The following is a 454,628-nucleotide window of genomic DNA, read 5'->3' as shown; positions in this document are numbered from 1 at the left end:
GGGTGTGGCGTCACTAAGTATGAGCACCGTGTTGTCGCGCACCGTTTCTTCGGCCTCGAGGTCCGCCCAAGGGATCTTGTCGCTATTCAATGCCGCGATGTACTGGTAGCCGAAAGACTCGGCGGATGCCACCGCAATCTCCAATGCCTGCGCTACTTGTCTCTCATCGACGTCCGCGAACAGCAAACTGTCGTGAATGAGGAAGCCGGGTCCGATGCTCTGCTTCGCGAACGACTCAGAGATGGCGATGTTGTATGCGAAGATCGCCATCTTGTCGACTCCGTCAGATCCGCCCTTCGGCAGCTTCATCTTGAGCTGAAGACCGGTCCGCCGCTGGCCGATGGAAATCTGGAGTTCGGCATCGTCGCCGTAGAGTAGCTCGAGTATTTCGGCGAAACGATTGAGAATGTCTGATCGTCGCTCGAAACGCTCGGAGAGATCGCGACGCGTTCGGGCAGCAAGGGTGGCCTCGTCCGACTTGAGCTTCACCCGCCGCGCGCTTATGCGTCCCAGCTCCTCTAACTCCAGCTGGTACGTCGAGACCTCGGTTTGAGTTGCTGCAAGTCGCTTTTGTAGCTCCGCGAAATCCTCGAGAGCGCCGCCGGAGTTGAGAATCTGCATGACCTCGCTTTGCCGAGCGTCCAGGTCGGCGCGGGTGGCGCGCTTTGCCTCGAGATCGTCACTGAGCCGAGAGATCTCATCGTGAAGGTAGTTTGCTCGATTGGTCGAGACCTGAACGTAGAAGGCCTGTGCTTCTTCCAGCGATCGGACAATAGAGTCCGCGAGGACCACGCCTGCTTCACTGTAAAGTTCGGCGATACGGCTTTGGCCAGTGGTCGCTTCGACATCCAGCTTGCTCTCGTAAAGCGCGATCAGCTGCTCGCCTGAGATGATGTCGTTAGTTAGCTTCTTGATACTGGTTGCGGTGCGATTCGCTTCACGTTCGACGGTCTTGTACTCCGGGACGATGGAGAACTCGCCGAGCTCTCGCTCGAGCGCGACGGCGCGGGACTTGGCCTTCGCGAGACGAGACTCTACAGACGCAATTTTGTCGTCGAGACTGATGTCCTCGACATCCAACGCGTCGAGTCTCGCAACGTCTGCTCGCAGTGAGGCCCACTCCGCCGGGATGCTCCAGTCGAGCCCCAGGAGGTAAGCGTTCTCCTTCTGAAGTTGTTCGGCACCAGGATTCTTGACAGTCCGGAAGGGGTCTATGAATGTGTCTGTCTTGAAGCGGACAAAGTGGCGGATGAGGCTACGCCAAGTCGGCGTCTCCGCCGCCACGCCTCTTGCAGGAAAGCTCTGTGATTGTAGCCACCGGTTCCAAGTTGTGGTTCCGAGTCGAAGAGGCTGATCGTCGGGGACGTTGGGGTCCTGCAGACCCGCGCGGGTTCGGTTCCCCGTGACCTCGATCTCCGAGGCGTTGTCGGGCGATCGCGTGACTACCAGTCGAGCACCGTTTCGGGTTTCTAGTGCGAGCGAGAATCGCCACCCCCTGCCTACGGTGGGCTGCAGCTGCCGCGAGAGCTGTCCGCCAAGACAGAAGTCAATTACCGATATCGTCGTCGATTTCCCGAGTCCATTGCGGGAATCGGTCTTCGTTGACTCCCTTTCCCGCTCCGCGACGATGAAGCTGGCAGCGTCGTTGAAGTGGACGTCGTGGAAACCGTCGAAGTTGGCAGAGAGCGCCTCAAGCCTCATGCGTGCTCCATCGAAGTGTTCCCAGCTCGAAACGCACCGCGCCGAGCATGAAGAGCAGGCTCATCGCCTCGAGGAAGCGATCAAAAGGGGCGTCGGGGTACCGGGCGCTGAATCGCACCCACGTTTCGCTAACCGTCGATTCGTCGGCTGGTCGGTCTGCGAGCATCTGCGCCCCTTGGCCGAGAAGCGAGTCTGCTGCTGGGGTGTACTTGTCGGGCAAGATCATGTGGGCGGGCTCTCGAATATGTCACAGACTTCGAAAAGGTGGGCGAGAACGGCGGCCGCAGCGACTTGCAGCAGAAATCGTCGCTCCAGCGAATCTTGAGGGGCTGCGGCCGAGGTCGTCCCGAACGTGATGAGGCCGAGGAATACGTCGTCGGGCGTCGCTCCGTCGGACCGAAGTCGGTCGTACTCGGTAAGAAACCCGCTGCGCAGTCGCGCAGGAAACGCAGGCACAAGCTGACCCTGCCGTCGAAGAAAGTCCGCGACCATGCTGGCCTGGGCGAGGCCCGTGGTCAGGTGCGGGCGCACTCGATCCGTCAGGTTGTTGTGGTCCATCTTCTTGCTCGGGTCCATTGCGACCATGGGTGTGGAGGCGGCTCCGAGCGTGCCATCCGCGTATGCGTTACAGATGAGTCCAATCTCCGCGAATGAGACTGAAACGACTGCGATAGCGAGGCGCTCTCGTACTCCTCGCTCGGCATCGGCCTTCCAGCTTCGGAGGTCTTCGGTAGAAAAGCGGCTCGGATCCTTATCGACGAGTGTGTGATGCGTCGGGCAGAGCACGATGAGGTTGTCGTACGCATCTCGGGCCTTCGCCGTGAGGTTTGCGTTCCCTCGGGGACCCTCATTCGACGACGCCTCGATGTGTGCGATCTCTCCCAAGATTGTGGGGGGATTGCTGCCGTAGTCGACTAGGGCGAGGGTGCATCCGGGGAACGGGCACAGATGTCCGCATGAAATGAACAGCTGCTTCACTGTGCTGTCCAGATATGACCGTGCCATCGCTCCCCCTCGGATTACCCTAGGGGATCCGGTCTGTGAACCGCCAAGTCGAGCCTGTCGTGTCGCCACCGAGGAGCGCCCGGACCGCAGCGGAGCGAGGACCGGACGCACCGCAGGTGGCGGCGCCGGCCGGAGGCCGGCCTTGAACGAGTAAGGAAAGTTCTCACAGCTCGGAGCGGGCGGAGCGATATCCTGTCTAGATGAGTGAGTTTCCGGTTGGCGAGCTGCGCGGGCTCAAGGGTGCGCTCGTGCCTGCGTATCGGCAGATCGCGAACGAGCTTCGGCGCGTGATCGAAGTTCACAAGCTGCAGCCGGGCACCAAGCTGCCCTCGGAGACGGAACTGGTCGCGAAGTTCGACGTCGCGCGGATGACGGCGCGGGAGGCCCTTCGCGTATTGAAGGCCGAGGGTGTTGTTCGGTCGGAGCAAGGGCGAGGAGTGTTCGTTGATCGAGAACTCGCTCCTAAGCGACTTCAGATGGGTGAAACAACCGCGCCCAACGAGGGGGAGTGGCGCGAGCGGATCCACAGGGTTCTAGTCGCCGGTCGAGGTGAGGCCGAGGCGACGGACGATGGGTGGGCGCGGTCTGCCCTCCTGCTCTCTTCCGGGTCGCTGGTTGCGATCTCGGTGCAGCTCGAACCGGCGCCCGGGCGCAGGGACGAGACGACAGTCTTTGTTCCGGGTGAACTCGCCGACGCTCACCTTCGGGCCGCCGAAGCTCTAGCGGCCGCACGGCAGTGGATCGTATCCGCCCGAGTGAACCGAGATGACCCAGCCGCATTGCTCGTGACACGCATTGGATTGAGCGGGTCCGAGCGGCCGGTGATCGCGAGCATCAGTAGCCGTTCGGGCTCATGGCCAGTCACCACAACTGAGACCATCTAGACTTGACAGCCTATCTAGACAAGTGGAACGATGATCGCACCACTTCTAGTCAGGTTGCCGATCATCGCAACTTGTCTAGATAACTAGATAGGAGAATCTAATGGCAATTCAGTCAGCGATCCCGGTCAGCTTCGACGCGTTCTTCCCGCGGGGTGCGTTCGTCGTCGGCGAGGTCGAGCCGATCGTCAAGTGGTCCGACGACGGCGAGCGGCAGGGGCAGGACCTCGACAAGAACTCCGGTCACCCGCTCTGGCAAGTGCGCGTGATCGACGCCGACCCCGACGCCAAGAAGGGCCAGGGCGAGGTCACCGTCAAGATCGCGAGCATCTCCGAGCCTCAGCTGCCGCCCGAGCTGAACGGACTGCCGTTCCGCCCGGCCGTGTTTGAGGGGCTCACGGTTACGCCGTACGTCAAGGAGGGGCAGGGGCGTCCGCGCGTCGCCTACTCGCTTCGCGCCCGCGAGATGAAGCCGGCGCCCAAGCCTCGGGGTGCGGAGTAATGCGGGCTACCGTGCCGCGCGAACTGCGTAGCTGGGGCGACGAGGTCGGCATCCTCCTGCGTCGCTGGTGGTGGGCCGCGGCGATCGTCGTAGTCATCTCGTGGCTGCCGCCAGCGCCGGCCGTGCAGGTTGCGTTCAACGTCGGCTGCCTGGCACTTGTCTTTCTGCTCAGCCTTTGGCTGACGGTGACGGCGCTACGGATGCCGCGCCGTCCCGAGGACAAGTGGAGGCGCGATGTCTCACGCAACATCCTCGCGAACTGGCCCGGGGTAGCGATGCGCGTCCGCCTCGGTGTCCCCGGCTACGGCACGCGCGGCATGGTTGTCCCCGCAATCAGCACGCCTGTGTGGCAGGGGTGGACCTGCGCCTTCGGTGTTGCGCTCCCGCAAGGGCTCGGACGTGAGCACCTGCAGGCGCAGGCAGATCTGCTCGCGCAGGCCTTCGGCGCACGTCGCGCGACGGTCCACGGTGAGCACATCGGCGCGATGGCGTTGCGGCTCGAGTTCGTGGATGCGCTCGAGTTCGCGTTCTCCCTCGACCTGCCCGTGGCGTGGGACGGCAAGACGGTCCAGATGGGCAGAGACGCAACAGGCGGACCTTGGTCACTTCGCCTCGGTCCCCACACCCTCGTGGCCGGCGCGTCGGGCAGCGGCAAAGCCTCGCTGGTGTGGGGTCTGCTCCTTGGGCTCGCCGAACCCATCCACAGTGGCCTCGTCGAGGTCTGGGGCATCGATCGCAAGGGCGGCATGGAACTCGCTCTCGGGCGCTCGCTTCTCACGAGATTCGCCGCCGACGCTGAGCGCTCGGTGATTCTGCTCGAGGATGCCGTCGCCGCGATGCAGCAGCGAGCGAAGGATCTGGCGGGCAAGACCCGACAGCACGTCGCGACCCTCGACAGCCCGACGATCGTCGTGCTGATCGACGAGCTCGCGGCGCTCACCGCTTACGAGACCGATCGAGATCTGCTCCGCCGGGCCAACTCCGCTCTCGCGACTCTCGCCTCACAGGGCCGCGCTGTCGGGTTCATCGTGTTCGCCTGTCTCCAAGATCCGCGCAAGGAGACGTTGCCGGCACGCGGTCTCTTCACTCAGACGGTCGGGCTCCGACTGCGAGACCGCATGGAGACCGCGATGGTCCTCGGCGACGGAGCCGTGGCGGTAGGCGCACGCTGTCACGAGATCTCGCCGACCACTCCCGGCGTCGCCTATGTCCTGCCCGAAGACGGCCGTCCTCCCGAGCGTGTCCGCGCCGGACTAATCACCGACGACATGATCCGCGACGTCTCGTCACGGTATGCCGCACCGCGGCAGGTGCCTGTCGTCATCCCCGAACCACCCGCCTCCGACGAGCGTCAGTCGCGCTCACCCCGTGCGCCGCGACCCCCGCGACGCACCTCACGAAAGGAAACCGCATCATGAACAGCAACCGCGGCCTCGCATCGGCCACCATCGTCGGCCTCGTCTCGGCGCTCGTGCTGTCGGGCTGCGCAACACCAACCGTCAGCCCGTCAGTCGTCCCGAGTCGGCAGACGACGGTGACGCGCCCCGCTGACATGCTCGCTCCGTGCAACCTGGGGGAGAAGTGGAACAGCGTCGCGATGGTGAAGGTCGCACGGTACGACGCCCCCGCCGTCGATGACAGCATGCTCGAGGACTACGGCCCAACGGTCGCCAACGCTTCGTGCATGGATGCCGAGATCATCAAGTGGCAGGAGCTGCGCCGCGAGACCGGCGAGAGCGACAAGATCTGCCGCATTACCTGGTACGACGACCCCATGGGCCTGACGTACCCGATCGGGTGCGCGGTGCCCGTGATGGTGGTGACCGATGCGTCTCGATGAGTCCGTCGCGCGGCGGCTCCGCAGCGAGGAGTACGACCGTTGGATGCACAATGTCGCCTCGACGGGCTACTGCCTCAACCCGGTGCGTCTCGTCGGGTCCTCGACGACGCTCCACGCGGCATCCGGCGAGATCCTCTCGGAGTACTCGTCGACGAGCGAACCGGACGGCGTCACCTTCACTCGGTGCGGCAATCGACGCGCCACACGCTGCGAGTCCTGCAGTTACGAGTACAAGGGCGACACCTGGCACATGATTATGGCCGGTGCTGCGGGTGGGATGAAGGAGGTGCCAAAGGAGGTCGCCGGGCACCCGATGGTCTTCCTCACGCTCACAGCCCCGTCGTTCGGAGCCGTTCACACGACCGCCGTCGACCGGCGCACCGGCGTCTGCGAGCACGGTAAGCCGAGAGGATGCCGTTGCCACCACGACGACGACGATCCGCAGCGGGGTGATGCGGTGTGCGCCGAGTGCTACGACTACGTCGGTCACGTCGTCTGGCAGTACCACGCGCCCGAGTTGTGGCGTCGGTTCACGATCCGGCTGCGTCGTGAGCTGGCTCGATCGCTCGGCATGACGCAGCGCGCAGCGGCCCGCGTCGTACGGCTGCAATTCGCGAAGGTCGCCGAGTTCCAGCGTCGGGGAGTCGTCCACTTCCACGCAATCATCCGGCTCGACGGCATCCATCCCGAGTTCCCTTTCCCGGCGCCGCCGGCAGCAGTGACGACCGATCACTTGGTGACAGCGATCCAGTCCGCCGTGAGGAAGACAAGCGTCGCTGCGGCTCCACTTCCTGGCGACGCAAGGACTCGCACGCTCACCTGGGGCAAGCAGTTCGACGTGCGGCCGATCGTGCGTCGCGAGGGTCTTAACGGTGCACTGTCCGACCGCGCTGTGGCCGCCTACATCGCGAAGTACGCCACCAAAGCGACCGAAGACCTCGAGCCGACGGGCGCCGGTCGTGATCACATCAAGCGCATCAAGTCGACCGTTCGCGAGCTGGCGGCTGTCGTCGATCCCGAAGGACCGTACGAACAGCTGCATCGCTGGGACGGGATGCTCGGCTTCCGAGGGCACTTCTCCACGAAGTCACGGCGCTACTCCGTGACACTCGGATCGCTCCGTGGTGCACGACGGAGCTGGCGCCTCGAGCACCTGCTCGCACGGACGAAGCCGACCGAGGAGATCAGCCCCGACGAGGTACTCGTCATCGGCTCATGGGCTTATGCCGGCATGGGCTGGCTCACCGTCGGAGACAAAGCACTCGCGAGAGAAGCCGCGGATGCCGCCCGCCAGTGGCGTCACGATCGCGCACGAGATCGCAACACCCCAACCACAGAAAGGAGCACGACATGACCACTCACACGCTCGTGGACGACCCCGAGATCGACATCGCCGATAACTCCGAGCAGAACGGTTACCTGACTCGCCGCGAGGCCGCCGCGCTCTGCCGCGTGCCGTTGTCGACGTTCGATTCGCTGCGTCGCCAGAACCGGTTCCCGTTCCCGGATGCGCACATGGGCAAGCACATGCTGTGGCGAGCGTCGACTGTCGCAGCGTTCCTCCAGGCAGGCGGTACTCGCGGTGTCCGCTGAACGAGCCGAGCGGATCGACCCGAAGACGCGGCGCCCCCTGCCCGAGGGCATCCGTTTCCGTAAGGATCGCGGCAAGTATCAGGTGCGCGTCTGGGCTATCGGGCTGAACGGCGAGCAGCGCGAACGATCGACCTTCGTCGAGACGCTCGCCGAGGCGAAGAAGCTCCGCGCCGAAACCCTCACTCGCCGCTACCCCGACGGCGATATGACGCTCACACAATGGCATTCGCGGCACTGGTCGGTCATCGAGGGCAGTGTGCGTGCGTCAACGGCGCGTGCATACGAGCGCGGTTGGCGGCTACGGGTGAAACCATGGCTCGGCCACGTGAAGCTCGAGAAGCTCACGGCGGGCGTCATCGAAGAGGCGATCACCGGCTGGGAGGGAAGTACATCGACGCGGATCGATGCGCTCTCGGTGCTGAGTCGCCTGCTCGACGGCGCGGTACGCGCGCACCTCGTGCCGCTAAACCAAGCGCGGCTCGCGCGTCGTCCAAAGTCCGAGTCGGCGACGAGCCTGCGATCTCGCGCGCTCACGGCCGCGGAGGTGCCGACGCTGCTCGCGGCGATCGATGATGCGCACTATCGGCGCTACATCGCCGCTCTCGTCTACACCGGTATGCGCGCCAATGAGGCGACGGCACTGCGCATGGAAGACGTCGATCTTTCGCACCGGACGATCCACGTACGGCGCGCATTCAGCATCGGCGCGGACGGGCGCGGCGTTGAGCTGACTCCGAAGAGCCATAAAGAACGGGACGTGCCGATCCCTACGCCGCTCGTCGCACCGCTGACCGAGGCCATGGCCGGCAAGCACCGCGGCGAACTCGTGTTCACGGGTCCTCGCGGCGGACGAATCAACGCCTCGAACGTGCGCCGTGCGATCGACTGGAAGGCGCTTCGTTCGAAGCTGCACCGCGACGACCTCCGGCTGCACGATTTGCGCCACACGCTCGCGACGATGCTCTTCGACGCCGGCGCTTCAGCGAACGACGTGCAGGCGGTGCTCGGCCACTCGAGCATGCAAATGACTGAGCGGTACAGCCGCGCTCGGTCCGACGTCGCCAAGCGAGCCGCCGCCGCCATCGACTCGCTGTTCGGCTCAGACCCTGTTCAAGCCAAAAGGAGCGGACACTGATGACCATCATCCGGAACGGAGACGGCTCCACAACACTGGGCGCTGACCGGCTGCCTGGCAGCGTGTGGGGCTCTAACCTGCGGGCGATCCTCCCGACTTCCCGGTGGGTTGCGCTCAGTCGTCGAACCGCGGAGCGCGCCGGTCGAGTGTGCGAAGTGTGCGATCAGCCCTCGTTCTACGGCGAGGGCACGCGCAACCCGGACTGTCACGAGATGTGGAACTTCGATGCGACGGCGTCTCATCCCGTCCAGCGACTCGAGGGAGTGATCGCGCTGTGCGGCGCCTGCCACGAAACACAGCACTCCGGTCTGGCAGAACTCAACGACCGATGGGAGTCCGTCATTGCGACCCTGTGTCGAGTGAACGGCTGGGACCGAGCGGATGCCGAGGCAGACATCGAGCGGTCTCGCGAACGCTATCGCGACCTGTCGAACACCGAATGGGATCTGGATCTCACGCTGCTCAATGGGTGGGTAGCGCTCGACGGGTATCCCGATCTTGTGGTTCCATCCGAAGATCGTGCGACCCTGGGGAACACGCTGGACAAGACCAAGCGGAAGCTCTCGCTCATCGTTGGAGCCGAGATCCCCGACGCGATCTGGAGGTGGTGATGTGAGCGAGTCCAGTTCTGAATTCTCGACCGCGATGGACGTTGTCCGTGCCGCCGCGGACGAGCGGATTTCACGTGAAGAGCTGGTTCGCATCCTTCGCTGTTGGCGTTACGAGCCCAAGCATCGAGCGACCGGTCTCTCCGACGACTGGGAGTTTCGAGACAACAGCTTTGAGGTCGTCGAGTACGCGTTCATGAATGATCTCATCGACGAGAACGATTACGAACGCATCGTCCGAGCCCTGGACGAAGACCGCCCCGTGTCGGAGGATGATGCGACCCGGAAGCCGCCTCCGGCGTGAAGTTCGCGAACCGCTTCACAGGTCCTTAAGGTCGATACCGAAGCGATCGGCGACGTCCTCGATCGGCTCGGAATCCATGGCCAGGCGTGCTCGTGCAATTCGCTCCGCTTCCCGATCCTCCGTCGTCTCGACGAGCTCCTCGATCAAGCGGTCAGCGCTGACCTCCCGGCTCGCAGCCAGCGTCGCGATCTCCGCGGCGGCCTCAGCAAGGGTGTACAGCCGTCGCCACGGGTGCTCGCCGTGACGTGCGATCGCCACCGTCTCGCGAGTGTATGAGCGCGCGTCGCCGGCGATGAGCCACCGCTCCTGACCTTCAGCGTTGAGGAAGAAATCGACGATGCACTCGCCGCACGGCATCTTGTACACGCCGGGTTCGGTCGGCGCGCTCTCTGTGGCATCGGCGATCATCTCGCGGATGATGCCTTCCCAGTCCTCGTTCTGACCCTCAACGCCCATCAGCTACCTCCTCGCGCAGAACAGAGAAGCTTCTCATCAAGAATCTCGGATGTCTATCGCGGGTATGACGGGATCCACGCAGTCAACCCGTCCACGGTGCGACCCGTGGCGGCGTCGTAGACAGGCATACGTGGGCCGCGACAGGATCGACCTATGCCTGGATACAGCAGCAAGCACACATATGCAGCCTTTTTCAACGCAGGCGAGCTAATGGATGGAAAGGTCGCCTGCCCGACATGCGGCGAGTCGACCTTGCACCCCACGGGCCACGTCGCGAGCCTGGAGTCGACGAAGGAGTACTCTCCGAACGTCAGCCTCACCGCTTGGTGCGAATGTGGCCAGGCGGTCGTGATGGAGTTCGGAAACTACAAGGGGCATTTCGCCATCGACATCCGCGCCCTCGTGCGCACATAGGTCGCGGCGCGGCGGTGAGTCGTCGATCTCTCAGTTTGCCTGCGAGCGGAGACTGTCAGGTCGGGCATATTCAAGCCGCACGCGGCGGCGACCGGCCCGAGACCGGCCCAGTCGCACGGCGACAGCAGCTCTCGTCCGTGCATAGCGCGCGTGTTCTCTCGGCGTGATCCCTCGACGACTGTGCCCATGGGGGCAAGGACTACGATCCGGAAATCACCTCTCACCAGGGCAAAGCAAAACCCCCGCCATGTAGAAGCTAGGCGAGGGTTTCTGGGACCGTTGTAACGACGGTCCGTGTGGCTCCGACGGGCGTCGATCCCGTGACCTCACGATTTTCAGTCGTGAGCCACGCGAGCCGAGTCACGTCGAAGCGCAGCCCTACACGACGCCTCAGTCGGCGCCGAACTCGAACGAGGACGCCTCGTTGACGGCATCCGTCGCCTCGGCGAGCTCCTCGCGCTCGGCCGAGAACGGCGAGGCGTGCTCGGTGATCTCCTCTGCCTCGCCGCGGCGGAGCGTTCCGACCAGCGCGCCGGTGGGGCCGCCGATGAGGCCCATGCTCGCGTACTGCTCGAGCCGCGTGCGCGAGTCGGCGATGTCGAGGTTGCGCATGGTGAGCTGCCCGATGCGGTCGGTCGGGCCGAAGGCGGCGTCGCCCACGCGCTCCATCGACAGCTTCTCCGGACCGTACGACATGACCGGCGCGGTCGTGTCGAGGATGCTGTAGTCCTCGCCACGGCGAAGACGCAGCGTCACGGTTCCCGTGATCGTGGAGCCCACCCACTTCTGGATCGACTCGCGCAGCATGAGCGACTGCGGCTCGAGCCAGCGTCCCTCGTACATCAGCCGGCCGAGACGACGGCCCTGCTCGTGGTACGTCGCCAGCGTGTCCTCGTTGAGGATCGCGTTCACGAGCCGCTCGTACGCGATGAACAGCAGCGCCATCCCGGGAGCCTCGTAGATGCCGCGAGACTTCGCCTCGATGATGCGGTTCTCGATCTGGTCGCTCATGCCGAGCCCGTGGCGTCCGCCGATGCGGTTCGCCTCGAAGACGAGCTCGACCGGGTCGGTGTACTCGGTGCCGTTCAGCGCCACGGGGCGTCCGCGGTCGAACGTCACCGTGACGTCCTCGGTCTCGATCTCGACCGCCGGGTCCCAGAACCGCACGCCCATGATCGGCTCGACGGTCTCGAGTGACACGTCGAGGTGCTCGAGCGTCTTCGCCTCGTGCGTCGCGCCCCAGATGTTCGCGTCGGTCGAGTACGCCTTCTCCGCGGAGTCGCGGTACGGGAAGCCGTGGGCGACGAGCCACTCGCTCATCTCCTGGCGACCACCCAGCTCGCGCACGAAGTCGGCGTCGAGCCACGGCTTGTAGATGCGCAGCGCCGGGTTGGCGAGCAGCCCGTAGCGGTAGAAGCGCTCGATGTCGTTGCCCTTGTAGGTCGAGCCGTCGCCCCAGATGTCGACGCCGTCCTCCTTCATCGCGCGAACGAGGAGCGTGCCGGTCACGGCGCGGCCGAGCGGCGTCGTGTTGAAGTAGGTGCGCCCGCCGCTGCGGATGTGGAACGCCCCGCACGACAGCGCGACGAAGCCCTCCTCGACGAGCGCCGTCTTGCAGTCCACGAGCCGCGACACCTCCGCGCCGTACTGCAGCGCGCGCCCCGGGATCGACTCGATGTCGTCCTCGTCGGGCTGCCCCAGGTCGCCCGTGTAGGTACAGGGCACGGCGCCCTTGTCGCGCATCCACGCGACGGCGACGGATGTGTCGAGCCCTCCCGAGAAGGCGATGCCGACGCGCTCGCCGACGGGCAGGGACTCGAGGACCTTCGACATGACCTCAATCCTACTGACGCGCGCAGCCCCGGCCCCGCGGCCGCCGCCGACATCCCCGATCCGCGCAGGCGAGCAATTCACCCGAGGGTGAATTGTGGGGTGAACTTCACGGCTGCGGCCGATCGCGCTGACGCGCGGCTTCCTAGCATCAAGCGTTCTCTCGCACTCCTGCGCGATGGCTCTCCGACCCGAAAGGTGCAGCCATGCCCCTCCCTTCGTGCGCGCTTCCGTGCGCCCTCTCAGGCATCGCCGCCTGCTGCTTCGTCCCTCGATCGCGGAGGCGCTGACATGGCCGCCGCATCCCCTCGTCGCACGCTCACGTCCCGTGTCCTCGCCTTCCTCGCGATCGGCGGGCTCGTGCTCGCCGGCCTCGCCGTCACGCCCGCCGCGGCGATCGCCGCACCCGGCGACCCGCAGTACCTGCAGCTCAGCAAGGAGGTCGACAACTCCGCCCCGAAGCCGGGCGAGACCTTCACCTACACGATCACGGTCACCTGCTCCGAGCAGGACTGCGTCGACGCGCAGCTGACGGATGCCTTCCCCGCCGGCCTCGACGGCTTCGCGGTCCAGAACGTGCAGTTCACCCCGTCCACCACCCCCCACAGCATCACCTGGTCGCCCGGCGGCACGAGCACGGCCCCCGCCACGATCGGCACGAGCACCGGCATCACGGTCGACCTCCAGCAGTCCATCAAGAACGGAACCGCGACCGGGCTCCACGCGGGCCAGACGGTGACACTCCTGGTGAGCCTGCGTGTGCCCGACGACTACCCGCCCGGCCAGGGCACCGCGATCGTCAACACCGCGACGGTGACGGCGACCAACTCGAACCCTGCATCGGACTCCGCGCCCATCACCGTCGACGCGCCCGTCCACGTCGGGGTCAACGTCACCAAGACCTGGACCCCGAACACGCAGTCCTTCGCCCCGGGGACCGCCTCGACGATCTCGCTGGGCGTCGGCAACGGCTCGAACGTGAAGGCCGACAGGCTCGTGATCCAGGAGCCCAAGACGGCGAACGGCGGGGCGGCCACGCTCGACCCCAGCAACCCCTTCACGATCATGGACTTCACCGGCTTCGGCAATGTCGCCGTCCCCGCGTCCTGCACCTCGGTCCAGGTGGATGCGTACGTGTTCAGCGGCGGCACGTGGTCATGGAAGACCGGACCTCCCTCGACGACGCTCGCGCTCCCCTCGGGCGTGACGAACGGCCAGGTCGGCGGCATCCGCGTCACCTGCCTCGGCACCATCCCGCCCGGCGACGCCGTCTCGTTCGACCTTCGACTCGCGCAGCGGTCCACCCAGCGCGACACCGGCGCAGACCTCTCGACCGCGCCCCACACCGTCAATAACGTCGCCAACGGCATCGCGACCGTCGGTTCCCAGTCGGCGAACAAGGATGCGTCGGCCAGCTACACCGAGGCTCCGGCGACGCCGAGCGTCGCCACGACCAAGAACATCTCCCCCGGTCAGATCACCGCCGGACAGTCGGCTGCCGCGAGCATCACCGCCGTCAACGGCAACGTCCCGGTCGCCGAGCTGCGGATCTCCGATCTCGACTTCTTCACGACGAGCATCGCGTTCGGCGGCTTCACGGCCGCCCCGGCATGGCCGGCGGGCGCGTCAACGGCGAAGGTGGTCTACCACCTCGCGTCCGGCGGCACGCAGGAGGTCCCCTTCGCGCAGGGCGCGACCCCCGCCGCGCCGAGCGGAGCCATCACCGGATTCGAGATCGTCTACGCCGGCTCCCCGATCGACGCGTCGACGACGGCGGGCACCAGCTTCACGATCCAGACCGACGAGAACGCAACGGCCGGAAAGCCGTCCGCGTCGCTCACCAACACGGCGGCCTCCACCGTCACCGCCGCGAACGGTCTCACGGGCCACTCCAGCGACACCGCGAAGCTGAGCATCCTCAACCCGAGCGTCGCCGTCAAGATCAGCAAGACGATCCGTCCGGGCTCCGCCGTCGCTCCCGGCGACTCCGTCATCGCCGCGCTGCCGACCAACGCGACCGCCACCGGCGATGGCGCGATCATGCACGACATCATCGTCGAGGACGCCTGGGACGCCTCGACCCGCGGCTTCTGGAACGCGTTCGACCTCCACGCGATCGCACCGACCCAGGTGCCGGCCGGCGCTTCCCTCACGATCCAGGTGCGCAATGCCTCGGGCACGTGGGTGACGCTCGATGTCGCGCCCGCTCAGGCACAGGCGTTCGTCTACCAGCGGGACGCCGCCGCGACGGCTGCGGCGCTCGCCGCCCTCAACCCGGCTCTCACCCCCGCGCAGGTGGAGGGCATCCGCTTCGCATTCCACAGCGACACCGGCTTCTCGTCGGCCACGGCCGTCACGCCCAACATCGTGTTCCAGGCCCAGGCATCGTTGCGCACCGGCGGCGCGAGCACGCCCGGCCCGAACCGGCCGACCGCTTACACCAACGCCGCGACGGCGCACGTCGACGGCAAGACCGCCGGGAACCACGCTCTCGCCGCCGATGCCTCGACGACCGCTCGCGGCTCCATCGTGACGCAGCAGACCCCGCCCGGCACGGGTCCCGACATCCACAAGGCATGGGACAAGGACTTCGTCGACGCGCAGTCCGGTCAACAGGCCAACACGAACCTCACCTGGCACGTGTCCAGTGGTTTCTCCCCGGTGACGATCACCGATCCGGGCAGCGGCGAGGGCACTCCCCAGAACACCGCGTTCGACGCGTTCGATCTCCTCGGCGTCAACGCGATCGCGGCGAGCAACACGCCGTACAGCAACGGGTGGTACCTCAAGTACGACACGATCACCGACGTGCAGCTGTACGACTCCGCCGCCCACGCGTGGGTCTCGGCCTCAGTGCCCGCCGGCGGCTGGATGACGACGAGCCGCGGATTCATCGGGTACACCCTGAAGCCCGAAGAACGGGCCACCACCACCGGCATCCGGCTCATCCTCCAGGAGACCGCCGCCGACACCGCCGCCCGTCGGGCCGCGGGCCAGCCGGGCGCCGCTTTCGACCCGTACGCTCCCGCGCCCGGCTCCGGCGTGGGCGCCGGGCTCGGCTCCGGGGGAACGGACAGGACGTTCACCCTTGCGTGGCAGCTGCGCGACGTGACGCGCTCGGGCGGCACGCCGGTCACCCAGACCTCGGTGCTCAACGGCGGCGCCGGCATCGTCGACAACTCGGTCGGCATCGCCGCGAAGCCGCTCGCGGGCGGCGCCGACCTCACCGACGGCGACCACGACACGATCGCGATCGTGAACCAGGGCCCGGGCGTCGACGTGAACAAGACCGTGACCCCGAGCGGACCCCTGTACACGCCGGTCGTCGGGACTCCGGCGGGCGGCTACCCGACCGCGCAGTGGACGATCACCGGCCACAACGACTCGACCGCGAAGGCGAGCGCGCTGCGACTCACCGACCCCGCCACCTGCGACCAGACCTCGCTGCCGGCCTGCGAGTCTGACGTGAGCGCGGCCTTCGCCGATCCGTTCGACACCTCGCGCGACTACCTCACCAACACCGACGTGCCGAACCCGTTCGAGCGCTTCACGGCGACCAAGGTGACGATCGCCGCGAGCATCCCCGCTCAGACCGACCTGTCCCAGGCCACGGTCTGGCTGCTGCACTACCAGCCCGGTTCGCCCGGCACGTACACCGCGACGCACGACACCGCCGCGAACGTCAACGCCTACACCGAAGCCCAGCTCTCGGACGTCGTGGGCATCAGCGTCACCTTCTCCGGCAAGAGCGCCCAGGGCACCGGCCTGATCACGCAGGACAACACGCTGTCGATCGTCGTGGACAGCAGGATGCGGCCGACCCTGCGCTCGAGCGGGGCGGACCAGGTGCTGCCGGCGGGCAAGACGGTCGACGTGATGAACCGCGCCTTCGCACAGTCCTACGACCCCGTGCTCGCGCCGGACGGCGCCGCCGACGCGAAGGTGGGCGACGTGGACGACGCGACGGTCACCCTCACGGGCGGAACGGTCGACATCCGGCCGTCGAAGTCGATCGACCCGTCGCTGATCCCGGAGCCCGCCAAGGGCAACCCGGTCACGGTGACGCTCGGCGCCACGTCCGGCACCGGCACGCTCGCGCCCAACAAGGTCGTGATCGAGGACCACGCGAAGGCCACCGACTTCTGGAACGCGTTCGACCTCGCGTCCCTCGGCTCGGTCACCAAGCCTGCCGGCGCAGACCGGGTCCAGGTGGATGTCGTCGTCAACGGCGCGTGGGTGCTCGGTGCTCCCGCAGCCGCCGCCGCGCTGCCGCAGGGCGTCGTCGCGAACACGATCGAGGGAATCCGGTTCACGTTCACGCGTGCCGACGGCGGACTGTTCTCGCAGACGCTCCCGGCGGCGAGCTGGAACACCTCGGCGAGCTTCACCGCCCACGTGCGCGCGACCGACCGGACCTCCGGTGCGGCGATCGTGTTCGACCACACGGTCGCCAACGTCCAGACCTCCCAGTCGACCCGCACCGACGGCAACGACTCGCCGGCCGTGGACGCGCAGGCGAACGTCACCCTGAGCCAGGGGACGCATCAGCTGGCGGTCAACAAGCTCACCAACGGCGGCAGCCGCCTGGCCGCCGTCGGCGCGACGGTTCCCTTCGACCTGACGTTCCAGAACACGGGAACGGGGTTCCTCACCGTCGATCACCTCACCGACACGCTGCCGGCCCAGCTGATCCCGGGCGACACCGCGCCGGTCTACACCAAGCAGGCCGACGGCCTGCTCTCCGACCAGGTGTCGATGGCCGTCGCGCCCGACGGAGGCGCCGTCACCTTCACGTGGCCCTCCGGCGGCAACCGGATGAAGCCGAACGAGGTCTTCACCATCCGCCTGTACCTCGTGCTGCAGCCCGGCCTCGCCCAGGGGGCGACGGCCACGAACACGATGACGGTGAACACGCTCGAGCAGCTCACCAACTGCCGGAACACGGTCGCTGGAGGATCGACCACCGGCGCGTGGGCCAGCGACCCGAAGACCTGCGGCACGACCGATTACATCGGCGCGGTGTCCGGCCCCAACCTGTTCACGGCCAAGGGCGTGAAGGGCGCGCTCCCCGGCGCCTACCGTCCCGACGGATCCGGGCGGGCGTGCGTCGCGAACCTGCAGGCGACCGGCGGCCCCTACTTCCGCTCGCCCTGCGTGGCCAACTCCGAGGTCGGCGGCACCGACGGCTGGGTGCTGAACAACGTCAACGCGGGCACGGTCCCCGTGTCGCAGATGACGGTCTTCGACCAGCTGCCGACACCCGGCGACGACTTCCTGGTCACGGGCGGCAACCGCGGTTCGCAGTTCCGGCCGGAGCTGGTCGCTGGCTCGCTCGCGACGAACGTCCCCGCCGGCACCCGGCAGACGATCGAGGTGACCACCAGCCCGAACGTCTGCGCCGGGACCTGGACGAACCTGGTCACACAGCCCGTCTGCGAGCAGAGCGGTGAGGCGTGGTCGGCCGTGAGCAGCTCGACCGACTGGGCGGCCGTCACCGGCATCCGGGTCGCGCTCGACTTCACCACGACGGCCGCCGGTGCGCTGGTGTCGGGGCAGTCGGCGGATGTGACCTACTCGACGCGCAACGTGCTCCGGAGCTCGAGCACCCCCTCGGGCGCCACCGCGGCCGTGCCCGCCACCGACCAGATCGTCTGGAACCAGTACGGCGTGAAGTACCTGGACGCGAGCAGGACGACGGCGCAGAAGATCGCGCCGAACGCGGTCGCGAGCCACCTGCGCTTCGGCTCGATCGCGGTGACCAAGAAGATCACCGGCCCCGCATCCGGCTACGCACCGGCGAGCTTCTTCGCGGATGTCGTCTGCTCGGCCGGCTCCGCACCGCTCGACCTCGGGGCGAACGCCACGGTCGAGCTCGACGCCGCGAACGGGTACACGGCGCGCATCGACGGCATCCCGCTCAGCGCGGACGGCACCTCGTGCACGGTCACCGAGCAGGGAGGCGTCGGGAAGTTCGGCGAGACCTCCCGCACGGGCTCTCCCACGACGCTGCAGGTGACCGAGGCGGCCCCGCAGGACGGCTCGCAGGCCGCCGTTCCCGCGGCGCAGATCGCGACGATCACGAACGACTACCAGTACACCGGGCTGTCGGTCACCAAGCAGCTCGACACCCGGGCGACGACCGGCTCGTTCGGTCCGTTCGGCTTCACGCTCTCCTGCACGACCGCGACCGGGGCGCCCGTCGTCCTGGACGGCGCGACCTCGACCGTGCTGCCGTTCACGATCGCCACGGCGGGTGGGACGTGGACGGCGCCGGCCGACCGCATCCCCGTCGGATCGTCGTGCACGCTCACCGAGGCGAACCGTTCCGCCGCCGATGACACCGTCATCATCGGGACCAACGTGGTCGACCGCGGTGCGGGCGTCGCGACCATCACCCCGGGCACCACGCCGGCGGTGGTCACCGTCACCAACGGCTACGACGCGGGGACGCTGACGGTCGCCAAGGCGGTCACGGGCACCGGTGCCGCGCTCTACGGAACCGGATCGTTCGAATTCGCCGCGGTGTGCACGTACCGGAGCCAGCAGCTGCTGGACGAGACGTTCTCGCTGCGCGGCGGCGACACGGAGACCTTCGGGGTGTTCCCGGCGGGCACGACGTGCGTGGTCACGGAGAAGACGACGGGCGGCGCGACGGACGCGTCGATGAGCCCCGCGGGCGGCACCGTCACGATCGCGGCGCCGACAGCGCCGAACCCGGTCAGCAGCGTCGTCGTGACGGCGACCAACCGGTTCGACCTCGCCTCGTTCGACGTGGTCAAGTCGCGCCTGGGCAACCTGCTGAACCCGGGCGCCGCCGGGCCGTTCACCGTCGATGCGGTGTGCACCTCCGTGGTCGACGGCGTCGTGACGCCGCTGACCGTGCCGGGCGGGGCAGAGCGTCAGCTCACGGCCGACAACGCCTACCGCACCAGCTACGCCGACCTTCCGGTGGGTGCGACGTGTGACGTGACCGAGACGGAGGCGCAGCACGCGGGCTCGACGACGGTCACGGTCGACAGCGGGACCCCGGTCACCGGCACCAGCGGCACGGTCGAGCTCCTCGACGCGGCCACGGTGCCGCAGATGACGATCGCGAACACGTTCACGGCCGGCACCCTTTCGGTCACGAAGACCGTGTCGGGCACGGCCGCGTCCGACCACGTGGACGACGTCTTCGGCGTGAGCCTGGCGTGCACCTGGTACGGCGCGGCGTTCGCGATCCCGGGCGGCGCGGACCGCGACCTCACGGTGGCGACGCCTGTCGTCTACACGGATCTGCCGACCGACGCCCAGTGCGTGCTCACCGAGACGCGCACCGGCAACGCGAACCAGGTGACCGTCACCTCGGACCACGCCCTGCTCACGGCCGGGGCGAGCGTGACGATCGCCGCTGACACGACCCTCGGGATCAACGTCGACAATCGGTTCGACAAGCCGCTGGCCGCCACGGGCGTGAACGGTCGCGCGGTCACGCTCGTCGGAGCCCTGGGCCTCATCGCGATGCTGGGCGGCATCCTGCTGTTCCTCGGTCGCCGCCGTCGGCGGGCCTGACGAACGCCGGGGTGCGCGGTCCTGTCCCGCGCACCCCGACGCGGCATCGGAATGCCCTCCGGCGGTGCGCGGTTGACTCCACGGTGAGCGCTCGATCGGTGGATGTCGTCGTCATCGGCGCCGGGCAGGCCGGGCTCTCGGCCGCGTACCACCTGCGGCGGCGCGGCTTCGTGCCGTCCGTCGACGGAGCCGATGCGTCGGAGGGGACCTTCGTCGTCCTGGACCAGAACCCCGCGCCGGGCGGTGCGTGGCAGCACCGGTGGGCGTCGTTGCGCATGGCGACGGTCAACGGCATCCACGAGCTGCCGGGAATGCCCGTGCCCCCGGCCGACCCCGCCGCCGCCAGCCGTGACGCGCTGCCGCCGTACTTCGCCGCCTACGAGGATCGGTTCGATCTCCGGGTGCGTCGGCCCGTGACGGTGCGCGCCGTCCGGCGCGAGGGGGAACGACTGCTCGTGGAGACGGATGCCGCGGGCTCCTGGGCCGCCCGCTACGCCATCAACGCGACCGGCACGTGGACGGCCCCGTACCTGCCCGCCGTCCCGGGCGCGTCGTCGTTCCGCGGCCGTCAGCTGCACGTGCACGACTATGTCGATGCCCGGGAGCTCGCCGGGCAACGGGTCGTCATCGTCGGCGCGGGCATCTCGGCCGTGCAGCTGCTCGACGAGATCTCGCACGTGGCCGAGACCTTCTGGGTCACCCGTGCTCCCGTCGACATCACCGACGAGGCCTTCGACGAGGCCGCGCGCATCGCGGCGATCGCCGGGGCGGAGGACCGGGCACGGCAGGGCCTGCCCGTCGGCAGCGTCATCTCCGTCACCGGTCAGCACTGGACGCCGTGGGCCCGGAGCGCGCAGGAGCGCGGCGTGCTGGTGCGGCATCCGATGTTCGTCCGGATCGAGCCGGACGGGGTGCGGATGCCCGACGGCACGCTCGAACCCGCCGACGTCATCCTCTGGGCGACCGGGTTCCGGCCCGCGATCCGCCACCTTGCGCCGCTCCGGCTCCGGACGGCCGCCGGCGGCATCCGCGTCGCCCATGGCCGCTCGATCGACGAGCCGCGCCTGTTCCTCATCGGCTACGGCCCCTCGCAGTCGACCGTGGGCGCCAATCGTGCCGGTCGCGACGCCGTCCGCGCGATCGTGGCCGAACGCGCTGCCACCTGACCGGGCGTCGATGCGTCAGTCGTGAAGGATGCGGACCCCGTGCTGGTCCGGCTGTGGACGGCGCCAGCGGCACGGGGCGTGGGCGGGCATACTGCCGGTGTGGTGGATGAGGAGGGCCCATGAGCTTCGACATCGCGGTGTTCGATCCGGCCCTCGCGCCGGCGGACGAGGATGCCCTGCGCGACTGGCTGACCGGGGAGCACCTGCAGGCGGCTGCGACGCCTCGGCTCCTGGCCTGGGAGGACGACCTGCGTCGACGCGTCCCGGGCTACGAGCTGGCGCCGGAAGAGCTGCCCGAGGGAGCGCTGTTCGCCGGGTACAGTGCGAGCGGTGCCGTGATCTGGGTCTCGTGCACCTTCAGCGCGGCCCAGGCGGTCGAGACGCACGTGCGCGAGCTGGCCGTCCATCATGGCGTGGGCGTCTGGGCGGTCAGTTCCTCGAACGCCCCCGTCTGGACGCCGCCGCGCGAGCCGCGGGCCACCGAGCCCCGGCGGGGGTTCCGGCTCACCGTCGAGAACCTGGATGTCGTCGTCGACCCGTCCGAGGCGCTCGTCTGCGCCGCCGTCGAGTGGCTCGATCCCGGGTACGTTCCGGGGTTCCTCGTGCTCGAGAAGCGCAACGGCGACTACACCCAGGTCTTCGGAAGCGCCGATGGGGTCACCCTCGAACGACGTCGATGGCGTCGCCGGCTCGGTCGTCGCGTCTTCCGCCACGAGGTCGCCGCGACCGCCGCCGAGGAATCGGGCCCAGAGGTCGATGTGGAGGGCGCCGGTCGCGCTCGGAGGATCCGCGAGAACGAGCGGCTCACGCCGGTGTTCGCGACCGAGATCCTTCTCGCCTTCCTCCGGGGCGCCGAGCCCGCGGCATCCGTGCATTGGCACGACATCACCGCCGAGCTCGGCGGCTGACGCCGTGCCCTCCGGCACCGAGATCCCCTCGTGCTGCGGGGTCGCGCCGCGTTCTGCGTGACCCCGGCGATCCGATGGGATCCCGGTGGGAGGGGCGCGACGGCTACTTCGTGACGGGGACGACCAGGCCGCCCCAGGTGTCCTTCTCGAACGCCGCGGTCTCCTCGGAGGTCAGCAGCGTGTAGAGGGCCGTGATGCGCGGGTCGTTGGCGAGCTCCGGACGGGTGGCCAGCACGTTGTAGTACGGGCTGTCGGTCCCCTCGATGAGGATCGCCTGCTTCGAGGTGAGGCCCGCCGGCAGGGCGAAGGTGATCGTCACGAACGCGGCGTCGACGTCGGGCAGCGCCTGCGGGAGCGTCGCGTTCTCGATCTCCTTGAACTGGAAGTTGTGCGGGTTCGCGGTCACGCCGCTGAGGTCGGAGACGTTGTCGGTCACCGTGATGAGCCCCGACGAGGCGAGCATCTTCAGGGCGCGTCCCTCGTTCGTGGGGTCGTTGGGGATCGCGATGGAGGCGCCGTCCGCGAGCTGCTTGATGTCGGTGATCTTCTGCGAGTAGAACGCGGCCGTGGGCAGGTACGCCTCGCCGACGCTCACCAGGTTCGAGCCCGTCTTGCTGTTGAAGTTGTTCAGGAACGTCGCGTTCTGGAACAGGTTCGCGTCGATCGAGCCGTCCGCGAGCGCCGAGTTGGGCGTGTTGTAGTCGGTGAAGGGCACGAACTCGATCGTCAGCCCGAGCTCCTTGGCGCCGTTCTCGGCGATGTGGTTCAGGATGTCGCCGGCCGGAGTCTGGAGGGCACCGACCTTGATCGTGCCCAGCCCGTCGCCGGAGGCGGCCGGCGTCGACGACGTGCCTGCGCACGCGGTCAGGACGAGGGCGAGGGCGGCCGCCGCGGCCGCCGCGATCAGGGGTTTGCGAATGGTGGACATGGGTGCTGTGTTTCCTCTCTCGGTGCCGTTCACACGGCGGACGTGACCTTGCGGGTGCGCGCGGCGCGGGGGCCGCGCCGCGCGAGACGGCGTGCGCCCCACGCGGCAAGGGACTGCAGGATCATCACGATCGCGAAGATGATGATGATCACCGACACGATGTGGATCCAGCTGTACTGCTGGTAGCCGTAGCGGATCGCGACGTCGCCGAGCCCGCCGCCGGCGACGGTGCCGACCATGGCGGAGAAGTTGATGATCGAGGTGACGGTCGTCGACAGGCCGAGGAGCATCGGCGGCGCCGCCTCGGGCAGCAGCACCTTGGTGACCAGCTGCCATCGGTTCGCCCCGAGTGAGGACGCGACCTCGAGGAGTCCCGCATCCACCTCCTTGATCGCGATCTCGACCATCCGCGCGAAGAACGGGATCGCGACCGCGGACAGCGGCACGATCGCCGCCGTCGGGCCGATGAACGTGCCCACGATCAGTCGGGTGACCGGGATGAGCGCGACCATCAGGATGATGAACGGCACGGATCGGCCGAGGTTGACGATGAAGTCCAGGATGCGGTTGATGACGACGCCGAGACGACGCGATCCGAAGGGCGTCTCGAGGAACCCGCCTCGCTCGGTGCCGACCAGCACGACTCCGAGGGGCAGCCCGACGATCACCGTCACGACGAGCGAGACGCCCACCATGTAGAGCGTCTGGCCGGTCGCGACCAGCAGGACCGAGAGGAGCTGACTGTTCATACGGCCTCCTTGAGCACCTCGACGAGCAGGCCCTGCGCCCGCAGGTCGGCGACGACGGCGGCCGCTGCCGACCCGGGAACCTCGATGCGGGTGCGACCGGCCTGTGCGCCGCCGATCTGCTCGATCAGGGCGCCGAGGATCGACACGTCGAGGCCGTGGTCGCGCGCCAGCTGGGCGATGACCGGGCGGTCCGCGCTGCCGCCCGCGAACGTGATGTCGATCACGGCCGAGGAGGCGCCGACGGATGCCGGGACCGGCCCGAGCGGGAAGAGCTGCGCCGTCAGACGGGAGCCGGGCGTGCGGATGAGGTCGGTGAGCGGGCCGCTCTCGACGATCCGGCCGCGCTCGATCAGAGCGGCCGATCGGCAGATCGACTTCACGACATCCATCTCGTGCGTGATGAGCAGCACCGTGAGGCCGAGCTCCGCGTTGATGCGCCGGTAGAGGTCGAGGATCGAGGTCGTCGTCTCCGGGTCGAGCGCGCTCGTGGCCTCGTCCGACAGCAGCACCGTGGGGCGCGCGGCGAGCGCGCGGGCGATGCCGACGCGCTGCTGCTGTCCGCCCGACAGCTCGTGCACGGGGGCGTCGCCGCGATCGCCGAGACCGACGAGGTCGAGCATCTCCTGCGCGCGGTCCCGACGTTGCGCGCGAGGTGTGCCGTCCAGCTCGACGGCCAGCTCGACGTTGCCGCGCACGGTGCGGCTGCCGAGCAGGTTGAACCGCTGGAAGACCATGCCGATCTTGCGCCGCGCGGCGCGGAGGTCGGCGTCGCCGAGCGAGGTGAGCTCGACGCCGTCGACCGTCACGGTTCCGGAGTCCGGGCGCTCGAGCAGGTTGACCAGGCGCGCGAGCGTGCTCTTGCCGGCCCCGCTCTGCCCGACGACGCCGTAGACGTCGCCCGTCGGGATGGTGAGGGATACGTCGTCGACGGCGGCGAGGGCGCCGTAGCGTTTCGACACGTGCTCGATCTCAATCACGCGGGCGGTACCTTCCAACTCGGTGTCGCGCCCGGGTGACCAGTGTGTACGCGTGTGTCCAGTCTCCCTGTGAACCGGCCTCGGTCCCAATCGGTGTTACGCCCGGTGTCATCCGAGCTTGAGTTCGACGAGCCGGACACTGCGACGGGGACGGGCTGTGGGCGCGTGCCTAGGCTGAGGGCATGGATGCGCCGAGACCCGACCCTCGGGCGTGCCCGACGTGCGGCGATCCGCTGCTGTTCGAGATCCTCGACGACGAGCGGTTCCTCGTCGCGTGGTCGTGCGTGAACTGCGGTCTGGTCCGCACGACCGAGCCGTCGTAGCGCGCCCCCCTCTCCGGGCGCCGGGGGCGGCGCGGCACGGTGTCGGAGGCCCCTCGGTAGGATGAGGCGTAACCGTCAGACAACGGAAAGTGAACGCATGCCAGGCATCGTGATCGTCGGGGTCCAGTGGGGGGACGAGGGCAAGGGCAAGGCGACCGACCTGCTCGGCGACCGCACCGACTGGGTCGTCAAGTTCAACGGCGGGAACAACGCCGGCCACACCGTCGTCATCGGCGACGAGAAGTATGCGCTGCACCTGCTGCCCTCGGGAATCCTGTCGCCCGGCGTCAACGCGGTCATCGGCAACGGCGTCGTGATCGACCTCGAGGTGCTCTTCGCCGAGCTCGAGGCGCTCGCCGCCCGTGGCGTCGACACCTCCCGGCTCCGGGTGAGTGCCAACGCCCACGTCATCACCCAGTACCACCGCACCCTCGACAAGGTGACGGAGCGCTTCCTGGGCAAGCGCCAGATCGGCACGACGGGCCGGGGCATCGGCCCCGCCTACGCCGACAAGATCAATCGGGTGGGCATCCGCATCCAGGATCTGTTCGACGAGAACATCCTGCGTCAGAAGGTCGAGGGCGCCCTCGACCAGAAGAACCACCTGCTGGTGAAGGTCTTCAACCGTCGCTCGATCACGTGCGATGAGATCGTCGACGACCTCCTCTCGTATGCCGAGCGGCTGCGGCCGATGGTCGCCGACACCGGTCTGCTGCTGAACCAGGCGTTGGATGCGGGGGATGTCGTCGTCTTCGAGGGCGGCCAGGCGACGATGCTCGACATCGACCACGGCACCTATCCCTTCGTGACGTCGTCATCCGCGACGGCGGGCGGGGCATCGACCGGGTCGGGGGTCGGGCCCAACCGTCTCGACCGCATCGTCGGCATCGTGAAGGCCTACTCGACCCGCGTCGGCTCGGGACCGTTCCCGACCGAGCTCTTCGACGAGCAGGGTGAGTGGCTGCGCTCGCAGGGCTTCGAGTTCGGCACGACGACGGGTCGCCCGCGCCGTGTCGGCTGGTACGACGCGCCCGTGGCGCGGTACGCGAGCCGCATCAACGGCATCACCGACCTCGTGCTGACCAAGCTCGACATCCTCACCGGTCTCGACCGCATCCCGGTGTGCGTCGCGTACGACGTCGACGGCGAGCGGTTCGACGAGATGCCCGTCAACCAGACCGACTTCCACCACGCCAAGCCGATCTACGAGTACTTCCCCGGCTGGAGCGAAGACATCTCCGGTGCCCGCACGTTCGCGGACCTGCCGCGCACGGCGCAGGAGTACGTGCTCGCGCTCGAGGCGATGAGCGGCTCCCGCATCTCGGTCATCGGCGTCGGGCCCGCCCGCGACGCCGTGATCGTGCGCCACGATCTCGTGGACTGATGCGCTTCTGGGTGGGCGGCTACACCGCCGACATGGATGGCGAGGCCACCGGCATCGGTGAGCTGCGCGCCGGCGCCGCCGACGACGTGCTCGCCGGCGGCCCGCTCGGGTTCGCGGGGACCGTCGCGGCGACCGACGGCTCGCCCTCCTGGCTCACGCGGCACCCGACGCACGACATCGTCTACGCGGCGATGGAGGGCGCCTCTCAGGTGCAGGCGTTCCGCCGCACGGGCGAGGCGTCCTTCGTGCGGCACGGCGCGCCCGTCGATGCGGGTGAGCTGGTCTGCCACGTGGCCGTCGCGCCCGACGGGGGCTCGCTGGTGGCCAGCTGCTGGGGAGACGGGAGGGTCGTGCGGATGCGCATCGACGACGCCGGGGTGCCCTCCGCGCCCCAGCTCGCCGCGCCCGCGACGGATCCGTACGCCGGTTCCGGCGGCGCACCGGCGGCCCCGGTCGACATCGACCTCGCGGCGGCTGCCCGTGCGCTGCGCGATGCCGCGGGCGAGGAGTTCGCGCATCTCCTGCCGACCCACGACGAGCCCGTCGAGATCGTCGTGGCCGCCGGGGAGTCGGACGCGGAGCCCGAGGCGAGGGTCTCCCGCGCGCATCAGGCCCTCTTCCTGCCCTCGCACGGCGTCGTGACGACCGACATGGGGCTGGATCTCGTGCGGTTCTGGCGTCCGGAGCCGACGGGGCTGCATGCGCGGGGGCAGGTCGTGCTGCCGCGCGGCGTCGGACCACGGCACATGGTGGCGCACCCCAGCGGCCACCTCTACGTCGTCACCGAGCTCTCCCGCGAGGTCTATGTGCTCGCCCCGGACGAGTCCGGGGCATGGCGCGTCGTCTCGGCGACCGCCCTGTCTCCGGCGACGGCGGACGACGACCTCGCTGCCGAGATCGCGCTCTCGCGGGACAGCGTGTTCCTCTACGCGGGCCTGCGCGGCAGCAACACGATCGCCGCGCTGCGGGTGGGCGGATCGGGCGACCGTCTCGCACCGGTCGCCCTCGTGGACGCCGGCGTCGACTGGCCGCGGCATCACGTCGTGGTCCGCGACACGCTGCTGGTCGCGGGTCAGCGATCCGACGAGGCGGCCTCGCTCACGCTGGACGAGCGTACCGGGGTGCCCGGCCGCATCCGTCACCGCACCGCGGTGCCTTCTCCCACCTGCCTGCTCCCGGTGCGCTGAACCCGCTCAGCGGGGCACGGTCTTCGCATCCTGCCGGGGGATGACGACCTGCTTGAGGATGAGCAGGAGAGAGGCCGTGACCGGGATCGCGACGAGTGCGCCCAGCAGGCCGAGGAGGGTTCCGCCCACGAGGGCACCGATCACCACGAGCGAGCCGGGGATCGAGATCGTGCGGTTCATGACGCGCGGCGTCAGAACGTATGCCTCGAGCTGCATGTAGATGAGGTAGGCGATCGCGAAGATCAGCGCGGACAGCGGGCTCGAGAACAGGGCGAGCGACGATCCGATGACCCAGAACATGACCGAGCCGACGAGCGGGATCAGGGTGATGCAGAAGGCCACGACCGCCATGAGCAGCGGGAACGGCAGGCCGAGCACCAGGTACAGGATGAAGGCCATGACGGCGTTGAAGAACGCCAGGATCACCATTCCCATCAGGTAGCCGCCGATGGAGTCCGTGATCTGCTCGGTGAGGTCGGCCACGCGCGGGCGCGAGTACGCCGGGACGAGCCGGTTGAACGCGCCCTTGATCGTGGGCAGGGTCGCGAGGAAGTACAGGCTCAGCACGAGGATGATGACGAGCCCCGAGATGCCCGTCACGATCGAGATGCCGACCTGCAGCACGCCGCCGCCGATGGTGGCGATGTTGGTCGGGTTGGTGAGGAAGCTCTGCACCTGCGAGAGGATGTCGCCGACGGAGCTGCCGAACGTGTCATGGAGCCAGGCATAGGTGTCGGAGCGCTGGAAGTCCGAGATCAGCCGGGGGATGTCGGTGACGAACTGCGCGATCTGACGCACGACCGTGGGGATGATCAGCCACAGGACGCCGACGAGCACCAGCGCGAACGCGAAGTAGACGATGACGATGCTCCACGCGCGGCTGACGTTGTGGCGCCCCAGCAGCCGGACGATGGGGTCGAGTCCGAGGGCGGCGAACAACGCGAACACGACGTAGATGATCACGGTCGACAGGTTCGACACGGCGAGGCCGAGCACGATCGCCGCGAGCGCGCCGAGCGTGACGTAGAAGCCGACGGCGAACGGTGAGCGCAGCGCGGTCCAGTGGGTCCCGGCGCCCGACGGGGCGGGGGAGGGCGTCTCGGGGCGCTCGGGAGACGGGTCGGTCATGCGTCACACTCTAGAGGGGCGCCGCTGCCGGTAGTGTCGAGGCGCGAGGAGGACGCCATGACCGACACGGATCCGACACAGACGCTGCTGAACCTGCGGGCCAGCATCGACAACATCGACGCCGCCCTCATCTACATGCTGGCGGAACGATTCCGCCGGACGAAGCAGGTCGGTCAGCTCAAGGCGATCCACCAGATGCCGCCGTCCGACCCGGCGCGCGAGGAGCAGCAGGTGGCGCGTCTGCGTGCGCTCGCCGAGCAGGCCGACCTCGACCCGGAGTTCGCGGAGAAGTGGTTCAACTTCGTCGTGGCCGAGGTCATCCGGCACCACACGGAGGCGGCCGACGGGCGCTGAGCCCTCGGCTCAGGCGGCGCCCGGCGTCTCGGGGAGCTCGAGCGCGACGCGGTGCTCCAGGTGCTCGATCGCGCCGTCGGAGAGCGAGATGAGGCCGTCGAGCTCTTCGCGGACGCGTCGATAGGCGAGCTGCCGCTCCGCCGGCGTCGCCGCCTGGTCCACCGCGACGGTGAGCAGCTGCTTCGCGGTGTCGAGCCGTTTGCGCTCGGCCGGGGTGAACTCCGAGTCCTTGAGCCGTCGGGCGTCGCGTTCGGCGACCTCGAAGGCGACTTCGTAGTCGGTCACGGCGTCCTGGTAGGAGGCGAGGTCACCGGGCGCGAGACGAGCGTCGGCGGAGGCCGGACGCATCCGGTCGGCGACCTTCTTGGCGCGCAGGAACGCCGCCGTGAGCTCCTGACGGCCGTCGCTCATCGCCGGGTACGCGATCGTCTTGGCCACGTCGAGCTCGTACTCCAGCCACCGCGCGGTGACGGCGTCGTGCGCGGCCATCGTCTGCGCGAGCGTGCTGTGCGCCGGGGCGGCGGCCGGAGCGGCGACCGCACTCACGCCCTGTCGGAGGCTCCCCTTCGCCTCGAGCAGCTCGAGCCGGCGCGCGTGACGTGCCGGGGCGTCGCGCTCCCACAGCGTGTAGATGCGTCGTGTGGCCGCCGCGGCCGCCCCGCCGAGGGGAAAAGACCAGCCACCAGTAGGAGCCGACGAACTGCAGGAGGTTCACGTGCTCATGGTAGGCGCGCTATCGCTCCGGCGATGTGCCGGGCCGCGTCCGCGGACGCGTGCTCGCGCGGAGGGCCGACTCCTCGGCCGTCGCGAACGCCGCCTGCAGGCGCCCGACCGCCGCGCGGTAGGCGACGAAGTCGGCCGCGGGCATCCGGGTGGCGCCCGATGGCGGCCGGAGGTGCTGGGCCTCCTGCATCGCGGTGAGGAACGCCGCGGTCGTCGGATGCCGCGGGTCGGTCATCTGGGGGAAGACCAGCGCGCTCTCGACATCCGTCTCGTACTCGAGCCAGTGTCCCATGACGGCGTCGTGCTCGCGCACGAGCCGGACGAGCGGCAGGTCGTCGGGGGAGGCGATCGCCGCGATACGGGCGCGTTCCGCGCGGACGTGCTCGCGCTGCGCGCGGAGGGCGAGCACGGCCCGGCGCTGCGCGGCCTTCGCCTGCTGAAGCCGACGGCGGGCCTCGGCCATCGCCGGGGTGTCGAACACGCCGCGCCCTCGCTCCGCCTGTGCCGCGGCGAGCGCCGCGCGGGCGGTGCGGGTGTCGGCTCGGGCGGTGAGCACGTCGCGGACGGCCGCCTGCTCCTCGACGCGGGCCGCATCCAGCGCCAGACGCCGAGACCTGCGGCGTCCGGTCGTCAGCCCCGCGTACCCGACCGCGCCGAGACCCGCGGCTGCGGGCGCCGTCCACCACCAGAACGCGAGGACCTCGAAGAGCGGTCCCACGGTCTCATGCTACGCGGGGTGTCCGGGTGGGCGCCGGGTGCCCTCGCGGCATCCTCATCTGCGGGGATCGTGCACGACACGCCGGTGGGGATGCCGCAGACGCGGCGTGTCGCCGAAGATCCCCGCCGTTCGGTTCGGGCGCGCGCGGCGGTGAGGGTCAGTTCAACAGGAGCGACAGCACCGTGGCGCCGCCGCCGACCAGCACGAGGGCGATGATGACGACCCACGCGATCACCCGCATCCGCACCTGGCGGCGGCCCTGGAACTCGCGGTACTCCGGATCGTCGCTCATCGGCCCTCCTCGGTCACGGTCGGCCCGAACACCGCCGGGAGCGTTCCGCGCGAGACGGCGCGCAGCTCGCTGAGCGGCACGGTGAACAGCCCCTGCACCTCGAGGGCGGGCTCGTCGCCGTCCGCGGCGCTGTCGGTCACTCCGATGCGGAGGACCGGGTAGTCGCGGCCGGCGCAGAGCCCGCGGAACTTGACGTCCTCCTCGCGCGGCACCGAGACGATCACGCGGCCGGTCGACTCCGAGAAGAGGGCGGATGCCGCATCCACCCCGTCGCGGTCCATGATCTCGGTGAGCCACACGCGGGCGCCGACGCCGAATCGCATGACGGTCTCGGCGAGAGCCTGTCCGAGCCCGCCCTCCGACAGGTCATGGGCGCTGGAGATGAGGCCCTGGTCGCTGCCGGCGCGCAAGAGCTCGGCGAGGCGCTTCTCGGCGGCGAGGTCGACGGCCGGCGGGCGTCCGCCGAGGTGCTCGTGCACGACCTGTGCCCAGGCGGAGCCGCTCAGCTCGTTGGCCGTGACGCCGAGCAGGTAGATGTTCTCGCCCGCGTCCTGCCATCCGGAGGGGATGCGGCGCGCGACGTCGTCGATGATGCCCATGACCCCGACGACCGGCGTCGGGTGGATCGGGGTGTCGCCGGTCTGGTTGTAGAAGCTGACGTTGCCGCCGGTGACCGGGATGCCGAGCTCGAGGCAGGCGTCGGAGAGCCCCTCGACGGCCTGCGAGAACTGCCACATGACCTCGGGGTTCTCCGGGCTGCCGAAGTTGAGGCAGTCGGTCACCGCCGTCGGGGTCGCGCCCGTGACGGCGACGTTCCGGTACGCCTCGGCGAGAGCGAGGCGCGCTCCCTGGTACGGGTCGAGCTGGCAGAAGCGGCCGTTGCAGTCGGTCGCGATCGCGAACCCGAGGCCGGACTCCTCGTCGACGCGGATCATGCCGGCGTCGTCGGGGAAGCTGAGGGCCGTGTTGCCGAGGACGTAGTAGTCGTACTGGTTCGTGATCCAGCTCGTGTCGGCGAGGTTCGGGCTGCCGAGGAGGGCCAGGAACTGCGCCTTGAGCGACTCCGCGTCGGTCGGCCGGGCGAGCGCGGCAGCCGAGTCGTGCTGCAGCGCGTCGAGCCAGCCGGGGTAGGCGACGGGGCGCTCGTACACCGGGCCGTCGACCGCGACCGTCGAGGGGTCGACATCCACGATCTGCTCGCCGTGCCAGTAGATCTTCAGACGCCCGTCGCCGGTGACCTCGCCGAGCACGCTGGTCTCGACATCCCACTTGCCGGTGACCGCGAGGAACGCGTCGAGCTTGTCGGGCGCGACGATCGCCATCATGCGCTCCTGGCTCTCGCTCATGAGGATCTCCTCGGGCGTGAGGGTGGGGTCGCGCAGCAGCACGTTCTCGAGGTCGACGCGCATTCCCGAGCCGCCGTTGGCGGCCAGCTCGCTCGTCGCGCACGAGATGCCGGCGGCGCCGAGGTCCTGGATCGCCTCGACGAGCTCGTCGCGGTAGAGCTCGAGGCAGCACTCGATGAGCACCTTCTCCGCGAACGGGTCGCCGACCTGCACGGCGGGGCGCTTGGTCGGGCCGCCGTCGGCGAAGGTGTCCGAGGCGAGGATGGATGCGCCGCCGATGCCGTCGCCGCCGGTGCGCGCACCGAAGAGCACGACCTTGTTGCCCGTACCGGATGCGTTGGCGAGCTTGAGGTCCTCGTGGCGGAGGACGCCGACCGCGAGCGCGTTGACGAGCGGGTTGCCCTGGTACACGGCGTCGAACACGGTCTCGCCGCCGATGTTCGGCAGGCCCAGGCAGTTGCCGTAGAAGGAGATGCCGCTGGTGACGCCGTGCACGACGCGCGCGGTGTCGGGGTTGTCGATCGCGCCGAAGCGGAGCTGGTCCATGACCGCGACCGGCCGCGCGCCCATCGAGATGATGTCGCGCACGATGCCCGCCGACGCCGGTGGCGGCGCCCTGGAACGGCTCGACGTAGCTCGGGTGGTTGTGCGACTCGACCTTGAAGGTGACCGCCCAGCCCTCGCCGATGTCGACGACGCCGGCGTTCTGGCCCATGCCGACCATGAGGCGGGTCTTCATCTCGTCGCTGACCTTCTGGCCGAACTGACGGAGGTAGATCTTGCTCGACTTGTAGGAGCAGTGCTCGCTCCACATGACCGAGTACATCGCCAGCTCGCCGCTCGTGGGGCGGCGGCCGAGGATCTCCTTGATCCGGGCGTACTCGTCGGGCTTCAGACCCAGAGCCGCGTACGGCTGCTCCTTGTCGGGCGTCGCCAGGGCGTTCTCGATGGTGTCGGCGACCGGGGCCGATACGGGGGTGCTCACGCGGCGTGACTCCAAGAATCGCGGATGGCCGGGGATGCGGCCCAGTCTAGCCTCGCAGCATCCCGCCCGCCCCGGTGTCCGCAAGGGCATCACCGACCGGCAGCGGGGCCTCGGGCGTCGTCTCGGCACGGCCGGCTGTCCGACGCGTGCGGCGCTGGTCGATGAGTGCGATCGCGGCGCCGGCCAGGAGCATCGCTGCGACCGTCCACAGCGCCATCATCGGACCCGCCGCAGGCTGTCCGGCGAACGTCGGCCGGGTGAAGAACGCGTAGTAGACGATGAGGGCGACCGCCATGCCGACAGCTGACCCCGTGCGTTGAGCGAACTGGATGAGCGAGCCGGCGATGCTCGCACGGTGCCCGGGGGCGAAGAGCAGAGTCCGAGCTTGGTTCGCGGGCGCGGCGAGTCCCGACCCGAACGAGCTCACCCCTAACAGCGCGGCGATGATCCAAGGGAGAGCGGCGGCGCCGGCCGCGGCGAAGGCGAATCCCATGCCGCCGAGTGCCAGGGCGCCCAGAGCGGCGCCCGCGGACACGGCCGTGCCGCTGGTGGAGGTCACGCGCGACGCGAGCCATGAGCCGAGCAGGCTCGCGCAGGCGGAGGGAAGCATCCAGAGAGAGGTCTCGAGCGGCGTGCGGCCCGCGATCTGTTGATAGGCCAGAGTCACGATCAGCGTCCCCGCGGTGGCGGCCGCGTGCATGCAGCCGGAGACGAGCACGCCGGGACCGAAGTGGGGCAGCCGCCACAGGGCGGGATCGATGAGCGCCTCGCCGCCCCGGCGTGCCACGCGGCGCTCGTGGAAGGCGAACAGGGTCAGCAGGCCGGCGCCGAGAAGCGTGAGCACATACGGCCAGACATCGGACGGGAGCGTGCCGGAGGACGTCGACAGCGGCGCGATGGCGAGGACGACACCGGCGCCTAGGAGCACCGCACCGGTGCGATCGAAGTCTCGGCGGGCCGTGGTGGGCGGCTCCTTCACCAGCATGGCCGCCAGGGGGACGATCACGACGCCGGCGGCCACCGTGATCAGGAACAGGAGGCGCCATCCCCATGCGTCGCCGGCGAGGTCCATCACGGCGCCCGCCAGCACCGGCGCGACGAGCGAGGTGAGTGTGGTGAGGGCCGCGAGAGCCGCCAGCGGCTTGGCGCGTTCTCCGGCCGGGAACATGCGCTGAATGATCCCCAGCACCTGAGGCATGAGCAGCCCCGCTCCCACGCCCTCGGCGATCCGCGCCGTGACGAGCCAGGCGACGTTCGGCGCTGCGGCGCCGGCGAGGCTCGCCACGACGAAGATCGTCGCGCCTGTCAGGAAGATTGTCCGTCGTCGGAGCACGTCGCCGATGCGTCCCGCCGGCACGAGCATCGCGGCGTACGCGATCGTGTAGCCCACGAGCATGAGTTGGACGGTGGCGGGCGATCCGCCCATGTCGTTCTGGATGGCGGGCAGGGCGACGCCGAGCTTCGATACGTCCAGTATCGTCAGCGCCGCCGCGGCGGCGAGGACCCAGAAGGTGCGCCAGCGACGTGGGCTCGCTGCCGACACGGCATCGGTACCTGCGGACACGTTCCGCCTTCCGTCGCGAAGAAACACTGAAGAAACATCAAGACCATATAACAGTATTGGACTACCAAAACACACTACGGGATTGGGGATAGCGTGACGCAGCGCACGGCAGTGATCATGATCGACATGCAGAACATGTACCTGCAGCAGGAGCGCCGCAGCGCGCTCGGCTGGCCGCCCATCTGGAACTTCGACACCGTCGTCGCTGAATGCGCCGCGCTGCTGTCGTTCGCCCGCGACGCTCGCGTGCCCGTGATCTACACGCGGCAGACCTCTCGTGCCGATGGCGCCGATGCGACGCCGAGCATGCGGCGTCTGCTCGCGGACCACGGTGCGACGACCGACTCGCCGATCGGTGCGGAGGAGGAATGGGGGTCGCAGATCCTGAATGCGGTTGCGCCGAAGCCGGGCGACATCGTGATCGAGAAGCACCGATGGGACGCCTTCTTCAACACCGATCTCGACCCGATCCTGCGCAACCTCGACGTCACGCGTCTCGTGGTCGCCGGACTCCAGACCAACGTCTGCGTCGAGACGACCTCGCGCACCGGCATGATGAAGAACTTCGATGTCGCGGTTCCCGAGGATGCCGTGTCGACCGACGGAGAGGTGCTGCACCGCAACGCGCTCGACGCACTGCGGGTGCTGTATGTGGAGGTCGCCCCGTGGCGGGAGCTGCTGGCACCGGTCGCCCCGTGGGAGCGGCGTTTCACCACTCCTGGCTATGGTCGCGCCCCGGAGGACATGGCGCTCATCGAGTCATGAGCGCGCAGTGCCGAGGGGTGCCGTCGTCGACGCGTCAGGCGCGGTCGGGGACGGCGCCCGTGAGCGCCTCCGGAACCGGGATGTCGGGGTTCTCCAGGACGACGCGCAGTTCGTCGAGCCACTCGAGCATGAGGTTCGTCTGGCGCAGCCATAGCGTGTAGAGCGCGCGGCGGTTGCGCCAGACGGCGTTGTCGGGATCGTCGCGCTCCTGCTCCCAGTGGCTCAGCAGGTGCGACAGGCTGAACTGCCGCTGTCGCTGGAAGGTGATCTCCGAATTGAGCAGGTAGTCGGCGTCGGCGCGATCGAGCACCCACAGGTTGAGCAGTCGGAGCATCGCATCGTCGCGGATGCCGTGGTCGGGCTGATCGTGCAGGAGCCAGCGTTGGAGCTCGGCCACTCCGTTGTCGTTGATGATGTAGCTGGTCCGGCCGCGCTCGTTGCGCTCCGTGATGTCGATCAGGCCGAGCTGTTCCATGCGCGCGAGCTCCGAGTACACCTGGGACGGGCTGGCGTGCCACGCGCGATCGTTGACGTCGCTGAAGCTGGCGTTGAGCTCGTAGCCGGTGCGTGGCTTGCCCCGTGAAAGGGCCGCCAGGATCGCGTGCCGAAGCGCCACTATGAGTCCTTTCTCAGATGTTCGAACCCCTGCGCGGGGCGGAGCACTCTGCTCATGCTATGCGCGAGGCTTCCCTTCTCGCGCCTCGCGGCGGCCGGGGTCGATGTGTCATCCCAAGGAAACACATCCGAAATAGTGTGCCGGTAATAATTCCAATTATGGACTACAAAGCCATACCGCAGAATCGGCTTACGCGACTCGTGGTCGGTCGATTGGCGATGACGATCATCACCGGTCTGTTCGTGGCCGTGGTCGTGTTCTTCGCGATCCGGGCGATCCCCGGCGATCCGGCGCTCACGATACTCGGGACCGACAGCACGCTGGAGGAGCGGGCGAAGCTGCGCTCCGTCATGGGGCTGGATCAGCCGCTTCCCGTTCAGTTCGGATTGTGGCTGGAGCACGTTCTCCGCGGCGACCTCGGCTACTCCTACAGCCAGGGGCGCCCGGTCGCCGACATCATCGGACCCGCGCTGCAGAACACGGTGATGCTGGGCCTCGCCGCGAGCATCCTCGCCATCGTCCTCGCCCTCGCGATGGGCAACCTCGCGACCTCGCGGTGGACGCCGGTCCGGCGAGCGTCCGACGCCGCGGAGGCGCTCTTCCTCTCGGCGCCGCAGTACACGGTGGCGCTGCTCCTGCTCACCGTCTTCGCCGTGCTGCTCCCCCGTGTTCCCCGCCGGCGGCGTCGGCACGCGGGGTGACGGCTCGTTCGGAGACGTCTCCGCGCACCTCGCCCTCCCCGCCCTGGCTCTGGCGCTCGCCCCCGGCGCGCAGATGGCCCGCTCACTGAAGACATCCATCTCCACGCTGCAGGCCACGGAGCTGCTCCCCACGCTCCGCGCCCGCGGTCTGTCGCCGTGGCGGCTCGCTCTGCACACGCACCACAACGCCCTTCCCCCGATGGTCACGGTCCTCGGCATCCAGGTGGGCTCGATGCTGGGCGGAGCCCTGTTCGTCGAGCAGATCTTCAGCATCCCCGGTCTGGGGGCGCTCATCGTCCAGTCGGTGGGCCTGCGTGACTACACCTTGGTGCAGGCGGTCGCGCTGGTGATCGCGCTCATCTTCGTCGTGGTGCTGCTCGTCGCCGACGTCGTCAACGCTCTGCTCGATCCGCGAATCAGAAAGGGACGCGCATGACCGATGTGGTCCTCAAGGCTCCGGTGCCCACCGCAGCCACCCCTCGTTTCACACGTCGCTCGCTGCTCAGCCGGATGCCGCTGCGATCGAAGCTCGCGCTCGGCGTCATCGCGCTGCTCGCACTGCTCGCGGTCGCCGCACCGTTCCTGCCGCTGGACGACCCGCTCACCGGAGACCTTTCACAACGCCTGCTGCCGTTCTTCAGCGACGGACATGTGCTCGGCACCGACACGCAGGGGCGGGACATGCTGAGCAGGCTGGTGTTCGCGATGCGGACCTCGTTGTTCGCCGGCGTCGCGCCGATCCTGATCGCGACGGCCGTGGGCCTGGCCATCGGCACCCTGGCCGGCCTGTCGAACGGCGTCGTCAACACGGTGCTGATGCGCGGTGTCGATCTGCTCTTCGCCTTTCCCGGGGTCCTGCTCGCGCTGCTGCTCGCCATCGCGCTCGGCGTGGGCCTCGGCACTCTCATCCTCGCGCTGAGCTTCGTCTGGATCGCTCCGGTCGCGCGCATCGCCGAAACCGAGGTCGCGCGCATCCGAGAGCTCGACTTCGTCACCGTGGCTCGCGCCTCCGGCGCCTCCGGCCGCGCGATCCTCGTCAAGCAGATCGTGCCCGTGGCGCTCCCCGCCGTGCTGGCCTACTCCACCTCTCTCGTCGGAGCCAACGTGGCCATCGCCGGCGGGCTCGGGTTCATCGGCCTCGGCGTGCCCTCGCCACAGCCCGAGCTCGGCTCGATCCTCTACGAGATGCAGGCCGCCGTCTACAGCGATCCGGCGCTCGCGCTGACTCCGGTCGTCGTCATCCTGCTGCTGTCGATGCTGTTCCCGATCGTGGGCGACGGCTTCCGCGACGCCATCTCGGGTCGGGGGCAGCGCTCATGAGCGACCTGCTCTCCGCCGTGCCGGCCGGCGGGCTCACGCCCGACATCCCGCTGGTGCTGGACGCGACCGACATCCGCGTCGCCTTCCCGCGACCCGGCCGCACGCCCGTCCGGGTCATCGATGGGCTCGGGCTCGGGCTCGAACGCGGCCAGGTGACCGTGCTCCTCGGGGAGTCCGGCAGCGGCAAGACCGTCTTCGCCCGGGCCATCACCGGCCTGGCGGCGCACAGCGCGACGGTGACCGGCAGCTCGGTCTTCGACGGGACCGATCTCGTCGCCGCCTCTGCGTCTCAGCTGCGTGACATCCACGGCGACCGGATCGGGATGGTTCCACAGGACCCCAACGCCTCTCTCGATCCCATGCGGCGCATCGGCGCGCAGATCTGCGAGACGCTGTTGCAGCATCGGCAGGTGCCGGACCGGACGGTCGCGAGGCGGCGAGCGATCGAGCTGCTCGCACAGGTGCAGATCCGCGAGCCGGAACGGGTCGTGCGTTGTTATCCGCACGAGGTGTCGGGCGGAATGCGCCAGCGGATCGCGATCGCGATCGCGATCAGCTGCAACCCCGAGCTGATCGTCGCGGACGAGCCCTCCAGCGCGCTCGATGCCTCCGTCGGGGCGCACGTCGTCGGCCTTCTGGACGATCTGCGACGTCGGCTGCGCACCGCCATCCTCTTCATCACCCACGACATCGGCATCGCCGCGCTCGTCGCCTCGCAGCCGCAAGACCGCGTGGCCGTCATGCTCGCGGGACAGATCGTCGAGCTCGGATTCGCGCCGGCCGTGCTGCGCACGCCGCGACACGGCTACACCCGCGCCCTGCTCGCGGCCGAGCCCTCCGCCGCCGTCGCGCGCGGACACCTCGCTCTGGTGCCGGACGATGTCCGGGCCCGCCGTGACTGGGGCCCGTTGCGTGAAGTCGCCCCTGGACACGCTGTCGCCGACGGAGAGGCCGCATCATGAACACCGTCCTTCGAGGCACGGGCATCGGCAAGCGATTCGGTGACTACACCGCGCTCGACGACGTCGGATTCCGCATCGAGGCCGGCCGCACGCTGGGCGTCGTCGGCGAGTCGGGCAGCGGGAAGTCCACACTCGGACGCATCGTCATGCGTCTGATGAACCCGGACGCGGGCACAGTGGAGCTCGACGGGCGCGACCTGTTCTCGCTCAGCAGGTCCGCGCTGCGTCGGGCTCGACGCGAGATCCAGCTGGTTCCGCAGGACCCGCGCAACGCGCTGAACCCGACCATGACCGTGCGGGAGAGTCTCGAGTTCCAGTTCGCGGCGCAGTCCCTGCCTCGAAAGGACTGGCGAAGCCTGACCGCAGATCTGCTCCAGACCGTCGCCCTGCCGCTCGACTACGCCCATGCCTATCCGCACGAGCTGTCCGGCGGCCAGGCGCAGCGCATCGCGATCGCGCGGGCCATCGCCGGGCGTCCGAAGGTGCTGGTCTGCGATGAGGCCGTCTCCGCGCTCGACAAGTCGGTGCAGGCCCAGGTCCTCAACACCTTCGCCCAGCTGCAGCTCGAGCTCGGCGTCGCGATGTTCTTCATCACGCACGACCTCGCGGTCGTCGAGCACATCGCCGACGACGTCCTCGTCCTCAACCGGGGCCGGCTCGTGGAGGCCGGTCGCACGACCGACGTCCTCGCCGCGCCACGGGACCCATACACCCAAGAGCTTCTCGCGGCACGACACCCGGTCGGCCCGTGAAGAGCACCACCCTCCCATCCGCACACCACTGAACCCCTCTGAGGAGACACATGCCATTCCCCTCGTTCCTCCGATCCCGGCGTCGCCTGGCGGTCGCCGGAGTCACTCTCGCCGTCGCGCTGACGCTCGCGGCATGCGCCGGCGGGTCAGGCTCGAAGGGAGCCGATGACCAAGAGCTGGTCATCGGCTCGCAGATGGCCTCGTTCCCGAGCCTCGACACCGGCGCCATCACGACCGCCGGCTACGAGGGCCAGCGACTGATCGGCAACCTGGTCTACGAAGGCCTCACCAAGCGTGACGTCTCCGATCCGAACGCTCCAGCCGGTGTGGCGCCCGCGCTCGCCGCCTCCTGGAAGGTCTCGGACGACGGCCTGACGTACACGTTCGACCTGCAGAAGGGCGTGAAGTTCCACGACGGCACCGACTGGAACGCCGACGCCCTGCTGTACAACATCCACCGGTACATGGACTCGTCGGACCCGCACTACGACCCGGTGCTGATCACCTATTACACCGTCCTCACCTACGTCGACTCCGTGAAGAAGGTCGACGACTCGACGGTCGCGTTCACGCTGAAGAAGCCGTTCGCCTTCTTCCTCGCGGACCTCTACAACGTGTACTTCGCCAGCCCCACCTCTCTCGACAAGGACGGCTCCGCGGGCCAGGCGTCTCACCCCGTCGGAACCGGTCCGTTCGTCTTCGACGAACTCCAGCAGAACCAGTCCATCTCGTTCACTCGAAACGACCACTACTGGGGACGCGAGCCCAAGCTCGAGCGGATCACCGTGACCCTGATCCCCGATCCTTCCGCCCGCACCGCCGCTCTCCGTTCCGGCCGCGTCGACTGGATCGAAGCCGCGCAGCCCGACGACCTCGCCGGTCTGAAGTCGGCCGGTTTCGTCGCCACCGGGAACGCCTTCGACTGGGAGTGGTCGTGGCAGCTCATGACGGGGCAGAAGCCGTTCGACGACATCCGTGTCCGGCAGGCCATGAACTATGCGATCGACCGCAAGGCCATCGCGGACGACCTGCTCCACGGAACCGCGGTTCCCGCGTACCAGATGTTCGCTGCCGCGAGCCCGTACTACACGGACGCCGACAACATCTACTCCTACGATCCCGACAAGGCGAAGGCTCTGCTGACCGCAGCGGGGTACCCCGACGGCGTCGACGTGACGGTCGGCTACATCACGGCGGGATCGGGCTCGATGCAGGCGAAGGCCATGAACGAGGCGCTGCAGGCCCAGCTGGCGAAGGTCGGATTCCGGGTCACTCTCGCGCCGGTGGACTTCTCGGGCATGTATGCGAAGCTCGGCGCGGGGAACACCGGATGGCAGGCCGCCAACCAGGCGTTCAGCCTTGAGCAGCCCTCCAGCTGGAAGGGCTTCTGGTTCGGATGCGACGGCAACTTCTTCGGCTACTGCAACAAGGACGCCGAAGCGCTCTACGACCAGGCTCTCGGAACCGTCGACGATGCGAAACGCGCCGCGCTTCTGACGCAGGTCGGCCACCTCGTGACCGAGGATGCGGCCTGGCTCTTCGTCGTGAACGACACCGCACCGCGCGCGATGTCGTCGGCCGTCAAGGGATTCCAGCAGCCCAAGAGCTGGTGGATCGACTTCACGGACGTCTACATGGAGAAATGACGTCGAGGTGTGACGCCTGACCGGTGCCCCGCGGCCCCCGGCACTCATGCCGGGGGCCGCGGGGCACCGCCATTGCCGGGGGTGGCGACCGGGTGCTCAGTCGCCCTTCACGTTGACGAGCTGGCGCAGCGCGTGCCTGATCGTCACGAGGTCCTCCGCATCCGTCATCACCCGGTCGATCGGCTTGTAGGCCTGCGGGATCTCGTCGATGAACGCGTCGGTGTCGCGGAACTCGATCCCCGCCATGGCCTCACGCAGCTGGTCGTGCGAGAACGTCCGCCGTGCGGCGGAACGGGAGTACTCGCGACCGGCCCCGTGCGGCGAGGAGTTCAGCGACAGCGGGTTGCCGCGCCCCTCCACGACGTAGGACGCCGTGCCCATCGATCCCGGGATGAGGCCGGGGCGACCCGCATCCGCCTGGATGGCCCCCTTGCGGGAGACCCACACGTCCTTGCCGAAGTGGCGCTCGTGCTGCGTGAAGTTGTGGTGGCAGTTGATCCGCTCGTGCTCGATGACGGTCTCGCCGAGGAACTCGCCGAGCTGGCGCGCGACGCGGTCCATCATCTCCTCCCGGTTCAGCAGCGCGAAGTGCTGCGCCCACTTCAGCTCTCGGATGTACCGCGTGAACTCGGGCGTGCCCTCCACGAGGTAGGCGAGGTCACGGTCGGGCAGGTCGATCCACCACTGCGTCGCGAGGCGCTGCGCGACCGCGATATGGTGCGTGGCGATCTTGTTGCCGATGCCGCGCGAGCCGGAGTGCAGGAACATCCAGACGCGGTCGAGCTCGTCCACCGACACCTCGATGAAGTGGTTGCCCGAGCCGAGGGATCCCAGCTGGAGCCGCCAGTGACCCGCGTAGGTCGCCGGGTCGAATCCGGATGCGGCTGCCCGGTCTTCGAGCTCGGCGATCCGCGGCTCGGCCGTGGCGACCACCTTGCGGTTGTCGCGGCCGGCCGACAGGGGGACGGCGCGCTCGATGGCCTCACGCAGCGGCGCGAGGTCGCGACCGGCGAGCTGCGTGAGCTCGAACTGGGTGCGGACGGCGGTCATGCCGCATCCGATGTCGACGCCGACGGCCGCCGGCATGATGGCGCCGAGCGTCGGGATCACCGAGCCGACCGTCGCGCCCTTGCCCAGGTGAGCGTCGGGCATGAGCGCGATGTGCGGGTGGATGAACGGCATCCGTGCCGAGGTGCGAGCCTGATCGAGCGTCTTCTCGTCGATCAGGCTCGCCCACGACAGGAGCCGTGCGGAGAGCTTCTCCATGGTTCCTTTCCTTGCGTGGCGGTGGACCAGCCGGTCCGGGAGTTCCTCCCCGCGGAAAGAAAAACGCCCCGGACCTGTCGGTGCGGGGCGTGGGACGGATGCCGTCACATGCTGCGCGCCGGAGGGTACGACTCATAGCGGTCGTTGCGCTTCGCAAGAAGCTGCAGGACCGCGTCCTGACGCAGGCGGTCGCGTGCGTTCATGGGTCGTCTCCTCGGCTGATGCTGCGCCCGGTGGGGCACAGCCTTCCGAGAGTAGGGGGTGGCGGATGCGGCGTCAACCGTGCGGCGTGTCGGGACGCCCGTGACGGTCATCGCTGCGAGCCCCCTCGCACGGTTGTCGCGATGACGCGCGCGGCTTCGTCGGCCATGCGGTCGAGACCATCGGAACTCGGGTGCACGTGGTCGCCCCCGTTGTAGGCGGGCGCCAGCTGCCCGGGCGCGGCCGCGTCCCGGAGCGCGGCATCGAAGTCGATGACCGGCGCACCCGAGTGTCGGCGCATCCACTCGTTCACCGCCACACGGATCTCCTCGCGAGCCGCGTCGAACCCGGCTGCAGGGAGGAAGGGGATGATCGTGGCGAGGATGACGTCGAGCCCGGCGGCCCGCGCCCGGCCCGCTACGTCTTCGAGCGCGTGGATCAGCTCGTCGAGCGTCGGCGTGTCGTGACACTCGATGTCATCAGACCGCCCGCCTGTGTCACGCAAGGCCGGTCTGTGTCACTCGAACGCGTTCTCGACACGGGAGGTCTTGACCGAGCCTCGCTCCCTCGCTAACGTACAACCAAATGGTTGCACGAATGGAACTCACGGATGACGAGCTGGACCGCCTCTTCCACGCGCTCGCCGCGTCGACGCGGCGCGACATCCTTCGGCGGACGATCGTGGCGGAACAGTCCGTCTCGGCCCTCGCGGCCGACTACGACATGTCGTTCGCGGCGGTGCAGAAGCACGTCGCCGTGCTGGAGGCGGCCGGCCTCATCGTCAAGCGGGCCGAGGGGCGCGAGCGGCTCGTGCGCGCCCCGACCCCGCCATGATCGCCCGCGCCCGTGCGCTCCTCAGCCGTTATGAAGACCTGTGGCGCGCACGCATCGACCGCCTCGACGCCCTGCTCGCCGAGCCCGAAGACTGATCCCTCATCGACATCCCACCCCCCCGCGAAGGAGCACGACATGCCCGTCACCGACATCACGACCGACCCTGAAGCCCTCACGATGACGTTGGTCGCCGACGTCGACGCGCCGGTCGACAGGCTGTGGCGCGCGTTCACGCAACCGCGGCAGCTGGAGCGCTTCTGGGGCCCTCCGGGGTGGCCCGCCCGGTTCACCGCCTTCGATCTGCGCCCCGGCGGACGAGTGGACTACGCCATGGCGGGCCCCCGCGGCGAGTCCTCGCGTGGCTCGTGGGAGGTGCTGAATGTGACCGAGGGCGAGTCCTTCGAGGTTCTCGACAGCTTCATCGGCGAGGACGGCGAGGCGCTGGACGGCTTCCCCGCGATGCGCATGGTCTTCACGTTCACCCCGACCGCTGACGGCTCGCGCCTGACGAACGTCACCTACTTCACCTCGCTCGAGAGCCTCGAGCAGGTCGTCGCGATGGGCGCCCTCGAAGGCTCGCGCCTGGCGATGAACCAGCTGGATGTCGTCCTGAGCGATCTCCGCGAATACGCACGGGGCAAGGGCACTCGCACCGAGGTCCTCACGGACCAGCACGTCCGCATCTCGCGCCTGATCGAGGGGTCGCAGGACCTCGTCTGGCGGGCGCACACCGAGCCGGAGCTCATGCGGCAGTGGCTTCTCGGGCCCGAGGGATGGCGCATGACCGTGTGCGAGATCGACCCGATCGCCGGCGGCTCGTACCGGTACGCGTGGGCTCCGGAGGGGGGCACCGAGGGCGAGGCGTTCGGCTTCGACGGCGAGGCGCTGCTGGTCGAGCCGATCCGGCGCATGGTGTCGACCGAGCACATGACCGGAACCGACTTCCCCGCGACGCTCAACGACCTCTCGCTGTACGAGGAGGACGGGGTGACCCTTCTCACGCTCGTGATCGAGTACCCGGACGCCGCGACCCGCGACACCGTGCTCGCGACCGGCATGACCGACGGCATGGAGGCCTCGTACGCCCGCCTCGAGCGGCTGCTTGCCGCATCCGCCTGACCGCGAGACCAGTCCCGCGCGCCGAGACCGGTGGGAAACCCGCCGGTCTCGGCGCCGCGGACTGGTCTCGCGGCCAACCGCGGGCTGGTCTCGCGGCCGGGGCGGGGCGGGGGAGGGGTCGGGCTGCTATGGTGGGAGCGGCGCCTAGCGCCTGCGTCGTCGATACGCTGCCCCGGTCTCGCACCGCTGGGCCTCTTCTCGAGCGGCGAAACGATGCGCGAATCCGCGCCGTCGCCCACCTCAGCGATCACGAATGATCGCTTCATCCGAAAGCATCTCCATGCCTACCTTCACCGATCTCGGCGTGCCCGCACGCCTGGCCGCCGTCCTCACCGCGAGCGGCAAGACCGACCCGTTCCCGATCCAGCAGAGCACCCTGCCGGACTCCCTCGCCGGCCGCGACGTCCTCGGCCGTGGCCGCACCGGCAGCGGCAAGACCCTCGCGTTCTCGCTGCCCATGGTCGCCCGCCTCGAGGGCGGACGTCGCACTGCGGGCCACCCCAGCGGCCTCGTGCTCGCGCCCACCCGTGAGCTCGCCACCCAGATCGCGGCGACTCTGACCCCGCTGGCGGATGTCGCGGGCCTGCGGGTCACGACCATCTTCGGCGGCGTGAGCCAGAAGCCGCAGGAGCAGGCCCTCCGCGCCGGCGTCGACATCGTCGTGGCCTGCCCGGGCCGGCTCGACGACCTCATGAAGCAGAAGCTCATCCACCTCGACCGGGTCGAGATCACCGTGCTCGACGAAGCCGATCACATGGCCGACCTGGGCTTCCTTCCGGTCGTCACGCGCATCCTGAAGGCGACGCCCACGGGCGGTCAGCGCATGCTGTTCAGCGCGACCCTCGACCGCGGCATCGACGGCCTCGTCCGCTCGTTCCTGCAGAACGAGGTGCGCCACGAGGTCGACGAGTCCAGCGTCCCCGCCGCCGCGATGACCCACCGCGTGCTGCTCGTCGCCGACGACGCCAAGAACGACCTCGTCCGCGCCCTCGCCTCGGGCACGGGCCGCCGCATCCTCTTCACCCGCACGAAGCACCAGGCCAAGAAGCTGGCGAAGCAGCTGACGGCTGCCGGCATCCCCGCCGTCGACCTGCAGGGAAACCTGTCGCAGAACGCACGCGAGCGCAACCTCGCGGCGTTCAGCGAGTCGGCCGACAAGGGCGGTGTCCGCGTGCTCGTCGCGACGGATGTCGCCGCCCGCGGCGTGCACGTCGACGGCGTCGAGCTCGTCGTGCACGTCGAGCCGCCGACCGAGCACAAGGCGTATCTGCACCGCTCCGGCCGCACGGCCCGCGCCGGCGCGGAGGGCACGGTCGTCACGGTCGTGCTGCCTTCGCAGAAGCGCGACGTCAGCCTCATGCTGAAGCAGGCCGCCATCACCGCCGGTTTCGAGCCGGTGGATGCGGCGTCCCCCATCGTCGCCGAGCTCGTCGGCGAGATCGCCCCGCACGTCACGCCCGCGCCGGTCTCGGCGCAGCCGGCGGCGGGACGCGGCTCGGGCGTCCGCGGCGGCGGCCAGGGCCAGCGCCGCTCCGGCGGGCAGGGCCAGGGCCGCGGCGGACAGGCCCGGACCGGCCAGGCGCAGGGTCGCTCGGGCCAGGCCCGCGCGGGACAGGGCGAGCCCCGTGCGGCCCAGTCGTCGCAGGGTCGCAACGGTCAGCCGTCGCAGGGCCGGGCGGGCCAGGGCGGCCAGCCGCGCACGGCGCAGGCGGGCCAGACCCGCACCGGCGGGTCGCAGCGTCCCGCGGGCGGCGCACGCCGCTCCGGGCGCCGGGCGCAGACCTCCGGCGGGTCGACGACCGTCTGGTCGAGCTCCAGCTCCAGCCGCTGAGGCGGCAGCGCCGTCCGGCCCCGGCCGGTGCGTGCGCATAACTCAGGCAGAACCGCCCTCTCGGGCGCCGGACGACCTCCTCGGCCGGGTTCTGCCTGAGTTATGCGCGTTGGCCGGGGTGTTCCGAGACGGTGACGCGGACCCGAGAACCGGACGCGGCGGGCCGGGCGGACCCGAGCCCGAGGGCGCAGCGGGAGGGGCGGCGGCGGCCCGGGGACGCCCCGGGCCGCGCGGGGTCAGGCGCGGGCGAGCGCGTCCTCGAGCGCGACCCAGGCGAGCATGGCGCACTTGACGCGGGCGGTGAACTTCGAGACACCGTTGAGCGCGGCGGCATCCCCGAAGGTGTCCTCGTCGAGCTCGATCTGCCCGCGGGAGCGCAGCGCCTCCCGGAAACGCGCGATGAGCTCGGTCGCCGCAGGCCGGTCGAGGCCGTCGACGAGACCCGTGAGCATGGATGCCGAGGCCTGGGAGATCGAGCAGCCCTCGCCCTCCCACGTCACGTCGAGGATCGCGTCGCCATCGACGCGCACGCGGAGGGTGATCTCGTCGCCGCAGACGGGATTGCGCTGATAGGAGGTGGCACACGCCCCCTCCTCGGGGGCGAGCCCGAAGCCGTCGCGCGCTCTCGAGTGATCGAGGATCAGCTCCTGGTAGAGCCCGTCCAGTCCGCTCATCGCGCCCCGCTCCCTCGTCCGGCCGCCGCGCTCTCGCGACCGAAGAACGTGCGCACGCCCGCCACCGCAGCCACGAGCGCATCCACGTCCGCATCGGTCGTGAACACGGATGCCGAGGCCCGCACGCTCGCGGTCATCCCGAACCGCCGGTGCAGCGGCTGCGCGCAGTGGTGGCCCACCCGCACTGCGATCCCCTGCGCGTCCAGAATCTGTCCGACGTCGTGCGCGTGGACGCCCTCGACCTCGAACGCGACGAGCGCGACACGCTCCGCGTCGGCGTCGCCGAGAAGACGTATGCCCTCGATGGCACGTAAGCCGTCGCGCATGCGCGATTCGAGCTCGCGCTCGTGTGCGTGCACGGCCGGCATCCCGAGCTCGTCGAGGTACCGCACCGCCGCGGCGAGTGCCACCGCCTGCGACACCGGCTGCGTGCCCGCTTCGAACCGCAGGGGCGGGGGCAGGAACTCGGCCCGGTCGAGCGTCACCGTCGTGATCATCGACCCGCCCGTGAGGAAGGGCGGCATCGCCTCGAGAACCTCGCGCCGTCCGTACAGCCCGCCCACGCCGTAGGGACCCAGCATCTTGTGCCCGCTGAAGACGGCGAGATCGACCCCGAGCGCCGGCAGGTCGAGCGGCACGTGCGGCGCCGACTGGCACGCGTCCATGACCGTCAGCGCGCCGACCTCGCGCGCCAGCGCGATCAGGGCCTCGGCCGGGTTGACGATCCCGAGCACGTTCGAGACGTGCGGGAAGGCCACGACGCGGGTGCGTTCGCCGATGAGCGAGGCGGCGGCATCCAGGTCCAGCGTGCCGTCGTCGCGGACGGGGATGTGGCGCAGCACGGCGCCCGTGCGGGCCGCGAGCTGCTGCCACGGGATCAGGTTGGCGTGGTGCTCCGACTCGGTCACCACGATCTCGTCGCCCGGGCGCAGAGCCAGCGCCGCGGAGGCCCCCACGGTCGCATTCCCGATCGAGTATGCGATGAGGTTGAGGCCCTCCGTGGCACCGTGGGTCCACACGAACGTGTCCTCGTCGGCGCCGACGAAACCGGCCACCGTGCGGCGCGCATCCTCGAACAGCTCCGTCGCCTCGGCCGCGAGGGTGTGGGCGCCCCGGTGGACGGCGGAGTTCGTGCGCGTCAGGAAATCGAGCTCGGCGTCGAGGACCTGCTGCGGTCGCTGGCTCGTGGCGCCGGAGTCGAGGTAGACCAGCGGATGTCCGTTGACCTCGTGCGCGAGCAGCGGGAAGTCCGCGCGCACGCGCGACGGATCGAAACCGGAGAAGCTCATCCTCCCAGGCTAGTTGTGTCCCGGACGCCCGGGGCGGCCCGGGGCGCCGGCTGTGCGGGCTTGTCCGGGAATCAGCTGACGCCCTCTCCGAACGGCTCGCCGTTCCTACCATCGGGCGGAGGGTGCCCGAGCGGGCATCCGCCACAGCGAAGGAACCGCATGCCACTCCACTCCTCTTCCTCTCCGCGTCGACTCCGCCGCTCGGCCCTGTCCGGGATCGCCGCGGCCCTAGCCGTGCTGCTCCTGTCCGCGCCGCTGAGCGCCACCGCCGACGACGGGCCCGGCGCGGCGTCGGACGCGTCGGCTGCCGAGGCGCCGTCGACCGCCACGGGCACTGTGCAGCCGACGACGGGCGACCCGACGCCGGGCACCCCGGTCGCTCGGGCGCCGGAGAGCGCACCCGAGACGCAGGCCTCTCCCGAGGCGACCACCGTCACGCGGACGATCTCGGGCACGATCCACTTCGACCCGGTCACCACCGCGGCCCAGCGCCAGAGCGTCACGATCGAGGCGACGCCCGAGCTCTCCGGCCCCTCGGCCGGGAGCGTCTCCTACGACGCCGCCACCGGGGCCTACTCGGTCGACGGTCTTGCGCCGGGCACGTACCGGGTGTTCATCCAGATCCACACCGACGGATGGGTCTTCTCGGCGAGCACGCAACCGACGTCCGCCTGGGATGCCTCCGACGGTGACTGGGAGGTCACGGTCGACCTCGAGGCGGGCGACCGCCCCGGGCTCGACGTGTTCTTCGACCGGGCCCGTGCGGGTCTGGGCCTCACGGCGGACGATCCGGCGGCGTACTGCGGCAGTGTGGACAGCGACGAGCAGGTCGTCGCGATCGATCTCGCGACCGGCGCCGAGTGGCCGTTTCGCTGCTTCGGTGGCGGGCAGGGCGCATCCTGGTGGAACCTCACCGCGACTCCGGGGACGACCGTGACCGTTCGCATCGTCAGCGGCGGCATCACGTTCTACTACGACGGCACCGGCTCCGCGGCGACCGACCCGGCGAAGGCTGTGCCGGTGACACTCGGCGGCCCCTGGACGGGCGCACAGCTCACGGTGGACCTCGGTGACGTCTTGGCCCCTGCCTTCTGGGAGTTCACGGACGCGAGCCGTGGCGCGGTGACGGTGCCGTCCATGGCGGCCGAGGGCGCAACGGTCTCGGTCCACGTCGGTGCCGAGCACGCGGGCGAGACCGTCCGTGCCTGGATGTACTCGTCGCCCACCTTCCTCGGCAGGACCCAGGTCGGCGGCGACGGCTACGTCACGTTCGCGCTGGCTCCCGGTCTCACCGGAGACCACCGCATCGCCATCGGCGCGATGGACGGCAGCCTGATCGGCTGGGGTCCGATCAACGTCCTGGCGGCGGCGGAGGCGGACGCCACGGACGTCCCCGCGGCCCAGACGCTCGCCGCGACCGGCGTCGCGCTGCCCCCGCTCGCACTGTGCGCGATCATCGCCGCGCTCGTCGCCGGCGTCGCGATGGTGGCCGTGAGCCGCCGAGCCCGCACGCGCTGACACGTCGGTGCCGGGGGAGGGGATCCGCCAGACCTCTTCCCCGGCCGCGCGGGGTCAGCGGCTCTCGCCGCCCTCGCTCACCGGGTCGACGCGGGTCACCGAGCCCGGTCCCGCGGAATCCAGCATGGACGCGGGCAGCACCTTGCCCCCGGGCGAGTACGGCCGTCCGGCGCGCTCCTGGCCGGGGAGCGGACGCGAACGGCGTCCGTAGATGAGCTCTGTCGAGTCGAGCAGCCACGGCACGAGCGTGATCGTCACGCCGTGCACGAGCATGAGCTGCTGGGCGACTCGTCGCGCGCGCCGGTTGTGCAGGAACGACTCCCACCAGTGCCCCACGATGTACTGGGGCAGGTAGACCGTGACGACAGCCGGGCCGTGCTTCGCCCGGTACTTGTTGATGAAGGCGGCGACCGGTCCCGCGTAGGTGCGGTACGGCGACTCGATGATCACGAGCGGCACCGGCATCCTGTGCTCCTGCCAGTCCCGCTGCAGCTGGTCTGCCGACTCCTTGGTTACGGCGACGTGCACCGCCAGCGTCTTCTCGTGACGGGCGGCCAGCGCATAGTCGATCGCCTTCGCGACCGGCTTCTGCAGCCGTCCGACCAGCACGAGCGCCAGGTCGCCGGATGCGCCGAAATGCGTCTGGTCGTCGAAGGCGATCTCGTGCTCCACGTCGCGGTAGTAGCGGCTGACGCCGATCATCAGCAGCGACAGCACGGGGATCGCCAGGAAGACGAGCCACGCCCCGTGCGTGAACTTCGTGATCGTGACGATGATGAACACGGCGGCCGTGAGCCCCGCGCCGAGAGAGTTGATCACCAGGCCGTTGACGATCTCTCGGCGGCTGAACCTCGTCGACTTCTGCGGCAGAGCCGCATCCGGAAGCTGCTTCAGCCCCCGGAGCGCCCGTCGCCAGTGCACGACCATGCCGACCTGGCCGAGCGAGAACGACACGAACACGCCGATGATGTACAGCTGGATCAGCGTCGACAGGTCTGCGCGGGAGACGACCAGCACGAGGATCGCCACGATGCCCAGCACGATCATGCCGTTGGAGAAGACGAGGCGGTCGCCGCGGGTGTTCAGCGCCTTCGGGGCGTAGCCGTCGCGAGCGAGCACGGCCCCGAGCAGGGGGAAGCCGTTGAAGGCCGTGTTGGCCGCGAGCAGCAGGACGCAGGCGGTCGCCGCCTGGATGATGAAGAAGGGGATGGAGTTCATCCCGAAGGTCGCCGCCGCCACCTGGGCCATGAGGCTCGGCTGGGGCTGCGAGCAGTCGAAGCCCACGAGGTGGCAGGCGTCCTCCGCGTAGCGGACACCCGACACGAGCGCGATCAGGGTGAGTCCGGCGAAGAGCAGGATGGCGATCGCGCCCATCGCCGTGAGCGTCCGCTGCGCGTTCTTGACCTTCGGGCGGCGGAACGCCGGCACGCCGTTGGACACCGCCTCGACACCCGTCAGAGCCGAGCAGCCGCTCGAGAACGCCCGCAGCACGAGGAGGATCACCGCGACCTGCGACAGGTTCTCGGCGTGCACCTCGTACTGCGCGCTGGATGCCACCGGCGGATCACCGAGCAGCCACCGGATGACACCGACGACGATCATGACGCCGACGGAGCCGATGAAGATGTAGGTCGGCAGCGCGAACGCACGGGAGGCCTCCCGGACGCCGCGCAGGTTCACGATCACGAGCAGGATGACGAAGCCCACCGCCAGCTCGACGCGCCAGGGGTTGAGCCCCGGGAGCGCGGAGATGATGTTGTCGACGCCGGACGCGACCGACACCGCGACCGTGAGGATGTAGTCGACCAGCAGGGCGGACGCGACCACGACACCGGGTCCCTCGCCGAGGTTGGTCCGGGCGACCTCGTAGTCGCCGCCCCCCGAGGGGTAGGCCTTGATGAGCTGCCGGTACGACAGCACGACGACGACGAGCAGCACGACGACGGCCAGGGCGATCCACGGGCTGAACGCCAGGAAGGCCGTGCCGCCGATCAGCAGGATCATCAGCAGCTCCTGCGGCGCGTACGCGACGGACGACAGCGCGTCGGAGGCGAATATGGGCAGCGCCATGCGCTTGCGCAGCAGGTGGTCGTCGGCGTCGCCGGACGCGAGCGGGTCGCCGAGCAGCAGGCGCTTCGCCATGGGGACCTCGGTCGTGGGGTCCGCGCCGGGCTCCCGGCTGTCAGGTGTCACGGCCCGCGACACTACGCCAACGCTGCCCCGCGTGCAACGCAGGATGGGCTTTGCGTGGACGGGGGTCGCCGCCCCTACGATCGGAGCGTGTTCCTCGCTGATCGCCGGATCGCGCTCGGGTACCGCGTCGTCGCGGCGCTTCTCATCCTCTGGGGCGTGCTCCGGGTCACGGGAACCCTCGACGGACGGTTCTCCGGCGTCGCCTTCCTGTACTTCACGGTGCTGAGCAACCTGCTGTGCATCGGATGGTTCGTCGCGCTCGCCGTGGCGACCGTGCGCGATCTGGCACGCACCGGTCCCCGCGGTCCGTCCGCGCCCTGGCCGCGAACCGGCGGCGCCGTCATGATGGCGATCACCGTGACGATGCTGACCTACCCCATCGTTCTCGCGCCGGAGGCGTTCACGCAGGGAAGCGGTTACACACCGTTCACCCTGACGGACGACCTGATCCACATCGTCGCCCCCGTGCTGACGATCCTCGATTGGCTGTTGTTCACCCCGAAGGGGTCGTTCCGCTGGTATGACCCGCCGCTGTGGGCGCTGATCCCGTACATCTACCTCGCCTTCGCCTTCGCCTTCGCCTACGGCGCGGCGGGCGGCGTGTTCGGTGCGGCCGGGTCCCGCTACCCGTACCCGTTCATGTCGGTCCCGCTCCACGGCGTCGGCGGCGTCGCCCTGTGGATCCTCGCGCTCACGGTCGCGATGGAGGTCATCGCGTTCGCGTACGTGGCGGTCGACCGGGCTCTCGGCCGGGTCCGCGCCTCACGCGCCGAGCGCGGGGTGGGTCCGTAGCAGGTCGAGCACGCCGAACAGGCGCTGCCAGAGGGTCGGGTCCGTCGTCGCGAGCCGTCCCGGCGCATAGAGGAACACCCACCCCTCCGAGACCTCGAGGTCGAGAGCGGGGCTCGCGTCATCGTCGAGGGCGTCGAGCACCTCCCGGGTCAGCAGGGCCTCGGCGACCGTGCCCGCGGCGCCGGGCGCATACACCTCGAACCGGCCGTGCGAGCCTCCGAGCGTGACCGGCTGAAGTCCCTTCGGAACCGGCAGGCCCTGCACCGCCTGCGCCCGAGCCGACTCGACGAGCAGCCACGGCCGCGGCGCGGGGAGCTGCATCGCCGCATATCCCCACGCGCGGGTGACGCGCGTGAGCACGGTGATGTGCAGCGGCACCGCGTACATCGCGTTCGCGACCTCGACCAGCGGTGGACCCGGGAAGCGGACGATGTTGCCCGCGGCCTGACTCGGGCGGGGACGCCCTTTCGCGTCCCGGAAGATGACGCCGGGAAGCGGCTGCGTCATCGCTACCGGGTAGAACTCGGCGCCGTTGGCCTGCGCGAACGCCGCCAGCCGGCTAGAGAGATCGGTCGCCTGTGGATTGTTCGTCGGCGACGTCGTCAATGGCGCATAGTTGGCTGAGGTCACGGGCATATTGTGCCTGCACCGTATGTGCGGACGATATGCGCGCCTGGATCGGACGAGGAAACGAGGGAGTGAAGGATGGACGGCACCCCACCCACCATCGATGACGTGCGAGCGCGCCTCGAGCACATCGACCTCCAGGTCGAGCAGGCGCAGGTCCACGCGGAGCGCATGAACCAGCTCGCGAGCGACCTCCGCGATGTATCCGCGGAGGTCACCTCGCCGGGCGGCGAGGTCCGCGTGACGGTCGACGCGAGCGGCAGGCTGATCGACATCGCCTTCGGAGCGGCGGCGGAGAGGACCAGGTCGGACGCTCTTCGCACAGCGCTCCTGGACGCGCTGGAGGAGGGGTATCGGATCGTCAGCGGAAGGCAGGTCGCCCTTGCCGAGGAGACACTGGGCGAGCAATCGCCGACCGTCGCGATGCTGCGCGACGGTGCGACCCCGGAACGCGCCGAAGATCGTGCGCGACGACGACGGGATCATCCGATGAGCCATGAGATCTCGATCGACCCGGATGCGCTGGAGGCCCACATCGGTCAGGTGCAGGATGTCGTCGCCGACGTCGATCGGGCCTTGCAGGCGGTCGCCTACACGCAGCTGAACTCGCTCGCCTTCGGGCTCATGTGCTCCTTCGCAGCCGCCCCAACCACCGTCGTTGGCACGGCGGCCGCGGCTGCCATGACGGCTACCGGGGGGCTGCTGAACCGTTCCGCCACCATCGTGAAGGCGGGGATCGCCGACTTCGCCGACTTTGAGCAGCGCACGGTGGCGCAGCTGCGGGAGCTCGCGAGCGGGATCGACGGCGAGAGGACGTGGCTCGTATGAGCCTGTCGGTCGGTTACGGCGGATACGTCGCGGGAAACCTCGCTCATGCGGCAAACCCGCTGATCGAAGCGCCCGAGCTTCCCGGGTGGATGGACGGCGTCGGTCCCTTCCAAGACGGCCAGGCGTTTGGGGAGTCCCTCGCCGCCGGTGACTGGGTAGGGATGGCGCTCTCGGGCGGATCCATCGTGCTCGACGTGGTGGACGCCGTGATCAACCCGATCGCGACGCTCGTCTCCCTAGGTGCGGGGTGGGCGCTGGAGCACTTGTATCCGATCTCGGACTGGCTCAAGCAGTTGACGGGCGACCCCCATATGGTCGCCTCCTTCGCAGGCACCTGGGACAACGTCTCGGTCGCGATGTCGTCGGCATCCGCCCAGCTGACGTCGACCCTGTCGACCCTCGACGGGCTGGAGGGCTTCATGATCGAGGCCTACGAGCGCTTCATCCAGACGATGGTGGGCTCGCTCGCGGGCGCGTCGAAGCTGGCGGAGGCGATGAGCCTCGCCATGCAATTGCTCGCGTCGATCGTGAAGCTCGTGCACGACCTCGTGCGCGACGTGTTGGCCGACCTTGTCGGCTTCATCGTGCAGGCGGTCGTGGAGGCCGCGGCTACGCTCGGCGTCGCCATCCCGGTCATCGTGGCGCAGCTCGCGTCCAAGACGGCTCATTGGGCGGCGCTGCTGTCGCGGTTCGTGAAGGAGCTGGTCGAGTCCGCGGGCACGTACGTGAGCCTGGTCAGCTCCCTCAAGGAGACGTTCGAGGAGATCCAGAAGAGCCTGAACGAGCACTTCGCCTGAGCCTCGGCCGACCTGGTCGGCGTCATCGTGCACTCGGTCGTCGCGGGGGCGGCGACGCTCGACGCGCCCTATGCTCGACGCGTGCAGCAGGTCCACCTCGGCGTCATCGCGGTCGTGTTGGGTGGGCTCGCCGGCATCGTCCTGTTCGTGCCGTTCGTGGCGCTCAGCTACCGGCGTCGCGGCGGGCTCAGCGTCGGCCGCTCCCTGCTGTGGATCGCCGCGGTCGTCTACTTCTGGGCGATCTGGACATACACCCTGTTGCCCCTGCCCGAGCCGGATGCGATCCGCTGCGCGGGCGTCAACCTCGACGTGTGGGCGTTCGTCGACGACATCCGGGGTGCCTCGGCGCGACCCGGAAACATGCTGACGGATCCCGCCGTCCTGCAGCTCGCGCTGAACGTCGTCCTGTTCCTCCCGCTCGGCTTCTTCGTGCGGGTCCTGGGTGGACGGGGCATCCTGGTGGCCGTTCTCGCCGGCCTGGGCACGTCGCTGTTCATCGAGACCACGCAGCTGACGGGCGTGTGGGGGCTCTACCCCTGCGCATACCGCGTGTTCGACGTGGACGATCTGCTCACCAACACCACGGGCGCCCTGCTCGGCTCGATCGCGGGGTTCGTCGTGCCCGCCCGGCACCGCGGCCTCGCGGTGACCCCCGACGCCGACGATCCGGACCCGGTGACGCGCCGCCGGCGGCTGCTCGCCATGCTGTGCGACGTGCTCGGTGCCGCCGTGCTCCAGGTCACGCTCGCGGTCGGTGGCCAGCTCGTGCAGCTGGTCGTGCGCGGCGACGGCGTCGTGATCGACGGGGCGCTCTCGTCGACGATCGCCGCGACCCTCACGGCCGGCCTGTGGCTCGTCGTGACACTCGCGACCGGCCGCACGATCGGCGACCTCGCGACCCAGCTGCGGTATGCGAGCGCGATGCCGGCCTGGCTCGCGCGCCCCCTCCGCTTCCTCGGCGGGATCGGCGGATGGATGCTGCTCGGCGCTCTCCCGGCGCCCTGGTCGGCGCTCGCCGGGGTCTACGCGGTGGTCGCGATCGTGCTGCTGTTCACGACGGCCGGAGGCCGCGGCATCCCGGGCCTGGTGACCGCCTCACGGCTCGTCGACGCGCGTGCGACCGAGCCGGCGCGACCCGGGCGCTGACCCCTCAGCCGAGGAAAGCGCGCGCGGCGACGACGAGATTCTCCACGCCCTGCTCGATCGTGGGATGTCGCACGGGCGCGAACAGCGGCGAGTGGATCGTCGGGATGCCGCGGTCGACGGTGCCTGCACGCTCCGCGGCGGCGTACACAGCGGGGTCGATGCCGCCCCAGAACCAGAACACGAGGGGGACTCCCGCGGCCCGCGCGAATCGCGACACGTCCTCGCTCCCCGTGAACAGGCCCGGGTCGGTGACCGCGGCGTCGCCGAAGGCCGCCGCGAACGCCGCGCGCACGCGAGCGGTCGCCTCCGGGTCGTTGATGGTCGCCGGAAGGGTGTGGTCCAGCGTGATCGTGGGCTCGCGGTCGGCTCCGGATGCCGCGGCCTCGGCCCGCACGACCCGTTCCACGCGAGCCAGCATCCGTTCCCGGGCGTCGTCGTCGGTGTAGCGCAGGCTGAGCTGCAGCGTCGCCTCGGGCGGGATGATGTTGTGCTTGAGCCCCGCGTGGATCGAGCCGACGGTGACGACCGCCACCTCGCGCGGGTCGACCTCGCGGGCGACGAGCGTCTGCAGCCGCATGACGGTCGCCGCAGCCATCACGACCGGATCGATCGTCGCGTGCGGGCGGGAGCCGTGCCCGCCCCGTCCGTGGAGGACGACCGTCAGGCCGTCGGAGGCGGTCATCTGCGTGCCCGGACGGAGCCCGATCACGCCCGCGGGGAGCGCTGTGATGTGCTGGCCGAGGACGATGTCGGGCCCGGGCGCACGATCGAGCACGCCGTCGTCGATCATCGCCTGCGATCCCGCGCCCAGCTCCTCCGCCGGCTGGAACACGGCGACGACCGTGCCCGTCCACGCGTCGCGGGTGTCGCGCAGGCGTTCGAGTGCGCCGAGCAGGGCGGTCGTGTGGAGGTCGTGTCCGCAGGCGTGCATGACCGGGACGTCGTTCCCCGCCGCATCCGTCCCCCGAGCGGTGCTGGCGTAGGCGAGGCCGGTGCGCTCCTCGACCGGCAGCGCATCCATGTCGGCGCGCAGCCAGACCACCGGGCCCGGGCCGTTCTCCAGCCGTGCGACGACCCCCGTGCGCCCGACGCCCGTCTCGAAGGGGATGCCGAGCTCGGTGAGGCGGGCCGCGACCACACCCGCCGTCCGCGTCTCCTGGAACGAGAGCTCAGGATGTCGGTGCAGGTCGATGTAGATCGCCTCGAGGTCGAGCGCCATGCCTCCGAGCCTAGGCCTCGCCCCGTGCCTCTCGCCCGTCACGATCCCGGGCGTCTTCCCGTCGCGGCGGGCGAGAGGGCACGGCGCCGGGGCTATGAAAGGAGCCAGGCCGCGGTGTCAGCGGGCAGGACGTCCCCGGTGAGCGGCTCGCTCGAGACCAGGACCTCGCCCGACGGGAGCGGAATCGGCTGCGCCCCGAGGTTGGCGATGACCGTGACATTCCCGTTGCGGAATGCGAGCACGTCGTCGCCCTCGTCTCCGATCCAGGTCAGCGTGCCCGCGCCCAGCCCGTGCTCCCGCCGGAGGCGCAGGAGCCGCGTGTAGAGATGCAGGGTGGAGTCGGGGTCCGCGGCCTCCACGTCGCGGGCGAAGCGCGCCCAGTCGGTCGGCTGCGGGAGCCAGGAGGCGCCCGAGTCATTGAAACCGAAGGCGGGCGCCGCCGCCTCCCACGGAATCGGCACGCGGCATCCGTCGCGACCGTACTTCTCGTGGTTCGTGCGGAACCAGGTGGGGTCCTGGCGGGCCGAGTCGGGCAGGTCGACGGCCTCGGGAAGACCGAGCTCCTCCCCCTGGAAGAGATACGCGGAGCCGGGGAGGGCGAGCATCACGGTCGTCGCCGCGCGGGCCCGCCGCAGCCCCAGCTCCGGGATGGGCTGAGCCGCCGAGAGCGGGCCGATGCCTTCGCCCTGCGGGCTCTCGGCCGTCAGCGCGAGACGGGACGCGTGGCGGATCACGTCGTGGTTCGACAGGACCCAGGTGGCGGGGGCGCCGACGGCGGGGAACGCCTCCAGCGACTCGCTGATGACCTTGCGCAGGGCCGCCGCATCCCACTCGGTCGTGAGGTAAGGGAAGTTGAACGCCTGGTTCATCTCGTCGGGGCGCACCCAGAGCGCGGTCTTCTCGGGGGTCGGGAGCCACGCCTCCGCGCACAGGGCGCGGTGGCCGGGATACTCCTCGAGCACGGCATGCCAGTCGCGGTATACATCGTGGACGCCGGGCTGTCCCCAGTACGGGACGTCGTCGTCCTCCCCGCCCATCGAGTCGCCGTCGGCGGGAGGCGAGTAGTCGGGGAGCCCGTCCGCCTTGATCAGGCCGTGGGCGACGTCCACCCGGAAGCCGTCGACCCCGCGGTCGAGCCAGAACCGGAGGACGCCGCGGAAATACTCGCGGACCTCGGGGTTGGTCCAGTCGAAGTCCGGCTGGGAGACGTCGAAGATGTGGAGGTACCACTGCCCGGGCGTGCCGTCCGCCTCGACGACGCGCTGCCACATCCCGCCGCCGAAGACCGACTCCCAGTTGTTGGGAGGCAGCTCGCCGTTCTCGCCCTTCCCGTCGCGGAAGATATAGCGCGCGCGCTCCGGGCTGCCGGGCGCCGCCGTCAGCGCCTCCTGGAACCAGACGTGCTGGTCGGAGGAGTGGTTGGGGACGAGGTCCACGATCACGCGGATGCCGCGTTCGTGGGCGGCGTGCAGCATCCGGTCGAAGTCGTCCAGGGTGCCGAACAGCGGGTCGACGTCGCAGTAGTCGGCGACGTCGTAGCCGGCGTCCTTCTGCGGCGAGACCATGAACGGGCTCAGCCAGATCGCGTCGACCCCCAGGTCTGCGAGGGCGTCGAGCCGGCGCGTGATGCCGGGCAGATCGCCGATGCCGTCGCCGTTCGCATCGGCGAAGGAGCGCGGATAGATCTGGTAGATCACGGCGGTTCGCCACCACTCGGAACCGGTCGGGGATGCGGCATCCTGCTGCGTCATGCCGATGAGCCTACCGCCCCGATCGTATCGATTCGATCACGCCCCCGAGTCCTCCGGTCCCGTCGACGCCCGCGTGCCGCATCCACTGCGCCACCGACGGAGAAAGGGGGAGGGGGATAAGGTTGGCGGGTGCCGCATCCCGACCCGGACGCCCTCGCGCGCGCCGAGAGCCTGATCGCCCTCATCCCCGACTATCCCGAGGCCGGGGTGCTGTTCCGCGACATCGCGCCGCTGCTCGCAGACGCCGCCGCTCTCGAAGCCGTCACCGCCGCGCTGATCGAGCCGTTCGCGGGATCCTTCGACGTCGTGGCGGGCGTCGAAGCACGCGGGTTCCTGCTCGCCGGAGCCGCTGCGATCGCGGCGGGCGTCGGCCTCGTGCCGATCCGCAAGGCGGGCAAGCTGCCGCGGCCTGCCGCATCCGTCGACTACGCCCTCGAGTACGCGACGGCCACGATCGAGATGCACGACGACATCCCGCGCGGCACCCGCGTGCTCCTGATCGACGACGTGCTGGCGACGGGCGGCACGCTCGCCGCCGCACGCGAGCTGGTGCATCGGATCGGCGGCGAGGTCGCCGGCGTCACCGTGCTGATGGAGCTCGAGGCGCTCGGCGGCAGGGCCGTCCTCGGCGACCCCGGCCTGCACGCGGTCTTCCGGGTCTGAGGCCGGGCGCCGTCCGGCTGTCACAGGACCGAAACCTCGGCGCCGCACCGGTTGTAACACGAGCCTCGTACGGTCCCCATACGCGAGCGAACACGGCGGCGCCGCGCGGCACGGGAGCGTCCGCGGCTCGGCAGCAGAGGGAGACGGCATGACGACGTCCGAGAGGCCCGACCGGCAGGAGCGCACGGCGAGGCGCCGCGAGAACACGGTGGACGGGATCCCGCCGCTGGCCCGGCTCTTCCCGCTGGGCCTTCAGCACGTGCTCGCGATGTACGCGGGCGCGGTGGCCGTGCCCCTCATCGTCGGGGGCGCCCTCGGCTACTCCGCGAGCGATCTCGCGTTCCTCATCAGCGCCGACCTGTTCGTCGCCGGCCTCGCCACGATCCTGCAGTCGGTCGGCTTCTGGCGGTTCGGGGTGCGGCTGCCGCTCATGCAGGGCGTCACCTTCGCCGCGGTCGGGCCCATGATCGCGATCGGCAAGAGCGAGGGGATCACCGCCGTGTTCGGCGCGACGATCGCCTGCGGGCTGTTCATGATCCTCGTCGCGCCGTTCTTCTCGCAGCTGCTGCGGTTCTTCCCCCCGATCGTGACCGGCACCGTCATCCTCATCATCGGCCTGTCGCTCATGGACGTCGCCGCCGGCTGGATCGTGGACAACGCCACGGACGGCGCACCGCCCGTGAACGTCGCCTTCGCCGCGGGGACCCTGCTGTTCATCGTGCTCGTCGAACGCTTCGCCCCGCCCGCGCTGCAACGCGTCTCCGTGCTGCTCGGCCTGGTCGCCGGAACCGTCGTGGCGCTGTTCGTGCCCGGCATGGTGGATTGGTCGGGGGTGGCGGATGCCGCCTGGTTCGCCGTCGTGACGCCGTTCCACTTCGGGCTGCCCACCTTCCCGCCGGCCGCCGTCGTGTCGATGGTCGTCGTCGCGATCGTCATCATGACCGAGACGACCGGCGACATGATCGCGGTCGGCGAGATCGTCGACAAGCCGGTCGGGCGCCGACAGCTCGCCGACGGGCTGCGCGCCGACGGACTCGGCACGGTGGTGGGCGGCATCTTCAACACGTTCCCGTACACGGCCTTCGCCCAGAACGTGGGGCTCGTCTCCCTGACCGGCGTCCGGTCCCGCTACGTCGCCACCCTGGCCGGCGGCATCCTCGTGCTGCTCGGGCTCATCCCGAAGGTGGCGGCGGTCGTGGAGGGCGTGCCGCGCGCGGTGCTCGGGGGTGCCGGGATCGCCCTGTTCGGCATGGTGGCGGCCAGCGGCATCCGCACCCTCTCGAAGGTCCAGTTCAACAACAAGAACGTGCTCGTCGTGGCCATCTCGGTCGGCGTCGCCCTGCTGCCGACGGTCAGCCCGACGATCTACGACCAGTTCCCGGACTGGTTCACGCTGATCTTCGACTCGGGCATCTCGGCGGGCGCGATCTCGGCGATCCTGCTGAATCTCCTGCTCAACTCCGACGGGATCCGCCGTGATCACGCGGGCGATGCCAAGATCGGGGCCTACGACGCGGTGCGAGGCCCTGCTGCGGCCGCGCTCGTGCACCCGGACGCCGCCGGCACGACCGGTGCGATCGACGCGGTGGCGCTGCGTCCCGACGAGGAGCCGGACCGGCGCTGACCGGGTGCCCTTTCGGGCGGAGTCGGTCACGGCCCCCCGATGTATTCACGGGGATACGCTGGAGAGGACGCCGTGCACCGACGGTCGTGCGTCCGCGCACAGTCGGCCGTCGCCCGGCACTCTCCCGGAGGTCTTCTTCCATGCCCACTACCGCTCACGCCGCCGTCCTCGACGGCGTCGACTCGTCGTTCGTCTTCACCGATGTCGTGCTGCAGGATCCGCGCGCCGATGAGCTGCTGGTCCGCATCGTCGCGACCGGGCTGTGTCACACCGACCTCGCGGTGCAGCACGGCGACATCCCGACCGCCTTCCCGATCGTGCTCGGTCACGAGGGTGCCGGTGTCGTCGAAGCCGTCGGCTCGGCCGTCAGCGGGTTCGCGGTCGGCGACCATGTCTCCCTCTCGTTCGCCGCGTGCGGCCACTGCGAGAACTGTCTCGCCGGCCGCGAGGCCTACTGCCTCTCGTTCATGCCGCTGAACTTCGGCGGCGTCCGCGAGGACGGCAGCGGCACGATGGCGCTCGTCGACGGCGGCTCGGTCGCCGGCAGCTTCTTCGGCCAGTCCTCCTTCGCCACCCACGCCCTCGTCGTCGCGCGCAACGCGGTCAAGCTCCCCGACGACCTCCCCGTCGAGCTCGCAGGACCGCTCGGATGCGGGATCCAGACCGGAGCCGGCACCGTGCTGAACTCCCTCGGAGTCGGCGCGGGCGACAGCATCGTCGTGAGCGGCGCCGGCGCGGTCGGCCTCTCCGGGATCATGGCGGCCAAGGCCGCAGGCGCGACCACCATCGTCGCGGTCGACGTGCTCCCCGAGCGTCTCGCGGCCGCCGTCGAGTTCGGTGCGACGCACGCGATCAACGGGCGTGACGAGGACGTCGTGGCGCAGATCCAGGCGCTCACCGGCGGGATCGGAGCCGCCTACGGACTCGACACCACCGGTGTTCCCGCCGTCATCGCCAACCTCGTCGCGGCCACGCGTTTCGGCGCGACGATCGCGGTCATCGCGGCGACGCGGCCCGACGCGATGATCCCCGCATCCCTGGTCTCGGCGTCGGGCAGGACGTTCATCGGGGCCGTCGAGGGGGATGCCGTGCCGCAGACGTTCATCCCGAAGCTCATCGAGATGCACCGCTCCGGCACGTTCCCCTTCGACAAGCTGATCACGACGTACCCGTTCGATCAGATCGAGACGGCGATCGCCGACACCCAGAGCGGCAAGGCCGTCAAGGCCGTGCTCGTGATGGCCTGAGACGCGCGTCCTCCCCGGCCGCGCGCTGCGACGGCCGGGGAGGACGGGCCTCAGCTGCCGCGGTAGGTCGAGTAGGCGAACGGGCTCAGCAGCAGCGGCACGTGGTAATGCGCGGCGTCCGCCACCGTGAACATGATCGTCGCGAGCGGGTAGAACGTCTCGACGCCGCGGTCCGCGAAGTACGCGCCGGTCGCGAAGGTCAGCGCGTACATGCCGGGGTCGAGGACGTCGGGGCCCAGGGCCAGGCGCCCGTCGGCGTCGGTGAGTCCGTCGGCGACCAGCACGACGGCGCCGCCGGGGTCATGGCGGTGCAGCGACACCGCGACTGCGGCGCCGGGGATCCCCGCCGTCGCATCCAGCACGTGGGTGGTCAGATGGCTCACTCCTGCTCCTCCGGTCCGATCTCGTCCTCCAGCACGGTCGTCCCCAACCGCAGCAGCGCGATCTCGGCGAGCTGCGCCGTCGCCTCGCGCGCCTCCGTCGTGTCGTCGTTGTGCAGCCGTCGCTCGAGCTCGGCGAGCATCTCCTCGGGCGTGCGTCCCGCCGCGCGGATGAGGAACACGCGGCCGAAGCGCTCCTCGTAGGCGGCGTTGCCCGCGGCGATCGCCGCCGCGACCTCGTCGGCTGCGCTCGCCATGGCGGACTGCTCGGAACGGGATGCCGCCGCCTCCGCTCCGGTCCCCGTCACCCGCGCGCCGATCCGCGGATGGTGCGCGAGCGCGGCGTCGAGGTCGGCGCGCGACCAGACGGCCGCGAGCTCCCCGGCGTAGGCGGCGAGTGCGGCGACGGAGGCGTAGGGCCGGGCGGCGACGAGGGCGTCGACCCAGCCGGGGACCGCGGCCCACACCGCGACGGTCTGGGCGGCGTCGGCGGGGTCGAGGGCGTTGAACTCGGCGAGCTGCATGGCCGCCACCCTAACGCCCGTGCGTGTCCTCGCCGTCACACGAGATGTTGACCTGGGTTACATTCGCGAAACGCAGAGCCCCTAGCGTGGGGTGCATGACCCACCCGAGCGCGACGTTCTCCGCGCGCCGCGCCTTCATCGACGGCGCCTTCGTCCCCGCCACCGTCCGCGTCGTCGACGGCGTCATCGCCGCGATCGAGCCCTTCGACCCCGCCGCAGACACCGTGCTGCCCGACGACGCCGTGCTGCTGCCCGGCCTCGTCGACTCGCACGTGCACCTCAACGATCCCGGCCGCACCGAGTGGGAGGGCTTCGTGACCGGCACGGCGGCGGCGGCGGCCGGCGGCGTCACGACCGTTCTCGACATGCCGCTCAACAGCATCCCGGTCACGACGACGCCCGCCGCGCTCGCGGCCAAGCGGGCCGCGGCGGCGGGGGCGCTCGCGGTCGATGTGGGCTACTGGGGCGGCGCCGTCCCGGAGAACCTCGGCTCGTTGCGCGAGCTCGGCGCCGCGGGCGTCGTGGGCTTCAAGTGCTTCCTGCTGCCGAGCGGCATCGACGAGTTCGGCTACCTGGACCCCGCGCAGCTCGCGCAGGCCATGACCGAGCTCGCCGCCTTCGACGGGCTGCTGATCGTGCACGCCGAGGACCCCGCCCACATCCACGGCGAGGGTGCGCTCGGCCGGCACTACGCGGACTTCCTGGCCTCGCGTCCCGCCGCCAGTGAGCGCTCCGCGATCCAGCGCGTCATCGACACGATGCGACGCACGGGCGCCCGCGCCCACATCGTGCACGTCTCCGACGGCGAGGCGCTCGACGACGTGCGAGCCGCGAAGGCCGAGGGTCTGCGCCTCACGGTCGAGACCTGTCCGCACTACCTGACCCTGGATGCCGAACACGTGCCGGACGGCGCCGCATCCTTCAAGTGCTGCCCGCCCATCCGCGACCGCGCGAACCAGGACCTGCTCTGGGCAGGCGTGCTCGACGGCACGATCGACGCCATCGTGAGCGACCACTCGCCCTCGACCGCCGAGCTGAAGGACCCGGACTTCGGGCTCGCCTGGGGCGGGATCTCGGGGCTGCAGACCGGCCTCGCCGCGATCCACACCGCGGCGCGCAGCCGCGACATCCCGTTCGTGCAGATCCTGCCGCTCCTGACGACGGGGCCCGCCCGCATCGGGGGGCTCGCGGGCCGCGGCGTGATCGCACCCGGCGCCCCGGCGCACCTCGTCGAGTTCGCGCCGGACGAGCGTTTCGTGGTGGACGCCGCGCGCCTCGAATACCGCAACAAGCTCTCGCCGTGGGACGGCCAGGCGCTCGTGGGGGCGGTGCGCACCACGTATCTCCGCGGTGAAGCGGTGTACCGTCGCGGCGAGGACGTGTCGATCCGACACGGACTCGAGCTGATCGCGAGCGCGGAGGAGCAGCAATGACCGTCGAGATCCTGCAGCCCGGCACCGGGGAGATCCCGGGCGACCACTATCTCGCCTCGAGCCCCACGACCGTCGTGTGGGGGCGTCTCCCGTGCGCCGCCGACGCGCCCGTCCTCACGATCGATCCCGGCCAGACCGTCACGATCGACACGGTCAGCCATGAGGGCATCCTCGAGGACCAGGGCAAGGATCCGCTCGCGTACTTCTCCGGTCACGGCGTGCCCGCGTCGTCCGTGCTGGAGGATGCGATCGACATCGCCCGCGAGCTCGCACGCGACCCGCTCGCCGACGGTCCGCACGTCGTCACGGGGCCGATCCACGTGACCGGCGCCGAGCCGGGCGACCTGCTCAAGATCACGGTCGAGACCCTCGTGCCGCGCGTGCCCTATGGCGTGATCTCGAACCGGCACGGCAAGGGCGCCCTCGTGGGCGTGCTGCCGCGGGGCGAGCACAACGTGAGCGTCTTCGCGCCCGTCGAGGACCGCGACGGCGCGCTGCACGGAGTGCTGCCGCTGGCCGAGGGCGGACCGCGGGATGTCGCCTTCCCGCTCGCGCCGTTCCTCGGCACCATGGGCGTCGCGGTCGCGGGCGACACGCGTCCGCACTCGGTCCCGCCGGGCAGCCACGGCGGCAACATCGACATCAACCTGCTCGTCGAGGGCGCCGTGCTGTACCTGCCCGTGCAGGTCCCGGGCGCGCTCGCGTACGTCGGCGACCCCCACTTCGCGCAGGGCGACGGGGAGGTCGCCCTCACCGCGCTGGAGGCGTCGTTGCGCGCGACGCTGCGGTTCGAGATCGTGCCGCGCCGGGATGCGCTCGCCGCCTTCGGCGAGGTCACGGGCCCCCTCGTGCGCACGAGCGAGTACCTCGTGCCGACGGGTCTGGACCCCGACCTGGGCGAGGCGATGCGGCGGTGCGTGCGCGCCGCGCTCGACCTGCTGCAGGCGCGCTACGGCATGGCCGAGCATCTCGCGTATGCGTACCTGTCGGCGGCGACCGACTTCGACATCTCGCAGGTGGTCGATATCGTCTGCGGTGTGCACGCCCGCATCCGTGAGTCCGACTTCGCCGCCGTCCCCGCGGCATCCCCCGCATCCACGTCCCGCACATCCGCATCCGCCGCATCCGCATCCGCCGCATCCCCCGAGGGGCACATCGCATGAGCGCCACACCCCCCATGTCCCACTTCCGACCGGACGATGTCCCACTTCGGACCGCTTCCGGGCGCCCGCACCGGTCGGAAGTGGGACATGCATCGGGAAAGTGGGCGGCATGACGGAGCTCGGTGCCGACATCCCGGCCGACCTGTTCAGCGCCTTCGACCGGTACGAGCGCGCCATCCTCGACAACGACCTCGACGTGCTGGACGAGATGTTCGCGCCGGGGCCCGACACGCTGCGCGGGGATGCCGCAGGGCTGCTGGTCGGCCATGACGTCATCAGCGCGTTCCGCGGCGTGCGCGGCGGCGTTCCCCCGCGCGAGATCGAACGCATCGAGTACCGGCCGCTGGGCCAGGATGTCGCGCTCCTCGTCTCGGTCTCCCGGTACCGCGGCGGCGGCACCGGCCTCCAGTCTCAGGTGTGGCAGCGCGTCGACGGCTCGTGGCGGATCGCCGCGGCCCATGTGACCGGGCGGGCGCAGGCGCTCGACCGGTCGGTCTGGCGGTCGGTCGGCGACCCCCTGCTCCAGGGCGCGTGGGAGGGTCCGCTGCGCGGCCTGACGGTCGCCGTGAAAGACCTCTTCGCGATCAAGGGCTACCGCATCGGCGCCGGCAACCCGACGTTCCTCGACTCCGCGCGTCCCGAGGCGTCGACGGCGCCCGCGGTCACCGATCTGCTCCGCGGCGGCGCGTCGCTGCGCGGCATCGCACGCACGGACGAGTTCGCGTACTCGATCGCCGGCGACAACGCGCACTACGGCACGCCGCCCAACGGCGCGCTGCCGGGCGCCCTGCCCGGCGGCTCGTCGAGCGGACCCGCGAGCGCCGTCGCGACCGGCCAGGCCGAGATCGGACTCGCGACCGACACGGCCGGCTCGATCCGCGTCCCCGCCTCCTACCAGGGGCTCTGGGGTTTGCGCACGACGCACGGACTCGTGCCGCGCATGGGCATGCTCCCGCTCGCGCAGTCGTTCGACACGGTCGGGTGGCTCACCCGCGACGGCGACACGCTGCAGCGCGTCGCCGACTGGTGCCTCAGCTACGACGGCTCCGAGTCCACCGAGAGCGTGTTCGGCGAGTCCGGCGACGACCTCCCGTGGCGATTCATCGTTCCCGACGAGGTGATGGATGCGGTCGAGCCCGACACCCGCGCGGCGTTCGACGCACTGCTGGCGCGCCTCGCGGCATCCGATGACCCTCCCGTGCTCCGTCGTGTCGCGATCGGCGACCTCGCGGGCTACCACGAGCCGTTCCGCGCGGTGCAGGCCGCCGAGGCGTGGCGCAACAACGCCGACTGGCTGCGCGCGCATCCGGGCGCGACGGGCGCCGCGGTCGCCGAACGCTTCCGGCTGGCGAGCGAGGTGACGGCGGAGGAGGAGTCCGCGGCCCGGGCGCGGCTCGAAGAGCTGCGCGAGCACGTGCACGACCTCGTGCGCGACGCCGTGCTGATCCTGCCGACCGTGCCGGGTCCCGCCCCGATGCGCACGGCCGACGGGGCGCGCATCGACGCCGTCCGCACGGCGACGCTGCGGATGACGACGCCCGCCGCGATCGGCGGTCTCCCCGCGCTGTCTGCCCCGCTGCTGTCGGTGCCGTCGCACCTGGGACCGGCGCCCGTGGGCGTGTGCCTGGTCTCGCGCGCCGGCACCGACATCGCGCTCGTGCGCCTCGCCCGCCGCCTCGCCACCCTCCTCCGCTGACCTTTCCGCCTCCCACCCCCTCTCACTCGGAGCCTCCCGATGTCCTCCTTCGTCGAAACCACGTCGCCCATCGACCCGCCCGCCCGGCTGCTCATGGGGCCGGGGCCCATCTCCGCCTACCCGAGCGTGCTGCGGGCGATGTCGGCGCCGCTCGTGGGGCAGTACGACCCCTTCATGACCGCCACCATGACCGAGACGCAGGAGCTGTACCGGCAGGTGTGGGCCACCCGCAACGACGGCACCATGCTCGTGGACGGCACGAGCCGCGCGGGCATCGAGGCGGCGATCCTCTCCCTCGTCCGCCCCGGCGACCGGGTGCTCGTGCCCGTGTTCGGCCGCTTCGGACACCTGCTGGCCGAGATCGCCGAGCGCGCGCTGGCCGAGGTGCACACGATTGAGACCGAGTGGGGTCAGGTGTTCCCGCCCTCCGTCATCGAGGAGGCGATCGTGCGCGTCAAGCCCACGCTCCTCGCACTCGTGCAGGGCGACACCTCCACGACCATGCTCCAGCCGCTGGAGGAGGTCGGTGCGATCTGCCAGAAGCACGGCGTGCTGTTCTACTCGGACGCGACCGCCTCTCTCGGCGGCAACCCGTTCGAGGCGGACGCCTGGGGTCTGGATGCCGCGACCGCCGGACTTCAGAAGTGCCTGGGCGGACCGAGCGGTTCCGCGCCGATCACGCTGAGCGCGCGTGCGGTCGAGGTGATCCGCGGTCGCAAGCGGATCGAGGCGGGCATCCGCGAGGCCGGCGACCCCGACGCATCCGACTTCGTCCGCTCGAACTACTTCGACCTCGGCATGATCCTCGACTACTGGGGTCCGCGACGGCTGAACCACCACACGGAGGCCACGAGCATGCTCTACGGCGCTCGTGAGTGCGCCCGCCTGCTGCTGCTCGAGGGCCGGGACGCGGTCATCGCCCGGCACGAGCTCGCGGGTCGCGCGATGCTCACGGGCGTCGAGGCCCTCGGCATGACCGTCTTCGGCGACACGGCGCACAAGATGACCAACGTCGTCGCCGTCGAGATCCCCGAGGGCGTGCCCGGGGATGTCGCGCGCCAGGCGATGCTCGACGACTTCGGCATCGAGATCGGCACCTCGTTCGGCCCCCTCCACGGACGGGTGTGGCGCATCGGGACGATGGGCTACAACGCCCGCAAGGACGCCGTGCTCACGACCCTCGTCGCCCTCGAGGCGGTGCTTCGCCGCTTCGGCGCGGCGGTGCCCGTCGGGGGCGGGGTGGAAGCCGCGCTCGCCGTCTACGCGGAGGCCGCCTGATGGCCCATCTCGACGCGACGCCCGACCGGATCGCGGCGGCGGCGCGGCGGGTCATGGCCCGCTGTGACGAGCTCGCCCGGGTGACGGCCACTCCGGGAAGCGTCGAGCGGGTCTACCTCTCGCCGGAGCATGCCCGCGTCAACCGGCTCGTGGCGGAGTGGATGCGCGAGCTGGGGATGCGTTCCCGGCAGGATGCCGCCGGCAACCAGCTCGGGCGACTCGATCGCATCGCCGGCGACGCGCTCGTGCCCGACGAGCCCGCGCTCGTGCTCGGCTCGCACCTGGACACCGTGCTCGACGCGGGGCGCTTCGACGGGATCGTGGGGGTGCTCATGGCCCTCGAGGTCGCGCGCCTCCTGCGCGCCCCTCTCGGCGACGACCGCTACGGGGTGCGGCTGCCGTTCGCGCTCGAGGTCATCGCGTTCTCCGACGAGGAGGGCACCCGCTTCGGCAAGGCGCTGCTGGGCTCGTCCGCCGTGGCGGGCATCTGGCGCGACGACTGGTGGGCGCTGAAGGATGCCGAGGGCACGACGCTGCGGCAGGCGTTCCTCGAGTTCGGCCTGGATCCCGCGCGCATCGGTGAGGCGGCGCGTCGACCGGAGCAGCTCGTGGGCTACCTCGAGGCGCACATCGAGCAGGGGCCCGAGCTCGACCGCCGGGGGGAGCCGCTCGCGGTCGTGTCCTCGATCGCCGCCGCCCGCCGCTTCCAGCTCGTGGTCGAGGGCGAGGCGCGGCACGCGGGGGGAACCCCCTACGACATGCGCCGCGACGCCCTGCTCGGGGCGTCCGAGGCGGCGCTCGCCGTCGAGCGCATCTGCGCGAGCGAGCATCACATCATCGGCACGGTGGGTCAGCTGGAGGCCTTCCCCGGGGCCGTGAACGTGGTGCCCGGCGAGGCGCACTTCTCCCTCGACCTGCGCGGCGAGTTCGACGGCGAGCGCGACCGCGTCTGGGATCGGATCGCCCGCGAGTTCGACGGCATCATGGGTCGGCGGCACCTGCGCTGGCGCGCGCGCGAGGTGCACAGCGCGCCGGCGGTCATGTGCGCGCCGCTGCTGCAGGACGTCGTGCGCGAGGGCATCGTGTCCGCGCTCCCGGGCGTCTCCGACGATCCGGCGACCCTGTTCAGCCCCGCGGGACACGACGGGATGTCGATCGGCGCCGTGACGGATGTCGGCATGCTCTTCCTCCGCAAACCCCGACGGGATCAGCCACCACCCGGACGAGTCGGTCTCGGGCGCGGACGTGGCACTCGGCATCCGTGCGCTCGCCGAGTCCGTCCTCTCCCTCGCCGCCGACCGCGGCTGAGGCCGCCTCCGCTCTCTTCGAGAAGGCTCCTCCCGAACGCCCGGCCGCACGGATCCCGTCAGCATCCGGCCGCGACCCGTATGGATTCCGTGAGGACCCCGTCCTCCGGCCTCCCCGGGGTGTTGCATCGTCGATGCGCCTGTGGCGTGCGGCTCCGGCACCGGGGTCGTCCTTCTCTGAGTGAGGTGTCTCGTGCTGGACGTGTTGTACGTGCTCGGCGTCATCGCCCTGTTCGTGCTGGTCGCCCTGATCGGCAAAGCGGTGGAGAAGCTCGGCCCTTCGGCCGGCGACTCGGCGCCGCGCAGTGGGCGGGGAGGCGAGCGGGCGTGATCGTCTTCCAGATCCTCGGCGTCGTGCTCGGCGTCGCGGCCGTCGTCTATCTCGTGTTCGCGCTGGTCCGCCCGGAGAAGTTCTGATGGCGTGGCTGTTCGCCGGCGCGGCGCTGCTGACCGTCGCCGTGGTCCTCGCGGTCTTCTGGCGTCCGCTCGGCGACTACATGGCGTGGGCGTACACGACCGCCAGGGACGCCCGCATCGAGCGGGGCGTCTACCGCGTGATCGGCGTCGACCCCCGCGCGGAGCAGACCTGGCAGGCGTACCTGCGCGGCGTGCTCCTGTTCTCGCTCGTCGGCGTGCTGCTGGTCTACCTGTTCCAGCGCACGCAGCAGTGGCTGCCGCTCTCGCTCGGACTGCCCGCTCCCAGCGAGCCGCTCTCCTTCGACACGGCGGTCTCGTTCGTCACCAACACGAACTGGCAGTCCTATTCGCCGGAGCAGACGCTCGGCTACACGGTGCAATTCGCGGCACTCGCCGTCCAGAACTTCGTCTCCGCGGCCGTCGGCATGGCCGTCGCCATCGCGCTCGTGCGCGGCTTCGCCGCCCGGCGCTCGGGCACGATCGGCAACTTCTGGGTCGATCTCGTGCGCGGCACGCTGCGGATCCTGCTGCCGATCTCCGTGGTCGGCGCGATCGTCCTCATCGCCGGAGGCGTCATCCAGAACCTGACCTCGTTCAGCGAGGTCCCGACGATCTCGGGCGGCACCGCGACGATCCCCGGGGGGCCGGTCGCCTCGCAGGAGGCGATCAAGCTGCTCGGCACGAACGGCGGCGGCTTCTACAACGCGAACTCGGCGCATCCCTTCGAGAACCCGACGGGGTGGACGAGCCTGTTCGAGATCGTGCTGATGCTCCTGATCCCGGTCGCCCTCACCCGCACGTTCGGCAGGATGGTCGGCGACATCCGGCAGGGCTACGCGATCCTCGGCGCCATGACGGTGCTCTTCGTCGCCTCCTTCGCCGCGCTCACGGCTTTCCTGCTGGCCGGTGCCGGCACGGCGCCGCAGCTGGCGGGCGGCGCGCTCGAGGGCGTCGAGACGCGCTTCGGCCTCCCCCTCACCTCGCTGTTCGAGACCGCGAGCACCGCGACCTCGACCGGCGCGGTCTCGGCCATGCACGACTCGTTCCCCGCCCTCGCCGGCATGATGACGATGCTCAACATGATGCTCGGCGAGGTCGCCCCCGGCGGCGTCGGCTCCGGGCTCTACGGCATCCTCATCATGGCCGTCATCGCGGTGTTCATCGCGGGCCTGCTCGTCGGCCGCACCCCCGAGTACCTGGGAAAGAAGATCGGTGCCCGCGAGATCAAGCTCGCGAGCCTCTACATCCTCGTGACCCCCGTGTTCGTGCTGGCCGGCACCGCGCTGAGCTTCGCCATCCCGGGCGTGCGCGACGACGTCACCGGCACCTCGATCCTCAATCCCGGCGTGCACGGGTTCTCCGAGGTGCTGTACGCCTTCACCTCCGCCGCCAACAACAACGGCTCCGCGTTCGCGGGACTCACCGCGAACACCCCGTGGCTGAACACGGCCCTGGGCGTCGTGATGCTGCTCGGACGTTTCGTCCCGATCGTGCTGGTGCTGGCGCTTGCGGGCTCGCTGGCCACCCAGGATGCCGTCCCCGTCACCGCCGGGACGCTCCCCACGCACCGTCCGCTGTTCGTCTCCCTCCTCGTCGGCGCCGTCATCCTCGTCGCCGCGCTCACCTACTTCCCGGTCCTCGCTCTCGGACCGCTCGCGGAAGGACTCGCCTGACCCATGTCCACACTCACCTCGCCCGCGCACACCGCAGGCTCGCCCGCGCCGCGCGGCGGGCTCTCCTGGGCGCAGATCGTCGCCGCGCTCCCCGGTGCGCTGCGCAAGCTCGACCCCCGCGACCAGTGGCGCAACCCCGTCATGTTCATCGTGTGGGTGGGGGCGGTCCTCACGACCCTCCTCGCGATCGCGGAGCCGTTCCTGGGCGGGCCGCAGGACTCCGGCGGCACACCCGTGCCCGCCGCCTTCACCGCCGTGATCGCGGTGTGGCTGTGGCTCACGGTCGTGTTCGCCAACGTCGCGGAGTCCGTCGCCGAGGGGCGGGGCAAGGCCCAGGCCGACACGCTGCGCAAGACCCGCACCAGCACGACCGCGCACCGGGTGCGCGGCTACGACGCGACGGCGGACGCGGGTGCCGTCTCCGCCGCGTCCGAGGACATCGCCTCTGCCGAGCTTCGACTCGGCGACGTCGTCGTGGTCACCGCCGGCGAGCTCGTCCCCGGCGACGGCGACATCGTCTGGGGGATCGCCTCGGTCGACGAGTCGGCCATCACGGGCGAGTCCGCGCCCGTGATCCGCGAGGCCGGCGGCGACCGGAGCGCCGTCACCGGCGGCACCCGCGTGCTGTCGGACCGCATCGTGGTGCGCATCACCTCGAGGCCCGGGGAGACCTTCGTCGACCGGATGATCGCGCTGGTCGAGGGCGCCGCCCGTCAGAAGACGCCCAACGAGATCGCCCTGAACATCCTGCTCGCGAGCCTGTCCATCGTCTTCGTCGTGGTGGCGCTCGTGCTCGACCCCGTCGCCTCCTACGCCGCCAGCCCCGTGAGCATCACGGTTCTCGTCGCCCTGCTCGTCTGCCTCATCCCGACCACGATCGGCGCGCTCCTGTCGGCGATCGGCATCGCCGGGATGGACCGGCTCGTCCAGCGCAACGTGCTCGCGATGTCGGGCCGCGCGGTCGAGGCCGCGGGCGACGTGACGACGCTCCTGCTCGACAAGACCGGGACCATCACCTACGGCAACCGCCGCGCGGCGGCCTTCGTGCCCCTCGCCGGCGTGGCCGATCAGGACCTGGTCCGGGCGGCATCCCTCTCCTCCCTGGCCGATCCGACGCCCGAGGGGACCTCGATCGTCGAGCTCGCCGTGGCCGAGGGCGTGGACGTCGGCGCCTCCGCCCCCGGCGAGATCGTGCCGTTCACGGCGCAGACCCGGATGTCGGGCCTCGACCTGCCGGACGGCACCCGCATCCGCAAGGGCGCCGGCTCCGCCGTCGTCGCCTGGCTCGAGGCGGAGGGCGGCCCGCTGCCGAGCGGCATGCGCGCCGAGCTCGACGAGCACACCCAGCACATCTCGCAGTCCGGCGGCACTCCGCTCGTGGTCGCGACCCGCTCCGCGGCGGGCCAGGGCCGCATCCTCGGTGTCGTGCACCTCAAGGACATCGTGAAGGACGGGCTGTCCGAGCGGTTCGCGGAGCTGCGCAGCATGGGCATCCGCACGGTCATGATCACGGGAGACAACCCCCTGACGGCCGCGGCGATCGCGAAGGAGGCGGGGGTCGACGACTTCCTCGCCGAGGCGACCCCGGAGGACAAGCTCGCGCTCATCCGCAGGGAGCAGGAGGGCGGCAACCTCGTCGCGATGACGGGCGACGGCACGAACGACGCGCCCGCGCTCGCTCAGGCCGACGTCGGCGTCGCGATGAACTCCGGCACCTCGGCGGCCAAGGAGGCCGGCAACATGGTCGACCTCGACTCGGACCCCACCAAGCTCATCGACATCGTGCGGATCGGCAAACAGCTGCTGATCACCCGCGGCGCGCTGACGACGTTCTCGATCGCCAACGACATCGCGAAGTACTTCGCCATCATCCCCGCCATGTTCATGGGGGTCTTCCCCGGCTTGGCGGTGCTCAACGTCATGGGGCTGCACTCGCCCGCCTCGGCGGTCCTGTCGGCGGTCGTCTTCAACGCGATCATCATCGTGATCCTCATCCCGCTCTCGCTGCGCGGGGTGCGGTACCGGGCGGTCAGCGCGTCGAGCATGCTCGCCCGCAATCTGCTCGTCTACGGGCTCGGCGGCATCGTCGCCCCGTTCATCGGCATCTGGCTCATCGACCTCGTCGTGCGCCTCATCCCCGGCTTCTGACGCCGGACCAGGAAGGGAACCCCATGAACACGGCCACCCGCTCCACCGGACGCACCCTCTGGGTCGCGATCCGGGCCATGGCGGTCTTCACGCTGCTGCTCGGCATCGGCTACACGGCGCTCGTCACCGGCGTCGGCCAGCTGGCGCTGCCCGCCCAGGCCAACGGCTCGCTCCAGCGCGGAGCCGACGGCCAGGTCGTCGGCTCCGCGCTGCTCGGCCAGGGCTTCCTGGATGCTGCGGGCGACCCGCTCCCGCAGTACTTCCAGTCGCGGCCGTCGGCTGCCGGGGACGGCTGGGACGCCGCCTCGTCCTCCGGCTCCAACCTCGGCCCCGAGAACGAGGATCTGATCGACGCGATCGGCACGCGCAAGGCCCAGATCGCGGCCTTCGACGGAGTGCCGGAGGACCGGATCCCCGCGGATGCGGTGACGGCGTCCGGCTCAGGCCTCGACCCCGACATCAGCCCCGCCTACGCCGAGATCCAGGTCGCCCGGGTCGCACGGGCCCGCGGGCTGACGGCGGCCGAGGTGCAGAGCCTCGTCGCCGCGCACACGACCGGCCGCGATCTCGGATACCTCGGCGAGCCCACCGTGAACGTCCTGCAGCTTAACCTGGCACTCGACGAGCTGAAGGGCTGACCATGACCGCACGGGGGAGGCTGCGCGTGCTGCTCGGCGCCGCCCCCGGCGTCGGCAAGACCTTCGCGATGCTCGAGGAGGGCAGGCGCCTGCTGGCCGAGGGACGGGACGTCGTGATCGCCGTCGTCGAGACGCACGGCCGCGCCGCGACCGCCGCCATGACCGAGGGGATCCCCGCCGTGCCCCGGCGGGTCGTCGAGCATCGCGGTGTCGTGCTGTCGGAGATGGACCTCGACGCGGTGATCGCGCGCCGGCCGGATGTCGCGCTCGTCGACGAGCTCGCGCACACGAACGCCCCGGGTTCGCGCCACGAGAAGCGCTGGCAGGATGTCGACGCGCTCCTCGCCGCGGGCATCGACGTCCTCTCGACCGTCAACATCCAGCACATCGCCTCCCTCAACGACGTGGTGGAGAAGATCACCGGGGCGCCCCAGCGCGAGACGATCCCGGACGAGGTGCTGCGCGCGGCCGACCAGGTCGAGGTCGTGGATCTCGCCCCGCAGGCGCTGCGCGACCGGCTGTCGGGCGGGTTCGTCTACCCCGCCGAGCGCATCGACGCCGCCCTGTCGAACTACTTCCGGCTGGGAAACCTCACGGCCCTCCGCGAGCTCGCGCTCCTCTGGCTGGCGGACGAGGTCGACCAGGCGCTCAAGGACTACCGTGCCGAGCACGGCATCGACAGCACCTGGGAGGCGCGCGAGCGCGTCGTCGTGACGCTCACGGGCGGTCCGGAGGGGGAGACCCTGATCCGCCGCGGAGCGCGGATCGCGGCGCGCTCCTCCGGCGGCGAGCTCCTCGCCGTCCGGGTCATCAGCCCGGACGGGCTGCGCGCGGGGAACCCCGCCGCGCTCGCGCAGCAGCGGGCGCTCGTCGAGCAGCTGGGCGGCACGTTCCACCAGGTCGTCGGCGAGGACATCCCTGCTGCGCTGGTCGAGTTCGCCCGCTCGGTCAACGCGACCCAGCTGGTCATCGGGGTGAGCAGGCGCAGTCGGCTGACGGCGCTGCTGACCGGGCCCGGGATCGGGGCGACCGTCATCCGCGAGTCGGGCGACATCGACGTCCATATCGTGTCGCACTCGGCGGCGGCGGGGGGCGGCTTCCGGCTGCCCCGGCTGGGCGGCGCCCTCAGCCTCCGCCGCCGTCTCGCCGGCCTGGCCGTCGCGCTCGTGGGCGGACCGCTGCTGTCCTGGCTGCTGGTGGCGTTCCACCGCGACGAGCTCCTCACGACCGACGTCCTCAGCTACCAGCTCCTGGTCGTGGTGGTCGCGCTCGTCGGCGGCCTGTGGCCGGCGCTGTTCGCCGCCGTGCTGTCGGGCGTCACGCTCGACTTCCTCTTCATCGCGCCGTACTACACGATCACCATCAGCGACCCGCTGCACCTGCTCGCCCTCGTCCTCTACGTCACGATCGCCGTGCTCGTGAGCGTCGTGGTCGACCGCGCCGCCCGGCAGACGCGGGCCGCGCGCCGCGCGGCGGCGGAGTCCGAGCTGCTGCAGAACGTCGCGGGGAGCGTGCTGCGCGGCGACGGTGCGCTGCAGGCGCTCGTGGACCGCACGCGCGAGGCCTTCGGCCTGAGCGGGGTCCGGCTGCGCCGCGGCGACACGGTGCTCGCATCCGACGGCGAGCCTCTGGCGGACGACGCGCACACGGTCGTGCCGGTGACGGCGGATGTCGTGCTCGAGCTGCACGGACCCGACCTCCAGGCCTCGGGACAACGGCTGCTCGCCGTCGTGGTGGCCCAGCTCGCCGCCGCGATCGCGCACAGCGCCCTGGAGGAGGCGGCGAGCGAGGTCGCACCGCTGGCGGCCACCGACAAGGTCCGCAGCGCCCTCCTGTCGGCGCTCAGCCACGACCTGCGGCGCCCCCTCGCCGCGGCGACGGCCGCGGTGGGCGGCCTGCGCGCGGCGCGCGGAACGCTCAGCGAGCAGGACCGGGAGGACCTGCTCGCCACCGCGGACGAGAGCCTCACGGCGCTCGGCGTGCTCGTGACCGATCTGCTGGACGTCAGCCGGCTGCAGGCCGGGGTGCTGGCGGTGGCGACGCTTCCCGTCGAGCCGGCCGACGCCGTCCTGCCCGCGCTCGACGAGCTGGGGCTCGGCCCCGCCGAGGTCGAGCTGGACTTCGGCCGGGACACCCCCGCGATGAGCGCGGACCCGGTCCTGCTGCAGCGGGTCGTCGTGAACCTGCTCGCCAACGCCCTCCGGTACTCGCCGCCGGGCAGGCCCGTGCGGATCTCGACGAGCAGCTTCGCCGACGTCGTCGAGATCCGCGTCATCGACCACGGGCCGGGGATCTCTCCCGACCGGCAGGACGAGGTGTTCGTGCCGTTCCAGCGGCTCGGCGACACCGACAACACGACGGGGCTCGGGCTCGGGCTCGCCCTGTCGAAGGGGTTCGTGGAGGGGATGGGCGGCACGCTGGTGCCGGAGGACACCCCGGGAGGCGGGCTCACCATGGTGATCTCGCTGCCCGTGGCAGACTCGGCGGGGGACGAGGGCTCGCGGCGGGAGGGGGAGCGATGAAACTGCTCATCGCCGACGACGACCCGCAGATCGTGCGGGCGCTGCGGATCACCCTGACCGCCAAGGGGTACGAGATCGTGACGGCGACCGACGGCGCGCAGGCGATCGCGGCCGCCGTCGACGATCGTCCCGACCTGTTCCTGCTCGATCTCGGGATGCCGCAGCTCGACGGGATCGACGTCATCCACGCGATCCGCGGCTGGTCCGAGGCGCCGATCCTCGTCATCTCGGGGCGCACCGGTGCGGCGGACAAGGTCGATGCGCTCGACGCCGGCGCCGACGACTACGTGACCAAGCCGTTCTCGATCGAGGAGCTCCTCGCGCGCATCCGCGCCCTGACCCGCCGCCTGCCGCAGCACGATGCGGATCCGGTCGTGACCTTCGGCGACGTCTCGGTCGACCTCGCCGCGCACAGCATCACCCGGACGACGGCGGGGGAGACGCGGCAGGTGCGGCTCACGCCGACCGAGTGGAGCATGCTCGAGCTGCTGCTGCGCAACCCCGGGCGGCTCGTCACCCGACAGACGCTCCTCGAGCACATCTGGGGCACCGCGCACGTCACCGACACGGGCTACCTGCGGCTCTACATGTCGCAGCTGCGGAAGAAGCTCGAGCACGATCCGGCGCGTCCGGTGCACCTGCTGACCGAGCCCGGCATGGGCTACCGGCTCGTGCTCGAGGACTGAGCGCGCGGATGCGGCCGGGCGATCCCGCTCAGCGGAGGTCGTAGAGCACGACCCCTTCGGTGCCGGCACCGGCCGCGGCGACGGCGGCCACGAGCTCCGGATACGCCGGCAGGAGCTGCGGCGTGCGCGGCGAGTGCGCCTCGCCCAGCAGCCACCGGTGCGTCGATCCGGCCGCGTCGGTGATCGCGAGCCGCCGGACCGGGTAGGCGGGCGGACTGAGCCGCACGGCGCGCACGGCCGTGAGCGGGAAGACACGGTCGTCGACCGTCAGCATCCCCGGTGCCACCTCGATCCGCTCCGGGACCTGCCGCGCGCGGCCGAGCATGATCGCGGTCAGCACGGCCAGCACGACCGTGACCACGGCGGCGACCGCGACCCCGACCGTCGCGAGCTCCGTGTCGTCGCGTCCCCACACGCCCGTCGCCAGCAGCACGAGCACGCCGAAGGTGACGAGGAGCCCGACGCCGGCGCCGATCCCGAGCCGCATGGCGCGTGCGGCGATGGGCGCCGGGTCCGGCAGGAAGACGCGCGGGCCGACTACGGCGGGATCCGGTTCGGCGGGCGCTGCCGGGGGTGCCAGCGGGGTCACCACCGCCATCAGCCGGGTGAAGTCCTCACGACCCAGGGGAACGGCCACGTTGACCGTCCCGCCCGGGCCGCGGGCGACGAGGGTGCGTGTGGTCCCCGCCGGGATCCCGTTGACGTAGCGCTTGGTGAGCGAGCTGCTGAAGGCGGTCTCGTCGCGCGCCCAGGCGTGCAGCCGCATGCCGGGGCGGTGGACCTCGACGGCTGCGGCGGTCACGACCACCCGCAGGTTGCTCCACCACAGGGTCACGGCCCAGATGACGCCGACCCCGACGAGGACGACGACGAGCGTGAGCCCCGCGCGGACGTCGCGCGGCGTCGTCACCGGGAACAGCCGTGGAACCAGCACGGCGGCGAGCACGGCGAAGGCGATCGAGCCGAGGAGGGCACCGACGACACGGCGGCCGAGCGCCGGGCGGAACACCTGCCGCCCGGCCGCCGCGTCGCTCATCGCGCGGCGCCGGCGAGGCTGCCGCTGACGGGGCCGGCCGGGTCGCCGACGTAGCAGGAGACGAGGCGGTCGCCGCCCTGCTCCCAGCTCTTCTGGGTCGGCGTCAGGTAGCTGTACCCGAGGGTCGACTCCTCATAGGGGATGCCGACGAAGTCGTCGAAAGCGGCGCCGCACTCCGTCTCGGCCTGGGAGTCGATCTCGCTCATGCCCGGGTACTCGTCGCCCGGCAGCGAGAAGTCGTAGTAGGTCTCGAAGTCGTGCGGGCCGGAGCAGGGCTTCAGCGGCAGCTCGCTCACCTCGGTGCCGGCCTCGTCGTCGAAGCAGTCGCCCACCTTCAGCGCGAACACATCGCCCTTGCCGGCGTCGGTGACCTCGCCGCTGTCGGCGTCTCGGACGGCCTGGTCGCCTCCGAAGAGATTGCCGATCGCGGTGCATCCCCCGAGGAGCAGAACGGAGGACAGGAGGGCTGCGGCGGGCAGCAGGCGTGTGGTGCGCATGGGTGACTCGTTTTCCGATGGCGCCCGGCGGAGCCGTCCGGCAGGCTGGGCAACCTCTCTGTTGGTGATATGCGTTCGCTGGGAACGGCAACCAGCATAAGAAATGCGCGGCCCTCGGTTCCGCGCCCTGTGGATAACTTCGCGTTCGCGGCGGGCGCCGCGATCTGTAGCGGCCCGGAAACACGGTCCCGCTAGCGTTGCGGTGCACCGACCGTTCGGAGAGATCGCCATGCCCACTGTGCTCGTCACCCACGCCCGACTCATCACGCTGCCCGCCGGCACGGATGACCCTGGCTACATAGAGAACGGCTGGATGCTCGTGGACGCGGGACGGATCGCGGCCCTTGGCGCGGGGGAGCCGCCGCAGACCCTGCTCGAGGGCGTCGTCCCCGACGAGGTCCTGGACGTGCAGGGCGCGTTCGTCGCGCCGGGCTTCGTGTCCAGCCACTCCCACCTGTTCACGAGCGGGCTGCGCGGGCTCGGGGTCGACGAGACGCTGTACGGCTGGTGCGACTCGATGCTCGGGTTCACGCGGCACATGTCCGCCGAGGACATCTACTGGTCGACGCTGCACGGGGCGCTGGACTTCCTCGCGAACGGCGTGACGACCGCCTACAACTTCACCGATCCGCTGCAGTCGTGGGAGTCCATGGTCGACGGGAAGCGTGTGGGCGATGCGCCGCTGCGCGAGCTCGACTACCACCTGCGCCAGGCCGACGGCTGCTTCGACGCCGGCATCCGGTTCGTCGACTCGATCGGCATGGACGTCACCGCCGGGTCCGACGACGAGATCTTCGACCGTTTCGCGGCATCCGTCGCCCACACCCGCTCGCTCGACCCCGACTTCGCGCTCGGCGCCTCGATCATGGGCCAGGTGCAGTGGTCGCCCCGGCCGGAGGCCGCCGAGCTCGAGGTCGCCGCGATGCGCCGGTTCGGCGTCACCAACCAGGCGCACTTCCTCGAGTCGCCCGAGGCGGTGCCGCTGCAGCAGGCGAAGTTCGCCCTGTACCGCGACGCCGGCGCCCTCGGCCCCGACATGATGTTCGGTCACTTCATCCAGACGACGCCGGAGATCATCGAGCAGACCGCCGCCGGCGGCGCGTCGATGTCCTGGCAGCCCGCGTCCAACGGACGTCTCGCCTCCGGCGTCGCGCTCGTGCCCGAGATGCTCGAGCTGGGGATCCGGGTGGGCATGGGGCTCGACGACCAGGCGTGCACCGACATCTCGGACCCCTGGGGCAACATGCGCGCGGGCATCTTCATGCAGCGCGCACGCACGAAGGACCCGCTCTCGATGACCCCCGAGCGGGTGCTCCGCCTCCACACGATCGGCGGGGCGGAGATCCTCGGGGTCGCCGACCGCGTCGGCTCGCTCGAGGTCGGCAAGCTCGCCGACTTCGTCGTCGTCGACCCGCGCACCCCCGATGTGGGGCCGCTCTGGCACCCCGTGCGCAGCTACGTGCTCTCGATGAGCCTGCGCAACCTCAAGAAGGTCTACGTCGGCGGGCGCCTCGTGAGCGAGAACGGCGTGTCCACCAACCCGCTCGCCGCCGAGGCGAGCGCGCGCATCCACGCCGACCTGCCGGCGCAGGCCGCGCGTTTCGGCCACCCCCGCTGAGCCGCGCGCGGTCGCGACCGTCCGGCGCAGATCGGGCGGACCGTAACGGCGACGAAACACGAGCGCCAGTGTTCGTGAAATCTACATCGCCTACCGTCGAAGACGTTGCGGGGTGTGGCGCGAGCCGATTCCCGCAACGCCCTTACCCGAGTGCACCACACGGCATCTGGAGACACGTCATGTCATTCCTCACCTCGCGACGCAGCCGCGTCGCCACCTCGGTCGCAGCGATCGCGCTGACGGCTCTCGCCCTGACCGCCTGCAGCGGCGGCTCCTCGTCGGGTGGAAGCAGCGCTTCGTCCGGCGGTGACTCCGCGGACCTCGGCCAGCTCAACGTGCAGCTGAGCTGGATCAAGAACGAGGAGTTCTGTGGCGAGTTCTTCGCCGACAGCAAGGGCTACTTCACGGGGGCCGGCTTCTCGGGCGTGAACCTCATCCCCGGCCCGTCCACGAGCGTCTCCGAGCTCCTCTCGGGCACCGCCGACTTCGGTCTCAGCGACGCCGTCGCCACCGGCTCCGCCATCGCCACCGAGGGCTCGCCCCTGAAGGTCATCGGCACGACCTACCAGAAGAACCCCTTCACGATCCTCTCGCTCAAGAACAAGGGCAACATCGCCACGGTCGCCGACCTCAAGGGCAAGAAGATCGGCGTGCAGGACTCGAACACCTCGCTGTTCAACGCCTTCCTCGCCGCGAACGGCCTGACCTCGAGCGACGTCACGGTCGTCCCGGTCCAGTACGACCCGGCGCCCCTGACCAACGGCGAGGTCGACGGATTCATCGCCTACCTCACCAACGAGGCGATCATCGTCAAGAACGAGGGCTACGACACGGTCAACCTGCCGTTCGCCGACAACGGTCTGCCCTTCCCTGCGGAGACCTTCATCGCCACCGACGACATGATCAAGAACCACCCCGACAAGGTCAAGGCGTTCCTGAAGGCCGAGATCCAGGGCTGGACCGACGCGGTCAACGACCCGAAGGGCTGCTCGGACCTCGCCGTCAACGACTACGGCAAGGACCTGAACCTCACGCCCGCCAACTCGCTGGCCGGCGCCGAGGCGCAGCTGAGCGACCTCGTCGTCTCCGACGAGACCGTCGAGAACGGCCTGTTCACGATCTCCGACGAGCTCAAGAGCTCGACGATCAAGAGCCTCGCGGACGCCGGCATCAACGTCACGACGGACCAGCTCTTCGACACCTCGCTGCTCGACGAGGTGTACAAGGAGAACCCCGACCTGGTGAAGTACGCCAAGTAATCCCGGCACTCTCGACATCCGAATCCGGAGCACTCACGTGACGAACACCGTCATCGAGACCGGTGCCCAGGGGACCACCCTGGGCACCGGCCTCCAGATCACCGGCCTCAACAAGGTCTTCACCACGGGACGCAAGACGGTCGTGGCGCTGCAGGACGCGAACCTGCACACTGAGCAGGGGACGTTCCTCTCCCTGCTCGGGCCCTCCGGATGCGGGAAGTCCACGATCCTGCGCATCCTCGCCGGACTCGAGCAGCCCACCAGCGGCACCACGCGGGTGGATGGCAAGAGCCCCAAGGAGCTGCGACGCGACAGCAAGCTCGGCATCGCGTTCCAGGACTCGGCGCTCATGCCCTGGCGGAGCGTGATGAGCAACATCCGTCTGCCCTTCGAGGTCGCCGGAAAGTCGGTCGACAAGGGCTACGTCGACGAGCTCATCTCGCTCGTCGGCCTCAAGGGCTTCGAGAAGGCCAAGCCCGCTCAGCTCTCGGGCGGCATGCGTCAGCGCGTCTCGATCGCCCGGTCGCTGGTCATGCGACCCGAGGTCCTGCTGTTCGACGAGCCGTTCGGCGCGCTCGACGACATGACGCGGCAGAAGCTGAACCTCGAGCTCCTGCGCATCTGGACCGAGAAGCCCGCGACCACGCTGCTGGTCACCCACGGGATCTCGGAGGCGATCTTCCTCTCCGACCAGGTCGCTGTCATGAGCCCGCGACCCGGCCGGGTCAAGGAGGTCATGACGATCGACCTCCCCCGTCCGCGGACGCCCGACATGATGCGCACCCCCGAGTTCCACGCCTACGTCGATCAGGCCTCCGAGCTGCTGTTCGGCGAGGGGGGCGCCGCCGCCGATGACGACCACTGACGCACCCGGCAAGGGCCGCGCGATCCACTGGGAGGACATCAAGCTCCCGGCATGGCTGACCGGCACGATCGGCGGCGTGGGCCTGATCATCCTGTGGTGGATCATCTCCCAGATCTTCCTCAACCCCTCGGGACAGAAGATCATCCCCAGTCCCCTCGACGTGGTCATCGCCTACGGCACGGCAGGGTGGGACTACTTCGCCCGCAACTTCTCGGTGACCCTGGTGGAGTCGGGCATCGGATACCTGTGGGGCAACGGACTCGCTCTTCTGCTCGCCTTCGTCGTCCTGCTGCTCCCGCGGCTGGAGGGCCTCGCGATGCAGCTGGCGATCCTCACCTACTGCGTGCCCATCGTCGCCATCGGCATGCTGGCCGTCGTGCTGTTCCCGGTTCCCAAGCCCGGTGAGGCCAGCGGAACGGCCGTCTTCCTCGCCGCGCTCTCGTGCTTCTTCACGACCGTCGTGGGGGCCCTCCTCGGCCTGAAGTCCGCCGACAAGGCGAGCCTGGACGTCGTCCGCGTCTACGGCGGCAGCAAGCTCACCCAGCTGCGCAAGGTCCGTCTCATCGCCGCCCTCCCCTCGATCCTCAACTCGCTGCAGATCGCCGTGCCCGCCGCCTTCCTCGGAGCCGTGCTCGGTGAGTTCTTCGGCAAGATCGAGGCCGGAGTGGGACTGGCCATGATCCTCGCCCAGCAGAACTCCGACGCGGCCCTCGTGTGGGCGCTCGCCCTCGCCAGCGGAGCCGTCGCGCTGGCGGGCTTCGCGCTCGTCGGCCTCGTCGCCCGTGCCATCGCTCCCTGGTCGAAAGGAACGGCTCAGTGACCACCCTGAACACGGTGCAATCGCCCGCCGCCGGCCTCGGATCGCAGGCCGCCGCGCAGCTGAACGCGCAGATCCGCCGGCAGGCGACATCCGGTGCGCTGAAGGCGCTCGGCTGGGGCGTCATCACGCTCGTCGGGACGATCGTGGCGGTGCTGGTGCTGTGGATCGGCATCCTCGCGATCTTCCAGATCTCGCCGTACATCGCCAAGGGACCGGTGGACGTCTGGAACTACCTGTTCACGGTGCCGGCCGCGGCGGCCAACCGCGAGGTCATGCTCGGCAACCTCGTCGTGACCCTCGGGCACTCGGCGATCGGCTTCGTGTCCGGGCTCGTGGTCGCCCTCCTCGGCGCCTCGGTCTTCCAGCTGAGCAAGGGCGTCGAGCACGCGCTCATGCCGGTCGCGATGCTGCTGCGCTCGGTCCCGCTGGTCGCGATGGCGCCCGTCATCATCCTGATCTTCGGCCGCGACATCCTGACCGTCGCCGTCATCGGCGGGATCGTCGTGCTCTTCCCCGCCCTCGTGAACATCTCGTTCGGCCTGAAGTCGGCCTCCGCGCAGATGAACGACCTCGTCGACGTCTACGGCGGAAGCTCGGTGACCAAGCTCCGCAAGGTCGCGATGCCGTCCTCGCTTCCCGCGTTCTTCGCGGCCGTGCGCATCTCGGTGCCCGGCGCGATCACCGGGGCGCTGCTGGCCGAGTGGCTCGCCGTCGGCGGCGGCATCGGCGGATCGATCGCGAAGTACGTGCCGCAGGCGCAGTTCAGCGCCCTGTGGACCGCTGTCGTCCTCGTCACCGCGGTCTCGCTCATCCTCTACAACGTGATCCAGATCGTGGAGAACGTGGTCCTGGCGCGTATGGGGATGCGCGCGCAGACCGGCATCTGACCCGCCGCTTCCGGCACCCTGAAGAGAGAACACCCATGACCGACGACGTGGGGCTGGCCGAGTTCGCCCTCGGCCTGCCGAAGGCAGAGCTGCACCTGCACCTCGAAGGCACCCTCGAGCCCGAGCTGAAGTTCGAGCTCGCCGCCCGCAACGGCATCGAGCTCGCGGAGAAGACCGTCGCCGAGGTCCGCGCGACCTACGACTTCACCGACCTGACGAGCTTCCTCGCCGTCTACTACCCGGCGATGGGGGTGCTCCAGACGGCGGACGACTTCCACGACCTCGCCTGGGCCTACCTGCAGAAGGCGGCCTCCCAGGGCGTCGTGCACGTCGAGATGTTCTTCGACCCGCAGGCGCACACGAGCCGGGGCGTGCCGTTCGAGAACGTGATCGGCGGCTACCGCCGGGCGGCCGTGCGGGCGGAGACCGAGCTCGGCGTCTCCGCCGAGCTCATCCTCTGCTTCCTGCGCGACTTCTCGGCCGAGCACGCCATGTCGACCCTCATGGAGGCGCTGCCCTACCGCCGCTGGATCGTCGGGGTCGGGCTCGACTCGGACGAGCGCGACAACCCGCCGTCGAAGTTCGCCGACGTGTTCGCGCGCGCACGTGCCGAGGGCTTCCTGCTCACGATGCACTGCGACATCGACCAGCCGGGATCGATCGAGCACATCCGTCAGGTGCTCACCGAGATCGAGGTCGACCGCATCGACCACGGCACCAACATCGTCGAGAGCCCCGAGCTCGTCGCCCTCGTCAAGGAGCGCGGCCTCGGACTCACCTGCTGCCCCGTCTCGAACTCTTTCGTGACCGAGCAGATGAAGTCCGACGAGATCGTGGGCCTCATGCGCGAGGGGGTCGCCGTGACGGTCAACTCCGACGACCCCGCCTACTTCGGCGGCTACGTCGGCGACAACTACGTCGCGCTCGCGGAGCACGCCGGCCTCTCGCGCGCCGACCTCGTCCAGCTCGCGATCAACTCGTTCCAGGCCTCGTGGCTCACCCCTGCCCGCCGGGCGGCGTACGTCGCGCAGGTCGCCGACTACGCGGCATCCCACGGCGTCGCGCTCGAGGTGTGAGGCGCCGGTCTTGAGCGTCATCGGCGGGCTGTCGCGGCAGGACGAGGCCGAGGCGGTCCTCCGACTGGGCGAACGCATCCGTCAGCTCCGTAAGGCGCGGGGGCTCACGCTCGTGCAGCTGGCGTCCGCGACCGAGCTCTCGCATCCCTTCCTCAGCCAGCTCGAGCGCGGCCTCGCCCAGCCGAGCCTCGGGTCGCTGCGTCGCATCGCCCTCGCGCTCGAGACGAGCCCGATCGAGCTGATCGCGGCGGCCGAGGCGTCGCCGGAGACGAGCGTGGACGTCGAGGTGCAGCGGGCCGGGTCGGGGGCGGTCCCCGAGGGTTTCGCCGCCGGAACGGCGCGGATGCTCGTGCACGGGGCCAGGCCGTTCCATCCGATGGAGGTCGTGTCGGATGCGACGAGCCAGGGCGAGTGCTTCGTGCACGACGAGGAGGAGTTCCTGTACGTCGTGCAGGGGCGGGTCCTCGTCGAGCTCGCGGGGGAGGTGCACACCCTCGACACCGGCGACTCGATCTACTACGGCGGCGGGGTCTCGCACCGATGGTGGTCCGCCGACGGATCCCCCTACCGCCTGATCGTCGTGAAGGAGCGTCCACGGCTGCGCGGGCGAGGGGCATGATCGCGTACCCCGACTACCTGCAGCTCCTGCCCAAGACCGAGCTGCACTGCCACTTCGCCTCCACCATGAGTGCGCCGCTGTTCATCGAGTTGGCCGCCAAGCACGGCGTCACGCTGCCCGCCACCGATCCCGCGACCCTCTTCGACTTCGAGGACCTGCGCGACTTCCTCGTCGCGTTCCGGTTCGCGCACGACGTGCTGCGCGATCCCGAGGACTTCGAACGCGTCGCCTATGAGGGGGTCCGATCGGCGGTCGCCGACGGTTCCCTCCGCTATCGGGAGTACGCCGTGAACCCGCAGTACTTCGCCGCGCGCGGCCTCGGGTACCGAGAGGTCATGGACCCGATCATCTCGGGGCTCCGCGCCGCCGAGGCCGACTTCGGCGTGGGCTTCGGGATCGTCGCCGCGATCAACCGCCGTGAGTCGCCGGCCTCCGCCGTCGAGATGGTCGAGCAGGTCGTCGCCCACGGGCTGCCGGAAGTGCTCGCCATCGGGCAGGACGACCTCACGCCGGAGGACACGGAGGACCCGGGCCGCTTCATCGACGCCTATGCCCTCGCCGGCCGGCACGGGCTGAAGCGCACGGCGCACGTGGCCGAGACCCCGTTCGCGACGCCGGATGCGGTGCGCGTCGCGCTGGAGGAGCTCGGCTGCGAACGGCTCGACCACGGGTACCGCATCGTCGACGACCCCGCTCTCGTGGACCTGGCGCGCGAGCGAGACGTCGTGTTCACCGTGACGCCGGTGTCGACCACGATCTGCTCGGGCTGGACCCTCGACGAGGGTCACCGCATCCGGGCGATGATCGATGCGGGTCTGCGGGTCGCTGTCTCGACCGACGACGCGATGTTCTTCCGCACGGACCTCGGCCGGGAGTACCGCGAGGGGCTCGCCGCCATGGGAGTGGACGCGGCCACAGCGAAGACGATCGCGCTCGACGGCATCGAGGGCGCGTTCTGCGACGACGAGACGAAGGCGGCGCTTCGTGCCTCCTTCGCCGCCGAGTTCCTCGCCCTCGACGCGCTCCTCGCCCGTCCCTGATCGTCCGCCCCGGTGGCTTGCCCGCCCGTGGTCGCCCCCGGTGGTCGCCCGTAATTCAGGCAGAGTCGGCTCCCGGGCTGATTTTTGCTGCTGTGGTGGCGGTTCTGCCTGAGTTATGCGCGGCGTCCCGGGTCGGCGGGGTGGACGGCCGGCCGGCCCGTGGTCGCCCCCGTGGTCGCCCGTAATTCAGGCAGAGTCGGCTCCCGGGCTGATTTTTGCTGCTGTGGTGGCGGTTCTGCCTGAGTTATGCGCGGCGTCCGAGGTGCGCGGTCAGCGGGACTGCGCGAGACGCCAGACCCGATCGCGGCTGAAGGGCTGCGCGAAGGGGCGGACGCCGAGGGCACGGGCGATCGCGTTCCCGATCGCCGGGGCGACCGGGTTGTACGGACTCTCGCTCATCGACTTCGCCCCGAGCGGGCCGACCGTGTCCGAGGTCTTCGCGAAGTACACCTCGGTCTCGGGCACGTCCGCGAACTGCGGCACGCGGTAGACCCGGAACACCGGGCTCGTGACCCGACCCTCGCCGTCGGTCATGACCTCTTCGTACAGCGCGCTGCCGATGCCCTGCGCGACGCCGCCCTCGACCTGGCCGCGGCACTGGGCGGGGTTCAGGACGACGCCGGCGTCCGCGGACTGGATCGACTGCAGGATGCGGACGGTCCCCGTCTCGGGATCGACCGCGACCCGCACGGCCTGCACGTTGAACGCGAGCGAGCGCTGGTCGCCGAACTCCCGGCCGTCCGCCGTGAGCCCCTGCTCGGTACGGAAAGCCTCCGGCGCGGCCGCCACGATCTCCGCGAACGACACGATCCGGTCGCCCGCGCGGACCCCGTCGGGCGTCACGGCGGCCGCCGCCGCATCCGTGCCCGTGAGCTCGGCGCCGACGGCGCGCATGCGCTCCTCGAGCGCGCGGCACGCGGCGTACAGCGCCTTGCCCGCGACCGTGATGCCGGCCGAGGCGAAGGCTCCGGTGTCGTGCTCGACCGCGTCCGTGTCGGCGTGCCAGAGCGCGAGCCGGTCGAAGCCGACCCCGAACACGGAGGCGGCGATCTGCCGGTGGACCGTCGTGGTGCCGTTGCCGAACTCGGCCGTGCCGACCCGCAGCAGGTACGTGCCGTCGGGGCGCAGGGTCGCGGTCGTGTGCGCGACGTGGCCACGCGGGGCCATGGTGGCGATCATCGAGGCCGCCATGCCCTCGCCCACGAGCCAGCCGTCGGGCGCCGTCGCACCGTTGCCGCGTCGCAGCGCGGCCTCGGCGAGGTCCAGACACTGGTCGAGGCCGTAGCTGCCCCAGATCAGGTCCTCCTCGTACTCGTCCGCATCCGGATGCAGCCGGTCGCCCTCCCGGATCATGTTGCGGCGCCGCAGTTCGAAGGGGTCGAGGCCGAGTCGCTGCGCGAGCATGTCCATCGCCGACTCGACACCGAGGATCACCTGCCCGAGGCCGTACCCGCGGAACGCGCCGGAGGGCACGTTGTTCGTGTACACGACCTCGGCGTCCAGGCGTCGCACGGGAGCGCGGTAGATCGTCGTCGACTCGGCCATCGCGTGGTACATGACGCCGCGCGAGTGGTTGCCGTAGGCGCCGGTGTCGCTCAGGACGTCGACCTTCATCGCGGTCAGTGTGCCGTCGGCATCCGCCCCGAGCGTGACGCTCACGCGCATGGGATGCCGCAGCGACGCCCGCTGGAACTGGTCGGTGCGCGAGAACTCGTAGGCGACGGGGCGACCGGTGCGCAGCACGGCGAGGGTGACCAGGTCCTCCGTGAAGATCTCCTGCTTCCCGCCGAACCCGCCTCCCACCCGCGGCGCGTAGACGCGGAGCCGGTCCTGCGGGATGTCGAAGACGCGGCACAGCTCGTCGCGCGTGAGGAAGGGCACCTGCGTGGACGAGCGGATGACGAGGCGGCCGTCGTCGTCGAGCCAGCCGATCGCGCCGTGCGTCTCGAGCTGTGCGTGCGTGACGCGCTGGGTCTGCCACGTGCCGGAGACCGTGACGGCGCTGTGTGCGAGCGCGGCGTCGATGTCGCCGCCGGAGCCGTCGTGGAGTCCTGCGATGACGTTGCGGTGCGCCTCGTCGACGCGGTCCGCGGGGGTGCGGTCGGGGTGCAGCAGCGGCGCGCCGGGCCGGCGTGCCTCGTCGGGGTCGAAGACCGCGGGGAGAAGCTCGTAGTCGACGCGCACCGCGCGGCAGGCGGCGTCGGCCGCTTCCGCGGTCTCGGCGACGACGGCTGCGACGCGCTGTCCGATGTGCCGGACCGTGTCGTCGAGCACACGGGAGTCGTCCGGGTCGTCCTCGCGGTGCTCGTGCCGGCCGCTCGAGTATCGCATCGCAGGCGCGTCCTCGTGGGTGAGGACGGCGACCACGCCGGGGATCGCGAGGGCCTCGCTCGTGTCGATCGAGCGGATGCGGGCGTGCGCGTGCGGGCTCGTGACGACCCGCAGGGTCAGCGCGGTGCCGGCCCACGGCTGGTCGGGGGTGCCCACGACGTCGAAGGTGTAGGGCTCGAGGCCCTGGACGACACGGCGACCGGCGTCGGGCCGGACGGACCTCCCGACCCCCTGGCGCCCGGCATCCGCCGCATCCTCCCCCACCATGTCCCCTTTTCGACCGCTCGGAGCCTCCCCCAGCGGTTCGAACTGGGACATGGTGGGTGGGGACCCGGCGGGGGAGGCGGATGCGGCGGCGCCGGTCTCCCGCACGGGGCCGAGCACGGACGCCGTGATCGCCTCGCGGATCGGCCGGTATCCGGTGCAGCGGCAGAGGTTGCCCTTCATGCGCCGGTCGAGATCGGACAGGTCGGACGCGCACAGCGTGGACGCCGTCACGCTCATGCCCGGGGTGCAGAAGCCGCACTGGAACCCGAAGCTCTCGATCAGCGCCTCCTGGACCGGATGCAGCTCGTCGCCGGGCGCGAGGCCGGACGCCGTCGTGACGCTGCGCCCCTCCATCCGCATCGCCGGGACGATGCAGGAGTGCACGGGCTCGCCGTCGAGCAGCACCCCGCACGCCCCGCAGTCGCCGGCGTCGCAGCCCTTCTTGACCTCGGTGTGCCCGTGCTCGCGCAGGAGCGTGCGCAGGCACTGGCCGGGGCGGGGGTCGGCCTCGGTGGACTCGCCGTTGATCTCGAACCTCATGCCGCCTCCTCCAGCTGGGCGCGGATGCGTTCCGCGAGCACGAGACTGACCCCGCGCCGCCAGTCGGCCGAGCCGAGCGGATCGGTGTAGTACCCGGATGCCGCGCCCACCGCATCCGCCAGCTCGACGGGCCGCGGCAGTGCGTCGAACCGCAGCACGGTGGGTGCCCACGTCGCCGCCGTGATGCCGAAGACGGCCGCGCCGTCCTCGTCGACGCGGCCGGTGACGACCGCGCCGGACCGGCCGAGCTCGGCCAGGGCGATCTTGCGGATCCGCGCGCGGGAACGCAGCGTCCGGGCCGGAAGCCGGATGGCGCGGATGACCTCGCCGGGCGCGAGCGTGTTCGTGCCGTTCCCGGTCACGAGCTCCGCGACGGGCTGCGCGCGCTCGCCGCCGTCCGGCGTCCACACCTCGGCGATGCCGTCCAGACCCGCCGCGAGGGCGACCATGGACCCTGCCGCGAACGAGCGGGCGATGTTCCCCCCGACGGTCGCGGTCTTCCAGATCTTGAACGATGCGAGGAGGGCGTTGACGGCGTCGGGCACGATCGACAGCGCGGTCCATTCGGCCGGCGCCTCGGCCTCCGCCCACTGCCTGAGGCGCTCGATCGTGCAGGTCGCGCCGATGCGCAGTCCCGCGTCGTCCGTCTCGAGATCGGGCCAGCCCAGCGTCATGAGGTCGACGAAGCCGGTCGTGTCGGGCTGCGGCTCGCTCATGAGCCAGGTGCCGCCCGCCATCACGACCTCGCCCGGCGCGAGCCGCAGATCGTCGCGGGTGCGCGCGGCACGGAAGCCGGTGACGCTGGTGATGTCCACAGGAGCCCTTCCGCGATGTTGACCGCACGAACACTCGAGTGAATCAAAGTGGGATTTCGCGAGTGTTTCGTGACGGCGACGCCGCCCGGTCAGAGCTCGCCGCGGGCGGCGCGGAAGCGCTCGCGGGTGCCGGCGTCGGCGGCCGTGTAGACCACGAGCTGGATGCCCGGCTGGTCCGAGGGGCGCAGCTGGTGGTGCTCGAACACGAGGCGTCCCGCCGCCGGGTGGTGGAACACGCGCTCGCGCGACTGGAAGCCGAGGACGTCGTGGCCCGCCCATCCGTCCCGGAACTCGGGGCTCGCCCCGCGCAGCCGTGCGACGAGATCGCGGTAGCGGGGGTCGGCGAGGCGCGGCCCCGCCTCGGCGCGGAACTCGGCGAGGAACCGGCGGCTCGTGAGCTCCCAGTCGTCGACGAGAGCACGCACCCCCGGGTCGGTGAAGATGAGCCACAGCAGGTTGCGCTCGGCATCGGGCGTCTCCGCCACTCGCGGGTAGAGGTCCTCGTACGCACGGTTCCACCCGGCGATGCCCCAGTCGGGCGCGAGGGCGTACGCGGGGTGCTCCTCGAGTGCGTCGAGCAGCCGCTGCACATGCGCCGGGGCGGCCTCGACCGCCGGTCCGCTCGTCGCCTGCGCGGGCGCGAACCCCGAGAGCCCGAGGACGTAGTCGTGCTCGGCGACCGTGAGCCGCAGGCTGTGCGCGATCGCATCGAGCACCTGGCGGGAGGGGTGGATGTCGCGCCCCTGCTCGAGCCAGGTGTACCAGGTGACGCTGACGCCGGAGAGGTACGAGACCTCCTCGCGCCGCAGGCCCACCGTGCGACCGCGACCGGCCGGGGGCAGGCCGTAGGCGTCGCGCTCGACCTGTTCGCGCCGGGCGCGGAGGAAGACGCCGAGCTCGCGTCGCCTCTGCTCGTCGCTGCTCACCCCTTCAGGGTAGGCGCGCCGAGGTCCCGGCGAGGGTGGCGCACCCTCGTGTCCGCCGCCGCGCTGCCCGTCCCGGGCGTCGTCGCCGATGAAGCCGCCTCGCAACGCTAGTGCTCTCACTACTAGCAGTGGCGCCGTCTTCCACCGGAGCGTCCGACGGGCCAGGGTGGGACCATGCCCACCCCTCTTCGCTCCCGCACCGTCACCCACGGCCGCAACATGGCCGGCGCGCGCGCACTGCTGCGCGCCGCCGGCGTGAACGCGGCCGACTTCGGCAAGCCGATCATCGCCGTCGCCAACAGCTTCACGGAGTTCGTGCCCGGTCACACGCATCTCCAGCCCGTCGGCCGGATCGTGTCCGAGGCGATCACGGCGGCCGGCGGCATCCCACGCGAGTTCAACACGATCGCCGTCGACGACGGCATCGCGATGGGCCACGGCGGGATGCTCTACTCGCTGCCCTCTCGCGATCTCATCGCCGACTCGGTCGAATACATGGCCAACGCCCATCAGGCCGATGCGCTCGTGTGCATCTCGAACTGCGACAAGATCACCCCGGGGATGCTGATGGCAGCCCTCCGGCTGAACATCCCGACCGTGTTCGTCTCGGGCGGGGCCATGGAGTCGGGGCGGGCGACGCTCGTGGACGGCACGGTGCGCACCCTCGACCTCGTCGACGCGATCTCGGAGGCGGCCAACGACGCGGTGTCGGATGCCGACATCCAGCGCATCGAGGAGGCCGCCTGTCCCACGTGCGGCTCGTGCTCGGGCATGTTCACGGCGAACTCGATGAACTGCCTGACCGAGGCGATCGGCCTCGCGCTGCCCGGCAACGGCACGGTGCTGGCCACGCACACGGCCCGCCGCGCGCTCTACGAGCAGGCGGGTGCCCTCGCGGTCGAGCTCTGCCGCCGCTTCTACGACGAGGACGACGCCTCCGTGCTCCCGCGCGCGATCGCCACCCCCGCCGCCTTCGGCAACGCCATGGCCCTCGACATCGCGATGGGCGGGTCGACCAACACGATCCTGCACCTGCTCGCCGCAGCCCACGAGGCGGGTGTCGGCTTCGGCCTCGACGACATCGACGCCGTCTCGCGGCGCGTCCCCTGCCTCGCCAAGATCGCCCCGAACCCCGCCTACGGCCGCATGTACTACGTCGAGGACGTGCATCGCGCCGGCGGCATCCCCGCGATCCTCGGCGAGCTGCGGCGCGCGGGACTGCTGGACGTCGGCGTGCACGCGGTGCACGCGCCCTCGCTCTCGGCGTGGCTCGACGAGTGGGACGTGCGCGGCGGCAGCGCCTCCGAGACCTCGCGGGAGCTGTGGCACGCCGCCCCCGGCGGGGTGCGCTCCTCGAGCGCGTTCTCGCAGTCCGCACGCTGGGACAGCCTCGACCTGGACGCCGAGGACGGCTGCATCCGCGACGTCGCCCACGCGTACTCCGCCGACGGCGGGCTCGCGGTGCTCCGCGGCAACCTCGCGCTCGACGGCGCCGTCGTGAAGACCGCGGGCGTCGACCCCTCGATCTGGACCTTCTCGGGCCCCGCCGTCGTCTGCGAGTCGCAGGAGGAGGCGGTCGCCAAGATCCTCGGCAAGCAGGTGCAGGCGGGGGATGTCGTCGTCATCCGCTACGAGGGCCCCAAGGGTGGGCCGGGGATGCAGGAGATGCTGCACCCGACCTCGTTCCTCAAGGGGCGCGGGCTCGGCAAGGTGTGCGCGCTCGTGACCGACGGCCGGTTCTCCGGCGGCACCTCGGGACTGTCGATCGGGCACGTCTCGCCGGAGGCGGCGGCCGGCGGCGACATCGCTCTGGTCGAGGACGGCGACGTGATCGAGATCGACATCCCGACCCGCTCGCTCGCGCTGCGTGTGAGCGAGGAGGAGTTGGCGGCCCGGCGGGAGCGGCTCATCGCGGACGGCGGCTTCCGGCCGCGCGATCGCGAGCGGCCGGTGTCGATGGCGCTGCGCGCCTACGCCGCGATGGCGACCTCCGCCGACCGCGGCGCCGTGCGCGACGTCGAGGCGGTCGAGCGGGCGCTGCAGCCGCGGGAGTCCGCGCTGGTCTGAGCCGCGGCATCCCCGCTGCAGCGGGCACCGGGCGGGCACCGGTGCGTTCCGTGCGGGCCCGGGCGCCGTTGCGGCTCGCCGTATCGATCGGGTCAGGGGGCCGGATCGACGTAACGGCCCTGCGGGCGCAGACGCAGCGGCGGCCGCCGATACTCGTCGACGGCGTGCGCGATCCAGCCGGCCGAGCGCGCGATCGCGAACAGGGCGGTGCCCGCGTCGGCCGGCAGATCGAAGGCCGTGACGATCGCGGCGAGGGCCAGGTCCACGTTGGGCCGGAGACGGGCGACGCGTTCCGCCTCGGCGGCGAGGGCGTCGACCGCCTCGATCGTCGGTCGCGCGTCGGGCACCTCGCGCAGCATCGTCAGCAGCACGTCGGCGCGGGCGTCGATCCCGGTGTACAGGAAGTGCCCGAACCCGGGGAGGCCGCCCGGCTCGGTGGCGACCGTGTCACCCAGCGCGCGGTGCGCCGTTGCGCCGTCCCTCATGCGGCGGATCGTCCGCACCGCCGCCACGCTCGCGTTGCCGTGCAGCGCCGAGTCCATCGCCCCGAGGCCCGCCGCGATCACGCCGTATGCGGAGGCGCGGGCGGATGCTGCTGCCCGGGCGGCGAGCGTCGACACCGCCAGGTCGTGGTCGACGAGCAGCACGAGAGCGGCGTCGAGGAGCCGCGCGAGCGACGCGTCCGCATCCGGCGCCCATCCGTGCGCGAGGCGCTGAGCGATGGTGGCCGCCTCCCCGGGGTCCACTCGCGACACCGCGGCGGCCGCGCCCGCGATCGAGCGCGTGCCGGCGTGGACGAGGCCGTCCGTCGTCGTCTCCGCGGCCAGCGGATCGGAGGCGGCGAGCCAGAGCAGCGCCGCCTCGTATCGGTGCAGCGACGAATGTCCGGCCGGGAGCGCCGCCACGAGGGAGCGGATGCCGCGCTCGTCGACCTCCTCGAGCGCGAACGCCGCGGCGGGCGGGCCCTCGAGCGGGCTCCCGAGCAGCCATCCGGCGACCTGCTCGAACCCGTGTCGCGTCGCCAGGTCGCGCGCGGGACGGCCCCGGACGTACAGCTCGTCGTCCTCGACGAGCGCGATGTCGGTGTCGAGCACCATGAGGGGTGAGCCGCCGCCGTGGGCCGTCGTCGGCGTCCCGGGCCGCCGTGCGCGGGCGAACGCCTCGATCTCGAGCGGGTCGAACAGCGACCCCGCCGCGGTGCGATGGCGGGTGAGGCGTCCGCGCGAGACGTAGGCGTACAGGGTCTCGACCTTGATCCCGAGTCGCGCCGCGGCCTGGGCCGCGGTCAGGGGGGATGCGGCATCCGTCACGCACCGCAGCGTACGGGACGCGGGCTTGCCGCATCGCCATCCATTGACAGGATCAACGTTGACGATCATCCATGTGCGCACGAGGGTGTGAGCACGCACACCGAGACGTGCAGGAGGACACCGGATGCCGACCGATCGCTTCGACCCCACTCTGATCGACGTGCCCCGCGGGCTCACGAACGTCGTCGTCGCCGAGACCGCCGTCGGCGAGGTCGACGGGCTGGCCGGCAGGTTCCGCTACCGCGGCCACGATGCCGCGGCCCTCGCCGCGCACGCGAGCTTCGAGGAGGCGTGGCACCTGCTGCTGCACGGCTCCGTGCCCACCGTCGCCGAGCACGTCGCCTTCCGCCGGGAGGCGGCGTCCGCCGCACGGCTCGACCCCGCTCTGCGGGAGATGCTTCGCGGCATCGTGGCCGCGTCGGGCGGACGGCTCGATGCGACGGGCGTGCTGAAGGCCGCGTATCCGCTCGCCGGCGCGGTGCGCGGCTCACGGCCGCTCTACGACCTCACCCCGGACGAACGCCGCCGCGATGCGCTGGCGTTCGTGGCGCTGACGCCGTCGGTGCTCGCGTTCGCGTCCCGCCTCGCCCGGCACGAGCCGGAGGCGGGGCCGCTCGCCGACCGCGGCGTCGTGGCGAACTATCTGTTCGCCCTCACCGGACGGGTTCCGACCGCGGCAGCGGAGGGCGCGCTCACCGCCTACCTCGTCGCGACGATGGATCACGGGTTCAACGCCTCGACGTTCACGGCGCGCGTGATCGCCTCGACCGGGGCGGATGTCGCGTCCTGCCTCGCCGGCGCCCTCGGAGCGCTGACGGGTCCGCTGCACGGCGGCGCGCCGAGTCGCGTGCTCGACGCCCTCGACGAGATCGGCTCGCTCGAGCGGGCGGAGTCGTGGATCCGCGATCAGCTGGCAGCGGGGCGTCGGCTGATGGGCTTCGGCCATGCGGTGTACCGCACGGCCGATCCCCGCTCGGAGCTGCTCAAGCGCGTCGCCGCCGAGCTCGGGGGCGATCGGGTCGAGCTCGCGCTCGCCTATGCCGACCTCGCCGAGCGGCTGCTCGCCGAGGCAAAGCCCGGGCGCGGGCTCCACGCGAACGTCGAGCTGTTCGCCGCGGTCGTGATGGAGGCGGTCGGGGTGCCGCGGGAGATGTTCACCGCGACCTTCGCGGTCGCACGGACGGTCGGCTGGACCGCCCACGTGCTCGAACAGGCTGCGGACCCGAAGATCATCCGGCCCTCGGCCCGTTACGTGGGCGTGCCTCCTCGAGGGTGATGCGCGCCGCGGGTCAGGCCCGCACGAGGCGCAGCGCGCTGTCGAGGAACTCGACCGCCGCCGCCGGGTCGGCGCGCACGATCGACATCGCCGCCACGACGTGCGCGGTGCACGAGGTCGCCAGCTGCGCGCGGGCGTCGTCGCCGAGCTCGGGGCGCGCCGCGTCCACGCCGGCCGCGAACGCGGTGGCGAGCTCGGCCCGGTAGGAGCGGACGACCTGGCGCAGCGCGTCGTCGTCGACCGTGCTCGTGGTGGCCGCGTTCATCAGCAGACAGCCGTGCGTGGCGAGCTGCGTCGTGCCGTCGGCCATCGCTGCGCGCAGGCCCGTGAGATAGGTCGCGAGCGCGCCGGGCGCGACGGATGTCGTCTGCAGCGGTGCGAGACGCGGTCGCACGACCTCGTCGAGATAGCTCGTGACGGCGGCGTCGAACAGTCCGCGCTTGCTGCCGAAGCCGTGGTACAGGCTCGAGCGTCCGAGCCCGGTCGCGCGTTCGAGCTCGGGCACGGCGGTCTCGGCGTAGCCGCGGTCCCAGAACACGCCGCGCGCGGCGCGGACCGCCTCCGTCTCGACGAAGCTGCGTGAGCGACCCATCCGATGCCTCCGGTTTGTAAAACGACCGTTCCAGTATATAGTGAAACGGTCGTTCCAATAATCGAGGGGGAAGTCATGATCATCGCCGGACTCGTGCTCGCAGGCCTCGCGGCCGCGCTCCACGTCTACATCTTCTGGATGGAGTCGCTCGCCTGGGACGGGCCGCAGGCCCGCAAGACCTTCGGCACGCGCGACGCCGAGGTCGAGGTGACCCGTGCGCTCGCGTTCAACCAGGGGTTCTACAACCTGTTCCTCGCGCTCGCGGTCTTCCTCGGGATCATCGTCACGGCGACGGGGGCGCCCGCCGTCGGCCTCACGCTCGTGCTCACCGGTGCCGGCTCGATGCTCGCGGCTGCCCTCGTGCTCCTCCTCAGCTCGCCGGACAAGCGCGGTGCCGCCCTGAAGCAGGGCTTCCTGCCGCTGCTCGCCGTCATCGCGACCGTCATCGGGCTGTTCCTCTGACCCACGGATGCCGACGGCATCCGTCCCCGCTATCGAGACAGGAGATCTCATGCGCGCTCTCGTTCACCACTCCTTCGGCGATCCCGCCGAGGTCCTCGCCGTCGAAGAGGTCGACACCCCCGAGCCCGGCCCCGGGCAGGTACGGGTGCGGACCCTCCTCAGCCCCATCCACAACCACGACCTGTGGACCGTGCGCGGCACCTACGGGTACAAGCCCGAGCTGCCCGCCCGCGCGGGCACCGAGGCCGTCGGGGTCGTCGACGCCCTCGGAGAGGGCGTCGAGAACCTGACGGTGGGCCAGCGGGTCGCGACCGGCGGCACCTTCGGGGTATGGGCGGAGTACTTCGTGGCGAACGCGGCGGCGCTCATCCCGGTGACCGACGACGTCGACGATGAGACCGCCTCCCAGCTCGTGTCGATGCCGTTCAGCGCGATCACGCTCCTCGAGTTCCTGGAGCTCGAGCCCGGAGCCTGGATCGTGCAGAACGCCGCCAACGGCGCCGTCGGGCGCCTCGTGGCGCAGCTCGCCGCGGCGCGCGGCATCCACGTCCTCGGACTCGTGCGGCGTGCGGCGGGCGTCGACGAGCTGGCCGCGCTCGGCATCGGCGACGTCGTGGCGACGGACGCGGACGACTGGCGCGAGCGGGTCGCCGCGATCACTGGCGGCGCACCGATCGTGGCGGGCGTGGATTCCGTGGGCGGCGCGGCCAGCGGCGAGGTGCTCTCGCTCCTCGCCGAGAACGGCACGCTTGTCGTGTTCGGCGCGATGGCCTCGCCCGTCATGGAGATCAGCTCGGGAGACGTCATCTTCCGTCAGCTGACGGTCAAGGGCTTCTGGGGCAGCAAGGTCAGCTCCGCGATGGAGCCCGCCCGGCGCGGCGCACTGCTCGGCGAGCTGGTCACCCGCATCCGCGAGGGGGTGCTGACCTTGCCGGTCTCGTCCGTGCACTCCTTCGACGACATCGCCGCGGCGGCCCGCGAGAACTTCGAGCCCGGCCGGGTCGGCAAGGTGCTCCTCCGGCCCTGATGCGGCGGTGGGGCGCGGCGTGTGCGCCCCACGACCGCGACCGAAACGTGCGTCCGCGCAGCGAATTCGCTGTGCGGACGCACGTTTTCGACGCGGACGCGGATGCGGATGCGCTACAGCTCGAGCTCGACGGCGGTCTCCAGCGCGGCCTCGATCGACCGCATCCAGCCGTCCTTGAGGGCGCTGTTCTTCTCGTCGTAGAGCGAGGTCCCGTCGACGAGGTTGCTCGAGCACGCGCAGACCATGCCGGCGCGCAGCCCCCGCAGGCGTGCGACGACGTACAGCGCGGACGCCTCCATCTCGACGTTCAGGATCCCCATGCGGTTGAGCTGTCCGATCCACTCGGGGGTCTCGGCGTAGAACGCATCGTCGCTCACGCTGATCCCGGTGTAGGAGCGCGTGCCGGATGCCTCGGCCAGACGCGCGGCATGGCGGGCCAGGGACGCGGTCAGCTCGAGATCCGGGACGGCCGGGAAGCCCTTCGGCAGGTAGGCGTCGGTCGTGCCGTCGTTGCGGAAGCTGCCCTCGCTCACGAGCAGGTCTCCCGGCTCGATCCCCGCCTGCAGCCCGCCGGAGCTGCCGACCCGGATGACGCTCGTGACGCCCACGCGGGCCAGCTCCTCCACCGCGATCGCGGTCGAGGGGCACCCCATCCCGGTCGAGGTCGCGGTGATGTGCCGACCCTTGTACCAGCCGGTCATGGTGCGGTGCTCGCGGCTGAAGGCGACCTCACGGACGTCGCTGAGGAACTCCGCGACGAGCGGGACCCGGAACGGGTCGCCGGGCAGGAGCGCGACGCTCGAGACCTCGCCCGGCGCGATGCCGATGTGATACTGCCGGACGCCGATGCCGGCCTGGGACTTGTCGACGGATGCGGACATGACCTACCTCCTGGGCGGGTTCTGAGACGAAAGGGTTCGCCGCAGTCCCCGCCCTGGGCCGAAGCCCATGGTGATAGGACACGCAGTGCCGCGAGACTAGCACCCGGCGCGCCGGGCTCAGCCGATCGCGCAGGACGGTGCGGAGACGGATGCGGTGGGCACGGCGGATGCCGCCGGCGCCGCGGCCTCGGCTCCCGGCGCCGCGGCTCGCACGGCGGCGGCGCCCGCCGGGTGCAGCCGCCCCGTGCGCTCGCGCAGCGGAAGCCCGCTCCCGCCGTGGCGCACGGCGGTGATCTCGGCGAGGGCTGCGAGCGCCGTCTCGGCGGGGGAGGCGCCCCCGAGGTCGAGTCCGAGCGGCGAGCGCAGTCGCGCGAGCGATGCCTCGTCCACCCCCGCGGTGCGCAGCAGGTCCGCGCGGCGTGCGACGGTCGAGCGGGCACCCATCGCGCCGACGAAACCCACCGGCATCCGCAGCGCCTCGCGCAGGGCCGGCACGTCGAGACGGACGTCGTGCGTCAGCACGCACACCGCGGTCCGCGCGTCGATGTCGTCCTCGCCGAGCGAGCGCAGGTACTCGTGTGGAGCGTCGACGACGAGCTCGACGGCCTCGGGGAACCGCTCCGGCGTCACCAGCAGCTCCCACACGTCGCACACCGTCACGGCGAAGCCGACAGCACTGGCCACCCGGCACAGCGCGGCGGCATGCTCGCCGGCGCCGAGGATCAGCAGTCGCGGCGGCGGCACGGCTCCCACGACCAGGATCTCGCCCGTCTCCCGTGCGATGCCGTCGGCGGACACGGATGCCGCGGCCTCCGGTGCGACCTGCTCGGCGTCGACCAGCTCGCCCGCCCGGGTGCCGGCGACGACGATGCCGACGGTCGCCCGTCTCCCGGCCGCCGCGCCTTCGAGCGCCGTGATCGCGGTGCGGTCGTCCGGATGCAGCACGCTGATGACGGCGTCGATCGAGCCGCCGCAGGCGAGTCCCGCGGCGAACGCCTGCTCGTCGCTGAACCCGAAGCGCGAGGTCCGCCCGCGGCCGCCGCCGAGGGCGGCGAGGGCGAGGGCGACCGCATCCGTCTCGACGCAGCCGACCTGAGATCGATCCGATGACGCGGGCGTCGCGGGTCACGGCCATGGCGGCGCCGGCTCCGCGCGGCGCACTGCGGGCGACCCGCACGACCGTGACGACCGCGACCGTCTCGCCCGCCCGCAGCAGGGGCAGCAGGTCGGTGGCAAGCTCGAGCATGCGAGTCACGCTAACCCGATCGTGTTTCGTGCGCGCTACGCTGGGCGGCCATGAGCGTGTCCCCGCCCCCCGGCACGGCCGGGCTCGTGCTCGCGGCAGGCGCGGGCACCCGGTTCGGCGGCCCGAAGGGTCTCGCCCGCACCCCGGACGGCACGCCGTGGCTGGTCCGCGCGGTCGCCGCGCTCCGCGAGGCGGGCTGTGCCCCGGTGCTCGTCGCGATCGGCGCCGCGCAGGCGGAGGTCGCCGCGCTCGTGCCGCCGGGTGCCGTGACCGTGCCCGTCTCCGACTGGCGCGAAGGGCTATCGGCCTCGGTGCGCGCGGGGCTCGCCGCGGCGGCGGAGACGGATGCCGCCGCCCTCGTCGTGACGACGGTGGACACGCCAGACCTGCCGGCAGCCGCCGTCGGTCGACTGCGCGGGTTGGCGACATCCGATGCGCTGGCTCGTGCGACATACGGGGGTCGCCCCGGGCACCCCGTGCTGATCGGTCGCGCGCACTGGTCCGCGCTCGCCGACGGGGTCGCGGGCGACCGCGGCGCGGGGCCGTATCTCGCCGCCCACGGCGCCGAGGCGGTCGAGTGCGGCGACCTGTGGCACGGCGACGACGTCGACCTCGCTGCGCGGGCTCGGTGATCCGCGCATCCTCCGTCGTCTTCGCGGGCTCCTGCTGAGCGTGCGCAGGTCGCAGAGCTTGTGCCGCGGGTCCGGGGCCGCAGAATGGAAGCATGAGCCCAGACGCCGCGGACGAGCTCGCCGAGCTCCGCCGTCGCGCTTACGGACCGGATGCGGACATCGACGCTGTCGCGCTGGCCCGGCTGCGCGACATGGAGGCGGGGGAGCGTGCGCGGAGCGCCCCGCGCGACCACGCCGCCGGTGCGCCGGCCCCCACCGCGCCGGTCTCGGATGGCGCCCGCGCCGGCGCGCGGCCTCCGGCCGAGCCCCCGCGACCCGCCGCGACGAGCGGAGCCCCCGAAACCCCCGACGCGGGCGCGACGGTCGGAGACGCCTCGGCCGCTGCCGGAGGCGGGCGGGGTCTGCGACTCTCCCGCCGTGTCCGCGCGGTGTGGGCGGCGAGTCTCGTGCTCGCGGCGGCCCTGGGCGCCGGCGTCGCGGCAGGGGCGGTGGTGTTCAGCGGCTGGGATCCGATCCCGCACGCGGCTCGCCTGACCCCGCAGGACGAGGGCGGCGTCGACCGCTTCATGGGCAGTCAGGACGTCGAGCTCCGCTCCTTCGGAACCTACCTCGGTCTCGGCGTCTATGCCGGCGGCGGATGCCTTCAGGTGGTCTTCGGCGGGGAGGGCGGTCGGTCCGGGACGGGCACCTGCGCCGGCAGCGGACTCGCCACCGTCCTCGACGTCACGGTGCCGGCCGACGGGAGCAGCGCGGGAGGCTACGGCTCCACCGTCCCGCTGCCGGCAGAGCTCACCGAGCGCTACCCCGACGGCGCCACGGTCCGCTTCACCCACCGCGGCGATGTCGTCGTGGTGGATGTCGGCGGGCTGCCGGACATCTAGACCGCCCGCCGGGCGCCTCAGCCGATCACGACGTTGCGGGGCTCCTCGCCCCGCCGCATCCGCTCGATCTGGTCGCGGATCAGCCGCACGAGCCGCGGGCGCATGGCGGCCGACGCGCCGCCCACGTGCGGCGTCACGAGCACGCCCGGGAGCGTCCAGAGCGCGTGATCCGCCGGCAGGGGCTCGGGGTCGGTCACATCCAGCGCCGCCCGGATGCGGCCGCGCCGGACGTGGTCCACGAGCGCGATCGTGTCGATGAGAGGCCCGCGGCCGACGTTGACCACGAGCGCACCGTCCGGGAGGGCTGCCAGCGCTGCGTCGTCGATCACGTGCCGTGTCGTGTCGCCGCCGGGGAGCGTCAGGATCACGACCTCCGCGCCCGGCAGGAGCTCGGGGAGCTCGTCGATGCCGTGCACGTGCACGCCGTCCTCGTCGCGGGCGCGCGACGCCACCGGAACGACCTCGGCCTCGAAGCCGTCGAGCCGGGCGGCCACCGCCTTTCCGACGCCGCCGTAGCCCAGCAGCAGCACGCGGCGGTCGGCGAGGCTGTTCGTGAAGCGGTTGCGCCACTGTCCGTGCTCGCCCTCGCGCACGAAGGCGGGGATCTCGCGCTGCGCCGCCAGGGTGAGCGTCAGGGCCAGCTCGGCGGTCGAGGTCTCGTGCACGCTGGCGGCGTTCGCGAACACGGCGCCCGCCGGCAGCAGGTCGGCGAGGCCCTCGTACCCGATCGACTGGCTCTGGACGAGCCGGGTGCGCACGCCCGCGAGCCGCGGCAGGGCGGCGGCCTGGCTCTGATAGGGCGGCACGACGATGTCGATCGCCGGTCGCGGGGCGGCGGCATCCATCGACCAGACGATCAGCTCGACGCCGGGAGGCGGGGGCGTGAGCGCCTCGGCGAGCTGCGCGTCGGGCACGGAAACGACGAGGGTCTCGGTCACGCCCTCCACGCTACGCGCCCCTCAGGCGGCGGCGCCCACGACGGCCGCGATGGCCGAGGCGAAGAAGCCCAGCCCGTCCACGCCCGAGCGCATCGCGGCATCCGTGTCGGGCCCGAAGCCGGGCTCGACCGCGTGCTCGGGGTGCGGCATGAGCCCGACGACGTTGCCGCGCTCGTTCGTGAGGCCGGCGATGTCGTCCTGCGAGCCGTTCGGGTTGACGCCGACGTAGCGGAAGGCGACCAGGCCCTCGCCCTCGACGCGGGCGAGCGTCTCGGGCGAGCACACGAAACCGCCGTCCGCGTTCTTCAGCGGGATGACGATCTCCTGGCCGGCCTCGAACTCGCTCGTCCACGCGGTGTCGGCGTTCTCGACCCGCAGCCGTTGGTCGCGACGGATGAACTGCTGGTGCGCGTTGCGGATGAGGCCGCCCGGGAGCAGGTGCGCCTCGGCGAGCATCTGGAAGCCGTTGCAGATGCCGAGCACGGGCATCCCCGCCGCCGCGGCGTCCTTGACCTCCGCCATGATCGGCGCGAGGGCCGCGATGGCGCCCGCGCGCAGGTAGTCGCCGTAGCTGAAGCCACCCGGCAGCACGAGCGCGTCGACGCCCTCCAGGTCGTGCGCGGCGTGCCACAGCGGCACGGGCTGCGCCCCAGCGATGCGGATCGCGCGCTGCGCGTCGCGGTCGTCCAGCGAGCCGGGGAAGGTGATGACCCCGATGCGGACGGTCACTCCACGACCTCGATGCCGACGACATCCTCGATCACGCCGTTCGAGAGCACCTCGTCCGCGATCCGGCGGGCGGTCTCGAGCACCTGCTCGTCGACCTCCCCCTCGACCGTGAGCTCGAAGCGCTTGCCGATGCGGACGCCGCTGAAGGCGTCGATCCCGCGGCGGCCGAGCGCGCCCGCGACCGCCTTCCCCTGCGGGTCGAGGATCTCGGCCTTGGGCATGACGTCGACGACGATGGTGGGCATACGAGGCTCCCGGTGTGCGGCGGATGTGCGCGTCCAGTCTACGGGCCGGGGCCGGGCGGTGACGGGATCCGCCTTGACGCGCTGGGAGCGCTCTCATAGCCTGAGTCCTCGACGGACACGAACCGCCGTCGGTGTGACCCGGTGGCAGTGACCCCCCGGCTCGTCGCCGTGGTCGCCGTCCTCGGTCGCACCGGCGAACCCCCCGCTCGGTGCGACCGAGGTCTGCGCCCCCCTCACGTTCACCGGAAGGACCATCGCTCCCATGCCATCGCCCCGGGCTTTCCCCGACGACTTCCTTTTCGGAGCCGCGACGGCGGCGTTCCAGATCGAGGGCGCCGCCCACGAGGACGGGCGGCGCGACTCGATCTGGGACGCGTTCTGCCGGGTGCCGGGCGCCGTCCTCCACGGCGACGACGGCGAGGTCGCCTGCGACCACTACCACCGCTATGCGCAGGATGTCGCGGTCATGAGGGACCTCGGTCTGCAGACCTACCGCTTCTCGACCTCGTGGGCGCGCGTGCGCCCCGACGGCGGGCCGGTCAACCAGGCGGGGCTCGACTTCTACCGCCGTCTCGTCGACGCGCTGCAGGAGGCGGGCATCCTCCCCTGGCTGACGCTCTATCACTGGGACCTGCCGCAGGCCCTGCAGGAGCGCGGCGGGTGGACGGCCCGCGACACCGCCGAGCGGTTCACGGAGTACGCGCTCGATGTGCACGACGCCCTCGGCGACCGGGTGTCGGTGTGGACGACGCTCAACGAGCCCTGGTGCGCATCGTTCCTCAGCCACACCGCCGGCATCCACGCGCCGGGCCACTACTCCGCTGCGGAAGGCGTGACCAGCGCCCACCACCTCCTGCTCGCGCACGGGATGACCGTCCGGGAGCTGCGGGCGCGCGACGCCTCGCTGAACCTCGGCATCACGCTCAACCTCACGGTCGCCGACCCCGTCGACCCGGCCGATCCCGGCGACCTCGACGCGGCACGGCGCATCGACGGCCAGTTCAACCGCTGGTTCCTCGACCCGGTCTTCCGCGGCTCCTACCCGCGCGACGTGGTGGAGGACCTCCGCGCTTTCGTCCCGGAGGCGGCCGCGGCCCTCGACGAGGTCGTGCGCCCGGCCGACCTCGACCTCATCGCGGCGCCGATCGACGCGCTCGGGGTGAACTACTACCACGGCGAGTTCGTCTCCGCCCGCCCGCCCGCCGAGCCGGTCGCGGGCGGCGACGCCCCCACGTCACGCCGCGCGGCGTCGCCGTTCCCCGTGCATCACGACATCCACTGGCACGATCGTGGCCTCCCCCGCACGGCGATGCACTGGGAGGTCGACCCCGCGGGCCTCACCCGGCTGCTGCGGCGGGTCGCGGACGAGTACTCGGATGCGGCCGGCACCCGACTGTTCGTGACCGAGAACGGCGCCGCCTACGACGACGAGCCCGTCGTGACCGACGGACGCACGATCGTCGCCGACCGCGAGCGCGCCGACTTCCTCGAAGACCACCTCTCGGCCATCCTCGACGCGATCGACGCAGGGGTCGACGTCGGCGGCTACTTCTACTGGTCGCTGCTGGACAACTTCGAGTGGGCGTGGGGCTACGGCAAGCGCTTCGGCATCGTGCGGGTCGACTACGACACCCAGGAGCGCACGGCGAAGCTGAGCGCCGAGCGCTACAGTCGCATCATCGCCGCGCGAAGGATGTGATCGCGCCGCGCGACCACGTGGAAGGGGCTCGCCCGCGATGAGCATGCTGCGCAGCACCGTGACGATCGAGGAGGTCGCCCGGGTCGCGGGTGTCTCGCGATCGACCGTGTCGCGGGTGGTCAACGGCTCGACGGCGGTCAGCGCCGAGGCTCTGCAGGCGGTCCGCCAGGCGATCGCCGAGCTCAACTACGTGCCCAATCAGGCCGCCCGCTCGCTCGCCTCGAGCCGGGCGCTCGCGCTCGGGGTCATCATCCCCGAGGACACCTACCGGTTCTTCGGCGACCCGTTCTTCGCCGCCATCGTCTCCGGCATCAACGCGACGATCGCCTCCTCGCCGTATGTGCTGACGCTGTTCATCGCCTCGGGCGACCCCGGCGACAAGATGGTCTCCTACGCGCGCAGCGGCTCGATCGACGGCGCGATCGTGGTCTCCCACCACACGAGCGACACGTTCGTGGCCTCGATCGCCGCCGCGATGCCGGTGGTCTACGCCGGCCGCCCGGCCCTGCTCCGCCCGGCGGACCACTACGTCGACGTCGACAACGAGTCCGGGGCGCGGGATGCGGTGGAGTACCTCATCGCACAGGGCCGCACCCGGATCGCGACCATCACGGGGCCCTCGAGCATGAGCGCCGGCGTGGACCGGCTCGCCGGGTACCGCAGCGCCCTCCGCCGGGCGCGGCTGCCCGAGCTCGCGGTCGAGGACGGCGACTTCACCGCCGAGGGCGGCGCCGCGGCCATGCGACGGATCCTCGACCGCGGGACGCGGCCGGATGCCGTCTTCATCGCGAGCGACCTGATGGCCAGCGGAGCCGTCGGGGTCCTGCACGCCGCGGGAGTCGACATCCCGGGAGAGACCGCCGTCATCGGCTTCGACGACTCCCCGGTCGCGACGAGCACCAGCCCGACGCTGACGACCATGCGCCAGCCCTCGTTCCGGCAGGGGCAGATGATGGCGCGGGTGCTGCTCGACCTCCTCGCCGGCGGCGAGCCGCCCCACGCCACGATCCTGCCCACCGAGCTGATCGTGCGCGCGTCGGCGTGATCCCGCGCGGGCGGGTCACTCGGAGCGCTGCTCCTCCGTGCCTCCGCCGAGCGGACCGATGACCGGCAGCGGGCCGCCGTCGTCCGCGCCCGTCCGTCGCCAGCGGGCGATCGCATTGCCGAGGTGGTACACGAGCAGCGCCGCCGCGGCCCCGAGCACGATCGCGCCGAGCTGGAAGCCGCCCCAGGTCATCGTGAACCCGGCGATCGCGATCACGAGCGACACCGCCGCGGTGTACTGGTTCACCGGCCGGGAGAAGTCCACCCGGTTGTCGACCCAGATCTTGATGCCGATCACGCCGATCAGGCCGTAGAGCGCGGTCGTCGCCCCGCCCAGCACGCCGGCCGGGATCGAGTTGAAGATCGCGCCGACCTTGGGGGAGAGCGCGAGCAGGATCGCCGTGACGCCCGCGACCCAGTACGCGGCCGTCGAGTACACGCGGGTCGCGGCCATGACGCCGATGTTCTCGCCGTAGGTCGTCGTCCCCGAGCCGCCGAAGGTGCCCGCCAGTGCCGTCGAGACGCCGTCCGCGATGAGGGCGCGTCCGGTGCTGCGGTTGACCGAGGCATCCGTCATGGTCGCCACACCCCGCACGTGGCCGACGTTCTCCGCGATCAGCACGAGCACGACGGGCAGGAACATCGCGATGGCGGCCCAGGTGCCGGGGGAGGACACATCCGCCAGGTGGAACTCCGGCAGCCCGATCCAGGCGGCATCCGCGACCGCGCTCAGGTCGAGTCCGCCGAGCACGGCGGCCGCCGCGTAGCCGATCGCGACGCCGAGGAAGATCGAGATGCGGCCGAGGAACCCGCGGAACAGCACGCTGAACAGCACGATCGCGACGAGCGTGATCGTGGCGATCACGGGCTGCAGGGCGACGTTCTTCCACGCGGCGGGGGCGAGGTTCAAGCCGATGAGGGCGACGATGGCGCCCGAGACGACCGGGGGCATGAGGCGGTCGATCCACCCGAGCCCGGCCAGCTGAACGACGACGCCGACGAGGGTGAGCAGGATGCCGACGGCGACGATGCCCGCGAGGGCGGAGCCCATGCCGGCGGTCGCGGTGGCCGCCGTCACCGGGGCGATGAACGCGAACGACGAGCCCAGGTAGCTGGGAAGGCGGTTGCGCGTGATGAGCAGGAACAGCAGCGTGCCGACGCCCGAGAACAGCAGCGTCGTCGACACCGGGAACCCGGTCAGCACCGGCACGAGGAAGGTCGCGCCGAACATCGCGACGACGTGCTGCACGCCGATCGCGATCGTGGCGGGCCAGCTCAGTCGCTCGTCGGGGCGCACGACGTCGCCGGGCGCGACGGCGCGTCCGTTCCCGTGCAGCTTCCATACGGCCATGTACGTCTTCTCTCTTTCTTCTTTCTCTGCCCGCTTCTCTGACCGCGAGACCAGTCCCGCGCGCCGAGACCGGCGGGAAACCCGCCGGTCTCGGCGCCGCGGACTGGTCTCGCGGAAAGGCGGGGGTGCGGACGGGGGCGGGGGTCAGGCGGTCAGGCGGGCCAGCAGCTCGCGGTAGCGGGCGGCCGTGCGCGCGACGACGTCGGCGGGGAGCGCGGGCGGCTCGCCCGCGCGGTCGGGCCAGGCGGCGGCCAGCCAGTCGCGCACGATCTGCTTGTCGAAGCTCGCCATCCGCTCGGCCGGCGTCGTGCCGGTCTCCCACGCCGCGGCATCCCAGTACCGCGACGAGTCGGGCGTGAGCACCTCGTCGGCGAGCGTGAGCACACCGGCCTCGTCGAGGCCGAACTCGAACTTGGTGTCCGCGAGGATGAGTCCGCGCGCCCGGGCGGCGTCGGCCGCGCGGGCGTAGATCTCCAGCGAGACCTCGCGCAGCTCGGCAGCGCGCTCGGCGCCCACGAGCTCGGCCGTGCGCTCGAACGAGATGTTCTCGTCGTGCTCCCCGAGCGGCGCCTTGAACGCCGGGGTGAAGATCGGCTCCGGCAGGCGGTCGCCGTCGGTCAGACCGGCCACGAGCGGGATGCCGCACACGGTGCCGTGCTCGCGGTACTCCGCCCATCCCGATCCGGTCAGATACCCCCGCACGACGCACTCGATGGGCTGCATGTCGAGACCGCGGACCACCATCGCGCGGCCGGCGACGGCATCCGGGATGAGCGACGCGGCCTCGTCATCGGCGCCCAGCACGTGGTCCGCCGCGAGATGGTTCGGGATGCGGCGTCCGCCGTCGGCGCCGGCCAGCCGGTCGAACCACCACAGGCTCAGCGTCGTCAGGAGCTCGCCCTTGCCGTCGATGCCCGGGGAGAGCACGTGGTCGAAGGCGCTCACCCGATCGCTGGCGACCACCAGCATCCGCTCCGCTCTCCCGCCTTCGGGGAGGGTGTCGGGCACGTAGAGGTCGCGCACCTTTCCGGAGTAGACGTGGCGCCAGCCGGGCAGGTTCGGTTCCGTCATCCGCCCATCATCCCAGAGCGCCTCCGGTCGCGGGGGAATCCCGCCCTGGGCGCGACGGTCCGCCCCGGCGGGTGCGAACGAGTCGGATCTGCGATATAGTCCAAGTGAACTAATCGAGATGGAGCATTGATGACCGGCGCACGCAGCAGGCTCACGCCCCTGGGCGTCATGCTCCTCGCGCTCCTCCGCGAGGACGACATGCACCCGTACGAGATGCTCCGGCTCCTGCGCCACCGGCACGACGAACGGATCGTCCCCATCACCGGCGGCACGGTCTACCACACGGTCGCTCGGCTGGAACGGCGAGGTCTCATCGAGGAGGTCGGCGTGGAGCGCGAGGGCAACCGGCCGGAGCGGACGACCTACCGGCTCCGGGAGGAGGGGGCCGAGGCCTTGCTTTCCTGGGTGCGCGAGGAGCTGCCGCGCATCGATCGGCCCGCCGAGTTCCGCGTGGCGCTCGCCGAGTCCCACAATCTCGACCGGCAGGAGGTGCTCGACCTCCTGCGCGCCCATCGTGCCGCGCTCGTCGCCGACGACGAGATCACGACGGACGGGCTCGTCGCCGCGCGCGAACGCGGCGTTCCCGAGCAGTACCTGGTCGAGGTCGAGCGGCAGGCGACGCTCGTCGCGGCGGAGCTCGGCTGGCTCGCCGCTTTCATGTCCCGACTCGAGGATCCGGGCTTCGCCTGGGGGCCCGACGACGAGGACACCGCATCCGACCGTTATCTCACCCAACGAAAGGCGGCGCGACAGTGACGCAGACGACCCCCGCGACGGGCTGGACCGGCAACGTCCCCACCCGCAGCCCCTGGCCCGCCCTCTGGGCGATGGTCATCGGCTTCTTCATGATCCTCGTCGACACCACGATCGTCTCAGTGGCCAACCCTGCGATCAAGGCGGCCCTGGACCCGGCGACGGCCAACCTCGACAACGTCGTGTGGGTCACGAGCGCCTATCTGCTCGCCTACGCGGTCCCGTTGCTGATCACGGGCCGGCTCGGCGACCGCTTCGGTCCCAAGAACGTCTACCTCGCGGGCCTGGCGGTCTTCACGCTCGCCTCGCTCGCCTGCGGGCTCTCCGGCACGCTCGGGATGCTGATCGCCTTCCGTGCTGCGCAGGGGCTGGGCGCCGCGCTCATGACCCCGCAGACCATGGCCGTCATCACCCGCACCTTCCCGCCCGCCAAGCGCGGCGCGGCGATGGGCCTGTGGGGTGCGACCTCCGGCGTCGCGATGCTCGTGGGCCCCCTCGCGGGCGGACTGCTCGTGGACCACCTCGGGTGGGAGTGGATCTTCTTCATCAACCTCCCGGTCGGCGTCATCGGGTTCGTGCTCGCGTGGATCCTCGTGCCGCGGCTCGAGACGAGTGCGCGCCGCTTCGACATCCTCGGTGTCGTGCTCTCGGCCGTCGCGCTGTTCCTCCTCGTCTTCGGATTGCAGGAGGGCGAGGCCTACGACTGGGCCGGCTGGGTCTGGGCGATGATCGCCGGCGGCGTCGTGGTTCTCGGGCTGTTCATCTGGCAGCAGGCGCGCACGCGGAGCGAGGCGCTCGTGCCGATCGCGCTGTTCCGGGACCGCAACTTCTCGGTCGCGAACCTCGGGATCGCCACGGTCGGGTTCACGATCACGAGCATGTCGCTGCCGCTCATGTTCTTCGTGCAGCTCGCGCGGGGCCTCACCCCCACCGAGGCCGCGCTGCTGCTGGTTCCCATGGCGGTGCTCGCCGGCATCCTCTCCCCGCTGGCGGGGCGACTGCTGGATCGGGTGGACCCGCGATGGCTCCTCGTGCCCGGACTGCTGCTGGTGACCACGGCCCTGGTGGTCTACGCGTCGCTGATGAACCTCGACACCCCGATCTGGGCGTTCCTCATCCCCTCCGCGCTCATGGGCATCGGCAACGCCGGTATGTGGGGGCCGCTCGCGACGACCGCCACCCGCAACCTCCCCCGCGACCAGGCCGGTGCCGGTGCCGGCATCTACAACACGACGCGCATGGTGGGCGGCGTGCTGGGGTCGGCCGCCATCGCCGCGCTCATGCAGGCGCGGCTGGTCGCGAATCTGCCGGGCGCCGGATCGACCGGCGACTTCGGATCGGTCTCGCAGCTGCCGTCACAGGTCGCCGCCCCGTTCGCGACCGCGATGGCCGAGACCATCCTGCTGCCGGCGGCCGTGATGCTCGTCGGCGTCGTCGTGGTCCTGTTCCTGCAGCGGCCGCCGCACCTCGCATCGCGGCGCTGACGGTGAGTGCGACGCTGGCCGCCACGGAGACGGACGTGGCGGCCAGCGCGCTGTCGTTCATGCGAGAGTCGGGCGGAGACTCTCTCGACGCATGTAAACATGATCATGTTAGCATGGTGGAGCCTTCGCGGGCGGGGACGAGGGGAGCGTGCGTGGGTGCGTCGTGCGTCGAGTTGGGGGACGACGCACCGTCGTGCACGCCCCCTCGTCCTCTGGCGGTGATGTCCGAGGTTCATGAGTGACTTCTCCTGTGCCCACCCGACCGTGACGGAGTGATGGCATGTCCGAGGGCAGACCGATCTGGCAGCGCGATGACTGCCCGCCGTGGTGCGACGGCGAGCATCGGGATGACGACCATCCCGACGACCGCATCCACGCCGCGGCGGGGGTCGGCGTGCCCGTGACGCTGCGCGACCCGGACTCGGGCGAGGCGTTCGAGGACCAGCTCGAGATCGCGCTCTGGCGGCGCGACGGCGATCGACGCACGTGGCTCCATCTCGGCGCGTCACGCGGCAATCACCTCGAGATCGCGACTCCCGACATCACGGCGGTCCTCGACGAGCTGTTCCGGCTCGCCGGTGTCGACGCCGAGGCGCAGCTGCGGGAGCTGGCGCGGGCGGTGGCCCGCATCGACGACCTCTGAGGGCGCCCCAGGCTCAGCCGAACCAGCCGAAGACCACGGCGAACGGCACCACGAGACCCACGATCCACAGCACGAGGAAGGCGATGCCCCACAGCAGATACCGCCGGTGGCGTGTGCTATGCGCATCGCCCCACAGGCTGTGTCGCACGAGCGCTCGTTGCGCCTCGGTCACGATCCGGCGCACCTCGGGGTCGCGCGTGTCGAGCGCGCCCCGTCCGACCTGTTGGAGGATGCGTTCGGCCTCCTCCGCGGTCAGCGGTGTCGGTCGCGGCTCGCCCTCATCCACCGTCGTGTCCTCCCTGGGTCAGTCGCGGTGCGCTCAGGCGTCGGCCACCAGCCGGGCCGCGAGGCCGGTGTAGGTCGCGGGGGTGAGGGCGAGCAGCCGCTGCTTGGCCGCATCCCCGATCTCCAGTCCTGCTACGAACTCCGCGAGCTCGGGCGCTCCCACCCGGCGGCCGCGCGTGAGCTCCTTGAGCAGCGCGTAGGGGTCGGAGATGGTCGAGCGCCCGGCGACGACCTCGGCGCGCACCACGGTCTGGATCGCCTCGGCCAGCACCTCCCAGTTGTGGTCGAGGTCGTCGAGGAGCACCTCGCGCGCGAGCGAGATCTCGCCGAGGCCTCGGAGCAGGTTGTCGAGCGCGAGCAGCGAGTGGCCGAACGCCACGCCGATGTTGCGCTGCGTCGTGGAGTCGGTGAGGTCGCGCTGCATCCGCGACGTCACGAGGGTCGCGGCGAGGGTCACGAACAGGCCGCCCGCGATCTCGAGGTTGGCCTCCGCGTTCTCGAACCGGATGGGATTGATCTTGTGCGGCATGGTCGAGGAGCCGGTCGCGCCGGCGACCGGGATCTGCGAGAAGTAGCCGAGCGAGATGTAGGTCCAGACATCCGTCGCGAGATTGTGCAGGATGCCGCCCGCGTGGCGCGCGCGGTCGTACAGCTCGACCTGCCAGTCGTGCGACTCGATCTGGGTCGTCAGCTCGTTGAAGCCGAGCCCGAGCCCCTCGATGAAGGATCGTGAGAGAGCGGGCCAGTCCAGCTCGGGGTCGGCGGCGAGGTGCGCGGACCAGGTGCCTGTCGCGCCGGAGAACTTCGCCAGGAAGTCCGAGGCCGCGACCTGGTGGGCCACCCGCTCCAGCCGCCACGCGAACACGGCGAGCTCCTTGCCCATCGTGGTGGGGGTGGCGGGCTGACCGTGCGTGCGGGCCAGCATGGCGGCGTCCCGGTGCTCCTCCGCGAGCGCGCGGAGGGCCGCGATCACCTCGTGGAGCTTGGGCAGCCACACCTCGGTCACGGCGCGCTTGACCGTGAGCGCGTAGGCGGCGGAGTTGATGTCCTCGCTCGTGCAGGCGAAGTGGGTGAGCTCGGCGATCGCGTCGAGCCCGAGCTCGCTCAGCCGGTCGCGTACGAGGTACTCGACGGCCTTCACGTCATGCCGCGTGACGGCCTCCCGTTCCGCGAGCCAGGTGATCTCGGCCTGTCCGAAGTCGCGGTAGAGGCGCCGCAGCGACTCCTTCTCGGTGTCGGTCAGCGGCGTCGAGCCGAAGACCGCCCGGTCGGTGAGGGCGATGAGCCACTCGACCTCCACCTCCACGCGGGCGCGGTTGAGGCCGGCCTCGGACAGGAACTCGCCGAGGGCTGCGACCGCCGGCCGGTAGCGGCCGTCGAGGGGGCTGAGCGGCTGGACGGGAAAGCTCGTCACGGTACTCCGTCGGATGCGGCCATCCGCGCTGCTACGCCGTGAGACGGATGGCGGGTTCGAGTTGCCGGAAGAGCGACCGGCTCGCGCTCTCGATCATACCGAGCACCTCGTCGAACATCTCGGGACCGGCGTAGTAGGGGTCCGGGACGTCGAGCTGGTCGCCGGCCGCCGGATCGAACCCGCGCAGCAGGACGATCTTGTCGGCGTCCGACTCGGTCGGCGCCCACTCGCGGAGGATCCGTTCGTGGGAGCGGTCGAGGGCGACGATGAGGTCGTTGCCCTCGAAGTCGGCCAGGGAGAACTGCCGTGCGCGGTGGGCCGAGCCGTCGTAGCCGCGCGCCGCCAGCGCCCGGATCGTGCGCTCGTCCGCGCGCTCGCCGACGTGCCAGTCGCCCGTGCCGGAGCTCGTCGAGCGCACACGGGTGCCCAGGCCCGCGGCATCGGCGAGGTTGCGGAACACGATCTCGGCCATGGGGGACCGGCAGATGTTGCCCGTGCACACGAACACGATGCGGAACGTCTCGGGTGCGCTCATCCTGCCATTGTCCCGCCTCATCGTGTTCTGCACAGCCCGCATCGCGGACGGAGTTGTGCACGGCCAGGTCGACGGGGCCGCCGAGCGCCCGGTCGCGCCCGTCATGATCGGCGCATGAGCACACGTCCCAGCCCCGAGGCCGCGGCAGCCTCGTTGGATGCCGCGCGTCAGGCGCTCGCCGAGGCCGGCCACCGATTGACCGTCGCCGCCGCGCTCGCGGACGACCTCGATGCCCGCACACGGTGGGTCTCGCCCGCGGCGAGCGTGTTCCGGGAGGGCCTGGGAGCCTGGTGCGACGAGCTGCGCGCCTGCCGCCTCCAGCTCGAGGACATCGGCGACGAGCTGCGCGTCGCCCGGACGCGGGCGCTCTCCGGGGCGGTCGGATGAGCGGGGTCACGATCTCGTCGGGCGGGGCGATCGCCGTCGACGCGGATGACCTGCGCGCGGCTGCGGCCGATCTGGATGTCGCGACCGCCCAGGTGCGCGAGGCCGCGGCCGACGTGTCGAGGGCGCGCGAACGGATCGCGGTGGCGCTGTTCTCCGCGCTCGGGGAGCATGCCGAGGCCATCCGCGGCGTCGAGCGCCTCGAAGGCGCGGCGGCCGACGCCATGGCGCTCGCCGCGGGACTGCGCACGAGCGCCGACGCCTACGATCTGATCGAGCTCCGCCTCCAGCGCTCCGCCGCGGGGGCGGACACGGCCGCCGTCGACGCGGAGATCGCGCTGCGGCGGGAGCGGTCGCCCGAGGCGGAGCGGATCGCCGAGGCCGCGCTCGAGGAGCACGGACATGCGGGCGACGCGGCCACCTCGCAGCTCGGGCTGCTGCGCACGGTCGCGCTGCTGACGGGCGTCGCCGCGCCCCTGGCGGTCGCATCCGGCGCCCTGGCGGCGCTCGTGACGGGCGTCCGGAGCTCCGGCCGCGGTCGCATCCCGCGGGGCGGTGCGGTCGCCGGCGACGTGGGCCCGGTCGCCGTGCGGACGGTGTCGACGGCATCCGCCGTGGCGCCCACGACGCTCGCCGACGCGTTCGACCGCATCCCCGAGGGCGGCGACGCGCGCGTGCGGGTCGAGCGCTACGACCTGCCGGACGGCCGGCGTGCCTTCGCGGTCTACGTCGTCGGGATGCAGACGATCCTCGGCTCCGACCCGTGGAACGGCGACGCCAACCGCCGGCTGTTCACGGGGGAGGATGCGGCCTCCCTCGCGGCGGTCGAGGCCGCGCTCGCGGCGGCGGGCGCGGAGAGCGGCGATGCGCTCTTCGCCTTCGGCCACTCGCAGGGAGGAATGATCGTCGATGCGCTGGCCGCATCCGGCGTCTACGACACGCAGGTGCTCGCCACCGCAGGGTCCCCCACCTCGTATGACGCCGGACCCGGGACGCTGAGCGCCGAGCTGCGCCACGGCGACGACCCGGTCTCGGCGCTCGCCGACGGCGGGTATCCGCAGCGCGTCGGCGGCGAGGGCAGCTTCGTCGCCGAGCGCACGGCCGACCCGGATGTCGGCATCCAGGATCTGCGGGCCGCCGCGCACGACCTCGACGCCTATCTCGAGACGGCCGCGATGGTCGACGGATCCGGTGACCCGCGCGCGGCCGCCCTGCACGAGCGGCTGGGGACGCTGGGAACCGCGACGGCGGTCACGGCCTACGAGTTCGCTCCCGTCGCGGCACCCGCCCGGCATCCGGTGCCCGCGCCGGGGCCTGCTCCGCTCACTCCTTCCGCTGGGGGCGCAGGATGATGCCGAAGACCCAGTTGATGAGCGAGATGAGCAGGGCCGCGACGACGCCCCACCAGAAGTCCTGGAGGCGCAGTCCCCAGTCCCACAGCTCGGTGATCCATGCGGTCAGCCAGAGCAGGAACCCGTTGACCACGAGGGAGAACAGTCCGAGCGTCAGGATGTAGATAGGGAACGTGAGGATCTTCACGACCGTGCCGACGATCGTGTTGACGAGGGCGAAGATCGCAGCGACCAGCAGCAGGGTCAGCACGAGCTGCAGCTCCTCGCCCGGCGGGAAGGCGATGACGGAGACCCCGAGGACGGGAACGAGGGTCACGACCCAGATCGCGAACGCGTTGATGACCACGCGGATGAGGAAACGCATGCCGACACTCTCTCGCGCGTGAGCGACGATGTCACGCACGCGCGCGAGCCGACCCGCTCCTAGACTCGTCGGGTGACCATCGAGCCCATCCCCGTGCGCGTTCGCCCCGAGATCGCGGCCCTGCCGCCGTATCGGCAGGGCAAGCAGGCCGGCGAGGGCGCGTTCAAGCTCTCGAGCAACGAGAACCCGTTCGACCCGCTGCCGCACGTCGTCGAGGTCCTGCGTGCGCGCGTCGACATGAACCGCTACCCGGATGCGACGGCGGCGCGACTGCGCGAGCGGCTCGGCGAGCGCTACGGCGTCGCCGCCGACGAGGTGCACGTCGGCGCGGGCAGCGTGGCGCTGCTGTACCAGCTCGTGCAGGCGGCGGCCGGCGCGGGGGACGAGGTCGTCTACGCGTGGCGCTCGTTCGAGGCCTATCCCGGGCTGGCGGTCGTGGCCGGGGCCCGCCCGGTCGAGGTGCCGCTCACGGACGAGTCCCGCCACGACCTGCCCGCGATGGCGGCGGCGGTGACCGATCGCACCCGTGTGGTGATCGTGTGCAGCCCCAACAACCCGACCGGTCCCGTCGTTCACCAGGCCGAGTTCGACGCCTTCGTCGCCGCCGTGCCGGACGACGTCCTCATCATCCTCGACGAGGCCTACACCGAGTTCGTCACCGACCCGGATGCCGTCGACGGACTGCGGGAGCCGGGCATCGCCCGACCGAACGTCGTGGTGCTGCGCACCTTCTCCAAGGCGTACGGCCTCGCGGGGCTGCGCGTCGGCTACGCCATCGGGCACCGCCGGGTGCTGGATGCCGCGCGGTCCACCGCGATCCCGCTCGCCGTCACGGCGCAGGCCGAGGAGGCGGCGCTCGCGAGCCTCGACGCGGAGGCCGAGCTGCGGGCCAGGGTCGAGGTCATCGCCGAGCGTCGCGACCGGCTCGTGGCGGCGCTCCGCGAGGCCGGCTGGCGCGTCCCCGAGGCGCAGGGCAACTTCGTCTGGCTCGCGACGGGGGCGGAGACGACGGCGGTCGCCGCGGAGTTCGAGGCGGCAGGGCTGATCGTCCGCGGTTTCGCCGGTGACGGCATCCGCGTGTCGGTCGGCGAGCCGGATGCTGTGGAGAAGGTCCTACGGATCGCTGCATCCGTTGTGGGGAACCTTGCGGAGGGGCACGAAGCGCGGCGGCTACGGTAGGAACCGTGACCCCCGACGACGCGAGCCCCCTCGTGCCTGTCGACGACCCTGACGTCGTTCGCGTCCTGGCCGCCGACGGCTCGTTCGCCCCTTCTCCCGCTGCGGAGCCCTATCTCTCCGAGATCGAGGCGCTGAGCGACTCCGACCTCGAGACGTTCTACCGCGACATGGTCGTCATCCGCGCCTTCGACCGGCAGGCGACCAACCTGCAGCGACAGGGCCAGCTCGCGCTGTGGCCGCCGAGCCTCGGCCAGGAGGCCGCGCAGGTGGGCTCGGTCCGGGCCGCCCGGACGCAGGACCACATCTTCCCGTCGTATCGCGAGCACGTCGTGTGCACGACCCGGGGCGTCGACCCGGTCGACATCATCCGCGTCATGCGCGGGCTGACGCACGGCGGCTGGAACCCGTTCGACCCGAAGAACGGCAACACGCACATCTACACGCTGGTGCTGGGGTCGCAGACCCTCCATGCCACCGGCTTCGCGATGGGCCTCGCCTTCGACGGGCGCTCGGGCACGGGCGACCCGGAGCGCGACGAGGCCGTCATCGTCTACTACGGCGACGGCGCGTCGAGCCAGGGCGACGTGCACGAGGCCATGGTGTTCGCCGCCAGCTACCGCACGCCGGAGGTGTTCTTCCTGCAGAACAACCAGTGGGCGATCTCGGTGCCGGTCCAGACGCAGTCGCGGGCACCGCTGTTCCGGCGGGGGGCGGGTTACGGGATGCCGAGCGTCCAGGTGGACGGCAACGACGTCCTGGCGAGCTACGCCGTGACCCGGCGGGCCCTCGAGGAGGCCCGCGCCGGCCTCGGCCCGCGGGCGATCGAGGCGATGACCTACCGCATGGGTGCCCACACGACCAGCGACGATCCGACCAAGTACCGCACGAGCGACGAGGAGCGCGCCTGGGCCGACCGCGACCCGATCGAGCGGATGCGCGCCTACCTCCTCTCGCGCGGCGCCGGGGAGGCGTTCTTCGCGGGGGTCGAGGCGGATGCGGCGGCGTTCGCCGAGGACGCCCGCGCGCGCACGATGGAGCTCGGGGGGCTCGAGGCCGACAGCATGTTCGCGAACGTGTACAGCGAGCCGCATCCTCTGATCGAGGAGCAGCGGCAGTGGCTGGCCGACTACGAGGCCTCGTACGAGGAGGACCCGGCATGATCATGTCCCGCTTCGCAACGGAGCATGTCCCACTTTCGACCGCTTGCGGCCCCGCTGAGCGGTCGAAAGTGGGACATGCCTGGGGGAGGGATGTCGCATGAGCGAGCTGACGACGATGCCCCTGAGCCGCGCCCTCACCGCCGGACTCCGGGCAACGATGGCCGCCGACGACCACGTCGTGCTCATGGGCGAGGACATCGGTCCCCTCGGCGGCGTGTTCCGCATCACCGAGGGCCTGCAGGCCGAGTTCGGTCCCCGTCGGGTGATCGACACCCCGTTGGCGGAGTCGGGCATCCTGGGCACGGCGATCGGGCTGGCGATGGCGGGCTTCCGCCCGGTGTGCGAGATCCAGTTCGACGGCTTCGTCTACCCGGCGTTCGACCAGATCACCTCCCAGCTGGCGAAGATCACGAACCGGCACGAGGGCGCCCTGCGCATGCCCGTCGTCATCCGCATCCCCTACGGGGGGCACATCGGCGCGATCGAGCATCACCAGGAGAGCCCCGAGGCGTACTTCACCCACACGGCGGGGCTGCGGGTCGTGAGCCCCTCGACGCCGAACGACGCGTACTGGATGATCCAGGATGCGATCGCCTCCGACGACCCGGTGGTCTTCCTGGAGCCCAAGAGCCGCTACTGGGTCAAGGGCGAGGTCGACCTCTCGGCGCGCGCGCTGCCGCTGCATGCGTCGCGGATCGTGCGTCGTGGCACGGATGTGACCCTCGTCGGGCACGGGGCGATGGTCTCGACCCTGCTGCAGGCCGCGGCGCTCGCGGAGGGCGAGGGCATCTCGGCGGAGGTGGTCGACCTGCGGTCGCTGTCGCCGGTCGACTACGGGCCCATCCTCGACTCGGTGCGCCGCACCGGACGCATGGTCTACGCACAGGAGGCGCCCGGGTTCACCTCGCTCGGGTCCGAGGTCGCGGCGACCGTGACCGAGCGGGCGTTCTACGCGCTCGAGGCGCCGGTGCTGCGGGTGTCGGGCTTCGACGTGCCGTTCCCGCCGGCCAAGCTCGAGGGCGTGTACCTGCCCGATCCCGACCGCATCCTCGAGGCGGTCGACCGCGCCCTCGCCTACTGACACGATGGAGCAGACCGCGAAACCAGTCGCGCGCGCCGAGACCGGCGGGAAACCCACCGGTCTCGGCGCCGGAGACTGGTCTCGCGGGTCGGACGAATGAGGGAACAGCGATGAGCGAACAGACTTTCCATCTCCCGGATGTCGGCGAGGGACTGACCGAGGCGGAGATCGTGCAGTGGCGGGTCGCGCCGGGCGATGCCGTCGCGGTCAACGACGTCCTCGTCGAGATCGAGACCGCCAAGTCGCTCGTCGAGCTGCCGTCGCCGTTCGCGGGTACCGTGGGCCAGGTCCTGGCCCCCGAGGGCGCCACCGTCGAGGTCGGCGCGCCCATCATCTCGATCGTGGATGCGGACGCCGCCCCCGCCGAGCCGCCGGCCGCGCCGGTCGAGCCGCCGGCCGACGACGACGGCTCCGGCTCCGTGCTGGTCGGCTACGGCGCCGCGGGCCAGGTCAGCTCACGCCGTCGCAAGCCGGCAGTGCGGCCGTCCGCGACCTCCGCGGGCGTCCTCGCGAAGCCCCCGATCCGCAAGCTCGCCCGCGACCTCGGCGTGGACCTGGGCACGGTCGTGCCCACCGGCGCCGATGGCGAGATCACGCGCGAGGACGTCATGACGCATGCGTCGCAGGCCTCCGTCTTCCGCAACATCGAGACGCCGGAGTGGCCCGAGGTGCGCGAGGAGACGATCGCGGTCGCGCCCGCGGCCGCTGCGCCGCCGGCGCAGGGACCGGCCGCGTCGGGCTCCCCGGCCCGGGTCGCCCCGGCCCCCGCGGGTGAGCGCGAGGAGACGATCCCGGTCAAGGGCGTGCGCAAGGCGACGGCGCGCGGGATGGTGCTGTCGGCCTACACCGCGCCGCATGTGTCGGTGTGGACGGATGTCGACGCCACCCGCACGATGGAGCTCGTCAAGCGCCTGAAGGCCTCACCAGACTTCGCCGATGTGAAGGTCTCCCCGCTGCTGATCGTGGCGCGCGCCGTGATCTGGGCGGTGCGGCGCACCCCGATGGTCAACGCGGCGTGGATCGACACGGAGGACGGCGGCGCCGAGATCCGGGTCCGCCACTTCGTCAACCTGGGGATCGCCGCGGCCACCCCGCGGGGCTTGCTCGTGCCCAACATCAAGGACGCCCAGAACCTCAACACGCGCGAGCTGGCGCGCGCCCTCGAGAGCCTCACGATGACGGCGCGCGCCGGTCGCACGGCGCCCGCCGACCAGCAGGGCGGCACGATCACGATCACGAACATCGGCGTGTTCGGGATGGATGCGGGCACGCCCATCATCAATCCCGGAGAGTCGGGCATCATCGCCATGGGCGCGATCCGGCAGAAGCCGTGGGTCGTCGACGGCGAGGTGCGTCCGCGCTGGGTGACGACGGTGTCCGGCTCCTTCGACCATCGCGTGATCGACGGCGACGGGATGAGCCGGTTCGTGGCGGATGTCGCCTCGGTGCTCGAGGAGCCGGCGCTGCTCCTGGACTGAGGCTCGGGGCGCGCGCGTCGAGTTGAGGCCACTCGATTTGAGAATGATTTTCACTAGCGCTTAGGCTGGAGTCATGTCTCGATTCTCGAAGCTCCTCGCCGTCCCCGCGGTCGGCGTCGCGGCGCTCCTCGCGCTCGCCGGCTGCTCGTCCGCGTCCACCCCGGCCTCCTCCGGGTCCGCCGGCGGCAAGATCTCCGTCGTCGCCTCCACCGACGTCTACGGCCAGATCGCTGAGACGGTCGGCGGCGACCACGTCGACGTCACCTCCCTCATCGCGTCCTTCAGCCAGGACCCGCACGACTTCGAGGCGAGCGCGTCCGACCAGCTCACCGTCAAGAACGCCCAGCTGCTGATCGCGAACGGCGGCGGCTACGACCCGTTCCTCGACTCGCTCGTCTCCTCGACCGGCTCGACCGCGCCGCTGATCAGCGCCGTGACGTTCTCGCCGGAGTGGAAGGGAACCTCCCCCTCCGAAGCCGTCGAGGGCTTCAACGAGCACGTCTTCTACGACCCGCAGACCATGGTCAAGGTCGCGGACGACATCGCCGCGAAGCTCGGCGCGATCGACCCCGCCGACGCCGAGACGTTCACCGCCAACGCGAAGTCCTTCGCGGACGACATCTCGGCCAAGGTCACCCCGATCCTCAACGAGATCGCGACGGCCCACACCGGTGCGAAGGTGTTCGTGACCGAGCCGGTGCCGCTGTACCTCGCCGAGGCCGCAGGCCTCGTCAACGACACCCCGGAGGAGTTCAGCGAGGCCGTCGAGAGCGGCACCGACGTGCCCCCGGCGACGCTTCTCGAGGCGCTGAACCTCATCGGCAGCAAGGACGTCTCCATCGTGTTCGTCAACGCCCAGGCCGCAGGCGCGGAGACGACGCAGGTCGAGAACAAGGCCGCCGAGGTCGGCGTGCCCGTCATCAAGGCCTCCGAGTTGCTGCCCGACGGCGACACCTACGTATCCTGGATGACCGACATGGCCACTCAGATCAAGAGCGCGCTCGGTTCTTGAGCACCGACGCCCCCCTCCGGATCGCGTCCGCTGCGCTCTCGCGCGGCGGACGCGATCTGTGGAGCGGGCTCGATCTGGTCGTCGAGCCCGGTGAGCTGGTCGCGGTCCTCGGGCCGAGCGGTGCCGGCAAGACGACCCTCCTGCGGGCGATCCTCGGTCTCGACCGGCTGAGCAGCGGGAGCATCGAGGCGCTCGGCCAACCCGTGCACCGCGCCGGCAACCGGCGCATCGGCTACGTGCCGCAGCAGCGTCCGCTCCCTCGGTACGCGGCGCTGCGCGCCCGCGACCTCGTCGCCCTCGGCGTCAGCGGACACCGTTTCGGCTTCCCCCTCCCGCGGCGCGGCGACCGCGAGCGCGTCGAGGAGCTGATCGACGCGGTCGGCGCGCGCGCGTTCGCCGACCGCCCCGTGGGGCTCCTCTCGGGCGGCGAGCAGCAGCGCCTCCGGGTCGGCCAAGCGCTCGCGGACGACCCGCGCCTTCTCCTGTGCGACGAGCCGCTCACGAGCCTCGACCTCGCCAACCAGCAGGCGGTGGTCTCCCTCATCGACCGTCATCGCCGGGAGCGCAACGCGGGCGTGCTGCTCGTGACGCACGACATCAACCCCGTCCTCTCGTCGGTCGACCGCATCCTCTATCTCGCGAACGGCCGCTTCACGCTGGGCACGCCGGACGAGGTGCTCACCTCGCGCACGCTCACGGACCTGTACGGGGCGCCGGTGTTCGTGCTGCGCGCCGGCGACCGCCTGGTCGTGGTGGGCGCTCCGGATGCGGCGGAGTCGACGCATCACCACGACGACGCCCATGGGGAGCCGGCCGCATGAACTGGTCGGACATCGGCAACGCGCTCTTCGGCGGCGCGGCCCAGTACGGGCAGATCCTCGCGCTCGTGCAGAACTCGGTCTGGGCCGGTGCCGTGCTCGGGATCATCGGTGGGCTCATCGGCGTGTTCGTCATGCAGCGCGACATGGCGTTCGCGGTGCACGGCATCAGCGAGCTCTCCTTCGCCGGCGCGGCGGCCGCGCTCCTGTTCGGCTTCGACGTCGTCACCGGCTCGATCGTCGGCTCGCTGATCGCGGCCGGTCTCATCGGATGGCTGGGAGCCCGAGCGCGCGACCGCAACTCGATCATCGGCGTGCTCATGCCGTTCGGCCTGGGCCTGGGCATCCTGTTCCTCTCGCTCTACAACGGCCGCAGCGCCAACCGGTTCAGCCTGCTGACGGGCCAGATCGTGTCGGTCCAGGGCGCGCAGCTGGGCGTGCTCGTCGTGATCGGCATCGTCGTGCTGGTCGGGCTGCTGCTGATCTGGCGCCCCCTGCGCTTCGACTCGCTCGACCCGCAGTCGGCGGCGGCGCGCGGCGTGCCGACGAAGACGATCTCTTTCGCCTTCATGCTGCTGCTCGGACTCGTCGTCGCGGTCGCGGTGCACATCATCGGGGCGCTGCTCGTGCTGGCGCTGCTGGTGACCCCGGCCGCGGCGGCCATGCGCGTGGCCACGGGGCCGTTGCTCGTGCCGCTGCTCGCGACCCTGTTCGGCGTCGTGTCGGCGGTCGGCGGCATCATGCTCTCGGTCGCGGGCACGCTGCCGGTGAGCCCCTACATCACCACGGTCTCGTTCCTCATCTACCTCGTCTGCCGCGCGATCGGCGCCCGTCGTGACCGCGTGACGGTCGCCGACTGACGACCGGAACGCCCGGCCCGTGCACAGAGTCGCGGCGGTAGACTCACCGCCATGGCTCAGCGCAACACCTGGCAGCGCGAGCGCGTGCGCGAGGAGCTGGTCGAGGCTCGGGGGTTCGTGAGCGCGCAGGCGCTCTACGCACGACTCCGCGACGCCGAGACCGGCATCGGGCTCGCGACCGTCTACCGGGCGCTCTCGACCCTCGCGGCCGACGGCGCGGCCGACTCGCTGCAGAGCCCCGAGGGCGAGAGCCTCTACCGCGCCTGTGTGCTGCCCGGCCACCACCACCACCTGATCTGCCGCAACTGCGGGCTCACGGTCGAGATCGAGGCGTCCGAGGTCGAGCAGTGGGCTCACGCCACGGCCGCCCGACACGGTTTCACCGACGCGGAGCATGTCGTCGACATCTTCGGACTGTGCACGCCGTGCGCCAAGGCGCGGGCCCGCGAGCGTGACGACGCGTAGCGCCTACGTCCCGAAGACGGCGAAGATCCGCAGCCCCGGCTCGGGGCCGGCGATCGCGCTCGGCATCGGTGTCGCCGCCATCGCCGCGCTCTTCCTCGTCGACGCGCTCGCCCCGCAGCTGCTTCCCGCCTCGGTTCCGACGCGCCTGCAGGACGGCATCACCCTCGCGCTGAGCGTGCTCGTCGAGTCGATGCCGTTCGTTGCGCTGGGAGTGCTGCTCTCGATCCTCGTGCAGGTGTGGGTCCCGCCCGGGACGATCGAGCGATGGATGCCGCGCCGCGCCTGGGCCAGACGCGCGGTGATCTCGCTCCTCGGCATGATCGTGCCGGTGTGCGAGTGCGGCAACGTGCCGTTCGCGCGGGGTCTGCTGCTCCGCGGGTTCACGGTGCCGGAGACCCTCACGTTCCTCATCGCGGCGCCGATCGTGAACCCCATCGTCATCATCTCGACCCATCAGGCCTTCGGCTTCTCCGACGGCATCCTGGTGGCGCGGCTCGTCGGCGGCTACATCGTGGCGAACCTCATCGGCTGGCTGTACAGCCGGTACCCCTCGCCCGACGCGCTGCTGACGGACCGGTTCCGCGACAGCTGCGACTTCGCGACCGACGCGCCGGGCGACCGCTGGCGCCGCAGCCTCGCGCAGCTGATCGTCGAGTTCCGCGCGGTCATGCCCGCCCTCGTGATCGGCGCAGGACTGGCCGGCGCCGTGCAGGTGCTGGTGCCCCGCGATGCGCTCCTGGCGATCGGCTCCAACCCCGTCCTCTCGATCGTCGCCATGATGACGCTCGCGATGGTGGTCTCGATCTGCTCGAACGTGGATGCGTTCTTCGCGCTGTCGTTCGCCTCCACCTTCACGGCGGGGTCGATCGTGGCCTTCCTCGTGACAGGGCCCCTCGTGGACGTCAAGATGATCGCGCTGCTGCGCACGACCTTCAGCACGCGCGCGATCGCCGGGATCGTCACGATCGTGCTGGTGTTCTCGTTCGCGCTCGGAACGGTGGTGAACCTTGTCTAGGTCTCGTGCGCTGGCGACCCGCTGGCTCGGCGTGGGACTCGCATCCTGCCTCGCCGTCGTCACCCTCGGCCTCGCCGTCACCGGTCGGATCGGCCTGTACATCAACCCGAACTCGGCATGGTTCGCGATCGGCATGGCGGTGCTGACCCTTGTCGGGGCGGCCCTCAGCTTCCTCCTGCCGCTCGGCGCCGAGGACGATCACGGTCACGACCACGGCGATCACGGGCACCACGAGCACCAGGACCACGCGCCGGGGGAGCCGGTGGGCCGTGCCATCGTCTTCGCGGGGGGTGCCGCCGCATCCGTCATCGTCGTGGGAATGCTCGTCATGCCGCCCGCCTCGCTCTCGGCGCAGCTCGCCGCATCCCGCGACGTGGGCGCGCCGCCGCTGTTCGCGGGCTCCGACACGCTGAGTCTCGCCACGACCGGTGACACGGCGTCGTTCGGAGTGGGCGACTGGGCGAGCGTGTTCGCCACCGCGACGAACCCGGACGCCTTCGAAGGCGACGCGGTCACCCTCGTCGGCTTCGTCTCGGGCGACACGTCCGGCGGGTTCGGGCTCACGCGGCTCGTCATCACGCACTGCGTGATCGACGCGCAGACCGCGACCGTGCCGGTCAGCAGCACCGCGGGGGCGCCACCGGCCGGGCAGTGGGTGTCGATCACCGGGACCGTCCGATCGTCGTCGGCGGGCAAGCTGCAGATCGTCGCGTCGCAGGTCACCGCGATCCCGGAGCCCTCCGACCCCTATGAGTACTGAGCCGACGTCGCGGGCCGCTCGTGCCGAGCCGCCCGGTCGCCGCGAGCGCGCGCGTCGCCGGCGACGGCGTGGGTTCCTCTCCGGGTTCGCGGTGATCCTCGGGGTCCTCATGATCGCGGGGGGCGCTGCGGGCGTCGTGGGCGCCGTGCAGGGCCCGCGGCTGACCGGGATGCAGTTCGACGTCGACGCGTCGGTCGCCGCCTCCGGCTCGCGCATGATCCTCACCACGACGCAGCCGCTGCAGCAGGTCGACGCGTCGCAGGTGTCCGTCAGCCCCGCCGCGCCCGTGACCGTCTCGACGTCGGGCCGCTCGATCGGGTTGCGCTTCACGACCCCGCTCTACGACCAGACGACCTACACGGTCACGGTCTCCGGGGTCACCGGCAGTGGCGGCGGCCCCGCCGCCACGATCACCCAGACGTTCACGACCCCGGCGCTCCAGGCCTACATCCTCCGCCGTGGCGCCGACGGCGGGGACACGGTCTTGCGCACCGGCATCGACGGCAGCGCCCCCGCGGCGGTGTACACCGCCGCGCACATCGAGGACTTCCGCGCCACGGCCTCGTACCTCGTGATGTCGATCCGCACCGACGCCGACCGTCCCGCGCTGGTGGTGACGGACCTGAACGGGCAGGGCGCGCGAGAGCTGCCGCTCCCCGACAAGGGCGACGGCACGGTGCAGGAGCTGCAGAGCGCCGACCGCGGCGACGTCATCGGCTACACATACACCGACCGCGACCCCTCCGCCCAGGGCTCGCTGGCGAGCGCGCTGTTCACGGCGTCGCTCAAGGCGGCCGACGCCGACAAGCCCCCGACCTCGATCATGGCGGCGGGGGCACCGGTCAGCGCCGCGGACTGGCGCTTCGTCCCCGACAGCGACAGCATCCTCGTGCTGAGCTTCGCCGGCCGGCTGCTGCTCACCCCGCCGGACGGCTCGAAGCTCGTGGACCTCGGCGACGCGACCCGCATCGACGGCATCGCGCGGGGAACGTCCGAGGCCGTCGTGCTCCGGCTCGACGGGCTCTACGGCATCGAGCTGAAGGACGGCACCGCGACGCGGCTCCCGGACGCCACCGGTGCGAGCGGGTTCCTCGGGGAGCTCGTGCCGATGACCGACGGCTCGACGCTGCGGCAGCTGACCTCGGGCGACGGCGAGGGCAGCACCGTCTACCGGGTCGCCGCCGACGGCACCGCACGGCCCGTGTTCACCGCATCCGGCAGCGTCTCGCTGCTGCAGACGTGCGTGTCGCCGTCCGGCCGCTACGCCGCCTTCCTCGTCCAGCCGGATGCGGCGCGCAACGCCTACGTCACGGGCTACAACCTGCCCGTCCCGAAGACGGTCCAGACCCAGATCGTGAACCTCGACGACGGATCGCAGGTGTCGACGCTCGACGGCTTCGCCCTGTCGTGGTGTCAGGTCCCGCTGCAGTGATCCCCGCCACCCGCGAAGCCCTCGACGGGCTGCCGGTCGAGGTCGCGCCGCTGCTGCTGGGCGCGGTGCTGGAGACCGTGGTGGATGCCGAGCGCGTCGCCGTGCGCATCACGGAGGTCGAGGCCTACGCGGGCAAGGGCACGGGCGACCGCGTCGATCCGGGCTCGCACGCGCGCATGGGCCGTACCCGGCGCAACGCGACGATGTGGGGCGAGCCCGGTCACCTCTACGTGTACCTGAGCCACGGCATCCACTCGTGCGTCAACGTCGTGTGCGGGCCGGAGGGCGTCGCGGGCGGGCTCCTCCTCCGCGGCGGCGAGGTCGTGGCCGGGGCGGATGTCGCCACGCGTCGCCGGCTCGCGGCTCGCCCGGCCGCGCGCCGGGCGGCGGCATCCGGGGCCGTGCCCGCCGACGCCGCTCCTCTCCCGCCGCGCGATCTGGCCCGGGGCCCCGGCCGCCTCGGCGATGCGGTGGGGCTGCGACATCCGGTCCACGACGGCATCGACGCGGTGACCGGGCGCGAGCAGGCCGGCGCGGTCGCTCGCCTGCTGCTGCCCGACGAGCCGATCGCGGAGTTCGAGAGCGGGCCCCGGGTGGGCGTCGCCGGTGTCGCGGGCACGGCCGCGTTCCCCTGGCGGTTCTTCGTGCCCGGCGACCCGACCGTGTCGGCGTTCCGGTGGGGGCGCGGCGCCCGCGCGCTGTAGTCCGCGCCGAGCCGTCACATATCGCTCGATCCCGCGCGGTTTTGGCGCGTTTACTGACGGCTCGCGGCGACGGCCACGGGCATCGTCTCGACGAGCGTGCGGCGCAGCGCGACCACGGCCGGCGCGGGGTGGGGTCGCGTGCTCGCGCTCAGCGACCACTCGATCGTGTCGGCGAGGCGGAGCGCGACGACGCCGGGCGTGGGCAGCACGAGGATGCGCGGCACGAGGGCGACGCCGAATCCCTCGGCGACGAAGGCGGGGATGTCGCCGACCGCCGAGACCTCCGCGAAGACCTGACGCGACAGGCCGCGGCGGGCGAGCTCGCGCTCGACGAGGGTGCGCTGGCCGAATCCCGCCGGCCCGTCGACGAAGGGCTCGCGGCTGAGCCGTTCGAGTGTGACGTCCGCCTCCGCGGCCAGGGGGTGCGCGCTCCCGACCAGTGCCACCAGCGGCGAGCGGGCGAGCTCCGTCGTGACCAGGTCGGGCAGATCGCCGGCGGGCAGGCCCATGAAGGCGAGGTCGATGCGGCCGCGGCGCAGGTCGTCGGCGAGCCCGGTCGATCCCGACGGCGAGGACACGAGCCGCAGCTGGACGAGCGGATGCTGCGCGAGGAACGCCGCGAAAAGCCGCGGCAGGTCGAGCGCGGGGAGGTTGACGAAGATGCCGACGCGCAGACGCCCCTCGACCCGACCGCTCGCCGTGGTCGTGAGGCGCTCGGTCGCCTCGATGATCTCCCGCGCCGGGGTCAGGAGCTTCTCGCCCGCCGCGGTGAGGGAGACGTGGCGCGCGGCCCGCTCGATCAGCACGGCGCCGAGACGGGTCTCGAGCGCGCGGATGCCGGCGGACACCGTGGACTGCGCGACGTAGAGCCGGGTCGCGGCGCGGGTGAAGCTCTGCTCCTCGGCCACGGCGACGAAGTACTCGAGGAGCCGGGTGTCCACGACCTCCACACTATCGATGAAACCGATCGGAACGATCATGAACGTTCGTTGGACTCGATGGCCCGCGGAGGGGGAGAGTGGGGGGCATGACGATGACAGCGGAAGACTCCGTTCCGACGGCGGGCCGTAGCCGGAGGGCGCATGTGGCGGGGTTCTGGACGGCGGCGATCGCGTTCGGGATCGCCATGGCGTTCTCGACGATCCCGACGCCGATCTACGCGCTGTACCAGCAGCGGGACGGATTCCCCACGGTCGTGGTGACGATCGTGTTCGCGGCGTACGCGGTCGGCGTCGCGATCAGCCTGTATCTGGTCGGTCACGTGAGCGACTGGCAGGGTCGGCGCGCGGTCTTCCTCGCCGCCCTCGGGGTCGAGGCGGTCTCGGCGGTCATGTTCCTCTTCTGGGACGACGTGCCCGGCCTCATCGTGGCGCGTCTGGTCTCGGGCGTGGGGATCGGCGCGCTCACCGCGACCGCGACCGCGCACATCGGCGAGCTCCGTGCGCAGTCCCACCCCGAGTCGCGGATCGCGCCGCTCGTGTCGAACTTCGCGAACCTGGGCGGACTCGCCCTCGGCCCGCTGATCTCGGGCGTCCTCATCACCTGGCTGCCCGCCCCGCTGATCACCCCCTACGCCGTGTTCCTCGGCCTGCTCGTGCTCGCCCTCGTCGCGACGGCGCTCATCCCCGAGACCGTCGACCGGGCGGCGAGCGCCCGCCCCTACCGTCCGCAGCGCATCAGCGTCCCCGCGACATCCCGCGGGGCGTTCTGGGCCGCCGGCACGGGCGCGTTCACGGGATTCGCCGTGTTCGGGCTCATGATGGCGCTGACCCCGACCGTGCTGGTGCAGTCGATGGGCATCGCCTCGCGCCTCGCGGCGGGTGTCGTCCCGTTCGCGGTGTTCATGTCGGCGGCCGTCGCGCAGGTGCTCACGGCGCGCCTGGCGCTGCGGCGACAACTGGTGCTGTCCTGGGTGCTCATGGCCGTGGGCATCGCCCTCGTCGCGGTGGCCGTGGTCGGCGGCGTCCTCGCCGTGTTCGTCGGCGGCGGGATCCTCGCCGGCGCCGGGGTCGGCGTGATGTTCCGGGCCTCCCTCGGGGTGGCGGCGTCGCTCGCGCCGCAGGGCGCGCGCGGCGAGGTGCTCGCGGCCGTCTTCCTCATCGCCTACGTCGGTCTCGCCGTCCCCACCCTCCTCATCGGGCTCGCTCTCGTCTGGTTCCCGCTCCCGCTCGTGCTGGCGGTCTTCGCGGTCGTGGTGCTGGTGCTGATCTCGATCGCGACGCCGCGGATGGTCCGGCGCCTCGCCTGAGGGCGGATGTCTCGCGTGTGCTAAGGTTGATCTTTGTCTGCACGCACTCCAGCGCGCGGTTCGTGCCCACTCCCTCCCCGTCGGCCGGAAACGGTCTCGTGAAGCATGGGCGCAGACAAGGGATCTTGGGTGGGGCCGTCCGGCCTCACGGTACAGAAGGAGACATCACCATGGCAGCAGTGTGCCAGGTGACTGGAGCGGTTCCCGGCTTCGGTCACAACATCTCGCACTCGCACCGCCGGACGAAGCGCCGCTTCGACCCCAACGTGCAGAAGAAGACCTACTTCGTTCCGTCGCTCGGTCGCAAGATCACGCTGAACGTGTCGGCCAAGGGCATCAAGGTCATTGACGCCCGCGGCATCGAGTCGGTCGTGAAGGACCTCATCGCGAAGGGTGTGAAGCTCTGATGGCGAAGAAGGCTCAGGACGTCCGTCCGATCATCAAGCTGCGTTCGACCGCCGGCACGGGCTACACCTACGTGACGCGCAAGAACCGCCGCAACAACCCCGACCGCATCGTGCTCAAGAAGTACGACCCCGTCGTGCGCAAGCACGTCGAATTCCGAGAGGAGCGCTGAGACATGGCGAAGAAGAGCAAGATCGCTCGCAACGAGCAGCGCAAGGTGGTCGTCGAGCGTTACGCGGCCAAGCGCCTCGAGCTGAAGAAGCAGCTCGTCGACCCGGCGTCCACCGACGAGCAGCGTGAGGCCGCCCGTGTGGGCCTGCAGAAGCTGCCCCGCAACGCATCGCCCGTGCGTCTGCGTTCGCGCGACGTCATCGACGGCCGCCCGCGCGGTGTCCTGTCGAAGTTCGGCATCTCGCGTGTGCGCTTCCGCGACATGGCGCACCGCGGCGAGCTGCCCGGCGTGACCAAGTCGAGCTGGTAAGCACCGACAGACCGCGAGACCGGTCCTGCTCGCCGAGACCGTGGGGTAACCCACCGGTTTCGGCGAGCAGGACCGGTCTCGGCGTTGACGGCGGCGCGGGCCGTCACACCAGTCACAGGAGCCCCACGAGGACCCGGATGTCGGGGACACGCCGCGTGAGAACCGTCAAAACTCGTGAAAATCCGCGGAATCACGGGGATCGCGGGTATATTCGACCGCGGTCGATCCGACCAACCGGGAGTACGCTCCCGGCTCGAAGTCAAGAAAAGACGGCGACAGCCGTCTGGAGGACAACCCACATGGCCGACAAGTCCATCACCAAGACCGAGCTCGTCGCGAGCATCGCCAGCGCCACGGGCCAGAGCCAGTCCGCCGTGTCGAGCGTGCTCGACTCCCTCTTCTCCACGGTCTCCGAGGCCGTCGCCAAGGGCAGCAAGGTCTCGATCCCCGGCTGGATCGCGTTCGAGCAGGTCGAGACCGCTGCGCGCACCGGCCGCAACCCCCAGACCGGCGCCGAGATCGCGATCCCCGCGGGCAAGCGCGTCAAGGTGACCGCCGGCTCGAAGCTGAAGGCCGCCGTCAAGTAACGACGATGTCGTCACGAAGGGGGATGCCGGCCGGCATCCCCCTTTCTTCGTGCCCGCCTAGGCTGTACGGGTGACCCTCTCCGCGCGCGCCCTCCGGATCGCGGGACCCGTGCTCCTCGCCGCCGCCGCGCTGTGCGCGCTGCTGATCGCGCTCGCGTTCGGCGGGGGAGCGGCCCCTCTGCGCATCGGAGACCCGGGCCCCGTCGTGCGCTGGGGACTCCCGCTCGCGACGCTGGGCGTGAACCTGTCCGCCGCGCTCATGGCCGGCGCGCTCGTGACCGCCCTGTTCGCCCTGCGGCAGGGGAGCCGGGCATTCGATGTCGCGTTGGACTCCGCATCCATCGCCGCTGCGGTCTTCACGGTCGCGAGCGCCGTCACGGGCTTCTTCACCTTCCTCAACGTCCTGAACGCCACGCCGAGCGCGGATCAGCTGTTCGGGCAGCAGCTCGGGCGCTTCCTGGTCGAGACGGAGCTCGGGCGCACGTGGCTCATCACGACGGTCGCCGGTGCCGCTCTCACGGTGCTGACCTTCGCGGTCCGCTCCTGGACGGCCACGCTGCTGGTCGCCGTCCTCGCGCTGGCGGCGCTGGTCCCGATGGGGACGCAGGGACACACGGGGGACGAGTCGAGCCACAAGATCGCGATGGTCTCGCTCGTGCTCCACATCCTCGCGGCGGCGGTGTGGCTGGGAGGGCTCCTCCTGCTCGTGTTCGTGCGTCCCGTGCTCGAGCGCCCGGCGATGGTCGACGTGCTCTCGCGCTACTCCAGCATCGCGCTCGTCGCGTTCGTCGTCGTCGCCGTCTCCGGAACGCTTCGCGCGTCAGTCAGCGTCGTCGGCTGGGGCGACCTGCTGAGCCCCTACGGCGCCATCCTCGGGGTCAAGGTCGTGGCCCTGCTCGCCCTGGGGACGCTCGGAGCGTGGTACCGCACACGGCTGATCCGCTCGATGGTGCACAAGGATGCCGCGAACCGCCGGTTCTGGACGCTCATCGTCCTCGAGTTCGCCCTCATGGGCATCGCGAGCGGTGCCGGCGCCGCACTCGCCCGCACGCCCCCGCCGGCCGATACCACCGCGCCGGTCGGATCGGATCCCGCGGTGTTCCTCACGAACGCGCCGGTGCCTCCCGAGCTCACCGCACTGCGGTGGTTCACGCAGTGGGACATCGATCCGATCTGGGCGTTCGCGGTGGGCTTCGGGCTGTTCTTCTACCTCGCGGGCGTGTGGCGGCTGCGTCGACGCGGCGACCGCTGGCCCGTCTACCGGACCGTGCTGTGGTCGCTCGGACTGCTCGCGCTCCTGTGGGTCACCTGCGGCCCGGTCAACGCGTATCAGGACTACCTGTTCAGCATCCACATGCTCGGGCACATGCTGCTCACGATGGGGATCCCGCTGCTGCTCGTGGCCGGGGCGCCCGTCACGCTCGCGCTGCGCGCCATCCGCAAGCGCGACGACGGCACGCGCGGCGGACGGGAGTGGATCCTCTGGGCGGTGCACTCCCCGTTCGCCCGGGTCGTGACGCATCCGCTCGTCGCGGCCGCGCTCTTCGTCGGCTCGCTGTGGCTGTTCTACTACAGCGACCTGTTCCGGTGGTCGCTGTACGACCACCTCGGGCACGAGTGGATGACCGTGCACTTCCTCATCACCGGCTATCTCTTCGTCCAGTCGTTGATCGGCATCGATCCGGTGCCCTACCGGTTCCCGTACCCGTTGCGGCTCATCTCGCTCGTCGCGGTCATCGCGATGCACGCGTTCTTCGGCATCGCGATCATGATGCAGACCGGGCTCTTCGTCGCCGAGTGGTTCGGATCGATGGGCCGCACGTGGGGACCGACTCCGCTCGAGGACCAGTACATCGGCGGGGGACTCGCGTGGGCGATCGGCGAGATCCCGAGCCTGATCCTCGGGATCACGGTCGCGATCCAGTGGAGCCGCAGCGACGAGCGGTCCCAGCGCAGCCGCGACCGGCACGCCGATCGCACGGGCGACGCGGAGCTCGAGGAGTACAACGCCCGCCTCGCCGAGCTCGCCGAGCGCGACGCGCGCGTCGGGCGCTGACCGAGCCGGTCAGCGCGACGAGTCCCCGCCGATCCGGATGGAGGCGGTGCTGTCCGGGAGGATGTCGATCGTGCCGTTGACGAGGAAGGGCACGTCCTCCGAGACCTCCCGGAAGGTGCCGTCGTAGAGGGAGCGCACGCCGACCTCCACGTGGGCGACGGCGCCGGTGTCGGGCATCCGCCATCCCGCGCCGTCGGCGACGAGCGCGATGCTCGGCTGTCGTGTGATCGACCACCGCGGCAGCTCCTCGACGCGATTGTCGACGACGTAGCCGAACGGACAGCCGGTGGGCTGGAGCACGCGCTGCGTCGCGCAGGCCGTGAGGAACTCCTCGACCCGCTGCTGCACGAGGTCGGTGAAGGCCGTCGTGGGCGCGGCATCCACCCGCACCGGGACCTTCTTCATGGGCGCGTCTGAGATGACGGCGAGCCCGTCGGCGTGTGCCATCGCGGTGTCGACGGAGACGGCGTACAGGCCCGGCGAGAAGACGAGCATCGGCACGCTCGCATCGGGGTCGGCCTCGGCGCCGTCGACCGACGCCTGCCGCTTGTCGAGGGTGAAGCCGTTGACCTGGAACACCATCGAGCCCGTCACCCGAAGATCGATGACCGCGAGCGGACTGCGTGCGAACGCCCAGGTGGGAAGCACCCCGATCGTCCCGGTGCGGCGCACCGAGAAGGAGACGGATCCGGGGTGGCCGCCCGCGACGAAGCTCACCGCGACCGCGGCGGTGTCGCCCTCGGTCGTCTCGCTCGTGATCCGCACGCCGGAGAGCGAGGTGAGCGCCGCCTGCCGCAGCAGCGCCTCGGACGCCGTCGGCGGGAGGCCGGCCTGTTCGAGCTCGGACGAGTCGAGGGCGACGCCCGGCACGGCGAGGGCATCGGCGGCGTGACCGCCCTCGAGGAGCGACAGATAGCGCAGCACGAACGCCGAGGGGGAGTAGAACTCGCGGTAGAGGGCGGCGGCGCCGGCGGTGAAGGCGGCGACCAGCAGGACGCCCACGACCCCGAGCAGCACGAGGTCGCGCGCGACGCGCGTTCGAGCCCCCGTGCTTCCACCCACCAGGTCAGTCTAGGAAGAGGACCCTGATAATCCGCGGATGTCGCCCTCCTCGGCTGTGGAGAACTCGGCGCCGTGCACCGGACCGCGCGGCTCGCCGGCCGCGGGCCTCCCGCACGCCTAGCATGGAGCGAGTGGAGGGGATCGGGCTGTCGGCGGAGCAGGAGGCGCTGTTCCGGCTGATCGAGGACACCCGGGAGCACGTCTTCATCACGGGCCGCGCCGGCACGGGAAAGTCGACCCTGCTCCAGCACCTGGCGTGGAACACCGGGAAGCAGATCGCGGTGTGCGCGCCCACGGGCGTCGCGGCGCTGAACGTCGAAGGGCAGACGATCCACTCGCTGTTCCGGTTGCCGATCGGGCTGATCGGCGGGTCGCAGCTGGATCAGAACGACGCCACCCGCAAGCTTCTCAACGCGATCGACACCCTCGTGATCGATGAGATCTCGATGGTCTCGGCCGACCTCATGGATGCGATGGATCGTGCGCTGCGCCAGGCGCGCGGCCGCCGCGCCGAGCCGTTCGGCGGCGTCCAGATCGTGATGTTCGGCGATCCGTACCAGCTGGCCCCCGTGCCGCCGCGCGGCGATGAGGCGCGCTACATGCGCGACCACTACCGCTCGTCGTGGTTCTTCGACGCGCACGTCTGGGCGGGCGAGGAGAGCTCCGACGGGATCATCGATCTCGGCCGGCACGGCGCGGATCTGCGCATCAGCGAGCTCCGGCAGATCCACCGCCAGTCCGACGACGGCTTCAAGACGCTCCTGAACGCGGTGCGTCACGGGCAGGTGACGGCCGACATGGCGAAGATCCTCAACGACACGGGCGCGCGACGTCCCCCCGAGGCGGGTCCCGACGACCCGCCGATCATCACGCTCGCGACGCGCAACGACAGCGTGACCGCGATCAACCGCCGGCACCTCGATGCGCTGTCGGGCCGGTCGCAGACCGCGACGGCCGAGATCAGCGGCGACTTCGGCCGGGGGGATGCGGCGTTCCCCGCCGATCGCGAGCTGCAGCTGAAGGTCGGGGCCCAGGTGATGTTCCTGCGCAACGACGTGCAGCCCTACGGGGAGGGGCCGCGGTGGGTCAACGGCACGATCGGCACGGTCGTGCGGATCACCGGCGGCACGGTCCGCGTCGAGGTCGACGGGGTCCAGCACGACGTCGAGCCGGCCGTGTGGGAGAGGTTCCGGTACGCCTACGATCCCGCGACCCGGTCGCTCAGCCGCGACATCGTGGCCGAGTTCACGCAGTTCCCGCTGCGGTTGGCCTGGGCCGTGACGATCCACAAGTCGCAGGGCAAGACGTACGACCGCGCCGTCATCGACCTCGGGTCGGGCGCGTTCGCGGCGGGGCAGACGTACGTGGCCCTCTCCCGGCTGACCTCGCTCGACGGCTTGTACCTGTCGCGTCCGCTGCGTCCGAGCGATGTGCGGGTCGACCCCGACGTGCAGCGGTTCATGCGCGCCGCCCGCGCCGCCGCATCCTGATCCCGAGCCGCCCCCGTGCGACTCGGCGAGAGGCGCGGGTCAGGCGACGGCGGAGCCGGCGGCCTTCGCGCGTGCGAGGTCCTCGAAGAGCTCGGTGTTGAACCGATACGCCAGCAGCACCTCGTCGATCACGCGCTCCTTCTCGGCCTCGTCCCACGGGGCCGCATCGAGCTGCTCGCGGTAGACCTCCTTGAACGCCTTCGGGTCGGCGATGTCGGCGAAGATGTAGAACCCGATGCCGTTCGTCTCGAAACCGAAGCGGCGGGCCATGAGCTTGCCGATGAACTGGCCGCCCGAGAGGTCGCCGAGGTAACGGGTGTAGTGGTGGGCGACGAAGCCGCCCGGCCAGGTCGCGCCGACCTTGTTGATGCGGTCGACGTAGCGCTGGGTCGTCGGGAGCGGCTCGACCTTCTCGCGCCAGTCGTCGCCCAGCAGGAACTCCAGGTCGGCCTCGAGCGCCGGCAGCCGGGTCAGCCGCTCCGAGATGAACACGGAGGCGATCGGATCGGCCTTCATCCGCTCGGCCGCCGCCTCCAGCGCCTCGTAGATGAACCAGTGCTGCGCCACGAGCGAGACGTAGTCCTCACGCGTGCCTTCGCCCTTGATCAGGTCGGACATGAAACCGGCGCCCTCGCTGCCGGAGTGCGCTCCCGCGGAACGCTCACGCAGGGCGCTGGAGAAGGGGATGGGGTCGCTCATGCGACTCACTATACCTTCAGGTAAGCGGAACCTAACTAGGAAATTTCTCCGTGTGATCCCCGTCAGTGCGGGCGCGGCTCGATGCCGAGTCGACGGCACGACTCGTCGTAGAGCGCCACGATCTCGCGTCGCACCTCGCGCCGCTCCGAGATCGGGCCGCCCGGCCACGGCACCCGCAGCGTCGCCTCGTCGCCGACCACGGTGACCACCCAGTCGCCGCCGTCGCCGTCGAAGCCGGTCATCCGAGCGGCGACCACGGCGTCGCCGGGCCCGAAAGCTCGTGCGATCAGCACGTTGTCATCCGTGTGGTCGGAGTTCATGTGGCCGAGCACGCCGGCCAGGGTCTCGTCATCGAACTGGTGTGCCATGTGTCAAGGCTAGGGGCGTCGTGATGACGCTGTGATCTCGGTGTGTTTGAATGCTGGAGCACGAGACCGGGGGTGACATTGCTGATCCGCACCGCTGTGCGACGTGTCGTCGCGGCTTCCGCCGTCGCGGCCGTCGTGCTGACGGGGGCGACTGCCTGCACGTCGGGCGCCCACGTCGACATCCACGTCCCCGCCCAGGTGGATGCCGCCTTCCCCGAGGACGTGCAGTCTCAGATGCAGTCGGCGGTCGAGTTCGCGATGGCGGCGACCGGCTCGAGCTCGGCCATCGTGGGCGTCTGGGCCCCCTGGAGCGGCACGTGGGTGACGGCTCTCGGGCAGGGCGCGACGGACGACGTCTTCCGCGCGGGAGACGTCACGCGAGCCATGACCTGCGATGCGGTGTTCCGTCTCGCCGAGACCGGCGCCCTCTCGCTCGACGACCCCGTGAAGAAGTACGTCGCGGGCGTCGCCGGGCTTCCCGATCAGATCACCCTGCGCGATCTGTGCAACGGAACGAGCGGTCTCGGCTCCTACTCGTCGCGACTCTCCGGCGACTTCCTCACGACCCCCGCGCGCGTCTGGAACCCGAGCGAGCTCGCCTCCTACGGCGCCGGCACGGTCGACCCCGCGCAGGTCGGCGTCGCATGGCGCGACTCGGACGCGGGGTATGTGCTGCTCGGGCTCGTGCTCGAACGCGTGACGGGGCGGAGCGCGTCCCAGGTGCTGGAGGACCAGGTGTTCTCGCCCCTCGACCTGGACAGCACCTCGCTCCCCGGTGACGCCGCCGCGGCGCCGGGCACGCCCGCGCTGACCGGAACGCTCTCGTTGCCCGTCGACGGGGGAGGCGTGGACTGCGCGGCGCCGACCGACGTCACCGTCCGCTCCGCCAGCTCCGGGTTCACCGACAGCGGCGCGGTCACCACGATCGACGACCTGGGACGCTACGCCCAGGCGCTCGCGACCGGCGCGCTGGTGCCCGCCTCGGCCAACCGCTTCGCCACCCCGCTGCCGGTCGCGGCCGATCAGCCCTCGTGGTTCACGGCGACCGGCGGTGCGTTCCAGGCCGGCTCCCTCATCGGGCAGTTCGGCTCGGCTCCGGGCTACATCACGGCCGCGTTCGCCGACCCGACGACGGGCATGGCGGTCGCCGTCGTGCTCAACAACTCGGCGGCGAACGACCGCATCGGCGCCGACCTGGCGTGGCAGCTCGCCGCCATCGCCTCGAAGGCGCCGCCCGCCGCCGGCCAGACGGCGCCGGATGCGGGCCTCCCGTGGACCGCCGCGCAGCTCCACGACGCGATCGCCGGACTCGCGGTCTGCCCGCTCCCCGCGTCGTGACGACGCGGCTCGGCACCGCTCCCGCACTCGGCCTGCTGCTGATCGGCCTCGTCTGCCAGGAGGTGGGCGCCTCGATCGCGGTGCTGCTGTTCCCCGCGGTCGGCCCGCTCGGCATGGTCATGATGCGGCTCGTGTTCGCCGCCGCCGTGCTGCTGATCGTCGCTCGACCCCGCCTGCGGCAGGGAGGCGCCGCCTGGCGCGCCATCGTCGCGTTCGGCGTCGTCCTCGCGGCGATGAACGGGCTGTTCTACCTCGCGCTCGCACGGCTCCCCCTGGGGGTGACGGTGACGATCGAGGTCCTGGGCCCCCTCGTGCTCTCGATCGTCGTGGCGCGACGGGCGGCGGCGTGGCTGTGGGCGCTGCTCGCGCTCGCCGGGGTCGCGGCGCTCGGCGGGGGTGGGTGGGATCGGCTCGACCTCTGGGGCGTCCTGTTCGCGCTCGGAGCGGCGGCGAGCTGGGCGTTCTACATCCTCGCCTCCGCCGAGACCGGCCGGCGGGTGGCGGGGCTCGACGGGCTCGCGCTCGCGATGTCCGTCGGCGCCGTGCTGTCGCTGCCGTTCGGGATCGTGGATGCCGGTGCGGCGCTGCTGCGCCCTGACCTGCTCGGTCTCGGCTTCGCGGTCGCGCTGCTGTCGTCGATGGTGCCCTACGCGGTGGAGCTCATGGCACTGCGCCGGCTTGCGGCATCCGTGTTCGCGGTGCTCATGAGCCTCGGACCGGCGACCGCATCCCTGGCCGGGTTCCTCGTGCTCGGCCAGAACCTGAACCTCGTCGAGATCCTGGGGATCGCGCTCGTCATCGCCGCGAGCATGGGCGCCGTGCTCACGGCGCCGCGCAACACGCCCCCGCAGGAGCCGCTCGCCTGACCGTCCTTGACCGCGGTCTTCAGCCGGCGAGGACGACCTCGACGATGTGGTCGGCGACGGGCGCGTCGACGTCGAGCACGACGCGCACGCGCGCGCCGTCGTGGTCGCGGGGCCCGAGCCGCTGACCGCGCAGATCCGCGATCGTCTGGCCACGCCCGGGTCCATCGCTCGTGTCCACCACCACGGGCACCCGCGGCGCGCGCGTGGGCGCGACCGCACCGACGGCGAGGACCGCCGCCAGCGGGTCGTGCAGGGCGCTCGTGCGCTCGCCGTAGGTGGGCGTGTAGAAGTCGAAGTAGTGGTCGAGGATGGCGCCGATGGCCTGCACGAACGGGCTCTCCGCCAGCAGCAGCTGCGTGCGCTGCGCCTCGGAGAGCGTGTGCTCCATGGTCGCGTCCAGGGGGACGAGTGTCACATCCCAGTCCGCCTCGACGAGCGCTGCCGCCGCCTGCGGATCGTTGTAGACGTTCGCCTCGGCGACGGCCGTGATGTTGCCCGGGGCGAGCGCGCTCCCGCCCATGACCGTGACGGCGTCGACGCGCTCGGGCAGGGTGGGGTCGGCTTCCAGCGCCAGGGCGATGTTGGTCAGCGGACCGATGGCGAGCACGTGCAGCCGGCCGGCGTAGCGGTGCGACAGGTCGATGAGCAGCTGTGCCGCCGTGCGGGGGTCCGGCTCGGTCTCCGCGAGGGGAAGCTCGACGTCGCCGATCCCGTTCTCGCCGTGCACGTGGGGCGCGCCGCCGCCGTAGGGGTGGTCGAGGTGGTCGTGGGCGCCGACGGCGACGGGGATGCCGGCGGCACCCGCGAGAGCCAGCAGGTCGAGGGTGTTGCGGGCTCCCTGCGCGGCCGAGGTGTTGCCGCTCACCGTGCCGATGCCGACGATGTCGACGGCCGGTGAGGCGAGGAGGTAGGCGAGGGCGAGGGCGTCGTCGACGCCGGTGTCGCAGTCGAGATAGAGCGGGATCCGTTCGGGCATTCCTCGGTTATACCTCGACCGTGTTGCCCGCAGATCACACGGCCGGCGACTCGCCGCGGGACGCACGTGCGTGATGGAATGGGCGGATGCCGCAGACCATGGGCCCGCTGTGCGTGGTGGGCAGTATCAACGTCGACGTGACCGCATCCGTCGAGCGACTCCCCGCGCCCGGTGAGACCGTGCTGGGCGGCTCGCTGCGCCGGGATGCGGGCGGCAAGGGGGCGAACCAGGCCGCCGCCGCGGCTCGGCTGGGAGCGCGCGTGCGCATGGTCGGCGCGGTCGGCGACGACACCGACGGGCGGGCGATGGTGCAGAACCTCCGCGAGGTGGGGGTGGATGCCGGGGGCATCTGGTTGGGAGAGCATCCGACCGGCACCGCGCTCATCACGGTCGACGACGCCGGCGAGAACTCCATCGTGGTGTGCGCCGGGGCGAACGCCGACGTGACGATCGACGGCGTCGTGTTCGCGCCCGAGGAGGCCGTGCTCGCACAGCTGGAGATCCCGCGCGAGACCGTCGCGGCGCTCGCGGCCGCCGTGCCCGGCTTCCTGGCCGTCAACGCGGCGCCCGCGCAGACGCTGCCGGACGCGCTCGTGTCCCGCGCCGACCTCGTGATCGTGAACGAGACGGAGTACGCCGCGCTTCCCGAGCTGGCCGCTGCCCGCCGCGTCGCGGTGACGTTCGGCTCGGCGGGCGCGGCGCTGTTCGAGCGGGGTGTCGAGGTCGCCCGCGCGGCTGCTCCCCGGGTCCAGGCCGTGAGCTCGGTCGGCGCCGGCGACGCGTTCTGCGCCGCGATCACGCTGGCTCTGCATGCGGGATGGGATGCCGAGACGGCGCTGCGCGCCGCCTGCGCCGTGGGGGCGGACGCCGTGACCCACCTGGGTGCCCAGCCGCCGCTGCGCGAGCTCGCCGCGTACGTCTGAGCCGCCCGCCGCGGCAGGGGCGACGCCCGGTGGCCGGTTCGCCGCGATCGTGTCGTCGTCTCGAGGCCTCCGTCTGCGCGAGCGGGGTGTGCGACAGGCACCATCTCGAGCCGGAGGAGGTCGCCCGCGTCATCTCCTTCCTGCGCACGGACGACGCCTTCGCCCTCCGTGGGCAGACGATCAATGGCGGCGGCGGCACGCCGTGCTGAGCACGCCGCCGCATCGGTGCGGCGCTACGCCACGTCCTCGCCCGCGAGCAGCGACCGCAGCGCCCGGTAGCGCGAGGTGATCGGCGCGCCCGCGGCACGACAGAGCCCGACGACCGCCGGGGCCACGGCATCCTCGATCTCCAGCGTCCGCACCTCGTGCCCGTCGTAGGTCTGGGATGTCGCGGGCCGCTGGAAGAGGATGGCGTACCCCTGGCCGAAGCCCACCATGCAGCGCACGGCCTCGAAGCTCGCCGAGGTGCGCCCGATCCGCGGCGCGATGCCGAGCGCCGCGAGCATGTTCTCGGTGTTGCGATGCGTCGGCGGGACGTCGAGGGCGATGAGCGTGTCGTCGGTCAGCTCGTGGAGCGAGACGGACGTGCGTGCGGCCAGGCGGTGATCCGCCGCCACGAGCACGTAGGGCCGATGCTCTCGCACGGCCTCGAAGGTGAGCGAGGCGGGGACGTCGAGGCTGTAGAGGACGCCCGCGTCGATGCGGCCCTGCAGGAGGGATTCCTGGATCTCGGCGGCCGTGCCCGTGCTCAGCTCGAGCGTCAACCCGGGGTGTGCGTGCCGGAAGCTCTCGGCGAAGCCCGGGACGACGAAGGGCGCGAGGGTGGTGAAGCAGCCAACGGCGAAGCGTCCGATGAGGGAGGAGCCGGTCGCGGACGCCTCGTCGGCCAGGCCTTCCGCGCTCGCCAGGATGGCCCGCGCCCGGGCGAGCAGCTGCGATCCCACGGCCGTGAGCGCGACGCCGCGGCCTTTGCGGCGGATGAGCAGCTGGACGCCGAGGTGGCGCTCCAGCTCGTCGATGGCCAGCGTCAGCGCCGAGGGCGTCACGTGCGTCTGCGCGGCGGCGGCGCTGAGCGAGCCCGCCGAGGCGACAGCGTCGAAGTACTGGAGCTGGCGCAGCGTGAAGTCCACATGGCATGTTAGCTCGGCTTATTTATTAGGAGAGAAAACTGAGCTTTCCTTCATGCATGTGAATGCCCACACTGGGGAGGCGGGCCGCTGCCCGCAGGCCACGTTCAAGGAGGAAACCGTGCCGAAGAATCTCGAAGAGGCGATCGCCGAGGCGGGCGGTCCGCACACGCTGCTGTGGGAGTCGCAGAGCCCTCCCGCCGTCGTGCCGCGCGTCGTGCCCGAGTTCACGAACTGGCGCGACGAGCAGCTGGCCTGGCGGCGCACCGCCGTGCTGTACGACCAGTCGCACCACATGGCCGACCTCAACATCAAGGGCCCGGACGCGCTCCGGCTGATCAGCGACCTCGCGATCAACAGCGTCGCCCGTTTCCCGGTCGACATGGCCAAGCAGTTCGTCGCGGTCAACCACGACGGCTACGTCATCGGCGACAACATCCTCTTCCACCTGGAGGAGGACGAGTACCAGGCCGTCGGCATCCCGCCGTCCATCAACTGGATGCACTACCACGCGGTCACCGGCGACTACGACGTCGAGGTGTGGCGGGACGACAACTCCCTCTACCGCGCGGGCGACCCGGTCGTCTACCGCTATCAGGTGCAGGGACCTGGCGCGATGGAGGTCATCCGCGCGGCGACCGGCGAGGAGCCGCCGCACCTGAAGTTCTTCCACATGACCCGCTTCACGATCGGCGGCAGGGAGGTGCGGGCGCTGCGCCACGGGATGGCGGGGGAGCCCGGCTTCGAGCTGTGGGGTCCGTGGGAGGACAACGATGCCGTGCACGGCGCTCTGCTGGCCGCCGGTGCCGAGTTCGGCCTCACGCAGGTGGGCGGACGCGCGTACCACACGAACGCGCTCGAGTCCGGATGGCTCCCGCGCCCGCTTCCGGCGATCTACACGGACGAGCGTCTCGCGCCCTACCGTCGCTGGCTCTCGGAGAACGCGTACGAGACGACGTCGCCGCTGGGGGGCTCGTTCTTCTCCGATGACATCGCGGACTACTACCTCACCCCCTACGACCTCGACTACGGCCGTCTCGTGGCGTTCGATCACGACTTCATCGGCCGCGAGGCGCTCGAGCGGATGGTCGCGGACGGCCGCTCCACCGCGCACAAGAAGGTGACGCTCGTGTGGAACGGCGAGGACACCGCCGCTGCGGCGGGCTCGAAGTACCTGCCCGGCAAGGGCGCGAAGCACTTCAACGAGCCCATGGCGCTCTACGACACGTTCCACTACGACCGGGTCGAGGTGGACGGCGCGCGGATCGGCGTCTCGACCTGGACCGGGTACTCCGCCAACGAGCGCTCGATGCTGTCGCTCGCGGTGGTGGACGCCGCCTCCGCGACGCCGGGAACCGAGGTCGTGGTCGTCTGGGGCGAGGACACCCCCTCGTCCAAGGCTCAGGTCGAGGACCACGTGCAGGTGCGGATCCGGGCGACCGTGCAGCCCGCGCCCCTCGCGGTCGAGGCGCGGACGGTCTACCGCGCCGACTGATCCGCGCGGGGCGGCGTCGTCGTGCGCCGTCGCGCCCCGCGGCGGTGCGGGAGCGGGGGACCGGCCGTGTCCCGGCCCCTCGCTCCCGGCGCTCCGCCGCCGTCGCCGGCCAGAGGTCGGTGAGGACGGGCGTTCGCGAGCGGTTGCGCGTGTACTCTTGTGCCGTGCTGAGGCAGCAGCGATTTCGGGACCCCCGGCCGGGTTATGGCCGCGGGGTCGTCGACGCGCGCCGATAGCGCACAGGTCTCCGCAGGTACGGCCGGGGGAAGTCCACCTTCTTCGTTGGCCTGCAACCGTTTGGGAGACCGCCCCGTGTCGTATCACGACTATCTGACCTCTGACCAGCTCTGCCGCGCGCTGAACATGCGCGACCTCACCGATCCCGAACAAGGCGAGCACGCGATCCAGGTGCTTCTGGACTCGGTGGTGACCACCTTGGAGACCGAGTGGGGCAGCACGGTCCGCTTCGTGCGGAACACGCCGATCGTGCCCGTGCGAGAGAACTACGATCGCCTCGGCTACGCCCCTGGCGACGTCACCAGGAATCGCCGGTACACCCGATACATCAGCCCGACGGTGATGTTGCGCAGCCACACCAGCGCCGAACTGCCCACCGCACTCGAAGACTATGCGGGACAAGCCGGCGTCGATGAGCTGATCGTGGCGCCCGGCCTCGTCTACCGCCGGGACGCGGTCGATCGCAGCCACGTGGGCGAGCCGCACCAGGTCGATCTGTGGCGCATCCGCAGCACCCCGGACACCGACGACACCGACATGCTCACGATGATCGGCCGGCTGGTCGAGGCGGTGCTTCCCGGCGCGGAATGGACCGTGACCGACGTCACGCACCCTTACACCGTCGGCGGCCGGCAGATCGACGTGCTGCACGACGGCGAGTGGCTCGAACTGGCCGAGTGCGGTCGCATCCACCCCGACGTGCTTCGCGGATCGGGTCTCGACCCGGAGAAGTGGTCGGGTCTGGCGCTCGGGATGGGCTTGGAACGGGCGCTGATGCTGCGCAAGGGCATCCCGGACATCCGCTACCTCCGCGCAGAGGACCAGCGCATCGCCTCCCAGATGCTCACCTTGGAGCCGTGGCAAGACATCTCGCCCTTGCCGGCGTCTCGGCGTGACGTCTCCGTCGTGCTGGCCGCCGATGAGGACGAGGAGACCCTGGGCGACCGTATCCGCACCGCGCTCGGCGACGACGCCGAGGTCATCGAGTCGGTTGAGGTGCTCAGCCGCACCGCGCACGAGGAACTTCCCGACGCCGCGCGCATCCGGCTCGGAACACAGGACGGACAGGTCAATCTCCTGCTGCGCATCGTCCTGCGACCGATCGACCGCACCCTCACCTCGGACCAAGCCAATGCGATCCGCAACGCGATCTACCGGGCGGTGCACGAAGGGCCGGTGATGGAACTGATCTGACTCCGACCCGAAGAGCGGATCATGTCCTCACCCGTCCCTGCCGACGCTGCGCTCTCACCCGAGGGGCGCCGCCGACTGATCGGACGCTGCCACCCGCGCGATCGCGCAGGTGGCAGCGGAGAGGCGCGTCTCCGGCGCCACCGCGTCCCAGCGGGTCAACCGCGCCAAGCGACACGGCGAGCTCGGCCCGAACATGCGTCGGCGACGTCGCGGCCTCATAGACTCAGCTGTGCACGTGAACGACGCGGATCGCGCTCCGGACGGCCTCCGACGGCCCGTGATCAGCGCCCGTCTTTCGACACCCTCGACATCGTGGCGACGGGTCTGTTCGCCGTCGAGGGCGCGGCAGCGGCGGCTCATGCGGGTCTCGACCTCCTGGGCGTGCTGGTCGTCGGCTTCCTCGTCGCCCTGGCCGGCGGCATCCTCCGTGACGTGCTGCTGGGCGACCTGCCGCCCGCGGCGTTCTCGTCGCGCATCCGGATCATCGTCGCCCTCGGCGCATCCCTGCTCACCTTCGGCGTCGTCGCGACGATCGATGACATCCCGACGCTCGCGCTCGCGACCGCGGACGCCGTGGGGCTCGCGCTGTTCGCCGTGGGCGGCGCCGAGAAGGCCGCCGCGCGCGGCGCCAACCTCTGGGTCGTCACGGCACTCGGCACGGTGACCGCCACGGGCGGCGGGCTGGTGCGGGATGTCGTCCTGGACCGGCTGCCCTTCGTGCTGACGCAGAGCGTCTACGGCACGGCGGCGCTCGCCGGCGCGCTCACCACGGGGATCCTCTTGCGCTGGACCCGCGCTCGCGGTCTGGCTCTGCTGGCCGGGTTCGCCGCGGCGTTCGCGCTGCGTACGCTCGCGATCGTGTTCGACTGGCACCTGCCCCGGCTCACGACCTGACCGCCGCCGTCGGGCATCGATGCCGGTCCTCGCCGCCGCCAGGCGATAGAGTCGCTGCTGCCCATGCCGCGTGCACAACCGTCGTTCACCGGACAGGAGCCCCCGATGACATGGTTCTTTCGGCTCGACGTCATCGACGGACCCCTTCCCCTGGCGGTCTGGGGCCTGACGGTCGTCGGTCTGATCGTGCTGCTCATCCGACGTCCGACCCCCGCGTGGCTGTGGCGCATCGTGATCGCGCTCGGCGTCGGGGTGGCCGTGGGCGTCGCTGCGGTGGCGTGGGCCAACACGACCAACGCGTTCGGTGTCACGCTGCCGCCGGTCTGCCGGTTCTGGATACCCGGCGGGCTCGCGGCGACGTTGATCGGGGCCGTGTCGCTCTGGGAACGCGGGGTCTGGCGCAAGGTCGTCGCCGGCGCGGTCGTGGTCCTGTCGCTGGTGTCGACGGCGTTGGGTGTCAACGCGGCGTTCGGGATCGACAGGACCGTGGGAGCGATCTTCGGCATCCCGACCCAGGAGCAGTTCGACGGCCTGCCGACTCCGGCGCCCACCGAGACCACGGATGGGCCGCTGTACCAGACGTGGACTCCGCCCGCGGACATGAAGGCGACGGGCGAGACGGCGTTGCTCAGCGGTGCGCAGGCGATCCCGTCCACGGGAGGATTCGCGCCCCGGAACGCCACGATCTACCTGCCCCCGGCGGCACGCACCGCGAACCCGCCGCGGCTCCCGCTCGTCGTCATGATGATGGGCTACCCCGGCAACCCCGACCCCTCGTTCGTCGCGAGCGCGCTCGATCGGCTGGCCGCCGCGAACAAGGGTCTCGCCCCGATCGTGATCGTCGCCGACCAGCTCGGCAACGAGAACCAGGATCCGGTGTGCGCGAACACGAAGAAGTACGGCGACGTCCCGACGTACGTCAACAAGGACATCCCCGACTACGCGACGGCGCGCCTGCCCGTGCTGCTCGACCACAAGTACTGGACGATCATGGGCTACTCGAACGGGGGCGCGTGCGCGTTCACGTGGGCGGCGCAGCATCCCGACATCTGGGGCAACGTCATCGCGATCTCCCCGGACGAGTACCCCGGCGTCGAGTGGGCCGACGAGGCCGTGAGGACGCTCTTCGACGGCGACGCGGCCGCGTTCGACGCGAACAAGCCCGCCGCGGGCCTCGCGGCGAACAAGGGGCGCTTCGCCGGTCACCTCGCGGTCTTCACCGTCGGTCAGAACGATCCCGGGTTCCGGCCCGGCGCCGAGGCGAACGCGGCACTGGCCACGGCAGCCGGGTTCGACACGACGTTCTCCGTCGTGCCCGGCGCCGATCATCTCGTCTCCGCCCTCGACGGGGGGATCCCCTTGGCGATGGAGCTGCTCTACCGACACCTCGGGCTCTCCGCCCCCTGACCGATCCGCGCACCTCCGCTACACAGGAAGCCCCGCATGACCGCATCCGAGACCGCCCCGTCGTCGCCCTCCGGGCCCGACGCCACCTCCGCGTCGGGCAGGAGCCGGGCGCTCGTGTCCGCCCTCCGCGCGCACCCTTTCAGCGTCGCGCTCGCGCTCGTCGTCCTCGGCACAGGGCTCGGCTTCGGAACGTTCTGGGGCGGATACCCGGAGCTCCTCGCGGCGAGCCCGCTCACCACGACGGTCGAGCGCGCATGGTGGACGCCGCTGACCGCGCTGCTCGTGCCCGACTCGCTCGTGGCCGGAGTCCTCGCGCTCGTGCTCGTGCTCACGGTCGGCGCCTACGCCGAGCGGCTGCTCGGCACCGTCCGCGCGGCGATCGCCTTCTTCGTCACCGGCATCGCAGGCATCCTGCTCGGTCTCGGCGCGGAGGCGCTGATGACGCTCTGGGGCACGGACTGGGCGCTCCTGAAGACCACGGACACGGTGCTGGACCCGACGGTCGGCCTGCTCGGCATGGTCATGACCGCCACGGCGTTCGCGCCCGCCCTGTGGCAGCGACGCATCCGGGTGATCGGCTTCACGCTGCTGGCGATGTTCGCGCTCTACGCGGGTGACCTCGACAGCGTCTACCGCCTCGCCGCCGCCCTCATCGGTCTCGTCGCCGGGACGGTCATCGCGCGCGGACGTCCCCGCGCCGCCTGGCACCGCAGCTCCTACCGCGAGGTGCGCACCCTCGTGGCCGCGATCGTGGCGGCCACCGGTCTCGGACCGATCATCGTGCTCATCGCGAACAGCTTCGACGCTCCGCTGGGCCTGGTCGTGGCCGGGTTCGTCTCGGATCCGGGCGCCGAGCTGCCGGCATCCTGCGCCGACGACTTCACGCGCGAGTGCGCCGACCAGGCCGCCGCGATCCTCACGGCCGGGCCGGGGCCCTTCCTGGTGAGCCTTGTGCCGTTCTTCCTCTCCGTGCTCGCCGCCGTGGGTCTTCGCACCGGACGGCGCGCCGCGTGGCTCCTCGCGATCGTCACCAAGACCGCGATCGCGGTCGGAACGGCGATCGCCCTGTCGCCCGGCGACCTCCTCGACCAGCAGACCCGAGACCTCCTGGGCCCCGAGTTCACCGTCGTCATCCTGCTCGCCGTGCTCGTGCCGATCGCCGTGCTCGTGCTGCTCGTCGTCACGCGACGCCGGTTCCGGGTGACCGCTCCCCATCGGGCCGCGCTCGTCTTCCTCGTCACGGTCGTCGGATCCTGGATCGTGCTCGCGGCCGTCCACATCGTGATCGGGCTCGTGGACGGCGAGAACCACCTCGGCGGAGCGCCCGGTGTCGGCGCGCTGCTCTCCGAGATCCTGCGCCCCTTCGTCCCGGCCGGCTTCCTCCCCGACGTGGTCGCGGAGGCGATCCCGATCGACGGGGCGGCGCTGTTCTCGTACCAGTGGGTGGGTGTGCTCTTCTGGGCGGTGTTCATCGTCGCCACGATCCGGCTCTACCGGGCCACGCGCGTCGACAGCGACGCAGCCGGCCAGGCCCGTTTCCGCGATCTGCTGAAGGCGGGCGGCGGCGGGACGCTGGGCTTCATGGGGACCTGGGCCGGCAACAGCCACTGGTTCACCGCCGACGGGCGGGGCGCGGTCGCGTATCGCGTCATCAACAAGGTCGCGCTGACGATGTCGGATCCGGTCTGCGCGGAGGGCGAGGAGCGGGCGACGATCGAGGGCTTCATCGCCTACTGCGAGTCGCAGGGCTGGTCGGCCTGCTTCTACAGCTTCCACGAGCGCTACCTGCCGATCTTCCAGTCCTTCGGGTGGCAGTGCATGTCGGTCGGCGAAGAGACCGTGCTCGACCTGCCGGGGCTGGAGCTCGCGGGCAAAGCCTGGCAGAAGGTCCGTCAGCCGCTGAACCGCGGCCAGCGCGAGGGCGTCACCACCCTCTGGTCGACCTGGGACGACCTGCCCGCGCACTACACGGCCGAGATCGAGGCGGTGAGCGAGGAGTGGGTCGCGAACAAGAAGCTCCCCGAGATGGGCTTCACGCTCGGCGGCATGGAGGAGCTGAAGGACCCGGATGTCGGGATCTTTCTCGCGATCAACAAGGACGGCGGCATCGAGGCCACGACCAGCTGGCTGCCCAGCTGGACCGACGGGCGGATCACCGGCTGGACGATCGACTTCATGCGCCGCAGCGACGGGGCCATGCCCGGCATCATGGAGTTCGTCATCGCCTCCGCCGCGCTGCACATGAAGGAGCAGGGCGCCCAGGTGCTGAGCCTGTCCGGGGCACCGCTGGCGACCAAGCCGGGGGAGGAGACGGGTGAGCCGACGATCATGACCCGGCTGCTCGGCTGGCTCGGCGAGATGCTGGAGCCCGCCTACGGCTTCACGTCATTGTTCCGCTTCAAGAGCAAGTTCAACCCGCGCTACGAGACCATCTACATGGCGTATGCCGATCCCGCGCAGCTCGCGGCCATCGGCATGGCCATCGGCGAGGCCTACCTCCCGCACGCCACGCCGAAGGAGTACCTGGCTCTCGTGCAGACCATCACCAGCCGCGGGAGCGATCGCTGAGGCCCGCCGCGGCAGCGCCGGGCGACGGGATGACGGCTACGCCGGCCTGCCGGCGTCGTTCTGTGGAGGGGCTGACGGGAATCGAACCCGCGCTGTCTGCTTGGGAAGCAGAAGTTCTGCCATTGAACTACAGCCCCGTGCGCCAGTGCGCCCCCTCATCATAGCCGCACGCGGCGGATGCCTACGGCTTCAGCCCCTCGAAGTCGCCCTCGCGGAACTCGGTCTCGATCCGTGCGCCCGCCTGTGCGATCTCGCGCTCGCGCAGCTCGACGCGCCGGATCTTGCCCGAGATGGTCTTGGGCAGCTCGAAGAACTCGACCCGCCGCACCCGCATGTACGGCGGCATGTGCTCACGGGCGTGGGCGAGGATCGAGCGGGCGGTCTCGGCATTCGCGGATGCCGTGGCGCTCAGCTGCACGTAGGCCTTCACGACGTTGAGGCGCACCTCGTCGGGGGCGCCCACCACGCCCGCCTCGGCGACGGCGGGGTGCGTCAGCAGGATCGACTCGACCTCGAAGGGCGACACCTTGAAGTCGCTCGCCTTGAACACGTCGTCGGTGCGCCCGACGAAGGTGAGGAAGCCGTCGGCGTCGCGGGAGGCGACATCGCCCGTGTGGAAGTACCCGTCGTGCTCGACCTTCGCGGTGCGGTCGGGCTCGCCGACGTATCCCGGCGTGAGGTTCAGCGGGCGCACGGGCGTCGTCGGCAGGCAGATCTCGCCCTCGTCGGCCTCGAGGCCCGTGATCGGGTCGATCAGCGCGACCTCGTTGCCCGGGAGCGCGCGGCCCATCGACCCGGGCTTGAGCGCGATCCCGGGGGTGTTGCCGATCACCGCCGTCAGCTCGGTCTGACCGTAGCCGTCGCGGATCTGGATGCCCCACCACCGCTCGATCGTCGCGATGACCTCGGGGTTCAGCGGCTCGCCTGCCGACAGCAGTTCGCGCAGCGCCCGCGGCCGGTCCTCGAGCGAGGCCTGGATCAGCATCCGCCACACGGTCGGCGGGGCGCAGAAGGTGTTGACGCCTGCCCGGTCGAGGGCGGCCGTGAGCGCCACCGGGTCGAAGCGTCGATAGTTGTAGACGAACACCGTGGCCTCGGCGATCCACGGCGCGAAGAAGAGGCTCCAGGCGTGCTTGCCCCAGCCGGGCGCGCTGATGGTCATGTGCACGTCGCCCGGGCGCACACCGATCCAGTACATGGTCGAGAGATGACCGACCGGGTAGGTCACGTGGGTGTGCTCCACCATCTTGGGGCGGGATGTCGTCCCCGACGTGAAGTAGATGATCGCCGCATCCGTCGAGTCCACCTCGACCCCCGGTGCGGCGTCGCTCGCCTCCGCGGCCTCCTCGAACCAGCGCCAGCCCTCGCGCGGCGAGCCGACGACGACGCGGACGAGCTCGAACGGGAGATCGTCGAACTTGGCGGCATCCACCGGATCGGCGATCACGGCGCGGATCCCGGCGCGCTCGATGCGCTCGGCGAGGTCGTCGGGTCCGAGCACGACCGAGGTCGGCAGCATGACCGCCCCGACCTTCATGATCGCGAGCATCGCCTCCCACAGCTCCATGCGGTTGTCGAGCATGAGCATGACCCGGTCGCCGCGGCCGACGCCCTGCGCCCGCAGCCAGTTCGCGACACGGTTGGAGCGCCGTCGCAGCTCGTCGAAGGTGGCCGAGCGCTCCGAGCCGTCCTCCTCGGCGATGCGCAGCGCGACCCGGTCATTGCCCTGGGCGATGCCGTCGAACCAGTCGACGGCCCAGTTGAAGTGGTCGCCGACGTCGGGCCAGGCGAACGCGGTGCGCGCGGCGTCGAGGTCGCGGGCGTTGTCGAGGAGCAGGTCTCGGGCGGCGCGGAAGGCGAGCCCGGCGGGGGAGAGCGACATAGCTGTTCACGTTCTGCGCCGCGGTTCCGCCGCGCGTCGCCGCCAGTCTACGAGGGCGGCCGGCCGCATCCTCGGCATCCCCGGCCACTAGGCTGGGCGCGTGCTGCTCTCCGACCGTGATATCAGGCAGGAACTCTCCGCTGGCCGCATCGGCCTCACGCCGTCCGAAGACGCCATGATCCAGCCCTCGAGCGTCGACGTGCGTCTCGATCGCTACTTCCGCCTGTTCGACAACCACAAGTACCCCTTCATCGACCCCGCGGTCGACCAGCCCGAGCTGACCCGCCTCATCGAGGTCGCCCCCGAGGAGCCCTTCGTGCTCCACCCCGGCGAGTTCGCGCTGGGCTCGACGTTCGAGCAGGTGACGCTGCCCGACGACGTCGCCGCGCGGCTCGAGGGCAAATCCTCCCTCGGTCGTCTCGGCCTGCTCACCCACTCCACCGCCGGGTTCATCGACCCCGGGTTCTCCGGCCACGTGACCCTCGAGCTCTCCAACGTCGCGACGCTCCCGATCACGCTCTGGCCCGGCATGAAGATCGGCCAGCTGTGCTTCTTCCGCCTGAGCTCGCCGGCCGAGCACCCCTATGGCTCCGGGCCCTACGGCAACCGGTACCAGGGCCAGCGGGGTCCGACCGCCTCCCGTTCCTTCCAGAACTTCCACCGCACGGATGTCGGCACGACGGACGCGGGGGCGCCCGGCGCCTGAGGGCGGGGCGAACCCCAGGGCCCGCGAGCCGCCCGACCCCCCGCCGCTGAGAGGGCCCATGAGCGCAGACGACGTCATCGAGAGGTCCCGTGTGCTCACGAGCGCCCCCGCGGCGCTGCGGTCGGTCGTCGAGCTGGCCTCCTTCGTGGCCGACGTCCCCATGGCCACGATCAACATCGTGACGAGCGATGCGCAGCACAACGTCGCCGCGGTGGGCTTCGACGCCGTGATCTGCCGGCGGGAGGACTCGATGTGCGCCGTGACCGTGCAGACGGGCACACCGATCCTCGTGTCCGACGCCTTCGCCGACGAGCGGTTCCGCGACAACCCCTTCGTGACCGGCGAGCTCGGCGCCGTGCGCTTCTACGCGAGCTTCCCCCTCGAGCTCGAGGGCGAGCGGATCGGCACGCTCTGCGTGTTCGACACGAAGCCGCGTGAGCTCGATCCGCACCGCAGCGCGCTGCTCGCTGTCCTCGCGGACCGGATCGTCGACATCCTCGAGCTCGAGCGGCAGACCCAGCACCTCGAGCAGGCGCTGCGGCGCACGGAGGAGCTGCGCGACGAGCTGCGCCGCTCGAACAGTCAGCTCTCGGCGTTCGCGGGGCAGATCAGTCACGATCTCTCCTCGCCCTTGACCTCGGTCACGCTCGCGCTCGAGCTCCTGCACGAGAGCCTGGCCGACGCCCCGGGCGCGCCGCCCTCCTTCGAGAGCTGGGTGGAGACGGGCCTGCGCGGCGCGGGTCGCATGGAGGCGATGATCCGCGACATCCTCGCCTACGCCCGGTTGGGCGGTGAGCTGCGGCGCGTGCGCGTCGACCTGGGCGAGGTGGCGCAGGCGGCCCGGTTCGACGTGGGCGTGTTCGACGGCGATCCGCGCATCGAGGCGGGTCCGCTGCCGGTCGTCCTGGCGGATGCGAGCCAGCTCCGCGCCGTGTTCCAGAATCTGTTCGCCAACGCGTTGAAGTTCAGCGGCGACGACCCGCGTGTGGAGGTCTCGTCCGAGCGCGAGGGCGAGTTCTGGCGCGTCGAGGTCGCCGATCGCGGAAGCGGCATCGACCCGGCCGACGCGGTTCGCGTGTTCGAGCCCCTCGTGCGGGCGAGGACGGATGTCGAGGGGAGCGGCATCGGGCTCTCGACCTGCCGCCGCATCGTGCAGGCCCACGGCGGCTCGATCGGGCTCCGGCCGCGCGAGGGCGGCGGCGCGGTCGCCTGGTTCCGCCTGCCCGCCGCGCTCGAGTAGTCCGGGGGTCGGCTCCGCGGGCGCGGGGGTAGCATCGTCGCGCAGAGGTTCCCGCGGTGGTGCGGGACGGCGACGCGAGGGAGCGGAGGCGACGACGATGGGCGGGGACCGGGCCTACCAGCACTTCTCGACGCGCGGCTTCGCCTCCGTCGAGCGCCGAGAGCTCTGGGAGCATCACAACGCGCGCGCCCTCCTCCCGCTCGGGGTCCGCTCGATCGACGGCGCCGTGCTCGAGGCGAGCGAGGACAACGTGCGTCTGACGAACCTGACGTTCGCTCGTGTCCACGCGAGCCCCCACGTCGTCGAGCGCACGGCGAACCACATCGCCCAGAGCACGGTCGACGGCGTCGCGCTGTTCTTCTCGCTGGCCGGCGACGCGTTCTTCTACCACCAGGACGGTGTGCACCTGCAACGTCCCGGCACCCTGCTGGTGTGCGACGTCTCGCAGCCGTTCCTGCGCGGCTTCGCGCACGGCCTGCAGGAGTTCGTGCTGACCGTGCCGCGACGCGTCTTCGAGGACGTCACGGAGTCGTCGCTGCCGCGCGAGCCCCTCGTGCGATCGTTCGCGGACGTTCCCGGCGGCGACACCCACGCGGCGGCCCTCGCCCGGCTGGTGCGGCGCACGCTGGCCGAGCCGACGGCCGACTCGCTCGCCGCGACGGAGGACAGCGCGCTCGAGCTGCTGCGCATGATGCTCGCGCCCGCGGGCGGAGCGGGCGCGCACCGCGCGGGCGCCATCGCGTGGATCCGCCGCAACCTGGGAGACCCGTCGATCTCGGTCACGGTCGTCGCGGACGCCGTCGGCGTCTCCGAGCGGACGCTCGCGCGCGCGTTCGCCGCGAGCGGAGGCACGGTGGCCCGCACGATCCTCGACCTGCGGCTCGAGCGCGCCCACCGCATCCTCTCGCGTCCCGGCTCGCCCGCCGTGCAGGAGGTGGCGGTCGCCTGCGGCTTCGTCTCGGCCAGCCACTTCTCGCGCGTGTTCCGCGAGCGCTTCGGGCAGCCGCCCGCGGCGGTCGCGGCATCCGCCGCGCACTCCGCGCCACGGATGCCGGATCCCGCCATCCGCTGACCGGATCCGGACAGGGCGTGGTCGGGCCCGCGGATTCGGCGCATCCTCGGAGGGGGACCACGAAGCGGTGGTCACGGACTTTCCCGTGAGGACGACCAATGGCGGCATTCGACGATGGAATCGCGGCGACCGAGCTCGGCGTGGACGGCGCGGTCGAGACGGACGTGCTGGTGGTGGGCTCCGGACCGAGCGGCGCATCCATGTCGCTCGCGCTCTCGACCTACGGCATCCCGAACGTCGCCGTGACGAAGTACCGCTGGGACGGCCAACACGCCCCGCGCGCACATCACGAACCAGCGCGCCATGGAGTTCTTCCGCGACATGGGCGTGCTCGCCGACGTCGAGAGGGAGGCGACCCCGCACGCGCTGATCGGCGACACCGTGTTCTGCTCCTCGCTGGCCGGGGAGGAGTTCGGCCGCATCCTCGCGTGGGGCACGAGCCCGCGCCGACACGCGGACTACGAGGCGGCGTCCCCCGTGCTCAACGCGGACATGCCGCAGCACCTGCTCGAGCCCATCCTGGTCAAGCACGCCGCGGCTCGGGGCAGCCAGGTCCGCTTCTCGTCCGAGTACCTGCGCCACGAGCAGGATGCGACCGGGGTCACCACCACGGTGCTCGACCGACTCACGGGAACCGAGTACACCGTGCGGTCGCGATACCTGTACGGGGCCGACGGCGCCCGCTCGAAGGTCGCCGCGGACGCGGGCCTCTCGTTCGAGGGCCGCATGGACATCGCCGGCTCCATGAACATCACCTTCACGGCGGATCTGGAAGCCCTCGTGGGCCACCGTCCCTCGGTGCTCTACTGGGTCGTCAAGCCCGGCGCGAACGTGGGCGGCATCGGAGCCGGCCTCGTGCGGATGGTGCGGCCCTGGAACGAGTGGCTGATCGTCTGGGGCTACGACATCTCCCAGCCGCCGCCCGCGATCGACGCCGCCGCGGCGAAGGAGATCGTCTTCGATCTGCTGGGCACCCGCGACATCGACGTCCGGATCACCGGCACGAGCCTGTGGGGCAACAACGAGATGTACGCGACGACCGTCTCGAACGGGCGGGTGTTCTGCGGCGGGGACGCGATCCACCGTCACCCGCCGTCCAACGGTCTCGGCTCGAACACGTCCATCCAGGACTCGTACAACCTCGCCTGGAAGCTCGCCGCCGTTCTGCGCGGCGATGCCGGCCCGGCACTGCTCGACAGCTACCAGGCCGAGCGCGCCCCGGTCGCGAAGCAGATCGTGCTGCGCGCGAACCAGTCCTCGCGCGAGTTCGGCGGCTTCTTCGACGCGCTGGGGGTGACCGGTGCCACGGGAGCCCAGGGCATGATCGACGCGATCGCCGAGCGCACGAAGGACACCGAGACCGGCCGCCGTCGGCGGGAGGAGCTCGTGACGGCGATGGAGCTGAAGAACTACGAGTTCAACGCCCACGGCGTCGAGCTCGGGCAGTTCTACGCCTCGGATGCGGTCGTCTCCGACGGCAGCCCGAAACCGGCCACGGAGGGGCTCGACCCGGAGCTTCACCACACACCCGGCACCGCGCCCGGCGCCCCGCTGCCGCACGCCTGGGTCGGCGACAGCCGGAGGAAGATGTCCACCCTGGACCTCGCCCCCTCGACGCGGTTCACCGTCATCACCGGGATCGCCGGCGACCCCTGGGCCCGGGCCGCGGACCGCATCGCGGAGCGCACCGGCATCCCGCTGCAGGCCGTCGTGATCGGTCCGGGGCGTGAGGTCACCGACCTCTACGACGACTGGGCGCGACTGCGCGGCATCGACGAGGACGGCGTGCTCCTGGTGCGCCCGGACAAGATCGTCGCCTTCCGTGCCGCGACGATGGCGGACGACCCCGAGGCGACGCTGCAGGGAGCGCTCGACACCGTCCTGAGCCGTGACTGAGAGGACCCCATGACCATCTCCTTCGACCACACCACCCTGGGCCAGCGCGTCCTGTTCGGCACCGGCAGGGCGGCCGAGCACGCGGCCGCGGCCATCGACGGACTCGGTGCGCGCCGCGTTCTGCTGATCGGCGGCGCCGCCGTCCGCGCTCTCGCCGACACGATCGCCGAGAGCGCGCCCGTCGTCGCCCGCATCGACGAGGTGGTGCAGCACGTGCCCGTCGAGAACGGGCGCGCCGCGGTGGAGCTCGCGGAACGGGCGGGCATCGACGCCGTGCTCACGATCGGCGGCGGATCGTCGACGGGGCTCGGGAAGATCGTCGCACGGGACACGAGGCTTCCGATCGTCGCGATCCCGACCACGTTCGCGGGGTCGGAGGCGACCGACGTCTGGGGCCAGACCGAGGGGGAGCGCAAGACCACGGGCACGGACGGCAGCGTGCTGCCGAAGGTGATCGTCTACGACGCGTCCCTCTCGGTCTCGCTCCCGGCCCATCTCGCCATCGCGAGCGGGCTCAACGCGGTCGCGCACGCGGTCGACGGGTTCTGGGCGCCGCGTGCCGATCCGATCAACACGGCGCTGGGCACCGAGGGCATCCGCGTGCTGTTCCCCGGGCTGCGGGCGCTGCATGCGCGCCCCGACGACATCCAGGCCCGTGAGCAGACGCTGTACGGCGCGTACCTCGCGGCCGTCGCGTTCGCCTCGGCCGGCAGCGGCATGCACCACAAGATCTGCCACGTGCTCGGCGGCGCCTACGGGCTCTCGCACGCCGAGATGCACGCGATCGTGCTCGCCTACGTGACGGCGTTCAACGCCCCGGCCGCCCCGGATGCGGCGGCCCGCGTCTCGTCCGCCCTCGGCGGGGCGCCCGCGGCCGCCGGGCTGTACGAGCTCCGGGAATCGCTGGGGGTCGCGGGCTCGCTCGCCGAGCTCGGCTTGCGCGAGCGCGACATCCCCGAGGCCGCACGTCTCGCCACGGCGGCGATCCCGGCATCCAATCCGCGTCCCTTCGACGTCTCGGACGTCGAGGGCATCATCCGCGCCGCGTGGGCCGGCGAGCCCGTGGAGGAGTGACCATGGCCGACATCGCAGGGATCAGCGCCGAGCAGGCGCACCGGGAGCAGGCTCTCGTCGAGGAGGTCGTGGCCTCGTTCGAGCGCTGTCAGGACGACCGTCTCCGTGTCGTGCTGCAGGCGCTCACCCGGCACCTCCACGCCTTCCTGCGCGAGGTGCGGCTCACCGAGGAGGAATGGAACGCGGCGATCGCCTTCCTCACCGAGGCCGGGCACATCACCACCGACACCCGGCAGGAGTTCGTGCTGCTCTCCGACGTGCTGGGAGCGTCGATGCAGGTGGTCGGGATGAACAATCCCGAGGTCGGCGACGCCACCGAGGCGACCGTCTTCGGCCCGTTCTTCGTGGCGGACGCGCCGGAGATCCCGCTCGGCGGGGACATGTCCTTCGGCGCCGCGGGTGAGCCGTGCCTGATCGAGGGGACGGTCACCGGCACCGACGGGCGCCCCATCCCGCATGCGCGCATCGAGGTGTGGGAGGCCGATGAGGACGGCTTCTACGACGTGCAGTACACGGACGGACGACTCGCGGCCCGCGCTCACCTGTTCAGCGACGCGGACGGCTCCTACCGGTTCTGGGGGCTGTTCCCGACGCCGTACCCCATCCCCCACGACGGTCCGGTCGGCCGGATGCTGCAGGCCACCGGCCGTTCGCCGATGCGGGCGAGCCACCTGCATTTCATGGTCACCGCGCCGGGCTGCCGCACGCTCGTCACCCACATCTTCGTCCGCGGCGACGAGCAGCTGGCGATCGGGGACAGCGTGTTCGGGGTGAAGGAGTCGTTGATCAAGGAGTTCGTGCACAGCGCCGCCGGAACGCCGACACCGGACGGGCGCGATGTCGGCGGGCGCGAGTGGAGTCGCGCCCGCTTCGACATCGTGCTGCCGCCCGGTGAGGGCGGCGGGCTGCACGTCAGCGGCTGACGGCGTCCTCGCCCGCGCGCCGGCACTCGGCGTGCGCGGTCGCCGCGCGCTCGTGGAGCGCGTCGTCGGACCCGGCACGGAACATGCGGTCCCGCGCGAAGCCGCGGCCGAATCCGCCGTGCGGGCCGAATCCGTGACGCGGGTGCGGGCCGAACCCGCGCATGCCGTGCCGGCCGAAGCGCGGGCGGCCGAAGCCGCGCGCGAACTCCGCCGCGGTGTCGTCCCAGCCGAGGCCGCGGGCGATGGTCTCGAGGGAGGCGATCGTGGTCGCGTAGTCCTCGGGTGAGACCAGGCCCTCGATCCGCTCGCGCAGCTCGTGCGCGAGCTCGGTGGCTCGGGTGCGAGCCGCCTCGCGGCTGGCCGGCTCCTCTCCGGCGAACGCGTCGGCGAAGCGTTCGCGGATCAGCCCGTCGATCGCGCGCATCCAGTGCACGAGACCGCGTTCGGGCGAGGCGGGGTTCTGGGGATTCGTGGTGTCTGTCATGGGAGATCCTCTCTGCGGGTCGGGCGACCCATCCGGCGATACTTGTCATATCGCATGTGTATGCAGTGTGACATGTATTCGAGTCTCATGTCAACTCACATGTAAATTGGAGGGCATGGACTCCTCCGCGAGCGGGCCGACCGATGCGGTCGAGCAGATCTTCGCCGCCCTGTCGCAGCTCCGGCGGCGGCGTCGTCCATCGGGACCGGACGACGCCGGGGCGCCGCATCACGGTCGCGGGCGACACGGACTCGGCCCCGGACACGGCCGCTGGGCCGAGCACCCGGCGCCGCCGTGGGCACCGGATGGCGAGCGGCTCGGCGGGCCCGCACGCCTGAGGATGCTCGAGGCGCTGGCCGCGGCATCCGCCCCGCTGTCCGTCAGCGAGATCGGCGAGGCGGTCGGGGTCGACCAGCCGAGGGCCTCGCGCCTCGTGCAGCAGGGTGTCGAGACGGGGGTCGTGCGCCGCGAGGCCGATCCGGGCGACGCGCGGCGGACGCGCATCGCCCTGACGGATCAGGGGCGCGCGCTCGTGGGCCGATTCCGGGGGGCTCGGCGGGAGGCCGTCACGACGGCGCTTGCCGACTTCACCGACGCCGAGCGCGCCGAGTTCGCGCGATTGCTGACCAAGTTCGCCGCCGCCTGGCCGCGCTGAGCCCCGCGCGGGACGACGTCAGCGCGCAGCGGCGGGGAGCCGGACGAAGATCAGCAGCACCAGCCCGGCCAGCAGCACGAGCGCGAGGCCGGCGACGCCCCAGATCGTGGAGCCGAAGAGCGCGATGAAGAGCGTCCACATCGCCGGTGAGATGAAGCTGGCGACCCGGCCGGTCGTCGCATAGAGCCCGAAGATCTCTCCCTGCATCCCCGCCGGCGTCACGCGCGCGAGCAGAGAGCGACTGGCCGCCTGTGCCGGGCCGACCCACGCGGACAGGAGCAGGCCGCCCACCCAGAAGGCCGGCTTCCCGAGTCCCTGGAACATCAAGAGGAGGGTGGCCAGGACGATCAGACCGCTGAGCGCCATCACGATCACCGTCTTGGCGCCGAGCCGGTCGTCGAGGCGGCCCGCCAGGATCGTCGAGACACCGGCCACGACGTTCGCCGCGATGCCGAAGACCATCACCTCGGTCGGCGAGAACCCGAAGGCGACGGACGCGAGGATGCCGCCGAAGGCGAAGACCCCCGCCAGCCCGTCGCGGTAGATCGCGCTCGCCAGCAGGAACCAGAAGGTCGGACGGTGGGCGCGGAAGAGGGCGACGACATCGCGCACGAGCTCCGCATAGCCTGCGAAGAACCCCACTCGGCGGGCGCCCGGGGGTGCCGGGGCCTCCGGCACGTTCACGAACAGGGGGATCGCGAACACGATCGTCCACACGCCGCAGCCCACCGCGATCAGCCGATACGCGAGGCCGTCGGAGGTGTCCAGGCCGAACCAGTCCACGAACGTGAGGGCGACCACGATCGACAGCGCGAGGATCCCGCCGATGTAGCCGAGTCCCCAGCCGAGTCCCGAGACGCGCCCGATCGTGCGCGGCGTGGAGACCTGCACCAGCATTGCGTTGTAGTTGACCCCGGCGATCTCGGACACGACGGCGCCGAGCGAGATCGCGACGGCCCCGAACCAGAAGTAGGCGGGGTCGGCGTGCACGAAGAACAGCGCGAACTGCAGGAGCGCCAGCAGCACCGTGAAGACCCCGAGCCACCGCTTCTTGCGCCCCGAGCGGTCCGCGGTCTGACCGAGCACGGGAGCCAGCAGCAGGATCAGGATGCCGGCCGCGGTCGAGGCGAGGCCGTAGTCGCTCGCGAGCCCCGCCAGTGCGCTCTCGCGCACCGGGTCGTCCGCGGGCAGCGCGGCGATGTCGGCCGGCAGGAACGAGTCCGACACGAGGTACAGGGAGGCGAACACGAACGTCAGCAGCACGGAGTTGAACGGCTGCGTCGCCCAGTCCCACAGCGCCCAGGACGCGACCTGACGGCGCGGCACCCTCCGCTCCGGCGAGGACTCCTGGAACAGGGCGCCCATCGGCCGGAGTGCGCCGGTGTTGGCGGTCGGCGGAGGCGTCGTTTCTGCGGACGGGGCGGACTCCATGTCGGCCACGGTAGGTCCCTTCGGTGAACGCGGGGTGGCGTGCGTCGTTGCGAGGTCAGACTATCCCGCGGCCGTGCGGTGGTTAGCCTGGAACGATGACCGAGAGCTCCCCGGCCGCAGATCCCCTCGCCGCCCGCCCTCTGGCCCGATGGGTCTTCTGGCCCGCGGCGACCGTCATCGTGCTCGTCGCCGCGTTCGGCGTCCTGTTCCCCCAGGTTGCGGAGACCACGTTCGCCACGATCCAGGCGGCGATCGTGCGGGCCTTCAACTGGTACTACGTGCTGATCGCCGCGTTCTTCGTCGCGTTCGCCCTCGTGCTCGGCTTCAGCCGGTTCGGCGAGATCAGACTGGGAAAGGACGAGGATGAGCCCGAGTTCTCGCTCGGGAGCTGGTTCTCGCTGCTGTTCGCCGCGGGGATGGGCATCGGGCTCGTGTTCTACGGCGTGAGCGAGCCGCTCAGCCACTTCGTCTCCCCGCGTCCGGGCGTCACGGGCACCGACGCCCAGCTCGCCCAGAGCGCCCTGACCCAGACCTACCTCCACTGGGGCGTGCAGGCCTGGGCGATCTACGTCGTGATCGGGGTCGCGCTCGCGTACGCGATCCACCGTCGTCGCCGGCCCATCTCCATCCGCTGGGCGCTGGAGCCGCTGCTCGGCCGCCGCGTCTACGGCGCCTGGGGGAACCTGATCGACACGGTCGCGCTGGTGGGCACCGTCTTCGGTGTCGCGACCTCGCTCGGTCTCGGGGTGATGCAGATCGGCGCCGGGCTCTCGAGTGCGGGGCTCGGGTCGCCGGACACCCTCGGCCAGATCGTCATCATCGGCGTGATCACGCTGTTCGTGCTGTTCTCGGTCCTCTCCGGCGTCGCGCGCGGCATGAAGTGGCTCTCGACGTTCAACCTCGTGCTCGCCGGCGTGCTCCTCGTCGTCGTCCTGGCCGTCGGGCAGACGGAGTACCTGCTGCGCGAGTGGGTCCAGTCGATCGGCGCCTATCTGCAGAACTTCATCGGTCTGAGCTTCACCGTCAGTGCGTTCAACGGCGCGGCAGGCGAGCAGTGGCAGGCCGCGTGGACGTCGTTCTACTGGGGGTGGTGGATCTCGTGGGCGCCCTTCGTCGGCATCTTCATCGCGCGGGTGAGCCGGGGGCGGACGGTGCGCGAGTTCGTCCTGGGGGTTCTGATCGTGCCGACCCTCGTCGGCATCCTCTGGTTCGCCGTGCTCGGTGGCTCGGCGCTGTACCAGGAGCTCGCCGAGCCCGGCTCGATGCTCCTGCCGGACGGGACCGTCGATCTGCAGGGCGCGCTGTTCCAGCTGTTCGCCCATCTCCCGGCGGGCCAGGTGCTCACGGTCGGGGCCATCCTCCTGATCGCGATCTTCTTCGTCACCTCGGCCGATTCCGGCGCGCTCGTGATGGCGATGCTCGCCACCGGCGGCGACACCGAGCCGCGTCGGTGGGTGCGTGTGTTCTTCACGCTCGCCACGGCCGTGCTGGCGGTGGCGTTGCTGCTCGCCGGCGGGTTGACGGCGCTGCAGACCGCCGCGATCGCGATCGCGCTCCCCTTCAGCGTGGTCATGCTGCTGATCTGCTGGTCGACTGTGATCGCGTTCCGCCGCGAACGACGGCTCTACGACCGGGCGATGCGCGCGCGGCTCGTCGACGACATCGGCGAGCGTTACGGTCTCGAGGTCGAGTCCGGCAACGAGCGGGGTGTGCGGCTGCCGAGCTGGCACCGGCGACGACGATGACCGCGTCCGCGCGGTCCGTGGACTTGATAGGAGGCGTGTCAAGTTCACTTGACGCCACGGTGCCGCCGCAGTAATGTGGAAGCCATCGAAGTTGAGTCGCGCAGACTCAACCCTCAGGCTTTCATAGAACTGTCTCACCGAAAGGAAACACCCATGCCCCGTGCAGTTGGAATCGACCTCGGTACGACGAACTCCGTCGTCGCCGTCCTCGAGGGCGGCGAGCCGAAGGTCATCACGAACGCCGAAGGCTTCCGCACCACGCCCTCGGTCGTCGCGTTCACGAAGGACGGCGAGGTGCTCGTCGGTGAGACCGCCAAGCGTCAGGCCGTCACGAACGTCGACCGCACCATCACCTCGGTCAAGCGCCACATGGGCACCGACTGGAAGACCCAGCCGATCGACGGCAAGCAGTACACGCCGCAGGAGATCTCGGCCCGCATCCTCCAGAAGCTCAAGCGCGACGCCGAGCAGTACCTCGGCGACAGCGTGACGGATGCCGTCATCACGGTCCCGGCCTACTTCAACGACGCCGAGCGTCAGGCGACCAAGGAAGCCGGCGAGATCGCGGGCCTGAACGTGCTCCGCATCATCAACGAGCCGACCGCCGCGGCCCTCGCCTACGGCCTCGACAAGGGCAAGGAGGACGAGCTCATCCTCGTCTTCGACCTCGGTGGCGGAACCTTCGACGTCTCGCTGCTCGAGGTGGGCAAGGACGACGACTTCTCCACGATCCAGGTGCGCGCGACCGCCGGCGACAACCGGCTCGGCGGCGACGACTGGGACCAGCGCGTCGTCGACTACCTGATCACGCAGTTCCGTCAGACAACGGGCGTCGACGTCTCGGGTGACAAGATCGCGCTGCAGCGCCTCAAGGAGGCCGCCGAGCAGGCGAAGAAGGAGCTGTCGAGCTCGACCTCGACGAGCATCAACCTGCCCTACCTCTCGCTCACCGAGTCCGGCCCGGTGTCGCTGTCCGAGACGCTGACGCGTGCCAAGTTCGAGGACCTCACCAAGGATCTCCTCGACCGCACGAAGAAGCCGTTCGACGACGTCATCCGTGAGGCCGGGATCAAGGTCGGCGACATCGACCACGTCGTGCTCGTGGGCGGATCGACCCGCATGCCCCAGGTCTCCGAGCTCGTCAAGCAGCTCACCGGCGGCCAGGAGCCCAACAAGGGCGTCAACCCGGACGAGGTCGTCGCCGTGGGGGCGGCCCTCCAGGCCGGCGTCCTCAAGGGCGAGCGCAAGGACGTCCTGCTGATCGACGTGACCCCCCTGAGCCTCGGCATCGAGACCAAGGGCGGCATCATGACCAAGCTCATCGAGCGCAACACGGCCATCCCGACCAAGCGGAGCGAGACCTTCACGACGGCGGACGACAACCAGCCGTCCGTCGCGATCCAGGTGTTCCAGGGCGAGCGCGAGTTCACCCGCGACAACAAGCCGCTCGGCACCTTCGAGCTCACCGGCATCGCGCCGGCTCCCCGCGGCATCCCGCAGATCGAGGTCACGTTCGACATCGACGCCAACGGCATCGTCCACGTGTCCGCGAAGGACAAGGGAACCGGCACCGAGCAGTCGATGACCATCACGGGGGGGTCGTCCCTGCCCAAGGAGGACATCGAGCGCATGGTGCGCGAGGCCGAGGAGCACGCCGCCGAGGACAAGAAGCGCCGCGAGGCCGCCGAGGTGCGCAACCAGGCCGAGACGCTCTCGTACTCGGTCGACAAGCTCATCAAGGACAACGAGGACAAGCTCCCCGAAGAGGTCAAGACCTCGGTCCAGGCGGATGTCGACGCCCTCAAGGCGGCGCTGGCCGGCGAGGACGACGACGCGGTCAAGACCGCGTTCGACAAGCTCAGCCAGAGCCAGGGCCAGCTGGGTGAGGCCATCTACCAGGCGGCGCAGGCGCAGGGCCAGCCGGCCGACCCGTCGGCGACCGATCCGGGCAACGGCTCCGTGCCGAACCCCGAGGAGGACGTCATCGACGCCGAGGTCGTCGACGACGAAGACGACAAGAACAAGAAGTAAGACGAGCAGATGACCGACAAGGACTTCGACAACGAGGTCCCTCGCGATGACGACCCGGTCGACCCTCGGGGCTCTCAGAGCCCCGAGGGCGCGGCCGGGTCGTCCCCGCAGGGGGACGACGAGCTGACGATCGACGACATCCTCGGCACGGAGCAGACCGACGAGGCCGCCACCGCCGAGGCGGATGCCGCCGACCACGACCTGCTGCTGGACCTCAAGCGGCTGCAGGCCGAGTACGCGAACTACCGTCGCCGCACGGAGGAGCAGCGCGAGATCGAGATCGAGCGCGCGAAGGGCTCGGTCGCGAAGGGGCTGCTCCCCGTGCTCGACGATCTCGACCGCGCCGCCAAGCACGGCGACCTGCCCGAGGGGACGCCCTTCGCCGCGATCGCCGAGAAGCTGCGCGGCGTGGCCGAGCGGATGGGACTCGTGTCCTACGGCGCCGCGGGCGAGGTGTTCGACCCGCAGCAGCACGAGGCGATCTTCCAGCAGCCGACGCCCGGCGTGACCGAGGCGACCGTGCTGGAGGTCGTCGAGGTCGGCTACCGGCTCGGCGCGGTGGAGCTGCGCCCCGCGAAGGTCGTCGTCGCCGTGCCGGCGGACTAGGAGGCGGACGTGGCCAGTCAAGACTGGTTCGACAAGGACTTCTACGCGGTGCTCGGCGTCTCGAAGGACGTCTCCGAGGCCGAGCTGAAGAAGACGTACCGCAAGCTCGCGCGCACGTATCACCCGGACTCCAATCCGGGCGATGCGGCCGCCGAGGCGAAGTTCAAGGAGATCAGCGAGGCCTACGCCGTGCTGAGCGATCCGGAGCAGCGGCAGGAGTACGACCAGATCCGCGCGATGGGATCGGGTGCCCGCTTCACGGCGGGAGGCCAGGGTGCGGGCGGCTTCGAGGACGTGTTCTCGATGTTCGGACAGGGCCGTGGCGGTGCGCGCTACCAGTCCGCCGACTACGACGACCTGTTCTCGATGTTCGGGCAGGGCGGTGGCTTCGGCTCCGGACGGTTCGGGCAGCCCACCGGCGGCTACCGCGGTTACGGCGGCCCGACCCGCGGTGCCGACGTCACGGCGCGCACGACGCTCGACTTCATGACCGCCGCCAAGGGCGAGACGATCACCCTGCAGGGCGAGGACGGCAAGCCCTTCAAGGTCAAGATCCCCGCGGGCGTCGCCGACGGGCAGAAGATCCGCCTGCGCGGACGTGGCCGGCCCTCGCAAGACGGCGGGGAGAACGGCGACATCGTGGTGCAGGTCAGCGTGCGCCCGCATCCGGTGTTCCAGCGCGACGGTCTCAACCTGCGCGTGACCGTGCCGGTGACCTTCACCGAGGCCGCCCTCGGGGCGACGATCGAGGTGCCCACCCTCGAGGGCGAGCCGGTGCGGCTCAAGGTCGCGCCGGGCACGCCGTCCGGGCGGGTGCTGCGCGTCAAGGGCCGCGGCATCCAGACCCAGAAGGGGACCGGTGATCTGCTGGCCGAGGTGCAGGTGGTCGTGCCCACCCACCTCGACGGGCCGGCGAAGGAGGCGCTCGAGCGCTTCCGTGAGGTGGAGCCCGACGAGAACCCGCGGGCCGAGCTGATGGCGAAGGCCCGGAGCTGAGAGATGCCGGATCAGGACATCTCGCCGGTTCAGGACGCGGTGGCGTCGGGGGCGCCTGCTGCGGCCGATGGTCCTGATGCGGCCGCAGGACGAGACGCAAGGAGGGGGAGCCGTGAGCGATGACACGGTCGACGAGGATGCGCCGATCTTCGCGATCCAGGTGGCGGCGGAGCTGTCGGGCATGCACGCGCAGACGCTGCGCCAGTACGATCGCCTCGGCCTCGTCGTGCCCGCCCGCACCAAGGGCGGGTCGCGCCGCTACTCGGTGCACGACATCGCGCAGCTGCGCGAGGTGAGCCGGCTCTCCGCGGACGGCATGAGCCTGCCAGCGATCGCGCGCATCATCGAGCTGGAGAACCGGGTGCGGGAGCTCCACGGCCGGGTGCAGGACCTCGAGGCCCGCATGCGCGAGGAGCTCGACCGCCGGCCCGGCGCCCGCGTGTTCGCCGCCGGGGCGACGGGCGCCGTCGTGACGCTGCGCTCGGGCACTCGCGTGCGTCGGGCGACGGATGTCGTGGTGTGGCGGCCCCGCCGGGAGATCCCGCCCGCCGAGTGAGCCGCGGCATCCCGGCTCCGCCCGTGCCGACCCCGCCTCGGCCGCCCGTCCGCAACGGCGGGGATCGTGTGCGACGCGCCGTCGTCGACCGGTGCCGCTCGGCGTGTCGGGGAGAATCCCCGCAGAACGGTCGCGCGAAAATGATTGTGGATCTACAATCTTTGCGTGTTCGCAACTAATGCCGTCGAGCTGAGCGCCCGCCGCAAGGTCGCCATCCTCGCCACCTGCTGCCTGAGCCTGTTCATCGTGACGATGGACTCCACGATCGTCAACGTCGCCCTCCCGTCGATCCGTTCGGCGCTCGGCGCCAGCGTCTCGCAGCTGCAGTGGATCGTCGACGTCTACACGCTCGTGCTCGCGAGCCTGCTGATCCTCGCCGGCGCGAGCGCCGACCGGTGGGGCCGGCGCCGCGTCTTCCAGATCGGCCTGGTCGTCTTCGCGCTCGGCTCGCTGCTGTGCAGCCTCGCCCCGTCGATCGAGGTGCTCATCGGCGCCCGCGCCCTCCAGGCCGTCGGCGGCTCCATGCTGAACCCCGTCGCGCTCTCCATCATTACTCAGGCCTTCGTCAAGCCCGCCGAGCGGGCTCGCGCGATCGGGGTCTGGGGGGCGATCGTGGGCGTCTCGATGGCGCTCGGGCCGATCGTCGGCGGCATCCTCATCCAGGCGGTCGACTGGCGGGCCGTGTTCTGGGTCAACCTGCCGATCTGTCTCCTCGCGATCGTGCTCACGGCGCTCATCGTGCCGGAGTCGCGTTCGGCCGCCGCGCGCGCCTTCGATCCGCTCGGCCAGGTGCTCGCGATCCTCGTGCTGGCGGGGCTCGTGTACGGCCTCATCGAAGGACCGGTCGCCGGCTGGGCCGCGCCGCAGACCCTTCTCGTGTTCGCCGTCGCGCTCGTGGCCCTGCTCGCGTTCCTCGCCTGGGAGCGCCGCCGCGAGCACCCGTTCCTCGACCTGCGCTTCTTCGGCAGCGCCCCCTTCTCTGCGGCGACCCTCGTGGCCGTGGCGGCCTTCGCCTCGTGGGGCGCGTTCCTCTTCCTCTTCTCGCTCTACCTGCAGCAGGTCCGCGGGCTCAGCGCCTTCGCCACGGGATGTGTCCTGGTCGCCCCCGCGCTCGCGATGCTGATCTGCTCCCCGCTGTCCGGGCGGGCGGTGGCGCGCTGGGGCGCGCGGCCCTCGCTGCTCCTGGCCGGCGCAGCGCTGCTCGTGAGCGCCGTGCTCATGCTGCTGATCGACGCGGACACGCCCATCCCGGCGATCATCGCGATCATCACGGTCTTCGGATTCGGCTTCGGCATGATCAACGCGCCCATCACCAACTCCGCCGTGTCCGGGATGCCGCGCGATCGGGCGGGGGCCGCGAGTGCGATCGCCTCGACGAGCCGGCAGGTCGGCATGAGCCTCGGGGTCGCGCTCGCGGGGAGCGTGACGGGAGTGGCCGTCACGGGGGTCGACGCCGGCTTCCCGCAGGCGATGCACGCCATGTGGGGCTGGGTCATCGGCTTCGCCGTCGCCATCCTCGCGCTGGCCGTGGTCTCGACGTCGCGCTGGGGGCGCGCGACCGCCGAGAGCGTCGCCCGCCGGCTCATCCAGGAGGAGGCCGTCGATGCCCGGTGACGAGGAGGAGCTGCTCCGCGAGGCCTGGCAGGCCATGGTCGCCGCCGTCTTCGAGGAGCGCGACGAGTGGCGCCGCGCGGTGAGCGAGGCGACCGGGCTGCCCTTCACCCGTGTGCGGGTGCTCCGCCGAGTCGAGCACGAGCCGCGCTCGCTCGGCGAGCTCGCGCGGAGCGCCGGCATGGATGCGCCGGCCACCTCGGTCGCCGTCAGTGCGCTGGAGGAGCGGGGCTACGTCGTGCGCGAGAGCGCGCCGCACGACCGCCGCGTCAAGCGGGTGCGGATCACGGACGCCGGTCGCGAGGTGCTGGAGCGGATGCGGGCCGTCGAGGATCCGCCGCCCGACCGTCTGCGGCGCGCGACGCCCGCCGAGCTGAAGAGCATCATCGACCTGCTCCGCCCGTAGCGGCGGGCATCGCGCGGGGGCGGGGCGAGAACGCCCGGACTGCGGGCGCTCCGGCCCGATCAGGCCGGCGGCAGCCGCAGCACCTCGCCCGCCTCGCCGATCTGCAGATCGTCGACCACGCGGAGCGTCTGCGCGATCCGCTCGACCTCGGCGACGGCGAGGCCGAACCGTTCCCGATCGCCGCCGACGGCATGCAGGCTCACGATGTGCGTGCCGAGATCCCACGTGTAGGTCGCGAACGGGGATGCGGCGGGGTCCGGCGGCAGCGCGACCACGAGCTTCTCGCCCGCGCCGAGGTGCGGCGTGCGGAACGCCTCGGTGTCGTCGTACTCCATCGGCATCATGGCGCGCGCGGCGCGCAGCTGCGGGGTCGCCTCCTGCACCTGCGCGAGCACGACGACGAGCTCCGGGTCGGACTTCCACATCCAGACGAGCACGCGTCCGTCGGCGCGCCGCATGAGCAGGGGTGCGGCCTGGCTCGCCGCCCACGCGGCGAACCGGCTCCCGGACCGCGGCTCGGCGCCGACAGCCGCGTTCCCCCGGGCGAGCAGCATCCCGATCGCCTTCTTGCGGTGTCGTCGTCCGCGGAGGCCGAGCGAGCCCGTCACGGGGATCCACCGCTCCGGATCGGCGTCGGCGTGCAGTCGCAGCATGACCCCAGCGTAAGCCGGACGCGGCGTGCACGGCGGGGCCTCCGAGGCTGCGCGGAGGGACGGGTTAGAGTGGATGAGTCCGCGCACACCCCGCCGCGAACGCCGCAGAGATAGGCAGCCACCATCCCGTGACTTCCCCCGCGACCCCGAATGATCCGTCCCGTCCGCCGCTGACGATCCTCATCGGCGCCGACACGTTCACGCCGCACGTGAACGGTGCCGCGCGCTTCGGTGAGCGTCTCGCCGCCGGCCTCGTCGCCCGCGGGCATGACGTGCACGTGGTGGCGCCGAGCGCCGGCCACCGCAATCACGGCACCTTCCGCGAAGTCGTCGAGGGCGAGGAGATGACCGTGCACCGGCTCCCGTCGTGGCGCTGGCCCCCGCACGACTGGCTCACGTTCGTGCTGCCGTGGATGTCGCGACCCTATGCGCGCCGCATCCTCGACTCCGTGCGGCCGGACGTCGTGCACATCCAGTCCCACATCGTGATCGGCCGCGGGCTGGCGCGCGAGGCGCGCAAGCGCGGCATCCCCGTCATCGCCACGAACCACGTCATGGCCGAGAACATCCTCGACTTCACGACGTTGCCCGAGCGGCTGAACAAGTACCTCGTGGCGTTCGCCTGGAACGATGCGAAGAAGACCTTCGACCTCACGCGTGCGGTGACGACACCGACCCGCAAGGCGGCCGACTTCCTCGAGGCGACGATCGACATCCACGGCGTCATCCCGATCAGCTGCGGCATCGACAAGGCGAACTACACGCCGAACCTGTCGCCGCGGGAGTCGAACCGCATCCTGTTCGTGGGGCGTCTCACCTCGGAGAAGCAGATCGATGTCGTGCTGCGGGCCCTGGCCGCGCTCGACCCGGCGCTGGAGGCGACCTTCGACGTCGTCGGCAGCGGCGATCAGCGGAAGTCGCTCGAGGAGCTCACCCAGCAGCTGGGCCTGGCCGACCGGGTGCGGTTCCACGGGCACACCTCCGAGGAGGAGCTGCGCTCGCTGTACAGCCGCGCGAGCGTGTTCGCGATCGCCTCGATCGCCGAGCTGCAGTCGATCGCGACCATGGAGGCGATGGCCTCGGGCCTGCCGATCATCGCCGCCGATGCGGTGGCCCTGCCGCACCTCGTCCACGACGGCGAGAACGGCTACCTGTTCACGCCGGGCGACGTCGAGGAGCTCGCCGCGCGGCTGACGGACGTGCTCACGGCCGATCAGGACGAGTACCGCCGCATGCAGCAGGCCTCGCTCGACGGCGTCACGGTCCACGACATCCAGCGCACGCTCGACACCTTCGAGGCGCTCTACCGCGGCGAACCGCTGCCGGACTGAGCCGCCGTGCACGTCGTCTTCTTCGGGGACCAGCACGCCGAGTCCTCGGGGGGCGCGCAGGTGTCGATGCGGCTGCAGCGGCGGTTCCTGGAGCGGGCGGGGCACACCGTCACGATCGTGGCGCCGCGCACCCGTGCGTCCCACGCGAGCGACCCCGCCTACCTCGACCTGCCGAGCATCCCGGTGACGCTCGACGGCGAGTACGGGCTCGCGTGGCCGGGGCGGCGGACGGACCGCTGGCTCGACGCGGCCCTCGCGGGCCGGCCGCCGGTGGATGTCGTGCACGTCCAGGCCGACTTCTGGGGGGCGCTGATCGGCCATCGGTTCGCGGCGCGGCATCGGCTCCCGGTGGTGCACACGATGCACAACCGGGTGGATGTCGGCATCCGGGCGACGACGCCGGCGCCGTCTCTCGTGCTGCGGGCGCTGGACGCGTGGGCGGCGCGGCAGCTGCGCGGTGTGCCGCCGCGGGAGGGTCGCAGGATCGCGCCGACGTCGCACGATCCGGCCGATCCGGTGCGACATCCGCGTGACGCTGCGACGCCGGCGCGCGACGGTTGGGCCTACCTCCGGCGGTTCGCGGAGCGGTCGGATGCGGTGACCGCGCCCTCGTCGCACTTCGCACGGCGCCTGCGAGATCACGGATGCGGCGTCGTCGACGTCGTGTGGAACGGCATCGACGACGGTCTGCTCGACGCCGTGACCGCGACGAGCCCGGCGGGTCCCGCGCGGCCCCGGCTCGTGTGGATCGGACGGATGAGCCCGGAGAAGCGGCTGCTGCCGTTCCTCGAGGCGGTCGCGGGCTCCGGCGTCGACGCGGATGTCGAGGTGATCGGCGGAGGCGGCCAGCTGCGCGCCGCGCGGCGCCTGATGGCGCGGCGCCGGCCCACGGCATCCGTCGTGTTCGCCGGACGCCTGCCCTACGCCGAGACGCTGGCGCGGATCGCGGCGGCCGACGCCGTCGTGCAGACCTCGATCGGGTTCGAGACGCAGGGGATGACGGTGTTCGAGGCCGCGGCGCTCGGCACGCCCGCCGTCGTGAGCGATCCCGACATCGCGGACGAGCTGGGCGCGGGCGTCTGGCGCACGGCCGACGGCTCGGTCGCCGCGCTCGCCGTGACGCTGCGGCGGGCCGTGGCCGACATCGCCGCCGGTTCCGCTCCGACGCCCGACCCGATGGTCGCGTCGCGATTCCGCCAGTCGTCTCGCACCGCCGCGATGCTCGCGGTGTACGAGAGCGTGCTCGCCGCTCGGTGACCTCGCCGTCGTACGAGGTGCGTCCGCGGAGGCGGGATCGACGGCCGGCCGGGTTCGCCGCCGTGAGCAGGATCGCGCCGGCGGCGCCGATGGCCGCGCACGTCGACAGGATCCGACGAATGGGGGCGGGGCGACGGTCTCTCGCGGCCACGGCAGCCGTCGCACCGGTCCGTGCCCGGAGATCGTGAGGAACGTCCAGCTCTCGAGATGACCCTGGTGCGAGGAGGGTGGCGGTGCTAAACTTGAGCCATCGCGACTCAGGTTTGAGATCGCATATCCCTCGGAGGATCATGAACGCCACGCAACAGCCCGGACAAGAGGAGGCGCAGAGCGCCCTCGAGCAGTTCGGCATCAATCTCACCGAGCGGGCCCGCCAGGGCAAGCTCGATCCCGTCATCGGACGCGACAGCGAGATCCGCCGCGTCAGCCAGGTGCTCACCCGGCGGACGAAGAACAACCCGGTGCTCATCGGCGAGCCCGGGGTCGGCAAGACCGCCGTGGTCGAGGGTCTCGCCCAGCGCATCGTCGCCGGGGACGTCGCCGAGTCGCTCAAGGACAAGGAGCTCGTCAGCCTCGACATCTCGGCCCTCGTCGCCGGAGCGATGTACCGCGGACAGTTCGAGGAGCGTCTCAAGAGCGTGCTCAAGGAGATCACCGAGTCCGACGGCCGTGTGATCACCTTCATCGACGAGCTGCACGTGCTGATGGGTGCGGGCGGCGGCGAGGGCTCGGTCGCCGCGTCCAACATGCTCAAGCCCATGCTCGCGCGCGGCGAGCTGCGCCTCATCGGCGCGACGACGCTCGACGAGTACCGGGAGTTCATCGAGAAGGATGCGGCGCTCGAGCGCCGATTCCAGCAGGTGTACGTCGGCGAGCCGAGCGTGGAGGACACGATCGCGATCCTCCGCGGCCTCAAGGAGCGTTACGAGGCGCACCACAAGGTCGCGATCGCCGATGGCGCGCTCGTGGCCGCGGCCGCCCTCTCGAACCGCTACATCCCGTCTCGGCAGCTCCCCGACAAGGCCATCGACCTGATCGACGAGGCCGCCTCGCGGCTGCGCATGGAGATCGACTCGGCCCCGCTCGAGATCGACGAGCTGCGTCGCCACGTTGACCGGCTGAAGCTCGAGGAGCTCGCCCTCAAGAAGGAGAAGGACCCGGCGTCCAAGGAGCGCCTCGAGAAGCTGCGCACCGACCTCGCAGCCGAGCAGGCGCGCCTGGCCGAGCTGCAGGCCCGGTGGGAGCAGGAGCGCGCGACCCTCAACCGCGTCGGCGACCTGAAGACCCGGCTGGACGCCGCCCGCGTGGAGGCGGAGCGCGCGCAGCGCGAGGGCAACCTCGAGCGCGCCTCACGGCTGCTGTATGCCGACATCCCCGCCCTCGAGCGCGAGGTGGCGGCGGCCGAACGGGCCGAGTCCAGCGGCGAGCGCATGGTCGGCGACCAGGTCACGGAGGAGGACATCGCCGCGGTGATCGCCGCGTGGACGGGCATCCCGGTGGGTCGCCTGCTACAGGGCGAGACCGAGAAGCTCGTGCACCTGGAGGCGGAGCTCGGCAAGCGCCTGATCGGCCAGAAGGAGGCCGTGAAGGCCGTGTCGGATGCGGTGCGCCGCTCCCGCGCCGGCATCAGCGACCCGAACCGGCCGACCGGATCGTTCCTCTTCCTCGGGCCGACGGGCGTCGGCAAGACCGAGCTGGCGAAGGCGCTCGCGGAGTTCCTCTTCGACGACGAGCACGCCATGATCCGCATCGACATGTCGGAGTACGGCGAGAAGCACTCCGTCGCACGTCTGGTCGGCGCCCCTCCCGGCTACATCGGCTACGAGCAGGGCGGTCAGCTGACCGAGGCCGTGCGTCGGCGTCCCTACTCGGTCGTGCTGCTGGACGAGGTCGAGAAGGCGCACCCCGAGGTCTTCGACGTCCTGCTGCAGGTCATGGACGATGGGCGGCTGACCGACGGCCAGGGCCGAACGGTCGACTTCCGAAACGTGATCCTCATCCTCACCTCGAACCTCGGCTCGCCGATCCTCATCGACCCGACGCTGACCGCCGAGCAGAAGCGGGAGCAGGTGCAGGTGCTGCTGCGGCAGGCGTTCCGCCCCGAGTTCCTCAACCGGCTGGACGACATCGTGATGTTCCAGGCGCTGAGCGAGGACGACCTCGCGCAGATCGTCGAGCTGTCGGTCGACGCGCTGCAGCGCCGGCTGAAGGATCGTCGCCTGACGCTGGCGGTCACCCCGGATGCCCGCGCGTGGCTGGCCGAGCGCGGCTACGACCCGGTGTACGGCGCGCGGCCGCTGCGCCGCCTCATCCAGTCCGAGATCCAGGACCGGCTGGCCATGGCGATCCTCTCCGGCGGTGTGCGCGACGGCGACGTCGTGCGGGTGGACGTGGATGCCTCGGGCTCGCAGCTCGTGCTGACGAGCCAGGGGCCGACCGAGTCGGCCGAGTCGTCGTCGGACGACGAGGTGATCGAGGCCGAGCTGCTCGACGACTGACGCCCACCTGTCACCTCACGATCCGCGGACGCGGATCATGTCCCGCTTCCCAACGCACCATGTCCCGCTTCTGACCGCGCGCGGATGCGCGCAGCGGTCAGAAGCGGGACATGGGTGTATGCGGTCAGTCGTCGACGAGGACCGACTCGGCGATCGGCCGGCGCACGCGCGGGGCGCTCTCGCCGTCGCGCGCGAACTCGGGGGCGTCGTCGATCGTGCCGTGCGCGCCGACGGCCATGACGGAGAACGGGCGCAGCGTGTCGTCGAGCTCGAACGCGGCGGCCACGGCGTCGGCGTCGAAGCCGGTCAGCTGGTGGGTGTAGAGGCCGTTCGCGTGAGCCTGCACCGTGAAGTGGGCAGCCGCCTGGCCGAGGTCGTAGAGCGCGGACGGGAACTCGCGGCCCTCGCGCGAGGTCTCGGCGATGAACACGACGAGGGCGCCGGCGGGAGCGGCCCACGCCTGGTTGAACTCGATGAGGGACTCGACGATCTTCGCGTGGGTCTCGGTGCCGCGGCGGGCGACGATGAAGCGCCAGGGCTGGTTGTTGTAGGCCGAGGGCGACCAGCGGGCGGCTTCGAGCGCGGCGCGCAGCGCCTCTTCGTCGATCGGTGCCGTGCTGTCGTAGGCGCGGGTGCTCCAGCGCTGCGACAGGACGTCGAGGATGGGCGCGTCCGTGACGGCGACGCGGTCGAGGGTGTCAGGCATGGTGGCCTCCTGGTTGTTCGTGGATGCGGAAGCGGGACGCCATCGGCCCAGAGCCTAAAAGCCGATGGCCTGCCCGAGTATTCCTGCGAGGACTTGCGGAGAAACGGAAATGTCGGCGAAGTTCACCCCGGCGATCCGGGTGCGCCGCCGCATCCGCTCGCTAGCGTGGGCCCATGACGATCGCGACCGCCGACCTCTACGACGAACGTGGAGAGGAGCTCGACTCCCTCTCGCTGCAGTTCCACGACATCGGCGGCCATGTCGCCTTCCACGGGCCGGTGCGGACGGTTCGCTGTCATCGGGACAACGCCCTGGTCAAGAGGGTGCTCGGCACGCCGGGCGGCGGGGCCGTGCTGGTGATCGACGGCGGCGGCTCGCTGGAGTCGGCTCTCGTCGGCGACCTGATCGCGGCCTCGGCGGTGGAGAACGGCTGGGCGGGGATCATCGTGCACGGCGCGATCCGCGACCGCGTCCCGATCGGCGCGCTGCCGATCGGGGTCAAGGCGCTCGGCTCCAATCCGCGCAAGAGCGCCAAGGACGGCGTGGGCGAGGTCGATGTGCCGGTGGAGATCGCCGGTGTGGTCTTCACGCCCGGGGCTCACGTCTGGGCGGACGCCGACGGCGTGCTCGTCGAGCGCTGACGGGGTTCTCCTTGCGGCCGCGTGCCGGGCGTCACCGCCGGCTGAGGCCCGCGCGGAGCGGAGCGGCCGGTCAGGGCAGCGCCGGCCAGCCCTCGGGTCCCTCGCTGCCGGCCGGGTAGTGATCGAGCGGGACGTCGCCGCGTCGCCAGGCATCGATCACCGGCTGGACGATGCGCCAGCACTGCTCGGCGGCGTCGCCGCGGACGGCGAGCGCCGCATCCCCGTCGAGGATGTTCGCCAGCACGTCCGCGTAGGCGCGGAGCGCGCCGGTGCCGAGATCCGTCTCGAGGGCGGCGCGTCCCAGTGCCCACGGGTCCTCGCGGCCGTTCACGTTGAGCTCGAGCGAGATCGCGTCCGGGCCGAGCGAGAAGCGCAGCACGGAGCCCGGCGCCTCGCCCGTGAAGCCGTCCGGCAGATGACGCACCGGCCGGAACGACAGCACGATCTCGTGCACGGCGGACCCCAGCGCCTTGCCCGAGCGCAGGGTGAACGGCACGCCCTCCCAGCGGGCCGTGCGCACCTCGAAGGTCGCCTCCGCGAGGGTCTCGGTCTGCCGGGCCGGGTCGACGCCCGGCTCGTCCGCGTACGACGGCATGCGCTCGCCGGCCGCCGTGCCGGCCGTGTACTGCGCCCGCCGGGACGAATGCACGGGATTGTCGTCCCAGACGTGCGTCGCACGCAGCGCAGCCGTCGTCGCGTCCCGGAGGTCGGCCTCGTGGAGGGTCGCCGGCGGCTCCATCGCGACGATCGCGAGCACCTGCAGCAGGTGGCTCTGGATCATGTCGTCGAGCGCGCCGGCCTTGTCGTAGTACCCCGCGCGCCCCTCCAGCCCGAGCGTCTCGTCGTAGCGGATGAGGACGGACTCGATGTGCTCGGCCTTCCACACCGGCTCCAGCACGCGGTTCGCGAAGCGCACGCCCAGCAGGTTCAGGACCGTCGAGCGACCCAGGAAGTGGTCGACCCGGAAGATCTGGTTCTCCGGCAGCAGGGCGCGCAGGGTCAGGTTGAGCGCATGCGCCGACGCCTCGTCCGAGCCGAACGGCTTCTCGAGGGCGAGGATGGTGCCCTCCGGCAGATCGCCGGGCCGCAGCGCCTCGCACGACGCCTGCGCGACGGCGGGCGGCACCGCGAAGTAGAGGACGGGCCGCCCCGTGGTCTCGGCCAGCAGGGCCTTCATGTCGGCCGCATCCGTGATGTCGGTCTTGCGGTAGGTCGTGGTCTTGGCGACGTCGCGCGCGTGGGCGCCGGCATCCGGTCCGAACGCCTCTCCCACGTGGGAGCGCCAGGTCGCGTCGGAGACCTGGTCCACGCCCGCTCCCATGAGACGCACCCGGCGATCAGGCTCGTCGTCGAGGAGCTGGCCGAGGGCGGGGAGCAGCAGCCGGGAGGTCAGGTCTCCGGTCGCGCCCAGAATCACGAGTGTCGTGTCGTCCGTCACGCTCTCAACCTAGCTCGCTCGCTCCTGAGCGTCGCGCGACACGGCTCTCGCCTCCGACGCGGGCGACTCCTCGGCCGGGGGCTCGGTGGACCCGGTCATCGTGGTGACCCGTCGCGCTCACGGGGAGTCGCGACGGTGGTCGCGCGTCAGCCAGAAGTCCACCGCAGCTGCGTCTGGGCGGGGGACGACCGAGGTGAGGTCGCCGAACTCGAGAACGTCGGAGGGATCCTCCTGCAGCGATGGCCAGTGCGCGAGGCCCGGCGCGTTCGGGTCGTGCCGGGTGACGAACGCGATCCAGTACTGCGACATCTCTGATTCCAGGCGGCGGTCGGCGTCGATGGAACCGGGTGTGCCGTCTGTGCCGAGATTGCCGTAGGCGTAGGCGATCTCGGCGCCGTGATACGCGCCGAACCGCTCGAGCCCGGGCACCGTCGGCGTGTGGGAGAAGTAGTAGGTGTAGACGGGCGAGTGCCCGGTCGCCGTGGCGGCGAGCTCCCACTTCCGCATGGGGGCCGTCATCGACTGGTGCGTGCCGGAGCGGATGCGCGAGCGGATGACGCTGTCGGCGTCGCCGCCGGGATAGAGCTGGAGGAACGCGTCGGCGTCGGGCCCGTACGTCTCGCGCACCTCGCGTTCGTACGCCACGGGGTCGGAGTCCATGCCTCCGATGAGGCCGAGGGAGGTCTCGTCGGCGTTGCTGCCGAGGAGGAGAGGGACGTCGTTCTGCTGGCCGCCGGCATAGATGGCGGTCGGGGTGTCGGGAAGGACGTGCCCGTCGATGGTCGGCCACCAGTGCACGGTGAGGCCTTTCGCCGCCTCGGCGATGCGCGCGGCCGGCATGGCGCGCATCTGCTCCAGGGTCGCGCCGCCGAGGGCGTCGCTGAGAGCCCGAGCGGCGGCTCGCGCCGTCGGAGCGTCGTCATAGAGGTCGCCGTCCTCACGATCGCCCGCCGAGCCCAGGCAACCGCCGCTTTGACCGATGATGCCGTGGAGGAGGCCAGCGGCGAGCGGCGAGGCGCCCAGGATGCACGCGCTGCCGGAACCGGCCGACTCGCCGGCGACGGTCACACGGTCCGGATCGCCGCCGAAGGCCCCGATGTTGTCGTGGACCCAGCGGAGAGCCGCCAGCTGATCGAGCAGCCCCTGGTTCCCGGTCGTCGTGCCGCCGAGCGCGTCGTCGGCGAGGAAGCCGAAGACGCCGAGGCGGTAGTTGACGGTGACCACGACGACATCCCCGCGAGAGGCGAGCGCCGTGCCGTCGTACAGGGGAAGCGCGCCCGACCCGCCGGTGAAGGAGCCGCCGTGCACGAACACCAGCACGGGACGGGGTTCGCCCGAGGACGCGTCCGTCGGCCGCCAGATGTTGAGTCGCAGACTGTCTTCGTCCGCCGCGTATCCTCCGAGCAGCGTCTCCTCGAGCGGCATGTCCATCAGGCGCGTAGCGGCACGCGTCAGAAAGCTCGGCTCCGCTTGGAACGACGAGGGTCCGAAGTCGTCCGCCACCAGCACGTCGCTTCGGGGCAGCGCGGGCGCCGGCGGCTCCCATCGCAGGGGACCGACCGGCGGCGCTGCATAGGGCACGCCCGCGAAGGCGTCGACGCCGGCATCGTCGATCCGTACTCCGACGACGTCGCCCTCGGCGGTCGCGACCGGATCGGTGTGGGGGCCGTCGAGCGTCCGCGTGCCCGGCACCGGGCCTCCGATGAGCGCCGCGCCTGCGACGACGCTCACAGCCAGCGCCCATGTCAGGGTCTGGATCGCCCAGTGGCGGTGTCTCAACAGTCCCGCGGCGCACCCCGCCAGGACGACAGCCGCGCCCACGAGGAGCCAGCCCCACCAGGTCGCCCCGTCCAGCCAGGCCAGCGAGCCGCCGACGAGGCCCGTGAGGAGGACGAGCACCCAGGCTCTCTTCGATGTCCACAGCGGAGTAGTCGGTGACATGGGCTCCCTCAATACATAGTGAATTTAATACAGATCGTATCGTAACCGATGGAGACCGTCGCGTTGGCCGTACGCTGGGGTGATGAGGGAGGGCCAGCCGGCGCCACTGCGGCGGCGGAGCGAGACGCGACGTCGCCTTCTCGCCGCCGCAGCCGAGCTGTTCGACGAACGAGGGACGATCAGCCAGAGCGTCGAGGAGATCTCGACTCGCGCCGGCTACACCCGCGGTGCCTTCTACTCGAACTTCGCCACGGTCGACGAGCTCTACCTCGCCCTGCATCAGGAGCAGTCGGCCGCCGTGTGGACGAGGCTCCACCACGCCATCGATGTCGAGGTCTCGGCGGATGCCGCGGACACGACTCTCGACGAGGCCGTCGCGCACCTCCTCGACTCGCTGCCCGGAGACCGTGAATGGTTCTCGCTCCGGACCGTCCTCCTGGCCAAAGCGGCTGCGGATCCGGCGTTCGCCGAGGCTCTGTCGATCGACCGCGGCGAGGTCGCGGGCGAGCTGGGTGAACGGCTGGTCGCCTTCGCCCGTGCGCATGGCCGCGATCCCGTCGTCGACGCGTCCGTGCTGGCCAAGGCCGTCGTCGCCGCCCATGTCGGCGCCGTCGGGCTGTCGCCGGTGGATGCCGATGCCGCCCGGACGCGACGTACCGTCGTCGCGGCCGTGATCCGGGGGCTCACGGACGTTTCCGGAGAGCGAGAACCGGATCGCGAGCACCCTTAGCCCGGGATGCCGCGTGCACCTCGACCCGCCGTGCAGCCATCCACGGCGGCGTCCGAGGCGAGAACGCCATCGACCGAACCGACGTCGTTCGAGGCGCACCGGGCTCGCGCGCGGCAGAATCGGTTGCGTGAGCTCCGCGATCGAGGACTATGCCATCATCGGCGACTGCCGGACCGCCGCGCTGGTGGACCGCGGCGGGAGCATCGACTGGTTCTGTGCGCCGCGTTTCGACTCCGCGTCGATCTTCGGCGCGCTGCTCGGGTCCGAGGACCAGGGGTGCTGGCGTCTCGCCCCGAGCGATCCGGCGGCCACCGCGACACGGCGCTACGACGGCGACAGCATGATCCTCGTCACCCGGTGGGAGACCGCATCCGGCATCGCCGAGGTCTTCGACTTCATGCCGATCGACGGCGGCCGGGTCGATCTCGTGCGGCGCGTGGTCGGGGTCTCCGGGCATGTCGAGTTCTCGACCTCGCTGCGGATGCGGTTCGACTACGCCCGCGCGATGCCGTGGGTGCGCCAGGTGGGGGACGAGCAGGCGCCGGCCCTGCACGCGACGGCGGGGCCGGACACGCTCGTCGTGCGCGGGGTGGCCTTGGTGCCGAGCGACCACGCGCACCGCGCCGTCTTCGCGGTGGCGGCGGGGGAGACCTGCGATCTCGTGGCGACCTGGTCGCACTCGTACCGGCCCGACCCGGGGCTGCTCGACGTCGACGCGGCGCTCGCCGAGACCCGCGACTGGTGGGACGACTGGGCCGCACGGATCGACCACCGCGGCCCGCATCGTGACCTCGTGGTGCGCTCGCTCGTCGTGCTCCGTGCGCTCACGCACGAGGACACGGGCGGCATCGTCGCCGCCGCCACGACCTCGCTTCCCGAGCAGTTCGGCGGCGCGCGCAACTGGGACTACCGCTACGTGTGGCTGCGCGATGCCTCCCTCACGCTGGAGGCGCTCATCGCCCACGGGTTCCTCCGGGTCGCCGAGCGCTGGCGCACCTGGCTGCTGCGGGCCGTCGCGGGGGACCCCGCGCAGATGCAGATCATGTACGGGCTCGCTGGCGAGCGCCGCCTCGACGAGCAGGAGCTGACGAGCCTGCCCGGCTATCAGGGCGCGGCGCCCGTGCGGGTCGGCAACGGCGCCGTGACGCAGTACCAGGCCGACGTGATCGGCGAGGTGATGGTGGCGCTCGAGGCCGCGCGGATCGCCGGGCTCGACGAGGAGCCGTTCGCCTGGGCGCTCCAGCGCGCGCTCCTGGACCGCGTCGAGGCCGGCATCGATCGCCCCGACAACGGCATCTGGGAGGTGCGCGGCGAGCCGCAGATGTTCACCCAGTCCCGGGCGATGATGTGGGCGGCGTTCGACCGCGGCATCCGCGCCGTGGAGCGGTTCGGCCTCGACGGTCCGGTGGAGCGGTGGCGCGAGCTGCGCGCCCGCATCGCCGCCGAGGTGCACGCGCGCGGCGTCGATCCCGCCGGCGGCTGGTTCGTCCAGCACTACGGCACGGACGAGGTCGACGCATCCCTGCTGCTGTTGCCGCAGGTCGGCTTCTGCGCGCCCGACGACCCGCGCATGGTGGCGACGGTCGAGCGGATCGAGCAGACCCTGCTGCGCGACGGTCTCGTGCAGCGCTACCGGGCCTCGACCGGGGTCGACGGGCTCGCCGGCGGCGAGAACGCCTTCATCGCCTGCTCGTTCTGGCTCGTGACGCAGTACGCCGCGATGGGGCGCACGAAGGATGCGCAGGAGCTCATGGCGCGCGCCTGCCGCGCCGCGAACGACCTGGGGCTCGTCGCGGAGGAGTTCGACGCGGCGTCCGGCCGTCAGGCGGGCAACACGCCCCAGGCCCTCTCGCACCTGGCGCTCGTGGGCGCCGCCGACGCGCTCGCCGGCCATGCCGGCCGCGCCGCCCACCGTCGGTGAGCCCGTCTGCCTGACCGCGAGACCAGTCTCGCGCGCCGAGACCGGCGGGTTACCCACCGGTCTCGGCGGCGCGGACTGGTCTCGCGGACTCGGGCGGGGCGGGGTCAGGAGCGGGAGAGCGCCTCGAGGAGACGCACGCGGGCGCCCATCCGCAGCAGCGAGCCGCTGTAGATGCGCGCACCGACCCAGATCGCGGCGACGCAGGTCAGGGCGAGCACGACGAGCGACAGCACCGGCTCCCACCACGCCGCCTCGCCCAGGTACAGCCGCAGCGGCATCGCGACCGGCGCCGAGAACGGCACGTACGACATGATCGTCAGCACGAGCGCGTTGTCGTTGAAGAACACCACGAGGAAGTACGGCAGCATCACGAGCATCGTGAGAGGCGCGGTCGTCGAGCCTATGTCCTCCTGCCGGGAGACCATCGCCCCCGCCGCCGCGAACAGCGAGGCGAGCAGCACGAACCCCAGCAGGAAGAACAGTGCGAACCAGACGAGCGGTCCGCCCAGACCGGTCAGCACGAGGTCCTGCCCGGTGACCGTCAGCCCCACGATCGCGATGGCGGCGAGCGCGAGGATCTGCGCCATCGCCAGGATGGTGTTCCCCAGCACCTTGCCGGCCAGCAGCGCCCGCACCGGGATCGCCGAGATGAGCACCTCGACGACGCGCGTCTGCTTCTCCTCCACGACGGACTGCGCGATCGTCCCGCCGAAGGTCGACGCCGCCAACAGGAACACGACACCGAATCCGAGGGCGACGAAGTACCGCACCAGGAAGTCGGTCGACGGCGGATCGAGCAGCTGCACGGCGGGTCGCTGGCTCAGCTGCGACAGGAGCCCCGAGGGGGCGTCCGTGCCGCCGAGCACCGTGTAGTCGAACGGGCCGGGGGCCGTGGGGTCGGTCAGCCCGTCGATCTGCCGCAGCTGCTCGTTCGGCACGAGCGCCGCCTCGACCGTGCCGTCGCGGACCAGGTCCGCCGCCTCGGCGGCGGAGACGGCATCCGTCACCTCCAGGCCCGTCAGCCCCGAGACGACCGACGCCGTCTCGGGCGTCACCGCCACCTTCGTCGCGGCGGGGTTGCCCGCCGCGAACCCGCCCCAGACGACGGCCGCGAGGGCCACCGCGAACAGGATCACGGTCGATATCACGAAGGCCTTGCTGCGCAGCCGCGAGCCGATCTCGCGCTCGGTGACCAGCCAGACGCTCTGCGCCGTGCTGGGCGCGGCGGGACGGGACGTGTTCATCGGATCACCTCCGTGAAGATCTCGGCGAGGGTGGGATGCTGCGGGGCGAACGCCGTGACCGAGCCCGTGGCCACGGCGCGCCGCAGCACGCGCTGCGCGGTCTCGGGGGAGTCGGCGTCGAACACGGCGTCGCCCCCCGCGAAGTCGACGACCGTGACGCCGGGCTCGTCGCGGAGCCAGCCGAGGTCGTCGGCGCTCGACAGGTCGTAGCGGAGCCGGGCGTGCTGCGTGCGGAGCGCCTCGCGCGAGCCCGCCGCCCGGATCGTCCCGCCCGCGATGATCACGAGGTCGTCGCAGAGCCGCTCGACGACGTCGAGCTGGTGGGAGGAGAACAGCACGGCGGCGCCGGCGGCGGCGCGCTCGGCGAGGACGCCGGCGACGACGTCCACCGCGAGGGGATCGAGCCCCGAGAACGGCTCGTCGAGGATCAACACCTCCGGGTCGTGCACGAGGGCCGCCGCGATCTGCGCGCGCTGCTGGTTGCCGAGCGACAGCGTCTCGACGCGATCGCCCAGCCGTTCGGCGAGCCCCAGCCGGGTGAGCAGCCGCTCGGCGGCGGCGGCCGCATCCGGCTTTCCGAACCCGTGCAGGCGCGCGAGGTACGCGATGTGCTCGCCGACCTTCATCTTCGGGTACAGCCCGCGTTCCTCGGGCATGTAGCCGAAGCGTCGCCGGTCGTCGGCCGTGACCGGCTGCCCGCCGAGCGTGACGGTGCCGGCGTCGGCGGACAGCACGCCCAGCGCGATGCGCATCGTCGTGGTCTTGCCGGCGCCGTTGCCGCCGACGAACCCCGTGAGCCGGCCGGGCTCGATCCGGAACGCCACGTCGTCCAGCACCCGCCGGCTGCCGTAGCTCTTGGTCACTCCGCTCAGCTCCAGCATGCGGTCCTCCTCGTCTGGTCGTCTTCGACGCTACGCAGACCCGACCGCCTGCGCCTCCGCCGCAGGGCGGAGCTCGCGGCTCCCTCCGAGCGCGGACTCCGGTGCGCGCTCGTGGTCACACGAGGCGTGCGCGGTAGGCGTAGACGATCGCCTGCACGCGGTCGCGCGCCCCGAGCTTGAGCAGGACGTTGGAGACGTGCGTCTTGACGGTCGACTCGCCGATGAACAGTCGCTCGGCGATCTCGGCGTTGCTCAGCGCCTCCGCCATGAGACGGAGGACCTCGTCCTCGCGGTCGGTCAGCCCGAACCGGTTCGGCTCCTGAGCGGGCGCCGGCGCGGAGGCGGCTCCGCCAGCGACGGGCCCCGTCGTCGGGAGGTCTCCCGCGTCGGCGGCGGCGTGCTCGGTGGCGAACCGTGCGATCACCCGCCGGGTGACCTCGGGCGAGAGCAGGGCGTCGCCGCCCGCGATCAGCCGCACGGCCGCGATCAGCTGCTCCGGACCGGCGTTCTTCAGCAGGAACCCGCTCGCCCCGGCCGCGAGCGCCGCGAACAGGTAGTCGTCGCGGTCGAAGGTCGTCACGACGACGACGGATGCGGTCGCCTCCGGGTCGGCGACGATCCGGCGGGTCGCCTCGAGGCCGTCCATGTCGGGCATCTGCACGTCCATGCACACGACGTCCGGGCGCAGCGCCGCCGTCCGCTCCAGCGCCTCCCGGCCCGTCGAGGCCTCGCCCACGACCTCGATGTCGGAGACCGAGTCCAGGATGGCGCGGAAGCCGGCGCGCATCATCGCGTGGTCGTCGACGAGCAGCACCCGTGTCGGCTCAGGCATGTGCACGCTCCAGGGGAACGCGGGCGCGGACGACGAAGCCGCCCTGCGGTCGCGGGATCAGCTCGATCGAGCCGCCGGACGCCGCCGCGCGCTCGCGCATGCCCAGGTGCCCCATCCCGCCGTCCGTCCGTGAGGCCCGGCGGCCCGTGTTGGACACCTCCAGCTCGACCGCGTCGGCGGTGTAGCGCAGCCGGACATCGGCGGCGGCGCCGGGGCCCCCGTGGCGGCGCGCGTTCGTGAGCGCCTCCTGCGCGATCCGGTAGAGGTTCAGCTGCACCGTCTCCGGGAGCGCGCAGGGCTCGCCCACGACCGTCACGGATGTCGGGAGCCCCGCATCCGTGGCATCCGTTGCGAGCGCCGGGAGGGCGTCGAGCTGGGCGAGGCCGTGTCTCGTGTCGAGGGCGGCGGGGTCGGACGCCTCGTCCTCGTCGTTCGTGCGGAGGGTCTGGAGCAGGTGCCGGAGCTCGCCGAGCGCCGTGCGCGCCTCCTCCTCGATCTGCGTCAGGGTCGCGGTCGCCGCGGCCGGATCCGAGGCCAGCACGGTGCGGGCGACGCCGGCCTGCACGCCCATGAGCGAGACGTGGTGGGCCACGACGTCGTGGAGCTCGCGGGCGATGCGCACGCGTTCGAGCGCGACCGCCTGTACGGCCGTGCGTTCCCGCTCGCGCTCCAGCTCCGCCGTGCGCTCCTCGAGCAGCGTCCGCTGCCGTGCCGCCGCCCACGTGCGCTCCCCGAACGAGTAGGCGCCGGCGAAGTACAGCACGTTGATGAGGATCATCAACAGGATCGAGGCCGCGTAGGGAGAGAACGCGCCCGCGCGCGACAGTCCGCCCTCGGGCGCCGGTGCGGCCGCCTCGACGAACAGTGTGATCAGCAGCCACGCGAACATTCCCGCGGTGATGCCGAGTCGGGTCCAGCGGGCGCGCACCCGGTTCGGCGACCAGGCGCCCACGGTGTAGAACGCGATGAACATCGCGATGTTGCCGGCGTACAGCTCGGGGACGCGCAACGTCACGGCGGCGAAGTAGGCGACCGCCACGACGACCGCCGCGGTCGCGGGCAGCCGCCGACGGAACGCGATCGGGACGGCGAGCACGAAGGCGTAGACGACCGCCAGCGCGAAGTCCGACTGCTCGGCACCGTAGACGCCGGCGACCGCCGAGAGGGTCGCGCTCACCAGCGCCCCGACGCACACGCCGGCGGCCAGCACGATGTCGGCGCGCTGCTGGGCGGGCGTCAGCGGGAGCATCCCCCCACGCTACGGCGAGCCGTGCCCGCGCGGCATCCCCCGCGCGACGGAGGCGCGGCGATCAGCCGAAGATCATCGGCACATCGTCGTCGTCGGCATCCGCTGTCAGGTCGAGGTCGACGACGACGGGCACGTGATCGCTCGGGATCTCGCCCTTGCGCTCGTCGCGATGGATGGCGGCTCCCGCGACCGCGTCCGCGAAGGCGTGCGAGCCGAGGACGAAGTCGATCCGCAGTCCCTCGTTACGGGGGAAGCGCAGCTGCTTGTAGTCCCAGTAGGTGTAGCCGGTGGGGACGAGGGGGCGGACGACGTCCGACAGCCCGGCGTCCAGCAGCGCCTGGAACGCCTCGCGCTCGGGCGGCGAGACGTGCGTGGTGACGCCCTCGATCACGGTCGGGTCGCCGTTGTCGGCGTCGGTCGGCGCGATGTTGAAGTCGCCGACGAGGGCGAGCGGCAGGTCGGGGTCCGCCGCGAGCGTCTCACGCGTGTAGCCCGTCAGAGCCGCCAGCCACTCGAGCTTGTAGCGGTAGTGCGGGTCGTCGAGCCCGCGGCCGTTCGGGACGTACAGGCTCCAGACCCGCACGCCGTCGATGGTCGCGCCGATCGCGCGCGCCTCCTGCGGGAGGTCGGGCCCTTCGTGTCCCTTGAGGAATCCGGGCATCCCGGGGAAGGCCGTCTCGACGTCCTCGATCGGCTCGCGGCTCGCGATCGCGACGCCGTTCCACTGGTTCAGCCCGTGCGCGACGACGTGGTAGCCGGCGTCCTCGAAGGCGGCATAGGGGAACTGCTCGGGCTTGCACTTGATCTCCTGCATCGCCAGCACGTCGATGCTCTCGCGGACGCAGAACTCCACGGTGCGAACGACGCGCGCGCGGATCGAGTTGACGTTCCAGGTGGCCAGGCGCATGGATCCAGCCTAGAGCCGCGGGACGCCGTCGCCCGCGGCGTGATGCGGTGCTCGCCGGAGGACGAGAATCGGTGTCACCGAACCATCGCGCCGTGACCGTGCGCTGGACCGAGTCAGGAGATGCCATGGTCTTCCTCCCCCGTCGCTCCCTCATCACGGGCGCCAGTTCCGGGATCGGGGCGGGCTTCGCCCGTGCCCTTGCTGCTCGCGGGTCCGACGTCGTGCTGGTCGCGCGTCGCGCGGACCGGCTCGAGGCGCTCGCGTCGGAGCTGACGGCCGCGAACGGGATCCGCGCCGAGGTCCTCGCTCGCGATCTCGCCGAGCCGGGAGCGGGCCGGTGGCTGCGCGACGTGATCGAGGGCGAGGTCGACGTCGTCGTCAACAACGCCGGGTTCGGCACGCACGGCGCGCTCATCGCGACGGATGCGGAACGCCTCGAGCGGGAGATCGACCTCGACGTCCGCGCGCTCGTGGACGTGACGCGCGCCTTCCTGCCGGCGATGGTGGCGGCCCGGCGGGGCGCGATCGTGAACATCGCCAGCACCGCGAGCTACCAGCCGATCCCGGGCATGGCCGTGTACGGCGCGAGCAAGACGTTCGTGCGGACGTTCTCCGAGGCCGTGTGGCACGAGGCGCGGGCGCACGGGGTGAAGGTGATGGCACTGTCTCCGGGCGCGACCCGGACGGACTTCTTCTCCGTCGCCGGCATCGAGGACCCGTCGGTGGGCGGGTTCCAGGCGGTCGAGCAGGTCGTGGCGACGGGCCTCGCTGCGCTGGACCGCCGCCGCACGCCGCCCAGCGTCGTGTCCGGTCGGGCCAACGCCGCGGTCGCCGCCCTGACCCGATTCATCCCCACGCGGCTCATGGCCGGCATGGCCGCGCGCATCGTCGCCCGCTGGTAGGGCGCGGCTTGTGGCGCATCGCCTCACGCGCCCGCGCGCGAGCCGTCACGCGGGGTCGCCGGGCGCCGTGGGACGGCTCGGGGTTCACGCCCGAGTCCACAAGACCCTGTGGTCGGGCGTCATGATCCAGCTCGACCGGCTCACGAAGGTCGTCGGCCACGGCGCCGACGCCACCACCGTGCTCGACGGCCTCGACTCCTCCGTCGCCAGCGGCGAGATCGTCGCGGTGGCCGGACCCTCCGGCGCGGGCAGGTCGACGCTCGCACAGTGCGTCACGCTGCTCGCCCGTCGGCTGCACCGAGTACTGCCTGGACGCGGGCATCGACATCCGCAAGCAGATCCTCGCCCCGCCGGCACCCGACGATTTCGCCGGTCAGCTGACGATCGGGTCCGACTGCGCCGACGCCGACAACGTGAAGAAGCTCGTCGCCGCCTTTCAGGACCCGGCGGTGCAGGAGCTCCTCGCGACCGACTCGCGCGTGAAGAGCATCCTCCTCCCGCTGGACGCGCAGTAGCCGGCGCGGGTGGCCGGGACGCGACATCCCGGCCACCCGGCGACGGCGCGCCGGCATCCGTAGACTCGACGTCGTGACCACCGCATCCACTCCCGAGCTCGAGGCCGACCGCCAGGCGCTCATCGCGCTCATCACCGCCGAGGCGGTGTTCCACGGCGACTTCACGCTCTCCAGCGGAAAGAAGGCGTCGTACTACGTCGACATGCGCAAGCTCACGCTCGACCATCGCGCGGCTCCCGCGATCGGGCGCATCATGCTCGACCTCGTCCGCGACGTCGACGGCATCGTCGCGGTCGGCGGGCTGACCCTCGGCGCCGACCCGATCGCCAACGCCGTGCTCCACGAGTCGGTGCGCGCGGGCACTCCGCTCGATGCGTTCGTCGTGCGCAAGGAGCCGAAGGACCACGGCCGCGGTCGTCAGATCGAGGGCGCGGACGTCGCGGGCAAGCGCGTCGTCGTGGTCGAGGACACCTCGACCACCGGGCAGTCGGCGCTCAAGGCCGTCGAGGCGCTGCGCCGTGAGGGCGCCGAGCCCGTCGCGGTCGCCGTCATCGTGGACCGCAAGACCGGCGCGCAGGCAGCCGTCGAGGCGGAGGGTCTGCAGTGGCTCGCCGCGATCGACCTCGACGACCTCGGGCTCGCCCCGCAGTAGCGAGGGGCGCGGCATCCGCTCGATCGTCCCGCGCATCGACCACGATCGGGTGCCGGCCGCGCGACGAAGCCGGGGCCTGTGGAGGGATTCCGCGCGCGCGACGGTTTTCGTGGAACACTGACGGCGTCCGATACGGAAGGAATCCCCCCGTGAAGAACCGTGCTCCCCTCGCCGCGCTCACCACCGCCGGTGCCGCCGTGCTCGCCGCCGCCGTCGCCGCTCCGGCGCAGGCGGCGACCGTCTCGGCCGCCGAGCGGCCCAGCCACACGATCGTCCTCGAGCACTTCCCATCGCAGGGCGCGTGCGAGGCTGCCGAGTGGTTCACCTCTCGGCTCATCACCGCCACCGGCGGCCAGGTGTACGCGGGTGACTCCTGCGCGGACCGGGGTGAGGGTCGAGGCTACGGCTTCAGCATGACCTACTACCGCTGAGTCGTCGGCATCCGCCCCGATGAGGGCGTCGGACGGACGTCGTCTCAGTCGTTCGAGACGAGCAGGTCGGCCACCGAACCCAGCACCTCGTCGGGGCGGAACGGGTAGCGTTCGATCTCCGCGGGGTCGCTGATGCCGGTCATGACGAGCACGGTGTGCAGGCCCGCCTCGATGCCGGCGACGACATCCGTGTTCATGCGGTCGCCGATCATGCCGGTGCTCTCCGAGTGCGCCCCGATGCGGTTCAGCGCCGAGCGGAACATCATCGGGTTGGGCTTGCCGACGACGTAGGGCTCCTTGCCGGTGGCATGCGTGATCATCGCGGCGAAGGAACCCGTGGCCGGGACGATCCCGAACGGCGTCGGACCCGTCGCATCCGGGTTGGTGATGATGAACCGCGCCCCCGCGTTGATGAAGCGTATCGCCTGCGTGATCGCCTCGAACGAGTACTGCCGGGTCTCGCCCACCACGACGTAGTCGGGCTGGGTCTCGGTCATGACGACACCGGCCTCGTACAGCGCCGTCGTCAGCCCCGCCTCGCCGATGACGAACGCGGTGGCGCCCGGCATCTGGGTCTTGAGGAACTCCGCGGTCGCGAGCGCCGACGTCCAGATGCGGTCCTCCGGGACGTCGAGGCCCGAGCGTGCGAGCCGCGCGCTGAGGTCCCGCGGGGTGAAGATCGGGTTGTTGGTCAGCACCAGGAACGGCGTGCCGCGGTCGCGCCACTGGGCGAGCAGCTCCGCCGCGCCCGGGATCGGCCGGTTGTCGTGCACCAGCACGCCGTCCATGTCGGTCAGCCAGCACTCGATGTCGTCGCGCGTGCGCATGCCGCCAGCCTAGGCGCTTTGCCGGTGCCGGTGCCGGTGCCGGTTCGTGCCCGAGCTCGGCTCCTGCCCGAGCCCGGCTCGTGCTCGCCCCGTGCCTCGGTGCGGGGATCGTGCGCGACACGCCGCGCCGGATGCCGCCGGGCCGGCGTGTCGGCGACGATCCCCGCAGGTGCGGATCCGCCGGGTGCCGCCGCGACCGCGAGCCTGACGGTGCAGGGGGTCCGGACGGGGCGAACACCGGATGCGGCAGCGTTAGGCTCGACGCGTGAGCGCGCGTGCGGCGGACTGGGATCCGCGCCACCTGCCCGACCTGACCGGCCGGACGTACCTCGTCACGGGCGCCAACGCCGGGATCGGCTTCTTCGCCTCGGAGCAGCTCGCCCGCGCCGGCGCCCAGGTGATCATGACCGGTCGCAGTCCCAACCGGCTCGCCGCCGCCCGCGCGGCCGCGACCGCACGCCTGGCCGACAACGACCGCATCCCCGGCGCCATCGAGACGCTTCTGCTCGACACCAGCAATCTCGGCTCCGTGCGTGCCGCCGCCGCCACCGTGCGGCAGCGCGGCCGCATCGACGGACTCCTGCTCAACGCCGGGATGGTCCACCCGCCCAAGCAGCGCCAGACCACCCGTGACGGCAACGAGATCGTGCTGGCCACCAACGTGCTCGGCCACTTCGCCCTCGCGGGCGCGCTGCTCACGACCCTCGCTGCGGGACGCGGCCGCATGGTGTGGCTCGGCAGCATGTCCACCTCGATGGGCAACTACGACCCCGTCGACCCGCAGCTGGCGAGCGGCTACTCCGCCTGGCGCGCCTACGTGCAGTCCAAGGTCGCCACGACCGCCATCGGGCTGGAGGCGGATCGCCGGCTCCGCACGGGAGGGGTGCCGGTGGCGAGCGTCATCGCCCACCCCGGATACTCCCCGAGCGGGCGCACGCCCGGCATACAGGGCGTCAACGAGCCCAGCCGCATGGGTCGTTTCGTCGACAACCTGCAGGCGCCCATCACCCAGTCCAAGGAGCACGGCGCCTGGCCGCTCGTGCGCGCGCTCGCCGACCCGGCGGTCGAGGGGGGCCAGATGTGGGGTCCCGGCATGCTCGTTCGCGGCGAGCCGCGCCGTTCGACGCCGGCCAAGCTCACGCGGGATCCCGCCGTGGGCGAGCGGCTGTGGGTCATGTGCGAGAACACGACCCGGATGCGGTGGCCCTTCGAGGCAGCTCGCCGCTGAGGGCGTCCGGCCTCAGATCGACAGCCAGATCGCGTGCTCCGCGTCGCGGGGCAGCGTGATCGGCTCGCCGTCGAGGCGCAGCGCGCCGGTGCCGGTCACGGTCGCCTCGCGCCCCACGTCGACGCCGAGCCGTTCGAGCTCGCGCAGCAGCTCCGGGTCGCGGTCGCTCACCCGCAGGATGCGGCCGCGGTGGCCCGGCGCGGCGTCGCGCAGCTGCACGAACGGCACGCGCTCGATCGTGCCGTCCGCATCCGGGATCGCATCGCCGTGCGGGTCGAACCGCGGGTGCCCCAGCCGCTCGTCGATGCGGTCCAGGAGCCGGTCGCTCAGTGCGTGCTCGAGGATCTCGGCCTCGTCGTGCACCTCGTCCCAGGTGTAGCCGTACTCCTGCACGAGCCACGTCTCGATGAGACGGTGGCGCCGCACGATCGCCGCGGCCCGTCGTTGCCCCTCGACCGTCAGCGAGATCGGACCGTAGCGTCGGTGGCTCACGAGCCCCTGCGCGGCGAGCTTTCGCACCATCTCGGTGACGCTGGAGGGTGCGAGCCCGAGCTCGGTCGCCAGACGCGAGGGCGTGATGCGCGCATCCTGCCACTCGGTGTGGTGGTAGATCGACTTGAGGTAGTCGTCTGCGACGGCGGACACGCGCACCCCTTCAGGCTACCCGCCGGTCGCCACGAGCCACAGGAGGACGCCGTTCAGCGCGATGAGGAGCACGGATGCGGCGGCGCCGGCGACCGTCGTCAGCGTGCGGTTGCGGAACACGCCCAGCACGCCTCGTCGGGCCGTCAGCCAGACGAGCGGCACGAGGGCGAACGGGATGCCGAACGACAGCACGACCTGGCTGAGCACGAGGGCCCATGTCGGATCGGCGCCGACCGCGAGGATCGCGAGCGCGGGCACCAGGGTCACGAGCCGCCGCACGACCACCGGGACGCGCACCCGCAGCAGGCCCGCCATGATCTCCGAGCCCGCGTAGGCCCCGACCGCGGTCGAGGCCAGGCCGCTCGCGAGCAGTCCCACCGCGAACAGGGTCGCGACCACCGGGTCGATGCCCTCGCGGATCGCGGCGTAGGCGCCCTCGAGGGAGTCGGTTCCGGGCACGCCCGCGAGGCTGGACGCCGCCAGCAGCAGCATCACGACGTTGACGGTGCCGGCGACGGCCATCGCGATCGTGACGTCCCATCGGGTCGCGCGCAGGAGGGAGCCGATCCGCGCGGCGGACATCGCGGGCCCCGTCGCCCCTGCCGGGCGGAACCGGTCGCGGGAGAGGGCCGAGTGGGCGTAGATCGCGTGCGGCATGATCGTCGCGCCGAGGATGGATGCCGCCAGCAGGACCGACTGCGTTCCCTCGAACCGCGGCACCAGCCCGCCGGCGATGCCGGCCGGGTCCGGGGGAGCGACCACGATGCCCGCGCAGAAGCCGATCGCGATGACCAGCAGCATCCCGATGACGACGGTCTCGAAGGCGCGTGCGCCGCGCCGTGCCTGGAAGACGAGCAGGGCGATCGAGACGGCTCCCGTGATGGCGCCGCCCCAGACGAGCGGCAGCCCGAACAGGAGCTGGAGCGCGACCGCGCCGCCGATGACCTCGGCGATGTCGGTCGCCATCGCGACGACCTCGGCCTGCAGCCAGTAGGCGCGCCGCGCCCAGGGGCGGTGGATGCGGTCGCCCAGCAGCTGCGGCAGGCTCCGGCCGGTGACGATGCCGAGCTTCGCGGACAGGTACTGTACGAGCCAGGCCATGAGGTTGCCCGCGATGACGACCCAGACGAGCAGGTAGCCGAACAGGGCTCCGGCCGTCATGTTGCTGGCGACGTTGCCCGGGTCGAGGTAGGCGACGCCGGCGACGAGGGCGGGCCCCAGCAGCCAGACGAGCCGCGTGTCGCGGGCGCGAGCCGGCGCGACCCCCTCCTCCGCAATGACTTTCGGCATGCCGAAAACCTACCCTGTTTTTCGGTCCCCCGAAACCTGCTTCCGCGTCCTGGTGCCCCTCTTTCGCCGAGGCCACGCGTCGCATCGAGACGCGGACGAGCGAGCTCGGCGGGGATCCCGGCGCGAGCGGGCGCGGGGCACGGGGCCGGCCGGGTGGGTAGGCTGGCGCGGGTGCACGAGGACACGGACCGCGTCGAGGGCGGCGACGCCGGGGACCAGGCGCCGCAGCACGGCGTCGGACCCTGGCCCGGCGGCCCGGACGCCTGGCCCGAAGACCCGCGCCTCGACCCCGAGCTGCTCGCCGGGGGCGACACCCGGAACGTCGTCGACCGCTACCGCTACTGGCGCATGGCGGCGATCGTCGCCGACCTCGATGCGCGGCGGCATCCGTTCCACGTCGCGATCGAGAACTGGCAGCACGACCTGAACATCGGCTCGATCGTCCGCAGCGCCAACGCGTTCCTCGCCGAGTCCGTGCACATCATCGGCCGCCGCCGCTGGAACCGCCGCGGCGCCATGGTCACCGACCGGTACCAGCACATCGTCCACCACGAGGACGTCGCCGCCTTCACGGCGTGGGCGGCGGAGAACGGGATGCCGATCCTCGCGGTCGACAACACGACCGGCGCCGTGCCCGTCGACCGCGCCGACCTGCCCGAGCGATGCGTGCTCCTGTTCGGGCAGGAGGGACCGGGACTCTCCGCCCAGGCGCTGGCTTCGGCATCCGGACACATCGAGATCACGCAGTACGGCTCGACACGCTCGATCAACGCGGCCGCCGCCGCCGCGGTCGTGATGCACGAGTGGTGCCGTCGCTGGGCGGGCTGAGACGCATACGCTCCCGCAACACCCCTTCGCGTGGACTGGTCGAACCAGACCCCCGGAGGAGACATGCATCACATTCGAATCTCGCCCGCCCGTGTCGTCGTCGCGGCCGTCGCCGTCGCCGTGATCTCGGCGCTCACGCTCGCTCCGCGCGCGATCGTCCACCCGCTGCGCGGCCTCGTGGAGGACATCGTGTGGCCGGCGCTCGTGCGGCTTCCCGGTGAGCCGGACCAGATCATGAACACGGCGCTGTTCATCCCGCTTGGCGTGGCGATGGCGTTCGTCCTGCCCCGACGTGCGTGGCTCGTCGGCATCCTCGCCGCACTCGTGCTGTCGACGGGCGTGGAGCTCGCGCAGGAGGGCATTCCCGGTCGGGTGCCGGACCTGAGCGACGTGCTGTGGAACACGTGCGGCGGTGCGATCGGGGTCGTCCTGACCGTCGTGGCACGGGCCATCTGGGCCTCAGCGAGGAAGCCTGATCGTCACCCGCAGCCCGCCGCCGGCGCGCGCGACGACGGTGAGCGTGCCGCTGTGCGCCCGCACGATGGAGGCGACGATGGCCAGCCCCAGACCCGATCCGGGGCGCGTGCTGCCGCCACGGGTGCGCCCGGCGCCGCGCACGAAAGGCTCGGTCAGCGTCGCGGCGACCGGGGCTGAGACGTGCTCGCCGCCGTTCTCCACGGTCAGCACCCCCTCCTGGGCGCAGACCCGGATCCAGCCCCCGTCGACGTTGTGCACGACGGCGTTGCGCAGCAGGTTCGCCGCGAGCCTGCTCATCAGCGCCCCGTCGGCGGTGACGGGCGAGGGGCGCAGATCGGTCTCGATGCGGATGCGGCGAGCAGCGGCATCCGCATCGACGTCGGCCAGCGCCGCCGTCACGACCGCCGACAGGTCCACCCTCCCGAGCGCCAGCGGCGCACCGCTGCCGACCTTCGCGAGCGCGAGCAACGCCTCGGTCGTGGCGATCGCCCGATCGTTCGTCGCGCCGATACGCGCAAGTGTCCTCTCGATGTCGCGGCCCTCGGGGTCGGCCTCGGCGACCTCCACCAGCGTGCGGATGACGGCGTGCGGGGTACGCAGCTCGTGCGACGCGTTCGCGGCGAAGCGGCGCTCCTCCTCCAGGGTGCGCGCGAGGCGGTCGAGCATCGCGTCGAGGGTGTCCGCGAGCTCGGTGAGTTCGTCACGTCGCCCGGGCAGCGCGACGCGGAGGTCCAGGTCGCCGTCGCGTATGCGGGCGACCGTGTTCGTCATCCGCGTCAACGGACGCAGGACGATGCCCGCCAGCACCCAGCCTCCGACGAGCCCGAACAGCACCAGCGCGAGGATGGCCCACGCCGCATATCGCGTGAAGACCTCGAGCAGATCCATCCGATTGGGGGCCCACCCGCCGTCCGTGCCGAACAGCGCGCCCTGCGGGACGAAACGCAGGACCAGCAGGCCCACCACCACGAGTGCGCCGCCCGCGACGATGAGGAAGCCGGCGTAGCTGAGCGCCAGTTTCAGCCGGATCGATACGCCGGCACGGCGGGCGGTCACGGCAGCATCCGATACCCCACGCCCGGCACCGTCTCGATGACCCAGGGCTCGCCGAGGCGTTTGCGCAGCGTCGAGATCGTGATGCGCACGGCGTTCGTGAACGGATCCGCGTTCTCGTCCCAGGCGCGTTCGAGCAGGTCCTCCGCGCTCACCACGCCGCCGTCGGCGCTCATGAGCACGTCCAGCACGGCGAACTGCTTGCGGGTGAGGGCGACGTGGCGCCCATCGCGGAACACCTCGCGGCGGAAGCGATCGAGCGTCACTCCCGCTCGCTCGGACGTCGGGGGCACCCCGACGGCCGAACGCCGCCCGAGCGCCCGCAGCCGTATCACGAGCTCACGCAGCGCGAAGGGCTTGGTGAGGTAGTCGTCGGCGCCGCTGGCGAAGCCGCTCTCCTTGTCGTCGAGCCGGTCGGCGGCGGTGAGCATGAGGATGCGGGGCGCGGCCGGTTCCATGGACAGCCGCCGGGCGATCTCGTCGCCCCGGGGGCCAGGGATGTCGCGATCGAGGACGACGACGTCGTAGCGGTTGACCGCCAGCTGCTCGAGCGCCGTGTCGCCGTCCCCGGCGATGTCGGCCGCGATGGCGTCCAGGCGCAGCCCGTCTCGGATCGCCTCGGCCAGGAACAGCTCGTCCTCCACGATCAGCACGCGCATGCGGCGAGTCTAGGCAACCCCGCATATCGCGAGCGTATGCGGGACCGCCGTGGCTCCGCGAACACGGCGTCTCCTACCGGCTCGGCCGGATCTATGCGACCAGCGCGGGCACGTCGGGCTCGCCACGACGCCGGGCGGGACCCGCCCCGAGATGCGCGCGGGCGCCGCATCCTCGGCCCGGTGTCACGCGCCGGCGGTGAGCCAGCGCGCCCCCCGCACACGGGCGCCGAGCGTCACGAGCCGCGCGAGCATGTACACGCCGAAGAACGCTCCCGCCAGCCAGGCGAGCCCGCTCGCCCCCGCCGCGCCGACCCACACCAGCACGAGCAGAGCCGGGACGAAGGGCACGAGGTTCGCGAGCCCCGCCAGCGCCAGGTAACGCCCGTCGCCGGCGCCCATGAGGACGCCGTCCAGCACGAAGACGACCCCGCACACCGGCTGGGCGATCGCGAGCACGATGAGCGCCGGCTGCACGAGGGCGGCGATCGCGGTGTCGCTCGTGAACACCAGGCCGATGACCCCCGACAGGCAGCCGATGACGAGCCCGACGGCGACGCCGAACCACAGGCCCCATGCGACCGTGCGTCCGAGCACGCGGCGGACGAAGCGCTCGTCGCCCGCGCCGAGCCCGCGTCCGACGAGCGCCTGCGCCGCGATCGCGAGCGCATCGAGGGCGAACGCGGCCGCCGAGAAGATCGTGTACGCCACCTGCCAGCCGGCGAGCTCGGCGGTGCCGAGGGCGCTCGCGACCGCGACGGTCGCCAGCAGCGCGGCGCGCAGCGAGACCGTGCGCAGGAACATCCAGACGCCCGTGCGCGCGCTGGTGGTCACGCTGTCGACCCGGGGACGCAGGGAGGCCGAGTGCCGTCGCGCGAGCCTGCCCACCACGACCACGTAGGCGGCGACCATCGCCCACTGCGCGAACACCGTGCCGATGGCGGAGCCGGCGATCCCCCAGCCGAACCCGTAGATGAACAGCACGTTGAGCAGGGCGTTGGCGGTGAACCCCGCGCCCGCGATCCACAGCGGGGTCACCGTGTCCTGCATGCCGCGCAGCAGGCCGGTCGCGGCGAACACGATCAGCATGGCCGGCAGCCCCCACATCGAGATGCCGAGGTACGCCTCGGCGGCGGCCGAGACATCCGGCCCCGCCCCGAACAGCCCGATCAGCCAGGGCGTGAGCAGGGACCCCACCGCCGCGAGCACCGCGCCCAGCCCGAGCGCGAGCCACAGCCCGTCGATCCCGGCCGAGACCGCGCTGCCGTGCTCGCCCGCGCCGAACCGCCGCGCGACGGCCGGCGTCGTCGAGTACGCGAGGAACACCATGAGCCCGACGATCGTCTGCAGCACGGCCGAGGCCACGCCGAGCGCCGCGAGCGGGACGACGCCGAGGTGGCCCACGAGCGCGGCGTCGACGATGAGGAAGAGGGGCTCCGCGACGAGGGCCCCGAGGGCAGGGAGGGCCAGCCGCAGGATCTCTCGGTTGAGGGGTGTGCCGGCCGCCATGCTCCGAGCCTATTGAGGGCGGCGCGTCCCCCGTGCGGATGCGGCGGCCCGGCTCCGCGTGTCGGGGTGCACCGGACCCGGGTCATAGCTGGGCGGCTTATCCTGTTGCGATGACCGAATCCCTCCGCTCCGGTCTGGCGCTCGACGAGCTGAGCGACAGCATCCGACCGCAGGACGACCTGTTCCGCCACGTCAACGGTGCCTGGATCGAGCGCACCGAGATCCCCGAAGACAAGGCCCGCTGGGGCTCCTTCCATCTCCTCGCCGAACAAGCCGAGAAGCACGTGCAGGAGATCATCCAGGAGTCGCAGGACGCGGAACCGGGAACGGAGACCCGCAAGGTCGGCGATCTGTTCGCGAGCTTCATGGACGTCGAGCGCATCGCCGAGCTCGGCGCCGAGCCCCTCCGCGCGCAGCTCGATCGGGTCGCCGCGATCGACTCCGTCCCGGCGTTCCTGCGCACGGTCGGCGAGCTCGAGCGCGACGGCGTGGGCGGCATCATCGACCTCTACGTCGAGCCCGATCCGGGCGACCCGGAGCGCTACGTGCCGTTCCTCATCCAGTCGGGCCTGACGATGCCCGACGAGTCCTACTACCGGCTCGAGTCGTTCCAGGAGATCCGCGTCGCCTACCGCACGCACATCGAGCGCATCCTCGGGCTCGCCGGAGTCGAGGGCCCGGATGCGGCGGCCGACCGCATCGTCGCGCTCGAGACCGAGATCGCCGAGCACCACTGGGACAACGTCCGCAGCCGTGACGCGGTCGCCACGTACAACCTGAAGACCTGGGACGAGGTCACCTCCCTCGCCGGAGTCGAGCTGAAGCCGTGGCTCGAGGGCGTCGCCCCCCACCACCCCGAGGCCTTCGCCGAGGTCGTCGTCTCGCAGCCGAGCTTCATCGAGGGGCTGGGCGCGCTCCTGACCGAGGAGCGCCTCGACGCCTGGCGCGACTGGCTGCGCTTCAAGGTCGTCCACGCGGCGGCCGCGTTCCTCTCCGATCCGTTCGTCGAGGAGAACTTCTCGTTCTACGGCACGGCGCTCACCGGCGTGCCCGTCAACCGCGAGCGGTGGAAGCGCGGCGTGAGCCTCGTCGAGGCCGCGCTGGGCGAAGCCGTGGGCAAGGTGTACGTCGAGCGGCACTTCCCCCCGGCCGCGAAGGAGGCGATGGACGAGCTGGTCGCGAACCTCATCGCCGCCTACCGCGAGTCGATCTCCCAGCTCGAGTGGATGAGCCCCGAGACCCGCGAGCGCGCGCTCGCGAAGCTCGACGCGTTCACGCCGAAGATCGGCTACCCCGCCGCCTGGCGCGACTACACGGGCCTGGAGATCGACGCGACCGACCTGGTCGGCAACGTCCGCCGTGCGCACGTGCACGAGCACGACCGGCAGCTCGGCAAGGTGGGTCGCCCCATCGATCGCGACGAGTGGTACATGACCCCGCAGACGGTCAACGCGTACTACAACCCGCTCATGAACGAGATCGTGTTCCCGGCGGCGATCCTGCAGTACCCCTTCTTCGACGCGGATCGGGACGCCGCCGCCAACTACGGGGGCATCGGAGCGGTGATCGGACACGAGATCGGTCACGGCTTCGACGACCAGGGCAGCCGGTTCGACGGCGACGGGTCGCTGCGCGACTGGTGGACCGACGCCGACCGCGCCGCGTTCGAGGAGCGCACGAAGAACCTCATCGCGCAGTACGACGCGCTCGTGCCGCAGGGACTGGGCGAGGAGCACCACGTCAACGGTGCGCTCACGATCGGCGAGAACATCGGCGACCTCGGCGGGCTGGGCATCGCGCTGCGCGCGTACCGCCTCTCGATCGGCTCGGACGCCGAGGCTCCCGAGATCGATGGGCTCAGCGGCATCCAGCGTCTGCTGCTCAGCTGGGCGCAGATCTGGCAGCAGAAGGGCCGGGAGGCCGAGACGATCCGCCTGCTCACGATCGATCCGCACTCGCCCAACGAGTTCCGGTGCAACCAGATCGTGCGCAACATCGACGCGTTCTACGAGGCGTTCGGGGTGAGCGAGTCGGATGCGTTGTGGCTGGCCCCGGACCAGCGCGTCACCATCTGGTAACCCTGTGGTGATCGTGGCGGCGTAACCTCGCCGCAGCCCCTGCCCATCAGGTGCGTCGGAAGGAATCATCGTGGCTACGCCGTCTGAGCCGGTACGGGGGACGGATGCCGTCAGTCGTTCTCGTCGCGGGGGGAAGCGGTTGCCCCGCCGCGCCGCGCCGGGGCGTCGCTCCTTCGCCTCCGCGATGAAGACGCTGGAGGCGCTCGCGGCGTCGGGCGCTCAGGTGTCGGTGCGGGTGGACGACCTGGACCGGGGCACCGAGGTGCTCGCGGGCGACGACTTCACGAGCGTGCCGGTGGCGGGACTCGGTGTCGTGCCGGTGCTGATCGAGCTCGCCGCGCGGTTCGAGTCGGGAGAGATCAGCCCGCTGGAGATCGTCGAGCGCGGGGCCCTCGACCCGGTGTCGGTGTCGGGGCTGTGGCGGCATCTGGCCGCTCCTGCGCTGCCGCTGCAGGATCTCGCGGTGCTCGCCGCGTCGGCGGGCGATGCGCTCGCCGCCAACGCGCTGCTGCACCGCGTCGGCCTTCCCTCCGTGCGCGCCCGGATCGAGCAGCTGGGCCTTGCCCGTTCGGCCGTCATGGACAGCTTCCGCGACAGCCGCGGGCCCGACGACGCGCCGCACGTCGCGGTCGGCTCGGCGCGCGAGTACGCGTCGCTGTTCGGGTCGCTCGTGAACGCGGATGTCGTGAGCCCCGGCGTGAGCGCCCAGGTGTCGGAGTGGCTGAGCCTCGGTCACGATCTGTCGCTCGTCGCGGCCGCGACGGGCCTGGACCCGTTCGGGCACGAGGACGACGAGCACGGCCTGCTGTTCGTGAACAAGACCGGGCGCGCCGCGGGCGTCCGCGCCGAGGCCGGCGTGCTGGCCGGGCCGCGCGCGGGGGTCTCCTACGCGCTGTTCGTCGGCTTCGACGATCTGTCGATCGCGCATCGCCTGCGCGCGCACGATGCCTTCCGCGTCCTCGGCGTGGAGCTGATGGAGTACGTGTTCTGACGCCCCCGCCCCCGCGCGTCCTCTTTACCGCTTTACCGCGAGACCAGTCCCGCGCGCCGAGACCGGCGGGTTTCTCGCCGGTCTCGGCGCCGCGGACTGGTCTCGCGGTCAGGGGAGCCGCGGCGCGGCCAGCACGAGCACCTTCGTCGAGCCCGCTCCGGTGCGAAGGACCGCTCCGGCGGCACGCACGCACGCGACATCGCCGGGGACGAGGTTCTCGGCTCGGTCGTCGTGGATGATCTCCAGCCGGCCCTCGACGAGGTAGACCGTCACGGCCCCGGGCAACGGCGGGGCGAAAGTCTGCGGACTCGATGTGTGCACATCCACGGCGGACACCGCGCCGTCGATCGTGATCGGGTGGATGCTCCCCAGCAGGTCGTGATCGCCCGCGAACGGCTCCCACGCGGAGTCGTCGCCGATCGAGCGGAGCACCTCGCGCAGCACGAGGTCGGCGTAGGTCACGATGCCTCCTTCCCCGCGGCGATCGGTCGGTCCGTGCGATAGAGGCTAGGCGGGCGGCCCGCTCCGGCACAGGTCCGCCTGGCGTGGACGCGGTGGGTCCACGGGTGACCGTCGGGAAACCCCGACGTCATGCCCGAGAAACCTCGCCACCCCGTCCCGGCGCGACGGTGTCCGCACGTGGGCGGACCGACGACGCGGTGTCCGCAGCCCCCCGCAGCACCGAGACGAGCCGTCCGAGTCGTTGTGCCGCGGGGGAGATCTCGGCGTCGCGGGTGCCGGCGAAGCCGAGGAGAAGCGCCGGAGGCAGACGCCGCTCGATGCTGTGCAGCGAGAGCGGCCAGGCGTGGATGCCCGCTCCTCGAGCGTGCTCGGCGACCGTCAGATCATCGAGCTCGGCAGGGAGCCAGGCGACGACGTGGAGACCGCCGGCGCGCGACTCCACGCGCAGCACATCACCGTGGCGGGCGCTCTCCTCGACGAGCCGTCGCTGGCGGTCGCCGTACAGGATCCGCATCCGCCGCAGGTGTCGCGCGTAATGGCCCTGAGCGATGAAGTCGGCCATCGTCGCCTGGTCCAGCTGGTGCGCGTGCATGTCGCTGGCCAGGTGGGCCGAGACCAGCCCGTCCACCACCTCCGGCGGAGCGATCACGTAGCCCAGGCGCAGTCCCGGGAACATCGTCTTGCTGAACGTTCCCACGTAGATCACGCGACCGTGTGCGTCGATCGACTGCAGGGCCGCGATCGGGCGGCCCCGGTAACGGAACTCGTTGTCGTAGTCGTCCTCGACGATCCACGATCCGGTGGTCGCGGCCCACTCGATCAGCGCGAGACGACGCTCCAGCGAGAGGGGAGACCCCAGCGGGAACTGGTGCGACGGCGTGACGAAGACCATCCGTGCCTCCGGGGCGGCTGCGACGCCCGCGGCGACGTCGAGGCCGTGCTCGTCGACCGGCACCGGGACGATTCGCGCTCCCGCGGAGGTCAATGCGGCCCGCGTGCCCAGGTAGCCCGGGTCCTCCATCCACGCCGTCTCGCCGGGGTCCAGCAGGATTCGTGCCGTGAACTCGAGGGCCTGCTGCGAGCCCGACACGATCACGACGTCGTCGGCCGAGCAGAGGATGCCGCGAGTCGTCCCGATCTGCTCGGCGATCTGCTCCCGCAACGGCCGGTAGCCGGCCGGGTCTGAGTATCCCATCAGGGTGCGATCGCCGCGGCGAGCCCTCGCGGCATAGAGCCGTGCCCACACCTCGTGCGGGAAGTGGTCCAGCGCCGGCAGGCCGATCTGGAACGCGGTCGTCTCGGGCGACCGTCGCAGCAGGGCCGGGAGCGGCATTCGAGGTGTTCCGACGAGCATCGCGCCACGTGCCGACAGCGTCGGGCCGCGTTCGCTGCGCACCGGCCGGCTGGAGACGATGTTCGCCCGCGGACGCTGGACGTCGTCGGGAAGCACGCGGGCGACGTAGGTGCCCGAGCCGTGGCGCGTCTCGATGTAGCCCTCGGCGAGGAGCTGATCGAATGCGGCGAGCACGGTGTTGCGCGAGACGCCCTGCTCGGCCGACAGCTGCCGGCTCGCCGGGAGCCGGGAACCGGCCGGGAGCTGGCCGCGCAAGATCGCTCCGCGCAACTGTTCGTAGAGCGCGCGGTAGGCGGGCGTGGGCGGGCGCCTCTGTTTCTCGTGCTGGTCGTCGGAGTTTCGTCCGGGTGACATGCGGCCCTCCCGACTGCTCGTGAAGTGGATCTGCCATTGTCGCGCATCAGATCGAAGACTGGGAGCCACTCCACCGCTTCCGGGCCAGCCGCGCAGCGGCAGGTCTTCGACCACGAAAGGCACCCACCCGACATGCCCATCTACCTCAGCATGCAGCGAGTCCGTTTCTCCAGCCCGGATGCGTACGAGAAGTTCAAGGTCGTGTTCGGCGACACCCGCCATCACCTGATGAAGCTCCCCGGCTTCCTGCACCTCACCTGGTGGGAGCACCCGGACGACCCGACCTGGTTCAACGAGTGCAGCTTCTGGACCAGCAAGACGGCGCTCTACGACTGGCACATGGACACGTACCACAAGCACGCCAAGGCCTGGGCGGCCAACGGCGCCATCATGGAGGACATCATCACCAACTTCGAGTTGGTCGGCACGCGCCTGCTGCGCATCTGTCCCACCTGTGGCGAGCTGCAGGACAAGAAGTACGAGCTCTCACAGGAGCAGGCGGTCCTGGCCGAGCAGTGTCCCAACTGCGGCTTCCACTTCCCCGTGCTCGGCGAGCAGCCCTCGAGCTTCGCCGTCTTCAAGGACGTCGATCCCGCACTCATCCCGCAGGACTGACGTCTCCTTCACGTGGCGACGTTGCTTTCCGCGAGACCAGTCCCGCGCGCCGAGACCGGCGGGTTTCTCGCCGGTCTCGGCGCTGCGGACTGGTCTCACGGTCAGGGGAGCTACGATCGGCGGGTGACCCAGCGCCCTCCGTTCCGCGCCGACATCGTCGGCAGCTTCCTCCGGCCGTCCGCTCTCGCGGATGCTCGTGCCCGTCACGCCGAGGGGCTCCTCGACGACGAGGGGCTTCGCGCGATCGAGGATGCGGAGATCGCGGCGCTCGTGCGCAGCGAGCACGAGAACGGCCTGCAGGTCGCGAGCGACGGCGAGTTCCGCCGCTCGTGGTGGCACTTCGACTTCTTCGGGATGCTGGACGGCGTCGACATCGTGGAGCTGGACCACGGCATCCAGTTCCAGGGCGTGCAGACCAAGCCCCGCGGCATCCGCGTGAACGCCCCCATCGCGTTCTCGGACGCGCACCCGTTCCTGGCGCACTACCGTGCGCTGCAGGAGACCGCGGCCGCCACCGGCGCGACGCCGAAGTTCACGATCCCCGCGCCCACGGTGCTCGACTTCCGGCTGGAGCCCGACGCGGTGGACGCGGCCGCCTACGACGGTCGCGAGGCCATCGTGGACGACCTGGTGCAGGCCTACCGCGACGCGCTCGACGCGTTCTACGCGGCCGGCGCCCGCTACCTCCAGTTCGACGACACGGCGTGGGCGTACCTGTGCTCCGAGGTCGAGCTCGCCAAGGCGCGCGAGCGCGGCATCGAGACCGACGGCATCGCCGAGCGATACGCGACGATGCTCAACCGCATCCTCGAGGGCAAGCCCGACGACCTCGTCGTCACGACGCACGTGTGCCGCGGCAACTTCCGCTCGACCTGGATCTCCTCCGGCGGGTACGAGCCGGTCGCCGAGCAGCTGCTGGGCAACACGGCCTACGACGGCTTCTTCCTCGAGTACGACTCGGACCGCGCGGGCGGTTTCGAGCCGCTGCGGTTCCTGCCCACGGGCGAGCAGGTCGCCGTCCTCGGTCTCGTCACGACCAAGACGGGCGAGCTGGAGGACCCGGATGCGGTGCGTCGCCGTATCGACGAGGCGGCGGCTTTCGCGCCGCTCGAACAGTTGGCGCTCAGCCCGCAGTGCGGTTTCGCGTCGACGGAGGAGGGCAACGCGCTGACCGAGGCCGAGCAGTGGGCGAAGATCCGCCTCGTGGTCGACACCGCCGCATCCGTCTGGTCCTGACCCGGCCTGCGCCGCGGCGCCGCGGCCACCGCGCCGGGTGCGCATAATTCAGGCAGGATCGCCCGGAGGCCCGGTCTCGGGCCTGTTCGGGGCGTCTCTGCCTGAGTTGTGCGCAGGCGCAGGCGCGGGCCCGCCGGGTCGGCGCAGCAGCAGCGGCGGCCTACTCCGACTTCTCGTCGTGGTCGGTGGGCGTGTACGGCACGCCCGCGAGGGCGGCGGCGTCGATCGCCTCCTGGTCCTTCACGTACGGGGTCCCGTGCGTGTGGAAGGTCGCGACGGTCTTCATGCCCCATGCCTGGCCCTTGGCGCGCTCGGCCTGCGACCACTCCACGACCGGCCAGTCCGGGTCGAGGAGGAGGCGCGCCTGCGCGGTGGCGAACTCGATGCGGTTCCCGCCCGGCTCCCAGACGTACAGGAAGAAGGTCTGGTTGATCGCGTGCTTGTAGGGACCGTACTCGATGTAGATGCCGTTCTCGAGGCAGATGTCGGCGGCCTTGAGGATGTCTTCGCGATTGTCGGGGGCGAAGGCGAAGTGGTGGAAGCGGCCGCGCTCGCCGGTCCAGTCGTCGGAGTAGACGACGTCGTAGGACTTCTGGTGGAAACGGAACCACCAGGCCCCGTACCCTCCCGCGTCCAGCTTCACGCGCTCGGACTCGCGCGCCTTCATGACGTCGCGCCAGAACTCGCCGGCGGCGGTGACGTCGCTCGCGAGGTAGTTGATGTGGTCGAGGCGCCGAACGTTGATGCCACGACCCGGGAACTTCGAGGCCTGGTTCTTCAACGCGGGGCGGTCCTCGTCGTCCGGCACGTACAGCTCGGTGTCGTAGTAGAGGGCCATCGTGTGCCCGTCCGGGTCCTCGAACTCGAAGGACCGCCCGACGCCGACCTCGGGGTCGCGCCAGCCGTGCCCGAGGCCGGCCTTCTCGATCGCGGCGACGCGGCGGTCGAGAGCCTCCTGACTGGTCGTGCGGAAGAGCGTCCGCCCGACGCCGTTCGTGTCGGATGCGGTGAGCTTGAGCGAGTACAGCTGGTACTCGTCCCATGTGCGCAGGTACACGGAGTCGCCGACACGGGCGACCTCGCGCATCGCGAGCAGATCGCGGAAGAAGTGCAGGCTCTCGTCGAACGTGGGTGTGAAGAGCTCGATTCCGCCCACGTGGGCGAGATCGAAGTTCTCGTGTTCGGCCATGTCTTGTCCTCTCTGACGGGTGTCTACGGTCGGGTGTCCTACAGGCGCGGGCGGGGGAAGACCCGTCCGTCGAAGATCTTGCGTGCGGTCCGCAGCGACAGGGATGCCGCCTGCCAGGCGCCGTCCGGAGCACGGTCGACGCGCACGCGCGCGGGGAAGGCGCCGCCGGGGTGCTCGATGGACACCGTCTCGCCGCCGTCGTCGGTGGCCAGCTCTGCAGCCACGGTGCCGGGGATGCGCAGCCCCGCGGCGACGGACGCCGCCATGAGCACGCCGATCGAGGTGTGCACGCGGTGGGGGATGAACGCGCGGGTCGAGATGGCTCCGCCCGCGGTGGCGGGGGAGAGGAGGAACATCTTGGGCACGGTCTGCGCGGAGACGTCTCCGAGGCCCATGAGGGGACCGGCGGCGAGGCGCACCCGTTCGACCTCCGTGGCCAGCTCACCGCGGGCTTCGAGGGCGGCGGGGGTCTCCGTGCCCTCGACGCCGAAGTCGGCGGCATCCAGCAGCACGACCGGCATGCCGTTGTCGATGAGGGTCGCGCGGTGCCCCTCGACCTCGTCGGTCGCGTTCCCGGTCGGCAGCAGCGCCTTTCCGGGGCCCGCGGCGAGGGCGATGTCGATCCGGCAGGCGGTCCCGGGGACGCCGTCGATCGCGGCATCCCCGTCGTAGTCGACGGTGCCGCCGGGGGTCGCGAACGTGACGGTCGCGATATCCCGGGTGTTGAGCAGCCGGATCCGGGCGGTCGTGGTCGGCTCGCCGGGCACCAGGAGGCCGCGTTCGACGGCGAAGGGGCCGACGGCGGCGAGCAGGTTGCCGCAGGTCTGGGTGTCGGAGACGAGGGGCTCGTCGACCGCGATCTGCAGGAACAGGTAGTCGATGTCGATGCCCGGCTCCTCGGAACGGGAGACGATCGCGACCTTGCTCGTGAGGGGGTGGGCGCCCCCGAGGCCGTCGATCTGCGTCGGGTCGGGGCTGCCCATGATCCGCAGCAGCAGGTCGTCGCGCGTCTCACGGCGGGCGGGCAGGTCGTCCGCGAGGAAGAACGCGCCCTTCGAGGTGCCGCCGCGCATGAGCAGGCACGGGATGCCGGAGGCTTCGGGGTCAGCGGCCGCCACGGTCGTATTCCGCTTGAGGAATGTAGCTCACGCCGAGGTCGGCGAGGACGGGTCGGAGCCGGTTGATGTCCATCGAGATCTCTCCCGCCTCGTACCGGACGCGATTCGCGGCCTCCTTCTCGGCGCGCGCCGTTGCGGCCGCGAGAACGTCGGCGGCGTCGGCACGGGGGACGATGGCGACGCCGTCATCGTCGGCGACCACGATGTCGCCCGGGTGGACGATGGCGGCGCCGAGCACCACGGGGACGTTGACCGAGCCGGGGGTGTCCTTGACGCATCCCTCCGCGCTGATGTGCCTCGTCCACGCGGGGAAGCCCATTCGGCGCAGCTCGGTCGTGTCGCGCACGCCGGCCGAGGTGACGTAGCCGCGCACGCCGCACACCTGCATCTGGGTCGCCATCAGCTCGCCGATGTGGCCGTAGGGGGAGTCGCCGCGGGGCACGACGACGATCACGTCCCCGGCGCGGGACTGCTCGATCGCGACGTGCACCATGAGGTTGTCGCCGGGGGCGGTGAGCACCGTGATCGCGCTGCCGGCGATGGCGGCGCCCTGCTGGATCGGGCGGATGTCGGGACCGACGTAGCCGGTGCGGCCCTGGGCCTCGTGGACGGTCGCCGAGCCGAGTGCGGCGAGCGCGGCGACGACGTCCGCGTCCGCACGCTCGATGTCCGTCACGACGACGTGTCCGCCCATGCCGGGTTCCCCTTCGATCGGTCGGCCCTCAGCGAACCACAGTGGTCGAGGATGCGCAAGACATTGTCGCCAATTTTGGTTCCGGGATAGTTCAGGATTTTCGTTGACAATCGTGTTCCGCAAAGTCACTATGAGGATAGGCAAATGACCGGGGTCCGCGACGTCGCGGACACGACGAGGAAGTCGAGGCGCCAGATGGCGGGCAATCTTCAGGAACTGCTGGATCAGCACGGCGACACGGTGGGGATGCTGCGCGACGCGCAGCTGGGCACCTACATCTACCCGGTGGTCCCCGCGGAGTTCAGCAACTGGCGGCGCGAGCAGAAGGCATGGCGTCACGCCGCCGTGCTCTACGACCAGACGCACCACATGGTCAACTTCTTCGTCTCGGGCCCCGACGCGCTGAAGCTGCTCAGCGACACCGGCATCAACTCCTTCGCGAACTTCCCGGTCGACACCGCCAAGCAGTTCGTGCCGACCGCGTCCAACGGCGGCGTGATCGGTGACGGCATCCTGTTCCGCGAAGCGGAGGACGACTACGTCTACGTCGGACGCGCGCCGGGTGCCAACTGGCTGCAGTTCCACGCCGAGACCGGTGGCTACGACGTCGAGTTCCGCTACGACGACCGTTCGCCCTCGCGTCCCTACGGCAAGGCCGTGCACCGCGAGTACTACCGCTTCCAGATCCAGGGCCCGAACGCGTGGGCGATCATCGAGAAGCTCAACGGCGGCGAGATGGAGAAGGTCCGCTTCTTCCACATGGGCCACATGACGATCGCGGGCGAGCAGGTCCGCACCCTCCGTCACGGCATGGCCGGCGCCCCGGGCCTGGAGCTCTGGGGCCCCTACGAGCAGCACGAGAAGATCCGCGATGCGATCCTCGAGGCCGGCCGCGAGTTCGGCATCGAGCCCTGCGGCTCGCGCGCCTACTCCTCCAACACCCTCGAGTCGGGCTGGATCCCCTCGCCGCTGCCCGCGATCTACACCGGCGGAGACATCGAGCGCCGCTACCGGGAGTGGCTGCCGACCACGAGCTACGAGGCGATCAACGCGCTCGCCGGCTCGTTCGTGTCCGACCGGATCGACGACTACTACCTGAACCCGTGGGAGCTCGGGTACGGCTCGTTCGTCAAGTTCGACCACGACTTCATCGGTCGTGAGGCCCTCGAGCAGATCGACCCCGCCGCCCAGCGCCGCAAGGTCACGCTCGCCTGGAACGACGAGGACCTCACCAAGGTGCTCGCGACCGTCCTCGACCGCGAGGGCCCGGGATACCAGTTCTTCGATCTGCCCAACGCCAACTACGGCTCGTCGAACTACGACGCCGTCATCGACGCCGACGGCAACACGGTCGGCCTGTCGATGTTCACGGGCGTGACGGCGAACGAGAAGCGCGGCCTGTCGCTTGCGACCGTCGACGCGGACGTGCCGATCGGCGCCGAGGTGCGCGTGGTCTGGGGTGAGCCCGACGGCGGCTCCCGCAAGACCACGGTCGAGCCCCACGAGCAGATCGCGATCCGCGCGGTCGTGAGCCCGGTCCCCTACGCCGAGACCGCGCGGGTGGAGTACCAGGGCGGCTGGCGCACCGGCTACACGAACTGAGCCGCTCGCGCGAGGTCGCATCCGCACGGGTGCGACCTCGCGCGTCGCGGATGGTCCCGGCGCCGGTCAGCCGTCGCCGTGGATCACCTGGAACCGGCCGGACGAGCCGCGCACGGCGCGCGCCACCGTGTCGAACAGCCAGTCCAGCGCGGCGGCGTGCTGCGTCGTCGCGCGACGGTACAGGCGCACCTCGACGGGGTGCATCTCGAACGGCAGCGGCCGCACGACCAGCGGCCACGTGTGCGCCCATCCCTCCGCGATCGTGTCGGGCATGGTCGCCACGAGCTCCCGGTCCCCGGCCAGCAGCGGCGGCAGCGATGCGAACTGCTGCAGCGCGACCCGCGGCTCGATGTCGATCCCCGCGCGGCGGCGCGCCGCATCCAGCGCGGGCGCTCCCGAGTCGCTCGCGACCACGGCGTGCGCCGCCGCCGCGTAGGCCTCGAGCGTCACCTCGCCGGTGGCCAGCGGATGCCGCTGCGACATGACCGCGCCGTAGCCCTGGGTCTTGAGGCCCACGCGCTCGAACCCGCCCGGCACGGCGGACGGGGTGATGGCGAGGTCGACGGTGCCGCGGCCGAGCCACTCGGGGAGGGCGTCGACATCCATCGGCACGACCTCGATGCGCATGCGCGGGGCGCTCCGGCGCACGGCTGCGACGATCGCCGGCAGCCAGCCGATCTCCCCGAGCTCCGAGAGCGCGATGCGGAAGAGCCGATCGGATGCCGCGGGCTCGAAGCGGTGGACGGCGTCGAGCGTGCGGTCGACCGTCGAGAGGGCGTCTCGGAAGCCGGGGTAGACGCTCTCCGCGAGCGGGGTGGCCACGACGGTGCGGCCCCGGCGTGTGAACAGCGGGTCGTCGAGCTCGCGACGCAGACGCCCCAGCGCCTGGCTGACCGCGGGCTGGGTGACGTACAACCGCGCTGCGGCGGCCGTGAGGCTGCGCGTCTCGGCGATCGCGACGAACACCCGGACGAGGTTCAGGTCCACGGCGTCCGCCTCACGCATCCTTGCCCGTTCATAAGCACCGATTATGGAGTATCGAACAACCGATAGGCCATGCTTCGTACGCTGAGGGGGCACATCCCGAACGAAGGAGTTCTCATGGTCCTCTCCGCCGCCCAGGCGATCGCCGACGCCGGAAGCCCGGTCGAGCTGCTGCGCAACGCGCAGGCGCGGCCGACGATCTTCCCGGTCACGCCCGAGTTCACCAACTGGCGCAGCGAGCAGCGCTCATGGTCGGAGACCGTCGCGCTCCTGGACCAGTCGCACCACATGACGGACCTGTTCATCTCGGGTCCGGACGCGGCGCGCCTCCTCTCGGACACCGGCGTGAACAGCTTCGCGAGCTTCCCCGTCGACGCCGCGAAGCAGTTTATCGGCGTCAACGACGAGGGCTACCTGATCGGCGATGCCATCCTCTTCCACCTCGAGGAGGACGAGTACGACCTCGTGGGCTGGTACATGGTGCTCGACTGGGTGCAGTTCATCGGCGAGACCGGCGACTACGACGTGACGTTCCGCCGCGACGCGAACACGCTCATGCGCGAGCCGGGAACGCCGCCGGAGCTCTACCGCTACGAGCTGCAGGGGCCGAACGCCCTCGCGCTCGTCGAGCGTCTCATCGGCGGACCGGTGCCGCCGACCAGGTTCTTCGGGATGGCGCGTCTGCAGATCGCCGGCGTCGAGGTTCGCAGCCTTCGTCACGGCATGGCGGGCCAGCCCGGCTTCGAGCTGTTCGGGCCGTGGGCCGACGGTGAGCGGGTTCTCGCGGCGATCCTCGAGGCGGGCGACGAGTTCGGGCTCGTTCGCGTCGGCGCGCGCGCCTACTCGTCCGCGAACCTCGAGTCGGCCTGGGTGCCGTCGCCGCTGCCGGCGATCTTCACCGGCGCGCGCGCCGCCGAGTACCTCGAGTGGCTCCCGGCGTCCCGTGCCGGGTCGCTCGCCGGCAGCTACGTGTCCGACGACATCGAGGACTACTACCTCACCCCCTATGACCTCGGCTACGGCCGCAGCGTCGCCTTCGACCACGACTTCATCGGCCGTGCCGCGCTCGAGCGGTTCGCCGCGGCGCCGCAGCGTCGCAAGGTCACGCTCGTGTGGGATGCCGAAGACCTCGCCGCGATCGTCGCCTCGTACGTCGGCGACGAGCTTCCGGCGAAGTTCATCGAGTTCCCCAAGGCGCGCTACGGCCTGTACCAGGTCGACCGCGTGATCGCGTCCGGCGCCGATGTCGGAGTCTCGCACGACGTCGGCTACATGACGGGCCTCCAGGCCTTCGTCTCGCTCGCGAGCATCGACGAGGCGCACGCCGAGCCCGGGACCCGCGTCACGGTCGTGTGGGGCGAGTCGCCGAACTCGCGCAAGCCCGCCGTCGAGCCGCACCGTCAGGTCGAGGTGCGCGCGACCGTGGCCCCCGCACCGTTCTCGGCGTTCGCGCGCGAGAACTACCGCAAGGGCTGAGCCCGCGACATCCCCTGTCGCCGCGTCGGCGGCGGGGGATCGTCTGCCGTCGTGCGGGGATCGTGGGCGACACGCCGTGTCGGAGAGCCAGGGCGCGGCGTGTCGCGCACGATCCCCGCGGATGCGGATGCGGATGCGGATGCGGATGCGGATGCGGATGCGGATGCGGATGCGGATGCGGATGCGGATGCGGATGCGGAGCGGGAGGGGCCTCCGCTACGCGGGACGGGATGCGGCCGCGAGCCGCTCGTACCAGGCGACCGCGGCGCGCGTCATGTCGGCGTGCCGGCCGTCCGCATCGAGCGCCGCGAGCGCGTCGCGCACCTCGCGCTCGCGGCGCACGGCGTGGCGGTGGGTGCCCTGCACGAGATGGTCGACCGTGGCGGCTCCGTCGGGGCCGAACTCCGCCGCCATCTGCGCGTGCAGCCACTCCTCGGCGCCCGCCGCGCGGGCGGCCTCCAGCGCCTCGATCACGACGGCGGCCATGCCCTTCATGAACACGCTCCGCAGGAGCTTCCGCTCGGCGGCGTCGCCGGCGGGGCCCGGCAGCGTCTCGACCGGAACGCCGAACGGGCGCACGGCATCGGCGAACCGCTCGGCGCCCGGGCCGCTCGCGAGCAACGGCGTGCGCTCGGCCGCGCGCGCCACGGGCGCGAGCACCGCGACGTCCGCGACCGCGATCCCGTGCGCATCGCCGATCGCCGCGACGCGCTCCTTGACGCCGCGAGCGGCGGTGTTGAGGTCGGCGTACACAGCGTCGCGGGCCAGCAGCGGCATCGCGGCCTCGGCCGCCTCGGCCGCGGTGCGCGCCCACACCAGGCTCAGCACGAGATCCGCCCCATCGAGCGCGTCCGAGAGCGTGTCCATCCGCTCGGACGCCGGGATGCGGTCCCCCGCCGTGGCCGAGAAGTCGTAGCCGCGCACGGCGGCACCGGCGGCGCCGAGCGCCCTGCGCATAGGTCGAACCGGCCTCGCCGAGGCCGATCACGGCGATGCGTGTCATGGCGCCTCACCCTAGCGCTTCGCGCCAATTCTGGCGACAATCCCGCGCGAGGTCGGCTCCGCGCTCGCTCGCGCGGGCGGGACGCGGCCGCGCGAGCGGGGAGCCGGGGCCGCGTCACCGGCGGAGGAGCGTCGCGGCCACCTCCCACGACCGCGCGGGGACCCCGGCGTCCGGACCGGGGCCGTGCCAGCCCGCATCCCCGCCGCCGCGCGCGTACGCCTCGGCGAGGCTGCGGCTCACCCCCGCTGCGGCGATCCGCAGCGTCTCCACGGTCTCGTGCGCGGGCCCCGGCGTGTCCGGGACCACGGCGCCGAGCGCGGCGTAGACCGAGCCGTCCGGCCCGCGGACCGGCACCGCGATCCCGCGCGCCTCACGGTGGATGTAGCCCCGCGCGTCCGCGACGTCCTCGCTGCGCACCCGGCGGAGCACGCGCCGCAGCTCCGCCTCGGTGCGAGGGGTGAGCGTCGTGTAGGCCCGGAGACCGCTCGCGACGACCGTGCGCACGGCCTCCTCGCCGGCGCTCGCCAGCAGCACGAGCCCGCTCGACGATGCGTGCAGGGGGATGCGGCCGCCGATGAGCGTCGCGTTGATCACGGCGCCGGGCGCCGACATCCGCTCGACGAACAGGACGTCGGTCCCGGCGCGCACGCCGAGCTGGATGTGCTGCCGGATCCGCGCGTGCGCGGAATGCAGCCACGGGCGTGCGATCTCGCGCAGCCCGATGGCCCCGGGCGTGCGCGCGGCGTACTCCCACAGCCGCAGCCCGAGCCGGTACGTGCGGTCGGGGAGCCGCTCGAGCAGGCGCTCGGCCGTGAGCTCGCCGACCAGGCGATGCGCGGTCGAGGGGGCGAGTCCCGTGGCCGCGGCGATCTCGCTCAGGGTGAGGAACGGGTGCAGCGCGTCGAACGCGTCGAGCACGCGCAGGTGCCGGTGCAGCGCCGACTCGCCGGCGGACCTGTGCGCCATCGCGTCCTCCCTGCGCCGTACCCTACGCCACCTTTTCCGTTGATGCGAAAGGTCTGATCCGTTGCCGAGCCCGGGTCGTAGCCTCGCACCAGCGGTCGACGTCGACCGCGCGAGGCGGCGAGGAGGCCGACCATGATCGAGGTGACGGATGCGACGTCCCCCGCGGCGGCGAAGGCCCCCGTCGGGCGTGGCGTCGTCGTGGTGACCGCGCGTCGCCGCGTGGCGGACGACGTCGTCGAGCTCACGCTCGCCCGACCCGACGGCACCCGGCTGCCGGACTGGGCGCCCGGTGCGCACATCGACCTGATCCTCCCGGACGGGCTCGTGCGGCAGTACTCGCTCTGCGGCGACCGATGGGATGCGGCGACCTACCGCATCGCCGTGCAGCGGGACGCCGAGGGCAGAGGCGGGTCCGTCGCGGTGCACGACGCCGTGCGTCCGGGCGACGCGCTGGGCTTCGGCGGTCCGCGCAACAACTTCCGGCTCGCGCCCGCGACCGACCTGCTGTTCGTCTCTGGCGGGATCGGGATCACGCCGATCCTGCCCATGATCCGCCAGGCCGAGCTGCTCGACATCCCCTGGCGACTGCTCTACCTCGGCCGCGGGCGCACGAGGCTGGCCTATCTCGACGAGCTGAGCCGCTACGGGGACCGCGTGACGGTGCACTGCGGCGGCGAGCTCGGCCGCGCCGACCTCGCCGGCTGGCGACCGCGGGACCCGCGCACGCGCGTGTACTCGTGCGGCCCCGCCCGCCTGCTCGACGCCGTCGAGGCGTGGGGAGCGGTGCCGGGCGGCCACGCGCCGCGGATCGAGCGGTTCTCCGGGATCGTCAGCGAGGGCGCGGCGGCCTCGCGCTTCGAGGTCGTCGCGGCCCGCACGGGGGTCGCGACCCGGGTCGAGCCCCACGAGTCCGTCGCCGAGGCGCTGACCCGCGCCGGCGTGCGCGTGGTCACCTCCTGCGGGCAGGGCGTGTGCGGCACGTGCGAGACGGATGTCGTGGACGGCGTCCCCGACCACCGCGACGCCCTGCTCGACGACGAGGAGCGCCGCGCCGGGCGCTGCATGTTCCCGTGCGTGTCCCGCAGCAGCTCCGCACGTCTCGTGCTCGATATCTGACCCCACCCAGGAGCTCCCATGTCCGTCATCGCCACCGATGTCCCGAGCGTCGACATCGATCCCTTCGCCTCCGAGTTCCTCGCCGACCCGATGCCGTTCCACGATCGGCTGCGCGAGCTCGGGCCCGTCGTGCACCTGCGGCGCTACGACGTCTACGCCGTCGCGCGCTACGGCGAGGTGCGCCGAGCCCTCACCGACTGGCAGTCGCTGCAGTCCGGGGCGGGCGTGGGGCTCGCCGACTTCACGGCCGAGAAGCCGTGGCGTCCGCCGAGCCTGCTGCTCGAGGCCGACCCGCCGCGGCACGACGCTCCGCGGTCGGTGCTCGAGGGGCTGCTCTCGCCCCGGCGGCTGCGCGCGCTCGCCGCGCAGTGGGCCACGGATGCCGCCGTGCTGGTGGACGAGCTCCTCGCGCGCGGCGACGAGTTCGACGCCGTGACCGACCTCGCGGAGGTGTTCCCGCTGCGGGTCTTCCCGGATGCGGTGGGCCTGGGCCCGGACGGACGCGAGAACCTGCTGCCCTACGGGGACTTCGCGTTCAACGCCTTCGGGCCGCGTGAGGGGATCGTCGCGAGCCTCGAGCCGCACATGCCGCCCGTGATGGCGTGGATCGGCGAGCAGTGCCGGCGCGAGAACCTGCGCGCCGACGGCATCGGCGCGCAGATCTGGGCCGCCGCCGACCGCGGCGACATCACGGTCGAGCAGGCGCCGCTGATCGTGCGCTCGCTGCTGACGGCGGGCGTCGACACGACCGTCACGGGGATCGCCGCGATCGTGCACGCGGTGGCGACGCATCCGGGGCAGTGGGACCGGCTGCGCGCGGACCGGAGCCTGCTCCCGCGCGCCTTCGAGGAGGCGGTGCGCCTCGAGTCGCCCGTGCAGACCTTCTTCCGCACGACGACCGCGCCCACCGAGATCGGCGGAGTCACCCTCGAGCCGCGGCGGAAGGTCCTGATGTTCCTCGGCGCGGCCAACCGCGACCCGCGCCGGTGGACCGACCCGGGGCGGTTCGACCTGGATCGCGACCCCTCCGGGCACGTGGCGTTCGGCATGGGGCTGCACCAGTGCGTGGGACAGCACATCGCCCGGCTCGAGGCGCTCGCCGTGCTCGGTGCGCTGCTGGACCGGGTCGGCTCGATCGAGCTCACGGCATCCCCGCGTCGTCACCTCAACAACACTCTGCGCGGCTGGGAGCGGATGCCTGCGCGGGTCGTCCGGGCGTGAGCGATTCGACGCCGCGACGGTTTCATATCAGGTGATCTGAGACCGCTCCCAGACGTTGTCGTATCGTCACACCAAAATCGTTGACAATCTGGGAATCGCTCCGTACGTTCCAATGAGCACCCTGTGAGCAATGACGCAGCACACCCGGAAAGGCAGCCGATGGCGGCGCGATTGACCCTGAAAGACGTGAACCTCCGTTTCGGCGGGATCACCGTTCTGCACGACGTCGGGTTCGAGGTCGAGCCCGGGCAGATCTTCGGTCTCGTGGGCCCCAACGGCGCGGGAAAGACGTCGCTGTTCAACTGCATCAGCGGCCACTACAAACCCAGCTCCGGCTCGATCACGATCGACGGCGTCGAGGTGCTCGGGTCCGCGCCCGCGACCCTCGCCCGGCACGGTCTGGCGCGGACCTTCCAGCACCCCGCGCTGCAGCTGCACGCCACCGTCCTGGAGAACGTGCTGCTGGGCGCGCACGGCCGCCTGCCCGGCGGCCCGCTCGAGTGGTCGATGCGGCTGCCCCGCACCGTCCGCTCCGAGAGGGCCCTGCGCATCGAGGCCCTCGAGCTGCTCGAGCGCAACGGACTCGGCTGGGCGGCGAAGGTGCGCGCCGACGAGCTCTCCCACGGCCTGCACAAGGGCGTCGAGCTGTGCCGCGCCCTGCTCATGAGGCCGAAGCTGCTGCTGCTCGACGAGCCGGCCGCCGGGCTTCCCCACGCCGAGGTCGAGCAGCTCATCGAGACCGTGCGCCGCATCCGCGAGGACGACATCACGGTCGTCGTCGTCGAGCACCACATGGGGCTCATCGCCGCCCTCACCGACCGTGTCGTCGTGCTCGATCACGGCCGCACGCTCATGGAGGGCACGGCGGCGGAGGCCCAGTCCGACCCCCGCGTGATCGAGGCGTACATCGGAAAGGATGCGGCCGATGACGCTGCTTGAGCTCGCCGGGGTCACCGCGTTCTACGGCCCCGTGCAGGTCCTCGAGGGCGTCTCGCTCCAGGTGCCCGAGGGCGGTGCCGTCGGCATCCTCGGTGCGAACGGCGCAGGCAAGACGACGACGCTTCGCGCGATCAGCGGCACCGTCCGTGCGGGCGGGCGCATCCTGTTCGAGGGCAAGGACATCCGGGGCAAGCGGCCCGAGCAGGTCGCCGGGATCGGCATCGCCCACGTGCCCGAGGGCCGCGGCACGCTCGCCGACCTCACGGTCAAGGAGAACCTGCGTGTGGGCGCCTACCTCCGCCGCGACCGCAAGGGCGTGGACGCCGACCTCGACTACATGCTGGAGCTGTTCCCGAACCTCAAGGAGCGCTACCGCTCCCACGCCTCGGCGCTCTCCGGCGGCGAGCAGCAGATGCTCGCGGTCGCTCGCGCGTTCATGGCCCGTCCCCGGCTCCTGCTGCTCGACGAGGCGTCCCTCGGACTCGCCCCGAGCACCGCGAAGAACGTGTACGACGCCATCCGGCGGCTGCGGGTCGAATCGGGCATCGCGATGCTCGTGGTCGAGCAGAACGCCAACCTCGCCTTCACTCTCGTCGACAGCGCGACGGTCCTCGAGACCGGCCGCAACGTCCTGACCGGCTCCTCGGCCGAGCTCAAGGGCATGGACGAGATCCGCCGCGCCTACCTGGGAGGCTGACCGTGGGAACCTTCATCCAGCTCTTCGTCGATGGCCTGTCCACCGGCTCGATCTACGCGGCGCTCGCGCTCGCCATCGTGCTGGTCAACCAGGCGACGGGCCTCATCAACTTCGCCCAGGGCGGCATGGCCGTGCTCGCGGCCTACGTCGCGTGGTGGTGCGTGAGCAACGGCGTGCCGCTGATCCTCGCCATCCTCGTCTCGGTGCTGTTCTCGTTCGCGCTCGGCGCGGTCATCGAGCGATACGTCATGCGCCGCTTCGAGCGCGGCGACCCCGACACCGCGATCGTGGTGACGGTGGGGCTCCTCACGCTCATCACGGGCGTGTGCGGCTGGCTGTGGTCGTACAACAACCAGCAGTTCCCCTCGCTGTTCCCGCTCGACACCGTGCAGGTGCTCGGCGCGTCGATCAGCGTGCGCTCGATCGGCACGACGATCGTGATCATCGCGATCATGGCGCTGCTGCAGGCGTTGTTCATCGGCACCAAGTTCGGCCTGGCGCTGCGCGCCGTCGCCGTGAACCCGACATCCGCCGCCTTCTCGGGTCTGCCGGTCGGACGTCTCCTCATGGCCGGGTGGGGCCTGGCCGCCGGCCTCGGCGCGGTGGCGGGCGCCCTCGTGGCCCCGCAGCTCACCCTCACCCCCGGGATGATGGACAACGCGCTCGTCTACGCGCTCGCCGCCGTCATCCTCGGGGGCCTGTCGAGCCCGATCGGGGTCGTCGTGGCCGCCTGGCTCATCGGTGTGCTCGAGAACCTCGCCGCGGTCTACATCCCCTTCATCGGCTACGACCTGAAGGTCGCGGTTCCCTTCGTGCTCATCTTCGTCGTGCTCATCGTGCGGCCACAGGGCCTGTTCGGCCGGAAAGCGGTGGTGCGCGTCTGATGTCCCGAGCAGCCGATCTCTTCTCCCGTTCCTGGGTCCGCTGGACGATCGCCGCGGTCGTCGTCGTCCTCCTGCTCGTCATGCCGCTGGCGCTGCCCGAGTTCGCCAACCAGACCATCGCCCGGATCGGCGTGTTCGCCGTCGCGGTCCTCGGCCTCAACGTCGTGATGGGCTACACCGGTCAGGTCTCCCTCGGACAGATCTTCTTCGTCGGGGTCGGCGCCTACGCCACGGCCTACGGCGTCCAGCACGACTGGAACATCGTGCTGGTGTTCCTGCTGAGCGTCGCGCTGCCCGGCATCCTGGGCCTGCTGATCGCGCTGGCCGCGGCGCGGCTCGGCGGCCTCGCGATCGCGATGGTCACGATCGCGCTGCCCATCGTCGGGGTGCCGCTCGCGAAGCGGCTCTCCGACGTCACGGGCGGCTCCCAGGGCATCTCCGCGCGCTTCACCGAGGCGCCGGAGTGGTCGGGCCTCTACAACGACCAGTGGCAGCTGTACCTCGTCCTCCTCATCGGCGGCATCGTGTTCCTGCTGACCCGCAACCTCGTGCACGGCAAGTACGGTCGCGCGTTCGCGATCGTCAGGTCGAACGAGGCCGTGGCGTCGTCGATGGGCATCTCGCCCTATCGCTACAAGGTCATGGCGTTCACGGTGGCCGCCCTCATCGGCGGGGTCAGCGGCTTCCTCTACATGGTGGTCGTGCAGTACACGTCGCCGGAGACCATGAGCTTCGGGCACTCGATCACGCTGCTCGCCTCGATGGTCATCGGCGGCGCGGGCAGCATCATCGGGTCCCTCCTCGGCGGCGCGTACTACGTGCTCGTGCCGCAGCTGACGAACCTCGTCGACCCGAACCTGACGGCGCTCCTGCAGGGCGCCATCCTGCTTGTCGTGCTGTTCGTCCTGCCGGGCGGTCTCGTGTCGCTGCCGCGACGGATCGCGCGGAGCGTGCGGCGCTCCGCCCCGCACGGCGATGCACCCCCGACCTCTCCGACCCGGACCGCGACGTCGCGGCCCGTCGCGGAGGACACCCACACAGAGAGGCAAGATCAGGCATGAACATGCGAAAGAGGACGAGAGCTGTCCTGGGCGTCGTCGCCCTGACATCCGCCATCGCGCTCACGCTCGCCGGCTGCTCGCGCGGCGGGGGCGGTGACGCGACGGCGGGGGCGGCGAGCCCCGGCATCACCGACGACAGCATCACGCTCGGCATCACGACGCCCCTGAGCGGCGCGACCGCCGGCCCCGGCACCTGCACCGTCGCGGGCGTCACGGCCTACTTCGGCGCCGTCAACGCCGCCGGCGGCGTGACCTTCGGGGACGGCAAGACCCGCAAGGTCGACATCAAGGCGCTCGACGACGCCTACGACCCGCAGAAGGCCAAGGCCAACTACGACCAGCTCAAGGACAGCGTGTTCGCCATGACCGCGGGCCTGGGCACCCCGACCAACCGGGCGTACCGCGAGGCCGCGATCGCCGACAAGGTCCCGCAGGTGCTCGTCATGACCGGCGACCCGCTCTTCAGCAACCAGCAGGAGAGCCCCTGGCAGCTCGGCTTCGTGCCGATCTACCAGAACGAGGGCGAGGCGTTCGGCAAGCTCCTGGCGTCCTCGAGCGGCACGCACAAGGTCGCGATCCTGTCGCAGAACGACGACTACGGCGAGGGCTACGTCGAGGGCTTCAAGGAGGGCATCAACGGCGCGAGCAACGTCGAGGTGGTCAAGGAGCTCACCTATGAGGCCACCGACACCTCGGTCGATGCGCAGCTGACCGAGCTGGCCGCATCCGGTGCCGACGTGTTCTTCAACGCGATGTCGATCACCCCGCTCGTGATCTCGTCGCTGCAGAAGGCGCAGCAGCTCAACTGGCTGCCCAGCTGGTTCCTGCCCTCGAACACCTCGAGCCCCGGCGCCATCCTGCAGCCCGGCGGCGCGACCGCGTTCCCGGGGGTCTACACCGTCGCCTTCGCGCAGTCGGCGTCCGCACCGGACTTCGCCACCAGCAAGGACGGCGAGCAGTTCCTGGCCGACCTCAAGCAGTACGCGAACTACCCGGACGTCCCGGCGTTCCCGCACTGCATCTGGAGCTACCAGCTCGGGGCGGTCCTGCAGCAGGCGTTCGAGAAGATGACGGCACCCACTCGCGACGACTTCATGACGCAGCTGCGTTCGATCAGCGGGTTCCAGGCGCCGTTCATGCTCGAGGGCACCGCGGTCGACACGACGAAGGACGGCCTGCCCGCCGTCTCGAGCGTGCTCGTGCAGAAGTACAACGGCAAGGGCTACGCGACCGCGAAGAGCTTCGGCTGAGTCTCGTGGGGCGTGCCGCCCGTCGGTCGGCGCGGCACGCCCCACGATCCCGTCTCTCGAGCCGCGCGGCTCGCGGTGCCATGCAACCCCACGACCGCATCGTTTTCGTGTAACACGCACCCGCATTCGTGTGGCGATTGCATGAAAACGATGCGGTCGTGGGGCGTGGGACCGCGAGCGAGGGATGCCGCGGGGCTAGCCGAGCGTGCGGAGCACGGTGACGATGCCCTCGAGGTGGGCGCGGGTGGCCGCCTCGGCGGCATCCGCATCCTTCGCGATGACGGCGTCGATGATCGCGATGTGCTCGGGCGCGGACTGGGCGGCGCGGCCGGGCTGGAACGCGAGGCGGAACTGGTGGCGGGCCGACTGGGCGCGCAGCCGCTCGAGCAGCTGGGTCGCGGTCGCATGGCCGCTGAGCTCGCGGATGCGGCGGTCCATGTCCTGGTTGAGTCGTGAGTACTCGAACAGATCGCCGCGGCCGACGGCGTCCTCGATGCCGGCGCGGAGGACGCGGAGCTCGGCGATGTCCTCGGCGGCGACGTTCTCGGCCGCCTTGCGCGCGCACAGCGACTCCAGGCCCATGCGCACCTCGACGATCTCCACGGCCTCGTCGACCGTGATCGCCCGCACGCGCGCGCCCCGGTTGGGGAGGCGCTCGACGAGGCCCTCGTTCGCGAGGTTCAGCAGCGCCGTGCGCACGGCCGCGCGCGTCGCACCGAAACGCTCCGAGAGGTCGGCCTCGATCAGACGTTGATGCGGCGCGAACTCGCCGCCCAGCAGCGCGTCGCGGATGCGCAGGGTCAGGTCGGCGGAGGCGGCGCCGGTGTCGTCGGCGGGCAGAGCGGTCATCGAACGGTCCTCTCCGGCGCGGAGTCGGTTCCGGCCGTTCGTCACATTGTCGCCGATTCTCGCGCCAATCCGAAGGGTCGCGCCCCGCACGCCGACCCCTCGGACGGTGCAGGGCCTGCACACCGGCCGTGCGCCGACCCCACGCCCCCGTCACGTCCACCGACCTCTCGGTCGGTGTCGCACCCGCACGCGTGACGCGCACGCCGACCCCGCCCGTTCGCCGACCGCGCACGCTCGCCGTCGCGCGCGTCGACCCGCCGCCTCACCGGCGCAGCGGCCGGTGAGGCGGAGGACAGCCGGCGACTACGGGCGGGCGGGAGCGGGCACCCAGGACGCGTCGGGGATGTGGCCCCGGGTCGCGACCGTGACGGCGCGGGCGGATGCCGCCGCCGGCTCCAGGTGCGCGACGCATCCGTGCGCCGCCTCGATGCGGACCGTCACCCCGTGCGGGCGCAGGACGGTCATCATCGCATCGGCGATCTGCTGGCCGAGCCGCTCCTGCAGCTGCGGGCGGCGGGAGGCCATCGCCACGAGCGACGCGATCCGGCTGAAGCCGGCGATGTGGCGGCCGGGCGCGTAGTAGACGTCGACCGTGCCGTCGAACGGCAGGAGGTGGTGCTCGCACACGGACCGGAACGGGATGCCGGTCACGGCGGCGAGCTCGCCGGGGTCCTCGTCGTCGGTGAGGGCGACCGGCACGCCCAGGGCGGCCGCCGCATCCTTCCCAAGTCCGGCGAACATGTCGATGAACAGGTCCGCCACGCGCTCAGGGGTGCGTTCCAGACCCGGTCGGCCGGGGTCCTCGCCCACGGCGGCGAGGAGCTCACGCACGGCGGCGGCGGCGCGGACGCGATCGACCGCGGGATCGTCGGCCGTGCGGTCGATGGCGGCGAGGATGCGGTCTGCTCCGGTCATGACGCGGCCTCCGACAGGCGATCCACGAGCGCGAGGCCACGGCGCGCCCAGGCGATCTCGCCCCGGGCGCGGTCGGCGAGGCCCTCGTACGCGAACCGCTTGTACTCGATCGTGGCTTCGCGCTCGTCCGCCGGGGTGCTCTCGAGGCGACGGACGAGCATGGGGTTCGACAGGGCGTCGATGTGCGAGAGCTCGCCCTCGAACTGCGCCAGCTCGCCCTCCCAGTGCGCGATGTGCGCGTGCAGGAAGGCGCGGGCCGCCGCCGGCTCGGCGGACTCGAGGTACGCGGCCCGCAGGTGCGCGGGGTCACGGAAGCGCTGGTAGTCCAGCGGCCCGTTCATCCAGTCGATGAACGCCCGGTCGCCGGCCGCGGTCACGTGGTAGAGCCGCCGCATCCCCCGTTCGCCGCGCGTCTGGTCCTCGGTCTCGACGAGACCCTCGGCGGCCATCTTGCGCAGCTCGGGGTAGATCTGGGAGTCGGGGGCGTGCCAGACGTGGCCGACCGAGAGCGAGAACTGCTTCTGCAGCTCATACCCCGACTGCGGCCCGACGCGCAGGATCGCCAGCAGCGCGTACCGCAGGCTCATCGCATCCCCTTTCGGTCATGTCACGCTATCGGGTTCACGCCCCGGATAGCGCGAGACTGCACCCACGCCGTGAGGCCGCCCGTCTCCGGGGTCGGCTCGCGGCGCAGATGCAGTCTCGCGGTCACGAACGGGTCAGTCGTTCTTATAGCCCGTGCGCCATCCGCCCTGGTAGGTCTGGCGGGCGACGGTCGAGTACGGCACCGGCGAGACGACGGCGCGGACCTCGGTCTGCTCGTGCGGCTCGACGGACGCCTTGGAGGAGCCGCCGTTCGGCTCGCCCCAGACGACCTTCAGCTCGGTTCCCTCGGGCACGTCGTGGTCGACGACCGCGAGCGAGAGGCCGCGGCGCTCGTTCGCGCTGTAGCCCGTGAACATCGAGAAGCCGACGACCGTGCCGTCCGCATCCACGACGGCGTCGTAGTTCGCGGAGCCGTAGTTGGCCAGCGGCAGGTCGAAGAACTTGTAGTTCGGGCCGTCGACGTTCAGCAGCGACGTCCAGACCTTGCCGAGGTCCTCGGCATCCCAGGCCAGCGTGACCTTCTTGCGCTGCGTCGCCGGGTCGATCTTCTCGAGCGCGTCACGACCGATGAAGTCGTGGTCGAACTTCACGAAGGATCCGTAGCCGAGCTCCCACGGGGTGAGGTAGTAGTCCTCGATGTCGTCGCTGACGAAGGAGCCGGCGAGCGTGCCGGTCGCCTCGTAGCTGTCGATGCCGAGCCACTCGCGGTAGCCGCGCTCGGCCTCGCCGGTGTAGATGGCGGGCAGGGGCGAGGGGATCCAGCCGGACTCGAGCGTGTTCGAGGGGTAGGCGCGCGATCCGACCGGGACCAGCCCGAACTCGGCTCCGGCCTCGACGATGGCGTCGCGGATCTCGTCGTGCTCGGCGTAGGGGCCCCAGAGCTCGAGGCCGGGGGCGCCGGCCATGCCGTGACGGAGGGTGCGCACGTCCTTGCCGGCGATCTTCATGGTCGACATGTTGAAGAAGCCGAGCTTCTCCAGCGGGCCGCCGTTGAGCTTCTCGATCACGGCCCAGGCGTTCGGTCCCTGGATCTGGAAGCGGTAGTACTTGCGCTGGACGCCGTGCCCGTAGGGACGCGAGGGCGAACGACGGTCGACCGTGATGTCGAGGTTCGCGTAGCCGCCGGTCTCACCGTGGTAGAGCAGCCAGTTGGATGCGGGCGCGCGGCCGACGTACACGTACTCGTCCTCCGCCTCGCGGAAGAGGATGCCGTCACCGATCACGTAGCCCTGGGAGGTGGTGGGCACGTACTGCTTGGCCTTGTTGACCGCGAAGTTCGCGACCGAGTTGATCGCGGTGTCGCTGATGAGCGTGATCGCGTCGGAGCCCTTCAGGAACACGTTGTCCATGTGGTGCGACTGGTCGAACAGGACGGCGGTCTCACGCCAGGCCTTCTGCTCCTTGATCCAGTTCTGGAAGTCGGCGGGCACGACGGGGTAGATGTACGACCCGATCTGGGAGTTGCGGAGCAGGTCGACGGGGTTGGTCGCGTCGATCAGCTCTTGCAGGTTCTGAGCCATGGATGAACCTCTCTGTTCTCGTGAGTGGTGGTGACCGGGCGCCCGGGTGGGCGCCCGGGGTCTAGTTGAAGACGATGGTGTGGTTGCCGTGACGGATGACGCGGTCCTCCGCGTGCCACTGCACGGCGCGCGAGAGCACGGCCCGCTCGACGTAGGCACCGCGGGCCTGCAGGTCGGCGGCGGTCATCGAGTGGTCGACGCGGGCGACATCCTGCTCGATGATCGGACCCTCGTCGAGCTCCTTCGTCACGTAGTGGCTGGTCGCGCCGATCAGCTTCACGCCGCGCTCCTTGGCCTTCTTGTAGGGGCCGGCGCCGATGAAGGCGGGGAGGAACGAGTGGTGGATGTTGATGACGGGCACCTCGACGGCGTCGAGGAAGTCCTCCGAGATGATCTGCATGTACCGGGCGAGCACGACGAAGTCGACGTTCCCGGTCAGCAGCTCGAGGATCCGCGCCTCGGCCTCGGACTTGTCCGGACCCTGCGAGGGGATGTGGAAGAACGGGATCCCGAAGGAGCGCACGTCCTCCGCCACGTTGGTGTGGTTGGAGATCACCATCGGGATGGTGACGTTCAGCTCGCCGCGGCGGTGGCGCCACAGCAGCTCGAGCAGGCAGTGGTCGCTCGTGGAGGCGAGCACCGCCATCCGCTTCGGGATGGACTGGTCCGTCAGCCGCCACTCCATCCCGTAGGGCGTGAGCGTCTGCTCGAGGTCGGCCTCGATCTCGGGGAAGGCGGCCGCGAGGTCGGGGCGGTGGAACACGACCCGCTGGAAGAACTCGCCGCCCTCCGGGTCGGACGAGTACTGGTCGAGGGTGACGATGTTCGCCTTGTTGCGGGTGATGAGCGCCGTGACGGCCGAGACGAGTCCGGGCTGGTCGGGGCCGTGGACGATCAGGCAGGCGTGGTCGCGGTGGGCGTTGGTGTGTACGGTCATCGGTCGGGCTCCCGGATCAGGACTGCGCGGCGACGTACTCGCGGGCCCACTGGGCCGTCGCGAGCAGTCCGCCGAAGGTGTAGAAATGCAGTCTGACATCCCCGGACAGCGGCTCTGCAGCCAGCAGCGCCGAGAGGTCGGAGACGAAGCGGTCGGGACCGGCCGTTCCCATGAGGTTGGTCAGCGAGAAGCCGTACTTCTTCACGATCATCGCGTTCGCGCCGATGCCGAAGCGGCGGGCGAAGCCGAGCAGGCGCTTGATGCCGGCGGGGCCTGGTGTTCCGATGCGGATCTGGCTCGTGATGCCGCGGTCGCGCACGCCCGCGATCCAGTTCATGACCGGGTCGGTGTCGAAGGCGAACTGAGTGAGGATGACCGCATCCAGTCCCTGCTCGGTGAGCGAGGCCGACTTGTCCTCGAGGTGGCGCCACAGGACGTCGTTCTTGATGTCGGGATGGCCCTCGGGGTACCCGGCGATCGAGACCTCGCGCACGCCGTACTTCTGGAGAAGACCGGTCTGGATGACGCTGAGCGAGTCCGGGTAGGGGCCCTCGGGCTCGGCAGGGTCGCCGCCGACGCTGAAGACGTGCTCGGTGGCGCCGACCTCCTGCAGGCGTCCGAGGAACTCCTCGAGCTGGTCCTGGCTCGCCAGGCGCCGTGCCGAGATGTGGGGGACCGGGGTGAAGCCCATGTCCTTGACCGCCTTGGCGGCGGCGACGCGCATGTCGAGGTCCTCGTTGCCGAGGAACGTCACGTTGATCTTGGTTCCGGCGGGGATGGCGGCGCGCGCCTCCTCCAGCCCGGGAACGTCCTTGCCGGTCATCTCCAGTGAGAACTGGTCGATGAGCGTGAGTGCGGCCGCGGTGTTCGCGGCGCGTGAGATCTGAGCCACTGTCCTGTGGTCCTTTCCGTCTCTGCGGCGGCTCACTGCCTTGTGCTCCGCGCTCCCGACTTTACCTATGGAGATAGGGAATCGCAAGAGGTACTTCCCCCGCCCCCGCCCTCTCGCCCCCCGCCCCCGCCCTCCCGCTCCTCCCGCCCCCGTCGTGACCGCGAGACCAGTCCGCGCCGCTGAGACCGGCGAGAAAACCACCGGTCTCGGCGCGCGGGACTGGTCTCGCGGTCAGGAGGGGGGGTCAGCCGGCGGCGCGGACCGGGGGTGCGGCGGCGGGGGTGCGGCTCGCGGACGGTGAGCCGCACGCGCGGGAGATCGCGCGGGCCGTCATCGTGAGGGCGGGCAGCGCCGCGTTCACGGCGGCCTTGTCGTGGTGCACCGTCACGCCCAGCGCGGCGATGACGCGGTCGTGCGTGCCCCGGATCGGCACGGCCACCGCGTAGGCGTCCGTCGTGATGCACTCGTCGGCGACCGCGACGCCCGTACGACGGATGCCGGCGAGCACCTGCCGGAGCTCGTTCGGGTCCGTGACGGTCTTCCGGGTGAAACCCCGCAGCCGCGATCGCAGGACATCCTCCTGCACGGCCGTCGGCGCGTGCGCGAGCAGCACCTGTCCGGTCGCGGCGGCGTGCAGCGGCCACCGGCCGCCGAGCCGGCTGAGCACATTGACCCCGTTGCGGGCGCGCAGCGACTCCACGTACACGGTGTCGAAGCCGTCGCGGACGGCGAGGTGCACGTTGGCGTTGACGGCGACCTGCAGGTCGCCGAGGTAGGGGTGCGCGGCGTCGCGCAGCCGCATGCCCTGCGGCTCGAGGCTGCCGAGCTCGAGGACTCGCATGCCGATCGCGTAGTGGCCGTCGTCCGTTCGTTCCAGAGCGCCCCAGTCGCGGAGCTCGCCGACGAGGCGGTGCGTCGTGCTGAGGCTCAGATGCGCGCGACGGCTGATCTCGCTGAGCGTCAGCAGCAGGTGATCCTCGTCGAACGCCTCGAGGATCGCGAGCACGCGCTGCGCGGCCGTCATCTGGCCTCCGGGCGTGGAACGACGCGACGGGGCGGACTGGATGGGGTTGATGGTCATCATCGACCTGACCTCCGAACTCATGCGGTGGGGACGCACGTCCATGATGGGTCAGTGGCGGAGCAGAGCGCCGAAACGTTCCGCCTGGCGGAATGGAATCGGCGCCGGAGCTGCTCAGGAGGAGGGTGGAGCCCACCCGATTTCCGTCCGACGGGAAGAAATGTCCGTCCCGACGCCGGTCGTGGCACCCTACCGGCATGACGATCGACCAGGTTCAGCTCGACGAGTTCCGCAAGACCCTCGAGGCGGACGACTACCACCTGAGCATCGAGCTCGACGGCGACGAGGCCCTCGCCCGCATCGAGGCGGGCCCCGCCGCGTGCGCCGAGTGCCTCGTCCCGAAGGACTTCATGCGGCAGATGCTCTCGCCCCTGCTCGGCGTGGGAGCCGAGCACATCCGCGTCGACTACCCCGTCGACGTCCACACCTCCGGCGACTGAGCGCCCCATCCCCGACGGACGCCCGAGCGCACGGTCGCGCGCGGGCTCAGCCCCGCCCGGCCAGCCGTGGCGGCGCGAGCCGGTTCTCCTCAGCGTAGACGGGCGAGCCCAGCAGGAAGGGGATCGCGTCGCGCCGCGCCTGATCGATCGGCTCGTCCGGGAACGAGGCCTCGATCGTGCGGTGCCGCTGGACGACGCCGTCCCGGAACTCGGGGTGGGTGAGGATGAACATGTCGCCGCGCCGCACTCCGGCGAGCACGCGTTCGCCCGCCTCGTCGGCATCCATATAGGGCTGGTGACGCGATGCGGCGGTGAACTCCGCCGGCGGCGGCGCGTACCCCGACTCGCCGTACTTCTCGGGGCGCCGGGCGACGGCCGCGGCGATGTTGCTGTGCACGGGGCCGGGACAGTACGCCGCGACCGAGATCCCCTCCGGAAGCAGCTCGATGTGCATCGCCTCGGACAGCGCGATCACGCCCGCCTTCGTCATCGAGTACAGGCCGGCGACGACCGGCACGAGCCCCGCCATCGAGGCCGTGTTCACGATCGCGCCGCCCTCCCCGTGGGCGCGGATCTTCGGCAGGAACGCCTGGATGCCGTTGCCGACGCCGCGCAGGTTGACGTCGATCACCCAGTCCCAGTCGGTCGGGCTGGCCTCGGCGACGGGGCCCGTGAGGCCGATCCCCGCGTTGTTGACGAGGATGTCGATGCGCCCGAAGTCGCGCTCGACCTCCTCCGCGGCGGCCTGCATCGCGGCGAGGTCCGTGACATCCACCCCCATGGTCGTCACCGGCAGCCCCTCGTCCGCGAACTCCTCGACCGTCTCGCGCAGGTGCTCCGCGGTGCGTCCGGTGACGATCACGCGTGCGCCGGCACGGGCGAAGGCCCGCGCGATGCCGCGCCCGATTCCGCTGGATCCGCCGGTGATCACGGTGACCTTGCCGGTGACGTCGTCCATGGCACTCCCTCTGCTCTGCGATGCTTCCGCTCGGCCAGTCAAGCCGGATCGGGCGGGCGGCACGGGATGTCTTCCGCACCGCGAAAGCCCGCTGGCGCGGGGTGCGAGGGGAAACGGACGATGGACTCGATCGGCGCCGACGCCGAGCCCTGCACCCCGTGCCGCACCGCAGCGGCCCGCCGGAGCGGCGCTCGCGCACCAGCCGACGACAGCGCAGTCTCCGGAAGGGCAGCACATGAGCAACACGACGAGCACACTCGACGCCGAGGCGCGTGACGCGCACGACGGCGTCGGCATCAAGACCCTCGCGGCGGTCTGCCGCGCTCCCCGGACGCCGTGGGAGGTCACCGAGCTCGACCTCGACGCGCCGCACTTCGGCGAGGTGCGCGTGCGGGTGCACGCCGCCGGGCTGTGCCACTCCGACGACCACATCCAGAAGGGCGATGCGCCGATGCGGATGCCGGTGGTCGGCGGGCACGAGGGCTGCGGCATCGTCGACGAGGTCGGCGCCGGCGTCACCCGCGTGAAGGTCGGAGACCGGGTCGTGTTCTCGTTCATCCCGGCCTGCGGCAAGTGCCGCTACTGCTCCACCGGGCGGCAGAACCTCTGCGACGAGGGCAAGAACGCCTCCACGGGCGAGTTCCCCGACGGGACCTTCCGGTTCCACCAGGACGGCGTCGACTTCGGCGGCCTGTGCGTGCTCGGGACCTTCTCGCAGTACACGGTCGTCTCCGAGCACTCGGTCGTGAAGGTGCCCGACGACCTGCCCTTCGAGGTCGGCGCGATCATCGGATGCGGTGTGCCGACCGGATGGGGCTCCGCCGTGCACCTCGCGCAGGTCAAGCCCGGCGACACGGTCGTCGTGTTCGGGTCCGGCGGCGTCGGCAGCAACGCGGTGCAGGGCGCCGCGATGGCAGGCGCCGAGCGCGTCGTGGTCGTCGACCCGGTCGCGTTCAAGCGCGAGAAGGCGAGGGAGCTCGGGGCGACCCACACGTTCGAGACCGCGGAGGAGGCGGCCGAGTTCGTCGTCGCGGCGACGTGGGGAGAGCTCGCCGACCACGCGATCATCACGGTCGGGAGCCTGCACGACAAGGTCATCCACGATGCGATCTCGATCGTCGGAAAGACCGGCCAGGTGACCATCACGGCGGTCGGCAACGGCTGGATCGACGAGAACCCGGGCATGCTCATCGGGTACCAGCGCCGCATCCAGGGCGGGATCTACGGCGGCTGCAGCCCGCTCGTCGACATCCCCCGCCTCGTCAGCCTCTACCAGAGCGGAAAGCTCAAGGTCGAGGAGCTGATCACGCGCACCTACACCCTCGAGCAGGTCAACGAGGGCTACCAGGACATGCTCGACGGCAAGAACATCCGCGGCGTCGTCCTCATCGACCACGACAACTGATCCCCAGCGCAGAGGAACCGACATGACCATCACCTCCCCGAGTCCGACACTGTCCGAGTCGATCCTCGTCGACGGCCTCCAGCTGATCGGCGGCGAATGGGTGCCCTCGGTGACCGGGCGCACGATCGAGGTCATCAACCCGGCCAACCGCGAGGTCATCGCCCGCATCCCGCGCAGCGACGCCGCGGACGTCGAGGCCGCCATCGACGCCGCAGAGCGGGCCTTCCCCGCCTGGCGAGACCTGAACGCCACCGCGCGTGCGGCGCTGCTGTTCCGGTGGGCCCAGCTGATCGAGGAGCACACCGCCGAGATCGACCAGCTCGAGTCGCAGGAGGTGGGCCGCCCCCACTGGGGACCGCCGCCCATGGCCGGCCAGCTGCGCTTCATCGCCGGTCAGGCCGACAAGGTGCAGGGCGTCTCGCTGCCGACCTACTCGCCCGAGACGCTCGGCTTCACGCTCCGCGAGCCCTACGGCGTCGTCGGGGGGATCATCCCCTGGAACGCCCCCGGTCCCATGTTCGTGACCGAGGTGGGGGCCGCGATCGCCGCGGGCAACACGATCGTCATGAAGCCCGCCGAGGACGCCCCGCTCACCCCGCTCGCCCTCGCGAAGCTGGCGCTCGAGGCGGGCATCCCGGCCGGCGTCATCAACGTCGTCACCGGCTACGGGCACGAGGCGGGGGCCGCGATCCCCGCGAGTCCCCGCATCCGCCGTATGGGCTTCACGGGGTCCCCCTTCACGGGGTCGCTCATCATGGCGGCCTGCGCCAAGAACCTCACGCCCCTGCACCTCGAGCTCGGCGGCAAGTCACCGCAGGTCGTGTTCCCGGATGCCGACCTCGACCAGGCGATCCCGGCCATGGCCACGGGCATCACCCTCAACACCGGCCAGATCTGCGCCGCGGGCTCGCGGGTCGTCGTGCTCCGCAGCATCCACGACGAGGTCGTCGAGCGGCTCGCGACCCAGATGCAGAAGATCACCTACGGTCCGTGGCACCAGCCGGTGAACATGGGGCCGCTCATCAACGAGAAGCAGCACTCGCGCGTGCTCGGCTACATCGAGGCGGGCAGGAAGGAGGGCGCCGACCTGGTGACCGGCGGCGGCGCCCCGCAGGGCGGGGACTACGGCAACGGCTTCTTCGTGCAGCCGACGCTGTTCGACAACGTCTCGCCCGACATGACGATCGCGCAGGAGGAGATCTTCGGCCCGGTGCTGTCGGTCATCGCGGTGGACGACGAGCAGGAGGCGGTCCGCGTCGCCAACGGCACCGACTACGGCCTCGTGGCCTCGGTCTGGACACGCGACGTGGGGATCGCGGTGCGCATGAGCCGCGCCCTGCAGGCGGGCCAGGTCGGCGTCAACAACGCGTTGGGCGCCGGCGTCATCGGCGGCCCCTTCGGCGGCTACAAGAACAGCGGCTTCGGTCGCACGATGGGCGCCGACTCGGTTCTGGAGTGGACCCAGGTCAAGACCGTGTCGATGCGCCCCGCAGGCGCCCCCCGGATCTGAGAGGCAGGAAATGGCAACCATCACCACCCGTGCGGCCGTCTCGCACGCCGCACACGAGGGCTGGGAGATCACCGAGCTGCAGCTCGACGACCCCAAGGAGCACGAGGTCCGGATCAAGCTCGTCGCCTCCGGCCTCTGCCACTCCGACCACCACATCACCGAGGGCGACGCCCCCGTGCGCTTCCCGATCGTGGGCGGCCACGAGGGCGCCGGCATCGTCGAGTCGGTCGGCCCGAACGTGACCCGCGTCGCCCCGGGCGACCGCGTCGTGCTCTCCTATATTCCGGCCTGCGGCGCCTGCCGCCCCTGCTCGACCGGACACCAGAACATGTGCGTCAAGGGCCTGAACGCCGGAACCGGCATGTTCCTGGACGGCACGTTCCGCTTCCACAAGGAGGGCGAGGACTACGGCGGGTTCTGCTCCCTCGGCACCTTCTCGGAGTACGCGGTCGTCTCGGAGTGGGCCGTCGTGCCGCTGCCGGGCCACATCCCCTTCACCCTCGCCTCGCTCGTCGGCTGCGGCGTGCCCACCGGGTGGGGCTCCGCGGTGTACGCCGCGGGGGTCCGCGCCGGCGAGACGGTCGTCGTCTTCGGCGCCGGGGGCGTCGGCAGCAACGCCGTGCAGGGCGCCCGCTACGCCGGGGCGAAGGACGTCATCGTCGTCGACCCGGTCGAGTTCAAGCGGGAGAACGCGAAGGCGTTCGGCGCGACCGAGGCGTTCGCGACGGCCGCCGAGGCCCACGACTTCGTCGTCTCGACGACGTGGGGGCAGCTCGCCGACCACGTCATCATGACGCCCAACGCCGTCACCGAGGAGATGGTGAACGCGGGGGTCCAGATGACCGGCAAGGGCGGCAAGGTCACGATCACCGCGGTCGGCCACCTCACCGAGAAGGCCGTGCACGTGCACGCCGGCATGCTCATCGGGTACCAGCGGCAGATCCGCGGTGCGCTCTTCGGCGACTGCAACCCGCTCTCCGACATCCCGCGCCTGCTGCGCCTGTACGACTCGGGGGATCTCAAGCTCGACGAGCTGGTCACCCGCACGTACTCGCTCGACCAGGTCAACGAGGCCTATGCGGACCTCGTCGCAGGCCGCAACATCCGCGGCGTCATCGTCCACGACGAGGATGCCGCGGCCTGAGCCGCGTCATCCTCGCTCCCGTTCCAGAAGGGGTGCCACCATGCCCAACGCCATCCTCGATCCGACCGGCCGTCTCGCGGTCGCCGACGTCTCCGCCGCGGGCGGCATGCTCTCCCCGCGTCCGGCGGATCTGCGGGGTCTCCGTGTGGGGCTCCTCGACAACACGAAGCACAACGCGATGCTGCTGCTCACCGAGCTCGGCCGCCTGCTGACCGACGAGCACGGCGCGCAGGGCGTGTCGATCGTCGAGACGAAGAAGAGCTTCTCCGTGCCGATCGACGGCGAGATCGTCGCCCGGTACCGCGAGGCCTGCGACGTCGTGGTGACGGGCGTCGGCGACTGCGGCTCGTGCAGCGCCGCGGCCGTGGCGGACGGGATCAACTTCGAGCGGGCGGGGATCCCGGCGGCCGTCGTGCTGACGGACGCCTTCCTCACGACCGGCAAGACCATGGCGCAGGTCCAGGGCGCCCCGGACTACGAGTGGATCACGACCGCGCACCCGATGGCCGTCCTCGACGAGGAGCAGGTCAAGGAGCGTGCGCGGCAGCTGCTTCCCGAGGTCGTGGCATCCCTCACGGCGGGGGCCGCTCGGTGAGCGCGCCCGCCGTCGACGTCGAGCTCGACCCGGATGCCGCCCAGCTCGCGATCGAGCACTGCTACGAGCAGGGGTGGAGCGACGGGCTGCCGCTCGTCCCGGCGACCCGGCCGCTGGTCGACGCGTTCCTCGCGGCCGGCGGCCGCCCCGCGGACGAGGTCATCGGCCACATGCCGCAGGTCGACCGGAGCGTCACGGTCGAGCTCGCGGCGATCAACGCCGCGATGGCCGGCTGCCTGCCGGAGTACTTCCCGGTCGTGCTGGCCGCGTGGGAGGCGCTCATGCGCGAGCGCGCCGCGATGGGGGGCGGCTGGCAGTCCACGAGCGGTCCGGCGCCGCTCATCGTCGTCAACGGTCCGGTACGCGCCGAGCTCGGGATCAACAGCACGGGCGGGGTGTTCGGGCCGGGGTTCCGCCCCAACGCCACGATCGCCCGGGCGATCGGGCTCATCGTGCGCAACGTCTTCGGGGTGATCCCGCACGAGCTCGAGCAGGCGACCCAGGGCCTCCCGGGCCGCTGGTCGATCTGCTTCGGCGAGAACGAGGAGGAGAGTCCCTGGGAGCCGCTCGCCGCAGGCCTGGGTGTCACGGGCGATGCGGTCACCGCGACCCTGCTGCGCACCTGCGAGTACGTCGACAACCGGCACACGAGCGACCCGGAGCAGCTGCTCGCCGACGTCGCCGACACGATCGGACGCTCCGGCTCCTGGATCTTCGCGCACGCCGGAGCCGGAGTGGTCCTCTGCCCCGAGCACGCGAACCTTCTCGCGGGCGCCGGCTACAGCCGCGCCGAGGTGCAGCGTCGGCTCGCCGAGCTGTCGGGCAGGTCGACGGCGGCGCTCGCCGCGGCCGGCAAGGACTTCGCCGAGCACGGCGTGCGTCGCCCGGGCGACGGCGCGGGGGACACCGAGAGCTTCCAGCGCACGATCGCGCCGGGCGCCGAGTCCCGCATCCTGGTCGCCGTCGCAGGATCCCGCACGGCCGGGATCTCGATGGTGGTGCGGTTCTTCGCCGACTGGTCGGGCACCTCGGTGCCGGTGGCTCGCGCAGCCGGGACCGCCGCATGACCATGTCCCAGTTCCGACCGGGGCATGTCCCAGTTCAGACCGCTCAGCGATCCCGCATCCGGTCGAAAGTGGGACATGGGTATGGGGGACACAGGCGCGGGGGAGCGCGGCGGGGGAGCGGAGGGGATGTCGCATGACCGCCTGGCACGACGACGACCCGCTCCGCGACCCGCTGCAGGGCATCGGCGAGCAGTGGATGTCGGGACGCACCGCGCTCGTGACCGGCGCCGGCCAGAACGGCGCGCTGCCCGGTGTCGGCTACGCGATCGCGCGGCTGCTCGCCGCCCACGGCGCGCAGGTCGCCGTCCTGGACCGCTCGGCCGAGGCCGCGAGCCGCACGGTCGAGCTGATCCGGGCGGAGGGCGGCGACGCCGCCGCGATCACCGCCGACGTGACCGACGACGCCGAGTGCGCACGGGCGGTGGCCGAGGCCATCGAGGCGTTCGGCACGCTCGACACGCTGGTCAACAACGTGGCCAGCGGTGATCGCGCGGGCATCTTCGAGGTCACGCCCGAGCGCTTCGAGCAGCTCGTCGGCATCAACCTCACCTCGGCGTGGTCCGTGACCCGGCACGTGGTCCCGACCCTCCCGCGCGGCAGCTCGATCCTCAACATCTCCTCCGTCGGTGTCCGCGCCAAGGGGCCGGGCATGCCGTACTGCGTCGCCAAGGCCGGGATCGAGAACTTCACGGAGGGCGCCGCATCCACCCTCGGACCGCAGGGCATCCGGGTCAACTGCATCGAGGTCGGCGGCATCTGGGGCTCTTTCGCCGCCGCGAACATGGACGAGAAGATGCGCGAGCCGCGCCGCCAGATGACGACGCTCAAGACCGAGGGCACCGCCTGGGACATCGCCCACGCCGCGCTCTTCCTGCTCAGCGACCGGGCGCGCTGGATCACCGGGCAGATCCTCGCAGTGGACGGCGGCCCGATGACGTTCTTCCCGCCCGGGCCCCCCGTGACGTCGGTCGCCTGAGCGCCCGAAACCCTCCTCCGCCGGCTCCGGCCGGCACGACACGAAGGCGAGTCGAGATGACACAGATGGTTCGCGCAGCGGTGCAGACCGCTCCCCGCACGATCGAGATGCGCGAGTTCGCGCGTCCCCGGATCGGTGCCGACGACGCCCTCCTGCGCGTCGAGGCGAACGGCGTGTGCGGCAGCGACGTCGAGATCTACAAGGGGCACATGGGGATGAACCCCAACCCCTTCATCCCCGGGCACGAGCCCATGGGGATCATCGCCGAGATCGGCGACCGTGCCGCCGCGCGCTGGGGGGTGGATGTCGGCGACCGGGTGGCGGTCGAGGTGATCGTCCCGTGCCGCGCCTGCGAGGACTGCCTGACGGGCCGCTACCAGGCGTGCCGGTTCCGCAAGTACGGTCACGGGGTCACCGGGATCGACGTGGACCCGACGCTGTGGGGCGGCTTCGCCGAGTACATGTACATCTCGCCGAACTCGGTCGTGCACCGGATGGACAAGACCATCCCGGCCGAGATCGCCGCGCTGTACAACCCGCTCGGTGCGGGCGTGCGCTGGGCGGTCGATCTCGGCGAGGTCGGGCTGGGCGACTCGCTCCTGGTGCTCGGCGCCGGTCAGCGCGGGCTCGCGGCGGTCATCGCCGCGAAGGCGGCGGGCGCGGGCACCGTCATCGTCACGGGCCTGCGCAGCGACGAGCACAAGCTCGCCGTCGCCCGAGAGCTCGGCGCCGACCACACGCTCGTCGTCGACGGCGAGGACGCGATCGAGGTCGCCGCAGCCGTGAAGGAGATCACGGGCGGCCGCGGCGTGGACGTCGCGGTCGAGGTCACACCGATGGCCGCGCAGCCCATCACGGATGCCCTCACGAGCGTCCGCCACGGCGGCCGCGTCGTGCTCGCCGGCCTCAAGGGCGGCCGCGACATCCCGCTGGTCACGGACGTGATCGTCAACCGCGCGCTGACCGTGAAGGGCGCGTTCGGCGTCGACGCGATCGCGATGGAGAAGGCGATCGCCCTGCTGGAGTCCGGGCGCTTCCCGCTTGAGAAGCTGCACACCCACACGTTCGGGCTCGACGAGGTGGGCCTCGCGATCGAGACCCTCGCGGGCGAGACCGACGACGCCTCCGCCATCCACGTCTCGGTCCACCCGAGCTTCGCCTGACCCGCTCGAAAGGACCGTCCATGATCGTCGACGCACACGCCCACTTCCTCCCCGCGGGCTACCCCGAGGACGCACCGTCCTGCTTCCCCCACATGGAGCCGATCGACGGCTCCACCTCACGGCTCCTCGTGTTCGACCAGATGCGGTTCCCCGCGAAGGACGTCTTCTTCCAGGCCGAGCGCCGGGTGGAGGCCCTGGAGGCGTCGGGCCTCGACGCCGAGGTCGTGAGCCCCATGCCGCCGCTGCTGCGCTACGACCTGCCCGCCGGCGACGGGCTGTCGCTCGCGCGTCACGTGAACGACTTCGGCGCCGAGATCGGCGCATATGCGCCGGAGCGGATCATCGCGCTCGGCATGGTGCCGATGCAGGACCCGGATGCGGCGACCGCCGAGCTCGCCGCGATCAAGGAACGGGGGCTCGCCGGCGTCGAGATCGCGTCCAACATCCTGGGCAGCTCGATCGGGGATACGAGGTTCCTGGAGTTCTTCCGCGAGGCGGAGAGGCTGGACCTCCCCGTGTTCGTGCACGCCATGCCCTCGCCCATGGACCGGTTGCCGATGTCGGCGATGGGCACCTACGTCGTGGGCATCGAGGGCATGTTCGCCGCGGCATCCCTGATCCTGGGAGGCACCGCCGCCGCGTGCCCGGACCTGCGCATCTCGTTCAGCCACGCGGCCGGCGGGTTCCCCATGATGCTGCCGCGCGCGAACTACTTCTGGGGCGGTGCGTGGAACGAGGGACCGGTCGACGAGGACCGTGCCGTGATGCACGACGACGGGCCCTCTCCGTTCGAGTACGCTCGTCGGTTCTACTACGACGCGATGGTGTTCGACCGCAGGACGATCCGCTATCTCGTCGACCTGCTGGGAGCCGACCGGCTGCTCATCGGCTCGGACTTCCCGGCCATGCTGCGGGAGGAGCCGGGGGGCAAGACGTTCCGCGAGATGGAGCTGGAACCGGCCCAGTGGGCCGACATCAGCCACCGCAACGCGTTCCGGTGGCTCGGGCGGGAGACCGACGAGCTGACCGTGCACACCCACGCCCACGCGCACGCCCCCGCCTGAGCCCCCCGCGCCCCCGCCGCGCCCCCGCCGCGCCCGCGCCCCCGCGCCCGCGCCCGCGCACGCCCGCGCAACCGCATCCATGTCCCACTTTCGACCGGTTGAGCGGGCGCTGAGCGGCTTGAACTGGGACATGCACCGGGAGGAACTGGGACACGGTGCGGATGCGTCGGCCGGGTGCGGCGGTGAGGGTGGACGGGGCCTTTCGCCCGGCGGAAACGGCGTGGATCGGGCTGGAGGGCTCGGGAAGAATCCCAGCAAGTCCGGTCGCCCGGGGAGGACGAAGCAGTCCTTCCGAAACATCGCCGGAACCGGTCCTCTATCAAGGAGCATCACATGACCATCAGTGCGAAGGGCGGGCGGTCGGCAAAGCGGCTGATCGGCGCCATCGCCGTCGTCGCGAGTCTCGGCATCTCCGCCGTGGCCTGCAGCGGCGGAGGAGACACCAGCGCGACCGGGGGAGACGGCACGCCCCAGCCCGGCGGGACCATGACGGTCCTGCTCGACGCCGGCTTCGCGGGCGGGTGGAACACGGGGCTCGACCCCGCGACCAGCAACACGACGGGGTCGAACCTGCCGCAGAACTCGGCGATCTTCGGCGGGCTGTTCACGCTCGAAGCCGATGACGACGGCAGCAACGCCCACATCCAGCCCAACCAGGCCGAGAGCTACTCGTGGAGCGAGGATCAGAAGACCCTCACGGTCAAGCTGCGCCAGGGCATCACCTTCTCCGACGGCACGCCGTTCAACGCGCAGGCCGTGCTGTGGAACTGGATCCGCGGTCTCAACTCCGGCAGCTCGGGCCTCGTGCAGCTCGACCTCGACTCGTCCGCGGGCGCACCCACGAACCTCAGCGAGGACTTCATGGCGAGCCTGTGGGCCGCGCTGCCCGCCGACGTCGACAAGAACGCCGTCAACGCCGACCTCGCCGCGATCCGCGTGGTCGACGACCAGACCATCACCATGGCGCTGAACGCCCCCAACGGAGCGCTCGTCAACGGCTTCCCCGTCGCGAACCTGAACCTGATCGCCTCGCCGACCGCATACGCGAAGCTGGGTGCGGATGCGTTCAAGCTCACTCCCGTCGGCGCCGGCCCGTTCGTCATCACGAGCGACAAGATGAGCGATCGGCTCGAGCTCAAGAAGAACCCGACCTACTTCAAGTCGGGCCTTCCCTACCTGGACACCCTGAACTTCCAGTCCGTCGCGGGCGACCAGGTCGCCTACCAGACGCTGCAGGCGGGACAGGGCGACGCGATCGAAGGACTCAGCTCGGTGACGCTCATCCAACAGGCCCAGTCGAACCCGGATGTCGGCGTGCTCCTCACGCCGCCGACCTCGCCCTACGTGGTCCAGCTCAACACGCGCACCGCGCCGTTCAACGACATCAAGGCGCGCGAGGCGATCTACTACGCGACCGACTTCGACGCCATCAACCAGGGCCTGTTCAAGGGCCAGGGCGAGATGTCGCAGTCGTTCATGGCCTCGGGCGACCTGTTCGCCAACACCAAGGTCGACGGCTACCGCACCTTCGACCTCGACAAGGCGAAGGCGCTCGTGAAGGAGCTCGGCGGTCTGAAGGTCACGCTCGGCACGACCGACATCGTCACCGCCCGCGCGGTCACGACGGCGTTGCAGACGCAGTGGCAGGCCGCGGGCATCGACGTCTCGATCGACGCGAAGCCGCTCGGCGACGTCATCACGACCTTCATCAGCGGCCAGTGGGAGTCGATGCTCCAGACCGCCGGATCCTGGGACCCCTCGGTCGGCATCGGCGTCCAGGTGCGCTTCGGCTCGACGTCGGCCTTCAGCGGCACGCCGCTCCCACAGGGCGCGAGCTCCGCGGCCGACGCGCTCGCCAAGAAGCTCACGACGCCGCTGGACGACCTGCTCGTCAAGGCCGTGTCCACGACCGACACGGCCGCGCGGCAGCAGACCTACGACGAGATCGCGAAGTACATCTCCGACCAGGCCTACGGCCCGTTCGGGATGGCGTTCTCCCCCGCTCAGGTCGTCCGCAAGGGCGTGCACGCACCGGGCTTGACGACGAAGATCCCCGCGCTCTCCGTCAACAGCGGCGTCCTGTACGACCGCGCCTGGGTCGAGGGCGGCAAGTAGTGACCTCGACCGTCGAGACGACGTCCATCCGGACCGAGGGGCCTCAGGGGCTCCTCGGCCGGGTGGCCGGCTCGCCGCTGCTGCGGCTGGTGGTGCGCCGCGTGCTGATCGCGATCCCGCTGCTGCTGGCCGTGAGCATCCTCACCTTCGCGCTCATGGCCGTGATGCCGGGCGACCCCGCCCGCAACATGGCGGGGATGAACGCCTCCGAGGAGCAGGTCGAGGCGGTGCGGCACCAGCTCGGTCTCGACCGCCCGCCGGTGGAGCGGTACCTGACCTGGCTCGGGGGGTTCGTCACCGGAAACCTCGGCAAGTCCTCCGTGAGCGGTCAGCCGGTCGCGCAGCTGCTCGCGGAGCGGATGCCGGTCACGGTCGAGCTCGTGCTGCTCGCCTTCGCCGTCTCGCTCCTGGTCTCGCTCCCCGTGGCGCTGATCGCGGCCCGCCGTCCCGGTGGCATCTTCGACCGGGTCGTGATGGTCATCTCGATGACCCTGCTGGCCGTGCCGAACTACGTCATGGCGCTGCTGCTCGTGCTCGTCTTCGCGGTGAGCCTGCGTGCGCTGCCGGCGATCGGATACGTGCCGGTCACGACCGACGTGGTCGCCAACCTCAGATCCGTGACGCTTCCCGTGCTCGCCCTCGGCCTGCCGATCGCCTGCTTCTACGCGCGGTTCCTCCGCGGCGATCTCGTCGAGCAGATGAACTCGGCCGAGTACATCGAGACGGCCCGCGCCAAGGGCGTCGGCCCGTGGAAGGTGCTGCTCGTGCACGCCTTCCGCAACTCGTCGTTCGGGCTGCTGACGCTCGTGGGGCTCAACGTCGGCGGTCTCGTCGGAGGCACGGTCATCATCGAGCAGATCTTCTCGATGCCGGGCCTGGGCGTCATGATGCTCCAGGGCGTCGGGTCGCAGGACACCGCCGTCGTCCAGGCGTGCGTGTTCATCTTCGCGGCGGTCGCCATCTTCGCCAACCTGTTCGTCGACGTCATGTATGCCGTCCTTGACCCGAGGATCCGCTATGGCTCTCGTTGATGCCGCCACGACCTCCGCGGCGCTCGCCGCCGCGGGCGAGCGCGCCCCGGGCACCGACTGGGCGCTCGTGCGGCGCCGGCTGCTCGTCTGGATCCCCGGCGGGTTCGTCGCTCTGCTCATGCTCGTCTGCTTCCTCGGGCCGTTCGTGCTTCCGCTGCCCTCCCCCGTGGGCGGCAGCGTGCTCGACAGCGGCCTTCCGCCCGGCTCGCCCGGGCATCTGCTCGGCACCGACGTCAACGGCAACGACGTCGTCTCCCGCCTCATCTACGGCGGGCGCGCATCGCTGAGCGTCGCGATCGCCACGAACCTCATCGGCCTCGTGGCCGGCGGCCTCGTCGGCGCCCTCTCCGGGTACCTCGGCGGACGCTCCGACACCTGGATCATGCGCGTGCTGGACGTGCTGATCGCCTTCCCCTCGCTCGTGCTCACGATCGCGATCGCGCAGGTGCTCGGCCCCAGCCTCCCCAACACGATCCTCGCGCTCACCGCGTTCAGCATCCCCGCCGTGGCGCGCATCTCGCGCTCCGCGACGCTGCGGATCGTCAGCATGCCGTTCGTGCAGGCCGCGCAGCTGGGCGGCAGTCCGTGGTGGCGCATCCTGCTGCGCCACATCGCCCCCAACATCGCGCCGCAGATGCTGAACTTCGCGCTGCTGGGCATGGGCATCGTGATCGTCACCGAGGGTGCGCTGAGCTTCCTCGGGATGGGGATCCCGGCGCCCGAGCCCAGCTGGGGAAACATGATCTACGACGCGCAGCAGTCGCTGTCGGCCACGCCGCTGCTCGTGCTCTGGCCGAGTCTCGCCCTGCTGGTCACGGTGCTCGCCTTCAACCTCCTCGGCGAGCAGGTGCGCGACGAGATGAGCGGGCGATGACGCTCGCCGAAAGGACGGGATCCGCCATGGACCAGAACCCGGACGAGCCGGATGTCGTGCTCGACGTCCGCGATCTGCGCGTCGTCTTCTCGCGCTCCGGACGCCGTGTGCACGCCGTCAGCGGCATCTCCTACCGACTGCGCGCGGGATGCATGCTCGCCATCATCGGCGAGTCGGGGTCGGGCAAGTCGGTGAGCGTGCGTGCGCTCATGGGGCTGCTGCCGCCGAGCGCGGTGATCTCCGGCTCGGCCCGGATCGGTGGGACCGAGCTCGTGGGCCTCGGCGAGAAGGAGCTGCGCCGTGTGCGCGGCGACGACATCGCGATGGTGTTCCAGGACCCGGCGCGCTCGCTCAACCCGACCATGAGCGTCGGCGCCCAGATCGTCGAGGCCATTCGGACCAAGCAGCGCTCGGTGTCTCGCAAGGATGCCGATGCCCGCGCCGTGGAGCTGCTGCGGCTCGTGCGGATGCCCGCGGCGGAGCGGCGGTTCCACGAGTACCCGCACCAGCTGTCGGGCGGCATGCGGCAGCGCGTCATGATCGCGATCGCGCTCGCCTCGGACCCGAAGGTCCTCATCGCCGACGAGGCGACGACGGCGCTGGATGTCACGACCCAGGCGCAGATCATGGAGCTGCTGACCGACCTGTGCGAGCGGCTCGGCACGGCCGTCATCATGATCAGCCACGACCTGGGGCTCGCCGCCAGCTACGCCGACGACGTCCTGGTCATGTACGCGGGCCGCGCCGTCGAGCACGCCCCCACCCGCACGCTGTTCCAGAACGTGCGGATGCCCTACACGAAGGCGCTCCTCGGGGCGATCCCGCAGCTGACGACCGCGCCGCACTCGATGCTGACCGTGATCGGGGGACACCCGCCGGACCTCTCGGCATTGCCGCCCGGGTGCTCGTTCCGCCCGCGCTGCCCGCGGGCGGCCGACGTGTGCCTCGAGCGCCCGGCGTTGACGGAGCACGAGCCGGATCACCGCTACGCGTGCTGGCGGCCCCTCACGGACGGCGCCGACCTCGACCAGCCGGACGACGGCGTGCCCGTCGAGCTCTCGCTGGACGACGAGGCCCAGCTGCGCATCGAGGGGGAGCGCCTCGACGGGCAGCCGTTGCTCGACGAGGGCGTCATCCCCAGCGAAGACCCGGTGCCGGCGAGAGGAGGACGCGCATGAGCGCGACGATCGAGGAGACCGCGACGCAGGACGACATCCTGCTCCGGGTGCGAAACCTCGTGCAGGAGTACGTCAGCCGGGGCCCGGGCGGCGTCAAGGCGGGCGTCGTGCACGCCCTCTCCGATGTCTCGTTCGACCTCGGGGCCGGGCGCACGCTCGGCGTCGTGGGCGAGACCGGCTCGGGCAAGTCGACGCTGGCGCGCGCGATCATCCAGGCCGACAAGCCGAAGTCCGGGCAAGTGACCTTCCGCGGCCGGGACATCGTGGGTGCGGGACGTCGAGCGCTCCGCACGGCGCGCGCCGACATCCAGATGGTCTATCAGGACCCGTTCGGCTCGCTCAATCCGCGCTGGCGGGTGGCGGACATCGTGGCGGAGCCCCTCCTCGGTCACGCGAGGATGTCGCGCACGGCCCGGCGCGAGCGGGTGCGCGAGCTGCTGGATCTCGTGGGCCTGGCGCCCGACGTCTACCTGCGGCGGCGTCCGTACGAGCTCTCGGGTGGTCAGGCGCAGCGCGTCGCGATCGCTCGCGCGATCGCCCTGAACCCCGCCCTCATCATCTGCGACGAGGCGATCTCCTCGCTCGACGTGCTGATCCAGGCGCAGGTGCTGAACCTGTTCGAGAAGCTGCGGACCGAGCTGGGGCTGTCGTACGTGTTCATCGCGCACGACCTCGCGACCGTGCGGCAGATCAGCGACGAGGTCGCGGTCATGCACCTCGGACAGCTGGCCGAGATCGGGCCGGCGGAGGAGCTGTACGCGGCTCCGCGGCATCCGTACACGAAGGCGCTGCTCGACTCGATCCCGGGTCTCGATCCCGACACGGGCATCGCGCGTCGTCCGATCCCGCTGAAGGGTGAGCCGCCGTCGCCGCTCGCGCCGCCGAGCGGGTGCCGCTTCCGCACCCGATGCCCGCTGGCGCAGGAGAAGTGCGCGCGGGAGGCGCCGGTGCCGACCCCGCAGGGTTCGCCCGGCCACCTGGTGGCCTGTCACTTCCCCCTCCCCGTGGCCACCCCCTGAACTGACCGCGAGACCAGTCCCACGCGCTGAGACCGGTGGGTAACCCACCGGTCTCAGCGGCGCGGACTGGTCTCGCGGTTTGTGCGGGGTGGCCGGGGGTCAGGGCGCGGCGACGTAGGTCAGGGCGTTCTTGTACTCGCCGATCGGGATGACGCCGACCGGGACCGGCTCGAGCGTCACCCGCACGCGCAGCAGCTGCCGCACCGCCTCCTCGGCAGCGGCGAGGGCCGCGCGCGTGTCGGCGGCATCCGGATCGGCGTTGACCTCGACCTGCACCGGGATCGGATCGTCGAACCGTACCTGGTCGGCCGTCTGCTTGCGGATGCGCATGGGACCGGTGAGGTGGCTCGCGGAGGTGTCGAGCAGGATGTCGCGGATCGCCGTCGGGTACACGTTCATGGCCTTGAAGATGAGCATGTCGTCGGTGCGTCCGATGCAGCGCACGGTCGGCGACGTGCGGCCGCATGGGCAGTCGACGGCGACGACCGTCAACTGGTCCCGCGAGCGGAACCGCGTGACGGCGGAGGCCTCGCGCGTGAGGGTCGTGTAGACGGCCTCGCCCGTGGCGCCCGGCTCCCACGGCACGTGCTCCAGGGTCTCGGGGTCGACGAGCTCGACGAGGATGTCGGGGGCCGCCGTGAAGTGCATGCCACGGCCCTGTGAGCACTCGGCCCACATGGCGGGCAGCACGTCCCCGAGACCCATCAGCTCGCTGACGCGGGTCGCGCCCCAGGCCTCCAGCATCCCCTGGCGGATGTGCGGGACACCGGCGCCGGGCTCGCCGCCCGCGATGATCGTGCGGACCGAGAGCTCGGTCGCGGGGCGGCCGAGCTCCTGCTCGCACCGTGTCGCGAAGTGGGTGACGAACGACGCCGTGCCCACCAGAACGTTCAGCTGCAGCCGGTCCATCGACAGCGCCATGCGGCCCGTGGTCTGTCCGCCGATCCACGCGAGCGTCCCGCCCGCGCCGCGGATGCCGTCGGCGTAGGGGAGGCCGCCGGCGACGATGGCCATGCCGGTCGTGTGGGCCACGCGCCGCCCCGGGGCGACGCCCGCCGTCCGGTAGGCGTTGGCGATGCCGGCGGTCCAGCGCCGCAGGTCGTTCGCGGTGAGGCCGAAGAACACGGGTGTGCCGGTCGTGCCCGACGAACTGGCGATCTGCACGAGCTCGGCGGAGTCCACCAGCTGGAACGCGCCCAGCGGGCGTCCCGGGATCGGGTCCGCCTGTCCTTCGCGGAGATCCTCCTTGACCGTCAGCGGGACCTCGGACAGCTCCTCGAGGCTTCGCACCTGCGTGGGGGCGTCGCGCAGCCGCTCGCGCCACACGTCGTAGCCGCGCAGCCGCTCCAGCATCCGTGTGGCGGCGTCGAGCTGACGCGTGAGCAGCTCCGGCTGCGGCATGGTGTCGACCTCGGGATCGAACAGCTCATCGGTGGGATCGGACATCCGTGGGTCTCCTTCGCGGGGGCGGAAAGGACTCGGAACGGCCCCCGCCCACCACTATCGGCGGCGCTCCGCCGCCGCGGGGCCCCGCTTCCGCACGACGGGAAGCGAAGGTGTGCCCGTGTTCTCACGGGGTTGGGGTTGGGGAGTTGAGCTGGAGGATGTCGCCGGGTACGCACGCGCTAGTCGCGTCGAAGTAGGCGAGTCCGTCTCCGATGTCGAGGGTGTAGTAGCTGCCGTCGGAGTGGGTGCCGGTGAGGTAGGGCGGGTCGGAGAGGATCCAGCGTGGCGGGGTGAGGTTCGTGTCTCGCTCAACCTTGACGTCGTGGCCGCGCTCCTGCCAGGCCTTCTGCGCCTGTGTGATGAGATCCGCGGGTTCGCCCGGTAATGGCGCTATGCGCGACGCTGAGAGCTTCCAGCGAACTTTCAGGTCAGAGGAGCTGGACGAGCAGTCCAACCATGAACCCTGAATGTCCCAGCCGTCGGGAGCGATGGCGGCGCTGGCCTCGTAGAGATCGGTGATCTGTGCTTTGACGTCGTCGGGGGTCATGTCGGTTTCCTGCGCATCGCCGTCGCCACCGGGCGAGCACGCCGTGAGCACGAGAGCAAGGGCGAGTGTGAGCGCGCCGGGGGAAAATCGTCGGGCGCTCATCAGATGCGGTCCGATCGACGGGCGTGGTCCGTGTGGCGGTCGGGGTCGAAGGTGAGGGTCATGGGGTCTGGGTAGGGGTAGGGGTGGTGAGCTGGAAGATGTCCCCGGGGACGCAGGCGCTATACGCCTCGAAGTAGATGGCGCTCTCGTTCACATCGAGCAGGTAGTAGCTGCCGTCGGAGTGGGTGCCGGTGAGGTAGGGCGGGTCGGAGAGGATCCAGCGTGGCGGGGTGAGGTTCGTGTCCCGCTCGATCGACACATCGTGTCCTCGCTCCTGCCAGGCCTTCTGCGCCTGCGCGATGAGATCAGCGGGCGTACCAGGCAGCGGCGCGGTACGCGACGCAGCGAACATCAACTTCACACGTGGACCTGACGAGTCATCCGAACAGGCCGACCATGAGGCATCATCAACCTTCCAGCCGTCGGGAGCGATGGCGGCGCTGGCCTCGTAGAGATCGGTGATCTGTGCTTTGACTTGTTCAGAAGTCACGTCAGGTTCCTTGGGGGTGGGGTCGCTGTGGGGTGAGCACGCGGTCAGAAGCAAGGCGAGCGCGAGACTGGCGGGGATGAGGATGCGTGTGTTCATGGCTGAAACAACGTGTCCCATCCGCCCGGGTTGTCGTGCGAGGGTTTCCGCGTGGCGGTCGGGGTCGAAGGTGAGGGTCATGGGGTCGGGGTCGGGGTGGTGAGCTGGAAGATGTCCCCGGGGACGCAGGCGCTAGTCGCCTCGAAGTAGATGGCGCTCTCGTTCACATCGAGCAGGTAGTAGCTGCCGTCGGAGTGGGTGCCGGTCAGGTAGGGCGGGTCGGAGAGGATCCAGCGTGGCGGGGTGAGATTCGTATCCCGCTCAACCTTGACGTCGTGGCCGCGCTCCTGCCACGCGTTCTGCGCCTGCGCGATGAGATCAGCAGGTGCGCCGGGCAATGGCGCATTGCGCCACGCGGTGAAGCTCCAGCGCACCTTCGAGTCAGACGAGCTCGGGGAGCAGTCCGACCACGAGCCGTTGACTTTCCAGCCGTCGGGAGCGATGGCGGTACTCGCCTGGTACAGATCGTTGATCTGTGCTTTGACTTGTTCGGGAGTCATTTCTGGTTCCTCCGGGGCGGGCTCGCCGTGAGGCGAGCATGCTGTCAGGACGAGGGCGAGCAGCACCCCGGCGAGGACGAGGACGCGCGTATTCATGGTTGAAACAACGTGTCCCATCCGTGCGGGTTGCGGTGCGAGCGTCCCCGCAGACGGTCAGTGTCGAACGAGAGGGTCACGAGCTCGGGCTCGGGGAGTTGAGCTGGAGGATGTCGCCGGGGACGCAGCCGCTGGTCGCTCGGAAGTAGATGGCGCTTTCGTTCACATCGAGGGTGGAGTAGCTGCCGTCGGAGTGGGTGCCCGTGAGGTAGGGCGGGTCGGAGAGGATCCAGCGTGGCGGGGTGAGATTCGTATCCCGCTCAACCTTGACGTCGTGGCCGCGCTCCTGCCAGGCCTTCTGCGCCTGCGCGATGAGGTCAGCGGGCGTACCACCGGGCGAACACGCCGTGAGCGTGAGCGCCAGAGCTACGGCACCCGGGAAGGTTAGGCACCCACGCCCTCGTCGGGTGGTCATGACCAGAGCGCGGTGACGTCGGCCTCGGCCTGGGTGAGTCGGTCGCCCGCGGCCTGAGCCGCGTCGGTCGTGTTCTGCAAGGCGGAACGCATCCGGTTCATCGACCCCGTCCACTCCCGTTGCTCCCGGTCGTACGCGGCCTGTGCGACGCCCGACCACTGCCCGCGCAACGTCGCGACCGCTCGGTCGAGGGCCTCCAGCTCCTCCTGGATGGTCGCCGTGGCCTGGCGCAGGTTCGCGAGGGTTTCCGCGTGGCGGTCGGGGTCGAAGGTGAGGGTCATGGGGTCGGGGTCGGGGTGGTGAGCTGGAAGATGTCCCCGGGCACGCAGGCGCTATAAGCGCGGAAGTAGATGGCGCTCTCGTTCACATCGAGCAGGTAGTAGCTGCCGTCGGAGTGGGTGCCGGTGAGGTAGGGCGGGTCGGAGAGGATCCAGCGTGGCGGGGTGAGGTTCGTGTCTCGCTCAACCTTGACGTCGTGGCCGCGCTCCTGCCAGGCCTTCTGCGCCTGCGCGATGAGATCCGCGGGCGTACCGGGCAATGGTGCAGTGCGCGAGGCCCCGAACAACAAGTTCACACGCGGACGCGACGGGTCGTCCGAACAGTCTGACCACGACTCATTTACTTCCCAGCCATCGGGTGCTGTCGCGGCAATACTCGCCTGGTATAGGTCGGTGATCTGTGCTTTGACTTGTTCGGGAGTCATTTCTGGTTCCTCCGGGGCGGGCTCGCCGTGAGGCGAGCATGCTGTCAGGACGAGGGCGAGCAGTACACCGGCGGGGATGAGGACGCGCGTGTTCATGGTTGGAACAACTTCTGCCATCCACCCGGGTTGTAGTTCGTCCTGAGGCCGTCGGCGTCGGGCAGCGGCGGCTTCGCGATGACCTCGTCACCCCGACCCGTGGTGGCCAGGGCAGTGTTGTACTGGGCCGTCGTGTTGGGATCGAGGTAGCTGAAGGTGGTGGATCCGTCGCCGAAGGGGCCGTGTTTGTCGACCGCACGCAACGCCTCACCGCTCGGAGCGGTGGCGGTCTCGGAGGAGAACTCGTGCGCACCGAAGGACGCATCGGTCGGATCGATACGACCTTGGAAGACCACCTGGGACGTGAACTGACCGACGGGAGCCCATCCGTCGTGACGTGCCTGGGAGACGAACACCTGCCCCGGCGGCACGTCCATGTCGGCGACGTTGTCGACCTGGCTGTCGACGCCGGCCGACCCCAGCAACACGACATGATCGGCGTGCGCCTGCGTGAGGGCGAGGGCCGCGACGTCCGTGCCGTAGGAGTGCGCAACGACCGATATCGACGCCGGATCCCCGGTCGCGGTGTGCACCGCCGCCATCGACGTGAGGTCCTTCGCCAACGCGGGCGCACCCGCCTCGGCCTTCCCATTGAACGCCACATCCGCAGGGGCATCGTTCATCGGAGGGTGATAGCCCAACCACGCGACCGTCGCATAGTCGCCCACGGCGCCGCCTCCAACCTGCTGTTGCTGAAACCGAAGTTTTTCGGCTGCGTTGACGTAGGTCTGCATGTCGCCTTGCACGTTGGAGTTCATGCCCGGCACGATGAACGACACGTTCTTTGCCGCATCCAGGTCACCGACCGCGACCTGGGCCAGGGGCGGCTCGTCGAGCACCACGGAAACGAGCGTTCGGCCTTGGGCGGATTTCTTCAGCGCTTCCAGCGCCGCGATCTGGTCGGACTTGTCGAGCGGGTTGTTCCTGGCGTCCTCGATGGCCTGGTCGAGCACGATCCGGTTGGCCTCGTCGCGCGCACGGTAGGCGACGCCGCCCAGGTTGCCGATGACGGCGGGCGCGGCGTGGACGAGCGCATCTCGCTGGTCGCCGTCCAGGCCGGACCACCAGCTCGCGACGTCCGACGGTGCCGCTTGGGCGAGGAGCTTGGCGAGGTCCGGCCGTGCCGCGAGCAGCAGGGTCAGGTCGGGGCCGCGCAGGGATCTCAGCACCGACAACGTGGACGCCGGGGTGGGCGCCCCCGTGCCGAGGGACGCTCCGGCCGATGCCCACAGTGAGCCGTTCTCCGGGCGGAGCACCTCGGTCGCGGCGATCACGGCGGCGACGGCGGAGCGCTGGGCTTCGGCGACCCACGACCGGCCCTCGGCCAGCCAGCTGCGCGCGGTGGCGAACCCCTCTGCGCTCGTGCGGGGTGCGGACATGTCCGAGTCCTTGCTGAACACGAGCGGCCAGGAGCCGGGCGAGGGGATCGTGAACACGGAGTTCCCCGCCGCCGGCTCCCGCTCCTGACGCGCAAGCGACTGCGCGTACTGCCAGCCGTCGATCGCGTCCGCGGCCTGCCCCTGCGCCCCCGCGAGTGCCGAGGCGTACTCGCGCAGCGCCGCGGCGACGCGGGAGAGGGCGTCATCCGCGTCCGACCATGCCGTCGCGAGGCGCGTCGCGCGTGCCGTGTAGGCATCGGCGGCGGTGCCCGTCCAGTCGTCGATGGTCTTCTTCATGGCGACGGTGTCTGCGGCCTTCCTCGCGATGCCGGCGCGCCGCTCGCACAGGGCCACGATGGCGTTCACGTCGCCGACCGAGCCGGGCACGAGCTCGGTCGGATCGGAGGTCTGTCCCAGCTCCGCCATCAGAAGTCGTCCGCCCGGCACACGTCCCGTACACCGTCGCTGTCGGCGCCGTCGTAGAGAGCGGCGGATGCCGCCAGCGTCCGTGAGACGGCCTCGCTCTCCGACACCCGCTGCATCCAGCCGCCCGTCAGGGCCTGCATGAACGCCGACAGGGCGCTCGCCAGCTCCGCGTCGCCCACGTTCTCCGTCGCCGCGGTCGCCGTCTCGGGCTCGGTGATCTCCACCGCGTACCCGACGACGGATGCTGCGGTCCGCAGCTTCTCCGGATCCACCGCCCACCTGGTCACCTCACACACGCTACCCCCGGGGCGAGGAAAGCCCAGCCCTGTGACCCCCCTGCGCATCAGAGCGCGACGCGGCGCATGCGGCTCAGTCGCGCGGGGTGATCGCTCGGCTGATCTGGGCGGCGGCGGCTTTCACCATCTCGAGGTAGTCCTCCAGATGGTGGTCCTTCAGCGTGAGCACGACCCCGACGGCGGCGACGATCCGCCCGTCGGGATCGAACACGGGCGCAGCCACCCCGCCGGTGTTCTCGGTGACCTGCCGCGTCGTCACCGCGCTCTGCCGCTCGCGGATGGCGTCGAGCTCGGCGCGCAGCGCGTCGGGGTCGGTGTCGGTGTATCGCGTATACGAGGCGAGGGGGATCGCCAGGTACGCCTCGCGATCCTGCGGTTCCGCGTAGGCCAGCAGGATGCGGCCGGCCGCCGTCACGTGCAGCGGCACACGTCCGCCGATGCGGTTGGCCCCCACCCCGCCGCGTGCGCTGCGCAGCGACTCGATATACACGGTGTCCGGCCCGTCCCGGATCGACAGATGCACGACCATGATGCGCAGCATCCGGTGCAGGCGCAGCAGCGCGGGCAGTGCCTGCTCCCGCAGCCGCATGGCGGCGCCGGACGAGGCCGCGAGCTCCAGGACCTTGGTGCCCAGCTCGTAGCGTCCGCTGCGGTCCCGGGCCACCGCGCCCCAGTCGAGCATCTCGTGCAGCAGCCGGTGGGTCGTGGTCATGCTGAGGTTCGCGCGCCGGCTGATCTCTGCCGTCGTGAGCGGCGCTCTGGAGGCGCCGAAGACGTCCAGGATCGTGAACACTCGCCCCGCTGCCGTCATGCGGCCGCTCTCGTCCTCGCTCACCCGCCGTCCCCCTGGATCCTCATCGATCGGCTGCTACGACGGTACTGTCCCGTATCGCGCGCCGTCGCGGGTTTCCGCCTCGCGGAAAGGCAGCGCACGCGAGGTGCCGGTCTCGCTAGCGTCGAGCCAGCCGGTGCGGTCGCGCCCGCGGAACCGAGGAGGGTGCCATGTCGATCGTCGCGATCGTCGATTTCCGGATCCGACCCGAGCGGCGCGAGCAGGCCCTCGCCGTGTTCGAGTCGGTGCTCGCGCAGACGCGGGTCTTCCCCGGCGCCGAGCGCATCGAGTGGCTCCAGGACCGTGACGAGCCCGAACGCTGGACCCTGTACGAGACGTGGGAGAGCCCCGAGCACGAGCTCGCCTACCGCGCCTATCGTGCGGGCGAGGGGGCGGTTCCCGAGCTCGGCGAGGTGCTCGCCGGGCCGCCCGTGCTCTGGCGCTTCGACCACGTCGGATCCGCGTCGTAGGCGAGTCCCGCGCCCACGAGTCCACCTGGGACCGAGGCCGCCGATCAGTCGCGCGGCGGGGCTGCGGTCGAGCGTCGCACGATCAGCTCCGAGGGGAGCGCGGTCGATGCGTCGGGTGGTGTCCCCGCGATCGCCTGCAGGAGGAGGTCGACAGCGAGGGCGCCCGAGCGGGCGATCGGCATCCGCACCGTGGTGAGGCTCGGACTGACGGCTCCGGCGAGCTCGATGTCGTCGATGCCGACGATGCTGACGTCGTCCGGGCAGCTGCGCCCCAGCTCCGCCATGCCCGACTCGAGCCCGAGCGCCACCAGGTCGTTGTAGGAGATCACCGCCGTCGCCCCGCTCGCGATCATCGCGGCGGCGCCGGCGCGGCCGCCCTGGATCGAGGCGGCGTGATGGCTCAGTCGGGTCAACCGGATGCCGTAGCGCTCGCACGCGCGTGACACCGCGTCCGCACGTCGGCTGTCCGCCCATGATCCCTGGGGGCCCGATGCGTAGGCCACATGGGAGTGGCCGAGCGCGGCGAGGTGCTCGACGGCCTGCGTGGGGCCGTGCTCGGCGTCCATGACGACCGAGGGGGAGCCCTCGATCGCGCGGTTGATCACGACGTGCGGGGTGGCTCCCACGAGAGTCCTGACCTCGTCGTCGGGAAGACGCGGCGAGCAGAGCAGGAGCCCGTCCAGGCGACGGCCGAGCTGGATCTCCTCGCGTTCGCGGCGGGGGTCCTCGTCGGCGTCGAACAGCACGATGCGGTGCCGGCCGTGCCAGGCCTGGCCCTGGATGGCCTTCAGGAGCGTCGCGTACACGGGGTTGGCGGCATCCGGCACGATGACGCCGATCGTGCGCGTCGTCGTGCCGGCCTGCGGGTTCGCGTATCCCAGCTCGGCCGCGGCGCGGCGCACGCGTTCGAGGGTCGTGCGGGCGAGCCGGTCGGGCTCGCCGAAGGCGCGGGAGGCCGTGGCGATCGAGACGCCCGCGTGGCGCGCGACGTCCGTCAGGTTCGCTCCCATAAGCCCTCCGGTCTCGGTCAGACCATCATCGCCCATCCAGGGATGTAAATACTTGACAAGATTGTACAAACTCGACATCATGCTTTCATGACGATCATCGACGATCTCCCCGGATCGAGCCCCGCGAACCGGGGGCACGCCGCATGAGCGTCCTGCCCCGCCTCGACCGCTCGACGGCGGTCCGACTGTCCGCGATGCCCGCGCCGCCCGCCGCCGGCATCCTGCACCTCGGCCTCGGAAGCTTCCATCGCGCCCATCAGGCCGTCTACACGGCAGCGGCCCTCGCTCGCGACGGCGGGGACTGGGGCATCGTCGGCGTCGCCTCACGCTCCCGCCGCGTCGTCGACGCCCTCCGCGCCCAGGACCTGCTCTACACCGTCGCGACGATCTCGCCCGAGGGCACCTCGCTCGCGATCCCCGCCGCCCACACCGACGTCTACGTCGGGGCGGACGATCCCCAACGCGTGGTCGCCGACCTCGCCGATGCCGCGATCCGCGTCGTGACCCTGACGGTGACGGAGAACGGATACAGCTACTCGGCTGCCACCGAGCACCTCGATGTGACCGACCCGGCCGTCGCCGCGGACCTCCGGGGCGGCGCTCCCCGCACGACGATCGGGCAGCTGGCCCGGGGCCTGCAGCGCCGTGCGGCCGCGGGCGGGGCGCCGGTGTCGATCCTCAGCTGCGACAACCTGCTCTCCAACGGCTCGCACACCGAGAAGCTCGTGCGCGAGTTCCTGCAGGAGCTGCCGGCCGCCGAGTCGGCGGAGGCGCTCGACTATCTCGACGCTGCCGTGGCCTTCCCCTCGAGCATGGTCGATCGCATCGTGCCCGCCACGACCGCCGGGCTGACCGAGCGCGTGGGCGCACTCCTCGGGTTGCGCGACGAGGCCGCGGTCCCGGCCGAGCCCTTCACGATGTGGGCGGTCGAGGACCGTTTCCCCGCCGGGCGTCCCGCCTGGGAGGCCGGCGGCGCCGTCTTCACCGACGAGGTGGGGCGCTACGAGCTGCTCAAGGTGCGTCTGCTCAACGGCACGCACTCGCTCATCGCCTATCTCGGTGCCCTGCGGGGCGCGGCGACCATCCCGGATGCCGTCGCCCAGAGCCCCGTCGAGGAAGCGGCCGCCGCCGTGCTACGCGGCGAGTACGCCCCCTCGGTCGTCCCGCCGTCGGGCGTCGACCTCGTCGACTACGAACGGCAGCTCTTCGTCCGATGGGCCAACGGTGCTCTCGGGCACCGCACGAGCCAGGTCGGCTCCGACGGCTCGGTCAAGCTCCGACAGCGCGTTCCGGGTCCGGTCCTGCACGCGCTCGCGCAGGGACGGATGCCGCACCTCATCGCCCTCACCGTCGCGGGCTACCTCGCCTGCCTCGCTCCGCTGGGCGGCTTCGACCCCGGGCCCCACGCGGCCGCGATGAGCGATCCCGCTCGGGAACGGCTGGCGGAGCTCGCGTCCCGCGCCCGTGACGGTCGCGAGCTGGCGGTACGCGCGATCTGTGAGCTGCGGCTGCTCGGCGACGAGCTGGCAGCCGAGCCGGCGTTCGCCGAGCGCGTGGGAGACCTGCTGAGCCGGATCGTCGAGCGGGGCGTCGACGCGGCGATCGCCGACAGCCTAGACGCGACGAGGGACGCGGAGCGGCCGTCCGCCGCGACGACGAAGGAGCATGTTCGATGAAGACACTGGCCATCCACGCGGCAGGCGACATCCGGTGGGAAGAGCGCCCGGTACCCGAGCCGGGCGAGGGCGAGGTGCGCCTGTGGGTGCGGTACGTGGGCATCTGCGGCTCGGACCTGCACTACTACTTCCACGGCCGCAACGGCGAGTACGCCGTGCGCGAGCCTCTGACCCCGGGCCACGAGCTGTCGGCGGTCGTCGACCTGGACCCCTCGGGCCGCCTCGCGCCCGGCACCCCGGTGACGGTGCATCCGGCACGATTCGGGCCGGTCGTGCCCGGCCTGGAGGATCGCCCCCACCTGCGCCCCGGCGGCGACTATCTGGGCAGCGCGGCCGGATTCCCCCATCGCCAGGGCGGGGCGGCGGAGCTGCTCGTCGTCGAGGACCACATGGTCCGCGTGTTGCCTGAGGGGCTTCCGCTCGAACGCGCCGCGCTCGCCGAGCCCCTGGCCGTCGCGATCCACGCCGTGCGCCGCGCGGGCGAGGTCGCCGGGCGGCGCGTGCTCGTCGTGGGCGCCGGACCGATCGGCCTGCTCGTCGTCGCGGCCGCGGTGCGCGCCGGCGCGGCGCTCGTGGCCGCGAGCGACGTGCGGCCGGAGCCGCTCGAGCGCGCCCGAGCCCTCGGCGCTCGGGAGACCTTCCTCGTCGGCGACGTCGCCGTCGACCCCGAGTCCTTCGACGTGGTGCTGGAGTGCTCGGGCGTCGGCGTCGCCCTCACCCAGGCTGTGCGCGCCGTCGCGCGGGCCGGCACCGTCGTCCAGGTCGGAATGCTTCCGGATGCCGAGATCGGGGTGAACCTCGCTCCGCTGCTCGCCAAGGAGGCCACGATCCACGGCGCGTTCCGCTTCGCCGCCGAGATCGACGAGGCGGTCGAGATGCTCGGCACGTCCGACCAGCTGGATGCCGTCGTCTCGCACATCGTGCCCGCGGTCGACGCCGTGCGTGCGTTCGAGACCGCCCGCGACTCGTCCGCATCCGCGAAGGTCCTGCTCTCCCTCTGACTCGCGCCTCCCGCGCACCTGCCCCATCACGACAAAGGAGTACAACGATGAGCACCCCTTCCCGCGCCGGCGTCGACGCGTCGACGCGTCCGCCCGTCGCCACCCGATCGGTCGGCGACCTCGCGCGCGCCGCCGTCTCCGGCTGGCTGGGCACCGCCCTCGAGTTCATGGACTTCCAGCTCTACTCGCTGGCGGCCGCCCTCGTGTTCAGCCAGCTCTTCTTCTCCGGCGGCGACGCGGCGATGGCCGTCGTGCTCGCGATGGCGACGTACGGCGTCGGCTATGTCGCGCGGCCGGTCGGCGCGTTCTTCTTCGCCCGCCTCGGCGACCGCATCGGACGCAAGAAGGTGCTGTTCTACACGATCCTGCTGATGGGAGCGGCGACGACCCTCATCGGCGTGCTGCCCACGTATGCGCAGGTCGGCATCCTCGCCCCCGTCCTGCTCGTCGTGCTGCGACTGGCGCAGGGCTTCGGCGCCGGCGCGGAGATCTCGGGCGCGGGTGTCATGCTCGCGGAGTACGCGCCCGAGAACCGTCGCGGACTCGTGGCCTCGCTCGTGGCGCTCGGGACGAACTGCGGCACGCTCTTCGCCTCGGGCATCTGGGCGATCCTGCTCGCGGTCATGATGGAGAGCGATGTCATCGCGTGGGGCTGGCGCATCCCGTTCATCGGCAGCGCGGTCATCATGCTCTTCGCGCTCTGGGTGCGCTTCAACCTCAAGGAGAGCCCCGTCTTCGAGGAGCGCACGGACGTCGTGGACGGCAAGGCGCTCTCGCGCACCGAGGTCGAGGCCTTGGCCACCCAGACCAACGACGTGCGCACGCTGCAGTCGCTGCAGCGCAAGCCGATCAAGGCCGTGCTGGTGTCGTTCTTCCTGCGCTTCGGCCAGGCGGGCAACTCGGGGCTCGTCCAGACCTACCTGATCTCGTTCATCACGATCACCCTCGCCATCTCCAAGGAGGTCGGGCCCGAGATCGTCATCGTCTCCTCGCTCATCGGGTTCGTCACGATCCCGCTCGTCGGATGGCTGGGCGACCTGTTCGGGCGTCGGCGCATGTACGTGATCATGTCCGCGCTCTCGCTCCTGCTCGTCGTCCCGACGCTGCTGCTGATCGAATCCCGTGACGTGACGTGGATCTTCGTCGGCTACGCCCTCATCCACAACATCTCGGTGCTCGGCCTCGCGTCGATGGAGAACATCTCGATCCCCGAGATCTTCGGCGCCCGCAACCGCTACACCCTGACCGCGGTCGTGCGCGAGGTCGCCGCGATCATCGCGACCGGGGTCGGACCCGTCGTCGCCGCGGCCTGGGTCGGCGCCGCGACCGGCAGCATCGTCCCGATCATGGTCCTCATGGGGCTGTTCACCGCCTCGACGCTGGTCGCCGCCCTCATCGCACCCGAGTGGACCGGCCGCGATCTGACCGATCCCCGCGCCGCGATGTAGCCGGCCGCGCGTCCCCTCCCCGCGGTGCGGTCCCCGCCGGCCGCACCCCTCCGTCACGAAGGAACCCGTATGAGCATCGAATCGGTCGACGTCGTCGTCACGAGTCCCGGCCGCAATTTCGTCACCCTGAAGATCACGACCTCCGACGGTCTCGTCGGCTGGGGTGATGCGACGCTGAACGGTCGGGAGCTCGCCGTCGCGTCCTACCTCGCCGACCACGTCGCCTCGACCCTCCTCGGTCGCGACGAGGATCGCATCGAGGACACCTGGCAGTACCTCTACCGCGGGCCCTACTGGCGCCGCGGGCCCGTCACGATGGCCGCCATCGCCGCGGTCGACATGGCTCTGTGGGACATCAAGGCCAAGAAGGCGGGGATGCCGCTGTACCAGCTCCTCGGCGGCGCCAGCCGTGACGGCGTGCGCGTCTACGCCCACGCCTCGGGCACCGACTACGCGGCGCTCGCCAACGCGGTGTCCGGCTACCAGGAGCTGGGGTACACGGCCGTGCGCGTGCAGACCGGTGTGCCGGGGCTGGGGCAGATCTACGGTGTCTCCTCCGCCGGTCCGGGCGTGCGCTACGACTACGAGCCGGCGAAGCGGGCGGCCGACGGCGGCGCGGCGACGGCGCCGAGCGAGGAGCGGTGGGACACCCCCGCGTATCTGGCGCACATGCCGGGCGTGTTCGCCCGGCTCCGCGAGGACTTCGGCGCCGAGCTGCGCATCCTGCACGACGGGCACCATCGGATGTCGCCGATCGAGGCCGCGCGGTTCGCGAAGGACATCGAGCCCTATCGTCTCTTCTGGCTCGAGGACGCCACACCCGGCGAGGACCAGACGGCCCTCCGCCTCGTGCGGCAGCACTCCACGACGCCGCTCGCGATCGGCGAGGTGTTCAACTCGGTGTTCGACTATCAGACGCTCATCACCGAGCGCCTGATCGACTACGTGCGCTCGGCGGTGACCCACACGGGGGGCATCACCGCCATGAAGAAGCTCCTCGACTTCGCGGCGATCTACGGCGTGCGTTCCGGCATCCACGGGCCGACCGACGTCTCGCCCGTCGGCATGGCCGCGGCGCTGCACCTCGACCTCGCGATCCACAACTTCGGGATCCAGGAGTACATGCCCCACAACGCGCAGACCCTCGAGGTCTTCCGCACCTCCTTCACGTTCGATCGCGGGTTCCTGCACCCGAGCGACCAGCCGGGGCTCGGGGTCGAGCTCGACGAGGACGCCGCGGCCGCCTTCCCCTACACGAAGGCGTATCTCCCGGTGAACCGCCTGCTGGACGGAACGATGCATGACTGGTGAAAGCCCGATGCGCGAGGCGCTGCCTGCCCGTACGCGGGCATCCAGGCTGATCGTCGTCGCCCGTGCGCGGGCGGCCGAGGACTACGACCGCGTGCTGGGGGCGCTCGCGGATGCCGGCGTCCGCAGCGTGGAGCTGACCCTCACGACGCCGGGGACGTTCGAGCGGTTCGCGTCGCTGCGCGAGAGGTTCGGGGAGCGCCTGGACCTCGGCGTCGGCACCGTGACCGACGCCGAGCATCTCGCGCGCTCCGTCCAGGTGGGCGCCGACTACGTCGTGACCCCGATCGCCTCTCCGGCTCTCGTGGCGCAGGCCCGGGATGCCGGCATGCCCATCGTCCCCGGGGGGCTCACGCCCACCGAGCTGTTCGGCTCCTGGTCGGCCGGGGCGTCGGCCGTGAAGGTCTTCCCGGCGGGGCAGGTGGGTCCGGGATATCTCGGCGACCTCCGCGGGCCCTTTCCCGACATCGCCGTCGTGCCCTCCGGGGGCGTCGACGCCGAGGGCGCGGCCGCCTGGCTCGCAGCGGGCGCCGTCGCCGTCAGCGTGGGCGGCCCCCTGCTCGGCGACGCCTTCCGCGGCGGCGACCTCGCGGCGCTGGGTCGTCGCGCCGCCGCGTTCGCGTCCGTGTGCGCCGGGGCTGCGTCATGACCGGGGCGCCGCGCGTCGTCACCCTCGGCGAGACGATGGGGCTCGTGCGGGCGACCGAGATCGGTTCCCTGACCCACGTGTCCGCTCTCGCCCTCGGCATCGGCGGAGCCGAGAGCAACGTGGCCGTCGGGTTGAGCAGGCTCGGCGTGCGGACGTCCTGGCTGGGGCGGGTGGGCGACGACCCCCTCGGCGTCAGGGTCGTGCGCGAACTGCGGGCCGAGGGTGTGGAGGTGCGCTCACTGGTCGACGCGGGGGCGCCCACGGGCCTCATGCTCAAGGAGCGGCCGTCCGCGACCGCGACCGCCGTCCACTACTACCGTGCGGGATCGGCGGGCTCGTGTCTCTCGCCGTCCGATCTGCCCGACGGCTGGGTCGAGTCGGCCGACCTGCTGCACGTGACCGGCATCACGCCGCTGCTCTCGCCATCGGCGCGATCGACCGTGATCGCCGCGGTGGACCGCGCCGCGGTGAGCGGTGTCCCCGTCTCGTTCGACGTGAACTACCGCTCCGCCCTCGCCGGCCGAGAGGCGGCCGGGCCGATTCTCCGGGAGATCGCCGAACGCGCCCATCTCGTCTTCGGCGGCGCGGACGAGCTCGCGCTGCTCTTCCCCGACGACGATGCCCCCGCCGCTGCGAGACTGCACGCCGCCGGCGTCGCGCACGTCGTGACCAAGCTCGGCGCCGACGGAGCCGAGCTCTCGTCCGGGGGGACGACGGTCCGCCATGCGGCGTTCGCCGTGACCCCTCTCGACACCGTGGGCGCGGGTGACGCGTTCGTCGCCGGCTACCTGAGCGCCTGGCTCGAGGGCCTGGATGCCGAGGCGTCGCTGCGGCGTGCCAACGCGACCGGAGCGATGGCGTGTCTGGTGCCGGGCGACTGGGAGGCGGCGCCCACGCGCCGTGACCTCGCTCGCTTCCTCGGCGGCGACGACGATCCCGTGCGCCGCTGACACGGCGCGCGGGGTGCGCTCAGCCCGCGGCGGGGCGTCGGCCGCTCGGGCGCGGGCCCGCGGTGTCGAGCGAGCGCCGGGCGCTGCGCAGGAACCGGGCGAAGTCGGCCTGCGCCGTCTCGTCGAGCTCCGCGACGACGAGCTCCTCGAGCGCGTCGATGCGGGGTGCGATCTCCGCCAGCCGCGCCGCGCCGGCATCGGTCAGCCGCAGCAGCATCCGGCGGCGGTGCTGCGGGTCGGGGGTGCGGCTGACGAGGCCGGCGGCGAGGAGGGGGTCGATCGTGGCGGCCATCGTCTGCGCGCGCACGAAGGAGCGGCGGGCGAGCTCTGAGCTGGTGAGGTCGGGGCGCCGCTGCAGGACCGTCAGCGCGGTGTACTGGGCGGGGGACAGGCCGGCATCCGCGCAGATGGCGTTGAAGTGCGGGCGCAGGGCCAGCTCGACCTGCTTGATGACATAGGTGAAGTTCGTCGCGGCCAACGATTCCTCCGTTCGTCTCGACAGTAGCGCACCGCCTATCGGCCTCAGGAGACGGGGGCGGCCTCCGCGACCGGGCGGATGCGGCTCGCCTCGCCGCCGAGGAAGACGCCGTCCTCCTCGAGCCGCCGCTGCAAGGTCGCCGTGTCGATCGCGCGCACGGCGATGCCGGCGTCCAGGGCGAGGTCGGCGGCCGTGCCGGCCGCCTGGCCCATCGCGAAGCACGGGCCCGTCACCCGGCCGGAGGACTGCCCGCCCTGGGTCATGGAGGCGCAGCGCCCCGCGACGAGCAGGTTCTCCACGCGCCCGGGCACCAGCATCCGGTAGGGCAGCTGGTTGTAGCCGCGCGAGTCGGCAGGCGCGAACCGGAACTCGACGTCGCCCTGCACGTGCGCCTCGACGGGCCAGCCGTTGACGCCGATCGTGTCGTCGAAGTCGGCGCAGCCGAGCACGTCCGCCTCGGTGAGCTGGTAGGCCCCGATGATCCGACGCGTCTCGCGGATGCCGATCTGGGGCGCGATGTCGACGATGTAGGAGTCCTGGAAGCCCGGTGTCACGGCCCGGATGAACGCGAACGCGTCCTGCACCTGCCGCCGGCCCTGCAGCTCGCCGCGGGTCAGCTGGCGCACGTCGGTGCCGTCGATCGCCGAGCCGTCGGCGTTCGAGAGCTGCGTCAGGTTCGCCCGCCACTCCAGCGGGTTCCGCTGTGGCCGCACGATCGGCTTCTTGCGGGGGAAGCGATGGGTGCCGGCTGCCTCGGCCTCCTCCATCAGCCGGCGAACGATGCGCCAGGCCTCGCCGGCCTCCTCGGGGTGGACGCCGTTGATCCGGAACATGAGCGAGGGGTAGAGCAGGTGCTCCGAGCGCTCGAAGGGCGCGCCGGCCCACGCCGCGACGTCGGCATCGCCCGAGCCGTCGACGAACACGCGGCCGCGGACGAGCGCGGCGCCCGACTTCGACTCGACCACGACGCCGTCGATCCGGCTCTCGTCCGCCATCACGACCCCCTGCACGGAGGCGTGGAACAGCAGCTCGGCGCCCGCGGCCAGCATCAGATCGTCCAGCGCGATCTTGTAGGAGGAGATGTCGAATGCCTGCGCCAGGATGCGATTGTCCACCGAGAGGTGCGGCGGGTTCAGTGCGTCGAGGCGTTCCATCCGGTCGAGCAGATCGTCCGCGAGCCCGCGGATGACGCGGGTGTCCTCGCCGTGCATGCGGGCATGGAGGCCGCAGAACGTGCTGAGCCCTCCCATCGTGCCGGCACCGCCGAGGAATCCGTACCGCTCGATGAGCAGGGTCGATCGTCCGGCGCGGGCGGCGGCCGCCGCGGCCATCACGCCCGCGGGGCCTCCGCCGATCACCACCACCTCGTACTCGCCGTGCACGGGGACGTCGCGGGCGGGGAGGCGGACGGTCGTCGGGGTCATGCGAGGCTCCTGGGATCGGGGGTCAGCGGGTGCACGGCGAGGAGCCGCCGGGGCGGGGGCACAGCACGGCGCCGCAGGCGAGCGGCTGCACGAGCTCCCGGTACTGGTCGAGGTAGCCGCCGCCGGTGTCGAGGTCGGCTGCGGGAGTGAAGCGGTCGCGCCGGGCGAGCTCGTCGACATCCACGAGCAGGTCGACGCGCCCCTCGCCGAGATCGATCTCGATGAGGTCGTCGTCCTGCACGCGCCCGAGCGGCCCGTCGGCGGCGGCCTCGGGCGAGACCTCGCCGACGGAGACGCCCTGGTTCACGAGACCCGAGAACTGGCCGTCGGTCACGAGGGCGACGCGGTCGGCGAGCCCCTTGGCGTGCAGCGCGAAGATGAACGCGGAGGTGAGGCCGAGCCCTGGGCCGCCGGATACCCCGATGCCGCGGATGACGGCCACGTCGCCCTCGCGCAGGCGCCCGGACGCGATCGCGCCGATCGCCTCCTCGCGCGTTCCGAACACGCGCGCCGGCCCGCGGAAGACGCGGGGGCCGGGGTCGGGGACGGGGCGCTTGGCGACCGCGCCGCCCGGGGCCAGCGTTCCGCGCAGCACCGTGATGGCGGGGTCGGTGCCGAAGGGGGCGGCCAGCGTGCGGATGGCCACGCCGTCGGCGGGCCGTGCCCGGGCGAGCTCCTCGGCGAGGGTGCGTCCGGTGATCGTCAGCCGGTCGCCGTCGAGCAGCGGCAGGAGCTCGCGCAGCACGGTCGCGGCGCCCCCGGCGTCCTCGACCTCCTCGACGAGGAACGGCCCGTTGGGGCGGACCGCGCACAGCAGCGGGGTCTCGCGCCCGAGGGCGCGGTAGGTCTCCCACACGTCGATGTCCACGCCCGCCTCGACCGCGATCGCCTGCAGGTGCTTGATCGTGTTCATCGACCCGCCCATGGCGAGCATGATGCGCGCGGCGTCGCGGATGGAACCGGCCGTGATGATCCGACGGGGACGGATGTCCCGCCGCAACGCCTCGACGAGGGCGGCGGCCGAGCGGCGCACCGTGTCCCACATCCGCTCGCTGTTCGCACGGACGGGCGCGGCGCCGGGCACGGTCATGCCGAGCGCCTGCGCCGTGACGTGCATGGAGTTCGCCGTCGCGAAGCCGGCGCAGACGCCGGGGCCGAGGATCGCGTCGTCGGCGAGCTCCTCCAGGTCAGGGGTCGGCTCCCCGGTGACGGCGGCCTTCGCGGCCCGGAGGAAGACCTCCTCCACGTCGGCCTCGCGCCCTTCCGCGAGCCCGCTGTGCTGGTAGCCGCACGGGACGATGACGGTCGGGATGTCCATGCGGACGGCGGCCATGAGGTGCGCGGGCGTCGTCTTGTCGCACGAGCTCAGGCAGATCATGGCGTCCAGCCGTGCGCCCTCCACGGCCACCTCGATGTCGTTGACGATCAGGTCGCGGCTGGGGAGGATGTAGCGTCCGGCCCGGCCGGCGCTCGTGATGAAGTCGCTCGGGGCGGCCGTGCGGATCTCGAAGGGCAGCGCGCCGAGTGCTCGCAGCTCCCCCTTCAGCACCGGCACGATGTCGTCGAGGTGCGCGTAGCAGGCGGCGAGGTCGGAGGACGTGTTGACGATCGCGACCTTGGGCTTGTCGAGGTCGGAGGCGGGGATGCCGAGGGCGCGCCACTGCGCGCGGCGGGCGACGCCGAGGGCCGACGATCGCGAGAAGTTGCTGCGCAGCTCGGGCATCGTCTCGGTCATCTCATCGTCCTCGCCATCGAGTCTGTACGTATAGCGGTCAGTAGCGTCGCTATACGTACAAGCATGCCAGGTTGCCTGATACTCTGCCACCGTGCTGAAGACAACGGAGATTCAGGACCGCTTCTTCATCGGCGGGCAATGGCAGCGGTCGGCGGGCGCCGCTCGCGCGTCGGTCGAGAACCCCTTCGACCTCTCGACGGTCGGCGAGGCGCCCATCGCGGGACCGGCTGAGGTCGACGACGCGGTGCGCGCCGCCCGGACCGCGTTCGACCGGGGACCCTGGCCCCGCATGACCGGGCCGGAACGGGCCGAGTGGATGCTGCGGCTCGCCGATGCGCTCGAAGCCCGCGGTGACGAGACCGCCCGCCTCATCACGGACGAGATCGGGCAGCCCCTGGGGCTCGCCCGGGGGATGGGGGTTGTCCGCCCGGGTCAGCACCTCCGCTTCTACGCGGGTCTCGCCCGCGAGCTCGTGGTCGAGACGACGCGGCCGAACGGCGACCGGGGCGGGGCGTCGTACCTCCGGCGCACGCCCGTCGGGGTCGCCGCGCTCATCGTGCCGTGGAACCACCCGCAGGCCTCGGTCACGATGAAGATGGCGCCCGCGCTGGCGGTGGGCTGCACGGTCGTCATCAAGCCCGCATCCGAGTCCCCCCTCGACATCGCGCACCTCGCCGAGGCGTGCCGGGAGATCGGGTTCCCCGAGGGCGTGATCAACATCGTCACGGGCGATCGGGAGACCGGGCGCCTGCTCGTCGAGCATCCGGGGGTCGACAAGGTCGCCTTCACCGGCTCGACCGCCGCCGGGCGCCAGATCGCCGAGACGTGCGGGCGCCGGCTCATCCCCGTGACCCTGGAGCTCGGAGGCAAGTCGGCCGCCGTCGTCCTGCCCGGCACCGACCTCGACGCCCTGCTGGCGGGGCTCCGCGTGGCGAGCTTCGCCAACAGCGGGCAGAACTGCGTGGCACTGGCCCGCATCCTCGTCCCCGCCGACCGCCACGACGAGATCCTCGACGGGCTCGTCGCCGTCGCCCGGGATCTGCGTGTGGGCGACCCGAAGGACGCCGCGACCGAGCTCGGCCCGCTCGTCTCCGGCAGTGCCCAGGAGCGCGTGCGCGGGATGATCCGGCGCGCGGGGGCGGAGGGCGCGCGAGTGCTCGCCGGCGACACGGCGCTGCCGGAGACCGGACGTTTCGTCGCGCCGACCGTCATCGCGGACGCCGCGATCGACAGCGAGATCGCGCAGCAGGAGGTCTTCGGCCCCGTGGTCTCGATCCACCCGTACGAGACCGTCGATGACGCCGTCGCGATGGCCAATGCCACGGTCTACGGCCTCGGCGGGGCGGTGTTCGGCGATGACGACGACGAGATCCTCCGCGTCGCCCGCCGCATCCGCACGCGGCTCGCTCGGGCTCGGCGGCTACCGCCCCGACATCAACCTGCCCTTCGGCGGGGTCAAGGCCTCCGGCCTCGGGCGCGAGCTCGGTCCCGAGGCCGTCGACAGCTACCTCACGCTCACCTCGATGTTCGTCTGAGCGTCCGCGCCACCGCACACCATCGTTCCAAAGGAGGAACAATGCCCATCGCCAGCCGTGCCGCCGTCATCCTCGAGCAGAAGGGGAGGTTCGAGGTCCTGGATGTCGAGGTCGACGACCCGCGTCAGGGCGAGATCCGCGTCAAGCTCGTGGCCGCGGGACTCTGCCACTCCGATCATCACCTCGTCACGGGCGACAGCGCCCTGCCGCACCTGCCCATGGTCGGCGGACATGAGGGCACCGGGATCGTCGAGGCCGTCGGCCCCCACACGCCGGGCTGGGAGGTCGGCGACAAGGTCGTCTTCTCCTGGATCCCGAGCTGCGGCGAGTGCCGCTGGTGCGTGTCCGGCATGACGAACCTCTGCGACCTCGGCCGCTTCCTGCTCACCGGCACGCGCTTCGACGACCCCGAGAACGGCTTCCGGTTCACGCTCGCCGACGGATCGCAGGCGGGGCAGATGTGCTGCCTGGGCACGTTCTCCGAGTACACGCTCGTCAACGTCGAGTCGGCCATCAAGCTGCCGGAGGATGCCGACCTCGACCTCCTGTGGCTGCTCGGCTGCGGCGTCGGCACCGGCTGGGGATCGGCCGTGTACGCGGCCGAGACCCAGCCCGGCGACGTCGTGATCGTCATGGGCATCGGCGGCATCGGCATCAACGCCGTGCAGGGCGCGGCGAGCGTGGGTGCGAGCGCCGTCATCGCGGTCGATCCGGTCGCGTTCAAGCGCGAGACGGCGCTCACGCTCGGCGCGACGCACGCGTTCGCCACGATGGACGAAGCCGCGGAGTTCGCCCGCAGCATCACCGACTGGCAGGGCGCCGATCGCGCGATCGTCACGGTGGGTGTGCTGAAGGGCGAGCACGTCAAGCAGGCCGTCGAGGCGATCCGCAAGGGCGGAGTGACGGTCGTCACCTCGATCGCGGCGGATGCCGAGGAGGGCATCCCCGTCTCCCCGCTGGAGCTGACCCGCTACCAGAAGCGGATCCAGGGGACGATCTACGGGCACGCGAACCCGCGCGCCGACATCCCGCGTCAGATGCGGCTGTACGAGGCCGGCCGGCTCAAGCTGAAGGAGCTGATCACGGCGACCTACACGCTCGACGAGATCAATCAGGGCTACGACGACCTGATCGACGGGAAGAACATCCGCGGTCGCATCCGGTTCTGAGGCCGGGGGCGTCCGCGTCCCCGGCTCGGGCCGGGCTCACCGGTTGCGGAAGGGGCGCGGGTTGGCGTCCCGGTACGCGCGGGCGAGCTCGGCCGCGCCGGCGCGCAGGCGCGGCACGACGACCTCGCGCAGCGAGCGCTCGTCCTCGCGGACCGTCGTCGAGCTCACCCCGAGCGCGCCGATCGCGGTGCCCTCGACCGAGATCGGCACCGCCGCGGCGAGCATCCCGGGGTTGTACTCCTCGATCGAGACGTCGTAGCCGCTCTCCCGCGCCTCGGCGACCTGTGCGAGCAGCTCCTCCAGCCGTGCGGCGGTGCGCGGGGTGAAGCGCTCGAGCGGCACGCCGCGGTACAGCTCGGCGATCTCGGCATCCGTCTTCTCGGCCAGCAGCACGCGGCCGAGCGATGTCGCATGGGCGGGGAGCCGTGCTCCGATGCGCAGGGTGTGGCCGAGCGGCCGGCCGTCGTCGACGCGTGCGACGTGGACGATGTCGGTGCCCTCGAGGACGCCGACGCTCGTGGACTCGTGCAGCTCGGCGACGATGTCGAGCAGGATCGGATGCGCCAGCTCGGGCAGCGACGAGGCGGCGAAGTAGCCGGAGCCGAGCTCGAGGATCCGCGCCGTGAGGCTCCACTGCCCCCGTTCCGACCGGACGTAGCCGAGGTGCTCGAACGTGAGCAGGATGCGGCGCACGACCGGCCGAGGCAGCCCGGTGCGGGCCGCGATCTCGCTCGCCCCGAGCCGGCGCTCGGGCCCGTCGAACACGCGCAGCACGGCCATGCCGCGTTCGATGCTCTGAACGCGGTCGCGGGACCGATCGGCCGTGACCATGTGTCCTCCCCACCCGTGGTGCCCGCTCATCCTAGAACGCCGCTCGTCCTCGCCGACGGACTTTATTTCAGGAAAACTGATATGTTGGCGATGTCGTGGAGCAACGGAGCGAGACGAGGTCGACAATGCCCCTGGACTATCCCGGAGATCTGCTCGGCTTCGCCGACGGGCTCACGGCGGCCGAGCGCGCGAAGCTCCTCGAGCTGCGGACGCACCTGCGGGAGCACGTCCGACCGCTTCTGGTGGACGCCTGGGAGCGGGGGGACTGCCCCGCCGGGATCCGCGGTCCGCTCGCGCAGCTGCGGCTCGAGGACGACCCCGTGCTGCTCGGCGACGACGGGGCGCCGAGCGCGCTGTACCAGGGGTTCAAGACGGTCGAGCTCTCTCGGCTCGACCTGGGCGTGTCGATCATCTACGGCGGCCAGGTCGGCATGTTCCGCACGCTCGTGCGGGAGGGCGGCAGCCCGGAGCAGGTCGTGGCATGGGATGCCGACATCCTCTCCTTCCGCAAGACCGGCTGCTTCGCGCTCAACGAGCCCGATCACGGCTCGGACATCGCCGGCGGCCTCGCCACGACCGCGCGACGCGAGGGCGACGACTGGGTGCTCGACGGGCGCAAGCGCTGGATCGGCAACGCCACGATCTCGGACGAGCTCTGCGTCATCGCACGCGAGGAGGGCGGCGGTCGGGTGCTGGCCTTCCTCGTGCCCTCGTCCGCGCCCGGGGTCACGCGCTCGGTCATCGAGCACAAGGGGGCGCTGCGCCACGTGCACAACGCCGACATCGAGCTCGTGGGGGTTCGGGTGGGCGAGCATGCGCGACTGCCGCGCATCGAGTCCTTCCGAGACATCAATCGTGCCTTCCGTGTGCTGCGCCCCGCGATCGCCTGGAACTCGGTGGGCATGCAGCTCGGTGCCTACGACGCGGCCGTGGCGTATGCGCTGCGTCGTGAGCAGTTCGGGGCGCCCATCGCGGGCTATCAGCTCATCCAGGAGAAGCTCGTGCAGATCGTCGCGAACATCGCGCAGACGCTCGCCCTCGCGGTGCGCACGACGACGCATCCCCTCGCGGACGATGTCACGCCCAGCCTCATCAAGCTCGTCGCCGCCGACCGGCTCCGCGAGTCCGCCGCGCTCGCGCGCGAGATCCTGGGGGGCAACGGCCTGCTCCTCGAGAACGACGTGGTGCGTTTCCTCGCGGATGCCGAGGCCATGTACACGTTCGAGGGGACGCGTGAGATGAACGTCCTGATCCTCGGCCGCGCGCTGACCGGGCTGAGCGCGTTCACGCGCGGGTGAACCCGTGGGTGAGTTTCAGTTGACCTGGCATTGAAGATAGGGTTCACTATTAAACCGGACCATGGGAACGGGTCCGCCGCACGCCCTCACCGTCGAGGGTGACGTCACAGGTCGAGGAGGACCGGCGACATGAGCAGCAGCACAGCACAGCTGGCCGACGCGTTGAGCGTCACGGGGCTCAGCGTGCGCTACGGCAAGTCCGTGGCCGCGCTGAAGGACGTCTCGCTGACGGTCGCCGACGGCGAGGTCGTGGCCCTCATGGGGCTCAACGGGGCCGGCAAGTCGACCCTCGCGCGCGCGGTCACCGGCCTCCTCCCCGCACAGGGCGGCACCGTCTTCGCCGGCACGATCGAGTGCTTCGGCCGGCCCATCACGCGCCGCTCCGCGCGTCACATCGTGCGCCACGGCGTCGCGCAGTCGATGGAGGGGCGCCGGATCTTCGGGGCGCTCACGGTCGAGGAGAACATCGACCTCGGCGGCTCGACCGTTCCGATGGCCGAGCTCCGCGAGAACCGGCAGCGACTGTACGAGCTCTTCCCACGCCTGGCGGAGCGGCGCACGCAGGCCGCGGGCCTGCTCTCGGGCGGCGAGCAGCAGATGCTCGCGCTCGCGCGCGGTCTCATGTCCTCGCCCCGGCTGTTCGTCATGGACGAGCCCACGCTCGGCCTCTCGCCCAAGCTCGTGGTCTACGTGCGCGACACGATCCGGGCGATCCAGGCCGCGGGCACGAGCGTGCTCCTGATCGAGCAGAACGCCACGATGGCCCTCTCTGTCGCCGACCGCGGCTACGTCATCGAGCACGGGCGCATCGTGCACGAGGACACGGCGGCCGATCTGCGGGAGGACGGACAGCTCCAGCGCCTGCTGCTCGGGCTCGGGACGGAGGGCGCGGCATGACCGGCGACACGCTGCTCGAGGTCCAGGACGTGGAGCTCGCCATCGGGGGGCTCCAGATCCTGCGCGGCGTCTCCTTCGCGGTCCGACGGGACGAGTTCTTCACCGTGATCGGCCCCAACGGCGCGGGCAAGACGTCGCTGCTGAACGTGCTGAGCCGGATCTACCGCCCGACCCGCGGCTCCGTGCGCTTCGGCGACGTGGACCTGCTCGCGCAGCATCGCACGGCCCTCTCCGGGCTCGGGATCGCCCGCACCTTCCAGAACCTCGCGCTCTTCGACGACATGGACGTCATGGACAACGTCGTGCTCGGACGCCACCGGCTCATGCGCTCGGGCGTGGCGACCGGTGCCGTCTGGTTCGGTCGGGCCCGGCGCGAGGAGCGCCTCGCCCGCCAGGCCTGTGAGCCGCTCATCGACCTGCTGGGGCTGGGCGACCACCTCACGCGGCCCGTGCGCGACCTCCCCTACGGGATCAAGAAGCGCATCGAGCTGGCCCGTGCGCTCGCCGTCGATCCGACGCTGCTGCTGCTGGACGAGCCCGCCGCGGGCATGAACGACGAGGAGACCGACGAGCTGGCGGAGTGGATCCTCGTCGCCAAGCGCGAGCTCGGGCTCACGGTCGTCATGATCGAGCACGACATGGGCATGGTGACCCGGCTCGGCGACCGCTCCCTCGTCCTCGACTTCGGCACCGTCATCACGGTGGAGGCGCCCTCCGTCGCGATCGCCGACCCGCGCGTCATCAGCGCGTACCTGGGCGACGACTCCGACGAGCCCGAGGATCCGACGGAGACCGGGAACATCGCCCTGCGGATCCCCAGACACAGCCGTCGACGGAAGGGAGGCGTCCGATGACCGACGCACTGCAGACCCTGGTCTCCGGCGCGGCGCTCGGATGCCTCTACGCCGTGCTCGCGCTGGGCTTCGTCGTCGTGGCCCGCGCCAGCGGCATCCTCAACCTCGCCCAGGGGTCCTTCGTGGTGCTGGGCGCCTATCTCGCCTACGCGTTCATCCACCAGGCCGGGATGAGCTTCTGGGTCGGGGTCGTGCTGGCGATGGTCTGCGTCGCCCTGTTCGCCGTGCTGCTCGAGGCGTTCGTGGTGCACCGCGTGACCGACCACTTCGCCGCCCTGCTGGTCACCTTCGGCATCACGATCGCCGTCGGCCCCCCTCGTGACCGCCATCTGGCCCGGCGACTCGCTCAACCTCGACGACCCGTGGGCGTTGGAGGTCATCCGCGTCGGCGGCATCGGCATCACGGCCCGCGACGCGACCCTCATCCCGATCACCGCGGTCCTGCTGCTCCTGTTCTTCGTCTTCTTCCGCTTCACCCGTGTGGGCCTGAGCCTTCGGGCGACGGCGATCGACAGCGAGGCGGCCATGGCCCAGGGCATCAGCACGCGGTTCGTGTTCGGCGTCTCCTGGGCGATCGCAGGCGCCCTCGGCGCCTTCGGCGGCGTCGTGCTCTCCACGACCGTGGGCGGCGGCGTCCGGCCCGGTCTCGAGGTGTACGCCTTCCTCGCCCTCCCCGTCATCATCCTCGGGGGACTCGAGTCGCCGCTGGGCGCGGTCGTGGGCGGTCTCGTCATCGGCATCGTGCAGCAGTTCGCGGTGACGCTCGTCCCCGCCGAGTGGGGCTCGGGCTTCGCCGAGGTCGTCCCGTACCTCGTGATGCTCGTGATCCTGCTCATCCGCCCTGCCGGGCTCTTCGGACGCAAGGAGATTCGACGCGCATGACCGCCACGACCTCGTCGCCCACGCTGGCTCGCCACGACCGCGCCCGGGCGCCGCGCCTCTTCGACACCGTGACCAAGAAGATCCTCGCGATCCTCTTCCTCGTCGCGATCTTCACCATCCCCCTCAGCACGGCCGACTCCTACGTGCTCACGGTCCTCGCGACGGCCGCGACCGCGGCGATCGCCGCGACCGGGCTGAACCTCCTCACCGGCTACGCCGGGCAGATCTCGCTCGGCCACGCCTTCTTCGTCGGAGCGGGCGCGTTCAGCGCTCAGGTGCTGGGCGGCCTGTGGGGGCTGCCGCTGCTCGTCTGGCTGCCGCTCTCGGCGCTGTTCGCCGGCGCCCTCGGCCTCGTCGTCGCCCCGTTCGCCCTCCGGCTGCGCGGGCCCTACCTCGCGATCGTCTCCCTCGGACTCGTGTACATCGGCATCTATGCGGCACGAAACCTCACCCCGCTGACCGGCGGGCTCAACGGCACGGCGGTCACGGCGAAGGTCGCGATCGGCCCGCTCGACTTCGCCAAGCTCCGCATCGGGCCCTACATCTTCACGCGGGAGCAGGGGATGTTCCTTCTGTGCTGGCTCGTGCTCGCGCTCGTGCTGGTGCTCACCGCCAACATCGTGCGGTCCCGTTCGGGACGCGCCATGCAGGCCATCCGCGACCACGATCTCGCCGCCGAGGTGCTCGGCGTGAGGCGGCTTCCGACGATGATGAACGCCTTCGTCGTCTCCTCCATGCTGGGCGGTCTCGGCGGCGGGCTCCTCGGCGTCCTCCTCCAGTACATCCGACCGGAGAACTTCGGGCTCGACCTGTCGATCCAGTACGTCGCGATCATCGTCATCGGAGGGCTCGCGAGCATCTGGGGTCCTGTGCTGGGCGCGCTGTTCATCGGCCTCGTGCCGGTTGCGGCGATCTGGCTCGCCGGCTTCCTGCCCTTCATCTCCCGTCCTGGTCACGAGGGCGGCCTGAGCGTCTCCGGCTTCGGGCTGGTGGTCTACGGCATCCTCATCGTCGTCTTCCTCCTCTTCCGCCGCGGCGGCCTCATCTCCTTCTTCCGCATCCGCCGCCGCCCCCGGGGGCCGGCCCAGACTCCCGCCGCGGCTGCCGCGACGGAGACGCCCTCCGCACCGGGGGCGGCCCACACATGAGAGGACAGCCAGTGAACACACGCATCATCGGCACGGTCGGGATGGCGGCCGCAGCGCTGCTGCTGACATCCTGCGCCGTGCAGACGGCGCCCGACGGCTCCGCGTCCGGATCGGCGGCGGCGCTCGCCTCTGTCCCCGGCTTCGACCTGTCGGACGGCACGATCCACGTCGGTCAGATGACCGCGCTCTCCGGCCCGCTCGCGCCGTCGTCGAACGAGCAGGTCGCCGGACAGCAGGCGTACTGGGACTACGTCAACGCCACGGGCGGCATCGCCGGGAAGTACCCCGTCAAGGTCGTCACCGCCGACAACCAGTACAACCCGCAGCTCGCGGTCCAGGAGTACCAGCGCATCAAGGGCGACGTGGTCATGCTCAGCGGTGTGCTCGGCGACGCCTCCACCGAGGCGCTCATCCCGCTCCTCCAGCAGAACGAAGCCGTCGCGCTCCCCTCGACCCAGAGCTCGCGCTTCACACAGAACGCGAACCTCGGCATGACGTTCACCTCGTACCAGTCGAACGTCTGGAACGCGCTGTCCTACATGTTCGAGAAGGGGCAGATCACCCGGAGCTCCGTCGTGTGCTCGATGATCCAGGCCGACCAGTCGGGCGAGGCGCGGCAGACCGCGTTGGAGTACGCGGCCAAGCAGCTCGGCTTCACGCTCGGCCCGAAGACCGAGTTCGCGCCCACCGACACGGCCTTCACCGCGCAGGTGCAGACGCTGAAGAACGCGAACTGCGCCGCCGTCGTGTTCGGCGGGGCGACGAACAACGTGCCGAACCTCGTCGCTGCGGCGACGCAGCTCGACTACGCGCCGATCTGGGAGGCCGAGTTCTTCGCGATCGCGCAGTCGTTCAAGGACACCGACATCGCCGGATACCTGAAGGACCATTTCGTCATCACGGGCCTCGGCGGCAACCTCGACGACACCTCGATCGAGGGGATGGCCCTGTTGAACACGCAGCTCGGCAAGACCCCCACGATGCAGAACGTCTACGGGTTCATGCAGGCCATGACCGCTGCGACGATCCTCGAGAAGGCGGTCTCGCTCGGCGACCTGTCCGGCACCGGCATCATGGCGGCCATGACCGCACTCGACAAGGTGAGCTACATGGGCCTGAACGGCGACATGACCTATGGTCCGGTCGACGAGCGGATGCAGCCGGACACCTCGGCGATCTTCAGCTACGACCCGGCCGCGCCGGGGAGCCTGAAGGACCTCGCGACGATGTACGTCGCGCCCGGAGGCCGGGGCCCCGGCTTCTGAGCCTCCCCGCCGCCGAAGGCCCCGTCCGCTCACGCGGGCGGGGCCTTCCCCTCGCCCCGCCGATGGACCCATGTCCCAGTTTGTGCCGCTTGAGGGGCGCGCGAGCGGTCAGAACTGGGACATGCTGCTCGGCGGACCCGCGCACGACGGCGTCGCGCAACGGCGTCCGTCAGTGCTGCTCGGAGGGGGGAGCCACAGGGTCATGCGCAGCTCCTCGTCCGGGATGCGGAGCACCTCGTAGCGGCGGGCGACGGTGCCGTCCGCCGCGGTCCGGATGTGCGTGGCCGAGGCGCGGCGACGCTCGACGAGGTGATCGCTCCACCACTCGGCGAACAGCGGGCTGCGGGCACCGAGCTCGGCCACGAGCGCCTCGAGCGACGGATCGTGGAGGTCGTCCGCGTTCGCCGCCCGCAGCTGCGCGACCGCTCCCCGCGCCAGCTCCTCCCACTCGACGAACACCTCGCGGGCGCGCGGGTCGGTCAGCAGGTAGCGGCACGTGTTGCGCTCGCCGGGCGGCAGCGCCGCGAAGCCCGCGTAGAGGGCCAGGCCCTCGGGGTTCACGGCGACCATCGTGCTCAGCCGGTCGAGCACATAGGCGGGATTCGGGCGCACCGCGTCCACGAGCGCCGCCATCCGCTCGACGAGGGTGTCATCGGGGGATGGAGCGGGTCGCGACATCGCCGTCCCGCGCAGCCGGAACAGGTGCTCACGAGCGTCGGGAGCCAGCCGCAGCGTGCGCGCGAGGGCATCCAGCACCGCGTCGCTCGGATGCGTCTCGCGTCCCTGCTCGAGCCGGGTGTAGTAGTCCACGCTGATGCCGGCCGCTGTCGCCACCTCCTCGCGGCGCAGACCCCGGATGCGGCGGCGGGCGACTCCGCTCTCGGGCGAGAGCGCGGCATCCGTGCGCCGTGCGCGGAGGAAGTCTCCGAGCTCGTGCGCCATGGGCGGCCTCCTCAGCGCTGATCGGGTGGGTGTGCGGCTCCTAGGAAGACTACGGTCTTCTGCGCCGGTGCTTCCGCTCCCAGACTGGGAGCGAACCGTCACCACCCGGAGGAACCCCATGGCGTCCTACACCCACGGCCATCACGAGTCCGTCCTGCGCTCGCACCGCTCGCGCACCGCCGAGAACTCCGCCGCCTACCTGCTCCCGCACCTGCGTGCGACGGACCGGCTCCTCGACGTCGGCGCGGGCCCCGGCACGATCACGGTCGACTTCGCCGGACTCGTGGCCGAGGTGACCGCGACCGAGGTCGGCGAGGACGAGCTGCAGCTGTCCCGTGCCGCCGCGGCCGAGCGCGGGGTGTCGAACATCGACTTCCGGGTCGCCGACATCCACGCCCTGCCGTTCGACGACGACACGTTCGACGTCGTGCATGCGCACCAGGTGCTGCAGCACGTCGCGGACCCGGTGCGGGCGCTGCGCGAGCTGGCCCGTGTCACGGCCCCCGGCGGCATCGTTGCCGTGCGCGACAGCGACTACGGCGCGTTCGCCTGGTGGCCGCTGCTGCCCGAGCTCGACACCTGGATCGACCTGTACCGCACGGCGGCGCGAGCCAACGGCGGCGAGCCCGACGCGGGCCGCCGACTGCTGTCGTGGGCGCATGCGGCGGGGCTGAGGGATGTCGTCGCCACCTCGAGCACCTGGTGCTACGCGACCGAGGACACCCGAGCGTGGTGGGGCGGGATGTGGGCCGACCGCATCGTCGACTCCGCGATCGCACGGCAGCTGGTCGACACCGGTCTCGCGACCCCGGCCGAGCTCGACGCGGTCTCCGCGGGCTGGCGCACCTGGGCGGCGGACGACGACGCGTGGTTCACGCTCCTGCACGGTGAGCTGATCTGTCGCGTGCCGTAGGGAGGTGGCGCGAGCGGCTACGCCGCCGACCGTGGGGTTCTCGCCGCTCGGACTCGCGTCGCGGGTCGCGTGCTTCGCGCGCTCGTCCTGGCTCGAGAACACGCGGGGATCGCCCTCGTGCCGGCGCCGCTCGCGGCCGGGCGCCTCCCTTCGGCGCTCCTGATCGTCCGGGATCCCGGCCACCGACCATGACGCCCGGCTCCGTCGTCCTCTCGTGGTCGTCCTCTCGTGGATCCCCGTGGGCGCGGGCGGCCGGGTCGTGGTGTCGCCAGGAACGGCTAGAGGGCTGCGAGCGCCGGGACCACGTCGCGGACGATCTCCTCCGCCGTCTCGCGCTGCGTCTGCGGCCGCACGCCGAACACCGCGAGCTGCACGCCGGCGTCCCCGAGCCGCTGCATCGTCGGCAGGAAGTCCGGTGCGCTCCGGTCGAGCCCGTTCGCCATGACCTGCTTCTCGATCGCGTCGTAGTCCGTCCCGACGTCGTCGCAGTGCCGCCGCAGGACCTCGAGCAGATGCACGACCTGGTCGGGATCGGAGGTGGTGAGGTTCACGATCTGCGCATACTGGGCCGCGAGTCGCAGCGTCTTCTTCTCCCCTTTGCCGCCGATCATGATCGGCGGATGCGGGCGGCTGGTCGCCGGCGGGCTGTTGAGCGTCTCGGCGAGCCGGTAGTGCGCGCCCTCGTAGGCGCCGTCGTTCGTGCTCCACATCTGCAGTGCGATCTGCAGTGCCTCCTCGAGACGTTCGAAGCGTTCCTTCAGCGCGGGGTAGGGGACGCCGAGGGCGTGGTGCTCGCGCTCGTACCAGGCGGCGCCGATGCCGAGCACGGCACGGCCGCGGCTCAGGACGTCGAGAGTGGTGACGGTCTTCGCGAGCAGGCCCGGATGCCGGTAGGTGACGCCGGTCACCAGCGGCGCGAGGCGGATGCGGGAGGTGACCGAGGCGAGGAAGCCGAGGGTCGTGTACGCCTCGAGCATGGGCTCTGCGGGGTCGCCCATCGCCTCCATCTGGAACCAGTGGTCCATGACCGTCAGCTGGTCGATGCCGCCGTCCTCGGCGATGCGGGCGCTCTCTTCGAGCACGGTGGGGATCGCGGCACCGTCGGCGACCGTGTAGTTCCAGATATGAAGACCTGTGCGCATGGGCTCACCCTAGCCCTCCCCGGAGGCCCCGCGGGCCGGGATTCGCGGATGGGTGAGGCGTCGACGCGGTCCGGTCCGCGCCCGACTCGATGTCGGTGTTGTGTTCTACGATGTGTGCATGTCGATCGGGCTTTATATAGAACGCATGGACGATGCCGTCGATGTGCAGGATGTCGACGCGTGTCCGGTCGATGCGGTCGACCCGGTGGCGTTCCTCGAGCGGTTCGACGGCGAGCCCTCCGACGACGAGCTCTTCGGCGGCGCATGCGTCGATGACGTGTTGCCCGCCGACTGGGATGCGGGGCCCGACGCGCTGGGAGAGGTCCTCGAGGCCGAGACGATGATGGCGGTGTTCGCGGCGCAGCGTCTGCTCCGCGTCGAGCGGATGCACCGCGAGGCGCTGCGCGGGGTCCCGGCGCGCTACGGGGCGGTCTCCGAGATCGCGGAGCGTTCCGTGCGGCTCGAGCTCGCGGCCGCGCTGCGGATGACCGAGACCGCCGCGGCCGCGCTGATCCGGGTCGCGTGCGCGGTCGTGGAGCGGTACCCGGCGGTGTGGGCGTCGCTGGCGGGCGCCCGCACGACCGAACGGCACGTGCAGGCGCTGGTCGACGTCGTCGACGACGTGCCCGAGGAACGCCGCGAGGAGGTCGCCGAGAAAGCCGTGCGTTGGGCGGAAGAGCTGCCCTACGGCACGTTCCGGCGCCGGCTGAACGCCCTCGCCGAGACCGTCAAGGCCCAGACCCTCCTCGAACGCTACCGTGAGGCCGCGACCCGCAGACGGGTGTTCGTCGAACCCGCTGAAGACGGCATGGCGCTCATCGGTGCGCTGGTCCCCGCGGTCGAGGCGCACGCCATCCACGGGCGGGTCACCGCCATCGCGAAACGCCTCACCGCAGCCGAAGAGGAGACCCGCACCCTCGACCAGACCCGCGCCGACGTGTTCTGCGACCTCCTCATGGACGGTGCGACCGGTCACCTCACGCCGGCCGAGAGCGGCATCCGCCCCACCGTGATGGTCACCGTCCCCGCCCTCGCCCTCCTCCACGACACCGACGCACGAAAAGCCCCCGCGACCGTGGAAGGAATAGGCCCCATCCCGATCGACCGGGCACGAGAGCTCTGCGGCGGACAGCGCGAATGGACTCGCATCCTCACCCACCCGGAGACCGGCATCGTCCTCTCCGTCGGCCGCACCCGGTACCGGCCACCCGAGCCCCTGCGCCGGCTCGTGCAATGGCGCGCCGACCGGTGCATGGCCCCCGGATGCCGCGTCCCCGCCTCCCGCTGCGAGATCGACCACACCGTGCCCTGGGCCGACGGCGGCCAGACCACACTGAACAACCACGCGCCGCTGTGCACCGGCCATCACACCCTCAAGCACCACGGCGGATGGCGCGTACGACAACACCCTGACCGACCCGGCGCGATCGAGTGGACCTCACCCACCGGCCGGACCTACACCGTCCACCCCGAACGCCACATCCCCGCCTTCACCCCCGACAGCTCACCGGAGAACCCGCAAGACGCCGACCCGCCGGAAGAGTTCCCCTTCTGAACCGCTGTGGCGACCCGCCTCACCGCGGCAGACGCAGCCACGCGCCCAGCACGCGCCGGAACGCCGCCGGCTGCTCGACCCACGGGTAGTGGCCGCAGTCGGCGAGCAGCTCGAGCTCCGCACCGAGGATCGCCCCAGCGCGCGTAGCCGACGGGCGCCTGGCGGCGCAACGCTGCCTGGAAGCCCGCCTCGGTCCCGTCGTCGTCCGCCAGCGCCGCGAACGCCTCCCGCGCCTCGGGCCCGGCGAGCGAGGCGACGATCTCCTCGGCGTCCGAGGGCGTCTCCGTGAGCCACGACGCGGGCGGCGTGATCAGCGCGAGAGACCGAACCCGTGACGGGAACCGCGCCGCCGTCGCGAGTGCGAGCCGCGTCCCCGCCGAGTGCGCGACGATGTCGGCGGCGTCGAGTCCGAGCGCGTCGATCAGTGCGACGACGTCGTCGGCATCCGTCCACCATCCGCGCGAGAGACCACCGCTTCGCGGCGTGCCGCGCGGATGCGCCACGACCAGCGCGCGTTCCTCGCCCACGCCGGCCAGGTCGCCGAGGTACGCGGGCCCCCGGCAGGGGCCTCCCGGCAGCACGATCGCGGGCTCGCCCGGCGCGGAACCGAGCATCGAGAGGGCGATCGGAAGGTCGAGGTCACGCTCCTGCATACGACGAGCGTCGCATCCCGCGGCGCTGAGACGAGAGATCGGGATCAGCGAGGCGGCCACAGCTCGGGGCGCAGGGCGCGGAACGAGCGTCGGCGCACGCACCCGAGCCACACCCCGGCGCCGTAGGCGATGTCATCGAGCCGTCGCGCGACGAGGAACCGCAGCGGATCGAGATCGCTGCGCGTGCGCCGCCGCTCGACCTCGGCGTCCACGATCGCGAGACCGGCGACGATCCAGCGGGCCCGCCGGGAGAACACGCACAGCACGGCGGCCGCCGGCCACCAGTGCCGCAGTGCGAGAGCCGACAGCTGCGCCACGGCGGAGAGCGCTCCGCTGCCGGCCAGGCGCACCGCCAGCGCGCTCCGTCCCCTCATCTCCGGCAGTCGTCCCCGCAACCGCCACGCCGCTCCGAGCGTGATCGCCGCGGCGGCCGGCAGCGACCACCGGCGTCCGGCGCAGAGCGCGATGAGCATGCCGATCGACCACGGCCGCAGGATCGCCGGCACGATCGCGCTCGGGTGGTCCGCCGCGAGGTCCGCGGCCCCCGTCCCGTAGAACAGCTTCCGTGCGAACCAGGGGGCCAGACGTGCCCGATGTGTGTGCCGCACGGCGACGCGCGGCTCGTACCGCACCCGTTGCCCCGCCTCGGCGAGCCGCCACACGAGGTCGACGTCCTCGGCGACCCGGCGCCCCGCAGTGAACCCCTCGCCGAGCGCCGAGCGCCGAGCCACCAGACACGTGCTGGACAGCCACGCCACCGGCGACCGCGGCCGGACGAGCGCCGGCCGCGCGCCGAGGTCGACCGAGGAGCGTGCGTTCTCGTACCGGGCGATCCATGAGCTGCCGCCCGCCCCCACGATCCGTGGTCCGACGAGCGCGAGCCCCGGGTCGGCGAAGTGCCGCAGCAGCCTCCCGAGCTCCTCCGCCCCGACCTCGACGTCGGAGTCCACGAACGCCACGAAGGGCGTCCTGGCGATCGCCATCCCGGCGTTGCGCGCCGACGCCGGGCCCGCGTTCCGTGCGAGCCGCAGCAGCTGGGCGCCGTGCCGTTCCGCGATGGCCGCGAGATCCGCGGCGGCCGGCTGCGGCGTCCCGTCGTCCACCACGACGACCCGGACGCCGCCCAGCCCCGCCAGCAGCCGATCGAGCGGCGCCGCCCGGCCGAACACCGGCACCACGACCGTCAGCTCGTCCAGCGACACCTCGTCGAGCTCGGCCGGGTCCGGATGCGCGAGCCCCGCCTCGAGCAGCCGCTCGACGCGACGGGCGGATGCGGCATCCTCGGCCGACAGCGTCTCGCCGACAGCCGCGCCGCCCAGTCGGACGACGCGCAGGGGCGCTCCGCCCACGAGCACGCGGCCGTCGTCGAGCCGCCACACGTCGGTCCCGACGTGAACGCGCGGAACGCTCACGCGCCCACCGTCCGCACGAGATCACGGACGAGGTCCGCGAGCAGCTCGGCGCCCTCCGCGGCGCTCGCGCCCGCCGGGTCGCCCAGGACCCCGTTCGGGCTCACCGCCCGCACCCCGCCCGCCCGCATCCGCGGCAGGAGGGCGTCGAGGGGCTCCACGGCGCCCGCTCGCGCCGCGGCGAGGTCCACCCGCGCGGGGTCGAGATGGAGCATGAGGCTCGTCTCCGCGCGATCCGCGTGCCGCCCGCCGTGCCGGCACGCGTGCCATCGCACCGGCGCGCCCTCGGCCGTGAGCTGTGCCCGCGCCCGCACGAGCGCATCGCTGTTGCCGCCGTGCGCGTTGACGAACACGATGCGGTCGGCCCACGTGCGCGCGGACCGCGCCAGCTCCACCAGCACGAGGGCGAGCGCCTCCGTCCCGATCGACACCGTGCCCGCGAAGCCTTGGTGCTCCCCGCTCGCCCCGTACTCCAGGGCGGGCGCGACCCGCACCGCGCCGCCCGCCGCCGAGGCGGCGCCCTCGCACACCGCCTGGGCGATCCGCGTGTCCACATCCAGCGGCAGGTGCGGCCCGTGCTGCTCGGTGGACCCCGTCGGCACGAGCAGGACCGTTCTCGGGCTCACCCGCGGCCACGGTGCGTCGACGAGGCGCCTCACCGCGGCGCGGTCAGGATGTCGGCGGGACGAAGCCCGCGAGCGGATCGACGTTGCACGCCGAGACCGGCGGCGCCTCGGGACGGCGCAGCTGCAGCGTCAGGCGCACCTCCTGACGTGAGCGCGGGGGCGACGTGCGATGCGAGTGGTCGTTGCTGATCCGCGGCAGCTCGCTCTTGCGCTTCTCGAGCGCCTGCTCGCCGAAACCGCGTACGCACTCCGGGTCGGGGCCGTCCAGCGGCAGGCCCGTGAAGAACTTCGCGGCCATGCAGCCCCCACGGCAGGTGTCGAAGAACTGGCAGCTGCTGCAGGCTCCGCCGGTCTGCGGCGAACGCAGCCGTGCGAACAGCTCGGCATCCCGCCACACCGCGCCGAACCCGCCCTCGCCGCGGATGCTGCCGGCCCGGAACTCGTCGTGGATCGCGAACGGGCAGGCGTACACGTCGCCGATCGGGTCGATGAGGCAGACGACCCGCCCCGCCCCGCACAGGTTGAGGCCGGGCAGGGTCTCTCCGAGCGCCGAGAGGTGGAAGAACGAGTCCCCCGTGAGGACCTCCTCGCCGTGCGCGAGCAGCCACTCATAGAGGTCGCGCTGCTGCTCCTGCGTGGGATGCAGCTCGTTCCACACGTCCGCGCCGCGGCCCGCGGGGCGCAGCCGCGTCAGTCGCAGCTGCGCGCCGTAGCGGTCGGCGATGGCCTTGAAATCGTCGAGCTGGCCGATGTTCGTCCGGGTGCACACGACCGAGAGCTTGAGTCGCGTCATCCCGGCCGACGCCAGCCGGTCCAGTGCACGCATCGCGAGGTCGAAAGAGCCCGGGCCGCGGATCGCGTCGTTGACCTCGGCCGTGGCGCCGTCGAGCGAGATCTGCACGTCCACGTAGTCGTTGGCCGCGAGCGAGGCGGCGATCTCCTCCGTGATGCGCACACCGTTGGTCGAGAACTTCACGCCCACCTGGTGCGAGGTCGCGTAGTCGACGATCTCCCAGAAGTCGGGGCGCACGGTCGGCTCGCCGCCGCCGATGTTGACGTAGAAGACCTGCATCCGCTGCAGCTCGTCGACGACGGCCTTGCACTCCTCGGTGGTGAGCTCGCGCGGGTCGCGCCGGCCGGACGCCGACAGGCAGTGCACGCAGGAGAGGTTGCAGGCGTAGGTGAGCTCCCACGTGAGGCAGATGGGCGAGTTCAGACCGTGCTCGAAGTGCTCGATGAGGCGGGGCACGCGGCGGGGCGCGGCCTCGGCGGGGGCCAGGAGGGTCATGCGGCCTCCTCCAGCATCTGCGACGCACGCAGGGTCGAGAGGGCGCGCAGGATGCTCGGACGGCTGGCGTCGTCGACGCCGGCGGCGCTCAGCGCGTCGTCGACGCTGCGCGTGCCGTCGAGGCGGTCGAGGATGTCGACGAGCACGGGGGACTTCAGGAACGAGAGCCGTCTCGTGCCGAAGTGGTAGAGGAGGGCGCCGAACGGCTCCGGGCGGATCGCGACCCGCCCGGAGACCGTCAGCACGCTGTCCGGCGTGATGTCGGGCATGGCGGGCTCAGTACACGCCGCACATGCCGTCGATGGACACGTCCTCGATGAGCTCGTCGCTCTCGGCCTCGGACGCGGTGGTGGGGTGGGTCTGCGGATCCATGGGCTACTGTCCTCCTTGAGGTGGCCGTACCGACTCCGTTGCCGGTGCGAGCGAGCATAGTGGCATCGAGTGCCATTGAAAAGGGAGCCTTCCGATTTCCAGGACCGAGACACCGGGTCGCACCCGGGGGCGAGCGCCGTCGACGTCGCGTGAGCTCCTCGGCACGATCGGGCTCGACCTCATGATCGAGCGCGGCTATGGAAACGTCACGGTCGACGACATCGCCGCGGCGGCGGGAATCGGCCGACGCACGTTCTTCCGCTACTTCCCGTCCAAGAACGACCTCATGTGGGGCGCGTTCGACGAGCTGCTGGACGCCTTCCGCCGTGACCTGGCACAGGCGCCCCCCGACGCGCCCATCGTGCAGGCCGTGCACGCCGCCGTGCGTCGGTTCAACCGCGTGCCCGTCTCGGAGCGGGAGCGGCACCGGCACCGGATGCGGCTGCTCCTGGAGGAGCCCGAGCTCATCGCCCACGCGGCGGTGCGCTACGCCGCCTGGCGGGGCGTGATCGCCGACTACGTCGCCCGGAGGACGGGGAGCACGGAGGACTCGGTCGTGCCGCAGGCGGTGTCGTGGGCGTGCCTGGGCATCTCGCTGTCGGCCTACCGGCAGTGGGTCCGCGATCCCGACACCGAGCTGCTGGCGGCGATGGACGAGTCGTTCCGGGGACTGCGCGAGGTCTTCGCGGACGCCGCGTGGGGCGCGGGCGACGGGGAATGAACGGGCGGGTCGTGGTCGTCGGCGCGGGGGGCGCCGGCATCCCGCTCGCCGCCCGCCTGGCCGGCGCGGGCCGCGAGGTCGTCCTGGTCGAGGCGGGCGGCCGCCCCGCCGACGCCGCCGGGAGGCGGGCGGCCTTCGGGCCCGCCTGGACCGTGCGGGCCGGGATCCCCGGCGGCGCGCACGTCTGGGAGTACGACGCGCTCCTGCAGGAGGGTCGGCCGTGGCGCGTCGCGCGCGGCCGCGCGTTCGGCGGCAGCACGGCCGTCAACGGCGCGTACTTCCAGCGTCCGCATCCGACCGACTTCGCCCGCTGGGCCGACGCGGCCGGTCCCGAGTGGTCCTACGACGCCTGCCTCCCGGCGCTGCGGCGGCTCGAACGCGACCTCGACCTCGAGGAGACGCCCGTGCACGGAGCCGACGGGCCGGTGCCGGTGCAGCGGATCGGTGGCGACGACCCGCTCACGCGCGGCTTCCTCGACGCCGCGGTCGATCTGGGCGCGGTGCGCGAGGCCGACAAGAACGGCGGAGGCCCGTCGGGTGCCGGACTCCTGCCGCGCAACGCGGTCGGGGCGCAGCGCTGGGACACCGGGCTCGCCTACGCGCCGCTGCTGGGCGGGGTGGAGGTGCTCGCGGATGCGGAGGCGCTGCGCGTGATCCGCCGCGGCGACCGCGCCGTGGGGGTCGAGCTCGTGCAGGCGGGCGAGATCCGCACGATCGGCGCGGAGGAGGTCGTGCTCGCGGCGGGGGCGATCGAGACGCCGCGGCTGCTGCGGGCCTCCGGCGTGGACCGCATGGTCGGCGAGGGGCTCTCCGACCATGCGGCGGTCTCGATCGCCTGGCGCCCGCGCGCGGGCGTGGCCACGACGCTCCGGGATGCGGCGTGGACGGCCGCGTGGAACCCGCCGGCCGGCGGGGTCGCCGAGCGAGGCGTCGAGTACCTGTTCGCGGTCCGGCCCGGCGACTCGATCGTCGGCGGCGACCCCGACGCCGTGGGCGCGATCGAGCTGCGCATCACGCTCGCCGAGCCCGATTCCCGGGGGCGCGTGTCCGCGCGGGAGGAGGCCGTCGCGATCCGGTACGGACATCTCGCCGCCCCGGCGGACCGGCGTGCGCTGCGCGATGCGGTGCGCACCGGCATCCGGCTCCTGCGTTCGCCCGCCCTGGCCTGGGCCGTCGACGCCGACGACGCGCACGGGCTCGAGACGGGGGAGGACGCGGCCCTCGACGCCTGGATCGGATCGCGTCTGGGCACGGCGCTCCACGCCTCCGGCACGGCCGCGATGGGCGAGCGCGGCGTGACGGACGCGCACGGGCGCGTGCGGGGGATGCGCGGACTGCGCGTGGCCGACACGTCGTTGCTGCCGGTCGTCCCCACGCGGGGCACGGCGCTCGCGGCCGTCATGGTCGGTGAGCGGATCGCCGAGCTCATGCTCGCGGAGTAGGCGTCCCTTCCGCCCGACGAAACCGTCATCGATCCGGGCGGGCACGATCGGACAGAGTGGAGGCGAGCCGAAGGAGTCCGCCGCATGAGCGCTGATCCGTCCACCTGGGAGTTCCCCGTCACCGACCCGCTCGCGAGCGCCGCGCCGCCGTGGCTGCCGGGGAAGGTCGCCGTCGTCGCGGGAGGGGGCCTCAGCGGTCCCGAGGGCGGTGTCGGCTTCGCGCTCGCCTGGCTGTACCACCGGCAGGGCGCCGCGATCGCCGTGCTCGACCGCGATCCGGCGGCGGCTGCGCGCACGGTCGAGGGCATCCGCGCGGACGGCGGCGACGCCGAGGCGTTCGTCGTCGACATGACCGACGACGACGACGTCGCACGCGCGATCGCCGCGGTCATGGCGCGCTTCGGGCGCATCGACGTCGTCGCCGACTCGATCGGCGGCGGCGGCATCGAGGGCATCTTCGAGACCACCGTGGCGGCGTGGGACTTCGCGATGGAGCTCAACCTGAAGTCGGCCTGGTACCTGCTGCGCCACGCGCAGTCGCACATGACCCGCGGCGGCGCGGCGGTCCTCGTCTCCTCCGGCGCCGCCGAGGGGCGCGGCCCGGGCCTGCCCTACGGCATCGCCAAGACGGCGCTCGAGAAGCTCGCCGTCGGCGCCGCGGCCACCCTCGCCCCGCGCGGGATCCGCGTCAACTGCGTCCGTGTCGGCATGATCTGGGGAGCCTTCGCCGCCAAGGGGATGTCGCAGGAGCAGCGCGAGATCCGACGCCAGAACGTCGCGATGCAGGTCGAGGGCAACAACTGGGACATCGCCGCGGCGGGGCTGTTCCTCTCGACCGAGGCGTCGCGCTGGGTCACCGGACAGGTGCTCTCCGTGGACGGCGGCGGCATGGCACTGCGCAACATGGGGCAGGCGGGCGCGAAGTAGCGGCCGCGGCTCGCTCGCCCGTCCGCGGATGTCGCACAATCGCGCGGATGTCGCAGCGATCCGCCCGGATCCTGCGACATCCGCGCGGTTCTGCGACACGCACGGTGCGCCGCCGGGCGGCGAGCCGCGCCCGGCCCCGCGCCCGGCGATGCCGCCGACCATGCCGCACGGCGAAAGGTGCGCTTGAGTTTCAGTAAACCTGCAATAAGATGCAGGAAGACGTGCCCGGCGATGCCGCCCGGCACTCCCCGAAAGCACCGTCGCGAGCGAGGAGAACACGCATGACCACCCCCCTGTCCGTCGCGGTCGACGACCTGCCCGGCGCCGAGGGGACGGCCTTCGGGCCGTCCGAGTGGCGCGTCATCACGCAGGAGGAGGTCGATGACTTCGCCCGCCTGAGCGGCGACATGAACCCGATCCACATCGACCCGGACTTCGCCGCGACGACCTCCTACGGCACGACGATCGTGCACGGGCTGTTCACGCTCAGCCTCGTCGTCCCGCTCATGAAGGAGATCCTCGAGGTCACGGGCGTCGGGCTCGGCATCAACTACGGATCCAACCGGCTGCGCTTCCCGGCACCGGTGCCCGTCGGGGCGCGCATCCGCGTGAGCGGCGTCCTGAAGTCTGTGACCGAGGTGACCGGCGGCTACCAGGTCGAGGTCCCCGTCACCTTCGAGGTCGAGGGGGGCGAGAAGCCGGTCCTGGTGACCGAGCTCGTCCTGAGGTACTACCGATGAACGCGGTGCCGGAGGTGCGACTCGACGGCAAGGTCGCCGTCGTCACGGGAGCCGGCCGGAGCCTCGGCCGGGCCTACGCCCTCGCGCTCGCGGAGGCGGGGGCGGCCGTCGTCGTCAACGACGTCGACGCCGAGACCGCCGACGCCACGGTCGCCGACATCGAGGCCGCGGGCGGCCGCGCCACCGCGGTGATCGCGCCCGTCGGCCCCACCGAGACGGCCGACGCGCTCGTCACCGCCGCGCGTGACGCGTTCGGCCGGCTCGACATCCTCGTCGCCAACGCGGGTGTGCTCCGCGACCGCGTCGTGTGGAAGATGTCCGACGCCGACTTCGACCTCGTCGTCGAGACGCACCTGCGCGGCTCGTTCACCTGCGCGCGCGCCGCGGCCGTCGAGATGCGCGAGCGCGGCGAGGGCGGCCGGATCATCCTGATCGGCTCGCCCGCCGGTCAGTACGGCAGCTTCGGCCAGACCAACTACGCCTCCGTCAAGGCCGGTCTGGTCGCGATGGCGCGCACGCTGTCGCTCGAGCTCGCCCGGGCCGGCGTCACCGCGAACGCCGTGATCCCCACGGCCCTCTCGCCCATGACCGCCACGATCCCCGCCTACACGCAGGTGTACGAGGACTACGTCGCCACCGGCGAGATCCCCGCCGAGTACCGCCGCGACCACGCGCTCGGCACCCCGGAGGACGTCGCATCCCTCATCGTCTGGCTCGCCTCCGATGCCGCCTCCGGCGTCACGGGTCAGGCGATCGGGATCGGAGGCGACCGCCTGACGCTCTACTCGCACCCCAAGGTGCTGCGCACGCTGGACGCCGACGGCGGCTGGAGCGCGGCGGGGATCGGCCGAGCCTGGCAGGAGGAGCTCGCTCCGCTCGCCCAGGCGTCCGGCCCCGGTGCGGGGGAGTAGCCGCGCATGAAGGGCCACTACTCGGATCTCTGGCAGGCGGTCACCGCCGCGGACCCGCAGCGCCCGGCGATCGTCACGGTCGACGGCGAGACCTGGTCGTACGAGCGGTTCACCCGCGAGGCGGGCGCGCTCGCCGCCTGGCTCGAGCGCCGGGGCGTGCGACCGGGGCAGACCGTCGCGATCCTGCTGCACAACCGTCCCGAGTTCCTCATCGCCTTCTACGCCTGCCTCGCCACGGGGATCACGCCCGTCCCGATGAACTTCCGGCTGCGCTCCGCAGAGGTGGCGGCGCTGCTGGACGACTCGGAGGCGGCGGTCCTCCTCCATCCCGCCTCGCTCGGGGATGTCGCCGCGGAGGCGGCGGCGCTCGCCGAGCAGGATGTCGTGCTCCTGCAGATCGACGAGGGCGAGGGCACCGCGCCCGGCGTTCCCGTCTGGTCGGACGCCGTCGCCGGCTCCGCGCCGCTGCCGCCGGGCGCACCGGAGGACGGGGAGCTGTGGATCTACACGGGCGGCACCACCGGGCGGCCGAAGGCCGTGCGCTGGAGCGCACCGAGCATGTTCGAGGTGCAGCTCTTCTCGGCCTACGCGCTGTCCGGGCGCCCCGTCCCCGACGATGTCGAGGACGTCACCCGGATCGCCCTCGACCCGCGGTACCCGCGCATGGTCAACCTGCCGCTCGCGCCCTTCATGCACGGGACGGCACTGACGACGTCGCTGAACACGCTGCTCGTCGGCGGCACGGTGCTCATCGCGACCCGGTCGCGCTTCGACGCCGAGGGCGCCGTGCGACTCGCCAACGCCGAGGGGGCGACGCGCATCATCGTCGCGGGCGACGCCATCGCGCTGCCCCTGGTCGAGGCCGCGGAGGCGATGGGGACGGGCCTTCCGACCGTGACCTCGGTCATGAGCTCCGGCATGCGCTTCGGTCCCGAGACCAAGCGGCGCCTCCACGCGCTCGGCGACATCGAGATCATCGATCTGCTCGCCTCGACCGAGGGCGGCGGCTTCGCCGTCACCGCGACCCGCAGCGCCGCCGACCTGCCGGGGCGCGCGCAGCTGTTCCCGACCGCCGTCGTCTTCGACGAGCGGTTCCGGCAGGTGCAGGACGTGCCGGGCTCGCGCGGCATCCTCGCCCAGCGCGGTGCGCTGCCGCTCGGCTACCATCGCGACGCCGAGAAGACGCGGGCGACCTTCCCGATCATCGACGGCGAGCGCTACGTCGTGCCCGGTGACTGGGTGATCGTGCAGGAGGATCGCCACATCGAGTTCCTCGGTCGCGGCAGCGGCGTCGTGAACACGGGCGGCGAGAAGGTCTACCCGCTCGAGGTCGAGGAAGCACTCATGACGCACCCCGCCGTCGCGGACGCGGCCGTCGTGGGGGTGCCCGACCCGCGATTCGGCGAGGTCGTCGCCGCGGTCGTCGAGCGGTCGGCAGAGGTCACGGCCGATGAGCTGATCGCCCATGTCGGCACGCAGCTGGCCGGGTACAAGAAGCCGCGGCACATCGTGTTCCGGGCGACACTGGACCGCACGCCCACCGGCAAGGTGGATGTCGGCCGGCTCCGCGGCGAGGTCCTCGCCGCGGTCGAGACACAGGAGGCGACGGCATGACCCTCGACGACATCCGCGGGATCGACACCCACGTCCACATCCAGGTCGACGACACCGGGCATCACGGCGCCTCGCGGGAGCAGCTCGAGGCGATGGACCGCTACTTCGGCAGCTCGGAGCCCGCCCGCACGGTCGACGAGACGGCGGCGTACTACCGCGAGCGTCGGCTCATGGCGGTCGTGTTCACGGTCGACGCCACGACCAACACGGGTCACCGGCCCAACAGCGTCGACGACATCGTCGCGGGTGCCCGCCGCAACGCCGACACCCTCATCGCCTTCGGCACGGTCGACCCGCTGCAGGGCGACGCGGCCATCGACGAGATCCGTCGCCAGGCGGACGAGCTGGGGGTCCGGGGCTTCAAGTTCCACCCCACCGTGCAGGGGTTCGACCCGTCCGATCCGGCCTACGCGCCGATGTTCGCCGAGATCGAGCAGCGCCGTCTGCCGATCGTCGTGCACACGGGGCAGACCGGGGTGGGGGCGGGGATGCCGGGAGGCCTCGGCTATCGGCTGAGCCTGTCCGACCCGATGCTGCTCGACGACGTCGCGGCCCGGCATCCCGAGCTGCCGATCATCCTCGCGCACCCCTCGGTGCCGTGGCAGGACGAGGCGATCTCGATCGCGACGCACAAGGCGAACGTGTGGATCGACCTGTCCGGCTGGTCGCCGAAGTACTTCAGCCCCGCGCTCGTGCGCGCCACGCGCACGTACCTGAAGCACAAGATGCTGTTCGGCTCCGACTTCCCCGCCCTCACCCCCGATCGCTGGCTGAAGGACTTCGCGGCGCTCGAGCTCGGCGAGGAGGTCGAGCGGCTCGTGCTCAGGGAGAACGCGATCCGGCTCCTCGGTCTCGACGTCTGACGGGCGCACGGGCGCGGCCGGAGCGCCGAATAGGCTGGCAGCCATGGATCCCGAGCGCCGTGAGCGTACCCTGACCGATCCCGATGCCCCTCTCTTCCACCTCTCCGCCCCCTACGGGCGGATCAACGACCCCAACGGGTTGATCATGGTCGACGGCGTCGCGCACGCGTTCTACCAGTGGGGGCCCGCGTTCCCCACACGCGCCGGCATCGGCTGGGGTCACGCGTCTTCGCGCGACCTGCTCCGGTGGACGCACGCCGGCATGGCCTTCGAGCCGGATGCCGACTACGACCGGGACGGCTGCTACTCCGGTTCGGCGATCCCCGCGGGCACGGGCGCCGACTTCCTCTACACCGGCAACGTCAAGCATGCCGACGGCACGCGCGAGGCGCACCAGGTGCTCGTGCACACGGACGACTTCGCGACGTTCACCAAGGACCCGGGCGGTCCCGTGCTGCCCGACACCGCCCGCCCCGCGGGCTACACGGCCCACTTCCGTGACCCGATGGTCTACGCCCGCGACGGCGAGCGCCTGCGCATGTGCATCGGGGCGCAGCGCGACGACGAGACCGGGGCGGTGCTGCTGTACTCGGCCGCCGACGTGGGCGGCCCCTGGCGCTTCGACGGCGAGCTCACGGTCGACGGGCTGGACGCGGCATCCGCCGGCTACATGTGGGAGTGCCCGAACATCTTCCGCCTGACCGACAGCGAGACGGGCGTCGTCCACGACGTCCTCGTGATCTGTCCGCAGGGGGCGACGGATCCCGCCGTCAACCCCTTCGGCGTCGCCGACGTCTGCGGCTACGTCGTGGGGCGCCTCGAGGGCACGCGGCTGCGCGACACGAGCGGGTTCCGTCTGCTCGACAGCGGGTTCGAGTTCTATGCTCCGCAGGTGTTCGCGGGGCGGGGGGATGTCCCGGACGCACTGCTGCTGTCGTGGGCGGGCATGCCCGCCGAGGACGACCAGCCGTCGCGGTCGCACGACTGGGTCCACACGCTGTCGGCGCCGCGGCGCCTGACCCTGAGCGGCGGCGTCCTCCGCCAGGAGCCGGCGATCGATCGTGCCGACTTCGGCGAGACGATCGCGCTCCCGGCGGCGACCGTCCCGGCGGGGGAGGGCATCGTCCTCGAGGTGCCGGGCGATGCGCGGACCAGCTGGCTGAGTCTGGGCCTGCGCCTCGAGGACGGCGCGACCGCGCAGCTTCGCATCGGCCCGGACGCCGCGCCCCTGCTGATCGAGCTCGACGCGGCGACGCTCGTGGTCGACCGCTCGGCCACCCGGTACCTGGTCGGCGGCGCGCGACGCGAGGTGCCGGTGCCCGCGCCCTCGGACGGGACGCGGACGGTCGAGGTGCTCGTCGACCGCTCGATCGTCGAGGTGATCGTCGATGGCACGGTGGCCTTCACGACCCGCGCCTTCTTCGCGCCCGGCTCCGTCGCCGTGTCGCTGCGGGCGCGCGGCGGCGGGGTGACCCTCGTCGCGGGAGAGTCCTCGGCGTTCGCCGCCGACGGCGAGGGGCAGGTGACGTCCTCCGCCCCGTGACCCCTCGCGCGGCGAGTCGTCGGCGCGCGGCCCGCACGCGGGAGCGGCGTGTCGGGGTTTTGGTGACGCGCGTCGCGCGCCCTAGTATGTCAAACGTTTGGCAGAGACAGCCACTCGGTCCTTTCGCCCACCGTCGCCGACCCCCAGGACTCCCGATGAAGCACGATGTCGTCGCCCGCTCCGTTCTCACCGCACTCGGCGGATCCGAGAACATCCAGGCAGCCGCGCACTGCGCGACGCGGCTGCGCATCGTCACGGTCGACAAGACCCTGATCGATCAGGCGGCGCTCGACGCGGACCCGGATGTGAAGGGCACGTTCGAAGCCGGCGGACAGTTCCAGATCATCATCGGACCCGGTGACGTCGACAAGGTCTACGACGAGCTCGTCGCGCTCTCCGGGGTGCGGGCGGCGACGAAGGACGAGGTCAAGCAGGTCGCCGGGCAGGGCGGCAACATCGTGGTCCGCTTCATCAAGATGCTCTCCGACATCTTCGTCCCCGTGCTTCCCGCGCTGATCGCGGGTGGTCTGCTCATGGCGCTCAACAACGTGCTCACGGCGCCGGGGCTGTTCGGCCCGGACGCGGTCACGACGATGCTGCCGGCCCTCGCCGACCCCGCCGCGCTGATCAACCTGCTCGCCGCGGCCGCGTTCGCCTTCCTCCCCGTGCTCGTGGCCTTCTCGGCGGGTCAGCGCTTCGGCGCCAACCCGTATCTCGCGGCCGCGCTCGGCGCAGCGATGGTCATGCCGTCCCTCGTCAACGGCTACAACGTGGCGGAGGCGGTGGCCGACGGCACGATGACGTACTGGCACATCTTCGGCATGGATGTCGCGCAGGCCGGATACCAGGGCACCGTCATCCCGGTGCTGGCCGTCGTGTACCTGCTGTCGGTGTCGGAGAAGCTGCTCCGGCGCGTCTTGAAGGGGACCTTCGACTTCCTCTTCACCCCCATGATCTCGCTGCTCGTGGTCGGGCTCGCGACCTTCATCGCCGTCGGGCCCGCCATGCGCTGGGTGAGCGATGCGATCACGTTCGGTCTGTCGTGGGCGTACGAGAGCCTCGGCTTCCTCGGCGGCGCGCTGTTCGGCCTCGTGTACTCGCCGATCGTCGTCACCGGCCTGCACCAGAGCTTCCCGGCGGTCGAGCTGAGCCTCATCGCGCAGGGCGGCTCGTTCATCTTCGCGATCGCCTCCATGGCCAACATCGCCCAGGGCGCGGCCTGTCTGGCCGTGTTCCTCCTCGTGCGCCGCGGCTCGAAGCTGCGCGCCATGGCCGGCGCCTCGAGCGTCTCCGCCCTCCTCGGCATCACCGAGCCCGCCATCTTCGGCGTCAACCTGCGACTGCAGTTCCCCTTCTTCATCGGCATGGGCGCGGCGGCCGTCGCCGGCGGCTTCATCAGCGCGCTCGGCGTCAAGGCGATCTCGCTCGGTGCGGCGGGCGTCATCGGCTTCGTGTCGATCCAGCCCGCCTCGATCCCGCAGTTCGCCCTGTGCGCGCTCATCAGCTTCGGCCTCTCGTTCGGCGTCACGCTCGCCTACGGTCGCTGGCGCGTGTCCCGCGGCCGGCCGCTCGACCCCGCCGAGGGCGTCGCGCCGCTCGTCCCGGTCCCCGCGGAGCCGGAGGCGTCCGAGCCGGTCGTCGCCCCGACGACCGTGCCCGCGGCATCCGACGCCGAGACGGCCCTCGTCGACATCGTCTCACCGGCGCGGGGACGCCTCATCCCGCTGTCCGAGGTGCCCGATCCGATGTTCTCCGGCGGTGTGCTGGGCGGTGGCATGGCCGTCGTCCCGAGCGAGGGCGAGGTCACCGCGCCGGCGGCGGGCGTGCTCACCGCCGTGTTCCCCACGGGGCACGCCTACGGCATCACGACGGACGAGGGCGTCGAGGTGCTCGTGCACATCGGCATCGACACCGTCAACCTCGCGGGAGCGCACTTCACGGCACTCGTCTCGGCGGGTGAGCGCGTCGAGGTCGGAACGCCGCTCGCGCGCGTCGACTGGACCGCGGTCCGCGCCGCCGGCTACGACACCACCACCCCGATCGTCATCACGAACTCCGACATCTTCGAGGTCGTGGCGGCGGTCGAGCCGACCGAGGTCGCCCCCGGAGAGCCGATCTTCCACGTCCACCACAGCGAGGTCGCGCCGCGCGTCTGACGCTCTAGCGAACCGTCGTCCCACGGCGCAGCTCGACGGGGAGCACGATCTCGGAAGGCAGATCGGCGTCCGGCTGTTCGATCCGCTGCACGAGCAGCCGCACGCATTCCGCGGCCAGGCGTTCGACGGGCTGGAGGACCGTGGTCAGCGTCGGGGCGAGGTGTCGCACGGCCGTGGAGCCGTCGTAGCCCACGACGCCGAAGTCCTCCGGAACGCTCACGCCGCGGGAGCGCGCCCACTCCACCGCCATCAGAGCGCTGACGTCGTCGGAGCAGAACACGGCGTCGTACGAGCCCTCGTCCAGGGTCCTCTCGATGAGCGCGCGCCGTTCGTCGAGGCTCGAGCTGAAGCCGTAGGCGAGCAGCGCCTCCGGCAGCCCCCGCGCCGTCGTGACCTCGCGGTAGCCGGACCGGCGCGCGGATCGCGTGTCGTCGCGCGGCGTCACGAACAGGATGCGGCGGTATCCGGCGTCCGCGAGCAGCTCCGTGGCCAGCGTCGCGCCCGCGAGGTTGTCGCTGCGCACGTCCGGGATGCCGGGGCCCAGATGCCGGTCGAGGGCGACGATGGGCAGCCCGGCCGTTCGGTAGAGGCTCACCTCCTCGTTGTGGGTGGAGGTGATGACACCCGCCACCTGGTGCGCGAGCAGCAGATCCAGGGAGGCGGTCTCGCGCTCGACGCTGCGCAGGCTGTCGCACAGGAGGGTGCGGTAGCCGCGGTCGGCGAGACCGGCCTCGGCGGCGGCCACGAACTCCCCGAAGAACGGGTCGGCCACGGTCGGCACGATCAGGCCGATGACGTGTGTGCCGCGGCCGAGGAGCGAGCGGGCGAGCTCGTTGGGGCGGTAGCCGAGCTCCGCGATCGCGCGATCCACGTCGGCGCGGACGCGGTCGCTGAGGTACCCGCGATTGTTCAGGACGCGCGAGACCGTGGTCACCGACACTCCGGCGTGCGCCGCGACGTCGGCGAGGGTCGGTCGTGCCACGTGCCCCTCCTGCGCGGTGACCCGGCACTCCGGCCGGGTTCTCGTCCTCCAGCGTAACGATTCGGCCGGCACCCGCCGGCATCCGGGGCGGGACCGCGTCGCCGACGCCGATCAGACGGCGTCGGCGAAGGCGCGCAGATCCGCGGCGAACAGCTCCGGCTGCTCCCACGCGCCGAAGTGGCCCCCGTGCGGCTGGAGCGAGAAGTGCCGGACGTCGAAGAACAGCTCGGCGTAGTCGCGCGTCGCGACCACGGTGTCGTGGGGGAAGACCGTGAACCCGGTCGGCTGGGGCGCACGCTCGGCGGCGTCCAGCAGGTGACCGCCCGAGTCGCGGTAGTAGCGGATCGCGGAGGCGGCCGTGCCGGTGAACCAGTAGAGCGAGATGTCGTCGAGGACGTCCCGCATCGTGAGTCCGCCCGTGGGGGCGTCGTTGTCGGCCCAGCCGTGCAGCTTCTCGAACAGCCAGGAGGCGAGGCCGAGGGGCGAGTCGGCCAGCGCGAAGCCGATGGTCTGCGGCTTCGTGCGGTGCTCGGCGGCGTAGGCGCCCTCCGCGGCGAACCACGCGGCGCCCGCGCGCGCGTAGTCGCGCACGGCCTCCGAGTGCTGTTCGGGGTCGATCGTGTACCGGCGCCATGCCGGGACGTCGGACAGGTGCAGGGCCGTGACGCGCTCGGGATGCCGCGTCGCCACCGCCTCGGCGATCGCGCTGCCGTGGTCGCCGCCGTGCACGAGGCAGCTGTCGAACCCGAAGGCGCGCATGACCTCGTCGAACGCGCCCGCGACCGTCACCGGCCCCCATCCGGGAGCCTGCGGGCGCTCGGAGAACCCGTAGCCCGGGATCGAGGGCACGACGATGTCGAACCGGTCGGCCAGCAGCGGCAGCACCTTCTCGAAGCGCAGGAAGCCGTCGGGCCAGCCGTGCACCAGCAGCAGCGGCTGGGCGCCGGGAGTCCCCGCCCGCACGACGTGGATGCGGGTGCCGCCCGCCTCGACCAGGTACTGTTCCCGCTGGTTGAGCCGGCGCTCGGTGGCGCGCCAGTCGTAGCGGCCGGCCCATTCTTCGGCGAGGAGACGGAGAGCGGTGGGCGGGGTGCCCCACGACCAGTCGTCGACCGCGGCGTCCGCGAAGCGCGCCCGCTCGAGCCGGTCGTGCAGGTCGGCGATGTCGGCATCCGGCACCGCGATGCGGAACGGGGTGATCGCGCCGGCCATCAGTCGGTCCAGCGTGTACGCGGCGAGGACTTCTCGGTCAGCGCCGGGTCGTCCACGACGACGCCGGCCAGAGCCTCGTCGATCGCGGCGAGCGTGTCGGCGTCGAGGCGCACGCCCGCCGCCTTCACGTTCGACCGCAGCTGCTCGGGGCGCGAGGCGCCCACGAGGGCTGCGGCGACGTTGTCGTTCTGCAGCACCCAGGCGATGGCGAGCTGGGGCATCGTGAGCCCGGCCTGCTCGGCCACCGGCTTCAAGCGCTGGACCGCCGTGAGCACGTCGTCCTCGAGGAAGCGCTTCATGAAGAAGCCGCCGGTCGCGTCGGTGGCCCGGCTGCCGTCCGGCACGGGCGCACCGGGAAGGTACTTGCCGGTGAGAACGCCCATCGCCACGGGCGACCACACGATCTGGGACATGCCGAGCTCTTCGCTGGTCGGCACGACCTCGCGCTCGATCACGCGGTACAGCATCGAGTACTGGGGCTGGTTGGAGACGAGCGGGAAGCGGAGCTCGCGGGCCAGGGCGTGGCCGGCGCGCAGCTGCTCCGCGGTCCACTCGCTGACCCCGATGTAGAGGGCCTTGCCCTGCCGGACGATGTCGGCGAAGGCCTGCATCGTCTCCTCCAACGGCGTCTCGTAGTCATACCGGTGGGCCTGGAACAGGTCCACGTAGTCGGTGCCGAGCCGGCGCAGCGACCCGTGGATGCCGTCCATCACATGCTTGCGGGAGAGCCCCGTGTCATTGGGCCCCTTGGGTCCGATCGGGAAGTACACCTTCGTGAAGATCTCCAGCGACTCACGCCGCTGACCCTTCAGCGCATCGGCCAGCACGACCTCCGCCGCCGTGTCGGCGTACACGTCCGCCGTGTCGAACGTCGTGATCCCGGCATCCAGGGCCGCCCGCACGGTCGCGATCGCCGCGTCGAGCTCGACCTGCGAGCCGTGCGTGATCCAGTTGCCGTAGGTGATCTCGGAGATCTTGAACCCGCTGTTGCCCAGGAAACGGTGTTCCACGTCGTCGACTTCCTCGTTGATAACGGTTGACATGTCAACCTATGGGTCGACCGCCACATGCTAGCGTCTCGGGGCGGCCGATGTCGACCGTGACGAGATGGAGGAGCGATGGTGCGCGAAGCCATGATCGAGTGGCACGTCAAGGACACCCTCCTCGGCTACCTGCAGCGCAACCGGGACTTCAGGGTGGATGCCGCGGGCGGGGCCGAGTTCACCGGCACCGCCGTGCGACTGCCGGCCGTGGTGCGCGACGACGGCGCGGTGGAGGCGACGGGCCGCATCGCGCTCAGCGCCCACGGCGGCGCGCTGAGCCTCGGACTCGTCGGCGCGGTCGTGCGCGACGGCGCCCTGTGGATCGACGATCCGCTGGAGGAGGCGGACAAGCGCCGGCTCGTCGAGCTCACGGAGACGGCGGACGGCTACGAGACACGGCTGGCGGCGGACGCCGACATCCTCTTCCTCTACGCCTACCTGGCGGGCACGCCGTTCGGCTCGCTGCGGGTCGTGTCCGGCTGAGGGATGCCGGCGAGCAGCTCCCGCTCGTACTCCTGCAGGTCGTCCGCGGAGTCGAGCATCTTGCGCAGCAGTCGGTTCAGCTCGCCCACCTCCGCCGGGCTGAGGCGATGCTGGAGGATCTCCACCCGCCGGAGCGCGATCGTCATGAGCTCGTCGTGGAGCGCGGCGCCCGCGTCGGTGAGGAAGAGGTGGCGGGAGCCGCGGCGGCCATCGACCTGACCCACGTAGGCCGCCTCGACCAGCGCGTTGACGCTCTTGGACGCGATCGACTTGTTGATCCCGAGCACGGCGCACAGCTCGCGAGCGGTCGCGCCCGGGTAGTTGCCCAGCGCGCTCAGGACCCTCCACTCGTTCGTGCCCACCCCGTGCAGGGTCGTGAGCACACGAGACCCGCCCCACACGAGCACGTTGTTGAGCAGCCCGAGCAGCGCGGGGCTGAAGGTGTCCCGGTCGATCGTGTGGTCGAGGCGCGAGGTGAGCAGCCCGCGTTCGGCCGCGTGCGCGATCGCGGCGTCGGGCGGGGGAGTGGGCGGGGCCATGCCGCGAGTCTAGACAGCGCGAGCGGGCGCGGTTTGCCTCTGATTTGGTTTATATGTAACCTGATGGCGTTCCCCGGCGGGCCGGCTGATCGCCCCGCCTCGACGACGACGGAGTCACCATGGACACAGTCACCCGCGAACCGGTCCCCACCCTCGAGGTCGATCCGTTCTCGCAGGCGGGGCTGGACGATCCGATCGGCACGGACGAGCGGATCCGCGAGACCGCCGAGCTCGTGTGGCTGCCGCAGCACGGGGTCTGGTTCACGGGGCGCTACGACATCGTCGAGCAGGTGTTCCGCGACCCCGAGACCTTCGAGTCCTCGGCGGGCACGGGGCTGACGAACACCAAGCGCACCGAGAACTGGCGCAAGCCCAGCGTCATCCTCGAGAACGACCCGCCCGGGCACACGAAGTACCGGCGCGTCATGACGTCCGTCCTCAGCCCGCGCGTCGTCCGGCGGCTCACGGACGAGTTCCAGCAGCGCGCCGACGAGCTCGTCGACCGCGTGCTCGCAGAGGGTCCCGTCATCGACGCGGCCTCGCAGCTGGCGGTGGCCTACCCGCTCCAGGTCCTGCCCGACGCGCTCGGCATCGACCCCGACGGCCGTCAGCACCTGCTGCCCTACTCCAACCTCAACTTCCAGGCGATGGGGCCGCGCAACGAGCTCTACCACGCGGCGGCGGAGGCGGCGGCCGAGGCCGCGACCTGGGTCGACTGGCAGATGCGCCGAGAGGCGCTGCGCCCGGGCGGTCTCGGCCACACGATCTACGGCTTCGCCGACGACGGCACGATCGCGCACGAGGACGCCGCCATGCTCGTGCGCACCTTCCTCTCGGCGGGAGTCGACACGACGATCTTCGGCATCCAGCTGACCCTCACGGCGCTGCTCGACCGGCCCGAGACCTGGGCGGCCCTGCACGCCGACCCCTCGCTCGCGCGACGCGCCTTCGAGGAGGGGCTGCGCTGGAGCGCGCCGAGCCCGTTCATCGGCCGGACGACCGCCAAGCCGACGGTCCTCGGCGGGATCCCGCTCGGCGAGGGCGAGAAGGTCATCCTCGACCTCGCCGCCGCCAACCGCGACCCGCGGCGCTGGGAGCGGCCGGACGAGTACGACCTCGCGCGCGACACCTCCGGGCACCTCGCGTTCGGGACCGGCATCCACGGCTGCGTCGGCCAGATGATGGCGCGGATGGAGGCGACGTGCCTGCTGTCCGCCCTCGCGCGGCGCGTGCGCGCACTCACGCCCGCGGGCGAGCCGGTGCGCTTCTACAACAACTGGCTGCGCGGGTTCACGTCCCTGCCGGTTCGAGCGGAGGTGGCCTGAGGTGCCGGTCGAGAAGATCCTCAACGCGCCCGGTGACGTCATCGAGGACTACATCGCCGGCCTCGTGCGCGGCACCGGGCACCTCGCCCGGGTCGAGGGCTGGCCGGTCGTGGTGCGCGAGCCCGCCACGCGCAAGAGCCCCGATCGCGTCGCCCTCGTGACCGGTGGCGGCTCCGGGCACGAGCCCGCCCACGCCGGCTACGTGGGCGAGGGCATGCTGGATGCCGCCGTCCTCGGGCCCGTCTTCACCTCGCCCTCGGTGGACGCGGTCCATGCCGCGATCCGGGCCGTCGCGACGGATGCCGGAGTGCTCCTGATCGTGAAGAACTACACGGGCGACCGGCTCAACTTCGGGCTCGCCGCCGAGATGGCACGCGTGGAGGGCATCGCGATCGAGATCGTCGTCGTGGCCGACGACGCCGCCCTCGGCGACCGCTCGCGCGCCGGCCGCCGCGGGCTCACCGCCACCGTCCTCGTGCACAAGCTCGCGGGTGCCGCGGCCGAGGCGGGTGCCTCGCTCGCGGAGATCGCCGAGCTCTGCCGCCGTTTCCTTCTGGGGGCGGCCACGATGGGGGTGGCCCTCGGCGCCTGCGTCGTGCCCGGCGCCGCGGAGCCGTCCTTCGCGCTCGCGCCCGGTGAGGTCGAGTGGGGTCTCGGCATCCATGGGGAAGCCGGCAGCGAGCGCGGCGCGCTCGTGACCAGCCGTGAGATCGCCGACCGCCTGGTGGACGCGGTCGTCCGCGACCGGGGGCTCGGCGAGGGCGACCGGGTCGTGGCCCTCGTCAACTCGCTGGGGGCGACGCCCGATCTGGAGCTGCGCATCCTGCACGGCGACGTGCTGGCCGCGCTCGAGCGTCGCCGTCTGGACGTGCGGCTCACGTGGGCCGCGCCCTTCCTCACCTCGCTCGAGATGCCCGGGGCCTCGCTCACCCTCGCCCGTCTCGACGACGAGACCGCAGCGCTCCTGGCATCCCCCGCTCGCACTCTTGCCTTCCCGGCCTGGTCGGCCGAGCTGCGCGCGGCGCGCACGAGCGTCGTGCCCGCTCCCCACCGCTTCGAGGTCGGGGCGGGGGAGGGGCCCCGCTCGGACGACGTCGCCCGGCTGCACGCGAGAGCCGCCGCGCTCGCCGCGGCGCTCGAGGCGGCCGAGCCGGAGCTGACCGCGCTCGACCGCACGGTCGGCGACGGCGACCTCGGCATCAACCTCGCCCGCGGGGCCGCGGCGCTGCGGGCGGCGGGCGATCTGCTCGGGAGCCTGCCCGACGCATCGGCCTATCTCGCCGGGCTCTCGCAGATCGTGCGGCACGAGGTCGGCGGCACCTCCGGGCCGCTCTACAGCATCCTGCTGCTCGCGATGTCGGAGTCGCTCGCGGGATCCGGGGCTTCGCCCGCGGCGCGGCGGTGGGCCGACGCCTTCGCCGCCGGCGTCGAGCGGATCCGCACGATCGGCGGGGCCGCGCCCGGCGACAGCACGATGGTCGACGCGCTGCAGCCGGCGGTGGATGCGCTCGCCGCGGACCCCGCCGACCTCGCCGCCGCGGCGGCCGCCGCCGACGCGGGAGCCCGTGCCACGGCGGCGCTGCGCCCCTCGCTCGGTCGCAGCAGCTACGTCGGCGAGCGCGCGGTGGGCGTCCCCGACCCCGGGGCCACCGCGGTCGCCCTCCAGCTCGAGGTGCTGCGGCGGGAGCTCGGATGCTGACGCTCCAGGTCGCGCGCCGGATCGAGGAGGCCGACGGGGTCGCGGGGCTGATCCTCGCCGACCCGATGGGCGCGGAGCTGCCCGCGTGGCGCCCCGGCGCCCACATCGACGTCGTCATCGACCGCCCCGGCCGGCCCGCTCTCGTGCGGCAGTACTCCCTCTGCGGCGACCCCGCGGAGCGCACGCAGTACCGCATCGCCGTGCTGCGCGAGCCCGAGGGCGGCGGCGGCAGCATCCGCATCCACGAGGGGACCCGTGCCGGTCAGCTCGTCCGGGTGTCGGAGCCGCGCGAGCTGTTCGGCTTCTCACCGGCCGCGCGGATGGTCTTCGTCGCGGGCGGAATCGGCATCACCCCGATCCTGCCCATGATCGCGGCGGCCGAGGCGGCGGGCGCGGACTGGGCGCTGCACTACGCCGGCCGCGAGCCCGCCACGATGGCCTTCGGCGCTGAGCTCGAGCCCTACGGCGCGCACGTGCACGTGTACGCGAGCTCGGCGGGGGAGCGCATGGCGCTGCCCGCGATCGTCGCCGACGCGGCGGGCGCGGTCGTGTACGCGTGCGGTCCCGGCCGGCTGCTCGACGAGCTCGAACGGCTGTGCGGCGAGGCGGGAGTCGAGCTGCGGGTCGAGCGCTTCGTCAACGACAACGTCGTGACGATGGAGACGGACCACCCTTTCGAGGTCGAGCTCTCGTTGACGGGCCGCACGGTCACGGTCGCCCCCGGGGAGTCGATCCTGGACAAGGTCGCCGAGGCGGGGGCGTCCGCGCCGTCGTCGTGCCGCGGCGGGACCTGCGGCACGTGCGAGACCTTCGTGCTGGAGGGGGAGCCCGACCATCGCGACGCCGTGCTGACGGCCGCCGAGCGGGAGGAGTCCGAGGTCATGATGATCTGCGTCTCGCGCTGCAAGGGCGACCGGCTGGTGCTCGAGCTCTAGCGGCATCCGTGGGGCGGGAGGCTTCTTGTGAGGCCGGTGCTTCCTGGGTAGAGTTCCCGGAAATCGCAGTGAAACTGAAAAAGATCGCGCGGCGCCCGGCGCGATCCCCCGCAGATCTCTCAATGAGGAGGATCCCATGACCATCACCTCGCTCGCTGTCGACGTCCGGCAGGACTCCCTGTTCATCGGCGGCTCCTGGCGGCCCGCCGCCGACGGCGGCCGGATGGACGTCGTCGACCCGGCCACCGGCGAGGTCGTCGCGAGCGTCGCCTCGGCGACCGTCGCCGACGTCGACGCCGCGGTGGCCGCCGCGCAGCAGGCACGCCACGGCTGGGCGGCCCTGAGCGGCCGCGAGCGCGGACGCATCCTGCTGCGCGCCGCCGCCCTCATGACCGAGCGCAGCGAGGAGCTCGCGCAGGCCGAGAGCCTCGACGTCGGCAAGCCCATCACGCTCGCCCGCCTCGTCGACGTGCCCGGCGCGATCGGCGAGTTCGAGTACTACGGGACCCTCGCCGGCCACCACGACGGCGCCGCCCGTCGTACCGGCGCGCCCACCTTCGCCTTCACGCGCCGTGAGCCGCGCGGCGTCGTCGCCGCGATCAGCCCCTTCAACTTCCCCCTGATCCTCGCCGCCTCGAAGATCGCGCCGGCCCTCGCGGCCGGCAACGCGGTCGTGCACAAGCCGGCGCCGCAGACCCCGCTCTCGGCGTTGCTGCTGGCCGACATCCTCGCCGAGGCGGGCGTCCCCGACGGCGTCGTCAACGTCATCCCCGGAGCGGGGCCCGAGCTCGGCGACGCCCTCGTGCGCCACCCGGGCATCGACATGGTCGCCTTCACCGGTTCGACCACGGTCGGCAGGGTCGTCGCGGCGACGGCGGGCGAGCACCTCAAGCCCGTCATGGTCGAGCTCGGCGGCAACGGGGCCAACATCGTGTTCGCCGATGCGGACCTCGAGAAGGTCGTCGGCACGATCGTGAACTCCTTCGTGTACAACACCGGGCAGTTCTGCATGGCGGGCACCCGGCTGCTCGTCGAGCGCCCGGTCTACGACACGCTCATCGACGCTCTCGCGGCGGCGGTCGCGGCCGTCCCCGTCGGGCGGCCCGCGGACGAGGGCACGGCCGTGGGCCCGCTCGTGAGCGCGGCGCAGCGCGACCGGGTCGCCGGCATGGTCGAGGATGCGGTGGCCGCGGGGGGTCGCGTCGTCGTCGGGGGCGCGCGCATCGACCTCGACGGCGGCTTCTACTACGCCCCGACGATCATCGCCGACCTGCCCAACACGGCCGCCGCGGTGCAGGAGGAGGTCTTCGGCCCCGTTCTCACGGTGCAGGCCTTCGACACCGAGGCGGAGGCGCTCGAGCTCGCGAACAGCACGGCCTACGGGCTCGCCGCCGGGGTCCAGACGAGTGACATCAGCCGGGCGCACCGCGTCTCGGACGCGCTCGAGGCGGGCATCGTCTGGGTCAACACCTGGACGGCTCTGGACCCGTCGATGCCCTTCGGCGGTGTCAAGGCCTCGGGGTGGGGGCGCGAGGACGGCCCCGATGCGCTCGACGGGTACACCCGCACGAAGTCGGTCACGATCGGCCTCGACTGAGGTCGGCGCAGGCGCCGGGCGGAGGAAGCGGACGATGACGCAGCACACCGGCGGCGCACTGCCGCCCTCCTTCGACCTCGCCGGGAAGGTCGCCCTCGTCACCGGGTCGTCCTCGGGGCTGGGCCGTGCGGCGGCCGAGACCCTGGCGGCGGCCGGCGCCCGTGTCGTCGTCCACGGTCGGGATGCGGGGAGGGCGGCGGAGGTCGTCGCGGCCATCGCCGCGCGGGGCGGACAGGCGTGCGCCATGACCGGCGACGCGGCCGACCCGGTCCGCATGCGCGAGATCTTCGACGAGACGGTCGAGCAGATGGGTGCGCCCGACATCGTGATGGCCAACGCGGGGATCGCGGGCGGGCCCAGCTATCGGATGCCCGGCGGCCGGATCGCGGAGTACCCGGATGCCGAGTGGCACCGCACGCTCGATGCCAACCTCACCTCGACCCTGCTGACCCTGCGGGAGGCGTCGCGGGTCATGCCCGACGGCGGAAGCATCATCGTGACCTCCTCGACGGCGGGCCTCCGGTCCGATCCCTTCGTCAGCTACGGCTATATCGCGACCAAGGCCGCGCAGGTGAACCTCGTGCGTCAGCTCGCGCTCGAGCTCGCACCCCGCCGCATCCGCGTCAACGCGATCGCCCCCGGGCCGTTCAAGGACACCCGTATCGGCGGGGGCGCGCCGCTGACCCCCGAGCTCGAGCGGATGTGGGAGGAGACGATCCCGCTCGGCCGGATGGGACATCCCGAGGAGCTCGGCGGCCCCGTGCTGTTCCTCGCCTCGGCGGCATCGTCGTTCGTGACCGGCGTCACCCTGCCGGTCGACGGCGGCGCCGCCGCCCTCTCCCACGCCGCCTACTGACCCCCGTTGACCGCGAGACCAGTCTCGCGCGCCGAGACCGGTGGGTTTCTCGCCGGTCTCGGCGCGGCGGACTGGTCTCGCGGTCTGTTCGGGGCGGGAGGGGGCGAGGGAGGGGGCGAGGGGGCGGGAGCAGCGGGGTCAGCGGGAGGATGCGGCGGTCTCGTTCTCGAGCACCTGCAGCTGCTTGGCGTCGACCAGCATGCGGCGGAGCAGGTCGTTCACCCGCACGATCTCCTCCGCCGAGAGGTGGGCCAGCACGATGTCCTGTCCCCGCATCGAGATCGGGAGCATGTCGTCGTGCATCTGCACGCCGGCCGCGGTCAGGTACATGGGGCGCGACCCGCGCGGCCCGTCCAGCAGGACGATCAGGCCCCGTTCCGCGAGCGTGTTCACGCTCTTGGAGACGACGGCCTTGTTGACGCCGATGAACTCCGACACCTCGGTCGCCGGCGATCCGGGGCGGAAGGCGAGCGCCGAGATCACGCGCCAGTCGTTCGTGCCGAGGCCGAACCGGCGCCGCAGCTCGTTCGACTCGCGCCAGACGAGCGCGTTCGACAGCAGCGAGAGGAGCCGGGGGGTGAAGTTCTCCGGATCCAGCGTCGTTCGCAGCGGCTCCCGCTGGAGACCGTCGGCTGTGGGATCCATCCTTCGTCCTTCCCGCTGCTCGCGTGCGCGCACGACCGGTGTCAGCGACAGTAGCGGCTGAGCGGGGCCCGGCGAGCGTGCCGGGCCCCGCTCAGCACTTATCGATAAGTCAGTGCGCCATCGCCGCGAGCGCCTCGGGGTCCAGGACCGCGATCGAGCGGGTGTCCTGGAACGCACGGATGCCCTCGATGCCCTGCTCGCGACCCATGCCCGACTGCTTCATGCCGCCGAACGGAGCGCGCAGGTCGCAGCGGTTGGCACCGTGGTCGTTGATCCAGACGTAGCCGCACACGAGCTGCGAGCCGACGCGCTGGGCCGCCTCCGCGCTCGCCGTCCATACCGAGCCGCCCAGGCCCGCCCACGTGTCGTTGGCCAGGCGCACCGCCTCCTCCTCGGTGTCGAAGGGGATGAGGGGGATGACGGGGCCGAACTGCTCCTCCGTGACCACACGCAGCGACGGGTCCGGATCGAGCACGAGCGCGGGGCGCACGAAGTTGCCGTCGGCCAGCTCGCCCTCGGGCAGCGCGCCGAACTCGCGCACGTCCGCGCCGGCGTCCTTGGCCTCGGCGATGAGCTCGTCCACGAACCGCTTCTGCAGCGGAGAGTGCAGCGGGCCCATGGTGGTGCCGGAGTCCAGGCCCCAGCCCAGGCGCGTCTGCTCCAGCCGCGCGGCGAGGGCGGCCGTGAGCTCCTCCAGCCGTGAGCGGTGGACGTAGATCCGCTTCGCGTTCATGCAGATCTGCCCGGTCGTGTCGAACACCGCGCCGAACAGCCGGTCGACGTGCGCGTCGTCGAGGACGGCGTCCTCGAGGAAGATCGCCGCGTCGTTGCCGCCGAGCTCGAGCGTCACGCGGGTGAGCGAGCGGGCCGCCATCTCCATGATCCGCTTGCCGCCGCCGACGCTGCCGGTGAAGCACACCTTCGCGACGTCCGGGTTCTCGATCAGGCGGGACATGTTCTCGTCGCGCCCGCTGATGACGTTCAGCACGCCCGCGGGCAGCTTCTCGGCGACCCGCTGGGTCAGGCGCGCGGTGGCCAGCGGCGTTGTGGGCGGCACCTTGACGATGACCGTGTTGCCCGCCAGCAGCGCCTGCGGCAGCGACGCCGCGAGGATCGCGATCGGCCAGTTGAAGGGCACGATGATGGTCACCACTCCCAGCGGCTGGTAGGCCACGTTGGTGTTGACCGGGATGGCGCCGGGGATCGCGGGCAGCGTCTTGGACTGCGAGACCTCGTCGGCGTGCATGAGCGCGAGGTTCCAGCGCAGCTCGAAGACGAGGGCGTCCACCCAGGCCTCGCCCACGACCTTGCCGTTCTCCTGCGACAGGATCGCGGCATCCTCGTCGCGCAGGTCGGCGATCCCCTCGATGGCCGAGGCCATGGCCGCGGCGCGCTCCTGCGGGGTCAACGCGGCCCAGGCGGGGTAGGCCTCCTGGGCCGCCGCGACGGCGTCCTCGACGTCCTGGGGCGAGGCCGATGCGGCCGTGCCGACGACGACGCCCTTCTTGGCGGGGTCGGCGACCGTGAGCACATCGTCCGTGTGCCGTTCCTGTCCGCCGATGAAAAGTCCTGTTCGCACCGTGGTCCCGGCCGCGAGTGTATCGGTCATCACATCACCTCTCTGTGTCGTGGAGCGGGCCCCATGGACCGCTCATCAACCAGTTTAGAAACTTTCTTGTTTACCTGTAAATGACTTCGTGCTACTTTCCTCAACGACGCCGCACCGAGGCGACGTCCTGAGAGCAACGAGAGTCGACGTGGACCCCGTGACGGAGATCCGCGTCGTCCCCCCGAGGAGGATGCGATGACGCCCACATCCCTGGCAGACACCGGCGCGCGACCCAGCGTCGAAGAGCTGGAGGACCGCGCTTTCGAGCTGCGCGAGAAGCTGCTGCACCTGTGCGGCACCTACGAGGGAGCCGTGCACATCGGCGGCGACCTGTCGGCCGCGGACATCTTCACGGTGCTGTTCCAATACGGCATGAACGTGGATCCCACCGACATCGCCAACCCCGAGCGCGACCGCTTCGTGCTGAGCAAGGGGCACGCGGCCGTCTGCATGTACATCGCGATGGCCATCCGCGGGTTCTTCTCCTACGACGGCATCGTCGACACCTACGGCCAGCTCGACAGCGCCTACGGCATGCACCCGTGCAAGGTGCAGCTGCCCGGCGTCGAGGCCTCGACAGGCTCGCTCGGACACGGTCTGCCGATCGCGGTCGGTATGGCCATGAGCGCCCGCGGACGCGGCGAGGACCACCGCGTGTTCTGCCTCCTCGGCGACGGCGAGACCGGCGAGGGATCCGTCTGGGAGGCCGTCATGGCCGCCCGCAGCAACAAGCTCGGCAACCTCGTCGCCTTCGTCGACCGCAACCGCCAGCTCATGACGAGCTTCGCCGAGGAGCGGGTCATGTTCGAGCCCTACCCCGACAAGTGGCGCGCGTTCGGCTGGAACGTCATCGAGCTCGACGGCCACGACATGTCCCAGCTCGTGGCCGCCATCGACGCGCTGCCCGCCCCCGACAGCGACGTGCCGACCGTCATCGTGGCCGAGACCGTCAAGGGCAAGGGCGTCGATTTCATGGAGCGCAACCTCGCCTGGCACGCAGGATCCCTGGGTGCCGCCGACCTCGAGCGCGCGCTCGCCGCGCTCAACGCCTCTCGCGACAAGGAGACCGTCTGATGCCTGTGACCTTCACCTTCGGAGAGATGCTCTCCGCCCGATCCGTCATCGGATCCACCCTCGCCGAGCTCGGCGACGACTACCCGAACCTCTACGTGCTCACCCCCGACATCGGCGCGACCCTCGTGGAGTTCCGCGACAAGTTCCCCGAGCGCTTCATCGACGTCGGCCTCGCCGAGCAGGCGTGCGTGGGCATCTCGGCCGGCCTCGCCTACGACGGCAACATCCCGGTCGTCTCCGGAATGCTCCCGTTCCTCTCGATGCGTGCGCTCGAGCAGATCCGCACGGATGTCTGCTACCCCAACCTGCCCGTGAAGATCATCGGCACGCACGGCGGTCTCGTCGGAAACGGCGGCTCGACCCACTACGCCGTCGAGGACCTGACCCTCATGGGCGCCCTCACCAACATGACCGTCACCTCCATCGGCGACCCGGCCATGGTCGGCGAGGTGCTCCGCCAGTCGATGACGATGACCGGTCCGATCTACATCCGTCTCGCCGTCGGCAAGAAGGACAAGGTCCTCTACGAGCCGGGGGAGCACGAGGTGCGCATCGGCAAGGGGATCGTCGCCCGCGAAGGCACGGATGCGACGATCTTCACGCACGGCACGACGGTCGCGCAGGCGCTGGACGCCGCCGACGAGCTCGCGAAGGACGGCCGCTCCGTGCGCGTCGTGGACATGTGGACGCTCAAGCCCATCGACGCCGAGCTCGTCCTCCGCTCCGCCGCCGAGACGGGCGGTCGGTTCGTCGTCCTCGAGGACCACCTGGCCTACGGCGGTCTCGCGACCCGCATCGCGGATGTCGTCACCGACAACGGCGTGTGCCTGACCGCGTTCGAGCGCCTCGGCATCCCGCAGGTCTACGCCGGCTTCGGCGAGGACGAGCAGCTGCGCGACAAGCACGGCTACGGGCTGGCCGACACGGTCGCCGCGCTCCGCCGCGTCATCGCGGCCTCCTGAGACGGGACGAGGAGCAACGACATGAGGACCGTAGCCGTCACCCGTATCGGGAGTCTGCGCGACCCCGATCCCACGACCCGCGGAACGATCGGCGTGGTCGACTTCCCCGACCAGGAGCTCGGACCGGAGGATGTCCGCATCCGCGTCGCCTACTCGGCGATCTGCGGATCGGACCCCCACCTCGCCGAGGGCTTCTTCGGCACGGACGTGCCGATCGGGCTCGGGCACGAGCTCTCCGGCGTCGTCGAGGCGCTCGGGGAGCGCGCGCACCGCAACGGCCTGCGCGTGGGCGACCGCGTCGCCGGCAACTTCCTGCGCTTCTGCGGAACGTGCCGCCCCTGTCAGGAGGGCAGGCAGCAGTTCTGCGAGCACATCCAGGACTACAACCGCCCCGGCATGGCCGAGACGGTGACGTGGCACGAGTCGCAGGTCTACCGCCTTCCCGACGATGTGTCGCTGCTCAAGGGATGCCTGCTCGAGCCGACCTCGGTCGCCGTGCGCATCGCCGACAAGACGCGCATCCGCGTCGGCGACCGCGTCGCGGTCTGCGGCGGCGGTCCGATCGGCCAGCTCGCGCTGCAGGTCATCAAGATGTACGGCGCGACCTCGCTCACGATGATCGAGCCGATCGCGGACCGCCGTGAGATGGCCCTGCGTCACGGCGCCGAGCACGTCATCGACCCCGTCGCGGAGGACCAGTTCGCCCGCGCCGAGGAGATCACCGGCGGGCGCGGCTACGACATCGTCATCGACGCATCCGGGTCCACCCGCGCGGTGCGCGGCCTCCTGGACCTCGCGGCGAAGGGCGGCACCGTGGTCTACGGCGCGATGTACCCGGAGAGCTTCGAGATGCCGTTGAACCTGTCCGACTACCTGTACCTGCGCGAGCTCACCCTCACGGGACTCTTCGTCTCGCCGTACGCGTTCCCGCGCGCACTGCAGATCCTGCCCCACCTCGACACCGAGGAGCTCACCCAGGCGGTCTTCCCGCTCGAGCAGGCCGCGGAGGCGTTCGCGGTCCACGTGTCGGGCGCCTACCCGAAGGTCGTGCTGCGCTGCAACGACGTCGACGAGGAGACCCGGTCATGACGGCCGTCCTGACCCGGGAGGCGGCTCCCGCGCTCGAGGCCGTCGACATCGTCAAGAGCTTCGAGGGGGTGCACGCGCTCAAGGGCGTCCAGCTCTCGGTGCAGCCGGGCGAGATCCACGCGCTGCTCGGCGAGAACGGCGCCGGCAAGTCGACGCTCATCAAGATCGTCACGGGTCTCTACACGCCGGACTCCGGCACGATCCGCCGTGGCGGGGAGGACCTCGCCCTCGCGAACGTGCGCGCCGCGAACCGGGCGGGCATCGTCGCGCTCTATCAGGAGCTGTCGATCGTGCCGACGACCTCGGTCGCCGAGAACATCCTGTTGGGCGAGCAGCTCCCGAGCCGCGGCGGCTTCGTCGACCAGCAGGCGCTGCGCCGCCGGGCGAAGGAGCAGCTCGCGCGGCTCAATCAGAACATCCCGCTGCGCAAGCTCGCGGGCGACCTCTCGCCCGTGCAGCAGACGATGGTCGCCGTCGCCCGTGCGCTCGCGACCGACGCCCGCGTCCTCATCCTCGACGAGCCGACCGCCTCGCTCACCGACACCGAGATCCGCGAGGTCTTCACGGTGCTCCGGTCGCTGCGCGACGAGGGCGTCGCGATCATCTACGTCTCGCACCGTCTCGAGGAGGTCTTCGAGCTGTGCGACCGCCTGACGATCATGCGCAACGGCGAGACGATCGTGACCCACGAGGTCGCCGAGACGACGATCGACGAGGTCATCTCCACCATGGTGGGGCGCTCCGCCGACTCCCTCTACCCCGAGCGTGCGGCCACGACGGGCCCGGTGACGATCTCGGTCGACGGGCTCGACGGACGTCGCGTGCGCGACGTCTCGTTCCAGGCGCACGCGGGCGAGGTGCTCGGCATCGGCGGTCTCGCCGGCTCCGGACGCAGCGAGCTGCTGCGGCTGCTCGCGGGCGCGCAGCACTACCGCTCGGGGACCATCACGGTCGGCGGCACGGTGCTTCCCGCGCGCGCCTCGGTCGGGCGTGTGCTCGACGAGGGCATCGCCCTCGTGCCGGAGGAGCGGCGGAGCCAGGGCGTCATGCTCGGCGCGTCCATCCAGGACAACATCGCGCTGGCGAACATCGCGGCCGTCAGCCGCGGCGGCATCGTCTCGGGCGGGCAGATCGCGAAGATCGCCCAACGCGGCATCGTGGACCTCCGCATCAAGGCGCGCGGGCCCAAGCAGCCCGTGGGCCAGCTCTCGGGCGGCAACCAGCAGAAGGTCGTCCTCGCCAAGATGCTCGAGCGCCGTCCCAAGGTGCTGCTCATGGACGAGCCCACCCGAGGCATCGACGTCGGGACCAAGGCGGAGATCTACCGCCTCATCCGCGAGCTGGCCGCGACCGGGACGACGGTCATCGCGGTGAGCTCGGAACTCCCGGAGCTCATCGGCATGAGCGACCGGATCCTCATCATGCACGAAGGCTCGATCTCGGGAGAGGTTCCCGCGGAGGAGGCCGACGAGGAGCTGCTCCTCACCTACGCGTACGGAAGGTCGGACGGACAATGACCACTCAGAAGGATTCGACGCGCACCGCCGCCGTCAGGGTCCAGGAGTCATCTCGGATGGCGGGCCGATGGCTCGTCAGCGGCGGCACGGTCGTGGCGCTCATCATCCTCATCGTGTTCTTCTTCGCGATGCGGCCCGACACGTTCCTGTCGTTCATCAACGTCCGCAACATCCTCTACCAGGTCTCGATCCTCGCGATCATCGCGGGCGCGCAGACGATCGTCATGGTCGTCGGCGACTTCGACCTGTCGGTGGGGGCGACCTCGAGTCTCGCGGGCTCCGTGACAGCGGCCATGCTGCTCGGCGACAACTCCCCGGGCGTGGCGATCCTCGGCGGCCTCGCGGTGGGCCTCGGGGTCGGCCTCGTCAACGGATTCCTGATCGCGTACCTCAACCTCTCGGCGTTCGTGGCGACCTTGGCGACCATGACATCGGTCATCGGGCTGGCCTATCTGGTGACGTCGGGCACGACACTGTTCGGGATGCCGGAGGAGTTCAACGCGCTCGGACAGGCCCGCTGGCTCAACGTGCCGCTGCCGGTCTACATCGCGATCGCCATCTCGCTGATCATCTGGGCCATGCTGCGGTTCACGACGCTCGGCCGTCGCTGGCACGCGATCGGCGGCAACGTCGAGGTCGCCCGCCTGTCGGGGGTGAACGTCCGGTTCGCCCGGCTCCTGGCCTTCACGCTCGCCGGGTTCATCTCGGCGATCGGCGGCATCCTGCTCGCGGCGCGACTGGGCAGCGCGAGCGCCGAGCAGGGCGGCGACAACATGATGTTCTCCGTCGCGGCGGTCTTCCTCGGCATGACCGTGATCCGCTCGGGGGCCGCCAACCTCGGCGGCACGATGATCGGCGTCGCGATCATCGGCGTCATGAGCAACGGCCTCAACATCCTCGGCGTCAACGCCTATGTCCAGCAGGTCGTCACGGGCCTCATCATCATCGCGGCGGTCACCCTGTCGTCGCTCCGAACGCGAGAGCACTAGCTCTCACGGGCCCCGCCCCGCGGCGGGGCAGCTTTTCCCGAAGCGCAACCAACACAAAGGAGTATCACGTGCGCACTTCACTCAAGGTCGCTGCGGCCGTCGTCGCAGCATCCGTCCTCGCCCTGACCGGCTGTTCCGGCGGGGGCGGCGGCGCCGGTGACACGACCAAGCCCTTCCGCGTCGTGGCCTTCACCTCCGGGAACCAGACGCCCGTCGGCGCCTGGTGGGTCAAGGCCGTCACCGAGAAGGCACAGGAGCTCGGCTGGGACCTCAAGATGGTCCAGGGCGACTTCGACTTCCAGAAGATGAACCCCGCGGTCGAGAGCGCGATCGGCCAGGGCGCGGACGCGATCATCGACGGCTACACCGACGCCGCGTCGATCGGCTCGATCGTCACGGCGGCCAACGACGCCGGCATCCCGATGTTCGCCGTGGACGCCGGGACGGAGTCCAACGCGGCGTTCGCGCTGAACGTCACGACGAACCAGCAGCAGATCGTCGACAAGACGGTCGGCGCCATCAGCGACAAGATCGGCGGGCTCAAGGGGAAGACGGTCATGGTCATCGGCCATGACCCGCACCCCGGCATCCGGCTGCGCTCGCAGCTCGCGGTCCAGGCGTTCGAGAAGGCCGGCGCTACCGTCGTCGGCGGTGAGCCCCGTCAGGTCAAGAGCCCGGCGACCGGCCGCACCGAGGCGCTGAACTTCGTCGCCGACTACCTCTCGGCCAACCCCAACGGCATCGACGCCGTGTGGGCGGGCTGGGACGATGCGGCCCTCGGCGCCGTGCAGGCACTCTCCGAGGCCGGCTCGACCGCGCCGGTGACGGGCGTCGACGCGCTCGCCGAGTCGATCGCCGCGATCCAGAAGGGCGGGAACTTCCTCGCCACGGTCGAGCAGCCCTGGCCCCAGATCCTGGACGACGTGTTCACCCAGATGCAGGCCTACCAGAAGGACAAGACCCTCCCCTCGACCAACTTCAAGGCCGTCGACGTCACTCTCGTGACGAAGGACAACGCGGCGTCGATCACGCCGTCCGACAAGTTGGGCTGAGCCCGCTGCGGGGGCGGCCGCCCGGCCGCCCCCGCTTCCTCCCCTCTCACACGAAAAGGAACACCCATGCGTCTCGAAGGAAAAGTCGCCCTCATCACCGGCGGCGCCAGCGGCATCGGCTTCGCCACCGTTCGCAAGTTCGCCCAGGAGGGCGCCTCCGTCGTCATCGCCGACATCAACCTCGACCAGGCGCGCGCCGCGGCCGAGACGATCTCGGCCGAGGGCTTCGAAGGCCGCATCGCCGCGGTCGGCGTGGACGTGTCCGTCTACGCCGAGGTCGAGGCGGCCGTCGCGTTCGCGGTCGAGACGTTCGGCAAGCTCGACGTCATCTTCAACAACGCCGGCATCGCGGGCGGCAAGCCCCTCCTCGATCACGACCCGGCCCGTGACTACGAGCCCATGATCAGGGTCGACCAGGACGGCGTGTACTACGGCATCCTCGCCGCGGGCCGGCAGTTCCGCGACCAGGGCACGGGCGGCGTGATCATCAGCACGTCCTCGATCTACGGCGAGCAGGCCGCCGAGCTGTCGTTCACCTACAGCGCCGCCAAGGCCGCCGTCATCTCCTTCACCCGCTCGGCGGCCTACGAGCTGGCCCAGTACGGCGTGCGCGCCGTCGCGATCACACCGGGCCGGGTCGGCACCCCGATCATCAACCAGTTCAGCGACGAGCTGAGGGCCGTGTTCGCCGCCGAGCAGCTGCGCAACAAGATGACCGAGCCCGAGGAGATCGCGAACGTCGTGGCCTTCCTCGCGTCCGACGAGGCCAACGTCATCAACGGCACCGTGGTGAGCGTCGAGGACGGCTACTCCGTGTTCAAGCAGCGTCTCGACCTGCCGGTGTTCTGAGGGCCGTCATGGATCTCGATCTCGCCTGCCACCTCTCCGCGATCACGCCCGACGTCGCGCCGGCCTCGCTCGAGACGACGCTCGCCGCGCTGCGCGACGCGGGGTACCGCCGGGCCGTCCTCCCTCCGCTCGCGGCGGAGGGGACGGATGCCGCCGCCCTCGGCGCGGTCTTCGACCACGCCGACATCGCCCCGATCATGATGTGCGGGCAGGCGCCGGGGGCGGACGTCTCCTCGGCCGACCCCGCCGAGCGGGCCGCGGGCGCCGCCGTGCTGCGCGAGGCGGTCGATCTCGCGGCCCGCGTCGGCGCCGACCAGCTCAACGGCGTGCCGTACGGGCTGTTCGGGCACCCGACCGCGCCGATGGAGCCCGAGCGGCTCGAGCAGAGCGCGCGCGAGGTGGGGGCCGTGGCCGACTACGCGGCGGCCCGCGGCATCCAGCTCACCTTCGAGGTCCTCAACCGCTACGAGGAGTCGGCCATCAACACGGCCGCCCAGGCCCTCGCCTACGTCGAGGCCAGCGGCTCCGCGCATCTCGGCATCCATCTGGACACCTTCCACATGGCGATCGAGGAGGCCGACATGTCGGCGGCGATCCGGCTCGTGCTGCCGCGGCTGCGCTATCTGGAGCTGGGGCAGTCCGGTCGCGGCCGGCTCGGCACGGGCGCGGTCGACATCCCCGGCGTGCTGCGGCAGGCGCTCGACGACGGCTACCGCGGTCGGATCGGGGTCGAGGCGTTCTCGCGGGCCGCTCGCCGGCGGGGCGGCCGACATGCTCGCGATCTGGCGCGACACGTACGACGACGGCCTGGCCCTCGCGGTGGACGCCGTCGGCGTCATCCGCCAGGGCTGGTCGGACGCCGAGGCGGGCCGCCGGGCACGGCGCCTCGCGCGCGCGGGGGTCTGACCCCGCGCGCGCGGCCCGCGCGAGAAGCTGAGTCTCTGCGACGGAGTGGGCATGAGCCCTCCCGCTGCGCACCCGGCGACGGGACAATGGGACGAGACGACGACGAAGGAGACGGACATGTCCGACACACTGACCGACACGCGCCTCATCGAGGAGGCCGCGTTCGCCGGCAAGATCTACATCGACGGCCAGTGGGTCGTCGGAGGCGCGGGCGAGATCCCCTCGATCGAGCCCGCGACGGGTGCGACGCTCGCGATGGTCGGCATGGCCTCGCCCGCCGACGTCGCCCGGGCCGCCGCATCCGCCGCGGAGGCGCAGAAGGCGTGGGCGGCGACGCCGCACCCGCAGCGCGCCGCCGTGCTGCGCAAGGCCGCTCAGCTGTGGGAGCAGCACGCGGACGAGATCATGGGGTGGAACATCCGCGAGGTCGGGGCGATCCCGCCGCTCGCGGGCTTCGCCCTCCACGTGACGGCGGCGGAGTGCTACGAGGCGGCATCGCTGCCCTCGGCGCCGCTCGGCTCGATCCTCTCCAGCGAGGAGCCCCGGCTCTCGCTCGCCCAGCAGATCCCCGTCGGGGTCGTCGGCGTGATCTCGCCGTTCAACGTTCCGCTGATCCTCGGCATCCGCGCGGTCGCGCCGGCACTCGCGCTCGGCAACGCCGTGCTGCTCAAGCCCGACCCCCGCACGGTCATCACCGGCGGCGTCTCGATGGTGCGCATCTTCGAGGAGGCCGGCCTTCCCGCCGGCGTCCTGCAGCTCGTCCCCGGCGGTGCCGACGTGGGGGAGGCCCTCGTCGCGGACCCGCACGTGCGCGTCGTCGCGTTCACGGGCTCGACCCGTGCCGGCCGGATCGTCGGCGAGCTCGCCGGCCGACACCTGACCCGCGCGCACCTCGAGCTCGGCGGCAACTCCGCATTCCTCGTGCGGGAGGATGCCGACGTCGACCAGGCCGTGAACCTCGCGACCTGGGGTGCGTTCCTGCACCAGGGGCAGATCTGCATGACGGTCGGGCGCCACATCGTGCACGAGTCGCTGTTCGACGAGTACGTCGCCAAGCTCGCGGCGAAGGCCGACTCGATGGTCGTGGGAGACCCGGCCGCCGGCCAGGTGCACCTCGGCCCGCTGATCGACGAGGTGCAGCGCGATCGCGTGCACACGCTCGTGCAGGACGCCGTCGCGCAGGGGGCCACGCTGGCTGCGGGCGGGACCTACGAGAACCTGTTCTACCGGCCGACCGTGCTCGCCAACCCGCCCAGGGATGCCGCGGCGTACTGCGACGAGGTGTTCGGCCCCGTCGCATCCGTCGTCTCGTTCGCGACCGACGACGAGGCCGCGGCGCTGGCCGCGGACACCGAGTACGGGCTCTCGCTCGGGATCGTCAGCCGCGACGCGATGGCCGCGTACGAGCTGGCGAAGAAGATCCCGACGGGCATCGTGCACATCAACGACCAGACCGTCAACGACGAGGCCAACTCCCCGTTCGGCGGTGTCGGCGCGTCGGGCACCGGCTCGCGTCACGGCGGCGCGCAGGCCAACATCGAGGCGTTCACCGAGACGCGCTGGATCACGATCCGCCGCGAGCCCGGCCAGTACCCGCTCTAGCAGCGCCGGCGCGTCTGGCCGCGGTCTCCTCCCTCCCGGCGCGGGGCCCGGGCGGGTCAGAAGACGATGACGGGCTTCACCGTGCGGCCGTGGTGCATGTCGTCGGCGGCGCGGCCGATCTCGTCCAGCGGGTAGGCCCGCTCCAGCCGCTCCAGCGGCAGGCGACCCTGCGCGTGCAGCGCGACCAGCTCGGGGATGAGCTCCTGCGGCCGCGCGTCGCCCATCGTCACCCCGCGCAGCACCTTGCCGGCGAGGACGCCCTGGATGTCGACCGGGATCTCCGTCCCGGGAGGCGGCGCGCCGCACACGAGAACGGTGCCGCGGACGGCGGCGGCGTCCAGCGCCCCGCGGGCCACCCGCGGGCTGCCCGTCGTGTCGAAGCTCAGGTCGACGCCCCGGCCGCCCGTGATCTGCGACAGGCGGGTCGCGACGTCCTCGGTCCCCGCGTCGATCGTGTCGCTCGCGCCGAGCTCGCGCGCGAGCTCCAGTCGCTCCTCGACGAGATCGATCGCGATCAGCCGGGCGGGAGCGCGAAGCGCGGCTGCGATCACGGCCGACAGGCCGACGGCCCCCGTGCCGTAGACGGCGACGGTGTGCGCGGGACTCGGGTCGAGCACGTTCCACATCGACCCGAAGCCGGTCAGGATGCCGCACCCGAGAGGCGCGAGCACGGTCAGGTCCGCGTCGGCCGGCACCGGCACGATCGAGCGCTCGTCCGCGATGGCCCAGGTGCCGAACGAGGACTGCCCGAAGAAGTGCGCCGCCAGCGGCTCGCCGTCGCGGGTGACGCCGCCCGAGTCCCCGGCGCGCAGCATCCCCATGAGGTTGCGGGCGGCCCAGGTGTCGCAGTACGCCGGATGCCCGCTCCCGCACCCGTCGCAGTCGCCGCAGCTCGTGAAGCTCAACAGCACCTTGTCGCCCGGCGCGACCGAGGAGACCCCCGCCCCGACCCGTTCGACGATCCCCGCCCCCTCGTGCCCGATGATCCCGGGCGTGGGGAAGGGCACGCCGCCCGCGATCACCCCCAGGTCGGTGTGGCACAGTCCCGAGGCGACGAGACGCACGAGCACCTCGCCGGCGCCCGGCTCGCCGTACTCGACGTCCGTGACCGTCAGCGAGCCGTTCTCGAGGACGGCGGCGCGGCCCGCGGTCACCGGGCGGCCCCCTGCTCGAGGTTGAACACGATCGAGTGCGACTTCTGGTACGACGCCATCGCCTCCGGGCCGCCCTCGCGGCCCCAGCCCGACGCCTTCACGCCGCCGAACGGGACGGACGGGTCCAGCAGCGCCCAGCCGTTGACCCAGGTGATCCCCGCGCGCAAGCGGGCAGCCACCCGGTGCGCCTTGGCGAGGTCCGAGGTCTGGATGCCGCTCGCCAGGCCGTAGGGCGTGCCGTTCGCCAGCGCGATCGCCTCCTCCTCGGTGTCGAAGGGCTGCACCGTCAGGACGGGGCCGAAGGTCTCCTCCGCGACGATGGCCGAGTCGTCCGCCGCGTCCGCGATCACGGTGGGGCGGTAGTAGAAGCCTCCGCCGAGGTCGGCGCGCTCCCCGCCCGTGACGATCCGGGCGCCCGCCGCGCGCGCGGCGGCGACGGCGGCCTCCACCTTCTCGAGCTGTGTGCGGTTCGCGAGGGGGCCGATGACGGTCGCGGGGTCGGTGATGTCGCCGAACGGCACCTGGGGGACAGCGCCCTCGAGGATGCCGAGCACGGTGTCGTAGATCCCGCGCTCGACGAGCAGCGCGCGGCCCGGCCATGCAGAACTGCCCCGTGTTGAAGACGAACGCCGAGATCACGGTGAGGATCGCGGTGTCCAGATCCGCGTCGGCGAACAGGATGTTGGCCGCGTTGCCGCCGAGCTCGGCGGTGAACGGCTTCAGGCTCGCGGCCGCGAGCGCCGCCGCGTGGGCCCCGACCTCGGTGGAGCCCGTGAAGGCGACCTTGTCGACGCCGGGATGGGCGACGAGGTGATCCCCGAGCGTCGACCCCGGTCCCGTCACGACGTTGAACACCCCGGCCGGGACGCCGGCCTCGGTGAGGATGTCGGCCATCGCGAGAGCCGAGAGCGGGGTGTCGCTCGCGGGCTTGTGCACGATCGTGTTCCCCGCGACGAGCGCCGGCGCGATCTTCGAGCTCGACAGGATCAGCGGGAAGTTGAAGGGCGTGATGGCGGCGACGACGCCGATCGGCTCGTTCTTGACGTACGCGTGCGTGTTGCCGGTGGTCTCGCGCACGTCGCCGTCGAGGTGGTGGCCGAGACTCGCGTAGTACTCGTACAGCTCGGCCGCGTTGTTGACGTCGACGGCGCGCGCGAGCGTGATGGGCTTGCCGACATCCGCGCTCTCGATCTGTGCGAGCTCCTCCGCGCGTTCCCGCATGAGGGTGTACGCGCGCTGCAGGACGCGGGCGCGCTCTCGGCTGGACATCCGCGGCCAGGGACCGTTGTCGAAGGCGTCGCGGGCGGCGGCGACGGCGGCGTCGACGTCGGCCGTCGTGCCCCGGGCGACGTCGGTCAGCTTCTGGCCGGTCGCGGGGGCGACGACGTCGCTGCGCGCCCCGTCGGAGGACTCTCGCCAGGAGCCGGCGATGAACAGCTGTCCTGGCCCGAGTCCGGTGGTCTCGGGCGCCATCTGGGTGATCGTCATGATCTTTCCTCTCCGCGACGGCCGTGTCGCGCTCCCCAGTGTGCGTTCGGCATCCCCCGCCCGCTATCCGTAGTCCTACCGAATCGTGCCGAGCCCACGCGGCCGGGTCACGCCGAGACGGACTCGTACCAGGCGGCGATCTGGGAGCGCGACGAGAAGCCGAGCTTGGCGAGGATGCGCTGCACGTGCGTGTCGATCGTGCGCACGGAGAGCACGAGACGCGCCGCGATCTCGCGGTTGCTGAGCCCCTCGTGGATGCCGATCGCCACCTCCGTCTCGCGCTCGCTGAGCGGCGATGCGCCGCTCCCGCGGCTCGACGCGCCCATGGTCGCCGCCTCCTGCGGGCTCAGCCGTTCCCCCTCGGTCGCCAGCCGCTCGAACGCGCGGGCGCCCAGCGCCTGCCGGACCCGCTCGACGCAGCGGTCGTGGTGCGCGGCCATATGGGGACCGTGGACGGTGATGTCGGATCCGATGCGCCGCCAGCGACCCCTCGCGGCCCCGAGCAGCACGGCCGACCGCTCGGAGGGCGAGCGCGCCGCATCCACCCAGCTCAGCAGCTCGAGCATGAGGCAGTCCCCGACGGGGTCGTCGATGCCGTCCTCGGTCGTGAGCGCCGTGCGCGCATGCTGCTCCGCGCTGTCGAGGGCGCCGGCGCCGAACTCCGCGAGCGCGAGCGACCAGAGCGCGAGCGAGCGCATCCACCTCTCGCCGATCGTCTCCGCGAACCGGGCCGCGGCCTCGGCGGGCGTCGCGGCGTCGCCCCGGCCGAGATGGCTGCGCGCGGTCGTGAGCTGGAACTGCGCGAGCAGCGCCTCCTCGGCGCGGCCGAGCGCGAGCGCCGCCTCGATCGAGCGCTCGAACTCGACGACGGCGCGGGCGGGCTCGCCCGAGAACAGGGCGTGCGTGCCGCGCCAGCGGTGCAGCTCGACCGCGAACACGGCGGCATCCGGCGCCCCGACACCCGTGCACAGGCCGTCCGCCTCGTCCAGCAGCACGCGGGCCTCGTCCATGTCGCCCTGCAGCAGGCACAGCCACGCCGTCGTGATCGATGCGCGGACGCGCAGGGTCACCTCGCCGCCCGGCAGCGCCAGCACCCGCGCGCCCCACGCCCGGCCTTCGGGCAGGAATCCGCCCATGCCCCAGTGGTACCGCAACGCCGCGAACAGGCCCAGCGCGCTGTCGGTGTCCTGCGTCGTCGCGGTGGCCAGGGCGATCTGCACCTCCGCGCGGTCGGCGCGCTGCCGCTCCACGATCTCGTGCTGCCGCGGCCCGTACCAGTCGCGGTCGTCGCGATCGGCGCGCGTCCGGTAGTGGTCGAGGTGACGGCGCCGGAGCTGCGCCCAGGCGCCCGTCTCCTCGGCGCGCTCGCGCCCGTAGCCGCGGATCGTCTCGAGCATGCGGAAGCGGCCGGTCTCGCGATCGGCCTCGACGACCGACTGCGCGACCAGCCCGTCCAGCTCCTCGACCACCTCGCCCTCCGGGATGCCGGCGACCGCGGCGGCCGCCTCGAGGTCGAAGGGGCCGCCGAACACGCTGAGGGCGTCCCACAGGGCGCGTTGCGCGGGTGAGCACAGCTCGTAGCTCCAGTCGACGACCGCCCGGAGGGTCCGCTGGCGGGCCGCGGCCGAGCGGGAACCGCCGCGCAGCAGCGTGAACCGCGACGAGAGACGGCCGGAGAGCTCGGACAGCGACAGCGAGCGCAGCCGGGTCGCGGCCAGCTCGATCGCGAGCGGCAGGCCGTCGAGGGAGCGGCACAGGTCCTCGGCCGCCGGCAGGTCGCCCGGGGAGAGCTCGAAGGTGATGTCCGCCGACCGTGCACGGGTGACGAGCAGGGAGAGCGCGTCGGACTGTCCGCCGCTGCCGCTCAGCGACAGCGGCGGGACGGCGAAGACCTGTTCGCCGTCGAGATCCAGCGGGCGGCGGCTGGTGGCGACGATCCGCAGCGCCGGGACCGCGTCGAGGAGCTCGTCCGCGAACGTCGCGACACCGTCGATCAGATGCTCGCAGTTGTCGAGCACGACGATCGCGGGCTCGTCGGCCAGCACGTCGGCGAGGAAGTCGAGCGGGTCGCGCGCGGAGTGCTCGCCGAACGGGAACGCGCGGGCGACGGCGAGCGGGACGCGGCGCGCATCCTGCACGCTGTCGAGCGCCACGAACCAGCTGGTCTCGCCGGTGCGGGCGACGTGGTCGTTGACCGCGCGCACGGCGAGCCGGGTCTTGCCGACGCCGCCGACGCCCGTGAGGGTCAGCAGCCGCGACTCCGTCAGCAGCGCGGCGACCGTCGCCAGCTCGCTGCGGCGACCCACGAACTCGCTGCGCGGTTCCGCGATCATCCCGACATCCTCGTCATGCCTCCGATTATCGCCCCCGTCGCATGTCCCACCTTCCGACGCAGCATGTCCCACTTTCGACCGGATGCGGCGTCCCGCAGCGGTCGAAAGTGGGACATGCTGTGACGGGCGTTGCATTTTCCAAAATCAGGTAACGCTCGTCACGAAAACATTGACTTAGCTGAGCTTTGGGCCCACTATGAAGAGGCCAGCACGAGGGCGTGCGCACAGCTCACAGCCGTATCCCCTCGCGTCGGCGTCCCGCCCGATCGACCAACGAGAGGTCTCTTCGATGAAGAAGAAAATCGCCGCCCTCGGCGTGCTCGCCGCCGCAGCGCTCGCGCTCGCCGGCTGCACCGACTCCGCAGCCCCCGCCCCCGCCGGCACCTCGTCGGCCTCCGGCGGCGGCGAGCTCACGCACGTGCGCGTCGCCGCGCTCCCCATCGCCGAGACCGGGGCCCTGTGGGCCGCGATCGACCAGGGCATCTTCGCCGACCACGGTCTGGATGTCGAGATCGTCCCCGCGCAGGGCGGCGCCCAGGCGATTCCCGCGCTGCTGAGCGGCGACATCCAGTTCGCCGTCGGCCAGCCCTTCGGCCCGATCCGGGCCGCGGCGCAGGACCTCGGCATCGTGATCTTCAGCGACTACGCCGACAGCCTCGCGACCGGGACCGACGTCAACGCGGTCGTCGCCTCGGCGGCCTCGGGCATCAAGACCCCGAAGGACCTCGCCGGCAAGAAGGTCTCGGTCAACTCGCTCGGCGCCGCGGGCGACCTGACGATCCGGGCCGCGGTCGACGCCGACGGCGGAGACTCCTCGACGATCCAGTTCGTCGAGGTCGCCTTCCCGGACGTCAAGGCTCAGCTCGACGCCGGCACGATCGACGCCGGCTGGGTCCCGGACCCGTTCCGCGGCCAGATCGTCAGCGCCGGCGGCACGTCGGTCGTCGCGCCCTACCAGGCGACGATCCCCGGCCTCACCGTGCTGACGAACTTCACGACCCAGAAGCTCATCGACTCCGACCCCGAACTGGTCAAGAAGTACGCCGCAGCGATGAGCGAGGCCCTCGACTGGGCCTCGAAGAACGAGTCGGCCGTGCGGTCGGCGATCGCCACGAACCTCAAGATCCCCGAGGCCGCCGCGGCCGGCATCGTGCTGCCCACCTTCACGAGCGACCTCGACGTCGACAACGTGAAGAAGCTCGGCGCGCTCGCCGTGAAGTACTCCTACATCGACGCCGAGCCCGACTGGAACACGCTCATCCAGCAGCAGAAGTAGTCGCCGGCATCGACGGATGCGGGGCGTCGGATGGCGCCCCGCATCCTTTCTCGGAAGGAACCCATGGCCACCGCAGACGCTCCCGGAGTCGTCGCCCTCCCGCGCCGGACACGCGGGCGCGGCGCCCGGCGGACGCTCCGCCGCACCGTCCTCGGCCTCCTCGGCGTGATCGGCTTCCTCGCCACCTGGCAGGTGCTGCCGTCGACGGGCCTCGTGAACCCGGAGTCGTTGCCGACGGCGACCGAGACCCTGACCCAGCTCGGCGTGCTCATGCGCGACCTCGAGTTCTGGCGCAACGTCGGGCGCACGCTCACCGGCTGGGCGATCGGCCTCGCGATCGCGACGGTCGCCGGCGTCGTGCTCGGCACGCTGATCGGGATGCTGCCGGTGCTGCGTCGCGGCACGCACACGACCGTCGAGTTCCTGCGGCCGATCCCCTCGGTCGCGCTCATCCCGCTGGCCGTGATCACGTTCGGCCTGCAGCTGCCGGCCGCCCTCGTGATCATCGTCTACGCGAGCTTCTGGCAGGTGTTCGTGCAGGTGCTCTACGGCGTCGCGGACATCGACTCGGTCGCGCGCGACACGGCGCGCAGCTTCGGTCTGACCCGTTCGGCCCGCATCCGTCACCTCGTGCTGCCGACCGCGCTCCCGTACCTCATGACGGGACTCCGCCTCGCCGCTGCCGTCGCGCTGATCCTCGCCATCACGGCGGAGATGACGATCGGCAACCCGGGCCTGGGGCGACAGCTGATGACCGCATACAGCATCGGCAACTTCTCGACCGTCTACGCGATCGTCGTCGTGGCGGGCCTGCTGGGGCTGATCGTCAATCTCGGGTTCCGCGCGATCGAGCGCCGCACCCTGCGCTGGCACCAGTCGGTGCGGGGGGAGGAGGTCCTGTGACCCTGTACACGAGCACGGTGCGCACGCGTCCGCGACGTCCGCGCGTCTGGGCGCGGTTCACGACGAACACCGTCTACGCCGTCCTGCTGCCGATCGCCCTCCTCCTCATCTGGGGCGTCTGGGGGTCGCTGGGCGCGCCGAAGTTCTTCCCCGGTCCCCTCACGATCGCCGACGCGTTCGTGAAGACCTGGATCGGCCCGGCCTTCGTCACGGATGTCGTGCCCTCCCTGGCGCGCCTGGTCGCCGCGATCGTCCTCGCGATCGTGATCGGGGTCGCCGCCGGCACCGTCATCGGGCTGACCCGGTGGCTGAGCGAGCTGCTCGAGCCGATGCTCGAGTTCTTCCGCGCGGTGCCGCCGCCCGTCCTCATCCCGGTGTTCGTCGCGCTGCTGGGGGTGACGGACTCCATGAAGATCCTCGTGATCGTGTTCGGCTCCCTCTGGCCGGTGCTGCTGAACACGATCGACGGCGTGCGATCGACCGACTCGGTCATGACCGAGACGGCCCGCTCGTTCTCCCTCACCCGCACGGAGCGGCTGACGCGGCTCGTGCTGCCGGCCGCCAGCCCGCGCATCATGGCGGGCGTGCGGCAGACGCTGTCGGTCGCGCTGATCATGATGGTGATCTCCGAGATGTTCTACTCGTCCTCGGGCCTCGGCTATCAGATCGCGTACTTCCAGCGGAACTATCTCATCGCCCAGATGTGGAGCGGCATCCTGCTGCTCGGGCTCATCGGCATCGTGCTGGCGCTCGTCTTCGGCATCGTCGAACGACGCGTGCTGCGCTGGTATCACGGAATCAAGGAGGTGGAGCGTGTCTGAGACGCTCTTGACGGTCGAGCACCTGAAGAAGGTGTACGAGTCCTCGACCGGTGTGGTCGAGGCGATCGGCGACATCGGGTTCTCGATGCGCCGCGGCGAGCTGGTGTGCATCGTGGGTCCGTCGGGCTGCGGCAAGACGACCCTGCTCAAGTGCATCGCCGGGCTGCTCAAGCCCACGGCGGGCCGGGTCGAGCTCGACGGCCGCGCCGTGACCGGTCCGCCGCCGAACATGGCGCTCGTGTTCCAGGAGTACGGGCGCTCGCTCTACCCGTGGCTGACGGTGCGCGGCAACGTCGAGCTGCCGCTCAAGCACAAGAAGCTCTCCAAGAAGGAGCGCGACGGGCTGATCGACGACGCGCTCACCGCGGTCGGCCTCGACCACGCGGGCGGGAGCTACCCCTGGCAGCTGTCGGGCGGCATGCAGCAGCGCGTCGCGATCGCGCGCGCGGTCGCGTATCAGCCGGAGGTGCTCATCATGGACGAGCCCTTCGCGGCGGTCGACGCGCAGACCCGCGCGGATCTCGAGGACCTCGTGCGGCGGCTCCACCTGGAGCGGGGGATGTCGATCCTCTTCGTCACGCACGACATCGACGAGTCGGTGTACCTGGGGGAGCGGGTCATCGTGCTCTCGAAGTCGCCGACCTGGGTGCAGGAGGATCTCACGATCGATCTCGCCCCCGAGCGGGATCAGATCACGACGCGCGCACTGCCGCGGTTCACCGAGCTGCGCACCCATGTCTACGAGCAGATCCAGCGTGCCAAGCGGGGCGAGGCGACCCGTCCTGCTGCATGATGAGCCGGTGACTGTCGCCGTCCGTCGCGAGATCGACGCCCCACCCGCTGCCCGCAGCCCGCAGCAGCTGCTGCTCGCCCTCCTGGGAGAGCAGCTGGACGCCCGTGTCGATCGGCCGATCCGTGCGGGCTTCTATCTCGACGTGCTCGAGGGCGCGGGCGTCGCCGGACCGACCGCGCGTGCGGCGCTGGATCGGATGGCGCTGCGGGGTCTGCTCACACGGGGGCGCGCCGGGCGCGAGGTCGAGTACGGGCTGACCGAGCATGCGCGCAACGTGCTGCGCGAGGCGGCGGAGCGGGTGCATTCGCCGTTCCCGTTCGACCCGGTCGGCAAGGGATGGACGCTCGTGACGTTCACGGTGCCCGAGGGGCAGCGCTCGCTCCGGCACCGGCTGCGGGCCGCACTGACCTGGGAGGGGTTCGCGCCCCTCCGCGACGGCCTGTGGATCGCGCCGGGCGAGGTCGACCTGATCGCGGCGCTCGGGCCCCTGCGCGAGGAGCTGCCGGAGTCGTGCGTGACGGCGTTCCGGGCGCGCGATCTGCCGGACTTCCCGGTCGCTCCCTCGGTCGCGGGCGCCTGGGACCTCGAGGCCATCCGCGCCGGTCACGAGCGGTTCCTGGCGGTGTGGGACGGGGCCGACGCCGTTCCCGCATCGGTGCCGCCGCTGTCGGCGCTGACGATGCTCGTCGCCGACTGGCTCGCCCTGCTGCGTGCCGATCCGCGGCTGCCGGCCGCCTTCCTCGGCCCGGGGTGGCCGGCGCCGCGCTCGACGGCCGCCTACCGGGCGGGCCGCGCGCGCTGGTCGGCCGCCGCGCGCGCCGCGCTGCCGTAGCCGGCCGCTGCGACGCGCGCGGCGCCTACGGCACGCGGCGGGAGCGCGGGAGCGGTCGCGGGCGCGCCGTGGGCAGTGGCACCTCGGCCGCCGCTCGTCCGATCGTGTTCGTGATCTCGCCGATGCCCTCCACGACGATCCGCACGGTGTCGCCCTCCGTGAGCGGCGGTGGGCTCATCGTGCCGTTTCGGCCCCACAGCTCGCCGAGGCATCCGCCGTTGCCCGCGGTGCCGGAGCCCAGCACGTCGCCCGGGACGACGACCGAGGCGCGGGAGGCGTACGCCACGAGCTCCGCGAAGGTCCAGCCCATGTTCGAGACGAGGTCCTCGCCCACGAGCGTGGCGCCGATGTAGGCCTCCGCGCGCACGGCGAGGAAGCCCTCCGCGTCCCGTCGGGACGCCAGCTCGTCCGCCGTGACGATCCACGGCCCGAGCGTCGTGGCGAAGTCCTTGCCCTTGGCCGGCCCGAGGAACACCCGCATCTCGCGGTTCTGGATGTCGCGCGCCGACCAGTCGTTCATGATCGTGTACCCGAAGATGTGCGCCTCGGCCCGTTCGGGCGTGAGGTCGCGGCCGTCGGAGCCGGCGACGCCGCCGATGACCGCGGCGACCTCGAGCTCGTAGTCCAGGCGCTCGGTGACGGGAGGGCGCACCGTCTCGCCGTCGCCGATGACGGCGTGCGGGTTGGTGAAGTAGAAGGTCGGTGCCTGGTACCACTCCGGTGCCACGTGCGGGGTCCCCTCGGCGTCCGAGCTCATGCCCTCCACGTGCTCCTCGAACGCCGCGAAGTCGCGCACGCTCGCGGGGCGCAGCGGCGCGCGCAGGCGGACCGACGCGAGCGGCGTGCCGGCCGCGTCCGCCACCCGGGCGTGCAGCTCGGCGGCGGTCGCCAGCCCCCGCTCGAGGACGCCCTGGACCGACAGGCCGTCGGGGAAGGGCACGACCCGGTCCTCGATCACGAAGCCCTCCGCGCGGCCCAGCGGGCTCTCCCACCGTGCGAGCCTCATGTCGTCTCCCTCCCTCGCCGCAGCAGTGCCGCGGCGTTTCCCGAGAGGATGCGCTCGGCCACGTCCGCGGCCAGTCCCGCTCCCCGCACCTCGCCGACCGGGTCCTCCGATCCCATGTCGAAGGGGTAGTCGCTGCCGAGGACGACCTGCGACGCCCCCGCCGACTCGACGAGCCGGGCGAGCGCCACCGGGTCGTGCACGACCGTGTCGAACCAGATCCGCCGCAGGTACGACGAGGGCTCCTGGGCGCACCCCCGTGCGTCCGCGCGCACCCGCCACGCATGGTCGGAGCGGCCCATGACGGTCGGCAGGTAGCCGCCGCCGTGCGCCGCCACGAGCCGGAGCCCGGGATGGCGGTCCAGGACGCCGGCGAAGATCAGGTGCGAGAGCGCGACGGCGTTCTCGGTCGGCTGGCCCACCGTGTTGGCGAGGTAGAAGCGGTCGAGCCGCTCGTCGAGCGAGCACCCGAAGGGGTGCAGGAAGACGATGCAGCCGAGCTCGGCCGCCCGCTCCCAGAAGGGCTCGAGCCGCGGGTCGGAGAGCTCGACGTCGCCCGCGAACGAGGAGATCTCGACGCCCGCGAGGCCGTGGCCGATGACCGCGTCGTCGAGGCACTCGACGACGCGGTCGGGGTGCTGCAGCGGCACGAGCCCGAGTCCGCGGAGCCGGTCGGGTGCCGCAGCGACGTGCGCGGCGATGAGCCGGTTGCCCTCGAGCGCCGCCCAGACGGCCAGCTCCTCGTCGGCCCAGGGGTAGAAGTGGTTGGGCGACGCGCTCACCCACTGCATGTCGACGCCCTGGCGGTCCATCTCGGCCAGGCGCGCGGAGACATCCACCAGACGCGGGATGCGGGCGGCCACCATGGGGCCGGATACCGCCTGGCTCGCCGCGCCGTTGCGGCGCAGGTCGAGGGCGGCGGCCTCGGCGACCTGCGCGGGCGCGCGGCGTTCGACCTCGGCGTGGAGCGAGGGGAGCAGGACGTGCGCGTGCACGTCGGTCACGGGCGCGCTCATGCCGTCCCCGCCACGCTCGCCGCGACCCTGCCGATGACCTCGGCGGAGCGCTGGTGCTCACCGTCGCGCTGCAGCAGCGCGAGCTCGACGGAGCCGTCGACGACGGCGCTCGCCCGTGGCAGCCGCCGTGCGTGGAAGGCGTCCCACAGCTCCTGGTCGAGCGCGTCCCGTTCGCCGAGGAGCTCGGCGAGCACGAGCGCGTCCTCGAGCGCCTGTGCCGCGCCCTGGGCGATCGTCGGAGGGCAGGAATGGGCGGCGTCCCCGATGACGACGATGCGTCCGCGGTTCCACGGCGCCGCCACGAGATGCCGCGTGAACCACGTGTAGTTCACGGCCGCCTCGCCTCGCTCCAGGTCGGCGCGCACCTGGTCCCAGGGGCCGCCGTAGGCGAGCGAGAGGGCGTGCATCGTGCGGCGCGCCTCGTCCTGCGAGAGGTCGAAGAACGCGCTGTCGGCCTCGCCGACCAGGAAGGCGTACATGGAGCTCTCCCCGGTCGGGGTGTATCCCGCGATGTAGGAGGGTCCGCCGTAGTACAGCTCGGTCGTGGCGACGTCGGCGGGACGGGAGACGAAGGCGCGCCAGATCCCCATGCCGATGTGCTCGGGAACGGTGTCGATGCCGATCGCGGCGCGGACGGCGGAGTGCAGGCCGTCCGCGCCGATGAGGAGGTCGTAAACCCCCGCGGGTGTGCCGTCGATCTCGATCCGCACGGCGTCGCCGTCGTCGTGCGCGCCGGTGACGGTCGTGCCGAAGCGCACGCGCGCGCCCGCGGCGACGGCGTGGGCGTAGAGGATCTCGGCCAGCCGGGGGCGGGCGATGCCCATCGCCGAAGGCAGCTCGCCGCCGCCGTGCTCGTTCATCTGCGCGATGATCGGGGCGTCGGGCCCCGGGGCGCGCAGGGTGAGCCCGTCGAAGGCGAAGCCGGCGTCGCGGATGTCGTCCCAGGCGCCGAGCTCGCGGAAGACCCGCAGCGCGTTCTGCTGGAGCGAGATGCCGGAGCCGAGCGCACGGAGCTCGGGCGTGGTCTCGAACACGTCGACGGCGATGCCGCGCTGTGCGAGTGCGGTCGCGGCGGCGAGGGCGCTGACGCCGCCCCCGGCGATCGCGACGGTCGTGACTGCTGTCATGAGAGCGGAACCTCCTCGTTCCCGGTGGTGGTCGCGCGGCGGCGACCGGGTCGTTCGGCGATCGTGCCCGTCATCGGGGCCGATCGTCCTCCGCGATGCAGCGGACGGTCTGGGAGCCGAGTCCCTCGATGGAGCCGACCATGACGTCGCCCGGGCGCAGCAGCCGACCCCAGTGGGCGCCGTTGCCGGCCGGGCTGCCGGTCAGCAGCAGGTCGCCGGGCAGGAGCGGCATGTTCCAGGAGGCCCCGGCGATGAGAGCGGGCACGTCGAAGAGCAGATCGGTCGTGGACGCATCCTGCATGACGTCGCCGTTGAGCTCGAGGCGCACGGCGAGGTCGGCGGGGTCGACGAAGGGCGCGGGCACGAGCAGGGGGCCGGTGGGCAGGAAGCCCGGCGCGTTCTTGGAGCGGTACCAGTCGGCGCCGAGGCCGCCGGCGTCTGTGCGGAACACCCGATCGCGCGTCGTGATGTCGTTCACGATCGTGTAGCCGGCGACGTGCGAGAGGGCGTCCTCCCGACTCACACGGAACGCCTCGCGGCCGATGACGACCGCGAGCTCCAGCTCCCAGTCGTGCTGGTCGCTGTAGGCGGGGAGGGCGAGGGGCACGTCGTCGCCGACGACGCACGCCGGCAGCCCGATGAAGAAGTACGGCTCGCCGTGCGCGCGCCGCGCGTCCATCATGCGGCCCACCTCCTCGCGCACCTCCGCCTCGGGACGGCCGTCGTCGGCGCGGCCCGCCATGACGAGGTCGATCACGTGCGTGCGGTAGTTGGCGCCCGTCTGCACGACCTGCCGGGGCTCGACGGGCGCGGTGAGGGTCGCCTCCGCCAGCGGCCGCCAGCCGTCGACCATGGCGCACAGCGCCCGGATCCGGTCCCAGTCGGGCGCCGCGAGGAAGGCGTTGAGGCTTGCCGCGCCCAGCTCCTCGGGCGGCAGCGGGCGGATGCGCTCTCCCGCGACGAGGCCGAGCCGGATGTCGTCGCCTGCTCGGAAGCGGGCCAGCGCGAACGGGGGTGTCGAAGGGGACATCGTCGTCTTCTCCTCGGAACGAGCGAGGGTGGGGCGGGGTCTCCCCGCCCCACCGGGGGATCAGCGGGCGGCGTCCAGGATCTGGTCGCGGGTCCCCGCCGTGAGCCCCTCCTCCGTCGCGGTCGGCGCGTTCGCCGGAGGGAAGGACTCGGCCAGCGAGTCGGGCATCGAGCTGACGCGGTAGATGTCGTACGAGCCCTGCGAGGTGCGCCACGTCTGCGGCTCCCAGTCCGGCACGTAGTTGCGGTAGCCGCCGGTGTTGAGCTCGATGCGCATCGTGGAGGGCTCGCGGTAGTACAGGAACGACTGTTCGCCGATGCCGTGGATCGTGGGGCCGTACTCGATCGGGACGCCGTTCTCCATGAGCACGTCGGCCGCGATGAGCATCTCCTCGCGGGTGTCGAGCCAGAACGCGTAGTGGTTGACGCGGCCGGCGCGGTCCGAGGCGTCGAAGACGACGCCGAGATCGTGCGACTTCTCGTTCGTGGTGAGCACGGAGAAGATCGACAGCGGCACCTCGTCGAGCACGGTGCGCGCCATGATGCGGAACCCGAACACGTCCGAGTACCAGGCGGCGAACGCGTCGACGTCGCTCGTGGCGATCGTGACGTGATCGAGCTGGCGCGGGGTGCCGGCCACGCGGCTGCGTCGCTGCGGGCGGTCGGGGAAGGTCGAGGCCAGCTCGCCCTCCGTGTAGCGGAAGTGCTCCGCGTCCCAGTGCAGGGTCATCGTGTGGCCCCAGGGTCCGGTGAAGCGGTAGGCGCGGCCGATGCGCAGGCCGTCGAACCACTCGCCGGTCACGCCCTTCGCCTCGATGCGCTCGACCGCGGCCTGCAGCGCCTCGGCGCTGGCGGTGCGCCAGGCCATGCTCTCGAGCGCGGGCTCGTCGCCCGGCACGATGACGAGGCTGTACGCGTAGTAGTCGCCCCAGCAGCGCAGGTACACGCGGCCGTCTTCACGCGCGACCTCCGTCAGGCCCACGGTGTTCACGTAGAAGTCCACGGAGGCCTCGACATCCGGCGTCGACAGTGCGACGTAGGACAGGTGGGAGAGCAGGTTGGTCATCGTCGATCCTTTCGCGGCACGGCGTCGTGCCCTGTGTCTGAGTCCACCCTCGGCCGGGGGCCGGCTATCAGGCAACCGGGGTTTGCATATCGCGAGTATTCGGATGTCTGATACCTTGCGGGTGCCCGACTCGAAGGAGAGCCGAACCGTGTCCGATGAACCCCCGCTGTCACGCCTCGACCTCAACCTGCTGGTCGCGCTCGACGCTCTGCTGACCGAGCGCAACGTCACGCGCGCCGCCGCACGGCTGCGGCTCAGCCAGCCCGCCCTCAGCTCCGCCCTCGCCCGACTGCGGACGCACTTCGACGATCCGCTGCTCGTGCGCCGCGGCAACCAGTACGACCTCACGCCCCTCGCGGTGCGCCTGGCCGAGCTGTCGGTGAGCGCGCTCGAGGGGGCGCGACGGGTCTTCGACAGCCGAGCCTCCTGGGAGGCGTCCTCCTCGAGCCGCGAGTTCGTGGTCTACGGCTCCGACTACGCTCTCGCCACCGCCGCCCCCGCGATCTCGCGGGCCGCGAAGGCCGAGGCGCCGGGGGTCCGGCTGCGCTTCGTGCTGAGCTCGGTCGCCTTCATCGAGGACGTCGCCCAGCGGCTCGTCTCGGCCGACGGCCTGCTCATGCCGCACGGGGTCGTCGCCCCGATGCCCCACGTCGATCTCTTCTCGGACGACTGGGTCGTGCTGGCGGCCGCGGACTCGCCGCTGCCGGAGGGCGCGCTCACGATGCAGACGCTCGCGGAGCGTCCCTGGGCGTTCACGTACCAGTCGCGCCAGGCGTTCACCTCGGCGGGCCGCCAGCTCGAGCAGCTCGGCGTCGACCCGGTCGTCGAGACCGTCGTGGAGAGCTTCGTGAACCTGCCGATGTTCATCGAGCACACCGACCGGCTCGCGCTCGTGCAGCGCCGCCTCGCCCGCCGCGTCTGTCGCCTCGGCGACGTACGGGTGCACGAGCTGCCGTTCGCGGCGACCCCGATCCTCAACGCGCTGTGGTGGCACCCCGTGCACGACGCGGATCCCGAGCACCGCTGGCTCCGCCAGCTCGCGGTCGCCGCCGTCGGCGATCAGCGATTCCGATAGGCGCTATCACCGATCCCTCGGCGCGCCCGCGTCCGATCCGCGGTCCGATGGGTGCCACTACCCGATTCACGCAATGACGCGAACGGTCGCAATGACGCGAACGAAGGAGATTGGATGTCGAGTACCTCTCTGTCCCGGACGGCGGTGGGCCGCCGCGCGGGCTTCGCGCAGGGGCTCCTGCTGCTGCTCGGAAGCTGCATGCCGGTCATGGGCTCCGTGCTCATCACCCCGGTTCTGCCCCAGCTCTCGGAGCACTTCGCCGCCGCACCCGGCGTCGAGATCCTGGTGCCCATGATCGTGGCGCTTCCCGCGCTCATGATCGCCGTGTTCGCCCCGGTCGCCGGCCAGATCGCCGACCGGGTCGGGCGCAAACGCCTGCTCGTGGCGGCGCTGTTCGTCTACGCGGTCGTCGGCACGGTGCCGGCCTGGCTCGACGATCTCGGCGGCATCCTCGCCAGCCGGGCGCTCGTGGGGCTCACGGAGGCGGCGATCATGACCGTCTGCACGACGCTGATCATCGACTACTTCCAGGGCGAGCGCCGCGCGAAGGTCATCGGCCTGCAGACCGTCGCGACCACGATCGGCGCCACGCTGTTCATCGCGATCGGAGGCGCGCTGGGGGCGGGCGGCTGGCACGCGCCGTTCTGGGTGTACTCGGCCAGCATCCTCATCGCCGTGCCGATGCTGTTCGTGCTGTGGGAGCCCACGGCCGAGGAGCGCATGCTGGGCGAGAACGCGGGGACGCGCGTCCGCATCCCGTGGCGTCGGATCGCCACGGCCCTGGTCGTCACCGTCTTCGCGGGCTTCTCCTTCTACGTCGTGATCCTCGAGGTCAGCTACCTCGTGGTCGCCGCGGGCGTCCCCGCCGAGCGGACGGGGGTCATCGGCGGCGTCTCGGCGGTCGCCTCCCTCGCCACCGCGATCGGCGGTCTGCTGTTCACCCGCATCTCGAAGCTCGGCCCGGGCAGGCTCCTGCCGCTCGCGCTGTTCGCCCAGGCGGTCGGGATGGTCGTCATCTGGGCGGTGCCCTCGCTCGCGGGCGTGATCGCCGGCGCGATCATCGCCTCGTTCGGCTCCGGCATGGTGCTGCCCTCGCTGTTCCTGTGGTTCATCGCGCACATCACCCCGGAGGTGCGCGGCCGGGTCACCGGGCTCGTGATGACCGCGTTCTACCTCGGCCAGTTCGTGACCCCGATCCTCATCGGGGTGCTCACGGGAGTCGTGGCGGGGGCGACCGGGGTCGCGGCCCTGTCGGTCGCCGTCGGGCTGGTCGGCGTCGCCGCCGCGATCGTGGGCGTCGCGGTCGCGATCGGTCTGCGTCACGGCGTGCGCAGCACGGTCGCCCCGTCGGTCGCGGTCTGAGCTCCCCGTCGGACCGCCGTGCCGAGAGCCGGATACGGCGGTCCGACGGGCCTGGCGAGAGCACGAGGCGAGGAGGTACCGTTGAACATGCGGTTTCCGTGGCGAAGAGTGGTGATCACGACGATCGTCCTCGGGGGCTTCGGCCTCTACTGGGCGTCGATCGCTTTCGCCTGGAATCCGCCGCTCTGGCTCGTGGTGACCGGAGCGGTCACCGGGATCCTGATCGTGTCGCTCGTGTCCGTCCGCCCGAGGAGCCGCAGCGGCAGTTCCGATCTGTACGCCTCCGATGTGTACTCGGACGTCTATCTCGGCCGCCGTCACCCCGAACACCCCTACAAGGACGCGCAGCCCGCCTCCCAGATCGGTGACGCACTGCCGCCCGATCCGATCGCGAGCGCCATCCCCCGGTCACCCCGGACGCCGGACGACACGACGTCGTGAGGGGCGCAGGCGGATCGGCGTCCCCTCACGCGGCGCGGATGTGCGCCGCGATCCGGGGGTAGATCTCGCGGGCCAGGGCGTCGTCGCCGTCGTAGGCGTGGTCGGCGCCGGGCACCTCGATGAGCTCCACGAGTCGCCCGCCCGCCCGCAGCCGCTCGGCGTAGCGGACGTCCTCGTCGTGCAGGATGTCGTCCGTGCCGGTGATCATGACGGCCGGGGCGATGCCGGCGATGTCCGCCGTCTCGCCGACCGCGGCGGGGGAGACGAGCGGGTCGGCGCGTCGGGTCCGGTCCGGCACGTAGGCCGAGTCGAACACCTCGCCCATCCACGGCCGGAGCATCGGCTTGTCGCGCGGCGAGTGCTTGCGCGCTGCGGGGATCGTGAGATCCAGGGGCGGGTAGTGCAGCACCTGCAGGCGGATGTCGGGTCGCCCCGCGTCGAGCGCCTGGCGCGCGGCCGCGGCGGCGAGCGCACCGCCCGCGCTCTGGCCGCCGATGGTCAGGCGCGACGCATCCCATCCGTGCGCCGAGGCGTTCGCGACGACCCACCGCACGATGTCGTAGGCCTGCGCGGCGGGGACCGGGAAGGGATGCTGAGGCGCCACCGCGTAGTCGACGTCGACCACGTCCACGCCCGCCTCCTGCGCGATGCAGCGGCAGAGCGCGTCGTCGCCGTGCAGCTGCCCGATGATGTAGCCGCCGCCGTGGAAGTTCACGTGCACGGGGCGGGGCCCGGAACCGGCCGCCGCTCGGTAGACGACGGCGGGGGCCGCCGGCGTCACGGGGATCACGAGCTCGCTGCGCTCCGCGACGAACTCCGGCAGCCGGTCCCGGGGATCGACACCGCCCGACTGCTTCGCCGCCATGGCCGGCATCGCCTTCTGCATGCGTGCCGCGAGGAAGGCGGCGATGTGACGCTCGGCGAGGATCGACATCCCGATCAGCCCTTCTTCCCGAACCGCGCCCGGAGGTCCGCCTTGCGGACCTTGCCGCTCGCGGTGCGGGGCAGGTCCTCGACCACGACGACGTTCTTGGGCAGCTTGTACCGCGCCAGCACGCCGTCCAGCTGCGTGCGCACGGACTCGGTCGTGACCTCGGCATCGCCTTCGCGCACCGTCACGACCGCCCAGGGCACCTCGCCCCAGCGCTCGTCCGGCACCCCGATGACGGCGACCCCGGAGATCCCCTGGATGTCGCTGATGAGGTTCTCGACCTCGGCGGGATAGATGTTCTCGCCGCCGGAGATGATCATGTCCTTCAGCCGGTCGGCGATGAACAGGTAGCCGTCCGCGTCGAGGTAGCCGAGGTCGCCGGAGCGGAACCAGCCGTCGTCCGTGAAGGCCGCGGCCGTCGCCTCGGGGAGTCCGTGGTAGCCGAGGAACACGTTGGGGCCGGAGATCTCGATCTCGCCCACGGTCCCGCGCGGGACCATGTCGCCGTGCTCGTCCGCGATGCGCACGTCCGTGAAGAAGTGCGGGAGGCCGACGCTGCCCTGCTTGACGCGGGTCATGTCGGCGGCGAGCGAGGTCGCCCCCGGCGAGGTCTCGGTCATGCCGTAGCCCTGGGAGAAGCGCAGGCCGCGCTCCTCGTAGGCGTTGAGGATGCGCGTGGGCACGGCCGAGCCGCCGCAGGTCAGCTTGGTCAGCGACGACACGTCCGTGCTCTCCCAGCTCGGGTGCTCGGCCATGAGCTGGTAGGTCGTGGGCACGCCCGAGAGCATCGTGATGCCGTGCCTCTGGATCAGCTCGAGCGCGCGGCCCGCCTCGAAGCCCTTCTCCAGCACGATGGTGCCGCCCATGAGGAGGACGGGCATCGCGCCCATGCCGAGCGAGGCGACGTGGAACAACGGGGAGATCAGCAGCGCGGTGTCGGCGGTCGACACGTCGTAGTCGACGATGCAGTTCATGGCGCACCACGTCAGGTTGCCGTGGCTGAGCACGGCTCCCTTGGGCTTGCCGGTGGTGCCGGAGGTGTACACGATCGCGACGGGGTCGTCCAGCGAGACCGCCGCATCCCGGTGCCCGGCCGTGGCCTGCTCGATGAGGCGGGTGAGCCCGGGGAACCCGGTCACCCCCTCGCCCGTGACGATCACGTGCGCGATCCGCGCGGCCTCGATCGCGGGGGTGACCCGCTCGGCGAACTCGGGGTCGTGCACGAGCGCGCGCGCCCCCGAGTCGGTGAGGACGTGCTGGATCTCGGGAGGCGCGAGCCGGGTGTTGACGGGGACGAAGACCGCGCCGAGCTGCGCGCAGGCGAACAGCACCTGGAGGAACTGCGGGCTGTTCTCGCCGAGGTAGGCGACGGCATCCCCCTTGCCGATCCCGCGGTGGGCGAGCACGGCCGAAACGCGGTCGACCGTGTCGGCGAGCTCACGATAGGTGAGGGAGGCCTCCTGGAAGACGAGCGCCGTCTTGTCGGGGGTCTTCAGCCGGCGCTTGGCCATCCAGGAGCCGAGTCCATGGTTGTGCATCGTTGCGGTCCTCTCCGTCGAGGCAGTGTCAGACGAAGGATAAGGGTCAGGCGTAGAAGCGCGACAGGCTGCGGGCCACGACCGCGGGCTTCGTGCCGCCCTCGATCTCGATCGTCACGTCGACCACGAGCTGGTAGCCGCCGGGCACCTCGGTCACGTCGGCGACGGTGCCGCTCAGGCGGATGCGCGAGCCCACCTTCACGGGCGACACGAAACGCACCTTGTCGAGCCCGTAGTTGACCTTGGTGCCCACGCCGTCGACGTCGAACACCGAGCTCTGCAGCGGGATGAGCAGCGACAGCGTGAGGAAGCCGTGGGCGATCGGCGCGCCGAAGGGGCCCTCGGCGGCGCGCTCCGGGTCCACGTGGATCCACTGGTGGTCGTCGGTCGCGTCGGCGAACGTGTCGATGCGGTCCTGCGTGACCTCGAGCCACTCGGACGGGCCGAACTCGGTGCCGGCGGCGCCGGCGAGGTCGGCGTAGTCGAGCTTCACAGCGGTCATGGTTTCTCCTTCGATGGATGCGGTGGGTCAGACGAAAGCGGAGCGGTCGGGTGAGGGCGCGGCCCACGATCAGCGCGTTGATCTCGTGGGTGCCCTCGTAGGAGTAGACGGCCTCGGCGTCGGCGAAGAAGCGGGCCGCATCGTGCGCGAGGAGGATCCCGTTGCCGCCGAGCACCTCTCGTCCGAGCGCCACGGTCTCGCGGGCGCGCAGGGATGTCGTCATCTTCGCGAGCGCCGAGCTCTCGTCGCTCCAGTCGCCGGCGTCCTGGCGGGCCGAGAGCCGGGCGACGAGCCCGAGCGAGGACGTGAGGTTTCCGAGCATGCGCGCGAGCTTCTCCTGCACGAGCTGGAAGCCGCCGATCGGGCGGCCGAACTGCTCCCGTTCGCGGGTGTACCGGACGGCGGCGTCCAGGGCGCCGGCCTGCACCCCGGTCGCGATCCACGCGACATCCGAGCGCATCGCGCGGAGCAGCCGTGCGACATCCCGCCACGAGTCGACCCGCTGCAGCCGTGCCGACTCGGGCACGCGCACGCCGTCGAGTCGGATGTCGAAGTTCTGCATGGGCCGCAGGGCGACCTTGCCCTCGATGAGGGCGAGGGAGAGCCCGGTCGTCTCGCGGGGCACGAGGAAGGCCTTGACCTGGCCGTCGGCGGTGTCGCGGGCGAACACGGTGATGAGCTCCGCCGTGCCGGCGCCGCCGATCCAGCGCTTCGCGCCCTCGAGCACCCATGTGTCGCCCTCGCGGCGTGCCGTCGTGGCGAGGCCCCCGGCGACGTCCGAGCCGTGGTCGGGCTCGGTGAGGGCGAACACGCCGGTCGTGCGGAACGTGCGGATGCCGGGGTCCAGGGCTTCCGCCTGCTCCGGCGACCCGCCGAGTCGGACGGCCGTGCGGAAGAGCCCGGACTGCGCGTTGTAGAGGGTCGCCACGGAGGCGTCGGTGCGCGCGAGCACGTAGTTGCGCCATCCGGAGAACGTGCTGGAGTCGGCCTCCTCGGGCGTCACGCCCTCCGGCTGCATGAGATCGAGCGGCGCGAGGGCCGCGAGCACCGTGTCCGGCATCGTCGCGGACTCCCAGGAGGCGGCCAGCGTCGGCCGGACCTCGGCGTCGAGGGTGCGCTGCAGACCTTCGAGCGCGGCGAGCGCAGCCTCGCTCAGCCCCGCCGTGGCGAAGCCGTAGGGGTCGAAGCCGACGGCGGTGTCGTTCGTGAACATCGGGCGGTCCTCAGCCGAGGCCGAGCAGACGCGCGGCGTTGTCCTTGAGGATGCCCGGCATGACCTCGGGCTTGAGCGCCGTCCGCTCGACGTCCCGCAGCCATCGGTCGGGGGTCAGCAGGGGGAAGTCCGAGCCGAAGAGGATCCGGCTCTTGAGGTAGGAGTTGGCGGCTCGCACGAGCGACTCCGGGAAGTACTTCGGGCTCCAGCCGGACAGGTCGATCCAGGTGTTGTGCTTGTGGGTCGCGACGCTCAGCGCCTCGTCCTGCCAGGGCACGGAGGGGTGGGCCATGATGATCTGCAGCTCACCGAACTCGGCGGCGACGGTGTCCAGCAGCATGGGGTTCGACAGTGACAGCCGGAACCCGCGGCCGCCCGGCATCCCCGCCCCGATGCCGGTCTGACCGGTGTGGAACAGCGCCGTCACGCCCGCCTCCTGCAGCGCGGCGTAGAGCGGGAAGAAGCGTTCCTCGCTCGGGTCGAAGCCCTGCACCGTCGGGTGGAACTTGAACCCGCGCACGCCGTGCGTCTCGATGAGGCGCCGGACGCGGTCGACGGCGTCGGCGCGGTTCGGGTCGACGGAGCCGAAGGGGATCAGCACGTCGTTGTTGCGGGACGCGCCCTCGGCGATCTCCTCGTTCGAGATCGGCGGGTGACCGAGCGTCGTCTCGGAGTCGACCGTGAACACGACCGCCGCCATGTGGCGCTCGCGGTAGTAGGCGGCGACGCCGTCGAGGTCGGGTCGCTCGACGTCGGCGCTGAAGTACGCCGACGCGGCGGCCGCCAGGTCGGCGGGGAGCGAGGAGTGCCCGTGGGCGTCGACCTCGATGTGCACGTGCACGTCGATCGCCGTGATCGAGGCGAGGTCGATTGCCGGCTCGTAGCGGGTGGTCACCGCTGCAGCTCGTCGGGCAGCGGCGGGAAGGTCTCGCCGACGGACTGCTCCTGGTAGAGGCCGGGGAACTCCGCCTCGAGTGCCTCGACCGACCATCCGCCCTCGTGGTACGCGGTGACGACCGCCTCGGGGTGCGACCACAGCTGCAGCCGGTCGCCGCCGATGCCGATGGCCTGGCCGGTGATGGATGCCGCGTCGTCGCCGGCGAGGTAGGCGATGAGTCCGGCGACGTCGGCCGAGGTGCCGAAGCCGAGGTCGTGACGGAAGAAGGCGGGCATCGGCTCGCCCTTCGCCTCGGCCTCGACGGCCGCGGCGAAGTAGGGGAGGGTCGCCGTCATGGCGGTCGCCGCCACCGGGATGACCGCGTTGGCGGTGATGCCCGCGCGCTTGAGCTCGAGGGCCCAGGTGCGCACCATGCCGACGATGCCGGCCTTCGCGGCGGCGTAGTTGGTCTGGCCGAAGTTGCCGCGCTGGCCCGTGGGGGAGCCGATGGCGATGATGCGACCGGGGATCTGGTTCTCGCGCATGTAGGTCGCGGCCTCGCGCACGCACGTGAACGTGCCGCGCAGGTGCACGTTGATCACGGTGTCGAAGTCGTCGTCGCTCATCTTCCAGAGCACGGTGTCGCGGAGCACGCCCGCGTTGGTCACGAGGATGTCGAGGCGCCCGTAGGTCTCTACGGCCGTGCGGACGAGCTCCTTCGCGGTCTCGGTGGGACCCACGGGGGCGACGACCGCGGTCGCAGTGCCGCCGGCATCCGTGATGGTCTTCACCGCGGCGTCGGCCGTGGCGGCGTCGACGTCGTTGATGACGACGGATGCGCCCTGGCGGGCGAGCTCCTGGGCGTAGGCGAGGCCGAGGCCGCGTCCGGACCCGGTGACGATGGCGACTTTGCCGTCCAGGCTCATGCGATGACTCCTTCGTTGAGGGTTCCAGGAAAACGCAGATCGTTGAGAATGTCAATAATGTGGTCTGCGGGGTATCGATGCCTATACTGAGCAGATGTCCGAGCCCGCCGCCCGCCCCGTCGCGGCGGGGCCCGCGCGGCTGTGGGCCTCGACGGTCGGCAGCGACACGAGCTTCCTCCTCGCCCGCGCCAACGCGCTGTCGCTGCAGCGGATCACGCGCACGCTCGCGCCGTGGGACCTGAAGGTGCGCTCCTACTCCGTGCTGGCGCTGGCCGCCGCCGACGTCCGGCCGACCCAGCGCGAGCTCTCCGAGTTCCTCCAGCTCGACCCCAGCCAGATCGTCGCGCTGATCGACGCGCTCGAGACCCGCGGACTCGTCACCCGCGAGCCCGACCCCAACGACCGCCGGGCCAACATCCTGATGTGCACGGATGCCGGGCGGGTGCTGCATGCCGAGGCCCAGGCCGCCGTCGCGCTCGCCGAGAGCGAGCTCTTCGAGGGCATCGACTCCGCCGTGCTCGACGCGGTCGTGACGGGCCTGCGCCACCTCGCGGCCGACCCCGGGCTCGACGGCGCCGATCGCCCGTCCCGGCCCTGACGGAGTCTCGGCTGCGGCCGTGCCGTGCTTGCCTGCGGCCGTGCCGTGCTTGCCTGCGGCCGTGCCGTGCTTGCCTGCGGCCGTGCCGTGCTTGCCTGCGGCCGTGCCGTGCTTGCCTGCGGCCGTGCCGTGCCGTACGTGCGGCCGTGCAGTGCCGTGCCGTGGGTGCGTGCCCGCGGCCGTCCTGCGGGGATTGTTCGCGGCGCGCCGGGCTGGACCCGGGTTTCGCGGCGTGTCGACCACGATCCCCGCAGGTGCGGATGTCGGGGCTCAGCCCCGATCGAGCACGTACCGGTCGCGTCCGACCGCGATGCCGACGACGAGCTGCGCGAGCATGATCGTCAGCACGAGCCCGAACGGCAGGAGCCATCCGCCGTCCAGAGCGTGCAGCAGCCCGAACGCGACGGGGCCCGCGGCCGCCAGCAGATAGCCGACCGACTGCGACATCCCCGACAGCGCGGTGGATGCGGCGTTGTCGCGGGCGCGTTCGGCCATGAGCGTCAGCGACATGCCGAGCGAGGCGCCGGCTGACAGGCCGGACGGCAGCGCCCAGAGCGTGAGCAGATCGGGTGCGGCCAGCATCCCGACGACCGCCACGATCGAGAACACCGGGATCGCCGCCGGCGCCCAGCGGCGGGCCCGGCTGCGGAGGAACGCGGGGAGCGCGAGAGAGCCGACGATGCCGAGCACCTGGTAGATCATGACGTCCAGGCCCGCCGCGACGGGGTCCCGACCGTGCGCCGTGGCATACGGGGCCAGCCACGTCAGCTGCACATAGAACGCGGCCGACTGCAGGCCCATGTAGCCCGCGACCTGCCAGGCGACCGGGTCCGTCCAGATCCCGGTGCGCGCCTGACCGCGCACGTGCCGCACGGGTGTCTCGCGCGGCAGCCGCCGCATCGCGAGCACCCACGAGACGACCGCGATCGGAAGAAGGATGCCGGTGGTCGCGAGCGCGCCGCGCCAGCCGAGCGGCGCGGCGGGAGCGCCGAGCTGCGACACCGGGACGACGATCCCGGAGGCGACCGCTCCCACGCCCGCGAGCAGCGCCGTGTACACGCCCATGGTCGCCGGCACCCGCTCGCGGAAGTCGCGCTTGATCACGGCGGGCATCAGGACGTTCGCGATGGCCAGCGAGGCTCCGATGATGGCCGTGCCGAGCCAGAGGTTCGCGCTCGGGCCCGGCAGCGACCGCCACACGGTGCCCACGGTCAGGGCGATGAGCGACCACAGCAGCGTGCGCGACATCCCGAACCGCTGGCTCAGCCCGTGGGCGAGCGGGGAGACGAGGGCCCATGCCGCAAGCGGAATGGAGGCGAGCGCGCCGAGGGCGACCGTCGTGGTGCCGAGGTCGTCGGCGATCTGCTCGAGCAGCGGGCCCACGCCCGTGATGGTCGTGCGCATGTTCGCCGCGATGAGGCAGACGGCGATGAAGATGGCCGAGCCGCGGCGCCCGCACCGCCTCATCCGCTTGATGGCCCATGAGCACCGGACTCTACCCGACGTGGCACGAGCTGATGGAGGCGGCGGAGTAGCGTGGACGGGTGAGCCCCACGCCGCGCCGGTCCGGCGTCCTCCTCCTCGTCATCGCGATCGCGACGATCGCGATGATGCTGCGAGCGCCGATCGTCGCGGTCGCGCCGGTGGCGCGCACGATCGGGACGGACCTCGGCGTCTCGGCCGCCGTCGTGGGGCTGTTCACCAGCATCCCGGTGCTCGCGTTCGCGGTCTGCTCGCCGCTCGCGATCGCCGTCGTGCGTCGCGGGGGTCCCGATCTGGCCCTGACGCTGAGCATGATCGGCGCGGTGGCCGGATGCGTCGTCCGCTCCCTCGACGGCCTTCCGACGGCCCTCATCGGCACGGCGCTGATCGGCGTCTTCCTCACGATCGGCAACGTCGTCGTCCCGGTCGTGATCGCGCGGGACTTCCCGCCCAGCCGTGTGCACCTCATGACGGGCGTCTACACCTCTGCGATCAATGTCGGCACGATGACCGTGACGGTGGCCACGGCCCCGCTCGCGGCGGCGACCGACTGGCGCACGGCCATCGCGGTGTGGGGCATGTTCGGCGTCGCGGCGCTCGCTGCCTGGGTGGGGCTGCGCGGATTCCGGGGAGCGTTCCTGCCGGCGCCGCGATCCGAGTCCGCCGATGCTGCGGCCGGGCGGCCGTCCGTGCTCCGCGCCGGGACGACGTGGGTGCTCGGAGCGGCGTTCGCCGGGCAGGCGTTCTCGTACTACGCCGTCACGGCCTGGCTCCCGACGCTCCTGACCGACCGGGGCTTCGGCTCGGAGGCATCCGGTGCGATCGCGGCGTTCTTCCAGGTCGCCGGCATCGCCGGAGGTCTGCTCGTCCCGGTGCTCACGACGCGGGTGTCGATCATGTCCGGGGCGCTCGCCGTCGGACTCGGCTGGCTCACCGTGCCGATCGGGTTCCTCGTGGCCCCCGAGCTGTGGTGGCTGTGGTGCCTCATCGGCGGCGCGGCGCAGGGCGGCGGGCTCACGGTCGTCTTCATCATGGTCGCCGCGCTGGGAGGCGGTCCGCGCGAGATCACCGGCCGCTCCGGGATCGTCCAGGGCATCGGCTACGGTCTCGCCGCCCTCGGCCCCACGATCGTCGGCGGCGTCCACGAGTGGACGGGCGACTGGACGCTGCCGCTGCTGGTCATCCTGCTCGCGGTGCTGCTGTTCGGCGTGCTCGGGGTGGGCGTGGCCGCGCGCCTGCGCCGCGCCTGAGCCCGGGGCGGGTGCCCACGTGCCGGGCGGCGCCCCGGCGCCGGGAGCCGTCGACGCGGGCGCACCGCCCCCGGCCGCCGCTCAGAGCTCGGTCGTGAGGGGCCAGCCGGTGTAGGCCTCCGCGAGGTACGTGCGTCCGGCCTCCGACTCCACGACGCTGCGGAGCTCCCCGACCTGACGGCGGCGATCGAAGTCGCTCGCCCCGGGCGCGACGTGCAACATGCTCGTCATCCACCAGGAGAAGTGCTGCGCCTTCCAGATGCGGCGCGACGCGACCTCGGCGTACCGGTCGAGCGGCCCCTCGTCGCCCCGCAGCAGCAGCGCCTGCAGCGCGCGGTCGAGGAGGACGACATCCGCCACCGCGAGGTTCATCCCCTTCGCGCCCGTGGGCGGGACGGTGTGGGCGGCGTCGCCGACCAGGGCCACACGCCCGCGCCGCAGCTCGTGCGCCACGAAGCTGCGGAATCGGAGCACGTCGCGCTGGAAGATCGGACCCTCCTTGAGCGTGGTGCCGGGCACGCGCTTCTGCAGCGCCTCCCACAGCTCTGCCTCGGTCGCGGCGGTCGGGTCGGTCTCCGGGTCGCACTGGAAGTACATGCGCTGCACGGTCGCCGAGCGCTGGCTGATGAGCGCGAAGCCGTCGGGGGAGTTGCTGTAGATGAGCTCGTCCGAGCTCGGCGGAGCCTCGCAGAGGATCCCGAACCAGGCGAACGGGTACTCGCGGAAGTAGCCGCCGGTCGACGAGCCGGTGACGGCTGCGCGCGCGACCGAGCGGGAACCGTCGGCGCCGACCACGAAATCGGCTTCGATCGCGAGCCCGCGGCCGTCCGCATCCGTCGCGATCACCCGGGGCCGGTCGGACTCGGCGTCCTCGACGCGGTCGGCGCTCACGCCGAAGCGGATGTCCTGACCGGCTGCGAGCCGCGTCGCGATGAGGTCCTTCAGCACCTCGTGCTGCGGGTAGAGCCAGACGTGCCGGCCGACGAGTCCGGGGAAGTCGATGCGGTGCCCTTCGCCCTCGAAGCGCAGCTCGATGCCGTCGTGGCGGTGCCCGTCGCGGAGCACGCGGTCGCTCGCGCCGGTCTCGGTGAGCACCTCGACGGTGCCCTGCTCGAGGATGCCGGCGCGGATCGTCGACTCGATGTCGTCGCGGCTGCGGGAGTCGATCACGACCGACTCGATGCCCGCGGCGTCGAGCAGGTGGCTGAGCAGGAGCCCGGCGGGGCCGGCCCCGACGATGGCGACCCGGGTGCGGACGGTCTCGGTCATGGCGTCTCCTTCGACGGATGCGGTTGGGCTCCCTCAGCATGCCCGCCCCCGCCCTCTCACCCCACCCATTTCCCATTGAACGGCACTCTCCCGCCCCGTCGTGGGTCGGAGGGTGGGGCGGGGGCCGTCAGAAGGGGCGGTCGGCGCGCAGCGCGGCCTCGATCCCCGCGGCCGCGCGGCGCAGAGCCGACACGGATGCGGCGGGGTCCGTGTCCCGCGGCAGCACGACCGACAGCGCCGCCACGACCTCGCCCGCATCGCGGATCGGCGCCGCCACCCCCGTCGACACGGCCTCGACGGTCCCGGGAGCCACGATGTACCCCTCGCGGCGGATGCGCGCGAGCACCCGGCGGAGGGCGTCGGCATCCGTCTCCGTCTCGGGTGCGACCCGGGCCAGGGGTCGGGCGAGCACGCGCTCGCGCAGTGCGGGCTCCGCGTGCGCGAGCAGCACCATGCCGGAGGAAGAGGCGTGCAGCGGCAGCCGGCCCGCGATGCGGGTGATGTTCGCGCCCGCCTCGGGGTGCGAGAGACGTTCCAGGAACAGCGCCTCGTCCTGCTCCAGGACCGCGAGCTGGGTGTGCTCGCGGATCTCGGACTGCACGCTCGCCATGAACGGCAGCGCGGCCTGCCGCAGCCGCAGCGCGGTCGAGCCCCGCAGCGCGAGCTCCCACAGGCGCAGGCCGAGCCGGATGCGGTGGTCCTCGTCGCGTTCGAGGAGCCCGGCGTCGACGAGCTCGCCGACGATCCGGTGCGCCGTCGACGACGGCAGGTGCGCCCGTCGCCCGATCTCGGCCGCCGTCTGCACGGTTCGCTCGGTCGTGAACGTCTCGAGCACGCGGACGAGGCGCTCGGTCATCGAGTCGCCGCTCGGCGAGTTGGCCATGCCGACAGCTTCCCACGCGCCGTCGGCGCCCGGCCGTGCACGTCGTCGATCGTGGACCCCGCGCCCGGCCGTTCACGCCGCGGGCTCCACGCCCCGGCCATGGACGCCGCGAGTCCCACGCCCGTGCCGTGCACGCCGTCGGCGCGCCCGGTAGCCTCGACGCGGGAGGACGCTCATGGTGGAGGGGATGCTGCAGCGCATCATGCGGCTGCTCTCGGCCTTCGACGAGGACGCCCCCGAGCTCACCGCCGCGCAGCTGGCCGCCCGGAGCGGACTGCCGCTGTCGACCGTTCATCGCCTGCTGGCCCAGCTCGTCGCGGAGGGGGTCGTCGGGCGAGCCGGCAGCTACGGCTACACGGTCGGGGCGCGGCTGTGGGAGATCGGCGAGCTGTCGCCCATCGCCCTGCGGCTGCGAGAGACGGCGCTGCCCCACATGGTCCGGCTCTACGAGGCCACGGGCGAGAACGTGCACCTCGCCGTGCTCGACGCGCCGACCCCGCGGACGGCGACCGTGCTCTTCGCGGGGCGCCTGACCGGCCGCGCCTCGGTGCCGACGCTCGGACGCGGCGGCGGGCGGCATCCGCTCCACACGACCGGTGTCGGCAAGGCGCTCCTCGCCACCTGCGACGACGCCTGGCTCGACGCCTACCTCGCTGCGCCGCTGCTGCCGGAGACGACGCTCTCGATCACGGACCCGGCGGTGCTGCGCGCCGAGGTCGACACCGTGCGGGTGCGCGGCTACGCCACGACGCACGGCGAGATGACGCTCGGCAATGTGTCGGTCGCCGCGCCGCTCGGGCTCGTGTCCGATCTGCCGCGGGCGGCGATCGGCGTCGTCGCGCACGCCGACGAGACGCTCGAGCGGCGGCTCGCGCCGATCGTCGTGCAGGCGGCGAAGGAGCTCACGCGCGCTCTCCGTCAGGATTGAGGCCGCCGCACCTGGCGGGTGCTGCGGCGCAGGGCGGCGGCGGTCGACATCCCACGACCCTCCTCCTCCGCGGCCATTCCCACTGGGTGAGAGCGGATGCGGTGGCCCGCCGCGCCGCGGTGCCACGCTGGGAGGGCTACCCACCCAGGGTCCGTCGAAGGGGACACCCATGACCGATAGTCAGCCCACCGCCGCGGCGCCGGAGACGCTCCTCGCCTCCGCGGACATGCCGTCGCAGCGGCAGATCAATGACGAGATGGCGGCGATCCACGCCGACGCCGAGGCGCGCGAAGCGGCGGGCGCCGAGGTCCCGAGGACGCTCTACGACTTCGCCCCGTACCGCTCGAGCATCCTGCGCCATCCCACCAAGAACCCGCGTCTTGTCGACCCCGAGACCATCGAGCTGTTCTCGCCCGCCTTCGGGCAGCGGGATGTCGCGATGATCGAGTCCGACCTGACGCTCCAGCACACCGGCGAGCCCCAGGGCGAGCGCATCACGGTCACCGGGCGCGTGCTCGACAGCTGGGGCCGGCCGCTGGCGAACCAGCTCGTCGAGATCTGGCAGGCCAACGCGGCGGGCCGCTACATCCACCAGCGCGACCAGCATCCGGCACCCCTCGACCCGAACTTCACGGGCGCCGGCCGCACGATCACGAACGACAACGGCGAGTACTTCTTCACGACGATCAAGCCCGGCCCGTACCCGTGGAAGAACCACATCAACGCCTGGCGTCCGGCCCACATCCACTTCTCGCTGTTCGGCAGCGGCTTCACCCAGCGGATCATCACGCAGATGTACTTCCCCGGGGACCCGCTGTTCGCGCTGGACCCCATCTACAACACCATCCGCCGTCAGAAGGACAGGGATGCGCTCATCTCGACCTACGACCACGACCTCACGGTGCCCGAGTTCTCCATGGGCTACCGCTGGGACATCGTCGTCGACGGTCCCGACGCCACCTGGTTCGAGCCCGAGGGAGCGCACTGACATGTCCGACACCACCGAGACCCGCACCCGCCGCATCGCCGCGGCCGGCGCGCCGACCCACGAGGCCACGGCAGGTCAGACGATCGGCCCGTTCTTCGCGTTCGGACTGAAGTACGACAAGATGCACGAGGTCGTCTTCCCGCACACGACGGGGGCGATCGTGCTCTCCGGCACGATCTACGACGGCGCCGGCGCTCCGATCCCGGACGCCTGCATCGAGATCTGGGGCGCCGACAGCGACGGCACGATCTCCCGCGCCCGCGGCGCCCGCCGCCGGGACGACCACACGTTCACGGGCTTCGGCCGCTCGTTCACGACGGATGAGGGCGGCTACGACTTCTGGACCCGCAACCCGGGTGCCGAGGCCGGCAAGGCGCCGTTCTTCGCCGCGATCGTGTTCGCCCGCGGGCTGCCGAACAAGCTGCACACGCGCATCTACCTGCCCGACGACGAGGAGCTGCTGGCAGCCGACCCGCTGCTCGCCTCGCTCGACGAGGCCGAGCGTCGCACGCTGATCGCGACCCGTACGCCCGACGGCGACCTCGTCCACGACATCCATCTGCAGGGCGAGGCGGAGACCGTCTTCCTGACCTTCTGAGCGCGAGAGACCCCCGGCGCACCGCCCGGGGGTCTCCGCGCGTCCAGTAGCCTGCCGAGGGCGGGAGCGTTCCCGCGCGAAGGAGGAACCATGCCGGCGGTCGATGAAGGACTGCTCACACCGGTCGCGGCCGACGCCGACGCGGAGGTGACCGACGCCGCTGTCGCGAGCGCGCTCGTCGCCGCCGAGGTCGCGCTCAGCCGCGCCTGGGCGGCGGTCGGCGCGGCTCCGGACGCCGCGGTGTCCGCGATCTCCGAGGCCCTCGGCTGGGCGGGCCCGGGCAGCGGGTGCGACACCGCATGGCTGTCCGTCCCGCGGTTGGCGGCGGCATCCGTCGCGGGCGGCAATCCGGTGATCCCGCTCGTGGGCATGCTGAAGGACCGCGTGCCCGTCGAGGCCCGCGCCTGGGTGCACCGCGGCGCGACCAGTCAGGACGTGCTCGACTCGGCCCTCATGCTCGTCGCCCGCCGCGCCGGGCGGGAGGCCCTGCAGACGCTGCGTCGGACCGAGTCGCTGCTGGCCGGCTTCGCGGTCGTGCACCGCGACGAGGTCGCCGCCGCCCGCACGCTCACGCAGCACGCCGTGCCGACCACGATCGGCGCGCGGGCCGCGAGCTGGCTGCGCGGCGTGACGCGCGCGCGGGTGCGCCTGGCCGAGGCCGTCGGCCAGCTCCCCGCCCAGCTCGGCGGGGCGGGCGGCACGCTCGCGGCGTTCGTCGAGATCGGCGGCCCCGAGGCCGCGGCATCCCTTCCCGTCGCCTACGCCGCCGAGCTCGGCCTCGCCGCCCCCGCCGCACCCTGGCACGTCACCCGATGGCCCGTCACCGAGCTCGGCGACGCGCTCGTGCAGGCGATCGACGCGGCGGGCAAGGTCGCCGCGGATGTCGCGACCCTCAGTCGTACCGAGATCGGCGAGCTCGCCGAGGGCGCGGGCGGCGGATCCAGTGCGATGCCGCAGAAGCAGAATCCGACCGCATCCGTTCTGCTGCGCTCGGCGGCGCTGCGCGCGCCGCAGCTGGGCGCCACGCTGCACCTCGCCGGCGGGTTTCGCGGTCGACGAGCGCCCGGACGGCGCCTGGCACGCCGAGTGGCCGACGCTGCGCGAGCTCCTGCGGCTCACACTCGGCGCGACCGCCACGCTCCGCCGGCTCGTCGAGGGACTCCACGTGGATGCCGACGCCGTCGCCTCCGACGCGGCGCTCACCGACGGGCTCATCGTGTCCGAGCGGCTCTCGATCGTGCTGACGCCCGTGCTCGGCACGGACGAGGTGACCCGCATCGTGGCCGCCGCGGGCGCCGGCGGGGATCTCGCGGCGCTCGTGCGCGAGTCGCTCGAGGCGGCCGTCGACCGGGCGCCGGGCGCCGCGCACCCCGCCGACGACGTCGAGGCGCTCCTGGACCCCGCCGGCTACACGGGCCTCGCGGGGCTCCTCGTCGACCGCGCCGTGGCCGACGCGCCGGCGGACGCCGCCGGAGTCGCCCTCCCCGTCGCCGACGCCCCCGCGCCCGCATCCCCCGGGCCCGCATCCCCCGACGCCCCGTTCACAACTCAGGCAGAACCGGGCGCGGAGGCGCCCGCGGGCCGGCCGACGGCGATTCTGCCTGAGTTATGAACACCGCAGCCGCCCCCGTCCCCGAGGAGACCCCATGACCGTCCCCCCTCTCCACTTCACGGCGCCGGAGGGTCCCGACGGCGCCCCGCTGCTGGTGCTCGGACCCTCGCTCGGGACGTCGACGATCCTCTGGGAGAACGCGGTCCCGGCTCTGCGCGAGGAGTTCCGTGTCACGGCCTGGGACCTGCCCGGACATGGCGAGTCGGCGCCGACCGCGGCGGCGTTCACGGTCGGCGAGCTGGCCGACGCGGTCGCCGACGGCGCCCGCGCGCTCGGCTCCGACCGCATCCGCTACGCCGGTGTCTCGCTCGGCGGCGCGACCGGGCTCGAGCTCGCGTTGCGGCATCCCGAGCTGGTCGAGCAGGCCGCGATCGTCGCGTCGGGCGCGCAGCTGGGCGACCCCGCGGCCTGGCGCGACCGTGCGGCGCAGGTGCGCGCGCAATCGACGTCGGCGCTCATCGTGTCGTCGGGGCAGCGGTGGTTCGCGCCGGGGTCGATCGAGCGCGAGCCGGTGCTGTCCGGCCGGCTGTTCCATGCCCTGCAGGACGCCGACGACGAGTCGTACGCCCTGTGCTGTGAGGCGCTCGCGGTCTACGACGTGCGGGAGCGGCTGGGCGAGATCGGGATGCCGGTGCTCGCGCTGTGGGGCGAGTTCGACCAGGTGGCGCCCGAGGTCAGGTCGGTCGAGATCGCGACCGGCGTGCGCGACGGCCGTGCGGTGCGGATCGCGGACGCCGCCCACCTGCCGCCGGCCGAGCAGCCGGAGGCGACCGCCACGGCCCTGCTCGACTTCTTCGCGGGGGAGGGGCGGCGATGACGCGTCCGGCCGGCGAGGGGCTCAGCGACGAGGAGCGCTACGACCAGGGCATGGCCGTGCGGCGGGCGGTGCTGAGCGATGCGCACGTCGATCGGGCGATCGCGAACACGACGCCGACGACGGCCGACTTCCAGGACTTCATCACCCGTGTGGCCTGGGGCGACGTGTGGTCGCGGCCGGGACTCGAGCGGCGGATGCGGTCGGTCGCCGTGCTGTCCTCGCTCATCGCGCTCGGGCACCACGAGGAGTTCGTGATGCACGTGCACGCGGCCCTGCGCAACGGGCTGTCCGCGGCGGAGATCCGTGAGGTGATCCTGCAGTCGGCGGTCTACGCGGGCGTCCCCGCCGCGAACACGGCCTTCCGCCTGGCGGCCCCCATCCTCGACGAGGCCTAGCCTCGAGCCCTCCCGCCTCGCTCCGCGGCGCACGCGTGGGGTCAGCGAGGCGGGTCGCGCGGGTCCTCCAGCTCCGCCAGCGGTCGCCAGCTCGACTCGAGCTGCGCGAGCGTGAGGCCCGGAGCGAGCTCGGCGAAGTTCTCGACGTGCATGAGATCGATCGCGAAGATCCGCCCGGCGTCCGGCGGGATCTGCGCACGGAGCGCGACGACGACCGGGTTGTTCTGCCACGGAAGGCCGTCCATGCCGCAGGCCGACCCGTCGGCGGCGAGGATGGCGCTGAAGGGGGGCGCGTCCTTCGGGCTGACCTGGATCCTCGACATCGGAAGCGGGGGCCGGGTGGTGATCACCTCCGAGACCTCGTCAGGCGTGTAGATGGTGAGGAGCGCGCGCCGGACGGCGGGGTAGTCGAGGATCGCCCGGTCCTCGAACGTGAGCACCTGCATGCTCCCGCTCACGGCCTCACCCCCGGACGGCGAGCGAGCGGGCGGCCCGGCGCGCGCCCTCTCCGAGCGCCTCGAGCTTGGCCCACGCGATGTCGGCGTGCACGCGGCCGCCGAGTCCGCAGTCCGTCGAGGCGATGACCCGGTCGGGGCCGACGATGTCGACGAAGCGGCGAATGCGCTGCGCCACCAGATCGGGATGCTCGACGACGTTGGTCGCGTGGCTCACGACGCCCGGCACGAGCACGAGGTCGTCGGGCACGAGGCCGGCGTCGGCCGCATCCTGCCATGCCGTCCACTCGTGCTCGTGGCGAACGTTCCCCGCCTCGAACGAGATCTGCCCGACGTTCGCGGTGAGCACGACCGGCAGGATCTCGGCGATCGGGATGTCGGTCACGTGGGGGCCGTGCCACGATCCCCAGCACACGTGCAGGCGCAGCCGCTCCCGCGGCAGCCCCGCGATGGCGTGGTTGAGCGCGTCGACGCGCTTCTGCGTGAACGCGCGGTAGTCGTCGGTCGAGGGCTCCGGGTTGATCTGGTCCCAGTTCTCCGCGAGCGAGGGGTCGTCGATCTGCAGGACGAGCCCGGCATCCGTGATGGCCCGGTACTCCTCGCGCAGCACCTCGGCCCAGGCCCAGAGGTGCGCGTCGTCGTCCTCGTAGTGCTCGTTCCACACGCGCGAGCCGCTGCCCGGCGAGATCGCGGTGAGGAAGCCCCGCTCGCCCGGTCGCAGCGCGCTCGTGAGGTTGCGGATGTCGGATGCCGTCGCCTCCTGCCCGCGGTACACGAGCGGACCCGTCGTCGTCGGGAACGCGGTCGCGGGCTTGCCCGCGAAGGCGCCCGAGCGGGGATCGGAGTACACGGCGGAGAACAGGTGTCGGTCGCGGCGGTCGACGAAGGAGGTGAGCTCGATGTGCCCGGGCGTCGAGCGCGCGATGGGCTGCGTGAACAGGTTCGTGTCGGTGAGCGAGAGCCCGCCCACGCGCTGGAACGAATAGGACCACCAGGCGCCGTAGTCGATGGGGTTCGACATCGCCTTGCCGTACTCGCCGTCGCCCGGCACCGTGATGCCGGCGTCCCGCTGCCGCTGCACGACCTCGCCGACCGCTGCCGCGACGAGCTGCGCGAACTCCGGCGTGCTCTGCAGCGTGAAGCCGTCGTCCTCGAAGGTGCGGGCGGCGTTGGCGTCGATGAGCGCCTGCGACCTCGGCAGGCTCCCCGACGTGGTGGTGGCGATCGTGGTCATCGCGCGCTCCTCGGCTCGGGCGGGGAGGACGTCCCCCGCGCCGCGACTCTACCCCGGTGTGCTGGAGGCGCCGGAGTCGTTGACGGTGTGTGACGCGCCGCGCCCGCGCAGCCGGATCAGGACATCTCGCCGCCGCAGGCCGCTTCCGCGCCTTTTCCTCCTGCGTGTGCGAGATGTCCTGATACCGCGCGGGTGGATGCGGCGACTCCGGATGTCGAAACCCTCGCCCGCGGCCCTTGCCCGTGACCCCCGCCGCGGCGTAAACTGTTCTGCATACGAACATGCGTTCGCAGAGCGAACATCCGAAGGAGGATGGATGATCGACAAGACCGTCACCGACGTCGAGTCCGCGGTCGCGGGCATCGGCGACGGCGCCACTGTGATGATCGGCGGCTTCGGCCGCGCCGGCCAGCCGGTCGAGCTCATCGACGCGCTCATCGCGCACGGCGCCGCCGACCTCACGATCGTGAACAACAACGCCGGCAACGGCGACACGGGCCTCGCCGCGCTCCTCGCCGCCCGGCGGGGTGCGCAAGATCATCTGCTCCTTCCCCCGGCAGAGCGACTCCTGGGTCTTCGACGGTCTCTACCGTGCCGACGAGATCGAGCTGGAGCTCGTGCCGCAGGGCAACCTCGCCGAACGCATCCGCGCCGCGGGGGCGGGCATCGGGGCCTTCTTCTCGCCGACAGGCGTCGGCACGACGCTCGCCGAGGGCAAGGAGGCGCGCGAGATCGACGGGCGGCAGTACGTGCTCGAGTACCCGATCCGCGCCGATTTCGCGCTCATCAGCGCCCGGCTGGGCGACCGCTGGGGCAACCTGGTCTACCGCGAGACGGCCCGCAACTTCGGCCCCATCATGGCCACGGCCGCCCGCACCACCATCGTGCAGGTCGACGAGATCGTTCCGCTCGGTGCGATCGACCCCGAGGCGGTCGTCACCCCCGGCCTGTTCGTCGACCGCGTCGTCGCGGTCGGCGAGCGTCCGTGGCTGCGCGACGGCGAGTTCGTCGGCGGGGTCGACATCGAGGGGCGCCCGCTGATCCACGACGACACCAAGGAGGACGCCCGATGACGACCCGCATCTCCCGCGAGGACCTCGCCCGGCGCATCGCCGCCGACATCCCCGAGGGCTCCTACGTCAACCTCGGGATCGGCGCGCCGACGCTCGTGGCCAACTTCCTGCCCGCCGACGAGGAGATCATCCTCCACACCGAGAACGGCCTGCTCGGCATGGGGCCCGCACCCGAGAAGGGACGCATCGACCCCGACCTCATCAACGCGGGCAAGCAGCCGGTCACGGCGCTTCCGGGAGCGGCGTACTTCCACCACGCCGACTCGTTCGCCATGATGCGCGGCGGCCATCTCGACGTGTGCGTGCTGGGAGCGTTCCAGGTGAGCCAGACCGGCGACCTCGCGAACTGGTCCACCGGTGCTCCCGGCGCGATCCCCGCCGTGGGCGGGGCCATGGATCTCGCGATCGGCGCGAAGGACGTCTACGTCATGACCGATCTGCTCACCAAGCAGGGCGAGTCGAAGCTCGTCGAGTCCTGCTCCTACCCGCTCACCGGTGTCGGGTGCGTGTCCCGCGTCTACACCGACTACGCCGTGTTCGATGTGACCGAGACCGGTTTCGCCGTGCGTGAGCTGTTCGGCGACAACACGATCGACGAGCTGCGCGCGCTCACCGGGCTCGCGCTGGCGGATGCCGCGACATCCGCGGAAGGGAACTGAACCATGACCGCATCCTTCGTCTACGACGCCGTCCGCACCCCGTTCGGCCGTGCCGCCGGCGCGCTCTCCGGGGTCCGGCCGGATGATCTCGCGGCCGTGGTGATGAAGGCGATCGTCGACCGGACCGGGCTGGATGCCGCCGCGATCTCCGATGTCATCTTCGGCGACGCGAACCAGGCCGGGGAGGACAACCGCGACGTGGCCCGCTTCGGGGCGCTCCTGGCGGGGTTCCCCACGAGCGTGACCGGTGTGACCGTCAACCGTCTCTGCTCCTCGTCGCTCGAGGCCTCGATCCAGGCCGCCCGCGCGGTCGAGACCGGCGACGCCGACCTGGTGCTCGCCGGCGGCGTCGAGTCGATGAGCCGCGCCCCCTTCATCGTCGAGAAGTCGCCGCGTCCGTGGCCGGCGGTCGGAAACCAGACGCTGTGGAACACGGCGATCGGCTGGCGCATGACCAACAAGAAGCTGCCGAAGCACTGGACCATCTCCAACGGAGAGTCGGCCGAGAAGATCGCCCGTGAGTTCGGGATCAGCCGCGAGGCCCAGGACGAGTTCGCGGTGCGCTCGCACCGACTCGCTGCCGAGGCGTGGGCCGCGGGCGTCTACGACCCCGAGATCGTGCAGGTCCCGGGCGCCGAGCTCGCGCGCGACGAGGGCATCCGCGACGACACGTCCGTCGAGAAGCTGGCGGGCCTCAAGGCGCTGTTCGCCGCCGACGGGGAGGGGTCGGTCACGGCGGGCAACTCCTCGCCCATCAACGACGGCGCCTCGGCCCTGCTGATCGGCGCCGAGGGCGCACTGGACGCGGAGCCCCTCGCCCGTATCGCGGGTCGCGCCGCGCACGGCGTCGATCCCGACTACTTCCCCATCGCGCCGATCGAGGCCGCCAACAAGGCGCTCGCGAAGGCCGGCAGGACGTGGGCGGATGTCGACGTCGTCGAGCTCAACGAGGCCTTCGCCTCGCAGTCCCTCGCGTGCATCGCGGGCTGGCCCGACCTCGACCCCGCGAAGGTGAACATCCACGGCGGCGCGCTCGCGATCGGGCATCCCCTCGGCGCGTCGGGCGGCCGCATCCTGGGTCACGCCGCGCACGAGCTGAAGCGTCGCGGCGGCGGGGTCGCGGTCGCGGCGATCTGCATCGGCGTGGGGCAGGGGCTCGCGGTCGTGCTGGAGCGCTGAGCGCCCCGCCGAGACGCCGTCCCGGTGCCGGTGCGGGCTCGGCCCCGCTCGGCCCCGCCCGGTTAGGCTCCGCCCGGCCCGCCCGACTCCGCCCGGCCCGCCCGACCCTGCCCGCCCGACCCTTCCCGGTACGGCCCCGCCCGGCCGACCCTGCCCGCCCGACCCTTCCCGGTACGGCCCCGCCCGGCCCCGCCCGGTTCGGCTCCGATCCGCGAGTGTCTCCCCAGCATGTCCCACTTTCCTCCTGGTGATGTCCCAGTTTGGACCGCTGGGCGACCCGCCCAGCGGTCCAAACTGGGACATGCAGGGGGAGGCGTAGGGATGAAGGCGGGGCAGAGCGGCAGAGGTCCAGAGGTCCAGAGGTCCAGAGGTCCAGAGGTCCAGAGGTCCAGGGGTTCAGAGGTTCAGCGAGGAAGAGAGGGTGAGTATGGCTGCGGAGAATACGGATGCGGCGGCGTCGGGCGAGTTCGTGCAGTCGCTCGCGCGCGGGCTCGCCGTCATCCGCGCGTTCGACGCGGAGCACCCGGAGCTGAGCCTCAGCGACGTCGCGCGCCGGGCGGAGCTGACGCGTGCCGCGGCGCGCCGCTTCCTGCACACCCTCACCGCGCTCGGCTACGTGCGCACCGACGGCCGGCTGTTCGCCCTCACGCCGCGAGTGCTCGAGCTCGGCTTCAGCTACCTCTCCTCCCTCTCGCTCCCCGAGCTGGTGCAGCCGCACCTGGAGCGGCTGTCGCGCGAGGTCGACGAATCGGCATCCGCCGCCGTCCTCGACGGCACCGACATCGTGTACGTCGCGCGCGTCCCCACGCGCCGGATCATGAGCGTGCGCATCACGATCGGGACCCGCTTCCCGGCGTTCGCGACCAGCATGGGCCGCGTCCTGCTCGCCGGACTCCCGGATGCCGACCGCGACGCCGTGCTCGCATCCTCTGCCCGTGAGCACTTCACGGGCCGCACCCTGACCGACCCGGAGGCGCTGCGCGCGGAGCTCGAGCGGGTGCGCGCGCAGGGCTGGGCCCTCGTGGACGGCGAGCTCGAGCCGGGGCTCCGATCGATCGCGGCGCCCGTGCACGGCAAGGACGGATCCGTGATCGCGGCGGTCAACGTGTCGACGAGCGCGACCCGCGGTACTCTCGCGCAGGTGCGTGCCGCACTCGTGCCGCCGCTGCGGCAGACCGCCGCGGCGATCGACGCCGATGTGCGTCTGATCTGACCGCTCCGCGCTCGTCGCCCGCGGTACTGAGATATCGCGGCTCCTCACCGGCGGTCGAGGCCGGCCTCGACCCGGCGCTACGGACCGCGGCGTGCGTCGTCGGCTCCGCCGACGCACGGTCGACGTCGATGGCGGCCCACCCCTCAGGGGTCGTGTCGAGTTCGGCGCCGACGCCGGACGGATGCCGCGTGCGCGCGATGCGAGGCCGCGACGAGGGCGTGCTCGGGAGAACGGCCGGACGGATGCCGCGTGCGCGCGATGCGCGGAGGCGACGGCGCGGGGAGCGGACGCGCGGGCGGCCGGACCGGAAGGCCGTGCCAGGCACCATCCGGAATGCGGATAGCCGGCATAGCCGAGTCGCGATTGTGCGGTGCGGAGGGCGCTGAAAGGCTGAAACCCTGGCCTCCGACGAGGGAGGCCAGGAGAGGACCGACAGCGATGACGCACACCGCCGGCGAACCGACGCTCCACCCGCTGACCGACCGCGTCTGGGCCTACATCCAGCCTGACGGCGGCTGGATGATCAACAACATGGGCCTCATCGAGGGCGAGGGCGGTGCGACGAGCGTCGACCTGACCTCGACCGAGCGCCGCACGCGCGACTACCTCGCGGCCGCCCGGGCGGTCGCCTCGCCGATCCGGCGGATCGTGCTGACCCATTCGCACCCCGACCACTGCAACGGCACGTCGCTCGTGCCCGACGCGGAGATCATCGCCCACCGCAACACGGCTCTCGACCTCCAGCAGGTGCACCCCGCGGTCGGTGAGATCTTCACGCCGTTCGAGCAGGGCGAGGTCCACGCCCGCACGCCCACGATCGTCTTCGACAGCGACCTCACGATCGATCCGCACGGTCGCCGCATCGAGGTGCGGCATCCGGGAGGGCCGGCGCACACCGCCGGCGACGCATACGTCTGGCTGCCCGAGGAGCGCATCCTCTTCACCGGCGACCTCGTGTTCCACGGCGGCACCCCGTTCGTGCTCTCCGGGTCGCCGGCGGGCTGGCTGCGCGCGATCGAGCAGATGGCTGCGCTCGACCCGGTCACGGTCGTGCCGGGACATGGCGAGATCGGCGGCCCGGAGCTGTTCGCCCCGGTCGCCGACTACCTGCGCTTCCTCATCGCCCAGGCGCGCGACGCGCACGAGCGGGGACTCTCTCCGCTGGAGGCCGCCCGCGCCCTGGATCTGGGGCCCTTCGCGGGTCTCGCCGAGAAGGAGCGCATCGTCGGCAACCTGCACCGTGAGCTCGCCGAGCTCGACGGGGGGCCGCTCGACGTCGCGGCCGCCTGGCAGGACATGTACGAGTACAACGGGCGTCAGCCGCTGGACTGCCACGCCTGAGAGGTCCGCTCACTGCCGCCGATCCGGTGACGGCGCTCAGCCGAGCTCGGCGGGTGACCACCCCACGCTCAACGACGGGAGGCGATGCGGGCCGACAGCTGGTGCGCATGGGCGAGCAGGATGCGGCCGAGCTCGGCGATCCGTTCGGGCCCGAACCGGAACTGCACGCCCGTGATGCTGAGCGCCCACTGCGGATCGCCCTCGCGGGTGAACACGGCGGCGCCCATGCCGAAGCTGCCTTCGACGATGAGCCCGGGGTTGACGCAGTACCCCCGCGCGGCGGTCTCGGCCAGCCGGTCGCGCAGCCGCGCCTCGGCGTGGGCGGCGCCCCAGCGCTCGGGCAGCTCGGGGTGCCGCTCGAAGTAGGCGTCCACATCATGGGGCGGCAGGAACGCGAGGATGGCGAGTCCCGCCGATGCGACCCCGAGCGGGAAGCGGACCCCCTCGCTCAGCACGAACGACCGGATCGGGAAGCTCCCCTCCTCACGCAGGAGGCACACCGTCTCGTCGCCGCGGCGCACCGAGAGGAACGCGCTCTCCTCCGTGCGCACGGCGAGCGAGCGCACGACATCGCGCGCGGTCGCGGTGATGTCGTAGCGTGCCGCCGCGACGGTTCCCATGAGATACAGCTCGGGGCCGGCTGCCCAGCGGGAGGTGCGCTCGTCCTGGTCGACGAGACCCTCGGTGCGCAGCGCGGCGAGGATGCGGTGGACGGTCGGACGGGAGAGCCCGGCCGCCTCGGCCAGACCCGCGGTCGAAGCCCCCGCCGTCCCGGCCGCCGTCACGAGCCGCAGCAGGCGCGCGGCGCGCGTGACCGCCTGCGCGCCGGTGGTCGCGTGTGCGGTGTCCACGATATGGACAATACGCACGCCGTGTTCCACATGGCAAGCGCGGACGTGCGATGGCGCGGGCAGCGCCCCGACCATGAGACGCACGACTTCCGCGACCCCGGGCGCGTGGAGACCCGGTCGGGTCCCCACGATGCCGGAGGGACGGTGGCACAGCTGGCAAAGGAGCACGAGTGATCGACAAGCGGATCCCGACCGCGGCAGCGGCCGTCGCCGACATCCCGGACGGCGCGAGCATCGCCGTCGGCGGCTTCGGCCTCTCCGGCAATCCCATGGTGCTCATCGAGGCGCTCCATGCACAGGGAACGAGCGACCTCAGCATCGTCTCGAACAACTGCGGTGTCGACGACTGGGGCCTCGGCATCCTGCTGAACGCCCACCGCATCCGCAAGATGACCTCGTCCTACGTCGGCGAGAACAAGGAGTTCGAGCGACAGTTCCTCTCGGGTGAGCTCGAGCTCGAGCTCACCCCGCAGGGCACGCTCGCCGAGAAGCTGCGTGCCGGAGGAGCGGGCATCGCGGCGTTCTTCACCCAGACCGGCGTCGGCACGCAGGTCGCCGAGGGCGGCCTGCCGCGCCGCTACGCCGCCGACGGCAGCGTGGCCGTCGCATCGCCCGAGAAAGAGGTGAGACCGATCGAGGTCGGCGGCATCACCCGCGAGTACGTGCTGGAGGAGGCGATCGTCACCGACTTCGCCCTCGTGCACGCGGCGGTCGGCGACCGCCACGGCAACCTCGTCTTCCACAAGACCGCGCGCAACTTCAACCCGCTCGCGGCGATGGCGGGGCGCACCTGCATCGCGCAGGTCGAGCGGCTGGTCGAGCCGGGCGAGATCGATCCGGATGCGGTGCACCTGCCGGGTGTGTTCGTGCACCGGATCGTCGAGGTCGGCACCCACATCGAGAAGCGCATCGAGAAGCGCGCCGTGCGCGCGGGAGGGAACTGACATGGCACGCAGCCGCACCGAGATGGCCGCGCGCGCGGCACGTGAGCTCGCCGACGGCGCGTACGTGAACCTCGGGATCGGTCTGCCGACGCTCGTGCCGAACGTCGTACCGGATGGTGTCACGGTCGTCCTGCAGTCCGAGAACGGGCTTCTCGGGGTCGGTCCCTACCCGACCGAGGACGCGGTCGACCCCGACCTCATCAACGCCGGCAAGGAGACCGTGACGGTCCTGCCGGGCGCGTCGTTCTTCGACTCGGCGACGAGCTTCGGGATGATCCGTGCGGGCAAGATCGACGCCGCGATCCTCGGCGCGATGCAGGTGTCGGCATCCGGAGACCTGGCGAACTGGATGATCCCCGGGAAGATGGTCAAGGGCCCCGGCGGGGCGATGGACCTCGTGCACGGGGCGGGGCGGGTGATCGTGCTGATGGAGCACGTCGCCAAGGACGGATCGCCCAAGATCGTGCACGAGTGCTCGCTGCCGCTGACCGGCCGACGCGTCGTGGACCGGATCATCACGGATCTCGCGGTGATCGACGTGACGGCGGCGGGCCTCGTGCTCGTGGAGGTCGCGCCGGGCGTCACGGTCGACGACGTCGTGGCCGCGACCGAGCCCGAGCTCATCGTGCGGCTCGAATCGCCTTCGTGACCCGCTCGAGGTGTTCACAACTCAGGCAGAATCACGCCGATCGGCCCGGTCGACGCCTCAGGGACCCGAACTGTCTGAGTTATGCGCACCCACCCGCCCCCTCCCACAATCCGCTCGAACCTAAGGTGGAAACATGAACACGGACGATGTCGTCATCGTGGCCGCAGGCCGCACTCCGCAGGGCCGGCTGAAGGGCCAGCTCGCCTCGTTCACGGCGCCGCAGCTGGGCTCCCTCGCCATCGCGGGCGCGCTCGCGAAGGGTGGCATCCCCGCGGATGCCGTCGACGCGGTGCTCGTGGGGCAGGTGCTGCCCGCCGGCTCCGGCCAGAACCCCGCCCGGCAGGCCGCGGTCGGCGCCGGCCTCGGATGGGATGTGCACGCCGCATCCGTCAACAAGGTGTGCCTCTCGGGGCTCACGGCCGTGATCGACGCCGCCCGGATGATCCGGTCGGGCGATGTGCGCGTCGTCGTCGCGGCCGGGATGGAGTCGATGACTCGGGCCCCGCATCTGCTCATGGGCTCGCGCGACGGCTGGTCCTACGGCACGGTCGAGGTGCTCGACCACATGGCCTTCGACGGGCTGACCGATGCGTACGACCACGAGAGCATGGGGGCGTCGACCGAGCGCGCGAACTCCCGTTTCGAGGTGACGCGCGAGGACCAGGATGCCGTCGCCGCCCGGTCGCACCAACGGGCCGCCGCGGCCTACGAGGCCGGGGTGTTCGACGACGAGATCATCACGGTGGAGGTGCCGCAGCGCAAGGGCGAGCCGATCGTCGTGTCTCGGGACGAGGGGATCCGCCCCGAGACGACGCTCGAGACGCTCGGACGCCTGCGACCGGCCTTCGCCGAGGGCGGCTCGATCACCGCCGGCAACTCCTCGCAGATCTCGGACGGCGCGTCGGCACTCGTGCTGACGACACGCTCGCATGCGGATGCCGAGGGGTGGCCCGTGCTCGCGGTCGTCGGCGCGTCCGGTCAGGTCGCCGGGCCGGACAACTCGCTGCACGAGCAGCCGGCGCGCGCGATCGCGGCGGCGCTGGCGAAGCAGGGACTCGCCGCATCCGATCTCGACGTGGTCGAGATCAACGAGGCGTTCGGCGCGGTGGTCGCTCGGTCGCAGCGGGAGCTCGGGCTGTCGGACGACGTCGTGAACATCCACGGCGGCGGCATCGCGATCGGACACCCGATCGGCGCGAGCGGCAACCGCCTCGTCGTGCACGCGGTGTACGAGCTGCTGCGCCGGGGGACGGGGACCGCCGCGGTCGCGCTCTGCGGCGGCGGAGGTCAGGGCGACGCGCTGATCCTCACGCGCTGAGCCAGCGCCCCCAACCGCGCCCGAGCGCACTACCGGCCTCGCGGGCTCAGGAGGGTGAGGGAGGCGGCGGCTTCGGGAACGCGTCGCGCATGTACTCGGCCTGCAGGTAGTCCGAGACCCCGATCAGCAGGAGAGCGAACACGATCTGCTCGCTCGTGACCCAGAGCGGGTAGAGGCCGGGGATCGCGGCGAGCACGAGGGCGACGACGGGGAAGATCCGGCTGAACAGCTGCAGCCGGCGGAACGCCCAGTACCAGCCCGCGCGCGCCCGCGCGAGGAAGTAGAACAGGGTCGCGGTGATCCCGAGCACGACGAGGCATCGCATCCACACCGCGAAACCGACCTCCGCGCCGTTGAGGGTGAGCGCGACCGCGGTCACGACGGTCCCGATGCCCAGAACGGCGCAGAGGGACAGGAGCACGGTGATCGCCCGGAACGCCCGCGTCACCCGCGGGTCGTCGGAGCGTGGTACGCGGTGGTCGGCCGCGCGGCCGCCTGCGAGGCGGTCGAGCCGGCGCAGGAACGTCTCGAGCGTCATGGCTCTACCTTAAGTCATGCTGAAGGATCTCGCTGCTCGTGAGCACCGCGCGCCGGATCAGGCCGTCTCGCCGCATCAGGCCGCTTGCCTGACTCCCGAGCCTGCCTGAGCGAGATCTCCGGATCCGGCGCAGAGCACCGGTCCGACCGGCCCGGAGCACCCGAGCGCTCACTCGGGCAGCGAGGGATGCCGCTCCGCGGGATCGCCGTGGCGCGGGATGCACAGGGCGACCGCCATCGCGATCACGGCGGCGCCGAGCCCCCAGCACGAACGCCGTCTGGAACGCGTTCGGCGAGGGCACCGCGGTGTCGCCGTCCATCACGGTCGAGCTCGCGAGCACCGCCCCGACGACCGCGGCGGCGCTGCTCGTGCCGAGCGAGCGGAACAGGGCGTTGAGCCCGTTGGATGCGCCGGTCTCGGTCTGCGGCACCGAGCGCATGATGAGCATCGGCATCGCGGCGTAGCCGAACCCGATCCCGGCGCCGACCAGGAGGTTCGCCACGAGGATCTGCCACACCTCCGCGGAGAGCAGGAGCGTGAAGCCGTAGGCGGCGATGAGCGAGATCGCCCCGAGCACGAGGAGCAGCTTCGGCCCGACCGTCCGTGCCAGCTTGCCCGAGAAGGGCGAGAGCACCATCATCACGAGCCCCGCCGGCATCACCACCAGGCTCGCCGTCAACAGCGGCAGCCCGAACCCGCCGACCTGCGTCGGCAGCTCGAGCAGCTGCGGGTAGGTCACGTTCGAACCGAACAGGGCGAAGCCCATCGCGATCGAGGCGATGTTCGTGAGCAGCACGGGCCGCCGCGCCGCGACCCGCAGATCCAGCAGCGGCTCCGCGATGCGCAGCTCGTACCAGCCCCACAGCAGCAGGACGGCGATGCCGCCGAGACCCGCGATCAGCACGGGCGGCGACGTCCAGCCCCACTCGTTGCCTCGCGAGATGGCGAGCAGGATGCCGACGAGTCCGATCGCGAGGCCGAACGCGCCCGGGTAGTCGAAGCGCCCCGCGGTGCGCAGCACGCTGACCGGCACGATCGTGAGCACCAGGACGAACACCACCGCGCCCAGACCCGCGGCGACCCAGAACAGCATGTGCCAGTCGCTGCGCTCGGTCAGCAGGGCGCTGATCGGCAGCCCGAGGGCGCCGCCGACGCCGAGCGTCGCGCTGATGAGCGCGATCGCCGCATCCACCCGGTCTTCGTGCAGGACGTCGCGGAGGATCGAGATGCCGAGCGGCACGACGCCCGTCACCGCGCCCTGGAAGGGCCCGGCCGATCACGACGCCGACGATGCCGGGGGAGAGCGCCGCGATCACCGACCCGGCCACCAGCAGCACCAGCAGCACGAGCACGATCCGCCGCTTGCCGTACATGTCGCCCAGGCGTCCCGCGATGGGCGTGATGACGGCGGCCGCGAGCAGGGTCGAGGTCACGACCCACGCGGTGTCCTCGCGGCTCGCCTGCAGCAGTTCGGGCAGCTTCGACTGGATCGGCACGACGAGCGTGAACATGAAGGATGACGCGAGCCCCGCGATCGCCAGGACAGCCACCACGAGCCCCTGACGAGGCATCCGGGACAGGCGCTTCCTCGCGTCCTCGTCCTCGATGCCCATCCCGCCAGGCTATCGGCCCCCACCGACACGAGGGCGGTCGGGGTGCGAGACTGGGCCCATGAGCGAGCACGCCGCGGGAATCGACATCCGCCCGATCGACGACGTGACCCAGGTGTTCGCCGCATCCGCCGTGCTGAGCGAGGTGTGGGGTGGCGACCGCACCGGAATGCCCCCGAACCTGCTTCGCGCGCTCGCGCACTCCGGCAACTATGCGGCCGCGCTCTACGACGGCTCCGACATGGTCGGCGCATCGGTCGCGTTCTTCGGGCCGCCCGCCGCCCGCGCGATGCACTCGCACATCACCGGGATCCTGCCCGCGTATCGCGGCCGCGGTCTCGGACGGATGCTGAAGCAGCACCAGCGCGAGTGGGCGCTCGAACGCGGGGTCGGGCACATCACGTGGACCTACGATCCGCTGGTGGCGCGCAACGCCCACCTCAACCTCGCGGTGCTCGGCACCCGCGCCGTGGAGTATCTGGTCGATCACTACGGGCCCATGGACGACGGGGTCAACCGGGGCGACGAGAGCGACCGCATCCTCGTCGACTGGGCGGTCGCCGCATCCCCGGCCGCCCCGCCGGCGACGGGGCAGGTGGTCTCGACCGTCGCGGTGCCCGACGACGTCGAGGCGCTCCGCCGGGAGGACCCGCCCCGCCGCGGCGCGGTGGCGCCGTACCGTGCGCGCGGAGCTGACGGATGCGCTCGCGCGCGGTCTCGTGATCGGCGGCTTCGACGAGCGGGGCTATCTGCTCGTGCACGGCTGACACCGCGCGGTCCGCCCTCGGGTGCCCGGAGTCCCGCGCGCGGCTCAGCCCGCGGCGGGCCGCTCCCGCCCTACAGTAAGTGGGGTGCGGCTGCGGTTCTTCGGCGGCTTCGACGTGCGAGACGACGTCGGAGCCGTGATCGAGGTGCCCGGCGCACGGCAGCGCGCGCTGCTGTTCCGGCTCGCGCTGGACGCGGGCACCACCGTGACCTATCGCGCCCTCGCCGAGGACGTGTGGGGGCTCGACGTGCCCGAGGATCCGCGCGCGGCGCTCCACTCGCTCGTCTCGCGGCTGCGGCGCAGCCTGCCCGCCGATGCGGTGTCGGCGACGCCGGGCGGATACCGGCTCGAGGCGGACCGCGCGGATGTCGACCTCGTGGCGTTCGCGGACCTGGTCGCCGCGGCGCGTGGCGACGCCGATCCCTCCGCCGCGCGCCGCGCTCTCGCGCTGTGGTGCGGCGAGGCGTGGACGCCCGACGGCTTCGACTGGGTCGTGCGCGACCTGCTCGAGGACCGCGCGCACGCCGAGCGCATCGCCGCGGCAGCCCCGTCGGTCGCCGAGCCTCCGCGACCGCCGGCGACGAGCGCGCGCCCCGAGACCGCCGCGCGCTCGGCGACGAGGGCGATGCTCGCAGATCCCGCGCCCGGCGCAAGCCCCGAACCGCACGCGCCCGGTGCACCCGCGATCCCCGCATCCCTCACCCCGTTGATCGGCCGCGAGGACGAGCTCGCTCTCATCGAGGCGCAGCTGCGCGAGGCGCGGCTCGTGACACTGCTCGGCCCGGGCGGGGCGGGCAAGACGACGCTCGCGCTCGAGACCGCACGGGGGCACGCGCCGGCCGTCTTCGTCGAGCTGGCGCCGGCCGACGCGAGCGGCGTGTGGGATGCGGTGGCCACGGCGCTGGGACGCAGCATCCGGCTCGCCGAGAACACGCCGGCGTCGCTCCAGACCTCCCGTGAGCGGGCCCTCGGCACCCTGGCGGGGCGGCCGCTCCTGCTCGTGCTCGACAACGCCGAGCACGTCGTCGCCCAGGCCGCGGATGTCGCGGAGCAGGCCTTGCGGGTCGCCCCGGCCCTGCGCCTGCTCGTCACGAGTCGTGAGCCCCTGGCGGTCCCGGGCGAGGCGTTCGTGGCGGTGGGCTCCCTGCCGGAGCCGGATGCGATGACGCTCCTCTCCGCTCGCATCCGTGCGGCGCGCGGCACTCCTCCCGACGAGACCGAGATCGAGGCGGTGGCCCGGATCTGCCGTCGGCTGGACGGCCTGCCGCTCGCCCTCGAGCTCGCGGGGGCGAAGGCCCGCGTGCTCAGCGTCGCCGAGATCGAGGCGGGCCTGGCCGATCGCTTCGCGCTCCTGGACCGTGGTCCGCGCACGGCGCAGCCCCGGCATCAGACGCTCCGGGCGGTGATCGACTGGAGCTGGAGCCTGCTCGCGCAGGTCGAGCGTGAGGCGCTGCTCATGCTCGCCGTCTTCCCCGACGGGGTCGCCGCCGCAGACCTCCCCGCCGTCGCCGCGGAGTTCGAGCTCCCGCCGCGGGCGGTCGACGACCTGGTCGATCGGTCCCTCGTGCAGCGATCGCGCGGTCGCTACCGGCTGCTCGAGACGGTGCGCGAGTACGGGCTCGACGAGCTGCGGCGCGACGGCGGGCTCGAGCGTGCCCGCGCCCGCCAGGCCGCCGTCATGGCCGACCTCGCGCTCGCGCAGGACGCCCTGCTGCGCACGCCGGACGCGCACCGCGCGATCGCCTGGTTCGACGCCGATCAGGAGAACCTCGCTGCCGCGACGCGGTGGAGCGCCGGGCGGGGCGACATCGCGGTGCGCCTGGTGCGCGCGCAGGTGTGGGGATGGCAGCTGCGGGAGCGCATCGATCTGCTGCGTTCCGCGCTCGCTCGGACGGGAGAGGCCGCGGCCGGGTTGCGGACGGAGGCCGACGTCGTCGTGGCCGGGATGGCGATGCTCATGCAGATGATGCTCGACCCCTCGACCGAGCGTCTCTCCGACGCGTCGATCAGGTCGCTCGCGGACGCCGCCGCGCACTATGACTCCGAGATCGCCGCCGTCCTCCCGGTGCTGCTGCGCGCGGCCCTGCGCGCACGGGCGCAGCGGCGTGGCGGCGAGCCCTGGTCGAGCCACCTGCGCCTCGACGAGGGCGAGATCGCGCACGGGCCGGAGTGGAGCCGTGCCTTCGTCGCCGTCATGAATGCGGCCGCCGCCCAGAACAACGGCGACATCGAGCGGCTGGGCGAGGCCAGCGGCCGGGGTCTGGACATGTTCCTGCGCGTCGGCGACGCGTGGGGCGTGTCGTTCGCGAGCCAGATGCGGTCGGAGTGGCTCATGCTGCAGGGGCGGCTGGAGGAGTCGCTGCGGGTGGCCGACGACTCCACGCGGGCGCTGGAGGGGTTGACCCCCGTCGCCGATCAGCTTCAGCAGGAGGGGCTCGGCGTCGCCCTGCTGCTGCGGCTCGGGCGTCACGCGGAGGCACGCGGGCGCGTGGCCGAGATGCTGCGCCGTGCCGACGCCGACGGGTCCGAGCGGGCGATCGCCCAGGCGGAGACGACGGCCGCGTCGCTGGAGATCGTCCTCGGCAACGGCGAGGCCGCGCTCCGCGCGCTCGACCGGACCATCTCCCTGGAGACGCAGCACGAGCTCGCCGGCTTCCCCGCTCAGGTCATCGCGTGGCAGGAGAGCAAGCGCGCTCTCGCGCTCCTGCTGGTGGGCGACCCGGACGCGGCGGCCGAGGCGCTGCGCCGCGCGGTGCCGATCGCGGTCGGCACGGGCGATCAGCCGGTCATGTCGGAGGTCGCGATCGCGTTCGCGCGATGGTTCCTCGCCGCCGGACGCCTCGGCGACGCGGCGGCGGCGCTCGCCGAGGCCGATCGGCTGCGGGGCCTGCCGGATCTGAGCGAGCCCGTTGCGGCGCCGGTCCGCGCGGCGCTGAGGTCGGCGGACCCGGATGTCGCAGCATCCGGTCCCGCCGACCTCGGAGAGCTCGCCGCCCGGCTCTAGGCCTTCCGCATGTAGGCGCGCACCGTGAGGGGCGCGAAGACCGCCACGATCACGGCGGCTCCCAGCAGCGAGATCCACAGGTCCCCGGACACAGCGCCGTTGTTGGCGAGGTCGCGGACGGCGGTGACGAGGTGCGAGATCGGGTTGATGTTCGCGAACCAGGCCAGCCACGAGGGCAGCGTGTCGACCGGCACGTAGGCGTTGGACAGGAACGTGAGCGGGAACAGGATCAGCATGGAGATGCCCTGCACGCTGGAGGCGGTGCGGGCGATGACGCCGAAGAAGGCGAAGATCCAGCTGATCGCCCACGAGCAGACGATCACGAGCACGCCCGCGCCGATGACGGCGCCGAGACCGCCGGCGGGTCGATATCCCATGACGTATCCCATCGCGAAGGTCAGCGTCGTCGCGATCGCGTAGCGCACGGTGTCGGCCAGCAGCGCTCCGGAGAGCGGAGCGATGCGGGCGATCGGCAGCGAGCGGAAGCGGTCGAACACGCCCTTGTCCATGTCCTCGCGCAGCTGGGTGCCGGTCACGACCGAGGTCGTGATGACTGTCTGCACGAGGATGCCGGGGATGAGAGCGGGCAGGTAGCTCTGCACGTCGCCCGCGATCGCGCCGCCGAAGATGTAGGCGAACATCAGCGTGAAGATGATCGGCTGCACCGTCACGTCGATGAGCTGCTCGGGGGTGCGGCGGATCTTGACGAGACCGCGGTACGCCATCGTGAACGTGTTCTGCACGGTCTGCGCGACGCTGGTTCGGTTCTTCAGGTGGCGGTCCTCGGCAGGCACGATTCGCGAGGGCACCGGTGCGATGAGAGTGCTCATTCCGCATCCCTCCCCTCACCATGTCCCACTTCGGACCGCTCAGCGGGGCGAGAAGCGGGCAGAAGTGGGACATCTCCCGTCGGGAAGTGGGACATGGTCATGCGGTCACCTCTTCTTTGCTCTCGGACGCGTCGGCGTCCTGGTCGGTGCGGCTCGTCTGGTCGGCGCCGTGGCCGGTGATGGTGAGGAACACCTCGTCGAGCGTCGGCTTCTGCACGCTCATCTCGGCGAGGTGGATGCCCTCCTCCCGGAAGAGGATGAGCAGGTCGGCGACCCTGTCGGCATCCGCCATGGGGGCTGTGATGCGTGACGCCTCGGGCGACAGCGTCCCGTGCACACCGAGCACGCGCTCGATGGCGCGCAGCGCGTCGTCGTTGTCGCCGGGGTCGGCGAGCCGCAGTTGCAGGCTCGACGTGCCGACCGAGGCCTTCAGCTCGTCCGATGTGCCCTCGGCGACGACGCGGCCGCGATCGATGACCGCGATCCGGTCGGCGAGCTGGTCGGCCTCGTCGAGGTACTGGGTCGTGAGGAGGACCGTCGATCCGCTCGCGACGAGCTCGCGGATGGTGTCCCACATCTGACCGCGGGTGCGGGGGTCGAGGCCGGTCGTGGGCTCGTCGAGGAAGATGAGCGGCGGCTGGGCGATGAGGGATGCGGCGAGGTCGAGGCGTCGCCGCATCCCGCCCGAGAACTTCTTGAGGGGACGCTTGGCGGCATCCGTCAGGCTGAAGCGCTCGAGCAGGTCGACGGCCTTGTCTCGTGCCTCGGCGCGTGACAAGCCCAGCAGGCGGCCGAAGATCACGAGGTTCTCGGTCGCCGACAGGGTCTCGTCGACCGAGGCGAACTGGCCGGTGACGCCGATGAGCTGCCGTACGATCTGGGGCGAGTGCATGACGTCGTGGCCGAAGATCTCCGCGTGGCCCGCGTCGGGGCGCAGCAGAGTGGCGAGCATGTTGATGGTCGTGGTCTTGCCGGCGCCGTTGGGTCCGAGCACGCCGTAGACGGTTCCGGCGGCGACGTGCAGGTCGACGCCGTCGACGGCGCGGTTGTCGCCGAAGACCTTGACGAGGCCCTCGGCGTGCACCGCGGGGGTGGCGGAAGCGTTCATGGGTTGCCTTTCTGTGGCGGTGATCCCATCGTGCGACCGGGCCGCTGTCGTCCCGCTGCCGTCGCGGGACACCCGCTGTCATGTCACTGTCGTGCGCACGTGGTCGCTGTCGCACGCGGACGGGGTCCGGTGACACACTCGGAGGATGACGTTGCACATCACGGACGATCCCGCCGCCGACGCGCTGCTCAGCGAGAACCCGCTCGCGCTGCTGATCGGGATGCTGCTGGACCAGCAGGTGGCGATGGAGACCGCGTTCTCGGGTCCGCTGAAGATCGCCGAGCGCACGGGTGCGGTCGATGCGGAGGCCCTCGCCGGTTACGACCCGGATGCGCTTGTCGATGCCTTCAGGCGGTCGCCCGCTGTGCACCGCTACCCCGGCTCGATGGCGGCGCGTGTGCAGTCGCTGTGCCAGGCGATCGTCGACGACTGGGGCGGGGATGCCGCCGCGCTCTGGACCGAGGCCGACCCGGACGGGGCTACCGTGCTGAGGCGGCTGAAGGCGCTGCCCGGGTTCGGGGATCAGAAGGCGAGGATCTTCCTGGCGCTGCTCGGCAAGCAGTGCGGCTTCTCCGGCGCGGGCTGGCGCGAGGCATCGTCACCCTACGGCGAGGACGGTTCGTTCCGCTCGGTGGCCGACATCGTGAGCCCGGAGTCGCTCGCGAAGGTCCGAGAGAACAAGAAGGCGGCCAAGGCTGCGGCGAAGGCGTGAGTGTGTTTCGCCGCCGGAAGGAAGCCCCTGTTCACTACGGCCTTCATTACGGGCTGGCCGCGGAGACGCTGGCGGTGCTGGCAGACGCCGCTCCCGTCGGGTTCGACCGGGTGAGGCAACGCCGCTGGGTGGGTGAGAGCCGAAACGGGATCCGGCAGATCTTCGACATCGCGGCCGTGAAGGGAGCGCGGTACTACCCGCGGTGGGGGTGGGGGCTCGATGCCGTTCCCAAGGTCCTGGTCGCCGCGCCCCACATGGAAACGGACCGCGAAGTCGGCGGACTTCGATCTCGTGATCGACCCGGTGGACGAGGAAGGGAACGTCCCGTCGTGGTGCACTCTCACGTCGGCCACCACGCCCCGCGCCGCGCGCACCGTCGCGACGGAAGCCTGGCGCCGCGCGCAGCACGATTTCGCGCAGGTGGTGACGCCGGAAGATCTGCGGATGCTCTTCGTGCGGCGCTCGGAGATGACGTTCCGTCGCTTCGGGCTCGACCATTACATGCAGACCGACATCGCACGGGGCCTGCTCGAGATCTCCCTCGGCAGGGAGGCGGAGGGCGAGGCGCGGCTCCGACGGTTCTGTGAGCGCTTCGATGTGGACATCGAGGATCGGATCCTGCGCGCCGCAGTGTCCGATGCCCGGCTGCGAGCACGTGAGAACGGTTTCCAGTAACGTAGACATATTGCAATTCGTTTATGTATGTGGTGGAGTAGGGACATGGACGAAGAACGGGGGCTCGCGGCCGCGGCGCAACTGTTCAAGGTCCTCGGGAGCGAGTCCCGGCTCGCGCTCCTGCACCTCGTCGGGCAGGAGTCGCGGACCGTCGGAGCGCTGGCCGAGGCGAGCGGGCTCTCTCAGCCGCTCGTGTCGCAGCACCTTCGGACGCTGCGGCAGGCGGGGCTGGTGACGGCGACGCGAAGCGGCAAGGAGGTCACCTACGGGGTGGCCGATCTGCACGTCAGCCATGTCGTCGAGGACGCCCTCGCCCATGTCCGAGAGCCTGCCGCGGATGACGCCGCGGACGAGGAACACCCATACGAACACGAGGAGTTGCGATGAGCACGACCGAGATCCACGCCGAGCACACCACCGCCGAGCACGAGCACGGCACTGACTGCGGTCACGAGGCCGTTCAGCACGGCGACCACGTCGACTACGTGCACGGCACCCACCACCACGCGCTGCACGGCGACCACTACGACGAGCACGAGGCCGTCGCCGAGCACACCACGGCCGACCACGCCCACGGCACCGACTGCGGTCACGAGGCCGTCGAGCATGGCGACCACGTCGACTACGTGCACGACGGACACAAGCACGCCGCTCACGGCGACCACTACGACGAGCACTGAGCCCACTGCTCCTCACGCAGAAGAGGGATGCACCCGATCACCGGGGCATCCCTCTTCTGCGTCTGAGCGCGGTCAGTTCAGCGGCGGGGAGAACGCCAGCTGCGCCGTGACGAGACCCTTCTCGCGGCTGACGATCTGCGCACGACCGGGCACCGACGGCACGGGCTTGACGCGCCCGATGAGCGCTCCCTCGTCGGGGCTGCCACCGAGCAGGATGCCGGTCACCCCCAGATCGGTGAAGCGCTGGATGATCGGGTCGTACGCCGCGCGGCTGGCACCGCCCGTCCGGCGAGTGAGGATCACGTGCAGACCGACATCGCTCGCCTGAGCGAGCAGCGGCTGCAGCACGGCGAGCGGGTTGCCCTGGCTGGTGGCGACGAGGTCGTAGTCGTCGACGAGGACGAAGCCCTCGGCCCCCGACCACCAGCTGCGGTCCCTCAGCTGCTCCGGTGTCACGTCCGGGCCGGGGATGCGGCCGGAGAAGAACGTTGACAGCTCGTTCATCCCGCCGCTGGCCATCTCGTGCGAGGTCAGGTAGGCCCCGAGATACTCGCGGGGGATCTCGCCGAGCAGCGCGCGCCGGTAGTCGACGACGAAGATCTTCGCCTCGTTCGGCCCGTACAGCCGCGTGATCTCCTGGGCGATCCCGCGCAGGAACGACGACTTGCCCATGCCCGCGTCGCCGTAGAGGTAGAGGTGGGGCTCGCTGCGGGGGTCGACGCCGAAGGGGGCCAGCGCCGCCTCGTCGATGCCGAGCAGCAGCCGGCGGTCGGCGTCGCCCGCCTGTGCGCGCACGTCCGCGAGCGAGACAAGCTCCGGCAGCAGCCGCAGCTTGGGCCCTGCGGGACCCTGCCACGCGGCGGTGACCCGCGCGATCATGTCGTCGACGCCGTCGACGAGGGTCGACGCATCCTCCGACCCGTCGATGCGCGGGATCGCGGCGAGCATCTGCAGCTTCGCGGCGCTGAGGCCGCGACCGGGCTGGTTCGCGGGAACGTTCGCGGCCTGCTTGCGATCGATCTCGGAGTCGCTGGGGTCGCCGAGGCGCAGCTCGAGCCGGGTCTGGATGAGGTCCTTCAGGCTCGCGCGGATCTCGAGCCAGCGGTTGGCCGTGACGACCACGTGCACGCCGAAGCTGAGGCCCCGCGCTGCGATCGTCTGCACCCGGTTCTCCAGCGCCTCGTACTCGCTGCGCAGCGTCGCCCAGCCGTCGACGACGAGGAACACGTCGCCGTAGCCGTCGTCGACCAGACCCCGGGCGCGGCGCTGCCGATAGGTGTCGATCGAGTCGATGCCTTGCTGCCGGAAGTACAGCTCGCGCGCGTCGAGGATCGACTCCACCTCGGCGACCGTGCGGCGCACGGCCTCGGCCTCGGTGCGCGTGGCGATGCCGGCGAGGTGCGGATGCCGCTGCAGACCCGTGAAGCTTCCGCCGCCGAAGTCGAGCACGTAGAACTGCGTCTCGAGCGGTGTCGTGGTCAGCGCCAGTGCGGAGACGAGCGTGCGCGCCATCGTCGACTTGCCCGAGAGCGGGCTGCCGACGATCGCGACGTGGCCGGCGGCGCCGCCCAGCGACACGACCAGCTGCTCGCGACGCTGCTCGAGCGGCACATCGACGACGCCGAGCGGGACCGTGAGGGTTCCCGCGGCGCGCCACGACGGCGAGACGAGCCCGAGCTGCGAGTCGGCCACGAGGTCGGGCATGAGCTCGTCGAGCGAGGCGGGGTCGGCCAGCGGCGGCAGCCACACCTGGTGCGCCGCGGGTCCGCGACCTGCCATGCGCTCGACCGCGATCTGGAACGTCGAGCGCGACTCCTTCTGCGCGCCCGGCTCCTCGGCCACCGGCGCCGAGGTCTCCTCGACGCGCTCGAGGGGCTGCGGGGCCGCGGTGAAGATCTCGATCTCGGCCGCGGCGTCGGCACGGTCGGCGTCGCCGCCCGCCCGGGCACCCCGCATCCGCGTCTTCGGGGTGCCGGAGACATAGGCCGCGCGGAACTGCACGAGGTTCTCGGTGTCGGCCTTGAGGAAGCCGACGCCCGGCTCCTGCGGCAGCGTGTAGGCGTCGGGCGTGCCGATGATGGTGCGCGACTCGGCAGCCGAGAAGGTGCGTAGACCGATCCGGTAGGAGAGGTACGTGTCGAGCCCGCGGAGCTTGCCCTCCTCGAGTCGCTGCGAGGCCAGCAACAGGTGTACCTGGAGCGAGCGGCCGACGCGGCCGATGTTGATGAAGCTCTCGACGAACTCGGGCTTGGCGGCGAGCAGTTCGGAGAACTCGTCGGCGACGATGAGCAGCGCCGGCAGTGGAGCGAGGTCGGTGCGTCCGCCGCGCCGCGCCTTCTCGTAGTCGGACACGTTCGCGAAGTTGCCCGCGGCGCGCAGCAGCTCCTGTCGGCGGACCACCTCGCCCTGCAGGGCGTCCTGGAAGCGGTCGACGAGCGACAGCTCGCTGCCCAGGTTGGTGATCACGGCCGAGACGTGCGGCATCCCCGCCATTCCGGCGAAGGTCGCGCCGCCCTTGAAGTCGACGAGCACGAAGTTCAGCTGCTCGGGGGAGTGGGTCAGGGCGAGGGCGAGCACGAGGGTGCGCAGCACCTCGGACTTGCCCGAGCCGGTGGCGCCGATCATGACGCCGTGCGGGCCCATGCCCTGCTGGGCCGACTCCTTGAGGTCGAGCACGAGGGGTGCTCCCTCAGTGTCCTGACCGATCGGAACGCGGAGCCGATCGCGTTCCAGGCGGCCACTCCATGCCTGGTCGAAGTCGATCTCGCGGACGTCGGGGAGCCCCAGCAGCTCGACCAGCTCGCGTTGACCGGTGGACGCGGATGTCGTCTCGGCCGCCGCCGAGGGCCCGGCGTGCAGCGGCATGAGCCGGCGGGCCGTGGCCTCGGCCTCGGCGGGCGTCGCGGTGTCGGGGGTGAAGAGGGTGGAGCCGTCCTGCAGGTCGATCAGCTCGGCGCGGCGCTCGGCGGCGTCGGCGGCGGGCAGGGCGATGCGCAGCACGTCGGGGTTCTCGAGCTCGGACCAGCGGCTGGGCAGCTCGAGCACCGTGACGCCCAGCATCCCGTCGCCGCCGACGACCGGGTCTCCCATCGGCAGGCGCACGCCGTCGACCACCAGGATGACGTGGGGGGTCACGCCGCCGCCGCGGGCGAACCGGGGGCGTTCGCGGAGCCCGGCGGGCAGCAGGTCTTCGAGGTCGTCGAGCGAGGAGCCGATCATGCGGGCGGGGCCGAGACGGTCCTCCTCGCGCCCGGAGAGGGCGTGCGGCAGCCACTTGACCCAGTCCCAGGCGGCGAGCTGGGCGTCGCCTGCGAGCACCGCTACGACGACGTCCTCAGGGTCGTGCAGGGTGGCGACGCCGGCGACCATGGCGCGCGCGAGACCGCGCACGGCCTCCTCGTCGGGGCCGACCAGCTCGACGCGAGCGTAGTCGGTGAGCCGCACGCCGAGCGGCAGGTCGGGCTGCGTCTCGTGCGTGAGCATGAACCGGTGCGCGGCCGAGGCGGCGACGGGGTCGAGCTGTGCGAGCGGCGGGAGCTCGGGCGCTTCGAGTGTGATGCACAACGGCTGGTCGGAGCGGCCGATGCGGGTGAGGAGGAAGTTCTCGTCGCCGGGCTGGCGCTCCCACACGCGCGTGCGCTCCTCGGCGATGAACGGCAGGGCGGCGGGAGCCGGGGTGACCCAGGCTCCGTGGCGGCGCTGCTTCTTGGCCGCCGTTCGCACGGTCTCGCGCAGTTCGGCAAGGTACGCGAGATACTCGCGGCGCGACGCGAGCACCTGGGCGGTGCGCTGCGAGCGCTGCCGCCAACCGTTGACGGCGACGAACCCGAGCGAGGACAGCAGGAACATGCCGCCCGTGATGAACCCGGTCGGTCCGGCGTTCGAGATGGTGACCATGACGATCGCGCCGACGCTGCCCAGCATGGGCAGGAGGCTCGTGAGCAGGCCGCTGCCGCCCTCGCTCGGGACGAGCTCGGGCGGAGCCTGCACGACGATGCGGCCGCTCGGCACCGTGGGCGGGGCGAGGCGGGACCCTCTTCTCATGCGGTGGTTCCCATCAGTCGGCTCACGGTGAACACGCGGTTGCCGATGTGCACCTGGGTCCCGTCGTCGAGCGCGGTGCGCTGGCCGGAGGGGAGCATGCGCGCTCGACCTTCGTCATCGACGAGCTCGGTGCCGTTGGTGGAGCCGAGGTCGGTGATCCACAAGCCCTCGCGGTCGTGCTCGAGGCGCACGTGGTTCTTGGACACGCTCGAATCGGGGTCGGCGACCTCGATGACCGCGTCGGTGTCGTCGACGGGCGACGGGTTGCGTCCGAGAACGACGGCGGCCGGCAGGCGCAGCTCTTCGCGCTGCCCGGTGTCGAACACGAGCAGGAGGGCGCTCGGGCTTCCCGTCGTCGCAGCCTGCGGCTCGGGCGGCGCGGCGACGTCTCGTGCGACCGCCACCGGTGACCCCCAGGAGGGGGCGACGGGGGGCACGGATGCGGGCGCGGCGACGGGGAGGGAGGATGCCGGCGGTGCGGCGGCGGGCCCGCGGTCGGTCGTCGGGGCGACCGCGGCGGGCGCCCAGGGGCGCGCGATGACGGTGGGTGCGGGTGCGGCGTAGGGGGTGGGAACGGCTGCGTTGCCACGGGTGCGAACACGGGGCGGGACGACCACCACGACGGTGCCCGCGGCCTGGTCGTGCCAGGAGCGGCGTGAGCGGCTCCACGCGCCCGAGGCCTCGACGATCCACGCGCCGGCGGCGAAGACCAGTGCCCCCATCGCGACGATGGAACCGCGCACGAAGGCGCGGCCGGCCCCGGGGGAGTACGGTGCGTCGGTGCGGCTGACGCGCAGGCGCAGCATGGCCTTGCCCGGGCTGCTTCCGGTGCGGGCCTGGAGGACCCAGAGCGCGAGCACGGCCTCGGCGCATACGAGCGCTCCGAACCCGAGGGAGCGGGTGAGCACGGCGGTAAGGGCGCCGAGGGCGATCACGATGACCGCGTCGATCGAGAATGCGCCGACTCGGGCGCCGACGCCGGCAGCGGTGCCGGCGAACCCGGGGGGCAGACTCACGACAGGACATTCCCTTCGACGACCGCGTGACGCAGGGCTTCCTGTGAGAAACCTGCACTGCCGCCCAGTCTAGGGGAGGGCCCGGACGCTCCCCGGGTTGTTCACACCTCCGGGGGTCACGCCCCCATGAGACCGCGCAGGATGTCGACCGCGTCGGCGGCGAGGAGGCCCGCAGGCAGGGAGAGCGCGACGGAGAGCCACTCGAAGGCATCGCCGGTGCGTGACCAGGCGAGGGAGCGGGAGCCGCGGCCGGCCGGCACGATCGCGAACGCGGTCAGCGCGCCGGCGGCCAGCAGGACCCCCGCCGCGACGGTCAGCGTGAGCGGGTCGGCGTGCGGGATGAGCGCGGCGGCCACCACGATGACGATGACCCCGGCGGCGGCGCGCGGCATCCATCGCAGGAGGGGCGCGGAGAATCGGCGGGCGCCGAGGAGGAGGGCGAGCGCGGTCGTCGCCGCCAGGGCGATGCGTCCGGCGAGCACGAGGGGGTCGGAGGTGTCGAACCCCGGCAGGGCGAAGGGGGCGGCGGTGGCCGCGGCGGCGCTGAGCAGGAGGGTCGCCGCGAGCATGCGGCCGGTCGAGCGCTCGACGATACGGCGAGCGTCCGCGGCGCCGATCGAGTGGATCTCCTCCGGAAGCTGTTGCCGCACGCTCCAGCGCGTGGTCTGGTAGCGGCCGTAGTCGATGAACAGTCCCGGCGGGACCTCGACGAGGCTCGCGAGCACGGCTCGCAGCGCGACCGGCGCGAGGCCGAGGGTGACGGCGGCGGGTGAGGCGGCGGCGAGTCCGAGCGGCAACGCCAGCCCCCAGACCGCGGCGACGATGAGGAACAGTGCGGCGCTCGCGGCGAGAGCGGCCTGCAGCGCGGGTGCACGGGACACGACAGAGAGGACGCCGGCGACGACGGCGGCCGTGAGCAGGCCCGCGAAGACGGCGAGCACCCCGGATGCCGCCGGCAGCGCGGGGACCGCGACCACGCCCGCGGCGAACGCGAGGGCGAGCACCGCCGCGACGGCGACCGCGACGGCTCGGTCGCCGCGCACCGCGATGAAACCGCCCGCCACGAGGGACGCGAGCACCAGCACCGCGGCGAGCCAGAGCCGGGGTGTGGCAGACAACACGGCCGGGGTGGCGAGCGACACGGCCGCGAGGAGGCCACCGACGGTGAAGACGAGCCACCAGGGGCTTCCGACGCCCTCGATGACGCCGGCAGCGCGGCGACGCCGACGTCGCGAGGACGACGGGCGCGTGAGGTCGACGTAGGAGAGGACGGCGCCGTCGGGGAGGTCCTCGGCGCGGGAGAGCGCGCTCACCTCGCGTCCGTTCGGCTCGAGGAGAGCCTCGCGGCCGACCTGCGGTCGGAGTCCGAGGTGCGCGAGTGCTTCGCCGATCGTGGCGTCGAGCGGGAGCACGAGGTCATGGCGGGCGGTGCCGTCGAGGATCGCCACGCGGCGACGCTCTGCGACATCCGTCATCGGTCAGCCCTTTCCTCGCGCCCGGAACAGCCGGGTGCGTCTAGCGTAGCGAGCCCACCCGGACGGGGCGCGCTGTCGTGCGTCGTTGGGGGCGAGGCGGTCGATCCTCCCGCAGTAGGTGTGCGCGTTCGTTCGTGAACGAGGATCGTTCTCGCCGCGAGCGGTCAGGCCCGCGGCGGGCGCTTCGCGCGGCGGGTGACGAGCACGATGGTGATGATGGCGGCGGCGATGATGAGGACGAGGATGATGATCCCGGCGATGATGACGCCGGTCAGGATGCCGTCGACGGGATTCGTACTCGTCGGATCGGGCGCGGGCGCCGGGGCGCTCGCGGCGGGAGAGTTCGATGCGGTCCCGAGTGCGGATTGCGCGGCGGCGAGTTGAGCATCGGTGGGTAGGTAGTCGGCGCCGTTGAGACGGGGATCCTTGTTGAGCAGAGGGTTCTCGTCGGGATACTGCGAGGGGTCCACGCTGAGCAGACGTGTCAGCGACGCCGCCCCATAGCCGAGACCGTCGGTGGGGTTGTACGCCAGAGGGTGGTCGTCTCGTCCGGTGTTGTGGATCAGTGACTGGATCAGCTGGTTCCCGGTCGCGTTCGGGTACTTCTGCGCTGCCAACGCCAACATCCCCGCCACAATCGGCGTTGCGAGAGATGTTCCTGAACTCAGAACAGGCGAGTCCCAACTCGTACTGCTATTGCTTATGATGTTGATCCCCGCGGCGGCGGTGGTCACGTTAGGAACGATGACCGGTTCACGAGTCCTGGAGTCCTTCATAGGGTCGCCATTAGCGTCTATTGCGCTGACCGAAACGACGCCGCGCAGAGAGTTCGGTGCTTCGCCGTTCCTTTTGTTCCGAGGCGCTGTTCGGGGGTGCCGCAACCACTACGACTCCACGCGCGATCGCTTCCGCCAAGACCTTCCCGTCGTCGTCACTAGCCGGCTCGACGCCGGTCGAGGTGCTCACGATCTGTGCGCCGTCCTGCATCGCTCGCTTCAGGGCGAGACCGAACGAGGTGATCCCGAGGTTCTCCGGGTCGTACGGCACGCTGCATGCGCCGTCTCCGTATCCGATGAAGGTGACGTCGGCTTCCGGTGCGATTCCGCGGATCCCGGCGCCTTGGCCATTGCCGATGAGGAATGACGTCACGTCGGTGTCGTGAGTTGAGGCTTCGCTTGGCGCCGTGTTGACGACGGTCGCCCCTTCGCAGATGGGGTCGGGATCTACCGTAAGGTGCGACCCCGTGAGTCCTTCGTACTGGGGGTTGATCTGCTGTCCGATGACGGCGATCTTGACGCCTTTGCCGGTCCAGCCTACGGAGTGTGCTTGGTCGACGTTGTAGGCGGAGTACCACCATTGGCCGTCGTCTGCTGTGGCTGGTGTTGCTGCGTCGACTACCGCGAGTGTCAGCGCGCTCGCGAGCCCGAGGGCGGCCAGCGCGCGCCGGGCGTTCACTGCTGGAAGAGCTTGGCGGAACGCTTGTCGGTCTCGACGTAGTTCTCGGCGATCTGCTGCGTCGCGTTCGCGATCGAGGCGAGCACTTGCTTCATCTCGGCGAACGAGGTCGACCATTGCCGCTGTGCGTTGTCGTACGCCGTCTTGGCAGCGCCGTCCCAGTTCGCGCGGAGCCGGTTGGCCTCCTGCTCGAGCCCGAGCAGCGCCCCCTCGATTCGCTGGCTTTCGACCCGAAGAGCCTCGGATGCCTCACTCAACCCTGCCGGGGAGACACGAAGATCTGACATGGTCACTCTCCTCCCATCAGCGAGCCGAGCCCGCGGATCGTCGACTGATGCGACTGCTCGACGGCGACCTGGTCGCTGTGCGTCGCTCGCAGTGCAGACTCGAGATGCACGAGAGTGTCGTTGATCCGCTGTGCGTTCGCCGTCCACGTCGACACCATCTGCGTGTACGCCTTCGCGGCGTCACCAGACCAGACCGACTGGATCTGGTCGAGCTCTCCGAGCACCCGTCGGGTGCTGTCGGCGATATCGATGTGCGCGCCCGAGACGGCTTCCGCACCGCGCATCAAAGCGCCCTCGGTCGCGGAGATCTTGTTTTCCATGTCGCGTCCTCCCTGTCTCAGTCGCGTCCGCCGGCGCCGGCGTTCTCCGACCACGGACCGATCTCTTCGTCGTCCTCGAGCTTCGGGGCGAGCGGTCCGCCGAGCCCGCGGCTGCGCTTGTCGCTCTTGCCGCCAGCGCCGCCCTGCGCGCCCATGCCGCCGCCGGCCATGCCGGCCGCACCGCGGCCGGCCGCGCCCTCCGCGGCCGCTCCCGCACCGCTGCCCGTTCCGCCCGAGCCACCCAAGAGCCCTCCGGAACGGCCCGCGGCACCCGCGCCCGCGCTTTCCCGCGCCCGCGCCGAGGCCGCCGCCACCGCCGAGCCGCCCCAGCGACCCTGCTCCGCCGGCGGCGAGCTTGCCCAGCCCGCCAAGGGCGGCGCCGCCACCCGCGCCCGCGATCAGGCCGCTACCGACGCCGCTCGAGCCGCCCAGTAGACCCGAACCGCCGCCAGGGCCGGAGCCACCCGGGACGTGGATTCCGCCCCCGATATCGCCCGGCAAACCGTGTCCGCCCGAGATCGGGCCATCCGGCGTCGGGACGATGATCGGACCGCCAGAACCTCCCGGCGGAGGCATGACGATGTAGTCGGGGCCGGGCGACCACCCCGGGTCGCTCGGCCCCGAGCCACCCGAGCCACCCGACCCGCCCGAGCCACCCGAAGACCCCGGACCGGGGACGTAAGCGCCGCCGCCCGGCCACGACGACCCGCCGCCACCTGACCCACCACGCGGCGGCGTCGTCTCGTCCCACCGCGGCGGCTCCGTGTCGGAAGGCTGATTGTAGTAAGCGCCGAGAACAGCGGGCGGAGGCAGCGTGATCTGCTCGTGCGCGGCTTGCAGTTGTCCGTTGACGGTGTTGAGCGACGCCTCGGCCTGCTCGTTGCGTTGATTGCCGAGGATGTTGTTCGCAATCGCGATGGCCGTCTCACCCGCGATGATCGAGAACGGGCCGAGAGCGACGATGGCTCCCGCTTCTGCTCCGCGGATGGCGGCGACCTGTCCAGAATCCAGCTGTCCCGCACCGAGCTTGCTGAGCTCTGCTTTCGCGGTCTCGCGTGCTTCGTTCGCCGACGTGACGGCGTTGGGAAGCGTGTTCTCGACGTAGTCGATGAGGACTTCGAGGTCCTTCTTGGTCTGGTCGAGGGTCTCGCTCGCACTCATCCCGGCCGTTCCGGTGATTCCGGTGTCGGAGGCGACGTTGCCCAGGATGGTCTGGAGGTTGCGGAGCGCCTCGACGGTCTGCCCCGTGGCGGGCAGGTTCCACCACGTACCGCTGGCGATCTTCTTGCAGGTCTTCTTCTGCGCTCATGGTGTGTCCTTCCGTGGGGAGTTCTTCGCGCGGCGGGTGACGAGCACGATGGTGATGATGGCGGCGGCGATGATGAGGACGAGGATGATGATCGCGGCGATGATGACGCCGGTCAGGATGGCGTCCACGGCGCCGGTTTCCGCGGGCGCGGTCGCGGGTGCGGAAACCGGCGCGCTCGCGGCGGGAGAGTTCGACGCGGTCCCGAGCGCGGATTGCGCGGCGGCGAGTTGCGCGTCCGTGGGCAGATACAACGAGCCGCTGAGTCTTGGGTCTTTGTTGAGCAGAGGGTTCTCGTCGGGATATTGCGAGGGGTCCACGCTGAGCAGACGTGTCAGCGACGCCGCCCCATAGCCGAGACCGTCGGTGGGGTTGTACGCCAGAGGGTGGTCGTCTCGTCCGGTGTTGTGGATCAGCGACTGGATCAGCTGGTTCCCGGTCGCGTCCGGGTACTTCTGCGCCGCCAACGCCAACATCCCCGCCACAATCGGCGCGGAAATCGACGAACCCGTACTGAGCGCTGCAGAGTCCCAGTTTGTCTTGCTCGGCGCCATGATCTTCACACCGGCCGCCGCGACCGTTACGTTCGGCACGACTACCGGTGCGCCCGTGGCGTCATCTTGCTGAAGGTTGCCGTCTGCATCCGTCGCACTGACCGACACGACGCCCCGCAATGAGTTTGGCGCTGATCCGTTCGTTACCTCTGAGACACTGTTCGGCGTCGCGGAGACGACGATGATCCCGCGGGCAATCGCCTCCGCGAGCATCTTGCCGTCGTCATCTGTGGCGTTCTCGGCCCCGGTGGACGTGGTGACGATTTGCACGCCGTCGTTCATCGCCCTCTGCAGCGCCAGACCGAACGAACTAATCGTCGGGTTCGCCGGGTCATACGGTGGCGAGCAGGCGTCACCACCGTATCCGATGAAGGTCACATCAGAGTCGGGCGCGATTCCACGAATTTCAGCTGGGCCTTGCCCGTTCCCGACGAGGAACGCGGTGACTCCGGTGTCGTGACTGGAACTTCCCCCGAGGTCTTGACTGATGACAGTTCCGTTGGTGCAGATCGGTTTCGGGTCGACCGTCAGATGGGTTCCTCTCAGGGCAGCGTAGTTGGGGTTGATCTGGGTTCCGATGACGGCGATCTTGACGCCTTTGCCGGTCCACCCTTCGGAGTGTGCTTGGTCGACGTTGTAGGCGGAGTACCACCACTGGCCGTCATCGGCCACGGCCGGCGACGTGCCGCCGCCGAGCACGACAGCCACCGTCAGCCCGACGGCTGCCGCTGATATGCGCCACGAGGGGTGGAGCGAGGATGTACCCACGGTCGGGTTAGTAGGCGCGTTGCGACGGGTCGCTGCTCGTCGCGTTCGAGGCGGGCGGTGTGTGCGTGCTGGAGGACGACGACGTGGGTGCGGGAGCGGAGGCCGCGGTGTTGTTGATGAAAGCGGAAGCGTCGCTGGCCGAAAGCGAGTTGTCGGCCTCGTTCTGCTGCAGCCCCTGCGCCGCCGCGTTGAGAGCATCTGCGTTGATCCTCACGAACTCACGCAGCCGGTCGATGCGACCGGCGAGCGCCGTGGTCGCCCACTCCAGCTTCTTCGTGATGTTCTGCTCGGACGTGACCTCGTTTCCGCCGACGATGTTCGTCACGGTGGACCTGTCGGGAAGAGCATCCGCGTGATTCATCAACGCCGTGATGTTCTTGAGGACTTGGTCGAGCGTGAACCCGATGTTCTGAATGCTCATGGTCGTTCCCCCTGAAGTGTGGAGCGGGTGCGGGCCGGTTCCGGACCCCTGGTCGGAACCGGCCCGCACCGGTGTCGTCGTGTCAGAGCGCGAAGCGTCCGGCGGCCGACTTGTCGGTGCTGGTGTAGCCCTGCGCGATCTGCTCGGTCTTCGAGGAGATCTGCTCGAGCAGGGTGTTGAGGTTCTGAAGCGACTGGGTCCACTTGCGCTGCGCCTCGTCGTAAGAGGTCTGTGCCTCACCGGACCAGGACGAGCGCAGCTTGCCGACTGCGCTCTCGAGCTGGTCGAGCTCGGACTTGATCCCGTTGGCGCCGTTGCGGATCTGACCGGCCAGCGCGATCACCTGCTCGGGACGAACGGACATCGACTGCATCTGAGTTCCCTTTCTCTTCCTGTGCCGAAGGGCTCAGGAGCCCATCATCGACGAGAGACCCGAAATGGTCTGCTGGTGCGACTCTTCCGATGCCGCCTGGTCACGCTCGGTGCCCTTGAGCGCGTCTTCGAGCGTGACGAGCACCTCGTTGAGCTTGGTCGTCTCTTCGTTCCAGCGCTGCATCAGCTGCGTGTACGAGCCGGCCGCGGCTCCGGTCCAGAACCCGGCGACCTGCTCGATCTCACCGCGCACCTTCTTGACCTGCGAGTCGATACCAGCCTTCGCGGTGCTCACTGCCTCGGCGCCGGCCTTGAGTGCGCCCTCCTCGGCGGAGATCACATCTGCCACGTCAACCCCCTTCATTCCTGTTCGATGGTCGTGATGGCAGCCGATCTTAAACGCCCAGTGCGAACGGTATCCCGGTCTACCGATCTCAACGCTAGATGTGCTAGCGGTTCTGCGCAGAAGAATTCCGCAACCTGTGGATTAAATATCTCTCATGATCAGGCCGGATTCCATCCGGATGCATGGTTCTGCGGGGCTCCTTTGGCTCTTCCGCGCCGGAATATCGACGTCCGCGGTGTTTCGCCCGATCGAGGGCCGCCTTCGGGAGCCGGGGGTCCGGCCGCGGACTTCCGTGACCCCCGGAAGGAGGTCGCGGAGAGGACCCCTCCCGTCCTCTCCCGCGCAGGAGACGCCGGGAAGCGCTTGGCTCGCGGAGCATATGTCCCGTACACAGCTCACGGCGGGTGTCCGGACCGCGCACTAGACTGGCCGCGCGACAGGCACCCAGTCGAGCTCGAGGGGGAACGGACCGTGGCCCAGACCACCACCGCGCCGCGCGCACTGCTTCGACTCTCCGTGCAGAGCGAGGGGCGCCGCCTCGATATCGGCGTGCCCGCGCAGGTTCCGTTGATCGAGTTCCTGCCGGGGTTCGCCCGCAGTCTCGGCGTGCTCGATCCCTCGATGACCGTCGCGGGCTACGAGCTGCTGACGTCCGACGGCACGCGACTCGACGTCTCGCAGGGGGCTGCCCCGCAGGGGGTGGAAGACGGGGACGTCCTCACCCTCACCCGCGGCGGGCTCGTGGCCCAGCCGCGGGTGTACGACGACATCGTCGAGGCGGTCATCGACGCGACCGCCGAGCAGTCGCGTCCGTGGAGCCCGAAAGACAACGCCCGAACCGCCCTGGCCGCGAGCCTCACGCTTCTCGGGATCTGCGCCGTTCTTCTGCTCGCCGCCGGCCCGGCGCTCGGTATCGGAGCGCTCGTCGCAGGCGGCGGCGCCGTCGTGCTGCTCGTCGTGGCGGCCGTCATCGCCCGCCTCGGCCAGCGCGAGGCGGGTCACGGACTCGCCATGGCCGCGGCCGTCTTCGCCGGACTCGCCGGCTACCTCGCGACCCCGGCGGGCCTGCCGCTGTGGGGTTGGCCGTTGGCCATCGCCGGATTCGCCGCGCTCGTCGTCGCTGGCATCGCCATGGCGTTGATGCCCGAACAGGCAGAGATCCAGCTCATCCCCCTCGCCGTGGCGGGTGCGATCGCCATCTCCTCGGGTATCGCGGTGCTGCTGCCGGGCTCCGAGACCGCGGTCTACGCGCTCACCATCGCCGTGGTGGGCACCCTCGGCGGTGCGCTCCCATGGCTGGTCCTCAGCTCCACCCGCATCCGGGTCATCTCGCCACAGAGCGACGCCGAGGTCTTCGACGACCCCGCGCCCATCGATGCCGAGGACGTGCGGCGCCGCGCGGCACGCGGGCGACGGATGCTGGTGTGCCTGCGTATCGCGGGCGGCATCATCGTGCTCGCCGCGATCCCGCTGGTCGCCGGCTCGGGTCTCGTCGGCGCGCTCCTGTGTCTGCTCGCGTCGCTCGCGATGATGTTCCCCTCCCGTCAGGCGTACTCGCGCGGCAGCGTGCTGGCCGTCATGGTCGTGGGAGCGGCAGGTCTTGCCGCAACCGGGCTCACCGTCGCCGCGTTCCAGCCCGGTCTGCGCGTCGCGCTCATGATCGCGGTCGCCGTCGCGACCGTCATCGTCATCACCCTCACGCTGCTGTCGCCGGGAGCCCGGATGCGGGTGACCCGCCTCGCCGACACGACCGAGCTCATCGTCCTCGCCCTCCTGCTGCCGCTGGGCGCCATCGCGGCCGGATGGGCCTGATCGCCGATGGCGACCAAGAGCGACCTGATCGAGGCGCAGAACTTCTCCCGTCGTCGTCTGCTGACCGCGTTCGTCAGCGGCGCTCCCGGCGGCAAGGAACTGCAGCCGGCGGCGCCCCTGCGGGCGGTCATCGCCGCGATCGCCCTCACCCTCGGCGTCGTCCTGGTCGGCGTCTTCTACGGACTCGTCAAGCCGGGGCTGCCGAACGGGTGGGAGAACGGCAAGCTCGTGCTCGTCTCCGACACCGGCGCGCGCTTCGTCACGGTCGAGGGGACCCTGCATCCCGTGATCAACACGGCGAGCGCTCGACTGCTGCTTCCCGCGTCGGGTTTCGGCGTCATCACGACGGATCAGCAGAATCTCGCCGGCGTCGCGGTCGGTTCGACCCTCGGCATCGTCGGAGCGCCCGATGAACTGCCCGCGCCCGACCGGCTGAGCAACTCCGGCTGGAGTGCCTGCGCGGTCTCCGACGCGGGAATCGACGTGCGCGTCGGCCAGACCGGGCCGGTCCCCACCGATGCCGCCGCGGTCGTCTCGATGGGAAACAGGCTCTACGTCGTCGCGGGCGGCCGCAGTTACGCCGTCCCGGCGAACGGCGCCGACGCCGTCCTGCGCGCCGCGGGCATCACCGCGGCCGATCCCGTCAAGGTCTCCGCGGACTGGCTCAACCTGTTCGTCCAGGGAACGCCGCTGCAGCCGCTCGTCGTCGACCGTGCCGGCCAGGGCCTCGCGGGCTCGACCCTCGCCATCGGCGACGTCGTGCACTCGCGCGGCACCCCTGACGACAAGCGATACGTCGTGCAGACCGACGGCAGCCTCGCGCCGCTCACGCCGCTCGCCTGGCAGCTGTACCTCCTCGGCAGCGGCAGCACGTCCGACCAGGTCGTCGAGGTGAGCCCCGCCGAGACCGCGAACCTCCCGACCGCCCCACCCGCCGGGGGCGATGACTGGCCGACGAACGGCTTCACCGGGCTTGCCTCGTCGCAGCGCCCCTGCGCCCTCCTGACCGCGACGGCCGACGGCGCCGAGACCGTTCTCGCCTCCCAGAGCGCCACGGCGGACGCGAAGGCCGGCATCTCGGTCGCGCCGGGCTCCGGTGCCCTCGTGCGTGCGGGCGGACGTGGTAACCAGGCCAGCGGCATCCTCACCCTCGTCGACGCGACCGGCACGGCCTACGCCCTCCCGGGCGCCAACGAAGAGACCGTCAACCGGCTCGGCTACCGCATGAGCGATGTCGGTGCCGTCGGCCAGGGCTGGACGGCGCTGTTCCGCACCGGTCCCGAGCTCACCGAGGCGGCGGCGGGGACGACGCCCGCCGCCGGCGGCTGATGAACCGGCTGCGGCGCTGGGTCGCGGCATCCGCTGGATGCGCGCTCGCGGCGGGCATGATCGCCGTGCCGGTCCCCGCGCAGGCGGCCGGCTCCGACCCGTGCACGGCCGACTTCCGACTCAACCAGCCCGTTCCGGCGCTGGGCATGTTGCAGAGCGACCTCGCATGGAGTGTGACCCGCGGCGCCGGAGTGACAGTCGCGGTCGTCGACTCGGGTGTCTCGGCGAACAACCCGCATCTGACCGCGGCGGTCTCGGGCGGCGTCAACCTCGTACCCGACGGCACGGATGCGGCGGGCACGACCGACCAGTACGGACACGGCACCGCGATCGCGGGCCAGATCGCGGCCCGCAAGATCGACGGCTCCAGTGTGGAGGGCCTCGCTCCCGAGGCGCGCATCATGCCCGTGCGCGTGTTCGCGGGCGCGGACGACCGTCAGGTGCAGGCCGGCTTCGGACCGTCTGCGGCCCGAATGGCCGACGGCATCCGATATGCCGCCAGCCATGGCGCGCAGATCATCAACGTCTCGATGAGCATGACCGCTCCGGACCCCGCCGTCAGCGCCGCCGTCGCCGAGGCGACGGCGCGCGGCTCGCTCGTCATCGCGAGCGCGGGCAATCGCGACTCGAACATGTCGCTCGGCAAGAGCGACCAGGACGGCACGCGCTACCCCGCCGGCGACCCCTCCGCGGTGGGCGTCGCCGCGACCGACCTCAACGGTGTCGTGACCGAGACCAGCATCCACGGCCCGCACGTGTCGGTGGCAGCGCTCGGGCAGAGCATCCTCACCACGTCCGCCGCGGGCGGCGACTGCAGCTACGCCGACACGGATCCGGCGACCAGCTATGCCGCCGCGTACGTGTCGGCGGCCGCCGCGCTCGTCGCCGCCGCCCACCCTCGCGAGACGCCCGCGCAGTGGGCCTACCGGCTCGAGGCGACCGCGGTGCGTCCCGATCCCGGCTCCCGTGACGACTCCGCGGGGTGGGGCATCGTGCAGCCCTACGAGGCGATGATGCTGGTTCCCGGTCCGGGAATCCCGGGCCCACCGAGCCCCTTCGATGTCGGCGATGAGCCGGTCGCCACGCCGACCCCGGCGGCAGCCGTCGTCGTGCACGACGACCCGCCGGCGGATGCGGCTGCGATCGCCCTCGGCCTGGTCACCGCGATCGGCGGCCTCGTGGTGCTCGGCGCCGCGGGCGCCGGCGGTGTCCTGGTGGCGCGGCGTCGCGCCGCCGGCCGTGCGACGGTCACGCGCGTGGGCCGCGGGCTGTACGGCGAGCCGCCCGCCTGACGCTACCGGCCCCCGCGGGAGTCACGGCAGACCCCTCCAGGGGGTCGCCGTCGTCCCCGCGTGGGGTCAGGGAATCCGGCGCAGGGAGAGAGCCGCGTCGCCGAGCAGGAAGACCTCGGTCGCGGATGTCGGCTGCTCGGCGGTGATCAGTCGCTCGGCGGCGCCGTCACGCAGCGTCACGCCGTTGGTCGATCCCAGATCGGTGATCGTCCACACCTGGCCGGTCCACTCGAGTCGAGCGTGGCGCTTCGACATCGTCTTGGTCGCATCCTCGATCGCCACGATCTGCGCGCCCGGCTCAGGGCGAGGATTGCGCCCCAGCACGACGACGCGTTCCGACAGCGACACGGTCTCGCCCGTCGGCAGAACGAGCTGCCAGCCGGCAGGGGCGCGGACGAGGGCCGTGGACTCGTCCGCGCCGTCACGGCGCAGCCCCGCGGCCTGGCGGCGGGTGAGCGGAACATCGGACGTCGCGGGCGATGCGCCCGGAGTGGCGCGTGGTGCCGCGTAGGACGACGGAGCGGTCGGCGCGGGCGCGGATGTCGGCGCGGCAGGGGCGGACGCTTGCGCCGCGGGCGTCGTGAAAGCGGCGGGAGCCGGTGTCGGCACGGCGGATGCCGGCGCGGGCGTCGCGGCCGGCGGTGCAGGGAAGGCCGCCGGTACCGGAGCGGGCGCCGAGGCAGGGAACGAGGGCGCGGGCGGGGCGGCGAACGGCGCCACAGGCTGCACGGTCGAAGGGCCTGCCGGCGCGGCGGCGGTCCATGCGCCGGATGCGGCGCCTCCGCCGGAGGCGACATCCGTCGTCGCGGCGGTCGCACCCGCGGCCTGGACAGTGCGGCCGGGGGAACCGAGGAGGGTGGCCCAGAGGGGCGGGATCAGCACGGCGAGCGCGACGAGTCCTCCCGCACGCTCGGCATCCCGACCGATCCGGTGCGCGGCGATGGCCTTGAGCACGACGGCATAGAGGTTCACGAGCGGAACGAGGAACAGGGCGGCCTTGACCGGATCCTGGCCGCCGAGCCGCAGCAGCTCGGCCTCGTTCATCACCGGCACCCAGGCACGCCACGGGTCGGTCTCTCTCGTGCTGAACACGCGCGAAAGAGCGAGGGCGTACCAGACGTGCCAGGCGGCGAGCACGGCCAGCACGACGAGCATCCCCGCGGCGAGCACGGCGAGGGCGACGGCATCGGTCACGTTTCTCCTCCGATTCTCGGCGTCACTCGACGTTACCGTGTCGCGTGCGGGTTCTCGGCGGTCGGCTCCGTTGTGGAAAACCTCGCGGTGATCCGTCGCGGTGTTCTAGCCTGCGAGCGGGTCGGGCTCGCGCGGATGCGTACGCGGCCGAGGGCATCGGGGTCGCCCTGCTCCTGGCGGTCGGTTCCGACCGTGGCACGACAGCGATCGCCTGGGCCGTCTCGCTGATCACGATCATCGCATTCGCCCTGGCGATGCTGCTGTCGTGGCTCGTCCCCACCACGACGGTCGCGCTCTCACGAGGCTAGCGAGCCGCGGGCGAGGCCGTCCCCCGGCTCTCAGGCGCCGCGGAGTCGCTCGGAGAGATACGCGTCGAGCCGGTCGAGTGCTACGCGCTCCTGGGCCATCGTGTCGCGTTCGCGCACCGTGACGGAGCGGTCCTCGAGCGAGTCGAAGTCCACCGTGACGCAGAACGGCGTGCCGATCTCGTCCTGACGGCGGTAGCGGCGGCCGATCGCACCGGCGTCGTCGAAGTCGACGTTCCAGCGGCCGCGCAGGTCGGAGGCGACCTCGCGCGCGAGCGGCGAGAGGTTCTCGTTGCGGCTCAGGGGCAGCACCGCGACCTTGACCGGCGCCAGACGCGGGTCGATCCTGAGCACCGTGCGCGTGTCGGTGCCGCCCTTGGCGTTGGGGACCTCCTCCTCGCGGTAGGCGTCGATGAGGAACGCCATCATCGCCCGGGTCAGGCCGAACGAGGGCTCGATCACGTAGGGGATGTAGGTCTCGCCGGAGGCCTGGTCGAAGTACGAGAGCTTCTGGCCCGACGCCTCGGCGTGACGCGAGAGGTCGTAGTCGGTGCGGTTGGCGACGCCCATGAGCTCGCCCCACTCCTTGCCGCTGAAGCCGAACCGGTACTCGACGTCGATCGTGCCCGCGGAGTAGTGGGCACGATCCTCCTCGGGAACGTCGAGGCGTCGCATGTTGTCGGGGTCGATCCCGAGATCGATGAACCAGTTCCAGCACGCCTCGACCCAGTGCTCGAACCACTCGCCGGCCTCGGCCGGCGGCGTGAAGTACTCGATCTCCATCTGCTCGAACTCGCGCGTGCGGAAGATGAAGTTGCCCGGCGTGATCTCGTTGCGGAACGCCTTGCCGACCTGGCCGATGCCGAACGGCGGCTTCTTCCGCGACGCCTGCAGCACGTTCGCGAAGTTCACGAAGATGCCCTGCGCCGTCTCCGGGCGCAGGAAGTGCAGGCCCGACTCGTCATCGACGACGCCGAGGTAGGTCTTCATGAGACCGGAGAACGATCGCGGCTCGGTCCAGTTGCCGCGCTGGCCGGTCTCGGGGTCGGGCACCTCGTCCCAGCTCTGCGGCTCGCGGCCGTGCTTGGCGGTGAAGGTCTCCCACAGGTGGTCGGCGCGGTAGCGCTTGTGGGTGATGGTCGACTCGACCACCTCGTCGGCGAAGGTCTCGACGTGGCCGGAGGCCTCCCACACGCGCTTGGGGAGCACGATCGAGCTGTCGAGCCCGACCATGTCGCCGCGGCCGCGCACGAACGTCTGCCACCACTGGCGGCGGATGTTCTCCTTCAGCTCCGTCCCGAGGGGGCCGTAGTCCCACGCCGAGCGCGAGCCGCCGTAGATCTCACCGGCCTGGAACACGAACCCGCGGTGACGGGCGAGGGCGATGACTTTGTCGAGGCGGGACTGCTCGGCCACGGTGGCTCCAATGGTCGGGGGAGAGATGAGGGATGCGTCGGCCACACCGGGGGCGTCCGCATCCCCCGATTCTAGTCGGCGCGGGTCACCGGCACTGTGCCGCGACGTACGCCTCGATCACGTCGTCGGGGTCGGACACGCGCTCGCTCGTCGTGCCGGTCGCGGCGCCGACCGTGAAGCCCACGACGAGGGTCGTGTCGGGCGCCGGCGTCGTCGGGGTCGCGGTCGGGCTGGGGCTCGCGGTCGGGTCCGGCTGCTCGGCGACCGCTGCGGGGGAGGGGGTCGCCGCGTCCGTGCACGCGACCGGGGGCAGGGTGACCGTGAGCTCCCCCTCCTGGCCGGCGGGGATCGTCACCGAACCGTACTGCGCCGGACGCCCGTAGCCGAGGAAGCGGGGGTCGGTCAGCCGCACCTTGTTGACGACGAGGTCGTCGCTCGTGTTGTTGTGCACCCACAGCCGCACCTGCTTGGCGGTCTGGGCGGGTGTCGCCGGCAGCAGGGTCGCGCTGATGCCGCGCGGCAGCGCCGTCGCGGACGGCGCTGGTCGCGCCTGGATCTGGCCGCATCCGGCCACCACGACGACGCCCGCGCACAGCAGGGCGAGAGCGGGGGCGGCCCACAGCATCCGTCGTCTCATCGGTGCAGCAGCTCCCGTGCGACAGTGAACTCCTCCAGCGCGACCGGATCGATCTCGACGCCGAGTCCCGGGCCCGTCGGCACGCGCACGTGACCGTCCTCGAGCACGGCCGGCTCGGTGACGATGTCGCGCGCGTAGAAGCGGCCGGATGCCGAGATGTCGCCCGGCAGTGTGAAACCCGGAAGCGCCGCGAGCGCTGCGTTCGCCGCCCGCCCGATGCCGGTCTCCAGCATGCCGCCGCACCAGACCGGCACCCCCGCCGCTCGGCAGAGGTCGTGGATGCGCACGGCCTCGAGGTAGCCGCCCACCCGCCCGGCTTTGACGTTGATGACGGAGGTCGCGCCGAGCGCGAGCGCGTCGGCGGCCGCCTTCGCCGAGGTGATCGACTCGTCGAGGCAGATCGGCGTCGACAGCCGCTCGGCGAGGACCGCGTGGTCGACGAGGTCGTCCTCCTGCAGCGGCTGCTCGATGAGGAGCAGGTCGAAACGGTCCAGCTCGGCGAGGGTGTCGGCGTCGGCGAGCGTGTACGCGGAGTTCGCGTCGACCTGCAGCGGGATCGTGCCGAACGCGTCGCGCACGGCCGCGGTGTCGGCGATGTCGCGGCCCGGTTTGATCTTGATCTTGATCCGCTCGTAGCCGTCCTCGAGGTAGGAGCCGACGGCATCCACGAGAGACTCGGCGGACTCCTGGATGCCGACGCTCACGCCGCTCGGAACGCGATCGACGACGGCACCGAGGTGGGCGGAGAGCGGGCGGTCCTCCGCGCGCAGGGCGGCATCCAGCACCGCGAGCTCGAGGCCGGCCTTGGCCATGCGATGACCGACGAAGGGGCGCAGCGTCTCAGCGACCTGGGCGGGGGCCAGCGCATCGAGCTCGAGGAGGGCGGGGCACAGCCACCGGAGCGCGACGTCCCAGGCGCCGTGCGTGTACTCGCTGGAGTAGAGCGGTGCCTCCTGGGTGACGATCTCGCCCCAGCCGTCGCCGTCCGCGGTCAGCGCCCGCACGATGATCACCTCGCGTACCCTCTCGGTGCCGAACGAGGTCGTGAAGGGACTCACGAGCGGGATGTGGAGCACCCGCAGCTCGAACCCCTCGAGCACGACGGAAGCGGCATCCCGCGGTATCGGCATGGTCTCCAGAGTATCGGGCGCGCTGCTTTGCGATCGCTGTGTGCCGGCTCTGCCGACCCCTCGGCGTCGTCCGCGCGCGTTGTCCACAGCCCCCTGACGGCCGCGAGACCGATGCGACACACTGGAGGACCCGCCTGCAGTGGAAGGACTCCGATGACTCAGCCCGACGCCCCGTGGACGACGCCGGTTGGCGGCGGTGCCCCATTGCCCGGCCCGCCCGTCGCCGGTGCTCCCGGCTATCCGCCGGCCGTGCCCACGGGCAGGGTCGCGTGGGCGCTCGGGTTCCTCGCCTACATCCCGGTGCCGGCCGTGGGCGTGGTGATCGCAGCGTTCGCGATGCTCCTGGCGTACCGCTCGCAGCAGCGGCGCGGACCGCTCGCCGCCGAGAACGCGCGGAACGCGGCCAACTGGGCGCTCACGCTGCTCGGCGTCTTTGTGCTCTGCGGCCTCTGGGTCCTCGTATGGGCGCTGGCGGGCGCGACGCACGGCTTCTTCCCCATCGGCGCCGCGGTCATCGTGTACTTCCTGCTCGCGCTCACGCACGCCGTCGTCACGATCGTCGGGACGGTCGTCTCGGGCTCTCGGGTGTTCCGGTGCCCCATCGCCGTGCCGTTCCTCCGCCGCCGCTGACGCGGGTCTCGCCGAGGCCGCGTACGTCAGCCGGCGAGATCCTGCGCGACCGGCGCGTCGGGCTCGGCGTGCTCGGGGCGCAGGCCGAAGAGCGCCTCGAGGGCATCGACGTAGTCGGTCGCCCGGCCGGACTCGGCCAGCTCGTGCGCACGCGCGGTCGGGACGTGCAGGAGCCGCCCGACCAGGTGCCGCAGGGCCTGCTCCGTGCGTCCGTCGTCGCCCTTCGCGCGCGCCCGCGCGATCTCCTCCTCGAGGATGCCGAAGGCGTGCTCGCGCAGTGCCGTGACCGCCGGTGCCACCGCACGGCGTTCGCCCACGACCGTGAATCTGCGGGCCGCGTCGAGCACGAGGGCTCGCGCGGCATCCGTGGCCTGGAGCTCCTCGAGCGGGGCGTGGAGCCGGATCGTCTCGAGGTCGAGCAGGTCCGTTCCCACGGCGGTCGCCACATCCGGGTCGACGTTGCGCGGCAGCCCGAGATCGATCACGAGCCGTCGCGGCGCTGCGTGTGCGGGGCAGGATGCCGCGACATCCGGGCCGGCGGAGCCGCCGAAGGTGGCCGCTGACAGCACGTGTCCTTCGGCGGTCGTGCAGGTGATGACGAGGTCGGCGCGGCGGGCGGCGGCGGGGTAGCCGGCGGACTCGACCCAGTCGATCCCGTGCTTGCGGGCGAAGCGCTCCCCGCGCCCCGAGGGAGAGTGCACGGTGATGTCGGCGGCACCGCGGTCGCGGAGGGCCGCGAGGGTCGCCGCGGCGTAGGCGCCCGTGCCGACCAGGAGCACCTTCAGCATGCCCCAGTCGGCGATGCGGCTGTCGGCGAGATCGAGGGCGAGGCGGACGAGCGAGCGGCCGGCTCGGCCGAGGGCCGTCGAGTTCTTCACGTCGCGCTGTGCTTCGGAGGCGCGCTGGAAGAGTCGCTCGAGCTCCGGGGAGGTCGTGCCCTGCTCCCGGGCCTCCGCGAGCGCGCGGCGGACCTGGCCGGCGATCTCCCCCTCGCCCACGACGACCGACTCGAGGCCCGAGGCGACGGCGAACAGGTGCTCGGCGACGGCCGGTCCCGCGATCACGCGGTAGGAGCCGTCGAGCTGCGAGGCGTCGACCCCGGTCGCCGCCTCGATCGCCATGAGGGCGGCCTCGACGCCGACCGCGCTGGCCGCGGTGACCGGCTCGTCCATGTCGACGTAGGCCTCGAAGCGGTTGCAGGTCGAGACGACGACGGCGCCCTGGACGCAGTCGTCGTGGGCGGCGATGACGGGACCGATGGGGTCCGTGGGTGCGCTGAGCCTCTCGAGGAGGTCGAAGGACGCGGTCTGGTGACTCGCGCTCACACACAGCAGCACGGTCCCCTATCGTACCCGCCCCCCGCCCCGCCCTCCCCGCCCCCTCCCCCTGACCGCGAGACCAGTCCGGCGCGCCGAGACCGGCGGGAAACCCACCGGTCTCGGCGGCGGGGACTGGTCTCGCGGAATGAGTGGGGTGGGGGAGCGGGGCGGGCCGGGGTGGGAGGATGGAGTGCGTGTCGCTCCTCGTCGAGGCCCTGACGGGTCACAAGTCCGCGCGTCCGCCGGTGTGGTTCATGCGGCAGGCGGGCCGATCCCTGCCGGAGTACCGTGCGCTGCGGGTGGGCACCCGGATGCTGGATGCCTGCCTCACGCCGGATGTCGCGGCCGAGATCACCCTCCAGCCCGTCCGCCGTCACGGCGTCGACGCGGGCATCTTCTTCAGCGACATCGTCGTTCCCCTGAAGATCGCCGGCGTCGAGGTCGAGATCGAGCCCGTGGCGCGGGCCGGTCTTCGCCCAGCCGGTGCGCACCGCATCCGACGTGGCCCGTCTCACGGCGATCGATCCGGAGATCGTCGCCGCGAGCCCCGAGATCCGCGAGGCCGTGCGGCTCGTCGTCGCAGAGCTCGGCGCGACGCCGCTCATCGGCTTCGCCGGAGCCCCCTTCACCCTGGCCGCCTACCTCGTCGAGGGCGGGCCCTCGAAGGAGCACCTGCGCGCCCGCGCCATGATGCACGCGGACCCCGCATCGTGGCATGCGCTCGCAGGCTGGCTGGCCGAGCTCTCGGCCGCGTTCCTGCGCGCGCAGACGGATGCCGGCGCCGCCGCCGTGCAGCTTTTCGACTCCTGGGCCGGCTCGCTCTCGGTCGCCGACTACCGCGCCTTCGTCGCCCCGCACTCCGCCCGTGCGCTGTCCGCGGTGTCGGTTCCCCGCATCCACTTCGGCGTCGGGACCGGGCACCTGCTGCGCGACATGCGCCTCGACCCCGCCGGCGGCGGGCGAACGGTCGACGCGGTCGGCGTCGACTGGCGCACCCCGCTCGACGAGGCCGCGTCGGTCCTCGGGGCCGACGTCACGCTGCAGGGCAACATCGACCCCGCTCTCCTGCAGGCACCGTGGCCCGTGCTCGCGGACCACGTGATGGATGTCGTCCGCCGCGGCCGCGCGGCCCGCGCCCACGTGCTGAACCTGGGTCATGGGGTGCCGCCCGACACCGATCCCGAGGTGCTCACGCGCATCGTCGAGCTCGTCCGCGGCGGTGAGGGCGGCGCCGCCGCGCCGGCAGCGGGGGACCCCGCATGACGGAGGCGCTCGGCGACCTCGCCGCCCGCGCACACGCGACCCGTGTGGTGATCGCCGGCGGCGGCGTCTCGGGACTCGTGACGGCGATCGAGTTCGCCAAGCTCGGCATGCGCGTGACCGTGCTGGAGGCGAGCGAACGCCTCGGCGGCGTGCTGCGCGCGGCCGAGGTCGCCGGCATCCGGCTCGACGTCGGCCGCCGAGAGCTACGCCACCCGCGGCGGTCACGTCCGCGCCCTCATCGACGAGCTCGACCTCTCCGACGCGGTCGTGACGCCCGCCGCGGGCGGCGCGTGGGTCGCCGGGATCCCGGGGGTCGGGGCGGCGCCGCTTCCGCGCGGCGGAGTGCTCGGCATCCCGGAGAACGTGTGGGACCCGGCCGTTCGCCGGGTCATCGGCTGGGGCGGGGCCTGGCGTGCCTACCTCGACCGGCTCCGCCCGCCGCTGACGATCGGGCACGACCGCAGCCTCGGCCACCTCGTCCGCTCGCGCATGGGGGCGAAGGTCCTCGACCGGCTCGTCGCGCCGGTCACGAGCGGCGTCTACTCGGCGAGGCCCGACGACATCGACGTCGACGCCGCCGCTCCGGGCCTGAACGCCGCGCTGACCCGCACCGGCTCGCTCTCGGGCGCGGTCGCCGAGCTCCGGGCCGGGGTGCCGGCCACGCCGGGCAGCGCCGTCGCCGGACTCGAAGGCGGGATGACGCGGCTCGTCGACGCGCTCGCCGTGCGGCTGGGTGAGCTCGGTGTCGAGGTGCGCACGGGCACGGCCGTCGAGCGGATCCGCCGCGTGGACGGTGTCTGGGAGGTGGCCCTCGCCACGGCGGACGAGCGCGAGGACACGCCGGACAGCGCGCCCGACGGCCCCGCAGACGGCGATGAGGTCGTGCACGCCGACATCGTGGTCGTCGCGACCCCCGAGGCGGAGGCCCGCCGGCTGCTGCGGCCGCTCCTGCCCGCCCTCGGCGACGCGCCCGCGGCCGCTCCGGTCGTCGAGATCGTCACCCTCGTCGTCGATGCCCCGGAACTGGACGCGCCGCCCCGCGGAACCGGCGTCCTCACCGTTCCGCACGCCTTCGAGGCGAAGGCCCTCACGCATGCGACCGCGAAGTGGGCGTGGATCGGGGAGCGTTCCGGTGCCGGCGTGCACGTCGTGCGGGTCTCTTTCGGTGCGCAGGACGAGGAACCGGCGACGGCGGCGCTCGACGACGACGACGCCGCCGCGCTCGCGCTGGCCCAGGCATCCGAGATGCTCGGTGTCGCGCTGGCCCCCGATCGGCTGCGCGGCGCGCACCGCGAGCGGTACGAGCAGTCCCAGCCGGCGTCCGTGATCGGCAGGGCGGAGCTCGTCGCGGGCGCGCGCACCGCGATCCGCGGCCTGGCCGGCCTCGGCGCGGTCGGGGCGTGGCTCAGCGGCACCGGGCTGGCGCAGGTCGTCCCGGATGCGATCGCGGAGGCCGACCGGCTGCGTCATGGGGCTCTCTGGCGCGACCGCTGAGCGCACGCGCCACCGGATTCCACAGCCCTTGTCAAGCGGATGCCGGTAACGGCATATGGGGATACCCTGGGACGACGATTTCAGCTCCATCGAGCGTGAGGAGACCCCATGAGGGGCAGGGTAGGACTCGTCATCGGACTGGCCGCAGGTTACGTCCTCGGTACGCGCGCCGGCCGCGAGCGCTATGAGCAGATCAAGGCGCAGGCTCTGAAGGTCTGGAACCTCGATCCTGTGCAGAAGCAGGTCGCCAAGGTCGAGGACTTCGGCAAGTCGGCGCTCATGGCGCTGCCGTCGGCGCTGTGGAAGGGCGCCGTCGCCGTCGGCAAGGCGGCGACCACGAAGGGCACGCCGGGCCAGCGGCTCGACGCCGCCCTGGATGCCGCGGACGAGGCGGCGGACGACGTCGCCGACGCCGCCGAGACCTCTGCCGAGGCGGCGGAGAAAGCCGTGAAGAAGACGACGACGCGGGCGCGTTCGACGACGCGCAAGACCACCGGGGAGTGAGATGACGACGCCCCGCGGCTTTCGCGACAAGTCCGACGAGAGTCTGCTGACGCTCGTCGGCGAGATTCCCGAGCTCGTCCGCAACCTCGTGATCGCCGAGTTCAACTCGGTGAAGAAGTGGATCGCCGACACGTCGAAGAACGCCGGCTTCGGCGCGGTGTGGGTCGTGGCCGCGCTCTTCGTCCTCTTCTGGTCGATCCCGGTGCTGGGCACGGTCGTGATCGCGGTGCTGTCGCTGTGGCTGGAGGTGTGGGCGTCCGCGCTCATCGTCTTCGGCGTGCTGATCGTCGTGGCGCTCTTCCTGGCGTTCATGGGCTATCGGCGTTTCAAGCGCATCGGCAAGAACAATCCCGTCGCCTCCGTCTCGGAGGACGTGCGCGCCGTCAAGGAGGCGATCGAGTGAGTGACATCGTTCCCGTTCCGCGCACCGCCGTCCCGGTCGGGATCACCGATCCGGTCGAGAAGGCGCGCGCCGAGCTGAAGGCAGCGCTCGCCGCGATCGAGGAGAAGGCGAACGTTCCGCGCCGCGCCGGACGCGCGATCGAGCAGCGCGTCGCCGAGGCGCGCCACTTCGCGCACCGCAACCCCGCGGCCGCAGCCCTCGCGGTCGCGGGCATCGCCCTCGGTGTCGGCGTGGCCGTGTGGGGCGCCGTGCGTCTCTACACGCGCTGACCCCCACGGCTCCTCGCCGCCCGCCCCGCGCCGCGAGTCCACATCCATGTGCGCTGATCGAGTGCGGGCTGGGCGGGGGAGGGTGGATTCGGGCGGCGTGCCCCGCGTGCGTTTGCCGCGAGCACGCACCGGGGAGGAGACTTGCCTCATGCCCGAGAACCACGATGCCGTCGAGTCCCGTTCGCAGTTCACGCTCTGGGCGGTCTTCCGGCGCGATCCGCAGCATCCCGTCACCGAGACCGATGACGCCGAGCTGTCGGACCTCGTCGCGCTGATCGAGCAGGGCGGCGTCACCGTCCGCGGGTTCTACGACGTCAGCGGTCTGCGCGCGGACGCCGACCTCATGATCTGGCTCCACGGCCCCGAGGCCGAGGCGCTCCAGCGCGACCTGCGTCGGCTGCGTCGCACCGAGCTGCTGAAGAACCTGTTGCCGACATGGCACGCCATGGGCGTGCACCGCGACGCCGAGTTCAACCGCTCCCACGTCCCCGGCTTCCTCCGCGGCGTCCCGGCGAAGGACTGGCTCGTGATCTATCCCTTCGTGCGCAGCTACGAGTGGTATCTGCTGCCGGAGGAGGAGCGCCGTGCGATGCTGGCCGACCACGGTCGCAAGGGCGCAGCGTTCACGGGCGTCACCGCGAACACGGTCGCCAGCTTCGCGCTCGGCGACTACGAGTGGCTGCTGCCCATGGAGTCCGACGAGCTCACCGACCTCGTCGACATGATGCGCGACCTCCGTTACACCGAGGCCCGCCGGCACGTGCGCGAGGAGGTGCCCTTCTACACCGGTCGTCGCATCCCCACCTCGGCGATCGCCGAGGTGCTGTCGTGATCCGGCTCGGGACCCGCCGCTCCGCGCTGGCCCTCGCCCAGTCACAGCGCGTCGCCGACGCGCTCTCGGCCGTCGCGGGGGAGCCGGTCGAGCTGGTGCCCGTCGTGTCGGAGGGGGATGTGTCCCGTGCCTCGCTCTCGCAGCTCGGCGGCACGGGCGTGTTCGCGACGCGTCTGCGCGAAGCCCTGCTGGCGGGCGAGTGCGACCTGCTGGTCCACTCGCTCAAAGACCTCCCGACGGCTCCCGCGCCCGGCCTCGTGATCGCCGCGATCCCGGCTCGGGAGGACGCGCGCGACGTCGTCGTCACCCGCGACGGCACGCCGCTGCACGAGCTGCCCGCCGGATCGGTCGTGGGGACGGGCTCGCCACGCCGCATCGCGCAGCTCCGCATCCGCAATCACCGCGTCGAGGCACGCGACATCCGTGGCAACATCGACTCGCGCCTGGCGCGGGTGAAGGACGCAGAGCTGGATGCGGTCGTGCTCGCCGCCGCGGGGCTCGCCCGGCTCGGTGCGATCCCCGCGGGTCTCGCGCTCGAACCCCTCGGGCTCGCGGAATGGCCGAGCGCGGCCGGGCAGGGTGCGCTCGCGGTCGAGACGCGCGACGATGCGCCGCAGGCGCTCGCGGACGCGATCGCCGCGCTCGACGACGCGCCCTCCCGTGTCGCCGTCGCCGCGGAGCGCGCCGTGCTGGAGACGCTCGAAGCCGGCTGCCACGCCCCGGTCGGCGTCCACGCCGAGCTCGAGGGGGACCTGCTGCGCGTGCGTGCGGTCGTCTACGCGCTCGACGGGTCCGCCCGCGTGGGCACGGATCGGACGGTCTCTCTCTTAGACGGGTATGCTAGGGCTTCAGGCAGCGGCAATGGTGCGAAGGCTGTCGGCGGCGCGGACCCGGTAACGCGCGCGAGGCGCACCGGTGATGACGTCGCTCGCGAGTTGCTCGACCGCGGAGCAGCAGACGTTTCCTGATGAAAGCCGACTTGATGCACGCAGAACCACACCGGCACGACGCCAAGCCGCTCACCGGCTGGCGCGTCCTCGTGCCGCGCGGCGGCCCCTGGGGCGACGGCGTGGCGGCATCGCTGCGCAGCCAGGGAGCGGTGCCCGTCGTGGCGCCGCTCATCAACTTCGCCCCGACCAACGACATCCAGACGCTCGAGAAGGCGCTCGCCGACCTCGCCGCCGGCGCCTTCGACTGGCTGACCGTGACGAGTGCGACGACGGTCGACGTCCTGTTCGCGTATCGCGCCAAGATCCCGGCGAGCACCCGCGTCGCGGCCGTCGGAGAGACGACGGCCGCTGCGCTGCAGGCCGCGGGATACCGGGTCGACCTCGTGCCCGACCGCGACAACTCCGCGGCCGGCATGGCGGACCAGATGATCGGGCTCGAGCCGGAGCCGCGCGACATCCTGACCCTGCGCAGCGAGATCGCCAAGCCCGTGCTCACCAAGCGCCTCATCGAGGCCGGGCACCGGGTGCGCAGCGTCGTCGCCTATCGCACCGTGGGCGTGCCCGTCACCGAGCGCATCGCACACGATGTCGAGTCCGGCCGCATCAACGCGATCCTCGTGACGAGCGGTTCGGTCGCCGAGCAGGTGTCGCTGCAGTTCCCGAACATCCCCGAGGGCACCGTGATCGCCGCGATCGGGCCGCGCACGGCCAAGGATGCGCGCGAGGCGGGCCTCGACGTCGACGTCGTCGCCGACCGGCAGACGGTCGATGCGCTCATCGACGCCGTCTCGCACTTCGCCCTGCCGCACGCCGCCGACGAGTTCCAGCCGTGAGCTTCCCCGCGCATCGGCCGCGGCGGCTGCGACAGTCGCCGGCGGTCCGCCGTCTGGTGCGTGAGACGCACCTCGTCCCCGCGCAGCTCGTGCTGCCGATGTTCGTGCGCGAGGGGATCACGGAGCCGTTGCCGATCGGCTCGATGCCGGGCGTCGTGCAGCATTCGATGGATTCGCTGCGGCGGGCCGTGGCGGATGCGGCGGCCGCGGGCATCGGCGGCGTCATGCTGTTCGGCGTCCCCGCCGAGAGGGATGCCCTCGGCTCCGGCGCGGACGACCCCGACGGCATCCTCAATGTGGCGACCCGCGCCGTGGTCGCCGAGGTCGGCGATGCGCTGGTGGTTCAGACCGACCTGTGCCTCGACGAGTTCACCGACCACGGGCACTGCGGCGTGCTGAACGCCTCCGGCGCCGTGGACAACGACGCGACGCTCGAGCGCTACGTGGCGATGGCCTTGGCGCAGGCGCGTGCGGGATCGCACCTGCTGGGGCTGTCGGGCATGATGGACGGCCAGGTGGCGGCCATCCGCGACGCGCTCGAGACCGAGGGGTTCGTCGACACGCTGATCCTGGGCTACGCGGCGAAGTACGCGGGGGCGTTCTACGGACCGTTCCGCGAAGCGGTCGATTCGCAGCTGACCGGCGACCGCCGCACGTACCAGCTCGATCCCGCGAACGGACGCGAGGGCGTCCGCGAGGCGCTGCTGGATGTCGAGGAGGGCGCCGACATCGTCATGGTCAAGCCCGCGATGCCGTACCTCGACGTGCTCGCCGAGGTGGCGGCATCCGTCGACGTGCCGGTGTGGGCGTACCAGGTCTCGGGCGAGTACGCGATGGTCGAGGCTGCTGCCGCGCACGGCTGGATCGATCGCCGCGGTGCGATCCTGGAGTCGCTGACCGGCATCCGCCGCGCCGGCGCCGGCGCGATCCTGACGTACTGGGCGGTCGAGGCGGCCGCGTGGCTGCGCTGAGATCCCGCACCCCGGCGCCCTCGACCCTCGTGCGAGGGAACACCCACGACGAACGATCGCGCGATGCGTCGCCGACGCGCGCGCTCGCGGAGGAGGACACCGCATGACCGACCGCAACGACGAGCTGTTCGCCCGGGGGCGCAACGCCATCCCCGGAGGGGTCAACTCGCCCGTGCGCGCCTACGGGGCGGTCGGCGGGGCGCCGCGATTCCTCGCGAGCGCGCACGGCGCGACCGTGACGGATGCCGCGGGTCGGGAGTACGTCGACCTCGTCGCCAGCTGGGGCCCCGCCCTGCTCGGCCACGCGCACCCCGAGGTCGTCGGGGCCGTGCAGGAGGCCGCATCCCGAGGACTGTCCTTCGGTGCGCCCACCGAGGCGGAGGTGGAGCTCGCGGAGCTGATCGCCGCCCGCGTCGTCGCCGAGCAGGCGGCGCCGGTGGAGAAGGTGCGGCTCGTGTCGACGGGCACCGAGGCCACCATGACGGCGATCCGCCTCGCCCGGGGCGCGACCGGCCGCGACCTGCTCGTGAAGTTCGCCGGTCACTACCACGGCCACTCCGACGGGCTGCTCGCCGCCGCAGGGTCCGGCGTCGCGACCCTCGCCCTGCCGGGCTCGGCGGGCGTTCCCGCGCCCATCGCGGCTCAGACGCTCGTGGTGCCCTACAACGACCTGCCCGCGATCGAGCAGGTCTTCGCCGCCCACGGCGACCGCATCGCGGCGGTCATCGTCGAGGCGGCGGCGGCCAACATGGGCGTCGTGCCGCCGGAACCCGGCTTCAACGCCGCGCTCGCCGACCTCGCCCACCGGCACGGCGCGCTGCTCATCCTCGACGAGGTGCTCACCGGCTTCCGCGTGCACCCCGCCGGCTACTGGGGGCTGCAGCAGGCCGCCGGCGAGCACTACCTGCCCGACCTGTTCACGTTCGGCAAGGTCGTGGGCGGTGGGATGCCGCTGGCCGCTCTGGGCGGCCGGGCCGAGGTCATGGACCTCCTCGCCCCGGTCGGCCCGGTCTACCAGGCGGGCACCCTCAGCGGCAATCCGCTCTCGGTCGCGGCGGGCCTCGCGACACTGCGGCTCGCGACGAGCGACGTGTACGCGCGGGTGGATGCGGCATCCGCCGTCGTGGCCGATGCTCTCGGTGGCGCGCTGGACGCGGCGGGGGTCGCCCACAGCGTTCCGCGTGCGGGCAGCCTGTTCGGTCTCGCCTTCCTGCCGGAGGCGCCGCGAGACTACGACGAAGCCCTGACTCAGGAGGCCGGGCGGTACCCGGCGTTCTTCCACGCGATGCAGGATGCCGGTGTCTCGCTGCCCCCCAGCGTCTACGAGGCGTGGTTCCTCACCGCCGCGCACGACGACGACGCGCTCTCCCGGGTCGTCGCCGCGCTCCCCGGGGCCGCCCGTGCGGCCGCGGCGGCGGATGTCTGAATCTCTCACGGGGGTCAAGCCTGTGGACAGTCGCGTGGGGGCCCCGCCGTTTCGATAGCATGCGGGCGGAAGCCGCTCGCTCGAGAAAGAGTCGCATGGAAGACGCCGCCCAGATCCTGATGGGGATCGCCGCCCAGCTGGAGCGCGCGACCGAGCTGTCGAACGTCGCGCAGGAGTTGACGGGCGAGCTCGCGAAGCTGCGCGGCATCGGCCACAGCGACGAGGACGAGGCGACCGTCACAGTCGACCACCAGGGCATCGTCATCGATGTCGCGCTCTCCGAGGCCATCTCGGATGCGGACGGGCGCACCGTTTCCGGCTGGGTGCTCACCGCGACGTCCCGCGCGATCGAAGACGTGCAGCGCCAGGCGGAGCCGATTCGCGCCGCCGTGCTGCAGCCGCACCTGCAGGCGCCGCGCGTCGACTTCTCGCAGCGGATCGATGAGCTCTACGAGGAGATCCAGCGGCGGGACGGGCAGTGACGCCCGAAGGCGACGGAGTAGAGGAAGGAAAGCGATGACAGATCTCGACGTACAGGTCAACGCGCTGCGTGCGCACGCGTCCAAGCTCGGAGACGCAGCCGATCGTGTCGGCCAGGCGGCGGAGGCGTCGCTGACGGCCGTGGCGCTCCAGCCCGCGGCGTTCGGGCTCCTCTGCTCCTTCCTCGTGCCCATCGTGAGTCTCCAGCAGTCGACGACCCTCGCAGGCCTGGGCGCGTTGCGGGTCGCTTTGGCCGCCGAGTCGGCCGCCGTGTCGGGCGCGGCCCTCACCTACTCCGCGCTCGACGACGGTCTTGCCGACGCGATCGCGAAGGTGATCTGACCGTGTCGCTGATCGCCGCCCCCACCTACGAAAGCGGTCTGAGCGGAGAGGCGGTGCTCGGAGCGCTGCCGGTCGCCGGCGGGATCGCCAGCTCGGTCCGCGACTTCGGCAACGGCAACATCACCTCCGGCGTCATCGACGTGGCGGGATCGGCGCTGGATGTCGTCAGCATGATCGCCAACCCGATCGCGACGCTGGCGTCGTCGTGTGCGTCGTTCCTGCTCGATTACATCGAGCCGCTTCATCAGGAGCTCGAGCTGCTCACCGGCAGCCCCGAGATGGTGCGAGCCCTCGGCGAGACCTGGGACAACGTCGGTGAGGCGCTCGGCGCCGTCGCCGACGAACGAGACCAGGCGCTCAGCGGATTGCGCGAGAACTGGGACGGCGCGGCGGCGACCGGGTACGAAGCCGTCGCGAACGGCCTCACCGGGATTCTGCGCCTGCTCTCGGAGGCCGCCCACAGCAACGCGAACGGACTGCGGCTCGCGGCGTCCGTCGTGCAGATCGTGTACGAGATCGTCAAGGGCATCATCGCCGATCTCGTCGGTCAGCTCATCCAAGCGGTCGTGGAAGCGGTTGCCACCGCCGGCGTTGGGATTCCCCTCATCGTCGCGCAGGTATCTCCGAAGATCGCGCAGTGGGTGAGCAAGGTCGCGAAGTGGGTGGAGAAGATCCAGGACGTGATGAAGAAGGTTTCGGATGCTATTCAGAGGTTCACGCAAGTTGGCCACGAGTTCACGCATCACGTGGGTCGGCTTCCGGCCAGACTCGGCGGCGCGAGCATCAAGATCGACCTCAACGCGGTCAATCTGGTCGGAATTGTAAGAGGAACGAACGACGGAGTCACGAAGTCGATGGAGGAGAACGGTGTGTATGGATCGGGCGAGAACAAGTGACCGACGCGCCCGACTTCTCTCAGATGCCTTTTGAGATCCAGGAGCGACTCGCTCTGCGCGATGCCCAGTACGCCGCCGCCTACGCTCGCGGTGCCACCGCCGCCGTGCTGCAGGAGCAGCTGGCTGTGGTGTCCGGTTCGGCGTCCTCGCTGCGTGGCGAGGTCAAGGCCACGGTCTCGGCCGGCGGCCTTCTGACCGATCTGCAGATCACACGCCACGGTGTCGACCTGGGCCCCCAGGCACTCAGCCGGCTCATCATGGCGACAGTCCGCGACGCACTGCTCGACCTGCGGGAGCGGCTGGGCGAGGTCGTCGAAGAGGCTGGCGCGGGAGAGATCGGCGCAGTCACGCTCCGCGAGGCCGACGCCGGACTCTCCGGGCCTCTCAGGGCGCTGGAGGATCCGGGCGCAACGATCAACGAGCGCTAAGCCGTTCTAGGAGCTTTCCGTCGCCCCGTCGCCTCCGAGGGTCGAGGCGACGGTGGGGATGCCGTGTGGCATGGGGCTACCCATAGTGAGGTTGCCGACCGCGGCGCTCACGTACCACCCCGGCTTTGCGTCCGGGACCGGGTCCCAGACGTCGACTCCCGCCCCGCGTCCGGTGAGCACGACGTGACTCCGTGCGTTGGCGGCGTCTTGCCACGGCACCTCCTTCGCCAGTCCGTAGCCTTTCCAGTCGGGGCGAATGAGTCGTGCGTTGAGTGTGAGGCCGGGGCCGTCGTTCATCATTTCGGGGAAGACGCCGGTTCCGGCGACGAGGGGGTCGGCGCGTCCCCAGGCGGTGGCCGGGACGGTGTCGATGAGAGCCGACAGCGTGCGGGCGATGGTGTGGATGATGGAGACGTCGAGGGTGGGCGTGCCGTAGGCGAGGATGACGCCGGCGCGGATGACGATGGCGCTGAGGGGTGGGAGGGTGGCGAGCGCGGCGAGGAAGGCGGGGTGGAGCAGGTCGGTGGCGAAGGCGGGGATGAAGGTCTCGATCTGCCAGCGGCCGTCAGGGGTGCGCGGTGGGGTGAGCGGGGGGAGGCGGAGGCCGTAGTCTCGGACGGTCGTCGTGGTGGTGGTCATGTCCGCGAGGCGGATCTCGGGCAGGGCCGCGGGAAGCGACATCCAGATCGCGTTGGTCTGCCGCAGATCGCCGTGGGGGATGCCGCTGTTCGTCGTGCCGAACTCGTAGCCCACGAGACGGCCGGCGCGGAACGTGCGGTCCGAGGTCGTCCCGTCGATGACCTCGGCGATCCCGATGGTCCAGATCTCGTACCGTCTTTGTCCGCGCAGTGCGGCTTCGCTGATCTCGAACGCGGGTGGGGGTTGCGCCTCGTTCCAGGTCCAGCCCTCCGCCTCGACCTGCTGCTGCAGCACCCGCCGACGCGCGGCTGCTTCCTCGCGCTTGCGCTGTCCGAACACCACGGCCTCAGCCTAGGCCGGGGTCCCATGCGCGGGCTGAGAAGCCTCGCCGTCTGCTCGTACGAGGATCGTGAGATCTGGGTATCGCATCGTCGCTCGCTTACGCGCTCTGGGACGACAGGGTCGAGGCGACGGTGCGGACGCCGCGCGCCCGGGCTTCGGCGAGCGGGTCGCCGAAGCCGCCGAACTGCACGCCGACACCGCGCCGGAGCTCGGCGGGCGCCCGGTCGATCGGGTACACCTCGAGCTCGACGGACTCGCGCCCGCTCAGGACGACTCTGTTGTCGAGGGTGTCGATGTCCTCCCAACGGAACTTGGACAGGCCCCCGCCCTGCCAGTCGAGAGCGACGAGCCGCTGGTCGAGCCGCAGGCGGTCGCCGTCGGCGATGTCGTGGGGGAAGACCCCGGTGCCGGCGACGAGCGCGTCCGCGCGGTTCCAGCAGTGGGCGGGCACGGCTCGGATGAGGCGATCGAGCGCGGCCACGCGGTCGCGGATCGCGGCGGCATCCCAGGGCTCGAAACCGTACGCGAGGATCACGCCGGCCCGGATCACGATGGCCGAGCACGCCGGGACCATATCGAGCGCGGCCATGAACTCTGGGGACAAGAGGTCGGCGGCGAACGCCGGAAGGAAGCCCTCGGCGGACCAGCGTGTTCCGAGCGCTTGGATCGCCGGCAGCCGGATCCCGGCGTCATCCGCGGTGCCGGTTCGGTCCACGAGCCGGATCTCCGGCAGCGGGGCGGGCAGCGTCGACCACACGACGGATGCTTCCGTAAGGTGACCGAAAACCGTCCCGTCATTTGTCGTGCCGCGTGCATATCCTGCCAGGCGTCCCGCGACGAAGCCTCGGTCCCCGACCGTCCCGCTCACGCCATCGGCGAGCCCTACCGTCCAGACGGGCTGGATGCCGCTGGTCCAGGGCAAGCCTGCTCGACGTGCACCGCGCAGCGCCGCCTCGCAGATCTCTGCGGATGGCGGCGGGGTCGGGCCATGCCACGTCCATCCAGCCGCCTCGGCGTCTCGCACGAGCGCACTCCGGGCCGCCGCGGCCTGCTTCTTCCTGCTGCCGTCGAACATCACGTGGTCAGCGTATTCCGGCCATCGATGAGGACGCTCAGAACGACTTCGCGAGCTTGGACTCCGCATCCGCGATCGCCGAGCCCGTCGCGAGGAGGACCTGCGAGTAGGCGTCGAGGGTGGCTTGCATCTGGCGCATCTGGGTCTCCCACCGTGCGCGCGCGACGGAGTAGGCCTCGCGAGCCTCGCCCTGCCAGCCGCTTTCCATCACGGCCAGACGTGCGTCGAGCTGATCGAGCTCCGCGCGGATCTGCACCGAGGCCGCCTTGAGCGCCTCGACGGTCTGCCCGACTCGCTCGAACTCGATCCGGATGTGATCCGCCATGCTCTTCCCCTCGTCGTGTCCTCCGACCATTCTGGCAACTCGGCGGTGTCGGCGTGAGGGGCTGTGGAGGAATCCGGGCGGCGGTGGTAAGGGCGCCCGAGAGGGCTCTGCGAGACTTGATCGGTGACATCGAGTGAGCGACCCCGCGTCGTCGTGCTCGCCGGCGGGGTCGGCGGATCGAGATTCCTTCTCGGCGTGCGCGAGGCCCTGCTTCGCCGCGGCGCTCCCCAGGCGACCGCGATCGTCAACACGGGCGACGACCTGTGGCTGTCCGGGGTGCGCCTGCAGCCCGACATCGACTCCGTCCTCTACGCGCTCGGGGGCGTCAACGACACGGTCCGCGGCTGGGGGCGCGCGGGCGACACCGAGCGGGTGAACGAGGAACTGCAGGCATGGGGCGCCGGCTGGCCGTGGTTCACGCTCGGCGACCTCGATCTCGGCACGCACCTCGCACGCACCGGCTGGCTGCGCGACGGCCTCACCGTGACCGAGGTCGTGGAGCGCCTCTCGCGACGGTGGCCGCTCGGCATCCGGATGCTGCCGATGACCGACGCCGAGGTCGACACCCGGGTGCGTCTCGAAGGCGGCGGGGACATGCACTTTCAGGAGTGGTGGACGAGGCATCGCGCGACGCTCGCCCCCGCGGCCTTCGAGAACCCGGGGATCGTCGACGCGGCCCCCGCTCCCGGCGTGGTCGACGCGATCGCCGCGGCCGACGTCGTCCTCATGGCCCCCTCGAACCCCGTCGTCTCGATCGGCCCGATCCTCGCGGTGCCCGGTGTGCGCGAAGCGCTGCGGCGGACGAGCGCGCGCGTCGTCGGGGTGTCTCCCATCATCGGCGGCGCGGTCGTGCGCGGCATGGCCGACGTCTGCCTGACGGCGATCGGCGTCGCGACGGCGGCGGATGCGGTCGCCGCCCACTACGGCGCGCGGGCCGACGGCGGTGTGCTGGACGCCTGGCTGCTCGCGGAGGAGGACGCCGGGCTCGCCGCATCCGTCGACGGTCTCGGCATCCGCGCCCAGGTGGCGCCGCTGTGGATGCGCGACCTCGAGCTGTCGGCGGCGCTGGCCGAGGCGGCGCTGCGGGCGGCGGATGCCTGATCTCGCCGCCTGGGCCTGGGCGCTGCTGGCGGTGGCCGCCGTCATCGTCGGCCTGTCGAAGACGGCGATCCCCGGGGCGACGACCGTGTCGGTCGCCGTGTTCGCCTCGCTCCTGCCCGCGCGCCAGTCGACCGGCGCGCTCCTGGTCCTGCTGCTCGTCGCCGACCTCTTCGCGGTGACGGCCTACCGGCGTCACGCCGACGTGCGGGCGCTCGTGCGGCTCGCGCCCGCGGTCGTCGCGGGGCTGCTGCTCGGCGCCGTCTTCCTCGCGTTCGCCTCCGACGGCTGGGTCAAGCGCACGATCGGCGTCCTGCTGCTGGTCGTGATCGCGATCACGCTGCTGCGGCGGCGGGCGCAGGCCGCGGTGACCGGCGGCATCCACCCGGTCGCGACCGCGACCTACGGTGCGCTCGGCGGCTTCACGACCATGGTCGCCAACGCCGCGGGACCGGTCATGTCGATGTACTTCCTCGCGGCGCGCTTCGACGTGAAGCGCTTCCTCGGGACGGCCGCGTGGTTCTTCTTCCTCGTGAACCTGACGAAGCTCCCCTTCTCGATCGGGCTGGGTCTGTTGACCCCGCCCGAGCTGCTGCTGGATCTCGTGCTCGTGCCGCTCGTCGTGGTCGGGGCGCTCGGCGGCCGGTGGCTCGCGGGGCGGCTGAACCAGACGGTGTTCGACCGGCTCGTGATCGTCTTCACGATCGTCGGCGCGGTGTACCTGCTGCTCTGAGTGCCCGATCCGGGTCGCCCGGCGTCGCGGAGCGCTTCATGTCCCACTTTGCACCGATTCATGTCCCACTTTGCACCGCTCAGCCACCGCGCGAGCGGTGCAAAGTGGGACATGCCGGGGCGAGAGCTCCCCTCGACGACAGCCCGGTGGGAACCATTCGGATGCCGCCGGACATCACAAAGCAGTTGCCGTGAAGGGGATGACGATGCCGACCGAAGCCGACCACCAACTGCGCAAGCGTGCTCGTCGACCGTCACTCACGCGTGCTGCGACAAGTTCGTGCGGCCCGCTGCTTGTCGCAGGTAAAGGTGGAGCGAGCGACGACAACGAACCTGGGACGGCTGACGCCGAGTCAGGTGATCCGTACTTGTTGTCATGGCGACAACGGACATGGTCTACGGCCGAAGCCACATGCAGTTGTACTACGTGATTCAGAGGTGGCATGAGTCCTTTCGGTGAGGAGTTGGCAGGTCTGGGCACTCAGGGCAATGAGCGCCAACCGTCAGCCGTTTGGCTCTTCAAGAGTGCGAGTACCTGGTTCTGGGTGGTCGCGGTTGTCGGTCTCGTTCTTATCGCCATCGCGTGGTTCTGGTACGGACTCGCGTTTTCCGAGGAGATGACCGAGCGGTGCAAGGCCGTCGTCGCAGGTTCTTCGCAGGCTCGCGCCGGTGCGCTTCTCGGAGGCTTTCCTCTCGTCGTCACGTACGTCACGGTTGGGGTGCCGCTGATCGCGATCGGTGCAAGCCAACGAAGCCGACGTGGTGCGGGCATATGCCTCGCGTTGGCCGTTCTGCTGGTGGCGACGGTTTTCGCGATCGTGGTCAACGAGATCGTGTGGGGCGGTCAGCTTTTCGTCATGTCCGCTGAGCATGCTGTCTGCGGCATCGAAGGACTGTGAGTCGGCCTGTCCTCGGGGACTTATCGCCTGTAACGGCGAATGGTTGATGACCGGCTCGTGCGCGAGCACCATGTGCTATGAGGTGCCGGCCGCGCGGGAGTTGGCGGAACGCAGCTCGGCCGGGGATCGCTCGCCGGTCGGCCGAACCAGGCGGTCTTCGATCGGCTCGGGATCGTTTCATCGTGGTCGGCGCCGTGTATCTGCTGTTCTGAGGGCGCGACTCAGGAGCCCGGCGTCGCGGCATCCATCCGCAACTGCGCGGATCGTGGGCGACACGCCGGGTGGGGCCGTGTGGCGTGGCGTGTCGGGCGGAATGCCCGCAGGTGGGCAGGGCGGAGGGACTGGGGAGGGCGGAGCCCGGCCGCGACGTCGAGCATGAGTGGGACAGCCCCGAGATCAAGGTGCCAGGCGAACAAGTCGGGGTCGAACGCAGACTCCCACGGCGCCCCGCGGCGGCGACGAGGGTAGAGCCGGTGTGCCCTCGTCATCCGGCACTACGGAACGCGGATGCCGGGCAAGGCCGAACGCGAACTCAGCCGACATGAGGGTGGGAGCATCGCCGAGCTGCGCCGCCATCGGTCCGATGCCCGCTAACAACCGCTGCCGCGATCGCCGCGTTGAGCCCTGCGCCGGAGCCCTTCGGCGATATCATTGGGCTTGCCCGGGGAAATGTCATATCCCTATTCGGCTCCTCAAGTCGCTGTTGGCGCGACCCGTGGCTCACGGATAGTAAGACAACCCCCAACTGCTGGAGCCGCCTAGGGCTGCTGCAATCGGAGCGAAAAGTGCAACCGAACTACACTGTCGTCCCCCGGAAGAGCCAGGTTCGCCGGTGCACGTGGATGTGCCGTTGATGATTCCGCTAATCACTCCCGATGCCTTGAGCAAGCCATTCACCATTTGGTAAACGGGGCCGCCACTATCGCCGTTTCCGGCAGCAGGAACATCGGACTGCTGGCTTGTCCAAGTGAGGCTTGAATAACAGTTTGAGCCCGGATAGCAGACCGTTACGTTCTGATATAGAACATCGTTGCTGCAGACGTTTCCAGACTGGGAACCGGAGTAGCACACTTCCGTTCCGACAGCCGGGTAGTTGCCGCCTCTGACAAGTTGCGATGTGTTTGGATCATTGTGGTCGCCGGTTAAGAGTATCGGGTAGAGTTTGGACACGTTTCCACCTGTCCATAGAGCAGTGTCCGAGACAGGCCAGACGCTAGCTAGTGAACCCTGGTAGGTTCCCAATGAACTTGTTGATGTCTGATTCGTAGAAAAGTACCAAGAATTCGTTGGCTTCCCGCTGCCGCAATGATCGGCCGATAGCATTCCGACCGTTGAATCTGTCAAATTCCCAATCCGAAAGGCCGTGCTGCACTTCGTGTAGTAGCCATCTGTGATACCGCTACTGTCGACCGCGCCGCCCACCCAGATGGTAGAAATCGGCGAGATGTTGCGCTGAGCCGACGCCACATCGGAGGCAGCTTCGACGATGAGGGGCACGGGGGTACCGAGTGCTTTTCGTAGGGCTTCGCTAGAAGGTAGCACCATGCCGTCAGATTGTTGTACGCCGATGGTGACGTAGGCTCCGTCGTTCTCGGGCACAACAGTGACGACCTGCGTCCCATCGGAGAGCTTTCCGCCGGTCGCAACCACGATCGACGTGAGTTTTTCTATTTCCTCCTGTGATGTCTTTGCGGGAACGAGGTGTACTCGCTCGTCCGGAAAGTGTTTCGTGATTAAAGGTTCCCAGTATTCGAAAGATTCCGCGCTGTATATCGACAAGCTTTCGGAATCTTCATTCCAAATGTATGAATTCACCTTGGATCCTGCTTCAGTGAACTCTAGATTCCAGATTCCATCGCAATCGGTTCCGCGCGGTCCAGCCCCTCGGGGATCGGAGCGTTGAAGGGGATAAGTCCGACATGCTCGGGATTGACTTCTGAGGTTGTCGGCGCTGCGTAGCTGGCGTTTCCCAGTGCGATGGATAGGGTCGCGCTCGCAATCGCGACTAGCAAAAATGAGCGACGTGTAGTCATGATTCCCCCTAATCTTTGATTACGCTCACAACGCAACGGGGGTCTTTTGGTATGTCAAGATTCATAGCGATGATCTCTCAGCCGAGCTCGAAACCCGGACTGTAAGAGATGGCGACGTATGTGACGAGAGGCGCCGCACCGAGAACAGCGACTCCGCTGATGATGATGCCGCGAAGGCGCGGGGCGAACATGCCGACGGTGACCGTTCCTGCCAGGAGGACAGCGACCGCGCAGGAAGCGATCACGCCGCTTCCTGCGCGAAACTGCGGATAGCAGGCGGTCGAATCGGCGGCGCACACGAGTACCCCGTACGGCACCGCGAGAGACCAGATGAGGGCGATGGTGACGGCGCCGAAGACCGTCGCCGTTGTCAGAAGCCGCCATGACGGTCGAGCACGTTCGAGCGGAGAGGCCTGCACCATGTGTGTGACGCTACAGGCAGCAGGGTGTTCTGGCGGGCACCGGGTCTACGGCCGTGACCGCGCGGCCAGCCTTCGGGCCGGCCGGTTCTCGCCCGAGCCGATCGGGCGTGTGGGGCGTCGCGGCATCCATCCGCAACTGCGGGGATCGTGGGCGACACGCCGGGGTGGAGCCGTGTGGCGCGGCGTGTCGGGCACAATCCCCGCAGGTGGGTAGGGCGGAGGGACTGGGGGGAGGGCGGAGGGACTGGGGGGAGGGCGGAGGGGCGGAGCGCGCCGCGAGCCCGGGCGCGGGAGCGGGTTCAGGCCCCGGCGGTCCACGCCGCGCGGGTGAGGGGCCCGGCACGGTCGAGCACGGCGCGCAGCTGCGCCAGCGTGTCGACGTCGCGTCGCAGGCCGGATGCCGCATCCACCGCCAGCGGGACGCACCCGAGCGCCAGGTGCCGGGCGAACGAGTCGGGGCCGAACGCCGACTCCCACGGCACCCCTGCGGCGGTGACGAGGGTCGAGCCGGTGCCCTCGGCATCCGGCACCACGGAGCGCGGATGCCGGGCGGCGAGGCCGAGCGCGAGGTCGAGCTCGGCCGGCACGAGGGCGGGAACATCGCCGAGCAGTGCCGCCACCGGCCCCGCACCCGCCACAGCAACCCCCGCCGCGATCGCGGCGTTGAGCCCCGCGCCCGGGTCGGGGGCCACGGTCACCCGCGCGTCATCCGCGACGGCCGCCGCGGTCGCCGCATCCGAGGTGACCACGACCACGCGGACGACGGATGCCGCACCCACCGCGGCGGTCACGGTGTCGAGACCGATGGCACGCACGAGCTCGACCGACGCCCCGGTGAGCCGGGACTTGCCGCGCGCCGCCGGCTTCAGCGGGACGACGACGGTCCAGCTCACGCGCCGAAGCGGGCGCGCAGTCGCGGCAGGATCTCGGCGCCGTACATCCGGAGGAACTCGGCCTGGTCGGCGCCGGGGTCGTGGAACACCAGGTGCCGGAATCCGAGCTCGACGTAGCGGGCGATCTTCTCGACGTGCTCGTCCGGGTCGGTCGAGACGATGAACCGCGACGCCGCCCGCTCGATCGGCAGCTCGGCGGCGCGCCGCTGCATCTCGATCGGGTCGTGCACGCCCATCTTCTCCTCGGGCGAGAGGGCGAGGGGCGCCCAGAATCGCGTCTTCTCCAGCGCCGTGGCGTGGTCGGGGTGGTACGAGACCTTGACCTCCATGAGCGTGTCGACCTCGTCCGCCGCGCGCCCCGCCTTCTCGATGCCCTCGGCCAGGGCGGGCAGCAGCGTGTCGGTGTAGAGCTTCGGGTCCTTGCCGCTGGTCGTGATGAACCCGCCGGCGATGCGGCCCGCGAGACGGGTCGCCGCCGGTCCCGCGGCGCCGATGTAGATCGGCACCGGCGTCGTCGGCCGGTCGTACACCGTCGCATCCGTCACGTGCCAGAAGTTGCCCTCGAACGTGACGCGCTCGCCCTCCCACAGCTTCTCGATGAGCGTGATCGACTCCTTGAGCCGCTGGAAGCGCTCGGGAGCGTCGGGCCAGTCGAGACCGAGCGTGACCTCGTTGAGGGCCTCACCGGTGCCGACGCCGAGCACGATGCGCCCCGGGTAGAGCACGCCGAGCGTCGCGAAGGCCTGGGCCACGACGGCCGGGTGGTAGCGGAAGGTGGGCGTCAGCACGCTCGTGCCGAGGACGACCCGGGAGGTGCGCGCGCCGACGGCGCCGAGCCACGGGATCGCCGCCGGGGCGTGTCCGCCCTCGTGCATCCACGGCTGGAAGTGGTCGGAGATGAAGACGGAGTCGAAGCCCATCTCCTCCGCGAGCACCGCGTAGTCTGCCAGCTCGTCGGGCGGGAACTGCTCGGCCGAAGCCTTGTATCCCAGGCGCAGGGGGAGGGTTGTCATGGTTCTCCTCTCGTCCGCGACGGATCGCGGGGTCGGTTGCTGCCGGTGTCGAACTCGTCGCCACGACTGCCGCGGAGCATCGCGCGGAAGGCGTCCACCGTGCCGGGCCACAGCAGCGTGAGCCGTCCGGACCGCTCGTCGGTGTACCAGTTCTCGCATCCGCCGGCGATCCAGGGCGTGGATGCGGCGGCCTCGTCGATCCGCGCGGTGTAGGTCTTCTCGGCGTCCGGGCGAACGCGCAGCACACCACCGCGCTCGTCGCGCAGCGCGAGGGCGCGCACGACGTACTCGGCCTGCGCCTCGGCCATCAGCACGGACGAGTTGTGCCCGAGGGAGGCGTTGGGCCCGTTCAGCACGAAGAGGTTCGGGAAGCCGGCGACCACGGTCGACGCGTACGAGGTCATCCCACCCGACCAGTGCTCGGCCAGCGTGCCGTGCTCGCCGCGCACGAGGTCGGCGTAGGGCTGCTGCGACGACGCGAAACCGGTCGCGAGCACGAGGACGTCCGCGCGGTAGCGGGCACCGGATGCGGCGACCAGCTCGCCCGCCTCGACGGCGGACAGGGCGGACGGCTCGAACGTCACGGCACCGGACGAGAGCGCCGGGTAGAAGTCGTCCGAGAGCAGCACGCGCTTGCACCCGAACGCGTAGTCGGGCGTCAGTGCCCGGCGCAGGTCCGGGTCGGCGACCTGCGCGGCCAGGTGCGCGCGGGCGACGGCCTCCGCCGCCGCGGCGGCCTCGGCATCCCCCGACCGGGAGGCGTAGCGTTCCTCGCCCTCGAGGTAGAGCTGGTCGCGGAGCGCGGCGAGCTCGTCGGGGCGTGTCGCGAAAAGGTGGCGTTCGGCATCCGTGTACCGTCGCCCTTCACGGGGCACGATCCATGCCGGCGTGCGCTGGAACAGCGTGACGCGCGCGCCGCGACGGACGAGCTCGGGCACGAGCTGCACGGCCGAGGCGCCGGTGCCGACGACCGCGACGCGGGTGCCCGCGAGAGGGGTCGAATGGTCCCACCGGGCCGTGTGGAACATCGGACCGGCGAACGTCTCGAGCCCCCGGATGGCGGGGATGCGCGGCTCGGTGAGCCGGCCGCAGGCGAGCACGAGGCTGCGCGCCCAGGTGACTCCGGGATCGGGCCCGCCCGTCTCGAGCCGCCACGCCGCCCCGGCCCACGTGGCCCCGAGCAGCGGTGTGCGCAGCCGCAGCTGGGGGGCGAGGCCTGCCGCGGCGCGGCGCAGGTAGTCCTGGATCTCGGCGCCCTCGGCGTAGACGCCCGACCATCCGGGGTTCGGCCGCCGCGCGAAGCCGTAGAGGTGACTCGGCACATCGCACGCGACCCCCGGGTAGGTGTTGTCGCGCCAGGTGCCCCCGACATCCGCCCCCCGTTCGAGCACGGCGATGTCGGACCGCCCCGCCTCGCGCAGCGCCATCCCCATGCCGAGCCCGGCGAAGCCGGCGCCCACGATCGCGGTGTCGAGCATCAGGCGGTCGGCTTCCGGCCGGCGTCGCCGTAGTCGGTCGCGCGCTGCCGGAGCGGACGGAACAGCGGACGCACGAGGCGGGCGGCGGCGTCCAGGGTCAGCTCGTGACCGTGCTCGATGCCGGTCTCGGGACGCACGCGCCCGTCGAGCAGCGTGCCGCCGAGGTCGTCGCCGCCGGCCTGCAGCAGCGCCGCCGTCGTCGCGGTGTCGTGGCGCGTCCACGGGATCTGGATGTGGCGGATGCTGCCCGCCAGCAGCAGCCGCGACACGGCCACCATGGCGCGGTGCTCGTCGAGCGGGGAGCGGTCCGCGACGAGCGGCACGCCGCCCTGCGGCCCCGGCAGCGGGATCGGCACGAACTCCGTGAACCCGCCGGGGGACTCCCGCTGGGCATGTCCCACTTTCGACCGGTCTGAGGGGCTCTGAGCGGTCGAAAGTGGGACATCCAAAAGGGGGACGTCCAGAGGGGGAGTGGCGGAGAGGCTCTGGATGTCGCGGAGCCGGCGCAGATGCACGATGCGCTCGTGCGCGGTCTCCACGTGACCGTAGAACAGCACGCTCGTCGAGGAGAAGCCCGCCCGGTGCGCCGCCGTGATGCCCTCGACCCAGCGGTCGATGTCGAGGTCGCCGGGGGCGACGATGCCGCGCACCCGCTCCGACAGCACCTTCACGCCCGTGCCCGGCACGGTGTCGACGCCCGCCGCTCGCATCGCCGCGAGCGCGCCGTCGAGCCCGAGGCCGGTGCGATCGGCGAGGTCGTGGACGTCCTGCGGCCGCAGCGCGTGCAGGTGGATGCCGGGAGCCGCGGCGCGGATCGCCCGGATGACCTCGAGGTAGCCGCCGGCGTCCTCGGTGGGCGGCAGCATCCCCTGTACGCAGATCTCGGTGGCGCCGAGCTCCGCCGCGTCGACCGCGCGATGGCCGCCGCGTCCGCGAGGTCGAACTCGTCGGGCGCCGTCGCCCCTGCCGCGCGGAATCCGGAGGTCGTCAGGTTGCGGTTGACCACGATGCTGACGGCCTCGCCGACCGTGTAGCGGCGCAGGTCGTCGGCCGTGCGGACGAGCTCCTCCAGCCCGTCGCCGGTCGCCTCGAGGAGCTCGACCCATTCGTGGTCGTCGAGGCCCGCGGGGTCGGCCGCCGCCCGCTCGGCGAGCCGCCGCACTCCGCCCGTCGCGACGGCGATTCCACCCTCGATCGCCGACTCCGCACGAGAATCGCGCGAATCGGATGCGGAGTCGGCAGCGGAGTGCCGACTCGGCGACGAGGACGGGGAGGCCGCGGGGGCGGGGCGGGCCAGGTGGGACGCGGGGTCGACGAGGGCGGCGACGGCGTCGTGCAGGGCCGGATCGACCCAGCGATCCAGGTCGGCGAGGTACTCCGGATGCGCCGTCAGCCGCTCGCGCAGCTCGAACCCGGCGGCGGCGGTCCGGGCCGCGAGCTCGTCCACGTGCGGCCACGGCCGCTCGGGGTTGACGTGGTCGGCCGTCAGCGGCGACACCCCGCCCCAGTCGTCGATGCCCGCCCCGACCAGAAGCTCGAGCTCGCCCGCATCCGACAGGTTCGGCGGGACCTGCACCCGCATGCGCGGACCGAGCACGAGCCGGGCGGCGGCGACCACCGTCGCGTACTCGAGGAGGTCGGCATCCGGCACGTCCTGCATCGCCGTCCGCGGTTTCGCGCGGAAGTTCTGCACGATGACCTCTTGCACGTGCCCGTGCCGCTCCTGCGCGTCGCGCAGGGCGAGGAGCGACTCGGCGCGGTCTGCGGGTGTCTCACCGATCCCCACCAGGATGCCGGTCGTGAACGGGATGCGGGCGGCACCGGCGTCCTCGATCACCCGCAGCCGCACGGCCGGATCCTTGTCGGGGGAGCCGTAGTGCGGCTGGCCCGGCTCCTCGAACAGGCGCCGCGACGTCGTCTCGAGCATCATCCCCATGGACGGCGCCGCAGGACGCAGGGTGCGCAGCTCGGCGTCCGACATGACGCCGGGATTGAGGTGCGCGAGCATCCCCGTCTCGGCCGTGATGAGCCGTGCGATGTGCCCGACGTAGTCGAGCGTCGAGGCGAAGCCGTGCTCGTCGAGCCAGGCGCGCGCATCCGGCCACCGTTCCTCCGGGCGGTCGCCGAGGGTCAGCAGCGCCTCCTTGCAGCCGAGCGCCTGCCCCTGACGCACGACCTGCAGCACCTGCTCCGGCGACATGAAGACGGGCTTGCGCAGACGCTGCAGCTGGCCCGGCGTGTCGACGAAGATGCAGTAGTGGCAGCGGTCGCGGCAGAGCGTCGTCAGCGGCACGAAGACCTTGCGCGAGTAGGTGATGACCCCCGGTCGCCCGGCGGCCGCCAGGCCCTCGTCGCGCAGTGCGGCGGCCGCGGCGAACACCCGCTCGCGGTCGTCGCCGGACGCCGTCACCAGCGCGAGGGCGTCCTCGAAGGACAGCCGTTCGCCCGCGGATGCGCGTGTCAGGACATCACGGACGGACACGGATGCGGAAGTGACGGGCACCAGACAAGTCTTCCACCGTCATGTGTCGCGCGGGTCACGACGATCGTTGCCGCTCTGTGAGCAAAACCTCGGCCACGGCGCGCGCGACGCTGGCAGACTTGTCGCATGGTGACCCTGATGCTCGATTCCGCGCATCTCGAGGTCGTGCTCTCCCCCGCCGAGCGTGCGCTCGCCGTCCGGCGGCGAAGCGTGGTCCTCGACCGGCCGGCGATCACCCGCGTGCAGCTGACCGATGACCCGTGGACCTGGCTCCGCGGCGTCCGCGCCCCCGGCACCTACCTGCCGGCGACGCTCGCTATCGGCACCTGGCGCTACGCCGCGGGCAAGGACTTCGCCGTCATCCGCCGCAAGCGTCCGGGCGTCGTGATCGACCTCGAACCCGACAGCGAGTTCCAGCGCGTCATCCTCTCCACCCGTCACGGCCTCGCGCTCGTGCAGGCGCTGCGACTGGACACGGTCACGGCGCAGACGGATGTCGCCGAGCTCGCCGCGAAGCCGCGGACCCCGCGCCCGGCGAAGCCGAAGCCTGCGACCGCCTGAGCCGCGGCATCCGCCCGCGCCGGCACATCCGTCCGCGCCGCGGGACCCCGCGCAGGATGCCGATCAGGCGACGTCGCGGCGCCAGCTGGTGACGTAGCCGATGAGCAGCAGCACGACGGCGTAGCCGAGGAGCACGAGGCCGCCGCCCCACCAGGCGAGGGTGTCCGCCGTCCCGGAGCCCATGTTCAGGGCGCTCGCGCCGACCAGCGCGTCGCCGGCGGCGCCCGGCAGGAACCGGCCGATGCCCGAGAGCGACTCCACGAAGGCCGCACCGACGCGCAGCAGCGGCTCGACGAACTGCGTGAACGCGAGCACGATCACGATCGCCGCGACCTGATTGCGCACGACGAGCCCCGTGCCGATGCCCACGAGCACCCACAGCACGAAAGCGATGAGGATGCGGCCGAGCATCGCCCAGGTGTCGCCGGTGCCGAGACCCGTCTCCAGGCCGAAGCCGGCGAACACGGCCGCGCCCGGCGCAGCCGTCACGACCACCGCGATCACGCCGTAGAGCAGGCCCAGGACCGCGCCCGCCAGCAGCTTGCCGCCCAGGACCGCGCCGCGCCGCGGGATCGCGAGGAACGTCGGCGTCAGGGTCTTGTGACGGAACTCTCCGGTCACGAGGAGAGTGCCGATCAGCAGCGGGAAGACGTAGCCGATCGAGTTCGCCAGGCTGTAGATGAGGCTCCCGGAGGCGGGGCCCTCGCCCGTCGTGGTCGTACCGGGGAGCGCGCCCGTCGCGCTCGCGGCGATCGCGAAGGCGAGCCCGGTCGCGATCATGCCGACGTACAGCGCCAGCACCAGGGCCAGGATCCACCAGATCGCGGTCGTGAACTGCTTCGTCAGCTCGGACGAGGTCGCGCGCAGCAGCGTCATCGCTCGCCTCCTTCCGGGCGGTGGGGATCATCGGAGACCGGTTCGCCGCTGTCCGCCGCCGGCTCGGTGCCGACGGGGGTGTCGGGCGCTGCGGGCGGCGTCCACGCACCCGGCGGCGCCTGGTCGGTCGCGGAGGTCTCGACATCCGGGGACTCCTCGACCGGGGCCGCCGCCAGATCGGCGGCGTCCTCCACGAGCGGCGCGTCCGGGTCCGGCGCGGACGCCGGGCCCTCGGCATCCGGCGCACCGTCCGGCTCCGGCAGGGCGCCGCCCGCTCCGGCCACCACCGCGGCGACGTACACCTCGTCGGCGGCGGGCGCGCCGGCCTCGAGCGCGCGGGGCCCGCTGTCGGCCCGCACCGCGGTGCGCACGCCGTTCACGAGGTCGAGGAAGACCTCTTCCAGCTCGGGGCCGCGCCGGGCCAGCAGCGAGAGCGGGACGTCGGTGGCTGCGACGACCGCGCCCACCTCGGCCGGCTCGACGCCGCGGACCGTCAGCCCCGCCCGCAGCACCTCGACCTGCCAGCCGGCCTGACGCAGCACCTCGACGAGCGCTCCGCGCTCGGGGGAGTCGACGACCGTGGCGAACTCGCTCGGGTCGGTGAGCTCGTCGAGCGCGCCCTGGAAGACGAGGTTGCCGCGCGACATGATCAGCAGCCGGTCGGCCGTCTGCTGGACCTCGCCCAGCAGGTGCGAGGAGACCAGCACGGTGCGTCCCTCGCGCGCGAACAGCCGCAGCAGCGTCCGCATCCAGGTGATGCCCTCGGGGTCGAGGCCGTTGGTCGGCTCGTCGAGGACGAGCACGCCCGGGTCGCCGAGCAGCGCGGTCGCGAGCCCGAGGCGCTGCCGCATGCCGAGGGAGTACCCGCCGACCTTGCGGCCCGCGACGTCGGCGAGCCCGACGAGCCCGAGCACCTCGTCGACCCGGGCGGGTGCGAGGCCGGCGGCGCGGGCATAGACCTTCAGGTGGTTCGCGGCGCTGCGACCGGGGTGGAAGCTCGACGCCTCGAGGGCGGCTCCCACGGTCCGCAGGGGGTCCGCCAGATCGGCGTAGGCGCGTCCGCCGATGCGGGCGCGTCCCGACGTGGGGGAGACGAGTCCCAGCAGCATGCGCAGCGAGGTCGTCTTTCCGGCGCCGTTGGGGCCGAGGAAGCCCGTCACCGCACCCGGCTGGATCGTCGCCGAAAGGTGGGACACGGCGGCGACGTTGCCGAACCTCTTCGTGACGTCTGTGAACTCGAGCACTTGGCCGTCGGGCATAGAGAAAACCTCTCGTCGTTGACCGATTCCTCCCATCCTGCCGGAATCCTGCGCGCCGGGCGAGTCGGCCGCGCGCCCCGCCCGCGATAACGTGGGCGCGTGAGGCAGGGGCAGAGCGCATCCGTCGACGGCGTCGGAGTGCGGGTGGAGCGGTCCGTGGGACGCCTGACGCTCGACCGTCCCCGCGCGCTCAACGCGCTCGACATCGCCATGGTCGCCCGTCTGCGTGCCGCCCTCGACGCCTGGCGGGACGACCCCGACATCGCCGTCGTCGTGCTCGACGGCGCGGGGGAGCGCGGCCTGTGCGCGGGCGGCGACGTGCGCGCACTGCACGACCAGGTGGCCGCGGGCCGGGCCGCCGAGGCCTCGAGCTTCTTCCGCGACGAGTACGCGCTCGACGCGCTGATCGCCGAGTATCCCAAGCCGGTCGTCGCCTTCGCGGATGGCATCACGATGGGCGGCGGCGTCGGGCTCGCGTGCCATGCCGCCGTGCGCATCGTGACCGAGCGCTCGAGGCTCGCGATGCCCGAGACCCGCATCGGCTTCACCCCCGACGTCGGCGGCAGCCTGCTGCTCGCCCGCGCGCCCGGGCGGCTGGGCGAGTACCTGGCGCTCACGGGCGAGACCATGGATGCGGCGGACGCGATCTACGCCGGCTTCGCCGACCATCTGGTCCCCGCCGACCGGCTCCCCGATCTCGCCGAGGCGCTCGCCTCGCGGGCCGATCCCGCCAATCCGACCGAGATCGCGCTGCTGTTCGACGAGACGCCCGAGCCGGCACGCCTCGCTGCGGCCCGCGTGTGGATCGACGAGGCGTTCGCCGCCGCATCCGTGCCCGAGATCCTGGAGCGCCTGGACGTGCGCGCCGAGCCGGAGGCCGCCGCCGCGGCGGCGGCGATGCGCGCCCTCTCGCCCACGGCGCTCACGGTCGCCCTCGCCGCGGTGCGCCGTGCGCGCGAGCTGCCGGGGCTCCGCGCCGCGCTCGCGCAGGAGTACGGACTCGTGCTCTGGTTCGCCCACACCCAGCCCGACCTGGTCGAGGGGATCCGCGCGCAGGTCGTCGACAAGGACCGTTCGCCCCGCTGGCACCCGCCGTCCCTCGCCGAGGTGCCGGAGGACGTCGTCGCGCAGGCGTTCGGCTTCGTCCCCCCGGTGCCGCTGTGGACGTGACGGACCGCCCCCGCCGGGCCTACTCCGTCGGCGTCGCGCTGGACTGGTTCTTCTTCGTGTTCGCGGGCCTGGCCGCGGTCTGGCTGGCCTACCTCAGCTTCACCGAGACGTTCCGAGTGGGCTGGTGGGGCATCCCGCTCGCGGTCGTGTTCTGGGCGCTGCTGGCCTATCTCGTGCTGCCGCGGCTGCACCGCATCCTCACGACGATCTACGTTCCCGACTACTTCATCGGTCGCACCCGTACGAGCGACGGACTGCTGGGCGATCCCGTCAACCTCGCGCTCATGGGTGAAGCGGACCAGATCGAGCGCGCGCTCGTCGAGGCCGGCTGGACCCGCGCCGACCCGGTCACCCTGCGCTCGTCATGGCGCATCGTCGCCTCGACCCTCACCCGCCGCAGCTACGACGAGGCGCCGGTCAGCCCGCTCTTCCTCTTCGGCCGGATGCAGGACTTCGCCTATCAGCAGGAGGTCGACGGCAACCCGGCCCAGCGTCACCACGTGCGCTTCTGGCGCTGCCCCGACGGCTGGCTGCTGCCGGGCGGCCGCCGCGTCGACTGGCTCGCGGCGGGAACCTTCGACACGGCGGTCGGCCTCTCGCTGTTCACCCTGCAGATCACGCACCGGATCGATGCGGACACCGACATCGAGCGCGATCACATCGTGCGCACGCTCACGCAGGCCGATCCTCGGATCGCCGTGGACGTGATCCGCGACTTCTCGAGCGGCTACCACGCCCGAAACGGCGGCGGCGACAGCATCCGCACCGACGGCGACCTGCCGATCGTGGACGTACGGCGGGTGACCGCATGAGCACGCGCGTGCGCAAGCGCGCCGCCTTCGAGTCGCCCGCCCGGCTCGCCCGCCCGCTCGCGTACGACCCGGCCATGGCGCGGCCCGCGACGACCGTCGCGGGAGCCGTCCTGGTGCTCCTGCGCGTCGCCGCCGGCGTCGCGTCAATGATCGGGCTCACGACCATCTGGCCCGAGCTGGCGCGCGGCCTCGACATCGCGCTGGACGGCGTCACGTTCACTCCGGATGTCGTGCTCCTCGGGATCGGAGCCGTGTGGGGGATCGCGGGCTCCGTGCTCCTGCTCGAGGTGGCGCTGGCGATCCTCGTGCTCCGGGGACACAACTGGCCGCGCGTGCTCATCATGCTCTCCGCGGTGGGGTCGATCTCGGGGACCTTCGTGTCGTGGTGGGTGCGGGGGCAGGAGATCCGTCTCCACACGACCCTCGTCACGCTCGCCCTCGACATCCTGATCCTGCTCGCGCTGTCGAGCCGCAGCGCCGCGGCCTACGCACGTCGCAACGAGCGCCGGTGACCCACAGCGCCCGCAAAGCCCGCGGCCGCTAGCCTGGACGCCGAGGGACCGAGGAGGACGCGTGTTCGACAGCCCGTTGTCGGCATCCGCCTACGAGGTGCTCGGGGTGGACGCCACGGCGACCGAGGACGAGCTGCGGCGCGCTTTCCGGCAGCGGCTTCGCGACACGCACCCCGACACCGGGGGAGACGCGGCGGCATTCGTGCGCGTGCAGCGGGCCTGGGAGCTCGTCGGCACCGCCCACGCTCGTGCGGTCTACGACCGGGGTCACGGCTTCGCCGCCGCCGGGCCGGATGCCGGGGGCTGGCGTCCCGCGTCGGCACGGCCCGACACGCGCCCCCGGGCCCGCAGCGCCGGTCAGCCGGGCGGGTGGCGGCGCGAGCGCTACCTGACGCTCGTGCGGGAGTGGGCCGGGCGCGGGGTCGCGCTCGAGGACCCCTACGACCCGGCCCTGCTGCGCTCCGCGCCCCGCCACCTGCGGCGACTGCTCGCCGATGCGCTCGCCGAGGAGGCGACCGCCCGGATCGTGGCGGACCTGGGCATGGGGTACACCGTCTGGCACGACGTCGCGGCCTCGCGCGACGGGGATCCCGAGGCGAAGCTCGATCACATCGTGCTCGGCCCGAGCGGTCTGTACGGTCTGCTGTCGGAGGACTTCGGCGGGCCCGTCGGCTTCCGCCGCGGCGAGATCACCGGGCCGCAGGTGCCCGATGCGCCCGTGACCCGGCTGCTCAGCGGCGTCCGTCACGTCGCCCGCGCCGCGCGGGTGCGGTTCGGCGGGGCGATCGTCGTGCTCCCGGACGACGACGTGCCGCAGCAGATCACCGAGCTCGGGAGCATCCGGGGCGTCCCGGTCGCGGTCGTGGGGCGGTCCGCCCTGTCGACCGTGCTGCGCCGCGGCGTCCGCGGCGCCCGCGACATCGGCGGCAACGAGGTGTTCGACATCCGCACCCGTCTCGACCAGACCGTGCGTTTCGTCTGAGCCGCGCTGCCGCCCCCGCAGCTCCCGGGCGCGCGGCGGAGGCGGCGGGTAGCGTGGGCTCGTGGACCCTGTGACCTGGACGTTCGTCATCCTGGGCGCAGCGATCGTCGCCTTCCTGTCGGGCAAGGTGCCGCTCGAGGTCGTCGCGGTCGGCGTCTCCCTGGCCCTGTGGGCCACCGGGGTGCTGACGCTGCCGCAGGCCCTGGCAGGCTTCGGGGACCCGACCGTCCTGTTCATCGCCAGCCTGTTCGTCGTGGCCGCGGCCCTCGACGCGACGGGGCTCACGGCGCGCGCCGGGCGCCTCGTCGTCGCCAGGGCGGGCCGCAGCCGGGTCGGGGTCGTGCTCTCGATCGCGCTCCTGGTCGCCGTTCTCACGGCCTTCATCAGCATCAACGGGGCCGTCGCCGCCCTCGTGCCGGTCGTCGCAGTCATCGCCCGCCGCGCCGGGATCGCCGCGGGCCAGCTCATGATGCCCCTCGCGTTCCTCGCCTCTGCCGCATCCCTGCTCACGCTCACCGGCACCCCCGTCAACGTCGTCGTCTCCGAGCTCGCGGCCGAGAGCGGGGCGCGACCCTTCGGCTACCTCGAGTTCGCGCTCGTCGGCGGACCGCTCCTGGTGGTCACCGCGGCCGTCGTCCTCCTCGCCGGCCCCCGACTCCTCCCGCGGCACGCCGCTGCGCGCACCACGCTCGGCGAGCGCGCGACCGAGACGCTCTCACTCCTCCCGGACGCGGTGCTCACGGGCGAGAACCGCATCCTGGCGCGCAAGCGCGGCTTCGGCGTGCCGCGGCTGCGCCTGGGGCGCGGCTCGCGGCGCACGCTCGTGATCACGGGCGTCATGGTCGTGCTGCTCGCGACCGGCCTCGTGCCCGCCGCGGTCGCCGGCCTGCTGGCCGCGGGCGCCCTGATCCTCACGCGCGTGCTCGGCGTGACTCAGGTCTACCGTTCCATCTCGTGGACCACGGTCGTGCTGATCGCCGGCATGATCCCGCTCTCGCAGGCGTTCCTCACGACGGGGGCGGCCGAGATGGTCGCGGATGCGGTCGTCTCGCTCGTCGGGCAGGCTCCGCCCCAGCTCGCGCTGCTCGTCCTCGCGATCGTGGTCGTCGTGCTCGGCCAGTTCATCTCCAACGTGGCGACCGTGCTCATCGTCGCGCCCGTCGCGACCTCGATCGCGGCGACCCTCGGGCTCAGCCCGCTGCCCTTCCTCATGTCGCTCACGGTCGTGGGCGCGGCGTCGTTCCTCACCCCGGTCGCGACTCCGGCCAACCTCATGGTCATGGACCCGGGCGGCTACCGGTTCGGCGACTACTGGCGCCTCGGGCTGCCGCTGACCCTCGTCTTCGTGCTCTTCGCGGTGCTCTACGTGCCGCTCGTGTGGCGGTTCTGAGCCGACCTGCTGGCAAGCTGGCAGGGTGATCACCGACGACGCGCTCGCATTCCTCGCCGAGCGCCACCTGGCCACCCTCTCGACGCTGGGGCGGGGCGGCCGCATCCACGCCGTGCCCGTGGGCATGACCTACGAGGACGGCATCGTCCGGGTCATCGGCAGCCGCGGGACGCAGAAGTTCGTCAACGCCGAGCGCTCCGGCCGCGCCAGCGTCAGCACGGTCGACGGCCGCCGGTGGCTGAGCTTCGAAGGCCCCGCGCGCGTGAACCAGGACCCGGATGCCGTCGCCCACGCGGTCGAGCTGTACGCCGCACGTTACCGTCAGCCTCCGCCGAACCCCGCACGGGTCGTGCTCGAGATCACGGTCGAGCGGGTCCTCGGCTCACCCCGGTTCCGCGGCTGAGCAGTCTCCGCCGCGGGCGCGCTCATGCAGCGCCCAGGCCGCCGTCGACGGGGAGGATCACCCCGGTGATGTAGCTCGCCGCAGGAGAGGACAGCCAGACGGCCGCATCCGCGACCTCCCGCGGCTGGGCCATCCGCCGCAGCGGGGTGGTCGCGGCCACCGCGTCCAGCGCGGCCCGCGGCGCGTTCGCGATCAAGGGCGTGTCCACGAACGCTGGGGCGATCGCGTTGACCCGGATCGCGTCCGCCGCATGCTCGAGCGCTGCGGCACGGGTCAGGCCCACGACGGCGTGCTTCGCCGCGATGTAGTGCGCCTCGCCCGGGACGGCTCCGAGGCCCGCCTTCGACGCGGCGTTGACGATGGCGCCGCCGCCGTGCTCGCGCATCCACAGGATCTGCTGCCGCATGGAGTAGAGGATCCCCTTGACGTTGATGGCGAACATCCGGTCCCACTGGGCCTCCGTGACATCCAGCAGCGTCGCCGGCTCGCCGATGCCGGCCGAGTTGAACGCCGCATCGAGCTGTCCGAAGGCGTCGACCGTGGCGCGCACCATGTCGCGGACGGACTCCTCGGAGGCCACGTCGACGCGGACCGCGGCGGCCTTGCCGCCGATGGCCACCGCCTCGTCGGCGACCGTGCGGGCGCTGTCGAGGTTGAGATCGGCGACGACGACGCGGGCGCCGGCGCGCACGAAGGCGAGGACCGCCTCCCGGCCGATCCCGCTGCCGCCGCCGGTGACGAGCGCGACTCGGCCTTCCAGTCCAGATTCCATGGGTGCTCCTTCTGCGAGGTGATCGACCGTCGGGCCGGTCGTTCGGGGGTCCGTTCTCGAGCGGGTGCTCAGCGCGGTGCGGCCGTGCCGATCGGCACGTGGCGTTCGATGAACTCGATCTGGCCCGCGATCACCGACTCGAACAGGTCGCCGACATAGATGCCGAAGTGGCCGGAGTCGAATCGCTTGATCTCGCCCCGCGGCGCGCGGCGGGCCAGCTCCTCCGTCGCCGCGGCGGGGGTCACGGTGTCCCGTTCGCACAGCGAGATCAGCAGCGGCGCCGTCACGTCGGCCGCTCGGAGACCGGGGCGGTAGTTCCGTACCTGGAGCATGACGCGAGCGGGGATCTCGGGGATCTCGAAGGGCACCCCCGCGGCTTCGTAGATCGCGCGGAACCCTTCGAAGGAGCCCGGAGCCGTCATGATCGCCACGTCGCCGGGGTTCCCGACCACGGGCACGCGCACCGGCCGACGCCCGAACAGCTTGGCCGCACGGTCTCTCAGCGCGAGCCGCGCCAGGCCCTGCGCGGTCTTCTTCGGGGTCGCGCGCCCGGTGGCCTCTCCGTCCGAGAAGGGGCACTGCGCGAGCACCGCGGCGATGCGGTGGTCGTCCGCCGCCGTCGTCATCACGTGTCCGCCTCCGAAGGATGTGCCCCACAGGATCACGCGCTCGGGGTCGACGCCTTCGAGGGTCCGGGCGAACGCCACGGCGCTGCGCCAGTCCTCCAGCTGTTCCGGGATGTCGACGAAGTCTCGCGGTTCGCCCGTGCTCGCACCGAAGTGGCGGTAGTCGAACGTCATGGCGACATAGCCGCGCTGCGCGAACCTCTCCGCGTAGACGTCCAGTCGAAGGCTCTTCACCCCCGACAGCCCGTGCGCGAGCACGATGATCGGGAGCGGTCCGCCGTCCTCGGCAGCGGCGGGACGGAAGATCGACGCGTCGCACTCGCCGTCCCCCGACCTGAACCGCGCTGCTGTCCAAGGCATCGATGCACCCGTCATGTGACTCTCCCATCACCGTTCTTCTTTGATCCGATCGCGGAGCCGGGCCCGTGAGCACCGGTGCTGTCATGCTCGCTCAGCGGCATGGCTCACACAATGTCGGATTGCACATTATCGATGGGTTGAAATGTGATAATCGCACTGTCTGAACAGTGTTCGGTCGTGAGAGTCGTGAGAGTCGTGAGAGTCGTGAGAGGAGTGCCATGTCCAGCGGCAGCGTGCGGGGCGCGACCGACGAGTTGCTGCGCAACACCGCCAAGGTGTTCCTCACCGACCCGACCGTCATACGGCCCATCCGGGAGGCGGTCGCCGACGCCACCGACCGCCGCTTCGGATCGGACCCCGCCATCTCGGAGGCGATCGGGGAGGCGGCCTGGGCCAACACGCAGCATTGGGCGCGCTCGATGTACGACGACCCGCAGCGCGACGTCGAGCCCCACCTCACGAGCCAGGTCGTCGGCATCGCCCGCGACGGATATCGGTGGGGCGAGGAGGCCACGTTGCGCGCCTCGTACCGCGCGGGCGAGCGGGCGACGTGGTCGCTCTGGATGACGATCGCCTTCTCGCTGTGCGACGACCCGGACGTCCTGCTCCCCGCGCTCGAGAGGGCCTCGCGATCACTGTCGCTCTGGATCGAGGCCACGGTCAGCGCCCTCATCGAGGTCCTCGAGCAGGAGCGCGCGACGCTGTCGGCGGATCAGCAGGTGCGCCGGCTCGAGCTGGTCAACCTCATCCTGGGCGGCGCCCCGGCGCCGCCGGCCGGCATGGACCGAAGGCTCGGCTACCCGCTGCGGGCGGCGCACCTCGGCGTCATCGTCTGGGCTCCCGCCCAGGTCGCCGATCGCGAGGCCCTCGTGCGCGCCGCCGACCGGCTCGGCCGCGTCGCGGAGTCCCGGAACCAGCTGCTCGTCCAGGCCAGCGCGTCGTCGCTGTGGCTGTGGCTGACCCCCGGCGTCCCGGTGCCGCCCGAGGCGATCGAGACGGCCCTGGCTCCCTACCGCGACGTCAGGCTGGCGATCGGGTCCCTGGACGAGGGCGTGGACGGCTTCCGGCGCACGCACGACCGTGCGCTCGAGACCCAGCGGCTGATGCAGACGCACAACGCCCACCCGATCGGCTTCTACGACGACGTCGCGGCCGTCCTCGTCATGGCCCGGGACGACGCCCGGCTGCGCGAGTTCATCCATGCCGTGCTCGGCCCGCTCGCCCTGGCGCCGCAGGAGCTGCGCGACACGCTGCGCACGTTCATCCACCAGCGCTACAACGCATCGCGGACCGCGGAGCTGCTGTTCACCCACCGCAACACGGTCCTCCAGCGCGTTCGCCGCGCCCAGAGCCGCCTTCCGGTCTCACTGGAGCGCCACGGCACCAACGTCGGCCTCGCCCTGGACGCGATGCACTGGCTGAACCTTCCGCAGCCGTAGGCGCAGCCCGCGCCGGCGGGGACGCGGCGGACGACTCGGCTCAGCCGGCGAGACCGAACAGCTGCAGCGGGTGGGTCAGCCGCCACCATGGGCTCGGGCCCTCGACATCCCCCGCGAGCACGAGGTCGGTCGTGGCGCTGTTCACCGGTCCCGTCGTGGTGAGCACGCCCACCTTCTCACCGGCGTCGCGTGCGTCGCCGAGCGAGAACGTGGTCGTCGCGGTCGCGGACGCGCCGTTCCAGAGCACGACGCTCGCGTCGGATGCCGTCACGACACCGACGGGGGAGCCCCACAGCGTGTCGACCTGGCCCACGGTCGTTCCCTCGGCCACGGCGGGCACCGGCTGCAGCTCCTTCTCGACCTGGGCGAACAGTGCCCGCGTGGCGGCATCCCGGGTCTCGTGGTCGGGCTGGCCGAGAACGCTCGCGAGGATCGTCACGGTCGTGCCCTCGACCGTGACCTGCTTGGCCGAGAGCAGGTTGTAGAGGTCGAGGGTGCCGGTCTTGATGCCGATGACGCCCGGGTCCGCCAGCAGCGCGTTCGTGTTGACGACGTGGCCGGCGCCGGGCAGGTCGACCGCGGGGGTGCGCACGATCTCGGCGATCACGGGGTTGGCCAGCGCCCGGCGGGCGAGGTCCAACAGCGCCGCGGGCGTCGCCGTGTTGCCCTCCTCGATGCCGGTGGGCTCCACGACCGTGATGCCGTCGATCCCGTGCTGGCGCAGCCACGCGTTGGCCGCGTCGGCGTACACCGCGTCGCTCGGCCAGATCCTGCCGGCCAGCCGGTCGGCGTAGTTGCCCGCCGAGCCGATCAGCATCCCCTGCAGCAGCTGATACTCGGTGAGGCTGCCGCCGACGGGGACGTCGAGCGAGGACTCGTCCTGCCCGAGGCGATCCCAGTACTCGACGCGGTCGCTGTAGGTGAACGAGTAGGAGGGGCCCTGCTCTCCGAGCGCGAGCGGCATCTTGTCGAGCACCACGAGCGCCGTCACGATCTTCGTGATGCTCGCCATGGCGCTGGCGGTTCCGGTCGAGGCCAGCGGCGACCCGACGCCGTCGACCGCGACCGAGGCGCTCCCCTCCGCGGGCCACGCGGGAGCCGCGGCCGCCGCGGCGGCCGGCTGGGGCGAGATCGGCGTGAGGGTCGGCGCGACCGCGTACAGCGGCCACAGCAGCACGGTCGCGCAGTACGCCACGACGAGTCCCAGGATGAACGCCGCCGGCACGACGACCGCCGGCCGCCACGGCGAGCGCCGGGGCGCGCGAGCGAGCAGGTCGGCGGCCACGGGCACGTAGCCGGTGCCGGCCTCGAGCTGCAGTCGGGGCGCCGAGCGTTCGGCCACGCCGCCCTCGTCGACCCAGCCGAGCGCCGCGGGCGCCGCGGCGGCGATCATGTGCTCGGAGGCCACGACGACGGTCGCGGACGAGGCCTGCCCGGCCTCGGAGGCGACGAGGACCGGAGGAGCCGTCACCGGCTCCTCGGGCGCATCCGCGCGGGCGGCGGCGGCCACGAGCAGCGGGACGGTCGCGGGGTCGACGACCGAGGTCTCGACCGTGGGGCTCTCGGAGGAGCCGCGGGCACGCAACGACCGTCGCGTGGTCGGCGGGCCTTCGGGGGTCACTCGCCTACGGTATCGCGGCGGGGGTCTATACTCGGCATCTACCACCACGGGAGTCCGGTGTTCCGGGCTGAGAGGAAGCGAATCCACGCTTCGACCGTCGAACCTGATCCGGATCATGCCGGCGCAGGAAGGAGCATCAATGCACACGTCTACGTCTACGTCCACGTCCGCATCCGTGCGGTCCGTCCACCTCCGCTGGCGGGTGGTCGACATCGTCGTCGCGAGCGTCATCGGGGTCGCCGCCGGCGTCATCTTCTGGATCTGGGGTCAGGCCTGGACGCCGCTCAGCACCGCGCTCGCCTTCCTCCCGGGGCTCGAGGGGCTGCTCTCCGGGGGCTGGCTGTTCGCCGGCGTCCTCGGCGGGCTCGTGATCCGCAAGCCCGGCGCGGCGCTGTACACCGAGATCGTCGCGGCGGTCGTCTCGATGGCCGTCGGCACCCAGTGGGGGTTCCTCACCTTCGTGTGGGGCGTCATCGAGGGGCTCGGCGCCGAGATCGGCTTCGCGCTCTTCCTCTACGGCAACTTCCGGCTCCTGGGCGCTCTCAGCTCGGGCGCGGTCGCGGGGCTGTCGGTGGCGCTGCTGGACACGAACTTCTCGTCGATCGCCGCATACGACCTCGGGGCGCGGGTCATCTACTTCGTCTCGGCCGTGGTCTCCGGCATCCTGATCGCCGGCCTCGTGTCGTGGCTCATCGTGAAGGCGCTCGCCGCGACCGGGGCGCTCGATCGGTTCGCCGCCGGCCGCGAGGCGCGCGCCGCCGACACGGCGTGACCGCAGCCGGGGCGCGCGTCGTCGCCCGCGGCTGGGGCTGGCGGCACGCCGGCCGACGCCGCTGGGCGACGACCGGGATCGACCTCGACATCGCCCCGGGCGAACGCGTTCTGCTGCTCGGCGCGAGCGGCGCCGGCAAGTCGACCCTGCTGCGGGGCCTGGCGGGCGTGCTCGGCGACGCCGAGGACGGCGAGGCCGCGGGAGAGCTGCGCATCGACGGCGAGGAGCCGGCGCGTGCGCGGGGCCGCGCGGGGCTCGTGCTGCAGGACCCCGACGCGCAGGTCGTGCTCGCGCGCGTGGGGGACGACATCGCCTTCGGCTGCGAGAACCTCGGCGTCGCGCGCGAGGAGATCTGGCGGCGGGTGGATGCGGCGCGGGATGCGGTCGGTCTCGCCGTGGGGCGCGACCACCCGGCGGAGGCGCTCTCGGGCGGGCAGAAGCAGCGGCTCGCGCTCGCCGGTGCGCTCGCGATGAGACCGGGGCTCCTGCTGCTGGACGAGCCGACGGCCAACCTGGACCCCCCGGGCGCCGCGGAGGTCCGCGACGCGGTCGTGCGCGCCGTCTCGGAGGCGGGGGCGACGCTCGTCGTCGTCGAGCATCGCGTGGCGCTGTGGGCCGAGCACGTCGACCGCGTCGTCGTGCTCGCCGCCGGCGGAGGGCTCCTCGCGGACGGCGCGCCCGCGGAGGTGTTCGCGGTCCACGGTGTGACGCTCGCCGAGGCCGGCGTGTGGGTGCCGGGTCGACGGGTCGGGATCGATGCGCGCCCCCGGCTCGGCGAGGCGCCCGAGGTGCTGGGCGCGGCCGGGCTCGCGGTGGGGCGGCGCGGGTTCGGCGAGCGGATGCCGCGGGTTGCGACATCCGGGGTCTCGGTCGTGCTGCGCGCCGGACGTGCGCTGGCGATCACCGGGGCCAACGGCGCCGGCAAGTCGACCCTCGCCGAGACGCTCGCGGGACTGCGGGAGCCGCTGGCCGGCGAGGTCACGGCATCCGCCGCGTTGCGCGGGGGCGTGCGGGGGGCGCCGCACCGCTGGCGGTCGCGCGACCTCCTGACGCGGGTGGGCATGGTCTTCCAGACGCCGGAGCACCAGCTGCTCACCGCCCGCGTCCGCGACGAGCTCGCGGTCGGCCCGCGCGCGCTCGGGCTCGGCGAGGCCGAGATCTCCGCGCGGATCGAGCCGCTGCTGGAGCGGCTGCGGCTCGGTCACCTCGCGGACGCGAACCCCTTCACCCTGTCCGGCGGTGAGAAGCGGCGGCTGACGGTGGCGGCGGCGATCGCGACCGAGCCGCGCGTGCTGCTGCTGGACGAGCCGACGTACGGGCAGGACGCGCGCACCTGGCAGGAGCTCGCCGACCTCATGGATGCGCTGCGCTCGGCGGGGACCGCCGTCGGCTTCGTCTCGCACGATCCCGACCTGGTGGCGCTGCTGGCCGATGACGAGCTGACCCTGGGATCGGCCTGATGTCCGCGCTCCCTCTCCCTCCCGCTGTCCCGCCGCGCCTCGCCTCCGCGCCCCTCGCCCCTCATGCATGTCCCACTTCCGACCGCAGCATGTCCCACTTCCGACCGCAGCGCACTCCGCTCAGCGGTCGAAAGTGGGACATGCTCGGCGGGGCGGGCGGTGCAGGCGGTGCACGCAGGGCGGGCGAGGGGGGATGCCGATGAGCCTGTTCACGATGGATGTCGCCCGCAGCCCGCTCGCGCGCGTCAACCCGGTCGCGAAGCTCGCGGCGACGCTCGCCGTCTCGGTGACGCTGCTGCTCTCGATCGACCCGGTCTCCGCCGGTGTCGCGCTGGCGGCGACCCTCGTGCTGCTGCCCTTCGCGCGGCTGCCCGCGCGGGCGGTGTGGCTCCGCCTCTGGCCGATCGTCGTCGCGGCGCTCATCGCCGGCGCCGGCACCGTGCTCTACGGGCGCGCCTCCGGGGAGGTCTTCTTCCACTGGGGACTCGTGCGCGTGAGCGAGGGCTCGCTGGATCTGGCGATCGCGATCGTGCTGCGCGTGCTGGCGATCGCGGTGCCCTCCGTTCTGCTGTTCGCCACGACCGACCCCACCGATCTCGCCGACGGGCTCGCCCAGGTGCTGCGCCTGCCCGCCCGTTTCGTCCTCGGCGCGCTCGCCGGGCTTCGCCTGGTCGGCCTCCTCGTCGCCGACTGGCGCGAGCTCGGGATGGCGCGGCGTGCCCGCGGCGTCGCCGACCGCGGCCGCATCCGTCGTTTCCTCGGCCAGGCGTTCGCGCTGCTCGTGCTCGCGATCCGGCGGGGCACGAAGCTGGCGACCGCGATGGAGGCACGGGGTTTCGGCGCGCGCGGAGCCCGCAGCTGGGCGCGGCCGTCCCGCCTCGGGTGGCGCGACGCGGTGCTGGTCGCGATCGCGATCGCGGTGGCGGCCGCATCCGTCGTCGCAGCCGTGATCGCGGGCACCTGGACCCTGGTCTTCGCCCTGTAGCCCGCGGCTCGCCCGGTTCCGCGCGGAAGACGCGGCACGAGCACGGGCGCGGCACGAGCACGGGCCGCAGGCGGGAGGCGCCGGGGGTGCACGGCGCGGCGGGCGCACCGCGCGGCCGAGACGCAGTCCCGCGTATGCTGGCACGGGATGCCGGGATTCGAAGGAGAACGCATGGACATCACGGGTTCGTCCGCCCTTGTGACCGGAGGGGCCAGCGGCCTCGGGCTCGCGACGGCGACCGCTCTCGCCGCCGCGGGCGCCGCCGTCACGATCGTCGACCTCGAGGGCTCGCCGGGCCCCGCGCGGGCCGCGGAGCTCGGCGGCTCCTTCATCGCCGCCGACGTCACGAGCCCCGAGCAGATCGCCGCGGCGGTCGAGCGCGCCGCCGCACCGGCCCCGCTGCGCCTGGTCGTCAACTGCGCCGGAATCGCCCCGCCGGCCAAGGTGCTCGACCGCGAGGGCGAGCCCACCCCGCTCGCCGACTTCGAGAGGCTCGTGCGCGTGAACCTCATCGGCACGTACAACGTGATCGCCCAGGCCGCGGCGGTCATGGCCCGCAACGATCCCGCCGCCGGGGGCGACCGGGGCGTCATCGTGAACACCGCGAGCGTCGCCGCCTTCGACGGCCAGATCGGCCAGCCGGCCTACTCCGCCTCCAAGGGGGGCGTGCACGCCATGACCCTTCCCGTGGCGCGCGAGCTCGCCCGCCACGGCATCCGGGTGTGCACGATCGCGCCGGGGATCATGGAGACCCCGATGCTCAAGGGATTGCCCCAGGCCGCGCAGGACTCGCTCGGACAGCAGGTGCCCTACCCGTCTCGGCTCGGCCGACCGGACGAGTACGCCTCGCTCGTGCTCGAGATCGTCCGCAACGGCTACCTCAACGGCGAGACCATCCGACTCGACGGCGCGATCCGGATGGCGCCGCGATGAGCGACACGATCCGCTACGAGGCGCACGGCGGCCTGGCCCGGCTCACGCTCAACCGCCCCGCCTCGCTCAACGCCATGGACTTCGAGATGGGGGAGCGCTGGCGCGAGCTCACCCATCGCGTCGCCGACGATCCCGACATCCGGGCGGTGATCCTGGATGCGGAGGGCCCGGCCTTCTGCGCCGGCGGCGACGTGATCGCGATGTCGGCGCAGGAGTCGGGCATCGGCGCGTCGATCACCGCGATGGCGCACGTCATCCACGACGGCATCCGTGCGCTCACGAGCAGCGACACCCCGGTCGTGGCCGCCGTCCAGGGCGCCGTCGCCGGCGGCGGGCTCGGGCTCATGCTCGCGGCCGACTACGTCGTCGCGGGCGAGCGCGCCCGGTTCGTCTCGCGCTACGCGAACATCGGGCTGACCCCCGACCTCGGCGTCACGACGCTGCTGCCCGCCGCGATCGGCCGGACGCGCGCGCTCCGGCTGCTGCTGCAGGACGAGACGATCGATGCCGCGACGGCCCTGGACTGGGGCCTCGTGAGCGAGGTCGCCGACGACCCCGCCGCCCGGGCGGAGCAGATCGCGCGGTTCTGGCTCGACGGCGCCGCGGCGGCGTTCGGCCAGGCCAAGCGGCTCGTGCGCGCGGGCGCCGGTCGCACGTTCGAGGAGAACCTGGCGGACGAGGCCGTCACGATCGGGGCGGCGTCCGAGACGGATGCCGCCCGCACCCGCATCCGCGCGTTCGCCGCCGCGTCCGCCCGCACCGCCACGAAGGAGAAGCCGTGACCGACACCCCGCCCCTGGCAGGCAAGACCATCCTGATGTCCGGCGGGAGCCGCGGCATCGGGCTCGCGATCGCCCTGCGCGCGGCGCGGGACGGCGCGAACATCGCGCTCCTGGCCAAGACCGACGCGCCGCATCCCAAGCTCGAGGGCACCGTGCACACGGCGGCCGAGCAGATCCGGGAGGCGGGCGGGCAGGCGCTGCCGATCGTCGGCGACGTGCGCGACGAGGACTCGATCACGCAGGCGGTGCTGAAGACCGCGGGGGAGTTCGGAGGGATCGATGTCGTCGTCAACAACGCGAGCGTCATCGACCTGTCGGGGTCGCTCCAGCTCTCGACGAAGAAATACGACCTCATGCAGGACGTCAACGTCCGCGGCACGTTCCTGCTCTCGCGCGCCGCGCTGCCGATGCTCACCGAGGCGGCGAACCCCCACATCCTCTCCCTCTCGCCGCCGCTGAACCTCTCCCCGCGCTGGCTGGGGGCCCACACCGGCTACACGCTCGCCAAGTACGGCATGACGATGGCGACCCTGGGGCTTGCGGCGGAGTTCGCGAAGGACGGCGTGGCCGCCAACACGCTGTGGCCTCGGACGACGATCGCGACGGCTGCCGTGCAGTTCTCGCTCGGCGGCGAGCGGATGATGCGCGCGAGCCGCACGCCCGAGATCTACGCGGACGCGGCGTACGAGGTGATCACGCAGCCGGCGCGCACGTACACGGGGCAGACGCTCGTGGTCGAGGACGTCCTGGAGGCCGCGGGGGTCACCGACTTCGCGCGCTATGCGGCGGTGCCCGGCACTCCGGACACGGAGCTGTTCCCCGACATCTTCCTGGACTGAGGCCCGCGGCCGGCGCCGCGGCTCGCACCTGGCACACAGGCAGCTCCCCCTACCCTTGCGCAGTGTCCTTCTCCGCCCACAGGCCCGGCCGTTTCGGCTCCGACGGCCGCATCGAGCTCTCGTCCGAGACGCCCGAGGACGAGCCGATGTACCTGAGCGACGTCCGTGCGCAGCAGGGCGAGAGCCCGGATGCGGCGACCCTGCCCATCGACGAGACCACGCCGGCCGAGCCGGTCGAGACCACGACGCCCGAGCAGACGGCATCAGAGGAGCCCGAGCCGGTCGCGCAGCGGCCGACGACGCGCGTGCCCCGTGAGCGACGCGGACGACGGCTCCCGCTGTGGCGGCGGCTCGCGGTGCTGGGCGGGGCCGACAACGAGATCCTCGACGACGTGCCGAGCGAGACGTCCCGCTTCGTGCAGATGTTCTTCGTGCTCGCCGGGACCGCGCTCGTCTCCGCCCTGTCGATGACGTTCGCGCTCATCACGGGCGTGCGGATCTCGATCTGGCTCGCGGTGCCGCTCGCGATCGTGTGGGCGCTCATCATCTTCAACCTCGATCGCTTCCTCACCTCGACGATGCGCTCCACGCGCAACCTCTGGCGGCTCCTCGGGCTCGCGTTGCCCCGCGTCATCATGGCCGCGCTCATCGGCATCGTCGTCGCCGAGCCCCTCGTCCTGCAGGTGTTCCACAACGACATCGCTCGCGAGGTGACCTCGACCAACGTCGTGCAGGCCCAGACCGATCAGGACGCGGTCGCCAACGGCCCCGAGAAGCAGGCGCTGGATGCGGCATCCGCCTCCCTCGCCGCCCTGCAGAACCAGGCCGCCACCGGCATCGTGGCGGGGACCTCCTCGACCTCGGCCGAGTCGGTCGCCGCCCAGGCGACGGTGGACCAGCTCACGACCCAGCTGGCGGACCAGCAGAAGGTCATCGACCAGGCGAGAGCGCTGTACCAGTGCGAGCTGACGGGCGAAGGGGCCGGCACGGTCCCCGGCTGCACCGGTCTGCAGGGCGAGGGCGCGAGCGCGGATGCGGCGAAGGCTCAGCTGGCGCAGGCGCAGTCGGCGTACGACGCGCTCGCGAACCAGCTCACCCAGGCGCAGGCGACGCTGGCCGCCGCGAACGGCGCCAGCACCGAGGCCGCCGCGACCTCCGCCGAGCAGAACAAGAAGCAGGCCCAGGACCAGCTGCCGGCGGCGCAGGCGCAGTACGACGCCGCGCTCGCCGCCTACAACGATCGGGCGGCGGCCGTCGCCGGCGGGAACGCGGATGCGGTCGGCCTGCTCAGTCAGATCGGCGCGCTCGAGCGGCTGTCCGAGCGAGAGCCGACGCTGGCCTGGGCGCACTGGCTGATCGCAGCGCTGTTCTTCATGATCGAGCTGTTGCCGGTGCTCGTGAAGGTGCTGACGAGCTACGGCGACCCCTCGCTCTACGAGAAGGCCGAGACCATGCGCAAGCAGGTCGCGCTCGACCGGGTGACGGCGAAGACCTGGCGCGAACGCGCCGCGATCGTCACCGCGCCTCCCTCCGCGACATCCCCCTAGATCAGTCCGTGGCGCGCGAAGGCGTTGTGCACGCCGTCGTCGAGGACCGCGGTGGTGACCTCGTCCGCGATGGCCTTCAGCTCCGGGTCTGCGTTGCCCATCGCGATGCCGGTGCCGCAGACCTCGAACATCTCGACGTCGTTCCAGCTGTCGCCGATGCCGATCGCGTCGGCGGCGTCGATGCCGAGGTGGGCGAGCACGGCCGTGATGGCCGAGCCCTTCGTCACGCCCTTCAGCCCGATCTCGCCGTTGGAGCCGCCGGGGAGCGGGATGCTGCCGGGGATCACGTGGAACCGGTCGCCGAGCTCGGCACGGGCGCGGTCGACGGCATCCGGCGCATCGCTGAGGAACACGGCCTTCGCCACCTGCTCGCGGTCGATCTCGGCGAGCTCGCGGAACCGCGGCGGCCGCTGGGGAGCGGTCTGCGGGTCCACGGGCCCGTGGGGGCGGATCGAGGCCAGCATCGCCTCGACGGCGCGCTGCACGGCGGCGTCGGCGTAGACGCCCTCGCCCGTCTGCAGGAAGTAGTGGATGCCGTGGCCCTGGAAGAACGCCTCCAGCCGGTCGACCGCGTCGAGGGGCATGGGCTCGGCCACGACGGACACGTCACCGGCGACCGCGTACGCGCCGCCGTTGGTGATGGCGCCGTCGAAGCCGATCTCGCGCACGGCGGGATGGATGTCGCCGGCGGAGCGTCCCGTGCTGAGGTAGACGAGGGCGCCGCGCTCGCGCGCTTCGCGGATCGCGGTCACGGTGGAGGGGGCGATGGTGCGGCCGTGGTCGAGGATCGTGCCGTCGACGTCGAGGAAGGCGATGCGGGGAGGGGTCACGATGTTCCATTCTCGCCGGTGCGGCGTGCGCGTGGCCGACTCACCGGCCGGGAACGTCCATAACTCAGGCAGAATCGCGCCCGGAGGCCGGTTTCGGGCCCCAGCGGCGCGAATCGCCTGAGTTATGAACGCCTGCCGGGGTCAGCGGGTGAGGGACGCGCCGTTGGTGCGGATCACCTCGGCGTACCAGCCGAACGACTTCTTCTCGAAGCGCTCGAGCGTGCCGCTGCCGTCGTCGTTGCGGTCGACGTAGATGAAGCCGTACCGCTTGCTCAGCTGGGCGGTCGAGGCGCTCACGATGTCGATGCATCCCCACGAGGTGTAGCCGAGGACCTCGACGCCGTCCGCGATCGCCTCTCCCACCTGCACCAGGTGGTCGTTGAGATAGGCGATGCGGTAGTCGTCGATGACGGTCTTGACGCCGTCGACCTCCACGAGCTCGTCCTTCGCGCCCAGCCCGTTCTCGACGATGAACAGCGGCTTCTGCCAGCGGTCCCAGAACTGGTTGAGCACGAGCCGGAGCCCCACGGGGTCGATCTGCCAGCCCCACTCGCTCGCCGGGAGCGTCGGGTTCGGCACCCCGCCCATGATGTTGCCCGCGCCGGCGACCTTCTTCTCCGGGTCGGCGGTCTGGGCGACGGACATGTAGTAGCTGAACGAGACGAAGTCGACCGTGTGGGTCAGATCCTCGCGGTCCTCGTCGGTGATCTCGAGCTCGATGCCCTTCTCTCCCAGCGTCCGCAGGAAGTATCCCGGATAGGCGCCGCGGGTGTGGACGTCGCCGTAGACCAGGTTGGAGTGGTCGAAGTCCATGACCGCGAGCGCGTCGGCGGGGGAGGGGGTGAGCGGGTAGGTGGGCATCGACAGCACCATGCACCCGATCTGCGCGTTCGGGGCGATCTCGTGCGCGATCCGGGTGGCGCGCGCCGAGGCCACGAGCTCGTGGTGCATCGCCTGGTAGAGCTGTGCGTCGCTGAGCTCCTCCTTCGGCGTGTTGATGCCGCCCGACATGAACGGCGCGTGCAGCAGCGAGTTGATCTCGTTGAAGGTCAGCCAGTACCGCACGCGGGACCCGTAGCGCTCGAAGAGCGTGCGGGCGTAGTTCTCGTAGAAGCCGATGAGCCGGCGGTCGGTCCAGCCGTCGTACGTCTCGGCGAGGTGCAGCGGCGTCTCGTAGTGCGAGATCGTGACGAGGGGCTCGATGCCGTGCTTCTCGAGCTCGTCGAGCACGCGGTCGTAGAAGGCGAGGCCCTCCTCGTTGGGCTCCGACTCGTCGCCGAGGGGGAAGATGCGGCTCCACGCGATCGAGAACCGGTAGACGCGGAAGCCCATCTTCGCGAACAGCGCGATGTCCTCGGCGTAGCGGTGGTAGAAGTCGACCGCCTCGAGCTTGAGGTTGTCGGGCGTCGGTGCCGCGGTGCGGGGCCCGACGATGCCCTGCGGCATGACGTCCTGAACCGACAGGCCCTTGCCGCCCTCCGCGTAGGCGCCTTCGACCTGGTTCGCCGCGGTGGCGCCGCCCCAGAGGAAGCTCGGGGGGAAAGGGGTGGATGTGTTCATTGCTCTGTTCCGTTTCGTGTTTCCGGGAACCGGTCGGGCGGGGCGCGCGGCCCCGCCCGACACGGGATCAGCTCGCAGCGACGACCTGCTCCACGGCGACGGCCACGAACAGCGGCTCGCCGTGCGCGATCGGGCCGGACGCCGGGGATCCGATCGTCGGGTAGAGATCGGGGTTCGTCACGACGACCGGGGTCGTGAGGTCGTAGCCGGCGGCGGTGATCGCCTCCCGGTCGAACTCGACCAGCAGGTCACCGGCCGCGACCTGCTGACCGCTCGTGACCTTGAGCGCGAAGTGCTCGCCGCCCAGCTTGACCGTGTCGATCCCGATGTGGATGAGGACCTCGGCGCCGTCGGCATGCCGCAGCCCGATCGCGTGGCCGGTGGGGAACGCGGCGACGATCGTCGCGTCGAAGGGGGCGTACAGTGCGCCGCTGCGAGGCCGGATCGCCACGCCCTGACCGAGCGACCCGTCGGCGAAGGCGGCATCCGGGGTCTCGCTCAGCGGCACGACGGTCCCGTCGACGGGGCTCAGCACCTGGAGGTCGGTGCTCTCCGGGGCGGGCGCCTGGGCGCTCGGCTCCTTGAAGCCGACGAGCACCACGAGCAGGAACGGGATGACGATGGCCGCCAGCAGGCCGATCCCCAGGAACACCATGTTGCCGTTGCCCAGGAGCGCGGTCACCGCCAGTCCGGACGGCACGACGAACGCGGTCGAGAAGACACCGCCCAGCGAGATGATCGCGCCGCCGATCGCGCCGCCGACGATGCCGAAGGCGAACGGGCGCTTGAGCGGCAGGTTGATGCCGTAGATCGCGGGCTCGGTGATGCCGGCGAGGAATCCGGACAGGGTCGCCGGAGCGGCGAGCGACTTGAGGTTCTTGTCGCGGGCCCGCACCCAGACGCCCGCGACCGCGGCGGCCTGGGCCAGCACGGCGGCGAAGACGGGGGCGATGAGCAGCATGCGACCCGTGGTCTGCAGCTCGAGCTGGAACAGCGGCACGAGGCCCCAGTGCAGGCCGAAGATCACGAACACCTGCCACAGGCCGCCCATGATCGCGCCGCCGAGCCACGGCACGGTGGCGAAGACCCAGCCGATGGCGGCTCCGACCCACCCGCTGAGGACAGACGAGATCGGGCCGATGACGACGAAGACGAGCGGAACCGCCACCAGCACGATGATCATGGGGGTGAGGAACCGGCGCACGGCGGCCGGGAGCTTCGCGTAGAGGAAGCGCTCGGCGTGGCTCTGCAGCCACACGACGATGATGATCGGGATCACGCTGGAGACGTAGTTGACCATCGTGAAGGGGATGCCGAAGAACGTCAGCCCCTCGGCACCGACCAGCGCGGTCGCCGCCGGATACAGCAGTGCCGCGCCGATCGCGAACGAGGTGAACTCGGATGCCTTGAAGTAGCGCGCCGCCGTGATGGCCAGCGCCAGGGGCAGGAAGTTGATGAACGCGTCCGAGAGGGAGTTGAGCACGACATAGGTCGAGGTCGTCGCATCGATCCAGCCGAAGGTGACGGCGGCGGAGAGGAACGCCTTCAGCAGCCCCGTGCCGGCCAGTGCCCACAGCACAGGCGTGAAGACCCCCGAGATCATCTTGATGAAGCGGTTGAAGAGGTTCCCCTTGGGGCCCTCGTCGGCCGGCTCGGCCGCCGCGGACGACCCGCCGAAGCGGGAGATCTTGCCGATCGCCGCGAAGACCTCGGGCACCTCGTTGCCGATGACGACCTGGTACTGGCCGCCGGCCTGTGCGACGGTCACCACTCCCGGCACGGCCTTCAGCGCCGCCGCATCCGCCTTGCTCTCGTCCTTCAGGACGAAGCGCAGTCGCGTCATGCAGTGCACGAGCGAGGTGACGTTCTCTTCCCCGCCGACGCCCGAGAGGACGCCGGATGCTGTCTTCGAGTAGTCCATCTCGGACTCCCTCTTTCCGCCGCTCCGGTGCGGCATTCGATGAAGGGACGCGCGGGTCCGGCTTGTTTCCGGGCAACAAAAAAACCTGAACTCGTTCATCGCCCGTGAGGCGATGTGAGTTCAGGTTTTGCCTGCTGCCGCAGTAACAATCCGTCGCGTCCGCAGGGCGCCGGGCCCTGCGCGAGTTACCGTAGCACCTCCCCGGCGCTCCCGCCACCGTCCGTGTCGCCGGCGCTCACGCCGACCTGCGTCGCGAGGCGTTCGACGTGCACGATGACGTAGAGCAGCTCCTCGTCGGTCAGGTCGGATCCGGTGGCCGCGTGCACGTAGTCCTTGACCTGGAGTGCGATCTCGTACGAGCGGGGGTAGCTGCGCTTGGCGAACTCGAAGAAGGAGGTGTCGCTCGATCGCAGCATGGTCTTCGAGACCAGCCGCTGCAGCAGGAACTGCACGTGCAGGACGAAGCGCGCGTAGTCGGGGCTCTCGACGTCGAGGGTGACGCCGAGCCCCGTCTCCACGACGCTCGCGACGTGCTGCACGCGCCGGAACAGCAGTGCGGCCGTGCCGTTGGGCTCGTCGCGCGTCGCGTTCAGCAGGTGCATCGTCAGGAACACGGCCTCCTCCGCGGGGAGCTCGCGCTCGAGCGCCGCGCCGATGTGGGCGGCCATGTTCTCGGCGGCGCGGAACTCCTGCGGGTGGAGGACCCGTAGCTCCGGCATCTGGGCGGAGGGGATGCGGATCCCCTCGTCGAGCCGTTCGAGCACGAAGCTGATGTGGTCGAGGACCGTGATGACGATGCGGCGGCCCAGATCGTGGCCGAGCTCGCGTTCGGCCTGGTCGACGGCATCCGTGACGGCCTCGATGACGGCGTAGGGAGCGCCGGCCAGCAGCCGGCGCTCGCGGTCGCCCTCCGCGCCGGTCTGCAGCACGAAGGTCTTCTCGACCTTCTCGGGGTCGATCGGGTCGTCGGGCTTGAGCTGGAAGCCCAGCCCGCGCCCCATGAGCACGCGCTCGCGACCCTGCTCGTCGAGGGAGACGACGACGTTGTTGTTCAGCACCTTGTGCACGGCCGACGGCCCGTTGCGTCCCCTGCGCCCTCGGAGGTCCCCCATACACCGATCTTAAACATGCGGTGACCCCTCCGGGGGCGCGTGAAAGCGCGCAGGACCGCGCCGTCGCGGCGAGCGGCCCGTACGCTGGAGGCATGACCGAGCAGCCGCCACGCCCCCGCGTGATCTCCACGCGACCCGCGAGCGCGCCGCAGGTGCGCCCCCAGGCGGAGGGGTGGACGCAGAAGAAGGATGCCGAGGGCCGGCCGCTCCTGCAGTTCGCGAGCCCGAAGCGCGGCAAGCCGCCGGTGCATCTGGCCGATCTCACCTCCGAGCAGCGCGCGGAGCGGCTGGTCGAGCTGGGGTTCCCCCGCTTCCGGGCCGCGCAGCTGGAGAAGCACTACTTCACGCACTACACCTCCGACCCGGCGCTCATGACCGACCTGCCGGCATCCGGCCGCGAGGAGCTGGTGGCGGGACTCCTCCCGCCGCTGCTGACGGAGGTGCGCCGGCTGCAGACCGATCGCGGCGACACGATCAAGTTCCTCTGGAAGCTGCACGACGGCGCGCTCGTCGAGTCGGTCCTCATGCGCTACCCGGGACGCATCACGCTGTGCGTCTCGTCGCAGGCGGGATGCGGCATGAACTGCCCGTTCTGCGCCACGGGGCAGGCGGGGCTCACGCGCAACATGTCGGCGGCGGAGATCGTCGAGCAGGTCGTGCGCGCGAACCGGCTCATCCGGGAAGGCGGGCTCGGCGCCGCCGAGCACGCCGACGAGCGGGTCACCAACATCGTGTTCATGGGCATGGGGGAGCCGCTGGCCAACTATGCGCGCGTCCTGCACGCCGTGCGCGTGATGACCGACAAGAAGCACGGGCTCGGGATGAGCGCGCGCGGGGTGACGGTCTCGACGGTGGGCCTGGTCCCGGCCATCCGCAAGCTCGCCGACGAGGACATCCCGGTGACCTTCGCGCTCTCGCTCCACGCTCCGGACGACGAGCTGCGCGACGAGCTGATCCCGGTCAACTCGCGCTGGAAGGTCGACGAGGCGCTCGACGCCGTGCGCGCCTACTTCGAGAAGACCGGCCGCCGCGTCTCGATCGAGTACGCGCTGATCAAGGACATGAACGACCATGCCTGGCGCGCGGACCTGCTGGCCGAGAAGCTCAACGCGCGAGGACGCGGGTGGGTGCACGTGAACCCCATCCCCCTCAACCCGACCCCGGGATCGATCTGGACGTCCTCGGACAGGTCGGTGCAGAACGAGTTCGTGCGTCGGCTGAACGCCGCAGGCATCCCGACGACGCTGCGCGACACCCGCGGCAAGGAGATCGACGGGGCGTGCGGCCAGCTCGTGGCGACCGAGGCCGACGAGCAGGCTGCCGAGGCGGTGCCCGCCCCCTGACATCGCGGATGTCGGAGGGGTGCGGCAGAGTGTTCGTGTGCTGACCACGCTCCTCATCCGCTACCTCCGCCCCTCGCGGTGGTCGCTGGCGGGTGTCCTGGTGTTCCAGTTCCTCTCGGCGCTGGCGTCCCTGTTCCTGCCGAGCCTCAACGCCGACATCATCGACAACGGCGTCTCGCGCGGCGACACGGCCTACATCTGGCGCACGGGGCTGTTCATGCTCACCGTGTCGCTCGGGCAGATCGTGTGCTCCGTCGTGGCGACGTGGTTCGCCGCCCGTGCGGCGATGATGCTCGGGCGCACCCTGCGCGACGACATCTTCGAGCGCGTCTCGGGGTTCTCCGAGCGCGAGGTCACGGATCTCGGCGCCGGATCGCTCATCACCCGCAACACGAACGACGTGCAGCAGGTGCAGATGCTCGCGATGATGGCGGCGACCTTCCTGGTGTCGGCGCCGCTGCTGGCCATCGGCAGCGTCATCCTCGCGATCCGCCAGAGCGTGAGCCTCGCCTGGATCATCGCGATCGCGGTGCCCGCTCTGCTCGTCGTGGCGGGCCTGGTCATCTCGCGCATGGTGCCCCTGTTCCGCAGCTATCAGGGCAAGCTCGACGGGGTCAACCGCATCATGCGCGAGCAGCTCACCGGCATCCGCGTGATCCGCGCGTTCGTCCGCGAGCCGATCGAGGAACAGCGCTTCCGGGTCGCGAACACCGACATCATGGTCGTCGGCCGCAAGGTCGGCTCGCTGTTCGTGCTCCTGTTCCCGGCCGTCATGCTGATCCTCAACGTCACGGTCGTGGGCGTCATCTGGTTCGGCGGCATCAAGGTCGACGCCGGAGAGGTGCAGATCGGCACCCTGTTCGCCTTCATGCAGTACGTCATGATCATCCTCACGGGTGTCATGATGGCCAGCTTCATGACCCTCATGATCCCGCGCGCGGCCGTGTCCGCGGAGCGGATCGGCGAGGTGCTCGACACGCGTTCATCGCTCGAGCGCCCGATCGACGGAGCGGCCGAGTTCCCGGAGCCGGGAACGGTCGAGTTCCGCGATGTCTCGTTCACCTACCCCGGTGCGGAGCACCCGATCCTCTCGGGTGTCGCCTTCCGGGCCGAGCGCGGCCAGACCGTCGCGGTCGTGGGGTCGACGGGTGCGGGCAAGACGACGCTGGTCTCCCTCATCCCCCGGCTGTTCGACGTGACCGGAGGCGCCGTGCTCGTCGGCGGCGTCGACGTGCGCCGCGCCGATCTCGACGCGCTCTGGCGGACCATCGGCCTGGTGCCGCAGCGCCCCTTCCTGTTCAGTGGCACGATCGCCTCGAACCTGCGCTTCGGTCGCGAAGAGGCGACGGATGCCGAGCTGTGGCGGGCGCTCGAGATCGCCCAGGCGAGCGACTTCGTCGCGCAGATGCCCGGTGGACTCGACGCCCCCGTCGCCCAGGGCGGCACGAACGTGTCCGGCGGGCAGCGGCAGCGGCTCGCGATCGCCCGCGCGATCGTGCACGACCCCCGCGTGCTGGTGTTCGACGACTCCTTCTCCGCGCTCGACCTGGCCACGGATGCGCGGCTGCGCCAGGCGCTCTGGCGCGAGCTGCCGGACGTGACCAAGATCGTCGTCGCCCAGCGCGTCTCGACCATCACCGACGCCGACTGCATCGTGGTGCTCGACGACGGCGGTGTCGTGGGGCTCGGCACCCACGACGAGCTCCTGGCGTCCAGTGCGACCTACCGCGAGATCGTCGAGTCGCAGCTCGGTGCGGAGGCCGCCCGATGAGCGCCGCGAGATCCCGCCGTGAGCCCGTCGAGCTCAGCGCGGAGGAGAGGCTCGAGATCGAGCTGGGCGAACAGGCGCGCCTGGCCGCCGACGACTGGAGCGGCGCCGTGGCGCCGGGCAAGGCCGCGCACTTCTGGCCGGCCTTCCGGCGGCTGATCGGCCTCCTGCGTCCGAACGCGCTCGCCTTCCTGCTCGTGTCGGTCCTCGGCGCGGCCGGTGTCGTCCTCTCGGTGCTCGCCCCGAAGATCCTGGGCGAGGCCACCAACATCCTCTTCGAGGGCGTGGTGTCGACCCATGGCGCCGGCGGGGGCCACCAAGGAACAGGTCGTGCAGAGCCTGAACGACCAGGGTCAGCACGATCTCGCGAACATCGTCGAGGCGATGGAGCGGTTCACCCCGGGCGCCGGAGTCGACTTCATGGCGCTGAGCCGGGTGCTGCTGGGCGTGCTCGTGCTCTACTTCGCCTCCGCGTTGCTGCTGTGGCTGCAGGGCTATGTCGTCAACGTCGTGATGGTCCGCACGATGTGGCGGCTGCGTGAGCAGGTCGAGGCGAAGATCAACCGGCTGCCGCTGCGCTACTTCGACCGCGTGCAGCGGGGGGAGGTCATCTCCCGGGTCACGAACGACATCGACAACATCACCCAGATGATGCAGCAGTCCCTGTCGCAGGCGCTCACGAGCGTGCTGACCGTCGTCGGCGTGCTGATCATGATGCTCTCGATCTCCTGGCAGCTCACGATCGTCGTGCTCGTGAGCTTCCCGCTCATGGGGGTGCTGTTCGGGGTCATCGGGCCGCGCTCGCAGAAGGCGTTCGGCATCCAATGGCGCAAGGTGGGGCGGCTCAACGCGCGGGTCGAGGAGTCGTTCTCGGGTCACGCCCTGGTGCGTGTCTTCGGGCGAGAGCAGGCGTCGCGGGACGCGTTCCGTGCGGAGAACCAGGAGCTGTTCGAAGCGTCGTTCAGGGCGCAGTTCCTGTCCAACATCATGATGCCGGCCATGATGTTCATCGGGAACCTGACCTATGTGGGAATCGCGGTGTTCGGTGCGCTCATGGTCGCCGGCGGACAGCTGCGCCTCGGCGACGTCCAGGCGTTCATCCAGTACTCCCAGCAGTTCACCCAGCCGCTGTCGGAGCTCGGCGGCATGGCGGCTGTCGTCCAGTCGGGCACGGCGTCAGCGGAGCGGGTGTTCGAGTTCCTCGACGAGCCCGAGCAGGAGCCCGACGCCGACGACGCTCCCGCCCCGGCGGACGGCGACGGCACGATCGAGTTCTGCGACGTCGCGTTCTCGTACTCGCCCGACCGGCCCCTGATCCACGACCTGTCGTTCCGGGTCGAGCCGGGCCAGACCGTCGCGATCGTGGGTCCCACGGGTGCGGGCAAGACGACGCTGGTGAACCTCATCATGCGCTTCTACGAGCTCGACGCCGGCCGTATCCTCCTCAACGGTCAGGACATCGCCACCCTCACGCGGCGCGACATCCGCGCCAAGACCGGGATGGTGCTGCAGGACCCGTGGCTGTTCGCCGGCACCATCCGCGAGAACATCCGGTACGGACGCGCCGACGCGACCGACGACGAGATCGCCGCCGCCGCTCGTGCGACCTACGTCGACCGGTTCGTGCACTCCCTGCCCGACGGCTACGACACGCGCCTCGACGAGGACGCGTCGAACATCTCGGCCGGCGAGAAGCAGCTCATCACGATCGCCCGCGCCTTCGTCGCGCAGCCCTCCGTGCTCATCCTCGACGAGGCCACGAGCTCGGTCGACACCCGCACCGAGCTGCTGGTGCAGCAGGCGATGTCGGCCCTGCGCGAGGGGCGCACCTCGTTCGTGATCGCACACCGGCTCTCCACGATCCGCGACGCCGACCTCATCCTCGTCATGGAGAACGGCGGGATCGTGGAACAGGGGACCCACGCCGCGCTGATCGCCGCGGAGGGCGCCTACTTCCGGCTGTACAACTCGCAGTTCGCCCAGGCCGCGACCGATCTCGACGCGGACGCCGGGGAACCGACCCTCGTCGCCGGCGAGGAGAGCCCGCGGCCGGTCCCGACGGATGGCGCAGCCGACTGACTCGGTTGCATGCATGGGAATATATACGCGGTTGCGTCGTTGACCTGAGATGCGGCAGGTCCGCGAGACGCACGGATCCCGCGAAGGGAGTTCATCACCATGTCCGGACAGTTCAATGGCAAGACCGCACTCGTCACCGGGGGAGCATCGGGGATCGGCAAGGCCGTCGCGCTCCAGCTCGCCGTAGAGGGAGCCGACGTCGTCGTCCTGGATCTGCGCGAGGACACCGCGCAGACCGTCGTCGACGAGATCACCGCAGCGGGCGGCTCCGCTCGGGCGGTCGCGGCCGACGTGTCCAAGCCCGACCAGCTCAAGGCGGCGGTGGACGCCGCCGTCGAGGCGTTCGGCGCGCTGCACCTCGCGTTCAACAACGCCGGCATCGGCGGTCCCCAGGGTCTCCTGGCCGACTACGACGACGGCGATGACTTCGCCGCCTACCGTGCCCTGATGGGGATCAACCTCGACTCGGTCTACTACGGCATGCGATACGAGATCCCGGCGATCGTCGCCGCCGGCGGCGGCGCGATCGTCAACACCTCCTCCGTCCTCGGGCTCGTCGCCGAGCCGACGGCCGTGCCGTACACGACCGCTAAGCACGGCGTGGCCGGCATGACCAAGGCCGCGGGCGCGGGCTACGCCGCGCAGGGCGTGCGCATCAACTCGGTCCACCCCGGCTACATCGAGACGCCCCTGCTGGCTGCGCTTCCGAAGGAGGCCTACGACGCGCTCGCGGCGA

The 454,628-nt window shown here is 71.4% G+C and carries 420 protein-coding genes, 1 tRNA gene, 16 pseudogenes and 1 riboswitch (2 of these 438 only partly in view); of the genes and pseudogenes, 262 read left to right on the top strand and 175 right to left on the bottom strand.

From position 1 onward, the window contains the following. The 3 genes in view from QE381_RS10420 to QE381_RS10410 are tightly spaced (each overlapping or abutting the next) and all read right to left on the bottom strand, a layout consistent with a single transcriptional unit that may run on beyond the window. Positions 1-1,701, bottom strand: partial view of a DUF2326 domain-containing protein gene (locus tag QE381_RS10420; protein WP_307217926.1) — the 5' portion only. It extends 87 nt beyond the left edge of the window; the window shows 1,701 of its 1,788 coding nt (coding positions 1-1,701); it begins with the start codon at positions 1,699-1,701; its stop codon lies off the left edge, out of view. Continuing rightward, complete coding sequence (locus tag QE381_RS10415; protein WP_307217924.1) at positions 1,691-1,927, bottom strand: ABC-three component system middle component 6; 237 nt, start codon at positions 1,925-1,927, stop codon at positions 1,691-1,693. Before QE381_RS10415 ends, QE381_RS10420 begins: the two co-directional genes overlap by 11 nt. Further along, entirely contained in the window at positions 1,924-2,706 is a 783-nt protein-coding gene (locus QE381_RS10410; RefSeq protein WP_307217922.1) for an HNH endonuclease signature motif containing protein, read from the bottom strand. The genes QE381_RS10415 and QE381_RS10410 overlap by 4 nt, the downstream gene beginning before the upstream one ends. A gap of 200 nt (positions 2,707-2,906) precedes the next feature. Between QE381_RS10410 and QE381_RS10405 the strand changes: the two genes are divergently transcribed. From QE381_RS10405 to QE381_RS10365, 9 genes are all read left to right on the top strand, one after another. Next, positions 2,907-3,590, top strand: a complete 684-nt coding sequence (locus tag QE381_RS10405) for a GntR family transcriptional regulator (protein ID WP_307217920.1) — start codon at positions 2,907-2,909, stop codon at positions 3,588-3,590. A gap of 100 nt (positions 3,591-3,690) precedes the next feature. Further along, on the top strand, positions 3,691-4,089 hold the full coding sequence (locus QE381_RS10400; RefSeq protein WP_058623021.1) for a hypothetical protein: 399 nt from the start codon (positions 3,691-3,693) through the stop codon (positions 4,087-4,089). Between the two features lie 11 nt (positions 4,090-4,100). Further along, positions 4,101-5,507: an FtsK/SpoIIIE domain-containing protein gene (locus QE381_RS10395; RefSeq protein WP_307217916.1), complete on the top strand. Its 1,407-nt coding sequence runs from the start codon at positions 4,101-4,103 to the stop codon at positions 5,505-5,507. Further along, complete coding sequence (locus QE381_RS10390) at positions 5,504-5,929, top strand: hypothetical protein (RefSeq protein WP_307217914.1); 426 nt, start codon at positions 5,504-5,506, stop codon at positions 5,927-5,929. Before QE381_RS10395 ends, QE381_RS10390 begins: the two co-directional genes overlap by 4 nt. Next, a complete protein-coding gene (locus tag QE381_RS10385) occupies positions 5,916-7,283 on the top strand; it encodes a replication initiator (protein WP_307217913.1) in 1,368 nt (455 codons plus the stop codon). The genes QE381_RS10390 and QE381_RS10385 overlap by 14 nt, the downstream gene beginning before the upstream one ends. Beyond that, positions 7,280-7,522 carry an AlpA family transcriptional regulator gene (locus tag QE381_RS10380; RefSeq protein ID WP_307217911.1) on the top strand — a complete coding sequence of 81 codons (243 nt, stop codon included), beginning with the start codon at positions 7,280-7,282 and terminating at the stop codon, positions 7,520-7,522. Before QE381_RS10385 ends, QE381_RS10380 begins: the two co-directional genes overlap by 4 nt. Continuing rightward, a complete protein-coding gene (locus QE381_RS10375; RefSeq protein ID WP_307217909.1) occupies positions 7,512-8,657 on the top strand; it encodes a site-specific integrase in 1,146 nt (381 codons plus the stop codon). Before QE381_RS10380 ends, QE381_RS10375 begins: the two co-directional genes overlap by 11 nt. After that, a complete protein-coding gene (locus tag QE381_RS10370; RefSeq protein WP_307217907.1) occupies positions 8,657-9,268 on the top strand; it encodes a hypothetical protein in 612 nt (203 codons plus the stop codon). The genes QE381_RS10375 and QE381_RS10370 overlap by 1 nt, the downstream gene beginning before the upstream one ends. A 1-nt stretch (position 9,269) precedes the next feature. After that, complete coding sequence (locus QE381_RS10365) at positions 9,270-9,569, top strand: hypothetical protein (RefSeq protein WP_307217905.1); 300 nt, start codon at positions 9,270-9,272, stop codon at positions 9,567-9,569. 15 nt (positions 9,570-9,584) lie between these two features. On the opposite strand, the gene QE381_RS10360 is transcribed toward QE381_RS10365, so the two are convergent. Next, positions 9,585-10,025, bottom strand: a complete 441-nt coding sequence (locus QE381_RS10360; RefSeq protein WP_307217903.1) for a zinc ABC transporter ATPase — start codon at positions 10,023-10,025, stop codon at positions 9,585-9,587. A gap of 153 nt (positions 10,026-10,178) precedes the next feature. Between QE381_RS10360 and QE381_RS10355 the strand changes: the two genes are divergently transcribed. Next, complete coding sequence (locus tag QE381_RS10355) at positions 10,179-10,439, top strand: hypothetical protein (protein WP_307217901.1); 261 nt, start codon at positions 10,179-10,181, stop codon at positions 10,437-10,439. Positions 10,440-10,829: 390 nt separating this feature from the next. Here the strand turns inward: QE381_RS10355 and argG are convergent, their stop codons facing one another. Continuing rightward, complete coding sequence (argG, locus tag QE381_RS10350) at positions 10,830-12,272, bottom strand: argininosuccinate synthase (protein ID WP_307217900.1); 1,443 nt, start codon at positions 12,270-12,272, stop codon at positions 10,830-10,832. A 288-nt stretch (positions 12,273-12,560) separates the two neighbouring features. Here argG and QE381_RS10345 point away from each other — a divergent pair. From QE381_RS10345 to QE381_RS10335, 4 genes and pseudogenes are all read left to right on the top strand, one after another. Beyond that, positions 12,561-19,364: pseudogene (locus QE381_RS10345) on the top strand (DUF5979 domain-containing protein); the annotation flags it as partial. After that, on the top strand, positions 19,353-19,820 hold the full coding sequence (locus QE381_RS17890; protein WP_373426987.1) for a DUF5979 domain-containing protein: 468 nt from the start codon (positions 19,353-19,355) through the stop codon (positions 19,818-19,820). The pseudogene QE381_RS10345 and the gene QE381_RS17890, both read left to right, overlap by 12 nt. 83 nt (positions 19,821-19,903) lie before the next feature. After that, positions 19,904-20,986, top strand: a complete 1,083-nt coding sequence (locus QE381_RS10340) for an NAD(P)-binding domain-containing protein (protein ID WP_307217896.1) — start codon at positions 19,904-19,906, stop codon at positions 20,984-20,986. Between the two features lie 119 nt (positions 20,987-21,105). Then, positions 21,106-21,894 carry a hypothetical protein gene (locus tag QE381_RS10335; protein ID WP_307217894.1) on the top strand — a complete coding sequence of 263 codons (789 nt, stop codon included), beginning with the start codon at positions 21,106-21,108 and terminating at the stop codon, positions 21,892-21,894. A 103-nt stretch (positions 21,895-21,997) separates the two neighbouring features. Here the strand turns inward: QE381_RS10335 and QE381_RS10330 are convergent, their stop codons facing one another. From QE381_RS10330 to QE381_RS10320, 3 genes are read right to left on the bottom strand one after another with little or no spacing between them, the layout of a single operon-like run. Beyond that, on the bottom strand, positions 21,998-22,822 hold the full coding sequence (locus tag QE381_RS10330; protein WP_307217892.1) for a MetQ/NlpA family ABC transporter substrate-binding protein: 825 nt from the start codon (positions 22,820-22,822) through the stop codon (positions 21,998-22,000). A 29-nt stretch (positions 22,823-22,851) separates the two neighbouring features. Beyond that, positions 22,852-23,571, bottom strand: a complete 720-nt coding sequence (locus tag QE381_RS10325; protein WP_307217891.1) for a methionine ABC transporter permease — start codon at positions 23,569-23,571, stop codon at positions 22,852-22,854. Continuing rightward, the gene (locus QE381_RS10320; protein WP_307217889.1) at positions 23,568-24,548 is read right to left on the bottom strand and encodes a methionine ABC transporter ATP-binding protein; all 981 of its coding nucleotides are present in this window, start codon (positions 24,546-24,548) and stop codon (positions 23,568-23,570) included. Before QE381_RS10320 ends, QE381_RS10325 begins: the two co-directional genes overlap by 4 nt. 182 nt (positions 24,549-24,730) lie before the next feature. Between QE381_RS10320 and QE381_RS10315 the strand changes: the two genes are divergently transcribed. From QE381_RS10315 to QE381_RS10305, 3 genes are all read left to right on the top strand, one after another. Further along, positions 24,731-24,871, top strand: a complete 141-nt coding sequence (locus tag QE381_RS10315) for a hypothetical protein (RefSeq protein WP_307217887.1) — start codon at positions 24,731-24,733, stop codon at positions 24,869-24,871. Positions 24,872-24,968: 97 nt separating this feature from the next. Beyond that, a complete protein-coding gene (locus tag QE381_RS10310) occupies positions 24,969-26,255 on the top strand; it encodes an adenylosuccinate synthase (protein WP_307217885.1) in 1,287 nt (428 codons plus the stop codon). Next, on the top strand, positions 26,255-27,442 hold the full coding sequence (locus QE381_RS10305; protein ID WP_307217883.1) for a beta-propeller fold lactonase family protein: 1,188 nt from the start codon (positions 26,255-26,257) through the stop codon (positions 27,440-27,442). Before QE381_RS10310 ends, QE381_RS10305 begins: the two co-directional genes overlap by 1 nt. 6 nt (positions 27,443-27,448) lie before the next feature. On the opposite strand, the gene QE381_RS10300 is transcribed toward QE381_RS10305, so the two are convergent. Next, the gene (locus tag QE381_RS10300; protein ID WP_307217882.1) at positions 27,449-28,570 is read right to left on the bottom strand and encodes an AI-2E family transporter; all 1,122 of its coding nucleotides are present in this window, start codon (positions 28,568-28,570) and stop codon (positions 27,449-27,451) included. Between the two features lie 57 nt (positions 28,571-28,627). On the opposite strand from QE381_RS10300, the gene QE381_RS10295 reads away from it, so the two are divergent. Beyond that, entirely contained in the window at positions 28,628-28,924 is a 297-nt protein-coding gene (locus tag QE381_RS10295) for a chorismate mutase (RefSeq protein ID WP_307217880.1), read from the top strand. Between the two features lie 9 nt (positions 28,925-28,933). On the opposite strand, the gene QE381_RS10290 is transcribed toward QE381_RS10295, so the two are convergent. The 5 genes and pseudogenes from QE381_RS10290 to QE381_RS10270 form a co-directional block, all read right to left on the bottom strand. Then, positions 28,934-29,470: a hypothetical protein gene (locus QE381_RS10290; RefSeq protein WP_307217878.1), complete on the bottom strand. Its 537-nt coding sequence runs from the start codon at positions 29,468-29,470 to the stop codon at positions 28,934-28,936. A gap of 187 nt (positions 29,471-29,657) precedes the next feature. Continuing rightward, positions 29,658-30,365 carry a hypothetical protein gene (locus tag QE381_RS10285; protein ID WP_307217876.1) on the bottom strand — a complete coding sequence of 236 codons (708 nt, stop codon included), beginning with the start codon at positions 30,363-30,365 and terminating at the stop codon, positions 29,658-29,660. 157 nt (positions 30,366-30,522) lie between these two features. Further along, on the bottom strand, positions 30,523-30,657 hold the full coding sequence (locus QE381_RS10280; protein WP_307217874.1) for a hypothetical protein: 135 nt from the start codon (positions 30,655-30,657) through the stop codon (positions 30,523-30,525). After that, positions 30,654-32,988: pseudogene (gene purL / locus QE381_RS10275) on the bottom strand (phosphoribosylformylglycinamidine synthase subunit PurL). The gene QE381_RS10280 and the pseudogene purL overlap by 4 nt, the downstream one beginning before the upstream one ends. A 46-nt stretch (positions 32,989-33,034) precedes the next feature. Further along, complete coding sequence (locus QE381_RS10270; protein WP_307217873.1) at positions 33,035-34,552, bottom strand: MFS transporter; 1,518 nt, start codon at positions 34,550-34,552, stop codon at positions 33,035-33,037. Between the two features lie 93 nt (positions 34,553-34,645). Between QE381_RS10270 and QE381_RS10265 the strand changes: the two genes are divergently transcribed. Continuing rightward, on the top strand, positions 34,646-35,317 hold the full coding sequence (locus tag QE381_RS10265; protein WP_307217871.1) for a cysteine hydrolase family protein: 672 nt from the start codon (positions 34,646-34,648) through the stop codon (positions 35,315-35,317). A gap of 34 nt (positions 35,318-35,351) precedes the next feature. On the opposite strand, the gene QE381_RS10260 is transcribed toward QE381_RS10265, so the two are convergent. Then, entirely contained in the window at positions 35,352-35,933 is a 582-nt protein-coding gene (locus QE381_RS10260) for a PadR family transcriptional regulator (RefSeq protein WP_307217870.1), read from the bottom strand. A 17-nt stretch (positions 35,934-35,950) separates the two neighbouring features. On the opposite strand from QE381_RS10260, the gene QE381_RS10255 reads away from it, so the two are divergent. From QE381_RS10255 to QE381_RS10230, 6 genes are read left to right on the top strand one after another with little or no spacing between them, the layout of a single operon-like run. Next, entirely contained in the window at positions 35,951-36,634 is a 684-nt protein-coding gene (locus QE381_RS10255; RefSeq protein WP_307217868.1) for an ABC transporter permease, read from the top strand. Then, complete coding sequence (locus QE381_RS10250) at positions 36,600-37,070, top strand: ABC transporter permease (RefSeq protein WP_307217866.1); 471 nt, start codon at positions 36,600-36,602, stop codon at positions 37,068-37,070. The genes QE381_RS10255 and QE381_RS10250 overlap by 35 nt, the downstream gene beginning before the upstream one ends. Beyond that, positions 37,067-37,954 carry an ABC transporter permease gene (locus QE381_RS10245; RefSeq protein WP_307217864.1) on the top strand — a complete coding sequence of 296 codons (888 nt, stop codon included), beginning with the start codon at positions 37,067-37,069 and terminating at the stop codon, positions 37,952-37,954. Before QE381_RS10250 ends, QE381_RS10245 begins: the two co-directional genes overlap by 4 nt. After that, the gene (locus QE381_RS10240; protein ID WP_307217862.1) at positions 37,951-38,916 is read left to right on the top strand and encodes an ABC transporter ATP-binding protein; all 966 of its coding nucleotides are present in this window, start codon (positions 37,951-37,953) and stop codon (positions 38,914-38,916) included. Before QE381_RS10245 ends, QE381_RS10240 begins: the two co-directional genes overlap by 4 nt. Then, entirely contained in the window at positions 38,913-39,668 is a 756-nt protein-coding gene (locus tag QE381_RS10235) for an ABC transporter ATP-binding protein (RefSeq protein ID WP_307217860.1), read from the top strand. Before QE381_RS10240 ends, QE381_RS10235 begins: the two co-directional genes overlap by 4 nt. 50 nt (positions 39,669-39,718) lie before the next feature. After that, positions 39,719-41,314 carry an ABC transporter substrate-binding protein gene (locus QE381_RS10230; protein WP_307217859.1) on the top strand — a complete coding sequence of 532 codons (1,596 nt, stop codon included), beginning with the start codon at positions 39,719-39,721 and terminating at the stop codon, positions 41,312-41,314. Between the two features lie 96 nt (positions 41,315-41,410). Here the strand turns inward: QE381_RS10230 and QE381_RS10225 are convergent, their stop codons facing one another. Together QE381_RS10225 and QE381_RS10220 are read right to left on the bottom strand one after the other, a co-directional pair. Beyond that, entirely contained in the window at positions 41,411-42,580 is a 1,170-nt protein-coding gene (locus tag QE381_RS10225) for an RtcB family protein (RefSeq protein WP_307217857.1), read from the bottom strand. 310 nt (positions 42,581-42,890) lie between these two features. After that, positions 42,891-43,286: an SGNH/GDSL hydrolase family protein gene (locus QE381_RS10220; protein ID WP_307217856.1), complete on the bottom strand. Its 396-nt coding sequence runs from the start codon at positions 43,284-43,286 to the stop codon at positions 42,891-42,893. An 80-nt stretch (positions 43,287-43,366) separates the two neighbouring features. Here QE381_RS10220 and QE381_RS10215 point away from each other — a divergent pair. From QE381_RS10215 to QE381_RS10205, 3 genes and pseudogenes are all read left to right on the top strand, one after another. Continuing rightward, positions 43,367-43,710: pseudogene (locus QE381_RS10215) on the top strand (ArsR/SmtB family transcription factor). Between the two features lie 40 nt (positions 43,711-43,750). Continuing rightward, entirely contained in the window at positions 43,751-44,734 is a 984-nt protein-coding gene (locus QE381_RS10210; RefSeq protein WP_307217854.1) for an SRPBCC family protein, read from the top strand. 280 nt (positions 44,735-45,014) lie between these two features. Further along, complete coding sequence (locus tag QE381_RS10205) at positions 45,015-46,565, top strand: DEAD/DEAH box helicase (RefSeq protein ID WP_307217852.1); 1,551 nt, start codon at positions 45,015-45,017, stop codon at positions 46,563-46,565. Between the two features lie 236 nt (positions 46,566-46,801). On the opposite strand, the gene sufU is transcribed toward QE381_RS10205, so the two are convergent. Both sufU and QE381_RS10195 read right to left on the bottom strand, forming a co-directional pair. Beyond that, a complete protein-coding gene (gene sufU, locus QE381_RS10200; RefSeq protein WP_307217850.1) occupies positions 46,802-47,239 on the bottom strand; it encodes a Fe-S cluster assembly sulfur transfer protein SufU in 438 nt (145 codons plus the stop codon). Next, the gene (locus QE381_RS10195) at positions 47,236-48,528 is read right to left on the bottom strand and encodes an aminotransferase class V-fold PLP-dependent enzyme (RefSeq protein WP_307217849.1); all 1,293 of its coding nucleotides are present in this window, start codon (positions 48,526-48,528) and stop codon (positions 47,236-47,238) included. The genes sufU and QE381_RS10195 overlap by 4 nt, the downstream gene beginning before the upstream one ends. Before the next feature lie 159 nt (positions 48,529-48,687). On the opposite strand from QE381_RS10195, the gene QE381_RS10190 reads away from it, so the two are divergent. Continuing rightward, a complete protein-coding gene (locus tag QE381_RS10190; protein WP_307217848.1) occupies positions 48,688-50,046 on the top strand; it encodes a hypothetical protein in 1,359 nt (452 codons plus the stop codon). 54 nt (positions 50,047-50,100) lie between these two features. Here QE381_RS10190 and QE381_RS10185 read toward each other — a convergent pair whose 3' ends face one another. Beyond that, positions 50,101-52,188 carry an APC family permease gene (locus QE381_RS10185; protein WP_307220468.1) on the bottom strand — a complete coding sequence of 696 codons (2,088 nt, stop codon included), beginning with the start codon at positions 52,186-52,188 and terminating at the stop codon, positions 50,101-50,103. Positions 52,189-52,326: 138 nt separating this feature from the next. Here QE381_RS10185 and QE381_RS10180 point away from each other — a divergent pair, with 138 nt between their 5' ends. Next, positions 52,327-53,031, top strand: coding sequence for a Pr6Pr family membrane protein (locus QE381_RS10180; protein WP_307217846.1), 705 nt, complete (start codon positions 52,327-52,329; stop codon positions 53,029-53,031). Here the strand turns inward: QE381_RS10180 and QE381_RS10175 are convergent. After that, complete coding sequence (locus tag QE381_RS10175) at positions 53,002-53,661, bottom strand: hypothetical protein (RefSeq protein ID WP_307217844.1); 660 nt, start codon at positions 53,659-53,661, stop codon at positions 53,002-53,004. The genes QE381_RS10180 and QE381_RS10175 overlap by 30 nt on opposite strands. A gap of 75 nt (positions 53,662-53,736) precedes the next feature. Between QE381_RS10175 and QE381_RS10170 the strand changes: the two genes are divergently transcribed. From QE381_RS10170 to QE381_RS10160, 3 genes are read left to right on the top strand one after another with little or no spacing between them, the layout of a single operon-like run. Continuing rightward, the gene (locus QE381_RS10170) at positions 53,737-54,486 is read left to right on the top strand and encodes a YbaB/EbfC family nucleoid-associated protein (RefSeq protein WP_307217842.1); all 750 of its coding nucleotides are present in this window, start codon (positions 53,737-53,739) and stop codon (positions 54,484-54,486) included. Next, positions 54,483-55,283: a hypothetical protein gene (locus QE381_RS10165; RefSeq protein ID WP_307217840.1), complete on the top strand. Its 801-nt coding sequence runs from the start codon at positions 54,483-54,485 to the stop codon at positions 55,281-55,283. The genes QE381_RS10170 and QE381_RS10165 overlap by 4 nt, the downstream gene beginning before the upstream one ends. Positions 55,284-55,310: 27 nt before the next feature. Further along, entirely contained in the window at positions 55,311-56,429 is a 1,119-nt protein-coding gene (locus QE381_RS10160; RefSeq protein WP_307217838.1) for a VanZ family protein, read from the top strand. Between the two features lie 4 nt (positions 56,430-56,433). On the opposite strand, the gene QE381_RS10155 is transcribed toward QE381_RS10160, so the two are convergent. Both QE381_RS10155 and QE381_RS10150 read right to left on the bottom strand, forming a co-directional pair. Continuing rightward, entirely contained in the window at positions 56,434-57,648 is a 1,215-nt protein-coding gene (locus QE381_RS10155) for an amidohydrolase (RefSeq protein ID WP_307217836.1), read from the bottom strand. Between the two features lie 92 nt (positions 57,649-57,740). After that, a complete protein-coding gene (locus tag QE381_RS10150) occupies positions 57,741-59,399 on the bottom strand; it encodes a glycoside hydrolase family 13 protein (RefSeq protein ID WP_307217834.1) in 1,659 nt (552 codons plus the stop codon). Between the two features lie 129 nt (positions 59,400-59,528). Between QE381_RS10150 and QE381_RS10145 the strand changes: the two genes are divergently transcribed. The 3 genes from QE381_RS10145 (at position 59,529) to QE381_RS10135 (ending at position 62,933) form a co-directional block, all read left to right on the top strand. Further along, positions 59,529-60,062, top strand: coding sequence for an adenine phosphoribosyltransferase (locus QE381_RS10145; RefSeq protein WP_307217832.1), 534 nt, complete (start codon positions 59,529-59,531; stop codon positions 60,060-60,062). A gap of 148 nt (positions 60,063-60,210) precedes the next feature. Beyond that, a complete protein-coding gene (locus QE381_RS10140) occupies positions 60,211-61,686 on the top strand; it encodes a nucleobase:cation symporter-2 family protein (protein ID WP_307217830.1) in 1,476 nt (491 codons plus the stop codon). 140 nt (positions 61,687-61,826) lie between these two features. Next, positions 61,827-62,933, top strand: coding sequence for an NAD(P)-dependent alcohol dehydrogenase (locus tag QE381_RS10135; RefSeq protein WP_307217829.1), 1,107 nt, complete (start codon positions 61,827-61,829; stop codon positions 62,931-62,933). Between the two features lie 50 nt (positions 62,934-62,983). Here the strand turns inward: QE381_RS10135 and uraH are convergent, their stop codons facing one another. Then, positions 62,984-63,316 carry a hydroxyisourate hydrolase gene (gene uraH, locus QE381_RS10130; RefSeq protein ID WP_307217828.1) on the bottom strand — a complete coding sequence of 111 codons (333 nt, stop codon included), beginning with the start codon at positions 63,314-63,316 and terminating at the stop codon, positions 62,984-62,986. After that, complete coding sequence (gene uraD / locus QE381_RS10125) at positions 63,313-63,837, bottom strand: 2-oxo-4-hydroxy-4-carboxy-5-ureidoimidazoline decarboxylase (RefSeq protein WP_307217827.1); 525 nt, start codon at positions 63,835-63,837, stop codon at positions 63,313-63,315. Before uraD ends, uraH begins: the two co-directional genes overlap by 4 nt. Positions 63,838-63,932: 95 nt before the next feature. Here uraD and allB point away from each other — a divergent pair, with 95 nt between their 5' ends. The 10 genes from allB (at position 63,933) to QE381_RS10075 (ending at position 78,798) form a co-directional block, all read left to right on the top strand. Beyond that, entirely contained in the window at positions 63,933-65,270 is a 1,338-nt protein-coding gene (allB, locus tag QE381_RS10120; protein ID WP_307217826.1) for an allantoinase AllB, read from the top strand. Continuing rightward, positions 65,267-66,433: an acetamidase/formamidase family protein gene (locus QE381_RS10115; protein ID WP_307217824.1), complete on the top strand. Its 1,167-nt coding sequence runs from the start codon at positions 65,267-65,269 to the stop codon at positions 66,431-66,433. Before allB ends, QE381_RS10115 begins: the two co-directional genes overlap by 4 nt. Before the next feature lie 109 nt (positions 66,434-66,542). Then, entirely contained in the window at positions 66,543-68,129 is a 1,587-nt protein-coding gene (locus tag QE381_RS10110; protein WP_307217822.1) for an AtzH-like domain-containing protein, read from the top strand. A gap of 39 nt (positions 68,130-68,168) precedes the next feature. Beyond that, a complete protein-coding gene (locus QE381_RS10105) occupies positions 68,169-69,407 on the top strand; it encodes an alanine--glyoxylate aminotransferase family protein (RefSeq protein WP_307217820.1) in 1,239 nt (412 codons plus the stop codon). Next, a complete protein-coding gene (locus tag QE381_RS10100) occupies positions 69,407-71,131 on the top strand; it encodes a Zn-dependent hydrolase (protein WP_307217818.1) in 1,725 nt (574 codons plus the stop codon). Before QE381_RS10105 ends, QE381_RS10100 begins: the two co-directional genes overlap by 1 nt. After that, positions 71,131-72,804, top strand: coding sequence for a potassium-transporting ATPase subunit KdpA (kdpA, locus tag QE381_RS10095; protein WP_307217817.1), 1,674 nt, complete (start codon positions 71,131-71,133; stop codon positions 72,802-72,804). The genes QE381_RS10100 and kdpA overlap by 1 nt, the downstream gene beginning before the upstream one ends. Before the next feature lie 3 nt (positions 72,805-72,807). Continuing rightward, a complete protein-coding gene (gene kdpB / locus QE381_RS10090) occupies positions 72,808-74,952 on the top strand; it encodes a potassium-transporting ATPase subunit KdpB (protein WP_307217815.1) in 2,145 nt (714 codons plus the stop codon). Between the two features lie 23 nt (positions 74,953-74,975). Further along, positions 74,976-75,590 (top strand): K(+)-transporting ATPase subunit C, encoded by a 615-nt coding sequence (gene kdpC, locus QE381_RS10085; protein ID WP_307217813.1) that lies wholly within the window; start codon positions 74,976-74,978, stop codon positions 75,588-75,590. A 2-nt stretch (positions 75,591-75,592) separates the two neighbouring features. After that, positions 75,593-78,112 (top strand): DUF4118 domain-containing protein, encoded by a 2,520-nt coding sequence (locus tag QE381_RS10080; RefSeq protein ID WP_307217811.1) that lies wholly within the window; start codon positions 75,593-75,595, stop codon positions 78,110-78,112. Continuing rightward, the gene (locus QE381_RS10075) at positions 78,109-78,798 is read left to right on the top strand and encodes a response regulator (RefSeq protein WP_307217809.1); all 690 of its coding nucleotides are present in this window, start codon (positions 78,109-78,111) and stop codon (positions 78,796-78,798) included. Before QE381_RS10080 ends, QE381_RS10075 begins: the two co-directional genes overlap by 4 nt. A 28-nt stretch (positions 78,799-78,826) precedes the next feature. Here QE381_RS10075 and QE381_RS10070 read toward each other — a convergent pair whose 3' ends face one another. Beyond that, positions 78,827-79,834 carry a hypothetical protein gene (locus tag QE381_RS10070; protein ID WP_307217808.1) on the bottom strand — a complete coding sequence of 336 codons (1,008 nt, stop codon included), beginning with the start codon at positions 79,832-79,834 and terminating at the stop codon, positions 78,827-78,829. After that, entirely contained in the window at positions 79,831-80,331 is a 501-nt protein-coding gene (locus QE381_RS10065; protein ID WP_307217807.1) for a septum formation family protein, read from the bottom strand. Before QE381_RS10065 ends, QE381_RS10070 begins: the two co-directional genes overlap by 4 nt. A gap of 229 nt (positions 80,332-80,560) precedes the next feature. Here QE381_RS10065 and QE381_RS10060 point away from each other — a divergent pair, with 229 nt between their 5' ends. The 8 genes from QE381_RS10060 (at position 80,561) to add (QE381_RS10025) (ending at position 88,515) form a co-directional block, all read left to right on the top strand. Continuing rightward, positions 80,561-81,949: an amidohydrolase family protein gene (locus QE381_RS10060; RefSeq protein WP_307217805.1), complete on the top strand. Its 1,389-nt coding sequence runs from the start codon at positions 80,561-80,563 to the stop codon at positions 81,947-81,949. Between the two features lie 179 nt (positions 81,950-82,128). Next, positions 82,129-83,208: an ABC transporter substrate-binding protein gene (locus QE381_RS10055; RefSeq protein WP_307217803.1), complete on the top strand. Its 1,080-nt coding sequence runs from the start codon at positions 82,129-82,131 to the stop codon at positions 83,206-83,208. A 37-nt stretch (positions 83,209-83,245) separates the two neighbouring features. Further along, positions 83,246-84,073, top strand: coding sequence for an ABC transporter ATP-binding protein (locus QE381_RS10050; protein WP_373426930.1), 828 nt, complete (start codon positions 83,246-83,248; stop codon positions 84,071-84,073). Beyond that, positions 84,060-84,893, top strand: a complete 834-nt coding sequence (locus tag QE381_RS10045) for an ABC transporter permease (protein ID WP_307217802.1) — start codon at positions 84,060-84,062, stop codon at positions 84,891-84,893. Before QE381_RS10050 ends, QE381_RS10045 begins: the two co-directional genes overlap by 14 nt. After that, entirely contained in the window at positions 84,890-85,780 is an 891-nt protein-coding gene (locus QE381_RS10040) for an ABC transporter permease (RefSeq protein WP_307217800.1), read from the top strand. Before QE381_RS10045 ends, QE381_RS10040 begins: the two co-directional genes overlap by 4 nt. A 35-nt stretch (positions 85,781-85,815) precedes the next feature. Then, positions 85,816-86,856: an adenosine deaminase gene (gene add / locus QE381_RS10035; RefSeq protein WP_307217798.1), complete on the top strand. Its 1,041-nt coding sequence runs from the start codon at positions 85,816-85,818 to the stop codon at positions 86,854-86,856. A gap of 10 nt (positions 86,857-86,866) precedes the next feature. Next, positions 86,867-87,475, top strand: coding sequence for a helix-turn-helix domain-containing protein (locus QE381_RS10030; RefSeq protein ID WP_307217797.1), 609 nt, complete (start codon positions 86,867-86,869; stop codon positions 87,473-87,475). Next, positions 87,472-88,515: an adenosine deaminase gene (gene add, locus QE381_RS10025; RefSeq protein WP_307217795.1), complete on the top strand. Its 1,044-nt coding sequence runs from the start codon at positions 87,472-87,474 to the stop codon at positions 88,513-88,515. Before QE381_RS10030 ends, add (QE381_RS10025) begins: the two co-directional genes overlap by 4 nt. Before the next feature lie 270 nt (positions 88,516-88,785). Here add (QE381_RS10025) and QE381_RS10020 read toward each other — a convergent pair whose 3' ends face one another. The 3 genes from QE381_RS10020 to QE381_RS10010 all read right to left on the bottom strand — a co-directional run bounded on the left by QE381_RS10020 (position 88,786) and on the right by QE381_RS10010 (position 93,394). Further along, positions 88,786-91,653: a molybdopterin cofactor-binding domain-containing protein gene (locus tag QE381_RS10020; RefSeq protein WP_307217794.1), complete on the bottom strand. Its 2,868-nt coding sequence runs from the start codon at positions 91,651-91,653 to the stop codon at positions 88,786-88,788. After that, positions 91,650-92,468 (bottom strand): FAD binding domain-containing protein, encoded by an 819-nt coding sequence (locus QE381_RS10015; RefSeq protein ID WP_307217793.1) that lies wholly within the window; start codon positions 92,466-92,468, stop codon positions 91,650-91,652. The genes QE381_RS10020 and QE381_RS10015 overlap by 4 nt, the downstream gene beginning before the upstream one ends. 89 nt (positions 92,469-92,557) lie before the next feature. Further along, positions 92,558-93,394: a helix-turn-helix transcriptional regulator gene (locus tag QE381_RS10010; protein WP_307217791.1), complete on the bottom strand. Its 837-nt coding sequence runs from the start codon at positions 93,392-93,394 to the stop codon at positions 92,558-92,560. A gap of 174 nt (positions 93,395-93,568) precedes the next feature. Here QE381_RS10010 and ilvD point away from each other — a divergent pair, with 174 nt between their 5' ends. Next, positions 93,569-95,461: a dihydroxy-acid dehydratase gene (gene ilvD / locus QE381_RS10005; protein WP_307217789.1), complete on the top strand. Its 1,893-nt coding sequence runs from the start codon at positions 93,569-93,571 to the stop codon at positions 95,459-95,461. Between the two features lie 92 nt (positions 95,462-95,553). Here ilvD and QE381_RS10000 read toward each other — a convergent pair whose 3' ends face one another. Further along, complete coding sequence (locus tag QE381_RS10000) at positions 95,554-96,771, bottom strand: citrate synthase (RefSeq protein WP_307217788.1); 1,218 nt, start codon at positions 96,769-96,771, stop codon at positions 95,554-95,556. A gap of 124 nt (positions 96,772-96,895) precedes the next feature. On the opposite strand from QE381_RS10000, the gene QE381_RS09995 reads away from it, so the two are divergent. Next, positions 96,896-98,047: a citrate/2-methylcitrate synthase gene (locus QE381_RS09995; RefSeq protein WP_307217786.1), complete on the top strand. Its 1,152-nt coding sequence runs from the start codon at positions 96,896-96,898 to the stop codon at positions 98,045-98,047. A 13-nt stretch (positions 98,048-98,060) separates the two neighbouring features. Here QE381_RS09995 and QE381_RS09990 read toward each other — a convergent pair whose 3' ends face one another. Continuing rightward, on the bottom strand, positions 98,061-98,639 hold the full coding sequence (locus QE381_RS09990; protein ID WP_307217784.1) for a TetR/AcrR family transcriptional regulator: 579 nt from the start codon (positions 98,637-98,639) through the stop codon (positions 98,061-98,063). A gap of 75 nt (positions 98,640-98,714) precedes the next feature. Here QE381_RS09990 and QE381_RS09985 point away from each other — a divergent pair, with 75 nt between their 5' ends. Beyond that, entirely contained in the window at positions 98,715-99,101 is a 387-nt protein-coding gene (locus QE381_RS09985; protein WP_307217782.1) for a DUF1304 domain-containing protein, read from the top strand. Positions 99,102-99,150: 49 nt separating this feature from the next. Continuing rightward, the gene (locus tag QE381_RS09980; protein ID WP_307217780.1) at positions 99,151-100,128 is read left to right on the top strand and encodes a zinc-binding dehydrogenase; all 978 of its coding nucleotides are present in this window, start codon (positions 99,151-99,153) and stop codon (positions 100,126-100,128) included. 113 nt (positions 100,129-100,241) lie between these two features. On the opposite strand, the gene QE381_RS09975 is transcribed toward QE381_RS09980, so the two are convergent. The 3 genes and pseudogenes from QE381_RS09975 to QE381_RS17885 form a co-directional block, all read right to left on the bottom strand. Beyond that, a complete protein-coding gene (locus QE381_RS09975) occupies positions 100,242-101,009 on the bottom strand; it encodes a nucleoside phosphorylase (RefSeq protein ID WP_307217779.1) in 768 nt (255 codons plus the stop codon). Between the two features lie 117 nt (positions 101,010-101,126). After that, positions 101,127-101,954 carry an XdhC family protein gene (locus QE381_RS09970; protein WP_307217778.1) on the bottom strand — a complete coding sequence of 276 codons (828 nt, stop codon included), beginning with the start codon at positions 101,952-101,954 and terminating at the stop codon, positions 101,127-101,129. A gap of 157 nt (positions 101,955-102,111) precedes the next feature. Next, positions 102,112-102,255, bottom strand: a pseudogene (locus tag QE381_RS17885) (XdhC family protein); the annotation flags it as partial. 50 nt (positions 102,256-102,305) lie between these two features. On the opposite strand from QE381_RS17885, the gene QE381_RS09965 reads away from it, so the two are divergent. After that, entirely contained in the window at positions 102,306-102,887 is a 582-nt protein-coding gene (locus tag QE381_RS09965; protein WP_307217776.1) for a nucleotidyltransferase family protein, read from the top strand. Positions 102,888-102,979: 92 nt separating this feature from the next. After that, positions 102,980-103,768, top strand: coding sequence for a hypothetical protein (locus QE381_RS09960; protein WP_307217774.1), 789 nt, complete (start codon positions 102,980-102,982; stop codon positions 103,766-103,768). A 17-nt stretch (positions 103,769-103,785) separates the two neighbouring features. Here the strand turns inward: QE381_RS09960 and QE381_RS09955 are convergent, their stop codons facing one another. The 3 genes from QE381_RS09955 to purS are packed head-to-tail and all read right to left on the bottom strand — an operon-like array spanning position 103,786 to position 105,680. After that, positions 103,786-104,706, bottom strand: coding sequence for a 2-hydroxyacid dehydrogenase (locus tag QE381_RS09955; protein ID WP_307217772.1), 921 nt, complete (start codon positions 104,704-104,706; stop codon positions 103,786-103,788). 21 nt (positions 104,707-104,727) lie between these two features. Further along, the gene (purQ, locus tag QE381_RS09950; protein WP_307217771.1) at positions 104,728-105,435 is read right to left on the bottom strand and encodes a phosphoribosylformylglycinamidine synthase subunit PurQ; all 708 of its coding nucleotides are present in this window, start codon (positions 105,433-105,435) and stop codon (positions 104,728-104,730) included. Next, entirely contained in the window at positions 105,432-105,680 is a 249-nt protein-coding gene (purS, locus tag QE381_RS09945; protein WP_307217769.1) for a phosphoribosylformylglycinamidine synthase subunit PurS, read from the bottom strand. The genes purQ and purS overlap by 4 nt, the downstream gene beginning before the upstream one ends. A gap of 262 nt (positions 105,681-105,942) precedes the next feature. Between purS and QE381_RS09940 the strand changes: the two genes are divergently transcribed. Together QE381_RS09940 and QE381_RS09935 are read left to right on the top strand one after the other, a co-directional pair. Beyond that, positions 105,943-107,379, top strand: coding sequence for a GH1 family beta-glucosidase (locus QE381_RS09940; RefSeq protein ID WP_307217767.1), 1,437 nt, complete (start codon positions 105,943-105,945; stop codon positions 107,377-107,379). Positions 107,380-107,416: 37 nt separating this feature from the next. Continuing rightward, positions 107,417-108,424, top strand: coding sequence for a LacI family DNA-binding transcriptional regulator (locus tag QE381_RS09935; RefSeq protein ID WP_307217765.1), 1,008 nt, complete (start codon positions 107,417-107,419; stop codon positions 108,422-108,424). Between the two features lie 15 nt (positions 108,425-108,439). On the opposite strand, the gene QE381_RS09930 is transcribed toward QE381_RS09935, so the two are convergent. Together QE381_RS09930 and QE381_RS09925 are read right to left on the bottom strand one after the other, a co-directional pair. Next, positions 108,440-109,774, bottom strand: a complete 1,335-nt coding sequence (locus tag QE381_RS09930) for a uracil-xanthine permease family protein (RefSeq protein WP_307217763.1) — start codon at positions 109,772-109,774, stop codon at positions 108,440-108,442. A 144-nt stretch (positions 109,775-109,918) separates the two neighbouring features. Then, positions 109,919-110,845, bottom strand: a complete 927-nt coding sequence (locus QE381_RS09925; protein WP_307217761.1) for a phosphoribosylaminoimidazolesuccinocarboxamide synthase — start codon at positions 110,843-110,845, stop codon at positions 109,919-109,921. Between the two features lie 129 nt (positions 110,846-110,974). On the opposite strand from QE381_RS09925, the gene QE381_RS09920 reads away from it, so the two are divergent. The 3 genes from QE381_RS09920 to QE381_RS09910 all read left to right on the top strand — a co-directional run bounded on the left by QE381_RS09920 (position 110,975) and on the right by QE381_RS09910 (position 113,725). Further along, positions 110,975-111,601 (top strand): PadR family transcriptional regulator, encoded by a 627-nt coding sequence (locus QE381_RS09920; protein ID WP_307217760.1) that lies wholly within the window; start codon positions 110,975-110,977, stop codon positions 111,599-111,601. A 71-nt stretch (positions 111,602-111,672) separates the two neighbouring features. After that, positions 111,673-113,082 (top strand): DHA2 family efflux MFS transporter permease subunit, encoded by a 1,410-nt coding sequence (locus QE381_RS09915; RefSeq protein ID WP_307220463.1) that lies wholly within the window; start codon positions 111,673-111,675, stop codon positions 113,080-113,082. A 280-nt stretch (positions 113,083-113,362) separates the two neighbouring features. After that, positions 113,363-113,725 carry a hypothetical protein gene (locus tag QE381_RS09910; protein WP_307217758.1) on the top strand — a complete coding sequence of 121 codons (363 nt, stop codon included), beginning with the start codon at positions 113,363-113,365 and terminating at the stop codon, positions 113,723-113,725. A 13-nt stretch (positions 113,726-113,738) separates the two neighbouring features. Here QE381_RS09910 and QE381_RS09905 read toward each other — a convergent pair whose 3' ends face one another. From QE381_RS09905 to QE381_RS09895, 3 genes are read right to left on the bottom strand one after another with little or no spacing between them, the layout of a single operon-like run. Next, a complete protein-coding gene (locus tag QE381_RS09905; protein WP_307217756.1) occupies positions 113,739-114,011 on the bottom strand; it encodes a hypothetical protein in 273 nt (90 codons plus the stop codon). Positions 114,012-114,044: 33 nt separating this feature from the next. Then, positions 114,045-115,424, bottom strand: coding sequence for an adenylosuccinate lyase (purB, locus tag QE381_RS09900; protein WP_307217755.1), 1,380 nt, complete (start codon positions 115,422-115,424; stop codon positions 114,045-114,047). A 31-nt stretch (positions 115,425-115,455) separates the two neighbouring features. Next, positions 115,456-115,959 carry a low molecular weight protein-tyrosine-phosphatase gene (locus QE381_RS09895; protein ID WP_307217754.1) on the bottom strand — a complete coding sequence of 168 codons (504 nt, stop codon included), beginning with the start codon at positions 115,957-115,959 and terminating at the stop codon, positions 115,456-115,458. Between the two features lie 114 nt (positions 115,960-116,073). Between QE381_RS09895 and QE381_RS09890 the strand changes: the two genes are divergently transcribed. Both QE381_RS09890 and QE381_RS09885 read left to right on the top strand, forming a co-directional pair. Continuing rightward, positions 116,074-116,346 carry a hypothetical protein gene (locus QE381_RS09890; protein ID WP_307217752.1) on the top strand — a complete coding sequence of 91 codons (273 nt, stop codon included), beginning with the start codon at positions 116,074-116,076 and terminating at the stop codon, positions 116,344-116,346. Then, entirely contained in the window at positions 116,343-117,695 is a 1,353-nt protein-coding gene (locus tag QE381_RS09885; protein ID WP_307217750.1) for a hypothetical protein, read from the top strand. Before QE381_RS09890 ends, QE381_RS09885 begins: the two co-directional genes overlap by 4 nt. Here QE381_RS09885 and QE381_RS09880 read toward each other — a convergent pair. Further along, on the bottom strand, positions 117,667-118,059 hold the full coding sequence (locus QE381_RS09880) for a phage holin family protein (protein WP_307217749.1): 393 nt from the start codon (positions 118,057-118,059) through the stop codon (positions 117,667-117,669). The two genes, QE381_RS09885 and QE381_RS09880, sit on opposite strands and share 29 nt — an antisense overlap. A 72-nt stretch (positions 118,060-118,131) precedes the next feature. On the opposite strand from QE381_RS09880, the gene QE381_RS09875 reads away from it, so the two are divergent. The 12 genes from QE381_RS09875 to QE381_RS09820 all read left to right on the top strand — a co-directional run bounded on the left by QE381_RS09875 (position 118,132) and on the right by QE381_RS09820 (position 130,023). Further along, positions 118,132-119,238: a histidinol-phosphate transaminase gene (locus QE381_RS09875; RefSeq protein ID WP_373426929.1), complete on the top strand. Its 1,107-nt coding sequence runs from the start codon at positions 118,132-118,134 to the stop codon at positions 119,236-119,238. 5 nt (positions 119,239-119,243) lie between these two features. Continuing rightward, entirely contained in the window at positions 119,244-120,398 is a 1,155-nt protein-coding gene (locus tag QE381_RS09870; protein WP_307217747.1) for a thiamine pyrophosphate-dependent dehydrogenase E1 component subunit alpha, read from the top strand. A gap of 97 nt (positions 120,399-120,495) precedes the next feature. Next, positions 120,496-121,479: an alpha-ketoacid dehydrogenase subunit beta gene (locus tag QE381_RS09865; protein WP_307217745.1), complete on the top strand. Its 984-nt coding sequence runs from the start codon at positions 120,496-120,498 to the stop codon at positions 121,477-121,479. Positions 121,480-121,589: 110 nt separating this feature from the next. Then, positions 121,590-122,957 (top strand): dihydrolipoamide acetyltransferase family protein, encoded by a 1,368-nt coding sequence (locus tag QE381_RS09860; protein ID WP_307217743.1) that lies wholly within the window; start codon positions 121,590-121,592, stop codon positions 122,955-122,957. A gap of 73 nt (positions 122,958-123,030) precedes the next feature. After that, the gene (locus QE381_RS09855) at positions 123,031-123,969 is read left to right on the top strand and encodes a metal ABC transporter solute-binding protein, Zn/Mn family (protein ID WP_307217741.1); all 939 of its coding nucleotides are present in this window, start codon (positions 123,031-123,033) and stop codon (positions 123,967-123,969) included. After that, entirely contained in the window at positions 123,966-124,790 is an 825-nt protein-coding gene (locus tag QE381_RS09850) for a metal ABC transporter ATP-binding protein (RefSeq protein WP_307217739.1), read from the top strand. Before QE381_RS09855 ends, QE381_RS09850 begins: the two co-directional genes overlap by 4 nt. Then, positions 124,787-125,647 carry a metal ABC transporter permease gene (locus tag QE381_RS09845; RefSeq protein ID WP_307217738.1) on the top strand — a complete coding sequence of 287 codons (861 nt, stop codon included), beginning with the start codon at positions 124,787-124,789 and terminating at the stop codon, positions 125,645-125,647. Before QE381_RS09850 ends, QE381_RS09845 begins: the two co-directional genes overlap by 4 nt. Before the next feature lie 51 nt (positions 125,648-125,698). Then, entirely contained in the window at positions 125,699-126,112 is a 414-nt protein-coding gene (locus tag QE381_RS09840; protein ID WP_307217736.1) for a Fur family transcriptional regulator, read from the top strand. Further along, positions 126,099-127,127 (top strand): permease, encoded by a 1,029-nt coding sequence (locus QE381_RS09835; RefSeq protein ID WP_307217734.1) that lies wholly within the window; start codon positions 126,099-126,101, stop codon positions 127,125-127,127. Before QE381_RS09840 ends, QE381_RS09835 begins: the two co-directional genes overlap by 14 nt. Positions 127,128-127,158: 31 nt before the next feature. Then, positions 127,159-127,887, top strand: a complete 729-nt coding sequence (locus QE381_RS09830; protein ID WP_307217732.1) for a TIGR03943 family protein — start codon at positions 127,159-127,161, stop codon at positions 127,885-127,887. Beyond that, positions 127,877-129,319 carry a hypothetical protein gene (locus QE381_RS09825; protein WP_307217731.1) on the top strand — a complete coding sequence of 481 codons (1,443 nt, stop codon included), beginning with the start codon at positions 127,877-127,879 and terminating at the stop codon, positions 129,317-129,319. The genes QE381_RS09830 and QE381_RS09825 overlap by 11 nt, the downstream gene beginning before the upstream one ends. After that, positions 129,298-130,023 carry a DNA-3-methyladenine glycosylase gene (locus QE381_RS09820; RefSeq protein ID WP_307217729.1) on the top strand — a complete coding sequence of 242 codons (726 nt, stop codon included), beginning with the start codon at positions 129,298-129,300 and terminating at the stop codon, positions 130,021-130,023. Before QE381_RS09825 ends, QE381_RS09820 begins: the two co-directional genes overlap by 22 nt. 50 nt (positions 130,024-130,073) lie before the next feature. Here the strand turns inward: QE381_RS09820 and QE381_RS09815 are convergent, their stop codons facing one another. After that, positions 130,074-130,964 (bottom strand): LysR family transcriptional regulator, encoded by an 891-nt coding sequence (locus QE381_RS09815; RefSeq protein WP_307217727.1) that lies wholly within the window; start codon positions 130,962-130,964, stop codon positions 130,074-130,076. Between the two features lie 86 nt (positions 130,965-131,050). Between QE381_RS09815 and QE381_RS09810 the strand changes: the two genes are divergently transcribed. The 6 genes from QE381_RS09810 (at position 131,051) to QE381_RS09785 (ending at position 135,800) form a co-directional block, all read left to right on the top strand. Continuing rightward, on the top strand, positions 131,051-132,271 hold the full coding sequence (locus QE381_RS09810; RefSeq protein WP_307217725.1) for an MFS transporter: 1,221 nt from the start codon (positions 131,051-131,053) through the stop codon (positions 132,269-132,271). Positions 132,272-132,441: 170 nt separating this feature from the next. Then, complete coding sequence (rpmB, locus tag QE381_RS09805; protein WP_055987914.1) at positions 132,442-132,678, top strand: 50S ribosomal protein L28; 237 nt, start codon at positions 132,442-132,444, stop codon at positions 132,676-132,678. Further along, a complete protein-coding gene (rpmG, locus tag QE381_RS09800) occupies positions 132,678-132,848 on the top strand; it encodes a 50S ribosomal protein L33 (RefSeq protein ID WP_029145259.1) in 171 nt (56 codons plus the stop codon). Before rpmB ends, rpmG begins: the two co-directional genes overlap by 1 nt. Before the next feature lie 3 nt (positions 132,849-132,851). Further along, the gene (gene rpsN / locus QE381_RS09795) at positions 132,852-133,157 is read left to right on the top strand and encodes a 30S ribosomal protein S14 (RefSeq protein ID WP_307217717.1); all 306 of its coding nucleotides are present in this window, start codon (positions 132,852-132,854) and stop codon (positions 133,155-133,157) included. Between the two features lie 299 nt (positions 133,158-133,456). Next, positions 133,457-133,744, top strand: a complete 288-nt coding sequence (locus tag QE381_RS09790) for an HU family DNA-binding protein (protein WP_307217715.1) — start codon at positions 133,457-133,459, stop codon at positions 133,742-133,744. A gap of 70 nt (positions 133,745-133,814) precedes the next feature. After that, entirely contained in the window at positions 133,815-135,800 is a 1,986-nt protein-coding gene (locus tag QE381_RS09785; protein ID WP_307217713.1) for a cytochrome c oxidase assembly protein, read from the top strand. A gap of 9 nt (positions 135,801-135,809) precedes the next feature. Here the strand turns inward: QE381_RS09785 and QE381_RS09780 are convergent, their stop codons facing one another. Then, positions 135,810-136,862, bottom strand: a complete 1,053-nt coding sequence (locus QE381_RS09780; protein ID WP_307217711.1) for a hypothetical protein — start codon at positions 136,860-136,862, stop codon at positions 135,810-135,812. A 131-nt stretch (positions 136,863-136,993) separates the two neighbouring features. Between QE381_RS09780 and QE381_RS09775 the strand changes: the two genes are divergently transcribed. Continuing rightward, complete coding sequence (locus QE381_RS09775; RefSeq protein WP_307217709.1) at positions 136,994-138,352, top strand: ATP-dependent RecD-like DNA helicase; 1,359 nt, start codon at positions 136,994-136,996, stop codon at positions 138,350-138,352. A gap of 39 nt (positions 138,353-138,391) precedes the next feature. Here the strand turns inward: QE381_RS09775 and QE381_RS09770 are convergent, their stop codons facing one another. Beyond that, positions 138,392-139,051, bottom strand: a complete 660-nt coding sequence (locus tag QE381_RS09770) for a heme oxygenase (biliverdin-producing) (protein ID WP_307217708.1) — start codon at positions 139,049-139,051, stop codon at positions 138,392-138,394. Positions 139,052-139,113: 62 nt separating this feature from the next. Next, positions 139,114-139,419: a DUF2470 domain-containing protein gene (locus QE381_RS09765; RefSeq protein WP_307217707.1), complete on the bottom strand. Its 306-nt coding sequence runs from the start codon at positions 139,417-139,419 to the stop codon at positions 139,114-139,116. 72 nt (positions 139,420-139,491) lie between these two features. Here QE381_RS09765 and QE381_RS09760 point away from each other — a divergent pair, with 72 nt between their 5' ends. Both QE381_RS09760 and QE381_RS09755 read left to right on the top strand, forming a co-directional pair. Then, positions 139,492-140,757, top strand: a complete 1,266-nt coding sequence (locus QE381_RS09760; RefSeq protein WP_307217706.1) for a serine hydrolase — start codon at positions 139,492-139,494, stop codon at positions 140,755-140,757. Next, the gene (locus tag QE381_RS09755; RefSeq protein ID WP_307217705.1) at positions 140,754-141,623 is read left to right on the top strand and encodes a DMT family transporter; all 870 of its coding nucleotides are present in this window, start codon (positions 140,754-140,756) and stop codon (positions 141,621-141,623) included. The genes QE381_RS09760 and QE381_RS09755 overlap by 4 nt, the downstream gene beginning before the upstream one ends. 19 nt (positions 141,624-141,642) lie before the next feature. Here the strand turns inward: QE381_RS09755 and QE381_RS09750 are convergent, their stop codons facing one another. Continuing rightward, a complete protein-coding gene (locus tag QE381_RS09750) occupies positions 141,643-142,599 on the bottom strand; it encodes a nucleoside hydrolase (RefSeq protein WP_307217702.1) in 957 nt (318 codons plus the stop codon). Between the two features lie 86 nt (positions 142,600-142,685). On the opposite strand from QE381_RS09750, the gene QE381_RS09745 reads away from it, so the two are divergent. Both QE381_RS09745 and QE381_RS09740 read left to right on the top strand, forming a co-directional pair. Continuing rightward, on the top strand, positions 142,686-143,522 hold the full coding sequence (locus QE381_RS09745) for a PfkB family carbohydrate kinase (protein WP_307217701.1): 837 nt from the start codon (positions 142,686-142,688) through the stop codon (positions 143,520-143,522). Positions 143,523-143,608: 86 nt separating this feature from the next. Then, positions 143,609-143,731 carry a hypothetical protein gene (locus QE381_RS09740; RefSeq protein ID WP_307217699.1) on the top strand — a complete coding sequence of 41 codons (123 nt, stop codon included), beginning with the start codon at positions 143,609-143,611 and terminating at the stop codon, positions 143,729-143,731. 24 nt (positions 143,732-143,755) lie between these two features. Here the strand turns inward: QE381_RS09740 and QE381_RS09735 are convergent, their stop codons facing one another. Continuing rightward, positions 143,756-144,652: a LysR substrate-binding domain-containing protein gene (locus QE381_RS09735; protein ID WP_307217697.1), complete on the bottom strand. Its 897-nt coding sequence runs from the start codon at positions 144,650-144,652 to the stop codon at positions 143,756-143,758. Positions 144,653-144,770: 118 nt separating this feature from the next. On the opposite strand from QE381_RS09735, the gene QE381_RS09730 reads away from it, so the two are divergent. From QE381_RS09730 to QE381_RS09710, 5 genes are all read left to right on the top strand, one after another. Continuing rightward, positions 144,771-146,144, top strand: coding sequence for an aminomethyl transferase family protein (locus QE381_RS09730; protein WP_307217696.1), 1,374 nt, complete (start codon positions 144,771-144,773; stop codon positions 146,142-146,144). 363 nt (positions 146,145-146,507) lie between these two features. Next, complete coding sequence (locus tag QE381_RS09725; protein WP_307217694.1) at positions 146,508-147,575, top strand: hypothetical protein; 1,068 nt, start codon at positions 146,508-146,510, stop codon at positions 147,573-147,575. A 312-nt stretch (positions 147,576-147,887) separates the two neighbouring features. Then, on the top strand, positions 147,888-148,469 hold the full coding sequence (locus QE381_RS09720; RefSeq protein ID WP_307217692.1) for a trimeric intracellular cation channel family protein: 582 nt from the start codon (positions 147,888-147,890) through the stop codon (positions 148,467-148,469). Between the two features lie 105 nt (positions 148,470-148,574). Then, entirely contained in the window at positions 148,575-149,876 is a 1,302-nt protein-coding gene (locus QE381_RS09715) for an esterase family protein (protein WP_307217691.1), read from the top strand. Positions 149,877-149,912: 36 nt separating this feature from the next. After that, complete coding sequence (locus tag QE381_RS09710) at positions 149,913-152,444, top strand: bifunctional lysylphosphatidylglycerol flippase/synthetase MprF (RefSeq protein ID WP_307217689.1); 2,532 nt, start codon at positions 149,913-149,915, stop codon at positions 152,442-152,444. A gap of 63 nt (positions 152,445-152,507) precedes the next feature. Here QE381_RS09710 and QE381_RS09705 read toward each other — a convergent pair. Then, positions 152,508-152,581: transfer RNA gene (locus QE381_RS09705), tRNA-Gly, on the bottom strand. Between the two features lie 44 nt (positions 152,582-152,625). Continuing rightward, a complete protein-coding gene (locus tag QE381_RS09700) occupies positions 152,626-154,326 on the bottom strand; it encodes an AMP-binding protein (RefSeq protein WP_307217687.1) in 1,701 nt (566 codons plus the stop codon). A gap of 100 nt (positions 154,327-154,426) precedes the next feature. Between QE381_RS09700 and dcd the strand changes: the two genes are divergently transcribed. From dcd to QE381_RS09665, 7 genes and pseudogenes are all read left to right on the top strand, one after another. Then, positions 154,427-155,032: a dCTP deaminase gene (gene dcd / locus QE381_RS09695; RefSeq protein ID WP_307217686.1), complete on the top strand. Its 606-nt coding sequence runs from the start codon at positions 154,427-154,429 to the stop codon at positions 155,030-155,032. Between the two features lie 58 nt (positions 155,033-155,090). Further along, positions 155,091-156,272, top strand: coding sequence for an ATP-binding protein (locus tag QE381_RS09690; RefSeq protein WP_307217685.1), 1,182 nt, complete (start codon positions 155,091-155,093; stop codon positions 156,270-156,272). 97 nt (positions 156,273-156,369) lie between these two features. Beyond that, on the top strand, positions 156,370-157,344 hold the full coding sequence (locus QE381_RS09685) for an AraC family transcriptional regulator (protein ID WP_307217684.1): 975 nt from the start codon (positions 156,370-156,372) through the stop codon (positions 157,342-157,344). A 98-nt stretch (positions 157,345-157,442) separates the two neighbouring features. Next, a pseudogene (locus QE381_RS17880) lies at positions 157,443-158,529 on the top strand (FAD-dependent monooxygenase); the annotation flags it as partial. 135 nt (positions 158,530-158,664) lie between these two features. Next, positions 158,665-159,240 (top strand): hypothetical protein, encoded by a 576-nt coding sequence (locus QE381_RS17875; protein WP_373426986.1) that lies wholly within the window; start codon positions 158,665-158,667, stop codon positions 159,238-159,240. 9 nt (positions 159,241-159,249) lie between these two features. Further along, positions 159,250-160,314 carry a maleylacetate reductase gene (locus QE381_RS09670; RefSeq protein WP_307217682.1) on the top strand — a complete coding sequence of 355 codons (1,065 nt, stop codon included), beginning with the start codon at positions 159,250-159,252 and terminating at the stop codon, positions 160,312-160,314. Positions 160,315-160,316: 2 nt separating this feature from the next. Further along, on the top strand, positions 160,317-161,237 hold the full coding sequence (locus QE381_RS09665; protein WP_307217681.1) for a dioxygenase: 921 nt from the start codon (positions 160,317-160,319) through the stop codon (positions 161,235-161,237). On the opposite strand, the gene QE381_RS09660 is transcribed toward QE381_RS09665, so the two are convergent. Next, the gene (locus QE381_RS09660) at positions 161,227-161,721 is read right to left on the bottom strand and encodes a hypothetical protein (protein WP_307217679.1); all 495 of its coding nucleotides are present in this window, start codon (positions 161,719-161,721) and stop codon (positions 161,227-161,229) included. The genes QE381_RS09665 and QE381_RS09660 overlap by 11 nt on opposite strands. Before the next feature lie 115 nt (positions 161,722-161,836). Between QE381_RS09660 and QE381_RS09655 the strand changes: the two genes are divergently transcribed. Continuing rightward, positions 161,837-162,376 carry a MarR family winged helix-turn-helix transcriptional regulator gene (locus QE381_RS09655; RefSeq protein WP_307217678.1) on the top strand — a complete coding sequence of 180 codons (540 nt, stop codon included), beginning with the start codon at positions 161,837-161,839 and terminating at the stop codon, positions 162,374-162,376. 18 nt (positions 162,377-162,394) lie between these two features. Here the strand turns inward: QE381_RS09655 and QE381_RS09650 are convergent, their stop codons facing one another. Beyond that, positions 162,395-163,807, bottom strand: coding sequence for an MFS transporter (locus QE381_RS09650; protein WP_307217676.1), 1,413 nt, complete (start codon positions 163,805-163,807; stop codon positions 162,395-162,397). A gap of 95 nt (positions 163,808-163,902) precedes the next feature. Here QE381_RS09650 and QE381_RS09645 point away from each other — a divergent pair, with 95 nt between their 5' ends. The 7 genes from QE381_RS09645 to QE381_RS09615 all read left to right on the top strand — a co-directional run bounded on the left by QE381_RS09645 (position 163,903) and on the right by QE381_RS09615 (position 171,758). Then, positions 163,903-165,552: a BCCT family transporter gene (locus QE381_RS09645; protein ID WP_307217674.1), complete on the top strand. Its 1,650-nt coding sequence runs from the start codon at positions 163,903-163,905 to the stop codon at positions 165,550-165,552. 153 nt (positions 165,553-165,705) lie between these two features. Further along, on the top strand, positions 165,706-167,583 hold the full coding sequence (dnaK, locus tag QE381_RS09640) for a molecular chaperone DnaK (protein ID WP_307217672.1): 1,878 nt from the start codon (positions 165,706-165,708) through the stop codon (positions 167,581-167,583). Positions 167,584-167,592: 9 nt separating this feature from the next. Then, complete coding sequence (locus QE381_RS09635) at positions 167,593-168,189, top strand: nucleotide exchange factor GrpE (protein WP_307217671.1); 597 nt, start codon at positions 167,593-167,595, stop codon at positions 168,187-168,189. 9 nt (positions 168,190-168,198) lie between these two features. Beyond that, a complete protein-coding gene (locus QE381_RS09630) occupies positions 168,199-169,185 on the top strand; it encodes a DnaJ C-terminal domain-containing protein (RefSeq protein WP_307217669.1) in 987 nt (328 codons plus the stop codon). 112 nt (positions 169,186-169,297) lie between these two features. Continuing rightward, the gene (locus QE381_RS09625) at positions 169,298-169,741 is read left to right on the top strand and encodes a heat shock protein transcriptional repressor HspR (RefSeq protein ID WP_307217667.1); all 444 of its coding nucleotides are present in this window, start codon (positions 169,298-169,300) and stop codon (positions 169,739-169,741) included. A gap of 165 nt (positions 169,742-169,906) precedes the next feature. Continuing rightward, positions 169,907-171,355 (top strand): MFS transporter, encoded by a 1,449-nt coding sequence (locus QE381_RS09620; protein ID WP_307217664.1) that lies wholly within the window; start codon positions 169,907-169,909, stop codon positions 171,353-171,355. After that, complete coding sequence (locus QE381_RS09615) at positions 171,345-171,758, top strand: MarR family winged helix-turn-helix transcriptional regulator (protein ID WP_307217663.1); 414 nt, start codon at positions 171,345-171,347, stop codon at positions 171,756-171,758. Before QE381_RS09620 ends, QE381_RS09615 begins: the two co-directional genes overlap by 11 nt. 59 nt (positions 171,759-171,817) lie before the next feature. On the opposite strand, the gene QE381_RS09610 is transcribed toward QE381_RS09615, so the two are convergent. Beyond that, positions 171,818-172,411, bottom strand: coding sequence for a hypothetical protein (locus QE381_RS09610; protein ID WP_307217661.1), 594 nt, complete (start codon positions 172,409-172,411; stop codon positions 171,818-171,820). A 128-nt stretch (positions 172,412-172,539) separates the two neighbouring features. Between QE381_RS09610 and QE381_RS09605 the strand changes: the two genes are divergently transcribed. From QE381_RS09605 to QE381_RS09595, 3 genes are all read left to right on the top strand, one after another. After that, a complete protein-coding gene (locus QE381_RS09605) occupies positions 172,540-173,742 on the top strand; it encodes a glycosyltransferase (protein WP_307217659.1) in 1,203 nt (400 codons plus the stop codon). Between the two features lie 6 nt (positions 173,743-173,748). Beyond that, positions 173,749-174,999, top strand: a complete 1,251-nt coding sequence (locus QE381_RS09600) for a glycosyltransferase (protein ID WP_307217657.1) — start codon at positions 173,749-173,751, stop codon at positions 174,997-174,999. A gap of 290 nt (positions 175,000-175,289) precedes the next feature. After that, entirely contained in the window at positions 175,290-177,497 is a 2,208-nt protein-coding gene (locus QE381_RS09595; protein ID WP_307217656.1) for an ATP-dependent Clp protease ATP-binding subunit, read from the top strand. Positions 177,498-177,621: 124 nt separating this feature from the next. Here QE381_RS09595 and QE381_RS09590 read toward each other — a convergent pair whose 3' ends face one another. Continuing rightward, positions 177,622-178,203: a nitroreductase family protein gene (locus tag QE381_RS09590; protein ID WP_307217654.1), complete on the bottom strand. Its 582-nt coding sequence runs from the start codon at positions 178,201-178,203 to the stop codon at positions 177,622-177,624. A gap of 173 nt (positions 178,204-178,376) precedes the next feature. Here QE381_RS09590 and rraA point away from each other — a divergent pair, with 173 nt between their 5' ends. Then, a complete protein-coding gene (gene rraA / locus QE381_RS09585) occupies positions 178,377-178,844 on the top strand; it encodes a ribonuclease E activity regulator RraA (RefSeq protein ID WP_307217653.1) in 468 nt (155 codons plus the stop codon). Between the two features lie 70 nt (positions 178,845-178,914). Here the strand turns inward: rraA and QE381_RS09580 are convergent, their stop codons facing one another. Both QE381_RS09580 and QE381_RS09575 read right to left on the bottom strand, forming a co-directional pair. Next, entirely contained in the window at positions 178,915-180,282 is a 1,368-nt protein-coding gene (locus tag QE381_RS09580; protein WP_307217651.1) for a glucose-6-phosphate dehydrogenase, read from the bottom strand. A 117-nt stretch (positions 180,283-180,399) separates the two neighbouring features. Beyond that, positions 180,400-182,181 (bottom strand): carboxylesterase/lipase family protein, encoded by a 1,782-nt coding sequence (locus tag QE381_RS09575; protein ID WP_307217649.1) that lies wholly within the window; start codon positions 182,179-182,181, stop codon positions 180,400-180,402. A 124-nt stretch (positions 182,182-182,305) separates the two neighbouring features. Here QE381_RS09575 and QE381_RS09570 point away from each other — a divergent pair, with 124 nt between their 5' ends. Then, positions 182,306-182,953 (top strand): TetR/AcrR family transcriptional regulator, encoded by a 648-nt coding sequence (locus QE381_RS09570; protein WP_307217647.1) that lies wholly within the window; start codon positions 182,306-182,308, stop codon positions 182,951-182,953. 127 nt (positions 182,954-183,080) lie between these two features. Further along, positions 183,081-184,874: a glycoside hydrolase family 15 protein gene (locus tag QE381_RS09565; RefSeq protein WP_307217644.1), complete on the top strand. Its 1,794-nt coding sequence runs from the start codon at positions 183,081-183,083 to the stop codon at positions 184,872-184,874. A gap of 104 nt (positions 184,875-184,978) precedes the next feature. On the opposite strand, the gene QE381_RS09560 is transcribed toward QE381_RS09565, so the two are convergent. The 5 genes from QE381_RS09560 to QE381_RS09540 form a co-directional block, all read right to left on the bottom strand. Beyond that, on the bottom strand, positions 184,979-186,118 hold the full coding sequence (locus QE381_RS09560) for an ABC transporter permease (protein WP_307217642.1): 1,140 nt from the start codon (positions 186,116-186,118) through the stop codon (positions 184,979-184,981). Continuing rightward, positions 186,115-186,999, bottom strand: a complete 885-nt coding sequence (locus QE381_RS09555) for an ABC transporter ATP-binding protein (RefSeq protein ID WP_307217640.1) — start codon at positions 186,997-186,999, stop codon at positions 186,115-186,117. Before QE381_RS09555 ends, QE381_RS09560 begins: the two co-directional genes overlap by 4 nt. Before the next feature lie 115 nt (positions 187,000-187,114). Next, on the bottom strand, positions 187,115-187,831 hold the full coding sequence (locus QE381_RS09550; protein WP_307217638.1) for a response regulator transcription factor: 717 nt from the start codon (positions 187,829-187,831) through the stop codon (positions 187,115-187,117). Next, the gene (locus QE381_RS09545) at positions 187,824-189,080 is read right to left on the bottom strand and encodes a sensor histidine kinase (protein ID WP_307217636.1); all 1,257 of its coding nucleotides are present in this window, start codon (positions 189,078-189,080) and stop codon (positions 187,824-187,826) included. Before QE381_RS09545 ends, QE381_RS09550 begins: the two co-directional genes overlap by 8 nt. Before the next feature lie 61 nt (positions 189,081-189,141). Further along, positions 189,142-189,987, bottom strand: a complete 846-nt coding sequence (locus QE381_RS09540; protein ID WP_307217634.1) for an exodeoxyribonuclease III — start codon at positions 189,985-189,987, stop codon at positions 189,142-189,144. Between the two features lie 125 nt (positions 189,988-190,112). On the opposite strand from QE381_RS09540, the gene QE381_RS09535 reads away from it, so the two are divergent. From QE381_RS09535 to QE381_RS09525, 3 genes are all read left to right on the top strand, one after another. After that, positions 190,113-190,889: an SDR family oxidoreductase gene (locus QE381_RS09535; protein ID WP_307217633.1), complete on the top strand. Its 777-nt coding sequence runs from the start codon at positions 190,113-190,115 to the stop codon at positions 190,887-190,889. 588 nt (positions 190,890-191,477) lie between these two features. Then, on the top strand, positions 191,478-192,056 hold the full coding sequence (gene pyrE / locus QE381_RS09530; protein WP_307217632.1) for an orotate phosphoribosyltransferase: 579 nt from the start codon (positions 191,478-191,480) through the stop codon (positions 192,054-192,056). Between the two features lie 149 nt (positions 192,057-192,205). Beyond that, positions 192,206-192,487 carry a hypothetical protein gene (locus QE381_RS09525; protein ID WP_307217630.1) on the top strand — a complete coding sequence of 94 codons (282 nt, stop codon included), beginning with the start codon at positions 192,206-192,208 and terminating at the stop codon, positions 192,485-192,487. 44 nt (positions 192,488-192,531) lie between these two features. Here the strand turns inward: QE381_RS09525 and QE381_RS09520 are convergent, their stop codons facing one another. After that, positions 192,532-193,314, bottom strand: a complete 783-nt coding sequence (locus QE381_RS09520) for an HAD-IIA family hydrolase (protein WP_307217628.1) — start codon at positions 193,312-193,314, stop codon at positions 192,532-192,534. Positions 193,315-193,579: 265 nt separating this feature from the next. Here QE381_RS09520 and QE381_RS09515 point away from each other — a divergent pair, with 265 nt between their 5' ends. After that, positions 193,580-194,542, top strand: coding sequence for an SDR family NAD(P)-dependent oxidoreductase (locus tag QE381_RS09515; RefSeq protein WP_307217626.1), 963 nt, complete (start codon positions 193,580-193,582; stop codon positions 194,540-194,542). Between the two features lie 12 nt (positions 194,543-194,554). Here the strand turns inward: QE381_RS09515 and QE381_RS09510 are convergent, their stop codons facing one another. Continuing rightward, positions 194,555-195,187 (bottom strand): metal-dependent transcriptional regulator, encoded by a 633-nt coding sequence (locus tag QE381_RS09510; protein WP_373426928.1) that lies wholly within the window; start codon positions 195,185-195,187, stop codon positions 194,555-194,557. Between the two features lie 15 nt (positions 195,188-195,202). Then, positions 195,203-196,477 carry an Nramp family divalent metal transporter gene (locus QE381_RS09505; protein ID WP_307217622.1) on the bottom strand — a complete coding sequence of 425 codons (1,275 nt, stop codon included), beginning with the start codon at positions 196,475-196,477 and terminating at the stop codon, positions 195,203-195,205. Positions 196,478-196,648: 171 nt separating this feature from the next. Here QE381_RS09505 and QE381_RS09500 point away from each other — a divergent pair, with 171 nt between their 5' ends. Continuing rightward, complete coding sequence (locus QE381_RS09500; protein WP_307217620.1) at positions 196,649-197,305, top strand: TrmH family RNA methyltransferase; 657 nt, start codon at positions 196,649-196,651, stop codon at positions 197,303-197,305. A gap of 68 nt (positions 197,306-197,373) precedes the next feature. On the opposite strand, the gene QE381_RS09495 is transcribed toward QE381_RS09500, so the two are convergent. Beyond that, on the bottom strand, positions 197,374-197,559 hold the full coding sequence (locus tag QE381_RS09495) for a hypothetical protein (RefSeq protein WP_307217618.1): 186 nt from the start codon (positions 197,557-197,559) through the stop codon (positions 197,374-197,376). On the opposite strand from QE381_RS09495, the pseudogene QE381_RS17870 reads away from it, so the two are divergent. Beyond that, positions 197,540-197,686, top strand: a pseudogene (locus QE381_RS17870) (VanZ family protein); the annotation flags it as partial. The gene QE381_RS09495 and the pseudogene QE381_RS17870 overlap by 20 nt on opposite strands. Before the next feature lie 78 nt (positions 197,687-197,764). On the opposite strand, the gene QE381_RS09490 reads toward QE381_RS17870, so the two are convergent. The 3 genes from QE381_RS09490 to QE381_RS09480 form a co-directional block, all read right to left on the bottom strand. Further along, positions 197,765-198,838, bottom strand: coding sequence for a HAMP domain-containing sensor histidine kinase (locus QE381_RS09490; RefSeq protein ID WP_307217616.1), 1,074 nt, complete (start codon positions 198,836-198,838; stop codon positions 197,765-197,767). Then, a complete protein-coding gene (locus QE381_RS09485; RefSeq protein ID WP_307217614.1) occupies positions 198,835-199,494 on the bottom strand; it encodes a response regulator transcription factor in 660 nt (219 codons plus the stop codon). The genes QE381_RS09490 and QE381_RS09485 overlap by 4 nt, the downstream gene beginning before the upstream one ends. Positions 199,495-199,677: 183 nt before the next feature. Next, on the bottom strand, positions 199,678-201,000 hold the full coding sequence (locus QE381_RS09480) for an MATE family efflux transporter (RefSeq protein WP_307217611.1): 1,323 nt from the start codon (positions 200,998-201,000) through the stop codon (positions 199,678-199,680). 110 nt (positions 201,001-201,110) lie between these two features. Between QE381_RS09480 and QE381_RS09475 the strand changes: the two genes are divergently transcribed. Together QE381_RS09475 and QE381_RS09470 are read left to right on the top strand one after the other, a co-directional pair. Further along, complete coding sequence (locus tag QE381_RS09475; RefSeq protein WP_307217609.1) at positions 201,111-203,078, top strand: M13 family metallopeptidase; 1,968 nt, start codon at positions 201,111-201,113, stop codon at positions 203,076-203,078. A 70-nt stretch (positions 203,079-203,148) separates the two neighbouring features. Continuing rightward, a complete protein-coding gene (locus QE381_RS09470; RefSeq protein WP_307217608.1) occupies positions 203,149-204,069 on the top strand; it encodes a serine hydrolase in 921 nt (306 codons plus the stop codon). 108 nt (positions 204,070-204,177) lie between these two features. Here QE381_RS09470 and QE381_RS09465 read toward each other — a convergent pair whose 3' ends face one another. Both QE381_RS09465 and QE381_RS09460 read right to left on the bottom strand, forming a co-directional pair. Further along, positions 204,178-204,531 (bottom strand): hypothetical protein, encoded by a 354-nt coding sequence (locus tag QE381_RS09465; RefSeq protein WP_307217606.1) that lies wholly within the window; start codon positions 204,529-204,531, stop codon positions 204,178-204,180. Positions 204,532-204,658: 127 nt separating this feature from the next. After that, positions 204,659-206,239: a PLP-dependent aminotransferase family protein gene (locus QE381_RS09460; RefSeq protein ID WP_307217604.1), complete on the bottom strand. Its 1,581-nt coding sequence runs from the start codon at positions 206,237-206,239 to the stop codon at positions 204,659-204,661. Positions 206,240-206,371: 132 nt separating this feature from the next. On the opposite strand from QE381_RS09460, the gene QE381_RS09455 reads away from it, so the two are divergent. Together QE381_RS09455 and QE381_RS09450 are read left to right on the top strand one after the other, a co-directional pair. Next, positions 206,372-206,854, top strand: coding sequence for an antibiotic biosynthesis monooxygenase (locus QE381_RS09455; protein ID WP_307217602.1), 483 nt, complete (start codon positions 206,372-206,374; stop codon positions 206,852-206,854). Between the two features lie 123 nt (positions 206,855-206,977). Further along, a complete protein-coding gene (locus QE381_RS09450) occupies positions 206,978-208,090 on the top strand; it encodes a 5-methyltetrahydropteroyltriglutamate--homocysteine S-methyltransferase (RefSeq protein WP_307217601.1) in 1,113 nt (370 codons plus the stop codon). A 160-nt stretch (positions 208,091-208,250) separates the two neighbouring features. Here QE381_RS09450 and QE381_RS09445 read toward each other — a convergent pair whose 3' ends face one another. From QE381_RS09445 to QE381_RS09435, 3 genes are read right to left on the bottom strand one after another with little or no spacing between them, the layout of a single operon-like run. Beyond that, on the bottom strand, positions 208,251-209,279 hold the full coding sequence (locus QE381_RS09445) for a VOC family protein (protein WP_307217599.1): 1,029 nt from the start codon (positions 209,277-209,279) through the stop codon (positions 208,251-208,253). 38 nt (positions 209,280-209,317) lie between these two features. Then, positions 209,318-210,397, bottom strand: a complete 1,080-nt coding sequence (locus QE381_RS09440; protein WP_307217596.1) for a 4-oxalomesaconate tautomerase — start codon at positions 210,395-210,397, stop codon at positions 209,318-209,320. Further along, positions 210,384-211,091, bottom strand: a complete 708-nt coding sequence (locus tag QE381_RS09435; protein ID WP_307217594.1) for a 4-carboxy-4-hydroxy-2-oxoadipate aldolase/oxaloacetate decarboxylase — start codon at positions 211,089-211,091, stop codon at positions 210,384-210,386. Before QE381_RS09435 ends, QE381_RS09440 begins: the two co-directional genes overlap by 14 nt. A gap of 195 nt (positions 211,092-211,286) precedes the next feature. Between QE381_RS09435 and QE381_RS09430 the strand changes: the two genes are divergently transcribed. Further along, on the top strand, positions 211,287-212,693 hold the full coding sequence (locus tag QE381_RS09430) for an aminomethyl transferase family protein (protein WP_307220457.1): 1,407 nt from the start codon (positions 211,287-211,289) through the stop codon (positions 212,691-212,693). Between the two features lie 66 nt (positions 212,694-212,759). Here QE381_RS09430 and QE381_RS09425 read toward each other — a convergent pair whose 3' ends face one another. Next, positions 212,760-213,698, bottom strand: a complete 939-nt coding sequence (locus QE381_RS09425) for a LysR family transcriptional regulator (RefSeq protein WP_307217592.1) — start codon at positions 213,696-213,698, stop codon at positions 212,760-212,762. Positions 213,699-213,794: 96 nt separating this feature from the next. On the opposite strand from QE381_RS09425, the gene QE381_RS09420 reads away from it, so the two are divergent. Next, positions 213,795-215,153, top strand: coding sequence for an aminomethyl transferase family protein (locus QE381_RS09420; protein ID WP_307217590.1), 1,359 nt, complete (start codon positions 213,795-213,797; stop codon positions 215,151-215,153). A gap of 216 nt (positions 215,154-215,369) precedes the next feature. On the opposite strand, the gene QE381_RS09415 is transcribed toward QE381_RS09420, so the two are convergent. Together QE381_RS09415 and QE381_RS09410 are read right to left on the bottom strand one after the other, a co-directional pair. Further along, positions 215,370-216,110: a DUF1932 domain-containing protein gene (locus QE381_RS09415; protein ID WP_307217589.1), complete on the bottom strand. Its 741-nt coding sequence runs from the start codon at positions 216,108-216,110 to the stop codon at positions 215,370-215,372. 160 nt (positions 216,111-216,270) lie between these two features. Then, positions 216,271-217,122: an IclR family transcriptional regulator gene (locus QE381_RS09410; protein WP_307217587.1), complete on the bottom strand. Its 852-nt coding sequence runs from the start codon at positions 217,120-217,122 to the stop codon at positions 216,271-216,273. Positions 217,123-217,254: 132 nt separating this feature from the next. On the opposite strand from QE381_RS09410, the gene QE381_RS09405 reads away from it, so the two are divergent. The 7 genes from QE381_RS09405 (at position 217,255) to QE381_RS09375 (ending at position 224,290) form a co-directional block, all read left to right on the top strand. Beyond that, complete coding sequence (locus QE381_RS09405) at positions 217,255-218,238, top strand: PDR/VanB family oxidoreductase (RefSeq protein WP_307217586.1); 984 nt, start codon at positions 217,255-217,257, stop codon at positions 218,236-218,238. A gap of 18 nt (positions 218,239-218,256) precedes the next feature. Beyond that, the gene (locus QE381_RS09400; protein WP_307217584.1) at positions 218,257-219,459 is read left to right on the top strand and encodes a cytochrome P450; all 1,203 of its coding nucleotides are present in this window, start codon (positions 218,257-218,259) and stop codon (positions 219,457-219,459) included. A gap of 186 nt (positions 219,460-219,645) precedes the next feature. Continuing rightward, on the top strand, positions 219,646-220,398 hold the full coding sequence (locus QE381_RS09395; RefSeq protein WP_307217581.1) for an ABC transporter ATP-binding protein: 753 nt from the start codon (positions 219,646-219,648) through the stop codon (positions 220,396-220,398). Continuing rightward, complete coding sequence (locus QE381_RS09390; RefSeq protein WP_307217579.1) at positions 220,385-221,095, top strand: ABC transporter ATP-binding protein; 711 nt, start codon at positions 220,385-220,387, stop codon at positions 221,093-221,095. Before QE381_RS09395 ends, QE381_RS09390 begins: the two co-directional genes overlap by 14 nt. 2 nt (positions 221,096-221,097) lie before the next feature. Next, positions 221,098-221,979 carry a branched-chain amino acid ABC transporter permease gene (locus QE381_RS09385; protein ID WP_307217577.1) on the top strand — a complete coding sequence of 294 codons (882 nt, stop codon included), beginning with the start codon at positions 221,098-221,100 and terminating at the stop codon, positions 221,977-221,979. After that, positions 221,979-223,040, top strand: coding sequence for a branched-chain amino acid ABC transporter permease (locus QE381_RS09380; protein WP_307217575.1), 1,062 nt, complete (start codon positions 221,979-221,981; stop codon positions 223,038-223,040). Before QE381_RS09385 ends, QE381_RS09380 begins: the two co-directional genes overlap by 1 nt. Then, positions 223,037-224,290 carry an ABC transporter substrate-binding protein gene (locus tag QE381_RS09375; protein WP_307217573.1) on the top strand — a complete coding sequence of 418 codons (1,254 nt, stop codon included), beginning with the start codon at positions 223,037-223,039 and terminating at the stop codon, positions 224,288-224,290. The genes QE381_RS09380 and QE381_RS09375 overlap by 4 nt, the downstream gene beginning before the upstream one ends. 195 nt (positions 224,291-224,485) lie before the next feature. Here QE381_RS09375 and QE381_RS09370 read toward each other — a convergent pair whose 3' ends face one another. The 7 genes from QE381_RS09370 to QE381_RS09340 form a co-directional block, all read right to left on the bottom strand. Beyond that, positions 224,486-225,139 carry a GntR family transcriptional regulator gene (locus tag QE381_RS09370; protein ID WP_307217571.1) on the bottom strand — a complete coding sequence of 218 codons (654 nt, stop codon included), beginning with the start codon at positions 225,137-225,139 and terminating at the stop codon, positions 224,486-224,488. 303 nt (positions 225,140-225,442) lie between these two features. Next, positions 225,443-226,054, bottom strand: a complete 612-nt coding sequence (gene folE / locus QE381_RS09365; RefSeq protein ID WP_307217569.1) for a GTP cyclohydrolase I — start codon at positions 226,052-226,054, stop codon at positions 225,443-225,445. Continuing rightward, positions 226,051-226,641, bottom strand: a complete 591-nt coding sequence (locus QE381_RS09360; RefSeq protein ID WP_307217567.1) for a PadR family transcriptional regulator — start codon at positions 226,639-226,641, stop codon at positions 226,051-226,053. Before QE381_RS09360 ends, folE begins: the two co-directional genes overlap by 4 nt. Positions 226,642-226,773: 132 nt before the next feature. Beyond that, positions 226,774-228,180 (bottom strand): aminomethyl transferase family protein, encoded by a 1,407-nt coding sequence (locus QE381_RS09355; protein ID WP_307217566.1) that lies wholly within the window; start codon positions 228,178-228,180, stop codon positions 226,774-226,776. 61 nt (positions 228,181-228,241) lie between these two features. After that, complete coding sequence (purU, locus tag QE381_RS09350) at positions 228,242-229,117, bottom strand: formyltetrahydrofolate deformylase (RefSeq protein WP_307217565.1); 876 nt, start codon at positions 229,115-229,117, stop codon at positions 228,242-228,244. A gap of 16 nt (positions 229,118-229,133) precedes the next feature. After that, on the bottom strand, positions 229,134-229,940 hold the full coding sequence (locus tag QE381_RS09345) for a methylenetetrahydrofolate reductase (RefSeq protein WP_307220453.1): 807 nt from the start codon (positions 229,938-229,940) through the stop codon (positions 229,134-229,136). A gap of 313 nt (positions 229,941-230,253) precedes the next feature. After that, positions 230,254-231,093 carry an IclR family transcriptional regulator gene (locus QE381_RS09340; protein WP_307217563.1) on the bottom strand — a complete coding sequence of 280 codons (840 nt, stop codon included), beginning with the start codon at positions 231,091-231,093 and terminating at the stop codon, positions 230,254-230,256. Positions 231,094-231,287: 194 nt separating this feature from the next. Here QE381_RS09340 and QE381_RS09335 point away from each other — a divergent pair, with 194 nt between their 5' ends. Then, a complete protein-coding gene (locus QE381_RS09335; RefSeq protein ID WP_307217561.1) occupies positions 231,288-231,530 on the top strand; it encodes a hypothetical protein in 243 nt (80 codons plus the stop codon). Positions 231,531-231,576: 46 nt separating this feature from the next. Here QE381_RS09335 and QE381_RS09330 read toward each other — a convergent pair whose 3' ends face one another. Continuing rightward, complete coding sequence (locus QE381_RS09330; protein ID WP_307217559.1) at positions 231,577-232,488, bottom strand: SDR family oxidoreductase; 912 nt, start codon at positions 232,486-232,488, stop codon at positions 231,577-231,579. Positions 232,489-232,723: 235 nt separating this feature from the next. On the opposite strand from QE381_RS09330, the gene QE381_RS09325 reads away from it, so the two are divergent. The 13 genes from QE381_RS09325 (at position 232,724) to QE381_RS09265 (ending at position 247,629) form a co-directional block, all read left to right on the top strand. After that, entirely contained in the window at positions 232,724-233,893 is a 1,170-nt protein-coding gene (locus QE381_RS09325) for an NDMA-dependent alcohol dehydrogenase (protein ID WP_307217557.1), read from the top strand. 22 nt (positions 233,894-233,915) lie between these two features. After that, the gene (locus QE381_RS09320; protein ID WP_307217555.1) at positions 233,916-235,403 is read left to right on the top strand and encodes an aldehyde dehydrogenase; all 1,488 of its coding nucleotides are present in this window, start codon (positions 233,916-233,918) and stop codon (positions 235,401-235,403) included. 10 nt (positions 235,404-235,413) lie between these two features. Beyond that, positions 235,414-236,547 carry an NDMA-dependent alcohol dehydrogenase gene (locus QE381_RS09315; RefSeq protein ID WP_307217553.1) on the top strand — a complete coding sequence of 378 codons (1,134 nt, stop codon included), beginning with the start codon at positions 235,414-235,416 and terminating at the stop codon, positions 236,545-236,547. Between the two features lie 40 nt (positions 236,548-236,587). Further along, complete coding sequence (locus tag QE381_RS09310; RefSeq protein ID WP_307217552.1) at positions 236,588-237,142, top strand: UGSC family (seleno)protein; 555 nt, start codon at positions 236,588-236,590, stop codon at positions 237,140-237,142. Continuing rightward, complete coding sequence (locus QE381_RS09305; RefSeq protein ID WP_307217550.1) at positions 237,139-238,209, top strand: hypothetical protein; 1,071 nt, start codon at positions 237,139-237,141, stop codon at positions 238,207-238,209. Before QE381_RS09310 ends, QE381_RS09305 begins: the two co-directional genes overlap by 4 nt. A gap of 133 nt (positions 238,210-238,342) precedes the next feature. Beyond that, positions 238,343-239,185 (top strand): SDR family NAD(P)-dependent oxidoreductase, encoded by an 843-nt coding sequence (locus tag QE381_RS09300; RefSeq protein WP_307217549.1) that lies wholly within the window; start codon positions 238,343-238,345, stop codon positions 239,183-239,185. Positions 239,186-239,241: 56 nt separating this feature from the next. Beyond that, a complete protein-coding gene (locus tag QE381_RS09295) occupies positions 239,242-240,348 on the top strand; it encodes a zinc-binding dehydrogenase (protein WP_307217547.1) in 1,107 nt (368 codons plus the stop codon). Positions 240,349-240,368: 20 nt separating this feature from the next. Then, the gene (locus QE381_RS09290) at positions 240,369-241,412 is read left to right on the top strand and encodes an amidohydrolase family protein (protein ID WP_307217545.1); all 1,044 of its coding nucleotides are present in this window, start codon (positions 240,369-240,371) and stop codon (positions 241,410-241,412) included. Positions 241,413-241,745: 333 nt separating this feature from the next. Beyond that, positions 241,746-243,527 (top strand): ABC transporter substrate-binding protein, encoded by a 1,782-nt coding sequence (locus QE381_RS09285; protein WP_307217543.1) that lies wholly within the window; start codon positions 241,746-241,748, stop codon positions 243,525-243,527. Further along, positions 243,527-244,558 (top strand): ABC transporter permease, encoded by a 1,032-nt coding sequence (locus QE381_RS09280; RefSeq protein WP_307217541.1) that lies wholly within the window; start codon positions 243,527-243,529, stop codon positions 244,556-244,558. The genes QE381_RS09285 and QE381_RS09280 overlap by 1 nt, the downstream gene beginning before the upstream one ends. Further along, complete coding sequence (locus QE381_RS09275) at positions 244,545-245,432, top strand: ABC transporter permease (protein ID WP_307217538.1); 888 nt, start codon at positions 244,545-244,547, stop codon at positions 245,430-245,432. The genes QE381_RS09280 and QE381_RS09275 overlap by 14 nt, the downstream gene beginning before the upstream one ends. Beyond that, positions 245,429-246,610 carry an ABC transporter ATP-binding protein gene (locus tag QE381_RS09270; RefSeq protein ID WP_307217536.1) on the top strand — a complete coding sequence of 394 codons (1,182 nt, stop codon included), beginning with the start codon at positions 245,429-245,431 and terminating at the stop codon, positions 246,608-246,610. The genes QE381_RS09275 and QE381_RS09270 overlap by 4 nt, the downstream gene beginning before the upstream one ends. Further along, positions 246,607-247,629 (top strand): ABC transporter ATP-binding protein, encoded by a 1,023-nt coding sequence (locus QE381_RS09265; protein WP_307217535.1) that lies wholly within the window; start codon positions 246,607-246,609, stop codon positions 247,627-247,629. Before QE381_RS09270 ends, QE381_RS09265 begins: the two co-directional genes overlap by 4 nt. A gap of 99 nt (positions 247,630-247,728) precedes the next feature. Here the strand turns inward: QE381_RS09265 and QE381_RS09260 are convergent, their stop codons facing one another. The 10 genes from QE381_RS09260 to QE381_RS09215 all read right to left on the bottom strand — a co-directional run bounded on the left by QE381_RS09260 (position 247,729) and on the right by QE381_RS09215 (position 255,056). After that, positions 247,729-249,075, bottom strand: a complete 1,347-nt coding sequence (locus QE381_RS09260) for a phenylacetate--CoA ligase family protein (protein WP_307217533.1) — start codon at positions 249,073-249,075, stop codon at positions 247,729-247,731. A 124-nt stretch (positions 249,076-249,199) separates the two neighbouring features. Next, positions 249,200-249,724, bottom strand: a complete 525-nt coding sequence (locus tag QE381_RS09255; RefSeq protein WP_307217531.1) for a hypothetical protein — start codon at positions 249,722-249,724, stop codon at positions 249,200-249,202. Positions 249,725-249,782: 58 nt separating this feature from the next. Further along, entirely contained in the window at positions 249,783-250,391 is a 609-nt protein-coding gene (locus tag QE381_RS09250) for a hypothetical protein (RefSeq protein ID WP_307217529.1), read from the bottom strand. Beyond that, positions 250,388-250,810 (bottom strand): hypothetical protein, encoded by a 423-nt coding sequence (locus QE381_RS09245; RefSeq protein WP_307217527.1) that lies wholly within the window; start codon positions 250,808-250,810, stop codon positions 250,388-250,390. Before QE381_RS09245 ends, QE381_RS09250 begins: the two co-directional genes overlap by 4 nt. 172 nt (positions 250,811-250,982) lie before the next feature. Next, positions 250,983-251,321, bottom strand: a complete 339-nt coding sequence (locus QE381_RS09240) for a hypothetical protein (RefSeq protein WP_307217525.1) — start codon at positions 251,319-251,321, stop codon at positions 250,983-250,985. Further along, on the bottom strand, positions 251,318-251,602 hold the full coding sequence (locus QE381_RS09235; protein ID WP_307217523.1) for a WXG100 family type VII secretion target: 285 nt from the start codon (positions 251,600-251,602) through the stop codon (positions 251,318-251,320). Before QE381_RS09235 ends, QE381_RS09240 begins: the two co-directional genes overlap by 4 nt. Beyond that, the gene (locus QE381_RS09230; RefSeq protein WP_307217521.1) at positions 251,599-251,859 is read right to left on the bottom strand and encodes a hypothetical protein; all 261 of its coding nucleotides are present in this window, start codon (positions 251,857-251,859) and stop codon (positions 251,599-251,601) included. The genes QE381_RS09235 and QE381_RS09230 overlap by 4 nt, the downstream gene beginning before the upstream one ends. Before the next feature lie 257 nt (positions 251,860-252,116). Next, complete coding sequence (locus QE381_RS09225) at positions 252,117-253,925, bottom strand: alpha/beta hydrolase (protein ID WP_307217519.1); 1,809 nt, start codon at positions 253,923-253,925, stop codon at positions 252,117-252,119. After that, positions 253,925-254,212, bottom strand: a complete 288-nt coding sequence (locus QE381_RS09220) for a hypothetical protein (RefSeq protein WP_307217517.1) — start codon at positions 254,210-254,212, stop codon at positions 253,925-253,927. The genes QE381_RS09225 and QE381_RS09220 overlap by 1 nt, the downstream gene beginning before the upstream one ends. Positions 254,213-254,294: 82 nt before the next feature. Next, positions 254,295-255,056 carry an IclR family transcriptional regulator gene (locus tag QE381_RS09215; protein ID WP_307217515.1) on the bottom strand — a complete coding sequence of 254 codons (762 nt, stop codon included), beginning with the start codon at positions 255,054-255,056 and terminating at the stop codon, positions 254,295-254,297. A 167-nt stretch (positions 255,057-255,223) separates the two neighbouring features. Between QE381_RS09215 and QE381_RS09210 the strand changes: the two genes are divergently transcribed. After that, on the top strand, positions 255,224-255,523 hold the full coding sequence (locus QE381_RS09210) for a putative quinol monooxygenase (protein WP_307217513.1): 300 nt from the start codon (positions 255,224-255,226) through the stop codon (positions 255,521-255,523). Positions 255,524-255,567: 44 nt separating this feature from the next. Here the strand turns inward: QE381_RS09210 and QE381_RS09205 are convergent, their stop codons facing one another. Then, positions 255,568-256,569: a LacI family DNA-binding transcriptional regulator gene (locus tag QE381_RS09205; protein WP_307217511.1), complete on the bottom strand. Its 1,002-nt coding sequence runs from the start codon at positions 256,567-256,569 to the stop codon at positions 255,568-255,570. Between the two features lie 107 nt (positions 256,570-256,676). Here QE381_RS09205 and QE381_RS09200 point away from each other — a divergent pair, with 107 nt between their 5' ends. The 6 genes from QE381_RS09200 to QE381_RS09175 all read left to right on the top strand — a co-directional run bounded on the left by QE381_RS09200 (position 256,677) and on the right by QE381_RS09175 (position 263,565). Continuing rightward, positions 256,677-258,209, top strand: a complete 1,533-nt coding sequence (locus QE381_RS09200) for a mannitol dehydrogenase family protein (RefSeq protein ID WP_307217510.1) — start codon at positions 256,677-256,679, stop codon at positions 258,207-258,209. Further along, positions 258,206-259,210: a zinc-binding dehydrogenase gene (locus QE381_RS09195; protein WP_307217508.1), complete on the top strand. Its 1,005-nt coding sequence runs from the start codon at positions 258,206-258,208 to the stop codon at positions 259,208-259,210. The genes QE381_RS09200 and QE381_RS09195 overlap by 4 nt, the downstream gene beginning before the upstream one ends. 47 nt (positions 259,211-259,257) lie before the next feature. Then, complete coding sequence (locus tag QE381_RS09190; protein ID WP_307217505.1) at positions 259,258-260,658, top strand: MFS transporter; 1,401 nt, start codon at positions 259,258-259,260, stop codon at positions 260,656-260,658. A 69-nt stretch (positions 260,659-260,727) separates the two neighbouring features. Next, positions 260,728-261,969 carry a D-mannonate dehydratase ManD gene (gene manD, locus QE381_RS09185; RefSeq protein ID WP_307217503.1) on the top strand — a complete coding sequence of 414 codons (1,242 nt, stop codon included), beginning with the start codon at positions 260,728-260,730 and terminating at the stop codon, positions 261,967-261,969. After that, a complete protein-coding gene (locus tag QE381_RS09180) occupies positions 261,959-262,615 on the top strand; it encodes a bifunctional 4-hydroxy-2-oxoglutarate aldolase/2-dehydro-3-deoxy-phosphogluconate aldolase (RefSeq protein WP_307217501.1) in 657 nt (218 codons plus the stop codon). The genes manD and QE381_RS09180 overlap by 11 nt, the downstream gene beginning before the upstream one ends. Further along, a complete protein-coding gene (locus QE381_RS09175) occupies positions 262,612-263,565 on the top strand; it encodes a sugar kinase (RefSeq protein WP_307217499.1) in 954 nt (317 codons plus the stop codon). The genes QE381_RS09180 and QE381_RS09175 overlap by 4 nt, the downstream gene beginning before the upstream one ends. A 19-nt stretch (positions 263,566-263,584) precedes the next feature. Here the strand turns inward: QE381_RS09175 and QE381_RS09170 are convergent, their stop codons facing one another. From QE381_RS09170 to QE381_RS09160, 3 genes are read right to left on the bottom strand one after another with little or no spacing between them, the layout of a single operon-like run. Continuing rightward, positions 263,585-264,043, bottom strand: coding sequence for a MarR family winged helix-turn-helix transcriptional regulator (locus tag QE381_RS09170; RefSeq protein ID WP_307217497.1), 459 nt, complete (start codon positions 264,041-264,043; stop codon positions 263,585-263,587). Between the two features lie 44 nt (positions 264,044-264,087). Continuing rightward, positions 264,088-265,467 (bottom strand): FAD-dependent oxidoreductase, encoded by a 1,380-nt coding sequence (locus tag QE381_RS09165; protein ID WP_307217495.1) that lies wholly within the window; start codon positions 265,465-265,467, stop codon positions 264,088-264,090. A 22-nt stretch (positions 265,468-265,489) separates the two neighbouring features. After that, positions 265,490-267,202, bottom strand: coding sequence for a dihydroxy-acid dehydratase (locus QE381_RS09160; RefSeq protein WP_307217493.1), 1,713 nt, complete (start codon positions 267,200-267,202; stop codon positions 265,490-265,492). Between the two features lie 91 nt (positions 267,203-267,293). On the opposite strand from QE381_RS09160, the gene QE381_RS09155 reads away from it, so the two are divergent. Continuing rightward, positions 267,294-269,906 carry an NDMA-dependent alcohol dehydrogenase gene (locus tag QE381_RS09155; RefSeq protein ID WP_307217491.1) on the top strand — a complete coding sequence of 871 codons (2,613 nt, stop codon included), beginning with the start codon at positions 267,294-267,296 and terminating at the stop codon, positions 269,904-269,906. Between the two features lie 36 nt (positions 269,907-269,942). Here QE381_RS09155 and QE381_RS09150 read toward each other — a convergent pair whose 3' ends face one another. Beyond that, positions 269,943-270,737 carry an IclR family transcriptional regulator C-terminal domain-containing protein gene (locus QE381_RS09150; protein WP_307217488.1) on the bottom strand — a complete coding sequence of 265 codons (795 nt, stop codon included), beginning with the start codon at positions 270,735-270,737 and terminating at the stop codon, positions 269,943-269,945. A gap of 125 nt (positions 270,738-270,862) precedes the next feature. Between QE381_RS09150 and QE381_RS09145 the strand changes: the two genes are divergently transcribed. The 7 genes and pseudogenes from QE381_RS09145 (at position 270,863) to QE381_RS09115 (ending at position 277,081) form a co-directional block, all read left to right on the top strand. Next, positions 270,863-272,035 (top strand): acyl-CoA dehydrogenase family protein, encoded by a 1,173-nt coding sequence (locus tag QE381_RS09145; RefSeq protein ID WP_307217486.1) that lies wholly within the window; start codon positions 270,863-270,865, stop codon positions 272,033-272,035. Between the two features lie 129 nt (positions 272,036-272,164). After that, complete coding sequence (locus tag QE381_RS09140; RefSeq protein WP_307217484.1) at positions 272,165-272,932, top strand: ABC transporter ATP-binding protein; 768 nt, start codon at positions 272,165-272,167, stop codon at positions 272,930-272,932. Then, positions 272,929-273,786, top strand: coding sequence for an ABC transporter ATP-binding protein (locus QE381_RS09135; RefSeq protein ID WP_307217482.1), 858 nt, complete (start codon positions 272,929-272,931; stop codon positions 273,784-273,786). Before QE381_RS09140 ends, QE381_RS09135 begins: the two co-directional genes overlap by 4 nt. Beyond that, positions 273,783-274,034, top strand: a pseudogene (locus QE381_RS17865) (hypothetical protein); the annotation flags it as partial. The gene QE381_RS09135 and the pseudogene QE381_RS17865, both read left to right, overlap by 4 nt. Before the next feature lie 70 nt (positions 274,035-274,104). After that, the gene (locus QE381_RS09125) at positions 274,105-274,668 is read left to right on the top strand and encodes a branched-chain amino acid ABC transporter permease (RefSeq protein ID WP_307217478.1); all 564 of its coding nucleotides are present in this window, start codon (positions 274,105-274,107) and stop codon (positions 274,666-274,668) included. After that, complete coding sequence (locus tag QE381_RS09120; protein ID WP_307217476.1) at positions 274,665-275,816, top strand: branched-chain amino acid ABC transporter permease; 1,152 nt, start codon at positions 274,665-274,667, stop codon at positions 275,814-275,816. Before QE381_RS09125 ends, QE381_RS09120 begins: the two co-directional genes overlap by 4 nt. Positions 275,817-275,827: 11 nt before the next feature. Further along, the gene (locus QE381_RS09115; protein ID WP_307217474.1) at positions 275,828-277,081 is read left to right on the top strand and encodes an ABC transporter substrate-binding protein; all 1,254 of its coding nucleotides are present in this window, start codon (positions 275,828-275,830) and stop codon (positions 277,079-277,081) included. Positions 277,082-277,189: 108 nt separating this feature from the next. Here QE381_RS09115 and QE381_RS09110 read toward each other — a convergent pair whose 3' ends face one another. Next, entirely contained in the window at positions 277,190-278,023 is an 834-nt protein-coding gene (locus tag QE381_RS09110; RefSeq protein ID WP_307217472.1) for a helix-turn-helix transcriptional regulator, read from the bottom strand. A 118-nt stretch (positions 278,024-278,141) separates the two neighbouring features. Between QE381_RS09110 and QE381_RS09105 the strand changes: the two genes are divergently transcribed. Next, positions 278,142-278,936, top strand: a complete 795-nt coding sequence (locus tag QE381_RS09105) for a class I SAM-dependent methyltransferase (protein WP_307217470.1) — start codon at positions 278,142-278,144, stop codon at positions 278,934-278,936. Positions 278,937-279,214: 278 nt separating this feature from the next. Here the strand turns inward: QE381_RS09105 and QE381_RS09100 are convergent, their stop codons facing one another. Next, positions 279,215-280,078: an LLM class F420-dependent oxidoreductase gene (locus QE381_RS09100; protein ID WP_307217468.1), complete on the bottom strand. Its 864-nt coding sequence runs from the start codon at positions 280,076-280,078 to the stop codon at positions 279,215-279,217. Positions 280,079-280,196: 118 nt separating this feature from the next. On the opposite strand from QE381_RS09100, the gene QE381_RS09095 reads away from it, so the two are divergent. Beyond that, positions 280,197-281,633, top strand: a complete 1,437-nt coding sequence (locus QE381_RS09095; protein WP_307217466.1) for an HNH endonuclease signature motif containing protein — start codon at positions 280,197-280,199, stop codon at positions 281,631-281,633. Here QE381_RS09095 and QE381_RS09090 read toward each other — a convergent pair. From QE381_RS09090 to mftA, 6 genes are read right to left on the bottom strand one after another with little or no spacing between them, the layout of a single operon-like run. Then, entirely contained in the window at positions 281,534-282,286 is a 753-nt protein-coding gene (locus tag QE381_RS09090) for an alpha/beta fold hydrolase (RefSeq protein WP_307217464.1), read from the bottom strand. The two genes, QE381_RS09095 and QE381_RS09090, sit on opposite strands and share 100 nt — an antisense overlap. 44 nt (positions 282,287-282,330) lie before the next feature. Beyond that, entirely contained in the window at positions 282,331-283,698 is a 1,368-nt protein-coding gene (mftF, locus tag QE381_RS09085) for a mycofactocin biosynthesis glycosyltransferase MftF (protein WP_307217462.1), read from the bottom strand. Beyond that, complete coding sequence (gene mftE, locus QE381_RS09080) at positions 283,695-284,354, bottom strand: mycofactocin biosynthesis peptidyl-dipeptidase MftE (RefSeq protein ID WP_307217460.1); 660 nt, start codon at positions 284,352-284,354, stop codon at positions 283,695-283,697. Before mftE ends, mftF begins: the two co-directional genes overlap by 4 nt. Positions 284,355-284,364: 10 nt before the next feature. Then, complete coding sequence (mftC, locus tag QE381_RS09075) at positions 284,365-285,609, bottom strand: mycofactocin radical SAM maturase (protein ID WP_307217458.1); 1,245 nt, start codon at positions 285,607-285,609, stop codon at positions 284,365-284,367. After that, the gene (mftB, locus tag QE381_RS09070) at positions 285,606-285,878 is read right to left on the bottom strand and encodes a mycofactocin biosynthesis chaperone MftB (RefSeq protein ID WP_307217455.1); all 273 of its coding nucleotides are present in this window, start codon (positions 285,876-285,878) and stop codon (positions 285,606-285,608) included. The genes mftC and mftB overlap by 4 nt, the downstream gene beginning before the upstream one ends. 7 nt (positions 285,879-285,885) lie before the next feature. After that, positions 285,886-285,981, bottom strand: coding sequence for a mycofactocin precursor MftA (gene mftA / locus QE381_RS09065; protein ID WP_307217453.1), 96 nt, complete (start codon positions 285,979-285,981; stop codon positions 285,886-285,888). Positions 285,982-286,075: 94 nt separating this feature from the next. On the opposite strand from mftA, the gene mftR reads away from it, so the two are divergent. The 9 genes from mftR to QE381_RS09020 all read left to right on the top strand — a co-directional run bounded on the left by mftR (position 286,076) and on the right by QE381_RS09020 (position 296,898). After that, positions 286,076-286,702 (top strand): mycofactocin system transcriptional regulator, encoded by a 627-nt coding sequence (gene mftR / locus QE381_RS09060; RefSeq protein WP_307220450.1) that lies wholly within the window; start codon positions 286,076-286,078, stop codon positions 286,700-286,702. Next, entirely contained in the window at positions 286,699-288,144 is a 1,446-nt protein-coding gene (locus tag QE381_RS09055) for a GMC family oxidoreductase (RefSeq protein ID WP_307217451.1), read from the top strand. The genes mftR and QE381_RS09055 overlap by 4 nt, the downstream gene beginning before the upstream one ends. Before the next feature lie 84 nt (positions 288,145-288,228). Further along, positions 288,229-289,071, top strand: coding sequence for an SDR family NAD(P)-dependent oxidoreductase (locus QE381_RS09050; protein WP_307217449.1), 843 nt, complete (start codon positions 288,229-288,231; stop codon positions 289,069-289,071). Positions 289,072-289,352: 281 nt separating this feature from the next. After that, positions 289,353-289,811: a MaoC family dehydratase gene (locus QE381_RS09045; protein ID WP_307217447.1), complete on the top strand. Its 459-nt coding sequence runs from the start codon at positions 289,353-289,355 to the stop codon at positions 289,809-289,811. 14 nt (positions 289,812-289,825) lie between these two features. Beyond that, positions 289,826-290,722: an SDR family NAD(P)-dependent oxidoreductase gene (locus QE381_RS09040; RefSeq protein WP_307220448.1), complete on the top strand. Its 897-nt coding sequence runs from the start codon at positions 289,826-289,828 to the stop codon at positions 290,720-290,722. A 6-nt stretch (positions 290,723-290,728) separates the two neighbouring features. Further along, positions 290,729-292,336 (top strand): AMP-binding protein, encoded by a 1,608-nt coding sequence (locus tag QE381_RS09035; protein WP_307217445.1) that lies wholly within the window; start codon positions 290,729-290,731, stop codon positions 292,334-292,336. Next, complete coding sequence (locus QE381_RS09030) at positions 292,333-293,199, top strand: amidohydrolase family protein (protein WP_307217443.1); 867 nt, start codon at positions 292,333-292,335, stop codon at positions 293,197-293,199. Before QE381_RS09035 ends, QE381_RS09030 begins: the two co-directional genes overlap by 4 nt. Before the next feature lie 43 nt (positions 293,200-293,242). After that, positions 293,243-294,742, top strand: a complete 1,500-nt coding sequence (locus QE381_RS09025) for a GH32 C-terminal domain-containing protein (RefSeq protein ID WP_307217441.1) — start codon at positions 293,243-293,245, stop codon at positions 294,740-294,742. A 155-nt stretch (positions 294,743-294,897) separates the two neighbouring features. Continuing rightward, positions 294,898-296,898, top strand: a complete 2,001-nt coding sequence (locus tag QE381_RS09020) for a PTS beta-glucoside transporter subunit IIBCA (RefSeq protein WP_307217439.1) — start codon at positions 294,898-294,900, stop codon at positions 296,896-296,898. A gap of 4 nt (positions 296,899-296,902) precedes the next feature. Here the strand turns inward: QE381_RS09020 and QE381_RS09015 are convergent, their stop codons facing one another. From QE381_RS09015 to QE381_RS09005, 3 genes are all read right to left on the bottom strand, one after another. After that, positions 296,903-297,880: a LacI family DNA-binding transcriptional regulator gene (locus tag QE381_RS09015; protein WP_307217437.1), complete on the bottom strand. Its 978-nt coding sequence runs from the start codon at positions 297,878-297,880 to the stop codon at positions 296,903-296,905. 111 nt (positions 297,881-297,991) lie between these two features. Then, the gene (locus QE381_RS09010; protein ID WP_307217436.1) at positions 297,992-299,092 is read right to left on the bottom strand and encodes an epoxide hydrolase family protein; all 1,101 of its coding nucleotides are present in this window, start codon (positions 299,090-299,092) and stop codon (positions 297,992-297,994) included. After that, a complete protein-coding gene (locus QE381_RS09005; protein WP_307217434.1) occupies positions 299,092-300,135 on the bottom strand; it encodes an aldo/keto reductase family protein in 1,044 nt (347 codons plus the stop codon). The genes QE381_RS09010 and QE381_RS09005 overlap by 1 nt, the downstream gene beginning before the upstream one ends. Before the next feature lie 75 nt (positions 300,136-300,210). Between QE381_RS09005 and QE381_RS09000 the strand changes: the two genes are divergently transcribed. Next, complete coding sequence (locus QE381_RS09000; protein WP_307217432.1) at positions 300,211-300,618, top strand: hypothetical protein; 408 nt, start codon at positions 300,211-300,213, stop codon at positions 300,616-300,618. On the opposite strand, the gene QE381_RS08995 is transcribed toward QE381_RS09000, so the two are convergent. After that, entirely contained in the window at positions 300,570-301,157 is a 588-nt protein-coding gene (locus QE381_RS08995; RefSeq protein ID WP_307217430.1) for a MarR family winged helix-turn-helix transcriptional regulator, read from the bottom strand. The genes QE381_RS09000 and QE381_RS08995 overlap by 49 nt on opposite strands. 119 nt (positions 301,158-301,276) lie before the next feature. Between QE381_RS08995 and QE381_RS08990 the strand changes: the two genes are divergently transcribed. From QE381_RS08990 to QE381_RS08970, 5 genes are all read left to right on the top strand, one after another. Next, a complete protein-coding gene (locus QE381_RS08990) occupies positions 301,277-302,482 on the top strand; it encodes a cytochrome P450 (RefSeq protein ID WP_307217428.1) in 1,206 nt (401 codons plus the stop codon). Between the two features lies 1 nt (position 302,483). After that, a complete protein-coding gene (locus QE381_RS08985; RefSeq protein WP_307217426.1) occupies positions 302,484-304,181 on the top strand; it encodes a dihydroxyacetone kinase family protein in 1,698 nt (565 codons plus the stop codon). Then, positions 304,175-305,116, top strand: a complete 942-nt coding sequence (locus tag QE381_RS08980) for a PDR/VanB family oxidoreductase (RefSeq protein ID WP_307217424.1) — start codon at positions 304,175-304,177, stop codon at positions 305,114-305,116. Before QE381_RS08985 ends, QE381_RS08980 begins: the two co-directional genes overlap by 7 nt. 136 nt (positions 305,117-305,252) lie before the next feature. Next, on the top strand, positions 305,253-306,713 hold the full coding sequence (locus QE381_RS08975) for an aldehyde dehydrogenase (RefSeq protein ID WP_307217422.1): 1,461 nt from the start codon (positions 305,253-305,255) through the stop codon (positions 306,711-306,713). Positions 306,714-306,747: 34 nt separating this feature from the next. After that, the gene (locus QE381_RS08970) at positions 306,748-307,569 is read left to right on the top strand and encodes an SDR family NAD(P)-dependent oxidoreductase (RefSeq protein WP_307217420.1); all 822 of its coding nucleotides are present in this window, start codon (positions 306,748-306,750) and stop codon (positions 307,567-307,569) included. Positions 307,570-307,707: 138 nt separating this feature from the next. On the opposite strand, the gene QE381_RS08965 is transcribed toward QE381_RS08970, so the two are convergent. Next, positions 307,708-308,214 (bottom strand): MarR family winged helix-turn-helix transcriptional regulator, encoded by a 507-nt coding sequence (locus tag QE381_RS08965; RefSeq protein ID WP_307217419.1) that lies wholly within the window; start codon positions 308,212-308,214, stop codon positions 307,708-307,710. A 109-nt stretch (positions 308,215-308,323) separates the two neighbouring features. Beyond that, positions 308,324-309,823: an aldehyde dehydrogenase family protein gene (locus tag QE381_RS08960; protein ID WP_307217418.1), complete on the bottom strand. Its 1,500-nt coding sequence runs from the start codon at positions 309,821-309,823 to the stop codon at positions 308,324-308,326. Between the two features lie 195 nt (positions 309,824-310,018). Here QE381_RS08960 and QE381_RS08955 point away from each other — a divergent pair, with 195 nt between their 5' ends. The 10 genes and pseudogenes from QE381_RS08955 (at position 310,019) to QE381_RS08910 (ending at position 319,863) form a co-directional block, all read left to right on the top strand. Then, on the top strand, positions 310,019-310,897 hold the full coding sequence (locus QE381_RS08955) for a transketolase (protein ID WP_307217416.1): 879 nt from the start codon (positions 310,019-310,021) through the stop codon (positions 310,895-310,897). Further along, positions 310,897-311,859 (top strand): transketolase family protein, encoded by a 963-nt coding sequence (locus QE381_RS08950; RefSeq protein WP_307217414.1) that lies wholly within the window; start codon positions 310,897-310,899, stop codon positions 311,857-311,859. Before QE381_RS08955 ends, QE381_RS08950 begins: the two co-directional genes overlap by 1 nt. 21 nt (positions 311,860-311,880) lie before the next feature. Then, positions 311,881-312,948, top strand: coding sequence for a zinc-binding dehydrogenase (locus tag QE381_RS08945; RefSeq protein ID WP_307217412.1), 1,068 nt, complete (start codon positions 311,881-311,883; stop codon positions 312,946-312,948). Continuing rightward, positions 312,945-314,465, top strand: a complete 1,521-nt coding sequence (locus QE381_RS08940) for a sugar ABC transporter ATP-binding protein (protein ID WP_307217410.1) — start codon at positions 312,945-312,947, stop codon at positions 314,463-314,465. The genes QE381_RS08945 and QE381_RS08940 overlap by 4 nt, the downstream gene beginning before the upstream one ends. Then, positions 314,462-315,454 carry an ABC transporter permease gene (locus tag QE381_RS08935; RefSeq protein ID WP_307217408.1) on the top strand — a complete coding sequence of 331 codons (993 nt, stop codon included), beginning with the start codon at positions 314,462-314,464 and terminating at the stop codon, positions 315,452-315,454. The genes QE381_RS08940 and QE381_RS08935 overlap by 4 nt, the downstream gene beginning before the upstream one ends. Positions 315,455-315,522: 68 nt before the next feature. After that, entirely contained in the window at positions 315,523-316,506 is a 984-nt protein-coding gene (locus tag QE381_RS08930; RefSeq protein ID WP_307217406.1) for a sugar ABC transporter substrate-binding protein, read from the top strand. A 66-nt stretch (positions 316,507-316,572) separates the two neighbouring features. Continuing rightward, the gene (locus QE381_RS08925; RefSeq protein ID WP_307217403.1) at positions 316,573-317,355 is read left to right on the top strand and encodes an SDR family NAD(P)-dependent oxidoreductase; all 783 of its coding nucleotides are present in this window, start codon (positions 316,573-316,575) and stop codon (positions 317,353-317,355) included. An 8-nt stretch (positions 317,356-317,363) separates the two neighbouring features. After that, positions 317,364-318,074 (top strand): annotated as a pseudogene (locus QE381_RS17860) (sugar phosphate isomerase/epimerase family protein); the annotation flags it as partial. 52 nt (positions 318,075-318,126) lie between these two features. Continuing rightward, a complete protein-coding gene (locus QE381_RS08915) occupies positions 318,127-318,261 on the top strand; it encodes a hypothetical protein (RefSeq protein ID WP_307217400.1) in 135 nt (44 codons plus the stop codon). 117 nt (positions 318,262-318,378) lie between these two features. Further along, complete coding sequence (locus tag QE381_RS08910; RefSeq protein ID WP_307217398.1) at positions 318,379-319,863, top strand: aldehyde dehydrogenase family protein; 1,485 nt, start codon at positions 318,379-318,381, stop codon at positions 319,861-319,863. A gap of 56 nt (positions 319,864-319,919) precedes the next feature. Here QE381_RS08910 and QE381_RS08905 read toward each other — a convergent pair whose 3' ends face one another. From QE381_RS08905 to QE381_RS08895, 4 genes and pseudogenes are all read right to left on the bottom strand, one after another. Continuing rightward, complete coding sequence (locus tag QE381_RS08905) at positions 319,920-321,017, bottom strand: NAD(P)-dependent alcohol dehydrogenase (RefSeq protein WP_307217395.1); 1,098 nt, start codon at positions 321,015-321,017, stop codon at positions 319,920-319,922. After that, on the bottom strand, positions 321,014-321,571 hold the full coding sequence (locus QE381_RS08900) for an aldehyde dehydrogenase family protein (RefSeq protein ID WP_307217393.1): 558 nt from the start codon (positions 321,569-321,571) through the stop codon (positions 321,014-321,016). The genes QE381_RS08905 and QE381_RS08900 overlap by 4 nt, the downstream gene beginning before the upstream one ends. 121 nt (positions 321,572-321,692) lie before the next feature. Continuing rightward, positions 321,693-322,490 (bottom strand): annotated as a pseudogene (locus QE381_RS17855) (aldehyde dehydrogenase); the annotation flags it as partial. Positions 322,491-322,612: 122 nt separating this feature from the next. Beyond that, positions 322,613-324,838: a LuxR C-terminal-related transcriptional regulator gene (locus tag QE381_RS08895; RefSeq protein ID WP_307217391.1), complete on the bottom strand. Its 2,226-nt coding sequence runs from the start codon at positions 324,836-324,838 to the stop codon at positions 322,613-322,615. Positions 324,839-325,127: 289 nt separating this feature from the next. Between QE381_RS08895 and QE381_RS08890 the strand changes: the two genes are divergently transcribed. From QE381_RS08890 to QE381_RS08870, 5 genes are all read left to right on the top strand, one after another. Continuing rightward, positions 325,128-326,114 (top strand): ABC transporter substrate-binding protein, encoded by a 987-nt coding sequence (locus QE381_RS08890; RefSeq protein ID WP_307217389.1) that lies wholly within the window; start codon positions 325,128-325,130, stop codon positions 326,112-326,114. Positions 326,115-326,177: 63 nt separating this feature from the next. Then, a complete protein-coding gene (locus QE381_RS08885; RefSeq protein WP_307217387.1) occupies positions 326,178-327,017 on the top strand; it encodes an ABC transporter permease in 840 nt (279 codons plus the stop codon). After that, positions 327,014-327,838: an ABC transporter permease gene (locus QE381_RS08880; protein WP_307217385.1), complete on the top strand. Its 825-nt coding sequence runs from the start codon at positions 327,014-327,016 to the stop codon at positions 327,836-327,838. The genes QE381_RS08885 and QE381_RS08880 overlap by 4 nt, the downstream gene beginning before the upstream one ends. Then, the gene (locus QE381_RS08875) at positions 327,831-328,631 is read left to right on the top strand and encodes an ABC transporter ATP-binding protein (RefSeq protein WP_307217384.1); all 801 of its coding nucleotides are present in this window, start codon (positions 327,831-327,833) and stop codon (positions 328,629-328,631) included. The genes QE381_RS08880 and QE381_RS08875 overlap by 8 nt, the downstream gene beginning before the upstream one ends. Positions 328,632-328,638: 7 nt before the next feature. After that, a complete protein-coding gene (locus QE381_RS08870; protein ID WP_307217382.1) occupies positions 328,639-329,463 on the top strand; it encodes a PaaX family transcriptional regulator C-terminal domain-containing protein in 825 nt (274 codons plus the stop codon). Positions 329,464-329,488: 25 nt separating this feature from the next. Here the strand turns inward: QE381_RS08870 and QE381_RS08865 are convergent, their stop codons facing one another. The 5 genes from QE381_RS08865 to QE381_RS08845 form a co-directional block, all read right to left on the bottom strand. Further along, positions 329,489-330,469: a fumarylacetoacetate hydrolase family protein gene (locus QE381_RS08865; protein WP_307217380.1), complete on the bottom strand. Its 981-nt coding sequence runs from the start codon at positions 330,467-330,469 to the stop codon at positions 329,489-329,491. Further along, on the bottom strand, positions 330,466-331,482 hold the full coding sequence (locus tag QE381_RS08860) for an amidohydrolase family protein (protein ID WP_307217378.1): 1,017 nt from the start codon (positions 331,480-331,482) through the stop codon (positions 330,466-330,468). Before QE381_RS08860 ends, QE381_RS08865 begins: the two co-directional genes overlap by 4 nt. Next, positions 331,479-332,609, bottom strand: a complete 1,131-nt coding sequence (locus QE381_RS08855) for an FAD-dependent monooxygenase (RefSeq protein WP_307217376.1) — start codon at positions 332,607-332,609, stop codon at positions 331,479-331,481. The genes QE381_RS08860 and QE381_RS08855 overlap by 4 nt, the downstream gene beginning before the upstream one ends. Before the next feature lie 70 nt (positions 332,610-332,679). After that, entirely contained in the window at positions 332,680-333,639 is a 960-nt protein-coding gene (locus QE381_RS08850; RefSeq protein ID WP_307217374.1) for a fumarylacetoacetate hydrolase family protein, read from the bottom strand. A 60-nt stretch (positions 333,640-333,699) separates the two neighbouring features. Next, positions 333,700-334,704 (bottom strand): VOC family protein, encoded by a 1,005-nt coding sequence (locus QE381_RS08845; protein WP_307217372.1) that lies wholly within the window; start codon positions 334,702-334,704, stop codon positions 333,700-333,702. Positions 334,705-334,852: 148 nt separating this feature from the next. Here QE381_RS08845 and QE381_RS08840 point away from each other — a divergent pair, with 148 nt between their 5' ends. The 3 genes from QE381_RS08840 to QE381_RS08830 all read left to right on the top strand — a co-directional run bounded on the left by QE381_RS08840 (position 334,853) and on the right by QE381_RS08830 (position 337,582). Then, positions 334,853-335,779 (top strand): LysR family transcriptional regulator, encoded by a 927-nt coding sequence (locus QE381_RS08840; protein ID WP_307217370.1) that lies wholly within the window; start codon positions 334,853-334,855, stop codon positions 335,777-335,779. Positions 335,780-335,893: 114 nt separating this feature from the next. Continuing rightward, a complete protein-coding gene (locus tag QE381_RS08835) occupies positions 335,894-337,141 on the top strand; it encodes an MFS transporter (protein WP_307217368.1) in 1,248 nt (415 codons plus the stop codon). Between the two features lie 81 nt (positions 337,142-337,222). Then, on the top strand, positions 337,223-337,582 hold the full coding sequence (locus tag QE381_RS08830; protein ID WP_307217366.1) for a hypothetical protein: 360 nt from the start codon (positions 337,223-337,225) through the stop codon (positions 337,580-337,582). A gap of 25 nt (positions 337,583-337,607) precedes the next feature. Here the strand turns inward: QE381_RS08830 and QE381_RS08825 are convergent, their stop codons facing one another. The 6 genes and pseudogenes from QE381_RS08825 to QE381_RS08800 form a co-directional block, all read right to left on the bottom strand. Further along, positions 337,608-338,516, bottom strand: a complete 909-nt coding sequence (locus tag QE381_RS08825; RefSeq protein WP_307217364.1) for an alpha/beta hydrolase fold domain-containing protein — start codon at positions 338,514-338,516, stop codon at positions 337,608-337,610. Positions 338,517-338,521: 5 nt separating this feature from the next. Continuing rightward, positions 338,522-340,051: an o-succinylbenzoate--CoA ligase gene (gene menE / locus QE381_RS08820; protein WP_307217362.1), complete on the bottom strand. Its 1,530-nt coding sequence runs from the start codon at positions 340,049-340,051 to the stop codon at positions 338,522-338,524. A 46-nt stretch (positions 340,052-340,097) separates the two neighbouring features. Next, on the bottom strand, positions 340,098-340,553 hold the full coding sequence (locus QE381_RS08815) for a MaoC family dehydratase (RefSeq protein ID WP_307217360.1): 456 nt from the start codon (positions 340,551-340,553) through the stop codon (positions 340,098-340,100). A 112-nt stretch (positions 340,554-340,665) separates the two neighbouring features. Beyond that, positions 340,666-341,571 (bottom strand): annotated as a pseudogene (locus tag QE381_RS08810) (acyl-CoA dehydrogenase family protein); the annotation flags it as partial. Positions 341,572-341,776: 205 nt separating this feature from the next. Then, positions 341,777-342,661: an amidohydrolase family protein gene (locus QE381_RS08805; RefSeq protein WP_307217358.1), complete on the bottom strand. Its 885-nt coding sequence runs from the start codon at positions 342,659-342,661 to the stop codon at positions 341,777-341,779. Next, the gene (locus QE381_RS08800; RefSeq protein WP_307217356.1) at positions 342,658-343,569 is read right to left on the bottom strand and encodes an SDR family NAD(P)-dependent oxidoreductase; all 912 of its coding nucleotides are present in this window, start codon (positions 343,567-343,569) and stop codon (positions 342,658-342,660) included. The genes QE381_RS08805 and QE381_RS08800 overlap by 4 nt, the downstream gene beginning before the upstream one ends. A gap of 94 nt (positions 343,570-343,663) precedes the next feature. Between QE381_RS08800 and QE381_RS08795 the strand changes: the two genes are divergently transcribed. Further along, entirely contained in the window at positions 343,664-344,167 is a 504-nt protein-coding gene (locus tag QE381_RS08795) for a MarR family winged helix-turn-helix transcriptional regulator (RefSeq protein WP_307217354.1), read from the top strand. 270 nt (positions 344,168-344,437) lie between these two features. Here the strand turns inward: QE381_RS08795 and QE381_RS08790 are convergent, their stop codons facing one another. Continuing rightward, positions 344,438-345,634 (bottom strand): MFS transporter, encoded by a 1,197-nt coding sequence (locus QE381_RS08790; RefSeq protein WP_307217352.1) that lies wholly within the window; start codon positions 345,632-345,634, stop codon positions 344,438-344,440. Between the two features lie 77 nt (positions 345,635-345,711). Here QE381_RS08790 and QE381_RS08785 point away from each other — a divergent pair, with 77 nt between their 5' ends. Continuing rightward, complete coding sequence (locus QE381_RS08785; protein ID WP_307217350.1) at positions 345,712-346,899, top strand: CynX/NimT family MFS transporter; 1,188 nt, start codon at positions 345,712-345,714, stop codon at positions 346,897-346,899. 81 nt (positions 346,900-346,980) lie between these two features. Here QE381_RS08785 and QE381_RS08780 read toward each other — a convergent pair whose 3' ends face one another. Together QE381_RS08780 and QE381_RS08775 are read right to left on the bottom strand one after the other, a co-directional pair. Beyond that, positions 346,981-348,168, bottom strand: coding sequence for a 4-hydroxybenzoate 3-monooxygenase (locus QE381_RS08780; protein ID WP_307217349.1), 1,188 nt, complete (start codon positions 348,166-348,168; stop codon positions 346,981-346,983). 127 nt (positions 348,169-348,295) lie between these two features. Then, on the bottom strand, positions 348,296-349,051 hold the full coding sequence (locus QE381_RS08775; RefSeq protein WP_307217347.1) for an IclR family transcriptional regulator: 756 nt from the start codon (positions 349,049-349,051) through the stop codon (positions 348,296-348,298). Positions 349,052-349,238: 187 nt separating this feature from the next. Between QE381_RS08775 and QE381_RS08770 the strand changes: the two genes are divergently transcribed. The 6 genes from QE381_RS08770 to pcaC all read left to right on the top strand — a co-directional run bounded on the left by QE381_RS08770 (position 349,239) and on the right by pcaC (position 354,389). Continuing rightward, the gene (locus QE381_RS08770; RefSeq protein WP_307217346.1) at positions 349,239-349,979 is read left to right on the top strand and encodes an IclR family transcriptional regulator; all 741 of its coding nucleotides are present in this window, start codon (positions 349,239-349,241) and stop codon (positions 349,977-349,979) included. Between the two features lie 169 nt (positions 349,980-350,148). After that, positions 350,149-350,967, top strand: a complete 819-nt coding sequence (pcaH, locus tag QE381_RS08765; RefSeq protein WP_307217344.1) for a protocatechuate 3,4-dioxygenase subunit beta — start codon at positions 350,149-350,151, stop codon at positions 350,965-350,967. Between the two features lies 1 nt (position 350,968). Continuing rightward, positions 350,969-351,565 carry a protocatechuate 3,4-dioxygenase subunit alpha gene (pcaG, locus tag QE381_RS08760; RefSeq protein ID WP_307217342.1) on the top strand — a complete coding sequence of 199 codons (597 nt, stop codon included), beginning with the start codon at positions 350,969-350,971 and terminating at the stop codon, positions 351,563-351,565. 90 nt (positions 351,566-351,655) lie between these two features. Then, complete coding sequence (locus QE381_RS08755) at positions 351,656-353,170, top strand: lyase family protein (RefSeq protein ID WP_307217340.1); 1,515 nt, start codon at positions 351,656-351,658, stop codon at positions 353,168-353,170. 41 nt (positions 353,171-353,211) lie between these two features. Beyond that, positions 353,212-353,994, top strand: a complete 783-nt coding sequence (locus QE381_RS08750) for an alpha/beta fold hydrolase (protein ID WP_307217339.1) — start codon at positions 353,212-353,214, stop codon at positions 353,992-353,994. Beyond that, complete coding sequence (gene pcaC / locus QE381_RS08745; protein WP_307217337.1) at positions 353,991-354,389, top strand: 4-carboxymuconolactone decarboxylase; 399 nt, start codon at positions 353,991-353,993, stop codon at positions 354,387-354,389. Before QE381_RS08750 ends, pcaC begins: the two co-directional genes overlap by 4 nt. Before the next feature lie 41 nt (positions 354,390-354,430). Here the strand turns inward: pcaC and QE381_RS08740 are convergent, their stop codons facing one another. Next, complete coding sequence (locus QE381_RS08740) at positions 354,431-354,847, bottom strand: hypothetical protein (RefSeq protein WP_307217335.1); 417 nt, start codon at positions 354,845-354,847, stop codon at positions 354,431-354,433. Positions 354,848-354,851: 4 nt separating this feature from the next. Next, on the bottom strand, positions 354,852-356,078 hold the full coding sequence (locus QE381_RS08735; RefSeq protein WP_307217333.1) for a cobalamin-independent methionine synthase II family protein: 1,227 nt from the start codon (positions 356,076-356,078) through the stop codon (positions 354,852-354,854). A 316-nt stretch (positions 356,079-356,394) separates the two neighbouring features. Between QE381_RS08735 and QE381_RS08730 the strand changes: the two are divergent. The 5 genes and pseudogenes from QE381_RS08730 to QE381_RS08710 all read left to right on the top strand — a co-directional run bounded on the left by QE381_RS08730 (position 356,395) and on the right by QE381_RS08710 (position 361,543). Continuing rightward, positions 356,395-357,151: pseudogene (locus QE381_RS08730) on the top strand (3-oxoacid CoA-transferase subunit A). Beyond that, positions 357,148-357,810 (top strand): 3-oxoacid CoA-transferase subunit B, encoded by a 663-nt coding sequence (locus QE381_RS08725; protein WP_307217331.1) that lies wholly within the window; start codon positions 357,148-357,150, stop codon positions 357,808-357,810. Before QE381_RS08730 ends, QE381_RS08725 begins: the two are co-directional and overlap by 4 nt. Positions 357,811-357,813: 3 nt before the next feature. Beyond that, a complete protein-coding gene (locus QE381_RS08720) occupies positions 357,814-358,989 on the top strand; it encodes a thiolase family protein (protein WP_307217329.1) in 1,176 nt (391 codons plus the stop codon). Positions 358,990-359,416: 427 nt separating this feature from the next. Continuing rightward, positions 359,417-360,202 carry an IclR family transcriptional regulator C-terminal domain-containing protein gene (locus QE381_RS08715; protein ID WP_307217327.1) on the top strand — a complete coding sequence of 262 codons (786 nt, stop codon included), beginning with the start codon at positions 359,417-359,419 and terminating at the stop codon, positions 360,200-360,202. Between the two features lie 438 nt (positions 360,203-360,640). Then, on the top strand, positions 360,641-361,543 hold the full coding sequence (locus tag QE381_RS08710; protein WP_307217325.1) for an MBL fold metallo-hydrolase: 903 nt from the start codon (positions 360,641-360,643) through the stop codon (positions 361,541-361,543). Positions 361,544-361,611: 68 nt separating this feature from the next. Here the strand turns inward: QE381_RS08710 and QE381_RS08705 are convergent, their stop codons facing one another. Then, positions 361,612-362,394, bottom strand: coding sequence for an IclR family transcriptional regulator (locus tag QE381_RS08705; RefSeq protein ID WP_307217323.1), 783 nt, complete (start codon positions 362,392-362,394; stop codon positions 361,612-361,614). 170 nt (positions 362,395-362,564) lie between these two features. On the opposite strand from QE381_RS08705, the gene QE381_RS08700 reads away from it, so the two are divergent. The 3 genes from QE381_RS08700 (at position 362,565) to QE381_RS08690 (ending at position 365,305) form a co-directional block, all read left to right on the top strand. Beyond that, positions 362,565-363,338 carry a CoA transferase subunit A gene (locus tag QE381_RS08700; protein ID WP_307217321.1) on the top strand — a complete coding sequence of 258 codons (774 nt, stop codon included), beginning with the start codon at positions 362,565-362,567 and terminating at the stop codon, positions 363,336-363,338. 1 nt (position 363,339) lies between these two features. After that, on the top strand, positions 363,340-363,987 hold the full coding sequence (locus QE381_RS08695) for a CoA transferase subunit B (RefSeq protein ID WP_307217319.1): 648 nt from the start codon (positions 363,340-363,342) through the stop codon (positions 363,985-363,987). A gap of 133 nt (positions 363,988-364,120) precedes the next feature. Beyond that, positions 364,121-365,305 (top strand): acetyl-CoA C-acetyltransferase, encoded by a 1,185-nt coding sequence (locus QE381_RS08690; protein WP_307217318.1) that lies wholly within the window; start codon positions 364,121-364,123, stop codon positions 365,303-365,305. Between the two features lie 46 nt (positions 365,306-365,351). Here the strand turns inward: QE381_RS08690 and QE381_RS08685 are convergent, their stop codons facing one another. Together QE381_RS08685 and QE381_RS08680 are read right to left on the bottom strand one after the other, a co-directional pair. Next, positions 365,352-365,843: a hypothetical protein gene (locus QE381_RS08685; protein WP_307217315.1), complete on the bottom strand. Its 492-nt coding sequence runs from the start codon at positions 365,841-365,843 to the stop codon at positions 365,352-365,354. Positions 365,844-366,011: 168 nt separating this feature from the next. Continuing rightward, positions 366,012-367,414: pseudogene (locus QE381_RS08680) on the bottom strand (MFS transporter). Between the two features lie 34 nt (positions 367,415-367,448). Between QE381_RS08680 and QE381_RS17850 the strand changes: the two are divergent. Together QE381_RS17850 and QE381_RS08670 are read left to right on the top strand one after the other, a co-directional pair. Next, positions 367,449-367,799, top strand: a pseudogene (locus tag QE381_RS17850) (hypothetical protein); the annotation flags it as partial. Between the two features lie 505 nt (positions 367,800-368,304). Then, positions 368,305-371,223, top strand: a complete 2,919-nt coding sequence (locus QE381_RS08670) for an AAA family ATPase (protein ID WP_307217313.1) — start codon at positions 368,305-368,307, stop codon at positions 371,221-371,223. Here the strand turns inward: QE381_RS08670 and QE381_RS08665 are convergent. Continuing rightward, positions 371,220-372,053 (bottom strand): ABC transporter permease, encoded by an 834-nt coding sequence (locus QE381_RS08665; RefSeq protein ID WP_307217311.1) that lies wholly within the window; start codon positions 372,051-372,053, stop codon positions 371,220-371,222. The genes QE381_RS08670 and QE381_RS08665 overlap by 4 nt on opposite strands. Before the next feature lie 97 nt (positions 372,054-372,150). Next, positions 372,151-373,161, bottom strand: coding sequence for an ATP-binding cassette domain-containing protein (locus QE381_RS08660; protein WP_307217309.1), 1,011 nt, complete (start codon positions 373,159-373,161; stop codon positions 372,151-372,153). Between the two features lie 145 nt (positions 373,162-373,306). On the opposite strand from QE381_RS08660, the gene QE381_RS08655 reads away from it, so the two are divergent. The 4 genes from QE381_RS08655 to QE381_RS08640 all read left to right on the top strand — a co-directional run bounded on the left by QE381_RS08655 (position 373,307) and on the right by QE381_RS08640 (position 375,228). Beyond that, positions 373,307-373,873: an HhH-GPD-type base excision DNA repair protein gene (locus QE381_RS08655; protein WP_307217307.1), complete on the top strand. Its 567-nt coding sequence runs from the start codon at positions 373,307-373,309 to the stop codon at positions 373,871-373,873. A gap of 291 nt (positions 373,874-374,164) precedes the next feature. Beyond that, complete coding sequence (locus tag QE381_RS08650; RefSeq protein ID WP_307217305.1) at positions 374,165-374,548, top strand: hypothetical protein; 384 nt, start codon at positions 374,165-374,167, stop codon at positions 374,546-374,548. A 45-nt stretch (positions 374,549-374,593) separates the two neighbouring features. After that, positions 374,594-374,935, top strand: coding sequence for a helix-turn-helix transcriptional regulator (locus tag QE381_RS08645; RefSeq protein WP_307217303.1), 342 nt, complete (start codon positions 374,594-374,596; stop codon positions 374,933-374,935). Then, positions 374,932-375,228, top strand: a complete 297-nt coding sequence (locus tag QE381_RS08640; RefSeq protein WP_307217301.1) for a hypothetical protein — start codon at positions 374,932-374,934, stop codon at positions 375,226-375,228. Before QE381_RS08645 ends, QE381_RS08640 begins: the two co-directional genes overlap by 4 nt. Before the next feature lie 72 nt (positions 375,229-375,300). Here the strand turns inward: QE381_RS08640 and eccCa are convergent, their stop codons facing one another. The 12 genes from eccCa to QE381_RS08580 form a co-directional block, all read right to left on the bottom strand. Then, positions 375,301-379,272 carry a type VII secretion protein EccCa gene (eccCa, locus tag QE381_RS08635; protein ID WP_307217300.1) on the bottom strand — a complete coding sequence of 1,324 codons (3,972 nt, stop codon included), beginning with the start codon at positions 379,270-379,272 and terminating at the stop codon, positions 375,301-375,303. Beyond that, positions 379,269-380,288, bottom strand: coding sequence for an RDD family protein (locus QE381_RS08630; protein WP_307217298.1), 1,020 nt, complete (start codon positions 380,286-380,288; stop codon positions 379,269-379,271). The genes eccCa and QE381_RS08630 overlap by 4 nt, the downstream gene beginning before the upstream one ends. A gap of 116 nt (positions 380,289-380,404) precedes the next feature. Next, a complete protein-coding gene (locus QE381_RS08625; RefSeq protein WP_307217296.1) occupies positions 380,405-381,763 on the bottom strand; it encodes a hypothetical protein in 1,359 nt (452 codons plus the stop codon). A 164-nt stretch (positions 381,764-381,927) separates the two neighbouring features. Then, a complete protein-coding gene (locus QE381_RS08620) occupies positions 381,928-382,644 on the bottom strand; it encodes a S8/S53 family peptidase (RefSeq protein WP_307217294.1) in 717 nt (238 codons plus the stop codon). Then, positions 382,550-383,218, bottom strand: a complete 669-nt coding sequence (locus QE381_RS08615; RefSeq protein WP_307217292.1) for a S8 family serine peptidase — start codon at positions 383,216-383,218, stop codon at positions 382,550-382,552. Before QE381_RS08615 ends, QE381_RS08620 begins: the two co-directional genes overlap by 95 nt. Then, the gene (locus tag QE381_RS08610; protein ID WP_307217290.1) at positions 383,215-383,505 is read right to left on the bottom strand and encodes a WXG100 family type VII secretion target; all 291 of its coding nucleotides are present in this window, start codon (positions 383,503-383,505) and stop codon (positions 383,215-383,217) included. Before QE381_RS08610 ends, QE381_RS08615 begins: the two co-directional genes overlap by 4 nt. Positions 383,506-383,507: 2 nt before the next feature. Next, positions 383,508-383,825 carry a WXG100 family type VII secretion target gene (locus QE381_RS08605; RefSeq protein ID WP_307217288.1) on the bottom strand — a complete coding sequence of 106 codons (318 nt, stop codon included), beginning with the start codon at positions 383,823-383,825 and terminating at the stop codon, positions 383,508-383,510. Positions 383,826-383,842: 17 nt separating this feature from the next. After that, positions 383,843-384,196, bottom strand: a complete 354-nt coding sequence (locus tag QE381_RS08600) for a hypothetical protein (protein ID WP_307217287.1) — start codon at positions 384,194-384,196, stop codon at positions 383,843-383,845. Positions 384,197-385,130: 934 nt separating this feature from the next. Then, complete coding sequence (locus QE381_RS08595; protein WP_307217285.1) at positions 385,131-386,393, bottom strand: S8/S53 family peptidase; 1,263 nt, start codon at positions 386,391-386,393, stop codon at positions 385,131-385,133. 67 nt (positions 386,394-386,460) lie between these two features. Then, the gene (locus tag QE381_RS08590) at positions 386,461-386,874 is read right to left on the bottom strand and encodes a hypothetical protein (RefSeq protein ID WP_307217283.1); all 414 of its coding nucleotides are present in this window, start codon (positions 386,872-386,874) and stop codon (positions 386,461-386,463) included. An 82-nt stretch (positions 386,875-386,956) separates the two neighbouring features. Further along, a complete protein-coding gene (locus tag QE381_RS08585; RefSeq protein WP_307217281.1) occupies positions 386,957-387,238 on the bottom strand; it encodes a WXG100 family type VII secretion target in 282 nt (93 codons plus the stop codon). A gap of 42 nt (positions 387,239-387,280) precedes the next feature. After that, complete coding sequence (locus QE381_RS08580; protein WP_307217279.1) at positions 387,281-387,595, bottom strand: WXG100 family type VII secretion target; 315 nt, start codon at positions 387,593-387,595, stop codon at positions 387,281-387,283. Between the two features lie 468 nt (positions 387,596-388,063). Between QE381_RS08580 and eccD the strand changes: the two genes are divergently transcribed. Genes eccD through QE381_RS08565 form a run of 3 tightly spaced genes read left to right on the top strand, consistent with a single transcriptional unit; the run spans position 388,064 to position 392,025 of the window. Beyond that, entirely contained in the window at positions 388,064-389,404 is a 1,341-nt protein-coding gene (eccD, locus tag QE381_RS08575; RefSeq protein ID WP_307217276.1) for a type VII secretion integral membrane protein EccD, read from the top strand. A gap of 6 nt (positions 389,405-389,410) precedes the next feature. Then, positions 389,411-390,733, top strand: coding sequence for a type VII secretion protein EccB (gene eccB / locus QE381_RS08570; protein WP_307217274.1), 1,323 nt, complete (start codon positions 389,411-389,413; stop codon positions 390,731-390,733). Further along, entirely contained in the window at positions 390,733-392,025 is a 1,293-nt protein-coding gene (locus QE381_RS08565; RefSeq protein ID WP_307217271.1) for a S8 family serine peptidase, read from the top strand. The genes eccB and QE381_RS08565 overlap by 1 nt, the downstream gene beginning before the upstream one ends. A 66-nt stretch (positions 392,026-392,091) precedes the next feature. Here QE381_RS08565 and QE381_RS08560 read toward each other — a convergent pair whose 3' ends face one another. The 4 genes from QE381_RS08560 to menC all read right to left on the bottom strand — a co-directional run bounded on the left by QE381_RS08560 (position 392,092) and on the right by menC (position 396,707). After that, a complete protein-coding gene (locus QE381_RS08560; RefSeq protein WP_307217270.1) occupies positions 392,092-393,219 on the bottom strand; it encodes an FHA domain-containing protein in 1,128 nt (375 codons plus the stop codon). A 338-nt stretch (positions 393,220-393,557) separates the two neighbouring features. Next, the gene (locus tag QE381_RS08555) at positions 393,558-394,940 is read right to left on the bottom strand and encodes a glycine--tRNA ligase (protein WP_307217268.1); all 1,383 of its coding nucleotides are present in this window, start codon (positions 394,938-394,940) and stop codon (positions 393,558-393,560) included. Between the two features lie 85 nt (positions 394,941-395,025). Beyond that, entirely contained in the window at positions 395,026-395,565 is a 540-nt protein-coding gene (locus QE381_RS08550; protein ID WP_307217266.1) for a hypothetical protein, read from the bottom strand. An 8-nt stretch (positions 395,566-395,573) separates the two neighbouring features. Continuing rightward, positions 395,574-396,707, bottom strand: a complete 1,134-nt coding sequence (menC, locus tag QE381_RS08545) for an o-succinylbenzoate synthase (protein WP_307217264.1) — start codon at positions 396,705-396,707, stop codon at positions 395,574-395,576. 153 nt (positions 396,708-396,860) lie between these two features. Between menC and QE381_RS08540 the strand changes: the two genes are divergently transcribed. Next, positions 396,861-397,337 carry a hypothetical protein gene (locus QE381_RS08540; protein ID WP_307217262.1) on the top strand — a complete coding sequence of 159 codons (477 nt, stop codon included), beginning with the start codon at positions 396,861-396,863 and terminating at the stop codon, positions 397,335-397,337. A 26-nt stretch (positions 397,338-397,363) separates the two neighbouring features. Here QE381_RS08540 and QE381_RS08535 read toward each other — a convergent pair whose 3' ends face one another. Then, on the bottom strand, positions 397,364-398,674 hold the full coding sequence (locus tag QE381_RS08535; protein WP_373426926.1) for a glutamyl-tRNA reductase: 1,311 nt from the start codon (positions 398,672-398,674) through the stop codon (positions 397,364-397,366). Positions 398,675-398,841: 167 nt separating this feature from the next. Between QE381_RS08535 and hemE the strand changes: the two are divergent. The 15 genes and pseudogenes from hemE to QE381_RS08460 all read left to right on the top strand — a co-directional run bounded on the left by hemE (position 398,842) and on the right by QE381_RS08460 (position 409,747). Next, positions 398,842-399,919 (top strand): annotated as a pseudogene (gene hemE, locus QE381_RS08530) (uroporphyrinogen decarboxylase). Continuing rightward, positions 399,916-400,059 (top strand): annotated as a pseudogene (locus tag QE381_RS08525) (FAD-dependent oxidoreductase); the annotation flags it as partial. The pseudogenes hemE and QE381_RS08525, both read left to right, overlap by 4 nt. A 127-nt stretch (positions 400,060-400,186) precedes the next feature. Beyond that, a complete protein-coding gene (locus tag QE381_RS08520; RefSeq protein ID WP_307217258.1) occupies positions 400,187-401,413 on the top strand; it encodes an NAD(P)/FAD-dependent oxidoreductase in 1,227 nt (408 codons plus the stop codon). A 108-nt stretch (positions 401,414-401,521) separates the two neighbouring features. Beyond that, entirely contained in the window at positions 401,522-401,917 is a 396-nt protein-coding gene (locus QE381_RS08515) for a hypothetical protein (protein WP_307217256.1), read from the top strand. Position 401,918: 1 nt separating this feature from the next. Continuing rightward, complete coding sequence (locus QE381_RS08510; protein WP_307217254.1) at positions 401,919-402,320, top strand: phage holin family protein; 402 nt, start codon at positions 401,919-401,921, stop codon at positions 402,318-402,320. Further along, positions 402,317-402,589, top strand: coding sequence for a hypothetical protein (locus QE381_RS08505; RefSeq protein WP_307217252.1), 273 nt, complete (start codon positions 402,317-402,319; stop codon positions 402,587-402,589). The genes QE381_RS08510 and QE381_RS08505 overlap by 4 nt, the downstream gene beginning before the upstream one ends. 148 nt (positions 402,590-402,737) lie before the next feature. Beyond that, on the top strand, positions 402,738-403,421 hold the full coding sequence (gene hemQ / locus QE381_RS08500) for a hydrogen peroxide-dependent heme synthase (protein ID WP_307217250.1): 684 nt from the start codon (positions 402,738-402,740) through the stop codon (positions 403,419-403,421). Further along, positions 403,418-404,389, top strand: a complete 972-nt coding sequence (gene hemC / locus QE381_RS08495; RefSeq protein WP_307217248.1) for a hydroxymethylbilane synthase — start codon at positions 403,418-403,420, stop codon at positions 404,387-404,389. The genes hemQ and hemC overlap by 4 nt, the downstream gene beginning before the upstream one ends. A 14-nt stretch (positions 404,390-404,403) precedes the next feature. Continuing rightward, positions 404,404-405,204, top strand: coding sequence for a uroporphyrinogen-III synthase (locus QE381_RS08490; RefSeq protein ID WP_307217246.1), 801 nt, complete (start codon positions 404,404-404,406; stop codon positions 405,202-405,204). Beyond that, on the top strand, positions 405,201-406,175 hold the full coding sequence (gene hemB, locus QE381_RS08485) for a porphobilinogen synthase (RefSeq protein WP_307217244.1): 975 nt from the start codon (positions 405,201-405,203) through the stop codon (positions 406,173-406,175). The genes QE381_RS08490 and hemB overlap by 4 nt, the downstream gene beginning before the upstream one ends. Before the next feature lie 103 nt (positions 406,176-406,278). Next, positions 406,279-407,601 (top strand): glutamate-1-semialdehyde 2,1-aminomutase, encoded by a 1,323-nt coding sequence (locus QE381_RS08480; RefSeq protein WP_307217242.1) that lies wholly within the window; start codon positions 406,279-406,281, stop codon positions 407,599-407,601. A 95-nt stretch (positions 407,602-407,696) separates the two neighbouring features. Beyond that, a complete protein-coding gene (locus QE381_RS08475; protein ID WP_307217239.1) occupies positions 407,697-408,083 on the top strand; it encodes a YbaB/EbfC family nucleoid-associated protein in 387 nt (128 codons plus the stop codon). 34 nt (positions 408,084-408,117) lie between these two features. Further along, complete coding sequence (locus tag QE381_RS08470; protein WP_307217237.1) at positions 408,118-408,423, top strand: type VII secretion target; 306 nt, start codon at positions 408,118-408,120, stop codon at positions 408,421-408,423. A 2-nt stretch (positions 408,424-408,425) separates the two neighbouring features. Beyond that, a complete protein-coding gene (locus tag QE381_RS08465) occupies positions 408,426-409,319 on the top strand; it encodes a WXG100 family type VII secretion target (RefSeq protein WP_307217235.1) in 894 nt (297 codons plus the stop codon). 23 nt (positions 409,320-409,342) lie between these two features. Beyond that, a complete protein-coding gene (locus QE381_RS08460; RefSeq protein WP_307217233.1) occupies positions 409,343-409,747 on the top strand; it encodes a YbaB/EbfC family nucleoid-associated protein in 405 nt (134 codons plus the stop codon). A gap of 6 nt (positions 409,748-409,753) precedes the next feature. Here QE381_RS08460 and QE381_RS08455 read toward each other — a convergent pair whose 3' ends face one another. The 3 genes from QE381_RS08455 to QE381_RS08445 form a co-directional block, all read right to left on the bottom strand. Further along, positions 409,754-410,728, bottom strand: coding sequence for a hypothetical protein (locus QE381_RS08455; RefSeq protein ID WP_307217231.1), 975 nt, complete (start codon positions 410,726-410,728; stop codon positions 409,754-409,756). A 97-nt stretch (positions 410,729-410,825) separates the two neighbouring features. Then, positions 410,826-411,485 carry a hypothetical protein gene (locus QE381_RS08450; RefSeq protein WP_307217229.1) on the bottom strand — a complete coding sequence of 220 codons (660 nt, stop codon included), beginning with the start codon at positions 411,483-411,485 and terminating at the stop codon, positions 410,826-410,828. A 355-nt stretch (positions 411,486-411,840) separates the two neighbouring features. Next, entirely contained in the window at positions 411,841-412,128 is a 288-nt protein-coding gene (locus tag QE381_RS08445) for a WXG100 family type VII secretion target (RefSeq protein WP_307217228.1), read from the bottom strand. A 123-nt stretch (positions 412,129-412,251) separates the two neighbouring features. Between QE381_RS08445 and cofD the strand changes: the two genes are divergently transcribed. The 3 genes from cofD (at position 412,252) to QE381_RS08430 (ending at position 414,857) form a co-directional block, all read left to right on the top strand. Continuing rightward, entirely contained in the window at positions 412,252-413,229 is a 978-nt protein-coding gene (gene cofD, locus QE381_RS08440; protein ID WP_307217226.1) for a 2-phospho-L-lactate transferase, read from the top strand. Continuing rightward, a complete protein-coding gene (locus tag QE381_RS08435) occupies positions 413,222-413,959 on the top strand; it encodes a sulfite exporter TauE/SafE family protein (protein ID WP_307217224.1) in 738 nt (245 codons plus the stop codon). Before cofD ends, QE381_RS08435 begins: the two co-directional genes overlap by 8 nt. Positions 413,960-414,401: 442 nt before the next feature. After that, complete coding sequence (locus QE381_RS08430) at positions 414,402-414,857, top strand: hypothetical protein (RefSeq protein WP_307217221.1); 456 nt, start codon at positions 414,402-414,404, stop codon at positions 414,855-414,857. Between the two features lie 720 nt (positions 414,858-415,577). Here QE381_RS08430 and QE381_RS08425 read toward each other — a convergent pair. The 6 genes from QE381_RS08425 to cofG form a co-directional block, all read right to left on the bottom strand. Then, the gene (locus QE381_RS08425; protein ID WP_307217219.1) at positions 415,578-416,672 is read right to left on the bottom strand and encodes a hypothetical protein; all 1,095 of its coding nucleotides are present in this window, start codon (positions 416,670-416,672) and stop codon (positions 415,578-415,580) included. A 295-nt stretch (positions 416,673-416,967) separates the two neighbouring features. Beyond that, positions 416,968-417,312 carry a hypothetical protein gene (locus tag QE381_RS08420; protein WP_307217217.1) on the bottom strand — a complete coding sequence of 115 codons (345 nt, stop codon included), beginning with the start codon at positions 417,310-417,312 and terminating at the stop codon, positions 416,968-416,970. Positions 417,313-417,611: 299 nt separating this feature from the next. After that, complete coding sequence (gene cofC / locus QE381_RS08415) at positions 417,612-418,205, bottom strand: 2-phospho-L-lactate guanylyltransferase (protein WP_307217215.1); 594 nt, start codon at positions 418,203-418,205, stop codon at positions 417,612-417,614. Further along, positions 418,202-419,218 (bottom strand): glucose-6-phosphate dehydrogenase (coenzyme-F420), encoded by a 1,017-nt coding sequence (fgd, locus tag QE381_RS08410; RefSeq protein WP_307217213.1) that lies wholly within the window; start codon positions 419,216-419,218, stop codon positions 418,202-418,204. The genes cofC and fgd overlap by 4 nt, the downstream gene beginning before the upstream one ends. After that, positions 419,215-420,696, bottom strand: coding sequence for an NAD(P)/FAD-dependent oxidoreductase (locus QE381_RS08405; RefSeq protein WP_307217211.1), 1,482 nt, complete (start codon positions 420,694-420,696; stop codon positions 419,215-419,217). The genes fgd and QE381_RS08405 overlap by 4 nt, the downstream gene beginning before the upstream one ends. A gap of 667 nt (positions 420,697-421,363) precedes the next feature. Further along, positions 421,364-423,199, bottom strand: coding sequence for a 7,8-didemethyl-8-hydroxy-5-deazariboflavin synthase CofG (cofG, locus tag QE381_RS08400; RefSeq protein ID WP_307217210.1), 1,836 nt, complete (start codon positions 423,197-423,199; stop codon positions 421,364-421,366). 105 nt (positions 423,200-423,304) lie between these two features. Between cofG and QE381_RS08395 the strand changes: the two genes are divergently transcribed. Then, the gene (locus QE381_RS08395) at positions 423,305-423,739 is read left to right on the top strand and encodes a hypothetical protein (protein WP_307217208.1); all 435 of its coding nucleotides are present in this window, start codon (positions 423,305-423,307) and stop codon (positions 423,737-423,739) included. A 63-nt stretch (positions 423,740-423,802) separates the two neighbouring features. On the opposite strand, the gene QE381_RS08390 is transcribed toward QE381_RS08395, so the two are convergent. Then, positions 423,803-424,615, bottom strand: coding sequence for an ABC transporter permease (locus tag QE381_RS08390; RefSeq protein WP_307217206.1), 813 nt, complete (start codon positions 424,613-424,615; stop codon positions 423,803-423,805). Further along, entirely contained in the window at positions 424,612-425,874 is a 1,263-nt protein-coding gene (locus QE381_RS08385) for an ABC transporter ATP-binding protein (RefSeq protein ID WP_307217204.1), read from the bottom strand. The genes QE381_RS08390 and QE381_RS08385 overlap by 4 nt, the downstream gene beginning before the upstream one ends. 99 nt (positions 425,875-425,973) lie before the next feature. Between QE381_RS08385 and QE381_RS08380 the strand changes: the two genes are divergently transcribed. From QE381_RS08380 to QE381_RS08355, 6 genes are all read left to right on the top strand, one after another. Next, the gene (locus QE381_RS08380; protein WP_307217202.1) at positions 425,974-427,044 is read left to right on the top strand and encodes an enoyl-CoA hydratase/isomerase family protein; all 1,071 of its coding nucleotides are present in this window, start codon (positions 425,974-425,976) and stop codon (positions 427,042-427,044) included. Next, entirely contained in the window at positions 427,041-427,856 is an 816-nt protein-coding gene (locus QE381_RS08375; protein WP_307217200.1) for an LssY C-terminal domain-containing protein, read from the top strand. The genes QE381_RS08380 and QE381_RS08375 overlap by 4 nt, the downstream gene beginning before the upstream one ends. Then, positions 427,853-428,368 carry a hypothetical protein gene (locus QE381_RS08370; protein WP_307217198.1) on the top strand — a complete coding sequence of 172 codons (516 nt, stop codon included), beginning with the start codon at positions 427,853-427,855 and terminating at the stop codon, positions 428,366-428,368. Before QE381_RS08375 ends, QE381_RS08370 begins: the two co-directional genes overlap by 4 nt. Positions 428,369-428,429: 61 nt before the next feature. Then, complete coding sequence (locus tag QE381_RS08365) at positions 428,430-429,350, top strand: J domain-containing protein (RefSeq protein WP_307217196.1); 921 nt, start codon at positions 428,430-428,432, stop codon at positions 429,348-429,350. Positions 429,351-429,411: 61 nt separating this feature from the next. Further along, positions 429,412-430,740, top strand: coding sequence for an SLC13 family permease (locus tag QE381_RS08360; protein WP_307217194.1), 1,329 nt, complete (start codon positions 429,412-429,414; stop codon positions 430,738-430,740). Positions 430,741-430,765: 25 nt separating this feature from the next. Next, entirely contained in the window at positions 430,766-431,143 is a 378-nt protein-coding gene (locus QE381_RS08355; RefSeq protein ID WP_307217192.1) for a PPOX class F420-dependent oxidoreductase, read from the top strand. Positions 431,144-431,165: 22 nt separating this feature from the next. Here QE381_RS08355 and QE381_RS08350 read toward each other — a convergent pair whose 3' ends face one another. Together QE381_RS08350 and QE381_RS08345 are read right to left on the bottom strand one after the other, a co-directional pair. Continuing rightward, positions 431,166-431,915: an SDR family NAD(P)-dependent oxidoreductase gene (locus QE381_RS08350; protein ID WP_307217190.1), complete on the bottom strand. Its 750-nt coding sequence runs from the start codon at positions 431,913-431,915 to the stop codon at positions 431,166-431,168. Positions 431,916-431,983: 68 nt separating this feature from the next. Further along, positions 431,984-432,901, bottom strand: coding sequence for an alpha/beta hydrolase (locus QE381_RS08345; protein ID WP_307217187.1), 918 nt, complete (start codon positions 432,899-432,901; stop codon positions 431,984-431,986). Positions 432,902-433,119: 218 nt separating this feature from the next. Between QE381_RS08345 and QE381_RS08340 the strand changes: the two genes are divergently transcribed. Next, positions 433,120-434,340, top strand: a complete 1,221-nt coding sequence (locus tag QE381_RS08340) for a CdaR family transcriptional regulator (protein ID WP_307217185.1) — start codon at positions 433,120-433,122, stop codon at positions 434,338-434,340. Positions 434,341-434,380: 40 nt separating this feature from the next. Here the strand turns inward: QE381_RS08340 and QE381_RS08335 are convergent, their stop codons facing one another. Then, positions 434,381-435,961 (bottom strand): D-alanyl-D-alanine carboxypeptidase family protein, encoded by a 1,581-nt coding sequence (locus QE381_RS08335; RefSeq protein WP_307217183.1) that lies wholly within the window; start codon positions 435,959-435,961, stop codon positions 434,381-434,383. 36 nt (positions 435,962-435,997) lie between these two features. Beyond that, a riboswitch (TPP riboswitch) is annotated at positions 435,998-436,108 on the top strand. On the opposite strand from QE381_RS08335, the gene QE381_RS08330 reads away from it, so the two are divergent. From QE381_RS08330 to QE381_RS08300, 7 genes are all read left to right on the top strand, one after another. After that, entirely contained in the window at positions 436,101-436,733 is a 633-nt protein-coding gene (locus QE381_RS08330) for an ECF transporter S component (RefSeq protein ID WP_307217181.1), read from the top strand. It overlaps the preceding riboswitch by 8 nt. Next, positions 436,730-438,193, top strand: a complete 1,464-nt coding sequence (locus QE381_RS08325; RefSeq protein WP_307217179.1) for an ABC transporter ATP-binding protein — start codon at positions 436,730-436,732, stop codon at positions 438,191-438,193. The genes QE381_RS08330 and QE381_RS08325 overlap by 4 nt, the downstream gene beginning before the upstream one ends. 199 nt (positions 438,194-438,392) lie before the next feature. Further along, positions 438,393-439,178, top strand: a complete 786-nt coding sequence (locus QE381_RS08320; protein WP_307217177.1) for an energy-coupling factor transporter transmembrane protein EcfT — start codon at positions 438,393-438,395, stop codon at positions 439,176-439,178. Between the two features lie 171 nt (positions 439,179-439,349). Beyond that, positions 439,350-440,111, top strand: a complete 762-nt coding sequence (locus QE381_RS08315) for an SDR family NAD(P)-dependent oxidoreductase (protein WP_307217175.1) — start codon at positions 439,350-439,352, stop codon at positions 440,109-440,111. Next, complete coding sequence (locus tag QE381_RS08310) at positions 440,108-440,893, top strand: enoyl-CoA hydratase/isomerase family protein (RefSeq protein WP_307217173.1); 786 nt, start codon at positions 440,108-440,110, stop codon at positions 440,891-440,893. Before QE381_RS08315 ends, QE381_RS08310 begins: the two co-directional genes overlap by 4 nt. Then, a complete protein-coding gene (locus tag QE381_RS08305; RefSeq protein WP_307217171.1) occupies positions 440,890-441,732 on the top strand; it encodes an NAD(P)-dependent oxidoreductase in 843 nt (280 codons plus the stop codon). Before QE381_RS08310 ends, QE381_RS08305 begins: the two co-directional genes overlap by 4 nt. A gap of 62 nt (positions 441,733-441,794) precedes the next feature. Continuing rightward, entirely contained in the window at positions 441,795-443,279 is a 1,485-nt protein-coding gene (locus QE381_RS08300) for a DUF4407 domain-containing protein (protein ID WP_307217169.1), read from the top strand. On the opposite strand, the gene QE381_RS08295 is transcribed toward QE381_RS08300, so the two are convergent. From QE381_RS08295 to QE381_RS08280, 4 genes are all read right to left on the bottom strand, one after another. After that, positions 443,276-444,109 (bottom strand): Cof-type HAD-IIB family hydrolase, encoded by an 834-nt coding sequence (locus QE381_RS08295; RefSeq protein WP_307217167.1) that lies wholly within the window; start codon positions 444,107-444,109, stop codon positions 443,276-443,278. The genes QE381_RS08300 and QE381_RS08295 overlap by 4 nt on opposite strands. A 141-nt stretch (positions 444,110-444,250) precedes the next feature. Beyond that, positions 444,251-445,669: a glycoside hydrolase family 1 protein gene (locus QE381_RS08290; RefSeq protein ID WP_307217165.1), complete on the bottom strand. Its 1,419-nt coding sequence runs from the start codon at positions 445,667-445,669 to the stop codon at positions 444,251-444,253. Positions 445,670-445,736: 67 nt separating this feature from the next. After that, positions 445,737-447,590 (bottom strand): beta-glucoside-specific PTS transporter subunit IIABC, encoded by a 1,854-nt coding sequence (locus tag QE381_RS08285; RefSeq protein WP_307217163.1) that lies wholly within the window; start codon positions 447,588-447,590, stop codon positions 445,737-445,739. Between the two features lie 185 nt (positions 447,591-447,775). Beyond that, on the bottom strand, positions 447,776-448,702 hold the full coding sequence (locus QE381_RS08280; RefSeq protein ID WP_307217161.1) for a PRD domain-containing protein: 927 nt from the start codon (positions 448,700-448,702) through the stop codon (positions 447,776-447,778). Between the two features lie 92 nt (positions 448,703-448,794). Between QE381_RS08280 and rlmN the strand changes: the two genes are divergently transcribed. From rlmN to QE381_RS08260, 4 genes and pseudogenes are all read left to right on the top strand, one after another. After that, entirely contained in the window at positions 448,795-450,045 is a 1,251-nt protein-coding gene (gene rlmN, locus QE381_RS08275; RefSeq protein ID WP_307217159.1) for a 23S rRNA (adenine(2503)-C(2))-methyltransferase RlmN, read from the top strand. A gap of 37 nt (positions 450,046-450,082) precedes the next feature. After that, positions 450,083-451,816, top strand: a complete 1,734-nt coding sequence (locus QE381_RS08270) for an ABC transporter ATP-binding protein (RefSeq protein WP_307217158.1) — start codon at positions 450,083-450,085, stop codon at positions 451,814-451,816. After that, positions 451,813-453,892, top strand: a pseudogene (locus QE381_RS08265) (ABC transporter ATP-binding protein). Before QE381_RS08270 ends, QE381_RS08265 begins: the two are co-directional and overlap by 4 nt. Before the next feature lie 99 nt (positions 453,893-453,991). Next, positions 453,992-454,628 carry the 5' portion of an SDR family NAD(P)-dependent oxidoreductase gene (locus tag QE381_RS08260; RefSeq protein ID WP_307217156.1) on the top strand. It continues 128 nt past the right edge of the window, so only the first 637 of its 765 coding nucleotides appear in the window; its start codon is at positions 453,992-453,994; the stop codon falls past the right edge of the window.

Source organism: Microbacterium sp. SORGH_AS_0888, from assembly GCF_030818905.1.
Taxonomy (GTDB): Bacteria; Actinomycetota; Actinomycetes; order Actinomycetales; family Microbacteriaceae; genus Microbacterium.
This window is presented reverse-complemented; position numbering and strand designations above follow the sequence as displayed.

Bases quoted from the DNA above. Each gene is read 5' to 3' on its own strand.
- QE381_RS10415 (WP_307217924.1), bottom strand. From the start codon at position 1,927: ATGATCTTGCCCGACAAGTACACCCCAGCAGCAGACTCGCTTCTCGGC.
- QE381_RS10410 (WP_307217922.1), bottom strand. From the start codon at position 2,706: ATGGCACGGTCATATCTGGACAGCACAGTGAAGCAGCTGTTCATTTCA.
- QE381_RS10405 (WP_307217920.1), top strand. From the start codon at position 2,907: ATGAGTGAGTTTCCGGTTGGCGAGCTGCGCGGGCTCAAGGGTGCGCTC.
- QE381_RS10400 (WP_058623021.1), top strand. From the start codon at position 3,691: ATGGCAATTCAGTCAGCGATCCCGGTCAGCTTCGACGCGTTCTTCCCG.
- QE381_RS10390 (WP_307217914.1), top strand. From the start codon at position 5,504: ATGAACAGCAACCGCGGCCTCGCATCGGCCACCATCGTCGGCCTCGTC.
- QE381_RS10385 (WP_307217913.1), top strand. From the start codon at position 5,916: ATGCGTCTCGATGAGTCCGTCGCGCGGCGGCTCCGCAGCGAGGAGTAC.
- QE381_RS10380 (WP_307217911.1), top strand. From the start codon at position 7,280: ATGACCACTCACACGCTCGTGGACGACCCCGAGATCGACATCGCCGAT.
- QE381_RS10370 (WP_307217907.1), top strand. From the start codon at position 8,657: ATGACCATCATCCGGAACGGAGACGGCTCCACAACACTGGGCGCTGAC.
- QE381_RS10360 (WP_307217903.1), bottom strand. From the start codon at position 10,025: ATGGGCGTTGAGGGTCAGAACGAGGACTGGGAAGGCATCATCCGCGAG.
- QE381_RS10355 (WP_307217901.1), top strand. From the start codon at position 10,179: ATGCCTGGATACAGCAGCAAGCACACATATGCAGCCTTTTTCAACGCA.
- argG (WP_307217900.1), bottom strand. From the start codon at position 12,272: ATGTCGAAGGTCCTCGAGTCCCTGCCCGTCGGCGAGCGCGTCGGCATC.
- QE381_RS17890 (WP_373426987.1), top strand. From the start codon at position 19,353: ATGACGATCGCGAACACGTTCACGGCCGGCACCCTTTCGGTCACGAAG.
- QE381_RS10335 (WP_307217894.1), top strand. From the start codon at position 21,106: ATGAGCTTCGACATCGCGGTGTTCGATCCGGCCCTCGCGCCGGCGGAC.
- QE381_RS10330 (WP_307217892.1), bottom strand. From the start codon at position 22,822: ATGTCCACCATTCGCAAACCCCTGATCGCGGCGGCCGCGGCGGCCGCC.
- QE381_RS10325 (WP_307217891.1), bottom strand. From the start codon at position 23,571: ATGAACAGTCAGCTCCTCTCGGTCCTGCTGGTCGCGACCGGCCAGACG.
- QE381_RS10315 (WP_307217887.1), top strand. From the start codon at position 24,731: ATGGATGCGCCGAGACCCGACCCTCGGGCGTGCCCGACGTGCGGCGAT.
- QE381_RS10310 (WP_307217885.1), top strand. From the start codon at position 24,969: ATGCCAGGCATCGTGATCGTCGGGGTCCAGTGGGGGGACGAGGGCAAG.
- QE381_RS10305 (WP_307217883.1), top strand. From the start codon at position 26,255: ATGCGCTTCTGGGTGGGCGGCTACACCGCCGACATGGATGGCGAGGCC.
- QE381_RS10300 (WP_307217882.1), bottom strand. From the start codon at position 28,570: ATGACCGACCCGTCTCCCGAGCGCCCCGAGACGCCCTCCCCCGCCCCG.
- QE381_RS10295 (WP_307217880.1), top strand. From the start codon at position 28,628: ATGACCGACACGGATCCGACACAGACGCTGCTGAACCTGCGGGCCAGC.
- QE381_RS10280 (WP_307217874.1), bottom strand. From the start codon at position 30,657: ATGAGCGACGATCCGGAGTACCGCGAGTTCCAGGGCCGCCGCCAGGTG.
- QE381_RS10255 (WP_307217868.1), top strand. From the start codon at position 35,951: ATGTTCGAACCCCTGCGCGGGGCGGAGCACTCTGCTCATGCTATGCGC.
- QE381_RS10245 (WP_307217864.1), top strand. From the start codon at position 37,067: ATGACCGATGTGGTCCTCAAGGCTCCGGTGCCCACCGCAGCCACCCCT.
- QE381_RS10240 (WP_307217862.1), top strand. From the start codon at position 37,951: ATGAGCGACCTGCTCTCCGCCGTGCCGGCCGGCGGGCTCACGCCCGAC.
- QE381_RS10235 (WP_307217860.1), top strand. From the start codon at position 38,913: ATGAACACCGTCCTTCGAGGCACGGGCATCGGCAAGCGATTCGGTGAC.
- QE381_RS10230 (WP_307217859.1), top strand. From the start codon at position 39,719: ATGCCATTCCCCTCGTTCCTCCGATCCCGGCGTCGCCTGGCGGTCGCC.
- QE381_RS10225 (WP_307217857.1), bottom strand. From the start codon at position 42,580: ATGGAGAAGCTCTCCGCACGGCTCCTGTCGTGGGCGAGCCTGATCGAC.
- QE381_RS10210 (WP_307217854.1), top strand. From the start codon at position 43,751: ATGCCCGTCACCGACATCACGACCGACCCTGAAGCCCTCACGATGACG.
- QE381_RS10205 (WP_307217852.1), top strand. From the start codon at position 45,015: ATGCCTACCTTCACCGATCTCGGCGTGCCCGCACGCCTGGCCGCCGTC.
- sufU (WP_307217850.1), bottom strand. From the start codon at position 47,239: ATGAGCGGACTGGACGGGCTCTACCAGGAGCTGATCCTCGATCACTCG.
- QE381_RS10195 (WP_307217849.1), bottom strand. From the start codon at position 48,528: ATGAGCTTCTCCGGTTTCGATCCGTCGCGCGTGCGCGCGGACTTCCCG.
- QE381_RS10190 (WP_307217848.1), top strand. From the start codon at position 48,688: ATGCCACTCCACTCCTCTTCCTCTCCGCGTCGACTCCGCCGCTCGGCC.
- QE381_RS10185 (WP_307220468.1), bottom strand. From the start codon at position 52,188: ATGGCGAAGCGCCTGCTGCTCGGCGACCCGCTCGCGTCCGGCGACGCC.
- QE381_RS10170 (WP_307217842.1), top strand. From the start codon at position 53,737: ATGGACGGCACCCCACCCACCATCGATGACGTGCGAGCGCGCCTCGAG.
- QE381_RS10165 (WP_307217840.1), top strand. From the start codon at position 54,483: ATGAGCCTGTCGGTCGGTTACGGCGGATACGTCGCGGGAAACCTCGCT.
- QE381_RS10155 (WP_307217836.1), bottom strand. From the start codon at position 57,648: ATGGCGCTCGACCTCGAGGCGATCTACATCGACCTGCACCGACATCCT.
- QE381_RS10150 (WP_307217834.1), bottom strand. From the start codon at position 59,399: ATGACGCAGCAGGATGCCGCATCCCCGACCGGTTCCGAGTGGTGGCGA.
- QE381_RS10140 (WP_307217830.1), top strand. From the start codon at position 60,211: ATGACGACGTCCGAGAGGCCCGACCGGCAGGAGCGCACGGCGAGGCGC.
- QE381_RS10135 (WP_307217829.1), top strand. From the start codon at position 61,827: ATGCCCACTACCGCTCACGCCGCCGTCCTCGACGGCGTCGACTCGTCG.
- uraD (WP_307217827.1), bottom strand. From the start codon at position 63,837: ATGCAGCTCGCCGAGTTCAACGCCCTCGACCCCGCCGACGCCGCCCAG.
- allB (WP_307217826.1), top strand. From the start codon at position 63,933: ATGACCCACCCGAGCGCGACGTTCTCCGCGCGCCGCGCCTTCATCGAC.
- QE381_RS10115 (WP_307217824.1), top strand. From the start codon at position 65,267: ATGACCGTCGAGATCCTGCAGCCCGGCACCGGGGAGATCCCGGGCGAC.
- QE381_RS10110 (WP_307217822.1), top strand. From the start codon at position 66,543: ATGACGGAGCTCGGTGCCGACATCCCGGCCGACCTGTTCAGCGCCTTC.
- QE381_RS10105 (WP_307217820.1), top strand. From the start codon at position 68,169: ATGTCCTCCTTCGTCGAAACCACGTCGCCCATCGACCCGCCCGCCCGG.
- QE381_RS10100 (WP_307217818.1), top strand. From the start codon at position 69,407: ATGGCCCATCTCGACGCGACGCCCGACCGGATCGCGGCGGCGGCGCGG.
- kdpA (WP_307217817.1), top strand. From the start codon at position 71,131: ATGGCGTGGCTGTTCGCCGGCGCGGCGCTGCTGACCGTCGCCGTGGTC.
- kdpB (WP_307217815.1), top strand. From the start codon at position 72,808: ATGTCCACACTCACCTCGCCCGCGCACACCGCAGGCTCGCCCGCGCCG.
- kdpC (WP_307217813.1), top strand. From the start codon at position 74,976: ATGAACACGGCCACCCGCTCCACCGGACGCACCCTCTGGGTCGCGATC.
- QE381_RS10080 (WP_307217811.1), top strand. From the start codon at position 75,593: ATGACCGCACGGGGGAGGCTGCGCGTGCTGCTCGGCGCCGCCCCCGGC.
- QE381_RS10075 (WP_307217809.1), top strand. From the start codon at position 78,109: ATGAAACTGCTCATCGCCGACGACGACCCGCAGATCGTGCGGGCGCTG.
- QE381_RS10070 (WP_307217808.1), bottom strand. From the start codon at position 79,834: ATGAGCGACGCGGCGGCCGGGCGGCAGGTGTTCCGCCCGGCGCTCGGC.
- QE381_RS10065 (WP_307217807.1), bottom strand. From the start codon at position 80,331: ATGCGCACCACACGCCTGCTGCCCGCCGCAGCCCTCCTGTCCTCCGTT.
- QE381_RS10060 (WP_307217805.1), top strand. From the start codon at position 80,561: ATGCCCACTGTGCTCGTCACCCACGCCCGACTCATCACGCTGCCCGCC.
- QE381_RS10055 (WP_307217803.1), top strand. From the start codon at position 82,129: ATGTCATTCCTCACCTCGCGACGCAGCCGCGTCGCCACCTCGGTCGCA.
- QE381_RS10045 (WP_307217802.1), top strand. From the start codon at position 84,060: ATGACGACCACTGACGCACCCGGCAAGGGCCGCGCGATCCACTGGGAG.
- add (WP_307217798.1), top strand. From the start codon at position 85,816: ATGACCGACGACGTGGGGCTGGCCGAGTTCGCCCTCGGCCTGCCGAAG.
- add (WP_307217795.1), top strand. From the start codon at position 87,472: ATGATCGCGTACCCCGACTACCTGCAGCTCCTGCCCAAGACCGAGCTG.
- QE381_RS10020 (WP_307217794.1), bottom strand. From the start codon at position 91,653: ATGAGGTTCGAGATCAACGGCGAGTCCACCGAGGCCGACCCCCGCCCC.
- ilvD (WP_307217789.1), top strand. From the start codon at position 93,569: ATGCCCACCCCTCTTCGCTCCCGCACCGTCACCCACGGCCGCAACATG.
- QE381_RS09995 (WP_307217786.1), top strand. From the start codon at position 96,896: ATGCCGACCGATCGCTTCGACCCCACTCTGATCGACGTGCCCCGCGGG.
- QE381_RS09990 (WP_307217784.1), bottom strand. From the start codon at position 98,639: ATGGGTCGCTCACGCAGCTTCGTCGAGACGGAGGCGGTCCGCGCCGCG.
- QE381_RS09985 (WP_307217782.1), top strand. From the start codon at position 98,715: ATGATCATCGCCGGACTCGTGCTCGCAGGCCTCGCGGCCGCGCTCCAC.
- QE381_RS09980 (WP_307217780.1), top strand. From the start codon at position 99,151: ATGCGCGCTCTCGTTCACCACTCCTTCGGCGATCCCGCCGAGGTCCTC.
- QE381_RS09975 (WP_307217779.1), bottom strand. From the start codon at position 101,009: ATGTCCGCATCCGTCGACAAGTCCCAGGCCGGCATCGGCGTCCGGCAG.
- QE381_RS09965 (WP_307217776.1), top strand. From the start codon at position 102,306: ATGAGCGTGTCCCCGCCCCCCGGCACGGCCGGGCTCGTGCTCGCGGCA.
- QE381_RS09960 (WP_307217774.1), top strand. From the start codon at position 102,980: ATGAGCCCAGACGCCGCGGACGAGCTCGCCGAGCTCCGCCGTCGCGCT.
- purS (WP_307217769.1), bottom strand. From the start codon at position 105,680: ATGCCCACCATCGTCGTCGACGTCATGCCCAAGGCCGAGATCCTCGAC.
- QE381_RS09940 (WP_307217767.1), top strand. From the start codon at position 105,943: ATGCCATCGCCCCGGGCTTTCCCCGACGACTTCCTTTTCGGAGCCGCG.
- QE381_RS09935 (WP_307217765.1), top strand. From the start codon at position 107,417: ATGAGCATGCTGCGCAGCACCGTGACGATCGAGGAGGTCGCCCGGGTC.
- QE381_RS09930 (WP_307217763.1), bottom strand. From the start codon at position 109,774: ATGGCCGTATGGAAGCTGCACGGGAACGGACGCGCCGTCGCGCCCGGC.
- QE381_RS09925 (WP_307217761.1), bottom strand. From the start codon at position 110,845: ATGACGGAACCGAACCTGCCCGGCTGGCGCCACGTCTACTCCGGAAAG.
- QE381_RS09920 (WP_307217760.1), top strand. From the start codon at position 110,975: ATGACCGGCGCACGCAGCAGGCTCACGCCCCTGGGCGTCATGCTCCTC.
- QE381_RS09915 (WP_307220463.1), top strand. From the start codon at position 111,673: ATGGTCATCGGCTTCTTCATGATCCTCGTCGACACCACGATCGTCTCA.
- QE381_RS09910 (WP_307217758.1), top strand. From the start codon at position 113,363: ATGTCCGAGGGCAGACCGATCTGGCAGCGCGATGACTGCCCGCCGTGG.
- QE381_RS09895 (WP_307217754.1), bottom strand. From the start codon at position 115,959: ATGAGCGCACCCGAGACGTTCCGCATCGTGTTCGTGTGCACGGGCAAC.
- QE381_RS09890 (WP_307217752.1), top strand. From the start codon at position 116,074: ATGAGCACACGTCCCAGCCCCGAGGCCGCGGCAGCCTCGTTGGATGCC.
- QE381_RS09885 (WP_307217750.1), top strand. From the start codon at position 116,343: ATGAGCGGGGTCACGATCTCGTCGGGCGGGGCGATCGCCGTCGACGCG.
- QE381_RS09880 (WP_307217749.1), bottom strand. From the start codon at position 118,059: ATGCGTTTCCTCATCCGCGTGGTCATCAACGCGTTCGCGATCTGGGTC.
- QE381_RS09865 (WP_307217745.1), top strand. From the start codon at position 120,496: ATGAGCGAGCTGACGACGATGCCCCTGAGCCGCGCCCTCACCGCCGGA.
- QE381_RS09860 (WP_307217743.1), top strand. From the start codon at position 121,590: ATGAGCGAACAGACTTTCCATCTCCCGGATGTCGGCGAGGGACTGACC.
- QE381_RS09855 (WP_307217741.1), top strand. From the start codon at position 123,031: ATGTCTCGATTCTCGAAGCTCCTCGCCGTCCCCGCGGTCGGCGTCGCG.
- QE381_RS09845 (WP_307217738.1), top strand. From the start codon at position 124,787: ATGAACTGGTCGGACATCGGCAACGCGCTCTTCGGCGGCGCGGCCCAG.
- QE381_RS09840 (WP_307217736.1), top strand. From the start codon at position 125,699: ATGGCTCAGCGCAACACCTGGCAGCGCGAGCGCGTGCGCGAGGAGCTG.
- QE381_RS09825 (WP_307217731.1), top strand. From the start codon at position 127,877: ATGAGTACTGAGCCGACGTCGCGGGCCGCTCGTGCCGAGCCGCCCGGT.
- QE381_RS09810 (WP_307217725.1), top strand. From the start codon at position 131,051: ATGACGATGACAGCGGAAGACTCCGTTCCGACGGCGGGCCGTAGCCGG.
- rpmB (WP_055987914.1), top strand. From the start codon at position 132,442: ATGGCAGCAGTGTGCCAGGTGACTGGAGCGGTTCCCGGCTTCGGTCAC.
- rpmG (WP_029145259.1), top strand. From the start codon at position 132,678: ATGGCGAAGAAGGCTCAGGACGTCCGTCCGATCATCAAGCTGCGTTCG.
- rpsN (WP_307217717.1), top strand. From the start codon at position 132,852: ATGGCGAAGAAGAGCAAGATCGCTCGCAACGAGCAGCGCAAGGTGGTC.
- QE381_RS09790 (WP_307217715.1), top strand. From the start codon at position 133,457: ATGGCCGACAAGTCCATCACCAAGACCGAGCTCGTCGCGAGCATCGCC.
- QE381_RS09770 (WP_307217708.1), bottom strand. From the start codon at position 139,051: ATGAGCGACCCCATCCCCTTCTCCAGCGCCCTGCGTGAGCGTTCCGCG.
- QE381_RS09765 (WP_307217707.1), bottom strand. From the start codon at position 139,419: ATGGCACACCAGTTCGATGACGAGACCCTGGCCGGCGTGCTCGGCCAC.
- QE381_RS09750 (WP_307217702.1), bottom strand. From the start codon at position 142,599: ATGCCCGAACGGATCCCGCTCTATCTCGACTGCGACACCGGCGTCGAC.
- QE381_RS09745 (WP_307217701.1), top strand. From the start codon at position 142,686: ATGCCGCAGACCATGGGCCCGCTGTGCGTGGTGGGCAGTATCAACGTC.
- QE381_RS09725 (WP_307217694.1), top strand. From the start codon at position 146,508: ATGCGCGACCTCACCGATCCCGAACAAGGCGAGCACGCGATCCAGGTG.
- QE381_RS09715 (WP_307217691.1), top strand. From the start codon at position 148,575: ATGACATGGTTCTTTCGGCTCGACGTCATCGACGGACCCCTTCCCCTG.
- QE381_RS09710 (WP_307217689.1), top strand. From the start codon at position 149,913: ATGACCGCATCCGAGACCGCCCCGTCGTCGCCCTCCGGGCCCGACGCC.
- QE381_RS09700 (WP_307217687.1), bottom strand. From the start codon at position 154,326: ATGTCGCTCTCCCCCGCCGGGCTCGCCTTCCGCGCCGCCCGAGACCTG.
- QE381_RS09690 (WP_307217685.1), top strand. From the start codon at position 155,091: ATGAGCGCAGACGACGTCATCGAGAGGTCCCGTGTGCTCACGAGCGCC.
- QE381_RS09685 (WP_307217684.1), top strand. From the start codon at position 156,370: ATGGGCGGGGACCGGGCCTACCAGCACTTCTCGACGCGCGGCTTCGCC.
- QE381_RS17875 (WP_373426986.1), top strand. From the start codon at position 158,665: ATGATCGACGCGATCGCCGAGCGCACGAAGGACACCGAGACCGGCCGC.
- QE381_RS09670 (WP_307217682.1), top strand. From the start codon at position 159,250: ATGACCATCTCCTTCGACCACACCACCCTGGGCCAGCGCGTCCTGTTC.
- QE381_RS09665 (WP_307217681.1), top strand. From the start codon at position 160,317: ATGGCCGACATCGCAGGGATCAGCGCCGAGCAGGCGCACCGGGAGCAG.
- QE381_RS09660 (WP_307217679.1), bottom strand. From the start codon at position 161,721: ATGACAGACACCACGAATCCCCAGAACCCCGCCTCGCCCGAACGCGGT.
- QE381_RS09655 (WP_307217678.1), top strand. From the start codon at position 161,837: ATGGACTCCTCCGCGAGCGGGCCGACCGATGCGGTCGAGCAGATCTTC.
- QE381_RS09650 (WP_307217676.1), bottom strand. From the start codon at position 163,807: ATGGAGTCCGCCCCGTCCGCAGAAACGACGCCTCCGCCGACCGCCAAC.
- QE381_RS09645 (WP_307217674.1), top strand. From the start codon at position 163,903: ATGACCGAGAGCTCCCCGGCCGCAGATCCCCTCGCCGCCCGCCCTCTG.
- dnaK (WP_307217672.1), top strand. From the start codon at position 165,706: ATGCCCCGTGCAGTTGGAATCGACCTCGGTACGACGAACTCCGTCGTC.
- QE381_RS09635 (WP_307217671.1), top strand. From the start codon at position 167,593: ATGACCGACAAGGACTTCGACAACGAGGTCCCTCGCGATGACGACCCG.
- QE381_RS09615 (WP_307217663.1), top strand. From the start codon at position 171,345: ATGCCCGGTGACGAGGAGGAGCTGCTCCGCGAGGCCTGGCAGGCCATG.
- QE381_RS09610 (WP_307217661.1), bottom strand. From the start codon at position 172,411: ATGCTGCGACTGCACGCCGACGCCGATCCGGAGCGGTGGATCCCCGTG.
- QE381_RS09595 (WP_307217656.1), top strand. From the start codon at position 175,290: ATGAACGCCACGCAACAGCCCGGACAAGAGGAGGCGCAGAGCGCCCTC.
- QE381_RS09590 (WP_307217654.1), bottom strand. From the start codon at position 178,203: ATGCCTGACACCCTCGACCGCGTCGCCGTCACGGACGCGCCCATCCTC.
- rraA (WP_307217653.1), top strand. From the start codon at position 178,377: ATGACGATCGCGACCGCCGACCTCTACGACGAACGTGGAGAGGAGCTC.
- QE381_RS09570 (WP_307217647.1), top strand. From the start codon at position 182,306: ATGAGGGAGGGCCAGCCGGCGCCACTGCGGCGGCGGAGCGAGACGCGA.
- QE381_RS09560 (WP_307217642.1), bottom strand. From the start codon at position 186,118: ATGAACACGTCCCGTCCCGCCGCGCCCAGCACGGCGCAGAGCGTCTGG.
- QE381_RS09555 (WP_307217640.1), bottom strand. From the start codon at position 186,999: ATGCTGGAGCTGAGCGGAGTGACCAAGAGCTACGGCAGCCGGCGGGTG.
- QE381_RS09550 (WP_307217638.1), bottom strand. From the start codon at position 187,831: ATGCCTGAGCCGACACGGGTGCTGCTCGTCGACGACCACGCGATGATG.
- QE381_RS09545 (WP_307217636.1), bottom strand. From the start codon at position 189,080: ATGCTCCCGCTGACGCCCGCCCAGCAGCGCGCCGACATCGTGCTGGCC.
- QE381_RS09540 (WP_307217634.1), bottom strand. From the start codon at position 189,987: ATGCGCCTGGCCACCTGGAACGTCAACTCGATCCGCGCGCGCGTCGTT.
- QE381_RS09535 (WP_307217633.1), top strand. From the start codon at position 190,113: ATGGTCTTCCTCCCCCGTCGCTCCCTCATCACGGGCGCCAGTTCCGGG.
- QE381_RS09520 (WP_307217628.1), bottom strand. From the start codon at position 193,314: ATGCGCACGCGCGACGACATCGAGTGCTGGCTGACCGACATGGACGGC.
- QE381_RS09505 (WP_307217622.1), bottom strand. From the start codon at position 196,477: ATGCCGAAAGTCATTGCGGAGGAGGGGGTCGCGCCGGCTCGCGCCCGC.
- QE381_RS09495 (WP_307217618.1), bottom strand. From the start codon at position 197,559: ATGAACAGCGCCGTGTTCATGATCTGGTCCGGCTCACCGGGAAGCCGC.
- QE381_RS09485 (WP_307217614.1), bottom strand. From the start codon at position 199,494: ATGCGCGTGCTGATCGTGGAGGACGAGCTGTTCCTGGCCGAGGCGATC.
- QE381_RS09480 (WP_307217611.1), bottom strand. From the start codon at position 201,000: ATGGCGGCCGGCACACCCCTCAACCGAGAGATCCTGCGGCTGGCCCTC.
- QE381_RS09475 (WP_307217609.1), top strand. From the start codon at position 201,111: ATGACCGAATCCCTCCGCTCCGGTCTGGCGCTCGACGAGCTGAGCGAC.
- QE381_RS09460 (WP_307217604.1), bottom strand. From the start codon at position 206,239: ATGTCACCCGGACGAAACTCCGACGACCAGCACGAGAAACAGAGGCGC.
- QE381_RS09455 (WP_307217602.1), top strand. From the start codon at position 206,372: ATGCCCATCTACCTCAGCATGCAGCGAGTCCGTTTCTCCAGCCCGGAT.
- QE381_RS09445 (WP_307217599.1), bottom strand. From the start codon at position 209,279: ATGGCCGAACACGAGAACTTCGATCTCGCCCACGTGGGCGGAATCGAG.
- QE381_RS09435 (WP_307217594.1), bottom strand. From the start codon at position 211,091: ATGGGCGGACACGTCGTCGTGACGGACATCGAGCGTGCGGACGCGGAC.
- QE381_RS09430 (WP_307220457.1), top strand. From the start codon at position 211,287: ATGGCGGGCAATCTTCAGGAACTGCTGGATCAGCACGGCGACACGGTG.
- QE381_RS09425 (WP_307217592.1), bottom strand. From the start codon at position 213,698: ATGCGTGAGGCGGACGCCGTGGACCTGAACCTCGTCCGGGTGTTCGTC.
- QE381_RS09420 (WP_307217590.1), top strand. From the start codon at position 213,795: ATGGTCCTCTCCGCCGCCCAGGCGATCGCCGACGCCGGAAGCCCGGTC.
- QE381_RS09415 (WP_307217589.1), bottom strand. From the start codon at position 216,110: ATGCGCAGGGCGCTCGGCGCCGCCGGTGCCGCCGTGCGCGGCTACGAC.
- QE381_RS09410 (WP_307217587.1), bottom strand. From the start codon at position 217,122: ATGGCGCACAGGTCCGCCGGCGAGTCGGCGCTGCACCGGCACCTGCGC.
- QE381_RS09405 (WP_307217586.1), top strand. From the start codon at position 217,255: ATGATCGAGGTGACGGATGCGACGTCCCCCGCGGCGGCGAAGGCCCCC.
- QE381_RS09400 (WP_307217584.1), top strand. From the start codon at position 218,257: ATGTCCGTCATCGCCACCGATGTCCCGAGCGTCGACATCGATCCCTTC.
- QE381_RS09390 (WP_307217579.1), top strand. From the start codon at position 220,385: ATGACGCTGCTTGAGCTCGCCGGGGTCACCGCGTTCTACGGCCCCGTG.
- QE381_RS09380 (WP_307217575.1), top strand. From the start codon at position 221,979: ATGTCCCGAGCAGCCGATCTCTTCTCCCGTTCCTGGGTCCGCTGGACG.
- QE381_RS09375 (WP_307217573.1), top strand. From the start codon at position 223,037: ATGAACATGCGAAAGAGGACGAGAGCTGTCCTGGGCGTCGTCGCCCTG.
- QE381_RS09370 (WP_307217571.1), bottom strand. From the start codon at position 225,139: ATGACCGCTCTGCCCGCCGACGACACCGGCGCCGCCTCCGCCGACCTG.
- folE (WP_307217569.1), bottom strand. From the start codon at position 226,054: ATGACCGGAGCAGACCGCATCCTCGCCGCCATCGACCGCACGGCCGAC.
- QE381_RS09360 (WP_307217567.1), bottom strand. From the start codon at position 226,641: ATGAGCCTGCGGTACGCGCTGCTGGCGATCCTGCGCGTCGGGCCGCAG.
- QE381_RS09355 (WP_307217566.1), bottom strand. From the start codon at position 228,180: ATGGCTCAGAACCTGCAAGAGCTGATCGACGCGACCAACCCCGTCGAC.
- purU (WP_307217565.1), bottom strand. From the start codon at position 229,117: ATGACCGTACACACCAACGCCCACCGCGACCACGCCTGCCTGATCGTC.
- QE381_RS09345 (WP_307220453.1), bottom strand. From the start codon at position 229,940: ATGACCGGCAAGGACGTTCCCGGGCTGGAGGAGGCGCGCGCCGCCATC.
- QE381_RS09340 (WP_307217563.1), bottom strand. From the start codon at position 231,093: ATGATGACCATCAACCCCATCCAGTCCGCCCCGTCGCGTCGTTCCACG.
- QE381_RS09335 (WP_307217561.1), top strand. From the start codon at position 231,288: ATGACGATCGACCAGGTTCAGCTCGACGAGTTCCGCAAGACCCTCGAG.
- QE381_RS09330 (WP_307217559.1), bottom strand. From the start codon at position 232,488: ATGGACGACGTCACCGGCAAGGTCACCGTGATCACCGGCGGATCCAGC.
- QE381_RS09325 (WP_307217557.1), top strand. From the start codon at position 232,724: ATGAGCAACACGACGAGCACACTCGACGCCGAGGCGCGTGACGCGCAC.
- QE381_RS09320 (WP_307217555.1), top strand. From the start codon at position 233,916: ATGACCATCACCTCCCCGAGTCCGACACTGTCCGAGTCGATCCTCGTC.
- QE381_RS09315 (WP_307217553.1), top strand. From the start codon at position 235,414: ATGGCAACCATCACCACCCGTGCGGCCGTCTCGCACGCCGCACACGAG.
- QE381_RS09310 (WP_307217552.1), top strand. From the start codon at position 236,588: ATGCCCAACGCCATCCTCGATCCGACCGGCCGTCTCGCGGTCGCCGAC.
- QE381_RS09300 (WP_307217549.1), top strand. From the start codon at position 238,343: ATGACCGCCTGGCACGACGACGACCCGCTCCGCGACCCGCTGCAGGGC.
- QE381_RS09295 (WP_307217547.1), top strand. From the start codon at position 239,242: ATGACACAGATGGTTCGCGCAGCGGTGCAGACCGCTCCCCGCACGATC.
- QE381_RS09290 (WP_307217545.1), top strand. From the start codon at position 240,369: ATGATCGTCGACGCACACGCCCACTTCCTCCCCGCGGGCTACCCCGAG.
- QE381_RS09285 (WP_307217543.1), top strand. From the start codon at position 241,746: ATGACCATCAGTGCGAAGGGCGGGCGGTCGGCAAAGCGGCTGATCGGC.
- QE381_RS09275 (WP_307217538.1), top strand. From the start codon at position 244,545: ATGGCTCTCGTTGATGCCGCCACGACCTCCGCGGCGCTCGCCGCCGCG.
- QE381_RS09270 (WP_307217536.1), top strand. From the start codon at position 245,429: ATGACGCTCGCCGAAAGGACGGGATCCGCCATGGACCAGAACCCGGAC.
- QE381_RS09265 (WP_307217535.1), top strand. From the start codon at position 246,607: ATGAGCGCGACGATCGAGGAGACCGCGACGCAGGACGACATCCTGCTC.
- QE381_RS09260 (WP_307217533.1), bottom strand. From the start codon at position 249,075: ATGTCCGATCCCACCGATGAGCTGTTCGATCCCGAGGTCGACACCATG.
- QE381_RS09255 (WP_307217531.1), bottom strand. From the start codon at position 249,724: ATGAGCGCCCGACGATTTTCCCCCGGCGCGCTCACACTCGCCCTTGCT.
- QE381_RS09250 (WP_307217529.1), bottom strand. From the start codon at position 250,391: ATGACCCTCACCTTCGACCCCGACCGCCACGCGGAAACCCTCGCACGA.
- QE381_RS09245 (WP_307217527.1), bottom strand. From the start codon at position 250,810: ATGACTCCCGAACAAGTCAAAGCACAGATCAACGATCTGTACCAGGCG.
- QE381_RS09240 (WP_307217525.1), bottom strand. From the start codon at position 251,321: ATGACCACCCGACGAGGGCGTGGGTGCCTAACCTTCCCGGGTGCCGTA.
- QE381_RS09235 (WP_307217523.1), bottom strand. From the start codon at position 251,602: ATGACCCTCACCTTCGACCCCGACCGCCACGCGGAAACCCTCGCGAAC.
- QE381_RS09225 (WP_307217519.1), bottom strand. From the start codon at position 253,925: ATGGCGGAGCTGGGACAGACCTCCGATCCGACCGAGCTCGTGCCCGGC.
- QE381_RS09210 (WP_307217513.1), top strand. From the start codon at position 255,224: ATGTCGATCGTCGCGATCGTCGATTTCCGGATCCGACCCGAGCGGCGC.
- QE381_RS09205 (WP_307217511.1), bottom strand. From the start codon at position 256,569: ATGGGCGATGATGGTCTGACCGAGACCGGAGGGCTTATGGGAGCGAAC.
- QE381_RS09200 (WP_307217510.1), top strand. From the start codon at position 256,677: ATGAGCGTCCTGCCCCGCCTCGACCGCTCGACGGCGGTCCGACTGTCC.
- QE381_RS09195 (WP_307217508.1), top strand. From the start codon at position 258,206: ATGAAGACACTGGCCATCCACGCGGCAGGCGACATCCGGTGGGAAGAG.
- QE381_RS09190 (WP_307217505.1), top strand. From the start codon at position 259,258: ATGAGCACCCCTTCCCGCGCCGGCGTCGACGCGTCGACGCGTCCGCCC.
- manD (WP_307217503.1), top strand. From the start codon at position 260,728: ATGAGCATCGAATCGGTCGACGTCGTCGTCACGAGTCCCGGCCGCAAT.
- QE381_RS09180 (WP_307217501.1), top strand. From the start codon at position 261,959: ATGACTGGTGAAAGCCCGATGCGCGAGGCGCTGCCTGCCCGTACGCGG.
- QE381_RS09175 (WP_307217499.1), top strand. From the start codon at position 262,612: ATGACCGGGGCGCCGCGCGTCGTCACCCTCGGCGAGACGATGGGGCTC.
- QE381_RS09165 (WP_307217495.1), bottom strand. From the start codon at position 265,467: ATGACCCCGACGACCGTCCGCCTCCCCGCCCGCGACGTCCCCGTGCAC.
- QE381_RS09160 (WP_307217493.1), bottom strand. From the start codon at position 267,202: ATGACCGAGACGATGCCCGAGCTGCGCAGCAACTTCTCGCGATCGTCG.
- QE381_RS09150 (WP_307217488.1), bottom strand. From the start codon at position 270,737: ATGGTCACGGCCGATCGGTCCCGCGACCGCGTTCAGAGCATCGAACGC.
- QE381_RS09145 (WP_307217486.1), top strand. From the start codon at position 270,863: ATGCCCCTGGACTATCCCGGAGATCTGCTCGGCTTCGCCGACGGGCTC.
- QE381_RS09140 (WP_307217484.1), top strand. From the start codon at position 272,165: ATGAGCAGCAGCACAGCACAGCTGGCCGACGCGTTGAGCGTCACGGGG.
- QE381_RS09135 (WP_307217482.1), top strand. From the start codon at position 272,929: ATGACCGGCGACACGCTGCTCGAGGTCCAGGACGTGGAGCTCGCCATC.
- QE381_RS09120 (WP_307217476.1), top strand. From the start codon at position 274,665: ATGACCGCCACGACCTCGTCGCCCACGCTGGCTCGCCACGACCGCGCC.
- QE381_RS09110 (WP_307217472.1), bottom strand. From the start codon at position 278,023: ATGGCGCACGAGCTCGGAGACTTCCTCCGCGCACGGCGCACGGATGCC.
- QE381_RS09105 (WP_307217470.1), top strand. From the start codon at position 278,142: ATGGCGTCCTACACCCACGGCCATCACGAGTCCGTCCTGCGCTCGCAC.
- QE381_RS09100 (WP_307217468.1), bottom strand. From the start codon at position 280,078: ATGCGCACAGGTCTTCATATCTGGAACTACACGGTCGCCGACGGTGCC.
- QE381_RS09095 (WP_307217466.1), top strand. From the start codon at position 280,197: ATGTCGATCGGGCTTTATATAGAACGCATGGACGATGCCGTCGATGTG.
- QE381_RS09090 (WP_307217464.1), bottom strand. From the start codon at position 282,286: ATGCAGGAGCGTGACCTCGACCTTCCGATCGCCCTCTCGATGCTCGGT.
- mftC (WP_307217458.1), bottom strand. From the start codon at position 285,609: ATGACCCTCCTGGCCCCCGCCGAGGCCGCGCCCCGCCGCGTGCCCCGC.
- mftB (WP_307217455.1), bottom strand. From the start codon at position 285,878: ATGCCCGACATCACGCCGGACAGCGTGCTGACGGTCTCCGGGCGGGTC.
- mftA (WP_307217453.1), bottom strand. From the start codon at position 285,981: ATGGATCCGCAGACCCACCCCACCACCGCGTCCGAGGCCGAGAGCGAC.
- QE381_RS09055 (WP_307217451.1), top strand. From the start codon at position 286,699: ATGAACGGGCGGGTCGTGGTCGTCGGCGCGGGGGGCGCCGGCATCCCG.
- QE381_RS09050 (WP_307217449.1), top strand. From the start codon at position 288,229: ATGAGCGCTGATCCGTCCACCTGGGAGTTCCCCGTCACCGACCCGCTC.
- QE381_RS09045 (WP_307217447.1), top strand. From the start codon at position 289,353: ATGACCACCCCCCTGTCCGTCGCGGTCGACGACCTGCCCGGCGCCGAG.
- QE381_RS09035 (WP_307217445.1), top strand. From the start codon at position 290,729: ATGAAGGGCCACTACTCGGATCTCTGGCAGGCGGTCACCGCCGCGGAC.
- QE381_RS09030 (WP_307217443.1), top strand. From the start codon at position 292,333: ATGACCCTCGACGACATCCGCGGGATCGACACCCACGTCCACATCCAG.
- QE381_RS09025 (WP_307217441.1), top strand. From the start codon at position 293,243: ATGGATCCCGAGCGCCGTGAGCGTACCCTGACCGATCCCGATGCCCCT.
- QE381_RS09020 (WP_307217439.1), top strand. From the start codon at position 294,898: ATGAAGCACGATGTCGTCGCCCGCTCCGTTCTCACCGCACTCGGCGGA.
- QE381_RS09010 (WP_307217436.1), bottom strand. From the start codon at position 299,092: ATGGCCGGCGCGATCACCCCGTTCCGCATCGCGGTGCCGGATGCCGAC.
- QE381_RS09005 (WP_307217434.1), bottom strand. From the start codon at position 300,135: ATGTCAACCGTTATCAACGAGGAAGTCGACGACGTGGAACACCGTTTC.
- QE381_RS09000 (WP_307217432.1), top strand. From the start codon at position 300,211: ATGGTGCGCGAAGCCATGATCGAGTGGCACGTCAAGGACACCCTCCTC.
- QE381_RS08995 (WP_307217430.1), bottom strand. From the start codon at position 301,157: ATGGCCCCGCCCACTCCCCCGCCCGACGCCGCGATCGCGCACGCGGCC.
- QE381_RS08990 (WP_307217428.1), top strand. From the start codon at position 301,277: ATGGACACAGTCACCCGCGAACCGGTCCCCACCCTCGAGGTCGATCCG.
- QE381_RS08980 (WP_307217424.1), top strand. From the start codon at position 304,175: ATGCTGACGCTCCAGGTCGCGCGCCGGATCGAGGAGGCCGACGGGGTC.
- QE381_RS08975 (WP_307217422.1), top strand. From the start codon at position 305,253: ATGACCATCACCTCGCTCGCTGTCGACGTCCGGCAGGACTCCCTGTTC.
- QE381_RS08970 (WP_307217420.1), top strand. From the start codon at position 306,748: ATGACGCAGCACACCGGCGGCGCACTGCCGCCCTCCTTCGACCTCGCC.
- QE381_RS08965 (WP_307217419.1), bottom strand. From the start codon at position 308,214: ATGGATCCCACAGCCGACGGTCTCCAGCGGGAGCCGCTGCGAACGACG.
- QE381_RS08960 (WP_307217418.1), bottom strand. From the start codon at position 309,823: ATGACCGATACACTCGCGGCCGGGACCACGGTGCGAACAGGACTTTTC.
- QE381_RS08955 (WP_307217416.1), top strand. From the start codon at position 310,019: ATGACGCCCACATCCCTGGCAGACACCGGCGCGCGACCCAGCGTCGAA.
- QE381_RS08950 (WP_307217414.1), top strand. From the start codon at position 310,897: ATGCCTGTGACCTTCACCTTCGGAGAGATGCTCTCCGCCCGATCCGTC.
- QE381_RS08945 (WP_307217412.1), top strand. From the start codon at position 311,881: ATGAGGACCGTAGCCGTCACCCGTATCGGGAGTCTGCGCGACCCCGAT.
- QE381_RS08940 (WP_307217410.1), top strand. From the start codon at position 312,945: ATGACGGCCGTCCTGACCCGGGAGGCGGCTCCCGCGCTCGAGGCCGTC.
- QE381_RS08935 (WP_307217408.1), top strand. From the start codon at position 314,462: ATGACCACTCAGAAGGATTCGACGCGCACCGCCGCCGTCAGGGTCCAG.
- QE381_RS08925 (WP_307217403.1), top strand. From the start codon at position 316,573: ATGCGTCTCGAAGGAAAAGTCGCCCTCATCACCGGCGGCGCCAGCGGC.
- QE381_RS08915 (WP_307217400.1), top strand. From the start codon at position 318,127: ATGCTCGCGATCTGGCGCGACACGTACGACGACGGCCTGGCCCTCGCG.
- QE381_RS08910 (WP_307217398.1), top strand. From the start codon at position 318,379: ATGTCCGACACACTGACCGACACGCGCCTCATCGAGGAGGCCGCGTTC.
- QE381_RS08895 (WP_307217391.1), bottom strand. From the start codon at position 324,838: ATGATCGCGGAACCGCGCAGCGAGTTCGTGGGTCGCCGCAGCGAGCTG.
- QE381_RS08890 (WP_307217389.1), top strand. From the start codon at position 325,128: ATGAAGAAGAAAATCGCCGCCCTCGGCGTGCTCGCCGCCGCAGCGCTC.
- QE381_RS08885 (WP_307217387.1), top strand. From the start codon at position 326,178: ATGGCCACCGCAGACGCTCCCGGAGTCGTCGCCCTCCCGCGCCGGACA.
- QE381_RS08865 (WP_307217380.1), bottom strand. From the start codon at position 330,469: ATGAGGCTCGCACGGTGGGAGAGCCCGCTGGGCCGCGCGGAGGGCTTC.
- QE381_RS08860 (WP_307217378.1), bottom strand. From the start codon at position 331,482: ATGAGCGCGCCCGTGACCGACGTGCACGCGCACGTCCTGCTCCCCTCG.
- QE381_RS08855 (WP_307217376.1), bottom strand. From the start codon at position 332,609: ATGACAGCAGTCACGACCGTCGCGATCGCCGGGGGCGGCGTCAGCGCC.
- QE381_RS08850 (WP_307217374.1), bottom strand. From the start codon at position 333,639: ATGTCCCCTTCGACACCCCCGTTCGCGCTGGCCCGCTTCCGAGCAGGC.
- QE381_RS08845 (WP_307217372.1), bottom strand. From the start codon at position 334,704: ATGACCAACCTGCTCTCCCACCTGTCCTACGTCGCACTGTCGACGCCG.
- QE381_RS08835 (WP_307217368.1), top strand. From the start codon at position 335,894: ATGTCGAGTACCTCTCTGTCCCGGACGGCGGTGGGCCGCCGCGCGGGC.
- QE381_RS08825 (WP_307217364.1), bottom strand. From the start codon at position 338,516: ATGTCGATCCTCGCCGAGCGTCACATCGCCGCCTTCCTCGCGGCACGC.
- menE (WP_307217362.1), bottom strand. From the start codon at position 340,051: ATGCACAACCATGGACTCGGCTCCTGGATGGCCAAGCGCCGGCTGAAG.
- QE381_RS08815 (WP_307217360.1), bottom strand. From the start codon at position 340,553: ATGACCGCTGTGAAGCTCGACTACGCCGACCTCGCCGGCGCCGCCGGC.
- QE381_RS08800 (WP_307217356.1), bottom strand. From the start codon at position 343,569: ATGAGCCTGGACGGCAAAGTCGCCATCGTCACCGGGTCCGGACGCGGC.
- QE381_RS08795 (WP_307217354.1), top strand. From the start codon at position 343,664: ATGTCCGAGCCCGCCGCCCGCCCCGTCGCGGCGGGGCCCGCGCGGCTG.
- QE381_RS08790 (WP_307217352.1), bottom strand. From the start codon at position 345,634: ATGAGGCGGTGCGGGCGCCGCGGCTCGGCCATCTTCATCGCCGTCTGC.
- QE381_RS08780 (WP_307217349.1), bottom strand. From the start codon at position 348,168: ATGACCGAGACCGTCCGCACCCGGGTCGCCATCGTCGGGGCCGGCCCC.
- QE381_RS08775 (WP_307217347.1), bottom strand. From the start codon at position 349,051: ATGGCCAACTCGCCGAGCGGCGACTCGATGACCGAGCGCCTCGTCCGC.
- QE381_RS08770 (WP_307217346.1), top strand. From the start codon at position 349,239: ATGCTGCAGCGCATCATGCGGCTGCTCTCGGCCTTCGACGAGGACGCC.
- pcaH (WP_307217344.1), top strand. From the start codon at position 350,149: ATGACCGATAGTCAGCCCACCGCCGCGGCGCCGGAGACGCTCCTCGCC.
- pcaG (WP_307217342.1), top strand. From the start codon at position 350,969: ATGTCCGACACCACCGAGACCCGCACCCGCCGCATCGCCGCGGCCGGC.
- QE381_RS08755 (WP_307217340.1), top strand. From the start codon at position 351,656: ATGCCGGCGGTCGATGAAGGACTGCTCACACCGGTCGCGGCCGACGCC.
- QE381_RS08750 (WP_307217339.1), top strand. From the start codon at position 353,212: ATGACCGTCCCCCCTCTCCACTTCACGGCGCCGGAGGGTCCCGACGGC.
- pcaC (WP_307217337.1), top strand. From the start codon at position 353,991: ATGACGCGTCCGGCCGGCGAGGGGCTCAGCGACGAGGAGCGCTACGAC.
- QE381_RS08735 (WP_307217333.1), bottom strand. From the start codon at position 356,078: ATGACCACGATCGCCACCACCACGTCGGGGAGCCTGCCGAGGTCGCAG.
- QE381_RS08725 (WP_307217331.1), top strand. From the start codon at position 357,148: ATGACGACCCGCATCTCCCGCGAGGACCTCGCCCGGCGCATCGCCGCC.
- QE381_RS08720 (WP_307217329.1), top strand. From the start codon at position 357,814: ATGACCGCATCCTTCGTCTACGACGCCGTCCGCACCCCGTTCGGCCGT.
- QE381_RS08715 (WP_307217327.1), top strand. From the start codon at position 359,417: ATGGCTGCGGAGAATACGGATGCGGCGGCGTCGGGCGAGTTCGTGCAG.
- QE381_RS08710 (WP_307217325.1), top strand. From the start codon at position 360,641: ATGACGCACACCGCCGGCGAACCGACGCTCCACCCGCTGACCGACCGC.
- QE381_RS08695 (WP_307217319.1), top strand. From the start codon at position 363,340: ATGGCACGCAGCCGCACCGAGATGGCCGCGCGCGCGGCACGTGAGCTC.
- QE381_RS08690 (WP_307217318.1), top strand. From the start codon at position 364,121: ATGAACACGGACGATGTCGTCATCGTGGCCGCAGGCCGCACTCCGCAG.
- QE381_RS08685 (WP_307217315.1), bottom strand. From the start codon at position 365,843: ATGACGCTCGAGACGTTCCTGCGCCGGCTCGACCGCCTCGCAGGCGGC.
- QE381_RS08665 (WP_307217311.1), bottom strand. From the start codon at position 372,053: ATGAGCACTCTCATCGCACCGGTGCCCTCGCGAATCGTGCCTGCCGAG.
- QE381_RS08660 (WP_307217309.1), bottom strand. From the start codon at position 373,161: ATGAACGCTTCCGCCACCCCCGCGGTGCACGCCGAGGGCCTCGTCAAG.
- QE381_RS08655 (WP_307217307.1), top strand. From the start codon at position 373,307: ATGACGTTGCACATCACGGACGATCCCGCCGCCGACGCGCTGCTCAGC.
- QE381_RS08645 (WP_307217303.1), top strand. From the start codon at position 374,594: ATGGACGAAGAACGGGGGCTCGCGGCCGCGGCGCAACTGTTCAAGGTC.
- QE381_RS08640 (WP_307217301.1), top strand. From the start codon at position 374,932: ATGAGCACGACCGAGATCCACGCCGAGCACACCACCGCCGAGCACGAG.
- eccCa (WP_307217300.1), bottom strand. From the start codon at position 379,272: ATGAGAAGAGGGTCCCGCCTCGCCCCGCCCACGGTGCCGAGCGGCCGC.
- QE381_RS08625 (WP_307217296.1), bottom strand. From the start codon at position 381,763: ATGACGGATGTCGCAGAGCGTCGCCGCGTGGCGATCCTCGACGGCACC.
- QE381_RS08610 (WP_307217290.1), bottom strand. From the start codon at position 383,505: ATGTCAGATCTTCGTGTCTCCCCGGCAGGGTTGAGTGAGGCATCCGAG.
- QE381_RS08605 (WP_307217288.1), bottom strand. From the start codon at position 383,825: ATGGAAAACAAGATCTCCGCGACCGAGGGCGCTTTGATGCGCGGTGCG.
- QE381_RS08590 (WP_307217283.1), bottom strand. From the start codon at position 386,874: ATGAGCATTCAGAACATCGGGTTCACGCTCGACCAAGTCCTCAAGAAC.
- QE381_RS08585 (WP_307217281.1), bottom strand. From the start codon at position 387,238: ATGTCCGTTCGTCCCGAGCAGGTGATCGCGCTGGCCGGTCAGATCCGC.
- eccB (WP_307217274.1), top strand. From the start codon at position 389,411: ATGGCGACCAAGAGCGACCTGATCGAGGCGCAGAACTTCTCCCGTCGT.
- QE381_RS08565 (WP_307217271.1), top strand. From the start codon at position 390,733: ATGAACCGGCTGCGGCGCTGGGTCGCGGCATCCGCTGGATGCGCGCTC.
- QE381_RS08550 (WP_307217266.1), bottom strand. From the start codon at position 395,565: ATGCTGTGGGCCGCCCCCGCTCTCGCCCTGCTGTGCGCGGGCGTCGTC.
- menC (WP_307217264.1), bottom strand. From the start codon at position 396,707: ATGCCGATACCGCGGGATGCCGCTTCCGTCGTGCTCGAGGGGTTCGAG.
- QE381_RS08540 (WP_307217262.1), top strand. From the start codon at position 396,861: ATGACTCAGCCCGACGCCCCGTGGACGACGCCGGTTGGCGGCGGTGCC.
- QE381_RS08515 (WP_307217256.1), top strand. From the start codon at position 401,522: ATGAGGGGCAGGGTAGGACTCGTCATCGGACTGGCCGCAGGTTACGTC.
- QE381_RS08510 (WP_307217254.1), top strand. From the start codon at position 401,919: ATGACGACGCCCCGCGGCTTTCGCGACAAGTCCGACGAGAGTCTGCTG.
- hemQ (WP_307217250.1), top strand. From the start codon at position 402,738: ATGCCCGAGAACCACGATGCCGTCGAGTCCCGTTCGCAGTTCACGCTC.
- QE381_RS08490 (WP_307217246.1), top strand. From the start codon at position 404,404: ATGCACGCAGAACCACACCGGCACGACGCCAAGCCGCTCACCGGCTGG.
- QE381_RS08480 (WP_307217242.1), top strand. From the start codon at position 406,279: ATGACCGACCGCAACGACGAGCTGTTCGCCCGGGGGCGCAACGCCATC.
- QE381_RS08475 (WP_307217239.1), top strand. From the start codon at position 407,697: ATGGAAGACGCCGCCCAGATCCTGATGGGGATCGCCGCCCAGCTGGAG.
- QE381_RS08470 (WP_307217237.1), top strand. From the start codon at position 408,118: ATGACAGATCTCGACGTACAGGTCAACGCGCTGCGTGCGCACGCGTCC.
- QE381_RS08460 (WP_307217233.1), top strand. From the start codon at position 409,343: ATGCCTTTTGAGATCCAGGAGCGACTCGCTCTGCGCGATGCCCAGTAC.
- QE381_RS08445 (WP_307217228.1), bottom strand. From the start codon at position 412,128: ATGGCGGATCACATCCGGATCGAGTTCGAGCGAGTCGGGCAGACCGTC.
- QE381_RS08435 (WP_307217224.1), top strand. From the start codon at position 413,222: ATGCCTGATCTCGCCGCCTGGGCCTGGGCGCTGCTGGCGGTGGCCGCC.
- QE381_RS08430 (WP_307217221.1), top strand. From the start codon at position 414,402: ATGAGTCCTTTCGGTGAGGAGTTGGCAGGTCTGGGCACTCAGGGCAAT.
- QE381_RS08420 (WP_307217217.1), bottom strand. From the start codon at position 417,312: ATGGTGCAGGCCTCTCCGCTCGAACGTGCTCGACCGTCATGGCGGCTT.
- fgd (WP_307217213.1), bottom strand. From the start codon at position 419,218: ATGACAACCCTCCCCCTGCGCCTGGGATACAAGGCTTCGGCCGAGCAG.
- QE381_RS08405 (WP_307217211.1), bottom strand. From the start codon at position 420,696: ATGCTCGACACCGCGATCGTGGGCGCCGGCTTCGCCGGGCTCGGCATG.
- QE381_RS08395 (WP_307217208.1), top strand. From the start codon at position 423,305: ATGGTGACCCTGATGCTCGATTCCGCGCATCTCGAGGTCGTGCTCTCC.
- QE381_RS08390 (WP_307217206.1), bottom strand. From the start codon at position 424,615: ATGACGCTGCTGCGCGCGACCTCGTCCGAGCTGACGAAGCAGTTCACG.
- QE381_RS08385 (WP_307217204.1), bottom strand. From the start codon at position 425,874: ATGCCCGACGGCCAAGTGCTCGAGTTCACAGACGTCACGAAGAGGTTC.
- QE381_RS08370 (WP_307217198.1), top strand. From the start codon at position 427,853: ATGAGCACGCGCGTGCGCAAGCGCGCCGCCTTCGAGTCGCCCGCCCGG.
- QE381_RS08350 (WP_307217190.1), bottom strand. From the start codon at position 431,915: ATGGAATCTGGACTGGAAGGCCGAGTCGCGCTCGTCACCGGCGGCGGC.
- QE381_RS08345 (WP_307217187.1), bottom strand. From the start codon at position 432,901: ATGCCTTGGACAGCAGCGCGGTTCAGGTCGGGGGACGGCGAGTGCGAC.
- QE381_RS08340 (WP_307217185.1), top strand. From the start codon at position 433,120: ATGTCCAGCGGCAGCGTGCGGGGCGCGACCGACGAGTTGCTGCGCAAC.
- QE381_RS08330 (WP_307217181.1), top strand. From the start codon at position 436,101: ATGCACACGTCTACGTCTACGTCCACGTCCGCATCCGTGCGGTCCGTC.
- QE381_RS08320 (WP_307217177.1), top strand. From the start codon at position 438,393: ATGAGCCTGTTCACGATGGATGTCGCCCGCAGCCCGCTCGCGCGCGTC.
- QE381_RS08315 (WP_307217175.1), top strand. From the start codon at position 439,350: ATGGACATCACGGGTTCGTCCGCCCTTGTGACCGGAGGGGCCAGCGGC.
- QE381_RS08310 (WP_307217173.1), top strand. From the start codon at position 440,108: ATGAGCGACACGATCCGCTACGAGGCGCACGGCGGCCTGGCCCGGCTC.
- QE381_RS08290 (WP_307217165.1), bottom strand. From the start codon at position 445,669: ATGAACACATCCACCCCTTTCCCCCCGAGCTTCCTCTGGGGCGGCGCC.
- QE381_RS08285 (WP_307217163.1), bottom strand. From the start codon at position 447,590: ATGGACTACTCGAAGACAGCATCCGGCGTCCTCTCGGGCGTCGGCGGG.
- QE381_RS08280 (WP_307217161.1), bottom strand. From the start codon at position 448,702: ATGGGGGACCTCCGAGGGCGCAGGGGACGCAACGGGCCGTCGGCCGTG.
- rlmN (WP_307217159.1), top strand. From the start codon at position 448,795: ATGACCGAGCAGCCGCCACGCCCCCGCGTGATCTCCACGCGACCCGCG.